317 protein-coding genes, 3 tRNA genes, 14 pseudogenes and 2 riboswitches (2 of these 336 only partly in view) are annotated in these 461,373 nt (G+C 59.8%); of the genes and pseudogenes, 201 read left to right on the forward strand and 133 right to left on the reverse strand.

Annotated features, from left to right (window positions below; genetic code table 11):
• Positions 1 to 525: the 3' portion of a pentapeptide repeat-containing protein gene (locus QMK51_RS11425; RefSeq protein WP_320394097.1), read on the forward strand. Its footprint begins 426 nt before the window's first position; 525 of the gene's 951 nt are visible here — the last part of the coding sequence; its start codon lies off the left edge, out of view; it ends in the stop codon at positions 523 to 525.
• Here the strand turns inward: QMK51_RS11425 and QMK51_RS11430 are convergent.
• From QMK51_RS11430 to QMK51_RS11440, 3 genes are read right to left on the reverse strand one after another with little or no spacing between them, the layout of a single operon-like run.
• The gene (locus QMK51_RS11430; protein ID WP_320394098.1) at positions 522 to 2,855 is read right to left on the reverse strand and encodes a condensation domain-containing protein; all 2,334 of its coding nucleotides are present in this window, start codon (positions 2,853 to 2,855) and stop codon (positions 522 to 524) included. The genes QMK51_RS11425 and QMK51_RS11430 overlap by 4 nt on opposite strands.
• Complete coding sequence (locus QMK51_RS11435) at positions 2,852 to 4,681, reverse strand: non-ribosomal peptide synthetase (RefSeq protein ID WP_258700194.1); 1,830 nt, start codon at positions 4,679 to 4,681, stop codon at positions 2,852 to 2,854. The genes QMK51_RS11430 and QMK51_RS11435 overlap by 4 nt, the downstream gene beginning before the upstream one ends.
• A gap of 8 nt (positions 4,682 to 4,689) precedes the next feature.
• Positions 4,690 to 6,876: a penicillin acylase family protein gene (locus tag QMK51_RS11440; protein ID WP_320394099.1), complete on the reverse strand. Its 2,187-nt coding sequence runs from the start codon at positions 6,874 to 6,876 to the stop codon at positions 4,690 to 4,692.
• Between the two features lie 374 nt (positions 6,877 to 7,250).
• On the opposite strand from QMK51_RS11440, the gene QMK51_RS11445 reads away from it, so the two are divergent.
• The 13 genes and pseudogenes from QMK51_RS11445 to QMK51_RS11505 all read left to right on the forward strand — a co-directional run.
• The gene (locus QMK51_RS11445; RefSeq protein ID WP_320394100.1) at positions 7,251 to 11,750 is read left to right on the forward strand and encodes an amino acid adenylation domain-containing protein; all 4,500 of its coding nucleotides are present in this window, start codon (positions 7,251 to 7,253) and stop codon (positions 11,748 to 11,750) included.
• Between the two features lie 77 nt (positions 11,751 to 11,827).
• The gene (locus tag QMK51_RS11450; RefSeq protein ID WP_258700197.1) at positions 11,828 to 13,243 is read left to right on the forward strand and encodes a condensation domain-containing protein; all 1,416 of its coding nucleotides are present in this window, start codon (positions 11,828 to 11,830) and stop codon (positions 13,241 to 13,243) included.
• Positions 13,244 to 13,275: 32 nt separating this feature from the next.
• Positions 13,276 to 15,138, forward strand: a complete 1,863-nt coding sequence (gene asnB, locus QMK51_RS11455) for an asparagine synthase (glutamine-hydrolyzing) (protein ID WP_320394101.1) — start codon at positions 13,276 to 13,278, stop codon at positions 15,136 to 15,138.
• Positions 15,139 to 16,140: 1,002 nt separating this feature from the next.
• Positions 16,141 to 16,986 carry a pentapeptide repeat-containing protein gene (locus QMK51_RS11460; protein ID WP_320394102.1) on the forward strand — a complete coding sequence of 282 codons (846 nt, stop codon included), beginning with the start codon at positions 16,141 to 16,143 and terminating at the stop codon, positions 16,984 to 16,986.
• Between the two features lie 240 nt (positions 16,987 to 17,226).
• Entirely contained in the window at positions 17,227 to 22,326 is a 5,100-nt protein-coding gene (locus QMK51_RS11465) for an AMP-binding protein (RefSeq protein WP_320394103.1), read from the forward strand.
• The gene (locus tag QMK51_RS11470; RefSeq protein ID WP_258700201.1) at positions 22,326 to 23,858 is read left to right on the forward strand and encodes an HAL/PAL/TAL family ammonia-lyase; all 1,533 of its coding nucleotides are present in this window, start codon (positions 22,326 to 22,328) and stop codon (positions 23,856 to 23,858) included. Before QMK51_RS11465 ends, QMK51_RS11470 begins: the two co-directional genes overlap by 1 nt.
• Positions 23,855 to 26,158 carry a condensation domain-containing protein gene (locus tag QMK51_RS11475; RefSeq protein WP_320394104.1) on the forward strand — a complete coding sequence of 768 codons (2,304 nt, stop codon included), beginning with the start codon at positions 23,855 to 23,857 and terminating at the stop codon, positions 26,156 to 26,158. The genes QMK51_RS11470 and QMK51_RS11475 overlap by 4 nt, the downstream gene beginning before the upstream one ends.
• 2 nt (positions 26,159 to 26,160) lie before the next feature.
• Positions 26,161 to 39,048, forward strand: coding sequence for a non-ribosomal peptide synthetase (locus QMK51_RS11480; protein ID WP_320394105.1), 12,888 nt, complete (start codon positions 26,161 to 26,163; stop codon positions 39,046 to 39,048).
• A 58-nt stretch (positions 39,049 to 39,106) separates the two neighbouring features.
• Positions 39,107 to 40,078: a 2,3-diaminopropionate biosynthesis protein SbnA gene (sbnA, locus tag QMK51_RS11485; RefSeq protein ID WP_320394106.1), complete on the forward strand. Its 972-nt coding sequence runs from the start codon at positions 39,107 to 39,109 to the stop codon at positions 40,076 to 40,078.
• Complete coding sequence (gene sbnB / locus QMK51_RS11490; RefSeq protein ID WP_320394107.1) at positions 40,075 to 41,094, forward strand: 2,3-diaminopropionate biosynthesis protein SbnB; 1,020 nt, start codon at positions 40,075 to 40,077, stop codon at positions 41,092 to 41,094. The genes sbnA and sbnB overlap by 4 nt, the downstream gene beginning before the upstream one ends.
• A gap of 5 nt (positions 41,095 to 41,099) precedes the next feature.
• Complete coding sequence (locus QMK51_RS11495) at positions 41,100 to 42,119, forward strand: threonine/serine dehydratase (RefSeq protein WP_320394108.1); 1,020 nt, start codon at positions 41,100 to 41,102, stop codon at positions 42,117 to 42,119.
• A 115-nt stretch (positions 42,120 to 42,234) separates the two neighbouring features.
• Positions 42,235 to 43,020: a GNAT family N-acetyltransferase gene (locus QMK51_RS11500; protein WP_258700207.1), complete on the forward strand. Its 786-nt coding sequence runs from the start codon at positions 42,235 to 42,237 to the stop codon at positions 43,018 to 43,020.
• Positions 43,021 to 43,957: 937 nt separating this feature from the next.
• Positions 43,958 to 44,074 (forward strand): annotated as a pseudogene (locus QMK51_RS11505) (phage tail protein); the annotation flags it as partial.
• 586 nt (positions 44,075 to 44,660) lie between these two features.
• Here QMK51_RS11505 and QMK51_RS11510 read toward each other — a convergent pair.
• Positions 44,661 to 44,822 carry a hypothetical protein gene (locus QMK51_RS11510; protein ID WP_258700208.1) on the reverse strand — a complete coding sequence of 54 codons (162 nt, stop codon included), beginning with the start codon at positions 44,820 to 44,822 and terminating at the stop codon, positions 44,661 to 44,663.
• 401 nt (positions 44,823 to 45,223) lie between these two features.
• On the opposite strand from QMK51_RS11510, the pseudogene QMK51_RS11515 reads away from it, so the two are divergent.
• Positions 45,224 to 45,502 (forward strand): annotated as a pseudogene (locus QMK51_RS11515) (hypothetical protein); the annotation flags it as partial.
• A gap of 265 nt (positions 45,503 to 45,767) precedes the next feature.
• On the opposite strand, the gene QMK51_RS11520 reads toward QMK51_RS11515, so the two are convergent.
• Positions 45,768 to 45,855 (reverse strand) — tRNA-Ser (locus tag QMK51_RS11520).
• A gap of 123 nt (positions 45,856 to 45,978) precedes the next feature.
• On the opposite strand from QMK51_RS11520, the gene QMK51_RS11525 reads away from it, so the two are divergent.
• Positions 45,979 to 46,650: a Bax inhibitor-1/YccA family protein gene (locus tag QMK51_RS11525; RefSeq protein WP_258700224.1), complete on the forward strand. Its 672-nt coding sequence runs from the start codon at positions 45,979 to 45,981 to the stop codon at positions 46,648 to 46,650.
• Between the two features lie 72 nt (positions 46,651 to 46,722).
• Here QMK51_RS11525 and QMK51_RS11530 read toward each other — a convergent pair whose 3' ends face one another.
• Genes QMK51_RS11530 through QMK51_RS11540 form a run of 3 tightly spaced genes read right to left on the reverse strand, consistent with a single transcriptional unit; the run spans position 46,723 to position 47,951 of the window.
• A complete protein-coding gene (locus QMK51_RS11530) occupies positions 46,723 to 47,115 on the reverse strand; it encodes a VOC family protein (protein ID WP_320394109.1) in 393 nt (130 codons plus the stop codon).
• Between the two features lie 12 nt (positions 47,116 to 47,127).
• Positions 47,128 to 47,457 carry a YceK/YidQ family lipoprotein gene (locus QMK51_RS11535; RefSeq protein ID WP_320394110.1) on the reverse strand — a complete coding sequence of 110 codons (330 nt, stop codon included), beginning with the start codon at positions 47,455 to 47,457 and terminating at the stop codon, positions 47,128 to 47,130.
• 56 nt (positions 47,458 to 47,513) lie between these two features.
• Positions 47,514 to 47,951 carry an Lrp/AsnC family transcriptional regulator gene (locus QMK51_RS11540; protein WP_258700226.1) on the reverse strand — a complete coding sequence of 146 codons (438 nt, stop codon included), beginning with the start codon at positions 47,949 to 47,951 and terminating at the stop codon, positions 47,514 to 47,516.
• Between the two features lie 135 nt (positions 47,952 to 48,086).
• Between QMK51_RS11540 and QMK51_RS11545 the strand changes: the two genes are divergently transcribed.
• Positions 48,087 to 48,980 carry a DMT family transporter gene (locus QMK51_RS11545; protein WP_258700227.1) on the forward strand — a complete coding sequence of 298 codons (894 nt, stop codon included), beginning with the start codon at positions 48,087 to 48,089 and terminating at the stop codon, positions 48,978 to 48,980.
• Between the two features lie 8 nt (positions 48,981 to 48,988).
• Here QMK51_RS11545 and QMK51_RS11550 read toward each other — a convergent pair whose 3' ends face one another.
• The gene (locus QMK51_RS11550) at positions 48,989 to 50,032 is read right to left on the reverse strand and encodes an FUSC family protein (protein WP_320394504.1); all 1,044 of its coding nucleotides are present in this window, start codon (positions 50,030 to 50,032) and stop codon (positions 48,989 to 48,991) included.
• 44 nt (positions 50,033 to 50,076) lie between these two features.
• Positions 50,077 to 51,702: an NADP-dependent glyceraldehyde-3-phosphate dehydrogenase gene (locus QMK51_RS11555; protein WP_258700228.1), complete on the reverse strand. Its 1,626-nt coding sequence runs from the start codon at positions 51,700 to 51,702 to the stop codon at positions 50,077 to 50,079.
• 276 nt (positions 51,703 to 51,978) lie between these two features.
• On the opposite strand from QMK51_RS11555, the gene QMK51_RS11560 reads away from it, so the two are divergent.
• From QMK51_RS11560 to QMK51_RS11590, 7 genes are all read left to right on the forward strand, one after another.
• On the forward strand, positions 51,979 to 52,866 hold the full coding sequence (locus QMK51_RS11560) for a Dyp-type peroxidase (protein WP_320394111.1): 888 nt from the start codon (positions 51,979 to 51,981) through the stop codon (positions 52,864 to 52,866).
• A gap of 16 nt (positions 52,867 to 52,882) precedes the next feature.
• Positions 52,883 to 53,851: a Gfo/Idh/MocA family oxidoreductase gene (locus QMK51_RS11565; protein ID WP_320394112.1), complete on the forward strand. Its 969-nt coding sequence runs from the start codon at positions 52,883 to 52,885 to the stop codon at positions 53,849 to 53,851.
• Between the two features lie 187 nt (positions 53,852 to 54,038).
• A complete protein-coding gene (gene lexA, locus QMK51_RS11570) occupies positions 54,039 to 54,656 on the forward strand; it encodes a transcriptional repressor LexA (RefSeq protein ID WP_258700231.1) in 618 nt (205 codons plus the stop codon).
• Positions 54,656 to 55,273, forward strand: a complete 618-nt coding sequence (imuA, locus tag QMK51_RS11575) for a translesion DNA synthesis-associated protein ImuA (protein WP_258700232.1) — start codon at positions 54,656 to 54,658, stop codon at positions 55,271 to 55,273. Before lexA ends, imuA begins: the two co-directional genes overlap by 1 nt.
• Positions 55,274 to 55,280: 7 nt before the next feature.
• A complete protein-coding gene (locus tag QMK51_RS11580) occupies positions 55,281 to 56,696 on the forward strand; it encodes a Y-family DNA polymerase (RefSeq protein ID WP_258700233.1) in 1,416 nt (471 codons plus the stop codon).
• Positions 56,672 to 59,770, forward strand: coding sequence for an error-prone DNA polymerase (locus QMK51_RS11585; RefSeq protein WP_413817522.1), 3,099 nt, complete (start codon positions 56,672 to 56,674; stop codon positions 59,768 to 59,770). The genes QMK51_RS11580 and QMK51_RS11585 overlap by 25 nt, the downstream gene beginning before the upstream one ends.
• A 262-nt stretch (positions 59,771 to 60,032) precedes the next feature.
• Positions 60,033 to 62,144, forward strand: a complete 2,112-nt coding sequence (locus QMK51_RS11590; protein ID WP_320394114.1) for a PAS domain-containing sensor histidine kinase — start codon at positions 60,033 to 60,035, stop codon at positions 62,142 to 62,144.
• A gap of 39 nt (positions 62,145 to 62,183) precedes the next feature.
• Here the strand turns inward: QMK51_RS11590 and QMK51_RS11595 are convergent.
• Positions 62,184 to 62,261 (reverse strand): annotated as a pseudogene (locus QMK51_RS11595) (DUF305 domain-containing protein); the annotation flags it as partial.
• 218 nt (positions 62,262 to 62,479) lie between these two features.
• Between QMK51_RS11595 and QMK51_RS11600 the strand changes: the two are divergent.
• Positions 62,480 to 62,722, forward strand: a complete 243-nt coding sequence (locus QMK51_RS11600; RefSeq protein ID WP_258700236.1) for a DUF465 domain-containing protein — start codon at positions 62,480 to 62,482, stop codon at positions 62,720 to 62,722.
• Positions 62,723 to 62,832: 110 nt separating this feature from the next.
• Positions 62,833 to 63,093 carry a hypothetical protein gene (locus QMK51_RS11605; protein WP_320394115.1) on the forward strand — a complete coding sequence of 87 codons (261 nt, stop codon included), beginning with the start codon at positions 62,833 to 62,835 and terminating at the stop codon, positions 63,091 to 63,093.
• A gap of 23 nt (positions 63,094 to 63,116) precedes the next feature.
• On the opposite strand, the gene QMK51_RS11610 is transcribed toward QMK51_RS11605, so the two are convergent.
• From QMK51_RS11610 to QMK51_RS11630, 6 genes and pseudogenes are all read right to left on the reverse strand, one after another.
• Positions 63,117 to 64,208: an SMP-30/gluconolactonase/LRE family protein gene (locus tag QMK51_RS11610; RefSeq protein WP_320394116.1), complete on the reverse strand. Its 1,092-nt coding sequence runs from the start codon at positions 64,206 to 64,208 to the stop codon at positions 63,117 to 63,119.
• A complete protein-coding gene (locus QMK51_RS28955) occupies positions 64,205 to 64,402 on the reverse strand; it encodes an SRPBCC family protein (protein WP_413817523.1) in 198 nt (65 codons plus the stop codon). The genes QMK51_RS11610 and QMK51_RS28955 overlap by 4 nt, the downstream gene beginning before the upstream one ends.
• Positions 64,402 to 64,606: pseudogene (locus QMK51_RS28960) on the reverse strand (SRPBCC family protein); the annotation flags it as partial. The gene QMK51_RS28955 and the pseudogene QMK51_RS28960, both read right to left, overlap by 1 nt.
• Before the next feature lie 114 nt (positions 64,607 to 64,720).
• Complete coding sequence (locus tag QMK51_RS11620; RefSeq protein WP_320394505.1) at positions 64,721 to 65,584, reverse strand: LysR family transcriptional regulator; 864 nt, start codon at positions 65,582 to 65,584, stop codon at positions 64,721 to 64,723.
• Between the two features lie 186 nt (positions 65,585 to 65,770).
• Positions 65,771 to 67,489 (reverse strand): hydrogenase maturation protein, encoded by a 1,719-nt coding sequence (locus QMK51_RS11625; protein WP_320394117.1) that lies wholly within the window; start codon positions 67,487 to 67,489, stop codon positions 65,771 to 65,773.
• A 280-nt stretch (positions 67,490 to 67,769) separates the two neighbouring features.
• Entirely contained in the window at positions 67,770 to 69,617 is a 1,848-nt protein-coding gene (locus QMK51_RS11630; RefSeq protein ID WP_320394506.1) for an amidohydrolase, read from the reverse strand.
• A 324-nt stretch (positions 69,618 to 69,941) separates the two neighbouring features.
• On the opposite strand from QMK51_RS11630, the gene QMK51_RS11635 reads away from it, so the two are divergent.
• A complete protein-coding gene (locus QMK51_RS11635) occupies positions 69,942 to 70,538 on the forward strand; it encodes a hypothetical protein (RefSeq protein WP_320394118.1) in 597 nt (198 codons plus the stop codon).
• 79 nt (positions 70,539 to 70,617) lie between these two features.
• Here the strand turns inward: QMK51_RS11635 and QMK51_RS11640 are convergent, their stop codons facing one another.
• Together QMK51_RS11640 and QMK51_RS11645 are read right to left on the reverse strand one after the other, a co-directional pair.
• Entirely contained in the window at positions 70,618 to 70,932 is a 315-nt protein-coding gene (locus QMK51_RS11640) for an SCP2 sterol-binding domain-containing protein (RefSeq protein ID WP_320394119.1), read from the reverse strand.
• A gap of 64 nt (positions 70,933 to 70,996) precedes the next feature.
• A complete protein-coding gene (locus tag QMK51_RS11645; protein WP_320394120.1) occupies positions 70,997 to 71,707 on the reverse strand; it encodes a histidine phosphatase family protein in 711 nt (236 codons plus the stop codon).
• 203 nt (positions 71,708 to 71,910) lie between these two features.
• Between QMK51_RS11645 and sohB the strand changes: the two genes are divergently transcribed.
• Both sohB and QMK51_RS11655 read left to right on the forward strand, forming a co-directional pair.
• Complete coding sequence (sohB, locus tag QMK51_RS11650) at positions 71,911 to 72,933, forward strand: protease SohB (RefSeq protein WP_258700243.1); 1,023 nt, start codon at positions 71,911 to 71,913, stop codon at positions 72,931 to 72,933.
• Between the two features lie 289 nt (positions 72,934 to 73,222).
• The gene (locus tag QMK51_RS11655; RefSeq protein WP_320394121.1) at positions 73,223 to 77,137 is read left to right on the forward strand and encodes a leucine-rich repeat domain-containing protein; all 3,915 of its coding nucleotides are present in this window, start codon (positions 73,223 to 73,225) and stop codon (positions 77,135 to 77,137) included.
• A 52-nt stretch (positions 77,138 to 77,189) separates the two neighbouring features.
• On the opposite strand, the gene QMK51_RS11660 is transcribed toward QMK51_RS11655, so the two are convergent.
• Positions 77,190 to 77,684 (reverse strand): DUF934 domain-containing protein, encoded by a 495-nt coding sequence (locus QMK51_RS11660; RefSeq protein ID WP_258700245.1) that lies wholly within the window; start codon positions 77,682 to 77,684, stop codon positions 77,190 to 77,192.
• Positions 77,668 to 79,326 carry a nitrite/sulfite reductase gene (locus tag QMK51_RS11665; RefSeq protein WP_320394122.1) on the reverse strand — a complete coding sequence of 553 codons (1,659 nt, stop codon included), beginning with the start codon at positions 79,324 to 79,326 and terminating at the stop codon, positions 77,668 to 77,670. The genes QMK51_RS11660 and QMK51_RS11665 overlap by 17 nt, the downstream gene beginning before the upstream one ends.
• A 522-nt stretch (positions 79,327 to 79,848) precedes the next feature.
• Here QMK51_RS11665 and QMK51_RS11670 point away from each other — a divergent pair.
• The gene (locus QMK51_RS11670; protein WP_320394123.1) at positions 79,849 to 80,934 is read left to right on the forward strand and encodes an ABC transporter substrate-binding protein; all 1,086 of its coding nucleotides are present in this window, start codon (positions 79,849 to 79,851) and stop codon (positions 80,932 to 80,934) included.
• Between the two features lie 17 nt (positions 80,935 to 80,951).
• On the opposite strand, the gene QMK51_RS11675 is transcribed toward QMK51_RS11670, so the two are convergent.
• Positions 80,952 to 81,167 (reverse strand): DUF2970 domain-containing protein, encoded by a 216-nt coding sequence (locus QMK51_RS11675; RefSeq protein WP_258700248.1) that lies wholly within the window; start codon positions 81,165 to 81,167, stop codon positions 80,952 to 80,954.
• A 178-nt stretch (positions 81,168 to 81,345) separates the two neighbouring features.
• Between QMK51_RS11675 and QMK51_RS11680 the strand changes: the two genes are divergently transcribed.
• Entirely contained in the window at positions 81,346 to 88,323 is a 6,978-nt protein-coding gene (locus tag QMK51_RS11680; RefSeq protein WP_320394507.1) for an NEL-type E3 ubiquitin ligase domain-containing protein, read from the forward strand.
• A 75-nt stretch (positions 88,324 to 88,398) separates the two neighbouring features.
• Here QMK51_RS11680 and metH read toward each other — a convergent pair whose 3' ends face one another.
• A complete protein-coding gene (metH, locus tag QMK51_RS11685; protein WP_320394124.1) occupies positions 88,399 to 92,109 on the reverse strand; it encodes a methionine synthase in 3,711 nt (1,236 codons plus the stop codon).
• Positions 92,110 to 92,264: 155 nt separating this feature from the next.
• On the opposite strand from metH, the gene QMK51_RS11690 reads away from it, so the two are divergent.
• Positions 92,265 to 94,550: a fatty acid cis/trans isomerase gene (locus QMK51_RS11690; protein ID WP_320394125.1), complete on the forward strand. Its 2,286-nt coding sequence runs from the start codon at positions 92,265 to 92,267 to the stop codon at positions 94,548 to 94,550.
• A 108-nt stretch (positions 94,551 to 94,658) separates the two neighbouring features.
• A complete protein-coding gene (nfuA, locus tag QMK51_RS11695; protein WP_007898222.1) occupies positions 94,659 to 95,243 on the forward strand; it encodes a Fe-S biogenesis protein NfuA in 585 nt (194 codons plus the stop codon).
• A 140-nt stretch (positions 95,244 to 95,383) separates the two neighbouring features.
• Here the strand turns inward: nfuA and cobM are convergent, their stop codons facing one another.
• The 4 genes from cobM to QMK51_RS11715 form a co-directional block, all read right to left on the reverse strand.
• Positions 95,384 to 96,130 (reverse strand): precorrin-4 C(11)-methyltransferase, encoded by a 747-nt coding sequence (gene cobM / locus QMK51_RS11700; RefSeq protein WP_320394126.1) that lies wholly within the window; start codon positions 96,128 to 96,130, stop codon positions 95,384 to 95,386.
• Positions 96,131 to 96,212: 82 nt separating this feature from the next.
• Positions 96,213 to 96,626 (reverse strand): cobalamin biosynthesis protein, encoded by a 414-nt coding sequence (locus QMK51_RS11705; protein WP_258700252.1) that lies wholly within the window; start codon positions 96,624 to 96,626, stop codon positions 96,213 to 96,215.
• Complete coding sequence (locus QMK51_RS11710; protein ID WP_320394127.1) at positions 96,623 to 97,330, reverse strand: CbtA family protein; 708 nt, start codon at positions 97,328 to 97,330, stop codon at positions 96,623 to 96,625. Before QMK51_RS11710 ends, QMK51_RS11705 begins: the two co-directional genes overlap by 4 nt.
• A gap of 11 nt (positions 97,331 to 97,341) precedes the next feature.
• The gene (locus tag QMK51_RS11715; RefSeq protein ID WP_258700254.1) at positions 97,342 to 97,533 is read right to left on the reverse strand and encodes a CbtB-domain containing protein; all 192 of its coding nucleotides are present in this window, start codon (positions 97,531 to 97,533) and stop codon (positions 97,342 to 97,344) included.
• Between the two features lie 121 nt (positions 97,534 to 97,654).
• Positions 97,655 to 97,884, reverse strand: a riboswitch (cobalamin riboswitch).
• A gap of 109 nt (positions 97,885 to 97,993) precedes the next feature.
• Positions 97,994 to 98,206: riboswitch (cobalamin riboswitch) on the forward strand.
• Between the two features lie 101 nt (positions 98,207 to 98,307).
• Between QMK51_RS11715 and cobW the strand changes: the two genes are divergently transcribed.
• From cobW to QMK51_RS11740, 5 genes are all read left to right on the forward strand, one after another.
• Entirely contained in the window at positions 98,308 to 99,369 is a 1,062-nt protein-coding gene (gene cobW / locus QMK51_RS11720; protein ID WP_320394128.1) for a cobalamin biosynthesis protein CobW, read from the forward strand.
• Positions 99,370 to 99,372: 3 nt separating this feature from the next.
• On the forward strand, positions 99,373 to 103,242 hold the full coding sequence (gene cobN, locus QMK51_RS11725) for a cobaltochelatase subunit CobN (RefSeq protein ID WP_320394129.1): 3,870 nt from the start codon (positions 99,373 to 99,375) through the stop codon (positions 103,240 to 103,242).
• 142 nt (positions 103,243 to 103,384) lie between these two features.
• Positions 103,385 to 104,392, forward strand: coding sequence for an ATP-binding protein (locus QMK51_RS11730; RefSeq protein WP_320394130.1), 1,008 nt, complete (start codon positions 103,385 to 103,387; stop codon positions 104,390 to 104,392).
• A 119-nt stretch (positions 104,393 to 104,511) separates the two neighbouring features.
• A complete protein-coding gene (locus QMK51_RS11735) occupies positions 104,512 to 105,057 on the forward strand; it encodes a vWA domain-containing protein (protein ID WP_258700258.1) in 546 nt (181 codons plus the stop codon).
• 184 nt (positions 105,058 to 105,241) lie between these two features.
• Positions 105,242 to 106,888, forward strand: a complete 1,647-nt coding sequence (locus tag QMK51_RS11740; RefSeq protein WP_320394131.1) for a phospholipase D-like domain-containing protein — start codon at positions 105,242 to 105,244, stop codon at positions 106,886 to 106,888.
• Positions 106,889 to 106,956: 68 nt separating this feature from the next.
• On the opposite strand, the gene QMK51_RS11745 is transcribed toward QMK51_RS11740, so the two are convergent.
• Positions 106,957 to 107,406: a thioredoxin family protein gene (locus tag QMK51_RS11745; protein WP_258700716.1), complete on the reverse strand. Its 450-nt coding sequence runs from the start codon at positions 107,404 to 107,406 to the stop codon at positions 106,957 to 106,959.
• 349 nt (positions 107,407 to 107,755) lie between these two features.
• Between QMK51_RS11745 and QMK51_RS11750 the strand changes: the two genes are divergently transcribed.
• The 8 genes from QMK51_RS11750 to QMK51_RS11785 all read left to right on the forward strand — a co-directional run bounded on the left by QMK51_RS11750 (position 107,756) and on the right by QMK51_RS11785 (position 114,460).
• Entirely contained in the window at positions 107,756 to 108,604 is an 849-nt protein-coding gene (locus QMK51_RS11750) for a transporter substrate-binding domain-containing protein (RefSeq protein ID WP_320394132.1), read from the forward strand.
• A gap of 52 nt (positions 108,605 to 108,656) precedes the next feature.
• A complete protein-coding gene (locus QMK51_RS11755; protein ID WP_018927655.1) occupies positions 108,657 to 109,319 on the forward strand; it encodes an amino acid ABC transporter permease in 663 nt (220 codons plus the stop codon).
• 9 nt (positions 109,320 to 109,328) lie between these two features.
• On the forward strand, positions 109,329 to 109,991 hold the full coding sequence (locus QMK51_RS11760) for an amino acid ABC transporter permease (RefSeq protein ID WP_320394133.1): 663 nt from the start codon (positions 109,329 to 109,331) through the stop codon (positions 109,989 to 109,991).
• The gene (locus QMK51_RS11765; RefSeq protein WP_320394134.1) at positions 109,988 to 110,779 is read left to right on the forward strand and encodes an amino acid ABC transporter ATP-binding protein; all 792 of its coding nucleotides are present in this window, start codon (positions 109,988 to 109,990) and stop codon (positions 110,777 to 110,779) included. The genes QMK51_RS11760 and QMK51_RS11765 overlap by 4 nt, the downstream gene beginning before the upstream one ends.
• A gap of 31 nt (positions 110,780 to 110,810) precedes the next feature.
• Positions 110,811 to 111,200 (forward strand): RidA family protein, encoded by a 390-nt coding sequence (locus QMK51_RS11770; RefSeq protein WP_018927658.1) that lies wholly within the window; start codon positions 110,811 to 110,813, stop codon positions 111,198 to 111,200.
• A 173-nt stretch (positions 111,201 to 111,373) separates the two neighbouring features.
• Complete coding sequence (locus QMK51_RS11775) at positions 111,374 to 112,138, forward strand: IclR family transcriptional regulator (protein ID WP_320394135.1); 765 nt, start codon at positions 111,374 to 111,376, stop codon at positions 112,136 to 112,138.
• 39 nt (positions 112,139 to 112,177) lie between these two features.
• Complete coding sequence (locus QMK51_RS11780) at positions 112,178 to 113,395, forward strand: amino acid deaminase (protein WP_320394136.1); 1,218 nt, start codon at positions 112,178 to 112,180, stop codon at positions 113,393 to 113,395.
• A gap of 132 nt (positions 113,396 to 113,527) precedes the next feature.
• Positions 113,528 to 114,460 carry a sugar kinase gene (locus QMK51_RS11785; protein ID WP_320394137.1) on the forward strand — a complete coding sequence of 311 codons (933 nt, stop codon included), beginning with the start codon at positions 113,528 to 113,530 and terminating at the stop codon, positions 114,458 to 114,460.
• Positions 114,461 to 114,603: 143 nt separating this feature from the next.
• On the opposite strand, the gene QMK51_RS11790 is transcribed toward QMK51_RS11785, so the two are convergent.
• Together QMK51_RS11790 and QMK51_RS11795 are read right to left on the reverse strand one after the other, a co-directional pair.
• Complete coding sequence (locus tag QMK51_RS11790) at positions 114,604 to 114,879, reverse strand: peptidylprolyl isomerase (protein ID WP_007933743.1); 276 nt, start codon at positions 114,877 to 114,879, stop codon at positions 114,604 to 114,606.
• Positions 114,880 to 114,944: 65 nt separating this feature from the next.
• Positions 114,945 to 117,482, reverse strand: a complete 2,538-nt coding sequence (locus QMK51_RS11795; RefSeq protein WP_320394138.1) for a PAS domain S-box protein — start codon at positions 117,480 to 117,482, stop codon at positions 114,945 to 114,947.
• Positions 117,483 to 117,601: 119 nt separating this feature from the next.
• Here QMK51_RS11795 and QMK51_RS11800 point away from each other — a divergent pair, with 119 nt between their 5' ends.
• Positions 117,602 to 118,711 (forward strand): PilT/PilU family type 4a pilus ATPase, encoded by a 1,110-nt coding sequence (locus tag QMK51_RS11800; RefSeq protein WP_320394139.1) that lies wholly within the window; start codon positions 117,602 to 117,604, stop codon positions 118,709 to 118,711.
• Between the two features lie 123 nt (positions 118,712 to 118,834).
• On the opposite strand, the gene QMK51_RS11805 is transcribed toward QMK51_RS11800, so the two are convergent.
• From QMK51_RS11805 to QMK51_RS11820, 4 genes are all read right to left on the reverse strand, one after another.
• The gene (locus QMK51_RS11805) at positions 118,835 to 120,790 is read right to left on the reverse strand and encodes an acetoacetate--CoA ligase (RefSeq protein ID WP_320394140.1); all 1,956 of its coding nucleotides are present in this window, start codon (positions 120,788 to 120,790) and stop codon (positions 118,835 to 118,837) included.
• Positions 120,791 to 120,925: 135 nt separating this feature from the next.
• Positions 120,926 to 121,711: a 3-hydroxybutyrate dehydrogenase gene (locus QMK51_RS11810; RefSeq protein WP_320394141.1), complete on the reverse strand. Its 786-nt coding sequence runs from the start codon at positions 121,709 to 121,711 to the stop codon at positions 120,926 to 120,928.
• A gap of 7 nt (positions 121,712 to 121,718) precedes the next feature.
• On the reverse strand, positions 121,719 to 123,110 hold the full coding sequence (locus tag QMK51_RS11815; protein WP_320394142.1) for a GntP family permease: 1,392 nt from the start codon (positions 123,108 to 123,110) through the stop codon (positions 121,719 to 121,721).
• A gap of 283 nt (positions 123,111 to 123,393) precedes the next feature.
• Positions 123,394 to 124,809 (reverse strand): sigma-54 interaction domain-containing protein, encoded by a 1,416-nt coding sequence (locus QMK51_RS11820; RefSeq protein ID WP_320394143.1) that lies wholly within the window; start codon positions 124,807 to 124,809, stop codon positions 123,394 to 123,396.
• A gap of 268 nt (positions 124,810 to 125,077) precedes the next feature.
• Between QMK51_RS11820 and QMK51_RS11825 the strand changes: the two genes are divergently transcribed.
• The 4 genes from QMK51_RS11825 to QMK51_RS11840 all read left to right on the forward strand — a co-directional run bounded on the left by QMK51_RS11825 (position 125,078) and on the right by QMK51_RS11840 (position 132,044).
• Positions 125,078 to 129,073: a hypothetical protein gene (locus QMK51_RS11825; protein WP_320394144.1), complete on the forward strand. Its 3,996-nt coding sequence runs from the start codon at positions 125,078 to 125,080 to the stop codon at positions 129,071 to 129,073.
• A gap of 78 nt (positions 129,074 to 129,151) precedes the next feature.
• Positions 129,152 to 130,093, forward strand: a complete 942-nt coding sequence (locus QMK51_RS11830) for an Ig-like domain-containing protein (protein WP_320394145.1) — start codon at positions 129,152 to 129,154, stop codon at positions 130,091 to 130,093.
• 35 nt (positions 130,094 to 130,128) lie between these two features.
• Positions 130,129 to 130,665, forward strand: coding sequence for a hypothetical protein (locus QMK51_RS11835; RefSeq protein ID WP_320394146.1), 537 nt, complete (start codon positions 130,129 to 130,131; stop codon positions 130,663 to 130,665).
• Positions 130,666 to 130,712: 47 nt separating this feature from the next.
• The gene (locus QMK51_RS11840; protein ID WP_320394147.1) at positions 130,713 to 132,044 is read left to right on the forward strand and encodes a hypothetical protein; all 1,332 of its coding nucleotides are present in this window, start codon (positions 130,713 to 130,715) and stop codon (positions 132,042 to 132,044) included.
• Here the strand turns inward: QMK51_RS11840 and QMK51_RS11845 are convergent.
• The 6 genes from QMK51_RS11845 to QMK51_RS11870 all read right to left on the reverse strand — a co-directional run bounded on the left by QMK51_RS11845 (position 132,038) and on the right by QMK51_RS11870 (position 138,985).
• A complete protein-coding gene (locus tag QMK51_RS11845; RefSeq protein WP_320394148.1) occupies positions 132,038 to 133,621 on the reverse strand; it encodes an ABC transporter ATP-binding protein in 1,584 nt (527 codons plus the stop codon). The two genes, QMK51_RS11840 and QMK51_RS11845, sit on opposite strands and share 7 nt — an antisense overlap.
• 14 nt (positions 133,622 to 133,635) lie before the next feature.
• The gene (locus QMK51_RS11850; RefSeq protein ID WP_258700276.1) at positions 133,636 to 134,658 is read right to left on the reverse strand and encodes an ABC transporter permease; all 1,023 of its coding nucleotides are present in this window, start codon (positions 134,656 to 134,658) and stop codon (positions 133,636 to 133,638) included.
• Positions 134,658 to 135,719, reverse strand: a complete 1,062-nt coding sequence (locus QMK51_RS11855) for a microcin C ABC transporter permease YejB (protein ID WP_320394149.1) — start codon at positions 135,717 to 135,719, stop codon at positions 134,658 to 134,660. Before QMK51_RS11855 ends, QMK51_RS11850 begins: the two co-directional genes overlap by 1 nt.
• The gene (locus QMK51_RS11860) at positions 135,719 to 137,587 is read right to left on the reverse strand and encodes an extracellular solute-binding protein (protein ID WP_320394150.1); all 1,869 of its coding nucleotides are present in this window, start codon (positions 137,585 to 137,587) and stop codon (positions 135,719 to 135,721) included. Before QMK51_RS11860 ends, QMK51_RS11855 begins: the two co-directional genes overlap by 1 nt.
• A gap of 135 nt (positions 137,588 to 137,722) precedes the next feature.
• Positions 137,723 to 138,004, reverse strand: a complete 282-nt coding sequence (locus QMK51_RS11865; RefSeq protein ID WP_258700279.1) for a peptidylprolyl isomerase — start codon at positions 138,002 to 138,004, stop codon at positions 137,723 to 137,725.
• Between the two features lie 99 nt (positions 138,005 to 138,103).
• Positions 138,104 to 138,985 (reverse strand): esterase/lipase family protein, encoded by an 882-nt coding sequence (locus tag QMK51_RS11870; RefSeq protein ID WP_258700280.1) that lies wholly within the window; start codon positions 138,983 to 138,985, stop codon positions 138,104 to 138,106.
• Between the two features lie 339 nt (positions 138,986 to 139,324).
• Between QMK51_RS11870 and QMK51_RS11875 the strand changes: the two genes are divergently transcribed.
• A complete protein-coding gene (locus tag QMK51_RS11875) occupies positions 139,325 to 140,377 on the forward strand; it encodes a hypothetical protein (protein WP_320394151.1) in 1,053 nt (350 codons plus the stop codon).
• Positions 140,378 to 140,436: 59 nt separating this feature from the next.
• On the opposite strand, the gene QMK51_RS11880 is transcribed toward QMK51_RS11875, so the two are convergent.
• Positions 140,437 to 141,525 (reverse strand): 3-deoxy-7-phosphoheptulonate synthase, encoded by a 1,089-nt coding sequence (locus QMK51_RS11880; RefSeq protein WP_320394152.1) that lies wholly within the window; start codon positions 141,523 to 141,525, stop codon positions 140,437 to 140,439.
• A gap of 628 nt (positions 141,526 to 142,153) precedes the next feature.
• On the opposite strand from QMK51_RS11880, the gene QMK51_RS11885 reads away from it, so the two are divergent.
• From QMK51_RS11885 to QMK51_RS11910, 6 genes are all read left to right on the forward strand, one after another.
• The gene (locus QMK51_RS11885) at positions 142,154 to 142,912 is read left to right on the forward strand and encodes a carbon-nitrogen hydrolase family protein (RefSeq protein WP_320394153.1); all 759 of its coding nucleotides are present in this window, start codon (positions 142,154 to 142,156) and stop codon (positions 142,910 to 142,912) included.
• Complete coding sequence (locus tag QMK51_RS11890) at positions 142,913 to 143,356, forward strand: GNAT family N-acetyltransferase (RefSeq protein ID WP_320394154.1); 444 nt, start codon at positions 142,913 to 142,915, stop codon at positions 143,354 to 143,356.
• A gap of 127 nt (positions 143,357 to 143,483) precedes the next feature.
• A complete protein-coding gene (gene uvrY / locus QMK51_RS11895) occupies positions 143,484 to 144,125 on the forward strand; it encodes a UvrY/SirA/GacA family response regulator transcription factor (protein WP_008015884.1) in 642 nt (213 codons plus the stop codon).
• A 2-nt stretch (positions 144,126 to 144,127) separates the two neighbouring features.
• Complete coding sequence (gene uvrC, locus QMK51_RS11900) at positions 144,128 to 145,951, forward strand: excinuclease ABC subunit UvrC (RefSeq protein WP_007933764.1); 1,824 nt, start codon at positions 144,128 to 144,130, stop codon at positions 145,949 to 145,951.
• 33 nt (positions 145,952 to 145,984) lie between these two features.
• Complete coding sequence (pgsA, locus tag QMK51_RS11905; protein ID WP_007933765.1) at positions 145,985 to 146,545, forward strand: CDP-diacylglycerol--glycerol-3-phosphate 3-phosphatidyltransferase; 561 nt, start codon at positions 145,985 to 145,987, stop codon at positions 146,543 to 146,545.
• Between the two features lie 63 nt (positions 146,546 to 146,608).
• A tRNA-Gly gene (locus tag QMK51_RS11910) sits at positions 146,609 to 146,684 on the forward strand.
• A gap of 91 nt (positions 146,685 to 146,775) precedes the next feature.
• Here QMK51_RS11910 and QMK51_RS11915 read toward each other — a convergent pair.
• On the reverse strand, positions 146,776 to 147,132 hold the full coding sequence (locus tag QMK51_RS11915) for a type II toxin-antitoxin system RelE/ParE family toxin (RefSeq protein WP_320394155.1): 357 nt from the start codon (positions 147,130 to 147,132) through the stop codon (positions 146,776 to 146,778).
• A 2-nt stretch (positions 147,133 to 147,134) separates the two neighbouring features.
• A complete protein-coding gene (locus tag QMK51_RS11920; protein ID WP_180925459.1) occupies positions 147,135 to 147,425 on the reverse strand; it encodes a type II toxin-antitoxin system ParD family antitoxin in 291 nt (96 codons plus the stop codon).
• A gap of 1,032 nt (positions 147,426 to 148,457) precedes the next feature.
• Here QMK51_RS11920 and QMK51_RS11925 point away from each other — a divergent pair.
• From QMK51_RS11925 to QMK51_RS11955, 7 genes and pseudogenes are all read left to right on the forward strand, one after another.
• A pseudogene (locus tag QMK51_RS11925) lies at positions 148,458 to 148,817 on the forward strand (transposase); the annotation flags it as partial.
• 273 nt (positions 148,818 to 149,090) lie between these two features.
• On the forward strand, positions 149,091 to 150,464 hold the full coding sequence (locus QMK51_RS11930; protein WP_320394156.1) for a sigma-54 interaction domain-containing protein: 1,374 nt from the start codon (positions 149,091 to 149,093) through the stop codon (positions 150,462 to 150,464).
• Between the two features lie 182 nt (positions 150,465 to 150,646).
• Entirely contained in the window at positions 150,647 to 151,795 is a 1,149-nt protein-coding gene (locus QMK51_RS11935; RefSeq protein ID WP_320394157.1) for an iron-containing alcohol dehydrogenase, read from the forward strand.
• 75 nt (positions 151,796 to 151,870) lie between these two features.
• Positions 151,871 to 153,313 carry a hypothetical protein gene (locus QMK51_RS11940; RefSeq protein ID WP_320394158.1) on the forward strand — a complete coding sequence of 481 codons (1,443 nt, stop codon included), beginning with the start codon at positions 151,871 to 151,873 and terminating at the stop codon, positions 153,311 to 153,313.
• A 230-nt stretch (positions 153,314 to 153,543) separates the two neighbouring features.
• Entirely contained in the window at positions 153,544 to 154,500 is a 957-nt protein-coding gene (locus QMK51_RS11945) for a cyclase family protein (RefSeq protein WP_320394159.1), read from the forward strand.
• A 50-nt stretch (positions 154,501 to 154,550) separates the two neighbouring features.
• Positions 154,551 to 154,871, forward strand: a pseudogene (locus QMK51_RS11950) (hypothetical protein); the annotation flags it as partial.
• Between the two features lie 32 nt (positions 154,872 to 154,903).
• A pseudogene (locus QMK51_RS11955) lies at positions 154,904 to 155,524 on the forward strand (S8 family serine peptidase); the annotation flags it as partial.
• 295 nt (positions 155,525 to 155,819) lie between these two features.
• On the opposite strand, the gene QMK51_RS11960 reads toward QMK51_RS11955, so the two are convergent.
• Positions 155,820 to 157,211, reverse strand: coding sequence for an aldehyde dehydrogenase family protein (locus tag QMK51_RS11960; protein WP_320394160.1), 1,392 nt, complete (start codon positions 157,209 to 157,211; stop codon positions 155,820 to 155,822).
• 100 nt (positions 157,212 to 157,311) lie between these two features.
• Between QMK51_RS11960 and ptrR the strand changes: the two genes are divergently transcribed.
• The 11 genes from ptrR (at position 157,312) to QMK51_RS12015 (ending at position 170,710) form a co-directional block, all read left to right on the forward strand.
• Positions 157,312 to 158,193: a putrescine utilization regulator PtrR gene (gene ptrR, locus QMK51_RS11965; RefSeq protein WP_320394161.1), complete on the forward strand. Its 882-nt coding sequence runs from the start codon at positions 157,312 to 157,314 to the stop codon at positions 158,191 to 158,193.
• Between the two features lie 701 nt (positions 158,194 to 158,894).
• The gene (locus QMK51_RS11970; RefSeq protein ID WP_320394162.1) at positions 158,895 to 159,722 is read left to right on the forward strand and encodes a helix-turn-helix transcriptional regulator; all 828 of its coding nucleotides are present in this window, start codon (positions 158,895 to 158,897) and stop codon (positions 159,720 to 159,722) included.
• Between the two features lie 222 nt (positions 159,723 to 159,944).
• On the forward strand, positions 159,945 to 161,489 hold the full coding sequence (locus QMK51_RS11975; protein WP_320394163.1) for an ABC transporter substrate-binding protein: 1,545 nt from the start codon (positions 159,945 to 159,947) through the stop codon (positions 161,487 to 161,489).
• A gap of 178 nt (positions 161,490 to 161,667) precedes the next feature.
• Positions 161,668 to 162,684: an ABC transporter permease gene (locus tag QMK51_RS11980; protein WP_024777129.1), complete on the forward strand. Its 1,017-nt coding sequence runs from the start codon at positions 161,668 to 161,670 to the stop codon at positions 162,682 to 162,684.
• Positions 162,681 to 163,565, forward strand: a complete 885-nt coding sequence (locus QMK51_RS11985) for an ABC transporter permease (RefSeq protein WP_024777130.1) — start codon at positions 162,681 to 162,683, stop codon at positions 163,563 to 163,565. The genes QMK51_RS11980 and QMK51_RS11985 overlap by 4 nt, the downstream gene beginning before the upstream one ends.
• Positions 163,565 to 164,596 (forward strand): ABC transporter ATP-binding protein, encoded by a 1,032-nt coding sequence (locus QMK51_RS11990; RefSeq protein WP_320394164.1) that lies wholly within the window; start codon positions 163,565 to 163,567, stop codon positions 164,594 to 164,596. Before QMK51_RS11985 ends, QMK51_RS11990 begins: the two co-directional genes overlap by 1 nt.
• Before the next feature lie 24 nt (positions 164,597 to 164,620).
• Positions 164,621 to 165,577 (forward strand): ABC transporter ATP-binding protein, encoded by a 957-nt coding sequence (locus QMK51_RS11995; protein WP_095129303.1) that lies wholly within the window; start codon positions 164,621 to 164,623, stop codon positions 165,575 to 165,577.
• A gap of 6 nt (positions 165,578 to 165,583) precedes the next feature.
• Positions 165,584 to 166,822, forward strand: a complete 1,239-nt coding sequence (locus QMK51_RS12000) for a serine hydrolase (protein ID WP_320394165.1) — start codon at positions 165,584 to 165,586, stop codon at positions 166,820 to 166,822.
• Between the two features lie 247 nt (positions 166,823 to 167,069).
• Positions 167,070 to 168,251 carry a hypothetical protein gene (locus QMK51_RS12005; protein WP_320394166.1) on the forward strand — a complete coding sequence of 394 codons (1,182 nt, stop codon included), beginning with the start codon at positions 167,070 to 167,072 and terminating at the stop codon, positions 168,249 to 168,251.
• A 262-nt stretch (positions 168,252 to 168,513) separates the two neighbouring features.
• Entirely contained in the window at positions 168,514 to 169,887 is a 1,374-nt protein-coding gene (locus QMK51_RS12010; RefSeq protein WP_320394167.1) for an aspartate aminotransferase family protein, read from the forward strand.
• Between the two features lie 523 nt (positions 169,888 to 170,410).
• Positions 170,411 to 170,710 (forward strand): Arm DNA-binding domain-containing protein, encoded by a 300-nt coding sequence (locus QMK51_RS12015; protein WP_320394168.1) that lies wholly within the window; start codon positions 170,411 to 170,413, stop codon positions 170,708 to 170,710.
• A gap of 206 nt (positions 170,711 to 170,916) precedes the next feature.
• Here QMK51_RS12015 and QMK51_RS12020 read toward each other — a convergent pair whose 3' ends face one another.
• From QMK51_RS12020 to QMK51_RS12030, 3 genes are all read right to left on the reverse strand, one after another.
• On the reverse strand, positions 170,917 to 171,273 hold the full coding sequence (locus tag QMK51_RS12020) for a type II toxin-antitoxin system RelE/ParE family toxin (RefSeq protein ID WP_320394169.1): 357 nt from the start codon (positions 171,271 to 171,273) through the stop codon (positions 170,917 to 170,919).
• 2 nt (positions 171,274 to 171,275) lie between these two features.
• Positions 171,276 to 171,566 carry a type II toxin-antitoxin system ParD family antitoxin gene (locus tag QMK51_RS12025; protein WP_320394170.1) on the reverse strand — a complete coding sequence of 97 codons (291 nt, stop codon included), beginning with the start codon at positions 171,564 to 171,566 and terminating at the stop codon, positions 171,276 to 171,278.
• 203 nt (positions 171,567 to 171,769) lie between these two features.
• The gene (locus QMK51_RS12030; RefSeq protein ID WP_242483632.1) at positions 171,770 to 171,985 is read right to left on the reverse strand and encodes a hypothetical protein; all 216 of its coding nucleotides are present in this window, start codon (positions 171,983 to 171,985) and stop codon (positions 171,770 to 171,772) included.
• Between the two features lie 67 nt (positions 171,986 to 172,052).
• Here QMK51_RS12030 and QMK51_RS12035 point away from each other — a divergent pair.
• The 7 genes from QMK51_RS12035 (at position 172,053) to QMK51_RS12065 (ending at position 242,726) form a co-directional block, all read left to right on the forward strand.
• Positions 172,053 to 173,233, forward strand: a protein-coding gene (locus QMK51_RS12035) for an IS3 family transposase (protein ID WP_258696059.1) whose coding sequence is annotated in 2 segments (ribosomal slippage) — positions 172,053 to 172,317 and positions 172,317 to 173,233 — 1,182 coding nt in all. Because the reading frame shifts where the segments join, the coding sequence is not laid out codon by codon here.
• A 1,060-nt stretch (positions 173,234 to 174,293) separates the two neighbouring features.
• On the forward strand, positions 174,294 to 194,264 hold the full coding sequence (locus QMK51_RS12040; RefSeq protein ID WP_320394171.1) for an amino acid adenylation domain-containing protein: 19,971 nt from the start codon (positions 174,294 to 174,296) through the stop codon (positions 194,262 to 194,264).
• 58 nt (positions 194,265 to 194,322) lie between these two features.
• On the forward strand, positions 194,323 to 209,187 hold the full coding sequence (locus tag QMK51_RS12045; RefSeq protein ID WP_320394172.1) for an SDR family NAD(P)-dependent oxidoreductase: 14,865 nt from the start codon (positions 194,323 to 194,325) through the stop codon (positions 209,185 to 209,187).
• Complete coding sequence (locus QMK51_RS12050; protein ID WP_320394173.1) at positions 209,184 to 221,243, forward strand: SDR family NAD(P)-dependent oxidoreductase; 12,060 nt, start codon at positions 209,184 to 209,186, stop codon at positions 221,241 to 221,243. The genes QMK51_RS12045 and QMK51_RS12050 overlap by 4 nt, the downstream gene beginning before the upstream one ends.
• Positions 221,240 to 222,649 (forward strand): cytochrome P450, encoded by a 1,410-nt coding sequence (locus tag QMK51_RS12055; protein WP_320394174.1) that lies wholly within the window; start codon positions 221,240 to 221,242, stop codon positions 222,647 to 222,649. Before QMK51_RS12050 ends, QMK51_RS12055 begins: the two co-directional genes overlap by 4 nt.
• Positions 222,650 to 222,714: 65 nt before the next feature.
• A complete protein-coding gene (locus tag QMK51_RS12060; protein ID WP_320394175.1) occupies positions 222,715 to 235,059 on the forward strand; it encodes an SDR family NAD(P)-dependent oxidoreductase in 12,345 nt (4,114 codons plus the stop codon).
• 80 nt (positions 235,060 to 235,139) lie between these two features.
• Positions 235,140 to 242,726, forward strand: coding sequence for an SDR family NAD(P)-dependent oxidoreductase (locus QMK51_RS12065; protein WP_320394176.1), 7,587 nt, complete (start codon positions 235,140 to 235,142; stop codon positions 242,724 to 242,726).
• 37 nt (positions 242,727 to 242,763) lie between these two features.
• On the opposite strand, the gene QMK51_RS12070 is transcribed toward QMK51_RS12065, so the two are convergent.
• Positions 242,764 to 243,630 carry a class I SAM-dependent methyltransferase gene (locus tag QMK51_RS12070; protein WP_320394177.1) on the reverse strand — a complete coding sequence of 289 codons (867 nt, stop codon included), beginning with the start codon at positions 243,628 to 243,630 and terminating at the stop codon, positions 242,764 to 242,766.
• A gap of 213 nt (positions 243,631 to 243,843) precedes the next feature.
• On the opposite strand from QMK51_RS12070, the gene fabD reads away from it, so the two are divergent.
• The 4 genes and pseudogenes from fabD to QMK51_RS12090 all read left to right on the forward strand — a co-directional run.
• Positions 243,844 to 245,841, forward strand: coding sequence for an ACP S-malonyltransferase (gene fabD / locus QMK51_RS12075; RefSeq protein ID WP_320394178.1), 1,998 nt, complete (start codon positions 243,844 to 243,846; stop codon positions 245,839 to 245,841).
• A gap of 38 nt (positions 245,842 to 245,879) precedes the next feature.
• A complete protein-coding gene (locus tag QMK51_RS12080) occupies positions 245,880 to 252,827 on the forward strand; it encodes a beta-ketoacyl synthase N-terminal-like domain-containing protein (protein ID WP_320394179.1) in 6,948 nt (2,315 codons plus the stop codon).
• Positions 252,828 to 253,573: 746 nt separating this feature from the next.
• Positions 253,574 to 254,224 carry a tyrosine-type recombinase/integrase gene (locus QMK51_RS12085; protein WP_320394180.1) on the forward strand — a complete coding sequence of 217 codons (651 nt, stop codon included), beginning with the start codon at positions 253,574 to 253,576 and terminating at the stop codon, positions 254,222 to 254,224.
• Positions 254,225 to 255,029: 805 nt separating this feature from the next.
• Positions 255,030 to 255,613 (forward strand): annotated as a pseudogene (locus QMK51_RS12090) (TolC family protein); the annotation flags it as partial.
• A 201-nt stretch (positions 255,614 to 255,814) separates the two neighbouring features.
• Here QMK51_RS12090 and QMK51_RS12095 read toward each other — a convergent pair.
• From QMK51_RS12095 to QMK51_RS12135, 9 genes are all read right to left on the reverse strand, one after another.
• Positions 255,815 to 256,813 carry a helix-turn-helix domain-containing protein gene (locus tag QMK51_RS12095; protein WP_320394181.1) on the reverse strand — a complete coding sequence of 333 codons (999 nt, stop codon included), beginning with the start codon at positions 256,811 to 256,813 and terminating at the stop codon, positions 255,815 to 255,817.
• An 88-nt stretch (positions 256,814 to 256,901) separates the two neighbouring features.
• On the reverse strand, positions 256,902 to 258,380 hold the full coding sequence (locus QMK51_RS12100; protein WP_320394182.1) for an aldehyde dehydrogenase family protein: 1,479 nt from the start codon (positions 258,378 to 258,380) through the stop codon (positions 256,902 to 256,904).
• A gap of 74 nt (positions 258,381 to 258,454) precedes the next feature.
• On the reverse strand, positions 258,455 to 259,303 hold the full coding sequence (locus tag QMK51_RS12105) for a VOC family protein (protein WP_258700290.1): 849 nt from the start codon (positions 259,301 to 259,303) through the stop codon (positions 258,455 to 258,457).
• 22 nt (positions 259,304 to 259,325) lie between these two features.
• Complete coding sequence (locus tag QMK51_RS12110; RefSeq protein ID WP_320394183.1) at positions 259,326 to 260,972, reverse strand: bifunctional 3-(3-hydroxy-phenyl)propionate/3-hydroxycinnamic acid hydroxylase; 1,647 nt, start codon at positions 260,970 to 260,972, stop codon at positions 259,326 to 259,328.
• A gap of 21 nt (positions 260,973 to 260,993) precedes the next feature.
• On the reverse strand, positions 260,994 to 261,815 hold the full coding sequence (locus QMK51_RS12115; RefSeq protein ID WP_320394184.1) for an IclR family transcriptional regulator: 822 nt from the start codon (positions 261,813 to 261,815) through the stop codon (positions 260,994 to 260,996).
• A gap of 2 nt (positions 261,816 to 261,817) precedes the next feature.
• Positions 261,818 to 262,669, reverse strand: coding sequence for a fumarylacetoacetate hydrolase family protein (locus tag QMK51_RS12120; protein WP_320394185.1), 852 nt, complete (start codon positions 262,667 to 262,669; stop codon positions 261,818 to 261,820).
• 346 nt (positions 262,670 to 263,015) lie between these two features.
• Complete coding sequence (locus QMK51_RS12125) at positions 263,016 to 264,464, reverse strand: carotenoid oxygenase family protein (protein WP_320394186.1); 1,449 nt, start codon at positions 264,462 to 264,464, stop codon at positions 263,016 to 263,018.
• 35 nt (positions 264,465 to 264,499) lie between these two features.
• Positions 264,500 to 265,693: an MFS transporter gene (locus tag QMK51_RS12130; RefSeq protein ID WP_320394187.1), complete on the reverse strand. Its 1,194-nt coding sequence runs from the start codon at positions 265,691 to 265,693 to the stop codon at positions 264,500 to 264,502.
• Positions 265,694 to 265,748: 55 nt separating this feature from the next.
• Positions 265,749 to 266,741 carry a transporter gene (locus QMK51_RS12135; protein WP_320394188.1) on the reverse strand — a complete coding sequence of 331 codons (993 nt, stop codon included), beginning with the start codon at positions 266,739 to 266,741 and terminating at the stop codon, positions 265,749 to 265,751.
• A gap of 585 nt (positions 266,742 to 267,326) precedes the next feature.
• Between QMK51_RS12135 and QMK51_RS12140 the strand changes: the two are divergent.
• A pseudogene (locus QMK51_RS12140) lies at positions 267,327 to 267,832 on the forward strand (tyrosine-type recombinase/integrase); the annotation flags it as partial.
• Positions 267,833 to 268,342: 510 nt separating this feature from the next.
• Here QMK51_RS12140 and QMK51_RS12145 read toward each other — a convergent pair.
• Positions 268,343 to 268,549, reverse strand: a pseudogene (locus QMK51_RS12145) (methyltransferase domain-containing protein); the annotation flags it as partial.
• Positions 268,550 to 268,775: 226 nt separating this feature from the next.
• Between QMK51_RS12145 and moaC the strand changes: the two are divergent.
• The 7 genes and pseudogenes from moaC to QMK51_RS12180 all read left to right on the forward strand — a co-directional run.
• On the forward strand, positions 268,776 to 269,261 hold the full coding sequence (gene moaC / locus QMK51_RS12150; RefSeq protein WP_320394189.1) for a cyclic pyranopterin monophosphate synthase MoaC: 486 nt from the start codon (positions 268,776 to 268,778) through the stop codon (positions 269,259 to 269,261).
• Positions 269,258 to 269,503 carry a MoaD/ThiS family protein gene (locus QMK51_RS12155; RefSeq protein ID WP_320394190.1) on the forward strand — a complete coding sequence of 82 codons (246 nt, stop codon included), beginning with the start codon at positions 269,258 to 269,260 and terminating at the stop codon, positions 269,501 to 269,503. The genes moaC and QMK51_RS12155 overlap by 4 nt, the downstream gene beginning before the upstream one ends.
• A gap of 4 nt (positions 269,504 to 269,507) precedes the next feature.
• The gene (moaE, locus tag QMK51_RS12160) at positions 269,508 to 269,975 is read left to right on the forward strand and encodes a molybdopterin synthase catalytic subunit MoaE (protein WP_320394191.1); all 468 of its coding nucleotides are present in this window, start codon (positions 269,508 to 269,510) and stop codon (positions 269,973 to 269,975) included.
• Between the two features lie 33 nt (positions 269,976 to 270,008).
• A complete protein-coding gene (locus QMK51_RS12165; RefSeq protein WP_320394192.1) occupies positions 270,009 to 270,452 on the forward strand; it encodes a hypothetical protein in 444 nt (147 codons plus the stop codon).
• 119 nt (positions 270,453 to 270,571) lie between these two features.
• Complete coding sequence (locus QMK51_RS12170) at positions 270,572 to 271,957, forward strand: coproporphyrinogen III oxidase (protein WP_320394193.1); 1,386 nt, start codon at positions 270,572 to 270,574, stop codon at positions 271,955 to 271,957.
• Positions 271,941 to 273,329: an oxygen-independent coproporphyrinogen III oxidase gene (gene hemN, locus QMK51_RS12175; protein WP_320394194.1), complete on the forward strand. Its 1,389-nt coding sequence runs from the start codon at positions 271,941 to 271,943 to the stop codon at positions 273,327 to 273,329. Before QMK51_RS12170 ends, hemN begins: the two co-directional genes overlap by 17 nt.
• A 16-nt stretch (positions 273,330 to 273,345) precedes the next feature.
• A pseudogene (locus QMK51_RS12180) lies at positions 273,346 to 273,451 on the forward strand (short-chain dehydrogenase); the annotation flags it as partial.
• An 18-nt stretch (positions 273,452 to 273,469) separates the two neighbouring features.
• Here QMK51_RS12180 and QMK51_RS12185 read toward each other — a convergent pair.
• The 11 genes from QMK51_RS12185 to QMK51_RS12235 all read right to left on the reverse strand — a co-directional run bounded on the left by QMK51_RS12185 (position 273,470) and on the right by QMK51_RS12235 (position 282,508).
• Positions 273,470 to 274,963: a cytochrome D1 domain-containing protein gene (locus QMK51_RS12185; RefSeq protein ID WP_320394195.1), complete on the reverse strand. Its 1,494-nt coding sequence runs from the start codon at positions 274,961 to 274,963 to the stop codon at positions 273,470 to 273,472.
• Positions 274,960 to 275,799 (reverse strand): uroporphyrinogen-III C-methyltransferase, encoded by an 840-nt coding sequence (cobA, locus tag QMK51_RS12190; RefSeq protein ID WP_320394196.1) that lies wholly within the window; start codon positions 275,797 to 275,799, stop codon positions 274,960 to 274,962. Before cobA ends, QMK51_RS12185 begins: the two co-directional genes overlap by 4 nt.
• A 70-nt stretch (positions 275,800 to 275,869) precedes the next feature.
• On the reverse strand, positions 275,870 to 277,048 hold the full coding sequence (nirJ, locus tag QMK51_RS12195) for a heme d1 biosynthesis radical SAM protein NirJ (protein WP_320394197.1): 1,179 nt from the start codon (positions 277,046 to 277,048) through the stop codon (positions 275,870 to 275,872).
• Between the two features lie 26 nt (positions 277,049 to 277,074).
• Positions 277,075 to 277,578 (reverse strand): nitrite reductase, encoded by a 504-nt coding sequence (locus tag QMK51_RS12200; RefSeq protein WP_320394198.1) that lies wholly within the window; start codon positions 277,576 to 277,578, stop codon positions 277,075 to 277,077.
• On the reverse strand, positions 277,553 to 277,996 hold the full coding sequence (locus tag QMK51_RS12205) for an Lrp/AsnC family transcriptional regulator (protein WP_320394199.1): 444 nt from the start codon (positions 277,994 to 277,996) through the stop codon (positions 277,553 to 277,555). Before QMK51_RS12205 ends, QMK51_RS12200 begins: the two co-directional genes overlap by 26 nt.
• Positions 277,989 to 278,504 (reverse strand): AsnC family protein, encoded by a 516-nt coding sequence (locus QMK51_RS12210; RefSeq protein WP_320394200.1) that lies wholly within the window; start codon positions 278,502 to 278,504, stop codon positions 277,989 to 277,991. The genes QMK51_RS12205 and QMK51_RS12210 overlap by 8 nt, the downstream gene beginning before the upstream one ends.
• Positions 278,501 to 278,959 carry an Lrp/AsnC family transcriptional regulator gene (locus tag QMK51_RS12215; protein ID WP_320394201.1) on the reverse strand — a complete coding sequence of 153 codons (459 nt, stop codon included), beginning with the start codon at positions 278,957 to 278,959 and terminating at the stop codon, positions 278,501 to 278,503. The genes QMK51_RS12210 and QMK51_RS12215 overlap by 4 nt, the downstream gene beginning before the upstream one ends.
• Before the next feature lies 1 nt (position 278,960).
• Entirely contained in the window at positions 278,961 to 280,139 is a 1,179-nt protein-coding gene (locus QMK51_RS12220; RefSeq protein ID WP_320394202.1) for a cytochrome D1 domain-containing protein, read from the reverse strand.
• Positions 280,136 to 280,462, reverse strand: coding sequence for a cytochrome c (locus QMK51_RS12225; RefSeq protein ID WP_320394203.1), 327 nt, complete (start codon positions 280,460 to 280,462; stop codon positions 280,136 to 280,138). Before QMK51_RS12225 ends, QMK51_RS12220 begins: the two co-directional genes overlap by 4 nt.
• Positions 280,463 to 280,477: 15 nt before the next feature.
• Positions 280,478 to 280,792 carry a c-type cytochrome gene (locus QMK51_RS12230; protein ID WP_019649087.1) on the reverse strand — a complete coding sequence of 105 codons (315 nt, stop codon included), beginning with the start codon at positions 280,790 to 280,792 and terminating at the stop codon, positions 280,478 to 280,480.
• 24 nt (positions 280,793 to 280,816) lie between these two features.
• Positions 280,817 to 282,508, reverse strand: coding sequence for a cytochrome D1 domain-containing protein (locus tag QMK51_RS12235; RefSeq protein WP_413817525.1), 1,692 nt, complete (start codon positions 282,506 to 282,508; stop codon positions 280,817 to 280,819).
• A gap of 208 nt (positions 282,509 to 282,716) precedes the next feature.
• Here QMK51_RS12235 and QMK51_RS12240 point away from each other — a divergent pair, with 208 nt between their 5' ends.
• The 6 genes from QMK51_RS12240 to QMK51_RS12265 all read left to right on the forward strand — a co-directional run bounded on the left by QMK51_RS12240 (position 282,717) and on the right by QMK51_RS12265 (position 288,409).
• Entirely contained in the window at positions 282,717 to 283,499 is a 783-nt protein-coding gene (locus QMK51_RS12240) for a CbbQ/NirQ/NorQ/GpvN family protein (RefSeq protein ID WP_413817535.1), read from the forward strand.
• The gene (locus QMK51_RS12245; protein WP_320394205.1) at positions 283,483 to 284,070 is read left to right on the forward strand and encodes a cytochrome c oxidase subunit 3; all 588 of its coding nucleotides are present in this window, start codon (positions 283,483 to 283,485) and stop codon (positions 284,068 to 284,070) included. Before QMK51_RS12240 ends, QMK51_RS12245 begins: the two co-directional genes overlap by 17 nt.
• 11 nt (positions 284,071 to 284,081) lie before the next feature.
• Positions 284,082 to 284,339, forward strand: a complete 258-nt coding sequence (locus QMK51_RS12250) for a cytochrome C oxidase subunit IV family protein (RefSeq protein WP_320394206.1) — start codon at positions 284,082 to 284,084, stop codon at positions 284,337 to 284,339.
• A gap of 278 nt (positions 284,340 to 284,617) precedes the next feature.
• Positions 284,618 to 285,058 (forward strand): cytochrome c, encoded by a 441-nt coding sequence (locus QMK51_RS12255; RefSeq protein WP_320394509.1) that lies wholly within the window; start codon positions 284,618 to 284,620, stop codon positions 285,056 to 285,058.
• 3 nt (positions 285,059 to 285,061) lie between these two features.
• Positions 285,062 to 286,489, forward strand: a complete 1,428-nt coding sequence (locus QMK51_RS12260) for a cbb3-type cytochrome c oxidase subunit I (RefSeq protein WP_320394207.1) — start codon at positions 285,062 to 285,064, stop codon at positions 286,487 to 286,489.
• Between the two features lie 78 nt (positions 286,490 to 286,567).
• Positions 286,568 to 288,409: a nitric oxide reductase activation protein NorD gene (locus QMK51_RS12265; RefSeq protein WP_320394208.1), complete on the forward strand. Its 1,842-nt coding sequence runs from the start codon at positions 286,568 to 286,570 to the stop codon at positions 288,407 to 288,409.
• Positions 288,410 to 288,432: 23 nt separating this feature from the next.
• Here QMK51_RS12265 and QMK51_RS12270 read toward each other — a convergent pair whose 3' ends face one another.
• Both QMK51_RS12270 and QMK51_RS12275 read right to left on the reverse strand, forming a co-directional pair.
• Positions 288,433 to 288,633, reverse strand: a complete 201-nt coding sequence (locus tag QMK51_RS12270; RefSeq protein WP_320394209.1) for a protein DnrP — start codon at positions 288,631 to 288,633, stop codon at positions 288,433 to 288,435.
• Positions 288,630 to 289,313, reverse strand: a complete 684-nt coding sequence (locus QMK51_RS12275; RefSeq protein WP_320394210.1) for a Crp/Fnr family transcriptional regulator — start codon at positions 289,311 to 289,313, stop codon at positions 288,630 to 288,632. Before QMK51_RS12275 ends, QMK51_RS12270 begins: the two co-directional genes overlap by 4 nt.
• Before the next feature lie 571 nt (positions 289,314 to 289,884).
• Between QMK51_RS12275 and QMK51_RS12280 the strand changes: the two genes are divergently transcribed.
• Both QMK51_RS12280 and QMK51_RS12285 read left to right on the forward strand, forming a co-directional pair.
• Positions 289,885 to 291,075 (forward strand): NnrS family protein, encoded by a 1,191-nt coding sequence (locus tag QMK51_RS12280; protein WP_320394211.1) that lies wholly within the window; start codon positions 289,885 to 289,887, stop codon positions 291,073 to 291,075.
• 28 nt (positions 291,076 to 291,103) lie between these two features.
• Entirely contained in the window at positions 291,104 to 291,541 is a 438-nt protein-coding gene (locus tag QMK51_RS12285; protein WP_320394212.1) for a hypothetical protein, read from the forward strand.
• 119 nt (positions 291,542 to 291,660) lie between these two features.
• Here QMK51_RS12285 and ytfE read toward each other — a convergent pair whose 3' ends face one another.
• A complete protein-coding gene (gene ytfE / locus QMK51_RS12290; RefSeq protein ID WP_320394213.1) occupies positions 291,661 to 292,335 on the reverse strand; it encodes an iron-sulfur cluster repair protein YtfE in 675 nt (224 codons plus the stop codon).
• 154 nt (positions 292,336 to 292,489) lie between these two features.
• On the opposite strand from ytfE, the gene norR reads away from it, so the two are divergent.
• The 7 genes from norR to ubiT all read left to right on the forward strand — a co-directional run bounded on the left by norR (position 292,490) and on the right by ubiT (position 299,250).
• A complete protein-coding gene (gene norR, locus QMK51_RS12295) occupies positions 292,490 to 294,019 on the forward strand; it encodes a nitric oxide reductase transcriptional regulator NorR (protein WP_320394214.1) in 1,530 nt (509 codons plus the stop codon).
• Between the two features lie 78 nt (positions 294,020 to 294,097).
• Complete coding sequence (pdxH, locus tag QMK51_RS12300) at positions 294,098 to 294,745, forward strand: pyridoxamine 5'-phosphate oxidase (protein ID WP_320394215.1); 648 nt, start codon at positions 294,098 to 294,100, stop codon at positions 294,743 to 294,745.
• 226 nt (positions 294,746 to 294,971) lie between these two features.
• Positions 294,972 to 295,526, forward strand: a complete 555-nt coding sequence (gene moaB, locus QMK51_RS12305) for a molybdenum cofactor biosynthesis protein B (protein ID WP_320394216.1) — start codon at positions 294,972 to 294,974, stop codon at positions 295,524 to 295,526.
• Positions 295,523 to 296,758, forward strand: a complete 1,236-nt coding sequence (gene glp, locus QMK51_RS12310; RefSeq protein ID WP_320394217.1) for a gephyrin-like molybdotransferase Glp — start codon at positions 295,523 to 295,525, stop codon at positions 296,756 to 296,758. Before moaB ends, glp begins: the two co-directional genes overlap by 4 nt.
• Before the next feature lie 131 nt (positions 296,759 to 296,889).
• Positions 296,890 to 297,885 (forward strand): ubiquinone anaerobic biosynthesis protein UbiU, encoded by a 996-nt coding sequence (gene ubiU, locus QMK51_RS12315; RefSeq protein ID WP_320394218.1) that lies wholly within the window; start codon positions 296,890 to 296,892, stop codon positions 297,883 to 297,885.
• A 10-nt stretch (positions 297,886 to 297,895) separates the two neighbouring features.
• Positions 297,896 to 298,786 (forward strand): U32 family peptidase, encoded by an 891-nt coding sequence (locus QMK51_RS12320; RefSeq protein ID WP_320394219.1) that lies wholly within the window; start codon positions 297,896 to 297,898, stop codon positions 298,784 to 298,786.
• Complete coding sequence (gene ubiT, locus QMK51_RS12325) at positions 298,780 to 299,250, forward strand: ubiquinone anaerobic biosynthesis accessory factor UbiT (RefSeq protein WP_320394220.1); 471 nt, start codon at positions 298,780 to 298,782, stop codon at positions 299,248 to 299,250. The genes QMK51_RS12320 and ubiT overlap by 7 nt, the downstream gene beginning before the upstream one ends.
• A gap of 948 nt (positions 299,251 to 300,198) precedes the next feature.
• Here ubiT and QMK51_RS12330 read toward each other — a convergent pair.
• The 4 genes from QMK51_RS12330 to QMK51_RS12345 form a co-directional block, all read right to left on the reverse strand.
• Complete coding sequence (locus QMK51_RS12330) at positions 300,199 to 300,597, reverse strand: putative zinc-binding protein (RefSeq protein WP_320394221.1); 399 nt, start codon at positions 300,595 to 300,597, stop codon at positions 300,199 to 300,201.
• Between the two features lie 74 nt (positions 300,598 to 300,671).
• Entirely contained in the window at positions 300,672 to 301,346 is a 675-nt protein-coding gene (locus QMK51_RS12335) for a Crp/Fnr family transcriptional regulator (RefSeq protein ID WP_320394222.1), read from the reverse strand.
• A gap of 86 nt (positions 301,347 to 301,432) precedes the next feature.
• Entirely contained in the window at positions 301,433 to 302,080 is a 648-nt protein-coding gene (gene narL, locus QMK51_RS12340) for a two-component system response regulator NarL (RefSeq protein ID WP_320394223.1), read from the reverse strand.
• The gene (locus QMK51_RS12345) at positions 302,077 to 303,879 is read right to left on the reverse strand and encodes a HAMP domain-containing protein (protein WP_320394224.1); all 1,803 of its coding nucleotides are present in this window, start codon (positions 303,877 to 303,879) and stop codon (positions 302,077 to 302,079) included. The genes narL and QMK51_RS12345 overlap by 4 nt, the downstream gene beginning before the upstream one ends.
• Before the next feature lie 304 nt (positions 303,880 to 304,183).
• Between QMK51_RS12345 and QMK51_RS12350 the strand changes: the two genes are divergently transcribed.
• The 11 genes from QMK51_RS12350 to QMK51_RS12400 all read left to right on the forward strand — a co-directional run bounded on the left by QMK51_RS12350 (position 304,184) and on the right by QMK51_RS12400 (position 318,835).
• Positions 304,184 to 305,488: a nitrate/nitrite transporter gene (locus QMK51_RS12350; protein WP_320394225.1), complete on the forward strand. Its 1,305-nt coding sequence runs from the start codon at positions 304,184 to 304,186 to the stop codon at positions 305,486 to 305,488.
• Positions 305,466 to 306,863 (forward strand): NarK family nitrate/nitrite MFS transporter, encoded by a 1,398-nt coding sequence (locus QMK51_RS12355; RefSeq protein WP_320394226.1) that lies wholly within the window; start codon positions 305,466 to 305,468, stop codon positions 306,861 to 306,863. The genes QMK51_RS12350 and QMK51_RS12355 overlap by 23 nt, the downstream gene beginning before the upstream one ends.
• A gap of 69 nt (positions 306,864 to 306,932) precedes the next feature.
• Complete coding sequence (locus QMK51_RS12360) at positions 306,933 to 310,706, forward strand: nitrate reductase subunit alpha (protein WP_320394227.1); 3,774 nt, start codon at positions 306,933 to 306,935, stop codon at positions 310,704 to 310,706.
• Position 310,707: 1 nt separating this feature from the next.
• The gene (gene narH / locus QMK51_RS12365; RefSeq protein WP_038982852.1) at positions 310,708 to 312,246 is read left to right on the forward strand and encodes a nitrate reductase subunit beta; all 1,539 of its coding nucleotides are present in this window, start codon (positions 310,708 to 310,710) and stop codon (positions 312,244 to 312,246) included.
• 2 nt (positions 312,247 to 312,248) lie between these two features.
• Entirely contained in the window at positions 312,249 to 313,004 is a 756-nt protein-coding gene (gene narJ / locus QMK51_RS12370; protein WP_038982853.1) for a nitrate reductase molybdenum cofactor assembly chaperone, read from the forward strand.
• Positions 312,997 to 313,677, forward strand: a complete 681-nt coding sequence (narI, locus tag QMK51_RS12375; RefSeq protein WP_320394229.1) for a respiratory nitrate reductase subunit gamma — start codon at positions 312,997 to 312,999, stop codon at positions 313,675 to 313,677. Before narJ ends, narI begins: the two co-directional genes overlap by 8 nt.
• 10 nt (positions 313,678 to 313,687) lie before the next feature.
• Complete coding sequence (locus QMK51_RS12380; protein WP_320394230.1) at positions 313,688 to 314,644, forward strand: peptidylprolyl isomerase; 957 nt, start codon at positions 313,688 to 313,690, stop codon at positions 314,642 to 314,644.
• Positions 314,645 to 314,668: 24 nt separating this feature from the next.
• A complete protein-coding gene (moaA, locus tag QMK51_RS12385) occupies positions 314,669 to 315,661 on the forward strand; it encodes a GTP 3',8-cyclase MoaA (protein ID WP_223488927.1) in 993 nt (330 codons plus the stop codon).
• A gap of 266 nt (positions 315,662 to 315,927) precedes the next feature.
• Entirely contained in the window at positions 315,928 to 317,943 is a 2,016-nt protein-coding gene (locus QMK51_RS12390) for a ribonucleoside triphosphate reductase (RefSeq protein WP_320394231.1), read from the forward strand.
• A 32-nt stretch (positions 317,944 to 317,975) separates the two neighbouring features.
• Positions 317,976 to 318,143, forward strand: a complete 168-nt coding sequence (nrdD, locus tag QMK51_RS12395) for an anaerobic ribonucleoside-triphosphate reductase (RefSeq protein ID WP_017338867.1) — start codon at positions 317,976 to 317,978, stop codon at positions 318,141 to 318,143.
• On the forward strand, positions 318,140 to 318,835 hold the full coding sequence (locus QMK51_RS12400) for an anaerobic ribonucleoside-triphosphate reductase activating protein (RefSeq protein WP_320394232.1): 696 nt from the start codon (positions 318,140 to 318,142) through the stop codon (positions 318,833 to 318,835). The genes nrdD and QMK51_RS12400 overlap by 4 nt, the downstream gene beginning before the upstream one ends.
• A gap of 16 nt (positions 318,836 to 318,851) precedes the next feature.
• On the opposite strand, the gene QMK51_RS12405 is transcribed toward QMK51_RS12400, so the two are convergent.
• The 5 genes from QMK51_RS12405 to QMK51_RS12425 all read right to left on the reverse strand — a co-directional run bounded on the left by QMK51_RS12405 (position 318,852) and on the right by QMK51_RS12425 (position 322,400).
• Positions 318,852 to 320,231: a 4Fe-4S binding protein gene (locus QMK51_RS12405; RefSeq protein ID WP_320394233.1), complete on the reverse strand. Its 1,380-nt coding sequence runs from the start codon at positions 320,229 to 320,231 to the stop codon at positions 318,852 to 318,854.
• The gene (locus QMK51_RS12410) at positions 320,219 to 321,073 is read right to left on the reverse strand and encodes an FTR1 family iron permease (protein ID WP_320394234.1); all 855 of its coding nucleotides are present in this window, start codon (positions 321,071 to 321,073) and stop codon (positions 320,219 to 320,221) included. Before QMK51_RS12410 ends, QMK51_RS12405 begins: the two co-directional genes overlap by 13 nt.
• Positions 321,074 to 321,095: 22 nt before the next feature.
• Positions 321,096 to 321,428: a cupredoxin domain-containing protein gene (locus QMK51_RS12415; RefSeq protein WP_320394235.1), complete on the reverse strand. Its 333-nt coding sequence runs from the start codon at positions 321,426 to 321,428 to the stop codon at positions 321,096 to 321,098.
• Positions 321,429 to 321,953, reverse strand: a complete 525-nt coding sequence (locus QMK51_RS12420; RefSeq protein WP_320394236.1) for an iron transporter — start codon at positions 321,951 to 321,953, stop codon at positions 321,429 to 321,431.
• Positions 321,954 to 322,040: 87 nt separating this feature from the next.
• Complete coding sequence (locus tag QMK51_RS12425; protein ID WP_320394237.1) at positions 322,041 to 322,400, reverse strand: hypothetical protein; 360 nt, start codon at positions 322,398 to 322,400, stop codon at positions 322,041 to 322,043.
• A 157-nt stretch (positions 322,401 to 322,557) separates the two neighbouring features.
• On the opposite strand from QMK51_RS12425, the gene QMK51_RS12430 reads away from it, so the two are divergent.
• Positions 322,558 to 322,770 carry a DUF3079 domain-containing protein gene (locus QMK51_RS12430; RefSeq protein ID WP_320394238.1) on the forward strand — a complete coding sequence of 71 codons (213 nt, stop codon included), beginning with the start codon at positions 322,558 to 322,560 and terminating at the stop codon, positions 322,768 to 322,770.
• Positions 322,771 to 323,278: 508 nt separating this feature from the next.
• On the opposite strand, the gene QMK51_RS12435 is transcribed toward QMK51_RS12430, so the two are convergent.
• The 4 genes from QMK51_RS12435 to QMK51_RS12450 form a co-directional block, all read right to left on the reverse strand.
• On the reverse strand, positions 323,279 to 323,650 hold the full coding sequence (locus QMK51_RS12435; protein ID WP_413817536.1) for a winged helix-turn-helix transcriptional regulator: 372 nt from the start codon (positions 323,648 to 323,650) through the stop codon (positions 323,279 to 323,281).
• Between the two features lie 123 nt (positions 323,651 to 323,773).
• Entirely contained in the window at positions 323,774 to 324,862 is a 1,089-nt protein-coding gene (locus QMK51_RS12440; RefSeq protein ID WP_320394239.1) for an alkene reductase, read from the reverse strand.
• Between the two features lie 89 nt (positions 324,863 to 324,951).
• Positions 324,952 to 325,791 carry a pirin family protein gene (locus QMK51_RS12445; RefSeq protein WP_320394240.1) on the reverse strand — a complete coding sequence of 280 codons (840 nt, stop codon included), beginning with the start codon at positions 325,789 to 325,791 and terminating at the stop codon, positions 324,952 to 324,954.
• Positions 325,788 to 325,958 carry a hypothetical protein gene (locus QMK51_RS12450; RefSeq protein WP_320394241.1) on the reverse strand — a complete coding sequence of 57 codons (171 nt, stop codon included), beginning with the start codon at positions 325,956 to 325,958 and terminating at the stop codon, positions 325,788 to 325,790. The genes QMK51_RS12445 and QMK51_RS12450 overlap by 4 nt, the downstream gene beginning before the upstream one ends.
• Positions 325,959 to 326,120: 162 nt before the next feature.
• On the opposite strand from QMK51_RS12450, the gene QMK51_RS12455 reads away from it, so the two are divergent.
• A complete protein-coding gene (locus QMK51_RS12455) occupies positions 326,121 to 327,047 on the forward strand; it encodes a LysR family transcriptional regulator (RefSeq protein ID WP_320394242.1) in 927 nt (308 codons plus the stop codon).
• Between the two features lie 97 nt (positions 327,048 to 327,144).
• Positions 327,145 to 327,285 (forward strand): annotated as a pseudogene (locus tag QMK51_RS12460) (IS5/IS1182 family transposase); the annotation flags it as partial.
• On the opposite strand, the gene QMK51_RS12465 reads toward QMK51_RS12460, so the two are convergent.
• From QMK51_RS12465 to QMK51_RS12480, 4 genes are all read right to left on the reverse strand, one after another.
• Complete coding sequence (locus QMK51_RS12465; protein ID WP_320394595.1) at positions 327,241 to 327,507, reverse strand: hypothetical protein; 267 nt, start codon at positions 327,505 to 327,507, stop codon at positions 327,241 to 327,243. The pseudogene QMK51_RS12460 and the gene QMK51_RS12465 overlap by 45 nt on opposite strands.
• A complete protein-coding gene (locus tag QMK51_RS12470; RefSeq protein WP_320394243.1) occupies positions 327,482 to 327,667 on the reverse strand; it encodes a hypothetical protein in 186 nt (61 codons plus the stop codon). Before QMK51_RS12470 ends, QMK51_RS12465 begins: the two co-directional genes overlap by 26 nt.
• Positions 327,664 to 329,064: an MATE family efflux transporter gene (locus QMK51_RS12475; protein ID WP_320394244.1), complete on the reverse strand. Its 1,401-nt coding sequence runs from the start codon at positions 329,062 to 329,064 to the stop codon at positions 327,664 to 327,666. The genes QMK51_RS12470 and QMK51_RS12475 overlap by 4 nt, the downstream gene beginning before the upstream one ends.
• Before the next feature lie 71 nt (positions 329,065 to 329,135).
• Positions 329,136 to 329,516 carry a winged helix-turn-helix transcriptional regulator gene (locus QMK51_RS12480; RefSeq protein WP_258700309.1) on the reverse strand — a complete coding sequence of 127 codons (381 nt, stop codon included), beginning with the start codon at positions 329,514 to 329,516 and terminating at the stop codon, positions 329,136 to 329,138.
• 95 nt (positions 329,517 to 329,611) lie between these two features.
• On the opposite strand from QMK51_RS12480, the gene QMK51_RS12485 reads away from it, so the two are divergent.
• A complete protein-coding gene (locus QMK51_RS12485; protein WP_320394245.1) occupies positions 329,612 to 330,022 on the forward strand; it encodes a DoxX family protein in 411 nt (136 codons plus the stop codon).
• 321 nt (positions 330,023 to 330,343) lie between these two features.
• Here QMK51_RS12485 and QMK51_RS12490 read toward each other — a convergent pair whose 3' ends face one another.
• The 3 genes from QMK51_RS12490 to QMK51_RS12500 all read right to left on the reverse strand — a co-directional run bounded on the left by QMK51_RS12490 (position 330,344) and on the right by QMK51_RS12500 (position 333,754).
• Positions 330,344 to 331,552 carry an MFS transporter gene (locus tag QMK51_RS12490; RefSeq protein WP_320394246.1) on the reverse strand — a complete coding sequence of 403 codons (1,209 nt, stop codon included), beginning with the start codon at positions 331,550 to 331,552 and terminating at the stop codon, positions 330,344 to 330,346.
• Between the two features lie 85 nt (positions 331,553 to 331,637).
• Positions 331,638 to 332,660: an alpha/beta hydrolase gene (locus QMK51_RS12495; RefSeq protein WP_320394247.1), complete on the reverse strand. Its 1,023-nt coding sequence runs from the start codon at positions 332,658 to 332,660 to the stop codon at positions 331,638 to 331,640.
• Between the two features lie 44 nt (positions 332,661 to 332,704).
• Positions 332,705 to 333,754 carry an NAD(P)-dependent alcohol dehydrogenase gene (locus QMK51_RS12500; protein WP_320394248.1) on the reverse strand — a complete coding sequence of 350 codons (1,050 nt, stop codon included), beginning with the start codon at positions 333,752 to 333,754 and terminating at the stop codon, positions 332,705 to 332,707.
• A gap of 165 nt (positions 333,755 to 333,919) precedes the next feature.
• Here QMK51_RS12500 and QMK51_RS12505 point away from each other — a divergent pair, with 165 nt between their 5' ends.
• From QMK51_RS12505 to QMK51_RS12515, 3 genes are all read left to right on the forward strand, one after another.
• Complete coding sequence (locus QMK51_RS12505; RefSeq protein WP_320394249.1) at positions 333,920 to 334,846, forward strand: AraC family transcriptional regulator; 927 nt, start codon at positions 333,920 to 333,922, stop codon at positions 334,844 to 334,846.
• Between the two features lie 524 nt (positions 334,847 to 335,370).
• Positions 335,371 to 335,520 carry a winged helix-turn-helix transcriptional regulator gene (locus tag QMK51_RS12510; RefSeq protein ID WP_320394511.1) on the forward strand — a complete coding sequence of 50 codons (150 nt, stop codon included), beginning with the start codon at positions 335,371 to 335,373 and terminating at the stop codon, positions 335,518 to 335,520.
• Between the two features lie 182 nt (positions 335,521 to 335,702).
• Positions 335,703 to 336,329, forward strand: a complete 627-nt coding sequence (locus QMK51_RS12515; RefSeq protein WP_258700316.1) for a TetR/AcrR family transcriptional regulator — start codon at positions 335,703 to 335,705, stop codon at positions 336,327 to 336,329.
• A gap of 127 nt (positions 336,330 to 336,456) precedes the next feature.
• On the opposite strand, the gene QMK51_RS12520 is transcribed toward QMK51_RS12515, so the two are convergent.
• Positions 336,457 to 337,902, reverse strand: a complete 1,446-nt coding sequence (locus QMK51_RS12520) for an efflux transporter outer membrane subunit (protein WP_320394250.1) — start codon at positions 337,900 to 337,902, stop codon at positions 336,457 to 336,459.
• 218 nt (positions 337,903 to 338,120) lie between these two features.
• Between QMK51_RS12520 and QMK51_RS12525 the strand changes: the two genes are divergently transcribed.
• From QMK51_RS12525 to QMK51_RS12550, 5 genes and pseudogenes are all read left to right on the forward strand, one after another.
• A complete protein-coding gene (locus QMK51_RS12525; protein WP_320394251.1) occupies positions 338,121 to 339,230 on the forward strand; it encodes an efflux RND transporter periplasmic adaptor subunit in 1,110 nt (369 codons plus the stop codon).
• On the forward strand, positions 339,227 to 342,376 hold the full coding sequence (locus QMK51_RS12530) for an efflux RND transporter permease subunit (RefSeq protein WP_320394252.1): 3,150 nt from the start codon (positions 339,227 to 339,229) through the stop codon (positions 342,374 to 342,376). The genes QMK51_RS12525 and QMK51_RS12530 overlap by 4 nt, the downstream gene beginning before the upstream one ends.
• Before the next feature lie 144 nt (positions 342,377 to 342,520).
• Positions 342,521 to 343,360 (forward strand): annotated as a pseudogene (locus tag QMK51_RS12540) (GlxA family transcriptional regulator); the annotation flags it as partial.
• A 227-nt stretch (positions 343,361 to 343,587) separates the two neighbouring features.
• Positions 343,588 to 344,460 (forward strand): DNA/RNA non-specific endonuclease, encoded by an 873-nt coding sequence (locus QMK51_RS12545; protein ID WP_258700320.1) that lies wholly within the window; start codon positions 343,588 to 343,590, stop codon positions 344,458 to 344,460.
• A 274-nt stretch (positions 344,461 to 344,734) separates the two neighbouring features.
• Positions 344,735 to 345,367: a LysE family translocator gene (locus QMK51_RS12550; RefSeq protein WP_320394253.1), complete on the forward strand. Its 633-nt coding sequence runs from the start codon at positions 344,735 to 344,737 to the stop codon at positions 345,365 to 345,367.
• Positions 345,368 to 345,450: 83 nt separating this feature from the next.
• Here the strand turns inward: QMK51_RS12550 and QMK51_RS12555 are convergent, their stop codons facing one another.
• The 4 genes from QMK51_RS12555 to QMK51_RS12570 form a co-directional block, all read right to left on the reverse strand.
• A complete protein-coding gene (locus QMK51_RS12555; protein WP_320394254.1) occupies positions 345,451 to 346,707 on the reverse strand; it encodes a PLP-dependent aminotransferase family protein in 1,257 nt (418 codons plus the stop codon).
• 82 nt (positions 346,708 to 346,789) lie between these two features.
• Entirely contained in the window at positions 346,790 to 347,914 is a 1,125-nt protein-coding gene (locus tag QMK51_RS12560; RefSeq protein WP_320394255.1) for a PLP-dependent aspartate aminotransferase family protein, read from the reverse strand.
• Complete coding sequence (amrS, locus tag QMK51_RS12565) at positions 347,911 to 349,395, reverse strand: AmmeMemoRadiSam system radical SAM enzyme (protein WP_320394256.1); 1,485 nt, start codon at positions 349,393 to 349,395, stop codon at positions 347,911 to 347,913. Before amrS ends, QMK51_RS12560 begins: the two co-directional genes overlap by 4 nt.
• A 107-nt stretch (positions 349,396 to 349,502) precedes the next feature.
• Positions 349,503 to 350,216: a hypothetical protein gene (locus QMK51_RS12570; protein ID WP_320394257.1), complete on the reverse strand. Its 714-nt coding sequence runs from the start codon at positions 350,214 to 350,216 to the stop codon at positions 349,503 to 349,505.
• A gap of 202 nt (positions 350,217 to 350,418) precedes the next feature.
• Between QMK51_RS12570 and QMK51_RS12575 the strand changes: the two genes are divergently transcribed.
• The 5 genes from QMK51_RS12575 to QMK51_RS12595 all read left to right on the forward strand — a co-directional run bounded on the left by QMK51_RS12575 (position 350,419) and on the right by QMK51_RS12595 (position 357,106).
• Entirely contained in the window at positions 350,419 to 350,850 is a 432-nt protein-coding gene (locus QMK51_RS12575; RefSeq protein WP_320394512.1) for an Lrp/AsnC family transcriptional regulator, read from the forward strand.
• A 407-nt stretch (positions 350,851 to 351,257) separates the two neighbouring features.
• Entirely contained in the window at positions 351,258 to 353,039 is a 1,782-nt protein-coding gene (locus QMK51_RS12580; protein ID WP_320394258.1) for a type I secretion system permease/ATPase, read from the forward strand.
• Positions 353,017 to 354,330, forward strand: a complete 1,314-nt coding sequence (locus tag QMK51_RS12585) for an HlyD family type I secretion periplasmic adaptor subunit (protein WP_320394259.1) — start codon at positions 353,017 to 353,019, stop codon at positions 354,328 to 354,330. The genes QMK51_RS12580 and QMK51_RS12585 overlap by 23 nt, the downstream gene beginning before the upstream one ends.
• A 2-nt stretch (positions 354,331 to 354,332) precedes the next feature.
• Complete coding sequence (locus QMK51_RS12590; protein WP_320394260.1) at positions 354,333 to 355,712, forward strand: TolC family outer membrane protein; 1,380 nt, start codon at positions 354,333 to 354,335, stop codon at positions 355,710 to 355,712.
• A gap of 665 nt (positions 355,713 to 356,377) precedes the next feature.
• On the forward strand, positions 356,378 to 357,106 hold the full coding sequence (locus QMK51_RS12595) for a response regulator transcription factor (protein ID WP_320394261.1): 729 nt from the start codon (positions 356,378 to 356,380) through the stop codon (positions 357,104 to 357,106).
• Between the two features lie 145 nt (positions 357,107 to 357,251).
• Here QMK51_RS12595 and QMK51_RS12600 read toward each other — a convergent pair whose 3' ends face one another.
• The 5 genes and pseudogenes from QMK51_RS12600 to QMK51_RS12620 all read right to left on the reverse strand — a co-directional run.
• Complete coding sequence (locus QMK51_RS12600; RefSeq protein WP_320394262.1) at positions 357,252 to 364,232, reverse strand: DUF5801 repeats-in-toxin domain-containing protein; 6,981 nt, start codon at positions 364,230 to 364,232, stop codon at positions 357,252 to 357,254.
• 299 nt (positions 364,233 to 364,531) lie between these two features.
• Positions 364,532 to 368,962, reverse strand: a complete 4,431-nt coding sequence (locus QMK51_RS12605; protein WP_320394263.1) for a hypothetical protein — start codon at positions 368,960 to 368,962, stop codon at positions 364,532 to 364,534.
• A 355-nt stretch (positions 368,963 to 369,317) separates the two neighbouring features.
• Positions 369,318 to 371,309: a metallophosphoesterase gene (locus tag QMK51_RS12610; RefSeq protein ID WP_320394264.1), complete on the reverse strand. Its 1,992-nt coding sequence runs from the start codon at positions 371,307 to 371,309 to the stop codon at positions 369,318 to 369,320.
• A 156-nt stretch (positions 371,310 to 371,465) separates the two neighbouring features.
• Positions 371,466 to 373,205 (reverse strand): dipeptidase, encoded by a 1,740-nt coding sequence (locus tag QMK51_RS12615; RefSeq protein WP_320394265.1) that lies wholly within the window; start codon positions 373,203 to 373,205, stop codon positions 371,466 to 371,468.
• Between the two features lie 334 nt (positions 373,206 to 373,539).
• Positions 373,540 to 373,992 (reverse strand): annotated as a pseudogene (locus tag QMK51_RS12620) (CapA family protein); the annotation flags it as partial.
• Positions 373,993 to 374,322: 330 nt separating this feature from the next.
• On the opposite strand from QMK51_RS12620, the gene QMK51_RS12625 reads away from it, so the two are divergent.
• Positions 374,323 to 374,397: transfer RNA gene (locus QMK51_RS12625), tRNA-Gln, on the forward strand.
• Positions 374,398 to 374,570: 173 nt separating this feature from the next.
• Here the strand turns inward: QMK51_RS12625 and QMK51_RS12630 are convergent.
• Positions 374,571 to 376,571, reverse strand: a complete 2,001-nt coding sequence (locus QMK51_RS12630) for a peptidase U32 family protein (RefSeq protein WP_258700330.1) — start codon at positions 376,569 to 376,571, stop codon at positions 374,571 to 374,573.
• 125 nt (positions 376,572 to 376,696) lie between these two features.
• Positions 376,697 to 378,196, reverse strand: coding sequence for a PLP-dependent aminotransferase family protein (locus QMK51_RS12635; protein ID WP_320394266.1), 1,500 nt, complete (start codon positions 378,194 to 378,196; stop codon positions 376,697 to 376,699).
• Between the two features lie 169 nt (positions 378,197 to 378,365).
• Between QMK51_RS12635 and QMK51_RS12640 the strand changes: the two genes are divergently transcribed.
• Entirely contained in the window at positions 378,366 to 379,001 is a 636-nt protein-coding gene (locus QMK51_RS12640; RefSeq protein WP_320394267.1) for an FMN-binding negative transcriptional regulator, read from the forward strand.
• Between the two features lie 310 nt (positions 379,002 to 379,311).
• On the opposite strand, the gene QMK51_RS12645 is transcribed toward QMK51_RS12640, so the two are convergent.
• The 13 genes from QMK51_RS12645 to QMK51_RS12705 all read right to left on the reverse strand — a co-directional run bounded on the left by QMK51_RS12645 (position 379,312) and on the right by QMK51_RS12705 (position 387,472).
• On the reverse strand, positions 379,312 to 379,668 hold the full coding sequence (locus QMK51_RS12645) for a phage protein Gp27 family protein (protein ID WP_320394268.1): 357 nt from the start codon (positions 379,666 to 379,668) through the stop codon (positions 379,312 to 379,314).
• Between the two features lie 11 nt (positions 379,669 to 379,679).
• Positions 379,680 to 380,039 carry a Mor transcription activator family protein gene (locus QMK51_RS12650; protein WP_258699725.1) on the reverse strand — a complete coding sequence of 120 codons (360 nt, stop codon included), beginning with the start codon at positions 380,037 to 380,039 and terminating at the stop codon, positions 379,680 to 379,682.
• Positions 380,036 to 380,503 (reverse strand): regulatory protein GemA, encoded by a 468-nt coding sequence (locus QMK51_RS12655; protein ID WP_320394269.1) that lies wholly within the window; start codon positions 380,501 to 380,503, stop codon positions 380,036 to 380,038. The genes QMK51_RS12650 and QMK51_RS12655 overlap by 4 nt, the downstream gene beginning before the upstream one ends.
• Positions 380,504 to 380,702: 199 nt before the next feature.
• Positions 380,703 to 380,933, reverse strand: coding sequence for a hypothetical protein (locus tag QMK51_RS12660; protein ID WP_320394270.1), 231 nt, complete (start codon positions 380,931 to 380,933; stop codon positions 380,703 to 380,705).
• 1 nt (position 380,934) lies between these two features.
• Entirely contained in the window at positions 380,935 to 381,375 is a 441-nt protein-coding gene (locus QMK51_RS12665; RefSeq protein ID WP_320394271.1) for a hypothetical protein, read from the reverse strand.
• Between the two features lies 1 nt (position 381,376).
• The gene (locus QMK51_RS12670) at positions 381,377 to 382,003 is read right to left on the reverse strand and encodes a DUF3164 family protein (protein ID WP_258699730.1); all 627 of its coding nucleotides are present in this window, start codon (positions 382,001 to 382,003) and stop codon (positions 381,377 to 381,379) included.
• A complete protein-coding gene (locus QMK51_RS12675) occupies positions 381,990 to 382,475 on the reverse strand; it encodes a hypothetical protein (RefSeq protein ID WP_320394272.1) in 486 nt (161 codons plus the stop codon). Before QMK51_RS12675 ends, QMK51_RS12670 begins: the two co-directional genes overlap by 14 nt.
• The gene (locus QMK51_RS12680; RefSeq protein WP_258699732.1) at positions 382,472 to 382,789 is read right to left on the reverse strand and encodes a hypothetical protein; all 318 of its coding nucleotides are present in this window, start codon (positions 382,787 to 382,789) and stop codon (positions 382,472 to 382,474) included. Before QMK51_RS12680 ends, QMK51_RS12675 begins: the two co-directional genes overlap by 4 nt.
• Before the next feature lies 1 nt (position 382,790).
• Complete coding sequence (locus QMK51_RS12685) at positions 382,791 to 383,972, reverse strand: ExeA family protein (RefSeq protein WP_258699733.1); 1,182 nt, start codon at positions 383,970 to 383,972, stop codon at positions 382,791 to 382,793.
• On the reverse strand, positions 383,972 to 385,747 hold the full coding sequence (locus QMK51_RS12690) for a DDE-type integrase/transposase/recombinase (protein ID WP_320394273.1): 1,776 nt from the start codon (positions 385,745 to 385,747) through the stop codon (positions 383,972 to 383,974). Before QMK51_RS12690 ends, QMK51_RS12685 begins: the two co-directional genes overlap by 1 nt.
• 3 nt (positions 385,748 to 385,750) lie before the next feature.
• Complete coding sequence (locus tag QMK51_RS12695) at positions 385,751 to 386,683, reverse strand: hypothetical protein (RefSeq protein ID WP_320394274.1); 933 nt, start codon at positions 386,681 to 386,683, stop codon at positions 385,751 to 385,753.
• 10 nt (positions 386,684 to 386,693) lie between these two features.
• Positions 386,694 to 386,996, reverse strand: coding sequence for a helix-turn-helix domain-containing protein (locus QMK51_RS12700; protein WP_258699736.1), 303 nt, complete (start codon positions 386,994 to 386,996; stop codon positions 386,694 to 386,696).
• Positions 386,993 to 387,472, reverse strand: a complete 480-nt coding sequence (locus QMK51_RS12705) for a hypothetical protein (protein WP_320394275.1) — start codon at positions 387,470 to 387,472, stop codon at positions 386,993 to 386,995. Before QMK51_RS12705 ends, QMK51_RS12700 begins: the two co-directional genes overlap by 4 nt.
• A gap of 112 nt (positions 387,473 to 387,584) precedes the next feature.
• On the opposite strand from QMK51_RS12705, the gene QMK51_RS12710 reads away from it, so the two are divergent.
• Positions 387,585 to 387,824 carry a hypothetical protein gene (locus tag QMK51_RS12710; RefSeq protein WP_320394276.1) on the forward strand — a complete coding sequence of 80 codons (240 nt, stop codon included), beginning with the start codon at positions 387,585 to 387,587 and terminating at the stop codon, positions 387,822 to 387,824.
• 3 nt (positions 387,825 to 387,827) lie between these two features.
• On the opposite strand, the gene QMK51_RS12715 is transcribed toward QMK51_RS12710, so the two are convergent.
• A complete protein-coding gene (locus QMK51_RS12715) occupies positions 387,828 to 388,040 on the reverse strand; it encodes a DNA-binding protein (protein WP_320394277.1) in 213 nt (70 codons plus the stop codon).
• A gap of 46 nt (positions 388,041 to 388,086) precedes the next feature.
• On the opposite strand from QMK51_RS12715, the gene QMK51_RS12720 reads away from it, so the two are divergent.
• From QMK51_RS12720 to QMK51_RS12845, 26 genes are all read left to right on the forward strand, one after another.
• Complete coding sequence (locus tag QMK51_RS12720; protein WP_320394278.1) at positions 388,087 to 388,542, forward strand: XRE family transcriptional regulator; 456 nt, start codon at positions 388,087 to 388,089, stop codon at positions 388,540 to 388,542.
• Positions 388,543 to 388,545: 3 nt separating this feature from the next.
• Positions 388,546 to 389,142: a hypothetical protein gene (locus QMK51_RS12725; protein WP_320394279.1), complete on the forward strand. Its 597-nt coding sequence runs from the start codon at positions 388,546 to 388,548 to the stop codon at positions 389,140 to 389,142.
• Between the two features lie 57 nt (positions 389,143 to 389,199).
• Entirely contained in the window at positions 389,200 to 389,757 is a 558-nt protein-coding gene (locus QMK51_RS12730; RefSeq protein WP_320394280.1) for a hypothetical protein, read from the forward strand.
• 78 nt (positions 389,758 to 389,835) lie between these two features.
• The gene (locus tag QMK51_RS12735) at positions 389,836 to 390,231 is read left to right on the forward strand and encodes a hypothetical protein (protein WP_320394281.1); all 396 of its coding nucleotides are present in this window, start codon (positions 389,836 to 389,838) and stop codon (positions 390,229 to 390,231) included.
• Between the two features lie 7 nt (positions 390,232 to 390,238).
• Entirely contained in the window at positions 390,239 to 390,652 is a 414-nt protein-coding gene (locus QMK51_RS12740) for a hypothetical protein (protein ID WP_320394282.1), read from the forward strand.
• Positions 390,653 to 390,763: 111 nt separating this feature from the next.
• A complete protein-coding gene (locus QMK51_RS12745) occupies positions 390,764 to 391,264 on the forward strand; it encodes a structural protein (RefSeq protein WP_320394283.1) in 501 nt (166 codons plus the stop codon).
• Entirely contained in the window at positions 391,261 to 391,479 is a 219-nt protein-coding gene (locus QMK51_RS12750) for a hypothetical protein (protein ID WP_320394284.1), read from the forward strand. The genes QMK51_RS12745 and QMK51_RS12750 overlap by 4 nt, the downstream gene beginning before the upstream one ends.
• A 195-nt stretch (positions 391,480 to 391,674) precedes the next feature.
• A complete protein-coding gene (locus tag QMK51_RS12755; RefSeq protein WP_320394285.1) occupies positions 391,675 to 392,289 on the forward strand; it encodes a lysis protein in 615 nt (204 codons plus the stop codon).
• A 72-nt stretch (positions 392,290 to 392,361) separates the two neighbouring features.
• Positions 392,362 to 392,511, forward strand: coding sequence for a TraR/DksA C4-type zinc finger protein (locus tag QMK51_RS12760; RefSeq protein ID WP_320394513.1), 150 nt, complete (start codon positions 392,362 to 392,364; stop codon positions 392,509 to 392,511).
• Positions 392,508 to 392,813 (forward strand): hypothetical protein, encoded by a 306-nt coding sequence (locus QMK51_RS12765; protein WP_007969405.1) that lies wholly within the window; start codon positions 392,508 to 392,510, stop codon positions 392,811 to 392,813. The genes QMK51_RS12760 and QMK51_RS12765 overlap by 4 nt, the downstream gene beginning before the upstream one ends.
• Positions 392,810 to 393,103: an ArsR family transcriptional regulator gene (locus tag QMK51_RS12770; RefSeq protein ID WP_320394286.1), complete on the forward strand. Its 294-nt coding sequence runs from the start codon at positions 392,810 to 392,812 to the stop codon at positions 393,101 to 393,103. The genes QMK51_RS12765 and QMK51_RS12770 overlap by 4 nt, the downstream gene beginning before the upstream one ends.
• Before the next feature lie 2 nt (positions 393,104 to 393,105).
• Positions 393,106 to 393,657 (forward strand): DUF3486 family protein, encoded by a 552-nt coding sequence (locus QMK51_RS12775; protein WP_258699754.1) that lies wholly within the window; start codon positions 393,106 to 393,108, stop codon positions 393,655 to 393,657.
• Positions 393,654 to 395,258: a hypothetical protein gene (locus QMK51_RS12780; protein ID WP_320394287.1), complete on the forward strand. Its 1,605-nt coding sequence runs from the start codon at positions 393,654 to 393,656 to the stop codon at positions 395,256 to 395,258. The genes QMK51_RS12775 and QMK51_RS12780 overlap by 4 nt, the downstream gene beginning before the upstream one ends.
• The gene (locus QMK51_RS12785) at positions 395,255 to 396,751 is read left to right on the forward strand and encodes a DUF935 domain-containing protein (RefSeq protein WP_258699756.1); all 1,497 of its coding nucleotides are present in this window, start codon (positions 395,255 to 395,257) and stop codon (positions 396,749 to 396,751) included. The genes QMK51_RS12780 and QMK51_RS12785 overlap by 4 nt, the downstream gene beginning before the upstream one ends.
• A gap of 1 nt (position 396,752) precedes the next feature.
• Entirely contained in the window at positions 396,753 to 397,583 is an 831-nt protein-coding gene (locus tag QMK51_RS12790; protein ID WP_320394288.1) for a phage minor head protein, read from the forward strand.
• Between the two features lie 10 nt (positions 397,584 to 397,593).
• Positions 397,594 to 398,070 carry a phage virion morphogenesis protein gene (locus QMK51_RS12795; protein WP_320394289.1) on the forward strand — a complete coding sequence of 159 codons (477 nt, stop codon included), beginning with the start codon at positions 397,594 to 397,596 and terminating at the stop codon, positions 398,068 to 398,070.
• A gap of 229 nt (positions 398,071 to 398,299) precedes the next feature.
• Positions 398,300 to 399,868, forward strand: coding sequence for a DUF2235 domain-containing protein (locus QMK51_RS12800; protein WP_320394290.1), 1,569 nt, complete (start codon positions 398,300 to 398,302; stop codon positions 399,866 to 399,868).
• A complete protein-coding gene (locus QMK51_RS12805) occupies positions 399,868 to 400,524 on the forward strand; it encodes a DUF2931 family protein (protein ID WP_320394291.1) in 657 nt (218 codons plus the stop codon). Before QMK51_RS12800 ends, QMK51_RS12805 begins: the two co-directional genes overlap by 1 nt.
• Before the next feature lie 120 nt (positions 400,525 to 400,644).
• On the forward strand, positions 400,645 to 401,664 hold the full coding sequence (locus QMK51_RS12810; RefSeq protein ID WP_320394292.1) for a phage protease: 1,020 nt from the start codon (positions 400,645 to 400,647) through the stop codon (positions 401,662 to 401,664).
• 8 nt (positions 401,665 to 401,672) lie between these two features.
• Positions 401,673 to 402,041, forward strand: a complete 369-nt coding sequence (locus QMK51_RS12815) for a head decoration protein (RefSeq protein WP_258699761.1) — start codon at positions 401,673 to 401,675, stop codon at positions 402,039 to 402,041.
• A gap of 13 nt (positions 402,042 to 402,054) precedes the next feature.
• Positions 402,055 to 403,035: a major capsid protein gene (locus tag QMK51_RS12820; protein WP_258699762.1), complete on the forward strand. Its 981-nt coding sequence runs from the start codon at positions 402,055 to 402,057 to the stop codon at positions 403,033 to 403,035.
• Between the two features lie 3 nt (positions 403,036 to 403,038).
• Entirely contained in the window at positions 403,039 to 403,470 is a 432-nt protein-coding gene (locus QMK51_RS12825) for a gp436 family protein (protein ID WP_258699763.1), read from the forward strand.
• The gene (locus QMK51_RS12830) at positions 403,470 to 403,958 is read left to right on the forward strand and encodes a Gp37 family protein (protein WP_258699764.1); all 489 of its coding nucleotides are present in this window, start codon (positions 403,470 to 403,472) and stop codon (positions 403,956 to 403,958) included. The genes QMK51_RS12825 and QMK51_RS12830 overlap by 1 nt, the downstream gene beginning before the upstream one ends.
• A complete protein-coding gene (locus tag QMK51_RS12835; RefSeq protein ID WP_320394293.1) occupies positions 403,955 to 404,188 on the forward strand; it encodes a hypothetical protein in 234 nt (77 codons plus the stop codon). The genes QMK51_RS12830 and QMK51_RS12835 overlap by 4 nt, the downstream gene beginning before the upstream one ends.
• 6 nt (positions 404,189 to 404,194) lie before the next feature.
• Positions 404,195 to 405,619 (forward strand): phage tail sheath subtilisin-like domain-containing protein, encoded by a 1,425-nt coding sequence (locus QMK51_RS12840; RefSeq protein WP_258699766.1) that lies wholly within the window; start codon positions 404,195 to 404,197, stop codon positions 405,617 to 405,619.
• Complete coding sequence (locus QMK51_RS12845) at positions 405,620 to 406,144, forward strand: phage major tail tube protein (RefSeq protein WP_258699767.1); 525 nt, start codon at positions 405,620 to 405,622, stop codon at positions 406,142 to 406,144.
• Between the two features lie 36 nt (positions 406,145 to 406,180).
• Here QMK51_RS12845 and QMK51_RS12850 read toward each other — a convergent pair whose 3' ends face one another.
• Positions 406,181 to 406,531, reverse strand: a complete 351-nt coding sequence (locus QMK51_RS12850) for a hypothetical protein (protein ID WP_258699768.1) — start codon at positions 406,529 to 406,531, stop codon at positions 406,181 to 406,183.
• A gap of 380 nt (positions 406,532 to 406,911) precedes the next feature.
• On the opposite strand from QMK51_RS12850, the gene QMK51_RS12855 reads away from it, so the two are divergent.
• A complete protein-coding gene (locus QMK51_RS12855) occupies positions 406,912 to 407,226 on the forward strand; it encodes a phage tail assembly protein (protein WP_258699769.1) in 315 nt (104 codons plus the stop codon).
• Positions 407,227 to 407,285: 59 nt separating this feature from the next.
• Here QMK51_RS12855 and QMK51_RS12860 read toward each other — a convergent pair whose 3' ends face one another.
• A complete protein-coding gene (locus QMK51_RS12860; protein ID WP_320394294.1) occupies positions 407,286 to 407,546 on the reverse strand; it encodes a hypothetical protein in 261 nt (86 codons plus the stop codon).
• 19 nt (positions 407,547 to 407,565) lie between these two features.
• Here QMK51_RS12860 and QMK51_RS12865 point away from each other — a divergent pair, with 19 nt between their 5' ends.
• From QMK51_RS12865 to QMK51_RS12885, 5 genes are read left to right on the forward strand one after another with little or no spacing between them, the layout of a single operon-like run.
• Positions 407,566 to 410,157 carry a phage tail tape measure protein gene (locus tag QMK51_RS12865; RefSeq protein ID WP_320394295.1) on the forward strand — a complete coding sequence of 864 codons (2,592 nt, stop codon included), beginning with the start codon at positions 407,566 to 407,568 and terminating at the stop codon, positions 410,155 to 410,157.
• Positions 410,157 to 411,038: a phage tail protein gene (locus tag QMK51_RS12870; protein WP_320394296.1), complete on the forward strand. Its 882-nt coding sequence runs from the start codon at positions 410,157 to 410,159 to the stop codon at positions 411,036 to 411,038. The genes QMK51_RS12865 and QMK51_RS12870 overlap by 1 nt, the downstream gene beginning before the upstream one ends.
• Entirely contained in the window at positions 411,038 to 411,244 is a 207-nt protein-coding gene (locus QMK51_RS12875) for a tail protein X (RefSeq protein ID WP_258699773.1), read from the forward strand. The genes QMK51_RS12870 and QMK51_RS12875 overlap by 1 nt, the downstream gene beginning before the upstream one ends.
• Positions 411,232 to 412,344, forward strand: coding sequence for a phage late control D family protein (locus tag QMK51_RS12880; RefSeq protein WP_320394297.1), 1,113 nt, complete (start codon positions 411,232 to 411,234; stop codon positions 412,342 to 412,344). Before QMK51_RS12875 ends, QMK51_RS12880 begins: the two co-directional genes overlap by 13 nt.
• A gap of 18 nt (positions 412,345 to 412,362) precedes the next feature.
• Positions 412,363 to 412,896: a phage baseplate assembly protein V gene (locus QMK51_RS12885; protein WP_258700687.1), complete on the forward strand. Its 534-nt coding sequence runs from the start codon at positions 412,363 to 412,365 to the stop codon at positions 412,894 to 412,896.
• 7 nt (positions 412,897 to 412,903) lie between these two features.
• Here QMK51_RS12885 and QMK51_RS12890 read toward each other — a convergent pair whose 3' ends face one another.
• Positions 412,904 to 413,668 (reverse strand): HNH endonuclease, encoded by a 765-nt coding sequence (locus QMK51_RS12890; protein WP_258699775.1) that lies wholly within the window; start codon positions 413,666 to 413,668, stop codon positions 412,904 to 412,906.
• Between the two features lie 88 nt (positions 413,669 to 413,756).
• Here QMK51_RS12890 and QMK51_RS12895 point away from each other — a divergent pair, with 88 nt between their 5' ends.
• The 7 genes from QMK51_RS12895 (at position 413,757) to QMK51_RS12925 (ending at position 418,637) form a co-directional block, all read left to right on the forward strand.
• Positions 413,757 to 414,134: a GPW/gp25 family protein gene (locus QMK51_RS12895; RefSeq protein ID WP_258699776.1), complete on the forward strand. Its 378-nt coding sequence runs from the start codon at positions 413,757 to 413,759 to the stop codon at positions 414,132 to 414,134.
• Positions 414,118 to 415,239 carry a baseplate J/gp47 family protein gene (locus tag QMK51_RS12900; RefSeq protein WP_258699777.1) on the forward strand — a complete coding sequence of 374 codons (1,122 nt, stop codon included), beginning with the start codon at positions 414,118 to 414,120 and terminating at the stop codon, positions 415,237 to 415,239. The genes QMK51_RS12895 and QMK51_RS12900 overlap by 17 nt, the downstream gene beginning before the upstream one ends.
• Complete coding sequence (locus tag QMK51_RS12905; RefSeq protein ID WP_258699778.1) at positions 415,232 to 415,813, forward strand: phage tail protein; 582 nt, start codon at positions 415,232 to 415,234, stop codon at positions 415,811 to 415,813. Before QMK51_RS12900 ends, QMK51_RS12905 begins: the two co-directional genes overlap by 8 nt.
• Complete coding sequence (locus tag QMK51_RS12910; RefSeq protein ID WP_320394298.1) at positions 415,813 to 416,973, forward strand: phage tail protein; 1,161 nt, start codon at positions 415,813 to 415,815, stop codon at positions 416,971 to 416,973. Before QMK51_RS12905 ends, QMK51_RS12910 begins: the two co-directional genes overlap by 1 nt.
• A 7-nt stretch (positions 416,974 to 416,980) precedes the next feature.
• Complete coding sequence (locus QMK51_RS12915) at positions 416,981 to 417,541, forward strand: tail fiber assembly protein (RefSeq protein WP_258699780.1); 561 nt, start codon at positions 416,981 to 416,983, stop codon at positions 417,539 to 417,541.
• A 140-nt stretch (positions 417,542 to 417,681) separates the two neighbouring features.
• Positions 417,682 to 417,873 carry a Com family DNA-binding transcriptional regulator gene (locus QMK51_RS12920; protein WP_413817526.1) on the forward strand — a complete coding sequence of 64 codons (192 nt, stop codon included), beginning with the start codon at positions 417,682 to 417,684 and terminating at the stop codon, positions 417,871 to 417,873.
• The gene (locus QMK51_RS12925; RefSeq protein WP_258699782.1) at positions 417,843 to 418,637 is read left to right on the forward strand and encodes a DNA adenine methylase; all 795 of its coding nucleotides are present in this window, start codon (positions 417,843 to 417,845) and stop codon (positions 418,635 to 418,637) included. The genes QMK51_RS12920 and QMK51_RS12925 overlap by 31 nt, the downstream gene beginning before the upstream one ends.
• A 76-nt stretch (positions 418,638 to 418,713) precedes the next feature.
• On the opposite strand, the gene QMK51_RS12930 is transcribed toward QMK51_RS12925, so the two are convergent.
• Positions 418,714 to 419,283 (reverse strand): hypothetical protein, encoded by a 570-nt coding sequence (locus tag QMK51_RS12930; RefSeq protein ID WP_320394300.1) that lies wholly within the window; start codon positions 419,281 to 419,283, stop codon positions 418,714 to 418,716.
• Entirely contained in the window at positions 419,280 to 420,473 is a 1,194-nt protein-coding gene (locus QMK51_RS12935; protein WP_320394301.1) for a methyl-accepting chemotaxis protein, read from the reverse strand. The genes QMK51_RS12930 and QMK51_RS12935 overlap by 4 nt, the downstream gene beginning before the upstream one ends.
• Between QMK51_RS12935 and QMK51_RS12940 the strand changes: the two genes are divergently transcribed.
• Together QMK51_RS12940 and QMK51_RS12945 are read left to right on the forward strand one after the other, a co-directional pair.
• Positions 420,462 to 420,839: a hypothetical protein gene (locus QMK51_RS12940; protein ID WP_320394302.1), complete on the forward strand. Its 378-nt coding sequence runs from the start codon at positions 420,462 to 420,464 to the stop codon at positions 420,837 to 420,839. The genes QMK51_RS12935 and QMK51_RS12940 overlap by 12 nt on opposite strands.
• A 476-nt stretch (positions 420,840 to 421,315) precedes the next feature.
• The gene (locus QMK51_RS12945; protein WP_320394303.1) at positions 421,316 to 422,329 is read left to right on the forward strand and encodes a GlxA family transcriptional regulator; all 1,014 of its coding nucleotides are present in this window, start codon (positions 421,316 to 421,318) and stop codon (positions 422,327 to 422,329) included.
• Between the two features lie 92 nt (positions 422,330 to 422,421).
• Here the strand turns inward: QMK51_RS12945 and QMK51_RS12950 are convergent, their stop codons facing one another.
• Positions 422,422 to 423,387 carry an AraC family transcriptional regulator gene (locus QMK51_RS12950; RefSeq protein WP_320394304.1) on the reverse strand — a complete coding sequence of 322 codons (966 nt, stop codon included), beginning with the start codon at positions 423,385 to 423,387 and terminating at the stop codon, positions 422,422 to 422,424.
• A gap of 159 nt (positions 423,388 to 423,546) precedes the next feature.
• Between QMK51_RS12950 and QMK51_RS12955 the strand changes: the two genes are divergently transcribed.
• The 13 genes from QMK51_RS12955 (at position 423,547) to QMK51_RS13015 (ending at position 442,094) form a co-directional block, all read left to right on the forward strand.
• A complete protein-coding gene (locus tag QMK51_RS12955) occupies positions 423,547 to 425,538 on the forward strand; it encodes a TonB-dependent receptor (protein WP_320394305.1) in 1,992 nt (663 codons plus the stop codon).
• A 26-nt stretch (positions 425,539 to 425,564) separates the two neighbouring features.
• Positions 425,565 to 426,605 (forward strand): class I SAM-dependent methyltransferase, encoded by a 1,041-nt coding sequence (locus QMK51_RS12960; protein ID WP_320394306.1) that lies wholly within the window; start codon positions 425,565 to 425,567, stop codon positions 426,603 to 426,605.
• Positions 426,602 to 427,906, forward strand: coding sequence for an MFS transporter (locus tag QMK51_RS12965; RefSeq protein ID WP_320394307.1), 1,305 nt, complete (start codon positions 426,602 to 426,604; stop codon positions 427,904 to 427,906). The genes QMK51_RS12960 and QMK51_RS12965 overlap by 4 nt, the downstream gene beginning before the upstream one ends.
• 25 nt (positions 427,907 to 427,931) lie before the next feature.
• A complete protein-coding gene (locus QMK51_RS12970; RefSeq protein WP_320394308.1) occupies positions 427,932 to 430,346 on the forward strand; it encodes a decarboxylase in 2,415 nt (804 codons plus the stop codon).
• A gap of 23 nt (positions 430,347 to 430,369) precedes the next feature.
• Complete coding sequence (locus QMK51_RS12975; protein ID WP_320394309.1) at positions 430,370 to 432,880, forward strand: aminotransferase class III-fold pyridoxal phosphate-dependent enzyme; 2,511 nt, start codon at positions 430,370 to 430,372, stop codon at positions 432,878 to 432,880.
• A gap of 181 nt (positions 432,881 to 433,061) precedes the next feature.
• Complete coding sequence (moeB, locus tag QMK51_RS12980; RefSeq protein WP_320394310.1) at positions 433,062 to 434,234, forward strand: molybdopterin-synthase adenylyltransferase MoeB; 1,173 nt, start codon at positions 433,062 to 433,064, stop codon at positions 434,232 to 434,234.
• A 17-nt stretch (positions 434,235 to 434,251) separates the two neighbouring features.
• Entirely contained in the window at positions 434,252 to 434,659 is a 408-nt protein-coding gene (locus tag QMK51_RS12985; RefSeq protein ID WP_320394311.1) for a M67 family metallopeptidase, read from the forward strand.
• A 77-nt stretch (positions 434,660 to 434,736) separates the two neighbouring features.
• Positions 434,737 to 435,009, forward strand: coding sequence for a MoaD family protein (locus tag QMK51_RS12990; protein WP_258700348.1), 273 nt, complete (start codon positions 434,737 to 434,739; stop codon positions 435,007 to 435,009).
• 87 nt (positions 435,010 to 435,096) lie between these two features.
• Complete coding sequence (locus QMK51_RS12995; RefSeq protein WP_320394312.1) at positions 435,097 to 436,950, forward strand: CoA transferase; 1,854 nt, start codon at positions 435,097 to 435,099, stop codon at positions 436,948 to 436,950.
• Entirely contained in the window at positions 436,947 to 438,596 is a 1,650-nt protein-coding gene (locus tag QMK51_RS13000) for a class I adenylate-forming enzyme family protein (RefSeq protein WP_320394313.1), read from the forward strand. Before QMK51_RS12995 ends, QMK51_RS13000 begins: the two co-directional genes overlap by 4 nt.
• Positions 438,590 to 439,810 (forward strand): acyl-CoA dehydrogenase, encoded by a 1,221-nt coding sequence (locus tag QMK51_RS13005; protein ID WP_320394314.1) that lies wholly within the window; start codon positions 438,590 to 438,592, stop codon positions 439,808 to 439,810. Before QMK51_RS13000 ends, QMK51_RS13005 begins: the two co-directional genes overlap by 7 nt.
• Positions 439,807 to 441,015, forward strand: a complete 1,209-nt coding sequence (locus tag QMK51_RS13010) for an MFS transporter (protein ID WP_320394315.1) — start codon at positions 439,807 to 439,809, stop codon at positions 441,013 to 441,015. Before QMK51_RS13005 ends, QMK51_RS13010 begins: the two co-directional genes overlap by 4 nt.
• Positions 441,012 to 442,094, forward strand: coding sequence for a glucuronyl hydrolase (locus tag QMK51_RS13015; protein ID WP_320394316.1), 1,083 nt, complete (start codon positions 441,012 to 441,014; stop codon positions 442,092 to 442,094). Before QMK51_RS13010 ends, QMK51_RS13015 begins: the two co-directional genes overlap by 4 nt.
• A 30-nt stretch (positions 442,095 to 442,124) precedes the next feature.
• Here QMK51_RS13015 and QMK51_RS13020 read toward each other — a convergent pair whose 3' ends face one another.
• The 6 genes from QMK51_RS13020 to QMK51_RS13045 form a co-directional block, all read right to left on the reverse strand.
• Complete coding sequence (locus QMK51_RS13020; RefSeq protein WP_258700354.1) at positions 442,125 to 443,117, reverse strand: LacI family DNA-binding transcriptional regulator; 993 nt, start codon at positions 443,115 to 443,117, stop codon at positions 442,125 to 442,127.
• A gap of 74 nt (positions 443,118 to 443,191) precedes the next feature.
• Positions 443,192 to 444,694: a glycoside hydrolase family 32 protein gene (locus QMK51_RS13025; RefSeq protein WP_320394317.1), complete on the reverse strand. Its 1,503-nt coding sequence runs from the start codon at positions 444,692 to 444,694 to the stop codon at positions 443,192 to 443,194.
• Positions 444,691 to 445,830: a sn-glycerol-3-phosphate ABC transporter ATP-binding protein UgpC gene (locus QMK51_RS13030; protein WP_320394318.1), complete on the reverse strand. Its 1,140-nt coding sequence runs from the start codon at positions 445,828 to 445,830 to the stop codon at positions 444,691 to 444,693. Before QMK51_RS13030 ends, QMK51_RS13025 begins: the two co-directional genes overlap by 4 nt.
• Before the next feature lie 27 nt (positions 445,831 to 445,857).
• Positions 445,858 to 446,700: a carbohydrate ABC transporter permease gene (locus QMK51_RS13035; RefSeq protein WP_320394320.1), complete on the reverse strand. Its 843-nt coding sequence runs from the start codon at positions 446,698 to 446,700 to the stop codon at positions 445,858 to 445,860.
• Positions 446,697 to 447,659, reverse strand: a complete 963-nt coding sequence (locus QMK51_RS13040) for a sugar ABC transporter permease (RefSeq protein ID WP_320394321.1) — start codon at positions 447,657 to 447,659, stop codon at positions 446,697 to 446,699. The genes QMK51_RS13035 and QMK51_RS13040 overlap by 4 nt, the downstream gene beginning before the upstream one ends.
• Before the next feature lie 21 nt (positions 447,660 to 447,680).
• Positions 447,681 to 448,955: an ABC transporter substrate-binding protein gene (locus QMK51_RS13045; RefSeq protein WP_320394322.1), complete on the reverse strand. Its 1,275-nt coding sequence runs from the start codon at positions 448,953 to 448,955 to the stop codon at positions 447,681 to 447,683.
• A gap of 168 nt (positions 448,956 to 449,123) precedes the next feature.
• Between QMK51_RS13045 and QMK51_RS13050 the strand changes: the two genes are divergently transcribed.
• Positions 449,124 to 450,689 (forward strand): carbohydrate porin, encoded by a 1,566-nt coding sequence (locus QMK51_RS13050; RefSeq protein WP_320394323.1) that lies wholly within the window; start codon positions 449,124 to 449,126, stop codon positions 450,687 to 450,689.
• A gap of 67 nt (positions 450,690 to 450,756) precedes the next feature.
• Here QMK51_RS13050 and bamA read toward each other — a convergent pair whose 3' ends face one another.
• Positions 450,757 to 453,123: an outer membrane protein assembly factor BamA gene (gene bamA / locus QMK51_RS13055; protein ID WP_320394324.1), complete on the reverse strand. Its 2,367-nt coding sequence runs from the start codon at positions 453,121 to 453,123 to the stop codon at positions 450,757 to 450,759.
• Between the two features lie 225 nt (positions 453,124 to 453,348).
• On the opposite strand from bamA, the gene QMK51_RS13060 reads away from it, so the two are divergent.
• The 4 genes from QMK51_RS13060 (at position 453,349) to QMK51_RS13075 (ending at position 458,066) form a co-directional block, all read left to right on the forward strand.
• On the forward strand, positions 453,349 to 454,032 hold the full coding sequence (locus QMK51_RS13060) for a response regulator transcription factor (RefSeq protein ID WP_258700362.1): 684 nt from the start codon (positions 453,349 to 453,351) through the stop codon (positions 454,030 to 454,032).
• Positions 454,029 to 455,291, forward strand: coding sequence for an ATP-binding protein (locus tag QMK51_RS13065; protein WP_320394325.1), 1,263 nt, complete (start codon positions 454,029 to 454,031; stop codon positions 455,289 to 455,291). The genes QMK51_RS13060 and QMK51_RS13065 overlap by 4 nt, the downstream gene beginning before the upstream one ends.
• Positions 455,292 to 455,398: 107 nt before the next feature.
• Complete coding sequence (locus QMK51_RS13070) at positions 455,399 to 455,848, forward strand: hypothetical protein (RefSeq protein ID WP_320394326.1); 450 nt, start codon at positions 455,399 to 455,401, stop codon at positions 455,846 to 455,848.
• A gap of 130 nt (positions 455,849 to 455,978) precedes the next feature.
• On the forward strand, positions 455,979 to 458,066 hold the full coding sequence (locus QMK51_RS13075) for a TonB-dependent siderophore receptor (protein ID WP_413817537.1): 2,088 nt from the start codon (positions 455,979 to 455,981) through the stop codon (positions 458,064 to 458,066).
• Positions 458,067 to 458,149: 83 nt separating this feature from the next.
• Here the strand turns inward: QMK51_RS13075 and QMK51_RS13080 are convergent, their stop codons facing one another.
• Together QMK51_RS13080 and baeS are read right to left on the reverse strand one after the other, a co-directional pair.
• Positions 458,150 to 458,833: a response regulator gene (locus QMK51_RS13080; protein ID WP_320394328.1), complete on the reverse strand. Its 684-nt coding sequence runs from the start codon at positions 458,831 to 458,833 to the stop codon at positions 458,150 to 458,152.
• Between the two features lie 3 nt (positions 458,834 to 458,836).
• Positions 458,837 to 460,255, reverse strand: coding sequence for a sensor histidine kinase efflux regulator BaeS (baeS, locus tag QMK51_RS13085; protein WP_320394329.1), 1,419 nt, complete (start codon positions 460,253 to 460,255; stop codon positions 458,837 to 458,839).
• Between the two features lie 113 nt (positions 460,256 to 460,368).
• Here baeS and QMK51_RS13090 point away from each other — a divergent pair, with 113 nt between their 5' ends.
• Positions 460,369 to 461,373: the 5' portion of an efflux RND transporter periplasmic adaptor subunit gene (locus QMK51_RS13090; RefSeq protein WP_320394330.1), read on the forward strand. The gene runs 192 nt beyond the window's last position; the window shows 1,005 of its 1,197 coding nt (coding positions 1-1,005); it begins with the start codon at positions 460,369 to 460,371; its stop codon lies beyond the right edge, outside the window.

The raw sequence follows: 461,373 nt of genomic DNA on the forward strand, positions 1-461,373 counted from the left end.
ATCAATGCAAAGATTGTGGGTGGCTCTTTCAGAGGCGCAATTTTCGCGGGTGCTGTCGCGCGTGGGTCAATATTCGAGTCGGTGGATCTGACAGGTGTCGATTTTTCAGATGGCATTTTTTCTGACTCGGTTTTCAATGCCTCTGATTTGTCCAACGCCAAGTGTGCCGGCGCGAATTTCGAAAAGGCCAAGCTCAGTGACGTTGTCTTGACCGGTGCCGATCTGAGCAATGCTTTTCTTGTAAAAGCCGACTTGTCCGGAGTGAACCTTTCGGGTGCCAACCTGAGCAACGCCAACCTGCAAGGGACTAACCTGGCAGGCGCAAATCTCAACGGTGCACAGCTCATTGGCACCAACCTGCAAGGTGCGGATTTACGCGGAGCCAGCCTTGAAAAGACCGCGGTGGCAGGGGCCAATTTCGCCAACGCCAAACTCGACGACTCATTCACGCGCGAGTCCGGGCTTGATACCTCCGCCCAGGTACAGTTGGGTAGTTCCAAGGCCTCTACGCTAAGACTCATTTAGACAGTCATCGCAGGTTCAGCGCCTCCCCGGGACGATTGTCCTGGGGAGCATATTGACTCTATGGCCTTGGTCAGCCAGGCATCTTTCTCATCATCAAGGTCGGCGCTCCAGCACAGCCGAATACCACTGGCCGTGCGACGGATCACAACCCAACTGCGTCCTCCTGCGATAGCCAGGTCAGACACTTCTTGTTCTTCGGCAAATAACGTGCAGTCCGGGGCCGTCGTGTGTTCAAGCACGATGACGACATCCGGATCCTCTCCCCGCTGGCGTTGCTCGTTGCCGGTCAAATGTCCAATGCGCTGATCATCGGTTTGACGCAATGAGGTCAGGATACTGACTGACAAGGGGGCGAACGCCTCGGCAATGTGCTGGGCGAGGCTGGCGCTTTCTGTCTCGCCGCCCAACAGCAGGTGCCTGATGGGGCGTGAGCCGGCTCGCACCTTTGGCCCAACCCACGAAGGCAGTCCAGGCTCGGCAAAGTCTCCCGCCCGTGCGACCGGCAGCCTGGGCTGAGTATCGGTGGCGATAAGGCGGTAGAACCATTCCAGATGAGCGAACAAGATCGACCACGATGCCTCATCCATGACAATGCGGTGCAGCGCAATCGCCAGGGTGCTTTTGCCTTCGCTATTGGGTGAGGCCACCGCGAATAGCGCTAGTGGTTCGTTCAGCCCGCTGCCGGTTTTTGACAGCAGTGCGTTGGACAGACGGGCCTCGAGAATCTCTCTCTGCTCATTGGACTTCGCGGACAGGTCCGCCCAGATGAGAGGCAGTGCGTTGGGTATCGGCGCGACTTTGCCTTCCACGCCGCTGTCCGTCTGGCTCAGTTGCAAGCGAAGCGAGGGGTGCAGTGTCAGTACCTGAAACAGCGCCCGTCGAAAAAGATTTTGATCCAGCGGTTCCCGGGTCGCGATGACCCGCGTGATCCAGTCCTCTTTGGAGCTGCTTCGTGACTGGAGGAATTGCCGTTGGGCCGTGGAGAGAGCGTTTTGGTTTTTCGGCGGAATAATCTCTACGGGCGTGACCTGTGGCGCCAGTGTTTCAGGAATGGGCTGGCCTCGTTCGTCGCGCCGGATGGTGGTAACCCTGATCAGCTTGGGCACTACGTCGTTTCGTGGCCAGCGGGTCTTTACCGCATGCTCCAGATCCGCCATGGTCGAGTCGCTCTTCAACACGGAAAAAATCTCGACCTCGGCAGGAACCGCCTCGACCGGTGTTGGTACGTAATCGATTGAGCGAAGAATCTTCGTCACGCGCTCGTTGTCGGAAACGCCGGCCAGTTCAGCCAGGGCACTGTCACGATCCAGGTGGCCCAGGCGCACCTCCCAGGCGGTGGGTATTTCATAGTTCGAATAGCCTTTTTCCAGTCCGTGAACCGCGACGCCCACGTCATTTATCAGGCAATTGGAGGAGCAGAACCCGGTATCTTCAGGCTCTTTCCATCCGGCCTGGCTGGTACTGAGGTAATCGTAGATGTCCTTCTTCTGGGCATTGCTATAGCGGTAGAAGTCGATGAGGCGGACCCGATCAAAAATCGAGTCGTCATAGAACTGTTTTCCGTCCAGGCCGGCGTAACGCTCAACCTGGTGGTAGATCCTGCGCCCCTCGGCCAGTTTTGCGTCGATGATTTGCGGGTCGAAGATGTTGCGATCATGGAAAAACCTGAGGCGCTCCTCCACGATCTGGCCACGAGACATGCCGGTGAATATGAGGTTGATGCCGCGCTGGTCGGCCAGGGTCAGGCTGTGGTCCAGAAGGGCCTTGAAACAGCCTTTGCAGACGGTGCTGTACCGTTGCAGGCTTTCCCGGAACACTTCCCGCATCTGGGCATGGGTTCCGGTGATGTGCTCGATATTCAGGTCACTGGTGATGCGGGCGATGTTGTCGAATGCTTGGCGTGAAATGAATCCGTTGTCGAACGTGTAAGTCATCACCTTGAGCTGCATGTCTACCAACTGGTGCAAGACGTACGTCGAATCCTTGCCGCCACTGAACAACAGCATGCAGTCGATATCCGATCGCTTGTGCGGGCGGTTGGCCGCTACTATTGCCTGCAATGCGTCCCGGTCGCCGAAGTAAAGATCCAGGCGCTCTTTGTAGCGGTCGTAACGACGACACTCGGTGCAGACACCTTCGTGGTCCAGCCGGATGCCACTGACTTGTGTCGAGATAGCGCAGCGCCTGCAGCGCCTGACCGTTTCATACGGCGGCGAATGGACAACAGCGACGTCACTGACGAGCCCGGAAGACCGGACGAAGTGTTCAAGGGCACCTAGCTCCTCGGAGGTGAACGCCAGCTGCGTGGGGTCCTTCATTGAACCTGTCATAGCTGCTCCAGCAATTGAAGAAGCTCATCGTCATCCGCGGTCGCGGTAAGAATGTCGGTTTCGATCTTTGCGGCCAGGCCCCGGATGGTCGGGTCGTCGAGGAAGTCCCGCAACGCGACACTGATGGCGAAGGCCGCTTCCACGCGTGATAGAACCTGCATGGCGAGCAATGAATGCCCCCCCACCGAAAAAAAGTTGGCGGTGATGCTGGGCGTATCGATCTGCATGAGTTCGCGCCAGATCGATGCCAGCGTGACTTCGACGGGGGTTTGCGGCGCGACGTACTGGGCGCTGTCAGTCACCTGCGGGGTAATGTCAGGCAAGGCACTGTAGTCGATCTTGCCGGTTACTGTGCGTGGCAGGATGGGGAGAAAGCTGATGTGTCGCGGAATCATCACCGTTGGCAATCGATCGTTCATGAAACGGCGTAATTCATCTTCCGGAACTTCCGGGCTGGCGACAATGTACGCGATGAGTCCGTTTGCGCCTTCGTCAAGCTTGCGCTCCACGATTGCGATGTCCCGCACGCAGGGGTGTTCGTGAAAGCTGTTTTCGATCTCGCCCAGCTCGACGCGGATACCGTTTATTTTGATCTGACGGTCGCGGCGTCCAATGAACTCCAGTTCCCCATCATCAAGCATCCGTCCCAGATCGCCCGTGCGGTAAACCAGGTCGTCAGGATCACCGCTCACGGGGTTGCTCACGAAGACTTCTGACGTCAGGTCGGGCCGCTGATAGTAACCGAGGCTCTTGAAGGGCGTGCGGATGTAAATCTCACCAATCATGCCGATGCCGCAGGGCTTTTGCCGGTTGTCGAGAATTAACACACGGCAACCGTCGATCGGCTTGCCCACCGGAACACTGGCACGCTCGGCGTCTTCCGCTCGAACACGGTGAAACAGCTTGATCATCGTGGTTTCGGAGGGGCCGTAGAAATTGATCAGTTCGACGCTGGTTCCGAATACGTCAAAAAAACGCTTCACATCAACGGGCAACAGCACATCCCCGGCGACGCAGACTCTGGCCAGCGTCTTGGGTCGTTGCGACCGGGCTTGCAAGGTCTTGAGCAGGATGCGCAGGATTGCGGGCGTGGTGTGCATCAAGGTGACCGCGGCCTCATCCAGCCAGCCAACCAGCCGTTCGCCGTCGGCGATCAGGTTCCGGTCCGGTGGCAGGCACACGGTGCCGCCGATGTTCAGGGGGGTGAAAATATCGCGCAAAAAGGCGTCGAACGCCGGAGTAGTGAACTGAGTGCAGCGCACGGACTCGTCGAGGTTAAATGCCCGGGCTTCCCACCTGGCAAAGTGCGCGATGCTTTTGAGTCGCCCCAGGATACCCTTTGGCTCACCGGTGGATCCGGAGGTGAAATAGATGTAGCTGGCGCCCTCTGGATCCTCCTCCCGAGAGTCTTGCAGGGGTGTATCCAGAGCCCGGAGGGCTCCGATCTCTATGCTTTCGATGGCGCTCGGAAGCCCGAGTTCCTTGGCGATTGCCGCACCGTTGGGGTCACATAGAATGGCGATCGGATCCGCGCTATCTATGGCTTTGAGCAGGCGCGCCGGCTGTGTCTGAGGGTCCAGCGGAACAAAGACCAGGGCTTCCTTCATCGTCGCGATGACTGCGGCGATCACTTGCATCGGCTCCGAGGAGAGAATTATCACGGGACCGATCGTTGAAGCCAGCCGGCTTCTCAACTCTGCGGCAATGGCATCGGACCATTGATCGAGCGCACCGTAAGTGATTTCTTTCCCCACACTCGACAATGCGATGCGCTCAGGGTGTTGTTTTGCAAGGGCGGCAAAGATTTTTGCAGCATTAGTCGTCATGAGCGATGTTACCTCTCAGTCATAGTCGGCACAGGGCGGTTTCCGGCGTCAGCGGCCCGCGGTTGTTGATTCGGAAGATAAGGAATCAGTTCTTTGAGAACGATGTCGCCCTGCGCCACTGGGGCCTGCAATATCGTGCGCAGTCGCTTGTCCGCATAGAGTTGCATCTGGTCCCGGACCCCCTGCGGAGAGGGCTCGGTGAAGTTTCCATACGCCAGCAGACCCATGGCATGAGGCTCCGTGCCGAACTTCACGACAGCGCTGAAACCATCGCCGCCGTTGGCAATGTAGTCTTGCGTCGGGCCTGACTGGGTGAAGTAGGTGGCGCGGATCAGCCCGAGCGGGTCAGGGCCTCCATTGGCTGGCAGCAGTTGACCGCCGGGTAACTTGAAGATGTCGCCCCAGGCAATGTCCGGGGTGGCGCCTGTCTTGCGTAATTCGCGAACGGCATCTCCAAGCAGCGCTGCGGCTTTTGCCGGCTCTGCCAGGCCGCGAGGTCCGGCCAGCGGCTTTCTCGGATCGAAGGGGACGGTGAAGATGCTGTCATCGTCGGGCATCAGTTTTACCCACTGGATAAACAACGGTGCGCCGCGACTGTCGGCATTCATCGCTCGGTCCCAGCGGGCAAGAATCTGCGCACCCACCTTGCTGTCGGGGTCACTCGACTGGTGTCCAGCGGCAATCAAGTCGTCGAGCGTACGCAGTGCGAGCTCGGAGCCGGTGTCGAGTTTCAGATTCATCAGGGCATTGAAGTCGACCTTTGGCGTGACCTTGAGACGTTCAATGATGCGTTGCGCACGCAGATTGACGAACGGGCTGCTGACCAGCCCCTCCGGATAGTCAGCGGGGGACAGGCTGTTGGGCTGTGTTGCTGTCCATGGAGGATCGTTGGCGTTCTGCACCCATCCGCTCTCAGGGTCAGTAACGGAGGGCACCTGCTCCAGGGGTAATACGCCGGTCCACAGGTTTGTGCTCTTGCTTCCATCGAGAAAAGTCGAGCCGCGGGAGATGTCGTGGCGCGAGGAAGGGTTGCGGCCGCCGAAGTAATAGGCAATTTTTCCGTCGCGGTCAGCGTAGATGATGGAAAAAATGGCTATCTGCTGGCGCTTCAATAAGCGATTGAACTCCTCGTAGTTCTGCGCACGCGCCATATCGCGATATTGAGTCATGGTGTGAGCGGCGTCCTTTCCGGTCACCCAGAGCGCCAATGCCCGGTTTTTGTCATGGGCTACCACGGGGCCGAAGCGGCTATCGCTGACGGTAATGTGCTTTTCGGTAAATTGACCGGAAGGCAGGCGTGCGCGAATCGTCTCGATACGGGACTCGAACGCCGTTTGTTTGCCGTCGAGCAAGTAGCCATCCCCCTCGAGTTTGAGCTCATAGAGGTAGTAGCTATGCATGGGGTTGACGGTATGGGTCCAGCCCAACGTCTGGTTGAAGCCGATAACGTGCATGGGCAGGCCGAGCAGGCTCACACCGTAGAAGCGCCCTTGGGGGGTGACGGACTCATATTCGAACCAGCGAACAAGGTCGGACCAGGGCAAGTGCGGGTTACTCAACAGCAGGGTTGCGCTGCCGGACTTGCCGGGGGCTATTGCAATGGCGTTGGAGCCGCGATTTTGCACATTGGCCATGGCCGGTGCGACTCCCGCATTCCAGGCACTGGCATCCTCAGTGACTCTGGCCGGGGAGACGGCAAAATCGTAAAGCATCACATGCGCCAGGCGCGCCAGCACATCGACGGCCTGGATCGGCAGTACCGCTCGCAGCTCATCATTGATCCCCTCGGGATGAGCCTTCGCGAAATCGTTGATACCATCGGCGAAAGATTGCAGGGACGCACGCTCCGAGGGCTGTTGCTGGTCCCACCATTCAAGCGCGGTTTTTGTGACACCCATCTGCCGCACCCACAGGTCCTGCTCCAGCGCGTTTTCGAGTTCCATATGCCCGGGTGTTTCGGCGAAGCGCCCGCGCGCGCGCGCCATGAGCGTCAACACGGCATTTGCATGGGTGCGCATTTGTGACCAGCCCACGGCATACGCCAGCTCGTTCTCGGAGCCAGCTTCTATGTGGGGGACACCCCAAATGTCCCAGATGACGGGCACTTGTTTTTGGACGGAGGAGGCATTGAGGGAAGGGGAAATGAAAATGAATACGCAAATTATCGCGAGCAGACGATTACCAATAGCACCCATCAATTGCACCTCCCTGTGTTTTTACTTGGTAGATCCGTCTACTAACCCGTCAATCCGCCAAGGCTTGCCAAGTGCGTCCGATATGCACTTCAAGCCAAGTTTGAGGCCTGTCCGCGTGGGTTGAACGAGGCTAGTACATGATTCTCGATCGCGCCAATGGCAGAGCAGCAGTCGCCAGGCAGGGCGTTTGCGTGACAGGAGCTGCCCGATGCGCTGAATAAAAAAAAATACGCTTTTAAAAAACTGAACTACTTTTCCTCTTTGGCAAAAGACAACCTTCCCTGTCCGTTATTGCCTGGGTTCGATACGACGACGTTTAACAGCGGGCTAGCTCTTTGGGCGATGCACCCGGTTCACAAGGAGCAGTGAAATCGATGGCAGATCAGCTTGAATCCCCCGCTGACTCATATCCTTCGCCAGTGAAGGTGCAGGCTCTGGATATCTATCCTTTGACCTTTTTGCAGGAAGGCCTGCTGTTTCACTCTCTCCAGGACGGAGCCGAGTGTGACTATCTGGTGCAACTTTCCTGTCGCCTCAAAGGCGTCGATCCAGAGCGATGGCGCGCGGCCTGGAGTCAGGTCGCTTCCGGTGTTGATACCCTGAAAACGGCCTTTGCGTGGCGTAATGTGTCTCCGCCCATGCAGATCGTGGCCCGGGACGTTGAACTGCAATGGACGCAGATCGATTGCAGTACCCAAAGCGCAGCGGAGCAGGAACGGCAGTGCAACAGCTATCTTGAAAAAGATCGTGTCCGCCGTTTCAACCTTTCTCGTCCACCTCTTCATCGGATGGCGGTTTTCATTCTCGGTGACGGAGCGTTGCGATTTGTCTGGACTTACCACCATCTGATCCTGGACGCATGGTCAGCCACGATCCTCCTGGGGTGGGTCATGGAGGCTTATCTGACAGGTAGTCCTCCGGTAACAGCGCCCTTCAAGACTTATGTAAGCTGGGTCCAGAAGCGCAATACCACTCAGGCGCGAGAATACTGGTCGAGTCTATTTGCCGAGCCTGCGCTGGTTTCAAGTCCACCTTTTTTACTACCTTCAGCCGAAGCCGCCGAGCGTCAGCCGCGGCGACTCAAGCGCCTGCTTTCGCAAGCCAGCACCACGCACATCAGTCAGTCCGTCGTTGAACGGCGCTTGACCTTGGCCACTTTGGTTCAGGCTGCCTGGGCACTGACCTTGCGTGATTTCAGTCTGTGTGAGGATGTGACTTTTGGTTGGGTGATTGCCGACCGCTCGGTCGATCTGAAAGGGATCGACAAAATGGTCGGGCTGATGGTCAACACCGTGCCCATTCGCTTGCGTTGCAACCCTGCGACCGCAGCCGGTCGGTTTCTCGATGAGGTCCAGGCGTCATCGACCCTTGCCTGGGACAACGGCCGATTGCCGCTGACGGAAATTCACGATATAGCCGGCCTGTCGGCAGGGGAGGCGCTGTTCGAGACCGTGGTGGTGTTCGAGAATCTTCCTCCTCTGCATGATGGCGCTGCAAACGGTGTCAGCGTGGAAGACCGGCGGGCGTTTTGGCGAACCAGCTACCCCATCAGCCTGATGGTTGCACCCGGCCCCTGCCTGAAACTGGAAATTGCCTACAACGGTGCGCAGGTCGAGGACGGTGCGGTTGCAGCCCTGCTGGAGCGGATGGAGGCTTATGCGATCGCCTTGGGCACGTTACCGGATCGGCCGATCGGCGAACTGGTGCCGCAGCCAGCCCCTGTCAGTTGGCAAGGTCAGCAGCAACCGCTGAGTGTGTGCGGTCTGGGCGCGGAACTGCTCGCTCGGTTGGCCGGGCGTGGGCGTTCGACAGCCTTGCGCTGGGGGGATGATGCCTGTATGTCGGCGGCTGATCTGGCCCAAAGAAGTGAGGCTCTTGCTGAGCGGTTGTGGGCGTTGGGCCTCAAGCCGGGCCAACTGGTGGCCACCCACCTGGATCGCGATGCCGGGCAGGTCGTTGCGTTGTTGGCGCTACTTAAACTGGGATGTCCGTTTTTGGCGATAGATCGTTGCTTGCCGCTGGAGCGCAAGCAGTATCTGATCACGGACAGTGGTGTCGGGCTGGTGCTTGGCCAGGTGGATGATGACCTGCAGGGTTGTAATGTTCAGATGGCTGGTCTGGATGCACTGGGCGAGCTGGTAGCGGCGCCGGCCCGCCTGGTGGACGGCGTGATGTTGGCGGGCAGTCCGGCCTACCTGATGTACACCTCCGGTTCCACTGGGCAGCCAAAGGGTGTGATTGTGCCGGTCCAGGCCTTGGAAAACGTGCTCATCAGTTTTACCCAGACCCCAGGACTGTCCGCGCACGACCGGTTTCTTGCACTGACTACCCTGTCATTTGATATTTCCCTCCTCGAGGTTTTTGCGCCGCTGTGGAGCGGCGCATTGCTGTTGCTCGCTCCGAGTGAGCTGGGCCGGGACCCGCAAAGGTTGGGGCAGATGATTGCGTTGACCGCCCCGAGCGTGATGCAGGCGACCCCTGCCATATGGCGTTTATTACTGCGCAGCGGATGGCAAGGCGCACCACAGATGCGCGCCTGGTGTGGTGGCGAAGCACTGGAGCGAAGCTTGGCCGATTTATTGCTCCCCCGCGTGGAGCAGCTGTGGAATCTGTATGGGCCGACGGAGGCCACGATCTGGGCGCTGGTTGAAAAAGTCAGTGCCGAGGAGCGAACGATACACCTGGGAGCCCCCATCAATAACATGCGTGCCTATGTGCTGGACGCACGTGGCCATCATGTTCCCCTGGGTGGCCGAGGCAGGCTTTTCCTCGCCGGACTGGGACTGGCATCGGGTTATCACGGCCGTCGCGAGGCCACGCAGGCGGTGTTCGTCGCTGACCCCTTCGGCCCCCCCCATGCCTCATCTGTCATGTACTGCACCGGGGATACGGTGCATGTCACCGAGCAAGGCCGGCTGCGTTACCTGGGGCGAACCGATGACCAGTTCAAGTTGCGCGGTATCCGGCTGGAACTGGCCGAGGTCGAGGCCGCATTGGGTCGGCATCCCGCGGTCATGGCCGCTGCGGCGAAACTTTGGTCCGACTCGGAAGGCAACTACGACCTGGCCGGTTATGTGGTGTGCTCGACGCCGGTCAGCCATGAGGACATACGGGCTGCCGCGGCCGCCGTTCTGCCTTCCGGCTCGGCGCCGGCCTATATCATCGAGCTGGACCGGTTGCCGCTTTCGGCTTCCGGAAAAGTCGACCGCAAGTTGCTGCCGGCACCGAGCCACGGTGCTCAGACCCAGGATGAGCGCCTACGTCGTTCACAAATCGGCGAAGTTGTCGCCGCGACCTGGAACAAGGTCCTGGGCGTCCGATCGGTGGGTCAGGACGATGACTTTTTTGCCTTGGGTGGCCATTCGCTGAAGGTGGTCGCGGTGACCTCGTTGGTCAATCGGCTGTTTGGGACTTCGATTGAGCTGGTCGAGTTATTCAGGGCTCCGACCTTGAAGGCCTATGTTGCAAAGGTCGAGCAACTCATCAGTCAGCACTCCGGTGTGCTGCGTGCGGTTCCGCGGATCGTGGACCGCAATCTGTGGCGTGGGCTGTCCTCTTCGCAGCGTCAGCTCTGGTTTATCAGCCATGCCGATAAAGAGCGGCGGGCCTTTCAGCTGACCTGCGCGCTGCACATCGAAGGGGGGGTGGATGCACAGATCCTGAGCCAGTCCATTGAGCAGTTACAGCTTGTGCACGGAGCGCTGCGCACCATTTTTCGCGAGTCTGTCGGAGAGCCGCAACAGCGGGTGCTTCCTTCTCCCCAGCGTACGCTGCGCATATGGGATGTCCCTGATAGAGAGCAGGCCTTGGCAGCGCTGACGTTAGAGCCCATTTCACTGGAACAGGGCCCGCCGTTGCGATTTGTCTTGATCAGAGAGTCTGCGGTCAGTGCTGTTTGTGTATTGACCATTCACCACCTGTTGGTTGACGAGTGGTCGCTTGGCGTTCTTGTCGAAGATTTGAGCGCCCTCTACAGCGCGATACAAGCCGACACGGTTGTGCCCATGCCGCCAGCTAAGGTCGACTTTCTCGATTATGTCGTCGATGAACTCGATCAGTCGGAGGGACCCCAGCGTCGCGTCGACCTGGAGTACTGGTCACGGCAGCTTCATCAGCTGTGCCCGACACGCCTGAGCCCTGATCGTCACGCTGAAGGGAGCCCCGGGTTCAGCGGCGGCCATTTGCGTATCGAACTCGACTCGGCACTGCGCGGTCATCTGGAGCGTGTCGCCGCCGCGCGAGCCGTGACCCCTTTTGTGGCGTTGCTGGCGGGATTTTATATCGTCCTGCAACGCTACGGCATGGGGGACGATATTTGTCTTGGCGTGATGGATGCCGGCCGCACTCAATCCGAGATGGAGCGAGTCGTCGGTCTCTTCGCGCGAGCGTTGCCCATTCGGCTACATATGGATGAATGCGAGTCGCTGGAAACCTTGATGCGCCGGCTCCAGTCGACCTTGCTGGATGCGTCGATCCACGCCAATGCACCTCTTGACGAAATAGTCCGTGAGCTGGAGTTGTCCGGGGAGCGTGGACGGAATCCTCTGTTCAATATTTTGATTGTCATGCAAAACATGATGGGCGGCGCTACCACCTTTGGCGGTTTTCCGGCTCGGCCGGTCGCGGTCGACAGCGGGGTGTCCGAGTTCGACCTGCTGATCGAGATATTTGCCTATGACAACGGTTATGGCATACGCCTGGTGTACGACCGCGAGCGGTTCGAGGCCGGCCGGATCAGCGAGTTTGCCTTGCGCCTGGAGCGCACCTTGCTGCAGATCGCCGACAATCCGCAGGCTCTGGTGGGCGATATCAGCTTGCTGGGTTCTTGTGAGGTCGAGTCCTTGCGCCAGGCCTTTGCTTCGGAGGCGCCATGACTGTGGATCGCGAAGAGCTGCTTCAGGACAAGTTGCGGGCGCTGAGCCCGGCGCAAAGACGTCTGTTTCTCGACGCCGTGAGCGAGCGCCTGAAAGCCCAGCGGGTGAAGATTGCGCGGCGCGAGAGAAGCGACCGCTTCAGCCTGTCATTTTCCCAGCGGCGCCTTTGGTATATCTACCAATTGAACCCTGCGAGCACGATGTACAACATGCCTGAGTGTGTGCGCCTGCGCGGTCCCTTGGATCTTGAAGTGTTTCAGGGCGCCTTCGAGGATGTCATCACCCGGCATGAAAGCTTGCGGGTGACCTTCCTCAACACGCTGGAAGGGCCGGTACAGATCGTGAACGAGCAGACGGATTGCGCGATCGAGGTCGTTGACCTGTCGAGTGTGAGTGACGAGCAGATGGAGGCCCGGGCTCGTGAGCTGCTGTTTGAAATATCCGACCGGCCTTTTGATCTGGGTCGCGGGCCGGTGGTGCGCCTGTCGCTGGTGAGAATGGCGCACGATCATCACTTCCTGTTGATCAATATGCACCACATCGTCAGTGATGGCTGGTCCATGGGCGTCTTCGCCCGGGATTTTTCCGCCTTCGTCGCGGCACGGGTGCTTGGCATGAAACCCGACCTGCCGCCACTTGAGGTCGGCTTCGGGGACTTTGTGGAGTGGCAGATAGGCCGCTTGAACGGCCCGGCAATGGACAAGCAAATGGCCTATTGGCGGCCACGGCTCAAGCAGGTTGAAGATCTGGTGCTGCCCTTCGATCGACTGCCGACGGCCTCGACCACCGAGCGGGGAGGGTTTGAATACATTCTTTTCGATCGCGTCCTGGCAGATGGCATCAATGCCTGCGCTCGGGAGTGCGGGGTGACCTTGTACATGATGTTGCTCGCGGCTTTTTGTGTCGCGCTGCATCGTCAATCGCTGCAAAGCAGCATCACGGTGGGGTCGCCCACTGCCAGCAGGGTGCGCGCAGAGACTGAAAACCTGATTGGCTTCTTTGCCAATACGCTGTTGATCACTTCCGCCGTGTGGCCGGACATGAGCTTTCGCGAAGTCGCACAGGGTGTTCGCGAGTCTGCGCTTGGAGCCTTCAATCACGATGAGATGCCCTTTGAAAAACTGGTGGAAACCCTGCATCCCGATCGCGACTCCTCTCGCAGTCCGCTGTTCCAGGTGATGTTCATCCTGCAAAACACGCAAAAACCGTCGCTCAACTTGCCAGGTCTGCTTATCGAGCCGTTCGCGGCCGGCAGCCTGTCGGTCAAGTTCGACATGCTGATCGAGTTTTATGAGTCGCCTGAAGGTATTACCGGCTGGCTCGGATATCGTCGCGATTTATTCGATGAACGAACCTGCAAGCGTTTTGCGGATAACTATCATCGCCTGCTCACTTCGATCATTACCGACCCCGATCAACTCGTCTCTGAACTCTCGATGGAGGTCGAGCCGATCGTCACGACATTCAACGATGATCTGGATGCAGAGTTTTAGGTCTCAGTCATTCGTTTGAGGGCACTTGCCGTATGTGTGGAATTGCTGGATTCATGGATTTATCCGGACAGGTCAGCGCCGACCCCGGTGTGCTGTCCAGGATGTTGCAGACATTGATTCATCGCGGGCCCGATGCGCAGGGGACCCTGGTGGAAGGAGGTCGGGCCATTGGTATGCGGCGCCTGTCGATCATCGACCCGGGAGGCAGCGAGCAACCACTCTATAACGAAGACCAGAGCCTGGCTCTGGTGGGTAACGGCGAAATTTACAACTATATCGAGCTGCGCGAACAGTTGACGGCTCGCGGTCATGTCTTCCGGACGAAAGGGGACATGGAGGTGGTCCTGCACCTGTTCGAGGAATTCGGCGCGGACATGACCGAGCACCTCAATGGCCAGTTTTCTCTGGCGCTGCTGGATCGTCGTAGTGGCCGGTTATGGTTGTTTCGGGACCCCATGGGCATCACCCCGCTGCATTACGCGGTCTTCGGCGACACATTGGTGTTTGCTTCCGAAATCAAGGCCATCCTGCAACACCCGGCTGCGCGTCGGGCGATCGATCCCATCGGTCTTGACCAGGTGTTGTGCTTTCCGGGGCTGGTGAGCCCCCGGACCCTGTTCAAGGATGTGCACAGCTTGCCGGCAGGGCACAGGCTGGTTGTCGACGGCACTCAGATCACGCAAGAAGCCTTTTGGGACATGGACTACCCGATGCAAGGTGCGGAGTCGCAGGTCATTGACGAAGGGGCCGTCGTCGAGCAGTTTCTCGGGCTGTTCGACGCGGCAGTCAAGCGTCGGCTGCGTGCGGACGTGCCAGTGGGCCTTTACCTCAGCGGCGGTCTTGATTCTTCTTTCCTGGCCGCCTCGGTAAAAGCCGTTGCCCCCGAGCATGAGCTGACCACCTTTTCCGTTGTCTTCCCCGAGAACAGGGCTATCAACGAGCGCGTCTATCAGACGTTGATGGTGCGCCAGCTGGGCAGTCGCCACATCGAAATCCCCTTCGAGCAGGAACGCATTGCCGATCTTCTGCATGATATGGTCTGGCACAGCGAATGCCCGGTGAAAGAGACCTATAACACCTGCACCATGGCCATGTCCGCGGCCGCTCGGGCTCATGGCATTCCTGTGGTGCTGGGCGGAGAGGGCGCGGACGAATTGCTGGCCGGCTACCCGGGCTATCGTTTCGACGCCTTCAGTCGGCAACGGGGTCTTGAAGAGCTGAGCCAGGAGGAGGCCTTTGCACGAGAGAGATTGTGGGGCAGCAGTGCCGTGCGCTACGAACGTCACTATGGCGGTTATCGTGACTTTCGCAGGCGTTTTCTATCGCGGGAACTGGAACAGAGCCTGCTCGCTGAAGATTGCCTGTCGAGGCCCGTTATCGACGTTTCCAAAGTGCTGGGACGTCATCCGGTCAACCAGCGTTCCTATCTCGATATCAAGCTCAGGCTGGCGGACCATCTGCTCGGCGATCACGGCGATCGCATGAACATGGTGTCCTCCATCGAGGGGCGCTTTCCATTCCTGGACCGTGATGTGGTCGATTTGTTGCGCCGGCTGCCACCGCACTTGAAGCTCAACGGGATGGACGAGAAATATCTGTTGAAACAAGCCGCTGTCGGGCGTGTGCCTCAAGCCATTATCAAGCGGGAGAAGTTTGGTTTCCGGGCACCCGGTTCCAGTTTTCTGCTCGCGCAAAACAAAGAGTGGATATACGACACGCTTTCGCCTGAGCGCATTGCCAGGGAAGGCTTTTTCGATCCCGCGGCGATCGCGGACGAACTGCAACGACAGAAGAACGCCCCCGTCGGCGCCAATCCCCATGCTGACGATGACATTTTGCTGTTTGCGCTGACATTCTCGATTTTGCTGGAGAAGTTCGACATCAAAGGGCTGTAGAGGAAGGGCACCGTCAGCCCTGACAGGTCGCCGCACGAAACTATCTGTACGAGGTGCGCTTGTTGGCTCCGCGCCGCCTTGAGTCATCACGTCAGGAGAGACATCCATGTATTTGAAGCCAGTTGTACAGACGCAGAAGGTTATGCGTCAGAGGCTGCAAGCTCGCCCGTCGCCTAGACCCCATCGACGATACATATCCGGCGCTCAATGATCGTCTGTTGAAGTCTGCTATCGAGGTTTCCTGGCCACGGCATTGACCGCCGCCGTCAGGGTGCTGTCTTGAGACCAGGTTGCAACAGACGGTAAGTCTGATGCTGACGAATTCAACTATTGACGCTGATATTTCCCGGATTATCCGGGAAATATCGGTCAAGGCGGACTGTGGGCGTCTAATAAATAGCGCTTATACATTTATCCGAAAAGGCGCGCTCTTTAATTGTTGTTATTTTGTAAATTCCTATTCTGACCAAGAATGCGCAAGTGCCCTTGAAAGTCTCTGTAATAGGGCGGGGCTTAATCGTCTGATGCCGCGCTCTTGTGTTCCGAGATGGTTTTTTTTCAGCGGGTTGCCGAGCGCAAACGTCAGGCTGGCGAGTACTTGAACGTGAGGAGAATTTCCCCGGGTCGAGTCTTGATTTGGACTTTTTTCGTGGAGAAATAGGCGGCTAGAAGCTGCTAAGCCTTGAAATAGACAGGTGGCTGTTTACAAATGATTTTTTTGTCTACAGCAAATAATTCGCATTCCAGGTGTTTGACAGAATTGGATCCATTGTCTACAACCTAGCAGGCGAGATATCCCGCACGTTGTTTCAAGCCTCATGTCCTGCATTGAATTTTGTACAGAATTACTTGGACGAGGTCTGCTCTGTATTTAACTTTCGTTTCAACGCCGTCTCAAACCATTGAGGAGAGACAACTATGCATTTGAAATCAGTCATACAAGCGCAAGAGAGTAATACGTCAGAAGTTTCAAACTCCCCCGTTGCTTATCGTGCTGCCTGTTTGCGACAAAACGCTGCCCGTCAGAAAGAGGGGCATGATCTTTCGGAGCAGGATTTCAGCGGTGCGGATTTATCCCGTCTGCGTCTGCGTTCGAGTGATCTGAGTGGCAGCAAACTCTCGCAGGCCAATCTGTCCGAGGGTCGTTTCGAGTTGAGCGTTTTCGCCAGTGCCGATCTCTCCGAGGCCGATCTATCGAAGGCGGTATTGCGTGGTAGCAGTTTCGAAGGTGCGACATTGTCGGGCTCCAAGCTCAATGGTGCGGTCTTTGAAGATGCCCGACTCAATGCGGCCCTGATGTCCGGCGTGAGTGCTCAACAGGCCTCTTTCCGCCGTTCTTCGGCAGCCGGAAGCGATCTGTCTTATGCGGATCTCTCCGGGGCGGATTTCTCTGACGCTTCGCTGGCTTCGGCCGATCTCAATCATGCCTCTCTGGTGGGCGGCAATTTTTGCCGTACCAACCTTGAGTGCGCGGACTTGCGCAGCACTGACCTGACCAAGGCTTTCTTGGGCCAGGCCGTGATGATTGGCGCCAACCTGTCCGGTGCTGACTTGAGCGGTGCAGATCTGCGTTTTGCCAACCTGCGTGGCGCCGACCTGCGTGGTGCCAATCTGGGCGACGCCATCCTGGCAGAGGCTTGCCTTGATGGCGCTGATCTGCGTGGTGCGCAATGGGCCGGTGCAATGTTCGCCGGTGCCGGTGTGAAGGGGGCTCAACTCGATGAGCTGCTGGTACAGCACCTGACTCTGGGTGTGGTCGAAGGCAGCCAGTCCGCAAGCGTCATGAGTCTGTTCAACAATTCCATCGTAGCGAAAGACGGTGGCGGTGGCGGTGGCGGCAACGCCTGATAGCTGCTTGGTGGTTTAAAGCCTAAACGCCGTCCGGCTTCTGATGAGGCCGGGCGGGGTCCGCACCACGTAGACATCTGTTTTTGCAATGAGTCGTCGCAGTGAGCAGTTATCCGATAGAGCGGGTCATGACTTCTGAAGGGTTTTTTGCTGATTTCTGTTTCTGACAGGGGTCATCTGAGATAACTCGCAGCAGACGCTTCGGGTGTTTGAAACGGAATTCGGAATATGGAGCGAACATTGCCCACCAGTCTTGCGCAAGTCCTGGCTCGTCACGCCTGTTCAGTGCCTGATCAGGTGGCGTTTCGCTTTTTGAATACACAAGGTGTCGAGGTCGACAGCCCGACCTACAGGGTGCTGGCCCGGCAGGTCTGCGAGATGGCTGGTGGGCTGCTGGCTCGGGGCTTACTGCCGGGCCAGCCGATTGTTCTGGCATGCGGCAATCCGGCCCAGTTCATTCGTGGCTTTCTGGCCATCGTGCACGCTGGCGGCATTGCCGTGCCTGTTCCGGTCAATGGTCGCCGTCGAGGCCGCTTGGAGCATGTACTGGCCGACTGTCAGCCTTTTGCGCTATTGCTCAGCGACACCAGCAGCGTCGCCCGGCATCACGACACACGGACCACGGCAATGCTGATCGCGGTTGATGAACTGGTTGGCGCGCCCGTGCCGCCTTTCACCGCGAGCGCGCAGGATGTCTGTTTTATCCAGTACACCTCCGGTTCGACGAGTGCTCCCAAAGGCGTTGTGGTGACGCACAGGCAGCTGGCGGCCAACTCAGAGATGATCGCTTCCGTATTCGGGCATGACAGCAGCACCCGATTCGCCAGCTGGTTGCCGTTGTTCCATGACATGGGGCTGGTGGGCGCGGCCTTGCACCCGTTGCTGATTGGGGCGCAGGCCGTCTTGATGCCCACCGAGGCATTTCAGGATCGGCCGGAAAGATGGCTGAAAATGATCTCGGATTATCGCGCCCATACCAGCGGTGCTCCGGACTTTGCCTATCGGATTTGCGCCACCATTGACGATCCGCAACGGCTTCAAGGGATCGATCTGTCTTCCTGGCGCGTGGCATACAACGGCGCTGAACCGGTGAGAGCCGCCACCCTGGAGCGTTTTGCCGCGACCATGGCGGGCTATGGCTTCGATCCTGACGCCTGGTTGCCCTGTTATGGCCTCGCGGAGACCACCTTGCTCAGCGCCGGTCACAGGCAGCAATCACGGGTGAAGGCCTCACGTTTTTGCCGTGTTGCGCTGGAAGGCGGGCAAGCCCGCGACCCGGTGGCCGGACTGCCGGTTACCGCCTTGATCAGCAGCGGAGCGGTGGCCCCGGGGGCGGATATCCGGATCGTCGATCCGAACGACCTGGCGCCGTTGGCCGAAGGGCGCATCGGCGAGATCTGGGTCGCGGGCGAACATGTCGCGAGCCGCTACTGGGGGGCCAGCAACGATGCTTTCGGGGCACACCTGGCGGGCGATCCGGACGTACCGTATCTGCGCACCGGCGACCTTGGCTTCTTGTCCAAGGATGAGCTCTACGTCACGGGCCGTCTCAAGGACATGATGATCATCGCGGGGCGCAACATCTATCCGGGAGATATCGAAGACGTCGCTCGCGACGCGCACCCGCTCTTGGCCGAGACGCGAGTGGTCGCGGTGGCCCTTACGAGCGAGCAGTTTCGCCTGTGCATGGGGCATGTCTCTCATCAGGCATTGGATACCGAGCAGCTGGTGCTGATTGTGGAGCTGCCACTGCTCGCGCCGGAGATTGCGCCAGAGAGTTTGGCTCAAGCCATTGCCCAAGCCTGTGAGCACCCGCTGGGGGCGATCGTTTGGGTGGCCAGGGCGGATATCAGTGTCACCACCAGCGGCAAGATTCAACGCGCCGAAGCCCTGCGCAAAATGCTTGCGAACGAATACCGGGTGCGTGCGGTCTGGCTCTCGCCCGCCGTGGGTGACAGCCTGGATGCCGCGCTGGCCCATCTGGCCCAGACCCTCGGTGCCAGGGGGACGCAAGGCATGGTCATGGGGGCCATGGCAGAGCTGTGTGCCATTGCCGCCAGTTTGCCGACTCGTCCCGAGGCGGACTTGCCGCTGCTGGCACTTGGATTGAACTCCCTGGCAGCCACGCAACTGTTTGCCAGAATGGCCCAGGCGACCGGTATCCGGATTTCGCTGGCCCCGTTGTACGACGGATGGAGCCTGGCCGAGTTCAGCGCCTGGTTACGCAAACAGCAGCCCCCCACACCGTCACCGACATGCGCGACGGATGTCGCACTACTCGCCGGGCAACGTTCGATCCTGCAGCGCCGAGTAGAGCGGGGCGATGGTGCTTATGCACTCGCCCTGGCGGTGAGTGGCCCGGTGCAGGCGATCGATCATCTGACAGCGCTCGCCGTCGAGTTGCCCAACCAATTGCGTGCGTTGGGTTTGCGGGTCGATGCAACACCCGCGGGGCCGCAGGTAGTCTTTGTCGATACGCTGGCGCCTGTTCCGGTTACGAGTATCGCCGGGCCGGCAGATGTTGACGGGCATGCCTCGTTGCTGCACCGATGCTGTGCCGAGTCCTTTGACCTCACGCAAGGTCCTTTGCAACTGGTGCGGATCCACGCTGAGGATGAGGCTGTCGACACCCTGTTGGTGAGGGTGCATCACATCGCGGTCGACTTCTGGAGCATGCTTTGGATCGCGCGTTATCTGCTGCAGCCGTCCAGTCGTAACCCGGCACCGCGCCAGCCCGCGGCGGCGCCAGTCGCCGAGGCCGATCTGGCGTACTGGCGTAGCGATCTGGCGACGCTCAATCCGACCCAGCTGCCACGGGACTGCGGCACAGCGCAGCCGACGCTCCCTCATTGCATCCCGTTCACCTTGACCCAAGCGGTTTTCAACCGTTTGGGCCAGGCCACCGGGCAGACCCCGTTTGTGTCATTGCTGACCTGCGTGTTCGCAGTATTGGGGCGCTGGACTGGGAACTGGGACGCGGTCATCGGTGTGCCTGTCAGCGATGACCCGGGAGCTCGGCAAGGCTACGGCATCAGGGTGGCGCCGATCAGGGCTGAACTCGCGCCAGCTCAGTCCTTTATCGACGCAGCCGGCCGCGTCGGTCACAAGGTCGGTCGGGCCTTCGTGCATGGCAGTGTTTCGCTCGAGCAGATCGGTTCCCAATGGCGTCAGGAACGCTCCGATGTGGGGTCGTTGTTTGAGGTCGCGGCGGTGCATGTGGCCGCTGTCGCGGATGTGCCGGAGCAGTGGGGGCGACTGATTTTGCGTGATGAGCGCAGTCAGGTGCAGGTGGGCGAGTTGACGCTGTCGTCCAATGGCATGGGACCCTATACCTTGGAACAGCCCATTGAAATTATCAGCTGCGAAACGGCCGCTGGAGTAGAGGGCGTGGTCCGGGTCGACGCCTCGTGCTTTAGCGCGGCGACCGCGAGACGGATTGCCCAATGCCTTGAGCGGATGAGCATCGCGGCGGCAGAGAGCCCAATGGCGTCGTTGCAGGCATTGGTTGATCACGACGCCGATTGGGGATGGCAAACCGCGCCACGGATCAGTAAAGCTCCTCACGCCTTGCCGGCGATGATCCGCGAATGGGTAGCGTCCCGCCCCAATTCGCTGGCGATTCAAACAGCCGATGAAACACTGAGTTATCGACAACTCGACGAGTACAGCGACCGGGTTGCCCGGCAGATTCTGCAGCGGGCCACGCCGACGGTGATAGCGGTACGCAGCGGCAGCCCGATCGAATGGCTGGTCGGTTTGGTGGCGGGGCTGAAAACCGGTGCGGCGATCATGCCGCTCGACAGTGGTCTGCCGGTCAAGCGCCAGCAGGCCCTGTTGGCGCTCAGCGCCAGCGACGTGCTGCTCGAGAGCCAGTCCAGCGGTGCGGTGCCGTTGTGCGTCGATGACTTGGCCAGCCTGACATCGTCTCGCCAGGCAACAGCGGATTCGCTTGAGCACGTGGCTTTGCCCGAGGTCTCGGTGGACAGCGGCGCTTACCTGATCTTCACCTCGGGGTCGACCGGGCAACCCAAGGGCGTTCGGCAGTTGCACACGACGTTCAGCCATTTTCTGGAGTGGCAGGTCAGCGCCCTGGACATGGTGCCCGGCGCCCGGGTGGCTCAGATCGCAGCGCCGGGGTTCGATGTGGCCTTATGCGAGATTTTTGGCGCGCTGTGCCACGGGGCAACGCTGGTGCTGCCGGATCGGGCTGCGGACCTGGCCCCCGGGCGGCTGTTGCAATGGCTCGATGAAGTGGCGGTGACCACCTTGCAGATCACACCCAGCCTGTTAGGCGAGGCGCTGCGTGGCTCCGCCAGTTGGCCTCGCGCCTTGAAAACCCTGGCAACGGTAGGCGAGCCGCTGTCCCTTGCGCTGGCCGCCGAGCTGCTCAAGCGCGGCGGACCTGACTTGAAATTGATCAATATCTATGGGCCCACGGAAACCGTTGCGGCCTGTTGGCACCGGGTCACGAGCGCGGATCTGCAGCGCTTGCGCATTCCGGTCGGCCGCCCGATTGCCGGGAGAACGGTCGAAGTCCGTGATTCGGCGGGTCAGCCTGTTCCTGTCGGAGTTCAAGGAGAAATCTATCTGCGCACGGCAGACATGAGCAATGGTTATGCAGGCGCTATTGGCGAGGGTGGTTTCGTCCTGCTGCCGTCGCACGCCGCTGATGGCCGTGGGCTCTATCGCACGGGCGATGTTGGACGCTGGACCGCGGACGCGGTGCTCGAGGTACTCGGGCGCCAGGACAATCAGATCAAGCTCAATGGGGTACGCATCGAGCTGGAGGAGGTGGAAAGTGCGCTGGTTCTGCATCCCGCCGTGTATGCCGCTGTCGCCGCCTTGCGCCAGGTCGACGGGAGCGCCCGGCTGGTTGCCCACGTTGAGGCTCACGAGGATGTGGATCCCCTGGCAGTGCGGCGCTTCGTTCTCAATCACCTGCCCTTGACTGCGGTGCCGTCGTTGATCGTCGTCGTTTCCCATCTGCCGCGTACGAGTAACGGCAAGCTCGATCGTCGTGCGCTGGCCTCTTGCGAACTCCCGTCGCCGCAAGCAGCGGTCGGGGACGCCTGCTCAGCGCCGGATCTTCTGCTCCTGCAGGGGACGATTGCCGCGTTGTGGCACGAGGTATTGCCGCACGAGGAAGTCCCAGGGGCGCATACGGATTTTTTTGGATTGGGCGGGCATTCGATCCACGCGATGCAAATGCTCAATTTGCTCAAGACCAGAACCGGGATCGCCATCGGTCTGGCGCAGTTTCTTGCAGAACCCACGGTTTCAGCACTTGCCAGTCTTGTGCATAGCCACTTAACGCCTACACGCCAAGCCGAGGTCAACTGATGTCACAAGCCCGCCCGATAGTCATCGATGCCAACTTTCTAAGCCCTGAGGACTTGGTGGCTGCCGCACGCAGTGGTTGTAGTTTGCGACTGGATTCAAGCGTGGTCGACAACATTGATCGTGCCCACCGCTTTGTGTTGGAGATAGCAGGGTCCGATGCTCTGCACTACGGGATCAATACCGGCTTTGGTTCGTTGTGCACGACTCATATCGACTCCGCCGACCTGTCCACGTTGCAGCACAACTTGCTCAAGTCTCACGCCTGTGGGGTAGGGCCGGCGGTTCCCGAGGAGGTCAGTCGCTTGGTCACCCTGATCAAGTTGCTGACGTTTCGCACGGGCAACAGCGGTGTGAGCCTGTCGACGGTCAATCGGATCGTCGATCTCTGGAACCACGGTGTCGTAGGTGCCATTGCACAGAAAGGGACGGTCGGTGCCAGTGGCGATCTGGCTCCCTTGGCCCACTTGTTCTTGCCTCTGATCGGTCTGGGAGAGGTCTGGCATCGAGGGGTGCTGCGCCCTTCGAGCGAGGTCCTGCGCGAGATCGGCCTGCCGCCCTTGACGTTGCAACCTAAGGACGGCCTCTGTCTGACAAATGGCGTGCAGTACCTCAATGCGTTGGGGGCGTTGGCCACGGTTCGGGCCAAACGCCTGGTGGCGCTGGCCGATCTGTGTGCGGCCATGAGCATGATGGGGTTCAGCGCGGCTCGCAGCTTCATCGATCCGCAGATTCATAAGACCTGTCTGCATCCGGAGCGCTCGCAGGTGGCGCGGCATATCCGCACGCTGACCCAGGGCAGCAACCATGCGGATCTGGCGCATTGCAACCCGGCGATGGAGGATCCGTACTCCTTCCGCTGTGCGCCCCAGGTGCATGGTGCGGCGCGGCAGGTGGTCGGTTATCTGGAGACGGTCATCGGCAACGAATGCAACAGTGTTTCAGATAATCCATTGGTGTTTCCAGAGACCCGGCAAATTCTCACCTGCGGCAATCTGCACGGACAGTCGACGGCGTTCGCACTGGACTTCGCGGCCATCGGGATCAGCGACCTGTCCGGCATTTCGGAGCGTCGGACTTACCAGTTGCTTTCCGGCCAAAATGGCTTGCCGGGCTTTCTGGTCGCCAAGCCGGGGCTCAACTCGGGCTTCATGGTTGTCCAGTACACCAGTGCCGCGTTGCTCAATGAAAACAAGGTGCTTTCCAATCCGGCGTCGGTCGATACGATTCCTACCTGTCACTTGCAGGAGGACCATGTGAGCATGGGCGGAACCTCGGCCTACAAGCTCGAAACCATCCTCGACAACTGTGAAACCATCCTCGCCATCGAACTGATGACGGCATGTCAGGCCATCGACATGAATCCCGGCTTGCAACTGTCCGAGCGCGGGCGGGCGATTTATGCAGCGGTGCGCGAGGAGATCCCGTTCGTCACCGAGGATCAACTGATGGCGGACCTCATCAGCAAGTCTCGACGTCTGTGCCAGCACTCGACGGTGATCGCCGGGCAACTGGCCGAGATGCAGCTGCAATGAGCGAGGCCCACGAAGCGCAGGTATTGCAGGAGCGGGGGCCGGCCAGTTCAGTGCAAGAGGGGCTCTGGGTCGTGCAGTCGATCGGACGTGCCGGTAAGGCCTACCAGGAAGCGCTGGCACTGAAGCTGAACGGCACGCTGGATATCCCGCGTCTGGAACGTGCGCTGGATCTGCTGGTGCAACGTCATCCGGGCTTGCGCACCTGCTTTGTCGCCGTTGCGCAGGGGCTTGAGCAACAGGTGTTGGCCATGAGCGGGCCGCGGCTGCAGGTTGAGTCGGTTGCCCCCGAGCAATTGCACGACTGGATGCAACGGCAACAGCAGTTGCCCTTCGACCTGTCTGCCGCGCCATTGTTTCGCGTTCGCCTGGCCCACCTGGGGCCGAACCGGCATGTGCTGCTGATCGTCGCCCATCACCTGATTGTCGATGGCTGGTCGCTGGGGGTGTTCGAACATGACCTGTCCGCGCTCTACGCGGCAGGAGCCTCGGCCCCCTTGCCTGAGTTGAACGCCTCGCCCATCAGTCATGCGCGTGCCGAAAGAGCACGGGTGGGTACGGCTGCGTGGGACGATGCGCAGCGCTTCTGGTCCCTGCAACTGGCGGGCAGCCCCCAGGTGACCAGTCAGAGCGGACCTCGATCGCTGACACAGGCATTGCAACTGGATGGCCAGACGACCAAGGCGCTGCTGTCGGTTGCGCGGGCTCTGAAGGTCTCACCGTTCGCGTTGGGGTTCAGCGCATTCGCGGCATCCATGGCCACCCTCACGGGGCGCGACGACCTAGTGCTGGCGACGGACTTCAGCGGTCGCACCGAGCCGGCCTATGAGCCGGTCATTGGCATGTTCGTCAATCAGATTCCATTGCGCTGGCGAATGAACCCGGGTCTGAACGGTGTGAGCGCCGTGCAGCAGGCCCACCGTTTGAGCCTTGATGTGCTGGCGCACGCGCACCTGCCTTACCCGTTGATTGTCGAAGCCAGCCAGCAGCCGGGTGGCCAGCTCTTTGAAGGTAAATTTGTCTTGCACAATATGCCGCGTCATCCCCTGCACCTGGAGGGGCTGGATGTCGAGGTGGCCGGGGTCCAGGGCACTGATCCGAAGTTCCCGGTATTGCTGGAGTTGTGGGAGCAGGGTGAGGGGTTGTGCGGGAGCGTCACCATCGACCCGAGTCGCAGCAGGCTGGCTCCAGCACTCCTGGCCCAGCGTTTTTGCTCAATGCTGGATGGCATTCTCCGCTCGCCCGAAGCCCCTCTGGAGACGGTCCAGCCAACGGCGTCGCCCCCCACATTCGTGCCGTCGCGTCGGCGTGTCGATATGACTGCCGACCCGGTCAGTGTCACGTCGTCCCCGGCAGCCCCGCGTCCCACGCTGGTCGAGTGCCGGTCCGCAGATGTGGACCTGGCCCAGTGGGTGCACAGGGAGCGCATGGCGCTTGAGGCTCATCTGATTCGCAGCGGTGCCGTTCTGTTTCGGGGGTTCAACCTTGGCGGCAGCGGGATGTTCGCGCAGGTGGTGCAGCAGCTGGGCGGCGAACCATTGCCCTACCTGCAGCGCTCGACGCCCAGGACCGAAGTGGCGGCTGGTGTTTATACCTCCACCGAGTACCCGTCGGACCAGCCAATTTTTTTTCACAACGAAAACGCCTATGCCACGAGCTGGCCAGCACGTGTGTTTTTTTTCTGTGAAACCCCACCGCTCAAGGGTGGACGAACTCCGCTGGCCAACTGTCGGGCGGTTCTGGCCCTCTTGCCCGAGTCGATCCGCGGTGCTTTTGAACGGCATGGGGTGATTTATCGCCGGCGGTTTCGACCCGGGCTTGGATTGAGTTGGCAGCAGGCGTTCGCGGTCGATGACCTGGACACCTTGCACAGTCGATACGCAGCGCAAGGCTATAGGTTCTCCAAGGGCGCGCAGGATGAGTTGGTCGCCGATCTGGCGGTGCCCGCGGTGGTGATCCATCCCGATACCGGTGAGGCCGTCTGGTTCAATCACGCCGCGCTCTTTCACCCCGCGGCCTTGTCCGAAGCCTTGGGCGAGGTGGCGGCTGAGCTTGATGTGTCCCAGCTGCAGGCGGTGGAAACCTTGCTGGGGAACGGGCAGCCGATACCGGCCCAATGGATTGCCGAGATACGCCGCGCATACCTCGCGGCGTCGTTCTCCTTCGACTGGCAGAAGGATGACCTGTTGATGCTGGACAACCGTTTGACTGCTCATGGGCGGGAGCCTTTTACCGCGCCGCGCCGAATACTCGTGGCGATGACGCAAGCGCAGCGACACGAACCATTGCCGAAGGAGTTTTAATCATGCACGAGCATACAGCTGCGGCTCCCCACCAGGTCTTCGAATGGGCGGGCGATAGCATCGCAGGGCCTCGTATAAGTGTGTGTCGACTCGAAGTCGATTCCAGCGTCGGACTCGAGCGCCTGCATGCAGCGCTCGGCAACGTCTGGCAGCGTCACGAGGCCCTGCGCAGCCGGTTGCTGGTCCCTGAGACCCGGCGTCAACCAGTGGTGGAGCTGGTTGAGTCCGCGCCTCCGTTGATTCGGGTTTTAGCGCAGGCGGCCGACCCGCTGTCCGCTAAGACGACTCTGGCGACCAGCCTGCTGCACATGCCGTCGGTGAGTGATGACTGGCTGGGCGATATCGTTATCGTGCCGGCTGCCGTCGGGCCGACGTTGGTGGCTTTGCGCCATAGGGCGGTGTTGGTCGATCCGGAAAGCTGGGTACTGCTGTGTCAAGAGCTGGCTGCTGAAATACAAGGGTTGCCATGTGCGACACGGCTGGACTTTTGCGAAGTGGCCGGCTGGCTCGAAAGCCAATGCCCGACGCCAGCGGAGCCAATCGCCGAGACCAGCGCCTGGGCCCAGGTGGCCGAGGCCCCGGCCGGTTCGGTAGCGGCTCAGGATAGTGATCGGGTCGATCGCGTAGTGTGCCTGGCAGCCTTTACCGCCGTCCTTGCGCGCTTTCGCGTCGATGGCGCGCCGGTCATGGCTGTCTCCAGGTCCATCAGGGCGATCATCGGAGACAACGCCGGTGTCGGTGCTTACCGCGTCGCCGCGCAGGTTGCTGTCTCGGCAGACCCGCAGATGTCCTTGTCGGCGCTGGTGGCTGCCTTGCAGAGCGATACTGCCCTGGATCGGACCCCACCACTGGCCGCGATGCCAAGGCTTGCGGATGCGAGCCTGGCCTGGATCGATACGCCGCAGGCGACGATGGGCCCATTGACACTTGTGGGAATTGAATGGATGCCCGGCGCCGTGCCACTGGCACTGACCTGCCACCGCCTGGGTAGCAGTTTGCAGGTTCGGCTCTATCACGATCCCCGAGTGATCGATACCGCGACCGCAGAAGCGCTGCGCCTCGCATTTGCCTGTGGGCTACAGGCCGCTCTGCAAGCGCCCGACACCCTGATCGATGACCTGCCGCTGACGTTGCCGCAGGCCGCCGTATTGACCTCCCGTGGCCCCCGGGCCGAGGGATGGCAGCGCCCCTTCCTGAGCCTGTTCGAAGACATCGTCGACCAGGATCCGTCAGCCATCGCTATCGAGCGCATTGGCACGCAGACGGTTCTGAGTTATCGCGAGCTGGACCACTACGCTCGACGTATCGCCAGTGACCTGAAGCAGCGCGGGGTAGGCCGCGGGGATGTGGTGGCGGTGGTTCTGCCGCGCAGTATCGATTTTGTCGCGGCAATCCTGGGCGTGCTCAAATGCGCAGCGGTGTTCATGCCGATCGCACCCTCTATGCCTGCGCCGCGCCTGAACGCATTGCTGGCCGGGGCCGGGGCGGTAGTGGCGCTGGGGGCCGCCCAGACCCTTGCCAATAAGCAAGACGACAGCTGCGACTGGATCGACATGGCGCGGATCGGCCATGACGACCGGCCTTTCCCCCTTGATCCGGTTGATCCGGAAGATATCGCCTACATCTTGCACACTTCCGGTTCCAGCGGCTTGCCCAAGCCGGTTGAGCTGACTCAAGGAGGGTTATCGAACTACTTGTTGTATGCAGCGCGGCACTATGCCTTGGCCGAGGGGCGCGGAGCGATCGTGCAGTCGCCGGTTACCTTCGACTTGACGCTGACGGCTCTGTTGGGGCCGCTGGTGGTGGGGCAACGCTTGTTGCTGGTCGAGGAAAGCGAAAACGGACACGGGACGGGCTCAGAGGTTGAGCAGGTCTGTGCGTTGCTGCGTCGCGGAGACGCCACCTTGCTCAAGGCCACGCCGTCCTATCTGCGCCTGCTCAACACTCTGTTTGCGGCCGAGTCGCTGTCTGGAGCGGTCAGGGTGCTGGTGGTGGGAGGGGAGGCGTTGCCTTTTCCGGTCATCGAACCTTGGCTCAACGGTCCTCGCCCTGCTCGCGTGTTCAATGAGTATGGTCCGACCGAAACGGTGGTCGGCTGTGCCTGGGCACAGATCACAGGCCTTTGGCCCGAAGGCGCGCCGGCGCCCATCGGCGGGGCCATTGATAATGTGCATTTGAGTGTGCGCGATCGTCAGTGCCGAGTGCTTCCGGTGGGGGCCATCGGCGAAATCTGTGTCACCGGCAGGGGCGTCGGGCGTGGCTATCGCGGCCGTGAGGAAGAGACCGCCCTGCGCTTTGTCGCCACCCCCGAGGAGCCGGGAAGGTTGTATCGAACCGGCGACCGGGGCCGGATGCGATTCGATGGCACGCTGGACTATCTCGGGCGTCTGGATGATCAGCTCAAGCTCAATGGCATTCGCATCGAACCCGGAGAGATCGAGCGTTGCCTGGAGTCGGCAGTGGGCGTCAAGTCGGCGGCGGTGGTCAAGTCCGGCGTCGATGGCGGTATCGAAACCCTCACCGCATTTGTCAGTGTCGATGGTGTTGCAGCAATCGAGCCGCAAGCCCTGCGTGAATATGTCCGTGGCGTGCTTCCCGCCGCGTTGGTCCCTGCCCGTATTGCGGTGCTGGCGGCGTTGCCGCTCACTACAAATGGCAAGATCGACCGTAACGTTCTGACCCTTCAGGCTAGCCAGATGGTGGCGCTGCCCAACGTTGCGCCACCAGAGCCCGCGGCCTCGGCGCTGGAGCACGCGCTGTTGGCTGTTGTCACGCAAGTACTGGGCTGTGCCCGGATCGGCGTGACCGATGACCTGTTCGATCGGGGTGCGGACTCCATCCGCTCGATCTCCATCGTTGGCCTGGCTGCACGCGAAGGTATCCATTTCAGCGTCGCCGATGTCTTTGAACGCCGCAGCATCAGGTCGCTGGCCCAGGTCACCAGTGCGGCCGGCAGCGCCGCTGCCGGCATCGAACCTTTTGCCCTCCTGCAGGCGCAGGATCGTCAAGCATTGCCAGTGGGCATCGCGGATGCCTATCCGATCAGTCAGCTCCAGGCCGCGATGATTTTTCATTACGAGCTGGAGCGCGATAACGCGGTCTACCTCGACGTCTTCAGCTACCGACTGAAGTTTTCCCCCAATCTTGATGTCCTGCGTCAGGCGGCGCGCTTGCTGGTCACTCGTCATGAGACCTTGCGCACCACCTTCGCCATTGCCGGCTACAGCGAGCCTCTCCAATTGGTACACGAGCAGGGAATGGATATCCTGGACATCGAGCACCTTGGCGGTCTGGATGACAACGTGCAGCAGGCACGCATCGTCAGCGCTTTCGACGAAGAGAAAGCCCGTTCCTTCGACATCGAAAAATTGCCCCTGGTGCGCTTGCGCGTGCAATGCCTGGCCCCGGACAGCGTGCAACTGACGATGAGTTTTCACCACGCGATCATCGATGGCTGGAGCGATGTCAGTTTGCTGATGGAGCTGTTCGGCCTGTACCGGGCGTTGCTGGACAACCAGGTGCTGCCGCCAGCGCCTACGACCCGCTATGCCGACTACATCGCTCTGGAACAACAAGCGGTCGCTTGCGCCTCGACGCGTGATTTCTGGCGACGCTATCTGCAGGACGCGCCATCGGGACTCTTGGGCCAGCCAGTGCGTGTTCCAGGTGAGGGGAGTGGGGTCGAGATCATTCCCGTCGCCATCTCGCAGGAGCATGCGGTGCTTCTGCGCGGGATCAGCGCCACCCACTCCCTGCCGCTGAAAAGCCTGTTGTTCGCCGTGCATTTGAAGGTGCTCAGTCAGATGAACTGCCAGGCGGACTGCCTGACGTCCATGGTCATGACCGGGCGTCCCGAGCATGTCGATGGAGAAAAACTGGTCGGGCTGTTCATCAACAGCGTGCCGATCCGGGCCAGGGTAGAGCCCGGCTCCTGGGTGGACCTTGGGCGAGTGGCGCTGGAGGCCGAAGGCGAGGTACTACCTTATCGCCGCCTGCCGCTGGCACAGATCCAGAACATCAACGCGGGCGCCAGGTTGTCCGATACGCTGTTTTACTTCACCCACTACCACATTGCTTCCGACCTTGAGAGTCTGGGAGTCAAGTTGCTGGAATTGAAAGCTCATGAGGCCTCTAGCTTCAAATTAGTGGCCAACTTCTCGGTCGATCCGTTCGATGACAGCATTAAGTTGACGCTGGCCATCAAAGGCGATGTGCTGTCCCGCGCGGACCGCGTGCGCCTGACCGCGCTCTACGGGGCGGCGCTCGCGGCCCTGGTCGACGACCCGCTGGAGACTCATGATGTGGTTCCACTGTCTGCGGGCGATGAGCTCCGGTCGATCGAACCGGCGTTTGACAACAAGACAGTCGTCGACAGTATTCGCAGGGTTATCGCCAGTGTCCCTGCCGCCAATGCCGTTATTTGTGGCAACCGTTCGTTGAGCTATGCCGAGTTGGGGATGCTTGGTGAGCGTGCGAGCACGAGGATTCGCGAACGGGTGTGCGCAGCGGGGCGCGTGGCGGTCCTGGCGGCGAGGTCGGAACGTTACATCGCTGCGCTGGTCGGGATTTTCGCTGCGGGGGCCATCTATGTGCCTCTGGACCCTGCGCACCCGATGGCGCGTCGCCAGGCGATTTTACGCGATGCCCAGCCCGGCCTGATCATCACCGATGATCCGGCCTCGGTGGAGGGCTGGCCCCATGTGACTCTGGATGAGTTGCTGGCGCCGACGGATGGCCGAGTGTCGACAGCTCTCGACCCGCGTCCCGAGGACGCCGCGTACCTGCTGTACACCTCGGGTTCGACGGGCAACCCCAAAGGCGTGCTGGTCTCCCACAAAGCCCTGGCGAGTCTGTTCGCGGCAATGACCCATCGTCTTGGGGATGAGCAGGGCGGGATATGGCTGTCTCTGACCTCGGCCGGTTTTGATATTTCGCTGTTGGAGCTGCTGTATCCCCTGGTGCGCGAGGGGACCATCGTGGTCCATGAAGGGCCGCAGGCGTTGCTGCCGTTACATCGCGCACCGGTCGAGCCAGTGGTGAACTTCAGTCTGTTTTTCTTTGCCAGTCAGACAGGGCCCGAGGCCTATGAGTTGATGCTGGAAGCGGCTCGTCGAGCCGACAAGCTCGGCTTCCATGCCATCTGGACGCCGGAACGCCATTTCCATCCGTTTGGTGGTCCATTCCCCAATCCGGCTGTCAGCAGCGCGGCCTTGGCTGTCGCCACTGAAAATCTGCAAATCAGGGCCGGCTCATTGGTGTTGCCTCTGCATGATCCCGTGCGGGTCGCTGAAGACTGGGCGATGGTCGATGTCCTGTCAGGCGGGCGGGCAGGTATCGCGATTGCCACGGGCTGGGACCAGAACGATTTTCTCCTGGCGCACGGAGGACCGCAGAATTTCCAGCATCGGCGAGAAATCACGTTGGCGGCCGTCAACACTTTACGCGCGTTGTGGCAAGGGCAGATGGTAACCCTGGATCGTGGGACGGGTGAGCAGATGATTTCGACCTTCCCGCAACCCGTTCAAGGCCAGATACCGCTATGGCTATCGGCTTCGAGTGCGGGCGAGACATTCGAGACCGCCGGGCAAATAGGAACGGGTGTGCTGACTCATCTGTTGGCCCAGGATGTAGCTGCGTTGCAGAACAATATCCAGCGTTATCGCCGTGCCGGTGGTACGCAGGGCACGGTCAGTCTGATGTTGCATACTTTTGTGGCGGCGACTCGGACCGAGGCCGAGGAGATTGCCAGTGGACCTCTCAAGCACTACCTGATGTCATCCGTGGACTTGGCTCGTTCAGTGTTTGGACAGACGGTGAATACCGGCATTGAAGACGATCTGGATTATCTGGTCGATCGGGGGCTTGAGCGCTACATGCAGAGCGCCAGCCTGATCGGCAGCGTGCAGGACTGCGTCGAGCGTGCGCGTGGCTTGATGAACATCGGCGTAAACGAGTTTGCTTGCCTGATCGATTTCGGTGTCGGCAGCGAACAGGTTCTGCACAGTCTCAACCATCTTGACCAGGTGCGTCGGCAGTTGCAGGTTTGCCCCCCGTCCTCACAGGATGATCACTCTGTCGCCGGGTTGTGCGCCCGGCATGGCGTTACTCACCTGCAATGCACGCCCACCGTCCTGCGGGAGCTGCTCAGCGATAGCCAGAGCCGCACCGCCATCGCCGCACTCGACACCGTGCTGATCGGTGGCGAGTCGTTGCCTCGGCATGTCGCGGATGATTTGTTGCAGATTGTTAGTGGCAGGGTCTTCAACGTCTATGGGCCTACTGAAACAACCATATGGTCGGCGGCATGGCGCGTAGTTCCTGGGCCAGTACGGATTGGCTCGGCGCTGGGCAACGGCGCCATTCATCTTGTGGATGCCGACAACCAGTTGGCGGCTGAAGGTCAGCCAGGGGAAATCTGTATCAGCGGCGCGGGGCTGGCCGAGGGTTACTGGCATCGGGAGGCCGAGACCCGATCAGCGTTCTGTACGCTGCAACTGGCGGCGGGCGCGCAGCCGATCAGGGTCTATCGCACCGGTGATATCGGACGTTGGGACGCCGCCGGGCAACTGGAGTTCCTGGGGCGTCAGGACCGTCAAGTGAAAGTGGGTGGGCAGCGCATCGAGCTGGCAGAAATCGAGGAGCAGATCCGTGCCGTTCAGGGCGTCGCCGATGCGGCCTGTGCCATTGACCACGACGGCGCGATTGCGGCCCTGGCGACACTGTATCCAGGTGTCGAGGTCGATACGGCGAAAATTCGCAGTCATCTGCAACAAACGCTGACCAGTGCCATGCAGCCGCTTGCCCTGGCCATCGCCGCGCTGCCGAAGAGCCCTAATGGCAAACTCGACAATGCAGCCCTGATTGCCATTGCCCGTGGGCAGCATCAGGTGCCTGTGCCTTCAGCCGTGCAGCCTGCAACGTCAGCGTTGAAGATCAAGGATGCACGCTGGAATGAGATCGCCCGAATCTGGGAGCAGACACTGCTGACGCTTCCTGAGGATGAGCAAAGTGATTTCTTCAAGTCCGGAGGCAACTCGCTGCGGGCGATGGTGATGTCCAGTCGCCTGAGTCATCAGCTGGGGACCAAAGTATCGGTCCGTACCATTTTCGAAAACCCCAGGTTTGGCGAGCTGCTTGTCGCCTTGAGCGCCGATGTGCCGCCAGCGCGACAGCCCGTCGGGCAACTGCCGGTGGCGGAGCTTTCGCCGGTCAGTTTTTCACAGGAACGCCTGTGGCTGGTGGACAGGATTTTGCCTGATCAGGCGGCCTACAACGATTCGATGCTGCTCAGTGTGGCCGGTGATATCGAAAGCGCGATGATTGTCAAAGCGCTGGAGCAGATCAGCGCTCGGCATGATGCGCTGCGCATGACGTTCGAAGAACACGATGGGCGGGTGCAGGCCAGGTTCAATCAGCAGGCGGCCCTGGACTTTTCCATGCTGGACCTCAAGGGCGTTCCACCGCACGAGCGTGTCGCCGCGGCCCAGGCGCATGCCCGTGAGCAGGCTCGCCTGCCTTTCGACCTGGAGCACGGTCCTTTACTGCGTGCGCGCTTGTTACGTCTTGAAGATAACCATCATTACCTGCTGGTCACGGTGCATCACATTGTCTGCGATGGCTGGTCCCTGTCGATAATGCTCAACGAATTTTCGACGTTGCTCAGCGGAGCCCATCAAGCGTTGCCACCCATGACGTTCAGCTTTCGTGAGCACATCGACACCGAGCGCCGCCGCTTGACCTCTGAGCGTCGGGCCGTGTTGATCGATTACTGGACCAGGCAACTGGATGGTTTGCCAGCGCCTTTGGAGTTGCCGCTCGATTTCGCAAGATCCAAGGCCGAAACCTTCCACGGTGCCATCGCCAGTCATGTAGTGCCCAGCGCCGTTCTGGCCAGGCTCGATGAGTTTGCCGCGGCCGAGGGTGTCAGCAGTTACATGGTGTTGATGGCGGCAGTCGCTGCGGTCCTGGGACGCTTCAGTGGCCGTCGGGATATCGTTCTGGGCACCGATGTCGCCAATCGTTTTTCCGAGTCCTGCGCCGATGCGGTGGGGTTGTTCGTCAATCAGATGGTCTTGCGCACCCGGCTGACGGGTGAACAGAGCTTTCGAGAGCTGGTCAATACCGAGCGCTCGACAATCCTTGATGCACTGGACCACAGCGACTTGCCGTTCAACGAGTTGATCGACGTGCTTTCACCGGCTCGCGATCTGAGCCGGAACCCGCTGTTCCAAGTGGCGTTCACCTATCAGGAACCGATGGACTACAGCCAGCTTTCCGGTGCCGGCCCCACCCTGAAAAGGATACCGCTGGACATCGGGATCTCCCGGGTGGACTTGGAAATCAATGCCACGCGTAATGCTGAGGGCTTGTTGATCGAAGCGATTTTCAATGACCGGTTACAACGGCGCGAGAGCATCGATCAACTGCTGAGAGCAGTCGATGTATTCCTGGAGCAGGCCCTGCTGGCCCCGGACACCGGTGTGCAGGAGATCGGGTTGTTGACCGCATCCGATCGTCAAGTGCTGGAGGTCGGCCTCGGTAGTTCTATTGTGGACTATGGACTGGATTCGCCGAGCCAGATGCTCCGCATCTGGGCCGAACGGACCCCGGATGCCATCGCCATTTCCGGAGAAGATGGCACTTACACCTACGGGCAGTTAAGTGAGCGGGTCGACGCACTGGCGCGCGGGCTTGCCGAACAAGGCATCCAGCGCGGTTCGCTGGTGGCGACCTGTCTCAAGCGAGACACATCACTGGCAGTGACGATGTTGGCCTTGTGGCAACTGGGCGCGGTTTATCTTCCCATCGATCCGGACCATCCGCCGAGCCGTTCGGTCCAGGTCTTGCGCAAGTCCGCGGCCCAGGCTGTGCTGACCTGTGAGGCGCTGGTCGAACAAGCCCGGACGCTGGACTGGGAGGGGCGTCAGCTGATGTTCGAGCACTGCCTGATTGCCGGCGATCCGTTGCCATTGGCACACGGGCTGCAGCGAGAGCCGGCCTATGTGCTGTTCACTTCCGGATCGACGGGTGCCCCCAAGGGTGCGATTGTCCTGCATGAGGGGATGATCAATCACCTGGGAGCGAAGATTGCCGACCTGGAACTCGGCGTGCAGGATCGCCTGGCACAAACCGCTCCCCAGACCTTCGATATTTCCATCTGGCAGTACATTGCGCCGCTGATGATTGGCGGGTCGGTGCACATCCTCGACGATGAAACAGTGCGCGATCCCGGCTTGCTGATGCAGGCGTGCGAGGCGCGTGCAATCACCGTGCTGGAGACCGTGCCGTCCTTTCTTGAGCTGCTCGTTGGCCTGGCGCAACGTCGTGATACGCCTTCATTCACGACCTTGAAAGTCATGATTTCAACCGGGGAGGCCCTGGCGGTGATGCTCTGCCGTCGCTGGTTCGCGCTGTTCCCGGGCATTGCCTTGCTGAACGCTTATGGCCCGACGGAATGCTCCGATGACGTGACTCATCATCTGATGACGCAGGCGCCCACGGAGGACCTGGCGTGTATTGCCATAGGTCGCCCGGTGGGCAATGTGCGCCTGTATGTTCTGGACGATACCGACCAGCTGTGCCCGCCGGGCGCGGTAGGCCAGTTATGCGTCGCCGGCATTGCGGTGGGGGGCGGCTATCTGAATGACATTCAAGTCACGGAGCGGGCGTTCGTCGCCGACCCGTTTGACCCGGATTGTGGCACTCGAATGTATCGCACCGGTGATCTGGCGCGCTGGACGCCGGATGGACTGCTGGAGTATCTGGGACGCATAGACAACCAGGTGAAAATACGCGGCTGCCGTATCGAACTTGGTGAAATCGAAACGTTGCTCGATCAGGATCTACTGGTCAAGCAAAGCGTCGTGACCGTCGTTGACGATGACCAGGGGCGCAAGCGCCTGGTCGCATACGTCTCCCCCGACTGGTCCTACGTCGAGTCCACCCTGGACCAGGAAATGCAGAGCGGCCGGCAGCAGGAGTGGCGCTCGGTATACAACTACTTTTACGAAAACGAAGCCGCGGGAGCGATTCAGGGACCGGTTGATCCGACCTTTGATACGACTGGCTGGAACGACAGTTTTACCGGGGGTTCGATCCCGGCTGTCGAGATGCGTGACTGGCTGGATCAAGCCTTGGGGCGGATGCAGGCATTCAAGCCACGGCGGGTACTGGAAATCGGTTGTGGTACGGGCATGGTGCTGTTCGGGTTGGCCGGTTCCTGTGAACGTTACGTTGGCCTGGACTTCTCGGAACCCGTGGTGCAGCGCTTGAGTGGCTTGCTGACGACCCTGCGGCCTGAATGGCAGCACGTGCGCCTGGAACATCTGGCCGCGGACGAACTCGCCCAACTGGATGAGGGTGAATTCGACCTGATCGTGCTTAACTCGGTGGTGCAATACCTGCCCAGTTCCGCCTATTTGATTAATGTGCTGCACCAGGCCGCTGGCAAGCTCTCGGCAGGCGGGCGAATCTACCTGGGGGATTTGCGCAGCCTTGAGTTGCAGGAAGTCTTCCACACGGCCATGGCGGCGAACGATGCGGCGGACTATCCGCTGGACCAATTGTCCGCCCGCGCCAGCAGCGCGATAGTGCAGGACAAGGAGCTGTTCCTGTCGAGCGGTTTCTTTGCCCGTTTGATGACCGATCCGGCGTTCGCCCTGCGTTCTCCAGGATTGCTCACGTGGTTGAAAACCGGTGGTTTCGACAATGAGCTGACCCGCTATCGATTCGACGCGGCCTTGACCTTCGATGTTCAGAATTCCCCCGCCTGTGAACAGTTGCCGTGGCAGGCATTGGAGGACGATGCCCAGGCTCTGGAGCAACATTTGCAACACCTGGGGCGCAACAACTTGCGGGTTTCCGGCGTTCCCAACCGACGGCTTGAACGGGACCGCCAGCTTGCTGCGCGGATCGCCGGTCAGGCGCCAGGCATGAAGGAGGCGCCGACTCTGGATTTCTTTCAGCAACTGGCGAGCCGTCACGGCCTGCTGCTGCAGTCGCGTTTTATCGAGGACCAGCCATTTGTCTACGACCTGCTGTTTCAGCCCATGCTGACGGGCTGGCCGGCATTCCCTGGCCGCGGGGCGGGTTCCAATGAGCCGCTGCGCAACCGTGCGATGCAACCGATCATGCTGCGGCTCAGGGACCATATCGGCGAGCATCTTCCCGATTTCATGGTGCCCCACAGCATCACCGTGCTCGATCGTTTGCCCTTGACCCTCAACGGCAAGATAGACCGCAAGGCTCTGCCAAAACCCTTGTTCGGTGGCATTGATGTTCCGTTGCAGGACATGCAGCCGCGAACCCGGACCGAGGAGATCCTGGGTCGGATCTGGCAGAAGGTGCTCGGTCTGTCCACTGTCGGTCTGCGCGACAACTTCTTCAGCCTTGGAGGGGACTCGATTCTGGCCATCCAGATCGTTTCGGCCGCCGCACGCGAAGGGATGCGTCTGTCGCCTAAACAGGTGTTTCAGAACCAAACGATTGCGGAGCTGGCGGCGGTCGCCAGTGTAATCCAGAGCGCCAGCGAGGAGCGGGCAGCGGATGGCAACTGCCCATTGGCGCCCATCCAGGCCGAGTTTCTGGGGCGTGACCTGCCGCTACCCCAGCACTGGAATCAATCTATTCTGCTGGGAGCAGAGCAACTGCTTGATGAACAGCAGGTCCACCGCGCACTGGATAAGGTCACTCGATGCCATGATGCCCTGAGGTTGCGTTTCCGCCGGCTCGGTGATGGTGGCTGGCAGCAGCGATACACTGCCAGCGGTGCCCTGTTTGAACTGCGGGTTTTGCTTCCGGGTGAAACCCTGGCTCAGGTCGGGAGCGAGCTCAATGCCGGTATTTCCCTGGAGCACGGTCCTTTGCTTCGCGTCGCGCTGCAAACGGGTGCGCAACCGCGATTGTTGCTGATCGCTCATCACCTGATCATTGATGGCGTGTCCTGGCGCGTCCTGCTTGATGATCTGGACCGAGCCTTGCGCATCCCGCAGGAGTGGCGAGCGGATGCGCGCAGTGCCAGCTATCGCACCTGGGTGGAGCGACTTATCGCAGTGGCGGAGTCGCGATCGTTGCGGGTGGACTTTCCCTACTGGATGGAACAGTCACGCCTGGGGGCGGCCCACCCGATTGCCGGGGCCTTGACCGGCGTCGAGTCCGGGACCGAAGTACTGGGCGGCCCGCTGTCCGAGGAACTTTCGAGCCGTATCTTGCAGGTGGGAACCGGTGCACGCATCGAAGAGGTGTTATTGACGGCGCTGGTGCTGGCGTTGCATCAGACCAGCGGCTGGTCCGACGTGGTGCTGGCCAGTGAAACCCATGGCCGTGACCTTTTCGACGACATCGATGTGTCACGCACCCTTGGCTGGTTCACAACGCACTTCGCGGTGCGCTTGCGCCTGCCTCGCGACGGCGCGGTTGCCGACGCGCTGGGGGCGATCAGCGGCCAGCTGCGACGGGCACGCTCGCTCGCCGCCAGTTATGGAATCTTGCGCACCTATGACCCTGATCCCGAGTTGCGCGCCAGCCTGGCCAATCAGCCTCCGGCGGAGCTCGCCTTTACCTATTACGGGCGCACGGCGGGTGCCAGCGAGGGATGCGGTCTGTGGCGGGTCGAAGGTGATACCGGGGCGGTACGTGCGGCGGTCAATGGCAGTGAAACGGCGCTGGAGGTTAGTGCTCTGATCATCGGGCAACGCTTGTCGGTGTTCTGGACGGTCGAGCTGTCACGGCTTGATCCGCAGTATGTCGCCAGGATCCAGGCCGTGTATCCCCAGGCATTGGCCCAGGTATTGGAGGTGGAGGACGAGCATGCGCTGGATCTGTCTTTCGCGGAGGAGGGTGTGCTGGCGGCGGCTCTGAGCGAGTTGATGGACAACACCACGCAGGACTGAACTAACGATGTACGGGCGGTTGTCGAGCCTACTTCATTGAAGAGACCAGGAGGTCGCTATGTTAGCCAACACTTCGCTCGATCTGATTATGCGTGATGTTTTTCTGGAACTGCCCGAGTTTGTGCCTGGCTGTCGCACCGTACTGAAACTCGAAGGGCACCATATAACGGGATCAATCAAAATCAAGCCGGCCATTGCCTTGATCGAGGCTGCTGAAGCACGCGGCCTGGCCACGCCAGGCCTGACCACCTTTATCGAGTCCTCTTCCGGCAACCTCGGCGTGGCGATGAGTTGTGTGTGCGCAAGTAAGGGCTACGGCTTCATTTGCGTCACTGACCCCATGGTGACGCAGGCCAATCTCAAGGCCATCCATGCATATGGCGGGCGTACTATTGTTGTCGACCGGCGTGATGCCAATGGTGGCTTTGTCGGCACGCGCATTGAGACCATTCGCCAGATCTGTGCCGAGGACCCCAATTGCGTCTGGCTCAATCAATACTCCAACCCCGCGAACGCACAGGCCCATCGGGAGCAGACCGCTCAGGAAATACTGCGATCCTTTTCCGCGCCTGAATGGTTGTTCATCGGGGTCGGGACTTCCGGTACGTTCATGGGGTGTGCCGAGGTGTTCAAGCTGGAGTCGCCTTCCACGCAGCTGGTTGCTGTCGATCCGGTCGGATCCGTGAGTTTCGACAGAGCGCCTGGGAAACGACTCATCCCGGGGATAGGCGCCAGCCAGAAACCACAATTGCTGGATGCGTCGCAAGCCGACTTCGTAGTATCGGTGACCGAGCGCGATACCATCGCCACCTGTCGCGATGTGGCCCGTCGTTACGGCATCCTGCTCGGCGGCTCATCAGGGTCGACCTTGGCAGCCATTGCGACGCTTTCGCCGCAAATGACCCGTGGTGACACCCTGGTGGTCATTGCCCCTGATCTGGGCGAGAAGTACCTCGATACCATTTATGATGACGCGTGGGTCGCTCGACATTTCTCCAGTGAAAACCGTGCAGTGGAAATGTCTTCATGAGCACCGGGACTTCGTTTGTGATAGTCGGCGGTGCGGCCATCGAGGGCATTCTGTCGGGGCAGCATCGTCAGGTCATGGACGTGATAGCCCTGGCTTATCGACTTCATGGTCAGGGCGACTCGATAAACCCCGACAGCTACTTCCTGCGTTTTCCACAAAAACCCGATGCACGGATCATTGCATTGCCGGTGTATCTGGGGGGGGAGGTGAACACTGCAGGATTGAAGTGGATCGCCAGCTTTCCAGGGAACATTCAGCAGAACCTGCAACGCGCCTCAGCGGTGCTGATTCTCAATGATTTTGCCACCGGATACCCCAGGGCCGTCCTGGAGTCCTCGTTGATCAGTGCGCACCGTACTGCCGCTTCCGCGGCGTTGGGGGCCGGAGCGTTATCGGGTGGTTGCCGCAATGTGCGCAAGATCGGCATCATCGGGGCGGGGGTGATAGCCCGGCAAACGTTGGATTACCTGTTCGCCGATGGCTGGTCGGCCGAGGAAATCGCGGTCCATGACCTGAGGTCGGAGGATGCCCAGCGCCTTGCCGGATGGATCAATCAAAAGGACAGGGGCGAGGCCCGAGTCGTGGGCGATTCACGTGCCAGCTGTGAGGACGCGCAACTGATCGTGCTGGCGACGACGGCCGCGTCCCCCCACCTGGTCGACCCCGATCTGTTCGCCCATGCACCGACGGTTCTGAACATCTCTCTGCGTGACATAGATCCGGGCCTGATACTCGACGCGCAAAATGTGCTCGACGATGTTGACCACTGTTTGAAAGCGTACACATCCCCCCACTTGGCGGAAATAAAGACCGGCAGCCGGGCGTTTGTCGCCGGTACTTTGCACGAGGTGCTTACGCACCGTCTGTTACCGGATCCTGCCCGCGCGCGCATATTTTCACCTTTTGGCCTGGGGGTGCTGGACATCGCGCTGGGTGATTTTGTCCTTAAGGCGGCACAAGCCAGCGGGCATGCGATTGAAATCGATAACTTTTTTGCCAGCACGGCACGATGGTGAGTCTGATGACAGCTGATAGCTTAGAAACAATTGATTCCCGCTGGACATCCTCGCTTGACCTTGCTGCGGTTCATAAAGCGGCGCGGCGTCTGGAGGGGATGATCGTTCGTACTCCAGTACTGGAGTCGGAAGCGCTTAACCGAGCCGCTGGCGCCAGGGTTCTGGTCAAGGCAGAGTCATTGCAGAGCGGCGGGTCATTTAAGTTTCGCGGTGCGCTCAATGCATTGTTGGCACATGCGCAGCGTCCTCAAGAAGTGGTTGCCTATTCTTCTGGCAATCACGCCATCGGAGTAGTGATGGCATGTAGGCTCCTGTCGATTCCCGTGACAGTGGTCATGCCACACGACGCCCCTTCTATCAAACTCGCAAAAGTTCGTGAGGCTGGCGGTAGAGTCGTGTTCTATCACCGAGACCGAGATGATAGAAATGCTATTGCCGAGCAAATCTGTGCGACGCGTGGGGCTTTGTTGATTCCCTCCTTCGATGATGTCGAGGTCATTGCGGGACAGGGCACCGTTGCCTTGGAATTGATCGAGGCAGCGCATAATAAAGGGTACACGCTAGACCATATTTTTGTGCCCTGCGGTGGAGGTGGGCTGGTTGCGGGCAGCTGCATTGCGGCCAGTCAGGCACAGCAGCCATGCTCAATCATTGCGGTTGAACCCCAGGGCTATGATCGTGTGGGGCGCGCCCGTCGCGTCGAGTCCCCAGAAAGGAATATCAGCACATGTGGGTCAATTTGTGACGCATTGTTGACGGCAATGCCTAGCAGACTGCTTTTGAGTTTGTCGGAGTTCAGCACATTGGGTACTTCGTGTGTTGATGACGATCAGGTGGCTTATGCGGTGCGTTTCGCTTATGAAGAAATGGGCTTGATGCTTGAGCCTTCTGGTGCAATCGCTCTAGCGTCGGTGCTTGATGGAACTTCCAAAGTAGAAGGAAGTTTTTTTGGTGTCATTTGCTCAGGCGCAAATGTTGACCAGGAAGTTCACGCGCGTTGTGTGGCTCGTGCGCGATTCGTCTGACGGGCGCCGTACAAGAAGCATTGCGCGGAGGGGAGCTGCCACTAAAATCTATACATGGGTCTTGGGATTAGTGCAGCTTGGCGCGATGTTTTTACATGTGTGAAGTGGAGGGGCGATGGAAAATCGAGAGCTAATTGCTATTGAAGCAGCCGAATTCGAATATCTGCAATTCAGGGTAAGGAGCTTGCTCGACATAGCGGGTAACCCCTTTGGCGCCAAAACTGAAAATGAAGGGAGGGTCAATAGCTTTTCTGTTGAGGCGAGTGCAAGTCCTATGTTGAACCGAATTTATGGGGATTTAGTTTCAAGTGCTGATGAAGTCAGTGCGTTAATAGTAAGATACAAGAAGCTCCTGGCGTTGCCAGTGGTCGGGCTGTTACGCAAAACACAAAAAACTATTTTGGTGGATGGGCAGTCATTAGATTTGTTAAAGGGGTGGACGCATGTCCAGCTAGGATGTGGTATTGATCAAGTAAAAGTATCAACTTCTTCTTTTTTGGTGGAAGAGGTTACCCACGAAACATTGGATTTATTTTTGAAGCTTCATGCCGAAGGGTTTTGCACGAACTTATCGGACCGAAATGTAAATAAATCAATATTTAGTGCTTTATTGATGGAGGGTCGTGCGCGCCTCTACTTGATTAAAGTTGAGGGTAGGGCTGCTGCTGGTTCTGTGCTATGGCTTGCTAGCAACGGTGTAGGATACCTAGGTACTGCGGTTACAGCTAAACCTTTCCGCGGCATAGGCTGCCATCAAGCCTTGATTTCACACCGTATAACAAAGGCAAGGGAGTATGGCTGCAACTATATCGCAGCAACGGCCTTGCCTACCTCAAAGAGTAGAAAAAATCTTGAGAAACAGGGGCTTATGATGAGTCATTGGCAGTCGCTTTATAGGTAGAATTTTAGTGCTATGCATCTTGCGCAGTATCTAAGGGTCACATGAATAATCTAAGCTAGCCATTTTTTCGTAGAGGTAAATTTGACAGCACGGATTTTGGCTATGATTGTGACCATTCTGAATAATTCGATCAAGCTAAAAAATAAACTAGTGCTCTTGTAGCTCATCTCCGCTTTAATAAATTAAAGCGGTGGAAGATCTTTATTTGTTTTTATCTGTGCCTTTATTTCTCTCATCGAACTGTCTTGTCTGGTTGGTAAATGCTCGCGCGGGCCCACAAGGCCTTCTGAGAGATCTTTAGATAGAAAAAATACACTTGCAATTGATAATGAGCAAAGTAATAAAATGGCGTATTTTAGGTGTGGTGGCAGCATTCCTAACTCCATTTATAATTGCAGCCCGTTACATTTTTTGGCTGGTGCGACAGTGATGGTAGACCATATCTGAAAAATGTCTAAAGACTCTACGAGTAAATTCACATGAGGCTAAAAGCCTCTCACCAAGCTGGGGCTAGTTGATAAATGCACTAGCAAGCTGTAGGCGGTTTTTGCTGAGGTCGACTAGGATGTGCTTCAGTTTGGTTTGCTGGATTTGGTCAGACTTACGGTCAAAAGACAAACATAAGTCTTATTCACTGGGTGCCGTGTTAATTTTACTCCGCAGTGGGCCGCGCCGAAATGTCGGTCTGAAAACATTGCCCCGAGAGGACTATCGTCTTCGCAGCGTGGCAATAGACCGCTATCTGTCGTCAGTAAAGAAACGCGCATTTAGCGCTATCAGCTCAAAAACAGCCACCAGCACGCAGAATGCAACAAAGCCGCGCGTGAAGACCCTGCGAGGCTTTTAAACCAGGCTCAGGTTTCAACGATGCCAAAAACCAACTCACGGCAATCGCAAAGGCGTGACGGCCTGATCGGCAACGAACGGGACGAGGATACTATACGAAGCGAATTACGAGGCCGCCGGCTTCTATCGGGTCGACCAACCGCGGCGCGGGGACATGATCGTGATGGAAGTCGGGCGCACGGTTTACCCGAACCACGCCGGGCTTTTTTCGTTCCCATTCTCCCAGTGCTACATTGCCCGCCTTTCCACAGGAATGACCTGCATGAAATTGATCGTGTGGACGAGCGCGGGAGGGAAAGCAGTGCCAGTGATTTCTTGCTATTTGGAAATCTCGTAGACTGCAACGCTTTTAGTATCAATCAAAGGAATGAGTTCGTGGCAAGCAATCACACTGTTACCTGCCCCCACTGTATGAACGAAGTGCCATGGGGCGCTCAAGTCTGCCGAGGTTGTCAGGCCGAGGTCCGTTACGGTACTCCCCAAGGCGTCGCGGTCTTTTTCCTGATTCTTTGTGTTGTTGCGGGGTGGTGGGGAGCCAAGCTGTTCCATACCTTCATCACGACTAACTCGACAGTGCTCTGGGTTGTCTTTGGCGCTATTTTCCTGCTGTGCGTGCTTGCATCTCGAAAAATCTGTAAGCGACTATATGACGGTAAAACGGTTTTTCGGCGCTTCTATCGAAAGTAGATCTGCCGCGGCAGCATGAGCCCAGCCCTGCGCTGGGCTTTTTCGTTTACGCTGATCCAAACAGGCAACAAAAAGCCCTGACTTAGCCGGGCTCGTTAAAAAAAACCTCAGCGCGAATCCACCTCTTTCGCGATCTCGGCGGATGATTTTTCCCTGCGCCTCTGAAGCCAGCTATAGAACGCATGTACCGGATGGAGGACGGCAGTAAGCACGCCAAGCAGCATGATGATGAAAATGATGATCAGCGGGATGCTTTCGTGCGAAAACATGGTGGGTTACTCCTGTAGTCACTATGTCGGAACCCGCAGACTAGACGCATAGAACAATGTTTTCGATGAACTTATGTTCATCCTCGGGTGCGTCAATTGTGCTACGGCTAGATTCGCCAAACTGGTCGATTTCAGATGTCAGCAAGCCATTATCGCGCAGTCTCTGTGGGCAATTCTTCAATACGCGCGTGGTTCGTAAAACTGCAAACCAGTGATGTCTTCCAGCCCATTCCACAGGAGTGACCTGCATGAAATTGATCGTAGGGGCTTTGGCCCTGGCGTTGCTGTCTGGCTGTACTGATAGCGGCCCAATAAAGGTCGGGCCCGATACCTGCACGATTTCGACGCGTGTTCCCTTCGGCGGCCGGCACCATGCGCCTGATCGTGGTGAGCTTCAGCTGATGGGATATGGACTTGAGTTCAAGAACAACAGCGGTACGGTCATTATCGATTCTGAGTATGCGAGGCTGATGGTGATCTCTTCCGGTCGGTTCGCCCCGACCGAAGATTCAGGACTTGGGTCAACGACGTACTTTGCGCGTCCGGTGACATCCCAAGAGCCGCCGCTGGTGTTTGTCAGACCGGACACGGTCGGCGGGGTTGCCGGCTTGTGTCGAATGCGCCTGATCGGATCGGCCGGCAACTGGACGGGGTTTTACGTCCGCGCCTATGACGCGAACTTGATGCTCGAATAACCAGCATGGCAACACTCGGTTTTACGCTGAGCGGCCTGGAAGAAGTCCACGGTGTTCTGTACGCGCAGTCTTGGTATTGCAGGGAGGTTTGATTGTGTTTCGGTCGGCAGGACGCCGGAGGTCGGGGCGAAACGGGCTGAGTTATGGAACGCGCCCATAATAGTTATGGAACACATCCCGAGCGGTGAGGTTTTCACCAAACCCCAGAAGCGACAAAGCCCTGACTAATCAGGGCTTTGTCGTATAAAAATGGCGGAGGCGATGGGATTCGAACTCATGGACCTGTTACAGTCGACGGTTTTCAAGACCGTTGCCTTAAACCACTCGGCCACACCTCCGTTTGCGTTGCGGGCGCCATAATACCTGAATGAAACACACTGTCAAACTCTCTGCATGGCTTGTTACAGAGCGTCTGTTATGATCTTTGCGACTGAACGTTTCAAACCAACAGGAGTGTCGCCATGCGCGAACAGGATTACGCAGTTAATAACAGCGTGCAGGCTGAGCAGCTAGAGGTTAGCCGCGTCCTGCGCAACACTTACGGCTTACTCGCACTCACCCTCGCATTCAGCGGCGTGATGGCGTTTGTCGCGCAGCAGATGCGTGTCGGCTACCCGAACGTCTTCGTGGTACTGATCGGCTTCTACGGCCTTTTCTTCCTCACCAACAAACTCCGTGACTCGGCGTGGGGCCTGGTTTCTGCGTTCGCGCTGACCGGTTTCATGGGTTTCCTGCTCGGCCCGATCCTCAATCGTTACCTGGGCATGCAGGGCGGTGCGGAAGTGGTCAGTTCGGCCTTCGCGATGACCGCGCTGGTGTTCGGCGGCCTGTCGGCTTATGTGCTGATCACCCGTAAGGACATGAGCTTCCTCGGTGGTTTCATCACGGCCGGTTTCTTCGTGCTGCTGGGTGCGACACTGGCGAGCTTCTTCTTCCAGATCAGCGGTCTGCAATTGGCGATCAGCGCAGGTTTCGTGCTGTTCTCCTCGGTGTGCATTCTGTTCCAGACCAGCGCCATCATTCACGGCGGCGAGCGCAACTACATCATGGCGACCATCAGCCTGTATGTATCGATCTACAACCTGTTCGTCAGCTTGTTGCAACTGTTCGGCATCATGAGCCGCGATGATTGATCGCCAGCCTTGAGTAAAAAACCCGCTTAGGCGGGTTTTTTATCGTCTGGGGTTTGGCTCAGGACGCGGGGTTCAACCCGGTTCGTGGCAACAAACGCAGAGTTTGTTGCCGTCCGGGTCGCGCATGTAGGCGCCGAAGTAGTCTGGATGATAGTGCGCACGCAAGCCGGGCGGACCCTCGCAGGATCCACCATGAACCATGGCCAGTGCATGACAGCGGTTGACGATCTCGCGACTCGGCGCAAGCAGGGCAATCATCTGCCCATTGCCCGGTGTGGCCGGCTGTTCGTCGAACGCAGTGCCAATGACGAACAGTGGACGAGGTGCATCCTTGCTCATCCATGCCGCCCAGGGTTTGTCGGGGTTGCAGAATTTCATCTGCAGATTCAGTGCATCCATGATCGGTTGGTAGAACGCCAATGCACGATCGAAGTCGGTGATGCCGATAAAAATGTGAGACAACATTTCGCCTGCTCCTTACTCGGCCACAATGATGCTGCCGTCGGCCTGCTGCCGATAAATAGTGTAAGGCAGCAGCATGGTGTCGAGTGCGCCGGAAATGACTACGTCGATCAGCACAAAGGGCGTGCCGTTGTTGTATTGGTACTCATTGATGCCCGGGCCTGGAGGCGCATGCAAGCTGCAAAAGTCGTAAGTCACGCCGCTATAGATCCGTGGAATCGCACCGCAGTAGGTTTTCTGTTCCTTGAGACTCTTCACCGCCGCTTCGTCACTGCGCACCACCGTCTGGAACGTACCGCAACCTGCAAGCATCACCGCTGCCAGTAGCATGGCCTGAGTTTTCATACCGCCAATCCTTCGTCGGAAAGGATCAATCTACGCTTTTGCGAACCAAACAGCACTCACGCCATCGGTGGCAGCCGGCGCTTGACCGGGGTCTTCTTGACGATCGCAGTGTTGGTTTCGGCGTGGCTGTTGAGGCGGTCGAGGAGGGTGTCCAGTTGTTCCATCGAGCGTACATGCAGGCGGGCGATGAAGCAGTCATCGCCGGTGACTTTGTCGCACTCGGTGAATTCAGGGATGGCCTGAATCTGTCGCTCCACTTCCTGCAATTGGCCCGGCAACGGGCGGATGCGGACGATCGCCTGGAGTTGATAGCCGAAGGATTTGGGGTCGACCTCAACGGTATAGCCCTTGAGTACACCGCGTTCTTCGAGGCGGCGCAGGCGCTCGGCGACGCTGGGCGAGGACAGGCCGCTGATCTGTGCCAGGGCCTTGAGTGAGCGGCGTGAGTCTTCCATCAATGCGCTGATCAGCACTTGGTCGATGTCATCGGTCATGGCGAAACCCCTGTTAGGCAATCGGTTGAATAAGCCTTGATAAAAAAGGCAGAAACCGAGTTTAGCCTGCTTTTTGCACTGGAGAAGCCCCCCCGTGGATTGGCATACTTTGGGCTCAAACACAGGAGGTTGATGATGGACAGAACACTACGTCGCGGGTCATTCGAGATGACCGCCGCCATGCTGATATCCGGGACCATTGGCTGGTTCGTGCTGGTGTCCGGGCAACCGGTGCTGGACGTGGTGTTCTGGCGCTGCGTGTTCGGTGCCGGCACTTTGTTGCTGATCTGCGCGGCGTTCGGCTTTCTGCGCCCTGGCATTTTGACGTCCACCACCTTCTTGCTGGCGGTACTGAGCGGTGTAGCGATTGTCGGTAACTGGGTGCTGTTGTTCGCGTCCTACTCTCGCGCCTCGATTGCCATCGGCACGGCGGTTTATAACGTCCAGCCGTTCATGCTGGTGGGGCTGGCCGCGCTGTTTCTGGGGGAGAAAATCACCCTGCAGAAACTGTTCTGGCTGGGCATTTCGTTTCTCGGGATGCTGGCGATTGTCAGCGCCCATGGTGAGCAAGGCGAGGGCGGCAACGATTACCTGATGGGGATTGCTCTGGCGCTGGGGGCGGCCTTGCTTTACGCGATTGCCGCGTTGATCATCAAACGCCTGACCGGCACGCCGCCCCATCTGATTGCCTTGATCCAGGTCTGCACCGGTGTGTTGTTGCTCGCGCCCTTTGCTCATTTTTCGGCGATGCCGCAAGCACCCAGTGCCTGGGCCAGCCTGGTGACCCTGGGCATCGTGCATACCGGTTTGATGTATGTGTTGCTCTACGGCGCGATTCAAAAGCTGCCGACCGCCCTGACCGGCGCACTGTCGTTCATTTACCCGATTGCGGCGATTTTCGTTGACTGGTTCGCCTTCGGTCATCGCCTGGAACCGCTGCAATGGATCGGTGTCGCCGCGATTCTGTTGGCCGCTGCCGGGATGCAACAGGGTTGGAGCCTGAAGCTTCGGCGGGTGGCTACACAATAAACGGCCTCTCAGATGTTCCAGCGCGGTGCGGTCTTCGCCAGACGCTGGCGCATCTCGCCGATGTTCGCGGTCAATTGTCGGGTCAGCAATCGGTAGCCATCCAGCGGACTGTAGACCGGCGCATCGAGCGTTGAGTCCGATGGCGGTTCGGCTGGCCGGCTGAGCCGTTGCGAAGCGCCCGATTTCAATGCCCGAGCCATACCGATCAGTTGCACCCGGATCTGTCGGTGCTCGGCTTTCAATGCCGACTGCAGATGGGCCATTGCCTCGGCGTCATCGGCATTCGGCCGGCTATTGCCGAGGATTTCCAGGATGCTGATGCACATCCGCAAATTGCGCTGAATCGCATCGAGTTCGGTCATGGAAACCCGCACTTCCTTGGACACCGAGGGCATCAGTGAGCGCAGTTGCACCATGACCGTATTCAAGCGATTCATGAGCTTCAGGTGTTCGTCAGCGTTGACGGACTCGCCGTTGATGATGCGGCCGTAGATGGCCGCGCAGTCGCGCAACGCATCGGCCAGGTTGTAGCGCCAGGAGTACACCGCGTACAGCGGCAGGGCGAAGGAGAAGGCCAGCGCCAAGGCGATGCCGATCAGAATATCCACCCCGCGCCACAAGCCATCGGTGACCGGGTTGTCACCGTGCCCCGCGACGATAAACACGGTGATCGCCGACAACAGCGCCGTGTAACCACCCTTGCCGATGGCGTGGTACGAGAAAAATCCGCACACCACCGACATCGCGAAATAGGTCAGCCACGGCATCCCGAGCCAGGCCTGTTGTGCCACCAGCAACAAGCCGACACCGGCCCCGATCAAGGTGCCGATGGCCCGCTCGGCGGCTTTTTTGCCGATATTACCGTGGTGTTGCAAGCCACCGATCACCACCAGCATGGTCACCGACGCCCATTCGCCGTGGGGCAGGTGGATGCCGGTGGTCAGCAGGATCGTCGCCAGCAAGCCCAACGAAACCCGCACCGCATGGATCAGTTTGGCGTGGCGGTAGCGCCGGTACGGGTCCAGCAACGGACGCAGTATTCGGCGCAACAGCGGTGGCAGTCGAAGGCCTCTGATGATGCTCAGGCTCGGTGTCCTCAGAAGATATAGTCGGTGGTCAGGAAGCTCGAGTTTCGTCCGCTGATGATCTCGCTGATGAGCTCTTTACTGCTTTCCTGGAACTTGGTCGCCACCAGGGTCCGGATCGAAAACACTCGCAGCGCATCGTGCACCGATAACGTGCCCTCGGCGGAGTTCTTGCGACCGTTGAACGGGTAGGTGTCCGGGCCGCGCTGGCACTGGGCGTTGAGGTTAATGCGGCCGACCTGGTTGGCGAAAGTGTCCACCAGCCTGCCGACCGCCACCGGGTTGGTGCCGAAGATGCTCAGTTGCTGGCCGAAGTCCGATTCCAGGACGTAATCGATCACGGTGTCCAGATGACGGTACGGCACGATCGGCACGACCGGGCCGAACTGTTCTTCCTGGTAGACGCGCATCTGCGGTGTCACCGGGTACAACACGGCCGGGTAGAAGAACGATGCGCGGGCTTCACCGCCATTGGGGTTGATCACGGCTGCGCCTTTGCTGACCGCGTCCGCTACCAGCGAATGCAGATAATCGACTTTGCTCGACTCCGGTAGCGGCGTCAGCGCCACGCCGCTGTCCCATGGCATGCCAGGTTTCAGGGAGGCGAGTTTGGCGTTGAATTTCTCGATGAACGCTTCGACCACGTCTTCGTGGACGAAGAGGATTTTCAGTGCGGTGCAGCGCTGACCGTTGAACGACAGGGAGCCGGTGACGGCTTCGCTGACCGCGTTGTCCAGATCCACCTCTGGCAGGACGATGCCGGGGTTCTTCGCATCCAGGCCCAGCGCCGCGCGCAAGCGGTGAGGTCTTGGATGGAGTTTTTTCAGGTCGCTGGCGGCCTTGTTGGTGCCGATAAACGCAAAGATATCGATCTTGCCACTTGCCATCAGCGCGCTGACAGTCTCGCGGCCGCTGCCGTAAATGACGTTGATTACCCCGGCCGGGAAGCTGTCGCGAAAGGCTTCCAGCAGCGGGCGAATCAACAGCACCCCAAGCTTGGCCGGCTTGAACACCACGGTGTTGCCCATGATCAGCGCCGGAATCAGTGTGGTGAAGGTTTCGTTCAGCGGGTAGTTGTAAGGCCCCATGCACAACGCCACACCCAGCGGAACGCGGCGGATCTGGCCGAGGGTGTCCTGCTCGAGTTCGAAGCGGCTGGAGCGGCGGTCGAGTTCCTTGAGGGCGTTGATGGTGTCGACGATGTAGTCGCAGGTGCGGTCGAACTCTTTTTCCGAGTCCTTGAGGTTCTTGCCGATCTCCCACATCAGCAACTTGACCACTGCCTCGCGCTGCTGACGCATGCGCCCGAGGAAGGTTTCGACATGCTGGATGCGCTCGGCCACGCGCATGGTTGGCCACAGGCCCTGGCCGCGGTCGTAGGCGCGGACGGCCGCGTCCAGAGCGGTCAGTGCAGTGTCGGCATCGAGCAGCGGCGTGCTGCCGAGGATCACTTGTTCATCGCCATTCGCGCCACTCAGGTACACCGGGCTGCGGACCTGGGCGAGGGACCCGGACCAGGTTCTCAGTTCGCCATCGACCAGGTATTCTCGTTGCTCGGTCTGGCCGTTGAGGCGGTATTTTTCCGGGATGCTGTCGGCGGTGGGAAACAGGTTGCCAAGGATCGGTGCTGTGGTCATGTCGCTACCCCGTGTGGATTGGGTGATGCACTGATGAATCGTTTTAGCAGACCTTGGCCTCGCTTGTCATGACTCATCGACTCATCACATGGTTACAGCAATGTGTGCTGCTTTCGCCGGGCTTTCAAGCGCTGGAGCCTGCGCGCGTTTTGTAATGAAACTCCCCGTAGCAGCTGCCGAGCCCGCGAGGCTGCGTTCGGCGGCGATCTTTTGCCCTGAAAACACACAAGTAACGATCCCCCAGTTAAACTTCACGCTCTTTCTAAAGGAGTTCATATGAGTTATTACCAGCCGGGCATTCTCGCCACCCCCGTTCCGCCTCAAGCTCGTCATATGTTCTTCGCACTTGAATCCGCCGAGGCACTGCCGGCTGCGCTGGATAACCTGATGCGCCTGGTGGACGGAAAATCGGCGGTGGTCGGTTTCGGTGAATCCCTGGTCAAGGCGCTGCACGCGCAGATCGACGGGTTGCGGGCCTTTCCTGCGCTGGTCGGTGTCGGCGTCGACAACCCGTCGACCCAACACGCGCTCTGGTGCTGGCTGCACGGTGTTGACCGTGGCGAATTGCTCAACCGCAGCCGCGCGATCGAAGCCGCATTGGCACCGGCCCTGCTCCTGGTGCAGATGAACGAAACCTTCCGCCACATGAATGGCCATGACCTGACCGGTTATGAAGATGGCACCGAAAACCCTCACGACGAAGCCGCTGTAGCGGCTGCGTTGCTGGGTGAGGGCGCTGAGGGGCTGGTCGGTGGCAGCTTCGCCGCGATCCAGCAGTGGCAGCATGACCTGAAGGGCTTTCACGCGATGGCGTCCCATGAGCAGGACAACATCATGGGGCGGCGCCTGAGCGACAACGAAGAACTCGACGACGCGCCGATCTCCGCCCACGTCAAACGTACCGCCCAGGAAAGCTTCGCACCTGAAGCCTTCGTGGTCCGTCGCTCGATGCCGTGGATCGAAGGCGATCGCGCCGGCCTGATGTTCCTGGCTTTCGGTTTTTCCCTCGATGCGTTCGAAGCCCAACTGCGGCGCATGAGCGGTCTGGAAGATGGCATCACCGACGGCTTGTATCGCATCAGCCGACCGATCACTGGCGGCTACTACTGGTGCCCACCGCTCAAGGACGGTCGCCTCGACCTGCGCGCACTGCGCATCGGCTAAACCTGCGGGAGTGACTATGAACGTGGTGCGCTGGGGCATGATCGGGTGTGGCAGTGTGGCCGAGCGCAAGAGTGGACCGGCCTTCTACAAGGTGCCCGGCTCGGCGCTGGTGGCTGTGATGGGGCGGCGTCTGGAGGCGGTGACCGATTACGCCGCGCGCCACGGCATTGCCCGGGTCTACACCGACGCTAGAGCGCTGATCAATGATCCCGAGGTGGACGCGGTGTACATCGCCACCCCACCCGACAGCCATTACGCCTACAGCCTGCAAGTGGCGGCCGCCGGCAAACATTGCTGCGTCGAAAAACCAATGTCGCTGAATGCCGGGCAAAGCCGTGAGATGCAAGAGGCCTTTGCCGATGCGGGACTGCACCTGTTCGTTGCCTATTACCGACGTTCGTTGCCGCGCTTCCAGCAAGTGCGGCAATGGCTTGCCCAGGGGCGGATCGGCGACGTTCGGCACCTGACCTGGACGCTGACCAAAGCGCCTTCACCGAGTGATCTTGGCGGCACAGACAACTGGCGCACCAACCCGGCGATTGCCGGTGGCGGTTACTTCGCCGACCTCGCCAGCCATGGTTTCGACCTGTTCCAGTACCTGTTGGGCGATATCGTCGAGGTCGCTGGTTTCACCGCGCACCAGTCTGGCCTCTACGCCGCCGAAGACGCCGTCAGCGCCAGTTGGCGCTTTGCATCCGGGGCGTTGGGCATGGGCTGCTGGAATTTCGTGGCGGACCGTCGCGAGGATCGGGTGGAGGTGATCGGCAGCCAAGGCCGGATCAGCTTTTCGGTGTTCGACGAACACCCGGTGCAGCTTGAAGCCGATGAACACCTCAGTCTGTACATCGAGCATCACGAACACGTCCAGTGGCACCACGTGTTGGGCATGAACGCCCACATCCGTGGCGAAGCGCAACACCCGGCGGTGGCCGAACAGGCGTTGAAAACCGATTGGGTGATGGACCAGATCCTCAAGCGCGGCTGAAAGAAAAGATCGCAGCCTTCGGTAGCTCCTGCTGGTGGGGGCGCATAACCGTGTAGGAGCTGGCGCAGCCTGCGATCTTTTGATCTTGGGGGCGTGCTTTCCCTTCTCTCAACATCAAAGATCACAGCCTTCGGCAGCTCCTGCGCTGACTGGCGGTCCTTGTCAGGTAAAACTCAAAAGAGTACAAATGTACTCCATGACGACTTTAACTCCCCGCCGTACCGCTATCCTGACCTTCATCCGCGATCGAATCGCCGAACATGGTCAGCCCCCGAGCCTCGCTGAAATCAGCGAGGCCTTTGGTTTCGCCTCCCGTAGCGTGGCGCGCAAGCACGTGCTGGCGCTGACCGAAGCCGGTTTCATCGAGGTCAACCCGCATCAGGCGCGCGGTATCCGCTTATTGAACCAGCCGCCGCGGCCCGAGCTGCTGGATGTTCCGGTGCTCGGCCGCGTGGCGGCTGGTGCGCCAATTGGTGCCGATGCCGAGGTCCACAGCCGTTTGCTGCTCGATCCGTCGATCTTCTCGCGGGTACCGGATTACATGCTGCGGGTCCAGGGCGACTCGATGATCGAGGACGGCATTCTCGACGGCGACCTGGTGGGCGTGCGGCGCAACCCCGAGGCGCTCAACGGCCAGATCGTCGTGGCGCGGCTCGACGGTGAAGTCACCATCAAGCGTTTCGAGCGGGTTGGCGATTCTGTTCGCCTGTTACCACGCAATCCGGCTTACCAGCCGATCATTGTTCGAGCCGATCAGGACCTGGCCATCGAAGGCGTGTTCTGCGGCCTGGTGAGGCAAGGGTGATGGGCGCCGTCGTTGCGCTGGATACGCTGTTCAATGGTGGCCAGGTCTGGAAGGGCCGACCTGCGCCACCGGCCGTCAGCCCGCAACCCACGGGGCATGCGGCGCTGGATGCGGCATTGCCGAGCGGTGGCTGGCCGGAAGCGGCGCTGAGCGAAATCCTCCTGGCCGGGCAGGGCGTGGGTGAGTTGCAACTGGTGTGGCCGGCGCTGGCGCGGCTGTCGGCGGCAGGTGAGCGCATCGTGCTGGTGGCGCCGCCTTACGTGCCGTATCCCCAGGCCTGGCAGAACGCCGGGGTCGATCTGCGCCAGCTGTCGATCATCCAGGCCAGTGAGCGCGATGCGCTATGGGCGGCGGAACAATGCCTGCGTTCGGGCAGTTGCGGGGCGGTGCTGTGCTGGCCGCACAAGGCCGACGATCGGGCGTTACGACGTTTGCAGGTGGCGGCGGAAACCGGGCAGACCCTGGCGTTCGCCTATCGCCCGCTCAGTGAGGCCATCAACCCGTCGCCAGCGGCCTTGCGCATTGCCATTGACGCCAAACCTGCTCAGTTGCGGGTGCTCAAGTGCCGGGGCGGGTTGGCCCGTTCGGCGCCGATTGCCTTTGCTGTGGGGCATTGAGGTTGCCATGCGCTGGGTTTGCATTCTCTTCCCACAATTGGCGCTGGACGCGGTACTGCGTCAGCGCCCCGACCCCGATGAGCCGTTGGCGCTGCTGACCGGCCCGGCCCAGCGTCGGGTGTTGCAAGCGGTCAACGGTTCGGCGCGGGCGCTGGGCTTGCGGCCCGGTCAGTCGATGACCGCCGCCCAGGCCTTGAGCAAAGGGTTCGTCACCGCCGAATACGATGCCGCCGAGATCGAACACTGGCAGCAGTTCCTGGCCGCCTGGGCCTATCGGTTCAGTTCCCAGGTCAGCGTGCATTACCCGCGAGCCGTGGTGTTTGAAATCGAATCCAGCCTGGGCTTGTTCGGGCCCTGGCCGCAGTTCGAGGCGCGGTTGCGCGCCGAGCTCGCTGAGCTGGGGTTTCGTCACCGGATTGTCGCTGCGCCCAACCCGGTGGCGGCGCGAGTGCTGGCCAACGTTTATGACGGTCTGGTGGTGCCGGACGATGAAGCCTTGCAGCACCACCTCGGGCAGTTGCCCGTCGACCGGGTCGCTCTGGAGCCAGGCGTTGCCACGGCATTGTCGCGCATGGGGCTGCGCACGTTGAGTCAGGTGCAGGCGCTGCCCCGGCATAGTCTGGCCCGGCGTTTCGAGGCGCAGGTGCTCAAGCATCTGGACAGCCTGTTCGGTGAACGGCGGCTGGCGCTGGCGTTTTATCTGCCGCCGGACCGGTTCGATGTACGCATCGAGCTCAACTTCGATGTGCAGTCTCATCAGGCGTTGCTGTTTCCATTGCGCAGGCTGACCGGCGATCTGTCGGCGTTCCTCTGTGGTCGAGACAGCGGTGTGCAGCGTTTTGACCTGCACCTTGAACACGCCGGGTTGCCGGACACGCTGATCAAGGTCGGCCTGCTCAGCGCCGAGCGCGATCCGGCGATGCTGTTCGAACTGGCCAGAGGAAGGCTGGAGCAGGTTCAGGTCGAGGCCCCGGTGCGCGGTTTTCGTCTGCGGGCCGAAGATTTACCGGCCTTCGTCCCTCAGTGCCAGGAGCTGTTCGACGATCGTCCGCAGCAATCCTTGCCCTGGGAGCAACTGCGCGAACGCTTGCGCGCACGGCTGGGGGATGACGCGGTGCAGGGCTTGCGGTTCCAGGCCGATCACCGGCCGGAGTGCGCGTGGCAGGCCACTGTCGACAGCCAGGGCTGTGGGGTACTGCCGGCCGTGCAACGTCCGGGCTGGTTGCTGATTGAACCGCAGGCGATACACGAAGGCTCGACGCGCATCCTCATGGGGCCGGAGCGCATTGAGTCGGGTTGGTGGGACGGCGACGACGTACGCCGCGATTACTACCTGATCGAAACCCGTACCGGTCAGCAGGGCTGGGCCTATCGGGCGGTGGGTGAAAACGGTCCGTTGTGGCTGCAAGGCTGGTTCGCATGAGTGTCGACTATGCCGAACTGCACTGCCTGTCGAACTTCAGTTTCCAGCGCGGTGCTTCCAGTGCGCTTGAGCTTTTTCAACGGGCGAAAAAGCAGGGCTATCGAGCGCTGGCGATCACCGATGAGTGCACGCTGGCGGGTATCGTCCGCGCCTGGCAGGCGGCCAAGGCCGTGGAGCTGGCGCTGATCATCGGCAGCGAAATGCGCATCGAAGATGGCCCGAAACTGGTGCTGCTGGTGGAAAACCTCGAGGGTTACCAAACCCTGTGCCGACTGATTACCCGCGCCAGGCGCCGCACGCAGAAAGGCCAGTATCAGGTGCTGCGGGAGGATTTCGGCGAGCCGTTGCCGGGGCTGTTGGTGTTGTGGGCGCCAGATACAGTCGATGACTTTGCGCAGGGCCACTGGCTGAAACAGACCTTCGCCGAGCGCCTGTGGCTGAGTGTTCAGTTACATCGCGGGCAGGACGACACCCGGCGACTGGCGGCGCTGCTGACCCTGGCGCGGGAACTGCGAATCCCGGCGGTGGCCAGCGGCGATGTGCACATGCACGCCCGTGGCCGACGCGCCCTGCAGGACACCATGACTGCGATTCGCCATCACCTGCCGGTGGCCGACGCCGGATTGCGTCTGCACCCCAATGGCGAACGACATTTACGCAGCCTCGACGCCTTGCGCGATCTCTATCCGCAGGCCCTGCTCGACGAAACGCTGAACATCGCCCGGCGCTGCACCTTCGACCTCGGTCAGTTGCGTTATCAATATCCCCGGGAGCTGGTGCCCGACGGTCATACGGCCACGTCCTGGCTGCGGGTTTTGGCAGAAAAGGGTATTCGGTGGCGCTGGGAAAAAAGCCCCAAGGCCGAGGTGTTGGCGCAGATCGACAAGGAACTGGAGCTGATTGCCGAGCTGGGGTACGAAAGCTACTTCCTGACGGTTCACGACATTGTGAATTTCGCCCGCAAGCAACACATTCTCTGTCAGGGGCGAGGTTCTGCCGCCAACTCGGCGGTGTGCTACGTGTTGGGGATCACGGAGATCGATCCGGAGCGGAGCACGCTGCTGTTCGAGCGTTTTCTCTCCAAAGAGCGCAACGAACCGCCGGACATCGACGTGGATTTCGAGCACGAGCGCCGCGAAGAGGTCCTGCAGTACGTGTTTCAGCGCTATGGCCGGGCCCGTGCGGCGCTGACGGCGGTGGTCAGCACTTACCATGGTGCCGGCGCAGTGCGCGATGTGGCCAAGGCACTGGGTTTACCGCCGGATCAGGTCAACGCCCTGGCCGATTGTTGCGGTCACTGGAGTGATCAGGCGCCGCCCGTCGAGCGCTTGCGTGAAGGTGGTTTCGATCCCGACAGCCCTGTGTTGCGCCGGGTGCTGAGCCTGACGGGGCAGTTGATCGGTTTCCCCCGGCACCTGTCCCAGCACCCTGGCGGTTTCGTGATTTCCGAACAGCCTCTGGACAGCCTGGTGCCAGTGGAAAACGCCGCCATGGCCGAGCGCACCATCATCCAGTGGGACAAGGACGATCTGGATGCGGTCGGGTTGCTCAAGGTCGATATTCTGGCGCTGGGCATGCTCAGCGCGATTCGCCGTTGTTTCGACCTGCTGCGTCGGCACCGTGGCCGTGACCTGAGCCTGGCGACGGTGCCGGCCGAAGACCCGCAAACCTACGAGATGATTGGCCATGCGGACACCATCGGGGTGTTCCAGATCGAATCCCGGGCACAGATGTCGATGCTGCCGAGGCTCAAGCCCAAGAACTTCTACGATCTGGTGATCGAGGTGGCGATCGTTCGTCCGGGGCCGATTCAGGGCGGGATGGTGCATCCCTATCTGCGACGGCGTAAGGGCGAGGAAGAGGTGAAATACCCGTCGAAAGAACTTGAAGCGGTGCTGAAACGTACGTTGGGCGTGCCGCTGTTCCAGGAACAGGTGATGCAGATTGCGATTGTTGCCGCCGACTACAGCCCCGGCGAGGCCGATCAATTACGCCGCTCCATGGCCGCGTGGAAACGCCATGGCGGACTGGAACCGCACAAGGAGCGTCTGGCCGATGGAATGAAAAAAAACGGCTACACGGCGGAGTTCGCCGCGCAGATCTTCGAGCAGATCAAAGGCTTCGGCGATTACGGTTTTCCCGAATCCCACGCCGCCAGTTTCGCCTTGCTGACCTACGCCAGTTGCTGGTTGAAATGCCACGAGCCGGCGGCCTTCGCCTGTGCGTTGATCAATAGCTGGCCCATGGGTTTCTACAGCCCCGACCAGATTCTCCAGGACGCTCGCCGACATCATTTGCAGATTCGCCCGGTGGACGTGCGAGCCAGTGATTGGGATTGCAGCCTGGAACCGATCATCGGCGCGCAGCCGGCCATTCGCATGGGGTTGCGGATGATCAAGGGCTTTCGCGAGGACGATGCCCGGCGTATTGAGGTCGCACGGTCGAAAGGGGCGTTTGCCGACATCGCCGACCTTGGCGAACGGGCACGACTCGATGCCCGCGCCCAGGAGCAACTGGCCGATGCCGGTGCACTGCGCGGGCTGGCCGGTGACCGGCATCGGGCGCGCTGGGAAGTGGCGGGGGTACAGAAACAACTCGGTTTGTTTGCCGGTTTGCCGAGTCAGGAAGAGCCGGCGGTGTCTCTGCCCAAACCCACCGTGGGCGAGGACCTGCAAGCCGATTACGCCAGCGTCGGCACCACCCTCGGTCCGCATCCGCTGGCGTTGCTGCGGGGTGAACTCAAGGCCCGGCGCTGTCGCAGTTCCAGGGAATTGCTGGCGGTCGAGCATGGGCGTCCTGTCAGCGTCGCCGGGCTGGTCACCGGTCGGCAGCGTCCGGGGACCGCCAGCGGCGTGACCTTCGTGACCCTTGAAGACGAGTTTGGCAACGTCAACGTGGTGGTCTGGCGCGACTTGGCTGAACGGCAACGGCAGGTACTGGTCGGCTCGCAATTGCTCAAGGTCGATGGGCGCTGGGAAAAGGAAGGCGAGGTGCGGCACCTGATTGCCGGGCGCTTGAGCGATCTGAGTTCATTGCTTGATGGCATCCATGTGCGCAGCCGGGATTTCCGCTGAACCTGCGCTATTGACCGAATATGCGCGCAGGCGCTGCCGAAGCAGTGTCGGTCACCCGATTGCCGGCGTACCAGTACGCGACTGCTATCGGCAGGGCATCTGGCGGGCTTGTTGTACGGGCCACTTAGAGGCCACGCGAGAATCAGCTATACCTCTATGAAACCATTGGCGTTGGCGGTGCTCGAAACAAACGGGCACGCACCGTCTCCTCACGCCGTTGCACTGCCTGAAGACATGTCATTCACAGGACATAGGCCAGTCGATGCAGTTTCTAGACAATAGTCACGGATGTACTGGCTGGAGCGGCGAAATGGCCGGACGCATTCGCGCGTTCGACTGGAGCCTGACCGAGCTGGGGCCCATCGAGACCTGGCCCGGGAGCCTGTGCAGCGCGGTGCAGTTATTGCTCGCCTCACCGCTGCCGATGGTGATGCTGTGGGGCCGACCCGGTTACATGATCTATAACGATGCCTACTCGAGGTTTGCCGGTGGGCGCCATCCTTACCTGCTGGGTTCCCCGGTGGAATTGGGTTGGCCAGAGGTCGCCGAATTCAATCGGCATGTGGTGGATATCTGCCTTGCGGGCGGGACCTTGTCCTATCACAACAAAGCCTTGGTGCTGTTGCGTGACGGTGTCCCCGAAGACGTCTGGATGGATCTTTATTACAGTCCCGTCGCCAATGATGACGGACACCCTGCCGGGGTCATGGCGATGGTGGTCGACACCACTGACCATGTGATTTCCGAACGCCGGCGTCAAGAAGCCGAAAACGCTTACCGCGCCGACAACGAAAAGGTTCGCCTGGCCCTCAATGCCGGGGCTTTGCTCGGCTCGTTCGTCTGGGACATCAAGGCCGATGTATTGTCTGGCGACGAACGCTTCGCCCGCACATTTTCCTACCCGCCTGATCAGGACCTGGCCAACCTGCCACCCCTCATCGCCGAAATGCAGATTCATCCCGACGACCGCAGTTGGGTTCAGGAGCGGCTCAATCAGTCGGTGGAAACCGGCATCCCCTATAACGCCGAATATCGGGTTCTGCGTCCCGATGGCAGTTACCTGTGGGTGCTCGCCAGCGGGTGTTGCGAATTCAACGAGCAAGGTGAAGCATTCCGCTTTCCGGGGGTGTTGATCGACATCCACGAGCGCAAGATCGCCGAAGAATCGTTGCTCAAATTCACCCGCAACCTGGAGCAGCGAGTCGCCGACGAAGTCGAAGCGCGACTGGCGGCCGAAGAGCAGTTGCGTCAGTCGCAAAAACTTGAAGCCATCGGCGGTCTCACCGGCGGCGTGGCCCATGACTTCAACAACCTGTTACAGGTGATCGCCGGTAACCTGCACTTGCTGGCGCGTCACGAGCCGGACAACGCCAACGTGCAACGGCGGGTCAGTGCCTCGATTGCCGCGGTCGAGCGCGGTGCCAAACTGTCTTCACAGTTGCTCGCTTTTGCCCGTCGTCAGCCCCTGTCGCCAGCCGTCTGCGATCCACGGCAGATTTTTGAAGGGCTGGGGGAATTGTTGCAGCGGGCGCTGGGGGAGACCATTCAGATCAATGTGACCCTTTCACCGAATCCCTGGCATATCTATGTCGACGGCAATCAACTGGAAAACGCCATTCTCAACCTTGCGATCAACGCGCGAGACGCCATGAGTGGCGAGGGGACCATTGCCCTGAGCGCCGAGAACATTGCCCTCGACCGCAAGTTTTGCGCAGGCAAGGGCATCGCCGCCGGCGACTATGTTTGCGTTGCGGTGGCTGACACGGGCGTTGGCATGTCGCCTCAAGTGCTCGCACAGGCCTTTGAACCTTTTTTTACCACCAAGGCCGATGGTCAGGGCACTGGCCTGGGGTTGAGTATGGTGTTCGGTTTCGTCAAACAGAGTGGCGGGCACATCGAGATTTCCAGCGGCGTCGGACAAGGCACTCGGGTGCAGCTGTATTTTCCTCGCAGCTTGCGTCCGTTGCTCGATGAAACAACGCGCCATGATCCGCAGCACCGGGGCGGGCACGAAACCATTCTGGTGGTCGAGGACAACGAAGCGGTGCGCGGCTCGGCGGTGGATTTGTTGCGTGAAGAGGGCTATCAGGTCCTGACCGCGGCTAACGGTGATCTGGCGATGCAGATGTTGCTCGATGGCGTGACGGTGGACCTGATCTTCACCGATGTGGTCATGCCCGGCTTGATCAAAAGTTCGGATCTGGCCGCCTGGGCCAAGGTGCAGGATCCTCCGGTGGCGGTGCTGTTTACCTCCGGCCACACCCGGGACATTATTTCGCGCAATCACCAACTCAGCTCCGACACTTATTTGCTGAGCAAACCTTATGGCCCTGAAGCGCTATTGAGCAAGATCCGCAGCGTGCTGAATGGTTGATTCCGGATTTGCATTGACTGTGCAATTCATGTGGGAGCAGGTGGCGGCAAAAGCTGTGCCCATGCCGGTGCTCAAGGCTACGGCAAGGGTGAGTTGACGCACGTTGAATCCGTCCATTGGTCATTCTCCGCACAGGTTTGGATGGGCGATTCGAATGATCGTCACTCAATGGAGATTGGCGCTCGGGCAAAGGTTTTATCGCTTTTGCGACAGGGCGACGAACGGACACCGCTGGTCTGATAGGCGGTCGACAGAACACGGTAAGCAAGGCCATTCTGATAGCTGGTGAGCGCAGCCGATCGCGCTTGCTACCGATTAACCAACGGAGGTGTTCCATGCCGGTGACTCATGATCTGTATCAGGATCTGAAACTTTCAAAGGAAGAGATCCAGCAAAAACGCACCAAGGATCCGTTACTGGATTCACTGATCAACAAGTATTCGCAGGCAGACGCGGAGGTGTTGAAGGCCGAGTCCGCACAATCAGATGCGCCCAGCGATGAGGCACTGAAGAAACTCAAAGAGAAGCGCTTGCAGGTGAAAGACAAGATCGTCCAACAACTTCACTCATCGTCCTGATGTGCCATGTCGAGCCACCGACGACCGGTGACTGAAAAATTGGAACGGGGATCAATACCGGCACCTCGAACGATCAGAGTCCGACGTTACGGCTCCACGCGAGGTGCCCCATGCCCCATTCAGCCTTTCCCAATAAAGAAAAGTACCCCAGCGAAGAACAGGGCGGCTACGACCCGATCCCGACCCATCCTGAACCCCTGAGTCCGGGACGCACTACCGTCAACCCGGAGGAAGAGCCGGGCATCGATGAACTGCCGGATAACGAAGATATAAGGCCTCTGGAGCAGGACGACGTCACTGACATCGACCCGCAGCGAGTGCGCGAAAAGACAGACAATGCGGTACGCGAGGGTGAGATGGATCCGCGTTGATTCAAGATCAAAAGATCGCATGCCTATTTCAATTTCAACGCCGTACTCAACGGCAACCGCGCCATGTGCCGCGCTTTCAGCGACCCCAGATACAACCAGTCCCCATACTCGCGTACCGTGGTAATGGGTGAATAATTGCCGCTGCTGGCGTCCTGCAGATTGGCTATCACTTTGCCGTCGAGGTTCAGGCCCAGGGCGAAGGCGCGTTTCTCCACCGGTATCGGCAGAACTGTCATTGCCCGCACGATCATCTTGCGCAGCAGAGGGTAGGGCGCCAAGGTGTCAAGCAGTGCATTACGCGGTGCATACAGCGCCACCCAGAAACGGTCGCGGCCATTGAATGCCAGGTTGTCCGGCAGCCCCGGCAAATTGTCGATGAACAGATCGTGGGTTCCGGCTTTCGGCCCGGTCAGCCAATAGCGGCTGATGCGATAGGCGCCGGTTTCGTTGACCAGCACAAACGCATCGTCAGGCCCCAGGGTCACACCGTTGGCGAATTCCAGTTTCTCCAGCAGGACCGTCGTCTTGCCGGTCTGGAAGTCATAACGCAGCAAACGGCCGTCGCCGCCGTGCTCGATGATCGCCTCGCCATCCTTGCCGTAACCCCAACGGCTCGAAGCATCGCTGAAATAGGCGTAATGCCCGGGCTTGTCGATGGCCACGTCGTTGGTAAAACCGAAGGGCACACCGTTGGCTGTGGTGGTCAATGGAATCAACCGGCCCTGAGCATCGAGCGACAGCAAACCCTTGATGCCGTCAGCGATCACCAGCAAACCATTGGGATGCCGCGCAAGGCCTAATGGCCTGCCACCGGTATCAGTCAGCACCTGGGTGGTTTTGCCATCCAGGCTGGTGCGAATCAATCGGCCGTCATGCAGGCCGGTGATGAGGACGTCTTTCTCCAGCAGCAACGCCTCCGGGCCGTCGATGTCAGCGGCACCGACACGTTCCACGCCTTTGAGTCGCTGATTGTCGGCGTAGATGCCATCGGCGAGGGAGGGCGCCGGTGGCGGAGTCCAGGCGACCGGCTGAACCTTGGTCGGCAATAACAGCAGCAAGGCGCTAATCACGATGATCAGCAGCAACAAGTGCCGAAACTTGAGAGGGCTTTTCATGCACTGACTCCTGCCGGGGCCAGATGTTTTTGGGCCATCTCGCGTAACGCCAGCATCGACTCCGCCGATTCGCGCTCGATGCGCCGCTTGAGCAACAGACGATTGGTTATGCGCATCCCCAAGCCGCTGTAGTGATATTCCAGGGTGCGGACAAACCGCGTGCCGTCGCCCTCAACCTCACACTCGTAAGTCACACGACGTACACGCCGAAGTTGAAAAACAACAGGGTCAGCGGCACCGCCAGCCATTCCAGCGGTTGCACCTGATGCACCGTGCTCCAGAACCCACCGATGGCCAGCACCCCGAACAGCAACACAAAGGCGCCGTGCAACCAAGAGTTGTAGAGCGGATGAATGTCGGCACGGTAGCGCGCGGAACGCTTCGGTGGTCTGCCTCACTGAGTTCACCTGTGGTTATTGTTATAACCAGCAGATTAGCCGATCCCGCCGCGCAGGCGCGCCGAACCTTGAGGACACAAGCGCCATGCTCCGGTGCAGGGCGCCTGTTTGGCGTCAGGTCAACGGGTTCCAGCGCTGGGACCAGTCGTCGTCCGTCTTGATCACTTCACGCAGCAGGTCGAATGCTCGTTGCAGGGTCGCCGAGTCACGGTCCCGGGAGTAAACCAGATAGGTCGGGTAGCTGAACTCCGGGGCTTTTGGCACTGGCTCCAGCACGCCGCTTTCCAGGTAACTCTGGACCACTCGAGTGCGGAAATAACCGCTGCCGCCGTTTTCCAGGATGTATTGCAAGGCCAGCGGTCCGAGGTTGAAGCTCAGGGCTGCCTTGGCTTTTTCCGGCAGGGCGGCATCGTGCTGGCGACGGAAGTCCGGGCCCCAGTCGATATACACGTAAGGGTCGGGCCGTCCGGTCAGGCGTACCAGGATGAGCTTTTCTTCCAGCACCTGCTCGACTTGCAGGCCTGGCCAGTACTCGGGCTGATAGACCAGCGCTGCATCCAGCACCCCCAGCTCCAGTTGCCGCAGCAGGGTTTCGCCGTCGCGGATTTCCATGCGCAAGGCGTGGCTGGGAATCTTCTCGCGCAGCTCGCCCGCCCAACTGAGCATCAACGGGTTGCACAGACTGACCTCGCCACCGATGTGCAGCACGTCGCGGTAGCCCTCGGGCAGTGGCAAGTCCCGGCGTGCCGCTTCCCAGGTTTGCACCAGTTGATTGGCGTAAACCACAAAGGCCTCACCGTTCGGTGTCAGGCGTGCACCGGCGCGGTTGCGCACGAATAGTGTGCAGCCCAACTGACTTTCGAGTTTCTGCACGCGGGCGGTGATCGCGGTCTGGGTGACGTGCAGCTTTTCGGCCGCCGCGGCCAGGCTGCCGTGGCGGACGATTTCCAGAAAGGTGCGGGCGAGGTCGATGTCCATGGGCAGGCCGATGTGGGAGGTGCGGGCATTGTAAGAGCAGCATTTGTCTTCCGATACCGCGTTATCGTTCTTCGCGAGCAAGCCCGTTCCCACATTCGACCTGTGGCGTGAAAAATATCTTTACCCACCACCCAACCCATGTAGGAGCGGGCTTGCTCGCGAAGAGGCCCTGTCAGGCACCGCAAATCAATCGGCCAATTCAACATCCCGAACAATCGCCCAATCGGCTACCAACCGCTGTGGCGTGCCACACGCCTTGCGCTTGAACACAAAGCTACGGCACTTCTCGGCGAACTGTTTGCGGTTTTGCACCATGTCCTGATGCATTTCTTCCAGCTCGGCATTGCGGCAGTGCTGCATCAATTGAGTATCGAGTTGGCTTTTGCGCTCACGCACCGCCCGGTACGCCGGATCACTCAACGCACCGTTGGCCCGTTGCAATAACCACAGACCAAACTCGTCCGGGCAGCGCGGGCCGATTTCCTGGACCATGCCCAGTTGCAAGGCCTGGGTGGCGCTGATCGGCAGACAGTCTTCGGTGAGTTTTTCCGCCATCACCTGGCCAACGGCGCGGGGCAGGCTGTAGGTCCAGTATTCGGAACCGTACAGGCCCATGGATTTGTAATGGGGGTTGAGCACGATGTCGGACCGGGCGAAGACGATATCGGCAGTCAGCGCCAGCATCACGCCGCCGGCCCCGGCATTGCCGGTCAGGCCGCTGACCACCAATTGCCGGGCGCTGAGCAGTTCCTGGCAGACGTCGTCGATCGCCTGAATGTTGGCCCAGGCTTCCAGCCCCGGAACCGCTGCGGCCTGGATCACGTTGAGGTGCACGCCGTTGGAGAAACTGCCGCGTCCACCCTTGATCAGTAGCACTTGGGTGTCCCGGGACTTGGCCCAGCGCAGGGCCTCCACCAGTCGCTGGCATTGTTCGGTGCTCATGGCTCCGTTGTAAAACTCGAAGGTCAGCTCGCCGACATGGCCTGATTCACGATAGCGGATCGGTTGATAGCTTTCGTTGTTGAAGGGCTCAGAGGCGATCGACCAATCAAGGGTCGGCACCTGCGCAAGCTGTTCGGCGAGTACATGCCGGGCCGGACGTTTGAAGGTTTCTTCGCCGGGCCGGGGTTTGCATCGCAGCGAACCGATCCACAGGCTGTGATCACCGGTCGCCACCAGCACCGCATCGTCGTGCACCGCGAGAATCTCCCCCGGCATGCCGCTGCGCGAATCCAGATGAGCGTCATACAGGTAGTACTGACCGCCGGTCAGGCTCGCCAATACGCCGGGCTGGCCGTCGGCGGCGTCGATGCAGCGTTTGATGAAACGTGAGCTGTCGTGCCAGCTGAAGATCCGATCGGCTTGCTTCATGTTCGGCTGCAAGCGGCCAATCACATGGCGCTGGCTGTAATCCAGGGGCACTGGAGCGAGTCCGTCGATGAATTTCTCCACGACTTCGCGGATACAGGCGATCGCCGCGTCACTGACGCGCCCGTTGTACAACTCGGATTTGCGCAGGTCTTGGGGCAGGTTGAATTCACAGGTGGCCCAGACCGGTCCGGCGTCCATTTCCTCCACCGCTTGCAACGCGGTCACGCCCCAGCGGCCGAGTTCACGGCTGATCGCCCAGTCCAGCGCACTGGCGCCACGGTCGCCGACGATGCCTGGATGAATGATCACCACGGGACGCTGGAGGTTGCTCCACAGTTGCTGCGGGACCCGATCCTTGAGAAATGGGCAGATCACCAGGTCGGCACCGGAGTGTTCGATCTGCTCGCACACCGCGTCTGCATCGGTGAACAGCACCACGCTGGGCGAGTGACCGGCCTGACGCAAGTCCAGCCAGGCCCGCTGGGTCAGACCGTTGAACGCCGATGCCAGCAGAATGATCTTCAATGACCGCATGATTGACTCTTCCTTGAGAATAATAGGCCGCAGGCTCCCAATGAGCCGTCCGTGGCCTTCGATGGAAGCGCGATAGTAGAGAGTGTGCGGTGGCGAACAAGTGATCGAGATCAAGCTTGTGTCAGTGAGTGCTTCGGGACAGAAGGGACGACGCATGTTTAATGTGGGAGCGGGCTTGCTCGCGAAGGCTGTCTGACATTCAACAAAGATGTTGAATGTCAAACCGCTTTCGCGAGCAAGCCCGCACACATTGGATGGATGGTGTTTGGAGATATTTCGTTCAGAACGCGAAACAGGAACAGCCAAACGCTCCCCAGAACCCTTGAAAGTCACTGACCGGCGCTGACGACAACCGCGCCCGCTCATGGCTGTGGGCATGCACCGCGCAAGCGCCCACGCACTGGTGCACTTGCGCGGTCAGTGGCGCCAGGGGTTTCCAGTGCCCCGGTACATTCACCACCGGCGACCATTCAGGCACCACCGGGATTGGCGGTGGCCCCAGTTTTTCGAACTCGACGCTACCATAGACAATCTTGCCGTCGACAATGGTCAGCACCGACTCGATCCACTTGATGGCTTCATCTTCGATGTGAAAGTAGTCCGCCGACAGCGCAATCAGGTCCGCCAGTTGCCCGACCTTGATCTGGCCTTTCTTGCCTTGTTCGGAAGAAAACCAGGCGCTGCCGTGGGTGAAGAGTTCCAGCGCCGTATCGCGGCTCAAGCCTTGCGGGTAGAGCGCCAGCCCGCCGACGGTACGGCCGCTGACCAGCCAGTACAGCGACGTCCAGGGGTTGTAGCTGGAGACGCGTGTGGCATCGGTGCCGGCGCCCACCGGTACGCCCTCGGCGAGCATGCGCGCGATGGGTGGTGTCGCTTCGGCCGCCTTCGCGCCGTAACGGTCGACGAAGTATTCGCCCTGGAACGCCATGCGGTCCTGAATGGCGATGCCGCCGCCCAAGGCCTTGACCCGTTCGATGTTCCGGGGAGTGATGGTTTCGGCGTGATCGAAGAACCACGGCAAGCCGTCGAACTGAATATCCCGATTGACCTTCTCGAACACGTCGAGCATGCGGCTGATGGATTCGTTGTAGGTCGCGTGCAGGCGGAAGGGCCAGCGCTGCTCCACCAGATGCCGCACCACCGGTTCCAGCTCCTGCTCCATGGTTTGCGGCAGGTTGGGGCGTGGCTCGAGGAAGTCTTCGAAATCCGCTGCCGAGAACACCAGCATTTCCCCGGCACCGTTGTGCCGCAGGAAGTCATCGCCCTGGCCGTAATGGGAGGTGTTGGTCCAGTTTTTGAAATCGCTCAGCTCTTCCTTGGGTTTCTGGGTGAACAGGTTGTAGGCAATGCGCACCGTGAGCTGTTGGTCTTTGGCCAGTTGCTGGATGACTTGATAATCGTCGGGGTAATTCTGATAACCGCCGCCGGCATCGATGGCGCTGGTGACGCCCAGTCGATTGAGCTCGCGCATGAACTGGCGGGTCGAGTTGACCTGATATTCCAGTGGCAGCTTCGGCCCCTTGGCCAGGGTCGAGTAGAGGATCATCGCGTTGGGCCGGGCGATCAGCATGCCGGTCGGATCGCCGTTGGCATCGCGCTGGATCTCGCCACCCGGCGGGTTCGGCGTGTCGCGGGTATAACCGACGACTTTCAGCGCCGCGCGATTGAGCAGGGCGCGGTCGTAGAGGTGCAGGACGAACACCGGGGTGTCTGGCGCGGCCTTGTTCAATTCTTCAATCGTCGGCAAGCGCTTCTCGGCAAACTGGAACTCGTTCCAGCCACCGACCACCCGCACCCATTGCGGGGTGGGTGTGCGATCGGCCTGATCCTTGAGCATGCGCAAGGCATCGGCCAGTGAAGGCACGCCTTCCCAGCGCAGTTCGAGGTTGTAGTTCAGGCCGCCACGAATCAGGTGCAGGTGCGAGTCGTTGAGGCCGGGAATCACCGTGCGCCCATGCAGGTCAATGATTTGCGTGCCGGGGCCTTGCAGGGCCATGGCCTGGGCATCGCTGCCGACCACCACGAAGCGCCCATCCTTGATCGCGACGGCACTGGCCTGGGGTTTCTTGCGGTCGACGGTGTGCAGGCGTCCGTTGTACAGAATCAGGTCGGCGGGGGTGTCGGGCATGGTTTTGCTCCCTGCGGTTAGCGGACTGATCCAGGCACCGATGGCGCCTGCCGAAAGACCTTGCAGTACACGGCGGCGACTGAAGTCGTTGTGCTCGTCAGGTGGACTCATGGCAGTGTTCTCCGCTCAGTTCTTCACAAAAGAAGCAGGGGTTGAACAGCCGATGTCTGACGCATGCGGCCAGCAAGGAATATAGACCGCAAATCCGCTGGCGGCCTGTTTTAAGTGCCTGACAGATCGGTTAGATTCCCCGCCCGGCTCAAACACGGACGTAGACGATGGCATACGCTGCCGCTCGATCCGAAGGACAAGGACAACTGCTCAGTGACATCTCTTAAAGTCAGTAACCCGAAAGGTATTTTGATCGCAGCGCTGATAGCCATCGGCCTGGTCGGGACTTATCTGTACGCCAGTCAGGGCAACAGCATCCCCGATACCGTGATGATGACAACTCGGGCTACGGGGGGTAGTGAGCCAACGTTCGATGCCACGAAGTGGTTTCGTAATGGCATGTATGTGCCCCAGGAACTCGACGGCAAGTTGAATCCGTACATCATGACTCGCAGCAAGCCATTTGTTTTCACCGCCAAGGACAATGAATTTCTGATCCAGGCGGCCATTGAGGCGCTGGAGGATGTTCGACCTGAAGTGGATACTCAGCCTGTCTGGAATACATGGCCGGTACTGACCCGGCGTGTGCGTTACAACTACAGCTTCTTCAGTGCCCCGGATAAGCCGGCGGATCTTTACAATCTTTATCTGCAGGTGAGCTATCGCAAGTTTGTCATCGGCGTTCAGCTCGACGGAGATGAAGGCAACCTCACCTATGACGGTGAAGTGACCGAGGTCAACAGCGTAGACCCAGAGCAGGAAGCACATATCAAAGTCTTCGAAGAAATGGATGACGCCGGCACTCGCTGAGCCCTGAAACGACGAATCCCGCCATATGGGCGGGATTCGCATGCAGCCAGAGAGGCTCCCGAGAGCGGGAGCCGTCGTCTTACGCCGGGAACAGCTCGGACAGTTTCATGGCCAGCATCATGTCGCCTTCAGCGCGCAGTTTGCCGCCCATGAACGCTTGCATGCCGTCGGTTTCGCCGCTGACGATGCCTTCCAGGGTTTCGCCGTCCATCACCAGAGTGACCTGGGCGTCCGGGTTCTCGCCTTCTTGCAGCTCGCAGGTGCCGTCTTTGACGATCAACGAGAAGTTCTTGGTGTCGTCGATGCGGAAACCGAATACCAGCTCCAGACCGGCAGCAGCGGCTGGGTTGAACTTGGCTTTCATTGCTTGTACGGCATCAGCTACGGAGGTCATGGTTCGATCCTTTCTTGGGTAATTAGAGCTGGGTGATTACAGCCAGGGTCACAATAGTCCGGACTCAGCGAAACGTGATGAGTTCCGGGGCCTTCAGCAGTTGCAGGTGCGTATGACTGTTGAAGGAAGCCAGGGCCACCTCGCGACCACGAAACTTGAGCAGGTTGAGCGAGGTGTTGACGATTTGCCAGTTCAGTTCAAAGGCCTGCCTGGCAGGCATTTGCGTAATGAGGTGGAGCAGGGCGGTGATGGTGCCGCCGGAGGTGAACACGGCAATTTTCTGGGTGTTGTCGGCGTGTTCGAGCAGCCGTTGCAGACCGGCCTGCACACGTTCGACGAAGCCCAGCCAGCTTTCCAGGCCCGGTGTGTCATAGGTGCCGGCGAGCCAGCGCTCGATGATCAGGGCGAAGATGCGCTGGAACTCGGCACGGTTTTGCGCGGCGTTGCGCAAGATCTCCAGCGCTTCGGGCTCGTCTTCCAGCATGGCCGGCAGCAGGGCACGGATCACCGCGTCGGCGTCGAATTCGTTGAACGCGGAATCGATTTCCAGCGTCGGCACCGGCAAACCGACGGCGGTGAGCTGTTCCAGCGCGCTGCAGGCGGTATGTTGCTGGCGGCGCAGGTCGCCCGACAGGCAGCGATCGAAGCGGACACCGAGTTCGGCCAGGTGCTGGCCGAGGACTTCTGCCTGACGAATACCGGTCGGCGACAGAACGTCATAGTCGTCTGCACCAAAGGAGGCCTGGCCATGTCGAATCAAGTAGATGCTGCCCACGTCCGCGTCATCCCGGTACGTTGAAGGTTTGGCGAGGTTATGAGGATGGCGGTGAGCTGTCAATGAAAAAACATACGCTTGTTTGAAATGCCCGTTACAGGCCTGTTGCCAGAGGTTTCACGGCTGGTCGTCGGGCCGGTGCATGGGTATGCTGGAGGTATCCCGCGCGTGTTTATGCCGCGCATCGTCTTGAAGGAGTCCCTGTGGAGCTTTTGTCCGAGTACGCCATTTTTCTGGCCAAGACCGTGACCCTGGTAATCGCCATTCTGGTGGTCCTGGCCAGTTTTGCGGCGTTGCGCAGCAAAGGCCGGCGCAAGTCGACCGGCCAGTTGCAAGTCAGCAAACTCAATGATTTCTACAAAGGGCTGCGCGAGCGCCTGGAGCAAACCTTGCTCGACAAGGATCAGCTCAAGGCCCTGCGCAAGTCCCAGGCGAAAACCGAGAAAAAGCAAAAGAAGAAACCCGAGGCCAAGCCGCGGGTGTTCGTGCTGGATTTCGACGGCGACATCAAGGCGTCGGCCACTGAAAACCTGCGCCACGAAATCACCGCGCTGCTGACCCTCGCCACGCCAAAGGACGAAGTGGTGTTGCGCCTGGAAAGTGGCGGCGGCATGGTACACAGCTATGGCCTGGCATCCTCGCAACTGGCGCGGATCCGTGAAGCCGGTGTGCCGTTGACCGTGTGCATCGACAAGGTCGCGGCCAGCGGCGGCTACATGATGGCGTGCATCGGCGAGAAGATTATCAGCGCACCGTTCGCGATCCTCGGCTCGATCGGCGTGGTGGCACAGTTGCCGAACGTCAATCGCCTGCTGAAAAAACACGACATCGACTTCGAAGTACTGACGGCCGGCGAGTACAAGCGCACCCTGACGGTGTTTGGCGAAAACACCGAGAAGGGCCGCGAGAAGTTCCAGGAAGAGCTGGACATCACTCATCAGTTGTTCAAGAACTTCGTTTCCCGCTATCGCCCGCAACTGGCCATCGACGAAGTGGCCACCGGTGAAATCTGGCTCGGTGTTTCGGCACTCGACAAGCAACTGGTGGACGAGCTCAAGACCAGCGACGAATACCTTGCCGAACGAGCCAAACAGTCTGAGCTCTATCATCTGCATTACACCGAACGTAAAAGCCTGCAGGAACGCATCGGCATCGCGGCCAGCGGTTCGATCGATCGCGTTTTACTGAGCTGGTGGAGCCGCTTGACCCAACAACGCTTCTGGTAAAAACCCGACGAAACCGGGCTTTACCTAATGCCAGTCAATCAAGGTGCGAAACCTGTGGGAGCGGGCTTGCTCGCGAAGGCGGTGTGTCAGACGACTTCAATGTTGACTGGGCCATTGCTTTCGAGAGCAAGCCCGCTCCCACATGGCCTGCCTGGTTTCGTCGTTTTGGGCGGTTCTTTTCTGTCTTTATCGGAGAATTTTCCTCGCGGTTTCGGGGACCTTTCCGGCTTCCTACCCATCCATGCCGGTTTACTGTAGACGTCCTCGACTGACTGCAATGGACTGCACCATGAGTGACTCAACGCTTAACCAGATGAACCTCCCGGAACCGGTCCCGGCTCCGGGAATGCGCGACGAACTGCGCGCTGTCGTAGACACTGCGCGGCCGCAAACACCGGGCCAGTTTGGCGCGGATCTGTTCAAGGACAAATGGGGACGGGACATCGATCCGCACACGGCTTTGTTGGTTACCCTCGACTACAACTACAAAGGACATCCTGCACAGAACGGCATCCATCAAGGCCAGGTGGCCAATTCCCGGACATTGCTGCAGGCGCTGCTCGGCGATTACCAAGCGGTGGGGGACGGACGCTTCGGCGAAACCGCCTTTGGCTTGTACACCCCACCCGACATCGGTCCGTCCGTGCGTATCGTCGAGCATGTCGACGAGTTCGCTAATCACGGCAGCGGCAACCACCAGACCTATGAAGGGGTCTATCGCCAGACCGTTCCGCAAACCTATGGGCCACTCACGCAAACTCCCCTGAAACCCGCCGACTTCAAGCAATGGGTCTGGACGCTGGAGCTCAAGGATTTGTACCAGGCCTATCTTGAGCGAGCATGGCCCTCGGATGAGGCGATCATGGCCGCCAAGTCCTACCCGCTGAGGACTTCGGTCAAAGCCGCATTTGTCATGAGTGCCTGGTTGCAACGCCATGAAAGCAGCCTTAGCCAGCAAGGCCTGGAGCTGGCCCTGCAGGCGGCGGGACTGCCATCGCATCAAGCCTGGGGCACGCTGACCCTCAAGCAGTTGCAGGCACCGACCCGGATGCCTTCCTCGATCATGGTCGGGCGCCTTGAGCTTTATCGCTATACGGCGACGGACATCTGGACCTGGCGCGAACGCTCCGGCTCGAGGATTTTGTTATACATCCCCGGCAATTCATCGCCGTTGCATGAGTTCATCGATGCTGCACATTTGCAGCGCTGGATCGTGGCGCAGGGCAAGGGCGATGACACGAAGCGGGCGCTGGCGAGTCACTTTGCCGAGGCGGATCGCGAGGATGGCACCTTCCACGCCGGCGTGTTGACGGCGCTGGAAGGCATGGTGGTCTACCCGAATAAACACCGGCTGACTAAAACGGCCGGCCTGTTTAACGACGATGGCTACTGGGACCCTGCTCAATACGTTGGTTTCGAGCAGCCTTCCTCACTCATCGATCCTTTCGCCCAATTGGTGCTGACCATGAAGCGCGCGGCTCAGACCAGCGTTGACAGCATTCGTGACGACGCGCAGGTCAACCGGGACAACTTGAGTGCAGTCGTCGAACCGATCGTGCAATGGGTCAATCGTTTCGGTCCGTTGGCGTTGTTTGTTCCGGGGGGCGAGGGGCTGCTGGCACTGGCCGGGCTGATCGATGCCGGTTATGGCCTGGACCAGGCGGTCAACGGCGAGACGTCGACACAACGCTCGGAGGGGGTGACTCGCACAGTGTTCGGTTTGCTTAATGCGCTGCCATTGGCAGCAGCAGGCGCGGCGCATGGGGTCGAAGGTGCCGAGGCCGCGAATCCGCTCGAGAGAGGGCGTGAGCCCATCGATGCAGGTCAGGAACCGGTTGGCAAATCTGTTCCCGATCTGCCTGTAAACGCACCTCCGGCGCCATTGCCCGCCGAAGCGATGAGTCGCCGGGAGTTGCTTCGGGGAATCGGTTCGTCGGTAGCTGGCTTCAGTGACGAAACGCTGGCACAGATCGGCAAAATCAGTGCCGTCGACAACGACATGCTGCGGGTGATGCACACGGGGCGTCCGCCCACGCCGTTGCTCGGCGACACCATCAGCCGCTTTCGGATCGACCAGGATCTTGAACACCTCGCCGATGGCGAACGCACAGCGCTGTTCAACAGCCGCTACCAGGCCTTGCAGCAGTCGGATAATGCCTGGGTCGGCTTGTTTCAACGGCAATATCCCGACCTGCCAAAAAGCGCCGTGGAGCAAATGCTCGACCGTTATGGCGTGGACCTCCAGTCATCGCCTGACATGGTGGAGGCAAAGAGACTGTTCAGTCGCCTCGACAGCAAAGCCCGCCAGTACCAGCAGCATGTGCGCTTGAATCGTGCCTATGAGGGGCTTTATCTGCGCTCGATGAGAAATCCCGAGTCGGACACGCTGGCGTTGCATTCACTGCCAAACCTGCCCGGTTGGCCGAAGGGCCTGCGTATCGACGTGCTCGATGCATCTCTCAATGGGCGGGTGCTGGATCGTTGCGGCCCACTCGAATCCACCGATGTGCGACGCCTGATCAAAACCGCCAGTCAGCGCTACGAGGTGGTCAACGTTGCAAAACGTACGGATTTCCATGAGGCGGTACTCGGCGTTCTGTCCGATTCGGAGCGCGCTGCTTTGCTGTTGCCCGCAGTGGACCCGGTTGGCGCCTTGAAGGGTTACATCGGCGAGCGGGCGTTGTCCCGTTCCGAGCTGATGACCGGGCTGGGCAGGATGGACACCGGTTTGCCCTTCGAAACGCAAGGGTTGCGCGGCGGCGGTTTCCCGACGACAGCCCAGGCCGAAGCGCTGACGCAGCAGATGATGCGGCTACAGCTTCAGGATATTTATCCGGATTTCAGCAATGCCGAGGCCGATGAGCTTTTGCAGCGGGTGGGCGCCGGTGCACAGGCGCACATTGATGGTCTGAAACAGCAATTGCAGCAACTGAACGCCGACCTGAGCGCCTGGATCGACCAGGTTGCCCAAGACATCGACGACATGGATATCCCTGTTCTGACCGCCGACGATGAGGCGGCGCAGGGAATGAACGCCCGGCAGATTGCGATCCATAACGCCGAACAGGTGCAAGCGGTGATGGCGACTGAGCACGACACCAGGAGCGAGCTTGCCGTCGAACTGGTTTCCATATGGCAAAAGCGCGCGCTTCAGGGCAATCGGATTTACGCCGGTGGTCAGTTAGTGGGATATAGAATGGACATGGCGTTCGAGGACTACCATCGCTTGCCTGCGCTCAACGTCAGGTTCAACGAAGTAGTCGAGTTGTCGATGCGACGTATTCAGGTGACCGAACGTGAGAGCCTGAATGACTTTCTCGAGAGCTTTCCAAACCTGCGGATGCTCAATCTGGAAGGGGTCGACCTGAGTGTGTTTCAGGTCCTCAACGCTGAAGATCAGCTAATCAGCGCGTTACCACCGTCGATGGCACGATTGCACGACCTGACCTCACTGAATTTACGTTTCTGTGACCTGACCTTCACTGACCGCGCCGCTTCGCAATTGAGTGGCATGATCCGGCTACAAGACCTGGATCTGAGTGACAACCCGCTTGATGTCCCGCCGTTGCTCCTGGGAATGACTGATTTGCGTCGGCTGAACCTGAGAAACAGCGGCATTACCACGTGCCCGATCGGGATCATGGATCAGCCGTACCTGACTTCGCTCGACCTGCGCGACAACCGCATAGCCCGAATACCCCAGGCCGTCATCAATCAAGCCATTGCCCGAGGGCGGGTACAAATGGGCGGCAACCCGCTGACCGATGAAGACACACTGTGGCGGTTGATAGACCACCGTGAGCGAACCGGTATCAACCTGTGGTTGAGCGAACCGCATGCCGACTACGGTGAGCCCGAAGCCTGGCTGCGGGACATCGAAGAACAGCAGCGGGACGCGCGACTGGCGATCTGGCAGCGTCTGGCCGCCAAACCCTCTGGCACACGTTTCTTGCGAGTCATGGATGGCGTAAGCCTTACGCCGGATTTCCTGGTCAACTACGAGGAAATTCAGGCACGCGCCTGGCGACTGTTGAGTGAGGCAGACGCTTCGGATGAGTTATGGACCCGCTTGAGTCGTGACGTCGAACTGGCCGAAGACGATGCAGACAATCCAATGGCGATTTTCACGTCACTGGAAAACCGGGCGAGGCTATATGGGGACTGGGTGGCGATGGGGCGGCCGTTTCCAATGGAGGTGGATTGACCCCGGTAGCGTCAAGCCTTGAGCCCGGCAATGCGGGCTCAAGGCATCACGATCAACGGCGACGGAACAGCGGCAGCGGTTCGTCGGTGGCGGCCTGATAGGTCACCGAGAAGTCCTGGAGACTTTCCAGGGCTTCGTACGGGTCTTTATCGGCGCGCAAGGCAAAGGCGTCGAAACCGCAGCGATGCATGTAGAACAGTTGGTCGCGCAGCACATCGCCAATCGCCCGCAGTTCGCCTTTGAAACCATAACGGTCACGCAGCAGGCGGGCGTTGGAGTAGTTGCGGCCGTCGGTGAAGGCCGGGAAGTTCAGGGCGATGATCTGGAAGTTCGCCACGTCGTCACCGATTTCTTCAGCTTCTTCGTCGGCATCCAGCCACACACCCAGGCCGCCATCGCGGGCCTTGAGCATACGGCTGTGTTCGCGCCACAGTTGCAGCGGGACGATCAGGTCGTCGCAGTTGCTGATCTCGTCGATGTTGAAATCTTTCGGCAGCAAGTGCCAGGTTTCGTCGACGACTTCGTTGTTCTTAATTATTCGCTGCATAGACGCGCTCCTTGAAGAGGTCGATGCCAATACGCTGATAGGTGTCGATGAAGCGCTCGTCTTCGGTACGTTGTTCGATGTACACGTCGATCAGCTTCTCGATCACCTCAGGCATGGCTTCCTGGGCGAAGGACGGGCCGAGGATCTTGCCCAGGCTCGCATCGCGACTGGCGCTGCCACCCAGGGACACCTGGTAGAACTCTTCGCCTTTCTTGTCCACGCCGAGAATGCCGATGTGGCCGACGTGGTGGTGACCACAGGCGTTCATGCAGCCGGAGATGTTCAGGTCCAGCTCGCCGATGTCGAACAGGTAGTCCAGATCGTCGAAACGGCGCTGGATGGATTCGGCGATCGGGATCGACTTGGCGTTGGCCAGGGAACAGAAGTCGCCGCCCGGGCAGCAGATGATGTCGGTCAGCAAGCCGATGTTCGGCGTGGCGAAACCTTGCTCGCGCAACTCGCCCCACATGGCGAACAACTGGCTCTGCTCGACATCGGCCAGAATGATGTTCTGCTCGTGGGAGGTGCGCAACTGACCGAAGCTGTAACGGTCGGCGAGGTCGGCAACGGCATCGAGCTGCTTGTCGGTGATGTCGCCCGGCGCAACGCCGGTCGGTTTCAGGGACAGGGTGACTGCCACATAACCCGGCTTCTTGTGGGCCAGGGTGTTGCGGATGCGCCAGCGGGCGAAACCCGGGTGCTGTTTGTCGAGCTCGGCCAGTTCGACTGTCTGGTTTTCCAGAGCCTTGTAGTCCGGATCGACAAAGTGTTTGGCCACGCGATGCACTTCGGCGTCGGTCAGCGTGGTCTGGCCACCGCGAAGGTGTTCCATTTCCGCGTCGACTTTTTGCGCGAACACTTCAGGTGTCAGGGCCTTGACCAGAATCTTGATCCGCGCCTTGTACTTGTTGTCGCGACGGCCGTAGCGGTTGTAGACCCGCAGAATGGCGTCGAGGTAGCTCAACAGGTCCTGCCACGGCAGGAACTCGTTGATGAACGCGCCCACCACCGGTGTACGGCCCAGACCGCCACCGACCAGCACACGGAAACCCAGCTCGCCCGCAGCGTTGTGCACCGGCTCAAGGCCGATGTCATGGACTTCGATGGCCGCACGGTCGGACGTCGAACCGTTGATGGCGATTTTGAATTTACGCGGCAGGTAGGCGAATTCCGGGTGGAAGGTGGTCCACTGACGGACGATTTCGCACCATGGACGCGGGTCGATCAACTCGTCGGCCGCGACACCGGCGAACTGGTCGGTGGTGACGTTGCGCAGGCAGTTGCCGCTGGTCTGGATCGCGTGCATCTGCACGGTCGCCAGCTCCGCCAGGATGTCCGGGATGTCTTCCAGGGCCGGCCAGTTGAACTGCACGTTCTGCCGGGTACTGATGTGGGCGTAGCCCTTGTCATAGTCGCGGGCAATTTTGGCCATCATTCGCGTCTGGCGCGACGTGAGTTGGCCATAAGGCACCGCCACCCGCAGCATCGGGGCAAAGCGCTGGATGTAAAGGCCATTTTGCAGGCGCAGGGGGCGGAATTCTTCTTCGCTCAGCTCGCCTGCCAGATAGCGTCGGGTCTGATCACGGAACTGCTTGACGCGGTCCTCGATGATCCGCTGATCGTACTCGTCGTATACGTACATATAAGTCCTGTTCTCAGGCTTGGGCTGGTCGGATGCAGCTGCGTGATCGCTTGCTGTAATCCGATTCTGCCTCGGCAATTCTGCGCGCACGGCCGCGCACTCCCAACGGAGCCGACGCAAGATACCAGTTTGCAGTTATGCGCAAAAGTGATGTTTGAGTATATGCAAAGAACCAAAACGACTAATGAGAATCGTCGTGGTAAAGCCCTCATTTGTGGTGCGGGCAATCATCGTCTTAACTGTGCTCGAGTCTTTATGCAGTCACCGATAAAACCGACAAGAGGCGATGCAATGAGCAACCCAACCAAAGCAAGGAAAAGCGATAGCACGGTCGATGCCTGGGCGATTTTGTTCCTGATCATCCTGGTCGTGGGTACAGCAGTGTTCTGGGTCAGCCATCAATAAACGACCTCGTCCGGGCCCGGCGCCGACAATCGTCGGATAAATGCCGGAATAAGCGCCGTTTCAAGGGACTTCGCTGGCTATAATGCGCGGCGAATTTTCGGGGGCTCGGACGATTAAATGTTGAAGTTTTTCTGTGGTGTAGTGCTGGCGCTTGGTACGGTCCTGGGACCGTGCGCCCAGGCGGCGTCCGTATTGTTCCTCAATCCTGGGACCACCCAAGAGGTGTTCTGGGTCAGTTACTCGCAGTTCATGCAGGCCGCGGCCAAGAACCTCGGCATGGATTTGCACATCCGGTATTCCGAGCGCAACGCTGAAACCACGCTCAAGCAGGCCCGTGAAGCCCTGCAAGGGCCGAACCGGCCGGACTATCTGGTGTTCGTCAACGAACTGTATGTCGCGCCCGAAATCCTGCGTCTGGCTCAAGGCAGTGGCGTGAAGCTGTTTTTGGTCAACAACGCCCTGACCGCAGACCAGATGCGCCTGCTCGGTGCCCAGCCGGACAAGTATCCCGATTGGTTGGGCAGCCTGGTGCCCAACAATGAGGAGGGCGGCTACCTGATGCTCAAGGAGTTGATTCGTCTGCATCGCCCGGTCGCACCCGGCGAGGTCATTGATCTCGTGGCCTTTTCCGGCCTGAAGATCACGCCCGCCGCGCAAGAGCGTGAGAAGGGCATGATGCGGGCATTGGCCGAACACCCTGAAGTGCGGTTGCGCCAGTTGGTCTATGGTGGCTGGACCCGTGAACGAGCTTACGAACAGGCCAGATTATTGTTCAAGCGTTATCCGCAAACGTCGCTGGTCTGGTCGGCCAACGATGAAATGGCCTTTGGCGCCATGCAGGCCTACGCCGAAACGGGCGGTCAACCCGGCAAAGATGTACTGTTCAGCGCTATCAACAATTCACCGACCGCGTTACAGGCGCTGTTGGATGGGCGTTTGAGTGTGCTGTTGGGCGGGCACTTCACTCTGGGGGGGTGGGCCCTGGTGCAACTGCATGACTACGATCAGGGTGTGGACATCAGTCAGTATGGCGGGCGCGACCGGCAGATTCCGTTGTTGCAACTGATCGATCGGGCACAAGCCAAGCGGTTGCTGGCGTTGAGTGCTACTCAGGATTATGGCGTGGATTTCCAGAAACTCTCGGCCAAGGGGCGGCCGACGTCGTATCGCTACCCGTTCAGCTTGCAAATCCTGATGCACTGATTGGCCTGGAAGCAGGCTCAGATCCCTGCCAGGTGCAGCACCAGTTTGACGATGCCGAACAGCGTCAGGGCGAACACCGCCGTGAACAGAATCCCCAGAATCACGAAGTGACTCGGTTTACCGTGGGTGAAGTCGCGCGCCCGGTTCTTGCCGCTCTGTACCCCGAAAGCCGCCGCCATGACACTGTGCAGCATCTGCCAGAAGGTGGGCGGCTTGTTGTTCGGATCGTCCATAAAAGCCTCTGACTGCGGTTTGATAGTGGTGTGATGAGGATAGTCAATGCCACGCTTGCAGGCAGTGAATTCGTCGTCCGGGCAATGTTTATCAAATAATTATGTACCGCAGAGCGAGTGCGCGGTCGTGATCTCCTGATGTTTCAACACTGACATCAGGAGAATCATCGTGTCTGGAATGGACTCATCCGCAGACAGCGGCTTGCACACCGAACTGATCAAAGACCGGCTGCCCGCCTGGATCAACCATGCGACCGCCGCCAACCTCAAGGCGCTCGGTCGTAGCAGGGTACCCGGCCAGTTACCCGCTCACGCCAACCCTGGCTGGTTTGCACGCGCGACGCCCGAGCTGCGCCAGCGCTTGCGCGATAGCCAGGCGCGCAGCCGCGCCGCCAATGACGCCCTGGCCAGGACCCTCAAGGACCTGAAAGGGATCACCGATTTTTGCGAACCATTGCTCAAAGATGCGCTGCGAAAGACGTTCGCGGCCGAGCCGGATCTGAAAAACACCCAGCTGTATCACTTGCGCTATCGCCAACCGCCCATCAAACAATCGTTGTTGCAGGCAGCGCTGGGCAACTTCGAAGCAGGCATGGCATTCGACGAGGTGGCCCTCGGCGAAACAAGTGCGATCGCGCCACTCGGGGCTTTGCGCACCGAGTACTACGGGGAGACCAAGAGGGACGGCTCGCGAGCGGCGCGTCACCGGTACACCGAGAAACTCGCCATAACGCCCGCCGCGTTCTCGACCCTGTGTCGCGACCTTGATCTGGGCAAGCAGTATCAGGATCACCTCGACGCGATATTCGATTCTGCAGCCAGCAAGGCCCGGGTGCGCGAGCAAATGATCGCGGCACAGAAGGCTGCAATGGAAATGCGTGTGCATATCGCACGCATCAAGGACGAAATCACCCAGGCGGGCTATGAAACCTTGCTGGCAATACTGAATGACCAGCCCAGGCCGACGTTCAATGGGCGGCCGATCGTCTACAGCCAACTGGAAATGCTCGGCTCGTCGTTGAGCGAGATTGTCATCATCGGCACAGCCGCTCGAGGGATCCGGCAACTGCTTGAAAGAGGCGAGCCCTGGACCTCCTTGTTACCGCTCAATCCGATACCGCTGCTGAAAAAAAAGCTGAGTGCAAATGAAGAGCGGATCATCGTCTACATCCCGGGTGCACCGTTGTACCCCATCAAGGAGTACGCCTCGTTCAAGGCGTTCGAGCAGGACTTGCGGCTCAACGTGCGCTCGGCGCAATACCAGCGTCTTCTCACGGGATGGGTGAAGCACGATGAGTCGGCTCGTTTTATCGGCAGGGTCAAGGAGGGGCTGTTTACCTACAAATGGAACGCCGACGCCGGTCGCCGAGGCCGTTATGAGCAGATCTATGATGACGAGGCCAATCTGCGGCTCAAGGAAACTTTCTTCGGTAGCGAGCTGTTCGGCGAACTCCACGCCCGGCATCTGCAGCGATTGAAAGCCAATGCACGCCTGCTGGCAGTGCCCACCGAGGATGTGGACAACGAAGCATTCTGGGCGCGACTCAAGCATTACGCCGAGTTGGGCCTGGACTTTCTCAACGTCGCGGCTTTTTTCGTACCCGGGCTTGGGGAAGTGATGATGGCCGTCGCCGCTGTGCAATTGTCCGTCGAGGTCTTTGAGGGCATTGAGGCCTGGGAGGACGGTGATAGTGATGAGGCTTGGTCGCATCTCGAATCTGTGGCCATGAATGTTGCCTTCATGGCTGCGCTGGGTGTAGCGGGAGCGGTGGCGAACAAGGCACCGACCATTCAGGTTTCTCGCTGGGTCGACGGGTTGGTGCCGGTCAAATTGCCCAATGGTGAAGCGCGGTTGTGGAAGCCGGACCTTACACCTTACCGAAGCACGCTGACCCTCGATCCCCAGGCCAGCTCCAATGCGTTGGGACAATATGAGATCGGCGGCAAGATCTGCATCAAGCTGGAAGGTCACGTCTATGAAAAGACCTTCGACAGTGAGGCGCAGCAATGGCGTATCAAGCATCCGTCCAACCCGGACGCTTATCAGCCGCTGATGCAACACAATGGTCGCGGTGCCTGGCGCCACAGCCTGGAACGTCCCCTGGAATGGGATCGCAGGACCCTGTTACGGCGCATGGGCCAGGAAACCGAAAGCTTCACCGATCAGGAGCTTGAACGCATCGCCGATGTCAGCGGTATCGACGACGATGTATTACGCAAGATGCACGTCGACAATCTGCCAACCCCGCCGTTGCTTCGTGATGCCTTGCGTCAGTTCAAGGTCGATCGGCAGGTGAACGATCTGATCCGGCAAGTGCGCAGTGATCAGCCCATTAACGATGATTACACCCATCTTCTGCCTTTTGTCAGCGAGTTGCCGGGCTGGCCGCCCGGTCGCGCTCTGGAGGTTTTCGATGGGACACCAGAGCTGGGGCCTTCGACCCGGTACGGTGTCCAGGACGGTCCAGCGGCGGATACGATCGAACTCAGCCGCGGCGAAGTGACGGGGGCGGGGTTTCCCGAGCGGATACTGGCGGGGCTCAATGAGCAGGAGATCACCGGCCTGCTCGGCGAACAGGGCGCTCGGGTTCCCTCGTTGCGGGGGGCTGTGCTCAGGGAACGGCTCGGGGAGCTGGCACTGAGCAAAAAAACGGCGCTGTTCGACAATCTCTATGGGAGCGAGACGTCGGACGAGCCTTTGGTGCAACTGTTCAAACGACACCATTCGGGGCTGTCGACAGAGGCCGCCACCGAATTGCTGGCCAATGCCAGCGATCTGGAGCGCGCCAGAATGCGCGACAGTCAACGGGTGCCCTTGCGGCTGGCCGAAGAAGCCCGCTGGTACGTACAGCAAAGCCGGCTGAACCGCGCCCTGGCCGGCCTGCACCTGGACAGCATGGCGGCAGCCGATAGCGACAGGCTGGCGCTGCACGCACTGGAGAAGTTGCCGGGCTGGCCGACTGATGTGAGGCTGGAGGTACGCGATGGCGGGCTGAGCGGTCAGTTGTTCGACAGCATCGGCAGTGAAGACGCTCCCTTTCGTAAATCTCTGGTCAAACAGTCTAGCGGTTACCAGGCCTTCAACGAGCGAGGGGAGACCCTCAACAGTGTTCCCCGTCATGGTCGCAATTTTTATGCCTCGATCATGCATGCCTTGCCGGACAGTGCACGCCAATCCCTGAAATTGCCCCATGTCGGACAGAGTGCCGATCTGGAAAACATGTTGCGGCAATACGCCTTCGATCATCGTAGCGACATGGCGCTCGCCCTTGGGCAGCGTCCGATCAAACCCTGGTTCAAACCACCGATGCGGTTAGCGGACGGCCGAATGGGCTATCTCCTGAGCGGGCGTGGAGCAGGGAGCAAGGTGGCCTCTTCGCTCATCGCGCGGGTGCAGGATATTTTTCCCGGAGCGCAGGAGCTGGAGGCCGAGCTCTTTGTTTATCGATGCCTGATGGAGGGCAAGACCGAGCAACAGACGCTTCATCTGCTGAACACCAAGGCTCGGGAACTTGAAGCTCTGCGCAGTTCCCTGGATGGATGGGTTGCACAAGACGCTCAACCTGCGGATGCGACGCCCTTGAGGCCGGTCGGGCGGCGACAGGTCGCAGACCGAATCGTCGATTGCTGGCAGCGGTCACTCCTTGGAACAGGAGATGCGTACCAACGGCTGGATCTGCAAAACCTGGCAGAACTGCCGCCGTTGCCGGACGGGTTTTCGCAAGTCAGCGAGTTGCTGATCGGCGGGCAGGACTTCACCGGCCACCAGGCTGCGACGCTACTGCAGCGCTTCTCCGAGGTGAAGAAGCTCACGGTACGACTGAGCGAACTCGATGGTTTACCCGACGCGCTAGCGGATTTGCAGTCGCTCACCGAGCTGACGGTACAAGGCTACCGCCTGCGATACCCGGTCGAATTTCAGGCGCGTTTGAACGCAATGCCGCAGCTTGAACGGTTGAATCTATTGGGTTCGGGTTATCTCAACAGCATCGATGTTTCCCGGCTGACCAGGCTGCGTGGGCTGAACCTGTCCGGGGCGCAATTGATCGAGTGGCCTGTCGGCGTACTGGGTCTTGAGCATCTGGAGCAACTGAACCTGCAAGGCAGTTATCTTCATTCACTGCCCACCGAATTGCTTCAGGGGCATGAGCGTCTGTGGCGAGGCTTGACGATGGATTGGTCGACGCTCACCCACGAATCCTTCATGGCGACCTACGCCTGGCTCAAGGATAACCCCGCGCATCTGGTTGACGTCGACAGGATGGTCGACAGCTACTGCCGTGGAGCTGTAAGCCGTGTACTGTCGCATCCGGTTACCAACGCCGCCGAGCAGTTCCGCCGGATTGGAGACTCCAATGATGCGATGCTCAATCGTGTCGGGCAGTTGCGTCGGCAAGGGCGTGAGCTGGACCAGGTACTCGTTACCTGGCAATCCCGCACACTCAGTGTCGATCAGCGTCAGGTTGACTCGCAGGCTCTATTTTCGACGGCGCAAAAGCTCAAATCCAACTGGCGTAACGGCTTGCGAGCGCAGTACGAGCCCCAGGCATCGGTGCCCGGGCCTTCCTGGAGGTTGAACTCCAGCGAGTCGGCCTCGACTCTTGACCTGTCGGGTGTCGCCCTGGGTGGCTTGCCCGTACTTCCGGAAAATGCCTTCGCTCATGTATCGACCTTGCGCATGGGGGGCGTCAGGGCGCCACTCGATGAGCTCGATGATTTTCTGAGGCGTTTTTCCGGTCTGCGCGAGCTGGATCTCAGCAATAACGCCCTGGCCGGGTTTCCGTCAGCTCTGGAAGGTTTGTCGGACCTCACCACGTTGAATGCTTCGCGTAACCAGATACTTGTGACGCCACCTGTTCAGCAATGCTTGAACGCGCTGGAAAAACTCCAACACTTGAACCTGCAATACAACCCGGTACGCACGCTGGATGTCTCGGGGCTGAGCAGTCTGGAAACCCTGGACCTGGGCCACACCGCCGTTCGTGACTGGCCGGTTGGGATATTGAACCTGCCAGGGCTCAAGCGCCTGGAACTGGGTTACAGCGCAATCAGTGCCGTGCCGAGCGAGGCATGGAGCGGGCACGACAGTCTGCTGTTCAACACCAACCTTCGCGGTTGCAAATTGACCACCGAAGCGTTTACCCAGGTGCAGGCTTTTGCCCGGCGCAGTGGTAACACGCTTGGTATTCCGCCGGATGTGCTGCTGGAGGGGAGCACGGGTGGTGAGCCGGAGTATTTTTCCGGTGAGGAAACCCAGGATTCGATCAATCGCGATCTTCTTGGGCCTTTGGCGACGGACCTGAACCGAAACGATCCGGCGTTTTCCCTGGTGGCCCGCCTGCAACGGCTGGACCCGGCCCTGACCGAACAAACCGCTGAACAGGTCATCGAGCTTTTGCGGACAAAGGGCTTGCCGTTTCTGGAGATCGACAGCCAAATCACGCAATGGCGTCTGCAGCTCGAAACCTTGAGGCAGCAGCTCAATGACTGGATCAACATCCGCACCTATCGCGAAGGAAATTATCGGGTGTCGTCGACCTATCGCCGTCGCGCCGCCGACCGGATTTTGGCTGTGTGGCGTCAGCGGTTGCGAGGCGCACTGGCGGTCTCGGAGGAAAACCGCGGCAGCCTGCTCGACTTGAGTGATATTCCCCTGGGGGGGCTGCCCGCTTTGTCCGGCGATTTCAGCCACGTCGGAACGCTGAACCTGACGGGGGTCAGTTCAGGGGGACAAGGGCTCGACCCTTTTTTCAGCGCTTTCGGTCAGGTGCACACCCTGATGCTCAATCGCAATGGCCTGGATAGCATGCCGAGCGCCATTACCGGACTTGCGCGACTGGAGCGCCTGGAAGCGGCCCATAACAACCTCACCAGCAGCGAGCCACTGCAACACCAGATCACCCGTATGACCGGCCTGCGCTGGCTGGACTTGAGCGAAAACTGCCTGCAGACGATCGATGTCAGTGGGCTCACGCGGCTCGATACCCTGGACTTGAATGACAACGACTTGAGTGCGTGGCCGGAAGGTGTGCTGGAACTGCCCGCACTGAGAACACTGAATTTGAGCTACAACCAGTTGAGGGAGCTACCGGCAGAGGCCACGACCGGTCATGACGAACTGATGAGAGGTACCAATCTCACCGATAACGTACTGTCGGCGGATGAACTCCGGTATTTGCAGGAGTATGCACGCCGGTCCGGCAATAGTCTGGGTTATAACCTGAACGAGATCGACCAGATGATCGAGGACTATGAGCGGGATGAGTGGGATGGCAACGATCATTCTTCCGGTGAAGAGGGCGAGGACGAACCCGAGGATGAGCAGAAAGAGCGCTGGATGGAAGGCGCCGGGGAATCGACCGCCGACAAGGAAGCCACGTGGGATAGCCTGAAGGATGAAGAGGGCGGGCAAGATTTCTTTCATCTGCTCTCGCAACTCAGGCACACCAGGGATTTCATGAGTGACCGTGCTGATCTCACCCGTCGAGTCTGGCAAGTACTCGATGCGGCTCGAAGCAACACCGACTTGCGCAAGGACCTGTTCCTCCGTTCAGAGCGCGGCTACACCTGCGGGGATGGCCGAATTCTTCGGTTCAGCGATCTGGAGGTCAAGGTGTTCGTATTCAACGCCTTGCAATCTGTTGTAGCCGATCAGGAGGGAAGGGAGCTTTTCAAACTCTCCAGAAATCTGTTCCGCCTTGGAAAAGTCGAGGAAATTGCCAAGGCCCATGCCGAACGCCCGCCAAAGAAGGATCCGGCCGAAGTGCGCCTGGCCTACCGTATCGGGCTGACCGAGCGGCTGGAACTGCCGGCGCAACCGGACTCGATGCTGTATCGGGGGGAATCAGGTGTGACGGCCCATGACATCGATGCTGCTTACACGGCCGTCATCAATGCCGAAAACACCCGTGAATTCATGGATGATATCGTGCAGCGCGAATACTGGACCGATTACCTGAAGCGCAAGTACCCGGATGAATATGCTGCACTGGACAAGCGCCAGGCAGAGGCTGCCGAGGCGCTCGAAACGCGATATCCGGACTTCAGTGAGGACTATCTGACGGAAATAGCGGCGTTGAGTAAAACCAATAACGTCGAGTCGCTGGGTTTGGCGATTCAACTGACCGAACGCGAACGCGCCGACATCGGCCTGTAAGCGGATTGATCAAAGAAAACGGCCCCTGGATCACTCCAGGGGCCGTTCTTCGTTCAGGCTTTCAAACTCGCCGTATCAGTTGTCGTAGCCCAGGTTAGGCGCCAGCCAACGCTCGGTCACGCTCAACTCCTGACCTTTGCGTGAGGTGTAACTCTGCACCTGATCCTTGTCGATCTTGCCCACGGCAAAATACTGCGCCTGCGGGTGCGCGAAATACCAGCCGCTGACCGCCGCCGCCGGGAACATGGCGTAGTGCTCGGTGAGGAACACACCGCTGCGGCCGGCCTTGAGTTCTTCCGCTTCCGGGTCCAGCAGCTTGAACAGCGTGGCTTTCTCGGTGTGATCCGGGCAGGCCGGGTAGCCTGGAGCAGGGCGGATGCCGGTGTATTGCTCTTTGATCAGCGCCTCGTTGTCGAGCGTCTCGTCCTTGGCATAGCCCCAGTAGTCTTTACGCACCTGTTGATGCAGCCACTCGGCACACGCCTCGGCCAGACGGTCGGCGAGGGCCTTGACCATGATCGAGTTGTAGTCGTCGCCCGCATCCTGATAGGCCTTGGCCACTTCTTCGGCGCCGATCCCGGCGGTGGTGATGAAGCCGCCCACGTAGTCGGTCACGCCGCTGTCTTTGGGTGCGACAAAGTCGGCCAGGGAGAAGTTCGGTTTGCCGTCGGTCTTGATGATCTGCTGACGCAGGTGATGCAGCTTGGCCAATGGCTTGCCGTCATCGCCGTAGACTTCGATGTCATCGTCGCGCACCTGATTGGCCGGCCAGAAGCCGAATACCGCACGGGCGCTGATGAGTTTTTCGTCGATCAGTTTGGCGAGCATTTCCTGGGCGTCGGCGTACAGCGCGGTGGCGGCTTCACCGACCACTTCGTCCTGGAGGATGCGCGGGAATTTCCCGGCCAGGTCCCAGGAGATGAAGAACGGCGTCCAGTCGATGTATTCGGCCAGCACCTTCAGATCAATGTTGTCCAGCACCTTGGCGCCAGTGAACGTCGGTTTGACCGGCTCGTAGCTGCCCCAGTCGAACTGCGGCTTCTTGGCGATGGCCACCGGGTAGCTCAGGCGTTCGGTACGGGCGCTGCGGTTGGCGGTGCGCTCGCGAACGTCGATGTATTCCAGGCGGGTCTTCTCGACGAAACCGGCCTTCAGCTCCTTGGACAGCAACTGCGTCGCCACGCCCACGGCGCGGGAGGCATCGGTGACGTAAATCACCGCGTCGTTGCTGTACTTGGGTTCGATCTTCACTGCCGTGTGTGCCTTGGACGTGGTCGCGCCACCGATCATCAACGGCAGATGGAAGTCCTGACGCTGCATCTCGCGGGCCACGTGAACCATTTCATCCAGCGAAGGCGTGATCAAACCGGACAGGCCGATGATGTCGCACTTTTGTTCTTTGGCGACCTGCAGGATCTTCTCCGCCGGCACCATCACGCCGAGGTCGACGATGTCGTAGCCGTTACAACCCAGCACCACGCCGACGATGTTCTTGCCGATGTCATGCACGTCGCCCTTGACCGTGGCCATGAGGATCTTGCCCTTGGCTTCCGGCTTGTCGCCTTTTTCCAGTTCGATGAACGGGATCAAGTGGGCCACGGCCTGCTTCATCACGCGGGCGGATTTCACCACTTGCGGCAGGAACATTTTGCCGGCGCCGAACAGGTCGCCAACGATGTTCATACCGGCCATCAACGGGCCTTCGATGACTTCGATCGGCCGCGAGAACGACAGGCGCGATTCTTCGGTGTCTTCCACGATGTGGGTGGTGATGCCCTTGACCAGCGCATGTTCCAGACGCTTGTTGACGTCCCAGTTGCGCCACTCTTCGGTCTCGGCTTCCTTGACGCTGCCGTCGCCCTTGTACTTGTCGGCGATGGCGAGGAGGGCGTCGGTGCCGTCCGGGGTGCGGTTGAGGATCACGTCTTCGACGGCGTCGCGCAGTTCCACCGGGATCTGGTCGTAGATCTCCAGTTGGCCGGCGTTGACGATGCCCATGGTCAGGCCGTTGCGGATCGCATACAGCAGGAACACCGAGTGAATCGCTTCGCGCACCGGGTTGTTGCCACGGAACGAGAACGACACGTTGGACACGCCGCCGGAGGTCAGGGCGTACGGCAGTTCGTCGCGGATGTAGGCGCAGGCGTTGATGAAGTCCACAGCATAGTTGTTGTGTTCTTCGATGCCGGTGGCCACGGCGAAGATGTTCGGGTCGAAGATGATGTCTTCCGGCGGGAAGCCGACGTCGTTGACCAGAATGTCGTAGGAACGCTTGCAGATTTCTTTCTTGCGCGCTTCGGTGTCGGCCTGGCCGGCTTCGTCAAAGGCCATCACCACCACGGCGGCGCCGTAGCGTTTGCACAGTTTGGCGTGATGAATGAACTGCTCGACGCCTTCTTTCATGCTGATCGAGTTGACGATGCCTTTGCCCTGGATGCACTTGAGGCCGGCTTCGATCACTTCCCACTTGGAGGAGTCGATCATGATTGGCACGCGGGAGATGTCCGGTTCGCCGGCAATCAGATTGAGGAAGGTCACCATGGCCTTCTTCGAATCGAGCATCCCTTCGTCCATGTTGATATCAATCACCTGGGCGCCGGCTTCGACCTGTTGCAGGGCGACTTCCAGGGCTTCGGTGTAGTTGTCTTCACGGATCAGCCGGGCGAATTTGGCGGAACCGGTGATGTTGGTCCGTTCGCCGACGTTGACGAACAGCGAGCTGCGATCGATGGTGAACGGTTCCAGGCCCGACAGGCGGCAGGCCTTGGGAATGTCGGGAATCTCGCGCGGCGCATAACCGGCAACTGCTTTGGCGATGGCTTCGATGTGGCCCGGTGTGGTGCCGCAGCAGCCGCCGACGATGTTCAGGAAGCCGCTTTGGGCGAATTCTTCGATGACCTTGGCGGTTTCCGATGGCAGTTCGTCGTACTCGCCGAATTCGTTCGGCAGGCCGGCGTTCGGGTGCGCCGACACGTGGGTGCTGGCCTTGTTCGACAGCTCTTCCAGGTACGGACGCAGTTCGCTGGCGCCAAGGGCGCAGTTCAGGCCGACCGAGATCGGTTTGGCGTGGGCTACGGAGTTCCAGAACGCTTCAGTGGTCTGGCCGGAGAGGGTGCGACCCGAGGCGTCGGTGATGGTGCCGGAAATCATGATCGGCAATTCGACGCCCAGCTCTTCGTAAACCCCTTGTACGGCGAAGATCGCCGCTTTGGCGTTGAGGGTATCGAAAATGGTTTCGATCAGGATCAGGTCGGCACCGCCTTCGATCAGGCCTTTGGTGGCCTCGGTGTAGTTTTCCACCAGTTCATCGAAGGTCACGTTGCGGTAGCCGGGGTTGTTCACGTCAGGCGACAGCGAGCAGGTGCGACTTGTAGGACCGAGCACGCCGGCGACGAAGCGTGGTCGGTCCGGGGTTTCCAGGGTCTTGGCGTCCGCCACCTTGCGCGCCAGGCGTGCGCCTTCTACGTTGAGTTCGTACGCCAGGCCCTGCATGCCGTAGTCGGCCTGGGACACCTGGGTGGCGTTGAAGGTGTTGGTTTCCAGAATGTCGGCGCCGGCATCCAGGTAGGCTTTTTCAATGGCACCGATCACGTCCGGACGCGTCAGCACCAGCAGGTCGTTGTTGCCTTTGACATCGCTCGGCCAGTCGGCGAAGCGTTTGCCACGGTAATCCTGCTCCTCGAGCTTGTAGCTCTGGATCATCGTCCCCATGCCGCCATCGAGAATCAGGATGCGCTCTTTGAGGGCGTGCTTGAGAGCTTGAAGGCGAACGCTGCGATCGGACATTTGGACTACTCGGTAAGGCCATGACGAAGGGCCGGGATAATAACAAACCTGTGCGCTTTTAGAGCATGTGCCGATTTTGCATGAATATCGTTCATGTTGGTGCGCAGGCCAGACCGGTAGAATCGCGGCGTTTTCTCACGATCAGGACCAGGGATATGTCGTATCGCGCCGTCATCAGCCTATTGATGCTGCTTTTAAGCGGGGGCGCCGCTGCGCAAGGTCCGGATATTTCCTACGTCCGCGACATTCAACCGATCTTCACCGAAAAGTGCGTGGCCTGCCATGCCTGCTACGACTCCGCCTGTCAGCTCAATCTGGGCAGTGGTGAAGGGGCGGCCCGAGGTGCAACGAAGGCACTCGTCTATGATGGCGAACGCAGCCAGGCCGCAGTGCCAACCCGGCTGTTTTATGACGCCTTTGGCAAACGTGCCTGGCAGCAAAAGGGCTTTTATTCGGTGCTCGACGCCCAGGGCAGCCAGGCGGCGCTGATGGCGCGCATGCTCGAACTGGGCCACAAAACCCCGTTGCAACCCAACGCCAAATTGCCCGAAGACATCGTCCTGGGCCTGAACCGGGAAAACATGTGCGCCATGCCGGCGGAGTTCGACGGCTATGCCAGTACTCACCCGAAAGAGGGCATGCCGCTGGCAGTCACCGGCCTGACCGATCAGCAGTACCAGACGTTGCAACGCTGGCTGGCTTCTGGCGCGCCGATCGATGAGCAGGGCCTGGTGCCCAGCGCCAAGGAAGCCTTGCAGGTGGTGCAGTGGGAACGCTTGCTCAATGCGCCGGGCGCCCGGGAGAGTCTGGTGGGGCGCTGGTTGTTTGAGCATTGGTTCCTGGCGCATGTCTATTTCAAGGACGGCGAGCCGGGGCATTTCTTCCAGTGGGTGCGTTCGCGCACGCCGACGGGTCAGCCCATTGACTTGATCAACACCCGCCGACCGAATGACGATCCGGGCACTCAGGTCTATTACCGTCTGTGGCCGGTGCAGGGCGTGATCGTGCACAAGACCCACATCACCTATCCGCTGAGCGCGGCGAAGATGGCGCGGATCAAAAGCCTGTTTTACAGCGGCAACTGGCAGGTCAACGCATTACCGGGTTACGGGCCGGAGCGACGGGCCAATCCGTTCACGACCTTTGAGGCAATCCCGGCTCAGGCGCGTTACCAGTTCATGCTCGATAACGCCGAATACTTCGTGCGCACCTTTATTCGTGGTCCGGTCTGCCGTGGCCAGATCGCCACCGACGTGATCCGTGACAACTTCTGGGCATTGTTCCAGGCCCCGGAACACGACCTTTACATCACCGACCCGAAATATCGTGGCCAAGCCACACCGTTGCTGGCGATGCCGGGGCAGAACGATGACGTCGGCAGTGTCCTGAGCTTGTGGCGCGACTACCGCAACAAACGCAACGAGTACGAAGCCCTCCGCCGGGACAGCTACGCCGACCTGCCGGCACCGAGCTGGTCGACCCTGTGGGCCGGCAATGACAACGCGCTGCTGAGCATCTTCCGGCATTTCGACAGCGCCTCGGTGAACAAGGGCCTGATCGGTGACGTCCCGCAAACCATTTGGTTGTTCGATTACCCGCTGCTCGAACGCACGTATTACCAGTTGGCGGTCAACTTCGATGTGTTCGGCAACGTGTCCCATCAGGCCCAGACCCGGTTGTATTTCGACCTGATCCGCAACGGTGCCGAGCAGAACTTCCTGCGCCTGATGCCGGCCGACTCACGGGACGGCTACCTCGACGATTGGTATCAGAACGGCGGCAAGTTCAAGATGTGGCTGGATTATGAGTACATCGATAATGACAAACCCACGGCGCTGACGCTGGACGAGGCGGACCCGAAACGCGACTTCGCCTTGCAGTTGCTGTCCCGTTACGGCGACCTCAACGCCAAACCCGACCCGATCAACCGCTGCGACGGCGCTTATTGCTCGCGGCCGAACATCGATCTGGCGTTGCAGAACGCCGAACAGGCCCTGAGCCGCCTGACTTCGCGTCCGGCGGCGGGGCTGAAAGTCATCGATCAATTGCCGGAAGCCACGATGTTGCGCATCGAGACTCAAAGCGGCAAACGCGAGGTCTACAGCCTGCTGCGCAACCGCGCCCACAGCAACGTGGCGTTCCTGCTTGGTGAATCGCTGCGCTATCAGCCGGGGCTCGACACGTTGACCATTTATCCGGGTGTACTCAGCAGTTACCCGAACTTCATGTTCAACATCCCGGCGGGGCAAGTGCCCGCATTTGTCGACGCGATGGAAAGCGCCAAAGACGCCGCCAGTTTCGAGAAAATCGTCGAACGCTGGGGCATTCGCCGCAGCCATCCGCAGTTCTGGCAGTATTTCCATGATCTGAGCCGCTACATCCACGACACTGAGCCAGTGGAAGAGGGTGTGCTGGACATGAACCGCTACGAGAATCTCTGAAGTGCCTGCTCCCACATTGGATCAGTTGTGCTTTCCCGACAAAAATACTAGGACTTTGTGCGGCGCGATGATTGGCGTAAACTGCGTCCAAGCCTGCGAGGAGTTTCCATGACCGCTATTACCATTACCGACGCCGCCCATGATTACCTGGCCGATCTGCTCTCCAAGCAGAACACCCCGGGTATCGGCATCCGCGTTTTTATCACCCAGCCTGGCACCCAGTACGCCGAAACCTGCATTGCCTACTGCAAGCCGGGCGAAGAAAAACCTGAAGACACGGCGCTGGGGCTCAAAAGCTTCACCGCTTACATCGACTCGTTCAGCGAAGCGTTTCTGGACGATGCGGTAGTCGACTACGCCACCGACCGCATGGGCGGCCAGCTGACCATCAAGGCGCCAAACGCCAAAGTACCGATGGTCAACGCCGACAGCCCGGTCAACGAGCGCATCAACTATTACCTGCAAACCGAGATCAACCCGGGGCTGGCCAGCCACGGCGGTCAGGTCAGCCTGATTGATGTGGTCGAAGACGGCATTGCCGTGCTGAAGTTCGGCGGCGGTTGCCAAGGCTGCGGCCAGGCAGACGTCACCCTGCGTGAAGGCATCGAGCGCACCTTGCTCGAACGCATTCCCGAGCTCAAGGGTGTTCGTGACGTGACTGACCACACGCAGAAAGAAAACGCCTATTACTAAGGTGTTCGCTGCAACCTAAAAAACGGTGCCCGTGAGCACCGTTTTTTTATGGGTGAAATTCATTGGCCCCATCGCGAGCAGGCTCGCTCCCACATTGGAATGAGGTCAACTGTGGGAGCGAGCCTGCTCGCGATGGGGCCCTATGGCCTGTACAAATGCGCATGCCCCGCCCGATACAACGACGACTCACTGAAGTGATCGCTGCCCAGCACCCGGCCCACCAGAATCAACGCAGTCCGGCGAAACCCCTTGGCTTGAACCTTCCCGGCAATATCCTCAAGCGTCCCCACCACCCAATCCTGATCCGGCCAGGTCGCCCGGTGGATCACGGCGATCGGGCAATCAGCGCCGTAGTGTGGCAGCAGTTCGGCAAGGATCTTCTCCAGATGATTGACCCCCAAGTGGATCGCCATGGTCGCCCCGTGCTGCGCCAGGCTACCGAGTTCTTCACCGGCAGGCATCGCGGTTTTGTCGGCGTAGCGGGTCAGAATCACGCTCTGTGATACGTCCGGCAAGGTCAGTTCGGCGCCTAAAAGGGCCGCGCAAGCCGCGGTGGCGGTGACGCCGGGAATGATTTCGAAAGGGATGTCGAGTTCCCGCAGGTAGCGGATCTGCTCGCCAATCGCGCCGTACAGGCTCGGGTCGCCGGAATGCACCCGGGCCACGTCCTGGCCGTTGGCATGGGCGGTCTTGATCAGCTCGATGATCTGTTCCAGGTGCAATTCGGCGCTGTTGACCACCTGTTCGGCCCGATGGCCCTCCAGCACGGCGGCGGGTACCAGGGAGCCTGCATAGATGATGACCGGGCAGCTACGAATCAGCCGCTGGCCTTTGACGGTGATCAGTTCCGGGTCGCCGGGGCCTGCGCCAATGAAGTAGACGGTCATCGTCGTTTCCTGTCAGAAAAAGGGCTTGGGCAGGCTTCAGATGAAGATTGCTCATGATCGAAGGCGGGGATTATCGGGGATTTTACGCGGCGCTGGCCAATGCCAGGGTGGCCTGGGCGTATTTTTGTCGTGGAATCAGTAACTTTGCAGGCGCCTGAGCCAATTGTTCGGCCAATGCCAGCGCGGCACTTTCCGCTACGCCGTAACAGCCGGTGCGTTCGAACGCGATGTCCGAGTGGTGGCTGAGTTGCGGTTCATAACCGGCCAATTGTTCGCTGCTGAAATACATCAACGGCAATGCCAGCTGTTCGGCCAGTGCGATCAGGCCAGGTTCTTCGCGCTTCAGGTCGATGCTGGCCAGGGCCTTGATCTCACGGAGTTCGATTTGATGGGCCTGTAACGCCTGATCAAGCAGCGCCCGCAGCGTGCTGACGGGGCAGCCGCGCTGGCAGCCCAGGCCGACCACCAGGGTCGGCGCTGTGCTGACGTCAGTCATGCGCGGTAATGGCCATCGCTTTTACGGCGGAACAACCAGGCGCTGATCAGGCCCAGGGCCAGCCAGAACGCCACGTTGGTCAGCTGCGAAGCGATCTTGAATTGCGCTTCCAGGGCTTCCGGCGCCAGCATCGAATGGACTTCCGGTTGCGGCGCACCGATCACATGAGGCACGGCCAGAATCGCCACGCCGAGGACTTTCATCAACCAGTGGCGGCTGAACACGATCAGCGCGATGCCGACCGCCGTGGACGCGGCAGTGCCGATCCACCAGATCTGCCGTTGCGCCAGATCCGCCGCGGCAGTGCCCGGCAGCTCAGGTGGCAGGCCGAGTGTTGGCGCCAGCACGAAGGTCGCGTAACCGGCCAGACCCCAGAGCAGGCCCTGAGAGGTCTTGGTTGGTGCGCGCAAGGTGTAGAGACCGGCGAGCATCAGGGCGAACCCGACTGCAACCACCAGGTTACCGCCCGTCGTGGACAGCACGCGCTGCCAGCCGTCTTCAGGCTCCCAGGCTTCGGCATCGTGGGTGTGAGCGGCGACAGCACCGGCGGCGTGCTCGTGGACTTCAACAGCGGCCGGCTCGGATTTTTCGTAGGTCTCGGCCTGCAAAATCAGCGGTGCGACCCAGAAGCTTTGCAGCAGGGTCAATAGTAGGGCGGCCAGCAACCCGGTGAACCCTGCGGTTTGCGCAATACGCTTGATCATCTCAGCAGGTCTCAATGGCACGGAAAGGCAGAGCTGTGACGGGTATCGTGCGCGGCGTTGTGCACCGCTTCGATGTGCGAGAAACCGGCGAAATACACAAGGCTAGCGCCAAGGATCGACGCACAAAAGGCGGCGGTCAGGCGTTGGCTCAGGGTTGTGGTGGTGCTTGCGGTTGTGTGGCCGGTGCTGCTGATGATCGACATGGCGCTTCCCTCTGGTCTGTCAGCGGGTGAATAGAGCGCATGAAAACCTCCGCACGCCGGGGGCACGCAGAGATTTCGAACAGCGCCCGCCCACCGCGGGTTTGTTATTCAGTGAACGTAAGAGTCACTTTATGTTGCGGGCCGGTCTCCGGGCTCGCGAGGGGCGCTGGCTTTCGCCTGAACCTGCAAGCATCACCTTCCCATGCCCTATGACAGGCACAGTGGATCTGACGCTTCACTCGCTTACCGTTGCGGGGGCAGCACCGGACTGACATGGCTTTAGAGTAAAGCACATGATTCACCGGTTTCCCGTTTCACCCTGTGAAGGGCACCCGTAACAAGGCGTGTAGGAGAGCATGGGCGGGGGTTGGGCGTCAATTGGCAGGGGGCTTGCTCGCGAAGGCGTCATCACAGCCGCCACAGATCTCTGCGCGGACATTGACCCGCCCCCACACGATGCGTAGCCTTGCGCTTTCGAGGTTCTTCGGCGTCTGCCGAAGCTAAGAAGGGAACGCGGTCGATGCCGCGGCTGCCCCCGCAACTGTGAACGGTTGTGTTTCTGCCAGGCCACTGCACGCACCTTCCACAGGGCGCGCGGGAAGGCGCAGGAATCGCCAGTCGAAAGACCGGCACACCGTCAGCCAGGAGACCTGCCTCGACACAGATTCTCACTTTCAACCGGGCGGGGTGATCCGGTGGCGAACTCTTCAGGCACGCGCGCCCGCGTTGCCGGTCGTCGTCCCGTATGCCCGCCACCTTGCCAAAGGGCATCCGATGAAAACACTGGCCAAACTCCCTGTCACCATCGTTACCGGCTTCCTCGGCTCGGGCAAAACCACCTTGCTGCGCCACATGCTCGACAACGCTCAGGGCCGCCGTATCGCGGTGATCGTCAACGAGTTCGGCGAGCTGGGCATCGACGGCGAAATCCTCAAACAATGCTCCATCGGCTGCACCGAAGAAGAAGCCAGCGGCCGCGTCTATGAACTGGCCAACGGCTGCCTGTGCTGCACCGTTCAGGAAGAATTCTTCCCGGTGATGCGCGAACTGGTCGCTCGTCGCGGCGACCTCGACCACATCCTGATCGAGACCTCCGGCCTGGCCCTGCCAAAGCCTCTGGTTCAAGCCTTCCAGTGGCCGGAAATCCGCAGCGCTTGCACGGTTGACGCGGTGATCACCGTGGTCGACAGCCCGGCCGTCGCCGCTGGCACCTTCGCTGCATTCCCGGATCAAGTGGATGCCATGCGCAAACTCGACCCGAACCTGGACCACGAATCGCCGTTGCACGAGCTGTTCGCCGACCAACTGGCCAGCGCCGACCTGGTGATCCTCAACAAGGCCGACCTGATCAGCCCTGCAGACCTGGCCCGCGTGCGCCTGGAAGTCGCCGAAGAGCTGCCGCCAGCGGTAAAAGTCATCGAAGCCAGCAGCGGTCGTCTGCCACTGGACGTGCTGATCGGCCTCGGTGCCGGTTCCGAAGAGCACATCGACAGCCGCCACAGCCATCACGATCATCACCATGAAGGCGAAGACGATCACGACCATGACGCGTTCGACTCCATCTCGATCGAGCTGCCACAAGCCGACGAAAGCTTGCTGATGGATGCGCTGACCCAACTGGTGGTCCAGCACGGCATCCTGCGGGTCAAAGGTTTCGCGGCGGTGCCGAACAAACCGATGCGCCTGCTGATTCAGGGCGTGGGCACGCGTTTCGACAAGCACTTCGATCGTCAGTGGGGCGCCGAGGAAGCGCGCGCGACCCGTCTGGTGTTGATCGGTCAGGCGCTGGATGCCGCTGCGCTCGAAGCGCAATTGCGCGCCGCGCTTAGCGTTTAACCCATGCACCTGCTCAGGACCCAGCCCGGCGGCTTCGTGTCGGATGACAACATTGCCGACCTTGGACAAACTCCCGCCGAGCTGGTGATCCTGTGCAGCGGCGATTCCAGCCTGGCGTTGCTCGCCGAAGCGGCGCAGCAGTTGCCCGACGATTACCCGAGCCTGCGCCTGGCCAACCCGATGCAGGTGCAGAATCACGCTTCGGTCGATCTCTACGTCGATGAAGTGTTGCGTCACGCCAAGGTCATTCTGATTTCGCTGCACGGTGGCATCGCCTATTGGCGTTATGGCGTGGAGCGCTTGGTGGCGTTGTCCCAGCGCGGTGTGCAGCTGATTCTGGTGCCGGGGGACGATCGCCCGGACCCGGAACTCAGCGACCTGAGCACCGTGATCCCCGAAGACCGCGACCGGCTCTGGCAGTTTTTGCGCCAGGGCGGCATGAGCAATGCCCTGGATTTTTTCCGCTGTCTGGCCAATCGCTGGCTGGGTCGCGATTACGCCTGGGCCGAGCCACAAACCCTGCCGCGCACCGCGATCTACCATCGGCAAAAAAGCCCTGCTGAACTGAAGGATTGGCAAGCCGACTGGCAGGCTGGTCAGCCGGTGGCGGCGGTGCTGTTCTACCGCTCGCACTTGCAGGCGGCGAATACCGGTTTCATCGATATTTTCTGCCAGCGTTTGCAGGCGGCGGGGTTGAACCCGTTGCCGATTGCGCTGGCCAGTTTGAAAGAACCTGGCTGCCTGACGGTGGTCGAGGACTGGCTGGATGAGGTCGAGGCAGGGGTGATTCTCAACACCACCGGTTTCGCCCAGTCCAGCCCTGAAGCGCCGCACTTGCGGCCGTTTCGCCGCAACATTCCGGTGATCCAGGCGATCTGCGCCCAGGACAACGAACCGGGTTGGCGCGCCAGCGAGCAGGGGCTCGGCCCCCGTGACCTGGCGATGCACATTGCGCTGCCGGAGCTGGACGGGCGGATCATCAGCCGGCCTATCAGTTTCAAGGACCTGGCTTGGCGCAGCGAGCGCAGTCAGTCGGATGTGGTCTGTTACCGGCCGCAACCCGAGCGCATGGATTTTGTCGCCGAACTGGCGCGGCGCTGGATCGATCTGGCGCGAGTGCCCAACGGCGAAAAACGCTTCGCCCTGATCCTCGCCAATTACCCGACTCGTGATGGGCGTATCGGCAATGGTGTGGGGCTCGACACCCCGGCCGCCGCGCTGAATATCCTGCGTGCCCTGCACGCCGAAGGTTATCCGCTACCGGCCGAGTTACCGGACAGCGGCACCGCGCTGATCCAGCAATTGCTCGGTGGCGTCAGCAATGACCTGGACACTATCGATCAACGTCCATGTCAGCAAAGCCTGGCGCTGGATGATTACTTTTTGATGTTCAACGCGCTGCCCGAAGCCAATCGTCAGGCCGTGCTGGAACGTTGGGGCTCGCCCGAAAGCGATCCGATGTTCCGTGGCGGGCGAATGATGATTGCCGGCCTGCGCTTCGGCCTGACCTTCGTCGGCATTCAACCGGCCCGGGGTTATCAGGTCGATCCAAGTGCCGTCTATCACGACCCGGACCTGGTGCCGCCCCACGGTTATCTTGCGTTCTACTTCTGGTTGCGCAACACCTACGGCGCCCACGGCGTGATCCATGTTGGCAAGCACGGCAACCTCGAATGGCTGCCGGGCAAGGGTGTCGGGTTGTCGGAAAACTGCTGGCCGGACGCATTGCTTGGGCCGCTGCCGAACATCTATCCGTTCATCGTCAACGACCCGGGCGAGGGCGCTCAGGCCAAACGGCGGACGCAGGCTGTGATCATCGATCACCTGATGCCGCCGCTGACCCGCGCCGAAACCTACGGCCCGTTGCGCAATCTCGAATTGCTGGCCGACGAATATTACGAAGCGCAATTGCTCGACCCACGCCGTGCCCGGGAGTTGCAGCGCGACATTCTGCAACTGGTGCGCGACACGCACATCGACCGCGAACTGCAACTGGACGAGAAACTCGACAGCGATGCGGATGCGGCGATCTGGCTGCCGCGCCTGGACACGTACCTGTGTGATTTGAAGGAGTCGCAGATTCGCGATGGCCTGCATGTGTTTGGCGAATCGCCGACCGGGCGATTGCGCATTGATACCTTGGTGGCCTTGCTGCGTATTCCTCGCGGCGATGGCCGTGGGGCGCAATCGAGCTTGCTGCGGGCGCTGGCCAAGGCGTTTGCGCTAGGTTTCGATCCGCTGGACTGCGTTTTGGCCGAGCCCTGGAACGGTCCTCGACCGGACGCATTGCTGTCGATCAGTGATGAGCTGTGGCGTACGGCGGGGGATACCCGCGAACGTCTGGAGCTGTTCGCCGTACAGTTGATCGAGCAGGCTTTGAATAACCAGACTCAAGCTAAGCCCGGCCCCTGTGGGAGCGAGCCTGCTCGCGATGCGGTTGATCATTCAACATTGATGTCGATTGACCCACCGCTATCGCGAGCAGGCTCGCTCCCACAGGAGGATGGTTGGTCCGATGTGAGCGCGATCATCGACAGCTTGCGCGAGGTGGTTGCTCCACGCCTTGACGCCTGTGGCCCAGCGGAAATGCGCGGTTTGCTCGACGCCCTCAGCGGTCGATTCGTCCCGGCCGGGCCTAGCGGGGCGCCGAGTCGCGGACGGCTGGACGTGTTGCCAACAGGGCGCAATTTCTATTCGGTGGACGTGCGCAACCTGCCGACCACCACCGCGTGGCGCATCGGCTTCCAATCCGCAAACCTGATTCTTGAGCGACACTTGCAGGACCACGGCGACCACCTGCGTCAGCTCGGCCTGTCGGTCTGGGGTACCGCAACCATGCGTACCGGAGGCGACGACATTGCCCAGGCCATGGCGCTGATGGGCGTGCGGCCAGTGTGGGCGACCGGTAGCCAGCGGGTCGACGATTTTGAAATATTGCCACTGAGCTTGCTCGACCGTCCGCGGGTGGACGTGACCTTGCGCGTCTCTGGATTCTTCCGGGATGCCTTTGCCAACTTGATCCGGCTGTTCGACGCCGCCGTGCAAGCGGTCGCCGCGCTGGATGAACCGGACGATCTCAACCCGTTGGCGGCCAAGGTGCGTGCCGAGCGTGAAGCACTGCTGGAGTCCGGTCTGGATGAGGAAGCGGCTCGGCGGCAGGCCGGCTGGCGCATCTTCGGGGCCAAACCGGGCGCTTACGGCGCGGGTGTACAGGGCGCCATCGATGGCCGTCTGTGGCAAAGCCGTGAAGACCTGGCCGAGGTTTACCTGAACTGGGGCGGCTACGCTTACGGCGGTTCCGATGAAGGTACCGCCGCCCGCGAACAGTTCGCCCAGCGTCTGAGTCAGGTGCAGGCAGTGTTGCAGAATCAGGACAACCGCGAGCATGACTTGCTCGATTCCAACGATTATTACCAGTTCCAGGGTGGCATGCTGGCGGCCGTCGAAAGCCTCAGCGGTGCAGCGGCGGCCAGTTATCACGGCGACCACAGTCAGCCGGACTTGCCGAAGATTCGCACGTTGAAGGAAGAGCTGAGCCGGGTGATCCGTTCCCGGGCGGCTAATCCGAAGTGGATCGACGGGGTCAAGCGTCATGGCTATAAAGGCGCGTTCGAACTGGCGGCGACGGTCGATAACCTGTTTGCGTTCGACGCCACCACGCAGTTGATCGACGATCACCAGTATGCGTTGCTGGCGGATGCCTATTTGCTCGATCCGGCAACCCGGGACTTTGTTCGCGAACACAATCCCCATGCCCTGCGCGACATGACCGAACGCATGCTCGAGGCGCAGCAGCGGGGAATGTGGAAAGAGCCGGGCGAATACCGCGAGGCGCTGGAGAATTTGTTGCTGGATATAGAAGAAGACAGTTAGCGGGATCGTTCCCACGCTCTGCGTGGGAATGCCTCTACGGACGCTCCGCGTTCGGCTGTTGGGACGCAGAGCGTCCCGGGCTGCATTCCCACGCAGAGCGTGGGAACGATCATCATCACCGACCATGACTGAGATTTTGAACATGACCGACACCCCCCATTTCCCGCTCTCCGCCGTGGTCGGCGCCGATGACTTGAAACTCGCGCTGTACCTGACCGCCATCGACCCGAAAATCGGTGGCGTGTTGATCGAGGGCCCGCGCGGCATGGCCAAATCCACCCTGGCCCGAGGCCTGGCGGACCTGTTGGCCAGCGGTCAATTCGTCACTTTGCCCCTGGGCGCCACCGAAGAACGGCTGGTGGGCACCCTCGACCTCGACGCGGCCTTGAGCGAAGGACGCGCACAGTTTTCCCCCGGCGTACTGGCCAAGGCCGACGGCGGAGTGTTGTATGTCGATGAAGTCAATCTGCTGCCCGATCACCTCGTGGACTTGCTGCTCGACGTGGCCGCCAGCGGCACCAACCTGATCGAGCGTGACGGGATTTCCCATCGGCATTCGGCGAAGTTTGTACTGATCGGTACCATGAACCCGGAAGAGGGCGAACTGCGTCCGCAACTGCTCGACCGTTTTGGTCTGAATGTCGCCCTCAGCGGCCATACTGCACCCGCCGAGCGGGGCCAGATCATCCGTCGTCGACTGGATTTCGACAGCGACCCGCAAGGGTTCTGCGCCGAATGGGAAAGCCAGCAGCAGGCGCTGCGCGAGCGTTGCCGGAAGGCGCGTGCCGTACTGGCGAGCATTCCCCTCGACGATGCCGCGCTGGCGCAGATCACCGAGCGCTGCTTTGCTGCCGGCGTTGATGGTCTGCGGGCCGATCTGGTCTGGCTGCGTGCAGCTCGGGCTCATGCGGCATGGCGCGGCGCGAACGCCATCGCCGAAGAAGATATCGACGCGGTCGCCGAATTCGCCTTGCGCCATCGCCGTCGAGCGCATACGACCTCTGCGCCCCAACATTCCCAAGCGCCGCAGCAGACCTCTTCGCAAACCTTGAGCCCGAACGAAGGCCAGGGCCAGTGGGGTGAAATGCCCGCCCAGGCGCTGCCGGTCGGCGCTCGACGTGACGTGCCGAGCTGGCCAAAAAAGCCCTAGGCATTCGCCCTCGATCGGACGCGGGGGCGAATGCCAGACCCCGCGCAGGACGGCTGGATCACGGTAAGCAGGGCAAGCGTCACGCGGCCCGTAGTGGGGCGATCAATTGGCCCGGCACCTTGCTCGATGGTCGACCGCGTCAACGCGACGATGTGCTGTTTCACCTGCGTACTCGCTCCCCCCACGAACTGTGGCTGGTGATCGTCGATGCCTCGGCCTCGACCCGGCGTCATCAGGCGTTGAGCGATGCCAAGGGCCTGTTGGCGCAACTGTTCGACGACGCTTATCGACAGCGTGCGCGACTGGCTTTGCTGACCGCCAGCGGTCATGTGCCGAAGTGGCAGGTGCAAGGGTTGAAAGCCTCTGCGGGTTTACGCCACTGGCTCGAAGGGCTTGGGGCTGGCGGCGGTACGCCGATGCTGGCGGCACTGGGAGAAGCGGGGCACTGGTTGGCGGCACGGCAAAAGCGTTTCCCGGCAGAGCAGCAACGGTTGTTGCTGGTGACGGATGGGCGGCTGAAGGAGTGGTCGGCGTTACCGGCGCTGGATTGCCCGGGGTTGCTGATCGACATCGAGCGGGGGCCGATTCATCTTGGCCGGGCAAAGGTGTTGGCAGCGCAGCTGCAGGTTGATTATCGACATATCGATGAGCTGATTTCAGGTTGAGTTTTATGCTGACAGTGCAGGCCCCATCGCGAGCAGGCTCGCTCCCACATTTGATCTGCGGTGTTCACAAATCCCATGTGGGAGCGAGCCTGCTCGCGATGGCATCACTCGGGTATCGGATAATTACGGTGACCCCGCATCGCTGCCCTATGCTCTGTAAGCAAACCCATCACAGGAGTGACCCATGCGCGTACTAGCCCGCAATGATCAGGACGATTTCCGCGTCAAAGCCTATGCCGGCACCAACGGCGTGCTGTTGGCCATCGACCTGGCCGAACCCCGCCGTAAAGGTTTGCTGGGGTTCGCCATCGAAAAACAGCAAGGCAGCAAACCCTGGCTGTTTCTGTTCAACAGCCTGACCTTTCCCGGCAAGAACCATACGTTCCCCCAATTTCACGCCACCCCCAGCGATACCGCGCCGTTGCAGAAATTTCGCTGGGCCGATTACGCGGTCAATCCGGGCGTGACGATCCATTATCGGGTTCATCTGGCCTACGGCACCGCCGATGCGCCGCAGCTGGGTGAATTTCTCGAAGTGACGCTCACCACGGACAATGGTCTGCCCAACGATCAGAGCGTGATTTTCAACCGGGCGGTGGCTGCCAGCCAGGCGTTCCAGCGCAAGTTCGCCGACCTCGATGCGCAGCTCAGCGCCAACAAGAAACTGCCCATCGAAGCCTGGCCCGACGCGCCGCGACAATGGCTGGAGAACGGCCTGCTCGCACGCTTGCTAGGGTTCATCGAACGGGCCGAGGATGGCCAGTGGGCGTTGGACATCGCGATATATGAATACCAGTTGCAGGTGATCGTCGATGCAGTGAACGCCGCCTTCGAGCGCGGCGTAAAGGTGCGGGTCCTGTACCACGCCCAACCCGGCGAAGACACCACGGTGCTGAACGAAGCCAGCCTGGAAAAAATCCCGGCGGCGAACAAGCGCGGGCGGGTCACTCACAACATCTTTCACAACAAGTTCATGGTCCTGAGCCGGCTCGACGCAGCCGGGCAGCATCAGCCCGAAGCGGTGCTGTGTGGCAGCACCAATTTCACCGCCAACGGCGTTTATCGTCAGGCTAACGTCGTGCATGTGCTGGACGACGCCCGGATCGGCGCCAGTTATCTGCAAACCTTCGAGCAGGTCTGGGCCACGCCGACAGACGTCGGCGCCACACGGGACTGGCTCACGGAACACAATCCGATGCAGCCGGACCAGCCGCTGTTCGCCGGCTTCTCCCCGCGCTCGGGCCAGGGCGATTTGCATGAGTTCGTCGAGATCATCAACGGCGCCAAAAAAGACCTGCTGTTTGTCACCGCATTCACCCTGCCGGACGAAATACTCAACGCTTTGCTCGGCCAGCCCCACGACGATATCTTGCGTTACGGCCTGCAAAACACGGTCAGCAGCATCACCGGTTTCCACGCCGACCGCACCGCCGAATTCGCCGCCACCGCGCTGCTCAACACCGGCCTGGAAGGCTGGCTCAAGGAAAACATGAAAGGCCAGAAGGGCAACCTGCTGGTGCACACCAAAGCCATCGTCGTTGACTTCACCAGCGACTCACCGACCATCATCAGCGGCAGCCACAACCTCAGCACCGCGGCCAGCAACGGCAATGACGAGAACTACCTGATCATCCGTGGCAACACCGACCTGGCCGATCGTTACGGCCTGGAACTGCTGCGCTTCTACGAGCATTACCGGTTCCGCTACTTTGCAAAGAAACTGCAACTCAAGCAGGTCCGGCCGTTGGCTCCGGATGACAGCTGGACCGATGACTACTACCAAGAGGGCGATCTGCGGATGTTGTCGCGGCTGCGTTTTTCCGGACGATAAACAGTCTGGCGGGCTAATGCGCACCCTGTGGGAGCGGGCTTGCTCGCGAAGGCGATCGCCCAGACGACTCAAGCATTACTCATGAAACGTGCATTCAACAGCCCCTGTGCCCGAGGCGCGGTGCATAAAGTGCTGAAGGTTTTCTGCAGCCACGGCAAGTCATGACGGGGTTTGCGGGCAATCTGTTTGGGTCTGAGCTTGCCGATGTGCTTTTTGAAATCTTCTTCCAGGGTTTCTCGGGTTCCAATCCCCTTGAGCTTTTTCAGCAGTTTCCCTTCCTTGTAAAACAGCACAGTGGGTGTTCCAGTGACATCCGGATGCCGAGGGGACTCGCTCGTACTCAGCATATAGATTTGCGCATGATCCCTATATTGCTCGGCAATCGTGCGGAAAACCGGCTCGGCCATTTCGCAGGCGTAACAGTTTTTATCGCCGAAATACAGGATCACCGGGCGCCAGGTTTTGAGCACCTTGCGGTAGACCGGGGCCATGGTCGGGTGGGTGGTCATCGAACTCATTGAAATCTCCTTTTCAAAGACAATCGAAGGCCTGTTGACGTTAAAGGAGGCGAGCAAGTGGGTCTACTGGCAGAAAATACAGGTGGGTTCGGTCTTCTTGCCTTATTTTGAATCGCTACGCCTTCAACTGTGGTGCAAGTACCCGTACGTTGTAGCCAACGGTAGCGTTCATTCAGCTGTGCATTTCGTAACGCCTTTTTCGCGCTCATGCGCATCCATTTGATTCAAAACACATTCCAATCCCCCCGGCATTCCGCCCACAACCTGTGGCACACTTTCTGCTGTCTATTCCGTTGTTACATACCTGGTTCCGGTATAGCGGAATAAACATGACCCTGGAGTGCTTGCCATGCATCGCCGACCTTCCTTGTTCAAAGCGTGTGTTTTCTTTCTCGTGGCTTCGGCCGCTGTCGTGGGTGTCGCCCAAGCGGCAGACAGCAAGCTCGACAGCGTGCTGGCCCGTGGGAAGTTGATCGTGGGCACGGGCAGTACCAATGCGCCGTGGCACTTCCAGGGAGCGGATGGCAAGTTGCAGGGGTTTGATATTGATATCGCGCGGATGGTAGCCAAAGGGTTGTTCAACGACCCGAGCAAGGTCGAGTTCGTGGTGCAGTCGTCCGATGCGCGGATCCCGAATCTGCTGACCGACAAGGTCGACATGAGTTGCCAGTTCATCACTGTGACCGCCAGCCGCGCACAGCAAGTGGCGTTCACCCTGCCGTACTACCGCGAAGGCGTGGGTCTGCTGTTGCCGGCCAACAGCAAATACAAGGAAATCGACGACCTGAAAGCTGCCGGTGACGGTGTGATCGTGGCGGTGCTGCAGAACGTGTACGCCGAAGAACTGGTGCATCAGGCGCTGCCCAAGGCCAAGGTCGATCAATACGACAGCGTGGACTTGATGTATCAGGCGGTGAACTCCGGCCGTGCCGACGCGGCGGCCACCGATCAGTCATCGGTGAAATACCTGATGGTGCAGAACCCTGGTCGCTATCGCAGCCCGGCTTATGCCTGGAGCCCACAAACCTATGCATGCGCCGTCAAACGCGGCGATCAGGACTGGCTGAACTTCGTCAACACCGTCCTGCATGAAGGCATGACGGGCGTTGAGTTCCCGACTTATGCGGCGTCGTTCAAACAGTGGTTCGGTGTCGATTTGCCGACCCCAGCCATCGGTTTCCCCGTCGAATACAAATGATCCCGTGAGAGCGGGGCGCCGATAACGCGTCCCGCTCAAGGTACTGCTGACCATGAACTATCAGTTGAATTTTGCCGCCGTCTGGCGCGATTTCGACACCTTGCTGGCGGGGCTCGGTCTGGGGCTTGAACTGGCGCTGGTGTCGATCGCCATCGGCTGCGTGATCGGCCTGCTGATGGCGTTTGCTTTGCTGTCGAAGCACCGCGCATTGCGGGGGCTGGCGTCGGTGTATGTGACGGTGATCCGTAATACGCCGATTCTGGTGTTGATCCTGTTGATCTACTTCGCGTTGCCGAGCCTGGGCATTCGTCTGGACAAGATCCCGTCGTTCATCATCACCCTGTCGCTGTATGCCGGGGCGTACCTGACCGAAGTGTTTCGCGGTGGTCTGTTGAGCATTCCCAAGGGGCTACGTGAAGCCGGCCTGGCCATCGGGCTCGGTGAGTGGCAGGTCAAGGCGTACATCACCGTGCCGGTGATGCTGCGCAATGTGCTGCCGGCCCTGTCGAACAACTTCATTTCGCTGTTCAAGGACACCTCGCTGGCGGCGGCGATTGCCGTGCCGGAGCTGACCTATTACGCGCGCAAGATCAATGTCGAGAGCTACCGGGTGATTGAAACCTGGCTGGTGACCACAGCGCTCTATGTTGCGGCCTGTTACCTCATTGCCATGATGCTGCGTTACCTCGAGCAGCGTCTGGCGATTCGCCGATAGGAGGCCCCCATGTACGAATCCCCCAGCTGGTTGCATGAGTTATGGGTGGCGCGGGACGTCCTGTGGCAGGGCTTTGTGACCAGTGTGCAGTGCTCGGCGCTGGCGATTTTGCTGGGCACGCTGGTCGGCATCGTTGCAGGTTTAGTGCTCACCTATGGCACGTTCTGGATGCGCGCGCCGTTCCGGTTTTACGTCGACATCATTCGCGGCACGCCAGTGTTTGTATTGGTGTTGGCCTGCTTCTACATGGCGCCGGCATTGGGCTGGCAAATCAGCGCATTCGGGGCCGGCACCCTGGGGCTGACACTGTTCTGCGGCTCCCACGTTGCGGAGATTGTGCGCGGTGCGTTGCAGGCGCTGCCCAGAGGTCAGATGGAAGCGAGCAAGGCCATCGGCCTGACGTTTTACCAGGCGCTGGGCTACGTGTTGTTGCCCCAGGCGCTGCGGCAGATTCTGCCGACCTGGGTCAACTCGTCCACCGAGATCGTCAAGGCGTCGACCTTGTTGTCGGTGATCGGCGTCGCCGAGCTGCTGCTCAGCACCCAGCAGATCATCGCCCGGACGTTCATGACCCTGGAGTTTTACCTGTTCGCCGGATTGCTGTTTTTCGTCATCAACTACGCCATCGAATTACTCGGCCGGCACATTGAAAAGCGGGTGGCCTTGCCATGACTCAAGCTCAAGTCTCGACACAGAATCAAGCGCTGCTGGACATCCGCGGCCTGCACAAACAATACGGCCAGCTCGAAGTGCTCAAGGGCGTCGACCTGACCATGCAGCGCGGCAACGTGGTCACGCTGATCGGCTCCAGCGGCTCGGGCAAGACCACGCTGCTGCGTTGCGTGAACATGCTCGAAGAGTTCCAGGGCGGGCAAATTTTGCTCGACGGCGAATCCATCGGTTATGACGAGGTCAACGGCAAGCGCGTGCGCCACCCGGAAAAAGTCATCGCCCGCCATCGGGCCATGACCGGCATGGCCTTCCAGCAATTCAATCTGTTCCCGCACCTCACTGCGTTGCAGAACGTCACCCTCGGGTTGCTCAAGGTCAAAAAGCTGCACAAGGATGAGGCGGTGGCGCTGGCGGAAAAATGGCTGGAGCGGGTTGGGCTGCTGGAACGTCGCGACCATTACCCCGGTCAGTTGTCTGGCGGTCAGCAACAGCGCGTGGCGATTGCCCGGGCGATTGCGATGAACCCGAGCCTGATGCTGTTCGATGAAGTCACCTCGGCCCTCGATCCGGAGCTGGTGGGCGAAGTGCTGAGCGTGATCAAGGGCCTGGCCGAAGACGGCATGACCATGTTGCTGGTGACCCACGAAATGCGCTTTGCCTTCGAGGTGTCGGACAAGATCGTGTTCATGAATCAGGGGCGGATCGAAGAGCAGGGGCCACCCAAGGCATTGTTCGAACGCCCGCAGTCGCCGCGACTGGCAGAATTTCTCAAGAGTACCCGCTTTTAAGCATTCACTTTTTTAATCAGGAGAAACACCCATGAGCATTACTCGTTACGGCACCGGCAGCACCGCCGGTGGCGGCCAGCCCCGTCCTTTCGCCCGTGCCGTCGAAGCTGATGGCTGGTTGCACGTGTCTGGCCAGGTGCCGGCGGTGGATGGCGAAATCATCGTGGGCGGGATTGTCGAGCAGACTCACCAGACCATGAAAAATCTGATTGCGATTCTGGAAGAAGCCGGTTATGGGCTCGAAGATGTGGTCCGTACCGGCGTGTGGCTGGAAGACCCGCGGGATTTCTGGAGTTTCAACAAGGTGTTCTCCGAGTACTTCAAAAGTGAACACGCCCCGGCCCGGGCCTGTGTACAGGCGAACATGATGGTCGATTGCAAGGTTGAGATTGATTGCATTGCCTACAAGAAGAAGGCCTGAACCGCGGCGCGCCCATCGCGGGCAAGCCACGCTCCCACAGGGATTGATGATGTGCCTGCAATCTGTGGCGGCACATAGAACCCTGTGGGAGCAGGCTTGCCCTCGAAGGCGGCCTAACGGTCGCCACCGCACTCTGGGTAAACTCCCGGCACTTTGAATGGGAACCTGAAGACATGACCGAAGACACCATCAAGCGCCGGGCTCGCGGTCTGGATCGGGCGTTCGACATCCTCGATTTCCTCAAGGAAATCGGCCAGCCCCTGCGCCCGAATGAAATCGCCAGCGGCATCGGCAGCCCGAAATCCACGGTCTATGAACTGGTCGCGTCCTTATTGGAGCGGCGCATCCTCGAGCCCGTGGGCAAGGACGGTCACGTTTACCTCGGTCGTCAGCTGTACTTCCTCGGGCAGGCGCACTTGCGTCATTTCGACCTGGCCCGCGAGGCGGATCATGCCTTGCAGGAAATCGTCAGCCAGACCCGCGAAACCGCGCAGATGTGCCTGCTCAACGGGCGCAAATACACCGTGGCATTGATGAAGGAGGGCGAGCGGCATTTCCGTATTTCCTCGGACATCGGTGAAAACGCGCCAATCCCCTGGACCGCGTCCGGGCGCCTGCTGCTGGCGCACCTGAGCGATCAGGAAATCGTCGACTTGATCGACCCCGACGACTTCATTCTGCCCGACGGTGAGCGTCTGCCGCTGGAGCGGTTTCTCAAAGAAATCCGCCAGGCCGGTATCGATGGGTTCTTTTCCTTCGACAGCGTCGCCGACACCTTTACCCATTGCTTCGCCGCCCCGGTCAAAGACCCGAACGGCGTGGCCATCGCGACCCTGTGCATCGTCGCCCCACGGGCCGATGCGAAGAACAATTACAACGACTATCGTCGGGTGTTGATCGACAGCGCCAACAGTCTCGCCCGGCGTATCAACGAATAACGGCGGCTGCCTGCGGCCGCGTGTGTGAGGAGATCGACCATGTCTACTGCCATCAATACCGCCGCCGTGGAGAAGGGCGACGCCCAAACCGGCGCCAATCTGGTGCGGGACGTCAGCCTGCCGGCGCTGGTGCTGCACCGCGACGCGCTGGAACACAACATTCGCTGGATGCAGGACTTCGTCAGCAACAGCGGCGCAGAATTGGCGCCCCACGGCAAAACCAGCATGACCCCGGCGCTGTTTCGTCGCCAACTGGACGCTGGTGCCTGGGGCATCACCTTGGCCAGTGCTACACAGACCCATGCGGCTTACGCCCATGGGGTGCGCCGGGTGCTGATGGCGAACCAGTTGGTCGGCACGCCGAACATGGCGCTGATCGCTGATCTGTTGGCAGACCCGACCTTCGATTTCTATTGCATGGTCGATCACCCGGATAACGTCGCGGACCTCGGCGCGTATTTCGCTTCGCGCGGCGTGCGCCTGAACGTGATGATCGAGTACGGCATTGTCGGCGGTCGTTGCGGTTGCCGCACCGAAGCTGAAGTGCTGGCGCTGGCCAAGGCTATCGCCGCTCAACCGGCATTGGCGCTGACTGGCATCGAGGGCTACGAAGGGGTGATTCATGGCGATCACGCGGTGAGTGGCATCCGCGAATTCGCCGCCTCCCTGGTGCGTCTGGCGGTGCAGTTGCAGGACAGCGGCGCGTTCGCCATTGCCAAGCCGATCATCACGGCGTCGGGTTCGGCCTGGTACGACCTGATCGCCGAGTCGTTCGAAGCGCAAAATGCCGGCGGGCGTTTCCTCAGCGTGTTGCGCCCCGGCAGTTACGTGGCCCACGACCATGGCATTTACAAAGAAGCGCAATGTTGTGTGCTCGACCGTCGCAGCGACCTGCACGAAGGGTTGCGCCCGGCGCTGGAAGTCTGGGCTCACGTGCAGTCGTTGCCGGAGCCGGGTTTTGCGGTGATCGCCCTGGGCAAACGCGACGTGGCCTACGACGCCGGGTTGCCGGTGCCGTTGCTGCGTTACAAGGCCGGTGTGGTGCCGGCGATCGGTGATGATGTGAGTGCCTGCAAGGTAACGGCGGTGATGGACCAGCATGCGTTCATGACCGTGGCGCCGGGGGTTGAATTGCGGGTGGGCGATATCATTTCGTTCGGTACTTCGCACCCGTGTTTGACGTTCGACAAGTGGCGTATTGGGTGTCTGGTGGATGAGCAACTGAATGTCATCGAAACCATGGAAACCTGTTTTTAAGGTTCCGGACCGAGGTGCGGCCATCGCGAGCAGGCTCGCTCCCACAATGGAATGCGTTTCCTCTGTGGGAGCGAGCCTGCTCGCGATGGGGCCATACCAGACAACTCAGAAACACCAGAGATTACAAAAACAATGAATAACATCAGCCCCCTCGGCCCCAACACCCCGCGCATCGCCCTGATTGGCGAATGCATGATCGAATTGCAGCAGCGCGCTGATGGCACGCTGCAACAAAGCTTCGGCGGCGATACCCTGAACACCGCGGTCTACCTGGCCCGTGAGCTGGGCGATGGTGGCACGGTGGATTACGTCACCGCCCTGGGCGATGACAGTTTCAGCGATGCGATGTGCCAGAGTTGGGCCAGCGAAAACATTGGCCTGGGCATGGTCCAGCGTTTGCCCGGTCGCTTGCCCGGCCTGTATTGCATCCAGACCGACGCGGCCGGCGAGCGGCGTTTTCTCTACTGGCGCAACGAAGCGGCTGTGCGCGATTGCTTCACCACCCCGGCGGCCGCGCCGATCCTGGCGGCGCTGCCGGATTACGACGTGTTGTATTTCAGCGGCATCACCCTGGCGGTGCTCGGTGTGCAGGGGCGGGAAAAACTTCTGGAAACCCTGATCGAAGCCCGGCAGCGGGATGCGCGGATCGTGTTCGACAACAATTATCGACCACGCCTGTGGGCCTCGATCGAGGACGCGCGGGCGGCTTATCGCAGCGTTCTGCCCTATATCGATTTGGCGTTGCTGACGGTTGATGACGAGCAAGCGCTGTTCCACTTTTCCGATTGCGCGGCAGTGTTTGCCGCTTATGAACAGATGGGCACGCCTGAAGTGGTGCTCAAGCGCGGTGCCGAGGCGTGTCTGATTCGCTGTGACGGTGAGTCGTTCGAAGTGCCGGCGCAGGTGGTCGAACGGGTGGTGGACACCACGGCGGCGGGGGATTCGTTCAGCGCGGCGTATCTGGCGTGTCGGCTCAAGGGCGGCAGCCCGGTCGAGGCTGCGGAGGCGGGGCATCGGTTGGCGAGTCGGGTGATTCAAGTGCCGGGGGCACTGATCCCGAGATAAGCGGTAGATGGCCGCTTGCTGCGCAATCGGTTCGCGAGCAGGCTCGCTCCCACATTGGATTTGTGAGTTGCCAAAGATCGCAACTACACCACCGAACCTTGTGGGAGCGAGCCTGCTCGCGATGAGGCCCTAAAGCCAACCACTCAATCCCGGTAAAACACCTGCACCAAGTGATAGCCGAACTTGCTCTTGATCGGCCCATGCACCACCCGCAGCGGTTTTTTGAAGATCACCGCATCGATCGCCCCGACCATCTGCCCGGGCCGTACTTCGCCAAGATCCCCGCCGCGTTTGCCGGACGGGCACGTGGAGTATTTCTTGGCCAGCACATCGAAGGCTTCGCCCTTGGCGATGCGTTGTTTGAGCTGCTCGGCTTCTTCCGAGGTTTTCACCAGAATATGGCGGGCTTGGGCTTTCATTGGCAGTACCTTGCAACGGTGGTGGCTATGTTGGTGCCAGCGTGGGCGCGCGATTATGCCTTAACTCAGCTGGCTTGGCCGATCATCGTGCGGATCTTGTTGGCCAACAGGTCAATGGAAAAGGGTTTGGCCACCATGTCCATGCCTTCCTCCAGAAAACCCTGGCGTTCGGTGGCCTTCTCCGCATAAGCGGTCATGAACAGCACCTTGAGGTCCGGGCGGTGCTGACGAGCGATTTCCGCCAGTTGCCGACCGTTCATGCCCGGCAGCCCGACATCGGTCACCAGCAGATCGACCCGCAGGTCGGATTCCAGCAAGGGCAGGGCGCTCTTCGCGTCTTCGGCTTCATGGGCGTGATAACCCAGTTCATTGAGCAGGTCGAGCACCAGCATGCGCACCGCCGGATCGTCTTCCACCAACACCACGGTTTCACCGGCAACCGCTGCCGGTGTTTCGCCGGTGACCGGCACCAACGTGGGTTCCGGCACCGCGACGTGCAACCGTGGCAAATACAGGCGAACGCAGGTGCCCTGGCCCGGCAGGCTGTGCAGGCTGACGTGCCCGCCCGATTGCTGGGCGAAACCATAGATCATCGACAGTCCAAGGCCGGTGCCCTGGCCGATAGGTTTGGTGGTGAAGAACGGGTCGAAGGCCTTGGCCAATACCGACGGGGTCATGCCGGCGCCATTGTCGCTGACGGCAATCATCAGGTAATCCCCGGCCCTGACCGGTTCCAGGGGAGTGATGTCGCTGCCGTCGAGGTGAACGTTGGCGGTTTCGATCAACAACTCGCCGCCATCGGGCATCGCATCCCGGGCATTGATGACGAGGTTGAGCAAGGCGTTTTCCAGTTGACTGACGTCAGTGCTGACCGGCCAGACCTCATCGGCCAGCTTCAGTCTGAGTTCGATGTGATCGCCCTTGGTCCGGCTGAGCAAGTCTTCCAGAGAATGCACCAGATGATTGGCATTCAGCGGCTTGCGATCCAGCGACTGACGCCGGGAGAACGCCAGCAGGCGATGGGTCAAGGCGGCGGCGCGGTGGGCCGAGGACACCGCGGCCTCGGTGAAGCGACCGATTTCGGCGGCACGCCCGTCGGCGATGTAGCGTTGCATCAAATCGAGACTGCCGATGATCCCGGTGAGCATGTTGTTGAAGTCATGGGCGATGCCGCCGGTGAGCTGTCCGACCGCTTCCATTTTCTGCGCATGCCGCAAGGCGTCTTCGGCGCGCTCGCGCTCGAACATCTCGTTCTGCAGCCGCTGGTTGGCTTCGGCCAGTTGCCGGGTGCGGGCGCTCACACGTTCTTCAAGGGTTTCGTTGAGGTTGCGCAGGGCTTCTTCAGTCTGTTTGCGCTCGGTCTCGTCGATCACGAAGATGTAGAAACCATTCACCGCGCCGTCCGCGCCATGGCGTGGCAGGTAGTTCATCAGGGCCTGGCGGGTGCTGCCATCGCGGTGCGCGGCGCTGATGCTGAAACTGCAGGCCTTGCCTTTCAACGCCTCGGCAATGTATTCGGCGCGCAGGGCATAGGCTTCGTCGCCCAGCACTTCACGGACGGTGCGGCCGTAAAGCTCCTGGGGCGTCAGGCCGTACCATTCCAGGTAGGCGGCATTATTGAGGCGAAAGCGCTCCTCGCTGTCCACATAACTGATCAGGATCGGCATGGCGTTGATGATCAGTTGCAGCTCGGTCTGGCTCTGGCGCAAGGCCTGTTCGATGTGTTTGCGTTCGGTCAGGTCCAGCGCCGCGCCGAGGAAACGGATCGGCCGGCCATGGTGGTCCTTGTAGCAACGGCCTCGGGCAAACACCCAGCGCAACTGGCCGTCGGCTTGCAGCAAGCGATATTCCTCGGCGTATTCGCTGCCATGGGTGATGCAGTGCTTGATGCTGCGGGCAATCATCGCGCGGTCTTGCGGGTGTACGCCGTGGAGGTAATCGCTGATGGGCAACTGGCTGGCCATGGTCGGGTCGATGCCATGCAATTGGGCGAAATGGGCGTCGGCGATGAAACGGTCTTCGCCGATGTCCCAGTCCCAAGTGCCGACGGCATCGGTGGCGGCCAGCGCCAGTTGTAGGCGCTGCTCGGTTTCCTGCTGGGCCTTGAGGCTGGCGGCGGAGCGTTGCTCAAGTTCCAGAGCGATGCGGCGGCGTTCGTTGGTTTCGATGGCCGTGACCAGAATCCCGGCAACCTCGGCGCTTTCATTGCGAATGGGGCTGTAGGTCAAATCCAGCCAGAAGTCGGAATCTCGCCCGTCGCGCTGCAAGGTAAAGCGCTGTTCGCTGTAGGTTCGCACCTGGCCCTGTAGGACGGCGCTGTAAATCGGGTCGGTAAAGTCTTTGAGTTCAGGCCAGATCAGGTGTGTCGGCTGTCCGAAAGCGTGAGGGTGTTTGCTGCCGGCGAGGAAGGCGAAGCCGTCGTTGTAGATCTGGGTGAGCTGCGGGCCCCACAGTAACAGCATCGGCATCGGTGAATGAATAACGATATCCACGGCGGTGCGCAGGCTCTGCGGCCAGTGATCGGCGGCGCCCAGCGGGTTGCTTGTCCAGTCCAGTCGGGCAATCAGGGCCTGGGCATCGCTGGCGTTTGGTGGTGCGTTCATCAACATGTCCTGCGCGTGAGTCAGTGTGGCGGCGTCTACTATCCTTGCAGGGCTGTAGACGCTGGATGACCCGTTTTGGGTCATTTTTTCAATTGAATGCTTCGCGGGTGTTTTTTGCCATGGAAATCGATGCACTGTTGCAAATTCTGGCCAGCCGCAATGGCTCCGATCTTTACCTGTCCACGGGCGCGCCACCCAGCGCGAAATTTGACGGTGTGCTCAAACCCCTGACTGATCAACCGTTCAAGCCGGGAGAAGTGGCGGCTATTGCCGCGTCCATCATGGACGCCGAACAGCGCCTGGAGTTCGATCGGGACCTGGAAATGAACCTGGCGCTTTCCCTGCCCGGGGTCGGGCGTTTCCGGCTCAGTATCTTCAAGCAGCGCAATGATGTGTCGATTGTGGCGCGCAACATCAAACTCGACATTCCACGTTTTGAAGACCTCAAGCTGCCGCCAGTGCTGCTCGAAACCGTGATGCTCAAACAGGGGCTGATACTGTTCGTCGGTTCGACCGGTTCGGGTAAGTCGACCTCGCTGGCGGCGCTGATCGATTACCGCAATCGCCACAGCAGCGGCCATATCATCACCATCGAAGACCCGGTCGAGTTCATCCATCGGCACAAGAAGTCTATCGTCAATCAGCGTGAGGTTGGCGTCGATACCCGCAGTTTTCATGCTGCGTTGAAAAATACCCTGCGCCAGGCACCGGACGTGGTGCTGATCGGCGAGATCCGAGACCGCGAAACCATGGAGCACGCGCTGGCGTTTGCCGATACCGGTCATCTGGTGATTTCCACCTTGCATGCGCATAACGCCAATCAGGCGTTGGATCGGGTGATCAATTTCTTTCCCGAAGAGCGCCGTGGGCAGTTGCTCAACGACCTGGGTAACAACCTCAAGGCGTTTGTTTCCCAGCGTTTGGTGCGCACCCGCGATGGGCAACGCCGGGCAGCGGTGGAAGTGATGGTGGGCACGCCGACTATCGGCGACCTGATCCGGCGCAACGAGTTTGGCGAGCTCAAGGGGATCATGGAGAAGTCTTCGGAGGCGGGGATGCAGACGTTTGACGGGGCACTGTTCGCGCTGTTTGCCGAGGGCGCGATCGATGAGGCAGAGGCGCTGAAACATGCGGACTCGGTGAACAACTTGCGCCTGCGCCTGAAAATGCACGCCGAGGCCACGCCCGGGCCCCATACACCGCCGGGTGAATGGGGTTTGGTGGACTAATGCCGGCAACGACGATCAAATGTGGGAGCGGGCTTGCTCGCGAAAGCGGTCTATCAGCCAACATCAATGTTGAATGTGAAATCGTCTTCGCGAGCAGGCTCGTTCCCACAGGGGATCTACGTTTCAATCGCTCAATTCGGGGCGGTCGCGAAACTGCTCCAGCGCTTCGGGATTGGCCAGTGCATCGGTGTTCTTCACCTTCTGGCCATGCACCACATTCCTCACCGCCAGCTCGACCACCTTGCCGCTGATGGTCCGCGGAATGTCCGTCACCGCGACAATCTTCGCCGGTACATGCCGTGGTGTGGTGTTGGCGCGGATAACCTGACGAATCTGTTGTTGCAGGGCTTCGTCCAGCTCGACACCGTCACGCAACTTCACAAACAGCACCACTCGCACGTCATCCTGCCATTGCTGACCGATGGCTACGCTGTCCAGCACCTGCGGGACTTTCTCCACCTGACGGTAGATTTCCGCCGTGCCGATGCGTACGCCGCCGGGGTTGAGCACCGCGTCGGAGCGGCCGTGGATTAGCATGCCGCCGTGAGGCAGTTGCTCGGCGTAATCGCCTTGGGCCCAGACGCCGGGGAACAGGCTGAAATAGGACTTTCGCAGCTTCTCCCCGTCAGGGTCATGCCATAAGCCGATGGGCATCGCTGGAAAGTGTCGGGTGCACACCAGTTCACCTTTTTCCCCGATCACAGGTTGCCCGGCGTCGTTCCACACTTCGACCGCCATGCCCAGGCTCTTGCACTGCATCTCGCCACGGCGTACCGGCAGCACCGGATTGCCGATCACAAAGCACGAAACGATGTCGGTGCCGCCGGACATCGAAGACAGGCACAGGTCGGGCTTGAACGCACGGTAGACGTAATCGAAGCTTTGCGGCGACAGCGCGGAACCGGTGGACAGCACGGTTTTCAGGCTGCTCAGGTCATGACTTTCGCATGGCTTCACGCCATTGCTTTCCAGCGCGGTGAGGAACTTGGGGCTGGTGCCGAAGACATTGATGCGTTCATCGTCGATCAGGTCGATCAAACGCTCCGGACCTGGATGAAATGGCGAGCCGTCGTACAGCACCACAGCGCTGCCGACAGCAAGGGCCGAAACCAGCCAGTTCCACATCATCCAGCCGCAGGTGGTGTAGTAGAACAAGCGGTCGCCGGCGCCGAGATCGGTGTGCAGGCCATGTTCCTTGACGTGTTGCAGCAGTACGCCACCGGTACTGTGAACAATGCACTTCGGCACGCCGGTGGTGCCGCTGGAATAGAGGATGTACAGCGGATGAGCGAAGGGCACGGGAACGAATTGCGGCTCGCCGCCAGGCTCGTAGAAATCGTCCCACAGCGTGACGTTGGCCTGGCTATGGAAGTCCTCGATGCGCGCCTCGGGTCGTGCGTAAGGCACGACGATCAACTGCTGCAAGGACGGCAGTTGTCCGAGGATTTCATTGACCTTGGTGGTCTGGTCGATCTCTTTGCCGGCGTAGCGGTACCCGGCGCAGGTGATCAGCACTTTCGGCTCGATCTGGCCGAAGCGATCGATCACCCCGTGGGTGCCGAAGTCGGGTGAAGAACAGGACCAGATCGCGCCCAGACTGGTGGTGCCAAGCATCGCCACCAGGGTTTGCCAGGTGTTCGGCATGCACGCAGCCACACGGTCGCCGAGGCCGACACCGGCGGCTTTCAGGCCGTTTTGAAAACCTGCGACATGGCTCGCCAGTTCAGCCCAGGTCAGTTGTTCCCGTTGGCCGTTTTCGCCGATGACCACTACCGCCACGGCATCGTCGCGACGGCGCAGCAGGTGTTCGGCGAAGTTTAGCGTGGCGCCAGGGAACCACTGGGCGCTGGGCATTTGTGCGCCCTCGATCAGCACAGCGTCCGGTTGATCGTGAAAGCGAATGTCGAAGAAGTCGACGATCGCCTGCCAGAAGGCTTCCCGCTGGTCGATGCTCCATTGGTGCAGGGCAGGGTAGTCGGCGATCCCAAGGGTATGTCGCTGATTGATGAAGCGCCGGAAGGCCTCCATGCGGGTCTTGCCGATGCGCTCGGTGCCGGGTTGCCAGAGAATGTCGGACATGGCTTGGCCTCTCTCGTTCCCACGCTCTGCGTGGGAATGCCTCAATGGACGCTCCGCGTCCGCTTTGGGACGCGGAGCGTCCCGGGCTGCATTCCCACGCAGAGCGTGGGAATGATCATGCAGGCTGGCGACTGGTTACTGCGCCAACCACCCACCATCTATATTCCACGCAGCGCCACGCACCTGGCTACCGGCTTCGCTGCATAAAAACAGCACCAACTCACCCAGCTGCGGTGGCGTCACGAACTCCAGGGACGGCTGTTTCTCGGCCAGCAAATCATGTTGCGCCTGCTGCGGGTCGATCCCGGTCGCGGCGCGGTCATCGATCTGCTTCTGCACCAGCGGCGTCAGCACCCAGCCCGGGCAAATGGCGTTGCAGGTAATGTGGGTGGTGGCGGTTTCCAGAGCGACCACTTTGGTCAGCCCGATCACGCCATGCTTGGCCGCGACGTACGCCGCCTTGCCCACCGAACCAACCTGGCCATGTACCGAAGCGATGTTGATGATCCGTCCCCAGCCCTTGGCGCGCATGCCCGGCAAGCTCAAACGGGTGCTGTGAAACACCGACGACAGGTTGATTGCAATGATCGAATCCCAGCGCTCCACCGGAAAGTCTTCCACCGGCGCCACGTGCTGGATGCCGGCGTTGTTGACCAGGATGTCCACGCCGCCGAATTCACGCTCGGCGTACTCGATCATGTCGGCGATCTGTGCCGGGTCGCTGACGTCGGCCGGGTGATGGCCGACCTTGCCGCCGCTTTTATTATTGAGCTGTTCAACCTCGGCAATCACCCTGGACGCATCGCCGAAACCGTTGAGGATCAGATTGGCGCCAGCCTTGGCCAGGCTCAGGGCGATCCCCAGGCCAATGCCGCTGGTGGAACCGGTGACCAGTGCGGTCTTGCCCGAAAGAGTCGTCATGAATACCTCACACAATGCCAGTGGCGTAGAAAGTACCGATCACCACAAAAACAGCGAGTGTCTTGATCAGCGTAATACAGAAAATGTCTTTGTAGGCCTCGCGGTGGGTCAAGCCGGTGACGGCCAGCAAGGTAATCACCGCGCCGTTGTGCGGCAGGGTGTCCATGCCGCCACTGGCCATCGCGGCAACCCGGTGCAGCACTTCCAGCGGAATATTGGCAGCGTGGGCGGCACTGATGAAACTCTCGGACATCGCCGCCAGGGCGATACTCATGCCGCCCGACGCCGAACCGGTGATACCGGCCAGCAGAGTCACGGTAATCGCTTCGTTGACCAGCGGGTTGGGAATGCTCTTGAGCCAGCCGGACAGCACCAGAAAGCCGGGCAACGAGGCGATCACCGCACCGAAACCGTATTCCGACGCGGTGTTCATCGCCGCCAGCAACGCGCCGCTGACCGCACTTTTGCTGCCTTCGGCCAACTTGCCGCGAATCGTCTGAAAGGCGAACACCAGCACCATGACGATGCCCACCAGCAAGGCCGCCTGGACCGCCCAGATCGCCGTCAGCTTGGCGATGTCGGTGGTCACCGGTGCTGCCATGCCCGGCAACGAAAGGCTGTGAGTCTTGCCGTACCACAGCGGAATCCAGCGGGTGAACAGCAGGTTCATCAGGCCCACCATCAACAACGGCGACAGCGCGAGCCATGGGTTGGGCAGCTTGATGTCTGGCGCGGTTTCCGGTTCGTTGCGCAGCTCTGAACCGTAACCTTCACCGCTGCGCTGGGCCTTGTTGCGCTGGCGCTGAAGAAACAGCATGCCGGTACAGAACACGAAAATCGTGCCGATCAATCCCAGCCACGGCGCGGCCCAGGCGGTGGTGTTGAAAAAGGTGCTGGGGATGATGTTCTGGATCTGCGGCGTGCCGGGCAGGGCGTCCATGGTGAACGAGAACGCGCCGAGGGCGATGGTCGCCGGGATCAGGCGCTTGGGAATATTGCTCTGGCGGAACATTTCGGCGGCAAACGGGTAGACCGCAAACACCACCACAAACAGCGACACGCCACCATACGTGAGCAGGGCGCAGACCAGCACGATCACCAGCATCGCCTGGCGAGTGCCGAGCAAGCGAATCGCCGCCGCAACGATGGAGCGGGAGAAACCCGACAGCTCGATCAGTTTGCCGAACACGGCACCGAGCAGGAATACCGGGAAATACAGTTTGACGAAGCCGACCATTTTTTCCATGAACACCCCGGTGAAGACTGGGGCAACGGCGGAAGGGTCGGTGAGCAGGACGGCGCCGAGGGCGGCGATCGGGGCAAAGAGGATAACGCTGTAGCCACGGTAAGCAGCCACCATCAGCAGCGTGAGGGCTGCCAAGGCAATGATCACACTCATGGTGTGTCTCCTTCGATTGTTATTTTTGTAGGGTGAAGCTTTTGTAGGAGAGGGCTTTAGCGAGTTTCGTGCCATCTATGTAAGTTATTGAAATATATAGAGATTATGTTTTCTATCAGCGTTATGGAAAATGTTTGTCTCCGTTTTGAGACGGGCGGAGGGCCTTAAAAGATCGCAGCCTTCGGCAGCTCCTACAGGGAAATGCGGAAACCCAACGTAGGAGCTGCCGAAGGCTGATCTTTTGATCCTGAAAATCCATCTACCAAAGGAGATCAATGTCTCTTTATTGAGACTCGGCAATCCCCAACGCCACCATCTTCTTGTACAACGTCGACCGCCCCAACCCCAGCCGCGCCGCCGCTTCGATCACCTTCCCGCCGCATTGCGCGAGGGTGGATTCAATCAACTGCCGATCAAACCGTTCGCGAGCTTCACTGAAGGTTTCATGGGCAATCGGCTCAAGGGGCAGAGGCGCTGCACGCTCTACCGGCGTAAAGCTACCAATCGCCGCACGGATATCCGTCGCGTTCAGCATCAAATCATCACTGAGCAACGCCGCGCGTTCCAGCACGTTGCGCAGTTCCCGAATGTTCCCCGGCCAGGCGTGTTGCCCCAACAAATCCAGGGCTTCACGGTTCAGTTCATGCTGACTGCGCAGTTCCTCGAGAATGGCTTCACTGAGGGCCGGCAGGTCGTCGAGGCGATCACGCAGGGGCGGGACCTGGATCGGCAGCACGTTGAGGCGGTAATACAAATCGGCGCGAAACTCGCCGCGTTTGATCGCTGCTTCCAGATCGGTGGAGGTGGCTGCGATCACCCGTACATCGCTCTGGATCACTTCGTTGGAGCCCACCGGCTCGAATTCCTTTTCCTGCAGCACACGCAGCAGCTTGCTTTGCAGTGGCAGCGGCATGTCGCCGATTTCGTCGAGAAACAGCGTGCCGCCCTGGGCGATTTGCAACTTGCCGGCGCGGCCCTTGCGATCGGCCCCGGTGAACGCGCCGGGTGCTGTGCCGAAGAACTCGGCTTCCAGCAGCGATTCGGGAATCGCCGCGCTGTTGATGCTGACGAAGGCTTTGTGGGCTCGAGGCGAAGCGCCGTGGATCGCCTGGGCCAGCAGCTCCTTGCCGGTGCCGGTTTCGCCGAGCAACAACACCGGTGACTCGGCACTGGCACTGCGCCGGGCGCGGCGTTTGACTTCCAGGCTGGCGGCGCTGGTGCCAATGAAATGGGCGAAGTTGTACTTGGTTTGTCGTGCACGCAGCAACGAACGGGTCGATGCCAGTTCTTCCTGCATGCTCAGGTAGCGCTTAAGCATTGGCGAAAGGCTGCGCAATTCGTCGAACAGGGCAAAACCGATGGCGCCGATCACCGCGCCGGCGTCGTCGTGAATCGGCAGGCGCATCACCACCAGCGGTTCCTTGGGGGTGTCCTGCATGTCCAGCAGGATCGGCCGTCCGGTGCGCACCACCTCACGCAACAGGCTGCCGGGGATCACGCTTTCACAGGCCCTGCCGATGGCACCTGAGGCCGACTCCAGACCGAACCGCCGGGCATAACGCTCGTTCATCCAGACGATGTTCGCGTCACGGTCGACAATCACCGTGCCTTCGCTCGATTGCTCGATGATTTCGAACAGCGAACGGATCGCCAGGGTGCGAACGCGCTGGTAGTCCTTGAGGCTTTCGGTGGTGTTCATGGGTGTCCTATCCAGAAAGTGTGGTGTCTGTGCGGGCCTCATCGCGAGCAGGCTCGCTCCCACAGGGGATTTGTGAACGACACAGATCGACTGTGGGAGCGAGCCTGCTCGCGAAGGCCGCAATAGGGTGTGACCGTTCGTCGTAAGCAATCGCTGACCTGTTATTTCTGACAGTTGTGCCCGCACTGATCCAGGTGTCGAATGAGTTCATCCAACGGCGATGTTTGTTCCTCGCTTGTGCGCCTCATTTAAAGACAGGAGACTGCAGATGACCACTGAAGAGTTGTTGCCGGAATTACTTTCAGAACAAAGCTCGGGAGTTCTGGCGCTGGCGCCGATTTACATTCCGGGCCAGATTCCGGAAATCCACGATGCCGACGGTACACCCAACCCAAACCGGTTTGGCGTCAACCGCAGCATGATCACCTCCAATGCCAATGGCTTGTTGGTGAACGTGGACCCTTACACCGATTCCAAATCGGGTGACAACATCCAGATATTCTCCAGCCTCGATCCAACGCCCTTGTTGTCGTTCTACCTGATGGCCGGTCAGGAAAATGAAATCTCCCACGTGTTCTTGCCAGGGCATTTGCTCGTAGCGGGTTTTCAGACCTTCTGGTACGTCATTACTCGCAATAGCCAAAACTACGGAACATCTCCACCGCTGGAGGTATTCATCAGAACGCTGCTACCCGGCGGTACGGATCCACAGCCGGATCGCCCCGGTCACTACCGGCTTCTGGCGCCTGTGTTACTCAATGTTCCGGCTGGCGGAGTGACCAAGGAACTGGCGGAGTCCGCAGAAGGGGTGAGGTTCGCTATTCGACCTTATCCGAACATGCGGCAATTCGACGTCATTACCTGCAGTTGGGGCGGGTACGAGTTTCACATCACGGTGGGGCTTGATCAGGTCGGTCAGGAAATCCAGGAAAAGGTACCGTTGGACGTCATTCAGAAGGCCGGCAACGGTGACCAGATTTTCATCTGGCGTCCGCTTGACGAGGTGCATAACCGTGCCAGCGACTGGTCGCTGCGCACTACCGTGTATGTCGAGGTGATTGGTGATCTATTGCGTCCGGTCATCCTGGAAGCGGTGAAGGTCGACCCGGACACCGGTGAGTTGTTTTATGATCTTGCAGCGTTGGGTAACAAGGACATCCAGGTCGACGTTGTCACCCGGCCGGTGACCTTCGAACTGCAGGACACCGTCAAGCTGTCGGTCTCGCAGATCAAGGACGGCGTTGAGTCTGTGGTGTTCACCGAGACCAAAACCGTTACGCAAATTGATAGTACGGTGAGATTTTTCCTGCCAAGTGCCACGGTTCAGCAACTGGCTCGGGAACACATTTACTTTCGCTATGAACTGACCAAGAGAAGCAGCGGCAAGACTCGACGCTCCAGTCGAACCACTGTATGGATCAAAGGGACGGCAGTGAATCTGCCAGCGCCAAAGATCCTGCCGATCAATGGTGTCGTGGTGGACCCCACTAAAGCGGCCACCGGGATTGTCTCCCCTCATGCGGCGATTGCACCTCAGGTCTGGTTGCACTTCTATGCCATTGGTACGGCCCCTGGCGGAGTTGTGCATCTGTATGACAGCGGGCGGCGCATCAGCAGTTCTCAGGCCACACGCGACATGACCTTTCCAATGCAGGCGAGTTTTATTGGCAAGATCGATGGCGGGCCGCTGGAGGTGTATTACAAGGTGGGTTCCAGTCAGGACGATCCACTGGCCGTCGAATCATTGCGTCACAGCGTGCGGGTGGGCGAACCCAAGCCCGATCTGGAGGCCGTTTTCGTGGTGGATGCTGTGGATGGGGTGCTGGATCCCGAACAGCTGCCTCCCTTCGCGGATGCTGAGGTTCAGGTCCTGCCGTTCAAGGATATGAAGGGCCATACCGTCTATCTGTGGTATCAGTCGGATAACCCGGTGGACTCGCAACGCTATGAAGACTCGGTTGATATCGACGACCGCGATATTGACATCCCGGTATCGTTTTACCTGGCTCAGGATTTCCTCAACGAACACAAAGGCTACAGGTTGGCGATTGGTTACTCGGCTGAACCCACAGACGGCTCGGGCACGGAACGTTTTGGTGCCAGTACCACCGTGAGCATCGGCAACGCCGAGCTGCCGCTTCTACCCAAACCGAATGTATTGGAGGCCGATGCGAACGGTGTGGTCAAACCGAGCGATACCATTGTCAATGGAGCCTCTATCCGGATCAATGATGCAGACTTGAAGTTTGGCGACTTTATAAAGCTTTGGTGGGATGGTGCTGCCGGCAACGATGCGAACACGGACTATTACTACGAACAGCCCATTTCATTCAATGATGACGGGAAACCTTTCGTGCATCAGGTGCCCTACAAGCATGTGCAGGCAAATCAAAATGTTGGTGTGCAGGTTTGGTATGAGGTCGAGCGCGAAGCAGGGGGCGTACAGGAATCAGAAGTGCTGCTCCTGAACATACAGGAGGCGGCTCTACCTCTGCCAGCAATCAGCGAGGCGAAAGGGCCCAATCAGGATCAGATCAATCCTGATGATGTTCTTGCTGATGGCGCAAGCGCGTTAATTGGCGTGACCGCACAGCTTAAAGAAGGGGATGTGGTCACGCTCACACCCAGTGGTGGTTCTCCGATTGTTTACACCGTACTCAAGAGTGACGAAGGTCAGGAACTGACCCGAAAGATTTCCCGGACATTCATCGAGCAGAATAACGGCGGCAGTTTTACGTTGGGATACACCATCAAACGTAAAGTCGGCGGCCCCATTGAAGCATCGGAGTTCAAAAACTTCGATGTGCGTCGGGTGATCGGATCGGGAACTTTGAAAGTCATGGGAGCCCGCCATAACTCCAACACCTATCGATCTTCAAGTTTGCCTTGCTTGATGTGGGCGTTCAACGCACAGACGCTTCAGCCGATGTTGGCAGAGTGGCACTATGTCGGCGATACCGTGTGGATAGCGGGCACTCGATTCATCGATACGGACTCCGAACGGGCGTTGCAGGTGCGCTCTTCGACTGATCAGGTGACGCTCAATCCCGTCAACGTCTGTGGCAATGGTGTGGACGCCAACATCAGCGGCGCTGCAGCGGTCGCCGTGCTGCGCGATTCCCGGAGGTCGGGTAGTGGGGCCGTTGGTGGTCGTGATCTTGTCGGATTCGGTAACGCCTCATATGGCGGCAACATTCCACCGGTGTATTTGATTCAGGAGAATCTGCGCGCAGTTTTTTGCTCCGGTGGTGCTTTCGTGGCATTGACCCGGGAAGGCGCCGCGTTGCCGTGGGGGGAAGCAGGCAGTGGCGGCAATATGGGTGCCATCAGTCCTGACGGGTTCAAAACGATCGCCAGCAACAGTTACGCCTTTGCCGGGCTGACCACTACCGGTGACGTACGATGCTGGGGCAGAGCCGCAAACGGTGGGACGCTGCCAGCGGGGGGGCTGAGCAATATCAAGCGTATTTTCAATGGTGGCCTGGCGTTCGCGGCAGAACGGATGGACGGCAGTATCACTGCCTGGGGCGCTGCTGCTGCGGGCGGTGTGGCTAACCCGGTCCCTGGCATCAATAACGTGGAAAAGCTCATCTGTTCCTACCAGGCGTTTGCCGGCATTACCCAGACAAAGCGTCTGTTTGCCTTCGGTGGCGCAGCTTATGGCGGCAGTATTCCGGCGGCAATCGCCAATCGTACGGACATCCAGCGACTGTGCTGCGCTAACGCCCGTGCTTTTGTTGCGCTAACCAGCGGAAAAAATGTCGTCGCCTGGGGAGATAACGCTTATGGCGGCAATCTCACCAGCTATCCGGGTATCGCAGCGTTGCGATTTGTGGATGTCGCTTCTACCTGGCAGGCATTTGCCGGTATCACAGAAAACAATCGCGTCGCTGCGTGGGGAGCCGCCCCGGCCGGGGTTGTCCCCGCCCAAATTGCCAGCCTGACCAATGCGATTCAGGTTGTAGGGTCGGCCCATGCCTTTGCAGTGCTGTGTGCCGATGGTCGTGTCTTTGCGTGGGGCAACGCAACATTGGGCGGCAATACCGCACCGGTAGCCGCGCAATTGGTGAACGTTGTGGCCATTTACACCAACTCGCACGGGTTCATTGCGCTGACTTCCGACAACCGTGTAGTCACCTGGGGACATGCAACGGCCATCGGGGGCGCCACCGGTCTCAATGGCTTTGTTTCCTACATCGACAGCACAGCCACGGGTATGGAAATGGCCAGTACCCAGGCCGATGGGATCACCGAGTCTCAATAGCCCCCCCCAATCAACTCCTTTGTCACTCGTCGCCTCGTGAGGGCGCCGAGTGCCTGACCGACTTTGAGGTATCCGAAAATGCTTGAAGAAATCAATGGTGTCATGACAACCCTGATTGCCCCGACTGTTGACGGTTCCAGTCCCGAGGGAGCGCTGGATCCGCAGTCGCTGCCAGAGAGAACGGCTGTCCGTCTGGCCTCGTACATCGGGATGAAATTCAATGATGAGGTGCATCTTTACTTCACCCCGGACGGCGCCTCTAGGGTGCTGATCGACAAGATCAAAATCAGGGCGAACCAGGGTGAGACACCTCCGTGGTTCAGTGTTCTCTCTGATGAATTCGCCAAGCACTTGGGGAGCGTGATTCGGGTGAGTTATGAAGTCTGGTTTGGCAACCAGCGACTGCACACATCCCGGGAGTTGCAGCTTGAGATCAAGGCCGGTTTCGAAGGTGAGCACACGCTGGATCTACAGACTTACAACTATGTGGTAGTGACCGGTAAACCGCCACTCACCTCGCCTGCGTTCTCCCGTTTCACCCGAGAGGCCACATGGGGTGTCGCACCATATGAATACACCAGCAGCGATACCACGGTTGCCAGCGTTGAACGACAAGGGGAGGTGACTGCCACGGGTAACGGCATCTGCACCATCCGCGCGACCGATAGTGTCGGCCAAGCCAAGAGCTACAACCTGACTGTTACCGGAATAGGTCAACTGCACTTCCTGACGGCTACCGCCAATTGGTCCGGCATGCGCAACGCCTGCATGGCAGCCGGGTTGGAACCGGCCACACTGGCCCAGCTGCGACAACTGATGAGTATCTACAGTGCCAATGCAGGCTCGCTGACCGATTACTTCGAACTGTTGCCTTACCCGTTCTGGACCGGTGAACTCAACGGTGCCAACACCGCCTGGATCGTCGATCTGGATAAGCGCGAAAACGATCCGCTGGATCCCCACTTCACCTCGGCCGACCTGAGTGAGTTGCATCAGGTATTGGGTATTTCCATTCGCTGAGAAAAGCTCATGGCGTAGCGCCAGGGGGAGATTACATGAACGTCTATCGTTTGCTGATTCACAGCACGCTATTGCTTTACCTGCAATTTGGTGGGATTGCCCAGGCTGTCACTGGCCCGCAACATGATTACTTTCGGGCGACGGGGACGTGGCTGCCCACTCTGCGTCTTGATCTGGGTGATACCGGGCAACGGATATTTGGTTTCAATCAACAGGATCAGTTGTATTTCGGATACCAGGTGGCGTCCCGCCTCAATGCACGGTTTCGCGATACCGCCATCACCTGTCGCGACGGCAGTGCGGCCTTCCATTGCAACGGTGTATTGATACGTGGCACTGCCGTTTCGACCCAGTTTCATGCATGGAACCCCAGCCCCAACTCGGTGGGGCGTAATGGTGTTTCGTTCTCTTGGGCAAGAGCCAATGTGGGAATGCTACAGATCGCCGGCAACCAGGGGTTGATCTTCAAGGAATCGGCTGCCGCCACCCGGACGGTGCCGATCGTTCGGGTCGCGCTCAACTCACCCGGCGCGAATGTATTTTTCTACGAGCCATCGGACCAGAGCACGTAGTGAGCAGCCGTCGCAATCGGAATGTACTTTCAGGAGGAGGGTTCGTTATGGAACGAGGGAAAGGATATATGAGGTGGTTTGTCGGGCTTTTTCTGAGTCTGTTCTTTACCCACGGTGTCTGGGCGGTCACAGGACCTGAAGTTGCGCAGTTGCTCAATGCCCGTTATCGGCTGTCCGTCAGTGAATGTGTCGGTGCCACTGCGATTCATTATTGCAGTGGCGTGTTGGCACGTCGCTCGCAGAATGCGCCGACAGTGGGATTCTGGAAACTCAGCGCGGAAGCGGTTTCCTCCGGCGTTGAACGGTTTGACTATTGGCGGGTTGATCGTGCCCCGGTACTTGCAAATCGACCTAACGGTTTCGTGTTTACCGATGTGTTCACAGCGATCGGCCTGGGCAAGCAACTTGATGTATTGCCGGCAGCGTCGAATTCCGAGGCCTCGGTCAAGAATTGGGATGATGGGGCCCCGGCCCGAGCTCCATTGCAGGCGCTGTTCTATGACTTGGGCACCGCAGGTGCGCTGCGTGGAGCACAGAGGGATCAACTGGCGTATTTTCGGGCAACCGGTGAGTGGCTGCCGATCCTGCGGATGCAGCGCGATGATGCACAACAGAGCCTCTTTGGTTTCAATCAGGCTGATCAATTGTATGTGGGCTATCAAGTAGCCGCCCGATTGAATGCACGGTATGCCGATACGTCACCGACCTGCCGGGATGGTCGGGCAGCGTTTTATTGCAATGGGGTACTGATCCGCACGACTGACCAATCGACGGCGTTTCATTCGTGGAATCCCAGTCCTGGATCGGTGCGCGGCAACGGTGCCTCTTTCAGTTATCTGCGAGCCGACGCCGGTGTCATCAGGCTTTACAAGGTCCAGGGATTCGTCATCCGTGAACAGGCTGCACCGGTAGGCAACCCCATGAGCTTGCGATGTGCTTATCCATTTGATGGCGGTACCGGTGGTTCAGCGGACGCTTGTAGAGTCCGCGGCGGAATGTGCGGTGAATTGGGGGTTACCAGTGTCCAGGCATGGACTGCGCGGTATGCTGCCCGTCCGAACTCCTCATGTGCATTCGACCTTGATCCACAGCAATTCCAGCTCAGCATCGACGTGCGTTTGAATCGCAGTGATTATTACGGCTGGAACGAGTTTATGGTCGCTGCCTGGCCTCAGGACAATCCATCACAACTGCCCATCGAAGCGTTCATCTACACCACTCAAGCGCTTGGCGGTGGAAATGGATTGGCTGGCGCGCAATATGACCAAAAGGACTATTTTCAGGTGTCCGGACGATACATACCGATCATGCGAGTGACATTGAACGCGGCACCCGGTCAGGTATTTGTTTTTGACCCTCAAGAGCAGGGCGTTCAGTAAGCCCACCCTGGATGCGCCGCCGCCAACAGTTCTTTGGTGTAGGGATGCTGCGGCGAGTCGAACACGTCGTGGCTGGCACCGCTTTCCACCACTTTGCCGTCCTTGATCACGATCATGTCGTGGGCCAGGGCGCGCACCACCGCCAGGTCGTGGCTGATGAACAGGTAGGTCAGGCCATGTTTCTCCTGAAGCTGGCGGAGCAGGGCGACCACTTGTTTTTGCACCGTGCGGTCGAGGGCCGAGGTCGGTTCGTCGAGCAGGATCAGCGCCGGTTTCAGCACCAGCGCGCGGGCAATGGCGATGCGCTGGCGTTGGCCGCCGGAGAATTCGTGCGGGTAGCGATGACGGCTTTGCGGGTCGAGGCCGACTTCTTCCAGCACCCGGATCACCTGGGCCTCGCATTCGTCAGGGGTGGACTGGCTGTGAACCTCAAGGCCTTCACTGATGATCTGCGCCACGGACATCCGCGGGCTGAGGCTGCCGTAAGGGTCCTGGAACACCACCTGCATCTTCTTGCGCCATGGCCGAAGTTGCTTTTGCGTCAGGCCATCGAGGGCCTCACCCTGAAAGCGAATGCTGCCCTCTGAGTCGAGCAGGCGCAGGATCGCCTGACCGAGGGTGGATTTGCCCGAACCGGATTCACCGACAATGCCCAGGGTCTTGCCGCGTTGAACGTTCAGGCTGATGCCGTCCACCGCGCGCAGGTAAGTTTTACGCTGAAACAGTCCGCCACCGATGGCGAACTGCACCCGCAGATTATCCACTTCCAGCACTTTCTCACGCTCGTCCCGGGGCAGGGCTTCACCTTCTGGCTCGGCATTCAACAGCACACAGCTGTAAGGATGTTTCGGCTCGGTGAACAGTGTCTCGCAGGGCGCCTGCTCGACGATTTCCCCGGCGTGCATCACGCACACCCGCTGGGCGATGCTGCGCACCAGATTGAGGTCGTGGCTGATCAGCAGCAGTGACATGCCGAGCCGCTGTTGCAGGGATTTGAGCAGCAGCAGGATCTTGCGCTGCACCGTCACATCCAGTGCGGTGGTCGGCTCGTCGGCGATCAGCAGCTCCGGCTCGCAGGCCAGGGCCATGGCGATCATTACCCGTTGCCGTTGGCCGCCGGACAGTTGATGGGGATAGGCCTTGAGCCGCTCTTCGGGCTTCTGGATGCCCACCAGTTGCAGCAACTCGAGAATCCGCGCTTGCGCCGCTTTGCCCCCCAGCCCTCTGTGCAACAGCAGGGTTTCGCCGATCTGCTTTTCGATACTGTGCAGCGGGTTGAGGGAGGTCATCGGCTCCTGGAAGATCATCGCGATCCGGTTGCCGCGCAGCTCGCGCAAGGCCTTGGTGTCGGCGCCAATCAATTCCTGGCCGCGATAGCGAATGCTGCCGGTGGTTTGCGTGCCATTTTCGGGCAGCAGTTGCAGGATCGAGTGAGCGGTCACTGATTTACCGGAGCCCGACTCACCGACCAACGCCAGGCATTCGCCGGGGCGGATGTCCAGGCACAGGTTGCGCACCACGGTCTGGCCACTGAAGGCTACGTTGAGGTCACGGATTTCGATCAGGTTGTCACTCATATCAACAGTCCGCTTCAGGAACGAGGGTCAAAGGCATCACGCAACGCCTCGCCAATGAACACCAATAAAGAAAGAATCAGCGCCAGGGTGAAAAACGCCGTCAGCCCCAGCCATGGTGCTTGCAGGTTCTGCTTGCCTTGACCGATCAATTCGCCCAGGGACGCGCTGCCGGCTGGCATGCCGAAGCCGAGGAAGTCCAATGCGGTGAGGGTGGAAATCGCCCCGGTCAGGATGAACGGCAGATAACTCAGGGTGGCGTTCATCGCATTGGGCAGAATGTGCCGCACGATCACCTTGCGGTCGGTCAGGCCCAGCGCGCGGGCGGCCTTGACGTATTCGAGGTTGCGCCCGCGCAGGAACTCGGCACGCACCACGTCCACCAGGGCCAGCCAGGAAAACAGCGCCATGATCCCCAGTAGCCACCAGAAATTCGGCTCGACGAAGCCCGACAGAATGATTAGCAGGTACAGCACCGGCAACCCGGACCAGACCTCCAGCAAGCGCTGACCGAGCAGGTCGACCCAGCCGCCGTAATAGCCTTGCAGGGCACCGGCGGCGATGCCGATCAACGCGCTGATAAAGGTCAGAGCCAGCGCGAACAGGATCGACACCCGCGCCCCGAAAATCACCCGGGCCAGCACGTCCCGGGCCTGATCGTCGGTACCCAGCCAGTTGACCTTCGACGGCGGGCTCGGCGCCGGTTGATTGAGGTCGTAGTTGGGCGTGTCGTCGCTGAACGGGATCGGCGCAAACAGCATCCAGCCGCCGTCCTTGTGGATCAGCTTCTGCACGTAATCGCTGCGGTAGTCGGCCTGAAAGGGCAGTTGCCCGCCAAACTCCTGCTCGGTGTGGCGTTTGAGCGCCGGGAAGTACAACGAGCCCTGGTAGCTGACCATCAGCGGTTTGTCGTTGGCGATCAGCTCGCCGCCCAGGGTCAGCAGGAACAGGCCGACAAACAACCACAGCGACCACCAGCCCCGGCGGTTTTTCTTGAAGCGTTCGAAGCGGCGACGGCCCAGTGGCGAGAGCTTGAACATCAGGCATTCCTCGCGGCGAAGTCGATACGCGGATCGACCAGGGTGTAGCAGAGGTCACCGATGATTTTTATCAGCAGGCCGAACAAGGTGAAGATGAACAGCGAGCCGAATACCACCGGATAGTCCCGTGATACAGCGGCTTCGTAACTCATGCGGCCCAGGCCATCGAGGGAAAAAATCACTTCGATCAGCAGTGAGCCGGCGAAAAACACGCTGATGAAGGCCTGCGGAATCCCCGACACCACCAGCAGCATCGCGTTGCGAAACACATGGCCGTAAAGCACTCGGCGTTCACTCAACCCCTTGGCGCGGGCCGTGACCACGTACTGGCGAGTGATTTCATTGAGGAAGGAGTTTTTGGTGAGGATGGTCAGGGTGGCGAAACCGCCGATCACCAGCGCCGTCACCGGCAACACCAGGTGCCAGAAGTAATCGGCGATTTTGCCCACCGTCGACAGCGACTCGAAGTTGTCCGAGACCAAGCCGCGCACCGGGAACCAGTTCAACGAGGTGCCGCCGGCGAAGACCACGATCAGGAACATCGCGAACAGGAACGCCGGCATGGCGTAACCGATGATGATCGCGGTGCTGCTCCAGATGTCGAAATGACTGCCGTGGTGCACGGCCTTGCGGATGCCCAGCGGAATTGACACCAAATAAGTGATCAACGTCGCCCAGAGCCCGAGGGAAATGGTCACCGGCATTTTTTCCAGGATCAGGTCGGTGACCGTGGCGCCGCGGAAAAAGCTCTTGCCGAAATCGAGATGGGCGTAGCTCTTGAGCATCAGCCACAGGCGTTCCGGCGCCGGCTTGTCGAAGCCGTATTGCTTTTCGATCTCCTTGATCAGCTGCGGATCAAGCCCGCGGCTGGCCCGTGAGCTGCCGTGCATTGTCTCGCTGGAACCGCCGCCGACCCCCGCGCCGCCGATGCCTTGCAGCTTCGCGATAGCCTGTTCCACCGGGCCACCGGGCGCCGCCTGGACAATGACGAAATTGACCAGAAGAATGATCACCAGCGTCGGAATGATCAGCAGCAAACGCCGCAGTATGTAAGCCCACATCAGTGCGGCCCTCCGGGTTTGCCGCGCTTGATGAGTTCGGCGGTCATCTGTTCGTTGGTCAGGGGTGTGGAACTGACTTCCCACCAACTCTCGATGGCTTCGTCATTGCTCGCTTGCACAGCGGGAATGCCGAAGCGGTTCCACCACAGGGTCGAACTGCCTGGCGGGTAATAGTTGGGAATCCAATAGAAGTTCCATTGCAGAACACGGTCCAGGGCATGTGCGTAGCGCAGCATGTCGGCCTGGGTGTTGGCCCGAACCAGGCCGTTGATCAACGTATCGACCGCCGGATTCTTCAGCGCCATGTAGTTGTTGGAACCCGGATCGTTGGCCGCCGCCGAGCCAAAGTAGTTGTACAGCTCGTTACCCGGCGAGTTGGTGACCGGGTAGCCGGTGACGATCATGTCGTAGTCCCGGGACATCAGGCGGTTGACGTACTGGGAGGCGTCGATGCGGCGAATGTTCAGGTCGATACCGATTTGTTTCAGGGTGCGTTTGTAAGGCAGCAACAATCGGTCCATGCCGTTCTGGCTGATCAGGAAGGTGAAGCTCAGCGGTTGACCTTCGGCATTGACCAGTTGATCGCCATCGGGTTTCCAGCCCGCCTGTTCGAGCAGGTCCAGGGCTTGCAACTGTTTATCGCGAATCACGCCGCTGCCATCGGTTTTCGGTGCTTCGAAGACCTGCGTGAAGACTTCGTCGGGGATCTGCCCGCGCAGCGGTTCGAGAATCGCCCGTTCACCCGCGTCGGGCAGTTGTCGGGCGGCGAGGTCGGTGTTGGAAAAGAAGCTCTGCTGGCGGATGTACAGGTCGCGCATCATCTGCCGGTTGCTCCACTCGAAATCCCAGAGCATGGCCAGGGCCTGGCGCACGCGGCGGTCCTGAAACATCGGGTTTTGCAGGTTGAACACAAAGCCCTGAGACGATTGCGGTGCCTCTTTGGCCAGGTGGGTTTTTTGCAGGCGACCGTCGCTCAGGGCCGGGCTCTCATAGCCGATGGAGTAGGCGGTGGCGGAGAATTCGCGGTTGTAGTCGTAGGCACCACCACGTAGTACCTGACGGGCGACGTCGGTGTCGCCGAAGTACTCGATGCTGAAATGATCGAAGTTGTAGAGGCCACGGCTGACCGGTAAATCCCTGGCCCACCAGTCGGCGTTACGCTCGAAGGTGATGCTGCGCCCGGAGTCGACCTTGCTCACCCTGTATGGCCCGCTGCCCAGTGGCGGTTCGTAACCGCCACCATTGGCGAAGTCGCGGGTCTTCCACCAGTGTTCGGGAAATACCGGCAAGGTGGCGATATCAAGGGGCAGGGTGCGGTTTTCATTGCTTTTGAAGTCGAAGCGAATGGTTCGCGGCGACTCCACTTCGACGCCTTTGACGTCGGCGAATTGTGTGCGATAACGCAGGCTGCCCTGGGTCATCAGCAAGTTGAAGGTGTAGCGCACGTCTTCGGCCGTGATGGGCTTGCCGTCGGCGAAACGGGCGTTCGGGTTCAGGTAGAAACGCAGAGACAAACCGTCGTCGGAACGCTCCATCTGTTGCGCCACCAGGCCGTACACGGTGTAGGGTTCGTCCAGCGAACGCAGGGCCAGGGGCGAGTAGATCAAGCCGTCGATCTGCGTGACACCAATGCCTTTGTCGATGTACGGCAGGACATGGTCGAAATGACCGATTTCCAGCGCTGAGCGACGCATCGTGCCACCCTTCGGCGCTTGCGGGTTGGTGTAGGCGAAATGACTGAAGCCGGCGGGATACTTCGCCGGTTCACCGTATACGGTCAACGCCTGTTGCGGTGCAGCATTCACACCGGCGGCGCCCAACAACAGGGCCGCGGCAGTGAACAACCAAGTGGGGAAAGCCAGTCGCATTGTCAGCCTTATAGCCGGATGATCGATAAGCACAATTTGTACGCTAGCGGCGCGTCCCTCGCCAGCCGTATCACGTAACGAAAACACAACGGCCCACCAAAAGGCGGGCCGTTGTGTAGAAAACTCAAGGGTCGATCAGTCCTGACGGCTGGTCACTTCCAGCAGGTGGTAACCGAACTGGGTCTTGACCGGGCCTTGCACCACGTTGATCGGTGCGCTGAAGACCACGGTGTCGAATTCCTTGACCATCTGGCCTGGGCCGAACGAACCCAGGTCACCGCCCTGGCGGCTGGACGGGCAGGTGGAGTTGGCTTTGGCGATTTCGGCGAAATCGGCGCCGGCTTCGATTTGGGCCTTGAGTTCGTTGCACTTGGCTTCGGTGGCAACCAGGATGTGACGGGCAGTGGCTTTGGCCATGGGAAAATACTCCATTCAATGTTCAGTAAAGTGCGGAGCCTACCGGATTCAGTGGGCTATTTCTCTCTCAAAGTTTCGTCCGGCTTTATATGGCATGGCTTAAAGGCCGGCATTCCTCAAGCGTTCGGCATGCTGCACATACAGGGCGATCGGGTCGATACCCTTGCGCACCTGACCGGTTGTCTGGCAGAGGCTCTCCAGATGGTCGAGTGGATAGTCCGAACGGATCACTTTACCCAGATGGGAGCTGAACCGGCCGACCATGCCGTCATTCTGCTCGGCTTCGGTGGTGAAATAGTGGGAAAAGGCCCGGAGGAACCCGTGCAGCGGATGGAGTGCATTGAGCCCCTCATCGAGGATGTTTCCCGGCAGGGTGCCGCTCCAGGAATAGTAGCGCACGCCGTTAACCAGTTCGCGACCCTTGCCCCCCCAGGTTTTCGGCAACCCTTGAGGGTATTTGTCGTTGAATGCGCCGACGCCTTCGGTAGTCATTGTATTGAGCGCGGCGATGGCGTTCTGCGGCAGGTGCCGGTTGCCACTGAGCAACGACAGGAAGTCGGCGAACAAAGTAGCCACCGCTCCGGCGACATGTTCTGGCAGGCGTCCGGGGGTCAGTGCCTTGCGCAGGAAGTCGGCCAGTTCCGAGCCATGATTCGGCCCGCTGACCGATGTCACTGAAGCGACCGCCTCTGGCGCCAGCGCCCCCGCATAACGTGCAGCCAGTGCGCCCTGGCTGTGACCGATCAGGTTGACTTTTTCTGCACCGGTTCCTTGCAGTACCCGCTCGATCTGCGCCAACAGTTGTTCGCCGCGGGTTTCATTGCTGTGGGTAGCCGACAGGTGCGGGATGAAAACCCTTGCACCAGCGTTTCTCAGGGCCAGTTTGACGTCATGGAACAGTTCCAGATTACCAATGCGATCGAAGCCGAAGAGCCCGTGGACCAGCAGGATCGGATAGTGAGTGTTTGCATTCCGTAGCATGTGCATTCCTTTTTCGCAGTAGGTCAGGTGTGTGCTTAAGGGCGCACTCTAAAGCACACCAGCCGCCCGGTGATGTATGAAAAAGCCGCTGTAACCTGATGAAAACGGAATAGAAATGGTGCGAAAGTTCGGATGAACATGAGGTCTTGGTCGGAATATCTGGACATCTTTTTAGCGATGACTGGACGCTTCTTCGTAATGACCTACTTATGAAACGTCTTTTTTCCGTACAAACCGACGCGATTGTCCGGCATCGCGGATTAACGCCGTGGGGTTCAATGGGCTTTGTTCGATGCCGACCTTCAAGGCGGCATTTATTCCAGGGACTGGAGCGTGTGAATGACTTTTTATGAAGCGGATAGCCTCAATGTTGTAGAGCAATGCATGGCGGCACCACAGCTGGAGCAGGCGGATAACTCGGTGCTCGATCCGTCGGAAAGTAAAGCCATCGTCACCGTTGCGCCTTACCCGTATATGGCCTGCGGAGACAAACTGGAAATGTTCTGGTCAGGTATTGATGCAGAGGGGGTTGCGTATTGGCACGACGTGTCGCGTTTCGTCAGCGAAACTCAGGTGGGCAGGGCGGTGGTCTTTCGCGTATCGGGTGAACACATTGCCGCACTGGATGGAGGATCGCTCAAGGTTTACTACAGGCTCTACAGTGCGCTCCTTTGTGAGCCAGTGGAGTCCGAGCGTTTACACCTGTATGTCGGTGATGCACGGCCAGATTTGCTGCCTGCGATTGTGGACGATGCAGTGGGCGGCACGCTCGACCCGGGCAGAGTCGCCGAGGGCGCGAGCATAACGATCAGACGGTATGCCCGGATGGCGGCTGGAGATCGGGTCTTGCTGTCTTGGGCAGGGGGTACGCCACAAGCGAGCTTCAATGACGCATTGACAGTCGAATCCTTTGCAATAGAAGGCGAACTGTCGTTCTGGATACCTCCCGACTGTATTGCACCCAATCTCGGGGCAGTTGTTACGGTCAGCTATTGCGTCGAGCAGAAGGGGCAAACATCACGTTTCTCTGAACCTGCGAAGCTGTTGATCGGCCCTCTGGAACGAGGACCGCTTTTGCCACCCTCCGTGCTGGAAGCCGATGAGGGTTGGCTGGAGCTGCAAGATGCGATCGATGGTGTCACCGTCGTGATCGACAATGTCCAGGCCGAAGAGGGCGAACTGGTCTACCTGAAGTGTGACGGCGAGCATTTCAGTCACCGCGATGAACGTGAGGTTTTCAGGGAAATGGCCGGCCAACCGTTGGTGTTTGTCGTTCCCTACAGGTTCTGGCGCGAGCATCGGGACTTGACGGTCCGAATAGCCTATTCAGTCGAACGTCTCGACGATGTGAGCCAGCAGTCCGAAGTCACGTTAGTGCGAGTGCAGTCGTAAACTGATTTAACGTCAACAGCCTTCCAGTTTTCTATTGAGAACTGGAAGGCTGTCATTGGTCATTTCGGCTGTTGAGTGCGGCGCTGCACACGGAGTTGTTCGGCGGCCTGCAGCAACAACTGTTCCGTCCCGCTCCAGCCAAGGCAGCCGTCCGTTACCGACACCCCGTAACGCAACGACAGGTTCAACGGCTGGCAGCCTTCGAACAGATGGCTCTCAATCATCATGCCGACCAGTGAGCGATCGCCTTGCAGGCGTTGTTCGAGTACGTCGTTGAACACGGCTGGCTGACGCAGCGGATCTTTACCGCTGTTGGCGTGGCTGCAGTCGACCATGATCCGCGCCGGGATCTTGAGTCTGGTCAAATCGCTGTGCACCTTGGCGACGCTGTCGCGGTCGTAGTTCGGGCCGTGATGGCCGCCACGCAATACCAGGTGGGTGTCGGGGTTGCCCGGCGTCTGAATAATTGCAGGATGCCCCTGGCTATCGACACCGAAATGGCGATGCGGATGGGCGGCCGAGCGCATGGCATCGCTGGCGATAGCCACACCGCCATCGGTGCCGTTCTTGAACCCTACCGGCATGCACAGGCCGCTGGCCATTTCCCGGTGGATTTGTGATTCGGTGGTACGGGCGCCAATCGCGACCCAGCTCAGCAGATCGTCAAAGTAGCCGGCGGCCATCGGTTGCAGCAGCTCGGTGGCAACGGGTAAACCCAATTGGAGCATTTCGCGCATCAATTCGCGGGACAGCGTCAAACCGCCCGCCATGTCATCGCTGCCATCCAGATGCGGGTCGTAGGCCAGGCCTTTCCAGCCGACCGTGGTGCGGGGTTTTTCGACGTAGGCGCGCATCACCAGCAGCATCTCATCGCTGACTTGTGCAGACAGGTGGGCCAGGTTAGCGGCGTATTCGAGGGCTGAGCGGGGATCGTGAATCGAGCAGGGACCAACGATCACCAGCAGACGGGAATCCTCACCGTTGAGGATCGCGCGGACTGCCTGACGGTGGGCGGCGACTTGTTGGGTCAGGGCGTTGCTGAGTGGCAGTTGCTGTTTGAGTTGCAATGAGCTGGGCAGACGCAAGGTCAGCGCTTCATTGGCAGGGCTCAAGGTGGACAGCGGCAGAGCAGAGATGGACGAGTTCATATTCGGGCTTCCTGGGCTGGCGGCGGGTTCGTCCCGCACGCTCGGCCCTACTGGGGTGTTCGACAATTGGCCGGATTGGCTGCGTGTGTGTGCTTGCCACCTGTGGGTGACCGATCGGAGGCGGCAGGCTGTCCCGAGCGGAGGCTGGTAAATCGCCAGGCGGTAAAACTGTCGTAACGGTAATAAGTGGCGTAATTCATGTTCAAAACTCCTGGATGTCTGGTGTGACGCTAAAAATGTTCAGGGCTGAAAAAACAAAACCCCCGGTCGGGAGGCCGACCGGGGGTTGAGAATTCTCTGGTGGCGACCCGTTTAAAGTGGGCGCCGTGTGGGTATCAGGCGCGCCAGTGGCTAAACCAATACCCAAAATAAGAGCTGACCGAAGCACAAACGTCATTCGCCCGGGCAGCCGCAACCGAGCGCGGGGCGCTGGCGGTACGAAGCTGTGAGAGGGCGTTGAACATGGTCTGTCTCCGATGAGTGAACCGAGCTTACTAGAGGCCGGTACGCGGATTCAATCAGAAAATGCTATCGATGATCATGGGCTTTTCTATCGCTTGAGTGCGTCGGGCGTTGTGACACACTTTGCGCTGCGCCCAACCACAACAACGTCACAAGGACGGAAACCATGACGACACTGACCATTGCCGCCGCTCAGTCGATCTCCATCGCCGGTGAGCTTGCCGCCAATATGGTCTGGCATCAGCGCTTCATGCAGGTTGCCGCGGAGCAGGGCGTGCAATTGCTGGTGTTTCCGGAACTGTCGCTGACCGGCTATGAGCGTGGTTTGGCGCAGGAGCTTGCCATCGCGCCAGACGCCAGGGTGCTGCAACCGCTGCGCGATTTCGCACGGGAAGTCGGTGTGACCAGTGTCGTCGGAATGCCGATTCGTCTGTCGGAAGATTCGCCGGTACTGATCGGTGCTCTGGTATTGGGTGCCGATGGTTCGCTCGGAATTTACAGCAAGCAGCATTTGCACCCGGGCGAGGAGGCGGCGTTTGCCCCGGGAACGGGCGGTTCGACATTGACGATCGGCACCGATACCGTCGCGCTGGCGGTATGCGCCGACTTTTCTCACGCCAGTCACGCGGCAGCAGCGGCACGGCAGGGCGCTGATCTTTATGCTGCGGGCGTGTTGATCACAGAAAACGGCTACGCTCCTGATACCGCACTATTGCAAGGCTATGCCCGCACTCACTCGATGATGATACTGATGGCCAACCATGGCGGCGCAACGGGTGGCTGGGAGTCGGCAGGGCGCAGTGCAATCTGGGCTGCGGACGGGGCGCTGATTGCGGCAGCGCCGGGTACGGGGAACCTGATGGTCGTTGCTCGCCGCAATGTTGATGGCTGGAAGGGGCAAGTCGTGGCTGTCGCGGAGGCTTGAATGGGGTTCGAATTGCGTCCGGCAACGTCTCGGGACCTGGACTTCGCTCGTAACCTGACTTGTCGAAATATGCTTCGCTACTACATTCAACATGAACTGTTGTGGCTGGACGAAGCTTTCGATGTTGCCTGGGAGGGACGCGAAAACTGGCTGATTGTGCGTGATGACACGCTGATCGGTTATGTCAGCCTGAGTCGTGACGCCAGAGCCTTGTACATCCGCGAACTGCATTTACTTGAAGCGTACCAGGGGCAGGGCGCCGGTTCCTGGGTGATCGATCATGTATTCGTCATGGCATGCAAGGAACGACGCCCGGCATTGCGTCTGACCGTCTTTGAAAATAATCCGGCAAAAATGCTTTACGAGAGAAAAGGCCTGAAGGTGGTCGGCAAAGACGAGTGTTTCCTGAGAATGCAGCGTGATATCAATGAACTGCATCGCTGAAACACATAGATGGCAAGCCTCGCAAGAAGAATTGACACTTTTTATATGCTGCTTTCCGCTAGGTCTGCCAGTCGCTTTTTGCTAAGGTGTCCGGCAACCCAATAAGACCAAATCGCGAGGTGTCTGCTTGATTAGGGTGCTAGTAGTCGATGACCATGATCTCGTTCGTACAGGCATTACACGAATGCTGGCTGACATCGATGGCCTGCAAGTAGTCGGCCAGGCTGAGTCAGGGGAGGAATCCCTGCTAAAAGCGCGTGAGTTGAAACCCGATGTGGTGCTGATGGACGTCAAGATGCCCGGGATCGGCGGTCTTGAAGCCACGCGCAAATTATTGCGCAGTCATCCGGACATCAAAGTCGTCGCGGTCACCGTGTGCGAAGAAGATCCGTTTCCTACCCGGCTGCTCCAGGCAGGTGCCGCGGGTTATCTGACCAAGGGCGCCGGATTGCCGGAAATGGTCCAGGCCATTCGCCTGGTGTTTGCCGGGCAACGCTACATCAGCCCGCAGATTGCCCAGCAACTGGCGATCAAGTCGTTCCAGCCAACCAACGATTCGCCTTTCGACGCCTTGTCGGAGCGGGAAATCCAGATTGCGTTGATGATTGTCGGCTGTCAGAAGGTGCAGATCATCTCCGACAAGTTGTGTCTGTCGCCAAAAACAGTGAATACCTACCGTTACCGTATTTTCGAAAAGCTTTCGATCAGCAGCGATGTCGAGTTGACGCTGTTGGCGGTTCGTCACGGCATGGTTGATGCCAGCCTCTGAAAATGACTGAAACCTTCGATCCAAGCGCTTTTCTGTCGACGGTCAGTGGACGGCCGGGTGTCTATCGCATGTTCGACAGCGATGCCCGCCTGCTTTATGTCGGCAAAGCCAAAAATCTCAAGAAGCGTTTGGCGAGCTACTTCCGCAAAACCGGTCTTGCCCCCAAGACCGCTGCGCTGGTAGGCCGTATCGCCCAGGTCGAAACCACCATCACGGCCAACGAAACCGAAGCCTTGTTGCTTGAGCAGACGCTGATCAAGGAGTGGCGCCCGCCGTACAACATCCTGCTGCGTGACGACAAATCCTACCCTTATGTCTTTCTTTCGGATGGCCAGTTCCCACGCTTGAGCATCCATCGGGGGGCTAAAAAGGCCAAGGGCAAGTATTTCGGTCCTTACCCCAGCGCAGGTGCGATCCGCGAAAGTCTGAGCCTGCTGCAGAAGGCTTTTTTTGTTCGGCAGTGTGAAGACAGCTATTACAAGAACCGCACGCGGCCTTGCCTGCAATACCAGATCAAACGCTGCAAGGCGCCATGTGTCGGCCTGGTGGAGCCTGAGGTGTACGCCGAAGATGTACGCCACTCGGTGATGTTTCTTGAAGGTCGCAGCAATGCACTGGCGGACGAGTTGTCCGCAGCCATGGAGGAGGCGGCGGTCAACCTCGAGTTCGAGCGCGCCGCCGAGTTGCGTGACCAGATCTCGTTGCTGCGCCGGGTCCAGGACCAGCAGAGCATGGAAGGCGGGACGGGCGATGTCGATGTGATCGCGGCATTCGTCAACCCGGGTGGCGCCTGCGTGCACTTGATCAGCGTGCGCGGCGGCCGGGTGTTGGGGAGCAAGAACTTCTTCCCGCAGGTGGGTATTGAAGAAGACGTTTCCGAAGTCATGGCAGCGTTTCTTGGCCAGTACTTCATCAGCAGTCCCGAACGCGACTTGCCGAGCGAACTGATCGTCAACGTGGTTCACGAAGACTTTCCGACGCTGATCGCAGCCATCGAAGAGCTGCGCGGTCGCGAACTGACCATCAGCCATCGCGTACGTGGCACGCGAGCGCGATGGCAGCAATTGGCGGTCACCAATGCAGAGCAAGCGCTGGGCGCACGTCTGGCTAACCGGCAACACGTCGCGGCACGTTTCGATGCCCTGGCCGAAGTGCTGAGCCTGGACGAGCCGCCGCAACGTCTGGAGTGCTACGACATCAGTCATTCCAGTGGCGAAGCCACGGTCGCATCCTGCGTGGTGTTCGGTCCGGAAGGCCCGATCAAGTCCGACTACCGCCGCTACAACATCGAGGGCGTTACGCCGGGCGACGACTATGCGGCGATGCACCAGGCCCTGACCCGACGCTTCAGCAAATTGAAGGACGGCGAGGGCAAGTTGCCGGATATCCTGCTGGTCGACGGTGGTAAAGGTCAGCTGTCCATGGCCCGTGACGTGCTCAACGAGTTGGCCGTGCCCGACCTGATTCTGCTCGGCGTTGCCAAAGGCGCTACGCGCAAGGCCGGTTTCGAAACCTTGTACCTCAACGACGCTGCCCACGAATTCACCTTGCGCGGTGATTCCCCCGCGCTGCATTTGATTCAGCAGATTCGCGACGAAGCTCACCGTTTTGCCATCACCGGGCACCGTGCACGGCGCGGGAAAACCCGCCGCACCTCGACGCTTGAGGGCGTTGCCGGCGTCGGGCCGACACGTCGACGCGATTTGTTGAAACATTTTGGTGGATTGCAGGAGCTGTCTCGTGCCAGCATCGAAGAGATCGCCAAAGCACCCGGGATCAGTAAAAAGCTCGCAGAGTTGATTTATGCAAATCTGCACAGCGAGTAGAATGCCCAACTCACCTCGTAGCCAGTTGTGCCGATGAATATCCCTAATCTGATTACCGTTCTACGCGTCCTGCTCATTCCGATCTTCATTTTGCTGTTTTACTTGCCTTACCACTGGAGCTATCTGGCGTCGGCTTCGGTCTTTGCCTTTGCCGCCGCGACCGACTGGCTGGACGGGTATCTGGCCCGACGTCTGGAACAAAGCACACCGTTCGGGGCCTTCCTCGACCCTGTTGCGGACAAGCTGATGGTCGCCGTTGCACTGGTTCTGCTGGTGCAAGAGCATGGCAACCTGTGGCTCACGCTGCCGGCCGCCGTCATCATCGGTCGCGAAATTGTCGTCTCGGCACTGCGCGAGTGGATGGCCGAACTCGGCGCCCGCGCCCATGTAGCGGTATCGAACCTGGGCAAATGGAAAACCGCCGCGCAAATGCTGGCGCTGGTTATCCTGTTGGCTAATCCGTCGGACTTCAGCTTCTGGGTCCTGATGGGGTACGCCTTGCTGATGGTGTCCGCTGGCTTGACCTTGTGGTCCATGGTCCAATACTTGCGGGCCGCCTGGCCGCATCTGAAGACGGATGTGGAAAAGAAATAAAACTTTTTTGAATCAAGGGGTTGACGGGGGATGTGGATTCTATAGAATGCGCATCACCAAGACGCGGGAATAGCTCAGTTGGTAGAGCACGACCTTGCCAAGGTCGGGGTCGCGAGTTCGAGTCTCGTTTCCCGCTCCAAGATTCAGAAAAAAGCCACTCAGATGAGTGGCTTTTTTGTGCCTGAAAAATACCTCAGCGTGACATGCATTGCGCTGGACGTTCGAGCGCGTCAGTCGGTAGGCAGGTGCAACTGCACCTCCATGGCATCATGAAGGAGTCGGACGACCTCGATCACGTCGTCGTTTGTCACGCGATAGAACACGACATGGCGCGGGCTTTTGACCGTTCCATGGGGGTGTTTAGCCTGCTGGCGTGAGTAAATGAGGTGATAGCTGCGAAGGCCCGGTGCAAGCTCATCGCGGTCGTGGCTGCCAATGCGATAGGGCGTGTCGGCGATAGCTTGTAATGCGGAGAGGATCAGCGCCTGGTAGCGCTGGCGTGCTTGATCGCCGAACTGCGTCTGGGAGAGCCTGAGGATGTCGACAATGTCGGCGCGCGCCGCGTTGGAAATCCGATACTGCGGCATGCTCAATGTTTCTCGCGCGCGGGGAGGGTGGCCTCCAGGCTCAAGCCCTCGAGGTAGTGCTCCAGATCCCCTTCGTTCAACTGAGTAAAGCGCCCGTGCTCAAGATCCATGATGCCGATCGAGGTCGCCTGACGCAGGGCCTCAATTTTGGCAGTGTCTTCGGCGATGCGCTGCTCCAATAGACGCAAACCTTCTCGCATCACTTCGCTGGCATTCTGATAACGGCCGGACTGCACCAGGTCCTGGATAACCTGATCCTGGTGAGGGGTGAGCACAACGTTTCGCGTCGCCATAATGAGCTCCAGCTTTCGGCAAACAGGTTCTTTCGATCAATGGCATATTATGCCAATTTACCCGCGAACACATAGTTTGGGATTTGTATCTGACGAACTGTGTCGCACGGGGTCATCCTTTGCGCCGAACAGCGCGTGCAGACCCGGACCGCATGTGCACAAAGTCCAAACAAGGCTGTCGCAGGCGGGACGTCGTGGACAGCTTGATTGGTGTGGGCCTTGGGCCCTCAGCTTGGCCAAGCCTTGTTTGATGTGTCCGGCGTTCTCACCGATCGTGTGAGGTGCGCCGCGGACATTGTCGCTAATATCCGTCGCACCTTGGCGTTCTGGGTCGGCGGTAGCTTCCAGTGGGGAGGGCGGCTGTCGACCCAAAGCAGGTATCATCAGCACTCCTCCAAACCTTGCCGATAACTTGGTGCGGCTGTTTGCTTGACGGAACGGCCCACATCCAGTTCCCGGCCCTCAAAGTAAAGTCATGGCTGCGCTATTCTTGACGATTACCAAATATGACCACGCGGCGACATACTCAGGTGAAATCGAGAAACGGCGCGGCTTAACCCCAAGTGTTCTTCGAGTACATTAATAGGTCATGTCTGTACGCATCAGACTGCACGGTCACTCAGTAACGCCACTGTACTGGCTGCCTTGGTCGGCGTGAACCATCACCTCCTGTTTCGGCTTACGCCTCCAAACCGCCATCAATAACGCATCAATGGGCACCCCGACATTACAAAAGCCAGGGCTGCTCCACCTAATTTCTTTAGCTGAATATCTCGTTGAATTCCGTATCAGCACGGCCCAGGGATTTCATCGAGATGTTGCCAGCGTCGTTCTCACCGACGTGCCAGAGCGCAAATTTCGGTAGGTTGAGCCAAGCTGGTGGCTTCGCAGCAACGGGATAGGCCGAACGGGTTTGGCAATTTCGGTGATTGACTTGGTGCTATTTAAAAGAAGCCAATATCCATAACAAAGTCGAAGTTGACGGCAATACTGCTGGACCGGCTGCTTCATTTCCTGTTGGAAAAGCCGGCGATCGAAATTCAGCTCAACGAATCGCCGGATAAACAGGTCTCACTGACCGATCTAGACAGCTGCTCCATGATGACGCGCGGCACGGGAATCGTCGGCTACAACGTGCAGACAGCGGTCGATACGCAGCACCATTTGATCGTTGCGCATAAGGTGACTAACGTCGGTTCCGACCGCGATCAACTCAGCTCGATGGTCAAGCAGGCCGGCGAGGCGATGGCGTCAGAAACGCTGTCGGTGGTGGCGGACCGAGGTTACTTCGAAAGCGAAGAAATCCTGGCTTGTCACGATGCCGGCATCAACGCCTATGTGCCCAAACCGATGACCTCTGGAGCGAGGGCAGACGGGCGTTTCAATAACGACCTTGCGTCGCGATTACAGTAGCCTGGAGTTCGACGAAAACCATCCGATTATCAGCTACCCCTTCTCGGCGCTTTAATACCGCTAAACAGATCACACGCTACGCCAGGGGCTACAGACTTTTGTAGTTGCTGCCAAAGAACGAGATTGCGATCGGGCCCTCAGGGTTTGCGAGCAGATCTGAAACTACATCGTTAGGCCAGGCTTACGTTACTCTCCATCCCTCGGCACAACGTTTACACTTAACTGCTCCGCACCCTCGAAGGAACCTCCCCGGTGAACGTCAACGACGCCAGTTTCGAAGAACTGCTCAACGCTTTGCATGACGGCGTCTACATCACTGATGGCGACGGCAAGACGCTGAAGGTCAATCAAGCCTATGAGCGCCAGACCGGGCTCAGTGGTGCTGATCTCATCGGCCGATCCATGCAGGAGCTTGTGAAGGAGGGCGTCCTCTCGCAATCGGCCACACTGCGTGTATTGCATGAAGGTCGGCCGGTGTCGGTGATGCAGAGCCTGAGTCAGGGCAAGAAATTGTTAGTCAGCGCCACGCCGATTCTCGACGCTGAAAACCGGATTTCATATGTTGTCAGTACCGTACGCGACATGACTGAACTGCTGCGCATGAAACACGAGCGCGATGAGTTGCAACAGCTTAAACAACTGCGCAACAGCACCGCCAAACTTCATGCGGGCCAACGAGACAACCTCCTGCGTTCTCCGCTTATGGCCGATCAAGAGGTTTCTGGCAGTATCTTCTCGCTGGCCCGGCAGGTTGCCAGTAGCTCGGTGAAGGTTCTGCTTCAGGGAGAAACCGGCGTAGGAAAGACCCTCGTAGCGCAATTCATCCACAACGCCAGTCCGCGAGCCAGTGAACCATTTCTGGCACTCAACTGCGGTGCGCTGCCCGAGAACCTCATCGAAGCCGAGCTGTTTGGCTATGCGCCTGGAGCGTTCACAGGCGCAGGTCCTAAAGGCAAGCGTGGCCTGCTGGAGCTGGCGCATCACGGAACATTGTTTCTCGATGAAATTGGTGATTTGCCACTGCCGGTGCAGGTCAAGTTACTCAAGGTCATCGAAGAAAACCGCTTCATTCCGGTCGGTGGCCTGGAGCTGAAGGAGGTCGATGTACGCATCATTAGCGCCACCCACCATGACCTCAAACAGCTGGTGGCCGAAGGTCGTTTTCGGGCAGATCTGTATTACCGGCTCAACGTGGTGCCGATCAACATTCCGGCACTGCGCGAGCGTCGGGAGGAGATTGCTCCGCTTCTGCATTACTACCTCGACAGATTCAATGTCCGTTATGAACGCCAGGTTCAATGGGGGCTCGAAGCCCTCGACCTGATGTGCGAATACGGCTGGCCCGGCAACATCCGCGAGTTGATCAACATAGTCGAGCGCCTGGTGGTGACCAATCAGAGTGGGACTATTGAGGCGCTTGACATGCCTGAGGAGATCCTCAACCTCAATCCGCTGAATACCAATGACACCGGCTTACCGCTGCGCAAGGTATTGGAAAACGCCGAGCGCAATGCGATTCGTGCCGCGCTGCGTGCGCATAAGACCACGCGCCTTGCAGCCAAGGCCTTAGGCGTGAGTCAGGCGACCGTGGTGCAGAAAATGAAACGCTGGGAACATTCTGATTAGGATTCTAATCAGCCCCGATTAAATCGATCAGAAAACTAATCGGGACTGACCAGTAAAAGACCTCCTATTTTCGTGTGAATCGCGTAAAGGCCCACGCCACGGGGCTTTGCGGGTATTGGCACGTCTTTCGCTAACTCGTATGGCACGTCTTCCAATAAAACTACATCAACTGGACGAGCCCGATGAACATCTCTGCTTTCAAAATCGCGAACAAATTGATCACTGGACAAGGCGCTATCAAGCACCTTTCGGCTGAACTGACTCGCCTAGATGTCCAAAACCCGCTGATCGTCACCGACGTCATTCTATTGAAGTCCGGCACTGTTGAGCTGGCTCTGGCGCAACTAGGTGCTCGCCGTTACGGCATTTTCGATCAGGTCAAACCTGAGCCGGAAATTGCCATTGTTGAGGACTGCACCCGCGCCTATCGCGAGGGCAGTCACGACGGCTTGATTGCTGTGGGTGGTGGTAGTGCTATCGATATCGCCAAGGGCGTCGCGGCGTATGCCGGTCATGGAGGTCCGCTGACCGAACTATTTGGTGTCGATCTGGTGAAACGTAAAGGCCCTGCGTTGATTGCTATCCCAACGACTGCTGGCACGGGTTCTGAGGTTACCAACGTAGCGATTTTTTCTGACAAGCAAGCGCAGTTGAAGAAAGGCATTGTCAGCGACTACCTGCTACCCGACGTGGCGCTGGTTTGTCCTACCATGACACTGACCTGCCCACGCAGTGTGACGGCGGCCAGTGGTGTCGACGCGCTGGTGCATGCGGTCGAGTCCTATCTTTCGCTCAACGCTTCTCTAATCACTGATGCCATCGCGTTGGGCGCTATCAAATTGATCGCCAAGGCGCTGCCGAAGGCTTATGCCAATCCATCCAACCTGCAAGCTCGGGAAGACATGGCCACCGGCAGCTTGATGGCCGGCATGGCATTTGGTAACGCAGGGGTAGGCGCAGTGCATGCGCTGGCATACCCATTGGGCGGGCGTTTCAATATTGCCCACGGTGTCAGCAACGCCTTGCTGCTGCCGTACGTGATGGAATGGAACAAGACGGCCTGTGTCGAGCGTTTCCGTGATATCGCCGAAGCCATGGGCGTGTGTGTCGCGCACCTGAGCAACAAGGATGCGGCGGATCTGGCTGTCAAAGCCATGGCAGATCTATGCGCCGCTGTGGATATTCCATCCGGTATGCGCAGTTTCAACGTACCTGAGAATGCCATCCCGGCAATGGCCGAGGAGGCCAGTAAGATCGACCGTTTGATGCGCAACAACCCGCGCAAGCTGACAGCCGCCGATATCGAGAAAATCTATCGCGCAGCCTATTGATTCCGATAAGCCACGACTCCCGCCCTGCGGGTGCGTGCACCCGCCATTACAAGACCAATAAAACAGGTGAACTCAATGTCCGACACTACTGTGCAGCGGAGCGAAAGCCCGTACATCCCGCTGGGTCCTTTCAAGGTTCGGTTGCCGTTTATTCACTACAAAATCGAACTTCCGGACTACCTCCAAGGCTTGCTGATGTGTGCCGTGGATTTGGCCGCCATTCCGCTGATGACCGAACTGCTCGGCATGCCATTTGAGGTCGCGCTGGCCGTCGTGATGCTCAACGGCTTGCTTTACCTCGTGCACCATTTGCTCGGTGACCCGACCGTACCTGGCTGGATCACCCCGGCGGTACCACTGTTGATGGCTTACTGTGCTCAATTTCCAATTGGCCCGGAGCGTGTCCACGCTTTGATTGCCTTCCAGTTGATGTTGGGGATTTTTTCAATTGCCCTAGGGGCGACCGGGATGGCGAAGAAGGTTGTGGAATATGTGCCCTCGGCGATCAAGTCCGGGATTATCGTCGGTGCCGGCTTGAGTGCGGTGATCGCGGTGTTCCAGGTTGGCGGTAAATTCAATGTGCTGCCCTGGACCATTTCCATTGCGGTCGGCATCGCCTTCTATCTGATCTTCTCCCAGCACTTCAACGAACTGAAGCAGCGCAACCGCTTCTGGTGGAACTTCGCCAAACTGGGAATCTTGCCGATCATTCTGTTGGCGGTGGTGATTGCGCCGCTGTTCGGTGAGGCGCCATGGCCAACCATTCAGTGGGGCATCAGCAAACCGGATTTCGCCGGGCTGTGGAGCAACTACACCGTGTTCGGTCTGGGCATGCCGCCACTGTCGATGTTCATCTCCGCGCTGCCGACCATGCTGGCGGTGTACATCATTGTCTTCGGCGATGTGCTTAGTGCGAAATCGCTCCTCGATGAGGCAGAAACTGTCCGCACTGATGAAGTCGTCGACTACAACGCCGATCGCTCTCACCTGATCTTCGGCGCGCGTAATGCGTTCATGAGTATCTTTGGCCCGGATGTCGCCATGTGCGGCCCAAAATGGGCGGCGATGCTGGTGGTGGTGATCGAGCGTTTTAAAGGTGGGCCGAAAGCGATGAAGTCGATTATCGGCGGTGTCGGGTCGTTCCGTTGGGGGACCAACACCGGTCTGCTGTTGTTGCCGGTAGTGACTCTGGTACAGCCGATTCTCGGTGTTGCTCTGTCGCTGACGTTGCTAATCCAGGGTTATGTGAGTGTGCGTCTGGGCGTCCTTGAAGCTCGTAGCCAGCGCGACTTGGGTATCGCGGGCGTGATCGGCGCGGTACTGGCGATCAAGGGTGCGAGCTGGGCATTCGGGATTGGCGTTGTGTTGTGTTTGCTGATCTACGGCAAAAACTTCTTCAAGGGCGAGGTGGATGGGACATTTGCCAAGGATCTGAAGGCGGCGGATGCCAAGCCAGCCAAAGGTGCTGAGTCGCCCACGGCTACTAAGCGGGTAGCAGAAGAGGCTATGGCTGACTGACAGGTCTGAGTCGCTCAGTCTGACACCATTGCGGTGAGCTTCCTCCCACAGGTTTTGTATTGATCACGCCCTCTGTGATCAACAGTAATCCATTTGTGGGAGGAGTCACGGGCTAACTCCAGCCACGCCTTAGCCACAAATGAAAGTTCGCCTTGCCTTCGCCATGCGAGCATTAGTCACCCAGTCATTCAAAGCAAACAATAACCACCGCGACTTAAAAGGAAAAAATCATGACTACTGCAGTTCCTACGATGGAAGATTTTTTGAAGGACGCTCCTTCTAACTGGGGCAAGTGGGGACCGGAAGACGAAGTTGGCTCTCTGAATTACCTGACCGCGCAAGAAGTCATGCGCGGGGTGGCGCACATTAAGACGGGAAGTGTATTTACTTTACAGCGTATGATCGGTGATCCCGCAGGCGATCCGGTTTGGCCAGGCCGTACCCCGGCGGAACGTACTATGGTTCTCGATGAGTCAAGCTGGGACAATGATCATGGCCCATGTTATCCCGGCGGGTTGCACTACGCTGATGACAAGATCGACGCGTTCCTGCAAGGCTCCACGCAATATGATGCGCTTGGCCACCTCTGGTACGGCGGAAAAATATGGAACGGCTACGACGCGCGAACAACTGTGGGTGGCCTTGACAAGGCCAGTGTCGCACCTATCGGCGAGCGAGGAGTGGTCGGGCGCGGAGTATTACTGGATATGGCACGGCATCGTGGCAAGCGCATGCTGGATAAAGGTGAGACATTCACTCACTTAGATCTTGTGGCGTGCGCAGAGGCTCAGGGCCATACGATCGAGCCCCACGATATCCTGATTATCAGGACTAACTTCCTTCAAGCTTTCTATGAGCAGGGCGAGGCGTTTTACGACGGATTCTGCGAGCCAGGCCTTACATATTCGGAGGAGCTTGTTCGATGGTTCCATGAGAAGGAAATTCCAAACCTTGTCACCGATACCATCGCCAATGAGGTCACGACAGACCCAGTATCAGGTGTGGCTCTGCCACTACACTGCGCTTTGATGCGTAATCTTGGTATCGCCTTTACGGAGATCTGCGATCTGGAAAAGCTAGCTGAAAGTTGCGCTAAAGACAGGCAGTATACTTTCCTTTATGTGGCAGCCCCGCTAAAAGTACATCGCGCTGCCGGATCACCAGTCAATCCGGTAGTGATCAAATAGTCATTTAAGCTGGGGCAGGTTTATTCCTGCCTCAGCATAAGTGAAAGCCGCCGATTCTCGGTGTTGCTCTGTCGCTGACGTTGCTGATCCAGGGTTATGCGAGTGTGCGTCTGGGCATCCTTGAAGCTCGTTGCCAGCGTGACTTGGGTATCGCGGGCGTGATCGGCGCGGTACTGGCGATCAAGGGGGCGAGCAGGGCATTCGGGATTGGCGTTGTGTTGTGTTGCTGATCTACGGCAAAAACTTCTTCAAGGGCGAGGTGGATGGGACATTTGCCAAGGATCTGAAGGCGACGCATACCAAGGCCAGCCAACGGTGCTGAGTCGCCCACGGCTACTAAGCGGGTAGCAGAAGAGGCTATGGCTGACTGACAGGCCTGAGTCGCTCAGTCTGACACTCTCGCAGGATCTTCAACCTGTCGTTGGGCAACACCAACGCTCCTTACGACGGTACTCACATTCGGGGGGGCGTACATCCTCGATGTGCTGGCCAGAAAGCACAACGTCTTGTTCATCGTCTTTACTGGGAATTTCAGAGGGTCTGAGGATCCCGCGGTACCCGTCAACAGTTGGCGAGAGGAGTATCCTAAGTACCTCTTGCACGAGCAGAGCGCAATCATCGATCCAGCCCCACCGCTGAATGTTCTTACGGTAGGAAGTATCGCCCGCCACAACGCCACCTCGATAGCCAAAAATACCCAGAAATATCCCAGCTGACGCCAGCATCAGCTAGCCAACCATCGGCGTTTACCCGGCATGGTCCAACAGTCAGAGGAGCAGAGCTCGTGGCTCCTGGTAGTAATTTGGCCTGTCCAATGCGACAAGACCGTGGGCAGTGGAAGCCCGATATGCGTAGCCTCGGTGTGCTCAGATTCAACAATCAGTCCCAAGGTCACAGAATCTTCAAAGAGATCAGCGGCACCAGCTTCTCTACCCCTTTCGTAACCCATTTAGCCGGTCGGCTTCTTAACGAATACCCTTCGGCCTCGGCAAACCTACTCAGAGCAATGTTGGTCAACCACGCGTAGCTGGTGAATAGGCCAACGTCACGGTCAGCTCACGCGTAGCGAGAGCTGACTGGAGGAACGAGGCAGGCAACGGTAATTCGAAGAATTGGGTAGAGTCCCTTTCTATCTCTTCTTCGGATGTCAGAATCACGCAGTGGTCTGAGGATCGGAACAAGTCACTTTCGCTTACCTGGCCGTATCCACCAACTTCACGAAATTTTTTGCGATTTTTAGTCGGGGTATTATTTTTGTAAGCTGCAATGAGCTCTTTAGAAAACGTGGTTTCCAACGCACTCGGTCTTCGTCCATGCACTTAATGCCGATCCCGCCACACCGTCTGCGCGTTGCAGAATTCGCGTACCCCGAAGTGCGAAAGCTCGCGACCAAAACCGCTCTTCTTCACACCGCCGAAGGTGACGCGCGGATCGGAGGCGCAGTAACCATTGATAAATACACCACCGGTTTCCAGTTCACCGGCCATCTGTTGGGCACGTTCCACGTCGCCTGTATAAATCGTTGCGGCGAGGCCGAACTCACTGTCATTTGCCAGTGCCATGGCGTGGGTGGCATCGCGTGCGGTGATGATCGAAGCGACCGGGCCAAACAGTTCCTGCTTGAACGAGGTCATCTGGTCGGTGACATCAGCGAAAACCGTTGGCTCGTAGAAGTTACCGCTACCCTCGGTCTTCTTGCCACCCAGTAACAACGTAGCACCTTCCTCCAGAGTGTTGCGCACCTGCTGATCCAGTTCATCACGCAGATCAAAGCGAGCCATCGGGCCGATGTACGTGGCGGCGGCCAGTGGATCACCGACCACCAGTTTTTGCGTGGCTTCAACGAATTTGCGCGTGAATTCCTCGACAACGCCCTGCTCGACAATCAGGCGCTTGGCCGCCGCGCAGACTTGCCCGGTGTTCTGATAACGGCCAATCACGGCGGCTTTCACCGCATCGTCGAGGTCGGCATCGTTGAGCACGATAAAAGGGTCGGAGCCGCCCAGTTCCAAGACGCATTTTTTCAACGCCGCACCGGCCTGCGCGCCGATGGCCATGCCGGCTCGCACGCTGCCGGTGAGGGTGACGGCTGCAATGCGTGAGTCTTTGATCGCCGTGGAAACACCTTCCGGCGTGACGTTGATGACTTCGAAAGCCCCTTCAGGAAATTCGGCTTGCTGAAAGGCGTCCAGCAACAGGTAAGCGCTGCCCATCACGTTCGGCGCGTGTTTGAGCACGTAGGTGTTGCCGGCGAGCAATACCGGAACGGCGCCGCGCAGGACCTGCCATATCGGGAAGTTCCACGGCATCACCGCGAGAATCGGGCCGAGTGGGCGGTATTCAATGCGTGCTTTTCCGCCCTCAACCAATGTCGGTTCAGCGTTGAGCATGGCCGGGCCGTGTTCCGCGTACCAGTCGCAGAGCTGCGCACACTTTTCGATTTCGCCACGTGCTTGAGTGATCGGCTTCCCCATTTCCAGGGTGATCATGTTCGCCATTGTTTCTGCGTTGTTGCGCAAGACGTTGGCCAGGGCGATCAGCCGTTGCGCGCGTTGCGCAACCGGTGTGCCGCGCCAGACACGGAACCCGGCCGTGGCACGTGACAGTGCGGTTTGCAGCGCCGCTTCGGATTCAAAAGGGTAGTTACCGATCTGCTCGCCGTTGACGGGATTGATCGAAATGGCATGAGTGAGGCTGGAAATGTTGGTCATGGCATCGTCCTGCGGGGTGGGAATGCGTTCAGACTACGGTGGCTTTTGGTTTCTTAAAACTGAATAATACTGACCGTATCGTTCACGTATGGAGAATGACTTGGATCTGGTTCAGCTGGAGATTTTCAAAGCGGTCGCCGAGCACGGCAGCATCAGCGTCGCCGCTCAGCACATCCATCGTGTGCCGTCGAACCTGACGACGCGGATCAAACAGCTGGAACTGGACTTGGGCGTTGACCTGTTTATCCGCGAGAAAAGCCGCCTGCGGCTGTCGCCGGCCGGTTGGAGTTTTCTCGACTATGCCCGACGCATTCTCGATCTGGTCCAGGAGGCGCGCGCGACGGTTGCCGGGGAAGAGCCGCAAGGATCGTTTCCCCTGGGGTCGCTGGAGAGCACGGCGGCGGTGCGTATTCCTGAATTGTTGGCCGCCTATAACCAGAAGCACGCCAAGGTCGAACTGGCCCTGTCCACTGGTCCTTCCGGGACCATGATCGACGGAGTGCTATCGGGTCGATTGGCCGCTGCGTTTGTCGACGGGCCGGTGCTGCACCCGGCACTGGAGGGCGTGCCGGCATTCGAGGAAGAGATGGTGCTGATCGCGCCGCTCAACCATTTGCCGATCCACCGTGCGCAGGATGTGAACGGCGAAAACATCTACGCCTTTCACTCTAATTGCTCTTACCGACATCACTTTGAAAGGTGGTTCGCCAAGGATGCTGCGGTGCCCGGCAAGATTTTCGAAATGGAGTCCTATCACGGCATGCTGGCCTGTGTCAGCTCCGGTGCTGGCCTGGCGCTGATGCCGCGCAGCATGCTCGAAAGCATGCCGGGCTGCACCACGGTGAGTGTGTGGCCGTTGTCGGAGTCCTTTCGCTATTTGCGAACCTGGCTGGTGTGGCGCCGGGGGACGGTGTCGCAAAGCCTGACCATGTTCGTGCGTTTGCTCGAAGAACGATGCACAGCGTCGGGCCGACTGACTTGAGCGAATCGAACCGCCATCGATTAGCAGACTCAGCCCGGTCAGGTAGGATTCTATCTGGGGACCTTCAAGCAGTTAATCATGCAGGCGACCGCTTTGCTGTCGGGTCTATCATCGATAAAAAAACCGTCTCGATTCGGCATTTTTACGGCTGCCAATGTCGATGCATTGACGGTCGTATTGGCTTCAATCAGTTTGTTCATGTACAGGATGTAGCCGGTGACAGCGTATACCTGTTCGTTAGTCAACGACTGTGGCGCCTGGAAGGGCATTGCTCTGCGGATGGCCGGGAGTGGCGCATAGCAAACTGATATAGCAGCATTGAGGTAGCGTGCTTGTTTCGCGTTCGTGCCGCCTCGACCACATCGATTCATCAGGTTACAGGGAGGATATCGTGACCAAGAGCTCACGCGATGTTCAAGTGAGCAGTCGGCTCTTGGGTAGCCATAGTCGCGATTTACAAATATGCAGCCGATGGTAGTTCTACCGAGGCGTCAGGAATCGCTGGATAAGCTTGTGTATTTATTGAATATTTCCTCACCTAGTCGCTATGGTCGGGCTCAATGCTCGCTTCGATCACGGGTTGGCAATGCCGAGCTTCTGCGCCACTTTCAGGCACTGTCTTGCACTGAGCTTTTGAAACCGTGACCCCAAGCGACGATTAGTTCAGCATATTGTCAATCGTGGCGTTAGGAATACTCTTTATGGTCAGTTCCAGTTCATCCCAGTCGATGCAAGACTTTAGTCAAAACTTGCGCCTTCTCTGCGGATATTATAAGTCGGTGGCGAAGGTGTGCCGCTCCCTTGATATCAACCGCCAGCAGTTCAACAAATACTTGGGGGCGCAAGCGACTCCTTCGTCCTTTACACTGCGCAAGATCTGCGCTTTTTTTGGGGTGGATGAGGAGGAAATATTCTCCGAGCATGAATCCTTCCGCGCTCTGCTCAACAGGCAACGCACGGCGCGAGAGCCGGACAGTGCGGTACCAGCCGATTTTTTCCCGAGCTCCGCGCAGGCGTTGTCGAAGTACCAGGGTTACTACTTTGTCTATTTGATGTCGCCTGCCGCGCCGGGGGAGGTGATCAAGTCGATTACCCGCTTGACCCGCTCCGGCGAAAAGATCCTGAGTAAAACATACGAGCGGATGAGGTTGGGCGATGACCAGCTGAACAGTTTCGGCATCAATAAATATCGTGGGTTCTGCTTTGCCTCATCGGATCTGATTTACATCGTCGAGCGCGAGTACCTCTCGTCCCGGGGCTATATCTGGTCAGCGCTTTATCCCTCCTACCGCAGTCGTTTCCGTTTTCTCAACGGCTTGGTACTCGGCGTTTCGGGTGACAATTTCCGCCGTCCTTTTGGTGCCCATATTGTATTTGAGCACCTAGGCGAGTCGATCGACCTGCGTAACGCTCTCACCAGTTGCAGCTGTTTTCCGATTGATGCCCCTGAGATTCCTGACGAGGTGAGGTCGCGGCTGCTGGTACATCCATCAGAAGGTGAGTTCAACCTCGTCCCTCCGCTGTTTTAGTCTTTTTTTAAAATAGACGCTAGGTGACGCTTTAGGGCGTCACCTGGCGTTTTTTTATTCGTGCTCGCGAAATTGAGCTGGCTGTGCGTCAGATCAATAATGCCATACACCACTTAAAAGTCAGTTTCGTTAACGGCCAATCACATCATTCGTTCCGGTTGAATGAGTGCCTGTTTCTACAAGTGATCCGCTGCGCCCACCATAAAAATAAGAGGAACACCGATGAAGTTAAAAAGAACATTAATGGCGGGGTTGATGGCGCTGTCCGTTACCGCGCCGTTGACCAGTGGTTTGGTGTATGCGGCAAACAATACCTTGGTTGTCGCTGATCGAGCCTCTTTCAAGGATTGGGATCCTGCCTCGGCTTTTTCGGAGGAAGTGCGGGTACTTGGCAATATCTACGAGACATTAGTTGTATATAACGCGCCAGGCAGTGCAGAGGAGTTTTCCCCCAAGCTCGCCACGTCCTGGGAAAGCAGCGACAACGGCAAGACCTGGACCTTCAAGCTGCGGCACGGCGTTAAATTTCATGACGGTTCGGCCTTTAATGCTGCATCGGTCAAAAAGTCCATTGATTACGTCAAGCAGCTGAAACAGGGCGCTGCATTTGTATGGAACGGTCTGGATACCGTCGAGGCCCTCGCTGACGATACGGTAGTGCTCAAGTTTAAGAGTCCCACTCCAGCCAATCTGATCGCGGCAGGCCAGTATGCCGCTTACATCATTGCCCCGGCGGCGGTGGAGAAAGGGCATGACTGGATGATGGCTCCCAACGCCATCGGTACCGGTCCCTATAAGCTTGGGCAGGTCGAACAGGGCCAGCAAGTGGTGCTTGAGCGATTCGATGGCTACTGGGGAGGTTGGAAAGAAGGGCAATTTGATCGGGTCATCGTGAAGGTCGTGTCCGAAGCCTCGACCCGTACCCAGATGATCAAAAATGGCGAGGCCGGCGTCGCCTGGGATATCCCTCTTGATCAGCTCAAGGTGTTGGGAGAGGACCCCTCCATCAAGGTGAGCACCGCGCCTTCGTGGAAGAACTTCCAATTTTTGATCAATACCCAGAAGTACCCTACGAACAACCTGGCATTTCGTCAGGCGCTGCAATACCTCTGGGACTATGAAAGTGTCACCAAAGATATTTTGCATGGCTACGGCAGTGTTCCCAAGGGGCCTTTGCCCACCAGTATCTGGGGGCATGCCAGCGTGCCTATGGCCTCTTACGATCTGGATAAAGCCCGGCAATTGTTGGAAGCCTCCGGTGTACCTAAGCAGGACTGGAAGGTCTCGATGCAGTACATCAGTGGCATCTATGCAAACGCTGCAGAACTATTCCAGGCGACGGCGTCTCAGGTTGGCGTTGAGGTGGAGTTACTCCCCGGCGAGTGGGGTGTGATCTGGGATAAGGCAAAGAAGCTGGATACCGCTCCCAACATGCAATCTATGGCTTGGTGGCCGACGTATCCGACACCCAGCGATTGGCTTTTCAGTGAGTTCCATACAGAGAAAACCACGCTATTCAATCTGTCTCACTACAGCAACCCAAGCTTTGATCAGTTGATCGAAGAGGCGGCGGCGCTAGAAGGCAGTGATCGGGCCAAATCCACTGAAAAGTACGTGCAGGCCCAGCAGCTACTGGCCAAGGACGCTCCTGCGATCTGGTACGCCGACGTGCAGCAGATACGCGTCTCCCGCAAAGACATTAAGGGTATGGAAAAGAGCCTGAATCCTGCTTATGAGGCGATTCTCTATTACAACTTGAATCGCTGAATGCTGAGTCGTCCTTGATGAAATTGTACCTGTAACGCCTGATTTGCCATGTAAATCGATAACCAGGCAGTTAGTTAATTTGCCTGGTTATTCCCTCACGGGTTAACCCGCTTTTGGGATTTTTATGTTGGGCGTAAGAAGTCAGGGTCAAGTTTTTTAGCCACAAGGGGTATTCCAAATGGCGAAGTATATAGCTCAGCGATTGATAGTGATGTTCTTCATTCTTTTGGGAGTGTTGACCATCACCTTCGTTCTGAGCCGAGCTCTTCCGGGTTCCCCGGTAGAAATGATGCTGGGGAATCACCCCACGGTGGAGCAGATTGCCGTCGCACGGGAAAATCTGGGGTTGGATAAGCCTCTGCCGATCCAATACTTCAATTACATCGGCGATCTTCTCCGAGGTGATTTTGGCACTAGTCTGCGCACCGGGCGGCCGGTGGTGGAGGAAGTGGTCAGGCGGGTTGGCGCGACTTTTGAACTGACATTCCTGGCGATGTTCTGGGTGGTGGTGCTGGGGGTGCCGATCGGTGTCATCTCAGCGGCGCGGCAGAACTCTGTGGTCGACAATGTGGCACGAGCGGGGTCTATCGCCGGGACGGCGTTTCCAGTTTTCATCCTGGCCATGGGCTTGCAGTTGGTGTTCTACGGCAAGCTCAACTGGCTGCCCCTGCAAGGACGTATCGATGCTTCCATTCTTCTCGATAGCCCTTTTGAGCGTGTGACAGGCTTTTACCTGATCGACACTCTGCTGGCCGGTAATTTCGTAGCACTGTGGAGCGCCATCAAACACCTGACGCTACCCGTGCTCACCCTGGTCATCGTGACCTTGGCCACTGTCACCCGGATCACCCGAAACATGATGGTGGAGGTGCTATCCGAGGAGTACATCCGTACGGCCGTTTCTTACGGTGTACCCAAGTGGCGTATCCATTACGCCTATGCCCTGAAGGCGACAATGATTCCGCTCCTGACAGTGGTGGGCCTGACCTTCGGTTACCTGCTCGGTGGTGCGGTAGTCGTTGAGTTCATTTTCGATTGGCCTGGCCTGGGCGGCTTTGTGGTGTTTTCGATTGCCCAGAATGATTTCCCCGCTGTGATGGGAGCCACCCTGGTGCTGGCCACGACGTATCTGTCGATCAACCTGATCGTTGATCTCTTGTATCACCTTGTTGATCCGAGGTTGCGAGTCCAATGAGTATCCAAGACGTATCCCTGTCCATGCCCCCGCGAGCCCCATCATGGCGTATCAAGGCCCTGGCGTTTGCCAGCGATAACAAGTTGTTTGTATTCGGCGCGCTGTTATTGCTGCTGATCATCCTGGCGGCAGTCTTCGCCCCCTGGCTTGCACCTTATGAGCCGAACAAGATTGTCTTTTCCCAGAAATTGCTGGCACCCAACTGGGCACACTGGATGGGCACCGACGAGTTTGGTCGCGACATTCTTTCACGGGTGCTTTATGGCGCACGCACCTCGCTGATCATCGGAGTGAGCGTGACTCTGATTGCGATGCTGATCGGGATTCCGATTGGGCTTGTTTCCGGTTACTTCGGTGGTCGAGTTGATACGCTGCTGATGCGTTTCTCAGATGTGTTTCTGGCCTTTCCGCCGCTGTTGTTGCCGATCGCTATCACCGCTGCGCTGGGATCGGGATTGGCCAACGCCATGTTAGCGCTCGCTGTCTCTTGGTTTCCCTGGTACGCGAGGATCATGCGCGGTGCGGTAGTGCGGGTTCGTTCAGAAACCTATATCCATGCCGCCCGTTCCATGGGTGTCAGTCACGGCCGTATCTTGCTTCGCCATGTACTGCCCAATGCCACCACGCCTGTGATCGTGCAGGGCTCCATGGACTTTGGTTACACCATTCTCGCCGCTGCCTCGCTGAGCTTTATCGGGCTGGGGGCCAAGCCGCCCATGATCGAATGGGGGCTGATGGCCGCAGCGTCGCGCTCGCAGTTACTCGAGAATCCCTGGACGGTGCTGTTTCCCGGAGTGGCGATTTTTGTCCTGGTGCTGGCCGTCAACCTAGTAGGTGACGGGCTGCGCGATGTGCTTGATCCAAAGAAGGGGACGCGCTGATGATCGACGAATCCTTGCAATATTCTGCTATCGAGAGTTTCGCCGCTTCGAATAACGACGCAGCTCAAGACCTGGTGCTGGAAGTGGAAGGGCTGACGGTGTCCTTCCCTGGTTTGTTCAAGACCGTAAAGGCCGTACGCGGCATCGACCTTAAGGTAAGGCGCGGCGAGATCCTCGGGTTGGTGGGGGAGTCGGGCTCGGGCAAGTCTATGACGGCCATGTCCTGCCTTGGATTGATGCCTGAGGCCGCTCGGCTGGGAGGCAGTGTCAGGGTCGCCGGACAGCAGGTCAACGGCGCGTCGGCGTCGCAGCTGGCGGTTTTGCGTGGCGGTGGCGCGGCGATGATCTTCCAGAATCCGATGAAGGCGCTCAACCCGTTCTTCACCATCGGGCGGCAGATGTTCGATGTCATCGGCTGCCATCGGCAACTGAGTAAGGCACAAATCCGCGCCGAGGCGCTGAGCTCGCTGGAAGCGGTGAGCATGCCCGACCCCCCTCTGGCGCTAGCCAAGTATCCGCACCAGATGTCTGGCGGTCAGTTGCAGCGAGTGGTGATTGCCATGGCGCTGGCCTGTCGGCCGAAACTGCTGATCGCCGATGAGCCGACCACGGCGCTGGACGTCACCGTGCAGGCGCAGATCATCGCTCTGCTGCGCAAGCTGGCACGGGAGCAGGACCTGGCGATTCTGTTTATCACCCACAACCTGGGGGTAGTGGCTTCGCTCTGTGACCGGGTGGCGGTGATGTATGCCGGCGAAGTGGTGGAGAGCGGTCCGGTGGGCGAGGTGTTCAAGCGACCTGCACACCCCTACACCCTGAAGTTGATGGGCACCGTGCCCAAGTTGGGGCAGGGACCCCAAGCCCTGGGCTTCATCCCGGGGCAGGTGCCGAACATGGCGGATCCCCCGGCTGGCTGTGCCTTCAACCCACGTTGTGAACGCGCCACCGGACGCTGCAATCACGCTGCGCCGAGGGTTGTCATCGGCAAGGAGCACTGGGCAGCTTGCCACAACATATTGGTCAAGGTGTGAGGCTTCTTTGAAAGGTAAACGGCTATGAATAACAACAAACAGCCCGCATTGTTGAGCGTCAATCAGTTGCACAAGACCTACGCCAGCCGCGATGGCCTGGTGACGGCCATTGACCACATCAGCCTGGAGGTGCAGGTCGGTGAGACGGTCGCGCTGGTGGGGGAATCCGGTTGTGGCAAAAGTACGGTGGCCGCGACCTTGCTCGGTCTGCTGCCAGCCGATAGTGGGCAAATTCTGGTCGAAGGTCGGCCGCTGCCCACTGATGCCAGGGCGCGGGGCAGGAGCTTGAGTATGGTGTTCCAGAACCCGTACGCCTCGCTGAACCCGAAAATGACGATCAAGGCGATTGTTGCCGAGCCGCTGAAGGTTGCCTTTGGTTTGCGCGGTAGCGCCTTGCACGCGCGCATTCTCGCGCTGCTGGGAAATGTAGGGATGGGCGAGGAGCACATGGAGCGCTATCCCCATGAATTCTCCGGTGGCCAGTTGCAGCGTATCGCTATCGCCCGGGCCCTGGCGCTGGAGTCAAAACTGCTGATCCTCGATGAGCCTACGGCGGCGCTCGACGTGTCGGTCCAGGCCCAGGTGCTGCAACTGCTCAAGACGCTGCAGACCGACAATGGCCTGAGCTACCTGTTTATCAGCCACGACCTTGCGACGGTCGAGTATCTGGCGCAGCAGGTGCTGGTGATGTACTTGGGGCGCATCGTCGAGGCCGGGCCGGTGGAGCAGGTGTTTGGCCGACCGCGTCATCCCTACACGCGTGCGCTGCTCAATTCAGTGCCCTCCATCGACCCGGAGCGCCGTGACCAGTTGCAAATCCTGAGTGGCGAGATCCCCAGCCCCTTGAATCGGCCTGCCGGGTGCCACTTCGCGCCCCGTTGCCCGCGGGCCACTGAACGTTGTCGCCGAGAGGTGCCAGCCGAGACCCAGGATCACGGCCACCGCTTTTCTTGCCACCACCCTCTGAACGATGAGAGCTGAACCCCTATGTACAATAAAAAAGACATGACCGCTCCCGGCATTGGTTATCAGGACCTAAGTTTGATGCAGGGCTATCCGCCGTCCCGGGAAAAGCAAGTCGGCCTGCATAATTGGGACAGTCCGCCCTATAACCGCTGGTCGTTCCAGCACATGAGCCAGTTGTTTCCGGTGGCCGCTATTCATCGTAGTCCCGGGCCGGTCACCGAACTCGAGCGCAACGAACGCTCACTGGACGACGTACGTTTCCAGCGGGTCGACGGCGGACAAACCGATCTGGCGACTTTCTTGACCGATAGCTACACCGATGGTTTTTTAGTGCTCCACCGAGGCAAGGTGGTTTCGGAGCAGTATTTCAACGGTATGCAGCCGCACACGTTGCATCTGTTGCAATCGGTATCCAAGACCGTCGTCGGTAGCCTGGTCGGCAGATTGATCGGCCAGGGCAGAATCGATCCCCAAGCGCGTGTCAGCGACTATGTGCCCGAGCTTTCGGCAAGCGGTTATGGCGACGCCCGGGTACAGGATCTTCTGGATATGCGCACGGGAGTGAGATTCAGGGAGGACTACACCGATCCGGATGCTGAATTCATCCAGTTGGATATCGCCTCCGGTTGGCGTGAACGGGGAGAGCTAAAGTCGCCTGACAGCATTTATGGTTTGTTGAAGTCGCTGAGTAAAGATCGTGAACATGGCCAGTTCTTTGAGTATCGCTCAGTGGATACCGACGTGTTGGCCTGGGTCTGTGAGCGGGCCTGCGGCGAGCGGCTCCCCGTTTTACTGAGCCGGGAGATCTGGTCAAGACTGGGGGCAGAACAAGACGCGAATATCACCCTCGATTGCGTTGGAACGGCATTGGCCGATGGCGGGATGAGCGCCACGCTGCGTGATCTGGGGCGCTTTGCCCAGATGTATCTGCAGAGGGGACGTTTCAACGGCCAACAGATTGTTCCAGAGGAATTTGTGCGCGCATGCGGCCGTGGTTCCACACCGGCTTTTGAAGTCCTCTATGGCTTCTATGTCAAACACTTTCCTAACGGCGCCTATAGCAATCAGTGCTGGGTGCTGGACAGTGAACAGGGTACCTATTCGGCGCGCGGAGTATTTGGGCAGAGTATCTATTGGGATCCGGCTTCTGAAGTGACAATCGTAAAACTTTCCAGTTGGCCGGACTTTATCAATGCAGAGTGGACGTTGAATACCTTCCGTGCTTGTGCCGCTGTGGTTGAAGAACTGCAACGCAGCTGACGCGGGAGTGTGAATGACCGCGGCTTGTCAGGCACTTCCCAGCCTTGGTGAAGAGGTGCCATGTGCAGGCTCGGCATAGCTACACCCAGACCCGGCTGACCGCCGGCGGCTGACCCTCCCGGCCCTAACTTGGACGCTGTTTGCAGCCTTCGTTCTGGTGGGCCCTACCCCTTTCATCCAGACCGCGCTTTTGCCGTGGCCGGGATGAGTGTTGCCAACAATAAAATAAACAAGAGACGGAGCGACCATGAACTTGAACACCACCCGGGCCTTGCGCTCATTGACCCCGCTGGCGCTGTTGGGGGCCCTTTCCACCCCCGCGATGGCGATCCAGGTCACCGACAACCTCGATCTCGGCGGTGCCGTCCGAGCGCGTTGGGACTATGACCCGGATCGCGACATCCAGAAGTTCAACTTTGACACCGCGATCCTGAGCGCCAAGTACAACTCCGACACCTGGATCGGCGAGGCCAAGTACCGTTTCTACGGTCGAGCCTACCCTTACCAGTACACAAAGAATGTCGGTGACGTCCAGTTCGCCGAATTGGCGTGGATCGGCTACAAGTTCAACCCCGACCAGCAGGTCCAGGTCGGCCTGAACCAGCTGCCGTTCGGTTTGCAGCCGTACTTCGGCAGCACGTTCTACCAAACCCTGGGCAGCGTCGTGGGACTGGAAGACGTGGAAGAAGTCGGCGCCAAGTACATCCAGCAAAGCGGCGACTGGAATATTCAGGCCGGTTACTACCTGCGCCCGGCCTGGCAGGGCAAAGGCACCAGCAACGGTGAAACCTACTCCACTGTGGTCTCCGAAGCGGACAGCTATGTCACCGACGGCAGCAACAACCAGGAACGCAACACAGTGGTCCTGCGGGTGGCCAAGGCGCTGGACCTGGGGCCGTGGAAGTCCGAAGTCGGGATCTCCGGCCTGACCTCGTCCCTGGAGAACCGCGACACCAACAACGATGGTCGACGCAATGCCATGGCGGTGCACTACATCGGCAAAAACGGCCCGTGGGGCGTGCAACTGCAAGCCGCGCGACAGCAGATGTCCCCGCGCAACCCCGGCACCGATGAATTGGTGACTTTCGGCGGTTACGACGGCACCTTCAACGTTGCCAGTCGCGGCAACTTGTACGTGGCGGATGTGAGCTACGACGTCAGCGGCAAGTACCTGTTCGATCAGATCAGCGGTGTGAAGCTGTACGCCAACTACAGCGCCTTCGATAAATCCGCCGACGATTTCAATACCTCGCAACGGATGATTTTCGGCACCTCGTTCTCCTTCAGCAAACTGTGGATCGCCACGGAATGGTTGTACGGCAAGAATGATCCGGTCATCGGTGGCAGCAGCCTCACCCAGAGTCTGGGGGCTGGTGGTAGTAACCAGTGGGAAAACCAGTTGTACATGAACATCGGGTATTACTTCTGATCCGGGTTTTTTGGCAACAGCCCTAAAGTCCTCTTCGCGAGGGGGCTCGCCCACAGGTTTAGCGCATAACCTGTAGGCGAGCCTGAATTGGTCAAGTAAGTCCGGACACCGATTACGGTGTTTATGTCGCTTTTTGCTCCTTGGCTATTGGCGACAGGTAGTTGTTGTAGCTGTGGAGCCTGGTGCGGTTGCCTGGGTATTTAATTTGGGTTTCTACACGGCCCTTGGTTTAACGAATCCTCTCTCACTTCGAGGCAAAATCATGACGGATTTGCTTGCACAAAAAGATGTTAAAAATCACCTCCATCCATATACGGATGCTCGACTTCATGAGGCGGATGGTCCCCTCATTATCGAGCGTGGAGAAGGAGTTCATGTTTATGACAATCAAAATAAGCGATACATCGAGGCGATGTCAGGGCTATGGAGTGTAGCGCTTGGTTTCAGCAACCAGCGGCTGATCGAGGCTGCCGAAAAGCAGCTACGTATACTGCCGTTCTATCATGTGTTTTCCAGTAAGGCACACCGTCCCAGCATCGAGCTCGCCGAAAAATTGGTGGAGATGGCTCCGGTGCCGATGAGCAAAGTGTTTTTCACCAACTCCGGCTCTGAGGCAAACGACACAGTAGTTAAGCTTTTATGGTACCGGAACAATGCTCTGGGGAAGCCCGCCAAGAAAAAGTTCATCAGTCGGCAGAACGCATATCACGGTATCACTACCGTAAGTGCGAGCCTCACTGGGCTGCCGGCAAATCAGCGCGGTTTTGACGTTCCCCTGCCGGGCTTCCTGCATGTCAGCTGCCCGCACTTTTACCGATATGGTCGAGCAGGTGAAACAGAAGAACAGTTCGCCGATCGCCTCGCCCGAGAACTGGATGATCTGATCATCAAGGAAGGCCCTGAGACGGTCGCAGCGTTTTATGGCGAACCGCTGATGGGAGCGGGGGGTGTGATCATTCCGCCGAAGACGTACTGGGAAAAGATCCAAAAGGTGTGCCGCAAGCATGACGTCTTGATTGTCGCGGACGAGGTCATCTGTGGTTTCGGTCGAACCGGCAATATGTTCGGTTGCGAGACCTTTGATATCGAACCAGACGTCATGGTGGTATCCAAACAGCTGTCGTCCTCCTATCAGCCCATTGCAGCCATATTGATTAACGACGCTGTTTACCAAGACATTGCCGACCAAAGCCATTCGATCGGCACGTTAGGGCATGGCTTCACTGGTAGCGGGCACCCGGTAGCTACTGCAGTTGCCCTGGAGAATCTTAAAATTATCGAAGAGGAGGGCCTGGTTCAGCATGCTGCTGAAATGGGGATTATCCTTCGCAAGGGGCTTCAGCAGTTTGCTGATCATCCTATGGTTGGAGAGGTTCGTGGTGTGGGGTTGATTGCTGCCGTTGAGTTGGTAGCCGACCGGCACACAAAAGAGCCTTTTGAGGCTGTTGGCAGACTCGGGCGGTATCTGTCCTCTCAGACCCAGGAGCGTGGCATGATCAACCGAGCCATGGGAGATGCATTGGCATTCTGTCCTCCGTTGATCTCAACGGAGAAGGATATCAATGAAATCCTTGGGGTTTTTGCGTCTTCTCTGGATGCGACACAGCACTGGTACCTCAAACACACTGCACAGTAGTTAACGCCACTCACTCCAGGCAGAGCCGGAATGCGGAGTCCTCCGGCCTGCCGCTTCGTACTCGCTTTAGGACTCGTCTCGAATTGGTCCTACGCAATTGATACCGTCGGCCGGACGACTGCTCTTCCGAGTGGCTGTAGGTAGAGTTCGCAAGCATGGCTTGGAGTCATCTTTTTTTTGCTCTTGATACACCCTGAAAACAAGTCCAGAATCAAGTTCATTCCTGCAGCAGGAATAAAAGAAAACCCTTAGATTTCAATGGGTAGGGCGCTAGGTGCGAGTCTCGTTTCCCGCTCCAATTATTGTTCTACAGGCTTCTATTGAAGTCTGCAGAAACTGAAAAAAGAGGCTTCGGCCTCTTTTTTAGTTCCAGTAAGCTCCACTCGAAAACACCACCATCCACGTTTTCTTAGTACATTTTTTAGTACATTAATCCGGTGCTTGGTAGATCACTTTTCCGTGGGACTCGCCTCTCTGGAAACCGTACAAATCTCCTCTATTCAAACGAGACGGAGATTGTACGATGGCTCTCACCAATGCAGCAGTCCGGCACGCCAAACCCCGCGCCAAGGACTACACCCTCCCTGACTACAACGGCCTCGCCCTTTTCGTGAATACGAAAGGCGCCAAGTGCTGGCACTTCCGCTTTTCCTGGGCGGATAAGCAACCCCGTATTTCTCTCGGTACCTATCCTGAAATTAGCTTACGAGATGCTCGTGCTCTGCGTGATGAAACGAGGGCACTGGTCGCTAGGGGCATCGATCCGCGTGTCCATAGGCAGATGGAGCGTGATGCCAGGCGCCTGGCCACGGAAAACGCCTAAGAAGCGGTTGTTCAGCATTGAAAAGTGGTGCGCAAAGTTGAACATCGCGTTTCTGGTCGTGGGGTCTCGGGTCCGGTCGGGCCAGAACCTCCCGCTTCAATTGGCCGTCGAGTCGGCTGGCAGCGAGGGCGCTCAGGTTGCGATGTAAAGGGGGCGCCTTACCTTCGCTGTTTATGGCCAGTTAAGCCTTTGGGCTAGGTCGGTGATCAGTCGTTGGGCAGGTGCAGTTGCACTTCCATTGCGTCATGCAGGAGTCGGACGACCTCGATCACGTCGTCGTTTGCCACGCGATAGAACACGACATGGCGCGGGCTTTTGACCGTTCCATGGGGGTGTTTAGCCTGCTGGCGTGAGTAAATGAGGTGATAGCTGCGAAGGCCCGGTGCAAGCTCATCGCGGTCGTGGCTGCCAGTGCGATAGGGCGTGTCGGCGATAGCTTGTAATGCGGAGAGGATCAGCGCCTGATAGCGCTGGCGTGCTTGATCGCCGAACTGCGTCTGGGAGAGCCTGAGGATGTCGACAATGTCGGCGCGCGCCGCGTTGGAAATCCGATATTGCGGCATGCTCAGTGTTTCTCACGCGCGGGGAGGGTGGCCTCCAGGCTCAAGCCCTCGAGGTAGTGCTCCAGATCCCCTTCGTTCAACTGCGTGAAGTGCCCGAGCTCAAGATCCATGATGCCGATCGAGGTCGCCTGACGCAGGGCCTCAATTTTGGCGGTGTCTTCGGCGACGCGCTGCTCCAATAGACGCAAACCTTCTCGCATCACTTCGCTGGCATTCTGATAACGGCCGGACTGCACCAGGTCATGGATAACCTGTTCCTGGTGAGGGGTGAGCACAACGTTTCGCGTCGCCATAATTAGCTCCAGCTCAGGGCAAACAGGTTTTTTCGATCATTGGCATATTATGCCATTACGCTTGAAAAAGCATAATTTGGGGTTTGAATCTGACGAGCTGGAGCCTAAGGTTGATCAGCACTGCAGGATAGTGCGTGCTGATTCGGGAAGCGGGAGCCGCGCGACAGAGAGTTTTTGAAGGAAGGAGGTCGGAACCACCTTGATTAGGGTGGCCGTTGGGTCCTCAGCTTGGGCAAGCCCTGTTTGATGTGTCCGGCGTTCTCACCGATCGTGTGAAGCGCTCCGCGGACATTGTCGCCAGTGTCCGTCGCACCCTGGCGCTCAACCCTCAAGGTCAACTCCATCACGGCCGCCTCTAAGGCGAGCTGATTTTGGTACAGACGCTCAAGGACATCAGGTAATGAATATTCAGTGGGCATTGTTGCAGTGGTCTAATTTCCCCGGACACCTCGATAGGTGGAGAATGCATCTATCGAGGATTTTTTCATGACTGGCAAACGCAGAACATTCGACGACAGCTTCAAACTGCAAGTGGTAAAGATGATCAAGGACCAGGGACTGGCCGTTCCGCAGGTCTGCCGCGACCTGAATATTGGTGAGACCGCCGTCCGGCGCTGGGTGCAGCAGTACGAGGCTGAACAGCTGGGAGATGTCGGAATCGGCAAACCGTTGACTGCTGAGCAACAACGTATCCGGCAGTTGGAGCAGGAAAATCGCCAGCTCAAGATGGATAACGATGTATTAAAAAAGGCTACCGCCTTCTTTGCCCGCGAGCTGAAGTAACGTATCGCTTGGTTCGGCAGCTGCAACAGAAGGCTTATTCGGTGGCGCATGTCTGTCGGCTGCTGGGCATCAGTCGATCCGGGTTCTACGAAGCCAACAAGCGTGCTGAAGTGCCAACATCAATTTGTCCCATGGCTCTGCAACTCAAGGCATCGTTTGCCGCAAGTGGCGGCTGTTATGGCAGTCGTCCGTTGCGTAAAGTGTTGCACGCCAAGGGCATGGAAATAGGCCTTTATAAAATTCGTCGCTTGATGCGTGCCAACGGTCTGCGTTCGGCTTGGAAGCGTAAGTTTGTGCATACGACAGATAGCAACCACGACCTGCCGATTGCTGAAAATGTGTTGAATCGCCAATTTGAACCCGACGCAGTAAACAAAGCTTGGGTGGCAGACATTACCTACATCCGGACCCGAAGCGGCTGGTTATACCTGGCCGTGGTGCTGGACTTGTTCTCACGCAAGATAGTCGGCTGGTCCATGGCCCCGAACATGCCGGCTGAGCTGGTGTGTAGTGCAATGCAGCTGGCGATTGCTCAACGTCAACCACCACCGGGTCTGGTCGCCCACTCGGATCGTGGCAGCCAATACGCGAGCGCAAGCTACAGAGCGCTGTTGGCAAGAAATGAAATGCAGCAAAGCATGAGCCGTAAAGGTAATTGCTGGGACAACTCAGTGATGGAGCGCTTCTTCCTGAGTTTGAAAATGGAGCGGGTATGGCGGCGCGATTACGCCAACCACGCCGAAGCGATACGTGACATCACTGAATACATCGTTGGGTTTTACAACAACGAGCGGCTGCACTCGAAACTGGGATATCTGCCACCGACCGTTTACGAACGGGCAATGGCGTCTAAACCTCCTATCGAGGTGTCCGGAATTAGTTGACCACTACATTGTTTCGACTCAGACTCCATGCGCTCCCCCTCAATCCAACCTGTCGCATACGTGGTCAGCTTCGATAATGGTTTCGCCCAAGGAATGAAAGTACGCACGCCAGAACTCGACCGCTTCTTGCGCTGTTTCCCGGTCTTTCACGCATTCGATCTCGAAAACATCCGTGCCTTGCAGTGGTGTGGTTTCTCGCCAGACGCGTAATGCCGGGTCGGGTGTTTCCTGTATGCGCTGTAGCAAACTGCTTTCGCGATCCTAGATTTCGTCGAGCACGTAGTCGACGAACAGGCAGTAATTTTTTGGCGTACAGACGCCAAAAATATGAAAACGATCCGTGTTGGGAGTGCTCATGAATGTCATCCTTTTCCATGATGGCAGTGTGCCGTACGCCGACTGGCGCGTAGATCGTTAGCCTAATACCGATCTGGAAAATTGCCATTGCGAATGTTTTTTTGAGGGGGGAGTCAGCTTTTAATCTACGAAACTGGTGGGGCGGAGCCTGTCTGGTCGGTCAGTATCCGTGATTTGTAAAGTATTCGAATCTGGATTTGACAGGTCATCTCTTCCTACTAGGCTGGTGTCGGTATTCTGTAGGAATAGTTCTAGACCTGCAGGCGCCAGCGAGAAAATACGATCTCAAGCGGTGAATCTACAATGGCGCAAGGTATGCGTCGTTGTCGCTGGCAAGCCTCAGGCGCTCACTGGTAAAGGGAATTACTGTGTTCAGGAACACGGATGTGTTGGTCTTGCTCCTCGCTGATTCTACATTGAACAGCCCAAATTCTTGCCCCCGCGGCAAGGCCGAGGGCTGCTTTCCGCTTTTTTCTCTCACGGGCAGGCGCCTGTGGGTTTGTCACAAGCGTCCCTTCGAGGACGGTTAGCTTGCGCAGCAACGCGCCCCTCAATCATTAGCTGCACAAAAAATCCGAACAATCCCCGGTAATCGACTGAAGGCTCGCACGGCAAGACGCTTACATGAGCGTGCCGCGCTGACGGGATGACACGGATCAAAGTTGCCGATGACGTCGGCCCAACCTGACAGGGAAGTCGCGCAGTGTCAGACAACAACTCTACGAATGACAGTCCACAAAGCACTCCGCCCGCAGCGCAGCCCGGTGATCGAATCCAGGAATGCGCGATCATTGCCGGCTGGAACGACACCCACCACGAATATCCGCTGGAGCAATGCCTGCAGCAGCTGATCGAGCAACAGGTGGAACGCAGCCCTGACGCCGTGGCGGTGCGCTTCGACGATCAAAGCTTGAGTTTTTGCCAGTTGAATCGCCGGGCCAATCGCTTGGCCCACTACCTGCGCGAACTTGGCATCGGCCCCGACAGCTTGGTCGGCGTGCAGATGGAGCGTTCGCTTGAGCTGATGATCGCGCTGCTCGCCATTCTCAAGGCCGGTGGTGCCTACCTGCCGCTGGACCCGGCTTACCCCGAGGAACGGCTGGCCCTGATCATTGAGGACGCCGCGGTCAGCGTGGTGTTGACGCAGCAACGTTTTGAGCAGCGCCTCAAGGCCCATAACGTTGCAGTGCTTTGCCTGGACGATCCCGCGAACGAAGTGCCGCACGAAAACGATGCCAATCCGGCGTCCATCAACCGCCCTGATGATCTCGCCTATGTGATCTACACCTCGGGCTCAACCGGGCGGCCCAAAGGCTGCATGTTGCCGCACAAGGCGATCTGCAACCGGCTGCTGTGGATGCAGCGCCATTACGCCGTGGGGCCGGCTGACCGGATCTTGCAGAAGACGCCTTTTACCTTCGATGTGTCGGTGTGGGAGCTGTTTCTGCCGTTGCTCAGCGGTGCTTGCCTGGTCATGGCCAGGCCGGAAGGCCACAAGGACGCCCACTATCTGGTGGAGATCATCAAGGCGCAGCGGATCACCATCTGCCACTTCGTGCCGTCCATGTTGCGCTTCTTCCTCAAGCACCCGGCGGTTGGCGAATGCCGGTCACTGAGCAAGGTGTTCGTCAGCGGCGAAGCACTGACCCACGACCTGCTGCTGCGGTGTCGCGCGCTTCTGAGCGCGCAATTGCACAACCTCTATGGCCCGACCGAGGCAGCGGTGGACGTCACCTGGTGGCTCGCCGAACCGCGTGAAGATCAACGGGTGCCGATCGGCCGGCCCATCGACAATATTCAAATCCATATCCTCGATGCCGGGTCCAAGCCGGTGCCGATCGGCCAGACTGGCGAGCTGTGCATTGGCGGCATCGGCCTGGCCCGGGGTTATCTCAATCGGCCCGAGCTGACGGCTGAAAAGTTCATCCGCGATCCGTTCTCCACTGAACCCGACGCCAGGCTTTACCGCACCGGTGACGAGGCGCGCTTCCTCGACAACGGCGAGATCGAGGTGCTGGGGCGTTTCGACTCGCAGGTCAAACTGCGGGGTTTTCGCATCGAGTTGGGCGAGATCGAAAACACCCTCAAAAGCCATCTGTCGATCAGTGATGCGGTGGTGCTGGTCAAGGATCCCGGCTCCGAAGATCCCAAACTGGTGGCCTATGTCGTCGCCGAGGGATTGGACAAAAAGGCGGTGCGTGATTTTGTAAAATCCTGCTTGCCGGAGTACATGACGCCGAATCAGGTTCACTTTGTCGAGCAGATCCCGGTAACGCCCCATGGCAAGGCGGACCGTCAGGCGCTGCTGGCCGGTGACGGCCTCTCGTCAGTCAGTTCACCGGCGCCGGCTGTGGATCCCCAGGCACTGACGGCCTGGCTGCAACACTATTTTATCGAGGCGCTCGGCATCAATGAGCTGGCGGTTGACGACGATCTTTTTGATCAGGGCGCGACCTCCTTTACCCTGGTGCAAGCGGTCCATAGCATTCACCAGCAGTACCAGGTCACGCTGCCGGTCGAGATGTTCCTTGAGCAACCGACCATCGCCGCCGTCACGGCCTTTATCCTTGACGCCAAGGGTGTGACACCCGAGCAGGCGCCGCTGGTGGAGGCCGCGCTGCCACCGCAACCAACAGCCCAGAAACTGATCCGGCTGGAGCGGGTGCGCTTTGATCCGCGTGCTTATCAGCGAACCGACGACGCTTCACCCGCCAGCCTTGAACGGCTGGGCTGCCTGCTCTCGTTATTGCGCGAAGTGACGCTGGAGGGTGAGGGTAAATACCTCTATTCATCAGCTGGCGGCCTCAACGCTGTCCAGTGTTACCTGTATGTCGCCGAAGGGCGGATCGAGGGACTGGCGGGTGGCGCCTGGTACTACCAGCCACGGCTCAATCGCCTGTTGCCGGTAAGTGTGCCGGCCAGTCTGGACCCGCAGGCTCTGCGTGCCGAGCAGCGCGCGCAACTGGCCGAAGCCGGTTTTGCGCTGTTTCTGGTCGCCGAAACCGCCGCCATCACGCCGCTCTATAACCATGCCGCCCCGGCGCTGCTGGTGCTGGAAGCCGGTTATATCGAGCAGATGTTGCTGTCGCACCAGGCGGACTTCGACATCGCGTTGACCCCGGTCTATGGCGTGGACGTGGTGACGATTGCCGAGCTGTTCAAGTTGCAGCCGAGCCACCGTTTGCTGCATTGCCTGATCGAAGGTGACGCGCCAGCCGTTCTGACTGGTCAGCCCGACCTCTTGTTCGCCGACTTCCTGGCAGAAAACAACAACGGTTTTGACCTGCCGGGCAAGGAGGCGCTGGAGCAACTGCACCGCCAACAACTGCGGATTCGCCATGATCTGCCGGAGCAGGGTGACTGCGTCATCGAACTGCCCACCGCACCAATCAGCACCGACGCGCTGCGCCTGCGGGCCGCCAAGCGCCAGTACGGCGGCGAGCCTCTGAGTGTGGCGCAATTGAGCCGGTTGTTGAGCCTGTTGAAGGACGGACAGGGCAGCGGTCACCTGTACAACGCCGACGCCGCACTGGACCTGAAGATCTACCTGCACCTCGCCGGGCCGACCGAGCACGGCCAGGAACACTGTCCGCCCCCCGGCATTTACCGCTACCACAGCGACAGCCATAGCCTGAGCCACATCGGCGAAGGCGATCCGCTGGCGTTCAACGGCAGCTACACCCCGTTCAACCGCAAGCATGCGCAACAGGCCCGGTTGCGAATGTTCATCATTGCCGGTCGCTCAGCGGCTTATGGCGATGAAAGTCGCTATTTCAACCTGCTCCAGGCCGGACGAATCGGCCAGTTGCTGCTGGAAAAACAAACCGAATTCGGCATCGGGCTGTGCCCCATCGGCTCGATGTACTTCGATAAAATTCGCAGCGCCTTTGACCTGCAAGAGGGTGACGAACTGCTGCACAGCTTCGTCGGCGGCACCGTCAGCCAATTGCTCCCGATAGGCTGGCCACGGCTTGAGCTCCACAGTGGCAGCCGAGTCGCCGCCGAGCCGGTGTGTGATGGCGCGCTGGCGATCATCGGCCTCAGCGGTCGTTATCCCGGTGCTGCCAATGCACAAGAGCTGTGGCAGAACCTCAGTGCCGGGCGCTCGGCGATCAACACCGTCAGCCGCGAATCGCTGCTGTATGGCGACGACATCAGCGCGGATTCACCGCAATGGGCAGTCGGCGCACTGGCCGACAAGCAGCTGTTTGATCCGCTGCTGTTCAAGATCACCCCCGCCGAAGCGAAGACCCTGGACCCACAAGAGCGCCTGTTCCTGCAAACGGTCTGGCATTGCCTGGAAAACAGCGGTTATACCGCTGCCGGTCTGCGGCGCAAGGCCGAGCGGGTCGGTGTGTTTGTCGGCGCGATGTGGGGCGATTACCAGCACCATCAGCCCGGCGAACAGGGCGAGCGAACCACCTCGTTTCTCTCGGCGATTGCCAACCGGGTGTCGTTCTTCAACGACTTCAATGGCCCCAGCGTCGCATTCGACACCTCGTGTTCATCCGCAATGACGGCCCTGCACTTTGCTTGCGCGAGTATTCGTCAGGGTGAATGTCAGGCGGCGATTGTCGGCGGCGTCAACCTGATCAGCCATCCCTCGCACCTTGAACTGTTGACGTCGCTGGAGCTGTTGTCCGGCGACGGCCAGTCTCACCCGTTCGGCCTCAACGCCAACGGCTGGGTCGCGGGCGAGGGCGTCGGTGCGCTGTTGATCCGGCCACTTGCAGAGGCCAGACGCGACGGTGACCAGATCCTCGGCGTTGTTCGTACCACGGCCATCAGCCACAGCGGCAAGACGTTTCGCTACGGCACACCGAGCGCCGACAGTCATGCCGCGTCGATGCGCCGGGTGCTGCAACAGGCGGGCTTGCCTGCCGAGGCGATTGGCTACGTGGAGGCCGCAGCCCCCGGTGCCAGTCTGGCGGACGGGGCCGAGTTTGCGGCGATCAACAAAGTCTTCGGCAGCCGCCTTGGCGATACACCGCTGAAAGTCGGGTCGATCAAGGCCAATATCGGCCACCTCGAATCGGCGTCGGCGCTGTCGCAGATCACCAAAGTATTGATGCAGTTCAAACACCGGCAGATAGCGCCGACCCTGGGCTGCATTCCGTTGAGCCCCCTTGTCGGACTTGAAAACAGTAACCTTGCCATCGCCGACACGTTGAGCGAGTGGCAGGGGCCGCAACGTGCATTGATCAATGCCTTCGGCGCCAGCGGTTCCGGTGGTCATTTGATCCTTGAAGCGCCACCACCACAGACCACAACATTGAAGACTGTCGGGCCGTGGCTGTTTCCCTTTACCGCCGCCAGCCGTGCGCAGCTTGATCAACTGATGGCGGCATTTGCCGACGCTCTTCAGGCAGGACGCCTGGGCGACGCCAGTCTCGGCGATATCAGCTACACCCTGTGCGTCGGCCGAGCGCCACTGGGACATCGTCTGGCACTGGTGGCCGACAGCGAAACCGAACTGCTGACGCTGCTCAACAATGGTCAGTCAGCGCCGCCAGGCACCCTCGCCAGAGCGGCACAACCGGCTGCTATCGAACAGGATCTGCGCGGCCTCGACCGCGATGCCCTGAACGCCATCGCCAGCCGCTGGGTCGCCGGCGAAACCGATCTGGCCGAGATCGCCCGGCATGACGCTCGTCGAGTGGCACTGCCGGCATACCCCTTTGCAACCGTTGATTGTCATATCGCGGCCTCCGCCAGGGACGAAGCAGCACCACCGCCTGCGCGGGATGACGCGCTGCACACTGCGCTGGAGGGCTATCTCAAACAACACTTTTCCAGCGTCTCGGCGATTCCCGAGAGCAGCCTCGACAGCCTTGAAAGCTTTGATCGCTACGGCTTGACCTCGCTGATGATCACCGCGCTCAACCAACGGCTGGCCGAGGCGTTTGGTGCGTTGTCCAGCACCCTGTTCTTCGAACACCAGAGCATCGGCGCACTGGCCGCTTATTTTGCTGCCGAACATCCGTCGCGCAGCCGGCAACTGCTGGGGATTCAGGCGCCCCTGAAACAGGCTACCCAGCCCGCCAGAACCGCACAACGCCCCGACACTAACCGACGCCAGGAGCGCGACGAACCGATTGCGATCATCGGCCTGGCCGGGCGTTTTCCCGGTGCACCGGACGTCGACAGCTTCTGGGACAACCTGAAAAACGCGGTCGACAGCATCAGCGAGATCCCCGCCGAGCGTTGGCAGCACCAGCATTACTACAGCCGCGACCGCCGCCTCAAAGGCAAGATCAACACCAAGTGGGGCGGCTTTATCGACGGTGTAGACCGCTTCGATCCGCTGTTTTTCAATATTTCGCCGCGCGACGCCGAGCGCATGGATCCGCAGGAACGGATCTTCCTCGAAACCGCCTGGCACACCCTCGAAGACGCAGGCTACGACCGCGCCGCATTGCAACGTCACTACCAGGGAAACATGGGGGTTTTTGTCGGCGTGATGCACGGCGAATACCTGCTGTACACGCGCTCTGCCGCCGCAGACTGCGCCGACGATGCGGTGGATTCATCGTTCGGTTCGATTGCCAACCGCGTGTCCTACGTCTTCGACTGCAACGGCCCGAGCATGGCCATCGACACCATCTGCTCGTCCTCGCTGACCGCGCTGCACCTGGCCGTCGAGAGCCTGAAACGCGGCGAGTGCCGGGTGGCGCTGGCCGGTGGTGTCAACCTATCGTTGCACCCCAACAAATACTTCATCCAGTCGCAGCTGACCATGTCCTCGACCGATGGCCGCTGCCGCAGTTTCGGCGAAGGCGGCGATGGTTTTGTACCCGGCGAAGGCGCCGGGGCGGTGTTGCTCAAACCGCTGTCCCAGGCCCAGGCCGATGGCGACAACATCTACGGCGTCATTCGTGCGACCTCGGTCAACCATAACGGCAAGACCCATGGCTACACCGTGCCGAGCCCGAATGCCCAAGGCGCAATGATCGCCGAGTCGCTGGAAAAGGCCGGCATGAACCCCCGCGAGCTGAGCTACATCGAAGCCCACGGCACCGGCACCGCGTTGGGCGATCCGATTGAAATCAGCGGTCTGCAACAGGGTTTTGCCCGACGCAGCGCGACCCTCGGCAGCGAGCCGGCATCGGCGCAGCAGTGCGCCCTAGGCTCGGCCAAATCGAACATCGGCCATCTGGAATCGGCAGCCGGCATCGCCGGGATCGCCAAGGTGCTGCTGCAACTCAAGCATCGCCAGCTGGCGCCGTCGCTGCATTCGAGTCGGCTCAATCCCGGCATTTCCTTTGCCGAATCGCCGTTCTACATCCCCCAGCAACTGCAAGCGTGGCGCCGACCGCTGCTCAATCTCGATGGCCGCGAACGCGAATATCCACTGGCCGCCTCGGTCTCGTCGTTTGGCTCTGGCGGTTCGAACGGCCATGTGATCATCGTCCAGTACGTGGCGCCGGAGCGGGACGAGGCGGTTGTCGGGCTGCCGGCGATCATCGTGCTGTCGGCCAGAACCCCGGCGCAGTTGCAACAGCAAGTCGAGCGTTTGCAGCAGTTCCTGCAACGACGCGACTTTGAGGGCGAGCCGCCGCGCCTGGCGGACCTGGCCTTTACCCTGCAACAGGGCAGAGAAGCGCTGGAATATCGCCTGGCCTTCAGCGTCGTCTCGATCAGTGAGCTGCAAGACCGCCTGGCGCAGAGCCTGGCGCAACTGCTCAAGGCCCCGGAACACTTTGGTTGTTTCGACGGCCTGCATCTGGGCCGGGTGCAAGACAACAAGGCGGCCATGGCGGTGCTGGCCCACGATGAGGACATGGCGGCAACGCTGGCGGCCTGGGCCGACAAAGGCAAATACCAGAAGTTGCTGGAGCTGTGGGTCAAAGGGCTGACGTTCGACTGGGCGCTGCTGGGCACCTCCATGGGCCTGGCCAGACGGATCAGCCTGCCGGGTTATCCCTTCGCCCGTGAACGGATCTGGGTGTCCGGCGATTTCCATTTTCCGCCTCAGGCCGAGCAGCTTGGCGAGGCCCGCTTGCACCCGTTGCTGCACCGCAACGTCTCCGATCTGTCGCAACAGAAATTCAGCTCGGTGTTCAGCGGCCATGAGTTTTTCCTGCGCGATCATCGCGTGCGCAACCAGAAAGTGCTGCCCGGCGTGGCCTATCTTGAGATGGCGCGAGAAGCCATCAGCCGCTCACTCGGCGAGCTGGCATCCTCCGGCACCGTGAGTCTGTGCAATCTGGTGTGGTCGCAACCGCTGATGCTCAGCGAGCAGGGCGATACACCGGCCACCGTCGACATCCACATCAACAGCGTCGAGCTACAGCGACTGACCTTCGACATTCGCGAACAGCAACAACAAACCCTGTGCTGCCAAGGCGAAGCGGTGTTGCTGCAAAACGCGCCCGAACCGGCTGCATCGCTGGCCTCCCTGCAAGCCGCCATCAACGGCCATCGCCTCGACGCCGAGGTGCTGTACCGCGTTTTCGACAGCATCGACATCCACTACGGCCCCAGCCACCGACCGGTTCGCGAACTGCGCATTGACGGCGGCCAGCTGTTGGCAAGGATCGAACTGCCGCAGTCCCTGAGTGCCGGCCACACGCAATTTATCCTGCACCCGAGTCTGATGGACGGCGCGTTGCAGTCGACCGTGGGCCTGCTGGTGGCCGATCAGCTCGATCAAGGTGCAGCACCGCAACTTGGGCAAACCTGGGTGCCGTTTGCACTGGCCCGGCTACAGCTGAGCGGCGCGGCACTGGGTGAACAGACATGGGCCTGGGTGCGGCCCGGTGCCGAGAGCACGGAAGCGGGACAGTCGGTTTTTGATATCGATATCTACAATCAGCAGGGCGAGCATTGCGTCGCCCTTCAGGGCTTTGTCCTGCGGGAAATGAAAGTTCCGTCGCCGCTGGAGGTGCTGCTCGACGACCGCCCGCAGACAGACTGTTACCTGGTGGAAAAATGGCGCCGGGTCAGTCCTCAATTGTTGCCGCCAAGCAGCCCCCGACTGTTGCTGATCGCCAATGATCCCCAAGGCCAGCAACAGTTGATCGCCCGCTACCCGCAGGCCGCTTCATTGTTGCTGGACGGAAGCGAATCCATCGAAACACTCACCGGCCTGCTGCGTGAAGCCGGCCCGGTAGAGCATCTGTTGTGGCTGGCGCCGACCGCGTCAGTCGATGACGCCAGCGCCGACGGCATGATCAATGCCCAGCAAGCCGGCGTACTGAGCTGCTTCCGCTTGATCAAGGCGCTGCTGGCGTTGGCACTGGACCAGCAGCCACTGGCATGGACGGTCATCACCCGCGCCACGCTGACAGTGTTCGGCGAAGCCAGCCCGCTGCATCAGGCCGCCACCGAACCGGTGGCGCCCGCTCACGCCAGCCTCCATGGGCTGATCGGTGTGATGGCCAAGGAATACAGCCATTGGCAGGTGCGGCTGGTGGACCTGCCGGCCGGCGACAGCTGGCCGAGTCTGGATCCGTTGTCGTTGCCTGCCGATCCGCGCGGCGACGCGCTGGCCTGTCGTAACGACGTCTGGTATCGCCAATCCCTGGTGCCTTGCCTGGCGCCGACCGAAGCGGCTGCCGACAGTCTCTACCGCGATGGTGGCGTGTACCTGGTCGTTGGCGGCGCCGGCGGTATTGGCCGCTTGTGGAGTGAACACCTGATCCGCAGCCGTGGCGCTCAGGTCATCTGGCTGGGGCGTCGCGAGCAGGACCGCCAAATCGATGCAGCGATCAGCGAACTGGCCCGGTTTGGCCCCGCGCCACGCTACATCAGCGCCGACGCCGGCAACCACGCCGCGCTGCAACAGGCGGTGAAGCAAGTGCTGGCCGAGCATGGCCGGATTCACGGGGTGATCCACGCGGCGATCCAGCTTGAGGATCAAAGCCTGGCGCGCATGGATGTGCAAAAATTTGTCGCGGGCCTCGCCGCCAAGATCGATGTCTGCGCACGTCTGGCCGAGGTGTTTGAACACCTGCCGCTGGATTTCATGCTGTTCTTCTCGTCGTTGCAGAGCTTCACCAAGTCGGCAGGCCAGAGCAATTACGCGGCCGGCTGCACCTTCAAGAACGCCTTCGGCCACACTCTGGCGCAACAACGCAGCTACCCGGTGAAAGTCATCAACTGGGGTTATTGGGGCGAGGTCGGCTCGGTGGCCAGCGACGACTATCGGCGCCGGATGTCCGAGGTTGGCCTCGGTTCAATCAACGGTGAGCAGGCGATGGCGGCGCTGGAAACACTGCTCGGCGCGGCTGATGACGGCGTGCCGCTCAGCCAGTTGACCTTCCTGCGTACTTCGCAGCGGTTGAGTGACACCTTCAACCACCTGGCGCTGGCCCAACATCCTGCCGGGCCTTTCGGTGAGTACGGCGAAATGCGTCCGCCTGCCTATCCATCGCTGATCAGCCGAATGCAGAAGAATCTGCGGGTGGACAATCAGCAGGTTCGCAGCGCAACCGCGCAGGTGCAGGCGTACAAGGCGGCTATCGACGAGCAGCAGGTCCGCTTGCTCTACGCCCAGTTGCAGCAATTGGGCTGGTTCAGTCGCGAGCGCGAATCCGTGGCTGAAATGACCCAACGCAGCGGCTTGTTGCCGATGTATCAACGCTGGCTAGACAAGAGCCTGCAAGAGCTGGCCCAACGCGGCTACGTGCAGCTGGAGGGCGACAGCTGCCGTGTCACCCACCCGCAACCGCTGGCGGTAGAAGCCCTGTGGCACGAATGGGATGCACAAAAGTCGGCCTGGCTCGAACACCCCAGCCTGAAAGCCGAAACACTGCTTGCGCAAGCGACCCTGCGTGTATTGCCGCAGATTCTTGATGGCCGGATCGCCGCCACCGACATCCTGTTTCCCGACGCCTCGATGTCCATGGTCGAGGGCATCTACAAGCACAATCCGGTGTCCGATTTCTTCAACGAAGTGCTGCTCGAAGCCATGCTCGAATTTGTCAGGGCTCGCCTGGAGCTGGCGCCACAGACGCCGATCCGGATCCTGGAAATCGGCGCCGGCACCGGTGGCACCAGCGCCCGCGCTTTTGAAAAACTGCGGCCGTATCAGGCGCAGATCGCCGAGTACTGCTACACCGACGTCTCCCAGGCGTTTCTGATGCACGCGCGGCAGGTCTATGGCCCGCAGACCCCCTACCTCAGCTATCAGCTGTTCGACGTCGATAAGCCGCTCGCAGCTCAGGGCATCAAGCCCGGCGCCTATGATCTGGTGATCGCCACCAACGTCCTGCACGCGACGCAGGACCTGCGCCGGACGATGAAAAATGCCAAGGCTGCGCTCAAGCACAACGGCCTGGTATTGATCAACGAGATTGCACGCAATGGCCTGTTTACCCACCTGACTTTCGGCCTGCTCAAGGGCTGGTGGCTGTTCGATGATCAGGACCTGCGCTTGCCCGGCGGCCCGGCGCTCGCGCCCAGACAGTGGAAGCAGGTGCTGGAAAGCGAAGGCTATCGGCAGGTGTATTTCCCGGCGCTGGCCGACCACGACCTTGGGCAGCAGATCGTCATCGCCCAGAGCAATGGAATGGTCTGGCAGGACCGCAGCGATAAAATCGAATCGGTCAGAATGGCGCCTGTCATCCGGGCAAAAGTCGCGGCTCAGGCACCGCGAGCGCCACAACGCAGCGTTATCGCAGCGCCGATGGCCGAAGTTAGCAGCACGCAGCTCAAAGCCGAGACCGTCCGCTACCTCAAGCAGGTCATCGGTGGTCTGTTCAAGATCGCCCCCGAACAGATTGACTCCCGTGAAGCGCTGGAAACCTATGGCATCGACTCGATTCTGGTGGTGCAACTGACCAACCTGCTACGGGACAAACTGGCGGGTATCAGCAGCACGCTGTTCTTCGAATACCAGACCGTCGAAGCACTGGCGAATCATTTTGTCGCCACGCAGAAAGACCGGCTCAGGACGCTGCTCGGACTGGATCAGACAGCGGTAATCGTGCAGCCATCCGCAGTCGAAAGCGTCGAACCATTGATCAATCCGGGCAAGTCGCGCTTTACCGCCAAGGCAGCCGATAACACGCCGGCAACGGCACGCGGTTCAGACGTGGCCATCGTCGGTCTGGCCGGGCGTTACGCCAACTCCGACAATGTTCGCGAGTTGTGGCAGCACCTGAAAAATGCCGAGAATTGCATCGATGAAGTGCCGGCGGATCGTTGGGACTGGCGTCAGTACTTTGATCAGGCGCCGGGCACGGCGGGCCGCATCTATACCCCGTGGGGCGGCTTCATCCGCGAAATCGACAAGTTCGATCCGCTGTTCTTCCATCTTTCGCCCCGCGAAGCGCTGAAGATGGACCCTCAGGAACGGCTGTTCCTGGAAGAGGCCTATCACTGCATCAGCGACGCCGGCTATACCCCCGCACGCTTGGCCGAACGGCATCGGGTCGGGGTGTTTGTCGGCGTGATGAATGGCACCTACGCCCGCCAGTCCAGCTACTGGTCGGTGGCCAATCGCGTGTCGTATCAGTTCAATTTCCAGGGTCCGAGCCTCGCGGTGGACACCGCCTGTTCGTCATCCATTACCGCGATTCATCTGGCGCTGGAAAGTCTGCACAGCGGGATCAGCGACTGTGTGCTGGTCGGCGGGGTCAATCTGGTGGTCGACCCCGTGCATTACATGGGCCTGAGCGAGATGAAGATGTTGTCCTCGGGCCGCCAGTGCAAGGCGTTCGGCGCCGATGCCGACGGCTTTGTCGGGGGGGAGGGCGTGGGTGTCTTGCTGCTCAAACCGCTGGCTCAGGCCGAGGCGGATGGCGACCGGATTTACGGTGTGATCAAAGGCAGCATGATCAATGCCGGTGGCAAAACCAACGGCTACACCGTGCCTAATCCCTTGGCCCAGAGTCGGTTGGTGATCGATTCGCTGGCAAGGGCCGGGGTCGACGCCCGGGCCGTGAGCTACGTCGAGGCCCACGGCACCGGCACCGCGCTGGGCGACCCGATCGAGATCGCCGGTCTGGCCCGGGCCTTCAATAGCGGCGTGCCAACGCCCGTCAGACAGTACTGCGCCATCGGCTCGGTCAAATCCAATATCGGCCATTGCGAAAGCGCCGCCGGCATCGCCGGTATCACCAAGGTGCTGCTGCAACTGCAGCACCGCCAACTGGTGCCATCGCTGCACGCCGAGGCACTCAACCCGGAGATCGACTTCGCCAACAGCCCGTTCGCGGTGCAGCAGTCGCTGGCCGAATGGTCGCGACCGCAAGTGCTGATCGACGGTGTCTTGCAGACGTTCAAGCGCATTGCCACGGTGTCCTCCTTCGGCGCGGGCGGCGCCAATGCCCACGTGGTGATCGAAGAGTACGAAGACCGCAGAGTGCCGCCAGCGATTGCCGTTAATGAGCAGCATCCGGCGATCCTCCTGTTGTCGGCCAAGACTCGCGAGCAGTTGCTGCAACAAGCCAGTCTGTTGCTGGACGCGCTTGCGCAGGACGCACTCGGCGACACCGATCTGCCGGCTCTGGCCTTTACCTTGCAGGTCGCTCGTGAGGCGATGGAGCATCGCCACGGCTGGCTGATCAACTCAATGATCCAGCTGAAAACCCGACTGCGGGAATTCATCGACGACGGCGGCGCTCAGGCGCGTGGTCGGCTCAAGCCTGACGCTCAGGCGTCGAGCGCCGATATCGGCGGCTGGATCGAGCGCGGCGAACAGCAACAGCTGCTCGACGCCTGGCTCGGCGGCGCCACCCTGGATTGGCGCCTGATGTACCCGCAGGGCACGCCCGCGCCGCTCAGCTTGCCGGGTTACCCCTTTGCCCGCGAGCGCTACTGGCGCGAACCGCAGCAAGCGGTCGTGTCGGCCATCGCGGGCGAGCAACGGCTGCACCCACTGCTGCATTGCAACGTGTCGGACCTGCGCGGCTTGCGTTACCTGACCCGGTTCACCGGTGACGAAAGTGTGTTGGCCGAGCATCAGGTCAACGGGCAGGGCGTGTTGCCGGGTGCGGCGATGATCGCCATGATCCACGCGGCATTGACCGACGCCCTGGGCGGCGCGGTGCCTGCGGACAGGGCGCTGGTGATCCGCAATCTGGCGTGGCTCCAGCCGTTCAGCGTTGACACCGCCAACAACGGCGAGCTGTTCCTTGAACTGTCGGTGCAAGCAGAGGGCGACTACCAGATCGGGATTTGCTCCTATGACCGCGCCGGCCAGTTGCAGCTGCATTGTCGGGCTTTGGCCCTCATCTCCGTGGTCCAGGCCGCCCGGCTCGACTTCAACAATGTCGGCGCCCAAAAAGTGGACGTCGAGGCCTGCTACCAGCGTTTTGCGGCAATGGGCATCGACTATGGCGTCGGTCATCGCCGGTTGCAGTCGCTGCTGCGTCAGGACGATCAGGCGCTGGCGCGGGTCGGACTGCAAGCCCCGGCGCTTAAGGCCGGTTTCGCCCTGCATCCGGCGCTGTTGGATGCCGCCATGCAAGGCGTGATGGCCTTGCTGTTTGATGAACTGGGCGAGCGCCCGGCGCTGTTGCTACCCGACGGGCTGGGTGAATGCGTGTTGTTTGCCGACTGTCCGGCGACCTTGCAGGTGCAGATCCGCAGCGCAGGGACCACGCCGGGCGGCTATCGCTTTGATCTGGCGTTGTTCGACGACAATGGCCAGTGCTGCGCGATGCTGAATCAGCTGTCGTTCAAGACCGTTTCCGGCACCCGTCCGGGCGCCAGCAGCGGACTGCTGTGTCACAAACAATGGCTCGACGCTCAACCGGCCGGCGCGACAGCCGCACCGGGGCTTACACAGGTGGTGCTGACGCACGGGTTTTCCAACCTGGTGGAGCCTCTAAAGGCGCGAGGCATCCTGAGTTTCACGCTGCCAGAGGGCGACTATCAGCACGCAGCGCTGGCACTTGCCGAACAGTTCAAACCTTTGCTGCGCACCGGCCAACCCTGCCTGATTCAACTGCTGATCCCGGCCGACGATCCGCACGGTTATCGCGGCCTCGGCGGCCTGTTGTGCAGCGTCAGTCGTGAACAGCCGGCGCTGATCAGCCAGCTGATTGAAGTGGCACCGGGGCTCGACACACAGCAGTTACTGACGCAATTGTCAGCCGAGGCCGCTAACCCAGGCGAGCGCCAACTGCGCTATCTGGCCGAGGCCGGTACATTGCGCCGTCAGCAACTGAGCTGGCGCCACCAGCCGCTGGATAACGCTCCTGCGCCTTGGCGGCCAGAGGGTGTCTACCTGATTACCGGTGGTTTGGGCGGTGTCGGCACGGTCATGGCGCGCACGATCATCGCTGCCGCGTCTCGGGCCCGTGTTGTGCTCTGTGGCCGCACGCCAGCCGATGCTCCGTCGGTGCTCGACAAGCTGGCGCAACTGGGCGCAGGCGTTGACTACCGCACCGTGGATCTGGCCGATGCCGATCAGGTCGAACGCCTGATCACTGACATCGTCAGCCGTCACGGCGCATTGCACGGGATCATCCATTGCGCCGGCATCACCCGCGACGCTTTGCTGGCAGACAAGCCCACGGCGGACTTTGCCGCCGTGTTCGCCGCCAAAGTTGACGGCGTGCACCATGTCGACCGCTTCAGTGCCGGCTCGGCGCTGGATTTCTTTGTGCTGTATTCCTCGATTGCCAGCGTCATGGGCAACGCCGGGCAGACCGATTACGCCGCCGCCAACGGCTATCTGGACGCCTTCGCCAGCCTGCGCAATCAACAGGTCGCAGCCGGGATGCGGCAGGGTCGCACGCTGTCGATCAACTGGCCGCTGTGGCTCGAAGGTGGCCTGCACATGAGTGATACGGCGCGGCGCCTTCTGGCGCAACGCACCGGCATCGAAGCGATGGCCAGTGCCACCGGCATTCAGGCGTTCTATCAGGCGTTGCACAGCGACGAAGACCAGCTGATGGTGCTGGCAGGCGACACCGAAAAACTGCTCGCACTGCTCAGCGATGAACCGCCCCCTGTTGTGGAGGCGGTACCTATAGACGGTGAAAACCTGCTGACCTGGCTGCGTCAGTTGCTGGCCAATACGGTGAAGATCGCCCAGTCGCGACTGGATAACGACGTGCCGTTCGAGCAGTACGGCATCGATTCGCTGATGATCATGGAGATGACCGCCGCGCTGGAAAAGCGCTTCGGTGCGTTGTCCAAAACCCTGTTTTTCCAATACCCGAGCCTGCAAAGCCTGGCCGATCACCTGGCCACGCGACAGCCGCGAAAAGCGGCACAGGCGCCATTGATAACCCAGCTGCGGAGCCTGCTGTCGAGTGTCTTGAATACGCCGCCGGAGCAGCTCGATGATCAGCAGTGTTTCGAGGATTACGGCATCGACTCGTTGCAGATCCTCGACCTCACACGGCGCCTCGAACAACGTTTTGGCACGCTATCACCGGCGCTGCTGTTCGAGCATTCCAGCCTCCGGGCCCTGGCGAACCACTTGGCATCAAGAGACGCCACAGCGGTCGCCGAACTCGTCGCCACACCCCGTGATCAACAGCGCCGGCTGTTCGACCAACCTGCGCAAATTCAGCAGCCGATCGCGCCACAGCGCGACGATGTCGCCATCATCGGCATCGCCGGGCGCTACCCGGACGCCGACAACCTTGACGCCTTCTGGCACAACCTCAGCCAGGGCAAAAACAGCATCGGCGAAATCCCGCCTGAACGCTGGGACTGGCGCGGCTACTACAGCACCAACCGCAGCGAGATCGGGGTGCACAACAGCAAGTGGGGCGGCTTTATTGACGGTATCGATCAGTTCGATCCGCTGTTCTTCAATATTTCGCCGCTGGAAGCCGAGCTGATCGACCCGCAGGAACGGCTGTTTCTGCAAACCGCCTGGGCGGCCATGGAAGACGCTGGCTACAGCCGTCAGCTTGGCGTTGAGCAGGCCGAAAAGACCCGGCAGGTCGGCGTCTATGCCGGCGTGATGTACAGCGAATACCAACTGCTGGGCGCAGAAGCCAGCCTGCGCGGCGAGCGCATGGGCTTTGCCGGCTCCAGCGCGAGCATCGCCAACCGGGTGTCGTTCTGCCTCAACCTGCAAGGCCCGAGCCTGTCGCTCGATTCGATGTGCTCCAGCTCACTGACCGCCATCCATCTGGCCTGCCAGGACCTGCACAGTGGCCGTACCGCCATGGCCATTGCCGGTGGCGTCAACCTGACGCTGCACCCCAACAAATACCTGATGCTCAGCAGTGGCCAGTTCATCTCCAACCAGGGCCAGTGCGCCAGCTTCGGCGAGGGCGGTGACGGTTATGTGCCGGGCGAGGGCGTGGGCGTAGTGGTCCTCAAGCGCCTGGCGGATGCCGAGCGTGACGGCGATCAGATCTACGGGTTGATCAAGGGCAGCTACCTCAACCACGGCGGCAAGAACACCGGGTACAGCGTGCCCGATCCACGGGCGCAGCAGGCCGCAATCAGCGGCGCGCTCAAGGACGCGCAGGTTGATCCGGCGGCCATCAGCTACATCGAGGCTCACGGCACCGGCACCCGTCTGGGCGACCCGATTGAAATCGCCGGCCTGGCCAATGCCTTGGGTGAGCGTACGCCTGGGCAGAGCTGCTGGATCGGTTCGGTGAAATCCAACATCGGTCACTGCGAAGCGGCCGCTGGCATCGCCGGCCTGACCAAGGTGCTGTTGCAGCTCAAGCACGGGCAGATCGTGCCCTCGCTGCATTCGCGTACGCTCAACCCCTTTATCGATTTTGCCGCGACCCCGTTCGAGGTCAACCAACACCTGCGTGACTGGCCGCAGCCGGTGCAGGGCGGTGAGCCGATGCCGCGCATCGCCGGGATTTCCTCGTTCGGCGCGGGCGGTTCCAACGCTCACTTGATCGTTGCGCAGTACCCACAGGCCAAGCCTTTACCCGGTCATGACGGCAAGCCCGAAATGATTCTGCTGTCTGCCCGCGAGCCCGAGCAATTGCGCCAGATCGCCAGCCGTCTGCTCGCCAGACTGGAGCAGTCGCCGGCGACTGACAGCCTGGCCGCCATTGCCCACACCTTGCAGGTGGGCCGCGAGGCGATGGAGCATCGTGCGGCGTTCATCGCGTCTTCGACGGCAAGCCTGCTGGATGCCTTGCGCGCTCTGGCCGGCGGCGACAGCCGTGGCTGGATTTGCGGGGACACGAACGCTAGCAGCGACCACGTCGAACAGTTCAAAAACCGCTTCCCGAGCCAGTGGCGCGAGCAGTTGGCCAGGCTGTTTGCCAACGGTGAGCAGCAACAATTGTTGGCGCTGTGGAGCGCGGGGCTGCGCATCGACTGGGCTGCGCTGTGGGCCGCCAGCGGTGAACAACGCCAGCGCATCAGCCTGCCAACTTATCCCTTCGCCACCAGCCGCTATTGGGCGCCTGTTGGCGCCAATCGCCTGCCTTCGGCAGCGGCGGTCTTGCATCCGTTGCTGCACCGCAACAGCTCGACCTTCGACCGCCAGCAATTCACCAGTGACTTCAGCGGTGACGAGCCGTGGCTGCGCGACCATGTGGTGAACGGGCGCAAAACCCTGCCCGGTGCGGCCTGCCTGGAAATGATCAGGGCCGCGGTGACGCATTCGCGGGAGGACGGCGAGGCGCAGCCCATGGTCATCGAGCGGCTCAACTGGCTGGCGCCGCTGACGGTGGAATCCGCACCGCGCCGCCTGCGGGTCAACCTGGAGCGCGTAGACGGTCAGCTTGCGGTGACGTTGCTCGGCGAAGACGGCGATCAAGTGCATTGGCAGGCTCGCGTGATTACGGATGTGCAGTCGGTTGCCGAGCGACTGGATCTGGCGCACTGGCGCGACCGCACTTGGCAACGACGCCTGGACGGCGAAGCAGTCTATTGCCTGTTCGACCAGATGGGCCTGGCGTACGGCGCCAGCCATCGCGCCATTCGCCAGCTGTTGATCGCGGAGCAGGGCGGCCAGCGCGAAGTGTTGGCGCAGTTGAACCTTGAGGGCATCCATCCCGGCGGTGGCTGGTGGCTGGAGCCCGGCATGACCGACAGCGCGTTGCAGGCCGCCATCGGCATGTTACTGCCGCTGAACGATAGCGCCGCCGCACCGTTGTCACTGGTGATGCCGTTTGCCCTGCAACGGCTGGAAATCATCGCGCCGTGTCAGCGGCGGATGTGGGCCTTGTTGCGCAGCGACCTTGCCGACAATCCCGCTGGCCGGATCACTATCGAGCTGTGTGACGATCAGGGACAGCTCTGCGCGCGATTCACAGGATTGAGCTCAAGACCGCTCACGGCGGGGCCAAAAAAACTGAAGAAAACACAACAGCTATTGGCGCCGATCTGGTCAGTGGTCGATGGTGTGATCAGCGAACGGGAGGAAGTCCAGGGCGCGATGCTGATCTTCGGCGCGACCCCGGCTCGTGAGCAGACGCTGGCTGAACTCTATCCTCAGGCCGCACGGTTGGACGACTCGCAGCCCGACTACGAAGCCGAACTGCACGCCCGGCCCGGATTGACCGACGTGATGTGGCTGGCGCCGTCCGACGACGGCAGCGCGGACCTGGTCGCGGCGCAACAGCACGGTGTCCTCGCGCTGTTCCGGTTGATCAAGGCGCTGCTGAATCAGGGCTACGGTCCTCGCCCGCTGCGCTTGACCCTGATCACCGATCAGGCGATCAGCATCCGCCCCGGCGAATCCTGCCGTGCGACTCACGCAGCGGTGCATGGCCTGGCCGGTTCACTGGCCAAGGAATATCCGCACTGGACCGTGCAGCTCGCGGACCTGCCCGACTCGCAATTGTCCCTGTTGCGCTCAGCACCCTTCGCCGGCATCGCTTGCGGCGAACTGCTGGCTCTGCGTCAGGGCCAATGGTGGTTCCGCCAACTGGCGCGGGTAAAGGCCGACACAATGCCAGCCCGTCTGCCGGTGTATCGCGACGGCGGCGTCTATCTGGTCATTGGTGGTGCCGGCGGGATTGGCGCGGTCTGGAGCCGCCACATGATCAGCCAGCATCTCGCGCGGGTGATCTGGATCGGTCGCCGTGCGCGGGATGCGCAGATCGAAGCCAAGCTTGACGATCTCACCGCCATCAGCCTGATGCATGACGCCCCGGCGCCGGTTTACCTGCAAGTCGACGCCGCCGACGAACAGCAACTGGCTGCGGCGAAACAGCAGATCACCGAGCGGTTTGGCCCGATCAATGGCGTGGTGCATTCGGCGATTGTGCTCAAGGACCAAAGCCTGGCCAACATGGACGAGCAGACCTTCACCCGCGTACTGAACGCCAAGGTCGCCACCAGCGTGGCCCTGGCCCGCACGTTCGGGAACAGCGCCGACGCGCTGGATTTCGTGCTGTTTTTCTCCTCGATGATGTCCTTCAGCACGGCTGCCGGCCAAGGCAACTACGCAGCGGGCTGCACCTTTGCCGACGCCTTCGCCGATCAACTCAGGAGCGAATGGTCGTGCCCGGTCAAGGTCATCAACTGGGGGTATTGGGGCAGCGTCGGCACGGTGAGTGACGCCCGTTACCAGGAGCGCATGAGCGCGCTTGGCCTGGGCTCCATCGAACCCGAGGAAGGCCTGCGTGCACTCGATCAATTGCTGGCGGGCGAGCTGCACCAGCTGGGGCTGTTGAAGCTTTTGCAGAGTGACGAAATCGACGGGCTCGACAGCCTGGCCGGTTTGCTCGGTCACGAACACATCGCGCTCTCCGCGCACACATCCGGCGCCATGGCGGCGATGCAGGACAGGTTAGGGGAAAGGCTGGCGGCGTTGGCAGCGATCACGTAACGCCCCAGAGAAACAATCCATTTCACCCACAGCAGACGCGTCACAGGGAAGTTGAAGCATGCAGACAGCCGCACATCAGACCACCGCCGCCGCCTCCGACGAAATCGATGCCCTGGCGCGCCACCTACTGGCGAGCCAGTTGCAGGCGCTTGGGCTGGCTGGCGCCGAGGACCTGCAACGCCTCGCGATGCAGCACGGCCATGTCACGCCGGATTATCTGCACCTGTGGCTGGCTGAAAGTCTCAACTACGTCGCCGGTATCGAAACCGACGCTGCCGATTCGCTGTGGCAGCAGTGGCACGAGCGCTTGCCGCTCTGGCGCCAGGACCCGGATCTGGCCGCCAGGGCGCAGTTGCTCGACGCCTGCCTCAAAGGGCTGCCGGCGCTGTTGCGCGGTGAGCAGACCGCGACTCGCGTGCTCTTTCCTGATGGCTCGATGACGCTGGTCGAAGGCGTTTACAAGAACAACCGGATTTCCGACTACTTCAATCAGGTGCTGATCGAGGCAGCGCTGGCCTATATCGAAAGCCGTCCAGCGGGCGCCGAACCGCTGCGCATTCTCGAAGTTGGTGCTGGCACAGGCGGCACCACGGCGGGCTTGCTGGCGGCGCTGGCACCCTGGCGGTCGCAGATCGGCGAATACTGCTACACCGATCTGTCGCGTGCGTTCCTGCAACACGGCGTCGATCAATTTGGCCGTGATAACCCGTTTCTGCAAACCCGACTGTTCGATGTGTCGCGCCCGTGCGCCGAGCAGGGCATTGACGCCGACCACTATCATCTGGTGGTGGCGACCAATGTGCTGCACGCCACCCCGGAAATTCGCCAGACATTGCGCAACGCCAAGGCCGTGCTGCGCAAAGGCGGATTGCTGATGCTCAATGATATCAGCGAAGCGTCGCTGTTCACCCACCTGAGTTTCGGTCTGCTCGAAGGCTGGTGGCTGCACCGCGATGGCGCCCTGCGCATTCCCGGTTGCCCCGGACTTTCGCCGGCAGGCTGGCAGGCGGTGCTGGAGCAAGAGGGCTTCAGCCCGGTGTTGTTCCCGGCCCGGCAGGCACATGACCGGGGCCAGCAAATTATCCTGGCCGAGAGCGACGGCATCGTCCGTCAGCCGGTCGCCCGCAACGAACGGCCAGCAGCATCGCCCGTCGATAGTCGCGTGCCTCAAGACAGGTTCACACCGAAGCAGGAAGAGACCGCCCCGGACGGCTGGCGTCGTCGGGTCGCCGACTACCTTCGCAATCTGGTCAGCACCACGTTGAAGATCCCGGCCGAGAAGATGAGCCTGTCGCGGCCACTGGAAGACTATGGCCTGGACTCGATTCTGGTGGTCCGGTTGACCCATGCGTTCAGCGAGCATTTTGCCGCCATCGACAGCGCGTTGTTTTTTGAAGTGCCGACGCTGACGGCGCTGACCGAGCATTTTATCCAGCATCGCGGCGAAGAACTTGAAGCGCTGTTGGGGCAAGCCGAGGCTCAATTGCGCGAGACAACGGCAGACACCACCCGCCAGGAACAAGCCACCGTACCGATCGAGAAGGACCAGGCCAGCCACATCGCCATCATCGGTCTCGACGGCCGTTATCCCGGTGCGCAGTCGATGAGCCACCTGTGGCGCAACCTCGCCGACGGCCATTGCGCCATCGACGAAATCCCCGCCGAGCGCTGGGACTGGCGGCGTTACTTTGCTGCGGAGAAGGGCAAATCCGGGCATCTCTATACGCGCTGGGGCGGCTTTATCGAAGGCATCGATCAATTCGATCCGGCGTTTTTCCGCATCTCGCGCACCGAAGCCGAACGGATGGACCCGCAAGAACGGCTGTTCCTGCAAGTGGCCTATCACAGCATCGAAGACGCGGGCTACAACCCGGCGACCCTGCATCAACAGGGCGAGGTCGGGGTGTTTGTCGGGGTCATGAACGGCAGCTACAACCCCATCAGCAACTACTGGTCGATTGCCAACCGGGTGTCTTATCAGCTGGACCTGCAAGGCCCCAGTTTCGTGGTCGACAGTGCCTGCTCGTCATCGCTGACCGCGATCCACCTGGCGGTCGAGAGCCTGGGCAGTGGCAGCTGCGACGTGGCGATTGCCGGTGGCATCAACCTGATCATCAATCCACAGCACTACCTCAGTCTGTGCGAAATGATGATGCTGTCGCCCGGCGAACACTGCCGCGCCTTTGGCGATGATGCCGACGGCTTTGTCGATGCCGAAGGCGCCGGCGCGGTAGTGCTCAAGCCGCTGCACAAGGCGCTCGCCGACGGCGACCGGATCTACGGAGTGATTCGTGGTGGTGCGATAAACGCCGGGGGCAAGACCAATGGCTACACCGTACCGAGCGCCGGGGCCCAGCAGCGTGTGCTGGAAAAAGCCTTGGCACGGTCAGCCGTCGATGCCAGCCGCATCAGCTACATCGAGGCCCACGGTACCGGCACCGCGCTGGGCGATCCGATCGAGATCAGCGGCCTGAGCCGGGTCTTTGCCCATAGCGACGACGCCCGCTGCGCCATCGGCTCGATCAAAAGCAATATCGGCCACTGTGAAAGTGCAGCCGGTATCGCCGGGTTGAGCAAGGTCCTGCTGCAACTGCAACACCGCCAACTGGTGCCATCGCTGCATGCCGCGCAACCCAACCCGAGCATTGATTTCGAACAGACCCCGTTTCGCCTGCAACAGCAACTGGCGCCCTGGACCGCCAATGGTGCGACACGCATAGCCGCCATTTCCTCGTTTGGCGCAGGCGGTGCCAATGCTTCGCTGATTGTCGAGGAACACCTCGGCGTGACCGACACACGCCCGGCGATGCCCGGCCCCTGGCTGATCCTGTTATCGGCACGTGATCCGCAACGCTTGATGGAATCGGCGTCGCGCTTGCAGGCTTTTCTAAACAAAGAGCTGGACACTGAACAGCCGGAAATGGCCGACCTGGCGTGGACCCTGCAGACCGGGCGCGAAGCGATGGCCGAGCGGTTGGCGCTGCGGGTAGATTCCATTGCCGATGTGCAGCGTTGTCTGGCGTCGTGGCTGGCAGGCGAAGCGCTAGACAACGTGTTCCACGGCCATAGCGATCCTTATGACCCGACGATGGATGAACCGACTTCGCGGCCAATCGATCACTGGCTGCAACACCAACAGTTGACCGAACTGGCGACAGCGTGGGTGCAGGGCGAAGCCATCGACTGGCAGCAGTTCTATCTCGACAAAGCGTATCGACGCCCTGAGCGGATCAGCCTGCCGGGTTATCCCTTCGCCAGAAACAGCTACTGGATGCCGGGGCTGGCACATCCACCAGCTGACGCGGCCCTCGTCGAAACGCTCATTGAGCAGGACCTGACCGATTGCTGCTACCTGCCGCGCTGGCAGGCTCAAACTGCAGACGAGCAAGCCACAGTGCCAGGCGTCGGAGCGGTTGTGCTGGTGACCCTGGGCGAATCCACCTCTGCGACCGGGCTACTATGGGCGGCATTGGCCGAGCATAATCAAGGCAGCCGGAATGTGCTGCGGATCGACGGCGGTATTGGCGCCACCACCGAATTGGCGACAGGCCATTGGCATTGCGGCGACGATGATCCGACAGGCTTCGCGCACATTCTGTCGGCCCTCGGCCCGGTGGCGCAGATCTTGGTGATCGGCGCGCAAACGGCCAACCACATGACGCCATTGGCGCTGGCCGACAGCCTGCAACACCACGAGTTAGCGCTGCTGCGGCTGTTCAAGGCGTTGCAAACGGCAGCGGACGATGCCAGCGCGACCGACTGTTTCCTGTTGTCCTTCGGCCGCTACGCCTTTGCTGGTGCGCCGCAACGGGGCAATCCGCTGGGGGCCGGCATGGCCGGGCTGGGTTACGCCATGGCCCAGAGCGAACACCGGGTGCACCTGCGCACTCTGGACCTCAATCTCGACGAGCTAGACACTCTGCACAGCCGGCAACGGCTGCTCGCACAGATCCTTGCCGAGCCTGCTTCGCCGCGCGGTGAGCTGATCAAACTCAGCCGTGGCGAGCGCTTTATCCAGCAGTTGATCCCGCTGGCGCTGCCGCCGACACACACCAGCACGTCGGCGCTGCAACAGAACGGGGTGTACCTGATCCTCGGCGGCAGCGGCGTGATCGGTCAGGTGATCAGCCGTCAGTTGATCGAGCACTATCAGGCCCGGGTGATCTGGCTCGGGCGCAAACCTGTCGACAGCGAGCAGGTACAGCACAGCCTGAAGGCCGAGCAGTTCCGGGGCAGGGTCGATTATCTTCAGGTCGATGCGACAGATCTGGTGCAATTGCAACAGGCCGTGGCACTGGTCAATCAGCGTTACGGGCGAATCAATGGCGCCGTGTTCTCTGCAATGGTCTTCGACTTCGAGAACAGCATCCAGCACACCACCGAGGCGCAGTTCCAGCAGATTCTCGACATCAAGAGCCGTGGCAGCCTGCATTTTTATCAGGCGCTGGCCGGGCAACCGCTGGATTTCCTCTGCTATTTCTCCTCCGGGCAGGGCTTTGCCTTTTCCGGCGCGGCCAAGCTGTCGGCCTATGCCTGCGGCATCACCTTCGCCGACGCCTTTGCCGAGGCCATCGGGCCGACGGCGGGTTTCCCGGTCGGCGTAATCAACTGGGGCTTCTGGCGCGCTTCGCTGCAAGCGCAGAAGGTCAGCCAGCATCTGGACGCGCTTGATGACGATGAGGGCTTTGCCTGTTTCAGCCGATTTGTCGCGCAGCTGTCCAGCGGTTCGCTGCGTCGCCTGCTGTGCCTCAAGGCCTCGCCGGCGGTGCGTCAGTTGATGGCCGTGCCCGAGGGCCAGCAGTTGCGGCTCGATCCAATGGTGCTGGTGCCAGAAACGGCGCCGGGCGTCGAACTGGAGCCCGCCGAGCGCGAGCGGTTGCAGCAGATCTTTGATCCGCAAACGCTCGATCAATCGATTGCCGTGCTGCTGTTGATCCAGTTGCAGACCCTGGGCATCTTCACCGCGCCCGGCGCCCACAGCGATGAAGTCTGGCGCCAGCAGGCCGGGATCAGCGAGCGCTATCGGCGCTGGTGGCAGGAATGTCTGGCGATTCTGGTTGAACACGGCTACTTGCAGCAGCACGGTGAGGTCTTTGCCGTGGCAACGCCTGTTGCCCGGACGCGACACGCCGCGATTCTGGGCGCCTGGAAAACCCAGCGCGATCACTATTTTCAGGACCGCGAACGCCGGGTTCAAGTGACGCTGATCGACGATTGCCTGCAGCAGTTGCCGCAGATTCTCACAGGCCGGATTCAGGCGACGGACCTGCTGTTTCCCGACGGTTCGATGGACAAGGTCGAGGGCATCTACCAGCACAATACCCTGTCGGACTTCTTCAACGAGCAATTGGCATCGCAGGTGATCGCACACGTGCGGCGGCAGGTTCTGGCCGAACCGGGGCGCCCGGTGCGCATCCTGGAAATCGGCGCCGGCACCGGCGGCACCACCGCCGCGCTGCTGGCTGCGCTGGAACCGCTGGCGGGGCAGATCGGCGAATACTGCTACAGCGATCTGTCCCGGGCATTTCTGCAGCACGGGGAAGCCCGCTTCGCCGCAGGCCGACCTTACTTCACCACGCAAATTCTCGACATCAGCCAGCCCGCGGAGAGCCTTCAGCCGTATGACATTGTCGTCGCCACCAACGTGCTGCACGCCACCGCCAACATGCGCCGCACCCTGGTCCATGTGCGGTCGCTGTTGCGCAGCGGCGGCCTGCTGGCGCTGAACGAACTCAACCGCAAGACCACCGCCGCGACCGTCACCTTCGGCCTGCTCGATGGCTGGTGGTTGTATGAGGACCCGGCGCTGCGAATCCCCGGCTCGCCGTTGATCGCCGAGCAGACCTGGCTTGAGCTGTTGTGGAGCAGCGGCTTTGAACAGGTCGATCTGCACATCCCGGCGCAAATCGCCCTGGGTCAACAGATCATCACCGCCCATGGCGATGCACTGACCCTGCAAGTCTTTGAGCCGCAACGGCCCGCCACGTCCGCACAAAACAAGGAGTTTACGTTGAACCAGCATCCTGCCAGCGGGCCTGGAGCGTCCGTGGACGTTGCAGACAGACTGCAACAAGTGATCATCGAGGCCCTGGGCAAAACCCTCAAGGCCGACGGCCAGAGCATCGCGCTGCGCACGCCGTTTTCCGATTACGGCGTGGACTCGATTCTCGGGGTGGGTTTCGTCAAACAACTGGGCAACCAGTTGGGGATCAAGCTCAACAGCGCGATCCTGTTCGAACAGGCCACGGTGAGCAAACTGCACAGTTACCTGCAAGAATCTTATGGCCCGCAGATCGAGCGGGCGCTGGCCGAGCCATTGGCGGCAACCGCCGCGCACGGGCCGCAGACAGCTGCGGCACTGATCAACCCGGTCATGGCGGCTGCGCTGGCGGGTGAAGAAGAATCCCCGAGCACACGTTCGCAGACCCGCAACACCGGGCGAATTGCCGTGATCGGCATGGCCGGGCAGTTCCCCGGCGCCGATAACGTTGATGAGCTGTGGGACAACCTGCTGGCCGGTCGCAACGGCGTGCAGGCGCTGGGACCGGACTATCTGCAATCCCGTGCCTACAGCGCAGACAAGCAACCCGGCAAAAGCTATTGCAATCGCGCCGGCATCCTCAAGGACCGCGACTGCTTCGATCCGCTGTTTTTCAACCTCACCCCCCACGAAGCGGAGTCGATGACCCCGCATCAGCGGCTGGTGCTGCAAGAAAGCTGGAAGGCTCTGGAAGATGCCGGGTGTAACCCGATGACCCTCGCCGGCGAGGCGGTCAGCATCTATGTCGGCGCCGAGCCGGGGGGCTATCACCACGACTCCTTTACCGGCAGCTCCGAGGCCATCGTCGCCTCTCGCCTGTCGTACTTCCTCGACCTCAAAGGCCCGGCGATGGTGGTCAACACCGGTTGCTCGTCTTCCGCGGTGGCGATCCACCAGGCCTGTGAAAGCCTGCGCCACGGTGAAAGCCGCCTGGCACTGGCGGGCGGTGTGTATGCGCTGCTGGATCAACGCGGGCTGATCAGCCTGTCGGCCATCGACATGCTCAGCCCCAGCGGCCAATGCCATGCGTTCGATGCGGCAGCCGACGGCACGGTGATTTCCGAAGGCGTGGGCATGGTCGTGCTCAAACGCCTGGAAGACGCCGAGGCCGCTGGCGACCCGATCTACGCCGTGATCGAGGCCTCGGGGGTGAATCAGGACGGCGCCAGCAACGGCATTACCGCGCCCAACGGTGATGCTCAGGAGCAATTGCTGCGCGACACCTGGCACAAATTCGGTGTCGATCCTGCGCAGATCAGCTACGTCGAAGCCCATGGCACCGGCACCCGGCTGGGTGACCCGGTCGAGGCCAACGCATTGATCCGTGCGTTCCGCGCGTTCACCGATGCCCAGGGCTATTGCGTGCTGGGCAGCGCCAAGGCCAACCTCGGTCACGCGGCGGCGGGGGCCGGGGTCATCGGTCTGATCAAAGTCCTGCTGTCGATCCGCCAACGCACCTTGCCGGTCATGCCGGGCTTTGCACAGGTCAACCCGCTGATCGAACTTGAACACTCGCCGTTCTACATCAACCGTCAGGCGCAAGCCTGGCAGGCCAGTGGCGGCGAACGTCTGATCGCGGCACTCAACTCCTTTGGCCATAGCGGCACCAATGCGCATCTGGTGATTGGTGAATACCCAACGGCCCACAGCACAGACCAAGACGCAACGCCACCGGCAGTGAGCCGGGTTATTCCTTTGTCCGGCAAAACCGCCGCCAGCCTGCGCGACAACGCCCGGGCGCTGGCGCACTGGCTGGACAAGACCGACGCGCCGCTGAGCCACATTGCCTTTACCTTGCAGACCGCCCGGGAGCCGATGCGGGAGAGGGCGGCGCTGGTGGTCAGTGATCTCGCGCAACTGCGCATTCAACTGGCCCTGCTGGCCAATGGCGACGCACTGCCTGTGGCGGCGGACGACAACGGCCGGCTGGCCAGTGAGTGGGTCGCCGGCAGCGACATCGACTGGGCGGCGCTGTGGCCGACCGGCTCGGCCAAGCGCATTCACCTGCCGCCTTACCAGTTTGCCAAAGAGCGCTACTGGGTCGATCAGACGCCGCAGCCCATCGTCGAGCAGGACACGCCCGAAGACGCAGTGGATGAACCCGCCAACGGCCTGTTTCTGGCACGTCCCGTGTGGCAGGAGCCGCTGGGGGCAAGCGCTGATGCACACGATGACATCGGCCAGCGCCTGCTGTTGTGGGTTGGTTTCAGCAGTGCGCACGTGGCACAGTTGCAAAGCCTGAGCAACGCTGCTGGCGCAGGCGTGCGCGGTGAAATTCTGCCCTGCACCAGGACCGCACCGGCAGCGCGTTATCAGGAACTGGCGATTGCGCTGTTGCTGCGGTTGCAGACGCTCAAGGGCCGGGTTCACGTTGAACTGATGATCGCCGAACAGGCACCGGAGCACTTGCTGTACGCCGGTCTCGACGGCTTGCTGAAAACCGCGTGCCTGGAACAACCGGCACTGAGTGCCCGCTGCCTGATGATCGAGGTCGAGCCCGACCAGCCATTGTCGGCGACTCAGCTCGCACAGCTGACCACCACACTCGGCGAAAACCGCCGGCGCGCCAGCTCGGTGTTGCAACGCAGCGGCCAACAAGGCGAGTGCCAGGAACTGCAATGGCAGGAACTGGCGGACGATGTCGCCGCCCGCCGTGAGCACGACCGCATCATCTGGAAAGATCACGGCGTCTACCTGATTACCGGTGGCGCCGGTGGCCTGGGGCTGATCTTTGCCGACGCGATTGCCGAGCAATGCAGCGACGCCACCTTGATCCTGATTGGCCGCTCGGCCCTCGATGCGCGTCAGCAGGCGCGGTTGCAGGCCATTCGTGATGCCGGCGCGGTGGTCATTTATCAGCAGGTCGACCTGACCGACGCCGAAGCGCTGGAGCAGTTGATCGACGACATCTGCACCAACCACGGCGGCCTCAGCGGTGTGCTGCATGGCGCCGGGATCAACCGCGATCGGTTGCTCGCGCATAAAACCGCGCAAGACATGATCGAGGTGTTTGCCGCCAAAGTGATCGGCACCGAACTGCTGGACCGTGCGTGCCGTCGGCTGTACCTGGATTTTTTTGTGCTGTTTTCATCCTGTTCGGCGGTGTTGGGTAGCATCGGTCAGTCGGATTACGCCGCCGCCAACGGCTTCGTCGATCACTTTGCCGGGCTACGCAACAAGCGCGTCGAACAGGGCTTGCGCTTCGGCCACACGCTGTCGATCAATTATCCGCTGTGGCGCGATGGCGGCATGCAGGTCAGCGCCGCCGACCGTGCGCACATCCGCCACAAGACCGGTATGGCGCCGATGCAGTCGGTGCATGGCATCCAGGCGTTGCAACTGGGGTTGAACGCCGGCCTGGAACGGCTGCTGGTGATCGAGGGCGATCTGGCGCAGATTCGTGCGCACTTTGGCGCCACCGAAGAAACCGACACTGAGCCAGCACTGATGTCGGCCCCGGTCGCGGTCGAGCGCACGCGGCTCACTGCCGCGATTCTCGAACGACTCAAGGCGGTGTTCTGTGCCGTTACCAAACTGCCGCCCGACCGGGTTGAAAGCGCTGCGCCGCTTGAGCAGTACGGTATCGACTCGATCATGATCACCCGGCTCAACAAGGCGCTGGAGGACGTGTTTTCGGCGATGACCCAGCTGCGTCCGGCAGAACGCCTGTTGTCGAAAACGCTGTTTTTCGAATACCACAGCCTGGACGCGCTGACCGGTTATCTGGTGGCCGAACATCACCGCGCCTGCCTGTTGTGGAGCGGTCTGGCCGACGTTCCCGTGCCAATTGCACCGATTGTCACTCAGACCACCCAGGCACCTGCGGCGATGTCAGCCGCCGAACCCATCGCGATCATCGGTATCAGTGGTCGTTATCCGCAGGCCGCCAATCTCGACGAATACTGGCGCAACCTCAAGGAAGGTCGCGACAGCATCACCGAGATTCCGCCGCAACGCTGGTCACTTGAGGGCTTTTACGTCGACTCGGTGTCCGAGGCGCTGAAGCAGGCTCGCAGTTACAGCAAGTGGGGTGGCTTCATCGACGGCTTTGCCGATTTCGATCCGCTGTTCTTCAATATCTCGCCGCGTGAGGCGGTCAACATGGACCCGCAGGAACGGCTGTTCCTGCAATCGTGCTGGCAGTCGCTGGAAGACGCGGGGATCACCAAGGCCGATCTGGCCGAGCAGTATCAGGGCAACGTCGGGGTCTTTGCCGGCATCACCAAGACCGGCTACAGCCTCTACGGGCCGGCGTTGCGGGAGCAGGGGCACATGGTCTTTCCGCGCACCTCGTTCGGCTCGACCGCCAACCGCGTCTCTTATGTGCTGGACCTCAACGGGCCGAGCGAACCGGTGGACACCATGTGTTCCTCGTCGCTGAGCGCGCTGCACCGAGCCTGCGAAAGCCTGCGTCGCGGCGAGTGCCGGATGGCCTTTGCCGGCGGGGTCAATCTGTACCTGCATCCCTCCAACTACGTTGAATTGAGCGCCGGGCAGATGCTCTCCAAGGACGGTCGCTGCCGCAGTTTCGGCGAAGGCGGCAACGGCTTTGTACCGGGCGAGGGCGTCGGTTCAGTGCTGCTCAAACCGTTATCCCGGGCGCTGGCGGACCGCGACAACATCCACGCGCTGATCCGCGCCGTGGCGGTCAATCACGGCGGCAAGACTAACGGCTACACCGTGCCCAATCCCCAGGCCCAGGCTAAGGTGATTCGCCTGGCCATCGATCAGGCCGGGCTCGATGCCAGCCATATCAGCTACATCGAGGCCCACGGCACCGGCACTGAGTTGGGCGACCCCATCGAAGTGAGCGGCCTGAGCCAGGCCTTTGCGCTTGATGGCGTCGAGATTGGCCACTGCGCACTGGGTTCGGTCAAAGCCAATATCGGGCACCTGGAAGGCGCCGCCGGTATCGCCGGCGTCAGCAAGGTCATTCTCCAGCTCAAACACAAACAGCTGGTGCCAAGCCTGCATGCCACCACCCTCAATCCCAACCTGACGCTGGACGCGACACCGTTCTACCTGCAACAGACGCTGGGCGATTGGTGCCCGGCAGGCGATGGGCCGCGTATCGCCGGGGTCTCATCCTTTGGTGCTGGCGGTGCCAATGCCCATGTGCTGTTGCAAGAACACGACGAGTACCGTGAACTGCCAACCGTCAATGGCGCCGAAGTGATTCTGCTGTCGGCCCGGGACGGCGAACGCCTGCGCGACTATGCGCAGGCGCTGCTGGCCTACGTGGTTGCCCGGCCATCGCTGTCGGGCGCCGACCTGGCGAACCTGGCGTACACCCTGCAAACCGGTCGGGAAATGATGGCGGCGCGGCTGGGGCTGGTGGTTGATTCGCCCGCCGCGCTGGCGACGCAATTGCGCAGGTTTATCGAGCGTGGCGCCGAGCCGGACGCAGGCCTTTACGCCGGCGACATCCAGCGTAAACAGCTCGCCGCCCAGGCCGATGCCGAGCGGGTGCCGGTGATCCGCCGTTGGGCCGAGAGCGGCAAGTTGCATAAGCTGCTGGAGTTGTGGGTCAACGGCGAAGTCATCGACTGGACGCTGCTGCACGCCTTGCGTGCCGGGCCGCTGCCGTACCGGATCAGCGTGCCGGTCTATCCGTTTGCCCGCGAGACGTTCTGGTTACCGGGTATTGAGCCTGTGGCGGCGCTTGCCCTTAAGGCCGAGATTACGGCGTCCACCTCCAGCGACCACCTGAGCTATCTGGCACGCTGGCAGGCCGACGGGCAGGGCGGCGAACCCATGACCGCCGAGCACCGTTGCGTGCTGATTGTCGGCGATGCGTCGATCCGGCCAGTGGCAGAGGCGATCACCGCGCACTACCTGCTCAGCGCCGGTTTTGCCACGGGTGCCGGCCGGGTGATCCGTCTGCAGCCCGGCACGCAAACGGTCTGTCTGGCGCCGGATCACTGGTCGCTGGACGTCGCCGATCCGCAAGCGCTGGAACACTGCCTGAGCGCTTGTCCTGCCATCGATTGCCTGTATTTCTTCGGCGGCAACGCCCAGGCCACTGACTGGCAAGCGCAGCTCGACAGCCCGAAAACCAATGAAATCCTGCTGCTGCGGTTGATCAAATGGCTCAAACAGCACAGCCCTTGCCAGGCGATCGACAGCTACATCATCAGCCAGGACAACTTCGACATCAGCGGCGAGCCAGTCAGCGCCGTGGGTGGCGGCCTGACGGGCATGGCCTACGCGATTGCCCAGGGTGAGCACCGCTTCCGGGTACGCAACCTGGATGTCGACAGCCGTGAGCTGGCCGACCACCGGCGCCGGCCAGGCTTGCTGCGCCAGGTGCAGGGCGAGGGCGGCCTGGCGCGGGGCGAGGTACTGTGCCTGCGCGACGGCGTGCGTTATCGCCAGCGTATTTTCAACCTGAGCTGGCAACCCCAGGTGCCGTTGGCCGACGGCCGTTTTGTCACCCCGGCGCTCAAGCGGGGCGGTGTCTATGTGATTCTTGGCGGCAGCGGCACGGTGGGCTCGATCATCAGCCGCTACCTGCTGGCCGATTATCAGGCCCGGGTCATCTGGCTGGGACGCAGCGGCGCCGCCGATCCCAAGGTGCAACAACGGCTCGCGAACTGCCTGCAACGCGTTGACCGCACGGTCGATCCGGCGCAGTTGCACTACCTGCAAGCCGATGCCAACGACGCTGCATCGCTGCAACGGGCCATGGCGCAGATCAAACAGCGTCATGGCGCGATCAACGGGGCGATTTTCTCCGCCGTGGTGTTCAACCATGAAGATCCGATCACGCGCATCCCCGAACCGCAGTTCGACGAAATCCTGCAAGTGAAAAGCCGTGGCGGTATCGAGTTCTACCGGGCGCTGGCTGATGAGCCGCTGGATTTCATGTGCTACTTCTCGTCCGGGCAAAGCTTTGCCTTCTCCGGCGCGGCGCGGTTGGGGGCCTATGCCGCCGGCATCACCTTCGGCGACACGCTGGTGCGCAGCCTGCGTCGGCACGCGGCGTTCCCGGTGGGTGCGATCAATTGGGGGTTCTGGCTGTCATCGCTGACCGAACAACAGGCGGCGGACCCGTTGGCGCAACCAATGAGCCGCCACGCCGGGGCCCTGGAGGACCGCGAGGGCTTTGGATGCTTTGCCCGCTTTGTCGAAGCCCTGAGTCACGGCCAGCTCGATCAGGTGCTGTGCATGGCCGCTTCGGCGCCGGTCCAGCAGTTGATGCAACTGCAACCGCAGCCCATCATCCTTGGCCAGACCGGCATTCAGTCGCCCGACGATGGCTTTGAGCGCTACCGCATCGCTGCCGCGCCGTTGCTTGCGGCCCATGATCCACTGCCGTTTGGCCAGGCCATGGCCGGGATGACGCTGGTGCAACTGCGTCGCATGGGCCTGTTCACCCAACCGGGGCAGTTTCAGGACAGCGAAGCCCTGCGCCGTCAGGCCGGCATCGGCGAGCACTATGACCGCTGGTGGGCGACCAGCCTCGAACTGCTGCAACAGCAGGGGCTGGTGCAGCGCCGGGGCACCCAGGTCGCGGTCACGGAGCAAGTGGATTCTCAGCCACTGGAGCAACGCTGGTGCCTGCTCAGGGAGGAGTTGATCGCCGTGCCGCAACGCAAGGCCCAGGTGCAGTTGGTTGACGCCTGCCTGCAACAGCTGCCGGCGATACTTGGCGGACGAACCCAGGCCACCGATGTCATGTTCCCCAACGGCTCGATGGACAAGGTCGAGGGCGTCTATCGCCACAACGCCTTGTCCGACTACTTCAATCAGGTGGTCGCAGGCGTGGTGCAACAGCACATCGAAGCGCTGTTGATCCGCGAGCCGCAGCGGCAAATCCGCATTCTGGAAATCGGTGCCGGCACCGGCGGCACCAGCTCCATCGTGCTGCCGGCGCTGCAAGCGTGGCGCGGGCAGATCGCCGAGTATTGCTACACCGACATCTCCAAGGCGTTTTTGATGTACGCCAGGAAAACCTATGGCGAGGCCAATCCGTTCCTCACCTATCAGGTATGGAATGTCGAGCAACCGCCGCAAGCCCAGGGTCTGGAGCTGGGCAGTTATGACATCGTGATCGCCGCCAACGTGCTGCACGCCACCGGCAGCATTCGCCGCACGCTGACGCATGCCGGTGCGTTGCTGCGCCGTGACGCGATGGTGGTGATGAATGAAATCAGCGACCGCTCGCTGTTCGCCCACCTGACCTTCGGTCTGCTCAAGGGCTGGTGGCTGTACGAAGACCCCGAGCTGCGCATCCCCGGCACACCGGCTCTGTATCCGCAAAGCTGGGCCAGCGTGCTGGGCGAAACCGGCTTCCACAGCGTCACCTTCCCGGCGCAATGCGCCCATGGCCTTGGCCAGCAGATTATCGTCGCGCACAGCGATGGTATGGAGCGCGTGGCGGTGCTGGATCAAATCGAAAAACCACTCGGCAGCCCCGCACCAACCCTGCAAACGGTGCCTGCGGCAACCGGCAGCGGCCGCGAGGTGCTGACCGCGTTGGTGCTGGACGGCCTGGCCAAGACGTTGCAACTGGAGCCCGGTCGCATTCAGGCGGATCAGCCATTTGCCGACTACGGCATCGACTCGATCCTTGGCGTGAGTTTTGTCAGCCACATCGGCGAGGCCCTGGGCACGGAGCTAAACACCGCGTTGCTGTTCGACTATTCGTCGCTGCAAAGCCTGGTGGACTACCTGCTCGGCCAATACCCGGCCCAATGCGCCCGGCTGGGCGGCGGGGCAGCACAGCCTGTTGTGCCTGAGCCACCGGCATCTGACCAGCGACTTGAGGCGGCATTTTTGTGCGGCGAACTGGCAATCGATGAATTGCTGAAAATCATCAACGACAACGCCACGGCAAACCACGGCACGGCGCAGGCCACGGCGGGGAAAGGACAATCATGAGCAGCCAAGCATTTCAATCCATCATCGCCCGGCTTCAACAGCGCCAGATCACCGCTGACGAAGCCCGGCAGCTGCTGCAACAACTCAAGGCCGGCGCGCAGGCCACAACAGAAACACCGTCAGCCACTCGCCCGAAGGTGCATGACGAGATTGCCGTGATCGGCATGTCGGGGCAGTTTCCCGCCGCCGACAACGTCGAGCGCTTCTGGCACAACCTCAGCACCGGTTCCGACGGTGTGGTTGAACTGGGCGAGCGTTATCTGGACGCTGAGCGCAGCTATTCGGCCGAGCGTCAGCCCGGCAAGACGTATTGCAAATGGGGCGGTGTCCTTGAGCAGCGCGATGATTTCGATCCGTTGTTTTTCAATATTTCGCCCCGCGATGCAGAGTCGATGAACCCGCATCAACGGCTGATCCTCCAGGAAAGCTGGAAGGCGCTGGAAGATGCCGGCTACAACCCGAAAAGTTTTCGCGACCAGTCGGTGGGCATCTTTGTCGGGGCCGAACCGACCGGCTATTTCCACGAAACCTTTATCGGCGCCTCCGACGCGATCATTGCTTCGCGCTTGTCCTACTTCCTCGATTTCAAAGGCCCGGCGCTGGTGGTGAACACCGGTTGCTCATCCTCGGCCACGGCCATTCACCTGGCCTGCGAAAGCCTGCGCAATGGCGAGGCGGACCTGGCGCTGGCCGGCGGTGTGTTCGCCACCCTCGGCGAGCCCGGCCTGATCAGCCTGGCGCAAATGGACATGCTCTCGCCAACCGGGCACTGCCATACCTTCGATCAGCGCAGCGACGGCATTGTGCTGTCCGAGGCGGTCGGCATGCTGGCCCTCAAACGCCTGTCCCAGGCGCTGGCCGACGGCGACCCGATCTACGGGGTGATCTGTGCCTCGGGCATGAACCAGGACGGCGCCAGCAACGGCATTACCGCCCCCAGCGGCCAGGCCCAGGAACGGCTGATCAGCGAGTTGTATTCGCGTTTTGGCATCGATCCGCGGCAGATCAGCTACGTCGAGGCCCACGGCACCGGCACACCGCTGGGCGATCCGGTCGAGGTCAACGCGCTGGCCCGGGCTTTCCGCCAGTTTACCGACAACACGGGTTATTGCGCGCTGGGCAGCGCCAAGGCGCACATCGGCCACACCTCGGCGGCGGCCGGCGTGGTCAGCCTGATCAAGATCCTGCTGTCGATGAAGCACCGCCAGTTGCCAGGGCTGTTGAATTTCGAACTGCTCAACCCACGGATCGAACTGGCGGGCTCGGCGTTTCATATCCATGCCGAACCTCGGGAATGGCTCGGCAGCGGCCCGAAAATGGCGGCGCTCAACTCCTTTGGCCACAGCGGCACCAATGTGCACATGGTCATCCGCGAGGCGCCCGAAGTCGCCGCCGCCCCAGTCACCGATGAGGCGCGGCCCTGCCTGCTGCCACTGTCGGCACGTACCGCCGACAGCCTCAAACGCTATGCCCGCCGCGTGCGTCAGGCACTGCTGGACCCGGCACTGCGCCTGCCGGACCTCGCTTACACCCTGCAAACAGGGCGGCTGGCGCAGGCGCATCGGTTGATCTTCCTGTGTTCCGACAAGGACCAGTTGCGCCAACAATTGAATGACTGGCTGGACGGGCGTTCGCCCCGACATTGCTGGTCCGGGCAGATCGACACGGCTGAACGTGCGGACATCGAGGTGCCTGCCATCGCCGACGCCGAGAGCCTGCAACCGCTGGCCGAGGCCTGGGCCATGGGCGGCAAACTCGACTGGGCGCAATTCAATCACCAGCACCGTGGCGATGCCCGCCGTGTGCACGCGCCGGTCTATCCGTTTGCCCGGCAGAACTTCTGGATAGCGCCCGCGCGACGTGGCGCGGCGGGAGGCGAAGCTCAGGTCGGCGCAGGCATTACAGAACGCAATCTGCATCCGTTCCTGGCGCGAAACACCTCCGATCTACAGCGTCAGCGCTTCAGCAGCGTGTTTGATGGCGAGGCGTTTTTCCTCAAGCAGCATGTGGTCGGCGGGCAACGGATTTTTCCCGGTGTCGCGCATCTGGAAATGGCCCGGGCGGCGGTGGTGATGGCCACGGCGGGGCGGCAGCCATCGTTCAGTCAGGTGGTGTGGCTGCGGCCATTGATCATTGGCGCCCAGCCTCGGCAGGTCGATATCGAGCTGACACTGGAAGACGATGAGCAGATCCGCTTCGAGATCTCCAGCCGCGAGCTTGATTTGTTGACCGGGCAAGCCAAGGGTGAACCGCTGCTTCACAGTCAGGGGCTGGCCGGATTTGCTGAAACATCGGCGCCGCAACAGGTGGATCTGGCGGCGCTCAAGGCACGGATGACCGGCGGCCAGTTAAGCGCCAAGCAGTGTTACGACGCCTATCAGGCGATGACGTTCGAGCACGGCCCGGCCTATCAGGGCCTGCAAGCGGTGGACCTCGGGCGGGGCGAGGTGTTGGCGCAACTGTTGCTGCCCGCCTGCCAGCGCGACAGCCTGGAGGACTATGTGCTGCACCCGTCGCTGATGGATTCGGCGCTACAGGCGGCCATCGCCCTGAGTCTCGGTGCCGAGGTGGTGCTGAGTGAAGACGAGCGGCAGCACCTGCCGCCGTTGACGCGCCCGACACTGCCGTTTGCCCTTGAAAGCTTGCAGATTCTGGATCGTTGCAGCGAATCGATGTGGGCCCGGGTGAGCTACGCCGAACGCCGCGACGATCAGCAGGCCGACAGCGGTTTGCAGCGCTTGAACATCGAGCTGTTCGATCAGCAGGGCAAGCTTTGTGTGTTGATGCAGGGTTTCACTTCGCGCGTGCTGGGAAACCCGACCGAACCGGCAACCAGCGACCAGCCGCTGATGGAAACCCTGCTGTTCCAGCCACAGTGGATTGATGAGGTGCCGCCATTGGCTCAAGCGCCGAACTTCAGCCAGCGCCTGATCCTGCTGAGTGGCTTTGATTCAACGATCACCGCCGAGGTGCAACAACTGGCCGCTGGCTGCTGCACGGTGCTGGACGTTCCCGAGCAGGATTGCGCCGTTGATTATCAGCAGACGGCACTCGCGCTGTTGCAGCAAATCCGGTTGCTGCTCGGTGCGGGCGGCGGACGGCGGTTACTGCAGCTCGCCGTGCATAACCCGAATAACGACCGGATGATCGGCGGCCTCGCGGCGATGCTGCGCAGTTTGCAGCTGGAAGTGCCGGACGTGACCGGCCAGGTGATTGAGCTGGACGAACAGCAATCACTGGTGCAACGGCTAGCGGACAACGCCGCTGCCGGCGATGTCGGGATTCGCTACCAGGCGGGTCGTCGCCAAGTGCAACACTGGCGTCCTTGCCCGGCGGTCGATCTGGCGATTGACGCTCCGTGGAAGGACCGTGGTGTGTACCTGATTACCGGTGGCCTCGGCGGCCTCGGCCGGCTGTTCGCCCAGGCCATCGCCGCCAGTGTCAGCGATGCCACCTTGATTCTCACTGGCCGTTCAGCGCTGGCCCCGCACCTGCTGGCCGGAATTGACCCGGGCCGCAACCAGATCGAATACCGCCAGCTGGATGTCAGCGACGCCGAGGCGGTGCAGCGCCTGATCGACGGGATTGTCGCCGGGCATCATGGCCTCAACGGCGTGCTGCACAGCGCCGGGGTGATCCGCGACAGCCTGCTGATCAACAAACAGGATGACGCACTGAAACAGGTGATGGCGGCCAAGGTGGCCGGCACCCGCAACCTGGACCTGGCCACCGCCGGATTGGCGCTGGATTTCTGGATCTGTTTTTCCTCCGGCACCGGCGTCGTCGGCAATGCCGGTCAGGCCGACTACGCGGCAGCCAACGCTTTTGTCGACCGCTACGCCGTGTATCGCAACCAATTGACCGCCCAAGGTCTGCGCCGTGGTCAGAGCCTGGCGATCAACTGGCCGCTGTGGAAAGAGGGCGGTATGCAGGTCGATGAAGCGACCGCGCAGCAGATGGCGCACAGCACCGGCATGGTCGCCATGCCGAGCAACGCCGGGACTCACGCCCTGCGCCAATGCGTGGCGCTGGCGCTGCCGCAGGTGCTGGTGATGCACGGTCGGCGCGAGCCGATTACCGCGTTGGTCAGCGGCGCCACTCAGGTCTCAATACCGCAGCCCGTTTCGCAGGTTGCCCCCAACAGCGACGCACCATTGACCGAAGCACTGCACCGGGCATTGATCGAGCTGGTGTCCACGCAGATGAAAATCCCCGCTGGCGAAATCCGGCTCGATGTGGAGTTCAGTCAGTACGGCTTCGACTCGATCAGCCTGACCACGCTGGCCAACACACTGAAACAGCAATGGCGACTCAATCTGGCGCCGACGATTTTTTTCGAACACGCCACGGTCGGCCGTTTCGCCGCGTACCTGGAACGCGAGCACCGCAGCGCGCTGGCCGCCAGACTCGCGCCGCAAACAATGCCGCCGGTAGTGCAACCCCGGCAAACACAGCCGCAGGCAGCAGCCTCGCGCCCGCTGCCAACCGCCAGCGTTGCCCTGACTAAACCGCCTGCAACCGAAGCCGATGATGACATCGCGGTGATCGGCGTCAGTGGACGTTTCCCGATGGCTGATGACGTCGAGCAGTTTTTCCATAATCTCAACGACGGACGCGACTGCATCAGCGAGATTCCCGCCAACCGCTGGGACTGGCGCCAGTACTACGGCGATCCGCACCGCGAGGTCGACAAGACCAACGTCAAGTGGGGCGGCTTTATTCACGGCGTCGATCACTTTGATCCGCTGTTCTTCGCCATCTCGCCACGCGAAGCACAATTGATGGACCCGCAGCAGCGCCTGCTGATGACGTACGTGTGGCTGGCCATCGAAGACGCCGGCTACGCCACCGCTGATCTGGCGGGCAGCGACACCGGAATTTTCGTCGGCACCGGGGTGACCGGCTACAGCAGCCTGATCGCCAAGGCCGGCGTACCGGTCGAAGGCTATAGCGCCACGGCGATGGTGCCCTCGGTCGGCCCCAACCGCATGAGTTTCCTGCTGGATTTCCACGGCCCCAGCGAACCGGTGGAAACCGCCTGCTCGTCGTCGCTGGTGGCGATCCACCGCGCGGTCCAGGCGATGCGCAGCGGTGATTGCCGGATGGCGGTGGTTGGCGGCGTCAACACATTGATCGCGCCCGAGGCGCAGATCAGCTTCAGCAAGGCTGGCATGCTGGCGCTGGACGGGCGCAGCAAGACCTTCTCGGCCCAGGCCAACGGCTATGCCCGTGGCGAAGGCGTCGGGATGATCGTGCTGAAAAAACGCGCCCAGGCCGAAGCCGATGGCGACCACATTTATGCGCTGATCCGCAGCACCGCGGAAAACCACGGTGGCAAAGCCAACTCGCTGACCGCACCCAACCCCCGGGCCCAGGCCGAGCTGCTGAAGTCGGCTTGGCGCAAGGCCGGGGTCGATCCGCGCAGTGTCGGCTACATCGAGGCCCATGGCACCGGTACGGAGCTGGGCGACCCGATTGAAATCAACGGCCTGAAAATGGCCTTCCGCGAACTGGCTGAAGAGCTGAGCAGCGAGGCGCCGGGGCAGGGTTATTGCGGCGTTGGTTCGGTGAAGTCGAACATCGGCCACCTGGAACTGGCGGCCGGGATTGCCGGAGTGATCAAGGTCCTGCTGCAACTCAAGCACAAGACCCTGTTCAAGAGCCTGCACTGCGAACAGCTCAACCCTTATATTGAGCTCGATGACAGCCCGTTTTATGTGGTCCAGCAAAGCCGTCCCTGGGCTGTCCTCAAAGACCGCCACGGCCATGAATTGCCGCGCCGGGCGGGCGTCAGCTCGTTCGGTTTTGGCGGCGCGAATGCGCATATTCTGCTGGAGGAATATTGCGCGCCACAGCAAGCTCGCAACGAAGCGACTTCAGGCGTACGAGCGTTTCTGCTGTCGGCCAAAAACCCGGAACGGCTGCGTGAGTCTGCCCGTCGCCTGGCAGATTTCATCGCCACCGCGCCAGCGCAAGACCCGCGCTACCTCGATGATCTGGCGTATACGCTGCAAGTGGGCCGCGATGTGATGCAGGAGCGGGTGGCGCTGTTGAGCGATTCCCTGGGCGATCTGCAACGCCAGCTCAGCGACTTCGCGGCGACCGGCAAGGCGCTCTATCGCGGCACCAGCGAAGGCGATAATCCGGCACTGGCGCTGTTTCGTCAGGACGAGGACATGGCCGCCGCGCTGGCGGCCTGGATCGACAAACGCAAGTACCACAAGTTACTGGGGTTGTGGGCGCAGGGCCTGATGATCGACTGGCGTCAGTTCTACCGTGACGCTCGGCCGATGCGCCGCCTCAGCCTGCCGGGTTATCCCTTTGCCGAGGAGCGCTACTGGGTCACGGACCTAGCCACCAGCCAGGTGGCCAGCCGCGTTCAAGGTGGCGTGTGGCTGCACCCGATGCTCGAACGCAATACCTCGGATTTTTATCAGCAACGTTTCAGCAGCCGTTGGCAGGGCGACGAGAGTTGGTTTGCCGAGCATCAGGTCGACAGCCGCAACACCATGCCCGGCGTCGGTTATCTGGAAATGGCCCGGGCGGCGATTGCCCGGTCGCTGGATGCGCAGGTACTGGATGCCGGCTTGCTGCAATTGAAGAACATCGTCTGGCTCACGCCTTACACGCCGACGCCGCAGCACAACGAACTGCGTATCGAATTGACGCTGGAACAGCAGAAGGTCGACTTCAGGATTTACTCGCAAGCTGACGGTGTAGCGCTGGAGCACTGCAAGGGCAGTGCGCAGGTGATCCCGGCAGGCCATGTGCAACCGCTGGATCTCGACACTCTCTGCGCCGCGCCCTGGCAGCGCAGCCTTGAAGCGGCCGAGCTGTATCCGCTGTTTGAAGCGATGGGCATCCACTACGGTCCCGGCCATCGCGGTGTTTCGCGTCTGTGGCTGGGTGAGGGCCGGGTATTGGCCCGGCTTGAACTGGCGCCGGGGTTGTTTGAGGGTGATTGGGTGCTGCATCCGGGCATGCTCGATTCCGCCGTGCAGGCTTCGATTGGCCTGCTGCAAAACCGCGACGGGACTGGCGAGACGCTGTTGCCCTTTGCCCTTGAGCAACTGAACGTCTTCGGGCGTTGCCAGCCGCAGATGTGGGCACTGATCAGCGTCGATGGGCGCAATGCGGGTAGCGCGGTGCAACGGATCGATATCGATCTGTGCGATGAGCACGGGCAGATTGCCGTGGCGTTACGCGGGTTCAGCTCGCGGCCCATTCGGACCGGGCGTGAACGTCCCACCGATCAGTTGCTGCCGGCGGGCCTGAGCCTGCTGGCGCCTCAATGGGTTATCGCCGATAGCCCGTCGATGTCAGCGAAAGCGTTGCCCACGTTGGCCATTGGCGCATCCAGTGAGCGCCATGACTGGCTGGCCGGGTTACATCCACAGATCGAGTTTCTTCCGTCGCCGTCATCCACTATCGATGGGATCGCCGCCCAGTTGTCGGCCTGCGCACCGTTCCAACGCCTGATCTGGCTGGCGCCAGCGGAGCACAGCACGCTGATGCTGTTCCGCATGATCAAGGCGCTGTTGCAGCTGGGTTTGGCCCAACAAGCGTTGCACCTGCAACTGATCTTCACTGCCAGCATTTCCCTGCGTCCCGACGAACCGTTGGTGCCGGAGCAGGGGGCTTGTCATGGCCTGGCCGGGTCGTTGGCCAAGGAACAGGAGCAATGGCGGGTTGAGCTGATCGATCTGCCAGCGGACGGCCAACCGCTGCCACAGACAATGCCCGAGCCAACATTGCCCGCTGAATGCCTGGCCTGGCGTCAGGGTGAATGGTTTCGCCAACGCTTGTTGCCGCTGGCCGAGGGTGTGCCAACAGACGCTGGCGCTGTGCATTACCGCGAGGGCGGCGTGTACGTGGTGATCGGCGGCGCCGGTGGTATTGGCGAAGTGTGGACTCGCCATCTGATCAGCCATTGGCGTGCGCAAGTGGTCTGGCTGGGCCGCCGCGTTGCTGACGATCAGATCAATCAAAAACTCGCGACGTTGGCGCAGTTTGCCCGCCAACACAATGCGGCGGCGCCGCTGTATCTCCAGGCCGACGCTACCGATGCCGGGCAACTGACATGGGCCAGGCAGCAAGTGCTCGAGACCTGCGGGCCGATCAATGGCTGGGTGCATTCGGCGCTGGTTCTGAATGATGCGCGGCTTGCGCAGATGGACGAGGCGCAGTTCAGCGCCGCGTTCGACGCCAAGCGCCTGACCAGTCTCGCCATGGCCCAGGTCTGTACGGCGGCGGACAACCCGGCGCTGGACTTCGTGCTGTTTTTCTCCTCCATGATTGCCTTCAGCCGAGCCGCCGGCCAGGGCAACTACGCCGCTGGCTGCGCCTTTGCCGACGCCTTTGCCGCGCAGCTCGGTCAGCACGGTCCATGCCCGGTCAAGGTCATCAACTGGGGCTATTGGGGCTCGGTGGGCGTGGTTGCCGATGCGGGTTACCGGGCGCGGATGGCGGCGCAGGGCCTGGGCTCGATTGAACCGCAAGAGGGCATGGCGGCGCTGGACCGGTTGCTGGCCAGTCCCTTGCCGCAGTTGGGGCTGATCAAGTTGCTGGAGCCGATGGCCATCGCCGGCATCGACAGCGGCTGGCGAATCGATTGCTACCCGGCGCAGGAATCACTGGCGTCCGATGACTGGGCGCAGGTCGTCCGGCACTGCGCTCCGGCGCCGCAACATCACCCGGCGGCCAACGAGATGAACCGGCTGTTGCTGGCGCAGACCTTCGCCTGCCTCGGTGAACTGGCTGCTGGCGGACCGCTGACCGAGCAACGGATCGCCGCCGAGCCGGCCGTGGCGGCCAATCTGCAAGCCCATCCGTTCTACCGTCGCTGGCTGCGTGAAAGCCTGCGCTTGTTGACTGAGAATGCTGATATCGACGCACACGGCCAGTTGTTGTCGGCCCTGCCTGAGCCGGCAACGCTCTGGTCGCAATGGCAACAGGCCAGCGAGCAGTGGCGCCGCGACGCCGATCTGCACGCTCAGTTGCAATTGGTGCAAACCTGCGCCCGTGCGCTGCCGGCGATCCTGCGCGGCGAGCAGCCGGCTACCGGGGTGATGTTCCCCGACGGTTCGATGGCGCTGGTGGAGGGCATCTACAAAAACAACCGGGTCTGCGACTACTTCAACGCCGTGCTCGGCGAGGTGGTGGCCGATGTCGCTCGCCGTCAGGCGCAGAGCGGCAGGCCGTTGCGGATTCTGGAAATCGGCGCTGGCACGGGCGGCACCACCGCCGGGCTGATCGACACGCTGCGCCCGTGGCAACAAGGGATCGTTGAATACTGCTACACCGACGTGTCCCAGGCGTTCCTGCGCCATGCCGAAACGCATTTCGCGCCCCAGGCGCCTTACCTGCGCACGGCGATTTTCGATGTCGGCCAACCCTGCGCCGAGCAGGGCATCAGCCTGCAACACTATGACTTGGTGATCGCCACCAACGTGCTGCACGCAACGCCGGACCTGCGGCGCACGCTGCAAAACGCCAAGACCGCGCTGCGCCAGGGCGGCCTGCTGTTGCTCAATGAAATCAGCGACCGTTCGATGTTCACCCACCTGACCTTCGGCCTGCTCGAAGGCTGGTGGTTGCATAACGACACGCCGCTGCGCATTCCCGGATGCCCCGGTCTGTATCCCGAGCGCTGGCGGCAACTGTTGCAGGCGCAGGGCTTTGACAGCATTGCCTTCCCGGCCTCGGCCAGTCATTCGTTGGGCCAGCAGATAGTCGTCGCCGCCAGCGATGGTGTGGTGTGCCTGCCGGCGCGGGCTGCTGCTGTCGCGGTGGTCGTCGAACCGCAGGCTCCACGTCCTGTTGTGAAAGCAGCGATCAATGAAGAAGTGCTGGCGGGGCAATGCCGGCAACTGATCACCGAGGTGCTGTCGAAGCTGTTGAACATGGCACCTGAGCGTTTGCAGCGCGACACTGCGTTCGATCGCTACGGCATCGATTCCATCTTGCAGATCAGCCTGATTCAGGCGCTGGAGAAAAGCACCGGCGAGCTGTCGCGCACCATTCTGTTCGAACACAACACCATCAATCAGCTGACGAATTACCTGCTGGCCGAACATCGGCCTGCGCTGACCAGCTATTTTGCACCCGTGCAGCAGGTTGAGCGGTCGGTGGCAGTGCAGTCGGTTGCGCCGCTCGCGGTCAGTCGTCACGCCCCGGTCAGGCCCGCGCCGCAACCGTCAGCCAGCGTTGAGGCGCAGGCAGCGAACCGCGACATCGCGATTATCGGGGTCAATGGCCGCTACCCGATGGCGGCTGATCTGGACGCCTTCTGGGACAACCTGCGCAACGGTCGCAACTGCGTCAGCGAGGCCGATGGTCAACGCTGGTCAATGGCCTCGAACGGCGATGAGCGCTACTACGGTGGCTTCCTCGAACAGGTCGAGGCCTTTGATCATGGCCTGTTCGGCATCGGAGACGCCGAGGTGCAGCACGTTTCGCCAGAGCTGCGGCAGATGCTCGAAGTGGCCTGGCTGACCTTCGAGAGTGCCGGTTACAACAGCGATGCGCTGGCCCGGTTCCAGCAGGGCGATACGGCGGCGGTCGGGGTGTTTATCGGTTCGATGTACAACCCGTCGCCGCTGCGCGAGAGCGATCCTGCGCATGCGGTGATCACGGCCAATGTCACCGACTGGCAGATCCCCAACCGGATTTCTCACTGCTTCGATCTCAAGGGCCCGAGCCTGGCGGTCAACACGGCGTGCGCCAGTTCGATGTCGGCGATCCACTTGGCCTGCCAGAGCATTTTGGCCGGCGACTGTGCGATGGCGATGGCTGGCGGCGTCAATCTGATCCTCGATCCGTCCCGATACCAGACCCTCAAACTGGCCAGTTTCCTCGGCAGTTCGGACCTGAGCCGCGGCTTCGGCCAGAGCGACGGCATGCTGCCGGGTGAAGGCGCCGGCGCCGTGCTGCTCAAACCATTGGCGGCGGCAGTGGCCGATGGCGACCGGATCTACGGGGTGATCAAGAGCTCCAGTGTTAATCATGGCGGCGGCAAACTGATGTACTCGGCGCCCAACACCCGCCAGCAAACCCGCTTGATCGCCGAGACCATCAAGCGCGCAGGCCTGCAACCCGCGCAGATCAACTACGTTGAAGCGGCGGCCAACGGCTCGGAACTCGGCGACCCGATTGAAGTGGCCGCGTTGAAAAAGGTCTTCGGTGAACTGCCGCCCGGCAGCTGTGCGCTGGGCACGGTGAAGTCCAATATCGGTCACCTTGAGGCGGCGTCGGGAATTTCCCAACTGACCAAAGTGTTGCTGCAACTGCAACATCAGCAGTTGGCGCCTTCGATCAATGCCGAACCGCTGAACCCGCATATTCGCCTGGAGGGCAGCGCCTTTTATTTGCAACAACACGCTTCGCCCTGGACGGCTGATGGCAACGGTCAGCCGCGCCGTTGCCTGATCAATTCTTTTGGGGCTGGCGGAACTTACGCCAGTCTGGTGGTCGAGGAGTATCAGGGGAGTCGGGCAACGTTCAGAAACACAGGCGGTGAGCAACTGTTGATTGTCGCCGCAGCCAGCCGGGGCAGCCTCTTGGCCTATCTGAAAAAACTCCAGACCTTAATCGATGCGAATTCGACTTTCGATCTGTCAGATCTGGCCTACAGTTTAGCCCTGCGTGAACACCGTCTGGCCCACCGCGCCGCGTTGGTGGTCGGCGACAAACAGCAACTGCGGGCACGCTTGCAATTGCTGTTGGCGGGCACACCAGATAGCGGCTGTTGGCTATCACCGGTTGATGGCATTGAAGAGGGCGAGCCTGGGACCGCGTCGGGGTCACTGATGCAAAGGGGCGAAGCCTGGAGTCGCGGTGCCGGGCTGGATATCCCGGCGCTGTACCCGAGCGGCGGCAATCGAATGGCGCTGCCCGGTTATGAGTTTGAGCATCCACTGGCGTCGCCGAAATCCGGCAGAACGCCACCCGCGTTGTTCTCCAGCGAACTGTATCGGCGCATCAGTTGCGGCGAGCTGGACGCCGCACAATTTGAACGACTGCTCACCACCTCAAGCAATGAACAGGGAACGTTATGAGCCAGATACAAGACACCGACACACCCACGCAAAGTGACGCAGTCGCCGGTCAACACGCGTACAAGGTCGCCCATCCGATTGCCGCCAACGTGAAAATGAAAGACGGTTTTCCGGTCATGCCTGGCAAAATTCCCTTGCTCGGTCATGTGCACAAGATCGGCAAGGATGCGCTCGGTGAATTGCGTCAGGCCGAGGCCACGTGCGGGCCGATCTTCTGGACCTACTTCGGCACCCAGTTGCCGGTACTCCAAATCCTCGACGAGGCCGGCCTGGCGATCCTGCAGAACAAATACACCGACAATTCGTTCCTGCGCGAACAGATGCCGGTGATTACCGGCGAGGCCATGAACGCGTTCGATGGCCCGCGCCACCGCAATGCGCGGCGCGCCAGTACCGATGCGTTTACCCCCAAGGGGCTGACCCGCGCCCAGGTCGGCCAGTTCATCGTGGAAACCATCGATCAACGGCTCAAGCACTGGAGCCGCGAGAACAAACTGGCGATTTTTCCGCAGACCAAGGACATCGCCCTCGAAGTGGTATTTCGCATTCTGGGCATTGAAACCCACGAGCTGGAAGTGTGGCGTCACCAGTACGAAGAGTTTTTCCTGGGCATGATTCCGTTGAAGGTCAACCTGCCCGGTTTCCCGGCCTGGCGCTGCCGCAAGGCGCGGGGCTGGCTGGAGCAGCGGGTGGCGCAGATTGTCGCCACCACACGGGCCAACAATGACCACGACAGTCTGGTCGGGGCGATGATCTTTGGCCGCGATGACCACGGTAACGGCATGTCCGAAGTTGAACTGGTGCACAACATCCTCGGTCTGGGCTTTGCCGGTTCGGAAACCACCGCCGCCGTGATGGCCTGGTCGGCGCTAATGCTGTCGCAGCATCCGCACGTCTGGCAGCAGTTGTGCGAGCAGGTCGCGGGCCTGGACAGCATGCCCGTTACCCACGAGGAACTGGTCAAACAGGTGCCGCTGGCCGAAGGGATATTCCGCGAAACCATGCGCCTCTATCCACCGGCACCGTTTGAAATGCGTAAGGTGCACACTGCGTTCGAATTGATGGGCCACACCATCCCGGCCGGGGTGATGGCCGGGGTCAGCCTGCTGCATGTTTCACGCAACCCCGAACGCTACCCCGATCCCGACAGCTGGCGGCCGGAACGCTGGCTGGGCCTGGACCGTGCGCTGAACCAGGTGGAAACCTGCCAGTTCGGCGGAGGTCCGCACGCGTGCCTCGGGCGACATGTCGCGGCGCTGGAAATCACCCTGTTTATCGCGATGCTGGCTCGTGAGCTGGGGCCCAAGGGCCTCACGCCACGGCTGGTGGGCAAGATGCCGCCGCCGGCCTATCTGCCATTTTTGCGGCCCTCGAACAAAGCCTTCCTCGACTTCAGCGGCGCCTGATCGGGCAGGGCGCACATCGTATTTCGGTATTGCAGCACTATCAGAACCAGGGATTGGAGAAAGCAGTGGACAGTAAAATCAGGGTTCTGCACGGCAAGATCCAACGGCAGGAAATCAGCATCGAACAAGCGGCGCTGGAATTCGAGAAGCTCAGGGTCGACGCTCGCCACGATGCCGCACCGCGTCTGATCGAGGCGCCCCCGGCCAGCGCCGGACTGATCGCTGCCGCTGTCTATCGCCATGACGAGCCGTGCCTGCGCGATCACCAGTTCAATCGCCAGCAGATCCTGTTGGGGCTGACCTATGCCAGCCTGGCGCTGGAGCACGGCCTGGGTCAACTCGCCGACGGCGAAGCGCTGCAACTGAAAAAACTGACGTTTGCCGCACCGATGGCCCTGGCCGAAGGCGAGCAGCTTGAAGTGGCGATCCGTGCCGCTCAGCCTGGCTTCGAGGCGGTATGCCGGCGCACGCCGCTGGCGCCCTGGCAAGTCGTGGCCAGTGGCGAATTGTCGGCGGTCGCTGTCGAACGCCAGCAAGTAGCACCTGCTGAACTCATGGCCGGGATGACGGCGGTGGAACTGGCATCGATCTACCAGATCAGCGAGCAGATCCACATTGGTGAGAGTTATCGCACGCTGCAAGCGCTCTACCAGCAAGCGGACCGCAGTCAGGCACTGTCACGGGTGTCGCTGAGCGATGCGCGCCAGTACGGTTTGCATCCATTGCTGATCAACAGCGCTTTCCTGACCATCGTCCCACTGCTGGCCGGGGAACAACTTGCCAGTCATTACATTCCCCTGGGCATCAAATCCCTGACGTTTCATCAGCGCCAGGCACCGGCAACCGGCTGGATCCATGCCCGTCTGGTGAAGAACTCCGGCGAACTGGTGTTGTTTGACGCCGAGCTGTATGGCGACGACGGCGCATTGATTGCCCAGTTCAATGGCTGCTCGTTGAAGCGGCTGCGCGGTGCCAGTCTGGTTGATCAGGCTGAGCCGCACGCCGTAGAGATTACCGGCAGCAGCGCTGCGCTCGAAGACTATTTGCTGGCCCAGTTGCACGCCATCGGCGCCAGTCAGGTCGGTAAAAAACAACGCCAGCGCAACCTGATGGACCTGGGGCTAGAGTCCATGCAACTGGTCAATCTGGCGCAGCGAATCGCCAGCGCAGCGCTGATCGAGCTCGAACCCACGGTGTTTTTTGAATACCCGAGCATCGCTGAACTGGCAACGTTTCTCTGGCAGGAGCACCGCATGGCGTTCAGCCCGTTGCTGGGCGAGCAGGGCAAGACGAGCGAGGTTGCCCCGGTGACTGAACCCGGCCTCACGACCGGCCCCATGACCGAGCTTAGGGCTGAACAGCCGCAGACTGATATCGCCATCATCGGCATGTACGGGCAGTTCGGCGAGGCCGCCGATCTGGATCAGTTCTGGCGCAACATCTGGCAAGACCTTGAACTGATCAAACAGGTGCCGGCGGACCACTGGGACATCGCGCCCTGGTTCGATGCCGATCCCGAGGCCAAAGACAAAACCTATTCACGCTGGGGCAGTTTCATCGACGACGTCGACAAATTCGACGCCGGCTTTTTCAACATGTCGCGCCGCGAAGCCCAGTGGATGGACCCGCAAGTGCGCCTGCTGCTGCAAAGCGCCTACAGCAGCGCCGAGAATGCCGGGGTGATCCAGCGCTTGCGCGGCAGCAATACCGGCGTGTTTATCGGTTCGTGCTTCAACGAGTACGTCGACAAGATCAGCGAACTCGGCCTGCCGATGGACCCGTACATCGCCACCGGCAGCGGCACCATCGCGGCCAACCGGATCTCATTCTGGTTCGACTTCAAAGGCCCGAGCCTGATGTTCAACACCGCCTGCTCGTCGTCGCTGGTCGCGTTGCACGCTGCCTGCGTGGCGTTGCGCAACGGCGAGTGCGGGATGGCCTTTGTCGGTGGCAGTAACTTGCTGCTGTCGTCCTGGCACTACCGCTATTTTTCGGCGATCCGCGCGCTGTCACCGACGGGGCGTTGCCACACCTTCGACGCCCGCGCCGACGGCTATGTGCCGGGTGAATGCGTGGCCACGCTGCTGCTCAAACCGCTGGCACAGGCACTGGCCGATGGCGACCCGATCCATGGTGTGATCAAGGGCTCGGCGGCGCTGCATGGCGGTTACACACCTTCGCTGACGGCGCCAAGTGTGGCAGGCGAGGAAAACGTGATCGTGCATGCCTGGCAGAACGCCGGGATCGATCCGCGCACCCTGAGCTACATAGAGGCCCACGGCACCGGCACCCGACTCGGCGATCCGATCGAGATCAATGCACTCAAACGCGCCTTTGCGCGCTATACCGACGACCGGGGCTTCTGCCATATCGGCTCGGTCAAGGCCAACATCGGTCACACCGAGGGTGCAGCGGGCATCGCCGGGGTGCTCAAAGTGTTGCAGCAGATGAAACACAGGAAACTGCCGGCGCTGGGGCATTTCAAGGAGCAGAACGCCCACATCAAGCTCGAAGACTCACCGTTGCTGATCGACACCGAGGGCCGTGACTGGCCGGAACAAGACACACCGCGACGAGCTGGAATCAGCTCCTTCGGTTTTTCCGGCACCAACGCCCATGCGGTGCTGGAGGAATATCGCGAGCAACGCGCGTTCGCCACGCATCAGGGCCAGCAGGTGCTGGTGCCGCTGTCCGCACGCAATGAACAACGTCTGCAAGAGCAGGTGCTGCGGTTGCTGGACCACCTGAAGCAACACACGCCGGACCTCGCCGCACTGGCGTACACCCTGCAAACCGGGCGGGAGGCGATGGCGGTGCGGGCGATTTTTACGGTCGACAGCCTTGAACAGTTGCAACACCAACTGCAAGCCTGGATCGCGGGCGAGCGCGGTGGCGTCGTTGCCGCGCCGGTCATGAGCGCCGAGCAGGCCCTGGCTGCCGCTGACCTGCGGCAACTGGCAGCGCTGTGGCTCGCGGGTGCTGACGATGAGGACACTATCGACTGGGCGCAGCTCTATAGCGCGAACCGGCATCCTGCACGCATCAGCCTGCCGTGTTATGCCTTTGCCAAGGAACGCCACTGGCTGGAAGCACCGACGATACCCGCCGTGGCAGAAGGCACGTTGCTCACGTACACCGAGCAATGGCTTTCGGTTGAGGAGCCGGTTGGGGGGACCGGGATCAAACGGGTGATCTGCCTGTTGACTGAGCCTCGTCTACGCCAACAACTGGCCCGCGAAATCCACGCTCTGAGCCCGCACACCGAGCTGGTCTTTATCGCTGCCGCTGACACCAATGGCCGCGACGAGGAGGGCCATTACCGCGTTGCGGCGCACGACCCGCAGCAGTTGCAGCAAGGACTGCAACAGGCGCTGTCCGCTCACGATGGTTTTCGGATTCTGTACTTGTGGGGCATGGATGATCGACGCTGGATCAGCGACAGCAGCCCAATAGTCGCCTTGCTCAAGGCCATGGCCGCCACCGCAACGCCCATCGACCGCTTGCTGCTCGCTGGGCGGGCGGGCGATGTGCTTGAACGCTGTCACCTTGAGTCCTGGATCGGCATCGAACGCTCGCTTGGCGCGGTGATGGATTGCCCTGTCGAAGTGGCCATCGACTGGCCGCACCGTGACGCCGACGACAGTCGCTGGCTGCGCCGTGTGTGGCTGCAACTCAGTGGCAAAGCGGCCGGTAGCAGGTTGTACCAGGACATGCTGAGCCTGCGGCCTGTCTTGACGCCGACCCTCGCCGAGCCCACCGTCGAGCCGCTGACGCTGGAGCAACTCAATACGCTGCTGATCACCGGTGGACTCGGCGAGCTGGGCTTGCTGCTGGCGAGCGAACTGTCGAACCAGGCCAGGCACCGCAGCAGCGGTCAACTGCATCTGCTGCTCAACGGTCGCTCGCCATTGTCGACGGCCACACAGGCGCGAATCGATGCGCTGAGCCATGAGCGTTGCAAGATTTTCCATGTGCAGGCCGATTGCGCCGACCGTATCGCGATGACGGCTGCATTGGCCGAGATACTGCCGCAAAGCGGGCCCATCGACGGCCTGATCCATGCCGCCGGCCTCAAGGCCAGCGGCAGTGTATTTGTCAGTTCGGCGGCTGATTTCAACGCGGTGCTCAACGCCAAGATCAAGGCCACGCAGGTGCTGGGCGAGGTGCTGTCGGCGCAACCGCTGGCATTGATCTGCCATTTCTCCTCAAGCTCGGCGTTGCTGGGGGATATGGGCGCATGCAGCTACGCAATGGCCAACCGTTTCCAGCAGGCCTATGCGCGTTATGTCCAGACCGGGCGCACGCGGCGGGTCGTGGCGATCAACTGGCCGCTGTGGCGTGACGGCGGCATGGCGGTGGGCGAGCGCGAGTCGACCGAGTTCTACCTCACGTCCAGCGGCCAGCGGATGCTGGAAAGCGCCGAAGGCCTGGCATTGCTGCGCCGGATTGTCAGCAGCGACGTCGAGCAGGTATTGGTGCTGGCCGGGCAACCGGCGCGGTTGCAGCAGATGGTCGCCGGGATCAATGAACCGACACCAAAAGCCACAGCTGAAACACCGTCAGTAAGTCCGGTACGCAACCCCGCGCACAGCCGTCCCGAACTCAAGGGTTTGAGCCTTGAGCAGTCGCTGCTGTGGGACCTGCGGGAGCTGGCGAGCCGACCGCTGAATGCCGAACGGCAGACGCTCGGCGAAGACACCAATCTGGCCGATTTCGGTTTCGACTCCATCAGCCTGGCGGAGTATGCCGGTCTGCTGAGCCGGCACTTGGGCCTGAAGTTGACCCCGGAAGTGTTTTTCAGCCATTCGACCCTGGCAAAACTCGCCGGGCATTTGCTGGCGCAGTATCGGCAAGCGGTTGAGGCCTGCTACTTGCGTACCGTGGCCAGCGCGCCTGAACCGGTACCCGTGGCAACTAGCACCATCACCTCAAGCCCGGACACCGACGCCATCGCGATCATCGGTATCAGTGGTCGCTTCCCCGGCGCCCGCACGCCCGATGAGCTGTGGCAACTGCTGGCCGAAGGCCGCGACCTGGTCGGCGAAATACCGGCTGAGCGTTACGACTGGCGCGAGCATTATGGCGACCCGCGTGAGAACCCGGCCAAGACCCGCTGCATCTGGATGGGCAGCGTGCCGGGGATCGACGAATTTGATCCGCTGTTTTTCGAGATTTCACCGCGTGAGGCAAAAAACCTCGATCCCCGACAGCGTCTGCTGTTGCAGGAGTCCTGGAACGCCCTGGAAGACGCCGGTATCGGCCCGCGTCAGTTGGCAGCGCAGCGGGTCGGCATGTTCGTCGGCGTCGAGGAGGGCGATTTCCAGCGACTGGCTGGTGAGGAGAGCCTGACCTCCAGCCATAACGGTATTCTGGCGTCGCGGCTGGCGTATTTTCTGAATCTCACCGGGCCGACCATGGCAATCAACACTGCTTGCTCGTCGGCGCTGGTGGCGCTGCATCAGGCGGCCTCCAGCCTGCGTAACCACGAATGCGAGTTGGTCATCGCCGCCGGCGTCAATCTGATCTTCTCGCCAGACGCCTTTATCGGCATGACCCAGGCCGGAATGCTGTCGCCGGATGGCAAATGCTTCACCTTCGATCACCGGGCCAACGGCATGGTGCCGGGCGAGGCAGTGTGCTGCGTGTTGCTCAAGCCGCTGTCCCGGGCCGAGGCCGATGGCGACCACATCTACGGGGTTCTGCGCGCCAGCGGCATCAACTACGACGGCAAGACCAACGGCATCACCGCGCCCAGCGGCGTTTCCCAGCAACGCCTGCTGGAAGACGTTTATCGCCGCGCCGGAATCGACACCCAGGCGGTGGACTACATCGTCACCCACGGCACTGGCACCCAACTGGGTGATCCGGTAGAAATCAACGCCCTCAACGATGCGTTCCGGGGCAATACGGCGGGCCATTGCGCGCTGACCTCGACCAAGACCAACCTGGGCCATACTTTTGCCGCCTCGGGGCTGGTCAGCGTCATCAGCCTGTTGCAGGCGTTGCGCCACGAAACCATTCCGGCCAGCCTGCATTGCGAGCAGGAAAACGACTATATCCAGTGGCAACAGAGCCCGTTCTACGTCAACAAGGCCAACAAGGCCTGGCCGCAGGCAGGACGCGATCGTGAGCGGATCGGCGCGGTCAGTGCATTCGGCATGAGCGGCACCAACGTCCACGTCGTCTTGCAAAGCTACAGCCCACAGCACGATGACGCGGCGCTACGGCGACCTTGCTACCTGCTGGTGCTCTCGGCCAAAACCGCCGAAGCCTTGCAGGAAAAAGCCGCGCAATTGAACGTGGCGCTGGAGCAGGGCGGTTACCTTGATCAGCAGTTGCCGTCGATCAGCCATACGTTGCTCGAAGGCCGGCACCACTTCCGTTATCGCCTGGCCTTGGTGGCGGCGGACCTGGAAGAAGCGCGCTACGGCCTGCAACGTTATCTAGCCGGCGAAAAACGGCCCAACCTGTTTGGCGGCGAAGTCGAGCGCGAATTTGCCCCGCGAAAAACCGTTGCGCGTTATATCGAGCAGTTGCTGGACGACAGCCTCAGTGCCGATGAAAACGAGCTGCGCGAGCTGTTGTCAGGGCTGGCGGACTGTTATCGCCAAGGCTATGACATCGACGGTCGGCGGCTGTTTGTGGCGACGCCGCCGCGTGTATCGCTGCCGGGTTATCCGTTTGCCCGCGAGCGTTATTGGCCCGAAGTTCGTCAGCGCTCACAGCCCGATGCTGGCTCGGGTGTGGCGCGACTGCACCCGTTGCTGCATCGCAATATCTCGACCTTGGCACGTCAGTGTTTTGTCAGCCGCTTCAGCGGTCGCGAGACGTTTCTGGCCGATCACCGGATCGGCGAGCAGTTGATTTTCCCCGGCGCCGCTTATCTGGAAATGGCTCGCGAAGCGATTGTCCGGGCCAGTGAACTGCCAGTGCAGCACATCACGTTGCGCAACATGGTCTGGTTGCGGCCACTGGCCTTTGCGGTGGCCGGCGATACTCGCGAGGTCGAGCTGTTCTGTGAGTTGACGCCCAGCGCCGGTGACAGCCTGTCCTTCAGGATTTACAGCTTTGATGGCACTGCGCAGCAACTGCACGCCCAAGGCGACGCGCTGCTGGCAACCGTTGCCGCCGCCACGCCGCCAGCGCTAGAGCTGGCGCAACTGGCGGCTGCCTGCAACCTCGGCGAGCGCAGCCATGAGGCGCTGTATCGCGACTTCGATGCCATTGGCGTGCATTACGGCAAAAGCTTTCGCGCGGCCGGGCAGATCCACATCGGTCGTGACCGGGTACTAGGCCAGTTGTCCGGCGCAGCGCTTGATCCGAAGATGGACGGCGTACTGCTGCCTCCGGGCATCCTTGACAGCGCGCTGCACATCGCCGCCTCGCTGGGCAGCGGGCAACAGGCTGCTGCCGAACCGGCGCTGCCGTTTGCCCTGGAAAGCCTGCGCCTGTATGGCTCGGTCGAACAATCGCTGCGCCTCGGGCCGCTGACGGTAATCGCGACTCGACGTGCAATGCCAGACGGCGCGGCAATCGAGAAAATCGATCTGCAGATCTGCAACCACGCTGGCGAATGCCTGCTGCAACTGGAGGGCTTCAGCTCGCGCCGGACCGGCGCTGAACAGACACCGGCCCAGGTCACGCCGCAGCCCGGCGAAGCCCTTGGTCGCCTGATCCGCACCCCGTTCTGGCAGCCCCTCGACAGTCCCGGCGAAGCGCTGCCGGCTGATGTTCGGCCACACCTGTTGCTGTTGGGACTGCCGGATGCGGTGGTGGCCGAGTTGCGTCGGCAGTTCGGCGGCCAGGTCAGCGTCTTGCCCGGTGCGCCGGGCGAAACCAGTGCAGCGATTTACCAGACGGCGGCGCTGGCGCTGCTCAAGTCCTTGCAGCAACGGGACGCCAAGGCGGGCGACTACCTGCAACTGTATGTCGGCCAAGGCCAGGATGACCTGCGCCTCAGTGCACTGGATGCGTTGCTGAGTACCGCGATGATTGAAAACTGCGAGTTGAAGGTCCGACTGGTGGCGGTGGACCCTGACATGGGCGACACGGCGATGAGTCTCGTGATCGCCGAGCAGAGCCGCTTCCATTGTCAGCAACGGGTGCGGATCTTCGCCAATGGCAGCCTCTACGGCAGTCAGTGGCGCGAGCTGGCCGCAGAATCGGCGCCACACCCTGAGCCGGGTCCATTTCGCGATGCCGGTGTCTATGCGATCACGGGCGGTGCCGGCGGTCTCGGTCTGATCTTCGCTGAACAGATCGCCAGCAGTTGCCGCAACCCCGTGCTGTACCTGGCGGGACGCTCGGTCCTGAGCGCGCCTGCGCAACAAAAGTTCGAGCAACTGGAAGCGCTCGGCGCCCGTGTGCTTTACCAGCCACTGGATGTCAGCGACACAGCGGCGGTCAGGCAGTGGATTGACGGCATTTATGCCGAGCAGGGCGAACTGCACGGGGTGATCCACAGCGCCGGGGTGATCCGCGACAGCCTGATCATCCACAAGTCCGCCAGTGACTTCGAACAGGTGCTGGCGGCGAAAGTCGCCGGTATCGAGGCGCTGGATCGGGCCATCGGCGAGCGGCCACTGGATTTTCTGCTGTGCTGTTCGTCCCAGGCGGCTCTGGGCAATCTGGGGCAGGCGGACTATGCCTGCGCCAATGCCTGGATGGACGCGTTCATGCACTACCGGCAGAACCTTGCTGCCGACGGCAAACGCAAGGGGCGCTCGCTGAGCATCAACTGGCCGCTGTGGCGCGGCGGCGGCATGCGCCTGGCGCCGGTGATCGAGCAGCAGATGCGCGAGCAGTTCGGCATCGTGCCCATGCCGCTGGAAGAAGGTATCGACAGCTTGCGGCAACTGTTGACGCACTCGGTCAGCGCGCAGGCCTGGGTGGTGTATGGCGAGTCATCGCGGCTGGCGAGCATTGGCCAGACAACGCCTGCTCGACCTGCGGCAAAACCAGCGTCGCAACAGGCAAGCGCAACGACGAGCCTCAGCGACAGTGAACTGCGAAAGCACATCGAAACCTTTGTCACCCGGATCATCGCCAAGGTCACCCAGATCGACGCAGCGAAAATCCATCCGGCGGAAAAATTCGAGGCCTATGGCTTTGATTCGATCATGGCGGTGGGCGTGACCAATGAGCTGGAAAAACACCTCGGCTCGCTGCCCAAGACCCTGCTGTTCGAGCACGTCAACATTGCCGGCATGGTCGATCATTTCGCGGTGAAATATCGCGACCGGTTTGCCGCGATGTTCGGTGGTGATGAGCCGCAGGCGGCGCCTGCGCCGGTCGTCCAGGCGCCTTCAAGTGAGCCGGTATTCAATCGTTTCGCACCTGTCACGCCTGCCTCCACTGAGCAGGTCGAAGACAGCGACCTGGCGCAATACGTCGCCGTGATCGGCCTGGGCGGTTATTACCCCGGCGCGGACAACATGGACCAGCTGTGGCAGAACCTCGCCAACGGCGTCGACAGCATGAGCGAGTTCCCTGCCGAGCGCTGGGACCACAGCAAGCTCTACTACAAGAACCGTGACGTGCTGGGCAAGACCACCTGCATCAACGGCTCCTTCATCAAGGACGTGGACAAGTTCGACTACAGCTATTTCAAGATGCCCAAGGTCTATGCCGATCACATGTCGCCGGAAGTCAGGCTGTTTCTTCAAGCGGCGGTGCATACCTTCGAAGACGCCGGCTATTCGCGTGAAACCCTGCAAAGCCGTTATGGCGGCAACGTCGGCGTGTTGCTGGGCGCCATGACCAACGACTATCACTACTACGGCTTCGAGCACAATTTGTCCGGTGGCGCCATCGCCTCCGGTTCGGGCATGGCCACCATCCCGATGACCGTGTCTTATTTCTACGGCCTGACCGGGCCGAGCCTGTTTATCGACACCATGTGCTCGTCGTCCTCGACCTGCATCCACACCGCGTTCCAGATGCTGCGTCACGACGAGACCATGATGGTGCTGGCCGGCGGCCTGAACCTGATGTACCACCCCTATACGGCGGTCAATACCTCACAGGGCAACTTCACCTCGATCACCTCCGAGTCGGTCAACAGCTATGGGGTGGGCGCCGACGGCACGGTGATCGGCGAAGGGGTCGGGGCGGTGCTGCTCAAGCGCCTGGACCGGGCGATTGCCGATCGCGATCAGATCTACGGCGTGATCAAGGGCTCGGCCATCACCAATGCCGGTGAACGCAACGGTTTCAACGTGCCCAACCCGGACCTGCAAACCCTGGCAATCCGTCAGGCGATGGAGCAGGCCAAGGTGCACCCGTCGTCGATTTCCTATGTCGAAGGGCATGGTTCGGGCACGCGGCTGGGGGATCCGATCGAAGTACTGGGGCTCAATAACGCGTTCAGCCGCGACACCGACGACAAGCAGTTCTGTTACCTCGGCTCGATCAAGTCGAACATCGGCCACCTGTTGGCCGCATCGGGCGTGGCCGGGCTGACCAAGACCCTGTTGCAACTCAAGCACGGGCAGATTGCGCCGTCGATCCATTCGGGCCTGCTCAATCAGGACATCGACTTCGCCGATACGCCGTTCATGGTGCCGCAGCAGTTGACGCAATGGCGGCGCCCGGAGCGCGTGATCAACGGCGAAAAACAACAGTTTCCACGCCGGGCCGGACTCACCTCGATTGCCGCCGGCGGCATGAACGCGCATATGATCGTCGAGGAATATCCGCAGTCAGCAGACAGCGCCGGGCAGATTGCCGACGAGCGTCTGGCGTTTGTGTTCTCGGTGCACAAGCTCTCGGTGCTGGTGGAAAACCTGACCTGCTTCAGGGACTGGCTGGCGAGCAGCGAGGCGTCGCTGGCGCAGATCGCCTATACGCTGCAGGTCGGCAAGAACAACCTGCGCAACCGCTTGGTCATCCGCTGCGACAGCCGACAGGCGCTGCTGGACACGCTGACCGCCTGTATCGACGGGCGGTATGGCAGCACGACGTTCTACCGCTTTCAGGAAACCGATGCGGCGCAGTTGCCAGACACGGACGGCCCATTGGCGCCGCTGCTGAGCCAGTGGCTGAGCGGCGACAATAATGTCGATTGGGCAGGCCTGTATGGCCAGCAGCCGCAGCGCATCAGCCTGCCGGTCTACGCCTTCGAAAAGAACCGCTGCTGGTACACCGAGCCGGGCTACGAGTCGGCAATCATCAATCCACTGTCATTCACCCGAAAACTGCACCCACTGGTGGCCGAGAACTGCTCGACAACCCAATCGGGCGCGCTGTTTCGCACCGACTTCGTCCCGGCGCAATTGCTTGATTACGTTTACCGGGCGCCAGAGGGGCAGCGTATCAGCGCCTTCAACTTTGCCGACGTCGCGCTGGCGATGCCGGCGCTGGTGTCGCGGTTTGACGGGTGCACGCTGTCGGTGTCCTGCGCGTTCGAGCACTTTATCGCCGACTGGGCGACGGTCAGCGGGCTGGCGTACCGCTTGCTGGAAATTGACGAAGGGCAGCTGGAGCTGGAGTTCGATGTGCGGCGTCAGGGCGAGCAGTCGGTCAACCTGGGCTTTGCCCTGATCAACCCGTTGACCGGCAACGAACCGGCACTGGCGCAGTCGTTGCTGGACGCGGCCAGTGAGCTGTTGAATGGCCGGTCGGGGCACAGGGGGGCCGCCGATGTCAGCCAGCGACTGGCGCAGGCCGGTTACGATTTTTCGCCGTACCTCGACAACCAGGGCGAGTTGGTCATCAGCCGCAGCGGCCTGTTGCTGGAAGGCCGGCCACCGGTCAATCGGCACAATCACCATGCCGACACTCTTCAACTGTCGCCGTATCTGGCGACCACCCTCGACAAGGCGTTTTACCTGTTGCTCGAAGAGCTGGGGCTGCCGCAAGGCCGGGTCATCGTGCGCAATATCGAGCAGCTGTGTTGCTACGAGCAGCCTGCTGGCCAGTTCTCGGTGATCCTGACGCAGATCGGACTCAACGCTGATGCACTGGCGTTCAGCGTGCTGGTGCTGGATGAGCAGGCGCGGATTTGCCTCAAGGCTGATCGGGTCAGCCTGCATCTTGGCGCGCAGGAACTGGTCAATATCCGCCACGATCACCAGTGGCTGGCAGGGACCGTTGCAGCAGTCGTTCGGCCATTTTCTGAGCCGACGACGCAGCCTGTCAGCACCCGTTTGCCAGCGCAGGACGGTGATGGCGAATCCGCCCTCGGCGAGCGGATTCTCGCGTTTATCCAGCAAGAGTTGCAGCACAAACTGGGGTTTGCGCCGCAGGAGATTGGCGAGTCGGCGCAGGTTCATGATCTGGGGCTGGACTCGATCATGGTGGTGCAACTGACGGACAGCGTGAACAAACGCTTCGGCACCAAACTGATGCCAGACCTGTTTTATGAAAAGCAGCAACTGGGCGAGCTGGCGGCAAAGCTGCAAGCCGTCTAGAAACCATTCAATTGATCTGAAGAGTTGACCCGGCAGGCGATGCCGCCGGGTAAACCAGGACGGTAAGGGCATTCAGAACAATGAACAACACTACGTCGAACGATGCACATGACATCCGCCTGCCTAATCAGCGGCCCACTCAACAACACCCGACCACGCCGGCGCCACGCACCCGGCGGCAGATCGGTGAACCAACACAAGGCAGCGCGCCATCGCCAGCGCCGACTGCCAGGGTGGCGATTGTCGGTTTTTCCGGGCGTTTCCCCGGTGCCGACAACGCCGAGCAATTCTGGCAACTGCTGATGGAGGAGCGCTCGCAGATCAGCGAGCTGCCGTATTGGCATCTGCCGGGCATTGCCGAGCGTGCTCACCTGCGCGAGACATTCACCTGCCCGGGCGGTTTCATCAATGACCCGACCGCGTTCGATGCCGACTTCTTCAAGATATCCGCCCGCGAAGCCGAGGCCATGGACCCACAGCACCGGCTGGTGCTGGAGCAGACCTGGGCGGCTTTCGAAGATGCCGCCATCTGCCCGCACAACCTGCGCGGCAGCAACACCTCGGTGTTTATCGGCGTCTCTTCCGCCGACTACAACGGCCTGCTGGCCCGTTCCGAAGCCGGCGCGCACGACGCCACGGGCAATGCGCACTCGATCATCGCCAACCGCATCTCCTATCTGTTCGATTTCCATGGCCCCAGCGCGCCCATCGATACCGCCTGCTCCAGCTCTCTGGTGGCGGTGCATAAGGCCGCGCAGTCGATCCTCAATGGCGACTGCACGGTGGCCGTTGCCGGCGGGGTGAATCTGTGTTTTGAACCGATGGTGTTCATGGGTGCGCTCAAGGCCGGCATGCTCAGCCCCACCGGGCGCTGCAAGGCCTTTGCCGCCGATGCCGACGGCTATGTGCGCGGTGAAGGCGTCGGGGTGTTGATCCTCAAGGACTATCAGCAGGCACTGGCCGATGGCGACAACATTGTCGCGACGATTATCGGCTCGGCAGAAAACCATGGCGGCCACGCCAACTCGCTGACAGCACCCAATCCCAAGGCCCAGGCCGACCTGATCAAACAGGCCTGCCGGGGCATCGACATCAACAGCCTCGGTTACATCGAAGTCCACGGCACCGGCACGCGCCTGGGCGACCCGATCGAGATCAGTGGACTCAAGCAGGCCTTTGCCGAACTGGGCGCCAGTGCTGGGCAGCGCTGTTATCTCGGTTCGGTGAAAACCAATATCGGCCACCTCGAATCCGCCGCCGGCATTGCCGGGGTAATCAAGACGCTGTTGGCGCTAAAGCAGGGTTATCTGCCCAAGAGCCTGCACAGCGAACAGCTCAATCCGTATATCGATCTGGCCGGCAGTCCGTTCGAGGTCCTGCAGGCTGGCCGGGAGTGGCCGCAATTATCCGACAGCCAGGGCAACAAGGCGCCGCGCCGGGCGGGTGTCAGCTCGTTCGGGTTTGGCGGGGCCAATGCTCATGTTGTGCTGGAGGCGGTTGAACTTGTTCCTGCGCTGACGGAACACGGGGTCGCCGCGACGATATTTCCGCTGTCTGCCAAAACCCTCGAAGCGCTGCAGTCGCGGGTTGAGCAGTTGATCGATTTTCTGCAACGCCAGCCTCAGGTGGTTCTTGCGGATCTGGCCGCCAGCCTGCAACTGGGTCGCGAGGCGATGGAATACCGACTGGTGATTGTGGCGAACAGCCGCGACAGTCTGTTGAGCCAACTGCATGCCAGCGGCCCCGGCGAAGGCGGTAAGCCTGCCAGCAAGATTGCGCCGGACGAGGTGCTTCGGGCCCTGCAACAACAAAATATCGACAGCGTGCTGACGCTGTGGCGCCGGGGCGCAACCGTGGACTGGCGTCAGCTGTATCAACAAAGCCAGCCGCGCCGAATCTCGCTGCCGACTTACCCCTTCAGCCGCGAGCGGTACTGGATCAGCGAATCTCCTGCGCTCAAGCGCACGGGCGAGGCGTGGCTGCATCCACTGGTACAGCGCAATACGTCGGATCTGGCAGGACAACGTTTCAGCAGCCGGTTTGACGGCAATGAATGGTTTTTTGCCGAACATCGGGTCAGTGGTTTGAAGATCCTGCCGGGTGTGGCTTATCTGGAAATCGCCAGGGTGGCGCTTGAACTGTCGCTGGCCCATGAGCGCGCAGTGGTTCGCCTGAAGAACATCGCCTGGCGCCAACCCATGCGCCATGACGGCGGCGAGCTGGCCATCGACATCGAGTTGGCGGAGCAGGACAACGGCGAGATTCGTTTTGAAATTCGTGGCACGCCGGTCGACGGCCCGAGCTATTGCGCCGGTGTGGCGACGGTCGGAGCCGCCGAGAGTCTGGCGCCGCTGGACCTGCAAGCCATCGCTGCCGCCACGACCGAGCAACGCCTGGCGCCACAGCAGTGCTACGAGATTTTCGGTGAGATGGGGCTGGAATACGGCGAACACTTTCGCCGGCTCAGCGCGTTGCAGGCGGGCAATGGCCAAGTGTTGGCCAAGCTGGTATTCGCGGACGAAGGCACTGAGCTCGGCCTGTCTCCCGGCCTGCTCGATTCTGCATTGCAGGCGGCATTAGGGCTGGCGCTACTGGAGCCGACTCCGTCGGACCAGCAGCGCCAACCGCTGGTGCCGTTTGCGCTGGACTCGGTGATTTTTGGCGACCTGAACCTGCTCAACCAGCCCTGCCATGCGTGGGTGCGCTACAGCGCCAGCCACCAGCCGGGGCGTATCAACAAGTTGGACGTGGATATTTGCGATGAGCAGGGCCGCATCGCACTGCGCCTGCAAGGTTTTTCGTCGAGAAGACTTGAACCGGCAGCCACGCCCGTGCTGACCATGACACCGATCTGGCGCGATAAAGAACTCATCAATACGGCTCAGCGAAAGTTCGCGCGGCAGGTGATGGTGTTGGCCGGTGATCAACCCGTTGCGCTGGACGAATTGGCGGATCGCTGCCGGGCACTGGCTGGCAACAGTCGGCAGATCCACATCGAGCGGCTGCCCGTGGTTTCGGATGACCCCGTTGTCGCGCTGCCATTGCTGGCGGGTTTCCTGATCAACCTTTTGAAAACCTGCCCTGCGGACACGCTGGTGCAGCTGGTTCTTGCCGACCTTGATGAAACCGCCCCGGTCTTCGCCTCGCTGTTGGCGCTGCTGAAGACCGCAAAAAACGAAGGACTGATCGCTGCCGCCCAATCAATCGAAGTGCGCGGTAGCCTCTCGCCGCAGTGGCTGATCGACAATGGCCAGCAGGACGATGAGCGGGTGCGTTACCAGGGCGATCGCCGTCAGGTGGCATCCTGGCAGGAGACGTTGCTGCCGGATGCTGACGCCACGCCATGGCGTGATGGCGGGGTCTACCTGCTGACCGGTGGCACAGGCGGCCTGGGCTTGTTGCTGGCCGAAAGCATCGGCCGGCAGGCACGGGGCGTGAGGCTGGTCCTGGCCAGCCGTTCGGCCAGTCAACGTTCAGCCGAAGTCAGCGGACGAATCGAGGCGATCAAGGCACTGGGTGCCGAGGTGCAAGTTGAAGCGCTGGACGTCGCCGACCCACGCGCAGTCGAGGCGCTGATCGCACGTTGCGAGCAAGCGTTCGGCACGATCAACGGGATTTTCCACTGCGCCGGCATCACCCGCGACAGCTTGCTCAAGAACAAAAGCGAGGCCGATCTGACGGCGGTGCTGGCACCCAAGGTGGCGGGCGTACTCAACCTGGATCGCGCCAGCGCGCATCTGCCGCTGGACTGTTTTGTGCTGTTCTCATCGGTCAGCACCGTGATCGGCAATCCGGGGCAGGGCGACTATGCGCTGGCCAACGCGTTCATGGACGAGTGGGCCGGCTGGCGTAATCGCGAGACCCAGGCTGGTCGCCGTCAGGGCCGCACCCTGGCGATCAACTGGCCGCTGTGGCGCAACGGCGGGATGCAGATCGATGCTCAACGCGAGCAACAGATGGTCGAGCAGACCGGGATTCAACCCTTGAGTGACAGTGGCGGCCTGGATTTTTTACGCCGGGCTTTGGCCGATGCTCAGGGGGCCGAACGCTGGATGGTGCTGGAAGGGGATATCGCCAGGATCAAGACGTTTATCGCCGGGCAGTGGCAGGAGCCGCCAGCTGCGCCAATCACCCACGCGCCGGTCGAGGCGGCACCCTTGGCGCAAACCGTGGAGGGCGACCTGAACGCGCTGGCGATCCGGCATTTCAAGCAACTATTGTCGAAAACCCTCAAGCGGCCATTGGATAAGATCGACAGTGACGGCTCGTTCGAGCGTTACGGGGTCGACTCGATCATGCTTACCGAGCTGACCACTCAACTGGAACGCACCTTTGGCTCGCTGCCAAACACCCTGTTGTACGAACACCAGACCGTGCGCGAACTGAGCGACTACTTCATCCGGCAGCACCCCGAAATGATGCGGCAGTTGCTGATGGCCGAGCCGGCCAGGCGCAGCATTCCCACCGAAAAAGCACCGCCAATAGCCACGGCACAAGTGTCCCGGCGCCAGCACAGCCGCCGTCAACCGCCAGTAACCGTGCCAGCGACCAGCAACAACCGCGATCTGGCGATCATCGGCCTCAGTGGTCGCTACCCCGGTGTCGAAGACCTGGAAACGTTCTGGCAAAAAATTGCTGGCGGTGAAGACCTGATCAGCGAAGTGCCAACCGCGCGCTGGGATCACCAGGCGTACTTTGACGAGGCGCGCGACCGCTTCGACAAGACGTACTGCAAGTGGGGCGGCTTTCTCGACGGGGTCGAAGACTTCGATCCGCTGTTTTTCAACCTCTCGCCCCGAGAGGCGCAAATCATCAACCCCAACGACCGGTTGTTCCTGGAAACCTGCTGGAACCTGCTGGAAAGCGCCGGGATCACCCGGCAACAGATCAAGCAACGCTATCAACAACAGGTGGGTGTGTTTGTCGGTGTGATGTACCAGCAATACCAGGCATTCGAGTCGGATCTGGTCCGAGAGTCGCTGGTGTCGGTGACGTCCTACAGCGCGATTGCCAACCGTGTGTCCTATTTCTTCGACTTTCAGGGGCCGAGCCTGGCGATCGACACCATGTGTTCCTCGTCGATCTCGGCGATCCATGCCGCTGGCGAAGCGCTGCGCAATGGCGATTGTCGGCTGGCGATTGCCGGCGGCGTCAACCTGACCCTGCATCCGAAAAAGTACATTGGCCTGAGCGTCGGCCAGGTGCTGGGCAGTCATGCCGGCAGCCGCAGCTTTGCCGACGGCGACGGTTATCTGCCGGCAGAGGGCGTCGGGGCGGTGTTGCTCAAGACCCTGGCCGACGCCGAGCGCGATGGCGACCACATCCTGGCGGTGATCAAGTCGACCGCTACCAACCACGGCGGCCACACCCATGGCTTCTCGGTGCCGAGCGCCAAGGTGCAGGCGGCGCTGATCGACCGCAACTTCAAGCGCGCGGGGATTGACCCGTGCACCGTCAGTTACGTCGAGTCGGCGGCCAATGGTTCGGCGATGGGCGACGCCATCGAGCTGAGCGCGCTGAGCCGCATTTTTAGCGAAGCGGGGGTTGCCAGTCAGTCCTGCGCCATTGGCTCGGTCAAATCCAACATCGGCCATGCCGAAGCGGCTTCGGGCATGGCCGCGCTCAGCAAGCTGGTGCTGCAACTGCAACACCGGCAGCTGGCGCCGTCGCTGGTGCTCGGTCCACTGAATCCCAAGCTGGATTTCGAACACTCGCCGTTCGTGCTGCAACGTACCCTGGCCGATTGGCCTCAGCCGGTGGTCGAGATCGATGGCGTGTGGCAATCCGTTCCGCGCCGGGCATCGCTCAGCGCGTTTGGTGCCGGGGGCTCCAATGCCCATCTGATTATCGAGGAATATCCGACAGCGTCCGCGCCCGACGTAGTGCCGCCAGAAGACGGTGTTGTGCATATCGTGCCGCTGTCAGCCAACAGCAGCGGTTCGTTGCAGCAGGCGGTGGCCAGGTTGGCGCGGCATCTGGATGCCCATCCGGATCTTCGGCTGAAGGATCTGGCCCACACTCTGCAAACTGGCCGGGAAGCGATGCCGCTGCGGCTGGCGTTACAAGTGAGCAGCACCGGCGAATTGCGCACGGTGTTGGCCGATATCCTGCGGCCACTGGAGCAGGGCGAACCGATGACCGTACTGGAAACACTCGATTTGCCACTGGCCTTCGGCAATGTCGACGAAGTGTCGGCGGCACTGGCCAGCTTGCTGTCCGGTGCGGGTGCCGTGGCGCTGAGCAACGGCCTGATCGAGGCTGATGACCGGAAACAACTGGCACTGCTCTGGACCCAGGGCGGCGAGATTGCCTGGGACAGGCTCGCGCGAAATAACGGTGCACGCCTTATCGCCTTGCCCACCTATGGCTTCGACAAGCAGCGTTACTGGCTGGAACAGTCAAACAAGGCGTTGCGTGAGGAGGTCACGGACGCGAGCCCGGCCAACCCGGCAGTGGGCAAACACCACATCGCCGCCGAACAGGGCCTGCGTCTGCTGGCCGACTTGCTGGGCATGCAACCCAACGACTTGTCGCCCGCCAAGCCACTCAACGCCTACGGCGCCGATTCCATCGTCATGTTGCAGTGGGCCATGCAGGTGCAAGCGCAGATTGATCCCGGACTTACCCTGGCTGATATCCAGCAGTGCCTGACCCTCGGTGACGTCCTGCAATTGCTGAGCGCAACGGCCAGTTTCAAAAAGCCGGTGCTGCCCCCGGAAATCATCGGCCTGTTGAGCGGTTCGACCACACGCTTCCCGGAGTTGCAACGACTCAATCAAGTGCAACATGGCCGGCCGGTGTTCTGGTTCCATGGCGCCTTGGGCGGCAGTGAAATCTATCAAGGTCTTGCCCAGCACATTCAGCGCCCGTTCTTCGGGCTTCAGGCCAGAGGCTGGATGACCGATCGCGCGCCGTTGCTGGGGATTTCGGCAATGGCCGCCTATTACGTCCAGGTCATCCAGTCGGTTCAGCAGCAGGGCCCGTACGATCTGGGCGGCTATTCGCTGGGCGGCATGCTGGCGTATGAAGTGACCCGGCAGTTGCAGGAACTGGGGGAAACCGTCACCAGCCTGGTGATGCTCGATTCACCGGACGTGACCGGCGAACGCACCGCACGCCTGTGCGACAAGACCCGCCTGTTGCAGACCGTCAACATGTCCTTGCAGATGACCATCGGCCAGACCCCGGAGCGCTTCGCCGAGGTGTTGATCCATCGCGATGAAGTCGATCTGTCGCTGGCGCCAGCGGACTACCGGCAGCAATTGACGGCACTGGCCCGGCAGCGGGGCCTGAAGACCAGCGACGAGCGTTTGCAGCAACTGATGGCGCAAGTGACGCAGATCCAGCAGGCGTATCAGGTTGAGCATTATCGAATCCAGCCATTGCCCAAAGCCTCGGACGTTGCCTGCTATTACTTTCGCAACGCCAGCGGTTTGTGGATGGGCGAACTGGAGCCGTTTTTCTCCACCGACAGCCAGGAGTTCGCCGCTTTCAACCACGCCGAATACTGGCAGGAGTGGCAGCGACAATTGCCGAATTTCGAGATGATCGAGGTGGCGTCGGCCAACCACATGACGTTGTTGACCCAGCCGGAAGTGTTCAGGGTGATCGCGCAGTTCTGTGCGTCCCTGTATGGCGAAAAGCGGGTGGAGAATGCCGTTGGATAATACCCAAAGCGGCGTCCCCTCCCACGGCCCGAAGGGGCTAGGCGGTTTGTTTCAGGCGCCAGAACTTGTACGCCAGATGGCCGTTTTTATAGGCCTTGACGCCGCTATCGTCGAAAAAATGGAACATGGTGTCGAACGCGTGCCAGACCTCGGGTGGCAGCGAATCACTGTGCTGTTTTTTCTCGTCCACCAGGCTCTTGAGCAGGTGCTTGAGGTGACCTCGCTCGCTTTCAAACGCCCTGATCACGCCTTCGGAAATGTCGGCATGTTCCTCAACCTTGAAGCCTGTGTGGCGAATCATTGCCTGGTGCTGCTCCAGCACGTTGGTGAAGAAGTCGACACCAATGCTGTCACGCTCGGACAGGGCACTGGTGTTGTCGCCTTTCATGGTGTCGGCATAAAAAAACAAGCCATCCTTTTTCAACACACGCTGCACCTCTTCACCAAACGTATTGAGGTCGGGGTAGCAGTGGGACGACTCGATATTGATCACAACATCGAATTCGTTATCGGCAAAGGGCAGTGCCATCGCGTCGCCGCCAACGAAGGTCAGCCCTTCAATACGGTGTACCCGGTTGCACAACTCGATATGCGCCGGACAGAAATCCAGCCCGGTTATAGACGCGGCGCCGGTATAGCGGGCGAGGTAGGAGCAGTTGCCGCCGCGTCCCGAGCCGATTTCGAGGACCTTCTTGCCGCGCAGATCGGTATCGCCCAGCAGGGTGCGAATCAGGTTTGCCGAGCATTTTTGCTCAAGATCTTCGTCGTTGATCCAGTCAAAGCGGCTGTCTTTGGCCAGGTAGCCGTAGTTGAGGAAGGTCAGACGTTTGTCGGGAAACATCCGGGTCATCATGTCGTACCACTGACTGATCGGCGATACGGTTTCTTGTCCTTGGGTCGTCATGTCTACCTCCGTGTCGAAAAAAAACTGCAGAGTTTGCATTTCACTGTATTCGCGACAACAGCGCCGATTGCATGGCGCTGATGCGGCCGCCTGAGGAGCATAGCGGTCATGGGCTAAGGCTCCGAAAATTTTTTCATCGATGTCGCAGACCGTTCCAGATCGGCTCCTATACTGCGAGCCGTAACGTCAGCTATCTATTTCAGGACGAAATTTATGCCTTATCTTTTTCAGGGACAGACGTCTTGCGTGGTGTTCATGTTTCCCGGTCAGGGCTGCCAGTTCTATCAGATGGGCCGCGAGCTCTATCAGAACAACTCAGTGTTCCACCGCTGGATGAACGAACTCGACACACTGATCCACGCCGAACTGGGGCAGTCGGTGATTGCCGGGATTTATCACGACAACAGCCCGCGTTCAAAGGCCTTCGATGATATTCGCCTGAGCCACCCGGCGATCTTCATGATCGAGTACGCCCTCGGCAAGACGCTGATCGAGCACCACATCACCCCTGATTATCTGTTGGGCACCAGCCTGGGTGAACTTGCCGCCGCTGCGCTGGCAGACGTCATTTCTCTGTCCGACGCCATTCGTCTTGTTGTACGTCAAGGGCAACTGTTTCACCAGCGCCAGTCACCGGCAGGCGAGGGTGCAATGCTGGCGATCCTGGCCGAAGAGTCGCTGTATCAGCAGACGCCGTTGCTGCGCGAGCACTGCGATATCGCGGCCCACAACGCGCCTTCGCTGATCGTCGTCGCCGGTCCGAGCAGCGCGGTTGCCGATGCCGAACGCCACCTCAGCGCTCGGGACATCGTGTTCCAGCGTCTGCCGGTCAATCAGGCCTTTCATTCGCGCCATATCGATTTTCTCAGGCCGGAGGTCGAGGCACTGCTGCGCCAGACCCGCCTGCACAAGGCGCAGATCCCGGTGATCTCGTGCCACAACACCGAAACCTTGCAGCAGCTCGACGCCGATCACTTCTGGCAGACCATCCGCCAGCCAATCCGTTTTTCCCAAACCCTGGCGCGAATCGAGCGTGAAGCCGCTGAGCGCGGCGAATCGATGATCTACCTCGACCTTGGCCCGAGCGGCACGCTGGCCAATCTGATCAAACAGAATATTCGTGACCGTGCGTTGCCGCCGATTTTCCCGGTGCTCAGCCCGTTCGGCCGCGACCTTGAAAAATTCGACGAGGTGCTGACCCTCGGTCGTGCCTTGCAGCCGCTGCCGGCGAAAGCAGCGCTGACAACACCGCCGACAGCAGCACCGGCTCAGGTGGCCGCGCCGCCCGCGACATTTCAGGTCCAGCAGCCGACCCGCCTGGTACAGCGCCCATCGACGCCAATGCCGTCCGGGCCGAAACGCGTCTATGGGTTTCCGGGGCAGGGTTCGCAGCGACTGGGCATGGGGGCGGCGTTGTTCGAACAGTTCCCCGAGCATCTGGCCGAGGCCGACAAAATCCTCGGCTATTCGCTGAAAACACTGTGCCTGGAAGACCCCGATCAACAGCTGTCCAACACCCGGTTTACCCAGCCGGCGCTGTACACCGTCAGTGCCTTGGCGTTCCTCGCCAAACAGCAGGCGGACCCGCGTAAAGCCGACTTTCTCGCCGGTCACAGCCTGGGCGAGTACTGCGCGCTGTTTGCCGCGGGTGCGTTCTCCTTCGAGACCGGGCTGAAACTGGTGAAAAAACGCGGCGAGCTGATGGCCCAGGCCACTGGAGGCAGCATGGCCGCTGTCATCGGTCGCAGTCCTGACGAAGTCAACGAGCTACTGGCCCGTCATGGCCTCGGTGCGCTGGACGTTGCCAACTACAACTCGCCCTCCCAGGTGGTGCTAGCCGGTCCGGTGGAGGCACTCAGCGAGGCGAAGGAGATTTTCCAGGCGATGGACATTACCTTCGTAGCGCTGCCAGTCAGCGCGCCATTCCATTCCCGCTACATGGAAGGCGCGATGGGGGCATTCGGCGAGTACCTGGCCACGTTCGAGTATTCACCGCTGCACACCCCGGTGATCGCCAACATCGACGCCGCGCCTTACCGCGATGATCAGTTGGTCGATAACCTGACCCGGCAGATCTGCGGCTCGGTGCGCTGGCTCGATACCGTGCAGTACCTGATGCGCCAAGGGGCATTCGAATTCGAGGAACTCGGGCCGGGCGAGGTGCTGACAAAACTCGTCAAAACCGTGCGAAACGCTGCCGCCTTTTCGTGACTGCACAATCGAATGGATGCCTTGTCATGGAAAAGACGATGAACGCCACATTGACCGATCAGTTGTTTTTCATTGCCTGTGTGCTGAGTCTGGAAAGTCGTCAGCTGATCTCCGGTCGCGGGATCAACCAGTCGTTCGGGTTTGAGCGGTTTGCCGCCGCGGCTTCGATCAATCCTGGTCCGTTACGGGTGGCCTTCGACGGACTCAAGGCGTTTGGCTGGCTGAATCCGTCGAATGGCGACGAGTATTTCTTCACGGGTCGGGCCTCGGCAATCGACACATTGCCCACGCAGATGGCCGAACTGTTTTCGTGGTTGGCGCCGCAGCGATTGCCGGACGCGCAGGATATACCGCACCTGTGGCGCTGGCTCGAGCTGTCGGCGCTGGACTGGAATCTGCACTGTCCGGCGTTTATCCGTGGCCTGAACGAGTTGTTGTCGCTGGTGCTGTTGCGCCGATTGCAACTGAACGGGGCAATCAATACTGACACTGGCCAGGTGGATACGCGGCGCATCGACGACGGCCAGACCGGCCATGAGCAAACTCGGCTGCTGAGCGATTTTCTGCGCACTCAGCAGTGGATTCGCCGCGAAGAACGGCACCTGGTGTTCAATCCCGAGCGGCGCGCGCTCCTCTCGGAACGTCTGAGCGAGCCTTTTCTGGCGTACTACGCCAGTTTGCCCACGACCCTAGATGGCCTGTTGTTCGGCAAGGGCGAGCAGTGGGCAGACGTATTGCAATGGCTGAAGGGTGCAGGTGAACAACACGTCTGGTCAGGTGACCGACCCACGCTTGAACAGCTGCTGGGCAAGGTCTTCGATGCGCAGCCGTTGTCCACGCAACCGGACTGGATCGTCGAGTTGGGCAGCCATCCCGGCGTTTCATTGAGCGAGCTGGGGCAATGGGTGCGACACCATACGGCCCGGGGCCAGGTACTGGACAGCAAGCCCCTGCAATTGCTGGTGCTTGACGCAGCAGTGAGCGATCCGGCGGCGCTGCGCCAGCGGATTCGGGACGCGGGTGTTGGTGCCGGTCAGCGAGTGTTGTGGCTGGGCATCGGCCAGCAGAATCTGCAACCGCCGGGGACGGCGCCGCAGCAATCAGCCTTACAAGCACCGCAGCGTTATTACTTGCGGCCCGACGGCCTGGCGGCGGAAGGCGCCAGCGTGCTTGGCAGTCTGCAGACCTCGGCAAAAGCGCTGGCAGCGCTGATCGGCGAGCAACCGATAGTGCTCAGCGAAAGTCACTGGCGCCCCGACGGTCCCAAGGTGGATCACTTTGCCTGTCATTACCCGGTTGAAGCAGCGCACTACCTGATGGCGCTGGCCGGTACCGGGCTGTTTGCCGATCCGGGGATGCTGCACAGGCTGCCGCTAGACGGCATCGACTGCGCGGCCACCAGCGGTTGTTACCGGGCGCGTGAATACCGCGTCCGGCATGTGACGCTGGCGGACATGCCCGCGCTGTTGACGCTGGAACAGGCCTGCTGGCCCGAAGGTGGCCGGGTGGATGAACACATTCTGCGCCGCCGTTTGGGCCAGGACCCTGCCGGTCAACTGGCGCTGGAGTTCAAGGGCGAAGTGGTCGGTGTCATCTATTCCCAGCGGATCACCCGGATCGAAGCGCTGTTCGGGGTCAATTTCGCCACGGTCGATCAGCTGTTTCACGGCAATGGCAGCACCGTACAAATCCAGAGCCTGAACATCCTGCCGGCGCATCAGTACAGCGGTTACGGCGATCAGTTGCTGGAGTTCATGCTGCAATATTGCACGCTGCTCAACGGCGTCGACACGGTGGTCGGCGTGACTCGTTGCAAGGACTATCCGAAGTACCGCGACATCGCCCAGGCGGACTACATTCATAGCCGTGACGAGCGGGGCGTGCTGCTGGACCCAGTGTTGCGTTTCCACGAATTGCACGGCGCGCGAATCGAGCGGCTGGTGCCCGGTTATCGTCCCGCCGATGCCGACAATGCAGGGTACGGCGTTCTGGTGCGTTATGACCTGGCCCGCCGTCAGCGCCAGGAAATTCAGCTGACCACGGCAATGGTTGAGCAGCCGGCGATCTCCATCGACGACGCGGTGTGCCAGGGCGTCAATCGCTGCCTGGGACAAGCGCAAGACAGCCGAGTGTCATCACGTCATAGCCTGATGGAGCTGGGACTGGACTCGGCTGATCTGCTCGCGCTCAGCGAACAGCTGGGAATGACGTTCGGTCTGGCGCTGGAACCGAGCTTTTTCTTTCGCTACAACAGCATCGAGAAAATCGTCGCGGCGTTGCAAGAGCGCCTCGGAAGGCAAATGCCGCCGCCGAAAGAGATTCAGGCGGCAAGACCGCCATCGACTCCAGTCAAAGAAGAGGATGATTTCGCCGTCATCGGCATCAGTGGCTGTTTTCCCGGTGGCGAACTGGAGGGATTTTGGGCTGCTGTTCGCCACGGTGCCAGTCTGATACGCGAAGTGCCAAAGGAGCGCGCAACGGCTGGACCTGCGGGCGGCTACATTGACGGGATCGAGTATTTCGATCATCAGTTTTTTGGCATTTCGGCAGCGGAAGCGGTGCTGATGGACCCGCAGCAGCGGCTGCTGTTGCAGCATGCCTGGTGGGCACTCGACGATGCCGCGATTCCTGCCGCAGCGTTTGCCTGCCGCCAAACCGGCGTGTTTGTCGCCGCCGCGCCGAGTGAGTACCGCGACATTGTCGAGGTCCCCCGCGACAGCCCGTTTTTGCTGACGTCTTCTTCGCCCTGCATGTACGCCAATCGGATTTCCTGGTTCCTCGACCTGCGCGGGCCCAGCGAGTATTGCAACACCGCCTGCTCGTCGGTGCTGGTTGCGCTGCATCGAGCCATGCAGGCGATCAGGGCCGGCGAGTGTCAACAGGCGCTGATCGGCGCGGTCAATCTGTTGCTGTCGCCTGCTGAAACGGCCGGCTACCGGCAGATGGGGTTTCTCAGCGAACAGATGCACACCCGTTCTTTCCAGCCTGGCGCTGATGGTTATGTGCGCTCCGAAGGGGTGGGCGTGCTGTTGCTCAAATCTTTGGCCGATGCCCTGCGCGACGGTGACCGGATTCATTTGAAGATCAAGGGCAGCGGTGTCGGGCATGGCGGTCGAGGGATTTCACTGACCGCCCCCGATCACGAGAGCATGCAGGCGGCGATGGTGGCCGCTTACCGCAGCGCCGGGGTTGCGCCGCACACTGTCAGTTACCTGGAAGCCCATGGCACGGGTTCGGCGATGGGCGATGCCATCGAAATCGACGCGATTCAGGCCGCGCGCACGCAATTGAATGGCGATGACAAACCCGGCGCTGCGTGGAGCCTCAGCACCTTGAAGCCGCTGATCGGGCATTGTGAGTTGGCGTCCGGCATGGCGGCGTTGTTCAAGGTGATTGATGCGGTAAAACAGCAGCAACTGCCGGGCATACCTGGGTATCAACAACTCAGCCCGGCGATCACGCTCGATCCGCAGCAACTGTCGCTCGCGTCCGGGAACCGGCCATGGCCGGCGGCGCAGGATGCCGACGGCAACGAGCTGCCACGTCGGGCGAGCATCAACAGTTATGGTTTTGGCGGCGTCAATGCTCACCTGGTGGTGGAGGAGTTTGTTGATCACCAGCGTGTAACTGCGGCTGATATCGGGCCGCAACTGATCCTGTTGTCGGCACACGATGCTGACAGGCTGAAGGAGCAGGCTGCACGACTGAGCCGTGCCATTTGCCAACGCCCGGACCTGTGTCTGGCCGACATCGCCTATACGCTGCAAGTGGGCCGAACGGCGATGGCTTGCCGCTGGGCGCGTGTGGCGGACAGCATTGCGTCCCTGCAACTGCAACTGGACGAGCTTGCCCGAGGCTTGCGCGATGACATCGTGCTGGCCGATGAGCAGTCGGATGCAGATGCCGACGCGGTCAATCAGGCACTGGCGGAGCGAGACTTGCCAGCGCTGGCCGATTACTGGCGCCAGGGCGTGGAACCGGACTGGCGCAAAATGCCGCGTCTCGGTGAACCACAGCGAATTGGATTGCCGGGCTACGCCTTTGCGCAATCGCGGCACTGGCTGGCACCGCGGCGAGCTGAACCCCTGAGCCATCCAAGTGAGGGCGAAACGCCGTGCCAAAAAAATGTGCGGCAGATCCTCGCCGAACTGCTGGGGTGTGAGCCGCAGGCATTGACGGGGTGCGAATCGCGCAGTCTGGCCAGCCTCGGCCTCAGCTCTCTGGGCGCCGTGGGCCTCAAGGCCAGGCTGGAACAGCAACTGCAACGGTCGGTATCGCTGGCACAGCTGAGCCCGTACTTGAGTCTCGGTGAAGTCGAAGCCAATCTGGCGGTGCAGGAACGGCAGGGCGACGATCAACTGGTACCGGCGTTGCAGGTGGCGCCCGACGCCCGCCATCTGCCTTTTGCCCTCAATGATATCCAGCAATCGTTTTTGTCAGGTCGTACGCTGTTGGCCGAGGCTGAGCGGGTCGGCTGCCATATCTATCTGGAATTCGACTGGCCGGAGCTGGACGTCTACCGGCTGAATCAGGCGTGGAATCGGCTGATGATTCGCCACGATGCGCTACGGCTCAGGTTGCTGGCGGACGGTCGCCAGCAGGTCGGCGAACCGATGCCTTATCGTTTCAAGACCCGCGACTTGCGCCGCAGCGAACCCGCCGAACGCGAGCATTCGCTGGTAGCCCTTCGCGCATCGATGTCGCACAAGGTTTATCTGAGCGGCCAGGAAACGCTGTTTGAAATAGTCGTTTCGCTGCTGGATCACCAAGTCAACCGGGTTCACCTGAGCATTGACGAGTTGATTGTCGATGCCACTTCTTTGGAGGTGCTGTTGCAGCAATGGCTGATGATTTATCAGCAGTCTGCCACCGAGTTACCGGTTCAGGGCGTGTCGTTGCGTGATTATCAGCTGTCGCTGGAGGCTTTCAAACAGTCACCTCGCTACCAGCGTGATATGCAGTACTGGGTCGACAAGTTGGCGCAGGCACCGACTGGCTTGTCCTTGCCCAAGGCATCGCGACCTGCTGGCCGCGAGCGTCGTCGATTGACCTCAACCCTTGAGCAGAGCTGCTGGCAGCGATTGAAAGCGCGGGGCGATGCTTTGCAGGTTTCAGGCACTGCACTGCTGTTGAGTCTGTTCGGGTTGATCCTGCAACAGGCCAATGCCGGCAAGGCCTTTTCGTTGATCTTGACCAGTTATGGCCGACTCCCGGTGCACCCGGACATTGATCGGCTGGTCGGGCCGCTGATCTCCACGCAGTTCTTTGTCTTTGCCGGCGCGGCGGAACAAACCCTGGCCGAACTGGCGCAACAGGTGCAGCGCCAGTTGCTGGCGGACCTTGATCACGCCAGCGTCAGTGGCATCTCTGCACTTCGCGAAGTCCGTCAGCGTGGCGACAAATCGAGGCTGTTCAACGGTGGCGAGGTGGTCTTCACCTCGATGCTCAACAACCCGGTAATCGACGGCGCGCCGAGCTTTTGCGACGCCCAACACTACTGCGTCACTCAGACGCCACAGATCAACCTCGATCACCAATTGCGCGAGCGTGGCGGGGCGTTGAGTTTCAGCTGGGACGTCGCCATCGACTGCTATCCCGTCGGCATGATCGATCAGCTGTTTGGCGACTATTGCCAGTTGCTGGTCACGTTGGCGAACGGTGATAACGACTGGTTGGCGCTCAAAACATCAACGCTGGTTCATGCGGCGCCTTTTGAGCTGGCGCCCGATGCGCCGCCAAAGACACCTTTTGCATTGACTGATCAGCAGCAGGCCTACGCTTTCAACCGTTCTTTACACCGGGGGCAGGGTAGTTCACATCTCTATATGGCCGTTGCTATCGAAGCGCTGGATATTGCTCGACTGGAAAAAGCCTGGCAGCAGTTAGTGGCGCACCATCCGATGCTGCGGACGCGGATTCTGCCCAGTGGCACCCAGCAGATCATGGAAGCACCGCTATTGATGAAACTCGAAACAGTCGAGAAGAATATCAGTGGATCGCGGATCGCCGAAGAGATGCTTGGCCGGGTGACGGCGCTGGGAGAGTGGCCTTACGCTGAACTGCGGGTCAGTACACTGGATGAACAACGCAGCCTGGTGCATCTGGCGGTGGACCTGCTGCTCGTCGACCTTCCCAGTCGAGATCTGTTGATCCATCAACTGCTGAATCTCTACCACGGTCTACCGCAGACGCCGTTGGTCATCAATTTTGGTAGTTATATGGAGGCTCTCGGACAGTACAACCGCACACCTGCGGCACAAAACGCAGCTCTTTACTGGCAGGAAAAATTCCGACTGCTGCCCCAAGGGCCGCAGGTGAATGACGAAAGGGATATCAATGGCCTGTACCTGGAATATGAGCACTACCTTGATTGTTGGCCAGCGCTGCGTGATCGTATCGCACGAACAGGAATCTCTGCCGACGCGGTACTGATTTCTGCCTATGCCTGGAGCATTACGAAACATTGCGCCCAGCCGGCCTTTACTCTGGTGGCCCCTGGTTGGAAGAGGCCTGCAGTACACCCGCAGATCGACGCGCTGGTCGGCGACTTCACTACGTTGAGCTGGATCGATTTCAACAATGAACCTATGACTTTTATAGAGCAGGCCCGGCGTTGCGAACGGATCTTCACCGAGGATCAACAGCACAGCATGACCAATGGCCTGCAAGCACTTCGTAAGGTGGCGACGGATAAACAACGACCACGCAAACTTGATTTCCCTGTGGTGTTTACCCGACTCAACCCACAAGGTCCACTGGACCTGCCCGAGGGAGTAACACTCGTTAAAAGTGCGAGTCGCACTCACGGTGTGGCGCTGGACAATCTGAGTATCGAGCAGGCAGAAGGTTTGTTGATCCACTGGGATCTCGCGGCTAACCGCCTGACTTCGACGCTGGTTGACGCAATGTTTGCCGACTACTGTCGCTTGCTAGAGGGTTTGGCTGCCGACGAAGGAACATGGGATCAGGAGAATAAAACATACTAAGTGCTTGTACGGGTCTTTCTTATAGAGGTATTTCTGGAAGGGGCTAGCTGAAATAGGGTTCCCGGCACTACCTGGTAAATCAGGCAAACCGGGCGTCCATTCAGGGCGACCGGTTTAAGTCTCGATCTTCACTTACTCGATGGCTTCCTGATAACGGGTGGTGCGGCCATCGAAACCGGTCTCATCCAGCAGGCGCCCGACCGAGTGGTAGTAGAAGTCCGTACGTCGCTCGTTTTCGTTTTCCAAGGCCCGATCAATTCAACGGCGGACTGGCGCCAGCTCGGGCCGAAGAAAAATTTAACGTCGTGTCTGGGATTAGTTGATCACTACATGCTTCTCCGAGTAGCTGTAGAGAGCACTCGGTAGCACGGCTTGGATTGGAGTTATTTTTTCTGTTCTTGATCTACCCTTCAAGCAAGTCCAGAATTGAGTCTTTTCCTGCTTGGGCAAGAAAATAAACCCCTTAGATTTCAATGGGTCGGACGCCAGATGTGAGTCTCGTTTCCCGCTCCAAATATTGATCTACAGATGTCTACTGAAATCTGTAAGTCATTGAAAATAGAGGCTTAGGCCTCTTTTTTTTCGTTCCAGTGATTTCTACTGAAAGCCACCCCCAGCCACGCTTTTTTTGTACATTAAAACGTACATCGAAATCCGGGCTCAGGATGTGCCAGTTTTCAGATAGATGATGCATTGCTGGAACCCGTACATCTCTCCTCAATCGATCGAGACGAGGAGATGTACATATGCCTTTGACTGATACGGCTGTTCGCCACGCAAAAAACCTCGGAAGAAATTACAGCCTCAAGGATATGGACGGCTTGCACCTATTCGTCAGTTCGACGGGTGCCAAGAGCTGGCATTTTCGTTTCACCTGGTTAGGCAAGCCGGCTCGCATCTCCTTGGGAATGTATCCGGAGTTGAGCCTTAAAGACGCTCGTTTTGCTCGCGACAATGCGCGTACCCAAGTCGCGAAGGGGATCGATCCTCGAGCCGCTCGAAGAGAGGATCGTCTCGCTGCCTTGGCTGCTGATGAGAATTCTTTTGCTGCAGTCTTTCTTGCCTGGCGAACCTTCAAGGCGGTTACATTGAAGCTCGGACGCCAAACCTCGCTTTCTCAGATTGATCGTATTTTTGCCAAAGACGTTTTGCCTTTGCTTGGGCCTCTACCTATTGCCGAGATTTCTCGTCAGCACTTGATCGAATTGCTGCGCAGAATTGAGAGTCGTCAGGCGTTCACTACCGCGGAAAAATGCCGGGCCTGGTTCAACCAATTGTTCCGCTATGCCATGGTTGAAAAGGGACTGATGACCAATCCCTCAGCAGATCTCGATATTGTCGCCATTCCCAAGCCGCCAGTGACAAACAACCCTGGGAGGTATTGCGAACGGAGATAGAGCCATGTGCACCGTTGATCTAAGGGGTTTCCACTCACCGTTCAAGCAGCAAATCCGGATACCTACCATCGTACTTTGCGATGGCTCATAACGCAGGATGCGATTGGTGTCGTTGAGGTCCGACTCACTAGAGTTGGCGCTGCACCGCGCCGTTGGTTGGCGTTTGGGGCGCCACAACAACAAGAACAAGGTATCGGCAGATGAGTGAGTCCAGATCCGGCACAGCGATCATCCCGTGCGCCAAGGGCAGGCTGTTTTTCCATGACCGTGCGAGGAGTTGGACATGCTCGTATTGAATCGCGTGCTCGGAAATCTGTCGGTTGGGGGTAAGCTATTGTTGGGTTTTGGCCTGGTGCTGCTGGTGACCCTGGGGGGCGCGCTCACGGCGTTTCGTTCCCTGGGTGTGCTGCAGCAGCGCGGTGAGCAATCGCGTCAGGAATCATCGATCCAGGCCCTGATCCTGCGTGCGCGTATCGACGAGAAAGCATTCGCCCTGGATCTCGCCCCGCAGCGCCTGGAGCAAGTCCGCGAGACGATCGGAAAACTGAATCAGCAACTCGATGATCACCCGACCAACAGCGCAACGCACGCCACCGTTCGCACGGCCGTCAGCGTTTACCTGGAGCAGTTCCTCGGCTATGCCGATTCGTTGCGTCGGGCTCGCGAAGCGCGACTGCGCATGCAGGCACTGGCGCAGACGGCTGGCGACAGTTTTACCCTGCTGTTTCTCGACCAACTGGATGCGCTTAACGCTCGGTTAGGGCAGGGGACGCCGCCGAGCAGCGATCAGATGGTGTTGCTTGAGCAGACGGCCGCGTTGCGGGATAAGCTCGCCAAGCTGCGCGACAGTGAGCTGGTGGCCGAAGTGGCCACGGCCTGGCTGACCCTGGCGGCTGACAACGAGCGCCTGCACCTGGCCCAGGAGACCTTGCGCAGCCAGCAGGCGACCTACGAATTGACCCAACGCAGCCACGCCTTGGGCGGCTCCTCCGGTCTTTCCGTGGCCCAGGCGCAAACCACCGTGGAGTCGACGCGGCGGCGTATGAAAGCCAGATCCTGCAGGATCGCAACGCATTGCGCCTGCTGGTGGGCAGCGACATTCCCGAAGAGTTGTTACCGGGCGCGTACCTGGAATCGGCCGCGGCGCTGGTGCCGGCAGAGCTGCCTTCCAGTCTGTTGCAACGACGCCCCGATGTGCTGGCCGCCGAGCACACGCTCAAGTCGGCCAATATCGACATCGGCGCCGCCCGTGCGGCGTTCTTTCCCAGCATCAGCCTGACGGCCATTGCCGGTTCCTCAAGCTCGGCCTTGTCCGGTCTCTTCAAGTCCGGCAGTGGTGCCTGGACGTTTGCCCCGAGCATCAGCCTGCCGATCTTCGATGCCGGCAGTATGTGGCAGTGAGTAAGCTCAGTTCCCACAGAGGATTTGTGGTGAACACTGAATCCATGAACCCCTGAGCCACCCTTGTGGGAGCGAGCTTGCTCGCGATAGCGTCAGCACATTCAACATTCCTGCCAGCTGATCCACTGCCATCGCGAGCAAGCTCAGCTCCCACAGGGGAATGGTGAACCATAGGAATTGGAAACTGGCTCAAGCCGCCGTCGATTTTTCCCGACAGTCACTCGCGGTGTCGCGGAATAGCCGAGGCGACATGCCGAACGTCGATTTGAAATGCCGGCTGAAGTGGGAGCTGCTGCCATAGCCCCAGGCGTAGGCGATCTCGGTGAGCGAGCGGTGGGCATGTTCCCGGTTGCGCAGGTCTTCGGCACAACGTAACAGGCGCCGCTGCCAGATGTATTCGCTGACACTGCACCCCAGTTCATCCTGGAAGGCGCGGTGCAGGCTGCGCACCGAGCACTGTTCGGCGTTGGCGATGCGTTCGATGGTCAGGTCGCGGTCGGCCAGGTGGCGCTCGATGTACGCCTTGAGGCGGTTTTGCTTGAAGAAGCGGAAGTCGTGTTCGAGTTGCTTTTCTTCCTGTTTGTTCTTCAGCGCGTTATCCAGCAGCCCGGTGATGCTGTCACCGATCAGCCCGGCCGAATGGTTGTTCAGCAAGGGGTATTGGTTGTAGGCATCGCTGATCAGGTGCATGAGCATCCGCCCCAGTCCATTGCGACCGTTAAGGTGCATGTCGGCGGTTTGCGCGAGCTGCCCGGATGCCCCCTGGAATAGCAGGATGAAGTGTTCGCAACCTTGCGTGCTGGTCACGTTGAAAGGTTTGCCGCAGTCCACCAGGAGCATTTCGTCAGGGGCCAGCACGCTGCTTTGCTGGCCCTGCTCGAAATGACTGACGCCAGCTACCTGCATGATCAACATGCGCGGCGTGTCGAGGGCGTCGATCGCTTTGCTCAGGTGGCGCGAATATCGATGGGCGCTGGCGGTCATTCGACAGAAACGCAAATGGCCCAGGTCCCCGTACTCCAGCCGACCCTGGAAGTTGCTGTCATGCAACGGGTCGATGAACGTCGATTCCAGCCGTTTTATATAGTCCGGCGTACGCCCCAGGTGATCGCTCATGAACTCTTTCCATTTCATCAGGCGGTCGGAGCGAACAACCTGATCGGTGGACACGCAGGCTAAATGGTTCATTTTTCGCCTCTATTTATTATTGTTTTCTGACGGATCGGGCAAAGGGGTCGATTTGCCCGATCCGGGTCTGATCAAGGGTGCCAAAGACTCAGAACGGGTAGTGATGGCCTCCGGGCTGCCAAGTCACCCAATGGGCACGGGTAAACTCATCCAGGGCATAGTGACCGTTGAAGCGACCGAGGCCGGAATTCTTTTCACCACCGAACGGGGCATTGGGTTGGTCATCGACGGTGATGTCGTTGATATGGGTCATGCCCGCCACAATGCCACGGGCGAAATTCAAGCCACGGGCCATGTCCCGAGTGAACACGGCGCTGGACAGGCCATACTCGCTGGCGTTCGCCAACGCCAATGCATGGGTTTCGTTTTCTGCGACCAGCAGCGGCAGCAGGGGGCCGAACGTTTCATCGCGGGCCAGTTCCTGATCGGCTGCTACTTCGCCGAACACGTGAGCCGGTAGCACCAGCCCGGATGCCGGACCGCCGCAAAGCGGCTTGAGGCCGGCACGCTGGGCACCATCGATTTTGCGCAGCAGGCCATCGAGCTGGCTCTGATTGACCACTGGCCCGATCACCGTATCCGCCAGGGCAGGGTCACCGGTCTTGAGGTTGCGCACGCGCTCTACTACCAGCGCCGCGAAATCGGCATACAGCGAGCGGTCGACGATCACCCGGTTGACGCTCATGCAGATTTGGCCCTGGTGCAGGAAACGCCCGACCACCGCAGCGTGCGCCGCAACTTCAATGTCGGCGTCATCCAGCACCACCAGCGGCGCGTTGCCGCCCAGTTCCAGCGCCACGCGCTTGATGTGTTTGCCTCCGGTGGCAATACGGCCGACATTGCGTCCCACATCCGTCGAACCGGTGAAGGAAATCAGGCTTGGCACCGGGTGCTCGACGAAGGCATCGCCGATTTCCGAGCCTGCGCCGACCACGACGTTGAGCGAACCCTCGGGGAAGCCGGCTTCTTCGAACAGGTGGGCAATCAGCAGGCCGCCGGTCACCGCTGTGTCGCTGGCGGGCTTGAGCACGATCGTGTTGCCCAGGGCGAGTGCCGGCACCACCGAGCGCATGCTCAGGTACAGCGGGAAATTCCATGGGCTGATCACGCCCACCACACCCAAGGGCTCACGGAAGACAAAACTCTGTTCGCCGGGCTTGTAGCTGGTCAGGATCCGACCTTCAACCTGCATCGGCATCGTCGTGCATTCGCGCACCAGGTTCAGCGTGAATTGCCATTCCATGCTCGCCTTGATCCGGGTGCTGCCGGACTCGTGGATCAGCCAGTCGATGATCTCTTCACGGCGGTTCTGGATGACTTGGGCGAGCTTTTCAAGTTGTGCGCCGCGCTGGGTGGGATGCAGCTGTGCCCACGCTGCCTGCGCCTGGTGCGCGGCCTGATAGGCGTCGTCGAGATCGGCAATCGAGGCCAGGGGCATCTCCAGCAATTGTTCGCCATTGAAGGGATTGCGGTCGTCCAGGCGGCGTGCGGAGCGCCCTGCACGCCAGGTGCCGTTGATGTATTGGTCGCCGTTGATGGCGTAGGGCACGAGCGGTTGAGTCGTCATGGTCTTTTACCTTTGGAGGCAGGTGGTCGCCTCGTTTAGAAATCAAGGGTGCAAACGCCGATGGGGAAAATTGCTCAGCTCCTGATCCAGGCGCGGCCCCAGGAATTGAGTGTGTATTCCTCCTGTGCCCAGACACCGGGCTGGCGGCTGGCATCGGTGACTTCGAGCTCAGCCGAGAACTCCAGGCGGTTGCGATCGGCATCGACCACCATGAAGAACAGATTGTTGCCCGGCCCATGTCGGCCGGGGCCGAAGAAAATGGTGATGCGCTCCTTGGCGAAGCGATCACCCCAGTCGCGGATGTCATTCCATTCGTTGGTTTCGTAACAGTGGTGGTCCCACTCGTTTTTCGAACCGCGGAAAAACGCCAAGGTGTGGTGTTCGTCGTCCGAGCGCAGGAAGCACGTCGTGAGTTGGCCGGTCTGCTCGTCCACGACATTGTCCGAAACGGTAAAGCCCACCGTGTTGACGTAGAAATCAATCATGGCTTCCAGCTCCGTGGTCTGGAACACCACGTGTTGCAAGCGGCCGGGCATGCCTTGGCCTGAGGCCTGGAGAGCAGGGTGAGCGACGCCAAATATCGTTTGCCGGCCCTGGGGATCACGGATCAGGAAAGCCCCCGTTTCGAGCAGCGGCGAGTCGACCTCTTCGATGACGCAGCCGTTGCCGAGCAGGCGAACCCGCAGTGCTTGCAGTCGAGGCTGACTGCCCAGGTCGAACGCCGCCGCGAGCAGGCCGCTGTGGTCGGCGGGAGACACGAGCATGGCGCGTTGCGGGCCGCTGAGCATCCAGCTGCCATCGGCTTGCGCCTGGCTGTCCATGTCCAGCATCCGTCGATAGAAATCGATTTGCCGTTGCGCGTCCTTGCTCGCCAGGTGCAGGTAGCACAGGCGTGCAGGTGTGGAAGTCTGGAGTGTTTGCATAACCACCTCTGTGCTTGAAGGTTTAATGAAAGACGGGCGCGATGCTCGGCTCGATTGCGCTGCTGTGGGCCACGCTGATGCCAAACAGCGACTGCAACGATTCGGCGGCCCGGGTTTCGGTAGCCTTGTCGAAAATCGCGGCGATATAGCGATCCGGGCGCAGCAGCAGGAACGGGTGCGAATCGCCCAGCAGGGTTTTGAGCTGGCCTTCACGGTCCTGGAGCACCGTGCAGCCCGGGATCGATGGCATGGCCTGGACAGACGCGGGCAGGATCAGGATGCGTCTGGCTTCAAGGTGGCTCCAGAGGCCATGCTTGAGTTCATCGATACGCTGGCGGGTCGGGTCGCCGTATTGAATCAAGGCGAAGCCGGCGCCGATGGCGTCGTCGAGCAGGCGTTCCTGGCCGTGGGCGTCGGTGAGCATCGGTTGCGGGAACATCTGTCCGCAGGACAATGTGCCTGCTTGCCCCTCGGTCAGCACCAGGCCCCGAGTGAAGCGGGGTTTGGGCTTGAAGCGCATTTGCAGGAAATAATCGCGCAACGGCGGCAACAGGCCGATCAAGGCGAATGCCCCACTGATCAGGCGAGCGCGCAGGACGGTGGCCGGTGCCATGACCACGCCGAGGTTCAAGGCCAACTTGATCAATGCCCACGCATGATCACGACGCTCGCTTTCGTAGGACAGCAGTGCGTTTTCCGCCATTTTTCCCTTCAGCACGCCGACCAGCTTCCAGCCCAGGTTATGGGCATCGCGAACGCCGCTGTTCATGCCTTGCCCGGCATAGGGCGGGGTCAGGTGCGCGGCGTCGCCGGCGAGAAACACCCGCTGCACCTGCCACCGCTCGGCGACCCGGGCGTGGAAGGTGTAGACCGTCTTGCGCACGATGGAAACCGGCGCGTCTCCCTTGAACGGGCGAAGCAATGCTTGCAGGCAGGTTTCGTCGAGCACCTGTTCGTCCGTTTCATCGGGCTTGAGCAGGAACTCGAATCGGCGCGTACGGTGAGGGCCGGGCACTTCCACCACCGGGCGCCTGGCGTCGCAATACACGCGGGTCTGCCAGAAGGGGTCGTCGTCCTGGTCGGTATCGACCACCAGCCAGCGCGAGGAGAAGCTCGAGCCGACCATCTCGATCCCGAGTTGCTTGCGCACCGGGCTACGGCCGCCGTCGCAGGCCACCAGGTAAGCCGCGTGGACTTCCATCAGTTGTCCTTCGGCGTCACGCACCAGTGCGCACACGCCGTGTTGGTCCTGGGTGAATTCCACCAAGTCGTGGCTGAACCGAGCCGTCAGGTTGGCAAAACGTTCGAGACCTGTCCTGAGGGTGTTTTCAAACAGCGGTTGGCGAAAGGCGTTGCGCTTGGGGAAGCCATACAGCTTGCCGGTCGGCTCGACCTTGCCGAAGCAGCGACCGCCGGGCCGGGTGAAGTAATGCACGCCGTAGCCGGGCACGACATCACGCAGCACGGCGGCATCGAGCCCGATGGCCTGCATGGTGCGCAAGGATTCGTCATCGATTGAAACCGCCCGCGGCTCGGTCACGGTGCCCGGCTTGCGGTCGATGATCAGGGTGTCCACATCGGCTTGGCCGAGCAGGTTGGCCAGGGTCAGTCCGGTGGGACCGGCGCCGATGATCAGGACCTGGGTGTTGATGCGTTTGAGGGTTGTCATTGTTATTCCCTTCCGGATGGCTCAGCCCAGTGGCTTGGCGCGGTTGGCGAGCGCAGCCATGCGTTGTGACAGATCCTGCGCCAGGGCAAGGATCTGCTGCCCTTGTGTCTCTTCCTGGGCACTGTCGCGTTCTCGCACCGGGCGCACGCAACTGATGCTGCCGACGACCTTGCCATCGCCGTCGAAAATCGGCGCGGCCAGACCATAGACGCCCGCGTCGACTTCACCTGCGCTGGCCACATAGCCTTGGCGACGCAGTTGCTGCAGCGAGCGACGAAACGCCTCCCAGGTCTGGCCAAGTTGACTGGCGCGCACTTCATCGGGGTGGTCGAGAAACAGTTGGCTGTGTTGGCGCGAGGTCATGTTGGCGAGGATCGCCTTGGACGTCGCACCCAGGAACAACGGCCTGGGCGAACCACGGGAGTAGCTGACCTCACTGAACAGGTCCCCGTGCTGGTGAATGCACACGACCTGGTTCTTGAACAGCCGGCAGATCAGCCACACCTGATGTTCGCTCCACTGCGGGAAGTTGGGCTCAAGCGCTTGTGCGGCGCGTACGAGGGGGTCGCTCAGGCGCAGCTGGCGGTCCCAGGTAATGATCCGCGCGCCGAGGGCATAACGCCCGGCTTCGACCTGGAACAACAGGTTGGCCTCGGCCAATTCGCGCACATAGCGGTAGATCGTCGAACGGGTAAAGCCCAAGGCGCCGCCCATGTCGTCCACCGCCCAGATCGGGCTCTGTTCGGTGAACAGGTCGAGTACCCGCAACATGCGCTCCAGGCTCGAGCCTTTGCTGTCGCCATCCTGCTCGGGCAGGGCGTCAGGGGTGTGTAGGTTTTCCATGCTTATTGCTCGTCCACGATGCTGTTGCGCAGGGTGCCGATTCGAGCGATCTCGATCTCGACTTCGTCGCCCGGTTTCATCCACACCGGCGGCTCGCGGAACGCTCCGACGCCGCCGGTGGTGCCGGTGACAATCACGTCACCGGGGGCCAGCTCGGTGAAGGTGGAGCAGTACTCGATCAACTGGCGCACATCGAAAATCATGTCGCTGGTGCGGGTGTGCTGCATCACTTCGCCATTGAGGCGGGTGGTCAATTCCAGGTCCTGCGGGTCGCCGATCTCGTCGCCGGTCACCAACCAGGGGCCGAAACCGCCGGTGTTCGGGAAGTTCTTGCCGGGGACGAACTGAATGGTGTGCTTCTGCCAGTCGCGGACACTGCCGTCGTTGTAACAGGCATAACCGGCGACGTAGTCCAGCGCGTCGGCATGCTTGACGTGGCGGGCCGCTTTACCGATCACCACCGCCAGCTCGCCCTCGAAATCAAGCTTGTGGGACGCGGTTGGGCGAACGATGGGTTGCAGGTGGGCAGTCTGGCTGTCGGCGAAGCGGGTGAAGATCATCGGATAGATCGGCATTTCCCGACCGGTTTCGCGCACATGAGTGGCGTAGTTGATGCCGATGCACAGCACTTTGCCCGGGTTCGGGATCACCGGCAGGAACGTCACGTCAGCCAAGGGGATACGCGGCAGGCTTGCCAGGCGCGCAGCGCTCAGTTCGTTCAGGCGGTTGTGGCCGATGGCCTGTTTGAGATCGCTGCCAAGGGTTGGCTTGAGCGATTCCAGGTCGATGATTTGATCACCTTCGACCACACCGTAGCTGCTACGGCCTTGGACAATAAAGCTTGCGAGTTTCATGGAGGCTCCTGGGAAGAGGGAGGGTGCAATGAGGGTTAATCTAGTCTTGCTATAAAATCCTGTAAAGCAGGATTTATACAAAAATCCTAAAATATGGAATTTATGTATTTTTTGGCGAGGCTGTCCCTTTGGCGGACTTGGGGAGCAAAGGGAGGGGAGGCAGGCAGCCACCGCAGATGGCAGGGGCCGCGAGAGGTGCGCAAAAGGCTCTAAACCTGTGGGAGCGAGCTTGCTCGCGATGAGGTCTGCCAGTTCAATACTCATGTAACTGAACCGCCGCCATCGCGAGCAAGCTCGCTCCCACAGGGATTGTGCTTAATTGACGGGCATCAGGGCCCGATGCCAATCAATTGCTTGGTGCCCAGCAGCCATGCAGCGACATGCGCATCCGGAAGGGAATCCTGATCCGGGCAATGGGACCGCTGGCCACGTCACGGGTGTCCAGCACGACCAGTTCACTGCGCCCTTCGGCAATGAGGTTGAGCAGGGCAACCACGTAGCCATCGGCTTCCTCTGCATCCGCCGAGCGCGGTATGAAGATGGGCTCCTGGAAGCATCCGCTGTCGCCGGGAAACCAGGCGTCGGTGCGGCCTGTCTGCAGGTCCAGGTGCGCCAGCAGGTTGAAAAACTGGAAGGGTATCGGCCCATTCGCCGGGTTGTAAGGACGCTCAGGATCAAAGGCGAGCAGGAAACCATGCTGGTACTTTCGACCGATGTAGCGATCATCACACCGTGGAAACTCGCAGGGATATTCCGTCAGAGGCTGCGGTTGAACGTCCTCCTGCGCGCCATTCAGGTCGAAGGTCCAGCGCATCAGGCTGGCGGCCAGGGTTTCAGGCGGTGGTACGTAGCCGTCGGCCTGGGGGAAGAAGTAGAAGATATTCCCTCCGGTGACCGGCATGTCCACATACACCTTGCCGTCCTCATCGAACGCATTGAGCGTATGCCCCTGGAAACCGTCCTTGGGCCCCTTGAACCAACGCACATCTTCCCCACGCCCGTTGCGCGGCACGATGGCGAACAGCTGGGGCAGGTCGGGTTGCCACTGGAAATGTGGCCCGCCGTTTTTCATGCGCTCGACGTCCACCGTCAACGGAATCAACGGGAACACCACGTACCGTTCGGTCACCGCGAAATCATGCACCATCGCCGCATAAGGCGCCTGGAACCAGATCTCGTGCAGCAGCTTTCCGTCAGGCGAGAGTTCGAAATAGGCCAGGTCAGGCGTGCCGTCGCCTTTGGCCTCATAACTGCAGGCCAGCAGGTTGCCTGTCACCGGATCGAGCTTGGGGTGGGCGGTGAACGTCGCAGCTTTGATCTGCCCATCAAAGCTCCATTCGCCGAGGGTTTCCAGGGTTTCGAGATCCATCGCCCAAGGCAGGGCATCTTCCTTGAGCGCCAACAGGACGCCGTTGTGAGGGATAACGGTGGTGTTGGCGGTGGTGTTGTTTTTCGCCGCGAGGGGGTCATTGGTGTAGACGTTTCGATAGACGCCGTTGAGCGAACGCCCTTCACGGCGCTGGGCCAGCAGGCGATCGGTCTTCACGTAGCGGCGTCGCATCGAGACCTTGCCATTGGCAAAGTTGAAGCGGCTGACCACGCCGTCGCCGTTGAAGAAAATATCGTGACCCAGCATGGGGGGGTACTGCGGGTCTGGCGCCACCTGATAAAAAGTCCCACAGATCGAAGCGGGCAGGATGCCTTCGATCTCAAGATCGAACACCTCTGCTTCCACGCGGCTGGGCGTGTAGAGAGCGCCGGAAAATTCAGGGGTTTGAGGGAATGGAATACTCATCAGGCAATCTCGTCAATGTGCGGGTTCGTTCATGTTCAGGCCGTTTGCGGGGACATCGCCGGCCCGGATGGCTTCACGCCGCGGCGAAAGCGTGCAACGACCAGGCACGAGATCACCAAGGCTAGCAGATAGGCTGAGGCGGCCAGCCATCCGACCGCGCGGAAGTGTCCCTCGCCCACGACCAGTGCGGCGCCAAACGGGCCGAGTCCCTGGCCGATGAAAATCGCAGCGTTACCCAGGCCTGCCAGTCGACCGGAAGGGTCCAGTTCCGCCGCCATGGAAAGCAGGTAGGGCAGGCTGAAAAACCAGACCATATGGATCAGGCAGGCCGTGGTGATAAAGGCAACGGGGCTGGTGCCATAGACCATGATCAAGGTCGCCAGCAATGCCGTGCCGAAGCTCAACAGTTGCGGAAACAGCAGGCCCAGGCGCCGTCCGATCAGCCCGGCGAGCCCGGCGCCAAGGGCACCGGCAAGGATGCTGCCGCCGAGGATGCCGCCAATCTGCTGGGGCTCCAGGCCGAGGCTCTTGCCGATGCGTTCCTGGTACACCCACAGGGCCGAGTGGCCGAAGAACAGCAGGGCAAACAGCAGGATCAACAGCAGGATCAACAGCATGGCGGTGAGACCGAATGGCTGGGTCGAGCCATTGGCCGCGCGATGGGTGTCCGGGTAGCGCTTGGGCACTCTCCAGCAACCCAGCGCCGCTAGCACGCTGGTGATCGCCAACAGGGAAAACGCCCCATTCACGCCAAATGTTTGAAGGACCAGCGGCATGGAGGTCACCAGCAGCATGCCCCACAGCAGGTTGCCGATGTTGATGACGGCGAAGGTCGCATCCTTGGACGTGCGCAGCGCTGCGGTGGCATAGACCACCGCCATGACCGCGCCGCCGCTGGCGCCGCAGATCATCCTGGAAATGACCAGCCCGGTCTGACTGTGCAGTTGTGTACTGGCCAGGTTACCCAATGCCAGGATCAACAAGGCCACCAGGGCGAAGCGGCGCCGGTCGACGCTCGCCATGAACAGGGCGCAGACCCCGCAGGCGATGGCCATCGCCATGAGTTCCGCGGCGAAGATCGCGCCGATTGCATTGAGTGGCAGGCCGAGCTGGTCGATCAAGGCACCGCCCAGGATCGGCTGGATCTGCAGCGTCCCCAGGGAAATGACCATCATCAGGCAGATGGCGCCCAGTGATTTTTTGCTGTCGATGGAGTCGAGTGCGTTCATGAAGCATCACCTCAGGTAAAGAGCCCGCTCATGCGTGAGCCGGCCTACACGTCAATCAGAACTTGTGAACGTAGCGAACCTGCACCTGGTAATCCGCTCGGGAGCGATTCTCGACGCCGGTTTCTTTATAGGTGTTGAGCCAGAAGGCTTTGTCTTCGGTGATTTTCCAGAACAGGCCCGGGCCAAAGCCCAGCACCTTTTCCCGGGAGTCGGTCAGGGTGTTGCCGTTGACCTTGTCATCCGAAATCTGCCGGAAGTAGTAGCCGTTGATGCCGACCGAGACCTTCGGGAACACTTCGTACGAGGCGGTGAAGTTGGCCCATGCCGACTGTCCTGACTGGGTGTCGCGCACCGCTTGCCCTTCAAAGAACTGCTGCGAACTGCTCGCCGGATCGTCGTTCTTGAAGTTGTACAGATAGTTCAGTCTCCAACTCACTTCCCAACGGGGTGCCGGCATCCAGGTCGCTGCCCAGTAGGGGTTCAGGGAGAAGTGGTTGGAGCCAGGGTTCATGTCTTTGTCTTTGTCGTACTTGCCCGTTGGCAGGATGGTGTCGAAGGCCATGCGCTGCACGAAAACCGGCCGGCCGCTGGCGTCGACGATCGGATCGAACTGGACCTGTGGCCCCACCGTGACATCGCCCAGGCCGGTAGCGTTGTCCTTGAGCTTGGCACCATTGTCACCAAAGTCGCCGTCCAGGGAGACGACGGGGACCAGCAGGCTCCATCCCAGGTGTGCCCCACCCGCGAAAGTGTCGGGTGAGTAGTAGCTCAGCTGATTGATCATCGTGATGACGTTGATCTTCGGGTCATCGAAGGCGCCGTTTTTCTTGCCGCCGTTGGTCCTGATGCTGCTGGCGGTGCTGAACTTCAGGTAGGTCTGGTGAGTCAGCCCGGGTGGCCCCGCAAACCCGTCGTAGAAGCTGGTGCCGCCCAGGTTGATACCGCTGGGTTGGCTTACGGAAGGTGGAGGAGGGCCGTCGGCTGCATGGGCGGCAAATGACGCGAAGCTGAGTGCCAGGCACGCTGGCAGGGATTTTGTCAGGCTCATTGAAGTGGCTCTATTCTTGGAATTGTGAGCGGGGGAATGTCCCCTGGCACTTCGACTTTAAGTCCCGGTGGTGGGTGATGCTTGAGCGCAACGGCCAGAGTTGACTGAGCGTGCCATGATAGGGGCGATGATGCTCAACGCGCACTATGCTGCGGCCATCGGCGAGTTGAAACTGGCTTGAGGTAGAACCCAGTAGCGTGTCTTGGATTAATCCCTTTCTTTCTCTTGATACAGCCAAAAAAACAAGTCCAGGATTAAGTCTTTTCCTGCCTCGGCAAGAAAATAAAACCCTTAAATTTCAATGAGTCGGACACCAGATACGAGTCTCGTTTCCCGCTCCAAATATTGATCTACAGATGTCTACTGAAATCTGTAAGTCATTGAAAATAGAGGCTTAGGCCTCTTTTTTTCGTTCCAGTGATTTCTACTGAAAGCCACCCCCAGCCACGCTTTTTTTGTACATTAAAACGTACATCGAAATCCGGACCCAGGACGTGCCAGTTTTCAGATAGATGATGCATTGCTGGAACCCGTACATCTCTCCTCAATCGATCGAGACGAGGAGATGTACGTATGCCTTTGACTGATATTGTCGCCATTCCCAAGCCGCCAGTGACAAACAACCTCTATCTACTCATGGAAGACCTTCCTGTCTTCCTGTAAAAGTTGCGGCATTACGGTGGTAGCAAAGCAACTGTTTTGGGTTTGCGCTTGCTGTTCCTGGCTGGCGTGCGAACAGGCGAATTGCGATTAGCTGAGCCTGACCAGTTTGACTTGGATCGGGGAATTTGGACTATACCGGCGGTGATTGTTAAGCAGTTGCAGGTGCGATTACGCAAGGAGGGTAGCAACAAGATTCCGCCTTATGTGGTTCCGCTTTCACGTCAGGTAATCGCGATCGTCCGGGAGTTGCTCAAGCTCAAGTTCAGGCGTCCAGCACAGCGCTAATTACTGCCGCATCGCAGTGACCTGTCAAAGCGAATCAGCGAGAACACCCTCAGCGTAGCGCTCAAGTGCATGGGCTATGAAACCCAGCTGACGGGCACGGTATTCGCGCAACGCTTTCTACCGCGCTCAACGAGCTTGGTTATGACGCGGCGGCTCAGTTCGGCAAATTCTTCGGGGCTAAGCGTAATGTCCAGAGCGCTCACCAAGAACTCTCCAAGGTAGGAATGGCACCTGAAGTGTAGTGCAAACATGCAGAAATTTATTTCGCGAACAGCACACTAGCACCGAATTTTTCAGGGGGGATTCGCTGAGGGAGGCTAATTGTCGCAGCTCGGTCTATGACGCAATGGGGTCTTTAATCAGTGATGTTTACTTGATCAAACATCACTGATCTTTATCCTTTAGGTCATCAATTCATCTTGCTGTGATCAGGCATATTCAGAGCCCACTGTGTGTTTCTGTAATTCTTGCAGACCGTCGTATTTCTTGTGAGCTGGTCACTGTCCCAGTTAAAACTCATGGGGGCAGATTCCATACATAATGGTCAAATTTATAAATTTTCCAAGGACTACACCCTCCCTGACTACGACGGCCTCGCTCTTTTCGTGAATACGAAAGGCGCCAAGTGCTGGCACTTCCGCTTTTCCTGGGCGGATAAGGTCGTAGTGGCTGCCGATGTCCACCTTCGCCTCTACCAACATTTCACAGTTCGCCAAATGCACCTGCGAAGAGCCCGCTGCCCGTGCGGCCTTGACCAGCGTCGCGTCGCCATCCACACCGAGCGCCTTGATAGCCCGTCAGCCAGCGTCCACAACAGCCAGCCATCGCCACAGCCCAGTTCAAGCGCGCTCGGGCTGACGGACTACACCGTCGGAAGGATTGCCTTGTTGGTGACGCTTTACCTGCGTCTTTTCGAAATGCCAGCAGCCAAGATCCTGTAAGCATGTGCCGTGCTCGACATCCAGATATACGCAAGGTTGCAGGAATGGCCTTGTTTGGATTACTTGATTGATGTCAACCGCATGAGTCGGCCTGCTCTGTATTCTGCGCTGACACCGACAGTTGGAAGGGCAAGGCTTATTGCTTATGACTGAATTGACGCTGACTCACCTCGACTCACTGGGACGCTCACGAATGGTCGATGTTACGGATAAATGCGTGACGTCCCGAGAAGCAGTGGCTGAAGCATGGGTTCATATGCTTGCAGAGACCCGACAACTGATTGCCGGTGGTGCCCACCCTAAAGGTGACGTATTTGCGGTAGCGCGGATCGCTGGCATTCAGGCGGCCAAACGCACGAGCGAGTTGATTCCGCTCTGTCACCCGCTGCTTTTGAGCAGTGTTAACGTTGAGTTGAGTTTTGAAGGTGACCAACGCGTACGCATTGTTTCTCGGTGCAAATTGTCCGGACAGACCGGTGTCGAGATGGAGGCACTGACCGCCGCCAGTGTGGCGGCCTTGACCCTGTATGACATGTGCAAGGCCGTGGACCGGGGTATGAGTATCGAATCGGTGCGATTGTTGGAGAAACGGGGTGGTAAAAGCGGTTGGTATCAGGCGCAGGAACAATGAAGCTGAATGTTTTGTATTTCTCGCGGTACCGCGAAACGCTGGGCCTTGACGTTGAAATGATTGAAGGTGATTTCACTTCTGTCGATCAGTTGCGTCAGCACCTGATGCATCGTTCCGGTGTTTGGCGGGTGCTGGCTGAACAGAACCTCATGTGTTCCCGCAACCAGGACATGTGTGGGCTCGATGAGCCGTTGATAGATGGTGATGAAGTGGGTTTTTTCCCAACCGTGACGGGAGGGTGAATCGATGATTCGAGTCCAGACAGGCAGCTTCGACCCCGGTACCGAAATCAACACGCTGCATGCTTTGAGCCTTGATGTCGGCGCGGTGGTGAGTTGTGTAGGGTATGTACGTGACTCCAGCGTCGGACGGGAAGTCGCCGGCCTGTTTCTTGAGCATTACCCCGGGATGACCGAAAAGGTGCTTGGCAAGATCGCCGACGAAGCTCGCCAGCGCTGGCCGTTACTTGGATTGGTGTTGATCCATCGAATCGGAGCGTTGCAACCGGGAGAGCCTATTGTGTTTGTCGGCATTTGCAGCAGTCATCGTCAGGCGGCTTTCGAGGCCTGCGGGTTCGTGATGGATTACCTGAAAACTCGCGCGCCATTCTGGAAGAAAGAACAGATGGCCGAGAGTTCCCATTGGGTCGAGGCTCGCAACAGTGATCGCGAGGCGGCGCAACGATGGAATAAACGTTTCCCTCGCTGTGAGTGAATCGTGTTCAGCTGTATTGAGAGCGAGAATCCCATGCTCTATCCGCTATTTCTGACGTTGCATCTGTTTGCCGCGCTGATTTTTATCGGCACGGTGTTTTTCGAAGTCCTGTTCCTTGAAAGTATCCGCAAACAGCTGCCCGTCAAGGTCATGTTGCTGGTCGAGCAGGGGGTCGGTCGACGTGCCCGCACCTTGATTCCATGGGTTCTGCTGGTATTGTTCGGCGCCGGGCTGGGTATGGTCTGGCTGCGTTATTTGCCGGCCCTTGCAATGCCGATGACCTCATCATTCGGCACATTGCTGATGTTGAAGATCGTGGTGGCCGTCAGCGTACTGCTGCATTTCCTGGTCGCCATGTTTTTGTTCAAAAGTGGCCGGATGAGTGCTCGATACCTGCATTTCATCCATGGCAGCCTGTTCTGCCATATGGTCGTCATCGTACTGTTGGCCAAGTGGATGTTTTACTTGGCGTGGTGACTGTACTTGCCGGGTGTCTGTCGCGCGACAAGCACCTTGCTCGCGCTTGATACAAATCAAGGAGCATTGATCGCCAAACCCCGACACTGGCAGTCCGCAGCCAGTCTCGGAGACCCGTCATGCTCAATTTATTCCACAATCCCGGCGAGCTGAACGCTCGGTGCGATCAAGGCGTGCTCGATCCCGGCTGCCATGTCGACACGGAAAAGTTCCATGACGGTATCGGCTCTCTGGATTTGCTTCGTGCATTGCGCGTCAGCCGACAGAAGTGCCGTCCGCTGTCGCTGAATGTGCAACTGCCTTCTAACCTGAAGCCTTCCTTGTGTTCCCCTCGCGATATTTCATGCGAACACAGTGGTGTCGAACACTATCTTCAGCGTCTGCAACATGAGATCGACCTCGTCGGCTGTCACCTGGGGACTGGGCAGCGGGTCGAGCAGTTTCATCTGGGGGGCGGAACACCTGCCATCGCCCACCTGAGGCGGCTGATGAATCACCTTCGTGGTCGATTCAACTTTCTTGGACATGCGTGTGCTGACTACAGCATAGAAGTGGACCTTCACCATACCGATTGGTCGACCATGGGCGTGCTGCGTGACCAGGGATTCAACCATGTCAGCATCGGCGTTCCGGACATCGGTGCCGACAGTGCGATGTCGGTGGCCTGCTACCAGAACCCGGCACCGATCCATTCGCTTATCGATGCCGCTCGCACCTTCGGTTATCGATCCATCAATGTCGATCTGGGTTATGGCCATACTTGGCAGACGCCAGAAAGTTTTGCGCTGAAACTGGCAACCATCATCGAGCTGGAGCCGGACCGGCTGCTGGTGTTTGATTATGCCCGGCCACCTCAACGCTATCGCCCAAAGGCCGCAGATAAAATCAGGGCGTTTTGCAGCGAGGAAGATAAAGGCGCCATGCGCCGGATCTGCTTTGAACAAATGATCGGTGCCGGTTATCACTACATTGGCCTGGGGCAGTTTGTCCGGCCCGATGACGATTTGGCGATTGCTCAGGAGCGCGGCCGATTAAGTCGCAATAGTGAGGGATTTACCCGTCACGGGTATTGCGACCATATCGGGTTCGGTTTGGGCGCTATCAGTCAGATCGACGATTTGTATGCGCAAAACACCGACAAACTGGAGCTGTATCAGCAGCAACTGGACATGGATCAATTGCCGACAAGTCGTGGCTGGCGCTGTGAGACGGGGAATCAGGCCAGGCACATGGTCGTGGAGCGCCTGGCGTGTGATCTGGAGCTGGATATCCAGGCAATCGAGACGCGCTATGGACTGATTTTTCGTCAGTACTTTTCCACCGTCTGGCCTGTGCTGGAGCAATTGACCCGCGACGGGGTGATTGAGTTGTCTGATCGTTTTATCAGTATTCTTCCGGCCGGTCGGCCGCACGTGGATGCCATCTGCAACCTGTTTGAAAAGGATTCGGGCAGTGCGGGGCATGAGCCCCATTGCGAGTGGATTGATCATGACAACTTCGTTTGATTTCAATCGCGCCCTGGTCGAAAAATATGACCGCCCGGGGCCGCGCTATACCTCTTACCCGACCGCGCCGCAGTTTCATCAGGCGTTCGCCGTCGATGACTACCAGCGTGCCGCCTCGGACAGCAACCAGGCGGCAACGCCAAAATCGCTGTCGGTGTACATCCACATCCCGTTCTGCAAGAGCCTTTGTTATTACTGCGCCTGCAATAAAATCATTACCCGGAAAACCCACCGCGCCGTCGAGTACCTGACGTACCTCAAGCGCGAAATCGTGATGCAAGCCGCCTTGTTCGACCGCACCCGCAAACTCACACAACTGCACCTGGGTGGTGGCACACCGACCTATTTGACCAGCGAGCAACTGGCTGACCTTATGGACTGCCTGCACCAGGCATTCGACATGGATGACAGCGATGACCATGAGTTTTCCATCGAGGTCGACCCTCGCACCATCAACACCGAACAGATCCAGTCGCTGCTCCGGTTGGGGTTCAATCGCCTGAGCTTCGGCGTGCAGGACTTCGATCCCGACGTGCAGGCCGCGGTCAATCGTCAGCAAAGTGAAGGGCAAATTTACGCACTGGTCGCTGCTGCGCGTCAGGCGCAATTCAAGTCGATCAGCGTCGATCTTATCTACGGCCTGCCAATGCAAACCGTGAACAGTTTCGACGTCACCCTCGGCAAGATCATCGCGTTGCGCCCGGACCGGATTGCCGCCTACAGCTACGCCCATTTGCCGGAGCTGGTGCGCGCGCAACGGCTGATTCGTCCGGCCGATATGCCGCCACCTGAGCGCAAGCTGGAGTTGCTTGAACTGACTATCCGCCGTCTGACCGAGGCCGGTTATGTCTATATCGGCATGGACCATTTCGCCTTGCCGGACGATGAGCTGGCCTTGGCCCGGGCCAATGGCACGTTGCAGCGCAATTTCCAGGGTTATTCCACCCACGCCGACTGCGATTTGATCGGTCTCGGGGTGTCTTCGATCGGCAAGGTCGGTGATAGCTACAGCCAGAGCGTCAAGGAGCTTTCGCAGTATTACGCGCGACTGGATCAAGGCTTGTTACCGGTCCACCGAGGTTACTGCTTGAGCGCCGACGATCTGCTGCGCCGTGAAGTGATCAGCGATCTGATGTGTCATGGCCGGATCGACTTCGGCAAGTTTGAAGCGCGTCATGCCATCTGCTTTACCGAGTACTTTGCCGATGCGCTGATGCAACTGGACGAGCATGTTCGCGATGGATTGCTGCAGATTCACGAAGATGCGTTGGTGTTGTTGCCCCACGGGTATTTGATGATGCGCAGCGCGGCGATGGCGTTTGACGCCTATCTGGACGGTGATCAAAAAGGCCGGTTTTCACGCGCCGTTTGAAGTCCCGAGCTCCGGGGATGCGTCAGCGGTGGCCAACGTGATTGTTTTTTCAGCTGTCCCAAGGTGCTCGGGGTGTCTGCGGTCAGGACTGGAAAGTCGACAACGGTTACACTCTGGGGTAAAGCGATCGGCACAAGGGGCTAGTGTGAAGTGCCCTCGGCAAACTCGATTTTGTTGCCGACGTTGTACTTGCCCGAGGGCTTGTTCATCGGCACGCGCTTGATCTCTTTGAGGGTGTTGCTGTCGTAGACAATCAGCGCACCGTCGGTGGCCCAGATACTCAGCAGCAGGTAGCGACCGTCGCGGGTGAACTCGACGTGAGCGGCGGTCTTGCCAGGCATCGGGCGCAGGGTGTGGGCGATTTCCAGGGTCTGTTTATCGATCAGGTGGATTGCATCGTTGTCGGGGCCGAAGAACACGTCGGTCCAGGCATACCGCGAGTTGACGTGACTGCGCATGAAGAAACCCGGCCCCAGGGTCGGAATTTCCTTGATCAACTTCCAGGTCTTGAAGTCGATGACCGAGATCAGTCCCTTGCTGATATTCGGCGTGGCGAACACCCACTCACCGTTACGTTTCCAGTAGGTCCCGGACCCCAGGTGCGGCATGCCCGGCAGCGGAATGTCGGTGACCACCTTGCCACTGTCGAGGTCGATCACCTGACCGCCTTTGGCCTTGCGCGATGTGGCCAGCAGTTGCTTGTAGTCCGGTGAAAAGGAAAAGTCGTCTAGCACATCCTCTGTCTTGATCCGTCGCGGTTCGAAATCCGGTGTGCCGACGCAGGGCAGTTCCCAGACTTCCTTCACGTCCTTGAGCGCCACGACGAAGCTGTCCCGTGGCGGTGCGGTGTAGACCGCGCTGACCCGTGATGCAGTGTCGTCCTGGCCGATCGTCGGAATGGTTTTGATCAGCGACAGATCTCGGGCATCAAGCACCACCAGGTTGCCAGGCAGGTAGTTACCCACCAGCACCCATCGGCCGTCCTTGCTCACCGCGAGGTTGCGGGTATTGAGCCCGGCGCGGACTTCGGCGATCAGCTTCAGGTTGTGCAGGTCGTACAGGCTGACCCAGCCATCGCGTGAGGCGACGTAGACGAAGCGCCCATCCGGCGAAAACTTCGGCCCGCCGTGCACCGCAAAGTGTGAAGCAAACCGCGCCAGCACTTCGAAACGATCGCCGTCGAGGATGTCGATGTGATGATCACCGGTTTCCACCACCACGAACAGGTTCAGTGGATCGGCGCCATGCTGAGGTGTGTCGGGCAGTTTGTTGATATCGGCGAGAATGGAATGACTGCCGCGAATGTCATCGTTACTCCAGGTGGGTGGGGTGGCGGGTGGTTGTTGGAGGTAGTCCACCAGCGCGTCGATCTGCGTGGCGTTGAACACGTTGGCATACCCGGTCATCTGACTCGCGGGACGACCGTTCTGGATCACGCTGCGGATTTCGTCGGGTTTGATCCGGCTCAGACTCTCCGGCAGCAAGGCCGGCCCCGCACCGCCGAAACGGTTGGCGCCATGGCAGCGCTGGCAATGTTGTTGGTAGAGGTCGGCAGCCGCGTCGGAGGATGGAATCGCTGCGCCGGCATGAGCTGCACCGATCCATAACAATGGGGCAAGCAGCATGCGCTTCATGTCGATACCTTACCGTGGCGCCGCAACACTGGAACGGGATAAAAACGCGCCGGGTATTCCTGCTGTTGGGTAGCGAACAGATCGACCACTTTGCCAATCACCGTCAGTGTCGGAATGCCCGGTGGGCAATCCAGTGCCAGGGTCGGCAACTGGTGCAGCATGCCTCGCGCGACGTGCTGGTCGGGACGCGTGCCATTGCTGATCAGCGCCGCCGGTGTGTCGGCGGCCATTCCGGCTTCGATCAAGCGCTGGGCGATAATCCCGAGGTTCGATAACCCCATGTAAAACACCAGGGTCTGGCTGCTGTCGGCGAGACTGCTCCAGGGCAATTGCAACTCGCCATCGCGCTGCAAGTGCCCGGTAATGAAGCGGCAGGAGTTGACCAGGTCCCGGTGGGTCAGCGGAATGCCCGCGTAAGCGCTGCACCCGGAGGCGGCGGTAATGCCCGGGACTACCTGGCAGTCAATGTTGCGTTGCAGCAGATACTCCAGCTCCTCGGCGCCACGGCCGAATATGAACGGGTCGCCGCCCTTGAGCCGGACCACACGCTGGCCCAGATCGGCGAGGTCGGCGAGCAGTTCGTTGATCTGTTCCTGGGGCAGACTATGGCACCCGCTGGCCTTGCCGACGTAATGCCGGGCGCAGGTGAGGGGGATCAATGCCAGCAGCTCGGGGCTGATCAGGCGGTCGTAAACCACGGCGTCGGCTTGCATCAACAGGCCCCAGGCGCGCAGGGTCAGCAAGCGTGGATCGCCGGGGCCGGCGCCGACCAGGGCGACTTCGCCCGGTCTGAACGGGGACTCAAGTGCAGCCGGTAAAATAATCGATGGGTGCATGGGACGTCCTTGGTACTTCATCAGGTGGGCCGGCCCCATCCTTTGTCAGATGGCTCGCCAGGCGGGTGCTTCAGTGCATGACGCAAGGGATGGTCATTAATGGCGGCATACCGATTTCTTCATCGCTGAGATGGCAGCCGGGGTCCTGGCCCCAGAGATCCCCTTCGGCCCAGGCGCGGGTGCGGGTATTGCCGTTGCAAATGTTCAACCAGCGGCATTGGCCACAACGGCCACCGACGGCGCGCGGATGCACACGTAGCTGCTGCAACAAGGCGTCCGGCTGGTCCAGCCAGAGCGTGCGAAACGGTGCGTGCCGGACGTTGCCCACCGAGTGCTGCCACCAGTAGGTGTCGGGGTGCACTTCACCGGTGTTGTCGATGTTGGCGATGCCGCTGCCCGAGGCGTTGCCGCCCCAGGCGCGGAGCATGTGTTCCAGGTGCGAGTAATGTTCGGGTAGATGCAGGCCCACCCATTGCAGCAAGAGAATCGCGTCGGCATCGTTGTTGCCGCTGACAAAATCGCTGTCGCGGCCCAGCTCAATGTCTTCCCTGGCCTGTTCGAAAATCAGCGTCATCGCCTCGCGGCTCATCTGCTGCCGGGCGTCGAGCTTGCGGCTGCGTTTGCCGCGACCGCTGTAGTTGAGGTGCGACAGATAAAACTTCTGCACGTCGTACTCGCGCATCAGCGCCAGTAATTGGGGCAATTGTTGATGGTTCTCTTGGGTCAGGGTGGTGCGCAGGCCGACGCGAATGCCCTGTTCGCGGCAGAGGCGGATCGCCCGCATGGAACTGGCGAAACTGCCCTTGAGTTGGCGGAACGCATCATGAGTGGCTTCCAGGCCATCGATGCTGATCCCGACATAATCGAAATTCGCCGCGCGGATCTGCGTGATGTTCTGCTCGTTGATCAGTGTGCCGTTGGTGGACAACGCCACAAAGAAACCCTTGGTGCGGGCGTAGGCGCTGAGCACAAACAGATCGTCGCGCAACAGCGGTTCACCGCCGGAAAGAATCAGGACCTTCACCCCGGCGTTGTGCAGATCGTCGATCACGGTCAGCGCGGCGGGCGTATCCAGTTCGTCGCGAAAGACACTGTCGGCGGAAGTGGCGTAGCAGTGTTTGCAGGTCAGGTTGCAGCGCCTGAGCAGGTTCCAGATCACCACCGGCGGCCGGTTGCTGCCCGGTGGGCTGGTTCTGGGGGTAGGTGCCTGGCCGGTCAGGGCGCGCAGGTATTGGCTGATCCTCAACATGCAAATCTCCTTGAACAAGCGCGTGTTCAGCGTGGCGCTGGTGGTAGCCGCAAACCGGTTTTTTTCAGGATGCGACTGCTCACCAGCATCTCGTCGGCGGCACAGGCATCGCCCAGCAAGTAGCGCAGGTGTTCGCGGTAGCTGTCGATTTCCTCGCGGCTGCGGCCATGGACCATGGCGAACAGGTTGTAGCGCCATGCGGTTCGTCGTGGGCGTCGATAACAGTGGCTGACAAAAGGTTGCGCACCGATCAGCGCACCAAGGCGCGGCATGTCGGTGTCGCGCACATCCCAGACCGTCATGCCGTTGTAGCGATAGCCCAGGCGATAATGGTTGGGGACGGCGGCGATACGCCGGATAGCACCTTCGGCCTGCAAGCGCTTGAGCAAATCCAGGGTGGACTCGATGCTCAGGTTCAGCTGTTCGGCGAGCCAGGCCCATGGGTCGTCCAGCAATGGCAGGCCCGCTTGGGTCAGCTCGATCAGACGGCGGGCTAAGGTGTCTTCAGACCGGGAAGTGCAGACCGACATGGTAAGTCTCCTCTTTGGGCAAGTTGAGCAGCGGCAGGCCGGTCAGGGTTTCGATGCGGTGCAGGGCCTCGCTCAGGTCATGTTCAGTGGCGCAGGCGAGCACGAACCACATGTTCCAGGCGTGTTCGCGTCGGTAGTTGTGCGCTACTTCAGGCAGGGCATGCAGTTGCTCGGCGACGTCTTCGAACCGCTCTTCCGGCACCGCCAGCGCCGCGAGGGTGAAGGCGCCGTCGAGGCGTTCAATGTCGAACATCGGGCCGAAGCGCGTAAGCATGCCGTCTTCCAGCAAATCATGGAGGCGACCGAGCAATTCATGGCTGCTGCTGTCCAGTTCGGCGGCCAGTGCCTGCCACGGGTGGCGCACCAGCGGCAGTCCCAGTTGCAGGCGGTTGATCAGCCGACGGTCGAGGTCATCCATGGGTGGGGGCTCCTGTTGGCGAGGGTGCAAAGCGTCCGCCGCACTGTTTGAAGGCATGGGTGCTGAACAGCAGTTGATGGGGCAGGTCGCTCAGCAGGTGTTCTTCCAGCAGCGTCTGAATCTGCGCCTCGACCTGCGCGCGTTGGCGCCCGTGAACCATGCAGAACAGGTTGTAGCGCCACTGTGGCAGGCGCCGGGGCCGTTGGTAGCAGAGGGTGATGCCGTGCGCCCGGCCCAGGCGCTGGCCGACTTCGTCGATCAGCGCGTCCGGAACATCCAGCACCAGCATGGCGTTGGCGGTATAACCCAGCGCGTGATGGTTGAGCACCAGACCGACCCGCCGAAACAGCCCTTGTTCGTGCCACTGGTGCATTTGCGCGAGCACTTGGTTTTCATCGGCGCTTATCCGTTCCGCGAGGGCCTGATAAGGGCGTGATACCCGCGGCAATCCGCCTTCCAGATGCCGACGTAGCGCCAGTGCCTGTTTGGGGCTCAATCCCGGCTTCATAGGCCTTCTTCCAGGGCAAAACCGAGGTTGATGCGGTAAGCGGTCAACATCGGCAGATCCAGCGGTATGAGGCCGGTATCTTTCTCGAGTTCGTTGAGTACGCGTTCGATATGTGGGCGATCAGGCCCGGTCAACACAAACCAGAGGTTGTAGAAATGCTCCCGGGCGTAGTTGTGATTGACCTCGGGATACTGGCTGACGCGCTCGGCGACCTGTTGCAGACGTTCGGCGGGCACGGCGAAGGCGGCGAGGGTGCTGGCCCCGGCGCGGCTGTGTTCGAACACCGGGCCGATCCGTGAGAGGGTGCCGGCCTGATCCATTGCTTGCAGGCAGGCCATCACGTGCGCCTCGTCGCAACCGAGGACTTTGGCGATCTCTTTAAACGGTTCCGGACACAGCGGCATGCCGTGCTGGAAGCGATCGATCAGTTGGCGGCTGAGCAGGTCGAGGTTCATTTCAATAGCCCATTTTTTGCGCGCGACTGCTGAAGAAGATGCCGCTCGGCGCGATGGCGGGAAGGGTGCTCAGCAACTTCAGACTGTACGGGTCCCAGACCTGAACCTGATTGCCATCACGTAATGACAGCCACAACTGGTCGCCGCGCGCGGTGAATTCCATGTGCAGCACCGCCGGCCCTGGCCGCAGATCGGCGAGCACGGCATGGGTTTCGGTGTCGATGACCTGCACCCGATCGTTGTCCGGGTAGGCGAAGTTGACCCACAGTTGCCGACCGTCCGGCCGCGACGTGACGAACACCGGTTGGCCGGCCACCGGGATGGCAGCAGTCTGCTGCCAACTGCGCGAATCCATCACCAGCACTTGATGGCGGCCGACGGCGGGCACGAAGGCCTGGTTGTCAGCAACGGCCCAGCCCTCCAGATGCGGCATCTTGTAGACGGGTAATTTCGCCTGGCCGCGCCCGTAATCACCAAGCACTCGCTGCACCCCGCGCTCGGGGTGCCAGAGGTCGAGTTGCGCCATGCCGTCTTCACCGAACAGTCCAGCCATGTAATAGCGACCATCGGGGGTAATCAGCGCGTCGTAGGGTTGCTGGCCGATGCCGGTGAAGCGGCTGATCTGCGGCGTGTTGCCTTGACTGAAATCGGCGGTCCAAATCTCGCCGGTATCGAACAGGCTGAACACAAAACGCTGACCGGGCGCGTCGACCAGGCCCACCACCCGCGAACGTTTGCTGCCATCGGCGAGCGGTGTCGCGGGAATATCGGCCACCTGTTGCAGAGTGACGGCATCGAACACCTTCACGCCGCCAGGCACGTAGTTAGAGACCGCGATCAACTTGCCGTCCTGACTGATGGCGCCGCCGATGCTGTTGCCGCCCTGTATCACCCGTTGATCGATGCGTTGGGTCAGCAGGTCGATTTTGCTCAACCCGCCGTCGCGGCCGAACACATAGGCATAACGCTGGTCGCGGGAAAACACTACCGAGGCATGGGACAAGTCGCCGAAGCCCTCGAGGCGGGACAGCGCGGTGTGGGTATCGCTTTCGATGATTTGCACGCTGCCGGTGGCGCGCTCCACCACCACGCCCAGATCGCCGGTACCACGCAAGGGTGGCTGAACGCAGGCGGACAACAACAGCCCGGTCGCCGCTAAAAGCAGGGTTGAACGGATCATGGTGCGGGATATCCCTGGAGAAGAAGATCGACCAGCCAATGGATGTCGTCCGGGCTGAGCAGTGGGTCCCAACCGGGCATCGCGGTGCCGGGGCGGCCTTGGGTGACGGTGGCAATCAGGCTGTCGCGGGACTTGCCTGCCAGCGTTGCTCGCGTCAGGTCGGGACCCAGCCCTCCGGTCATGTGCAGTCCATGACAGGCGCCGCAATCCTGGGCCAGCAGATGCTCGAGTTGGGCCTGACGCTTGGCGTCCGGTGCCGCAACCGAGGTCGCGCAAAAAAGGAGGAGGGCCGCCAGAACCGCTGCGTGTCGATGAACCATCATGGCGCCCTCCGTTGGCTATTTGAGACTCAGGACCCACGTTGCAAGTGTCTTCGCTTCGTCATCCGTCACCGGGTTGGCCGGCATGGGTATCGGGCCCCAGTTGCCCTGCGTACCGTTCTTGATGTGGTTGGCCAGGGTGTCCACGGCCTCGGGCACGCCAGCGTTCTTGGCTGCGACATCCTTGAGCGCCGGGCCAACAAGCTTGGTGTCGATGGAATGGCAGGCGGCGCAGGGTTTGCTCTTGAACAGTTCCTGCGCATCTTGGGCCACAACCGGCTGCACGCTCAGCGCAGCGGTCAGGGCGAACAGTGAAAGCAGAGTATTTTTCATTGTCGTTCCTTGCATTGATGGAGCTCAATAAATGTCGTGTTGGGTGTTGTAGACATTGAATTTCCCGGTGGGGGTAATCAGTCGTTTGTCCTTGATCACCGATTTGAGCTTCAGCGTTTTGTCGTCGATCACCACCAGTGCCGACTCCTCTGATTGGCCGCTCCACACGGAGAACCAGACCTCATCGCCGGCCTTGTTGTATTCCGGCTGCACGACCCGCATGGCGCCTTGCTTGATGCCGGCGTACTCGGCGATGGGCAGCACGGTGTAGCCGGCGTCGAGTTTGTCGATGTTGAACACCGCCACGGACTGGCTCAGCTTGGCGTCCGGGTTGAGGGTGGTGTCGACATACAGGTGACGGGAGTCAGGGTGGGTTTTGATGAACAATGATCCGCCGCCCTGGCCCTTGAGCGAGGCGACCTGTTTCCAGGCGTATTGCGGGTGTTTGGCCGGGTCGGTTCCGATCAAGGAGATGCCGTCATCACCCAGGTGGCTGGTGGCCCAGACCGGCCCGTAGGTCGGGTGGTTGAAGTTGGCGCCGCGACCGGGATGAGGGGTTTTGCCGACGTCCACCAGGGCTGCCAACTTGCGCTCTTTGGAGTCGATCACGGCGACTTTGTTGGAGTTGTTGGCGGCGGTCATGAAGTAGCGGTGGGTGCTGTCCCAACCGCCGTCATGCAGGAAGGGCGCGGCATCGATGTAGGTGATGGTGAGGTTCTTGATGTCCTGATAATTGACCAGCATGACCTTGCCGGTTTCCTTGACGTTGACGATGAACTCCGGCCATGCGTGGGAGGCGATGATCGCCGCGACCCGGGGTTCCGGGTGGTATTCCTGCTTGTCGACGGTCATGCCGCGGGTCGAGACGATCTGTTTTGGTTCCAGGGTTTCGCCATCCATGATGGTGAATTGCGGTGGCCAATAGGAGCCGGCGACCGTGTATTTGTCTTCGTAGCCCTTGAACTTGGAGGTCTCCACCGAGCGCGCCTCGATGCCCACTTTGACTTCGGCGACCTTGGTCGGCTCCACCGGCCACAGGTCGATCATGTCGATCCGGGCGTCTCGACCAATCACCAGCAGGTAGCGACCCGAAGCGGAGATCCGCGAGATGTGCACCGCATAACCGGTCTCGATCAGCTTGACGATTTTCTTGCTGTCACCGTCGATCAGGGCAATCTTGCCGTCATCGCGCAACGTCACCGAAAACAGGTTCGGCAGGTTGAGTTTGCTCAGTTGCTGCTTCGGACGATCCTCAGGCTTGACCAGCACTTTCCAGGTTTTCAGCGTCTCGGCCATGCCCCATTCAGGCGGCGTCGGCGGCGCGTGCTGAATGAACTTGGCCATTGACGTGATCTGATCCTTGGTCAGCGCATTCGACGTCCCCCAGTTCGGCATGCCCGCCGGCGAGCCGTAGGTAATCAACGCCTCCAGGTACGGTTGACCGCGGGACTGGGTGATGTCCGGTGTCAGTGGTTTGCCGGTGGCGCCTTTGCGCAGAACGCCGTGACAGCCGGCGCAGCGCTGGAAGTAAATTTCCTTGGATGAGTCGAACTCGGCCTGACTCATGTCCGGTGCCCCGGCGGTTTTGACCATCAGCGGGCTGGCCGCAGCAGCGACGGGCTCGTCGGCTCGGGCCGCGTGAGTCACCGCAAGGGCCAGCGCCGAACACCATGTGGCGACAGTCAGAGCAAACGTTTTTCTATTGCTGATCAGCATTCCATTTCTCCTCAGGCAAGACCTTTGCGATGTGCTGAAACGGCAGCCCAGAACGCAGGTTCTTAGTGCCATGCAAGGCTATGCCCGAGCAGGCCAATGCTCGCTTGACCGCGATCAAGTTTGCCGGCCATGTCACTTGCCAGGTTGTCGCAGGCGCCCGTAGCGTGTGGCTTGAATCCGCTTTTGGAACACACAGCCCATGGACCGAATCCAGTCTTGCGAACCCTTCTATCAACCGCTCAACAATGAGGAGGCGCTGTTCGAGCAAGCCTGGCGACACGGCATGCCGGTGCTGATCAAAGGCCCGACGGGCTGCGGCAAGACCCGCTTCGTCCAGCACATGGCTCATCGGCTGAAACTGCCGTTGTACACCGTGGCTTGCCATGACGATCTGAGCGCCGCCGACCTGATCGGCCGTCATTTGATCGGTGCCCAGGGCACGTGGTGGCAGGACGGGCCGTTGACTCGCGCAGTACGTGAAGGCGGTATTTGTTATCTGGACGAAGTGGTCGAGGCGCGGCAAGACACAGTAGTCGTACTGCACCCACTGGCCGATGATCGTCGCGAGTTGTTCCTGGAGCGCACCGGCGAAGTGCTGCAGGCGCCGTCGTCATTCATGCTGGTGGTGTCGTACAACCCCGGCTACCAGAACCTGCTTAAAGGCATGAAACCCAGCACCCGACAACGGTTCGTGGCGATGCGTTTCGGCTATCCGCCAGTGGCCGACGAGGAACGCATCGTTGCCCGGGAAGCGCAGGTGGACAGCGCGCTGGCGGCGCAAGTGGTCAGGCTGGGTCAGGCCCTGCGAAGGCTGGATCAACATGATCTGGAGGAGGTCGCCTCAACGCGACTGCTGATTTTTACCGCGCGAATGATCCGCTCCGGCATGAGCCCGCGTGAAGCGTGCATGGCCTGCCTGGCCGAGCCGCTGAGCGATGATCCGTTGACGGTTGCGGCGCTGATGGGCGTGGTTGATGTCCACTTCGGCTGAGTCCGGACGCGTTGCGCCGGGTCACTTGCCGGGCGATCTGGCGATGTGGTTTTTCATTCTGGCCGAGCTGTCGGTGTTCGCCATCCTGATTCTGGCGTTCGTCGTGACCCAGGCACTCAAGCCGCAGCTGTTCGGTGAAAGCCGCCTATTGCTCAACACCTCTACCGGCCTGGCGATGACCCTGAGCCTGCTCACCGCCGGGCTGTTCGCCGCGCTGGCTCAGGAGCAAGTCAGGCGTTCCCGGTCCCGCCACGGCGCCGTGCTTCTGCTGGCCGCGTTGCTTACCGCCAGTGTCTACGTGGTGTTGAAACTTACCGAATACCGGCACTTGCTGGCCTCGGGGCTGGGCATGGAGCACAACACGTTTTTCACCCTCTACTGGATCCTCACCGGTTTTCATTTTCTCCATGTATTGCTCGGCATGGTCATTCTCGGATGGCTGGCCGAGCGCTGCCGTCGAGGCCTGTACAACGCCGCCAACCGCAGTGGGTTTGAATCGGGCGTGCTGTATTGGCACATGGTCGATCTGATCTGGGTCGTGCTGTTTCCGCTGGTCTACGTGCTGAATTGACGGGGGTTCTGATGTCGGCTTCCAGGCTTTTGCTCGTCTGCTGGGCAGCGCTGGCCACGTTAAGCGTGTGCACCGTCGTGTTGTCACAAGTCGGCGCGACGTGGCTGTTGTCCATTGCCATTTTGCTGGTGGCGGTTGGCAAGGCCTGGCTGATCACCGATGGCTTCATGGAGATGCGTCACGCGCCGCGATTGTGGCGGCGGTTGATGGTGAGCTGGGCGCTGGTGTTGGCGGTGGTTGTGGGGCTGACGCTGGTGTCGATTGGCTAATCACCTGTGGCGAGGGGGCTTGTTGGAAAGCCGCATCGCCCCGTTCGGCTGCGCAGCAGTCGCAAAATCTATGAATGCGGTGCGCCTGATGAAATGTGATTGCAGGTTTTGGGGCTGCTGCGCAGCCCAACGGGGGCAAGCCCCCTCGCCAGAGGTGAATCGTTCGGCTTCATGGTGTCAATACCCAACCAAAACCATCTGCCTTTCTTGATCGCCATCAAGCAGCTTTCAACCCTTGGCTTTCTATCATGGGCACGCCAAGCAAAGAGGAAGCGACCATGTCAGAGACCTTCACCAAAGGCATGGCCAGGAATATCTACTTCGGGGGAAGCGTCTTTTTCTTCCTGATATTCCTGGCCTTGACCTATCACACGGAACAGACCTTTCCAGTGCGCAGCAACGAAGCGCAGTTAACCGAGTCAGTGATTCGCGGCAAGACGGTCTGGGAGCAAAACAACTGCGTTGGCTGCCACACGCTGCTGGGCGAGGGTGCTTATTTCGCCCCTGAGCTGGGCAACGTATTCCAGCGGCGCGGTGGGGAGGAGGGCTTCAAACCCTTTCTGCATGCCTGGATGAAAATGCAGCCGCTGGGCGTGCCGGGCCGACGTGCGATGCCTCAGTTCAAGTTGAGTGACCAGGAGGTGGATGACATTGCCGAGTTCCTCAAATGGAGCTCGAAAATCAACACCAATGGCTGGCCGCCAAACAAGGAGGGCTAAGAGATGAGCATGGCTAATCCGCATCTGAAATTCGCCTCGCAAGCCGTGGCCAAACCCTACTTCGTGTTTGCCCTGTTGCTGTTTCTCGGTCAGGTGCTGTTCGGTTTGATCATGGGCCTGCAATACGTGATCGGGGACTTTCTGTTCCCGATCATTCCCTTCAACGTGGCGCGGATGGTCCACACCAACCTGCTGATCGTCTGGTTGCTGTTCGGATTCATGGGCGCCGCCTACTACCTGATTCCGGAAGAGGCCGATCGTGAACTGCACAGTCCCAAGTTGGCGATCATCCTGTTCTGGGTATTCGCCGCGGCGGGTGTGCTGACCATCCTCGGTTACTTGCTGGTGCCGTATGCCGGCCTGGCCAGGCTGACCCACAACGAGTTGCTGCCGACCATGGGGCGGGAGTTCCTGGAGCAACCGACCATCACCAAGATGGGCATTGTGGTGGTGTGCCTGGGCTTTCTCTACAACATCGGCATGACCCTGCTCAAAGGTCGCAAGACCACGGTCAGCATGGTCATGATGACCGGGCTGATTGGTCTTGCGGTGTTCTTCCTGTTCTCCTTCTACAACCCCGGCAACCTGGCGCGCGACAAGTTCTACTGGTGGTGGGTGGTGCATCTTTGGGTGGAAGGCGTGTGGGAACTGATCATGGGTTCGATGCTCGCTTTCGTCCTGATCAAGATCACCGGGGTCGACCGGGAAGTCGTGGAGAAATGGCTCTACGTGATCATCGCCATGGCGCTGATTACCGGGATCATCGGCACGGGTCACCACTTCTTCTGGATCGGTGCGCCTGAAGTCTGGTTGTGGGTCGGTTCAATCTTCTCCGCACTCGAACCGCTGCCGTTCCTGGCCATGGTGATATTTGCCTTCAGCATGGTGAAGAACCGTCGTCGGCAACACCCGAACCGCGCGGCCACCTTGTGGGCCAAGGGCACCACGGTCACGGCGTTCTTCGGTGCGGGCGTCTGGGGCTTTCTGCATACCCTGGCGCCGGTCAACTTCTACACCCATGGTTCGCAACTGACGGCAGCGCACGGTCACCTGGCGTTCTATGGTGCCTACGCGATGATCGTGATGACCTTGATCAGCTACGCCATGCCGCGCTTGCGCGGACTGGGTGAAGCCGGTGACGAGCGTTCGCAGACCCTCGAAATCTGGGGCTTCTGGTTGATGACCCTGTCGATGGTGATGATCACGCTGTTCCTGACTGCTGCCGGTGTTGTACAGATTTACCTGCAACGCTGGCAGGCCGACGGGATCGCGCTGCCATTCATGTCCACGGTCGAACATTTGCAGGTGCTGTTCTGGGCCCGTCTGGGCGCCGGTCTGGGTTTCTTCGCCGGGCTGCTCTGTTACCTGTTCAGCTTTAAGCAACGTGGCCGCGCAGCCTTGCGCGCCCCGGCTGCGGTTGTACCTTCATGAGCGGGTGCAATGGCTAGAAAAGGTCGGCCCGGCTGATACAGCGGGCCGTTTTTTGGGTTTCCAGGAAGGGCAAGCATCATGGCGTTTACCGTCGAACTGGAAGAGTGGGTAGGCAGTGTCTGGCATCGTTTCATCACCCGGCGTGCCAGCCCGGACTTCCCTGAAGCACGGGTTGAACTGGCTAGCCAGCAACGCCCGCTGGCGCTGTTGTTTCGCGCCATGGGCGGTGCCAATGGCGTCGGTGTGGAAGCCGCCAGCGACCGCGATTTACTGCTGCGACGCAACGTATTGCAGCAAATCGCCGGCACCTGCAAACAAGTGCCATTGGCGTGGTGCGACGCGACGAACCTGCGTTTGCCGTCGAGCCTGGCGGTGTTTCCTGAAGTCGCGCTGAATGAGGAACTCTATCGCTGGCTCGCATTGCTGGCGGCACAGGCCGGGCAGATGCGTCACTGGGGGCGGGACAATCAACGCTGGACGCAACAGCTGCTGCGACGCTATCCCGCGTTGCGCGCTCGCTATCAACGTCTGGTCGATGCCCACCTGCAATTGCGCCCCGATCCGGCTTCGTTGAACACCAGCGAAGCGGCACTGGAACGGGCGTTATGCCAGGCATTGCGCGAGCCCGGCAGTGTCGAACATTTCCCTCGCAGCGAACGGGCCGCGTGGCCACTGCCGCTGTGGTTGTACCCGCCGCAAAACCTCGCCAGCCCGCAGGCTGCGGATCTGGGCGATGAATCCGAAGAGTCGTTGACCACGCCGCCCGGCGAGCAGAAAGGCGGGCGTAAACGCGCGACACGCATCGATGAAAGCACCCGCGATGGCGGGCTGTTGGTGGTGCGTCTCGAGAACCTGTTCAGCTGGACCGAACACGTGGACCTGGATCGCTGGTCGGACGACAGCGAAGACCCGGACGCTGCCAGAGTCGCCGATGACCTGGACGAATTGACCCTGTCGCGCACTCGCCTGCGCAAGGGCGGCGGTCTGAAGCTGCACCTGGATTTGCCACCGGCCGATGTCGACGATATTCCTCTGGGCGAAGGCATCAAGTTGCCGGAGTGGGATTACCGCAAACAACAGATGCAGGACAGCTTCGTCAATCTGCAAATGATGGTGCCCCGAGACTGTGAGGCGCAGCCGTTGCCTTCTCGACTGAAGGCTTCGGCGCATCGCTTGCGGCGCCAGTTCGAGCACCTGCGCAATGACCGCCAGTGGTTACGCCAGCAACCCCAGGGCTCAGAGCTGGACATGCAAGCCTGGCTGGATTTTCATGTTGAGCGCGAGCATGGCCAGTGTGCCGAGCGCGGTCTGTTCATGGAGCAGCGGCAGACTCGCCGCGACCTGGCGTGCCTGTTGCTGGCCGACGTGTCGATGTCCACCGACGCCCACTTGAACGATGAGCACCGCGTCATCGATGTCATCCGCGACAGTCTGCTGCTGTTCGGCGAAACCTTGTCGGTGCTGGGTGATGATTTCGCCTTGTACGGGTTTTCCTCGCTGCGTCGTCAGCAAGTGCGCATGCAGGAACTCAAGTCGTTCACCCAGCGTTATGACGACAACACCCGAGGTCGCATTCAAGGGCTCAAACCGGGGTATTACACACGCATGGGCGCCGCCGTTCGCCAGGCCACGCGCCTGCTGGGCAGCAGCAAACGGCGCAGTAAACTGTTGCTGCTACTGACAGATGGCAAACCGAATGATCTGGATTTGTACGAGGGCCGCTACGGTGTTGAAGACACCCGCGAGGCTGTGCTGGAGGCACGGCGTCAAGGACTGACGCCGTTCTGCATCACGATTGATCGCGAGGCCGGGGATTACCTGCCGTACATGTTCGGCGCCAATGGCTACACCTTGATCCGTCAGCCTGAGCAATTACCGCTGCGCTTGCCGCAGTTGTACCGCCAGCTGACCCAGCCTTGAACCCCGGGTTGATCAACGCAGCATCAGCTGATGCTGCGCGGCAGCCAGAAAAACATCGTCACGCAGAAGATCGTCAGGCCGATGCAGAACCACTTGAATCGGCGCAACCGACGTTGCGCCGCGCGCTCGGCCAGTGCCGGCAGGGGCATGCCGCATTGGCGGCACTCGACTTTTTGTGGTGGGTTGGCATGTTGGCAATACAGGCAGACGGGTAAGGTGTTCACTCAAACTGCTCCAGGCGCAGACGATCAAGAATGGCGATCTGGCGGCCGTCCTGAGTGATGATGTTTTCATCGATCAGGCGCCGGATGATCCGCGAAAAGGTTTCCGGCTGGATCGACAGATGCCCGGCAATCAGTTGCTTGGCCATCGGCAGCTCGAAATGGCTGTTTACGGTTTGCTGGCGCACCAGTTGCGTCAGCAGATAACGCACGACCCGGTGGGTGGCGTTTTTCAGGGACAAGGTTTCGATTTCATTGACCCTTTGGTGCAAGCGAACGCAGAGCTTGCCGAGCAACGCAAAGGTCAACCGGCTATTGCTCTGAAGCAGGCGCATATAGGTGCTGTTGGATAACCGGTAGAGCTGAGTGGGGCAGACCGCCTCGGCCGAGGCCACATAGTTGGGCGTGTCCATCAACATCATCGCCTCGGCGAAGGTTTGTCGATCACCGATGACTTCAAACACTTTCTCCTGCCCATCGGGTGTCAACCGGTAGATTTTCACCGCCCCGGCAATGATGAAATAGAACGAGTCTGCCGGCTCACCCTGACGGAACAACGGCTCGCCTTTGTCGATGCTCAGCAAGTGGCTGGTACTCATCAATTCATCCAGCTGTTCTTCGTTCAACGGCTCAAACAAATGATGACTGCGCAGAATCTGGTGATGGATGCGATGAAGCACCATAAGAATTCATCCTGAAAATTGAGAAGAGGGGGATCAGGTCAGACGAGGCCCAGGGAAATGCCGCTGGCCAGGGCCAGGATTGAGGTCAACACCACAAACCAGGCCAGTGGCTGAAAGACTTTTTTCATGACGACTCCGGGTAATCGAGAGGGATCCAAGATTTCTATAAGGTTGCCCATGCAGAGCAAGAGGCGGGCCAGGCTCGGAGGCCCTTGTTTATTGGGGGTGTCAGCGATCAGGGTAAAAAATACCGTGATCTTTAGGGTTTAAATGACCATCAAAGGGTCATTTGTACCCTGAGCCGATCACCCTTGTGTGAGCGAGCCTGCTCGCGATAGCGGTGGGCCAGCCAACATTGATGCTGAATGTACCGCCGCTATCGCGAGCAGGCTCGCTCCCACAAGGGCAAATCCTCTCGCTATAGGGGTTCGAATGAGCATCGGGGCACGTCCCTTGCACACTTGATCTGCGACAAAGGCAATGGATCGGTAATACCCGATGATTGCCCCAGGATTTACCTCGGCGCGCGCGAGTCGGCGCCAGGTCAGCAAACAGGTAGAGGAGTGGCTTTATGCAAGTGCTTGACCGCCGTAAAGCGATGGCAATCGCGCCGCTGTTACGGCTGGCCTTTCGGCCGTTTTTCCTCGCCGGCTGCCTGTTGGCGGTGCTGGCCATTCCACTGTGGCTGGCGGCTTTTGGTGGCTCGATTTCCGACTGGCAGCCGGCAGGCGGTTGGCTGGGCTGGCATCGGCATGAATTGCTGTTCGGCTTCGGCTTGGCAATTATCGCGGGCTTTCTGCTGACGGCGGTGCAGACCTGGACCGGCCGCCTTGGCCTCAGCGGCAAGCCGTTGGCGGCTCTGGCGCTGCTGTGGTTGTTGGCGCGAGTGGCCTGGCTGGCCAACGCACCGTGGCCGTTGCTCGCGCTGCTGGAAATGGCGTTCCCGTTGGCGGTGGCGTCGCTCATGGGGTTCACCCTGTGGAAGGTGCGGCAGAAACGTAATTACCCGATTGTGGCGGTCTTGCTGTTGTTGGCCGTGGCCGACGGGTTGTCCTTGTACGGCCTGGTCGAGGGGCATGAAGGCTGGCAGCGCCAAGGCGTGCTGACCGGCATCTGGTTGGTGGCGGCGATGATGGGATTGATTGGCGGGCGGGTGATTCCGTTCTTCACCCAGCGTGGCCTCAGTCGGGTGGAAGGCGTTGCTGCCTGGCCCTGGCTGGATCGACTGCTGCTGGTCGGTTCGCCGTTGGTGGCGTTGTTGTATGCCGCAGGACCTGCGCTCGCTCCCAATGTCTGGGTGGGCCTGCTGTTCGCGGTGCTGGCGGCGGGGCATCTGCTGCGCCTGGTGCGCTGGCATGACCGGGCACTCTGGCACGTACCGTTGCTGTGGTCGCTGCACCTGGCTTATGGCTGGTTGGCGGTGGCCTGTCTCGGGATGGCGCTGTGGCATTTCGGCGTGCCGATCAATCCGAGCCTGGCGGTGCATTGCCTGACTATCGGTGCCATGGGCGGCCTGGTTTTGGCGATGATTGCGCGGGTCAGCCTCGGGCATACCGGCCGTGCCCTGGAACCGCCGTCGGGGATGACCCTGGCGTTCATCTTGCTCAACCTGGCGTGCCTGAGCCGGGTCGTGTTGATCCTGTTCTTCCCCTTGCCGGCATTGTGGTTGGCCGGTCTGTGCTGGGCGCTGGCGTTTGCGCTGTACGCCTGGCGCTATGGGCCGATGCTACTGCGGGCCCGGGTGGACGGTCATCCGGGATGAGTACGCGAACTGACAGAGGCTGGCGCTGATGTATCCCTTTTTACTGGTCACGCATTTGCTGGCAGCGATTGCCTTCATCGGCACGTTGTTTTTCGAGGTGGTCATCTGGCATCGCGCCCGTCAGCAGTTGACGGACGTTTCGCAAGCGACGGCCGATCAGGCGATTGCGCTGCGTTCGCGTAAAGTCCTGCACGGCGTGGTGTTGTTGCTGTACGGCGCCGGCATCGGCCTGGCGTGGCAGTACCGGGGCGCATTGAGTCAGCCGCTGGCCAGCAGCTTCGGTACGTTACTGAGCCTGAAGATCCTGTTGGCCCTGAGCATCATCGGGCATTACTTGCTGCTGGCCTATTGGCTGACCCACGGGCGCCTGACCGCGACTCGCGCCAGCTGGATTCGCCGCAGCATCCTCGGGCATATGCTGTTGATCGTGATCCTGGCCAAGGCGATGTTCTATTGGCACGGCTGATCGTGCTGGAAAACCCATAAATCCGTGGTGACGCCATTCGCGAGCAGGCTCGCTCCCACATTGGAATACCACCCCATGTGGGAGCGAGCCTGCTCGCGAAAGCGGCCTCCGAAAATCGATCAGTGACGAGGGTTCAGGGCGTTGATGAACAGCACGTTGTTTTCCAGGTGGATGTGTTGCATCAAGTCGTCTTTGAACTCCAGCAGCCCGCGATAGAGCGCACGCCAGGTGTTGCAGGCATCGGCGGGCGGGATGATGTGATTGGTCAAGGCGAGCATTTTTTCCAGTGCTTCGCCATGTTGATCATGTTCGAAGCGCAGCACCTGGATCGGCGGAGCCGCTTGAGGACCGACACCTTGTTGCAGCATCGGGAACAGCACCTGTTCTTCCTTGAGCATGTGGCCCTCGAGTTCTTGCTGCATGTCGGTCAAGAGATCGGCCAGGCCGTTGGGGCAGCTGCTGCGCGCACCATGGACCTGCTCGACGCGGCGGGCCAGACGGATCAGTTCCGGCAGTTGTTCGCGGTGGCGAGCGTGGTAGCGCGCCAGAAGGTGGGCGATCAGCAGTTCCGAAGGTTCGTTGCGCCAGTCGTGTAGGGTTTCGCCGGCGTCTTGCAGAATGTGCAGGGCGTCGGCAATGAGGACCGGGTCGAGGTTTTTGCCAAGGGCCGCTTCACGCAGGCTTTTATGCCCGCCGCAACAGAAGTCCAGTTTGAAGGTGTGGAAGATCCGGGTGGCACCGGGAATGTCGCAGGCCAGTTGGCCGAGGCTTTGTTCCAATAGGGTCTGGCTCATCAGGGTTCCTTGTTTGGGTTTCAACGGTTCCCCAGGCTCATTGCATCCGGCATGCCATATTTAAATGATTGAAAAACATGGATTAATTTTTAGTTGTGGTGATAGACACCCTGACGCTTCAGGGTGAATCCAACCATAGAGGGTGATTACTACCATGCTGCGAGAAAGCCTGGCAGCCGACCTGATCGTCGAGTTGCCCAATGCCGTACGCTTGCAACGACTGGTGCAGACCCTGCGTGAATACTTCAACAGTGGCGCCGTGGGTTTGCTGCGTCTGGATGACGATAGCCTCAGGCCCGTGGCGACGGTGGGGCTGGTTCATGAAGCCTTGGGGCGCCGGTTCGTCATCGCCCAGCATCCCCGGCTGGCGGCGATCATGGCGTCGCGCGAGCCGACCTGGTTCGAGCCCGACAGTCGCCTGCCGGACCCTTACGACGGCTTGCTCGACAACCACGTCGGCGAACCGCTGCCGGTGCATGACTGCATGGGCGTGAGCCTGTATGTGGAGGGGCGGATCTGGGGCGCGATCACCCTCGATGCGCTGCACGCCGGGACCTTCGACAGCCGCGCGCGGGAGGAGCTCAAACGCTGCACCTTGCAGATCGAAGCCGCCGTGCGGGTCACCCGGCTCGAGCAGGAAAACCGCAGCTTGCGTTTGTCCCGCAGCGATCCCCAGGACTTGCGAATGCCGGTCGAGGAGGGCGAGATTCTCGGGCAGAGTGAGGTGTTGCATCAGTTGCTCAATGAGCTGGATGTACTGGCCGACTCCGATCTGCCGGTGTTGCTGTTGGGCGAGACCGGGGTCGGCAAAGAGCTGTTCGCCCGGCGCTTGCATCGTCTTTCACGGCGCCACCACAAACCGCTGATACACGTTAACTGCGCCGCCTTGCCGGAGTCGCTGGCGGAGAGTGAGTTGTTCGGGCATGTCAAAGGCGCCTTTTCCGGCGCCACCAGTGACCGTGCCGGACGCTTCGATGCCGCCAACGGAGGCACGCTGTTTCTCGATGAAGTCGGGGAGTTGCCCTTGAGCGTGCAAGCGAAGTTACTGCGCACGCTGCAGAACGGCGAGATCCAGCGCCTGGGCGCCGACAAGCCGCTGCACGTGGATGTGCGGATCATCGCCGCCACCAACCGGCACCTGCCGGATAGCATCCGCGACGGCTTGTTTCGCGCCGATCTGTATCACCGGCTCTCGGTGTACCCGGTGCCGATTCCGCCCCTGCGTGAGCGTGGTCAGGATGTGTTGATGCTGGCCGGGCATTTCCTTGAACTCAATCGGGCACGGCTCGGCTTGCGTGGTTTGCGCCTGTCACCGGCGGCCGAATGCGCCTTGCTGGCGTATACCTGGCCGGGCAATGTGCGCGAACTGGAACATGTCATCAGCCGAGCGGCGTTGAAGCAGCTCAGTCGCGGTACGAGTCGCGCGTTGATCATGACGCTGGAGCCTGAGATTCTCGATCTCGACAGCGCGATGACGGCCCCGGGATCGGTGATCGAGCCGTCCCCGGACGTTATGGCTGATCTGCCGTTCCAGCCCTTGGGCGAAGCCGTCGACGATTACCAGCGCAAGAAAATCCTCCAGGCCCTGAGCCTGTCCGGGGAAAACTGGGCCAGCGCCGCGCGGATTCTGGAAGTCGATCCCAGCAACCTGCACAAACTGGCGCGGCGGCTGCGTCTGAAGTAGGCGACAGTGTTGATGGCGGTCAAGGTGGTATCGCGCAGTGCCTCGCACACTGCGTAAAACCTTCCGGAGATTACCGTCATGCCGCTTTCCCTGGCTCAGATGCGCCGCAACTACACCCTTAATGGTCTGCAAGATGAGGCGGCGCTGGACGATCCGCTGGCGATGTTCCGGCAATGGCTGCAACAGGCCCGCGACACCGAGTGCGCACCTGTCGAGGTCAATAGCATGGTGCTGGCGACGGTCGATCCTGAAGGACGGCCGCACTGCCGGGTTCTGCTGCTCAAGGGGTTGAGCGATGAAGGTTTTACTTTTTTCGGTAATTACCATAGTGATAAAGGTCAGCAACTGGCCGCCAATCCTTATGCAGCGATGACGTTTTTCTGGCCAGGGCTGGAGCGTCAGGTGCGTATCGAAGGGCAGGTGTCGAGGCTCGATCCGGCGTTGTCGGATGCGTACTTCGATTCTCGTTCCATGGCCAGTCGCCTGGGAGCCTGGGCTTCACCGCAAAGCCGTCCGCTGGCCAGTCGTGCAGCGCTGGAGTCGATGCTGGCAGAAACCATCAAACGCTTCGTTGACCAGGCCGTCTCGCGCCCCGAGCATTGGGGCGGCTATTGCCTGCACCCGGAGCGTCTGGAGTTCTGGCAGGGGCGGGCTGATCGCTTGCATGATCGACTCGATTACCGGTTGCGTGATGGTCTGTGGAAACGGAGCCGGTTGGCACCTTGAAAGCGATGGGGGACAGTGTGGGAGCGAGCCTGCTCGCGAATGCAGTGTATCAGGCCCATTAGTTGCGACTGACACACCGCATTCGCGAGCAGGCTCGCTCCCACAGGTTTTGTGCCCGGTACATTTTCTCTATGTCCCCGTCGAGGTACCTCCTTGGAGGAATAGGCTCGTTCGCCATTCCGGTTCAGGCTTCGGGCCATACCCTCATCTACGGGAAGACTTGGATATGGCCCATCTGGCGCAACGCACGTTTGAACCCCTGAACATCGCCGTGCTGACCATCAGCGATACGCGCACTTTTGACACCGACACCTCGGGACAGACCCTGACGGATTTGCTGCAAACGGCCGGGCATGTGTTGATCGATCGCGATCTGGTCAAGGACGACATTTATCAGATCCGCGCAAGCGTTTCCCGGTGGATCGCCGACCCCAAGGTGCAAGTGGTTTTGATGACCGGCGGCACCGGTTTCACTGCTCGCGACAACACGCCGCAAGCGGTGCTGCCGCTGTTGGACAAACACGTGGAAGGCTTCGGCGAACTGTTCCGCCAGGTGTCTCTGGAGGAGATCGGCATGTCCAGCCTGCAGTCACGGGCACTGGCCGGTATGAGTAACGGCGTGCTGGTGTGCTGCGTTCCAGGCTCGCCGGGTGCCTGCCGGACCGCCTGGAACAAGATCCTGCTCGAACAACTGGACAGTCGCACCGGCCCGTGCAATTTCGCCCCGCATTTGAAACCGCAAGCACAGCGGGTCATCGACGCCTGCGAGACACGCACATGACCGGCCGGGTGTGCGATATCGGCAACCTGATGCCGGTGGACGAGGCCATCAGCCGTCTGCTGGACCAGGCACCGCCGCCGCCCCCGGCGCAAATGGTCCGTCTGGATCAAGCCATGGGGCGGGTGCTGGCGGCGGACATTCATTCCCCGGTAAACCTGCCGGCCTGGGACAACAGCGCCATGGACGGTTATGCCCTCAGGGCGGCTGACCTGCCCCAGGCGGGTGGCTGCTTGTCGATTGGCGGACGCATTGCAGCGGGGGATCAAGCGTGTTCGCCCTTGCGCGCGCAGCAGACGGTGCAGATCTTTACCGGCGCGCCATTGCCACCGGGGGCCGATACCGTTGTGCCCCAGGAGCGCTGCCGGATCGAGGGCGATCGCGTCTGGTTCCCGTCCGTGTCCGTGGGCGAACACGTGCGCAAGGAAGGTGAGGAAGTTCGCCGCGGGGACCTGTTGCTCAAGGCCGGCAAACGCCTGCGCGCGCAAGAACTCGGGTTGCTGGCTGGCGCCGGGATCGCGCGGGTCGAGGTCTATCGGCCGTTGCAGGTGTGCCTGCTCAGTAGCGGTAATGAACTGCGTGAGCCGGGCGATCCCTTGGCGCCGGGGCAGATTTACAACAGCAACCGGTATTGCCTCGCCGCGCTGTTGCGCGGTTGGGGCGTCGAGATTCATGACTATGGCGTCATGGCCGATGAGTTGGCGGCCAGCCGGCATGCCTTGAGCCTGGCGTCTTCGGAATGCGACTTGCTGTTGAGTTCCGGTGGTGTATCGGTGGGCGAGGAAGATCACCTCAAACAGGCAATCGAGGAACTGGGCAACGTCGATTTCTGGCGGCTGGCCATACAGCCGGGCAAGCCACTGGCCTTTGGTGAAGTGGCCGGTAAACCCTGGATCGGCATGCCGGGAAATCCTTCAGCGGCGCTGATCACCGCGTTGGTGGTGGTGCGTCCGTTCCTGCTCAGGGCCCAGGGCGTGACTGACGTGCTGCCGCTGCCGTTGTCCGTGCCCGCCGGGTTCGACTGGTTGCAGCGCAACAAGCGTCGGCAGTACCTGCGGGCCAGATTGACGTCCGGCGCCGACGGCCAGTTGAGCGTGCAGCTGCACCCTCAGCAAAGCTCGGCGATGTTGACCGCCGCATGCTGGGCCGACGGGCTGGCGGTGATCGAGTGCGAGCAGCACGTGCTCAAGCACGACAACGTGATGTTCCTGTCCTTCGCCGACCTGATGCATTGATGGCAATTGATTGCCGTCAAGGCCGCGCTTGCCGGTCTCGCTAGACTGGCAGCGCCTTTTTCGATCGCCCGGACCTTTGCGTCTCGGGCATCGGACGACGGTCCAGACGCGTTTTTTCATGAGGATTACCCATGCAACTGGTCTGCCCGGCAGGGAACCTGCCTGCGCTTAAAGCGGCGGTGCGCCAAGGCGCCGATGCCGTCTATGTCGGCTTTCGCGATGACACCAACGCCCGGCACTTCGCGGGGCTGAACATGGACGACAAGCAGTTCGACGCCGCGGTCGCCCATATCCGTCAACATCAACGCAAACTCTACGTCGCGGTCAACACCTACCCACAACCCAAGGGCTGGGAGCGCTGGCAGCGGGCGGTGGATCGTGCCGCCGATTTCGGCGTCGATGCACTGATCGCCGCCGACCCCGGGGTGCTCAACTACGCCAGTCAGCGTCACCCGCAACTGGCGTTGCACCTGTCGGTCCAGGGCTCGGCGACTCATGCCGCGGCGCTGGAGTTCTATGCGCAGCGCTATGGCATTCGACGCGCTGTGCTGCCGCGAGTGTTGTCGTTGGCGCAAGTACGCCAGGTTGCCGCCAGCAGCCCGGTGCCCATCGAAGTGTTTGGCTTTGGCAGCTTGTGCATCATGGCCGAGGGGCGTTGCCACCTGTCCTCCTACATTACCGGCGAGTCGCCGAACCTGTGCGGTGTCTGTTCGCCGGCCAAGGCGGTGCGCTGGAGCGAGGACGCCGAAGGTCTGAGCGCACGCCTCAGCGAAGTGCTGATCGATCGCTACACCCCTGACGAACCGGCCGGTTACCCGACCTTGTGCAAGGGCCGCTTCCTGGTCGACGGCAAACGCTTTCATGCGCTGGAGGAGCCCACCAGCCTCGACACCCTGGACTTGCTGCCGGAGCTGACGGCCATCGGCGTCGAAGCGGTGAAAATCGAGGGCCGCCAACGCAGTCCGGCCTACGTCGAACAAGTCACCCGCGTCTGGCGCGCGGCACTGGACGCCCATCGCGGAGCGCCGGGCAATTTTCGGGTCAAGGAGGAATGGCGTCAGGTGCTGGCCGGCTTGTCCGAAGGCAGCCAGACCACCCTGGGTGCCTATCATCGATCATGGCAATGAGGGAGGCGACATGAAGCTCAGCCTGGGACCGGTCCTGTTTTATTGGGACAAAGAACAACTCAGCAACTTTTACGCCGAGATGTCGACCTTGCCCCTGGACGTGATTTATCTGGGGGAAACCGTGTGCTCGAAACGTCGGGCATTTTCGCTGGATCAATGGCTGGGGCTGGGGCGCGAGTTGCAGGAATGCAGCCAGGCACAGTTGGTGCTTTCCAGCCTGACGCTGATCGAGGCTGCGTCTGAACTCTCCAGCCTGCGGCGGCTGTGCGACAACGGCCAATTGCTGGTGGAAGCCAACGACATGGGCGCGGTGCAGTTCCTGGCCGAGCGCAATCTGCCGTTCGTGGGCGGCCCGGCCCTCAATTTGTACAACGGTCATGCGCTGGCGCAACTGCTCGACAGCGGCATGACCCGTTGGGTGCCGCCCGTGGAGTGTTCGGCGGCGCTGATTAGCGATGTGATCGGGCAGGTGCGCGAACTGGGTCGTGCAGTGCCGGAAGTTGAAATCTTTGCGTATGGGCATTTGCCGTTGGCCTATTCCGCCCGTTGCTTTACGGCTCGGGCGGAAAACCGGCCCAAGGATGATTGCCAGTTTTGCTGCATCAACTACCCCGACGGCCTGGCGCTGACCAGTCAGGAAGGGCAGGCGCTGTTCACCCTCAACGGTATTCAGACAATGTCGGCCGAGGTGACTAATCTGCTGGCCGATTACGCCGGGCTGGTGGCCTGCGGTGCCGATCTGTTGCGCTTGAGCCCTCGCGTTCAGGGCATGGCCGAGGTGATTGCGGCCTATCAACGGGTTCGTCTGGGCGAGACACCGCCGTTGTTCGTCGAAGGGTGCAATGGTTACTGGCATGGCCAGGCCGGCATGCTGCGCGTCGAGGAGGTTGGCCTGTGTTGAACCGAAAAAAGTGGCTGTTGAAAGGTGCCGACCGGTTGTTGCCGTTGGTGCGCCGGGTGCCTTTTGCCGTGCAGCGTCTGGCGTTGCAGCAGGCGCTGAATCGCTGCCTTGCCGAGCCATTGCGCGATGGCGAGTTCGAGGTTTTGCGCGGGCGTTGGTTGTGCCTGCGGATTCCGGATCTGGGGTTGTCCTGGTATCTGACGCTCAGCTGTAAAGGGTTGCGGATTGCCGAGCATGCCGTGGCGCATGTGACGATCAGTGGTAATTGGCGGGAGTTTTTACTGTTGGCGAGTCGTCAGGAAGATCCGGATACGCTGTTTTTTCGCCGGCGTTTGGTGATTGAGGGTGATACGGAGTTGGGGTTGGCGTTGAAGAATCTGATCGACAGTCTGGATCCTGATGTGTTGCCTGTTTGGTTGTGGCGCAATCTGGAGCGGGCGGGGAAGGGGTTGGCGGCGGGGTAATTGACATTGCTCAATTGTGGGGGCTGTTTTTTGGCTGAGTACATATCCATTTCTGCAGTAACGGCCACTAATGGTTCCGCTCTTACAGCGGGTTACTTTGAAAAGCGCAAAGTAACCAAACGCTTTCGCCCCTGACGTACGGTGGCTCGCTTAGGCTCGCCATGCCCTCGCTCCGGTCCTGCTCCGTGGGCCCGCCGCCATCGGCCATCCATGGCCGGGGGCGGCTACCGCGGCATCCTTGCCGCGGTGCCCACTGCGCAGAACCTGCGCTCGGCCTTCCGACGGGGCAGATCAAGATCAAGATCAAGATCAAAAGCCAAAGCCAAAGCCAAAGCCAAAGCAAGATCAACAGCCAGAGCCAAAGTGGCGTTGAACCTTGTGGGAGCGAGCCTGCTCGCGAAGGACGACAACGATAACGCGTGCTGTCTGAAAGAACGCGTTCTCCAGACGTTTTTCGCGAGCAGGCTCGCTCCCACAGGGAAATGCGTACGCTTGAAGAGACAGGCCGGCCGGTAGGCCGCCTCGCGGTGCTTTTGCGGTGCACGCCCCCTCGAGAGGCTTCGTTCCGGTTCTGCGCAGTGGGCAACCCGGCATGGATGCCGGGTTAGCCGCCCCCGGCCATGGATGGCCGATGGCGGCGGGCCCACGGAGCAGGACCGGAGCGAGGGCATGCCGAGCCTGGGCGAGGCACCGAACGAAAGGGGCAAGAGCGCTTTGGTTACTTTCGCGCTTTTCGAAAGTGACTCGCTGTAAAAGCGAAACCAATAGAAGCCGTTACCGCAGAAATGGATATGTACTCCGACCAAAATTACAGGTCGGCGGTCAGTCCGCCATCGCGGGCAAGCCCGCTCCCACAGGGAAATGCGTACTCTTGAAGAGACAGGCCGACCGGTAGGCCACCTCGCGCGGCTTTTGCGGTATTCGCCTCAACAGGATTTTTGTTGTTCTTCAGGCCATCGTTTCCTGCAGGCTTACATGCTGGCGAGCATCACTGGCAATCAACTGCCTGATCCCTTCAAACAATTCATCACTCTGCGCCTGCGTGCAATCCTCACCATGGCGTTTGCGCAGCCCGTAATGGCTGAGAATCAGATGTACATCAGCATGCAGGCCATGTTGCTTGAGGCAGTTTTCAACACATTGCAGCGGGCAGCCATCCAGCGCGAAGATCCGGCGTCCCGAGCGCGCTTTGTTGACCAGCGCCGGCACATGCCCGCCGACACCGACGATGCAGGACATTTCAGCCAGGCCGCAGCGGTCCAGGCGCACCGCCAGGGTATTGGCCAGTTGGGCAACGTTGGAGCAACCTGAACAGGAGTAAACCAAAGGCAGGGTTGAACGGGGCATTTGCACTCTCCGTGGATGGACGCTGCCAGTCTGCAAGGTGCGTGGCATTGCGCCTTGATGACGGTCAATTCCGACTATTGGAAAGCCGCCAGCTCCTCCTCGGCGAGAATGCTGATATGGCGACGCTCCATGGCGATCAGGCCGCACTCCACCAGGCGATGCAAAATCCGCGAGAAGGTTTCCGGCTGAATCCCAAGCTTCGACGCCACCAGACGTTTGGACACCTGCAAGACAATCTGGCCGGTCACCGGGTGGCGTTCCTGGAACAGAAAATTGATCACCCGACGGCTCGCACTGGCCATGGTCAAGGTATCGATGTCGCGCAGACGCAGGTGCAGGTGAACGCTCATGCTCGCCAGAATCGCCAGACAGACTTTCGGCTGGTCTTCCAGGGCATTGCGGTAATGGTTGCCCTCGATACTCACCAGCACGCTGTCCTTCAGGGCCGTGGCGCTCACCGGGTAGAGACGGGCCTGGCTGAACAGCAAAGCTTCGGCAAAGGTCTGGCCGGGCTGGATGATCTCGACCAGATTCTCCTGGCCTTCGCCGGTGAGCCGGTACAACTTGACCTGGCCGCTGACCAGCAGGAAAAAACGCCTGGCCGGATCCCCTTGATGCATGAGCGTGCTGTGACAACTCAGGCGCTTGAGCATGGCCAGGCCGCAGACTTCCTCGAAGACTTTCTCCGGCAGTTGGCTGAACAGATGATGACGGCGCAACGTTAAAACGATGGAAGGGTGGGTCAGCATGGCGTACCTCCGCTGACCGTCATAGTAGAGAGCGCAGGCCAAATGACCTATGCCTCTGCAGGCCTACCTCCAAGGAGGGATGCCCGTCAGCCCGCACTGCGCAGATGCTCCATGGCCCACACCGCCGCCTCTACCCGTGAGCGCAAGCCGAGTTTGTGCAGCAGGTTTTTGACGTGAACCTTGACCGTCCCTTCGGTGATGCCCAGCTTGTGCCCGATGACTTTGTTGCTGAAGCCGCTGGCGATGGTTTTCAACACCTGACGTTCACGCTCGGTCAACTCCACCACGGCCTGGCGAGGTGGAGCGCGCAGCGCCTGCGCCATGACTTGGGTCAGCCCCGGGCTGATCACCAAGGCGCCGTTCAAGGCACCGCGGATGTACTGAATCAACAGTTCGGGCTCCATGTCCTTGAGCAGATAGCCGTCGACATCGAGCCGCAGTGCGTCGCGAATATCGTCTTCGGCGTCCGACACGGTGAACAGCAGGACTTTGCCGGTGTAGTGCATCGCCCGTAATCGGCGCAGGGTTTCGATGCCATTCATTTGCGGCATGTTGTTGTCGAGCAAGACCAGGTCCGGTCGAAGCGGCTCAATCAGACTGAGTGCTTCTTCACCCTGGCTGGCTTCACCGACGATCAGGAAATCATCTTCGAGTTCGAGCATCTGGCGAATGCCGTGACGCATCATCGGGTGGTCGTCTACCAGCAGGATTCTGTGTTGCGGGGACGGGGTCATAGGGTGCTGCCTTCTGTTTGCTGCCCGAGAAATTCCGGATGGAATTCCAGTTGGACGCGGGTGCCTTGGGGTTCCCTGGAAAATATCTGCAGCTGGCCGTGCAAGCTGCGAGCCCGCTCATCCATGATGTTCAGGCCGTGGTGTTCGCGTTGGTCGACGTTGCCGCTGAAGCCGCGCCCGTCATCTTCGACCGACAACCTGACGGTCTCGCCATCCTGGCGCAGTTGCAGCCAGGCGTTTTGCGCGTGGGCGTGGCGCAGGCAGTTGGAGAGTGCCTCGCGGGTGATCTGCAGAATGTGGATTTGTTCGCTGGCCGATAGCTGAAAGGCCAGCGCGTCGACGTGCAGATGCACCTGAAACTCCCCGCGACGGGAGAACTCCTCGGCGGTGTCCTTGAGTTCCTGCACCAGTCCGGCGTCGTGTATCTGCAAACGAAAAGTCGTCAGCAACTCGCGTAATTGGCGGTAGGCATTGTTCAGTCCCTCGCGCAATTCGGCGGTGACGGTTTCCAGGGTCTGGACCGGTTCGCCCCGGCGCATCAGGGTCTGCATGCGGCTGACTTGCAGCTTCATGTAGGACAGGGCCTGGGCCAGTGAATCGTGCAGTTCGCGGGCGATGATCGTGCGTTCTTCGAGTAGCAGCAGACGATGATCCTGTTCCCGTTGGCGCTTGAGCGAGAGCGAGGTGCCAATCAGGTTGGCCAGGGCCTGGATCAGCCGGGTTTCCCAGGCTTGCATGGGGTGCCCGTCGACAAAGTGCGCCTTGAGCTCACCCAGTTCACTACCCTGGTTGCTGATGCTGAAGATTTGCGGGTTGGTTTTAGGGTGCCGCTGGCACGTGGCACAGTCGCTACTGGCGCAGACTTCCCGGATGTTCGCGCCATGCAGGGCGAGCAACTGCTGGGCCGGCGCCTGCAGCTGTCCCTGCAGACACAGCGACAGACGCAAGCCGGGCAGGCGTTGCTGGAAGCGGCGGATCAACTCATCCAGGCCTTCGGCATTGGCCAGGCGTGTGGCCAGGCTTCGGCTGCTTTGATAGAGCAATTCCAGGGCCGCGTTGGCTTGCTGCAGGTTCAGGGTTTTTTGTTGGACCTGACTTTCCAGGGTGCGATGCGACTCTTCGATCGTCTCGGCCATGGTGTTGAAACTCGTGGCCAACTGGCCCAGTTCGTCCTGGGACTGATGGTTGACCCGCACCTTGAAGTCACCGCGACGAAAGCGCTGGGTTGCGTCCACCAACTCCTTAAGGGGCGTGACGACACCGTACTGCAACTCGTACAACCCGATCAGCAGGACAATCATGGTGGTGAACAGGGCCAGACCCTGGATCGCCTGTTGCCAGCCTTGCTTTTGTTCGCTTTGGCGCTGCAACAGATCGACGAACTGGTTCAGTTGCTCAACGAAGGAATGAGCCTTGACTTGAAAGGCAGCCGCATCGCCGCGCTCAAGTGCCGGGCGTAAATCCTCGTTCCATTGTTGCTGGATTTGCCCATAGCTGATTTGCAGGGCGGCGGTCGGGCCATCTTCCAGCACGGCCTTGAGTGACTGGCTGGTGAGACGGGTTTGCAGGCTGTCGGTGATGGCGACGATTTCTGAGGGCGTTGCACCCGTGGCGAGTTTCCAGCTCAGGTGATAGGTCTCCATGCGCACCGAGCCTGCGGTGTTGATGGCGGCGGCATCGCCCTGGCTGAACCAGGCGATCAGCCCGGCGCTCAATGAACTGGCGAGCGCCAGCACGGCGATCAGGATCACCGCCAGCCCGGCGCGAGCGGGCAGGGAGCTGCGCAACCAGCGCATCATCGGGTCCGCTCCGGGAAAAAAATCAGAAAACAAAGCATGAAAAGTTCCGGCGTGTGGTTTTGCCGCCGATCCCGGGCGCGCTACCTCTAAAGAGTTGTCGACAGTTCCTTGTCAGCAAAAACGTTGGTTAAAACCTTTAACAAGCTGATAAATAAAGGGTTTTAAGGTTGTCTCGCACTACCTCCTTAGAGGTAGGCCGCGCAAGCATAGGCCTATGCCCCCTTGGGCTTCGTTGACATGGGTCAAGTTTTTGCGGGGTTGGCCTCTCTAGTCTGCCGCCATGGCTAGCTGACTGGAGAGCATTGTGAACCCACCGCGTGTACGACAAGGCTTGGTGCTGGGCATGAGCACGCTGGCCTTCACTGTGTGCTTCATGGTCTGGATGATGTTTGCCGTGCTCGGGGTGCCGATCAAGGAACTGCTCCAGCTCAACGAAACCCAGTTCGGCCTGCTGGCCGCGACCCCGGTGCTGACCGGCTCGTTGGTGCGTTTGCCGCTGGGTCTGCTGACCGACCGTTTTGGCGGGCGCAGCGTGTTCTTCCTGCTGATGCTGGCCTGCGTCACACCGCTGTATTTGATCAGCCACGCCACCGCCTACTGGCAGTTCCTGGTGCTGGGTTTGTTTGTCGGCCTGGCCGGCGGCTCGTTCTCGGTCGGGATTGCCTACGTCGCCAAATGGTTCGACAAAGAGAACCAAGGCTTCGCCATGGGCATCTTCGGCGCCGGTAACGCCGGGGCGGCAGTGACCAAGTTTCTCGCCCCGGCACTGATTGCTGTCGGCAGTTGGCAACTGGTGCCGAAAGTCTTTAGCGCGATCCTCTTTATTACCGCGCTTTTATTCTGGTTCCTCAGTGCCGAAAACAAGGATCACCGCAGTGCCACTGGTGCCAGCTTGCGTGAGCAACTGCGCTCGCTGAAAGACCCTGCGGTGTGGCGCTACTGCCAGTACTACTCGATCGTCTTCGGCGGCTACGTCGCCCTGGCCCTGTGGATGACCAAGTACTACGTGCAGGAATACGGTTTCAGCCTGCAAAGCGCGGCGCTGCTGGCGGCCTGTTTTTCCCTGCCCGGTGGCGTGCTGCGCGCCGTCGGCGGCTGGATGTCGGATCGCTGGGGGGCGCAAAGCGTGACCTGGTGGGTGTTGTGGGTCAGCTGGATCTGCCTGTTCCTGCTCTCGTATCCCCAGACCCAACTGCAAGTGCAGACCATCGACGGTCCGGTGGATTTCCACATTGGCCTGAGCCCCGCGCTGTTCACCGTGCTGCTGTTCGTCATGGGCATCGCCTTCGCGTTCGGCAAGGCCTCGGTTTTCAAATACATCGCCAACGACTACCCGAAAAACATGGGGGCGGTGTCCGGCATCGTCGGCCTCGCCGGTGGCCTGGGCGGTTTCGTGTTGCCAATCCTGTTCGGCGCCCTGGTGGACCTCACTGGCGTGCGCTCTTCCTGCTTCATGTTGATGTACGGCGTGGTCTGGGTCTCCCTCACCTGGATGTACTTCAGCGAAATACGCAAAAGCCCGGTGCTGGGTAAAGCGCCGCTGCTGATGCCGTCCCCGATTTCCAGCGTTGCCCAAGGAGAAGCACATGTCCGTTCTGCAAAAGCCTGACAAAGGCCCGGTCATTCATGACTGGCGCCCCGAGGACCCCGCGTTCTGGGGAAGTAGCGGCAAACAGACCGCCACGCGCAACTTGTGGATTTCCATTCCTGCGCTGTTGTTGGCCTTTGCGGTGTGGATGGTCTGGAGCACGGTGATCGTGCGTTTGAACGCCATCGGCTTCACCTTCACCACTGACCAGTTGTTCTGGCTGGCGGCGTTGCCGGGGTTGTCCGGGGCGACTTTGCGCGTTTTTTATTCCTTCATGGTGCCGATCTTCGGCGGCCGGCGCTGGACCGCCCTGAGCACCGCGTCGCTGCTGTTGCCATCGATCTGGATGGGCTTCGCCGTGCAGGACCCGAGCACCTCCTACAGCGTGTTCGTGTTGATTGCCTTGCTCTGCGGTTTTGGTGGCGGCAACTTTGCCTCGAGCATGTCCAACATCAGCTTCTTCTATCCCAAGTCGCAGCAGGGCACAGCCCTTGGCCTCAACGCCGGGCTGGGTAACCTGGGCGTCTCGGTGATGCAGTTCTGTGTGCCGCTGGTGATTACCTTCGGTGTGTTCGGTTTCATGGGCGGCTCGCCGCAAGCACTGCCGGACGGCGGCCAGTTGTGGCTGCAGAACGCCGGGTTCATCTGGGTGCCGTTTATTGTTCTGGTGACGGTGCTGGCCTGGTTTGGCATGAATGATCTGTCCAGTGCCCGGGCCTCGTTCAGCGAACAGGCGGTGATCTTCAAACGCAAGCACAACTGGCTGATGTGCTGGTTGTACCTGGCGACTTTCGGTTCGTTCATCGGCTTTTCCGCCGCGTTTCCGCTGCTGATCAAAACTTCCTTTCCCGACGTGATTGCCTTGAAATTCGCCTTCCTCGGCCCGTTGGTGGGTGCGCTGGTACGGCCGTTGGGCGGCTGGCTGGCGGACAAGCTCGGTGGCGCGAAAGTGACCTTGTGGAACTTCGTGCTGATGATCGTGATGGTGTTCGGGGTTCTGCACTTTCTGCCGCAAAGCGGCCAGGGCGGCAACTTCTACGGCTTCCTCGGCCTGTTCATGCTGCTGTTCATCACCACGGGCGTGGGCAACGGCTCCACCTTCCGCATGATCCCGGTGATCTTCCGCACCCAGCACGAAAAAGCCTCGGCCGGTAAACCAGCCGCCGTGCGCGAACAAGCGCTGAAGGATGCCGGCAAAGAGTCCGCCGCCGTCCTGGGCTTCAGTTCGGCCATGGGCGCCTTCGGTGCGTTCTTCATTCCCAAATCATTCGGCTCTTCGATGGCCCTGACCGGCGGCCCGGAGATGGCCTTCTACATGTTCGTCGTCTTTTACCTGAGCTGCATCGTGGTGACCTGGTGGTGGTACGCGCGCAAAGGCGCCGCGACACCCTGCTGAGACGACCCGAATCCAACCATTGCGTGGGCGGGGCACAGACCCCGCGACAAAGCCTGAGAGGACTACACCGTGAGTCATTTACTGGATCAACTGCGGTTTTTCAACCGCAAGCAAAACGAGTTTTCCGACGGTCATGGAGAGACCCGCAAAGAGTCTCGCGACTGGGAGAACGTCTACCGTTCGCGCTGGCAGTACGACAAGATCGTGCGTTCGACCCACGGGGTGAACTGCACCGGGTCCTGCTCGTGGAAGATCTACGTCAAGAACGGCCTGATCACCTGGGAAACCCAGCAGACCGACTACCCGCGTACCCGCAACGATCTGCCGAACCATGAACCCCGTGGCTGCCCGCGTGGTGCCAGTTACAGCTGGTACATCTACAGCGCCAACCGTCTCAAGTACCCGAAAATCCGCAAGCCGTTGCTCAAGCTCTGGCGCGATGCGCGGCAGACCATGGCGCCGGTCGAAGCCTGGGCGAGCATTGTCGAGGACAAGGCCAAGGCCGACTCGTATAAAAGCAAGCGCGGCATGGGTGGCTTCATTCGTTCCAACTGGGAGGAAGTCAACGAGATCATTGCCGCGGCCAACGTCTACACCATCAAGCAATACGGCCCGGACCGGATTGTCGGCTTCTCGCCGATTCCGGCCATGTCGATGGTCAGCTATGCGGCTGGTTCGCGTTACCTGTCGCTGATCGGCGGCGCCTGCCTGAGTTTCTACGACTGGTACTGCGACTTGCCACCGGCCTCGCCGATGGTTTGGGGCGAGCAAACCGACGTGCCGGAATCGGCCGACTGGTACAACTCCAACTACATCATTGCCTGGGGTTCCAACGTTCCGCAGACCCGTACCCCGGACGCACACTTCTTTACCGAAGTGCGTTACAAGGGCACCAAGACTGTGGCGATCACCCCGGACTACTCGGAAGTCGCCAAGCTCACCGACCTGTGGCTGAACCCTAAGCAGGGCACCGACGCGGCGCTGGCGCAGGCGTTCAACCATGTGATCTTCAAAGAGTTCCACTTGGACAAACCGAGCGCTTATTTCACTGACTACGCCAAGCGTTTCACCGATTTGCCGGTGCTGGTGCTGCTCAAGCAAATGGTCGACAAGGCACCGGGCGCCGGTTATCAGCCAGACCGTTTCTTGCGCGCCAGCGACCTGACCGACAACCTCGGCCAGGAAAACAACCCGCAATGGAAAACCATCGCGCTGGATGTCAGTGGCGAACTGGTGTCCCCTCAAGGCTCCATCGGTTATCGCTGGGGCGAGAAGGGCAAATGGAACATCCTGCCTCGTGAAGGTGGCGAAGGCCGTGAGATCGATCTGAAGCTGAGCCTGATCGGCGATGACGTGGCCGAAGTGGCGTTCCCGTATTTCGCCGGCGAGTCCCACGAGCACTTCCAGCACGTGGCCGGCGATGCCGTGCAATACCGCCGCGTGCCGGTGCATAACGTGGTGCTGGCGGACGGCAGCGTGGCCAAAGTCGCCACCGTGTTCGACCTGTCGGCTGCCAACCTGGCCATCGATCGCGGCCTCGGCGGCGATAACGTGGCCAAGGATTACGACGACGCTTCCGTGCCGGGCACCCCGGCCTGGCAGGAGCAGATCACCGGCGTGAGCCGCGAGAAAGCCATCCAGATCGCCCGTGAGTTCGCCGACAACGCCGACAAGACCAAGGGGCGCTCGATGATCATCGTCGGCGCGGCGATGAACCACTGGTACCACATGGACATGAACTACCGCGGGCTGATCAACATGCTCATGCTCTGCGGGTGTGTCGGCCAGACCGGTGGCGGTTGGGCGCACTACGTCGGCCAGGAAAAACTGCGTCCGCAATGCGGCTGGCTGCCCCTGGCGTTCGGCCTGGACTGGAACCGTCCGCCTCGCCAAATGAACGGCACCAGCTTCTTCTACGCCCACAGCTCGCAATGGCGCCACGAGAAGATGAGCATGCACGACGTGCTCTCGCCATTGGCCGATAAATCACAATTTCCCGAGCATGCCCTGGACTACAACATCCGCGCCGAACGCGCCGGCTGGTTGCCCAGCGCACCGCAACTCAACACTAACCCTTTGCACATTTGCCGCGACGCGGCTGCGGCCGGCATGGACCCGAAAGACTACGTGGTCAAGTCGCTGCAGGACGGTTCGCTGCGCTTCTCCTGCGAACAGCCGGACAGCCCGGTGAACTTCCCGCGCAACATGTTCATCTGGCGTTCCAACCTGCTGGGCTCCTCGGGCAAGGGCCACGAGTACATGCTCAAGTACCTGCTGGGCACCAAGAATGGGGTGATGAACGAAGACATCGGCCAGGTCGGCGATTGCAAACCCGAAGAAGCCGAATGGGTGGACGAGGGCGCCATCGGCAAGCTTGACCTGGTCACCACGCTGGACTTCCGCATGTCCTCGACTTGCGTCTACTCCGACATCGTCTTGCCGACCGCGACCTGGTACGAAAAAGACGACATGAACACCTCGGACATGCACCCGTTCATTCACCCGTTGTCGGCCGCCATCGACCCAGCGTGGGAATCGCGTTCCGACTGGGAAATCTACAAAGGCATCGCCAAGGCTTTTTCCAGCATGGCTGAGGGGCATCTGGGCGTTGAGAAGGATCTGGTAACCATCCCGCTGATGCACGACAGCGTCGGCGAACTGGCTCAACCCTTTGGCGGCACCGACTGGAAAAGCGCTGGCGTGGCCCCGGAGCCGGGCAAGAACGCGCCGAACCTGCATGTGGTGGAGCGTGATTACCCGAACATATACAAGCAGTTTTCCTCGCTGGGGCCATTGCTGGAAAAACACGGTAACGGTGGCAAGGGCATCAACTGGAACACCGACACCGAAGTGAAATTCCTCGGTGCGCTCAATCACCGCGAAGGGGCTGCCGGGATCAGCCATGGTCGGCCGAAAATCGACACGGCGATCGATGCTGCTGAAGTGATTCTGTCTCTGGCGCCGGAAACCAATGGCCACGTCGCCGTCAAGGCCTGGGCCGCGTTGTCGGAATTCACCGGCATCGATCACAGTCACCTGGCGTTGTCCAAGGCACACGAGGCGATTCGTTTCCGCGACATTCAGGCACAGCCGCGCAAGATCATCTCCAGCCCGACCTGGTCGGGGCTCGAAGACGATCACGTCAGTTACAACGCCGGCTACACCAATGTTCACGAGGCGATCCCATGGCGGACTATCACCGGCCGTCAGCAGTTCTATCAGGATCACCCGTGGATGCAGGCGTTCGGCGAGCAGCTGATGAATTATCGCCCTCCGGTCAACACCCGCACCATCGAAGGTGTGAAAGGCAAGCGCAGCAACGGAGAGACCGAAATCGTCCTGAACTGGATCACCCCGCACCAGAAATGGGGCATCCACAGCACTTATAGCGACAACCTGCTGATGCTGACCCTCAGCCGTGGCGGACCGATTGTGTGGCTCTCGGAAAACGACGCGAAACGTGCCGGCATCGAGGACAACGACTGGATCGAGTGCTTCAACGTCAACGGCGCGCTGACCGCCCGAGCGGTGGTCAGCCAGCGGGTCAAGGACGGCATGGTGATTATGTACCACGCACAGGAACGGATCGTGAACGTGCCCGGTTCGGAAACCACCAAGACCCGTGGCGGCCACCACAACTCGGTCACCCGCGTCGTGCTCAAGCCGACCCACATGATCGGCGGCTATGCCCAGCAGGCCTACGGTTTCAACTATTACGGCACGGTCGGTTGCAACCGCGATGAATTCGTCGTGGTGCGCAAAATGGCCAAAGTCGACTGGCTCGATGGTTCAAGTGGCGATGACCTGCCACGTCCCCTGCCGACCGATATCGAGGAGAACTGAGATGAAGATTCGCTCACAAATCGGCATGGTTCTGAACCTGGACAAGTGCATCGGTTGCCACACCTGTTCGATCACCTGCAAAAACGTCTGGACCAGCCGCGAAGGCATGGAATACGCCTGGTTCAACAACGTTGAATCAAAACCCGGGATCGGCTACCCGAAAGAATGGGAAAACCAGGACAAGTGGAAGGGCGGCTGGATCCGCAACGCCAACGGCACGATCAACCCGCGAATCGGCGGTAAATTCCGCGTGTTGGCGAACATTTTCGCCAACCCGGATCTGCCGAGCCTCGACGATTACTACGAACCGTTCGACTTCGATTACCAGCACCTGCACACCGCGCCGCTGGGCGAGCATCAGCCCACTGCGCGCCCGCGTTCGCTGATCTCCGGCAAGCGCATGGAAAAAATCGAGTGGGGCCCGAACTGGGAAGAAATCCTCGGCACCGAATTCGCCAAGCGTCGCAAGGACAAGAACTTCGACAAGATTCAGGCGGACATTTACGGCGAGTACGAAAACACTTTCATGATGTATTTGCCGCGCCTGTGCGAGCACTGCCTCAACCCGACCTGCGCTGCGTCGTGCCCGAGCGGGGCGATCTACAAGCGTGAAGAAGACGGGATTGTCCTGATCGACCAGGAGAAATGCCGTGGCTGGCGGATGTGCATCAGCGGCTGTCCGTACAAGAAGATCTATTTCAACTGGAAAAGCGGCAAGTCCGAGAAGTGCATCTTCTGCTACCCGCGGATCGAAGCCGGGATGCCGACCGTTTGCGCCGAAACCTGCGTCGGGCGTATCCGTTACCTCGGTGTGCTGCTGTATGACGCCGACCGCATCAGCGAAGTGGCGAGCACCGCCAATGAGCAGGACCTGTATGAGAAACAACTGGAGATCTTCCTTGATCCGAACGACCCGGCGGTGATTCGCCAGGCCCTGGCCGATGGCGTACCGCAGTCGGTGATCGATTCAGCCCAGCGTTCGCCGGTCTACAAAATGGCCGTGGACTGGAAACTCGCACTGCCGCTGCACCCGGAATACCGCACCTTGCCGATGGTCTGGTACGTGCCGCCGCTGTCGCCGATCCAGAACGCCGCCACTGCCGGCACCGTCGGTATGAACGGGGTGATCCCGGATGTCGACAGCCTGCGTATTCCACTCAAATACCTGGCCAACCTGCTGACAGCGGGTGATGAAAAACCGGTCAAACGTGCGCTTAAACGCTTGCTGGCGATGCGTGCCTACAAACGTTCCGAGCAAGTCGATGGCGTTCAGGACCTGCAAGTACTCAAGGATGTCGGCTTGAGCGTGGCCCAGGTCGAAGAGATGTATCGCTACCTGGCGATTGCCAACTATGAAGACCGCTTTGTGGTACCGAGCGCGCACCGTGAAGACGCCATGAGCGACGCCTTTGCCGAGCGCTCCGGTTGCGGCTTCAGTTTCGGCAGCGGCTGCAGCGGCAGTTCCGACACCAACATGTTCGGTGCGAAGAAAGCCAACCGCCGCGACATCCTGAAAACCGTGCAGTTGTGGGAGGAATGAGCATGCAAATTCTCAAAGTGATTTCGCTGTTGCTCGATTATCCGACCGAGACGCTGATTGGCGGTCGCGACGAACTGGAGCAGGCGATTATCCAGTCACGGGAGATCAGCCCTAAACAGCGCGGTGCGTTGTTCGAATTGCTCGAGCTGATCTGCGCCAATGACCTGATGGATGGGCAGGAGCACTACGGTGCGCTGTTCGGTCGAGGTCGCTCGCTCTCGCTGCTGTTGTTCGAGCACGTGCATGGCGAATCCCGCGACCGTGGCCAGGCGATGGTCGACATGATGGCGCAATACGAAGAAGCCGGTTTTGCCATCGGCGTCAAAGAGCTGCCGGACTATATCCCGCTGTATCTGGAGTTCCTGTCCACCCGCGAAGACATTGAGGCCCGCGAGGGCCTGGCGGATGTTTCGCACTTGCTGGCCTTGCTCGCGGCGCGTCTGGAAGAGCGCGAAAGCGCCTATGCCAGCTGCTTCCGGGCGCTGCTGCAAATCGCCGGGGCCGAACCGCATCAGGCAGTGGCCGACTTGCGGGCGCAGGTGGCGGCGGAACCGCGCGACGACTCCCTCGAAGCCCTCGACAAGATCTGGGAAGAGGAGGCCGTGGACTTTCTCCAGGCCGAACAGCAGGACCGTTGCAGTGGGCTGCCAAGCGCACCGGGCAAGGCTCGGGAAGAAAGCGCGGTGCCGTTGCACTGGGTAGATTTTCAGCATGAAGGGCTGGCCGCTGCGCCGGCCAAGGAGGTAGGCAATGTCTAAGTGGAACCTGTTGTTGTTCGGGATCTATCCCTATGTCGCTTTGGCTATTTGCCTGATTGGCAGCTGGGCACGCTTCGATCTGTCGCAGTACACCTGGAAGGCCGGCTCCAGCCAGATGCTCAACCAGCGCGGCATGCGCATGGCGAGCAACTTCTTCCACATTGGCGTGTTGTTCATATTGGCCGGGCATTTCGTCGGTCTGCTGACGCCAGCGTCGGTTTATCACCATGTCATCAGCACTGAGAACAAGCAGTTGCTGGCGATGGTGTCCGGCGGGTTCTTTGGCCTGTTGTGCCTGGTCGGCCTGCTGATGCTGGTCAATCGGCGGCTCAACGATCCACGGGTTCGCGCCGCCTCCAGCGCTTCGGACATCCTGATTCTGCTGGTGCTGCTGGCGCAGTTGCTGCTCGGTCTGCTGACGATTGTTGCATCGACCGGCCACATGGACGGCTCGGTGATGGTAATGCTCGCCGACTGGGCGCAGAACACCGTGCTGTTGCGGCCGATGGAAGCGGCGGCGTCGATCGCGCCGGTCGGGCTGACCTACAAGCTGCACGTGTTTCTCGGTTTGACCCTGTTTGTGCTGTTCCCCTTCACCCGTCTCGTACACATGATCAGCGCACCGATCTGGTACCTGGGGCGTCGTTATCAAATCGTTCGTCAGAAGTACTGAGGAGACAATCATGTCAGGTGGATGTGGATGTGGTGGTAGTAACGGCGGCAGCGGTGGTTGCGGCTCTTCCAAAAAAACAGAGTCTTCGGTGCCGGACGTGGTCGACATCGCGCAGTTCGAAGCACTGCCGGTTGAGCCGGCGGCTGCCGATGACGCCCCGGCGCAGTTGATCGCCAGCAGCGAACAGGAGTGGCCGATCATCAGCGTCAACGAGGTGTCGATCACCCCGGAAGCGATGGCCCAGGAGCTGCAATATCACCCGGCCGAAAGCCGCGAGGAGGCGGTCTATCTGGCCGCCCGGGCGTTGGTGATCCGCGAGTTGTTGCAGCAGCGCATTGCCGAACTCGGCGTGTCGATGGAAATCGGTGCCGGTGAGAACGAAGAAGAAGCGGCCACGCGCTTGTTGCTCGAACGCGAGGTGCACGTGCCGCAGTGCGATGAGGAAACCAGTCTGCGCTACTACGAAAACAATCGCGGGCGCTTTCATAGCGCACCGTTGCTGGCGGTACGGCACATCCTGCTCGAATGCGCGCCGGACGATGCCGAAGCCCGCGAGCTGGCGCATGTTCAGGCGGAAATTTTGCTGGCACGACTGGATGAATTCCCTGGCAGTTTCGCCGAGCTGGCCGTGAAGTATTCGGCCTGTCCGTCGAAGGCTCAGGGCGGTTCCCTGGGACAGATCAGCAAGGGCCAGACCGTGCCCGAACTGGAACGTCAGCTGTTCACCCTGGCGCCGGGCCTGGCCAGCAAACCGCTGGAAAGTCGCTACGGCTGGCACGTGGTCAGTGTCGATCAGCGGATCGAAGGCATGCCGTTGCCCTATGAAGTGGTGTCGACGGCGATTCGCACGCAGTTGCAGCAAGGCGTCTGGCAAAAAGCCCTGGTGCAGTACCTGCAAACCCTGATCGGTGCGGCGGATATTCGCGGCATCCACTTGCAGGGCGCCGACTCACCGCTGGTGCAGTGACCCAAGGCAAACCGGGGAGATGTGATGAACGCTGTAATGCAGGATGGCTTTGGGCGGCAGATCGATTATCTGCGGATGTCGGTGACGGACCGTTGTGATTTTCGCTGTGTGTATTGCATGGCGAAAAACATGACCTTCCTGCCGCGTCAACAGGTGCTCACGCTGGAAGAGTTGCAGCGTCTGGCAACGCTGTTCGTCGGGTTGGGCGTACGCAAAATCCGTCTGACCGGAGGCGAGCCGCTGATTCGTCCGGGCATTGTCGAACTGTGCCGCAACATCGCCGCGCTGCCCGGTTTGCGCGAACTGGTCATGACCAGCAACGGCTCGCAACTGGGCCGTCTGGCGCGGCCATTGGCGGAGGCGGGGGTCAAGCGGATGAACATCAGCCTCGATAGCCTGGACGGGCAGAAATTTCGCGCGATCACCCGCATCGGCGATCTTGATCAAGTGCTCAACGGCATTGAGGCGGCGCGGGACGCAGGGTTTGAGCGGATCAAGCTCAACTGCGTGGTGATGAAAGGACGCAACTTCGATGAAGTCCCGGCGCTGGTGCAATACGCCATCGATCAGCGCATCGATATCAGTTTCATCGAAGAAATGCCCTTGGGCGATGTTGGCCGTTCCCGGGGCGAATCGTTTTGTTCCAGTGACGAGGTACGGGCGCTGATCGCCAGCCAACATCGGTTACTCGACAGCACTGAAAACAGCGGCGGACCGGCGCGCTACGTGCGCCTGGAACGCCATCCCGATACCCGGATCGGTTTCATTTCACCCAACAGCCACAACTTCTGTGGCAGCTGCAACCGGGTGCGGATGACCGTTGAAGGGAAGCTGTTGCTTTGTCTGGGGCAGGATGACGCGCTGGATTTACGCGGATTGCTGCGGCGTTATCCGCTGGATGACCAGCCGCTGATCAATGCGGTGCAGAAGGCCTTGCGCGGCAAGCCATTACGCCACGATTTCAGCCCCGAAGGGGAGGTGCAGATTGTGCGGTTTATGAACATGAGTGGTGGTTGAGCTGTTCTGTAAAACACAGCAAATCCAATGTGGGAGCGAGCCTGCTCGCGATAGCGGTAGAACAGTCGACATCTATGTTGAATGTGCTGCAGTCATCGCGAGCAGGCTCGCTCCCACATTAGGTTTTCTTCTGTCGTCATCGGGCGATTTTTTTCACTGCCAAATCTTGATGTCGATCAATTGCAGATCAGCGCTTTGTCCGTAGCCTTAACTGCATGTTGTGTTTGTTTGTAAGTAAACATCTATATGTAGTATCTGGAGGCCGAATGCAGAGCACGCTGATCTCAGTAGGATGTAACCGCTTGCACAAGCGCGATGGCAGTCTGGTCGCCTTCGACGCGGACAAGATCCGTCAGGCATTGATCGCCGCCGGCAAGGCAACCGGAGAGTACACCGACGTTGAAGTCGAAGGTTTGCTCGAAGCGGTACTGGCGCGGTTGGAAGGTCTGCCGAGGCTGCATGTCGAGCAGATCCAGGATCGTGTTGAACGGGTATTGATGGACGCCGGTTTCTTCTTCGCCATGCGCGCCTACATTGTCTACCGCGAACAACACGGGCGATTGCGTCGCGACCGTCGGACCATGGTCGAAGTGGCGACTTCAATGAACGAATACCTGGACCGTGAAGACTGGCGGGTCCAGGCCAACGCCAATCAGGGCTATTCCCTGGGCGGGCTGGTGTTGAACGTGTCGGGCAAGGTCACCGCCAACTACTGGCTGGACGAGGTGTACAGCGAGGCCATCGGCCAGGCCCACCGCGAGGCGGATTTGCATGTGCACGACCTGGACATGCTCGCCGGTTATTGCGCCGGCTGGTCGCTGCGTACCCTGTTGCACGAGGGGCTCAACGGTGTGCCGGGGCGTGTCGAAGCCGGGCCGCCGAAGCACTTGAGCAGCGCCCTGGGGCAGATGGTGAATTTCCTCGGCACCCTGCAAAACGAATGGGCCGGTGCCCAGGCGTTCAGCTCGTTCGACACCTACCTGGCGCCCTATGTGCGCAAGGATCAGCTGAGTTATCAGGAGGTGCGCCAGGCGATCCAGGAGTTCATCTACAACCTCAACGTGCCATCGCGCTGGGGCACGCAGACACCGTTCACCAACCTGACCTTCGATTGGGTGTGCCCGCAGGATTTGCGTGAGCAGATACCCGTCATCGGCGGTGAGGAAATGCCGTTTGCCTATGGCGACCTGCAAGTCGAAATGGACCTGCTCAACCGCGCCTACATCGAGGTGATGCAGGCAGGCGATGCGAAAGGGCGCGTGTTCACCTTTCCGATCCCGACCTACAACATCACCCATGATTTTCCATGGGACAGTGAAAACGCCGACCGTCTGTTCGAGATGACGGCGCGTTACGGTTTGCCGTACTTCCAGAACTTCCTCAATTCGGACCTGCAGCCCAATCAGGTGCGTTCGATGTGCTGCCGGTTGCAGCTGGATGTGCGCGAGTTGCTCAAGCGCGGCGGCGGTTTGTTCGGCTCGGCGGAGCAGACCGGATCGCTCGGCGTGGTGACCATCAACTGCGCCCGTTTGGGCTATGTGTTCAAGGGCAACACCAGTGGTTTGTTGCAGCGCCTGGACACGCTGATGGAGCTGGCGATGGAGAGCCTGGAGGTCAAGCGCAAGGTGATTCAGCACCACATGGATGCCGGTTTATACCCTTACACCAAGCGTTACCTGGGCACCTTGCGCAACCATTTCTCCACCATCGGCCTCAACGGCCTGCATGAAATGCTGCGCAATTTCACCGGCGACGAGGAGGGCATGCACACCGAGCAGGGCCGCAAGTTTGCCCTGAATATGCTGGACCATGTGCGCGCCACGTTGCTGCGTTTCCAGGAGGAAACCGGTCATCTCTACAACCTGGAAGCGACACCGGCGGAGGGCACCACGTACCGCTTCGCCAAGGAAGACCTCAAGCGCTATCCCGACATTCTCCAGGCCGGCAGTGTGCAGGCGCCGTATTACACCAACTCCTCGCAACTGCCCGTGGGCTATACCGAAGACCCTTTCGAAGCGCTGGAGCTTCAAGACGAACTGCAATGCAAATACACCGGCGGCACCGTCTTGCATCTGTACATGGCCGAACGGATTTCTTCGACAGAGGCCTGCAAGCAACTGGTGCGAAAATCCCTTGGCCGCTTCCGCCTGCCGTACCTGACCGTGACGCCGACCTTCTCCATCTGCCCGGTGCACGGCTACCTCGATGGCGAACATGAGTTCTGCCCAAAATGCGACGAGGCTCTGCTGCTGCAAGAACAGAAAGCCGGCATCGTCCATTGATTTCGATCCACTCAACCGCAAGGAGCTTCACCATGACTGCATCGCAAACACTGCCCCAGGCTCAACGTCAACGCTGCGAAGTCTGGACCCGGGTGATGGGCTATCACCGTCCTGTGTCGGCGTTCAATCCGGGTAAACAGTCGGAGCACCGTGAGCGGGTGCACTTCACTGAAAGCGCGGCACTGGCCGGGCGCCAATGAGTCGAATGCTTCGGGTCGGGGGCATGGTGCCCCTGACCACTATCGACTATCCGGGACAGCTCGCCTGCGTGCTGTTTTGCCAGGGGTGCGCCTGGCGTTGTCGTTATTGTCATAACCCGCAGTTGATCCCCCCTCGTGGCAGTGAGGAAGTGGATTGGCGGCGGGTGTTGGCGTTTCTGCAACGTCGTCAGGATCTGCTCGATGCCGTGGTGTTCAGCGGCGGTGAGCCAACCCTGCAGGACGGCTTGCTCGGCGCCATGGATGAAGTGCGGGACATGGGATTTCGCATCGGTCTGCACAGCGCCGGCATCAAACCAGCCGCCTTCGCCAAGGCATTGACCGGCGCGGATTGGGTCGGTTTCGACGTCAAGGCGTTGCCCGAAGATTGCCAGGCCATCACTCGGGTCGAGGGCAGCGGAACCGCCAACTGGCGCAGTCTCGAGCATCTGCTGGCCAGTGGAGTGGACTACGAATGTCGCACCACTGTGCATTGGCATCTGTTCGAGCCGGCACGTCTTCTGACGCTGGCAAAACGCTTGAATGCGCTTGGCGTCAAACGCTTCGCCGTGCAACTGGTTCGCACCGAGCGGATGTTCGATCCACTGTTGCCGAGCGTTTCCGCACAAGCGTTGTTGCCAGAGTTGTGGGAGGCCATGCGCGAGTTGTTCCCAACCTTTGTGCTACGGGGGTAATGGGGGCTGGGGGAACTCAAGCCCAGCCCCAGAACTGCAACCACCAGCCAAACCCGATCAGGCCGTTGGCGAGTAACAGGCAAACGCCCCCCGACACACGCCGAGCCAGGGAAATACTTTCGTGTTTCAGCCGCTTCCAACCCAGTAGCAGGCTCCACCCCATGGCGGCCAATAGCAGACAGGCCCTGGCGGGTTGTACCCACTCCAGCAGCAGACCTTCATAACGCAGTAATTTGACGGTGGTGGCCGACAGCCCGAGAAACAGTCCGGCGCCACCCAGAGGCGTGAGTGTCAGCGCCAGAGGCCAATACAGTGCGTGATCTTGCGCCAGTCGGGCCGTCAGGCGCAGGAGCAGCATCAACGCCGTGCCGAGCATGATCGAACTCACACTCAAGTAAGCGACAATGCTGAAGCCGTCGAGCCAGCTGAAGCTGTCGTTGAGTTGCGGGTAATGGGTCAGCAACCACCAGGGGGCGTTGTCCCGTAAGGCCCAGAGCTGGTTGTGTTCTACCAGCCACTGGGCCAGGTTTTGTTTGAGGGCGATAAACCATGGGCTGACCGTCCACTGAAACGCGCCTATGGCCAAGCCGATCACGCCGAACAGCAGCAAGCGTGTATCCCAAGGGGACAGCGTCTGCGCGGTTGCGTGAAGAATCTCCTGATTGCTGGAGCGGGCGATCAGTTGAACGGCACCGCGTTGCCCGCTGCAGCGTCCGCAGGCGTGGCAATCACTGGCGCCTTGCAGGCGGCGGATATCGAGCAGGGGAGCGCAGTTGGGTGGCGGCAGGCGGGGTGCGGAATTCTCTATCCAGTGTTGTTCATCGACCTGAAAGTGCACCGGGGCCAACCGCGCGAGCAGGGCGAAAACGCCGCTGACCGGGCACAGGTAACGGCACCAGACCCGTTTGCCCCGGGCGAACAACAACCCAACGATGACCGCTGCGACGGTCGAGCCCCCCAGAATCAACAGCGCGGCCTGGGCGTAGTCATAGACGCTGATCAACTGGCCGTAGAGGGTCGTCAGGCAGAACGCCAATGTAGGCCAGCCGCCCCAGCGCAACCAGCGCGGCACACCCAGGCCTTTACCGTAATGGCTGGCCCATTCACTGAGCGAACCTTCCGGGCACAGAACGCCACACCAGAGTCGACCGAAGCACACCATCGACAGCAACACGAACGGCCACCAGATCCCCCAGAATAAAAACTGCGCGAGCAAGGTCAGGTTGTCGAGTATCCGTGCCTGGCTGTCCGGCAGCGGCAACAGCGCCGGAGTCACCAACAGCACCGCGTAAAACAGAACGACAGCCCACTGCACGGCTCGAATGACGGGCGCATGGCGACGCATCCCGTCGCCCAGGCGCTGGAGCCATTGATTGTGCCGGCTCAGGTCAGGCATGGGACTTTCTCCGCAGTCCGTTGGCGTAGCCAGGCGCTGACGGCCAGCCAGTAACTGACCCACACCAGGAAGGTCATGCCGCTGGGCGTTGCGCGATAACCGACGAAGCCGGCCAAAAAGCTCCCCAATCCATGGCTGTCGCTCAGCAACGCGCTGCTGTCCCAAATCGACTCGCCTACGAGGCTGTAAACCACATCCGGCACATCCAGGGCAAGCAGTTGGCTGCCGATTCGCTCGGTGCCGCTGATCAGTAACGCCGCGCCGAGCACGAGCAAGATGACTTCGCTGATGGCAAAGAATCGTTGCCATGAAATGAAGCGGCGACTGCTGTGCAGCAGCGTAATAGTCAGCGCGGACAGCACCAGCCCCAACACGCCGCCGACGGCAAACAAACCGAGCTGCGGACCTCGCAGCCGAGCCCCGGCGCCATAGAGGAATACCACCGTTTCGCTGCCTTCGCGACTGATCGCGAGCATGGCCAGCAGTAATAAACCTGCGCCACCCTGGCGGGCCAGGTGGCTATCGGCGTGCCGTCGCAAATCGTGATTGAGGGTGCGCCCGTGACGGTGCATCCAGCCGACCATTTGCACCATTAACAGGCTGGCAAACAGTGCGAGTGCGGCCTGGAACCATTCACTGGCCGACCCGTTCATGGCCTCACCGGCAAACAGAATCAGCCCCGCCAGCAGGCCCGAGAGCATCAACCCCAGCATCACACCCGCCCAGAGGTATTTGACCAAACGATGACGTTGGCCTTGCTGGCTGGCCCAGGCCTGGAGAATACCGATCACCAGCAGCGCCTCGACGCTTTCGCGCCAGACGATGAACATTGATTGATTCATGGAAGCTCCGTGCGCTAACAGGTTATTTCGCGAGGATGCCGCCCTCGGGCAATTGCGGATTGAACTCGTCGAAAAAGGGGTAGTGGCCGGATCTGAGGGGGTGAATGACGACGAAGGTGGTCACGCCTGGTGACAGCACTTTTTCAACCCGCAGCGGTGTGCTCTCGAACTCGGCCGGCCCCTGACCGCTGTTTCTCAGGACGATCTTGAAGCGCTGTCCGGCCGGAACCTCGAGTAAGGCAGGGGAGAAGTGGCCATCACGCAGGATCAGTTCGTAGCTCGGCAAGTCGGCATGGACTGTCAACGGCGCAGCGGCTCCGGCCACCATCAGCCAGGCAAGAGGCAGGCGCTTCATTCAATAGCCACCTTTTTTACCGATGCCGGCGTAGATGAACTCGTAGTGCAGTTCGCAGCGTTCGAACCAGGGTGCTACACCGGTTTCCTTATCGGTATGAAGCCCGAGGGAGCCGTGACCGGAGGGTGGTAGCACGGTGAAGGTCAGCCGATATTTGCCCGGCCCCAGCAGCTTCACATTGTCGCCATAGTGCGGGCCGTCATTGGCGACCATGGCATGGAAGTCGCCCTTGATCTCGCCCGGATTACCCGCTCTGCTCAAGTTGAACGAGACGTTGAGGTAAGGCACGAAACTGCCTTCCTGAAAGCCCTGTCGATTGTCCGCGGTGGCCCGAATGTCGGCTTCCAGGTGAACATCGGAATCGACCGTCGCCCGCATCATGCCCGCCGGGGCCATCTCGATGGGTTGCAGATACACCGCCCCGACTTCCAGCCCCTGACACAGCTGTGGTTCCCCGATCGGGTATTCCTTTGCGTGAGCCAGCGGTACGAACAAGAGCAGGGCGAGTGAGAGGTGGGTACGCATAATGTCTTCCTGGGCACTAACGAGTAGGAACCCGAGTCTAGGAAGATTTTCTGCGAACAATAATGATTGTTATCAAGTTTCGAGCATTTAAACCGATGGCTCGTCACGCTGGCGAAAGCGCTGGGCGCGCTCGACGCTGTGGGTCATCTGTGCCGCCGCATGAACGGTCAAGGGATGCTGGGTAAAACCGGGTCTGGGGGAAATGTAGTCGGCCATTTCCCGGGCAATGGCGAGCTGACGTTCCGAGCCTTCTGCCAGCAGCGCGATGACCAGGTTTTCCAAGGCAATCACTCGGACACGCAAGTGAACCAGTTCGGCGTTGGTCAAGGCGGGCGGGGCGGTAAACGCGTCGCCATCGATGGATGTTGCTGCGTTTTGATCGTCCCATGTCGACAGGGTTGGATGGTCTGGTGTCCCAACGTTTGGCAAAGGATTTTTATTGAGCATGAGCGACGTCTCCAAGTCTGTTCAGCCGTTAGAAGCTTAGCTCCAGGATCGCGATAGGGAGGGCAGTCGCTCGATGTCGATTCTTGATATCGATCAAGGATGGTTTTGCACAAAGGCTGTAGGTTGAAAGAACGTCTCTCAATGATCGGAGATCGACATGGCCAAGAACTTCCCCGTCAACCCTAAGCACCCCGAGCGGATCTGTTGGGGATGCGACCGGTATTGTCCAGCCAAGTCCCTGGCGTGCGGTAATGGCTCCGACCGTACGATGCATCCGGCCGAACTGTTCGGGGAAGATTGGCATCTGCTTGGCGACTGGGGTATTGAGCGCCTCATCGTCACAGACAAGACGGCGGCTGACGGCATCTAGCGCAAGCCCAGACTGGTCGTACAGGCGCTTTTGCCAAGGATTCGCCTCTCTTTCCAAGTGGATGTTTTTTCAATGGTCAACTTGATACTCGTCTCAATTCATCTGGTTGTCCGCCCGACAGTCATAAAACGCTGCTTATCGAGCGGCGTTTTTGTTTGTGCGTAACTGATGTCTTCAGTTTGATAACAATGTTCAAATGACTTGAAGCAGAACCCAATAATGAATCTTAGAGGCCTAACGTTTGACATGAGAGGCTTGACCAGACTTGCCAGAACAGCCTTTCGATGGAAGGGTTAGACCTCAGGGGGTGGACTTGCATTCGTGCACTCAAAGCGGGGCGTATTAGTGTGGTGCCGGGGTGATGAATTGATGCAGCGCAGTCATTCTCAATGTCGCTGGTAAAGTTGTACCCGAATCTACGGCCGTGAACCAGAACGCACGATTCAATAGTGCAGTCGCCAATGCGGCAGCCCCTCTCAGGCGAGTCAGCACAAACCTGCTTGCAACGTCATCGTGCCGCCGCCTCGTCAAACTGTAACCGAGCCGCTTCGACCTCGGGCAATTTGGCGAGCGTCCATTTGTGCAATTCGCGAAACGGCTGCTGCAAGGTTCGGCCAAGCGGTGTGATCTCATATAGCACCGCCACGGGCGAAAACGAGATGACCTGTCGCGAGACCAGACCATTGAGTTCTAGCCGCCGGAGGCACTGTGTGAGTGCCTTCTGCGTCACCCCCTCGAATCGACGCCTAACGGCGTTAAAGCGCTGTGGTCCTTCATCGAGCACGGCCAGAACCATCATGGACCACTTGTCTGCGATTTGATCAAGTGAGTGAATTGGTCCTCGCGCCTGACATGCTGGCCGAGTTGGAGGCGCTGGGATAGCGGACGGAGCGTCCAGGGCTGATTAGTTGGAGCTTTTACCAAACAGCCCTGTAAGCGCCAGCGAATGGCTCGCGATCGCCGTGAGACATAACGCTGACTGATGTCTAATCCAGTATTTTGCTCATAGTGTCGATCGGGATTGCGCCATGGTCGGATAGTCCGTGTAACCGCGTTCCTCACCTTGGTAGAACGTCGTTGGGTCTGCTTCGTTCAAGGACTCGCCGTGTTTGAATCGCTCCACCAAATCCGGGTTGGCCAGGAACCCGGTGCCAAACGACACCAGATCAGCATCACCTAAGCTGAGCGCCGTTGCGGCTCGCTCTGCGTCATAGCCACCATTGGCGATGTAGGTGCCACCGAAACGACGCTTTAATTCCCTGAAATCGAATGACCCTACACCGAGTTCCACCACGTGAAGGTAGGCCAGCCCATAGCGACTGAGCATCTTCGCCGCGTAGTTGAAAGTTGCTTGGGGATCGCTGTCGCTCATGGAGAAATAATTGAAGATCGGCGACAGGCGAACACCCACGCGGCTGGCTCCGAAGACCTCGATGACGGACTCGACTACTTCCTTGAGAAATCGACCGCGATTCTCTACAGAACCGCCGTAGGTATCGGTTCGGTCATTGGTGCCATCGCGCAGGAACTGGTCGATCAAGTAACCGTTCGCACCGTGGATTTCAACGCCGTCGAATCCAGCACGTTTTGCGTTTTCAGCACCTTGGCGAAAATCAGCGATCACGTCAGGAATCTCATCGAGATCCAGAGCCCTTGGGATTTCGTAAGTCTTGAATCCCTCAGAAGTGTAAATCTCGCCATCAGCCTTGATCGCTGAAGGTGCTACTGGCAGGGCGCTGTTGATCTGCACCAATGGATGTGAGAGCCGTCCGACATGCCAGAGTTGCAGGAATATCCGTCCACCTTCTGCATGAACAGCGTCGGTCACTTGTTTCCAGCCCGCGATTTGTTCGGAGGTGAAGATGCCCGGCGTTCTCAAATAGCCTTTGCCTTGTGCCGAGACCTGAGAACCCTCGGTGATGATGAGGCCGGCACCGGCACGTTGCCGGTAATACTCAACCACGGTGGGTGTCGGAGCATCACCTTCACCGGCGCGGCTTCGCGTCAAAGGCGCCATGACCATGTGGTTTTTCAGAGGGAGGGAGCCGATTTGTGCAGGGGACAAAAGCAGGTCGAGATTGCTCGTGGTCATGATGTATCTCAGTAGGTTGAGGATTAATAATTCGGGATTGGTGGGATGTTTAGCGGAGAGTCGTATCGACTGAAGGCGCGCCTCCGGGGCTAGCTCAATCGTCCCTCCTGCCGCAGGCGTTCGCCGATGCGCTGTATCTCAGTTTCGCCCTGTGCCAGAGCTGCCCTGCTCGTGTGTACTGAGTAGTAGCCCGTCACCAGTTCGTGCGGATGCTTCACTGCTGAGCCCAGTACGAATGAGCATTCGCCTTGAGCCACGAAATCGATGTATTGCTCGGACTCCTCGAATACGGCGAGTTCGCCGGCATTAATCAGGTCCCCTGTGTCCAGCCGTCCTGCATCAACCGCGAGCCAGGCCACGGTGTGTCCGGACGGCGGGGTATACCGCCAGCGCTCGCCGTCTTTCAAATTCACGGCGAGATAGTTCATGTCACTCGGCGCTTCAATCAGGGTCTGGGCATTACCGTAGCGGCCCAGGAGTACGCGCGCCGGGCCTGATTGCGGAACTTGGGAGGGCGCAAGATAGACACTCAGCGCGGGGGCGTTTTCCAACGACGGCGGTAGTGCCACCCAGAGCTGGAATCCCTGCATTGAGGACTCGTTGGCTAGCGTAGCGTCGTGCCACACCCCGTTGCCGGCGCGCATCCACTCAACACCACCGGCGAGCAATACACCTGCCGCGCCAGTGGTGTCTTCGTAGGCGACGTCGCCTTTGGTCATGAAGGTAACCGTCGCGATCCCTGAGTGCGGGTGCATGCCGAAATTGGACTTACCGCGACTGGCGTTCAAACTGAAAATATCAAGGAAAATGAAAGGCTTCAAAAGCTCGCCAAGATCGCCCGGGCTCATAAGCCGCGTTATAGGGCCATGGGTGCTGCCCCTGGTGCGATGGACAATGGCGCGTTGCAGAACAGCGACGGTGGCGGTCATAAGTTTTCTCTCGGGGTTTTGAGCGCCTGGGCACACCAGACAATGTCGTCGAGCAGCGCTTTGGCTGCCTGGGCCAGATGCGGGTAATCGCTGAAGTTCTTTCCCTGTTGCCAGATGCCGATGAATTCAGCGGTGCCGATGTGCACCGCATTGCGTACCGGGGCCATCTGCAACTCAATGGCCTCCAGCTGCAGTTGTTCGATGGTGCGACGAGTACCGCCATAACCGGTCGACTGCAGCTATGCCCAAAGGATATGCGCTTATTAATTGCTTTATTAGATGGCATAATTGGATTGAACTAATCCATTTGACGAAGTGGTGGCGGTAAGATGATTGACCTGAATGACATCGCCTTGTTTGTACAAGTGGTGCGCAACGGCAGCTTTGCCGAAGCGGCGCGGCAGCTTGGAATGCCGCCCAACACCTTAAGCAGACGCGTTCAACAACTCGAGGCGCAGCTCGGCACGCGGCTGCTGCAGCGCTCCACGCGCAAGCTCACACTTACCCATTCAGGTCAGGCTTTTCATGACCGGTGCTCTGGCGCGGTAGAAGGCCTGATCGATGCCGGACAGCAGTTAATGACGGGAAGCCAGGAGCCCAGTGGCATCGTGCGCATTGCGGCGATGGCTGATTTCTTCGACTTTTTCCCTATGGAATGGGTGGCCGATTTTCTAGCCTTGCATCCACGGGTTCGGCTTGACTTCGTGCTAAGTGATGCACGCGCCGATTTGATCGCTGATCGGATCGACATCGCGTTTCGAGGGGGCACTTTGCAGGATTCGGGATACGTTGGTCGCCAACTCATTGGAGCAGGTAATGAAGGTTTGGTCGCCAGCCCCAAGTACCTCAATAACCGAGGTGTGCCCGCTACGCTAGAGGATCTGGTCAATCACGACTGTGTGAGTTTCGGTCATCCTAGCGGCGTCACCACGTGGCGTCTTAATGGGCCAAACGGTGTTGAGGAAGATGTGCAGATTACCAGCCGTTTCAATGGAAACACGGCTCAGGCATTGCGTAAGGCCACGGTGGCTGGCTTGGGCATTGCGTTGCTGCCGCCCACGATAGTTAATTTCGATCTTCAGGCTGGCCGCCTTGTGCCGGTGCTACCGAATTACCATCGCACGGGTTACGGCCTGCATGTGCTTTATCCCAGTCGGCAACATTTACCGTTGGCGGTATCAGCCTTTATAGGACTGGTGATGGAGAAGCTAAAAGTGGAAGCATTCCCAGCAAGGGTTTTATCTGAGCAGGTTTGAACGGTATTTGGGCTTATGACCTTCATACAAAGGGAAGGGGTGTAATTTCCTCCGCTATTAGTGACGTCCAACGCAATTCGGATACTTAGGTTCTGTACGAAAACCCTTGAAACGCATGTTTGGCTGGCTGAAGGAGAACCGGCGGATAGGCACCCGTTACGACAAGCTGGCGAAAAGTTTTAGCGCGATGGTCTCATTGGCTTGCACCATCAGGTGTTTGCGACATTACTTTTCGTACACTGCCTGGCACTGCGTGCATATAACCCGGGTCGCTACCGTAGACCGGCGCGTAATCCACCAGATAGGCAGAGTTGACCCACACGACTACGCCGGCGTGCTCGATCAGTAGCGTCTTGAGTTGCGTGCCCCCTGTGCCGATCGGCAATCGCGCCACATGCGCGCCTAATGCCTTGCGAGCACGAAGCCCGACGTTTTCAACCGCGAAGGTGTATTCGGGCATGCCCCATTCCGAGGCCTGCGCGGTACAGGTAGCCGTCGCCGGCCTCAAGCAGTTGTGCTTCATCGATGAGGACACCGCCTCGTCTGGACAGTTGTGCCAGACTTCCTGTAAAGCGGTTGATCGCTAAAGGTGCGAAACGAATGACTTCATTCAGGTTCATAGGGCGCTCTCGCTGGCCGGATGAGGATCGACGTGAAGACGGTTTTCGGCCCCTCGAATGGCTTTGGCGATTCGCCAGAAATAAATGGCGCCAATCAAAAATTCGAACACCGAACCGATGACCCAGCATGTCATCAGCGACGACGGGACATCGCGATTGCTCATCGCGACGTAATAGATCAACGGAATGCTTATAAACCACATCAGAACCAGGCGCACGACCAGCGAAAATCTGGCCATGCCGATACTCTCCAAGACGGCTGCACCCGTCATAGAGAAGACAAAGGCGGCGGAGAATGTCCACAGTACACGTTGTGTATCGATGGCCAGGGCGACGATCTCCGGGTTGTGCCCCAGGTCGCCGAAAGCCTTGAGCAAGACCTGTGGCAAAGTGATTTGAACGGTGGAAACCAGCAGCACGTAAAGCAGCTCGATGGTCACGGTCACCCGTAGGATCGTTGCCAACTCAGTGTATTGCTCCTTGCCCACTGCAGTGGCGCACAGAATGCTGCAACCAATACCCAAACCGATGATCGGGATGATGCCCAGGTAATTGATCGTCAGATTGACGTTGTTTGCCGCTAGCGCACTAGAGCCCAGTACCGCGACTATCCAGATGAATGCAGTGTTGCCGAGCTGATCCACCCCGGCGGATAAGCCACTGGGAACACCTCTACGCAGCCGGAAAAACAGCCGGGGCAGTAGGCGCTCGCTACGGGCAATGAAGATGTTCATCAACTCAAGCCATATTTCTCGAGGCAGCATTACTGCGTAGCACGTCAGCATGGACAGAGTGCCGATCAACGTACCGATAGCGGCTCCGGCCATTCCCATTTCGGGCAGCCCGAACTTTCCGAAGACCAGGCCGACGGTGAAGATTGAGTCGACTACTTGACCAACGATGCCGACCATGAGCGTTTCGCGGGTTCGACCCACACCGTTGAAGAACGAGGACAGCGCTGTGTCGATCGTCATTACGCCACCGAAAATCGCCGCCCAGAGCATGTACTGCGATTCGAGGCTGACAATCTGCGGTGGGCGGGAGCTGAGCTGTGGGATCATCGCGATCAGCGGGGCGGCGACAAACAGCAGGGCACCGCAGGCAATACCAAGGAGCAGCCCCAGTGCGGCTTCATTCCAAGCCTCGCTGAGCCCCGATCGACCATTCGCCTGTGCAATAAAGGAACGTGACACGCCCACGGTGCTACAGAAGAAAGCGATGATCGCCATGCTCGTGAATACTGCTGGACCGGAGGCGGCCAGCGTATCTTGTGAGTAGTGTGCCAGGCATAGCCTGTCGACAAGCATCATCAATAAATTGCCGACCATCGTCCCCATCAACGGAAACGAGACGATGGCGATTCTTTTCGCCACCCCTGCGTCAAACCAGTGCCGCATATTCACATTCCTTTGTCTCGCGGCTGCCGCGATGGTCGCTGCCGTTTCCAGGTGGCACCATCGCCCGATGCTTAAGTGCTTTCAGGTTTGCGACCGCGCGAGTTTGGCTTCACCGGCACGCTTTTCCCATACTCGCTCCACCATAACGCGAGTGCCTCCATCGTCGGCCCGAGCGCACGGGCCTTTGCCGTCATTTCATATTCGACGCGAGGGGGCACTTCTGCGAAGACTGTTCGCGATACCAGCCCATCGTTTTCGAGCTCACGAAGTTGTGCCGTCAGCATGTGCTGGGTGATGCCGCTAATCGCCTTGCGCAGTTCTCCGAAACGATAGATCCGCTGGTTCAACAACCACATGATTTCCAGCTTCCACTTGCCTGAAAGCAGCGCAAATGCACGGCGCATTTCCTCGTGCATGTTGATCTGATCATCACCATTAGTCTGGTTTTCCATACTAAGCACCACTTTTTCATCCTACTTGTAGCTTTTCATATTAGGCGACATCTTTGGCCTGAGTCGACGCATTAACGCTTGCTCAGGAGAACCTCATGATCGAAAACTATGTTTATTGGATCAGCACGGCACTGCTGTCGCTGCTCTATTTCGCTTCCGCCTCCATGTACGTCGCCAAGGGCGACTATGTTCGAAATGCACAAGCGGAGTTGGGCTATTCAGCCTCCTACCTGGTGCCTTTCATGATCGTGGTCAAGGTACTTGGGCCTGCCGCGATTCTGTGGCGCTTTAACGTGGCGCTCAGTGATCTTGCCTATGTCGGCATGTTTTATCACCTGCTGCTTTCCGCTTTAGCACACCTGGGTGTTCGCAAGCCCAAAGACTCTATCCCGGCAGTTGTAGGGCTCATCCTCTTGGTTGCCTCCTTCATGACACAAAACGCTGTTCGCGATTTTCCGTCGCCTTACCCACCGCTGACGGCGGTCATCCAGACGCCTCTTAAATAAAAGGAGACTTATATGACTCGACTCAATGGGAAAGTAGCCATCGTCACTGGAGCCGGTCGCGGCATCGGCCGCGCCACAGCGAAGTTGCGGCGGATGTGCCTGCTCCCACTAACGTACTTGGCCGTTATGGATCGCCCGAACAGGACATTGCGCCGGTGGTGCTGTTTCTCGCCAGTAAAGATGGGCAATTTTTGACGGGGTATAGCCTGACGCCGGACGGTGGTCAAATCATCGATAGTGCACGCTGATTTTACCGTCTAGTCAGCAACCGATTGCTCCACTGGGACCACAAGACTCGCCTTGGCGCATCTTGTGTTTTTTTCAAGCGATGCTCTCCGATGCAACAGGCTCCCGCGAGGTTGCGCGTGCAGCCAGGAAGGCAAGAACAGCCGCCACGCCCAGCAACGCGGCGCTCAGCTCGAAGGTCGTTCGATAACCGCTTGAGTCAAAGACCAGCCCGCCCACGGTTGCTCCCGATGCAATGGCCAGTTGAATGATCGCCACCATTAAGCCGCCTCCCGCTTCAGCAGCCTCTGGCAATGTTCTGGCCAGCCATGTCCACCATCCCACCGGTGCAGCAGTCGCAACCAATCCCCAGAGGCCCAGCAAGACAGTCGTGGTTGCGGCCGAACTGCCGAACGAAACCAGCGCCAGTGCAATCACTGCCATCAAGATCGGGATGATGATGAGGGTGCGATGCAGGCCATTTTTCAAGATTGGTTCAATCAGGAAGGCTCCCGCGAGGCCCGCCAGACCCAGGACGAGCAACATCAGCGACAGCATGGAAACACTGACGTGCGTGACCGTTTCAAGGAAGGGGCGCAAATAGGTAAACAGCATGAACTGACCCATGAAAAAGACGCTGACCGCCACCATGCCTAACGCGACCGGTAGGCTTTGCATCAACCTGAAGACATTTCCAGTGCCTGAACCGCTCTGCGACTTCATCGCTGGAAGGCTGAACAGAAGCCAGGCAGAGGCGACTATCGCGACCGGAATGACGCACAAGAATGCGCCGCGCCAGCCGATCAAGGCGCCGAGAAAACTGCCCAAAGGTGCTGCAATCACTGTCGCCAGAGCGTTGCCGCCGTTGACGATTGCCATTGCGCGAGTGATCTGGTCATCAGGCACCAGGCGCATGGCGGTTGCCGCCGACAGCGACCAGAAGCCGCCTATCGCCACACCGATCAACGCGCGGCCGATCATGAACATCCAGTAGTTCGGCGCGAACGCAACCACTGTTCCGGAAAGGATCATCAACAGTGTCAGGGAAAGGAGCAGCGGTTTGCGGTCGACCCGCGCAGCCACTGAAGCAATCAGGAGGCTGGCAAACAGCGCAAACAACCCAGAGACGGAAAGGCCCTGGCCCGCTTGCCCCTCGGTGATATGCAAATCGGCGGCAATCGGCGTTAGCAGGCTGACCGGCATGAATTCCGATGCCACCAGGACGAAGGCAGCGAGCGACATGGCGAATACGGCGCCCCACGATTGTTCAGTGCTCCGGTGGGCTGGGAGGGAGTGACGGGTCATTGATTGAATCCTGTAATGCGCGAAGCGTCGCGACCCCGGGAACGAGGCCGCGAGATAACCGGTGCCCGGCCGGGGCACCGGCAAGCTACTTCAGGTTGCTTTTGAAGAACGTGGTCAACTTGGCGAATGGAATGAGGTCGACCCGGTCGTAAAGATCCACATGCCCGGCATCTGGAATGATGAGCAGTTCTTTGGGCTCGGCAGCCCGTTTGTAGGCATCCTCACTGAACTCGCGTGAGTGTGCTTGGGCGCCAGCAATGAGCAGCAGCGGGCGAGGGGAGATAGTCTCGATGTCGTTGAACGGATAGAAGTTCATGAACTTCACGTTGCTGGTCTGCGTCGGCATGGTGGTTGTCTGCGCCGATGCGCCAGCCGGAGTGACTTCGCCTCGCGGTGTGCGATAAAAATTGTAGAACTCGTCGCCTACGGCGTTGCCGGTCAGTTTGAGCGGCGTGCCGCCGGTGTAGCGGATTTCACCGCCCTGGAATTCGGCATAGCGCTGCTCGCTCGCTTCGCGAATGATCTGCTGGCGTTGTTCTACCGTTACACCGTGCTTGAGGCCGTTACGATTGGCCGCGCCCATGTCGTACATGCTGACGGTGGCGATGGCCTTCAGACGCGGATCAATCTTGGCCGCGCTGATGGCGAAGCTGCCACTGCCACAGATGCCGAGGACGCCGATTCGTTCACGATTGACGATCGGGTGAGTGCCGAGAAAGTCCACAGCGGCACTGAAGTCTTCCGCGTAGATATCTGGCGAAACAGCTTGGCGAGGCGTGCCCTCGCTCTCGCCCCAGAAGGACAAGTCCAGCGACAGCGTGACAAACCCCTGCTCGGCCATTTTGCTGGCGTACAGGTTCGCACTCTGTTCCTTTACCGCACCCATGGGATGGCCCACGATGATGGCTGCATTTTTCGTTTTCGGGTCGAGGCCTTTCAGGGTGAACAGGTTGCCCACCACCTTCATGCCGTATTGATTCTTGAAGGTGACCTTTTCTACCGTCACTTTTTCGCTTTTGTAGAAGTTGTCCGCGCCGTTCGACAGATCGGCTCCCGTTGAAGAAAAAGAGGTAACAAGCAGCCCTAGGGCAAGCAAAATGCCTTTCACTGGATAGTCCTTTCGATTGGGTGGTTATTCGCTGGCGCCTTCGCTTAGCCAGCCAATGTGGCGTTGTCGATCACGAAGCGATACTTGACGTCGCCCTTGAGCATCCGCTCATAGGATTCATTGATCTGATCGACCCGAACCAACTCGATGTCGGCGACGATGTCGTGCTCGGCGCAGAAATCCAGCATCTCCTGCGTCTCGGGGATACCGCCGATCATCGAGCCGGCAATCGTTCGTCGTTTCATGATCAGGTTGAACACATTGGGCGATGGATGCGGCGAGGCGGGCGCCCCGACCAGGGTCAGCGCACCATCGCGCTTGAGCAGAACAAGGAAGGCATCGAGATCGTGGGGGGCTGCGACGGTGTTCAGAATGAAGTCAAAGCTCCGGGCATGCGCGGCCATCTCTTCAACGTTGCGCGACACGACAACCTCGTCGGCGCCCAGTTGCTTCGCCGCTTCGCGCTTGGATTCAGAAGTGGTGAACGCCACGACGTGGGCGCCCATCGCGTGGGCCAGCTTGATGCCCATGTGGCCCAGGCCACCGATGCCGACCACGCCGATTTTCTTGCCCGGCCCGGCGTTCCAGTGACGTAATGGGGAATAGGTGGTGATGCCCGCACACAGCAGGGGTGCGACGGCGGCCAGTCGTTCTTCGGGATGGCGGATACGCAGAACATAACGTTCATGCACCACGATGTTTTGCGAGTAGCCGCCGAGCGTCCAGCCGGGCTCGTCCGGGGTCGGGAAGTTGTAGGTGCCGACCATGCCGTCGCAATAGTTTTCCAGACCCGTGGCACAGTCTTCACAGTGTTTGCAGCTGTCGACGATGCAACCGACGCCGACCAGATCGCCGACTTTGAAATCCGAAACCTGCGCGCCTACCGCCGATACACGACCCACAATTTCGTGCCCCGGTACGCAAGGAAATTGCGTGCCGGCCCACTCGGCTCGTACCTGATGCAAGTCCGAATGGCAGATGCCGCAAAATGCGATATCGATCTGAACGTCATGGGCGGCGGGTGTACGGCGAATGATTTGCAACGGCTCAAGGGGCTTGTCGCCCGCATGAGCACCATAGGCTTGTACAAGCATGGGAGAGTCCTCGATGGCTTTGTCGGATGAACATTCTCCAGCTCTGCCCAGACTCCCTGTAGTGCATTGCGCTGGATTACTTGCCTGATTCTATGAGTCTCTGTTTTTTTGCAGGACGGTCGCGAGCGGGCGAGTTAGAGTTCAGCGAAGAGGTACAAGACGAACATGACGATCAAACACGACACCGCTGCTCAATACCTATCGCCACAAGAAACGCTTGCGCAGATCATTGGCGCGCAGATCCCGGAACCAGGTGACTACGGAACGCCCATTATGGGCCTCGGCTTTTTCAGGCGCGAACATCCATCGCCGCCCGTCGTCTGCATGGTCGAGCCAAGCATCATCCTCGTCGCCCAAGGTGAGAAACAGTTGTGGGTAGGTGGCGAGAGCTACCCTTATGACACGTCGCGATTTCTGATCACCTCATTGGACTTGCCTGCCAATTCAGAGGTGCTGGCGGCAAGCCCGGAGCAGCCATGTCTGGGGCTGACTTTGAAGCTGGATCTGCGCATGCTGGCTGAGCTGATAGTGCAGGGTGACTTGCCGCCAACCCGTGATCGATCAGTGGTGAAAGGTGTAGGGATTGGTTCAGTAACGCCTGCCATGTTGGCGTCGTTCGAGCGCTTGCTGGCGCTACTCGATGAACCTGAAGCCATCCCTGTGCTTGCGCCCCTGATTCAGCGCGAAATTCACTATCGTCTCTTGAAGAGTGATCAGGCTGCCAGGTTGCGGCAGATTACCTCGGTCGATGGCCAGGGTTATCGCATCGCAAAAGCCATCGACTGGCTGAAGTTGAATTACGCCTCGGCGCTTCGCGTCGAAGAACTTGCGGCGCGAGTGCAGATGAGCACACCCACCTTTCATCACCACTTCCGCCAGCTCACCTCGATGAGCCCGTTGCAGTACCAGAAGTGGTTGCGATTGAACGAGGCGAGGCGATTGATGCTCAACGAGCATCAGGAAGTATCAAGCGCAGCGTACAAGGTCGGCTATGAAAGCCCGTCGCAGTTCAGCCGAGAATACAGCCGTCTGTTTGGCGTACCCCCCAAGCGGGATATTGCGATGTTGCGAGGGCAGGGGGTAGCAACATAAATACGCCATGTCAGACAGCATTCATCTAAACGGTCGCGAAATTACCGGTCATCTGGACTGCCGTTGCTCCACCAGGCAGGCCCTCGTTCTTCAAGTTCTACCTTGGCTGAGTGGACGTGCGATCTCGCCGCAACCGGCGTCATCAGGACGGTTCTCAGCTGGCAGCGCTTGGGGTGTCTCATAGAGGTATCTTCAGTAACTCACCCCGACACCTTCAAAAAGTCGTTAGCACAAACTGATGAGTCAATGAACGTGCTCAGCAGCTAAGGCTATACAAGACCGACAAACGACAGAATAACCAGAACAATCACAACAGCCCCGACGATGTAGATAATATTGTTCATGAAAACCACCTTTCTATTCCAACAGGATTGCGACACCACGGTGCCTAATACAGATGACACCTTCGTTCGCGGTTCCGTTCCCCGAACCCGTCTTGGAGACGGCACCTCGCAGCAACCTCGGTTAATTTTCGCTCCCTTGACTGCGGCATTCAGCGCCGGCCGCATCTCATCAGCGGTGTAATCGCTGTGGAAGACATCTTTCAAGTACCGCCGCGAGTGGAGTACGCGCTGACGGCGCTTGGTCATGCACTCGGCCCGGCTATGACAGCCCCTATAGTCTGGGCTGAGCTTCGTCACCTGCACGACGCCAAGTGCATGGAAACTACTTAGCGACGATGAGCTTGCGGAACGTTAATCCGTCATGTTCGATCACTCAAGCGTCAGCCCGGTTCGCGCCTGATCGACTGAAGTTTGTGATTGCTCGGAAAAGTCGCTCAAAACGGTCGATTTGTGACTATATGTCTTATCGGTCACAAGTTGTCAGTCCTCGATAGGATGAGTAAGCTGTTCCCATGAATCAGCCATCGATATCTTCATCTTCGCCCAGCCCCCGTGGCCCAGCCGATCACGACATTCGAGACCAGATTGTCGCGGCAGCCAACGAACACTTCAGTCAATACGGCTATGGTAAAACCACGGTTTCCGACCTGGCCAAGGCCATCGGGTTTTCAAAGGCCTACATCTACAAATTTTTTGATTCCAAGCAGGCGATCGGTGAAGCCATCTGCGCAAATTGCCTGGCAGAAATCGTCGCGGCTGTGGAGCAAGCTATCAATGTAGAAGACCTGTCGCCGACGGAGCGCTTTCGACGTTTGGTCAAAACTGTGATCGCCACAGGTGTGGATCTGTTCTTTAACGACCGAAAACTCTATGACATCGCAGCGTTCGCGGCGTCGGAAAGCTGGCCCAGTTCGCAGGTTTATGACGCACAGATCAAACGCTTCGTTTTGCAAATCGTGCGGGAGGGGCGAGAGATTGGTGAATTTGAGCGCAAGACTCCGCTGGACGAGACAGTAGAAGCGATACATCTCGCGCTGCGACCATTCGTCAACCCTTTGCTGTTGCAGTACAACCTCGATTTCGTCGAGGAGGCGCCCACGCTCACCTCCAACCTCATCTTGCGTAGCCTCATGCCTTGACCTTCGGCTAAAGGTTTACGGTATACCCTGGGTAAGCGACAGATCACCAAACGGCTCTCACTTTGCCCTTCGTCCATCCGTCGAAGGGCATCTTATTTATCTGTGCTATGACCATTAGCTGAATTGGTCACATGACTTCAGGCGGTTGCCAGCCACCCCCTAGCGATTTGAATGCCGCAACCGCCGCTCGTGCCGATTCCGTTCGCGCTTGTGCCCGAGCATCGGAAGCCTGCAGCATCGTCTCGTCGGCGTGCAGGACATCGATCAGGCTGGCCGTGCCTTTCTCATAGGCAATGAGCGACGATTGGCGAGCCTGTGTCAGAGACGCCTCTCCCCCGGTGAGGGTGGTTGCTTGAGCTTCCCGATTCACCAGTGAGGAGAACGCGTTCTCGACATCCTCGGTGGCGCGCAGCACAGACTGACGGTAAGCGGCCAGGGTTTCGGCTTCCTGTCCCTTGGCTTGGTCGATTTGGGCGTTTATGCGACCGAAGTCGAAGAGCCTCCAGCGCAGTCCCAATACGCCCGCCGACTGGCTGGCGCCGCTGGTGAAAAGATTGCCTGCGGATACAGCTGTGGCACTGCCCAGCAATGCGCTAAGGGAGAATTTCGGGTAGTACTCGGCAATCGCCTCCCCGATGCGTGCGTTTGAGGCCGCAAGACGGCGCTCAGCCACAATGAGGTCTGGCCTGCGGCGCAGCAAATCGGCCGGCGTTCCCATCGCATTTAACTGCGGTGCTACAGGAATGCTCCCCGCACTTGCCAGTTGGGTGCGGTGAGTGCCTGGCGGCGTGCCGAGCATTACATCCAGCGCATTCATGGCAGCATCCAGGCCGGTCTGCAGGACCGGCACTGTCGCTTGGACCTGCGATAGCGCCCCCTCGGTCTGGCGAACCTGATAGTTGGCGGCGAGCCCCTTGCTGTAGAGCAATTGGACTTTCTCTAGTAGCTCCTGCTGTGTTTTGACTTGTCGGTTCGCAATGTCCAGCCGGGTCTGCAGTCCGCGGACAGTGATGTAGATATCAGCGGTCTGCGCGGCGATAGCCAATCGTGTGGCGGCGACGCCCGCCAGGGAAGCCTGGTACTCGGCCAGAGCAGCCTCGCGTCCGCGGCGCAATCCGCCAAAGACATCTACCTCCCAGCTGGCATCGAGGTTGGCCTCGTAGGCGCTTGCGTACCGATCATTGCCAGGCGTTGAGTTCAACACCTGGCCGAGCGGCGTCTCGATTGACTGGTAGGAGCGTGCGGCCTGTCCGCTGATGTTCCCTGAGGGGAGTAAAGCGGCATTTGCAGCACCTAGTCCGGCCCGCGCCTGTGTGACTCGCGCCGACACCTGCGCCAGGTCCAGATTCTGCTCAAGCGCCTTGGAGATGAAGTCGGTTAGCACTGGATCACCAAAGCCTTCCCACCAAGCTACAAGGCTGGTCGGCGTCGCTCCACGACGCTGTTCGACAGAAGGCTGACCCAAGTAACGATCCGAAAGCGGAGCGTCTGGACGATGGTAGTCCGGACCGACCGCGCAACCTGCCGATAAGCCGGCGCTGACCAAAAGGGCGATTGGACGGAGGGGAGGCATTGAGATTCCTTCAATAGAGGATATTTGTGACCATATTACTCAATAGTCACACTCTGTCAATTGAGGCGATTTGAGCGGATGTTGGTTTCTTCTCAGGGGCGGCGACGGTTTCGGTGTTGAGCTTGAGAAGCTGAATGTTTCATGGTTCGTGACCATTGACACATATGGTCACTGGACTGAGAATGTGGCGCTCGTCCTATTTTTAAGTAAGGGAATCTATGCGCCGGCTTCGACCTTCCCCCATTGCCGCTTGCTTGTTGCCTCTTGTCCTGACGGCATGTGGCGACTCATCCACCGTTGAAGATCCGCGCACGCATGCTCCTCTGGTCAGGTCCGCAGCGGTTCAGGGGGGCTCCGACGCCTCACGTTCTTTCACGGGTGTCGTGGCTGCCCGCGTCCAGGGCGATCTGGGTTTTCGGGTATCAGGCAAGGTGCTTGAGCGTCTGGTTGACACCGGTCAGACCGTTAAACGTGGTCAGCCACTCATGCGCCTCGACCCAATCGATCTGGGGTTGCAGGCGCGAGCACAGCAAGAGTCGGTCATAGCCGCTCGGGCCCGAGCCAAGCAGACTGCAGATGACGAGGCTCGGTATCGCGACCTGGTCGCCGCAGGTGCTATTTCTGCATCGGCCTATGACCAGATCAAAGCCGCAGCGGATACCGCAAAGGCGCAGCTTGGCGCCGCTGAAGCGCAGGCTGATGTAGCTCGCAATGCTTCTGGTTATGCGGTGCTGTTTGCGGATTCCGACGGCGTTGTGGTGGAGACGCTCGCCGAGCCCGGGCAAGTTGTCAGCCCGGGACAGCCCGTGGTTCGATTGGCGCGGGCGGGGCAGCGCGAAGCCATCGTGCACCTGCCCGAGACGTTGCGCCCCGCGGCAGGATCCACCGCGCAAGCGACGCTTTATGGCAATACCACGGATGCTGTTGCAGCGAAGCTGAGGCTGCTTTCTGACTCGGCCGACCGAATGACGCGCACCTTCGAGGCGCGGTATGTGCTTGAGGGGGCGCTGGCCAATGCACCGATAGGTTCGACCGTCACGCTTCGGATCGCTGAAGGCGCCATGCAAGGGCAGGGGCTGCAAGTACCGATCGCTGCCGTTTATGACCCAGGTCAAGGCCCTGGCGTGTGGGTCATCGCCGGTACACCGGCGAAGGTGGCGTGGCGACCTGTACAAATCCTGGGCTTGAGCGACGACACAGTACGAGTCGCGGGCGACCTCAAAATCGGCGAGCAGATCGTAGCGTTAGGCGCACATCTGTTGCACGAAGGTGAACAGGTGAGATTGCCTCAACAGGATGACGCCAAAGTTGCCGGGGGTCGTCCATGAGCGAGGGGCGCTTCAATCTTTCCGCGATCGCCGTTCGTGAGCGATCTATTACGGTGTTTCTGATCTTCCTGATTGCCGTTGCAGGCACCCTGGCGTTCTTTCAGCTGGGACGTGCGGAAGATCCTCCGTTTACGGTCAAGCAGTTGACGGTCATTACCGCGTGGCCGGGCGCCACGGCGCAGGAGATGCAGGATCAGGTAGCAGAGCCACTTGAAAAACGCCTGCAAGAACTGAAATGGTACGACCGCACGGAAACCTACACCCGTCCTGGCCTCGCTTTCACGATGGTGTCACTGCTCGATAGCACGCCGCCCTCGCAAGTGCAGGAGGAGTTCTATCAGGCGCGTAAAAAGCTCGACGACGAAGCCACCAGGCTACCGGCGGGTGTGATCGGGCCATTGGTCAACGACGAGTATTCGGACGTGACGTTTGCGCTTTTCGCCCTCAAAGCCAAAGGCGAGCCGCAGCGACTGTTGGTGCGTGATGCAGAGTCGTTGCGCCAACAACTGTTGCATGTGCCGGGCGTGAAGAAGGTCAACATCATCGGTGAGCAAGCCGAGCGCATTTTTGTGTCCTTCTCCCATGACCGACTGGCCACCTTGGGCGTTTCTCCCCAGGACATCTTCGCCGCGCTGAATAGCCAGAACGTGCTCACACCCGCCGGTTCCATCGAAACCAACGGGCCGCAGGTTTTCCTGCGGGTGGATGGCGCTTTCGATAAATTGGAGAAAATTCGTGACACGCCCCTGGCGATTCAGGGGCGCACCTTGAAGCTCTCGGACGTGGCGACGGTTGAACGAGGCTACGAAGACCCTGCCACCTTCCTGGTGCGCAATAACGGCGAAGAGGCCTTGTTGCTGGGGGTCATAATGCGCGAGGGCTGGAATGGCCTGGACCTGGGCAAGGCGCTGGACGCCGAGACGACGAAGATAAATGAAGGCATGCCGCTGGGCATGACGCTGACCAAGGTCACCGATCAAGCCGTGAACATTGACTCGGCCGTTGGCGAGTTCATGGTCAAATTTTTTGTCGCGCTGCTTGTGGTGATGCTTGTCTGCTTTCTCAGCATGGGCTGGCGGGTAGGCCTCGTGGTCGCAGCGGCGGTACCGTTGACGCTGGCGATAGTGTTTGTGGTGATGGCGGCCACCGGAAAGAACTTTGACCGTATTACCCTTGGCTCGTTGATTCTGGCGCTGGGACTGCTGGTGGACGACGCGATCATTGCCATCGAAATGATGGTGGTGAAAATGGAAGAGGGCTACGACCGTATCAAAGCTTGCGCGTACGCCTGGAGTCATACGGCCGCGCCGATGCTTGCCGGTACGCTAGTGACGGCTATCGGCTTTTTGCCGAACGGCTTCGCGCAATCGACAGCCGGCGAGTACACCAGCAACATGTTCTGGATCGTGGGCATTGCTTTGATCGCTTCCTGGGTCGTCGCGGTGGCCTTCACCCCTTACCTGGGGGTGAAGTTGTTGCCAAACATCAAGAAGGTAGAGGGTGGGCATGCGGCTATCTACAACACTCCCCGTTACAACCGCTTTCGCGGAGTTCTGACACGGGTCATCGCCCGCAAATGGCTGGTGGCTGGCACGGTTATCACGCTGCTTTTCGTGGCAGTTTTAGGCATGAGCCTGGTGAAGAAGCAGTTCTTCCCGACCTCTGACCGTCCCGAGGTAATGGTCGAGGTGCAAATGCCCTACGGAACCTCCATCGAGCAGACCAGTGCCACTGCCGCAAAGGTCGAGGCCTGGCTGCAAAAGCAGGAAGAGGCAAAAATCGTCACGGCCTATATTGGGCAAGGGGCGCCACGCTTCTTCCTGGCGATGGCGCCAGAACTGCCTGATCCATCGTTCGCGAAGATCGTAGTGCTGACGGACAGTCAGGAGGCACGTGAAACCCTCAAACTCCGCTTTCGCGAAGCGGTCGCTGAAGGACTCGCCCCAGAGGCTCGTGTCAGGGCGTCTCAAATTGTATTTGGTCCTTATTCGCCATTTCCGGTGGCCTACCGGGTGATGGGACCTGATCCGTCAAAGTTGCGTGAGATTGCGGGCCAGGTACAGGACGTGTTGCAGTCGAGCCCGATGATGAGAACCGTCAACACCGATTGGGGACCGCTGACGCCGACGCTGCATTTCGCTCTGGATCAGGATCGCCTGGAGGCGGTGGGGTTGACGTCAAGCTCAGTCGCGCAGCAACTGCAGTTCCTGCTGGCCGGAGTACCGATCACCGCAGTTCGTGAGGACATTCGCTCGGTGCAGGTGGTTGGTCGCGCAGCGGGGGATATCAGGCTCGATCCCGCCAAGATAGAAGGTTTTACGCTGGTAGGCACGGCGGGTCAGCGGATTCCGCTGTCTCAGGTGGGAGAGGTCGATGTTCGTATGGAGGATCCGACCCTCCGACGTCGTGACCGCACGCCGACCATCACCGTGCGTGGTGACATTGCCGAAGGCTTGCAGCCGCCCGACGTTTCAAGTGTGGTCATGAAGGAGTTGCAGCCGATCATTGAGAAACTGCCTGGCGGGTACCGGATTGAGCAGGCGGGTGCAATCGAGGAGTCAGGCAAGGCTGGTAAGGCGATTTTACCGTTGCTGCCAATCATGATAGCCATGACATTGCTCATCATCATTCTGCAGGTCCGTTCAATCTCGGCGTTGATCATGGTGTTCCTCACCTCGCCGTTAGGGTTGATTGGTGTGGTACCGACACTGCTTGTCTTCCAGCAGCCGTTTGGTATCAATGCTCTGGTCGGTTTAATCGCGTTGTCGGGCATCTTGATGCGCAATACGCTGATTCTGATTGGGCAAATCCATCACAACGCGCAAGAAGGGCTGGACCCGTTTCACGCAGTAGTCGAAGCCACGGTACAACGTGCCCGCCCGGTACTGCTGACAGCGCTTGCGGCAATCCTGGCATTCATTCCGCTGACACACTCCGTCTTCTGGGGGACGCTGGCCTACACGCTAATCGGAGGCACATTCGTCGGAACCATCATGACGCTGGTGTTCCTGCCAGCGATGTACGCCATCTGGTTCAAGATCCGTCCTGACAATACGGGTCAAACTGAAACAGCGAATAAGCAAGCCAGCCTAGTGGATAGGACGCCACCCCGTCCTCTCGACGTTCACCTGACCACAAAGCTTTAGCCATAGGCCATAGCTTGCTGCTTTTAGTGGGCGTCGACTGAAAAATGAAGAGGGTCCAATGATTAGTCTCGAAGGTTAAAAGCGAATCGTAGTCACGGGCGTCGGAGTTGTCGGGCCTCTGGGGTGCGGAGTAGAAGAAGTCTGGAAGAGGCTGCTGGCAGCACCGGCATCGCACTCGTGGCGCACAAGACGCTTGAACAGGAGCGTCTTGAAAACAAGGCCATCGACACGTTGATCGTGACGTCGGGCTGGAAAGCCATGGATCAGCTGGATCAGACGGCCATCGAGTGGATCCGCACGCGTGCCAGCAATGTCAGGCGTGTGTGCTCGATCTGTGTCGGGGCCTTCGCCTTGGCCGAATCAGGACTTTTGGATGGTCGAAAGGCAACGACCCACTGGCGGATGGCACGCAGCCTGGCCGAGCGCTATCCCAACGTGCATGTGGATCCCAACCCGATTTGGGTCAAGGACGGCAACCTGTACACCTCGGCAGGCATATCGGCGGGAATCGATCTTGCGCTCGCATTGGTCAGCGAAGACCTGGGTGACGACACCGCCTTGGAGATCGCGAAAAATCTGGTTCTGTTTCTGCGACGTCCAGGCGGCCAGGCACAGTTCAGCGTCGCACTCCAGTCGCAGCATGCGACAGGTTCGAACCTGGATGAGTTATGCGTCTGGATCAGTGAACATCTACATTCGGAGCTGACGGTCGAGATACTTGCAGACAGGCTCGCCACCAGTGTGAGGACCTTGATTCGCATGTTTCAGAGGGAATTCAAGACAACGCCTGCCAAGTACGTCGAGGACGTCCGGGTCGAAGCGGCCTGTCGGCAAATAGAGCTGGGAAGGCGGTCGATGGAGGAGGTAGCGCGCCGATGCGGCTACCACAGTGTCGACGTGCTCAGAAAAGCCTTCGTGCGACGCATGGGGGTGAGTCCAAAGGAGTACGCACAACGTTTCGCACCAGTTAACGAACCTGCTTAGGCCGCAGCACTAATGTGACTTGTAATGGTCAATAAATCCCGCACGACCGTCAGCGGTCGTAATGCTCGGAGCCGACCGGATCCGCATCGGCATTTTGATTAAGGACAGTGACAGCATGCTCCCCGCAATCTAATCAGCAAGCGCCTCCACCCGGCTCCGAGTTCCGGGCTCCGTGAATCGGGGCTCGCCGTACGTTTACCCCTCAATCCAATTCGAAGATTAAAAGCATGCACCTACGCAAAATTGCAGTTGGGCTATCGGCCCTTGTTTTGCTCTCGACCGGGGCAGAAGCCCGCAGTCTGCTGGATTTCATCAAGCCCCCCACCCAGCATCAGCAACAAGCGTCCCACTCGGGCTCGATCAGCCAGAACGCGGCTCTGGAACTCTATTCAAACAAACAGAAACAGGCATCGTTTGACGGCTGCGCAGAACTGTTCCCTGCAGCGAAACCGATCAACACGGCCACTGTGCCTGCAACAATGAAACCCTTGGCCCTGTGTTCCGACAACTTCGCGGTGCTGTACTCGCAAACCAGTAAGACGCCGCTGGTAGTGGTCGAACGCCTTAATGCGGCCCAGTTGCAGGATGCCAAAGGGGAGGAGCGCACCAATCAGTTCTACCCGGACCCACGCATCCCAAAGAGTGGACGGGCAGAGTTGAGCGACTACCGTAGCCAACATCCGGCCGTGGACCGTGGTCATCAATCCCCGGCGGCCGATGCACCAAACCCCAATGCAATGGCCCAATCCTTTGCGCTGTCGAACATGGTGCCGCAAGACCCAACCAACAACCGGAAGATCTGGAGTAAGGTTGAATCGGATGTCAGAAAGTTTGCCAAGCGAGCCGATGGCAATGTTTTTGTCTTTACCGGCCCGCTCTTTGACTCAGGCCACGCCACCATCGGCGACAACAAGGTCTGGGTGCCGACCCGTCTGTTCAAGCTGGTTTACGACGCATCGTCCAAGCGTGCCTGGGCCTACGTACTACCCAACGCTGAAACCCGTATCGAGAGACCGATGGACTATGACACTTTCGTGAAGAGTACCGGGCTCAAACTGCTGGGAAATCTGCCGGTCACAGGTTCCATAGGGCGCTCTTGATGGCTTGATGAATGGCACCCCAAAGGCTAGGTGCATCCGATGGGGCGTTTCATTCGCGGATAACGTTCAAGCAACCATGAGTGGCAGGCTAGACGAATAGGTTGCGTTGGCCGGTTTTGTCCGAAGGCCAGGACGCCGCCGTACCTTAATAATGAAGGGAAAATAAGAATACTTCATACAAATTTATCGGAAATGCTTGTATGAAAATTAATAATTAATTTATAAAAAAATGCACTTCCCCTAATCTTCCAGTATCCATTTCGGAGGTGCATCTATGTTGATTTTCGTTAAGTCTATGGTCATTGGGCTTTGTATTGCGGCCCCTGTAGGACCCATTGGGCTGTTGTGCATACAGAGGAGTCTTATGCTCGGATGGAGAGCAGGCTTCGCGACGGGATTGGGGGCGGCAACAGCCGATTCGATCTATGGGTTTGTCGGTGCGCTGGGAATCACAGCTATCATAGCGACACTCATTAGCTTTAAGCCATGGTTATGTATTTTGGGAGGGATATTCCTCGCGTACATTGGTTATCAAACAATAAGATCGAAGGGGAGCACGACAGCCTTGGCGGGTGAACGAGCCAACATGTTCAAAGCCTACTCGACCACATTGTTTTTGACGCTGTCGAACCCCATGACCATCTTATCGTTTATCGCGATATTTGCCGCCCTGAGTGACGGCATGGTCAGCGATCAAAGCAGTCAGCACTCAGTGCTGCCCATGGTGACAGGTATATTCTTGGGCTCGGCTGTCTGGTGGTTGGGGTTGAGCGGATTCTCCTCCATGTTCAAGACTCGGATTGCCCAATCAAAGATTAAGTTGATCAACTATTTTTCCGGGGCAACCATAACCATTCTGGGTGCCTACCAGGTAGCCACTGGCGTTATACTCGCCACAGGAGCCTAAGCCGCAAGTAATACAAGGCTTATCTCTCATTGACTGATGAATAAGCCTTGGCATCAATTCCCTACGGCCCCATGGGGGATGTTTTACTGCATTCTAAATTCAATGTATGCCCTGAGGCGGCCTATCGCTTGTTTGATTTCTGATTCTGTCGCATTACTAAACGACAACCTGACCTGAGTAACAGCCTCATTCGTCAGTGAAAACAAGGAAGTGGGGAATACGATAACCTTGAAATGTTTGGCGCACTCGCACATTTCAAAATACTCAAAGCTGAAAGGCAGCTGGACATTAATGAAAAAGCCTCCTGCCGGATGGTTCCAGGTGACATTTTTTCGAGAATCAGCCTTGAGCGGAAATTCGCGTTCAAGGCAGTCAATCATACAGTTTCGTTTCTTCGTGTAAGACAGCACCCTTGGCTGGTTCAGCGCTTTCAAAGAATAATTGTTCTTTATCAGCAAGCCTCCGACAACCGCTTGACACAGGGCAGGTGTATTGACCGTGATCAAGCTTTTGGCTTTACACAATCTGCTGCTAAAGGACATCACCCCAGCGCCCTCCGGAGCGACTAGATAGCCCATGCGTAATCCCGGAAAAATCGACTTTGAAAAAGAGCCAAGAAGAAAGACTCGACGGCTGTCGATCGACTTCATCGAAGGAATTTTATCTCCCTCGTACCTGAAGTAGCTGTAGGCATTGTCCTCCAGGATAAAAAAATTCTTTTCATTGGCCAAGGCGAGCAACGCCTTCCTGTCTTCATAGGAAAGGCTGTCACCAGTAGGGTTACTAAAATCTGAAATCGCGTACAGCGCTTTTATATTTTCTCCCCTGGCCTCAAGATCTTCAGCTACCTTGCGCAGGGCAGATGGATCGAGAAAGGTGTTCATGGGAACAGGTACAATTTTTATTTTTAATAATTTCGCAATACCCGTGATCCCGGAAAATACAGGGTCTGGCACTAATAAAATACCACCTCCTTCAAAGATGGATAACAATGTCAAGGTGGCGGCTTCTTGAAACCCCATGCACACGACAATGCTTTCAGGGTTCAAAATCTTTATCCCTTCATCCCTCTGCAAGTGTTCGGCAATTATCTCATTGATAATTCCGGCGGTTTTTCCATATTGGCAAAGTAATGTTGCAACTGATTGTTCGGTATCGGCGACGTATCGTGTATAGCTGGCCAGCCCCTTATCGATGAGGGATGGGTCGCATTGCTCGTCATCAGGTCGACCGGAAGCCAGAGAAATAGCCTCTGGATTTTCATTGGAAATCGAGTTTAGAAGATGGATAACATTCAGAGTAGGGTCTTCGAATATTGTTTTTTCGAATGCACTGGACACACTCGCTTCTCCCTAAAAAACAACGAGCCGTTGAAGGCTCGCTGTTTATGATTAACATCCGCTACACAGGTTTAAGAGCGCCTTATTGATCAACCATATTTTCCATGGCTTCGAAGGCTTGAAGCAGATCCTCTTTAAGATCCTCAAGGGCCTCTAAACCAAAACATAGTCGAACCAATCCCTTTTCAATCCCCATATCCGCTTTTTCCTGCTCGGTCATCGAGGCATGGCTTCCACTAAAGGGTTGCGCAACCATCGACGTAACACAGGCCATTCCCGTGCCCGTTCCAAACCATTTGAGGGCGCTGGTGAAGGTCTTGTAGAAGGGAACCAGATCTGGCCGAATATCAACAAACACAATGCCACCATAACCTGTCAATTGTTTGCCATCGACTTGCGGATAATAAACATGCTCAATAAAGGGCAGTTCCCGCAGGTAGTTGAGCATGCTGGAGGTTGTGCTGCTGTGTCTCTCCATGCGCAGATTAAACGTCTGCATGCTTCTGCGAAGCAGCCACGCGCTGTGAGGGGCTAATATTGAGCCTGAATAAAAGCGACCTTCGAGGAGACGCTTATAAATAGTTTCACTGTTGACAAGAACCAGTCCGCCCATGACATCGCTGTGCCCGGAGAAATACTTCGTTGCACTGTACAGAGAAATATCGGCGCCAAAGTTTAGAGGCTTTTGAAATATCGGAGTGGCCCACGTGTTATCAACGACTACCAGGGCCTGTGGGTTGTTTTGCTTAACCGCTCTGCTGACCGCATGAATATCGATATCTTTCAGGAAGGGATTGGTCGGCGTTTCGAAAATAACCATGTCCACATTCGGTGGCAACGCCTTCAATCCACTTTCCGTGGTGAGATCCAGAATCGTCAGCTCGGCACCGATACGTGCGGCATAGCGCTGAAACAGTTTATAAGAGCAGCCATAGATATATTTGTTGATCACCAATGACGCACCAGGTTTCAGCAACTCCAAAACCATGTAGATGGCACTCATACCGGTGCTGTAGGCCAAGGCGTATTCACTGCCTTCCAGGGATGCGACAACCTGTTCCAGCTCAGTCACATTGGGGTTGGCTTTTCTCGAGTAGAAGAACGCCGAGTCAGCGCTAAACGCGCTGCACTGATAAATTGGCGTCACTGATGGATGGGCCTCTCGGTCATCGACCCTGATGTGCAGTATTTCAGTGGACACATTCATGACTTGCTGACCAGTTTGATAACCTGTTCATACATGTTCTGCTTGCCCTCATAACCAATTGTCGGGGTGATGTCATTTTGCGAAATGCCAATCTCTTCAATCGACTCGGTTGGGAAGTGAGCCCTGTCGAATACTTCATGAAGATTTGAGTTCACCCCCTTGGGAAGCCAGACCTCAGGGCCTGATTCATCAATTCGTGCCTTGGCGATAATGAATCGATAGCTTTCATACGGCCGCAATGTCAGTGATTTCCAATCACTGTTGAGTCCGTCGGTATAGTTGCGCCGCAGGTAGACGGTCTGTTCAAAGTCTTCGGTATTCAGCACTTGGGCGTGCAGCGACACGATGTCCCCATGCCACTCGAACTTTCGCTTTTCGTAAGAGGTCAGCGCATCCTCTCGCAGTTCAACAGGGTTGGTCGCTTTGTGCTCGCCAAGTAGTTTGAAATGTGCATCGTGCCCACACTGAGCGCAGCAACCGTTGTTATCCAATCCGACTATTTCAGCGTTCAAACCGTAGCGGGTAACGAGTAGGGCGTTACAATTGTTGCAGCTGGTATTGGTGCCTTCGACATCGTTCACGTTACCCAGATAAACATGCTCAACCCCCATGCTTCGAGCGATGTCCCGAGCCTTCAGGAGTCTATCCACAGGGGTTCTGATGCTATTGCTCATTTTATAATCGGGGTGAAACCTTACAAAGTGGAGCGGTACATTCGGGCCCAGTTCATCCAGTACCCACTGGCTAATTTTTCTGGCGGTATCCTCATCATCACTGATGTCGGTAACCATCAAGGTACTGACTTCAACATATTTGCCAGCATCGTATACTTTCTTGATACCCGCCAGAACGGGCTCTACCCAGCCAGTTGTGACTTTTCGGTAGTATTCAGGGGAAATGGATTTTAGTGAAATTGAGAATATATCAATGACCGGCAATAGTTCGTCAATGGCTTCTTCGCTGATGAAAAATGCCGATTTATATAAATTGATTAAGCCCGCTTCCTTTGCCAGCTTTGCCGTGTCGAGGATAAATTCATGCCAGACAACAGGGTCGTTATAAGTCCAGGAAATGACGCGTATACCATGCTTCAGCGCAGTTTCCACAACTTGCTCAGGTGTGTAGTAGTAAACATCTTTGTCTGTTACATACTTGGCCTGAGAGGTCTTCCAGTTGTGACAGTAGCCGCAGTTGAGCATGCAGCCGATATTTCCTAAGGAAAGGATTCGTTCACCGGGAGCAAAGTGGAACACCGCCTCGGTTTCAATAGTTTCTTCGGTGCTGTGAACGCCTTTGCCATAATTCAATGTAACTAACCGACCGCCTCTGTTCCCACGCACCTTGCAAAAACCTACCTTGCCCTCCTGTATGACGCAGTTTCGGGGGGAAAGGTGGCACTTTACATTGCCGTCCGGGAGTATTTCTTCCAGCTTCGCGGGCATGCTTTGTAAGGTCCAGTTTTTATTTTTTGTATTGTCCATCTCTCACTCCTCATCACGGAAGTTACTGTCAATATTTCATCGGTCAAAATAGTCGAGGCGAAAAAAATCCTGCAGCACAGTGGCAGCGGTTCATTTCGTAGTTGTTGCTAGGCAGAAGAAGCGCTGTTCAATCCATAATTCTTAAGTGAAAAGCGCCTGGCATTCATATTCATGAATGGCTGTATAAGAGGACCTATAACCAACAAGAATGCAATGGTTCCCACCCCGAACGGCCCTCCTAAAAGCCACCCGGTCGAAAAGATACCAATTTCAATTATCATTTTGGCTTTGGTGAATGACCAATCCCATTTGGAAACCATGGTCAGCACTACAAGGTCCATGATTCTGATACCAATACCACTCATGATAATCAGTGCCGATGAATAAGCACACAAGATCAACCCTGTCGCCAATATCGTGTATTCATTCACTCTGACAATCAAATACTCTCCAAGCCCCAGCACGGACCAGAGGTCAATCAGCAGACCGGTGAGCGTGGTTGTAATAAATGGGCTTATCGGAGGATATTTTTTGTTCCAGAGCATCCACCACAGCAGAAAGGATATAGAAACAATACCCGAACAAACGCCCATTCCGAGCAGGAGTATTTTATCTATCGAGATGATCAGGACATCTAAAGGATCAGTTCCCAGTTGACTGACAATGAAAAACTTGGCACCCACTGAGAAAAGAGTGACTCCAGCCAGATACATAAAGAACTGATCCATCTTGAATCTGCGAAGAGCTAGGACTTGCGTTCCAATATGTTTGGCGAATGATGGGTAGGGTTTTTTTTCACACTTTATTTTTTCATCTTCCATGCGAACACGATTCCTGGAGAGAAATATTTTATTATGCAGTGCGTAACGCTAAAGATTAAGGGCTATTGATTGCTTGGGTTCTTCTTAGGCTTGTCGAGCTGTAAATAGACTAGCACCGCGCTTTATTTTGGTGCATTATTTTTTTAATGAAAAACTCATGTTTTTCATTAAAATTTATACTTTTTTGCTGGGGGGAACGTACATGGACCGTATAGACATAAAAATCTTGGGAAAAGTGCAGGACTGTGGTCGCATTTCCATCACCGAGCTGTCCAAGCACGCTGGTCTTTCTATTCCCGCCACCACTGATAGGTTGCGAAAGCTCGAAGACTCAGGGGTCATCAAGGGTTATAGCGCTCAGTTAGATCCAACCAAGCTAGGGTTCGGCATATCTGCTGTTGTCGGTATCACCACCCTCAAGCCGGCGAAATCCAAATTGATAGCAACGCTCAATGACATACCCGAAGTCGTCGAGTGCCTGCATATCACAGGTAACGACTCCTACCTTATCAGGATCTATGCCAAGTCAATGGCCGATCTTGAGAATGTCATTGCGAGGATCAACGCGTACGGTGAGACACGTACAAGCATTGTTTTGTCAGTCCCTATCGAGAGAAGAAAGCTTGCCCCTTGAGCCTCTACGTTGCGCTGCGGCTCTTCTGTTATTGGGTAGCAATTATTGCTCCATGACGTTCCACTGAGCTTCATGGAGAAAGAAAAAGGCCCTTGGGGTAATGCCGGTCAGTTAAGCGCAATTCAATGTGGGAGCGAGCAAGCCCGCTCCCACAGGTTTCGTACCTTAACTGACCGGCATTTGGCCCTTGGGGCCTTTTTTTGCGTTGTATTCCACTGACGTCAGCTCGTTCCATCTCGCCCGTCGTAGAGCATCCTGGCCTCGAAGTCGTCGGCATTTTCGTTCTTCACCGCAGGGTCGTTGCCAGGGTAATACTCGTTGCCTGAGGCGATCCGGCCAATGGCTGCGCACAGTCGTTCGGCATGATCTAAGCTCCTCAGGGTATGGCTTTTCGAGCAGGGGTTTCAATGCGAAACATACCTGAAAATAGTCTGAAAATTGCGTTGAAAGCCTGTAGAGACAGCTTTGTTTCTGTTGGCTTTTTCAGCTTTTTCATCAACGCGCTGATGCTCGTTCCTACCTTTTATATGCTCCAGGTGTATGGACGAGTGGTCACCAGCGGAAGTCTGACCACCCTGGCAATGCTGACGCTGATCATGACCGGGCTGGTGGTGACGCTCGGTTCCCTGGAATGGGTCCGTTCGCGCATCATGGTTCGGGTCAGTACCCGGCTGGATGTGTTGCTGAGTCGCCAGGTCTATAAAGCCAGTTTCAAACGGGCTCTGGAAAGTGGCGGCATGGATGCCTCGGCCCAGTCGCTCAACGACTTGACCGGCTTGAGACAGTTTCTCTCCGGTAATGGATTGTTCGCCTTTTTCGATGCGCCCTGGTTGCCTATCTATGTCGCTGTGATGTTCATGTTCCATCCCTGGTATGGCTGGGTAGCGTTGGGCAGTGCGTTGTTGTTGTTATCGCTCGCGTTTATCAATGAGAGGCTGACGGGGCCGACACTTGCCCAAGCTAACAAGGAACATATCAGCGCGACGCTCTACACCACGAAGAATCTGCGCAACGCCGAAGTCATCGAGTCCATGGGCATGCTTGAAACCCTTATGGACCGTTGGGGGCATCGTCAAAGAAACGTCCTGTTGCTGCAATCCGCGGCGAGCGATAGAGGTGGCATCATCAGCACGCTTTCCAGGAGTTTCCGGATCCTGGTGCAGTCGCTGATCCTTGGTCTGGGGGCGTACCTGGCCGTGGACCACCAGGTGGGGGCAGGGATGGTGTTCGCCGGGTCCGTGCTGCTCGGGCGCGCGTTGGCCCCCATCGATCTGATCATCGGCAGCTGGAAGGGCTTTATTGCGGCCCGCTCGCAGTACCGCCGTCTCAACGACATCCTCGACAAACAACAGGCTCAGCCCGAGCGCATGTCATTGCCTGCGCCTCAGGGGCACGTGCAGGTGGAGAATTTAATCGTCGCGGCACCTGGCTCGAAAACGCCGATCATCAAAAACATAAGTTTCAGCGTACCTGCCGGCTGCGTTGTCGGAATCATCGGCCCAAGCGCCGCGGGCAAGTCCACCCTGGCCAGGGCACTGATGGGGGTATGGGCGCCGCAGCAAGGGGTGGTCCGGCTCGATGGCGCGGACATCTGCGCGTGGGACAAACATGAGCTTGGGCCGTATATAGGTTACTTGCCCCAGGACATTGAATTATTCGAAGGCAGCATCAGCGAGAACATTGCCCGCTTCGCCGAGGTCGATTCCGAGAAAGTCGTTCTGGCGGCCAGGTCTGCTGGCGTTCACGAAATGATTCTGCTGTTGCCCGATGGTTATGACACCGTCATTGGCAGTGAGGGCGTCATGCTGTCGGGAGGGCAGCGCCAACGCATAGGCCTGGCCCGTGCCCTGTATGGCAACCCGCGGCTGATTATCCTCGACGAGCCCAATTCCAATCTCGACGAAGTCGGTGATCGCGCCCTGGCGGCGGCCATCCAGCAGCTCAAGCTCACAGGTGCAACCCTCTTTGTGATTACCCACCGAACCAACATCGTGTCCCAACTGGACCGGCTCATGGTGATGAACGGTGGCGCTATCAGTCTCTATGGGCCACGCGAGCAGGTGTTGGCCGAACTCAACGCGCAGCATGCGCAAAAGCACGCCACGCAAGCAGGCGCAAGCGTGGCTTCGGTTGCTACCCGCAAGGGCGATGCCAATGAACCGTACGATGCTCAGTCGTCAAATGGATAACTTCGCCGACCTGGCGGTATCTGATCGAAAAATACGTCGCCTGGGTTTTGGCATTGTATTGGTGACCTTTGGCGTGTTCGGCACCTGGGCGGCGATGGCGCCGCTCGATGGCGCGGCTTACGCGCCTGGCGTGGTCACCGTGCAGGCGTACCGAAAAACGGTACAACACCTCGAAGGTGGCATCGTCAAAGAGGTGCTGGTCCATGACGGTGACATCGTCAAGCGTGATGACCCGCTGATTATTCTCGATGATGCCCAGCTGCGATCCGAATACGAGATGACCCGAAGTCAGCTCATTGCCGCCAGAGCCATAGAGGCAAGACTCAGGGCTGAGCGGGACAATCTGCCGGTGATTGGCTTTGGCATCATGACCGATTCCGACAGTTTGCGAGGTGCCGAAGCCCGTCAGGGCGAGACCCAGGTATTCAACGCACGACGGGGGTCACGGCTGGGCCAGATAGCGGTGCTGCAAGAGCGCATTGGTCAGTTGAATCAACAGATCAAGGGGCTGGAGGCGATGATCGGTGTCAAGGGCCAGCTGGATAAATCCTACCGCGGCGAAATAGTTGAATTGACCGACCTGTTGTCGCAAGGGTTCGTTGACAAACAACGTCTGCTTGAGCAGGAACGCAAGCTTGAAATGGTCAGGTCCGAATTGGCCGACCACCGTTCCACCATTACCAGGACTCGCTTGCAGATCAACGAAACACAGCTGCAGATTCTACAAGTCGATAAAGACTTCAATGCCGATGTCGCCAAACAATTGGCCGAGGTTCAGACCAAAATCTACGACCTGCAAGAGAGAGCTTCCGCCTTGGAGGATCGGCTCAGCCATATCATCATCCGCGCACCCGAGGCGGGTATGGTGATTGGCATGACGGTGCATACGATTGGTGGAGTCGTGCGCCCGGCGACGCCGCTGCTGGACATTGTTCCCTCGGTTTCAGAACTGGTCATAGAAGCCCAGGTGGCGCCGGTCGATATCGATCGCATCGCCATCGGCAAGCGCGCCGATATTCGTTTCGGTGCGTTCAAAAGCTCGACCACTCCGGTGATCGAAGGCGAGGTCAGTAGCGTATCGGCTGACCGGTTGACCAACGAAAAGACCGGTGCGGGCTATTACCTGGCGCGGGTTCGGGTAACCGAAGCCGGTGCGCGTACCTTGGGTGAGCGCAAGTTATTGCCGGGGATGCCGGCGGACGTGTTGATCATCACCGGGGAACGCACGTTGTTGCATTACTTGATGCAGCCGGCCCGCGATGTCATGTCTCAATCGATGATCGAGGAATGATCATGCGAGCGTCGTCAGTTCTGCTGGGCGGGGCGTTCATGTTTGCAGCGGGTGCCGTTCTGGCGCAAACCACTGAAGCAAAGCCGACCGGGGTCAGTGCCTCGACGTTTTCCACTGACCTCATGCAGTTGTATCGCGAGGCCCGGCTGGAAGATCCGCGAGTATTGGCCTCGTATGCGCGAGCGAAGGCGGGCCAGGAACATCAGCGCGAAGCCCTGGGTTCGCTGTTGCCGCAGGTAGCGCTCAACGCCGGAACGAATCGGATTCATCAGGAGAGCGACCTGGTGCAGCGCAGTTACGATAGCGAAATCTACAGCCTGGTGCTGCGTCAGTACCTCTACAACAAGGCCGCGTGGGAGAACTACCAAAAATTCAAAAGCCTGGCCAGGCAATCCGAATCGGAAGCACTGGAAACCCAAGCCGAGGCCACTGTGGAGTTGGCGCAGCGTTACTTCGCCGCGTTGGCGGCCGAGGATGAACTGGAGTTGGTAAGGGCGGAGCGTCAAACCACGCAAAAGAGTCTGGACAGAGTCAATGCGTTGTACGAAAAGCAGCTGGCATTGATTACCGATCAGCTCGACCTCAAGGCCCGGGTAGATTTGCTGGCGGCGCAGGAACTGGATGCCCGGAACCAGGCCAGTATCACTCGCGAGGCACTGGCGGAGATCGTCGGCCGACCGGTCAAGGAGAAGCTCAACCGGATTCGCGATGACGTGCAACTTAAGGTTTCGGCGCAGAGTCTTGAAGCGTGGGTTCGCGAGGGTATAGAGCAAAACCCGGCGCTCAAGGCCAACGAAAGCGGCGTCGAAGCAGCAGGTGCTGCGTTGCGCAGCGGCAAGGGCGGGCACTACCCGACCGTGAGCCTGACTCTGAGCGCGCAGCAGACCAACGAGGGCTACAACAACTCCCTGGCGCCGCGTACCGACAGTTATGTCGCCGGTATTGGCGTGCAAGTGCCGCTATACAGCGGCGGCTCAACCTCGGCGCGGGTGCGTGGGCTCTACCAGGATCAGATTGTGGCAGAGCAGCAACTGGAATCGGTCCAGCGCCAGGTGGTCAAGGAGATCACCACCGCTTACCTGACCGCAAATTCGAGCGCAGAGAAGATCAGTGCGAGCCGGAATGCCCTGGCTTCGGCACAGCTGTCCAGGGTGGCGGCAGAGAAAGCGCTCAATTACGGAATGGCCAATGCCGTCGATGTGCTGACCAGCGTACGCAACGAATTCCGGGCTCGTCGAGACCTGCTCAAGACGCAATACGACTTCGTCACCAATGTTTTCACGCTCAATCGCTGGGCGGGAAAACCGCCTGCCGAGGGTGTCGAAAACGTTAACGCCTGGTTGAGCCCCGGCAGATCCGGCCAAAACCTCACATCCCCCTGATCCTGCCCCCGCTGCACCGGCATCGCTTACTCCGAGAGGCAGCCCTTCAGCTAACGCCCGCCCCAAAAATACCGCTCCTCACGGCTCGCCGGAATGCGGTGAAATCGTCCGCTGGACAATGGTCATCCACATGCCAACTACAAATTGCCGCCGATAAATTGACGTCGCGGATGCTGCTGTGCTTGTTTGTACGCCGCTCGTCGGTTAATTGACGATTTTGATCGGATCAGACGTTGGTCGCAGATCGCCCGCGGCGAGCCTAAGGCCTTGATTTCCTAGGGGTTAGGCGTCTTGGAAACATCGGTCGGGCTACTTGCATGAGGCCTGAGTCGACGACTGGCGAATGGGCGGGCTGGCAGCGCGCTAGTCTGGCCTAGACTCAGTTCAGCGGCTCCAGGGAGCCCATCATCATGCGCAAGCTATTTATGATTATTTCTATTTATGTTGTCTCGATGGCTTTGCCCGGCTTTGGAAACGTCTGCAACCCCTGCCGGTGCAACGGGTGGAAATGTCCCCAGGGCCGAATACCCGGGCGGGCACTGTCAAGGCCTGTCGGCGCTCGGATCTGTCCTTCAATCGCGGTGGCCAGGTGAGTGAGCTGCTCATACTCAAGGAGGATCAGCGGGCGGAGGCTATCGTTCATTTTCAAGGGAGTCAGGAAGGTAATGACGACCCAAATAAAACCAATACGCAAACCAATACGCGTGATGCTGATCGATTGTCGTCCCCTCGTTCTCATGGGCCTTCACGACTTGATCAATGCCAGGAAGCCTCAGATGGAAGTGAGCGGCCAGGCCACCACCTATACCAATGCGCTGGATCTTGCCGATCAGTTGCGTCCCAATGTCATTCTTTTCAGTTTCTTTCCGGATGCGCTGAACCCGTTGTCAGTCGTCGCGGGACTCGCCCGCGGTGCCGAAATGAAAGTGCTGGTGCTCAAGGGCCTCTACGAAGCGGTCCCCGTTGCCCAGGCGATAGAAGCGGGCGCACGCGGCATCGTGCTGGTGGAAGACCCGACGGAATCGATCATCCGGGCCATCGTCAAGGTCCACTATTGTGACATCGGACAGAATAGATCCTGGGCCGTTGGGCTTTCCGGCTATGCCGCGACCGGGCATATACCCTTGAAGTGCAATTTGGAGCGGGCGAAACAGGCGCGGCTGACGCTGCGCGAGAGGGAACTGATTTGCGCCATCGTGGGAGATCCGTCCGCCAAATACATCAGCATCGCCGGGCGCCTGGGCATCAGCGAGCACACCGTGCACAACCACCTCAGCAACATCTATCAAAAGCTTAATCTCGTCAACCGTATCGACTTGCTGATGTACGCGCAAAAGCACGGGCTCACCAACAACGAAGAACCGCCCGAGTCCACTTGGGTGGAACTGGATTGAATTTCACGTAAAACAAGACGGTCTGACACCTCTTTGGGGCGCCTGGGCCGTCACATGTCGCCGTTCGCGGATCTCATCCTGGAACTGCAAAAAAAATGCGAGGGTGGTTTACACCACCCTCGCATTCTTTCACGCGTGCGCTGCCTCAGGCGCTGCCATGAACAATGTCACTACTCAGCAGATCGACCCCAACCAAGGTGATGGTCGTGATTTGTCCGCCCATTTCGGCAACCGTCACGATGCTGTCTGCGCCGCTGTTGTCGATCGACTGGACAACGGCGTTCTGGTCGCCGTTGAGCACCAGCGTGTCTCGCAGCCCTGCGTTCGCATCGAAGCCGGTGACCTGGTACTTGTTTTGGGTGAATGACAAATCGACGTTGAAGGCATCCCGCTCACCGCTCGTGCCCACCAGCGTAAAGTCGAAGGTGGTGCCCAAGTCGTTGGCGAACAGGTTGGCGTCGAACGTACTCGTCGCCGAGTCCCCATCCTTGTCCGTCAGCGTCGCGTTGAACGCCAGCTTGACATCGCTGGCCAGGCTCTCGGTCTCATGAGTGAACTCGATCACGGGGATCTTGATCTCGCCTCGGGCCATCGTGAGCTGAACAGCGTCGATCAGCTTCGTGCCATCGCTCTGAATGAGGAAGGACACCTGTCCGCCGGCCTCCGGCGTCAGGGTGTTCACCTCGATCAGGTTCGAGAACGTGCCATCCTCGTAGTAAGCCCTGTAGTACAGGTCCTCGGTCGCCGTGTTGTAGCCCCCCACGGAGTTGTCGATGAAGACCTTCATGCTCGTCAGCAGGCTTTCCGGATTGATCACGAAGCTTTCATCGGCAGCGCTGATGGCTGCCAGGTTGTCTCCCTGGAACAGGTTATTGGCGATACCGATGCCGGCCGTGCTGACGTTCATGGCCGCCGGGTCGATGTACGACGGCAGCGGGTTGGTCTGTAGCTGGGCTTCGGTGGGGTCGGGGGCCCCGAGCCCGATGCCGGTCAGGATGTCCGCTGTCGACGCCGTTGCTTTCGCGGAAAAGAACACAACCTCCTCAGATGCCGAAGGAATAGTCGGGTCATTCGTTTCCGGAATCAACAATGTGCGCACTGGATCCGGGCCGCCGGCACTGAGCGAACCGTCGGCACTGCTGAGCACGATCTGCGAACTGAAGCCCTGCACCAAGTCCAGTGCATAGCTGCCATTGGCAAAGGCGGTCAGCGTGTAGTCAACGCTGGTATTCGCCGTGGCGGCGTTGTTGTCGAAATCACCCGTCAGAGTCCCTGCGAAGTGGAACGCGCCGTTGGCGTCCGGTGAGGGCGACTGCTCGGTGAGCGTGCCGGTCCCGGTCGTGGTCGTGTTGTCCGGCCTGACGAGGGTGAATTGGTTATTCACCAACGAAATATCCAGACCGGTCGCCCCCAGTCCGTCGGCTCCGATCGAATTATCCCAGTACCCTGTTTGAGGAAGGACACTACCGGTCCCGATCAGGTTGCCGAAGGCGAGTGTTGGGCCGTCGTCCTCGAACACCAGGTTTTGCCCGATGTTCAGGGTCGCGTGGGCGCTGTCGCCGTCCTTGTCGGTGATGGTTGCCGTCAGGGTCACCAGATTGTCCGAGCTCAGGCTTGTTGAATCATCGGGATTGTTGGGATCGGGATGTACCACGGCCCGTTGCTGGTCGAGGGTGACGTCACCGTTGGCGGCCACGCTGGCCGTGAACACCAGCAAGTTGCTGATGGCCGTGCGGCCTTGCACCACGCCACCGTTGAGCGACAGGTTGACTGCCTCACCGGTGGCCGTATCGGTCAGCCCGGAGCCACCGGCCACCACGCCCAGCGCATAGGTCAGCGTCCCCGCGCCATCGGCGCCAAACGCCGAGCTGAAGTTGGCGGTAAAGCTCTGGGTGTCGTCGGTGGTTAGCACCGTTTCGTCCACCGTCAGCGTTGGTTCCGTACCGGTGGTGCTGATGCTCGGTCCGTCGTCCTTGAACACCAGGTTCTGGCCGATGTTCAGGGTCGCGTGGGCGCTGTCGCCGTCCTTGTCGGTGATGGTTGCCGTCAGGGTCACCAGATCGTCCGAGCTCAGGCTCGTCGAATCATCCGGATTGGTTGCATCGGGATGTACCACGGCCCGTTGCTGGTCGAGAGTGACGTCACCATTGGCGGCGACACTGACGGTGAATACCAGCAGGTTGCTGATGGCCGTGCGGCCTTCGACCACGGCGCCGTTGAGCGACAGGTTCACTGCCTCACCGGTGGCCGTATCGGTCAGCCCGGAGCCACCGGCCACCACGCCCAGTGCATAGGTCAGCGTGCCCGCACCGTCAGCGCCAAACGCCGAGCTGAAGTTGGCGGTAAAGCTCTGGGTGGCGTCGGTGGTCAGCACCGTTTCGTCCACTGTCAGCGTGGGTTCCGTACCGGTGGTGCTGATGCTCGGTCCGTCGTCCTTGAACACCAGGTTCTGGCCGATGTTGAGCGTGGCCTGGGCACTGTCGCCGTCCTTGTCGGTGATGGTCGCCTTCAAGGTCACCAGATCGTCCGCCGACAGGCTCGTCGAATCATCCGGATTGGTTGCATCGGGATGTACCACGGCCCGTTGCTGGTCGAGAGTGACGTCACCATTGGCGGCGACACTGACGGTGAATACCAGCAGGTTGGTGGTGGCCGTGCGGCCTTCGACCACGGCGCCGTTGAGCGACAGGTTCACTGCCTCACCGGTGGCCGTATCGGTCAGCCCGGAGCCACCGGCCACCACGCCCAGTGCATAGGTCAGCGTGCCCGCGCCATCGGCGCCAAACGCCGAGCTGAAGTTGGCGGTAAAACTCTGGGTGGCGTCGGTGGTCAGCACCGTTTCGTCCACTGTCAGCGTGGGTTCCGTACCGGTGGTGCTGATGCTCGGTCCGTCGTCCTTGAACACCAGGTTCTGGCCGATGTTGAGCGTGGCCTGGGCACTGTCGCCGTCCTTGTCGGTGATGGTCGCCTTCAGCGTCACCAGATCGTCCGAGGTCAGGCTCGTCGAATCATCGGGATTGTTGGGGTCGGGATGTACCACGGCCCGTTGCTGGTCGAGGGTGACGTCACCGTTGGCGGCGACACTGACGGTGAACACCAGCAGGTTGGTGGTGGCCGTTCGACCTTCCACCACTGCGCCGTTGAGCGACAGGTTGACTGCCTCACCGGTGGCCGTGTCGGTCAGCCCGGAGCCACCGGCCACCACGCCCAGTGCATAGGTCAGCGTGCCCGCACCATCGGCGCCAAACGCCGAGCTGAAGTTGGCGGTAAAGCTCTGGGTGTCGTCGGTGGTCAGCACCGTTTCGTCCACCGTTAGCGTTGGCTCGCTGCCGGTGGTGCTGATGCTTGGCCCGTCATCCTTGAATACCAGGTTCTGGCCGATGTTCAGCGTCGCATGGGCACTGTCGCCGTCCTTGTCGGTGATGGTCGCCTTCAAGGTCACCAGATCGTCCGCCGACAGGCTCGTCGAATCATCCGGATTGGTTGCATCGGGATGTACCACGGCCCGTTGCTGGTCGAGAGTGACGTCACCATTGGCGGCGACACTGACGGTGAATACCAGCAGGTTGCTGATGGCCGTGCGGCCTTCGACCACGGCGCCGTTGAGCGACAGGTTCACTGCCTCACCGGTGGCCGTATCGGTCAGCCCGGAGCCACCGGCCACCACGCCCAGTGCATAGGTCAGCGTGCCCGCACCGTCAGCGCCAAACGCCGAGCTGAAGTTGGCGGTAAAGCTCTGGGTGGCGTCGGTGGTCAGCACCGTTTCGTCCACTGTCAGCGTTGGCTCGCTGCCGGTGGTGCTGATGCTTGGCCCGTCGTCCTTGAATACCAGGTTCTGGCCGATGTTGAGGGTCGCATGGGCGCTATCGCCGTCCTTGTCGGTGATGGTCGCCTTCAGCGTCACCAGATCGTCCGAGGTCAGGCTCGTCGAATCATCCGGATTGGCTGCATCGGGATGTACCACGGCCCGTTGCTGGTCGAGAGTGACGTCACCATTGGCGGCGACACTGACGGTGAACACCAGCAGGTTGGTCGTCGCCGTTCGGCCTTCGACTACGGCGCCGTTGAGCGACAGGTTGACCGCCTCACCGGTGGCCGTGTCGGTCAGCCCGGAGCCACCGGCCACCACGCCCAGTGCATAGGTCAGCGTGCCCGCGCCATCGGCGCCAAACGCCGAGCTGAAGTTGGCGGCGAAGTTCTGGGTGGCGTCAGTGGTCAGCACCGTTTCGTCCACCGTCAGCGTTGGTTCCGTGCCGGTGGTGCTGATGCTCGGCCCGTCGTCCTTGAATACCAGGTTCTGGCCGATGTTGAGGGTCGCCTGGGCACTGTCGCCGTCCTTGTCGGTGATGGTCGCCTTCAAGGTCACCAGATCGTCCGAGGTCAGGCTCGTCGAATCATCCGGATTGGTTGCATCGGGATGTACCACGGCCCGTTGCTGGTCGAGGGTGACGTCACCGTTGGCGGCGACGCTGACCGTGAACACCAGCAGGTTGGTCGTCGCCGTTCGGCCTTCGACCACGGCGCCGTTGAGCGACAGGTTGACTGCCTCACCGGTGGCCGTATCGGTCAGCCCGGAGCCACCGGCCACCACGCCCAGTGCATAGGTCAGCGTTCCCGCACCATCGGCGCCAAACGCCGAGCTGAAGTTGGCGGTAAAGCTCTGGGTGGCGTCGGTGGTCAGCACCGTTTCGTCCACCGTCAGCGTTGGCTCGCTGCCGGTGGTGCTGATGCTCGGTCCGTCGTCCTTGAACACCAGGTTCTGGCCGATGTTGAGCGTGGCCTGGGCACTGTCGCCGTCCTTGTCGGTGATGGTTGCCTTCAGCGTCACCAGATCGTCCGAGGTCAGGCTCGTCGAATCATCCGGATTGGTTGCATCGGGATGTACCACGGCCCGTTGCTGGTCGAGGGTGACGTCACCATTGGCGGCGACACTGACGGTGAACACCAGCAGGTTGGTCGTCGCCGTTCGGCCTTCGACCACGGCGCCGTTGAGCGACAGGTTGACCGCCTCACCGGTGGCCGTATCGGTCAGCCCGGAGCCACCGGCCACCACGCCCAGCGCATAGGTCAGCGTCCCCGCGCCATCGGCGCCAAACGCCGAGCTGAAGTTGGCGGTAAAGCTCTGGGTGTCGTCGGTGGTTAGCACCGTTTCGTCCACCGTCAGCGTTGGTTCCGTACCGGTGGTGCTGATGCTCGGTCCGTCGTCCTTGAACACCAGGTTCTGGCCGATGTTGAGCGTGGCCTGGGCACTGTCGCCGTCCTTGTCGGTGATGGTCGCCTTCAGCGTCACCAGATCGTCCGAGGTCAGGCTCGTCGAATCATCCGGATTGGTTGCATCGGGATGCACCACGGCCCGTTGCTGGTCGAGAGTGACGTCACCATTGGCGGCGACACTGACGGTGAACACCAGCAGGTTGGTCGTCGCCGTTCGGCCTTCGACCACGGCGCCGTTGAGCGACAGGTTCACTGCCTCACCGGTGGCCGTATCGGTCAGCCCGGAGCCACCGGCCACCACGCCCAGCGCATAGGTCAGCGTGCCCGCGCCATCGGCGCCAAACGCCGAGCTGAAGTTGGCGGTAAAGCTCTGGGTGTCGTTGGTCGCCAGTACGGTCTCGTCTACTGTCAGCGTCGGTTCCGTGCCGGTCGCACTGACTCTCGGCCCGTCGTCTTCGAAGATCATCTTGGAGCCGATTTCGGCGGTCGAAGTAGAGGCTTGGCGTAGCGAGAAGCCGCCGACATCAAAATCGGCGTGGTTATCGCCCCTGGCGTCGAGGGCCGCGCCGTTCTCGATGAGCACGCGGTTGTGATCCGACGTTGTGGTGTATTCAATCTGGTAGCCGGCTTTAACACCGGTGATGGTTGCAACCCCACCTGTAAAGCTGATGGTAATGGTCGGGTCATTCACTGAACCGTCGGAATTTTCGATCACCAGCCCGGTGCTATTGTTGATGACTTGAACATTGGTGATGGCAACCGGCGTGTCATTCGCATAACCGTTGATGAAATTCGCGCCAGGTTCAGCAGCGGTGCTGAATGCGCTGACTTTTACGACAGCACTCTTGCCGCTTTGCAATTGCACGATGTCGAAATTGGCCGATGTCGAATTGTAGACGCCGGTAAAGTCGATGTTGGACTCAACATCGGCTTCGGTCTGACTAAGGTTGGGAACGGTCACATCCTGCCTGGCACCGGTGACGAACGAAAAGCGGATGCCTTCCTGTTCCACAATCATCTGATTGTTGGTGCCGATGGTGGTCGGGCCACCCCCCTGGCTGGTATTGATCGTGTCGCCAGTGTTTATATGGGCGCCACTTGACTGGTCTGCGGGGTCCTTGCCGGTGGCGATGATGGTAGGGTCGGTTATCCGTGTGACACCATTGACCACTTCAGTTGTCGGGTTCGCTTTTGTGTACATCAGGAAGAGGTTCTGACCGGAGGGCGCACCGGCCAGACTGAATGCCAGGTCCTGAGTGGCTCCGATGAAAACCTTATTCAGCAGATTGACCGCATCGTCGGGGTTGCTGGCGTCCGGATGCTTGAGCGGTTGGTACTCCACGGTCCAGATCTTGCCGCCCGAGACCGGCGAACCGGTTTCTTCGATATAGGCCGCGAACACGATCGCGCCATCTGCGGCCCCGGCTCGGCCCACCACGATGTTGTTGTTCGTATCGGTATAGAGAAGGATGCTGGTGCCATCGAGGGTATCCAGACCGCTGTCGAGGCCATTGAGCGGTGCGCCAGCGCTGTCGACGAAGCTGATATCGGTAGTGATTGTTCCGGGCGCGCCGGTGAGGGTGAACGCATTGCTGCCGGTGTCGCCCACGGCACCGGTATAGCCACTCAAGGCCGCACCCGTTGCAGTGCCTGCACCCAGTGCGGTCAAACGGGTAGAGAAGGTTGATGGCAGGGATGCCACCAGAATGTCGTTGTCGTCAGCGTCTCCCGCAAGGCTTGGCGTGGCGGTGGCGTTCTGCAGCCCGGCCGTTTCGTCCAGCGTAACGTTCGCGCCGGGCGTCACGCTCAGAGCATTGGCCGTAACCGACGCTGTCGCCACTGAGTCGAGGGTCGCAGCGTATAGGGAGGTCGGATCGCTCGTCAGCGATGAGTTTTGCTCGCGAATAGTCATGACTTTCTCCTGAGCAATGACGGTCATTGAGGCCTGACCGTTGACCTTTGGGGGCAACTATTATGGATAAGCGCCGGGGATTGCACATTGGCCGAAACTCCCAGGCGGGATGGGAGTTTCGGCCTACCTGGGAGGAGGGAAGAGGATGAGGACGCGAAGGCGCGGCGCCGCATATTCCGTTTGTGAATGAGGACACGCCGCCGGTAGCTCGTCTGGCCTCGTTGGCTCAAGGAAAGAAGCGGCCCAATAAAAACGGCCTGGCCCCTTGTGGGGGCCAGGCCGTATGCCCGCAGTGGTACTCAGACAATATCAGTGCTTGCTATGTCGGTTACACCGACCAACTGGATGATGGTGGTGATACCGTTGCCGTCCGCATCGAATGCCAGGTAGCCATCGCCTCCAACGACGCCAAAGTAGTAGGTCTTCGTGCCGTCCAGCGCGATATCGGCGGCGGCTGTGAACGCCGCCAGGTTGGCGACCGGTGCCAGCACTTCGGTGTAGTTCGCCCCCGAACCCGCTACCGTGAAGTTGAACGTGTCAGTGCCGGTGGCAAAGCCGCCATCGATGACAGTCAAGCCCACAGAGAGCAGCCCGTCGACGTCGGTGTCGGCGATCACGAAGGTGTTCGCACCCGTTGAGGCCGTCACGCGGTTGTCGCCAACAATCGTCACGTCCAGGGTTTGCGTGGCCGTCGCGTCACTGTCGGCATCCGCCAGCACCACATCGAAGGTCAGATGGGCGTCCGGTGTCGACGTGGACACGAAGCCGATGTTGACGATCTTGATGGGTTCGTTATTCCCCTCAGTCGTGTCGCCGCCGAAAGCGGTCAGGCTATTACTGAGCGTTGCACCCTCAATCCCCGGAGTCGCGGGATTGTCGATGACCCCATTGAGCTGGTACCCGCTTCCGCTTACGCCTTGGGTCGATGTCACCACTTGCGCACCCTGGATCGAGTAGTGTTCTCCGGTGAAGTTGTAGTCATTGCTCTCGAAGACCACGATGCCGTTTTGTGCCTGAGCGACGAATCCGTAGGAGGGCACACTGGAGTTGATTACGTCGTCATTGCCGCTTGAGTTTCCAACAATGAAGGTCCGATTGATTGTGTGCGTAGCGTCATTGTCATCAACCAGCTTCAACACCACCAGCATGTCTTTGCCAGCGCCAATACCAGCCTGTGTGAACTCGATAAAGACCGCCTTGCTCGTGGCCCTCTCCGCGGTAGAGTTGGTGAACCCCAGGGGATTTGTTTTGTAAAAGTCCAGATCGATCACCTCGTCCGATTGGAGCGTGTCGCTGGCAGCGCCAATCGAATCCGATGAGACCGTGACATACCGTCGATCATTCGAGAACAAGCCTGTGGTGGTGTCGTAAGCGAAGGTTTGCGGCGTTCCGTTGTTCACGCCAAATCCTTCGAACTGCACAAAGAAGTTGCTGGCAAGCGTCATCACCGAGACCGGCGGATTCGATCCAACGATCGTGGCTGAGTCGAGCGCATAGCCCTTGAGGGGGTTGCCAGGCGTCGAGGTGTTCAGGATGCTGAAGCTCTCAATCTCCTGAGCCAGTTTCAAGGTATAGGTGTCAGCAACCTTGTCAAAGATCAGCGTGCCGGTGGCGTTGGTGGTCGCTCCTTGCGCCGGATTGTTGGACACGTAGGTGAAGCCCACGTTGAATGTCGCCTGGCTATCATTCTCCGAGACCCAAGTCACCGTTTTACTGGTGATGGGGTTCGTACCCACCGTGACGCCCGTGAGGGCCACGGACAGGAAGTCGGAGTTCGACGCACTGTAAGGCGTCGCATGCTGGTCCGCGCCAATCGAGTAAGCGAAGAGGCCCGTTCCACCGATATCCGTCACAAGCGACCCGTTGCTCTCGTTCGCGTAGACCAGACTCGACTTGGCCGTCACGATCGGGGTGTCGTCGTCGACGGTGATGACTAGTTTCTCGGCCGCGGCCGTCACCGTGTCGCTGTCCTTGTCGGTGGCTTGCAGCAGCGAGCCCAGGTTGATGGTGATGTCGTTCTCGTTGTTGCCTGCCGCGTGATCCAGCGCCTTGAGCAGCGTAAAGCTGTACGCACCCGCTGCGGTAAGGCTGAAGGTGAACACGTCGGTCGCGCCGGCCTTGGCGGTGAGCGTGTTGCCCAAGACGCTGTATACCAGCGCCACCCCGCCCGAGCTCAGCGCCGGCAAGCCGCTGGTGTCACTCGATAAGGCATAGCTCAGCGGCGTGTCGGCGCCGGACTGGAAGATGCCGGTCACGCTGCCGCTGGCCGTGGTCGCCTGGCCAGCCACGTCGCCCGTACCACCGGCGATGCCATTGGCCAGGCCGTCCTCGTCGACGGTTCCCGTTACGGCGGTCCCGGTCGCCGTCGGCGTGTCGTCGTCGACGGTGATGACCAGCTTCTCGGCCGCGGCTGTCACTGTGTCACCGTCCTTGTCGGTGGCTTGCAGCAGCGAGCCCAGGTTGATGGTGATGTCGTTCTCGTTGTTGCCTGCCGCGTGATCCAGCGGCTTGAGCAGCGTGAAGGTGTATGCACCCGCTGCGGAGAGGCTGAAGGTAAACACGTCGGTCGCGCCGGCCTTGGCGGTGAGCGTGTCACCCAAGACGCTGTACACCAGCGCCACTCCGCCCGAGTTCAGCGCTGGCAAGCCGCTGGTATCACTCGACAAGGCATAGCTCAGCGGCGTGTCGGCGCCAGACTGGAAGATGCCGGTCACGCTGCCGCTGGCCGTGGTCGCCTCGCCAGTCACGTCGCCCGTACCACCGGCAATGCCACTGGCCAGGCCGTCCTCGTCGACGGTTCCCGTCACGGCGGTCCCGGTCGCCGTCGGCGTGTCGTCGTCGACGGTGATGACCAGCTTCTCGGCCGCGGCCGTCACTGTGTCACCGTCCTTGTCGGTGGCTTGCAGCAGCGAGCCCAGGTTGATGGTGATGTCGTTCTCGTTGTTGCCTGCTGCGTGATCCAGCGCCTTGAGCAGCGTGAAGGTGTATGCACCCGCTGTGGTGAGGCTGAAGGTGAACACATCGGTCGCGCCGGCCTTGGCGGTGAGCGTGTTGCCCACGACGCTGTACACCAGCGCCACCCCGCCCGAACTCAGCGCCAGCAAGCCGCTGGTATCACTCGACAAGGCATAGCTCAGCGGTGTGTCGACACCGGACTGGAAGATACCGGTCACGCTGCCGCTGGCCGTGGTCGCCTCGCCAGCCACGTCGCCCGTACCACCGGCAATGCCATTGGTCAGGCCGTCCTCGTCGACGGTGCCCGTTACGGCGGTCCCGGCTGCCGCCGGCCCGTCGTCGTCGAAGATCATCTTGGAACCGATTTCGGCGCTCGTAACAGAGGCTTGGAGCAGGTGGAGGCCATCGATATCAAAATCGGCGTGGGTATTGCCCCTGGCGTCGAGGGGCGCCCCGTTCTCGATGAGCACTCGGTTGTGATCCAACGTTGTGGTGTATTCAATCTGGTAGCCGGCTTTGATGCCGGTGATGGTTGCAACCCCACTAACGAAGCTGATGGCAATGGCCGGATCATCCTCCGGTCCGGCTGAATTCTCGATCACCGTCCCGGTGCTGTTGAGGACGCGAACACTGACGATGTCAACCTTCGTATCATTCGCATATCCGTCGATGAATTGCGTGCCAGATTCAACAGCAGTGCTGAATGCGCTGATTTTTACGACAGCACTCTTGCCGCTTTGCAACTGCACGACGTCGAAACTGACCGTCTTCACATTGACGACGCCGGTAAAGTCGATGTTGGATTCAAGATCGGCTTCGTTCTGATCCAGGTTGGGAATGGTCACATTCTGCCTGGCACCGGTGACGAACGAAAAACGGATGCCTTCCTGTTCCGTAATCATCTGGTTGTTGGTGCCGAAGGTGGTCGGCCCACCCGCCTGGCTGGTATTGATCGTGTCGCCAGTCGTGATACTGATGTCGTCTTTCGGGTCGTTGGGGTCAAGCCCGGACTGATTCGCCGGTAGCTTGCCGGTGGCAATGATGGCGGGATCCGTGATCCGCACGACACCATTGACCGTTTCAGTTGCCGGGGTCGCTGTCGTGAACATCAGGAAGAGGTTCTGACCCGAGGGCGCACCGGCCAGAGTGAATTCCAGGTTCTGACTGGCTCCGATGAAAACCTTACCCGTCAGATCGACCGAGTCATCGGGGTTCGTCATACCTGGATGCTTGAGCGGTTGGTACTCCACGGTCCAGATCTTGCCGCCCGTGACCGGCGATCCGGTTTCTTCGATATAGGCAGCGAACACGATCGCGCCGGTTGCGCTCCCGGCTCGGCCCAGAACGATGTTGTTGTTCGTATCGGTATAGAGAAAGATGCTGATGCCATCGAGGGTAACCAGTCCGCTGTCCGCGCCATTGAGCGGTGCGCCAGTGCTGCCGACGAAGCTGACATCGGTAGCGCTTGTTGCGCCGCTGATGGTGAACGCATCGCTGCCCGTATTGCCCACGTCACCGGTATAGCCACTCAAGGCCGCATCCAGTGCGGTACCTGCCCCAAGGGCGGTCAAACGGGTAGAGAAGGCCGAGGGCAGGGGTGTCGCCGTGTCGTTGTCGTCAGCGTCTCCCGAAGGGCTTGGCGTGGCGGTGAGGTTCTGCAACCCGGCCGTTTCATCCAGCGAAACGTCCACGCCGGTGGCCACGACGCTCAGAGCGTTGGCGGTAATCGATGTTGTCACGTCGGTTAGCGATGAGTTTTGGTCACCAATAGCCATGACTTTCTCCAGAGTAGTTGCGGTCATCGAGGCCTGACCGTTGACCTTTGGTCGCAACTATGGATAAGCGCCGGGGATTGCGCATCGGCGGATACTCCCAGACGGGGTGGGAGTTTCAGACTACGTGGGAGGAGGAAAGGGGATGAGTACGCGAAAGCGCGGCACCGCATATTTCGATTGTGAATAAGGACAGGCCGCCCGGACTTTAACCGCCAGCGCGTCGAGCTGAGTTTGAGTCAGCTCAGGCGGCCGGGTTTGATTCGGGTGTGCGTCGGGTCGGCCAGCATCGCGCAATGACAATGGCATGCCGCCAGGGTCATTCAAATCCAACCCTTGTTCGTTGAGGCAGGCGAACTTATGAGCTGGTTCCTCCACGCCGAATCACGATGGGCGGCTCGATCAGCCGCAGTTCAAGTTCGCCCGAGGTTGGCACGAAGCGCGGGCCAGTGCTTTCAGGCGTTGCCCGCAACCTCCAGGTGCGCTGCACCTTCGCCAGTTTGGCAACTCCCGACGCCACAGACCAGCGCCGGCAGACCTTCTCCAATTTGAGCGGGTAAAGGGTGAGTTGGTCTCCGTTGAAGTGCATGCGCAGGAAGCATTTGTGGCCGGCGATGCGTTGCGAGGAAAAAACCACCTCACTATGCAGCCCCCATAAAGTGTTGGCCATGACCATCCAGGCACCGAATAGCAGGCCTCCCAAACTGCCGCCGAGCACCAGCGTCCCCACCAGGAACAACAAGACCTGGAACAGGTTTTCTACCTCGAACTGCAAGTAGTGGATGTTGATACGGCCCATGAGCCATAGCAGCCCGATCGCCAGTCCCAGGTGAAGCAAGCCGTGAACGGCCCCGATGCCATAGGCAAGCTTTCGGGTACGTTTGACCCCGGCGGCTGAGAGCACTGCGCAGCCCAGCACAATGGTCACGGCAAACATCACCGAAGAAGGACTGTGTGCCAGGACCAGGACCAACTGTCGCCATACCTCGCGCAGGTTGGGAATAGACACTTCGAGGCCAGACAATACCTCGACCAGGCTGCGATTATCGCGCGCCGGGTGGGGCACCTTGCTGGCGCTTTCTACCATCCAGTCGAACAGCAAGTACATGATGGCCAGCATGCCGCAGAACGAGAGGTTGTGGGTGGGTAGCCGCCATGCCCGATTACGCAGCTGTTCGGAGGTTTTTTTGTCCGGGTAGGATGCCGCCAGCTCGTAGTGCTGCGGCGTTCCGCCGACACTGATCGGTTCGGGCGGATCTGGAAGTTGATGAGTGCCATGCAGGAAGGCGCCACCGCCTCCGCAGGTGATGCGCTGCGGTGCTTGGCTGCCGGCTTTTGGCTGGTAGCGCGCGTAGTGGTGCGAGTCCCCGGCCAGGACCACCGCCAAGTGGTCACCCAAGAGCTGTTCGATCTCGCGCAGACTGCTGAAGCGCAAGGTCTGGGTCTCGATCGAGGGCAGGGTCTTGCGCCCCACGCGCGCGAGTCGTTCGGCCTCATCCACCCAGCTCGGCTCGGGTGTGCAGAGGATCACGCGGTCGCCTGGTTGCAGTTTGGCGCGCATCTCTTCGAAGTACTGCTTCTGCTGTCGGTCGATCATCGACTCCAATTGCAGGTCCAGGCCCCAGATCCACCAGCCATTGGGCAGTTGCAGCACGTAGTAACTGGTGTGTTGACGGGTTTCCCAGCCTCCGATGGGCTTCTGCTCGCAAAACAGTTGAGAGAAACCGCGCAGGCCGTCATACCAATCGTGGTTGCCGGGCGTCGCCACCATCCACGGTGCACCTGGCTGCGGCACGGGCTGGTCCTGCTCATTCGGGCGAACCTTGGGGACCGGCGCGGGAAAGGCAGCGCGGAAGGGATCGAGGAAGCGGGTGCGATAGCCGGATTGGGCCGGTGTGGGGTAGACCTGATCGCCGCCGAGCAGCAGCACGTCGCCGCGCGGCAGCGTGAGCTCCGGCAACTTGACATCCTGGCTGACGCACAGCGCCATGGAATAGGTGGAGTCCCAGCCATCGCCGGTATCGGCCAGATAGTCGACCCACACGTCTCCGTCGGCAGCCACCTGGATGGGCGGGTTAGCGTCCCGAGGGTTGAGCAGGGCCAGCACATCGCGTGGGTCCGCGAAGGCACCCATGGTGGTGGCCGCGGCCGATTGCAAGCCCGTGCGCATGAGCTGAAACGGGCCTAGCCAGTTGACCATCGACTCCTGGGTGTAAAGCTCGATGCGGCTGTTGGTCGTGGAAGATTGGGGGGGGTGGGTCATGGCGAGGAGCGCAGAGTGCCCCTCTTCAAAGTGTCCCTCACCCAAGTGCTCATCTCCAGCGCGGAACTCAATCGATTGCTCCTTCATCGCTTAGCCTCCATTGCGGTAAGAGTCCGGTACGCCGGAAGGGTTTTACGCCTTGTCGGCTGATTCAGAATAGGCCAGTTATGCGAGAGCCGCCGGTTCATGGCAAGACGCTCAAAACGATGGACCCGCCAGAATGGCGGGTCCGAAAGGGGGAGATCAGAGTTTCGGCAACTGCCCGATGCGCCCGAACATTTCGGTAACGATCTGCAAGTCCAGCAGGAACTGGTCGACGGTCTTGAACTCGTTGTCGTTGTGGCCGGTGTACTTGAGCTCGGGCCTGGCCAAACCGAACTGCACGCCGTTGGGCAGCTCATGGACCGAAGTGGCGCCGGCTGAGGTACCGAACTTGTGTTCCATGCCAAGGTTCTCGCTGGCCACCGCCAACAGCGCCTTGACCCATTCACCCTCAGGGTTGCGGTACATCGGCTCGGCGATCGAGTAGTCGAAGGCCACTGCAATGTGAGTCTTCTTGCTCCAGGCACCCAGCTTTTCGGCGATTTCAGCTTTGAGCGCTTCCGGGGACTTGCCCTTCGGCACGCGCAGGTTGACCGCGAGCTTGAAGGCTTTTTCATCCATCCCGACATAGGTCAGGGAGGTGGTCAGCGGGCCCATGAAGGCATCGGAAAAACCGACCCCCAACTTGCCTCCCAGGTAGTCCAACCCCCAATTGTCGACGGCGTAGCGGGCGGCGTCGGTCATGTGGTTGTGCTTGAGCGCGACCTTGCCGTCGAGGCTGTTGATGAAGCCCAGCATCCGTGCCACTGGGTTGATGCCTGACTCGGGCTCGGAGGAGTGGGCAGAAACGCCGGTGACCGTGAGCTTGACGTCCTTGCCGACGACCTTGGCGGTCACGCTGAAGTCGCCGCCATTGCGCTTGGCATAATCGGTGCCAGCCTTCTGCAGGCTGGCGGCCAATTCGGCGGGCTTGTCAGTCACAAGGGTAGCGACCGACGTCGACGGAATCTGATTGGTTGCCAGGCCGCCGGTCATTGAGGTGATTTCGGCGCCCTTGCCCTGACCGTTACGCCGGGCAAAGTTCGCCATGACGGTGCCGTAGCCTTTCTCGGCAATCACCACTGGGTAGCCGCCATCCAGCGCCAGGTTGTAGTTGGGTGTCGGGTTGTGTTCGAAGTAATAGGGGATGGCGTCGCCGGTGGTTTCTTCGGTGGTGTCTACCAGCAGCTTGAAATGGCGAGCCAGCGGCAGCTTCTCTTCCTTGATGATTTTCATGGCGTAGAGCGCGACCACGATGCCGTTCTTGTCATCCTCGGTGCCTCGGCCATACATACGGTCGCCGACCTGGGTAACCTTGAACGGATCGAGGCGGGTGCCGTCTTTCAGGACCCAGTTCTCTGGAGTCACGGGCACCACATCGGCATGGGCGTGAATGCCCACGACTTCATCGCCACTGCCTTCCAGGGAGATTTCATAGACGCGATTGTCGATGTTGCGAAAGTTCAGGTTAAAGGCCTGGGCAAGGCCCTTGAGCTTGTCGGCGATCTTGATGAATTCGGGATTGTCGTGCTGGGCCACGCCGTCCACGCGGAAGGTCGGGATGGCCACCAGCTCGCGCAGGGTCTCGGTGGCAGCGTTGCCGTACTTCACCCGCGCATAGAGGCCGAGCAGGCGATGGATCTCGTTTTGCTGTTCAGCGGAAAGGGGCTTGTTGCCCTGGAAAGCACTGATTGCCGGGCCGAGGTCGCCGGTTTTGGCAAGCTCGCTCTTGGCCAGGCGTCCCAGGAACTGCCTGAAATCCGTTACCGATGCATCGCTGAAGGTCTTGAGGATGGTCGCGCTCTGTTGCGGGGTGATGTTGGCATGTGCTGACGTGGTGAACGACGAAAGGCTGGCTAGCATCAGGGTTGTCGCGGCCAGGTGCTTGAGTGAGAAATCCATTGCTGGGGGCATTCCTTTGCAGGTGGTTGGTAAGAAATATCTGATTGATTAGTCAGAAACTTTTCCAAACTAACACCAAGAGGGAGTGGTACGGGAGTCCATGAAGTGCGATCTGTCGCACAGAAATGCAAAAGCGACGCAGAAATGAAAAAACCGGGAAGGTTCCCCGATGCTGTTCATTTAATAGAGTCTTGAGTCAGTGAGAAACCTGTGGCGAGGGAGCTTGCTCCCGCTTGAGTGCGTAGCACTCACAAAAATCGGTGATTGTTATCAGATTTTTGGGGCCGCTACGCAGCCCAACGCGAGCAAGCTCGCTCGCCACAAAGGTAGGCACCTACCAACGCAGCTCGAAGGCATTTTTCGCACCCGGCCGGAGGCTGCTGCCCAAGCGTGCGCACTCACGAGAAAGGGTGTCGTGCAGCCATTGACGGTCATCCCCTTCGGCGCGACAGAGGCGAAAGCGGCAGAGGCGGGTGGGTATCAGCTCCAGCGTCTGCAGGTGCCCGTCCGGGGCCAACGAGGCAAAGTACAGAAGCCCCAGGTCGCCGCGATAGGTTGAGTGGCCCTCGATGCCTTCGTAATCGTTCAGCAGATCACCGCAGCCATAGAGAATCAGGCGTTCGCGGTACACCTCGATGCCCTTGACGTGGTGCGAGGAATGCCCGTGCACCACGTCAACTCCGGCCTCGTCGATCAAGGCATGGGCGAACCGGACTTGCTCGCGCGGGATATCGAACCCCCAGTTGCCACCCCAGTGAATGGAGGCGACCACCCTTGACGCAGGCTTCGTAAAGCCGTGGATCGCCAGGGTGCGGCAGTACCGAGTCGATGCCGCGGGCGGTCATGACGTCGCCGGCGAGAAACAACTTCAGCGTATCGGTAACAGCTGCCATGGCACCCTCCGGATGTCCCGAATAGCCTGGATCAACAGTAAATATCTGTTTTAAAACAAATTAGTTTATTTTTGGTCTTCCCAGACGCAACGAAAGTTGATAAATTTCCGCGCGTTCTTGCAGAGGTCCTTACAGGGCTTGCAGTGCAGGGACGCAGCAGCTCGATATTGCTCGCAAGCTGCACAATCAGAAAGAGAGTGCCGGGCACTCGTCGCAACAGATACAGGGGCGTCGCCAAGCGGTAAGGCAGCAGGTTTTGATCCTGCCATGCGTTGGTTCGAATCCAGCCGCCCCTGCCATTTTCTTACATCCATCCCGATATGGCTTAGCCTGCAGGTATTGCGCAGCTCCGGGATGGTTGTCTTTACGAGAAACGCCAACGCCGATCCGGCTTGGCGTTTTTTGTGTCGCTCATTCAGCCGACATGAGAGCGCAGCGAGCGCGACGCCGTAGCGGCGCGCTCGCCCGTCACTCAGTGGGGCGCGCGAGGGATGGTCTTGAGCAGGTCTTCAGGGCTGATGTGGCCGACAACTTGCTGCACCGCGCTGCCCGGTTGTGGCAGGCCAAGGATGTGCCCCTTCATCTTGCCGATCACGTGCATCTCGCAGGGCTTGCAGTCGAACTTCAGCGTCAGTACCTCGTCACCGTGCACCAGTTGCATCGGCGCGACCTTGGTGCGTACGCCGGTGACGCCCTTGGCCTGCTTGGGGCAGAGGTTGAAGGAGAAGCGCAGGCAGTGCTTGGTGATCATCACCGGCACTTCGCCGGTCTCCTCGTGAGCCTCATAGGCCGCGTCGATCAGCTTGACACCGTGACGGTGATAGAAGTCGCGGGCTTTCTGGTTGTAGACGTTGGCCAGGAACGACAGGTGCGACTCCGGATACACCGGTGGCGGATCGGTCTCGGCCTTGCGACCACCCCGAGGGTGGGCTTGGATGCGGGCCGCGGTCAGCGCTTCGATGACTTCGCGGCGCAAGGTCTTGAGCTGCGAGTTGGGGACGAAATACGCCTGCGGTGCATCCAGCTCGATAGCCGTGGCGTGGTACTGCGTGGTGCCCAGTTGGCCGAGCAGGTCGTGCAGTTGCTCCAGGGCCTGTTCCGGCTTGTTGGCCAGACCGAATGGGCCGTCCAGGGCGACGCTGGCGCTGACACCTTCTTCGCTGGTGGCGGTCAGTTCCAGGCGATCCTCGCGCAGGCGAGCGACCCAGGCAAGACCCACCCGGCGCTCGGCGGAGGTCTTGATCAGGGCCTGTTGCCAGTTGTGGTCGAGGTTGCGGCTCAGCGGGTGGTTCGGCCGCAGCTGATGCAGCCCTTTCGGCATTTCGTTGGGCTCGACACGGTAGCGGTAGCGCTTTTCACCGTCATCGATGAACTCGCCCTTGGGCTCGGCGATGTTGGTGCGCCAGCCCACCACCTCGCGTTTGACCAGCACATTGAGGCCGTCGCCGTTGGACAGCGGTTCGTGGGTGACCACCAGCAAGTCGCGCTTGCCGACTTTCTCCACCACGCCCACGGGCAGGCCGGTGAAGGTGGGTGTGTCGAAGGCGCCGATGTCGATCTTGCGGTCGCTGACGAAGTAGTCGGTGCTGCCGCGGTGGAAGGTCTTTTCCGGATCGGGCACGAAGAAGTGCGCGGTGCGGCCGCTGGAAGCGCGGGCCAGGTCCGGGCGGTCTTCGAGGACGTCGTCCAGGCGCTGGCGATAGTAGGCGGTGATGTTCTTCACATAGCCCATGTCCTTGTAGCGCCCCTCGATCTTGAACGAGCGTACGCCGGCTTCCACCAGGGCGCGGATGTTGGCGCTCTGGTTGTTGTCCTTCATCGACAGCAGGTGTTTTTCGTAGGCGATCACACCGCCTTTTTCGTCCTTGAGGGTGTACGGCAGGCGGCAAGCCTGGGAGCAATCGCCACGGTTGGCGCTGCGACCGGTCTGCGCATGGGAGATGTTGCATTGGCCGGAGAACGCCACGCACAGCGCGCCGTGGATAAAGAACTCGATGGCCGCATCGGTCTCGTCGGCAATGGCGCGGATCTCCTGGAGGTTCAGCTCGCGGGCCAGCACCAGTTGCGAGAAGCCGGCCTGATCGAGGAACTTCGCCCGTGCCAGGGTGCGGATGTCGGTCTGGGTGCTGGCGTGCAGCTCGATCGGCGGAATGTCCAGCTCCATCACGCCCAGATCCTGGACGATCAGCGCATCGACGCCGGCGTCGTACAACTGGTGGATCAGCTTGCGCGCCGGCTCCAGTTCGTTGTCGTGCAGGATTGTGTTGATGGTGGTGAACACCCGGGCGTGATAGCGACGGGCGAATTCCACCAATTGGGCGATATCGCTCACCTCGTTACAGGCGTTGTGCCGGGCGCCGAAGCTCGGGCCGCCGATGTACACGGCGTCGGCGCCATGCAGGATGGCCTCGCGAGCGATGGCCACGTCACGGGCGGGGCTGAGCAGTTCAAGGTGATGTTTGGGTAGGGACATGTTTTTTTAGTCTGGCTTGTCACGGTCAAGGTGCGCATTGTAGCGGCGAAACGCTTGACCGGCACCCGTGTGGTGCCCGATGGCGCCTGTTTGCCGGGCGGGGCTGCGGGGCACAGGGCGCAAAATCATCCAGCAGGGGGCTGCGCAGCCAACGTGATGACATGCGCAAGGCGTCTGGTGGCGGACTCGATCTCCTCGGCACTGAAACCACCCAAGCCCAAAATCAGCCCCGAACGACCATGGCCACCGGCATACATTGGGGACACTGCACGTACCGATACGTGAACTTCGAAGGCTTTGGTGGCGACCCACTGATCGTCGATTCCCTCTGCCAGCCAAAGCACCAAATGCATGCCCTGATCGCTCGGTTCCAGCCATGCCAATTCGCGAGGAATCAGCCTCGCAACCGCCTCGATTATTTGCCTGTGGATGTCCGCGTACACGCCGCGGATTCGCCGGATGTGTCGATCCAGATGTCCTTCTGCGATGAATGCCGCGAGAACATGCTGATCGGCGTTGGCGGGATGCCGATCCATCAGAACCCTTGCACCACAGAAGGCTTGCACCAGGTAAGGCGGAACGATTGCGTAGCCGAGTCGTAACGATGGGAACAGTATTTTGCTGAACGTCCCCAAATAGATAACGCGGTCGGGGTCCAGCCCCTGCAGGGATGGAAAAGGGTGGCCCGCATAGCGCAACTCACCATCATAATCGTCCTCGACGATCCAGGCATCGCAGGCCCTGGCCCATGACAACAGGGCCTCGCGCCGGGCCATGCTCATCGGCATGCCGAGCGGATATTGGTGTGAAGAGGTCACGAAGGCTGCCCGTGCCTGGGGGCATTGCTCTATTCCACGTTCAACATTCAAGCCCTCGGAATCGACAGGGACGCGGATCATTTGATTCGTATGGCCCGCGCTTTCCAGAATCCCGGTGATACCCCGGTAGGCCGGATCCTCCACCCACGCAAAATCCCCAACATCGAGCAGCACCTGGCACGCCAGGTACAGGCCTTGTTGCGTGCCGGATGTGATGATGACCTGGCTCGCTTCACACCGGACAGATCGTGACTTGCGTACGTAATCCGCTACCGCTTCCCGTAACTCGAGAGCGCCCTGTGGATCACCGTACCCCGATGGAGCTCCGGGCCCGCGCGCCCTTATACGATTGCCAAGGCGACGCCAAATATCGTCAGGCGCCGCTTTTCCAGTCGGGACGGAGACTGAAAACGGAATCTGGGGAGCCGCTCCAAATTGCCGGGCCACCTGAGCGAACCTTTCGATTCGCGCAGAGGGAGTCCACGACCTTGTTCCAGCCAGGCTGTCTTCCGGTTTGCTGGTTGGCGCCGCGTCTACCAAAGAGCGGGCAACCCGCGTACCTGCTCTACCTCGGGATTCCAGGAAGCCCTCGGCGATCAACTGCTCAAAGGCCTCGATAACGGTGCCTCGGGCAATCATCAGCGATTTGGCGAGAATGCGCGTCGATGGCAGGGGTTCACCTGGTTTGACGTCACCCCTGCGGATCGCGGACCGAAGCGCTTGAGCCAGTTGTCGTCCTAACTGACCTGCGGTTCGATCCAGCGTGCCTAACGATGGAATTTCAACAACGTTCGCTTCTCGTGCCATCAATTCTGGCTCAGTAATTATGTTGGATATTGGCTCTATACCATGAGCCAGTTAACCAACACAATTCATAGGAAGGCCACATCACCACTGCCGAGACGTTCGCAAAAGGCGAGTGTTTCCTTGGCTGTTCTGCGATGTCCCCACCCCTTGGACGATTGATGGAGTTGATATGTACGTACCTGCCCATTTCGATGAGCCCCGGGCCGAAGCCCTTCATGAACTGATGGTTCAGAACCCGCTTGGCATTCTTTTTACCAACGGCGAAAGCGGGCTGGATGCTAACCACATCCCTTTCGAGTTGAAGGCTTCGGAAGGGCAGTTCGGCGTTCTCCATGCTCACGTAGCGCGAGCCAATCCGGTCTGGCAAGACGTGAAGGACGGGGACGAAGTGCTGGTGGTTTTTCGTGGCGCTGAAGCTTACATCTCGCCCACCTGGTATCCGAGCAAGCACGAAGCCCACAAGCAGGTTCCGACCTGGAACTATAAGGTGGTGCACGCGCACGGGAGGATCACCATCCGGGATGATGAACGCTACGTTCGAGGATTGGTGGCGCTCCTGACCCGAACCCACGAGTCGTCCCAGCCTGAACCATGGAAAATGACGGATGCGCCCAAGGACTATATCGCCTCGATGCTTAAAGCGATCGTTGGGGTAGAGATCGAGATCACTCGATTGGTCGGTAAATTCAAGTTGGGTCAGAACAAGGAAGCGAGAGACATCCGCGGTGCCGGTCAGGCGTTGAAAGACAGCGGGAAAATAGCGTTAGGGGAGGCAATGCTCGCTGGCCTCGATGCCAAATTATGAGGTGAGCTGGCGTTGAGCAACGGTGTGAGATACCTCTGTCTTTGTTTGAAGCAAGGCCGGTGCGAGGTGAACTGAAACGGCTCTCCTCTGCACCGTTGCGAAGTCGAATGGAGATAAGCCTCAGTCCAGATCCCGACGGATCGCGTCGAGGCGTTCGTCGAGTAAGGGGGTGAGGAGGGCGTAGCACTCCGCCGGGGCGATGGACACTGTTCAGGACCGAGATAAATATCTAGGGATGGTTGAGATAATCATGGGATATGGGGGGCCATAGTGGGCGTTGCTGGGATCGAAACTGCAAAACCGTTGCACTCTATGCAACGGGATTGCGGGCCGAGTCAGTGGTCTGAATCCATTCTATGAGATCCTCAGCCAGTCCCAACAACTCACGCTGGTCCCTCCCCTCGTAAAGCGTAGAAGCAATCTCCAGGCAGCGAAAACGAACAGACTCTTCGTTTTGTACGGCCTTCTTCCATTCGACCAAATCTTCAAGGTGTGGATACTTCATGGCCGCCATATACCGATGAAGTGACAACCTGGATACGGTATGACCTTGCTCTGCTAGCCAAGCTACGTGGTCATCTAGGCTCGAATACCGTTGCTCGAAATACTTCCTTGTCAGCTCGGTCAAAATGTCTTCGGGTAGCGCTTCCATAGTAGAGCGTGACACTGTGTTCTCCATTACGAGTCCGTTTGACCAAACATATCACCCTGACGGCGCGCTATCTCGTCCTTTCGAACTGCCTTGACGATCTTGTAAATCCACTGGAGCGACACGGCGTACTTGCGCGCCAGCTCGCTGTGGTTGGTGCCATTGAATTCGTCATAGATCTGGCGATCACGGCGGCTCAACTTGACCGATAGCCCCATCGGAAAATACAGGTTCTGGCCGCCCCAGTGCGCCGCCATGCGGTCAGATACTTCCTGCGCCACATGCCGAGCGGCGGCTTCCTCCATCGACACCAACTCAACGAGCGCAACCGCGATGTGCTCGGTGAGATCTGTCAGCAGTTCGGGGCCTTTGCTTCTGAACTCAGTCATACACCCTCCTTTGCGGTGGCAGGCGCCAGCTCGATACGTTGCTGCCATTGCTTCAGGTTTTCGATTACGCGACTTGCCTGCGAGCCCTTGAGCCATTGCAGTGCGGCGACACCAGTCATATTCAAAACGAACTTTGCCAGCGCTTCCTCGGACGGGTCGCGCACCGCGCCGAGGTCGTGAAGGGTCAACCACATCGACCGGATTTTCCGCGACTGCCCGTCGGCCGCCATCGGACGCTGTTGCGCCTTACTTGGACGGACCGTGAAGCCGCGCAACTTGAGCTGTTCCAAAACCCGGTGCAGGTTTGGAACGCTCAAGTCAGCGGTGGACGTCGCGCCGTCCAATCCCTTCATGCCGGCCAGCATCAGGCGGTAGGTGTCGTCATCCATGCGCAGCTCACGCCGTGCAACGTGAATTAGCTTGATCAATGGCAGGCGGTTTGGGTTGGTAGGCGCTTTTTTCACTGGGCACCTCCAGACCGTGAGCGTGAGCTTACTTGCCGCTCATTCCGGGCCGCGTGGATCTGCTGCCGGATCTTGCTGCATTTCACATGGCTACCGACAACTCGCGGACGGTTGCATTGATCGCAAATCGCCTGGAACTCCAATACGCCGGATGTGAGCTTGCCTGTGCTGGTAGAGAGCGGCGCCAGTACCTTCTTGTTCATGCCCATTGCATGCGCTCCATCAGATCGATAGCAGCCTGCTGCGAGTCTTCGAATCCACCCACGGATAGTTCACGAGTGAAGTCTTCAAATTCGTTTCTATCGTCGAGGGCATGACCCGAAGACCATGCAGCTACACGAAGTCCTCCAATTTCCCGAGGTATGGCGCCGGTCATGCCTTCAACAACAAGTGTGTCGAACTTGGTTTCAGCTCCTTGGCCGTTGTCCATCTCACTGCTCCTCCGGGGTGATTCGCCATTTGCTGTGCAAACGGCCGATCTGCACGCACTCCAGACGTTCAATGCTCGCGGACCGGTCAGGGAACAACTTTTCAGCGAGGCGTTTAACCGGATACTCGTAATCATGGGTACAGGTCACACGTTTTCCACGCACAGTACTGGTGGCGTAACCATCGCCGTCCATGCGTACAGAAACCTCGACAGGCTCCAGCGGCTGCACCGACTGAACCGCGTACTTCACGCTGCCGACGAGGCCGCGCATTTTATATTCCACCGGACCGCCGGCCCTGAGAGTGGCCAGGTTGGTGACCGTCAGCCCGCGCCAGATATCGGTCTGATATGGCCAACTTTTGAGAACGACGCCGGCTTCGTCGACTGTCCAGATCAAGAAGTCCTGCTGGTGATCCTGAAATTCGATAAGGGTCTTGCTCATGTCACACCCCCGCCAAATCAAGACTGATAGCTTCATACCGGTCTGTATCGCCAACGCGCTCGTACAGTCGGATATAGCTGCGGCTGCCCGCGACCTGGATCGCATCGCCGATAGCCTCCATCGCCCGCTTCCAGCGCGAGTCATCAATGTCGTGGCGGCGTAGGGACAGGATTCGGGACGTCCGCAGTTCACCGTTACGGTCGGCCCGGAATGCGTCATTGATCAGCACGCGGACGCCGGGGTGTGAGTTGGCCGTCCACTCATGGGCACACTCATCAAGCAGGGCTTTGGCGGACTGAAGGTGTTCGTTGAACTCAATCTGATCCTGGTTAGCGCGCATCAGCTTGTAGCGGCCGTCGTAACTGGTCAGGGTCAAATTGCCCTTCGTGCCCCGCGAGACAACGCCGTACTGCTCTTTGCTGATCTGTTCCAGGGCGTCGATATCGCCGAAAACGCGTTCTTTGAAATTGAGCAACATCGCGCTGATAGCCTTGGCCTGATCAATGGCCTCCATCACCAGTTTGTCGCGCAACAGATCCGTAGGCTTGATGGAGGCCTCGGGCACCATTCGGCCGAGCGCATCGACGCGGTAACCCGCCGGAACTTGCAGAATGTCATTGGTCGCCATTGGTTTTTCCCTCAAGTATTTGGCGGAGCTGTTGCGCAGCGCGCCGGCAAGTTTCGTCAGCGCCCAAGCCGCTGACCTGTAAAGACACGCGCTTGGCGCCGCCGGCCTTGTCGTAAATCGTGACTTCCCAATCGCTGATCCGGTTGTAGCCAATCTCCAGCCACAGAAAGGGCATCACCAACAGGGCTTGGTCGAAGGCATCTAATAGTTCAGCCTGTCGAACAACCCGTTCACCGGAACGAACATCGAGACAGATCAGCGCCCGCCGGAGATGGCGGCCCGCGTCGTGAAACCGGTTTTCAGCTATCGCGGCGCTGGCCGACGCCAAATGGTCAGAAGCCACGGATGGGCGGTGAACATGTTCAAGCACCACCGCCACATGCCTCATGGCATCGGCCCAAGACATGGTTGGCAGTTCGCACCAAACGGCGTCCTGCAGAGCTTCAATTGAGTTATCCAGTGGCTGGTTCATTTGTCCTGCTCCTTGACCAAGGTGAACCAGACGACGCCAACGCCCCGGATCGTCGCCGTGTTGCGGGCGAATCGCCCGTCAGCGCTGCAACGCATGCCGCGAAGCTCATGGCCAAACCGACGCGACAGCAGGTCGAGGCTGTGGTGGTCGACAAAGATTTTGTTGTCCGACAGCACCAACGCCTTGATGGCGATCCCCGCTTCACGCATGTCGCGGGTCAGGCCGTTGAAGGCTGCCAGTTTTTCCGGGAATTCCTCGGCGAGAATGCTCAAAGGCTGATCTGGCGGCGGTGCTACGAGATATAGACCGGCCATGTCACACCCCCTTGACTACATCGGCGGTGACAATGGGTACGCCGAGGTGGGCGGCCAGATTCAGCGCCGCGATCATCAGGTTGCCGATGGCTAGCGGGTAAAGCAGCGACACGGTTTCGTCACGGCCGCCGCTACGTTTCGGCTGGGACAGGCGCGCAGCGAGTGCCTGAATACCGCCCTCGTCAATCACCTCGGCGAGCGCCTTGCCGGCCCGGTCGAAGCGGAATTTCAGGAATTCTTCCAGCCGGGAAGTTTCAATCGGCGTCAGCGTGACCCGCTCACAGCGCTGCACAACCTCACGCACATCGGCGTTGCGCTCGCTCAGCTTCACGCCCAGCTCGGGCTGGCCAATCATGATGATGCTGACCAGTTTGGTGAAACCGACCTCCAGCTCCAGGATGCGCTTGAGGTGCTTGAGGGTAGGAATCGGCAGGCTGTGGGCCTCTTCAATGACGAGACAGTGTCGATAGCCGGCCGCGTGCGATTCCTTCAGCGCCTTGTGCAACTGGGCAAACCGCGCCTCCGGGCTGCTTTTGGGTTTGGCGAGGGGCGCCACGGCGGCCATCATCGACTCGGCGATGTGCGTGCTTTTCAGCGATTTGCCCTTCGTGTCGTTGTCCTCGGACGCCAGTACATAGGGCTCAATGATGATGACCGGGTCGTTGTTCTCGGCGAGCCGGTTCACCAGGTCGCGGCGAAGCGTGCTTTTTCCGGCCCCTGATTCGCCCTCAACCGCAAGGAAGCCACCGTGACGTGCGGTCTGGTACATGACCTCGCGGACATAGCGAATATCAGGGCTTACCCACATGTCCTGGGCGCACTGCAACTCATCAAAGGGGTCGCGGAACAAGCCAAACGCTTTACGGGTATTTGGCTGAATGGTCTGTTTTGGCAGTAACATAGGTTCGTCCTCCCCGGACGGCTCTTTTTTAAGGGCCGGATCTGCCGTGTTGGCGCACGGCAGATCCACTTCTTCAAATGCGTTGGCGATATCGGCGTCATTGGCGCCGGACTCGGTCAGGAACACGCGAATGCGCCCCTGTAGTTCGTCACTGTCCAGGCTGCGCGGCCAATGGCCGTGGTTCAGCAACTGGGCGACAGTGGCGCCGCTGAGACTCAGCGACTCGGCTAAGGCCGATTGCGGGCGGCCCACCTCCTGTAGAATTTTTTTCAGCTTCAACATCACTCACCTCCAACCGCAGCCAGCACCAGGCTGAACGGTTTGCGCATGACCTCAACAGGTCGTTTCAGCTCGGCCTCAACGACGTCGAGCTGCTCTTCGGGAACTCCTTCCGGGTAACGCTGCTGCAGCCAGCCAAACGTTTCAGCCGTCCAGAGGTTGCCAAGGCGCGGGCGTAGTAGCTTCGCGGCTTCAACATGACTGAGTGGGGCAAGCTCAACGGTTGGCGCGTTGACGTTAAGGCTGTTGCCGCGCCGTGGCAGGTACGCTGGCAGCACGGTGTCGTTGACGTGTTTGTGCGGATCGATCAGGCCGCCGAATGGCACGGCCTTGGCCTTGCGGGCAACTTCCGCGCCCGCTTGATTGCTGGTTCCGGTCGCGATCTGTTCCAGCACTTTGCGCGACACTTGGGCTGGCGTTTCGGCGTGGCGTTTGTACTGCTCGCCGATGGTGGCGGAGGTTTCGGCGAAGCCAAACTCATCGACCCCGATTCGCTCGATGATGTGATAGTTTTCGCGTCCGTCGTCTCCCACCAGCACTGCGATAGCTGCGTCCTTATCGCGCCAGCAATTGCGGGTAATCAGCAGTTTTTCGCCGACCATCACCTCCGGCACAGAACTGACATCGAACTGAGCGCCCCGGAACGAGACACGCAACAGGTTGCTGACTTTGCGGTATTCCGGCGTGCTGACGGCCAGCTCTCGGCAAACCTCAACGCTCGGCGCGAGGCGCAACTGCTCCTGCCGGATCAATTGCCAGACGCCGTACCGGCTGCGCCGGGTGCGGGTATGAATGGAAGTCGCGTTGTAGTAACGCATCCACTGGCTGGCCCACGTGTTGATCTGCTCCAGAGTCTTTGCCGCCTGAAACTTCAGGGCGCTTTCAAATTCCCGCTCGACGATGTTGTGGGCCTGTTCAACCTGCCCCTTTGCCCGAGCATTACCTACCTGGTTGATGATCAGGTCGATGGACATGGCGCGGCAGAGGTTGCGAAAAATGCCGCTGGTCATTGCCGCGCCGGGGTCGGTCATCAGCATCCACGGCACGCCGTGGAACGGGTCTGATTCGCCGCGCTTCTGCATTGCGTTGATCAAAACGTTGCACAAGTTCTCGGCCGATTCCGCGCCGAGGACATACTCGACGTACAACGTGCCGCTGGTGTGGTCTGTAATCACGTAACGCCACAGCCGCTGACGCTCGATCTTCTTCAGGTTGCCGGGCTTGCCGTCGTAGAACTCGGCCTTGTTCATCACCCGCGCCCCATCATCTGCCAGATAGAACTGAGTCGAGATCGACGCGTCCACCTGCCAAACGTGGTTGGGGTGTTTGCTGGCGAGTGATACCGCTGGGGCGTCGTGCAACAACTGCTCCGGGTGCAACTTGTAAGCGCGCAGTGCCCGGCTGATTGCGCCACTGGTCAACGGGCGGAATACGCCCGTTTTTTCATCCACGCGGCCGGCCACGATCAGGTTATTACTGCGCAGCCGTTCTACGGCGCGCTCGATGGTGGACAACTGTTTATTGTTGGCGCGGATCGACTCCAGTAACACGGCGGATATCCTCCGGGCTTCCTCAATTGGCAGCGCGCTAGATCCGGCGTCATTACGACGCTTGCGGGGCTTCGCCACGCGAACCTCCTTCAGCTTGCGCTGCAGGGTTTGAAGAGACACACCCAGCTCAGCCGCGCCCGCCTGGTAAACGGCGGTACGCTGGCCGTGCGGGGCGTTCTCGGCGCGTTGGGCGATTTGGGCCAACTGCTGGATCTGTACCGGGTTCATGGCTTAAGCCTCGTCCGCCGTCATCCACGCGGGGGCGCTGCCCTCGGCGTGTTCGGGCAAATTGAATTCGCTGCGGACAGTGGCGAGGGTGACCTCTAGTTGGCGGATCAGATCCGCCTGATAACCCCGGTGGTCTTGCCCGTTTTCAGCGCCGTGTACGGCCATCTGCGAGAAGCCGTCGCGCAGTTCACCAAGGATCTTGGCCTCAACCTCAAACTGGATGCCTACGACCTCGCCGCGCAGATCTTTGATTACATCGTCCGGCGTGGCGGTTTGGATGCGTTTGCGGTTTTTCTCCAGCTCCTGCTTGGCGGTGTCCAGTTCCTTGGTTTTATTCGCCATGACTTCGCCCTGGGCTTCGTAGTCGGCGTTGACGTCATCGAGCCGCTGAGTCAGCGCCTCTTTCTCCTTGGCGTTCTTTGAAATGATCTCTTCGGCAAGGTCGAGAAATGCCTCTTTGTCGCCGGCCTTGGCGACTTCAATGAGCGCGGCTTGTTCGTTTTCAGGAAGACGGCGGTATTGGCGAAGCTCGCGGTAGCCGATGCCCATGCGTGACATCGAATCAAGCGCTTCCTCGCCGAAGGCCCGAAGATTGGCGATGTCCAGATCTGCTTTGTCTGAAGACATTCCGAGAACCTGGCAAAACTCCTCCCACGTCCCAGAAAACACCGAACCGTTCGGGTTTTTACGGCCTGCCAGTGCTCGGTAGAGCTTGTTTTCCTTGACGTAAGCAAGTTTGGAAGTCCGAACGGTTCGGGAAAATTCCTCAAATGCGCCGGCCATTTGAGCCTGCCCCAGCAGTTGGTTGACCATGTCCCGCTCATCACTGTGCGACGCCTGAAGTGTTGCCATAGCGTTCTGATTTGCGGTCAACATTTCGCCGTCCAAAACAGGCAGTTCAGTGCTTTCAACGGGTTGAGTCTTTGTACGTGCCATGGGGTTCTCCTCAGATCTGCGAGCCAGCGGCAACCCGCTGATTGATTTCATGTAGACGCCCGGTCAGGCGCGCCATGTGTTCGGCGTGTGATTGGGCGATTTGCAGCATTGCGATGGAGTGGGCGAACCGGCCGTTATCCAGCTTCACCGCGAGGCCTTCCTCGATTAGGGTTTGCACTGCCCGGGTGACGTTGCTCGGGCTGTCTCCGGCCAATTGAGCCAGCTCGGCATTGCTCAGCCCCGTGACCGTATGGCCCTTCAATGCTTTTAGAACGCGCAAGACACGTCCCGCGCTTGATGCCGTGCGCGTCATGGCCGATCCTCCAGTTCAAGTTGAGGGGTTGGGGTCTGGCTGACATTGCCTCTGTGCCAAGCGAGGCTTTCCATTGCGGCCTGAATGGCGGCAAGGGTTTCTTCGGCTTCGCTGTTTTTGGCGTAGAAGGCCAGCAGCTTTCCGGCTGCCGTCGTCAATAGCTCTTGCAGGGCTTGGGTGTCCTGCGCGGTGCAGTGCCGCCCCGTTGGGATATCGATGGTCAGCCGGCCGGCACTCGCCGCGATCCAGCGGGTTACGTAATCGCAGCAACAAGCACGCTCATAGGGCCGAATCAAGTTGGCCGGCATGCGGCCAGTTTGTAACCATTTGTAGACTGACCAGTGATCCGCGACCCCCATTTCATCGGCGATCCGATCCACACCTTTGTTGTGAACTTCCTTCGCGAAGTCCTTGCACAGCTCAAGTGCGTGGCGTAGGGACGTCGGCTGCATGTTCTTCCAACGGCGGCGACTCATTGGAATGTTCCTACAAGGACGTCTTCCAAACAAAAATCCGTTTTGCACATAGGCAAAAGGATTACTGCGGGTGCAAAGTTTTCGGGTACATTCGCAAACGTGGGCATAAGCAATGACCGACCGTATTGAAAGACTAGAGGCGCAAGTGAACGCGTTGGCGCAGGGCTGGTTACGCCTTGCCGCGATTCTTGAGGTTGAGGGGCTGGCGACGTCTGAGCGCATCGATCAAGCGCTACGACCGATTCGTTGGCCTGGGCAACCGATAGAAGCCGAAGCAACGAAGACGCTTGCGTGGCTGTGCGATCAGTTGGCCGAAGCGCGGGACGCCCGTCTGACTTCCGCTGCAAGGTAGCCATTACGCTGCCAATGCCGCAGAAGGCTTGAGGCCAAGCTTCACGGCAATTTCGTGCGCCTTGCCGTAATTGGCTTTGGCTTGGCCATTGAGGACGCGATACACCTCATTGCGGGTGTAGCCGTTCTCGGTAGCCCATTGAGTGATGGTTTTGCCTACCCGGCGAAAGTTTTCTTTCACTTGGTCGGCGGTTAGGGCTTTGACATGGGTGGCCATGGTGGTGGCTCCTGTGATGCAAAGATAATTGGGTTATGTGGCAATCATGATGGTATCTAAAAAGATACCTGTCAATAGTAGGGGTATGCTTTTGAATATTGGAGAGCGCCTCAGGGAAGAGCGAGAACGGCTGGGCTATAGCCAGTCAGCAATTGGAGCCATCGGAGGGGTCAAGAAGCTTGCTCAGCTGAAGTACGAGCAGGGTGAACGGTTTCCCGGAGCGGACTACTTGGCTGCGCTTGCGAAAGTAGGAGTGGATGCGCTGTACATCGTCACTGGCGAGCGATCTGCCGGCTCGCTCACAGCGGACGAAACGGAGTTACTTGAAAAATTCAGATCCGCGCCATTAGCAGTTAAAGCAGCGGCTATCGCGGCCGTCACCGCAGGATCTGCCCCGGTAAAACAAACGTTTCACGGGTCGGTGGGCCAGTCTGTGGCCGGCAACATCACCAACAAGTCAGGCGTTACCTTTAATGTTGGGGATGTGAAATCTAAGGAGTAACCCATGAAGCAGGACTTTCATGGCGGCGTAGGCCAAGTGGCCGGGGGCGATATCAACAATTTCGGTGTAAACATCAGTCTCGTTAACAACGATAAGGCTGAGACTCGTGGTTTGGTATCTGCTCAGCGTAAAGAACTGCATGAGCTGCGCGCAAAGTGCGAGGAGCTGGGGGATGACCCCCGTGACGTTTGGCGTAGAGTTCACGCTCAACTCGGGGTGACCTCGATTAGTGAGATCACCTCAGAGCAGTTCGTTAACGCGCGAAGCGTGATGCAGGCGAGGTTGGAATTTCTTCAAGAAGAGGCTGATAAGCGTCGGCTGGTGGGCAAGGTGTTGCGGGTCGTAGCTGAGAAAGATGCGAAGGCCGAAATGAACAATTTCTGTGAGTTGAGCTTTGGCCGCACTCAGCTAAAAAACCTTCAGAAACCGCAGCTTCAACAGACTTTAGAGTTTGTTCAGGGCTTCCAGCCTATGAGACAGCCAGCGGCGCCCGTAGTCGAGACCAGAGTAGTCTCGATTCGCGAGTTCCTCGTTGTACACAAACAAAACGCTGCCGCTCTGTTTTGTCTAGGCGTGTTGATCGGTGGGATTTGGTTCTGAACGAGTTTTCTGTTCGGGTCGAAAGTTGAAAAATCATTTGTGCAGGGAGCGTGATTGATGAAAAGAGTTTTCAGTGTGTTCATTTTTTTTGTGGCCGTGGTTGCTCAGGCGGAGCCTTTCAAGGAAGCAAGCCCTGAGTCACTGAAGCAGGCTACGAAACAAATGAATGCTCTCAACAAAGCAATGACTGATGGCGTCGCCATACTAAAACGCGGAGATTCGGCCGCTATCACCGCGCACAGTAAGCGTTTTTCCGCGTTGGTCGCGTCAGGGGAAAGCCAATTCGGCAACACAATCTTTGAACCACTTGGCAGTTGCTCCGTCGCTGGCAGTTTTTCCCGTACTTGGTGGAATGCTCAGTTGTTTGCGGCTTACAACGGCGGCGTCGAGCAGAGACTTGGCTCAATCAAGGACACCCTCAGTGAGTTTCAGGCAAAGCGAGATGAGTGTCTCCAGTCCTCAGACCCTGTGATTGCAGCGAAGGCCGCCGCTGAAAGTGATGCGGATCTGAAGAAAAAGTTTGGCGGCGGCCGAGAGTGCCTCACGGTCTTCACGGTTGACTCCGAGACAAAGGAACTCGTTGAGAAACCTAAGCCAGCCCACTGCAAAAGCTGACTAAAGCGAGGCCTCTGGGCGGCGGACTAAAGCGTCTTTAGCTGAATTGCTATAGGCAAACAAACGAAGAGAGCGAACATGGGAAATCAGTCTTTCAATAGCGAAGTCGGGCAAGTAGCTGGTGGCGATATCATCAACAACTATGGCTTAGATGATCTGACTGGCAAAAGCCGTGAGCAAGTGGCTCAGGTGCTCGTTGAGCTGCGTGAACGGCTGACAGATGCGCAAAAGAAAATATTCTTAAACCCTCTAACAGGGTGGATGGCCTTAGGCGCTATGTCGTTCCTCATAGAGATGTTTTCTGGAATCGCGTTTACATCTCCGCTGCTGATCGCGGCAACCATGTTTTTCGGGGTTCTGGTGCCGTACTTCTTCTTCATGCCGAGGCAAAGAAAGTATGGCCGACTGGTATATGAATACCGGGAAAGCATCGACTACGTAGAAATCTACCAACACCGACGTGGCTGGAGCTGAGGTTTTCATGGGGCATCAAATATTTAACGGCAGTATCGGTCAGGTTGCGGGCAAGAACATCATCAACCACCCGAAATGGGATCAGCTCACCAGCGAGGAGCTGAAGCGGGTCATGACCGAGTACAAGAGAGAGCGGCTCGGCGCGTTCTTTAGACAATGGATTAACCCGGCCGCGCTGTTGCTCCTGCTGGCCTGTACCGCATTCGGCGTTTGGGGCTGGTATATGCTCAGGATCGATGGTTTGAGTGGCGAAATCAGTACCGCCAAATGGGTTGTGTTCGGTTGTTTTGTAGCAGTGATCAGCGGCTCCGCTTGGTGGTTGCACTCGATCAGGCAAGCCGCAACCACAACGATCTCCGAGTTAGATGCTGACCTAAAAGAAATCAGCAGCGTGCTACGTTTTAGAAAAGCCAAGCGCTAGCAAAAGACCTCTTTAAACTCGATTAAAAGCCCTCCTGTACCACGCCGCCCATGATGGCGGCGTGTGTATTTCTGGCGCCCGAAAACAGCGGCGCCGCTACAGGAGGCGCCCATGCGACCCGAAAATCCTCGCGGTATCCGCAACTTCAACCCCGGCAATATTCGCCACGCCAAAGGCGTGCGCTGGCAAGGCATGGCCGCCACTCAAGGCGATGGTGAGTTCGTCCAATTCACGGCCCCACGCTGGGGCATTCGTGCCATCGCCCGCGTGCTGATTACCTATCAGGACAAACGACTCGCCGCAGACGGCAGCCGGATCGACTCAGTGCGCGAGATCATTGAGCGCTGGGCGCCGCCCACCGAAAACAACACCGAAGCTTACGTCTTGACCGTGGCTCGCGCCGTAGGGTTTGACCCGGACTTCGAAGGCGTTGACGTCTACGACTTTGATGTCATGCGCTCCCTGGTCAAGTCCATCATTCGGCATGAAAACGGCCCCGGCCCATTACCAGGCGGCCAATGGTACGGCGACTCGATTATCGCGGATGGGCTGACGCTGGCGGGCATCGAGCGCGGCGCCACTCACGGCCGAACCGCAGGGCTAGCAGCATGAGGCTCATTTGCGGTTGGCGCCGCTGCTACAAGCTCTACAGCGTTCAGCTCGGGCTGCTGATCGCTTTCTTCGGTCTCGCTCAAATGGAACTGCTGCCCATGTGGGAAGCGCAGCTTTCGCCCAAGGCATACGCGGCACTGAACAGCGGCTTGGCGCTGGTTCTGTTCATTGCTCGTCTGATCAAGCAAGGCCCGGATCAGGAGGCGCTCAAATGAGGCTGAACCTGTTTGGCCGCGTTTTCAACGCACTGCTCGCCGGCCTGCTTTGCGGCCAGTCTTGGGCCGCCACCTTCCACACTCTCGGAACATGGAGCGGCCCGCAAGTCGTCCGCATTTGCCGCCGGGGCAAGACGGGCATCGCCGCCGCGAAACGCCGCGCCCGAAAGTCCCGCAACCGCCGGAGACAGCACCATGGGCGCGCTTGATCAGGTCGTCTGGCCGCGCTCGGCCCGGATTCTCGCCATTGCCTTCGCTTGCCTGTTGAGCGCACTCGCGGGCGGCGCCGCCACCGCTGGTTTTGCTTTCAACTACGCAAAGGCGCTGGGGGAAACAGACCTCGCGAACCTCAAAACCCAACAAGCGGAACAGACCACTAAAGCGGCGAATGAAAGCCGCCTTTTGTTGCTTCAGCATATCGCACGCGTCAACGAGGCCGAGGCGCTGATGTACGCGACTATCGACCAACTCGCCGAAGAAAAACGCCAATTGCAGGAGCGGATTCCCCATGTCACGACCCAATACATTCCGGCGCCTGGCGCTACGGCTAAGCCCGTTCCTCGTTGCGTGTTCACTGCTGGCTGGATGCGCGACTACAACGTCGCCCTCGGCGTGCCTGCCCCAAGATCCGGCGCCGCTGACTCCGCGTCTAAAAAAGCGGCCTGGCCCGCCCCCGGCACTGACGCCGAACTACTGGAAAGCGGCGTCACTCCGGCAGACATCCTTGCCCACGCTCAGGATTACGGCGAGTGGGCACGTACCAATCTCGCCCAACTCAATGAGCTGCTCGATTTACGAGAAAAGGACTGACGCCATATGGCTGTAGGCGACGTTTTGGAAGACGACAGCGAAGAGGCAGTAAGGCGCATACGACAAAGCGAGATGTTCATCCGCTCAGGCGTTTCGGCCTACCGCTGTGAAACCTGCGGCGATGCGATCCCCGAGGATCGGCGCCAGAACGAACCGGGCACGGAACACTGCGCCGATTGTATCGACGCGCTGAAACACTCAACACGGTGGGGCTTTCGATGAACATGAATGAAATGAACTTCGGTTTCCAGACCGTGCAATGGCTGATCCTGACGGTACTCGGCATTTACACCTGGCTAACCAAACGCCAAGCGGCGAGCGCCCAAGAACTGCTGGAGCTGCGCACCCGGATCGTCGCCTTGGAGGAGCACGTGCGGCACCTCCCTGACCAAACCGCCGTGACCGACTTGCTGGGTGATATGAAGGCGGTACGCGCCGAACTGTCGGGGGTCAAGGACGCGCTTGGCCCTTTAGCCCGTTCGCTGGATCGGATCAATGATTACCTGCTGCGAGAAAAGACATGACCCAATACTCCGACTTTCTGCGCCAAGACATGCGGCTCGTGATTCTGCGGTTACTGGTGGAAATGCCCGGCTACCGCGCCAACAGCTCGGTGCTGAATACGGCCCTCGATAACTTCGGCCATACCGCCAGCCGCGACCAGGTGAAAACCGAACTGCAATGGCTGGCTGAGCAAGGCGCCATCAGCATTTCTGACGTCGGCCCTGTGCTGGTAGCGACCCTCACCGAGCGCGGGCAAGACATCGCCGCCGGCCGCGCCCGCGTTCCCGGCATCAAACGGCCGGGGGCCTGACCATGGCGGGCAAGTCCTCTATCAACCGCCTGCCGCCGATGGTCAAGGCGTACATCCAGAAGTTGTTGCGCGATGACCGCATGACGCTTGACGACATGCTGGACGACATTCGGGCGCGCTTCCCCAACGAGAAAGCCCCGAGCCGCAGCGCCTTGGGCCGCTTCAAAGTGGGCTTCGATGAACTGATCGACAAGGCCCGCCAGCAGCGCGAAATGGCCGAGGCGTTTGTAGGCGCGCTCGGCGAGGACTCTTCGGACAAGACCGGCGCGTTGCTGGTGGAAGCCATATCGACGCTGACCTATCAGGCTGCCTTGGGCGCTCATGAAAAGGACGATGTCACCATTGCCGAAGTCAACGCACTTGCCCGCGCCGCCAAGGCCACCATGGAGGCCCGGACGATGAGCGTGAAGGAGCGCCAGACCATCGAGCGCGCCGCCCGCGAACGCCTGCTCCGCGAGCAAGCCGCCGAACTGGATAACGCTGTGAAAGCCAAAGGCATGACCGAAGATCAGGCCATGTTCTGGCGCCAGAAATTCCTGGGCGTGAAGCAATGAAACCCTCGTCCAGCACACTGCGCGTCGTCGAATGGGACGAACTTCCGCCGAGCGTTCGGCAGATCCCTGAGGGCTACAACCCCGTTGCCGAAGGGATTCTAATGGCACACCAGGTGGACTGGCTGCGCATCCAGGCACAGATCAAGCTCTGCGAAAAAGGCCGTCGTACGGGTATCACTTTCGCTGAAGCTCTGGATTCCGTGATCACCGCTGCTTCGCAAAAGTCTGCGGGTGGTATGGACTGCTTTTACATCGGTGACACGAAGGAAAAAGGCCTGGAGTTCATTGGCTACTGCGCCAAGTTCAGTCGGGTTATGGCCGAGGCTCAGGCATCGGGCGTCAGCGAGATCGAGGAGTTTCTGTTCGAAGACCAGGACGACACGGGCAACACCCGGCAGATCAACGCCTACCGCATCCGTTACGCCTCCGGCTTCAAGATCGTTGCGTTGTCTAGTAACCCGGCCGGCGTTCGCGGCCTGCAGGGAAAGGTCATCATCGACGAAGCAGCGTTTCACCGAGATGTATCCGCCGTGCTCGATGCCGCTACCGCGCTCCTGATCTGGGGCGGTCGGATCGTCATCATCAGTACCCACAACGGCAAGGGCAACGCGTTCAACCAGATGGTCAACGACATCCGGGACAAACGTTACGGCGACAGCGCCGAAGTCTACCGGGCCACCTTTGACGACGCCGTGGCCAACGGTTTGTTTGAGCGCGTGTGCTTCATGGCCGGCAAGGAAGCCACCGCCGAGGACAAGGAAGCCTGGTACAAGAAGATCCGCAATGCCTACGGCCCCCGCAAGGCACAAATGCGGGAAGAATTGGACGCTGTTCCCCGCGACGGCAACGGCGTGTGCATCCCCGGAGTGTGGATCGATGAGGCCATGCGCCCCGGCCGAATCGTTCTGCGCCTGGCGCTGCAAGATGACTTTACCCAGCAACCCGTTCAACGCCGCGATGCCTATGTTGAGGACTGGATAGAGCGGAATCTGGCGCCGTTTGTAATCCAACTCGCTCCAGATCTGCGCCACTACCTGGGCATGGACTACGCCCGCCATCGTGACTTTTCCATCGCCTGCCCGATGTCGGTTGACCAGTCTCGTCACCGGGACGTGCCCTTTGTCATAGAGATGCACCGTGTCCCCGCACGTCAGCAGAAGCTGGTGTTGTTCTATACCCTGCGCCGGTTGCCTCGTTTTAGCGGCGCGGCGCTCGATGCCTCGGGCAACGGCGAAACGCTCGCCGAAGAGACCGCCGACGAGTTCGGCCACAACCTCATCAAACAGGTCAAAATCAGCCGGGCCTGGTACGGCGCCTGGATGCCGAAGTTCGTCGGATTGTTTGAAGACAACACCATCACCATGCCCCAGGACGACAACCTGCACCAGGACGTGCGCGCCATCGAGACAGTGGATGGCATCCCGATGATCGTGAAAGCCCGTTCACAAGACCTCAAAGACCCGGATCTCTACCGCCACGGCGACTTCGCGGGAGCTGGCGCACTGGCCAACTTCGCCACGCTGGAAGTCACCTCCGGCCCGGTATCGGTCAAATCACGCCGCCCTCGTCAGGGCAAACGAATGACTCAGGGGTACGCATGAACAAGAGAGGCCTGTGGGTCAGCCCCACCGAATTCGTCAGCTTTGCCGACGCCAAGCGCAGCTCCACACTTGACCAACACATTGCCACCCGTGGGCGCTCCAGCGCGAGCGGCTCTAGTGGCGTCAACCTGCCCAACCCAGACCCAATCCTCAAGGCTCAGGGCAAAGACATTACGGTCTACCGCGACCTGCGCAGTTCGGCATTGGTCGGCGGCAACGTTCGGCGCCGCAAGGCCTCGGTGCTGTCGCTGGAGCGCGGCATCAAGCGCGGCGACGCGTCCACCAAAGTCGAGCGCTTTATCCGTGATTGGCTGGCCGACCTCGATCTTGATCGCATCATTCGCGAGCTGCTCGATGCGCCGCTGTTTGGGTATCAACCCGTAGAGCTGATGTGGAAGCCGGTGGGCATGAATCTGACGCCGGAAGATCTGCTCGGCAAGCCGGCCGAATGGTTCTTTTACGACAAGGACAACGAACTGCGTTTTCGCTCCAAGGACGCGGGCCAAGACGGCGAGCTGTGCGACCCGCAGCGCTTTATCGTTGCCCGGCAGGACGCGACCTACGCCAACCCTTATGGCTTCCCGGACCTCAGCATGTGCTTCTGGCCGGCGACCTTCATGAAGGGCGGCCTGAAGTTTTGGGTTCAGTTCACCGAGAAGTACGGTAGCCCGTGGGTCATCGGCAAACACCCACGCGGCGCTACGGATGGCGAAACTGATTTGCTGCTCGATAGCCTTGAGGCCATGGTGCAAGACGCTGTGGCGGCCATCCCGGACGATTCCAGCGTGCAAATCATCGAAGCCGCCGGCAAAGCCGGCAGCGCCGAGGTGTACCGCGAGCTGTTGGAGTATTGCCGCAGCGAAATCAACGTCGCCATGCTCGGGCAAAACCAGACCACCGAAAAGGACAGCAATCGCGCCAGCGCGACAGCCGGCGCCGAAGTCACTAAGGACATTCGCGACGGCGATGCCGGCATTGTTGCCGCCTCATTAAATGCGTGCATTCGCCTGGTCGTCGATCTCAACTTCGGCACCGACGTCGTGGCGCCTCTGTACGAGTTGTGGGAACAGGAGGAAATCGACAAGACCCTGGCCCAGCGCGACAAGGCCCTGACCGAGTCCGGCGTGAAGTTCACTGACGCGTACTGGAAGCGCACCTACAACCTGCAGGACGGCGATCTCGCATCGGCGGCGGCCCCCGTCGATTCGCCAGAGTTCGCCGAGCCGACCGTGCGGCCACTGCTGGATCAGATCGCCCTCGACCAAGCCATCGACAGCTTGCCCGCCGAAGCGCTGCAACAACAGGCCGAGCAGGCCATGGCCCCGTTCATCGAAGCACTTCAACGCGCCCGCGATGACTCAGAGGCCCTCGGCCTGTTGGCCGAGGCGTTTCCGCAGATGGACGGCGAGGCGCTTCAGCAACAGCTCGCCAACCTGTTGTTCATCGCCGACACCTGGGGCCGGCTGAGCGCCAGCGCCGACCGGGAGGATTGATATGGCCGCCTCGGAAAAGCGCCTCAGCCCGACCGACCTCAAAGCCATCTTTGGCCTTGAGCCCGCGAAGGCCATCGCCTACCTCAAGTTCAAGGGCTACGCGGTCACCTGGAACTGGCAGGACATGCTCGACCAGGCGCACGACCAGGCTTTCACCGTCGCCAAGGCCATGCGCCTCGATCTGCTGTCTGATATTCGGGCGGCGCTGGAAACCGCGCTGCAGGACGGCCAAACGCTCAAGCAGTTCATCACGAACATGCAGCCGACGCTGGAAGCCCAAGGCTGGTGGGGGCAACAGGTCATTGTCGACAGCGAAGGCGTCGGCGAACTGGTGCAACTGGGAAGCCCGCGCCGGCTCAAGACGATCTATCAGACCAACCTGCAAAGCGCCTACATGGCTGGCCGTAAGGCCGAGATGGAACAAACCACCGAGACGCACCCGTACTGGATGTACGTGGCCATCCTGGACGGCAAGACCCGGCCAAGTCACCGGGCGCTGCACGGCCAGGTGTTCCGCCACGATGACCCGATCTGGTCGGCGATCTTCCCGCCCAACGGATTCAACTGCCGCTGCCGCGTGGTTGCGTTGAGTGAGGCGGCCGTCAAGCGCCGAGGTCTGACCGTTGTATCGAGCGCGGGGCGGTCGTTCACCGAAACCGTCGAGACTGGAACGGACAAGCGTACCGGCGAAATCAGAACGGCCACGATCACCGGCCTTCGCACTACCGATGCCGAAGGCCGGGCTACCACCTTCCGCACCGATCCGGGCTTCAATCACGCGCCCGGCACAGGCCTAGCCGAGGCTCTGAAACGCAAAGAAGCGGCCGCTTAGGAGGCGCGATATGTTCACCGTGGAATTGGAACACCAGCGGGTTCAGGACGCCCTGCGTAAAATGGAGTGGGCCGTTGGGGATCTGGCGCCGTTGATGCGCGGCATTGCCGCCGAGTTGGCTAGCGAGACTGAAGAGAACTTTGAGGAAGAAGGTCGCCCGGATTGGGCCGAACTGGCAGATGTCACCACTGAGCGACGGGCGAAAAATGGCAATTGGCCCGGCCAAATTTTGCAGATCAGCGCGGCGGGTTTAGCGGCCTCGATCACCAGCCTCGCAACCGACAGCTCCGCCCTGGTCGGCAGCAACAAACCCTACGCGGCGATGATGCACTTTGGCGGGGACAAGTCGGACTTCCCTCACCTATGGGGTGATATTCCAGGCCGGCCGTATCTTCCTATGGATAGCGAGGGCGTTATCCAGCCTGAAGCCGAAGAAGCAATCCTGGAGCTGGCCCTCAATCACCTGGAAAAAGCCGCCCGCCTATGACGCCCTGTGAAGGGCTAGAACCGCACTGCGGCTGCGGTTCATCGATCATTGCCAGTGATTGACGCTGTAAATGCTTTATAAAGCCGTTCTGCGGCACTTCGAGCCATCTGCACGGGTGCAGATCGTCTTTATTGTGAATCCTGGTAAAGAAGACTCCCGAGCGTTGATTGACCGGACCTGGAGTGGCACCCTGTGCGACTGTTCAATCAAGGAGTGAGGGAACCAGGGAATGAGTAGTGGATACGTACCCAAGCCAGCAATACCGAACCAACCCAGAAACTATCGTAATGAAGGGGGCGAACCGGTCGATTCTCACGCACAGCATTGGGCTGAATACGAAAAGCACGGTAAAGAGCCGGCACCATCGAAGGAAAAAGTAAAAGTATCATTACGGATTGGTGTGTTCTTCGACGGCACGCTCAACAACGCCAGCAACTCGGCATCCGGCCTGCTGTGCGGAGCGCAGCATGCCATCAAGCCAGAAGATATCGATGCCAGTTGCAAGCCCTATATGGCAGACCCTGCCAGCAGCTACGGCAGTGATGTCACTAACGTAGTTAAGCTGTATGAGCTTTACCCGGCAGCCAAAGACGTGGGAGACGACGGGTCGAGCAAACTGGTGTTACGAAGCCTCTACGTAGAAGGCATCGGTACGGAAGGCGGTGGTGAAGACAGAATGTCGAACGCGGCCTCCGGACGAGGTAGTACTGGTGTGGCGGGTAAGGTCGAGCAGGCTTTTTCCGACCTCAAGACTGTGATCAAACGGGTCATCGACAAGAACCCCGACAGCGAAATCACTTCGCTGACCTTCGATACCTTTGGGTTCAGTCGAGGGGCCGCAGCGGCACGGCACTTTGCGAACGAGGTTGTACGCTGCATGCAGGGGCCGTTGGGAGAGATCTTGCGTAGCAACTCCGGGGGGTTCCGTTCCGGTTTTGGCAGCCGGTACAACAGCGAAATCATTATGGGCTTTATCGGTCTGTTCGACACCGTTGCCTCTGTAGCGGGGCTGACCAACCTAGGTGATATCAAAAGCCCAGTCGCGCCCGGCATCAAGCTCTACCTGGACCGCAAATACTTTTCCGATGTGATCCACTTGGTCGCCCGTGACGAACATCGTGCAAATTTCGCATTGAGCAGCGTCATCCCAGCGCATCCTGAAATTTCCTTGCCGGGCGTGCATTCCGATATCGGCGGTAGTTACCTCGAAGAGGCAGACGAGTGTGTACTGGTCAGCCCGATGCAGGCGCTTACAGTGACACAGGGCACCGATATTCAAACCACTTCCATTTACCTGGATGCCCTGCAGCAAAAAACCAAGCTAGTGGCCAGTGGTTGGCCCGAGACGATGTTAGAGATTGTGACCCCGAAGCCCACCTTACTGCCTGACACAGAACAGGATCGCTTCAGCGCTAAAAAACTGCGGGTATACACCGGCTTACAGCTCAAGCGAGCGGTCAGTGGCAAACTGTCAGTCGTGTATTTGCGTTTGATGCACAAGTTGGCCACGGAGAAAGGTGTTCAGTTCGATGTTATTGATGAGAACGACCCTGCTTACAGCGTGCCTTCAGAGCTTCAGGCTCTTTGCGACAAATTTCTCGCCGGTCAGTACGACCCGACGCCTGCCGAAGAAAAATTGCTGAAATTGCGCTACATCCACACCTCTGCCCATTGGAATAATCCGATTGGTAGTAGTCGCGAGCGTGGTATGACCGTCCGCTACACCAATGCACCAACTGACGACGGTATACGCGTGCGGCACCCTCACGTACCCGACTCAAACTGGAGGACATTCTGATGCGCACACTCATTGTTTTACTGGGCGCATTGTTGGTCGCGGGCTGTCAGGCCGCCGATCCTCTGTCCGGCAAGGACGACCCGAAGAATCCCTGGTGGAGCCTCAGTTTCGTTGAGCCGTTCTACATGAAGGTATGGGTGGAAGACAGCGCTGTTGAAGATATCAATGGCAAACTGTTTCTCCGTACCGGTGGCGGTACGGCGGGGGGCGGTGAGCCCGAGGATGGCACCGAATCTGCTCGCGGCTGGAGTAAAAACATCAGCAGCGGCATTCGGGGCGTGGTCGGCGCGGATCTGCCGAAACGTATCTATGTTCGTTGGCAGTCAGTTGTTGAACCACAAACCTACCGGGCATGGGTCGATATACCCGAAGAGGCGCGGCAGATCATGCACGCCTCAGTGAACGAGCGTTGTCCCACCCGGCCGCAGGAGCCTGCCAATTACCGGGCAGCGGTTTATGTCGGAGTGGCTCCCGGCGGTATCGTGCAGGTGTGGGTCGAGGACAAATGCCTGAAAACGATCAAGGTCGCCCGCGCCCAAGCCGAGATAGAACCCTTGGGGCCTCATCTTGGGAAGTCAGGTGGTCACTATTACCCGCTATCTGAAAAATCCAAACGCTATATCGAGAAGTATGGAATTCCTTACGGAAGCTGGTGAGTCTCCATGCCGCCTATCTCATATATCCAAAACTCACGACATACTCTTTAAACCCGATTAAAAGTCCTGGGCCACCCGTTGGCCCAGGCTGTGCGCATCACCTCCACGCAGCGCACAGCCATGAAACCACTGCACATCTTCAAGCCCGGCACGCACACCGCGATGAACGGCGTCAGTTTCGACTTTAGCGAGTCCGATCTGGCCGCCACAGTGAAAGCGTATGACCCGACTCTGCACGAAGCCCCGATGGTTATCGGGCACCCCCAGCATGACGCCCCGGCCGCTGGCTGGATCAAGTCACTGACGGCCACCGCCCAAGGCCTGATCGCCGAGCCGCAACAGGTCGATGTCTCGTTCGCCGAGCAGGTAGCCAAGGGCAGCTACAAGAAAATTTCCGCCTCCTTCTATCACCCCAGCGCCGCCAACAACCCGGTGCCGGGCGTGTATTACCTGCGCCACGTTGGCTTCCTCGGCGCCCAGCCGCCAGCCGTGAAAGGCCTTCGCCCCATTGAACTGGCCGACGGCGAGGAAGGCGTTGTCGAGTTCGGAGACTACGGCCACGAACTCAACTCCGACATGTGGCGCCGTTTGCGCGAGTGGTTCATCGGCAAATTCGACAAAGACACCGCCGACCAGGTGGCCCCGTCATGGGCTATCGACAGCCTCGCCGAACTCGCCCGACAGCCTGAGTCGGGCGATCAACCCGCTTTCTCCGAACCCACCCGATCCACCGAGGTAACCAGCATGTCCGACAAAGACTCAGCCGCCCTTGAAGCGGAGAACAAACGCCTGAAGGCCGATATCGCCAAGCGCGACAAGGCCGCCCGCACCGCCGCGCAGGAAACCATTCACGGGGCGAACGTCGAGTTCGCAGAAAAGCTGGTGGCGGCGGGCATGAAGCCGGTACACGCCCCGGCCGTGATTGCGGCGCTGGACTACGCCGATTCCAGCGAAACCCCGCTGGAGTTCGGCGAAGAAGACGCCCGCGAGCCGTTGAGCGACGGCCTGAAAGCGATCTTCAGTGACCTGGCCGGCGGCGTCAGCTTCGCGGAAGTCGCCACCAAAACCCGCGCCGGCAAGACCGTTCCCCAAACCACCAACCCACTGCTGGCGGACGCCGAAGCCCGCGCTAAACGATAGGAGGCCCCATGGCCACGTTTACTCAACCGAAAGATCCGGGCGACTTGCTGCTGGTCGAAGTCTGCCCCGGCTGGACGAAGGACAAAGTCACGCTGCTGGGCGGGGTGAATTACGCGTTCGGCCAGGTGCTGGCGAAAGTCTCCGGCAAGTACCAGGTGGTCGACCTCGCCGGCACCGGCGCGGCCAAAAAATCGGTAGCGGTTTTGATTGAAGCCGTGGACGCAACAGCCAGCGACCAGCCGGGTGTGGTGATCTCACGCGGCGCCGTCGTCGATCTCGCCGAATTGACCTGGCCGGTAGGCATCACCGAAGCCCAGAAGGCCACCGCCCTGGACGAACTCAACGCCCTGGGCATCGTTGCCCGTACGGCCCTCTGATCTGGAGTACTCCATGAATCTGCAAGACATGTTCAGCGTCGCCAACCTCACCGCCGCCGTGAACAAGCTCCCCGCAATTCCCGGCAAAGTCGGCGCGATGGGGCTGTTCGATGAAAAAGGCGTCACCAGCACCAGCGTCGTTATCGATGAACGCGAAGGCCGCCTGGTGCTGGTGCCCAACACCTCGCGCAATGACGACCCGGCCCCGATCAAGGGCAGCAAACGTAAACGCAAAACGTTTGAAACGCTGCACCTGCCGCTCAACCGTCCGATCCTGCCAAGCCAATTGCAGGGCGTTGCCGCGTTCGGCCAGGAGGACACCACCGCGCCTGTGGCGACGGTAATCAACGACAACCTGCAGGAGCTGAAAAACAGCATCGAAGCCACCCGTGAATTCCAGCGTGTGGGCGCTCTTCGCGGCAAGCTGCTGGATGCGGACGGTGAAATCATCACCGACCTATTCAAAGAGTTTGAAGTCACCCAGAAGAAAATCCCGGTGGCGCTGAGCAATGCCGGCACCAACGTGCGCAAGGCCTGCCTCGACGCAAAACGCTATTCCGAATCCAAACTGGGCGGCGTGATGGTCACGGGGTTCCGCGCACTGTGCGGGCCGGATTGGTTCGACGCCTTTATCGACCATGAAAAAGTCAAAGCCGCATTTGCCAACTATCAAGAGGCGCAGGATCGCCTCGGCGGCGATGTGCGCTCGGGCTTCACCTTCGGCGGCATCGAGTTCATCGAGTACGACGTCACCGTCAGCGGGCAGCGTTTCATTCCGGCCGACATCGCCCAGGTGTTCCCGGTGGCCCGTGGCGTGTTCCGCATGTTCAATGCCCCGGCGAACTACAACGAAACCGTCAACACAATTGGCCAGCCGTTCTACAGCAAGGCCGAAGAACGGAAAATGGGCAAAGGCTGGGATCTGGAAGCCCAGGCGAACCCGTTGGCCATGTGCCTGTTCCCTGAAGCCCTGGTCGAGCTGAAGGCGGGTTAACCCATGCGCTACTGCACCCGTGCTGATATCGGCAATGCCATCCCGGAGATGACGCTGATCCAGCTCTCCAACGATGACCCCGCCGCCGGGCTGCCCAACGAGACCGTTATTGAGGACGGCGTGCGGCAGGCAGAAGAGTTGGTGGATGGCTACCTTCGCGGGCGGTACAACCTGCCGCTCGACCCGGTGCCGACCGTGCTGCGGGATGCTGTGGTGTATCTGGCGCGGCATTGGCTGTATCAGCGCCGGCCCGAGGGCGCGTTGCCTGATGCGGTGAAGGACAGCCGTAAGGACACCATCAAGCTGCTGGAAAGCATTCGCGACGGAGTGGTCACTCTGGGCATGCCCACAGGCCACGCCGCGCCCGAGCCGGGAGAGATCCGTGTGCGGGCACGTTCTCAACAGTTTGGCGCTGATACATGGGAGCGCTATTGATGAGCGTCGTCCTGCCTAAAACCCAAACCGAGCAACTGCTGGAGGCAACGTGTGCTCGTTTGCAGGAACACTTCAGCAAGGAATTGATGGTCGAGCTATTTCCCGAAAATCCAGCCGGGTACCGGCTCAACCATCCACGCGGTTCGATCTTGCTGGCATACGGAAAATCAACCTTTGGTGGTTCAGAGGCCGGCGATTCGATGTTCCAGGCGCGCAACATCGTTATCCGATTGACCCTGGTATTCCGCCAACTCAATGGCAAGGATGGCGTGATCAGCTACCTCGATCAGATCCGTGCATGCCTGACTGGCTGGTTTGCACCACATTGCGATCAGGCCTGCCGTCCCGTCGCAGAGCAGTTTATCGGGCAAATGACCGGCCTCTGGCAATACGGCCAGGACTTCGCACTTCGTGCCACTCAGATACAGGCCCCGCTCCCAAGCGGTCCACCTTTACCGCCCAATCTCCAATTTGAGGAAACCCCATGAAGCTCACCGGCTACACCTACACCGGCCCGCGAAGCGCTGCCTCTCTGCGGGTTGGCGAACCCCACGAATTGCTTGAAGTGCAGCTGCTCCCCGGTAAACCCGTCGAGCTGCCGGCCGATCACGAGTACACCCTGGTGTTGTTGGAACTCAAGCACCTGGTTTTATTGCCGTCTACCGCAAAATCCGCCGGTAAGACGCCAGTCGCGCCTCAGACAATTGAACAGGAGTGACGCCCGATGGCAGCTAACTATTTGCACGGTATTGAAACCACTGAGGTCGAGCGCGGCCCTCGGGCCATTCGGGTGGTCAAATCGGCGGTGATTGCTTTGGTAGGTACCGCACCTATTGGCCCGGTGAATGAGCTGACGTTGTGCTTAAACGATAAGGACGCGGCTCAGTTCGGCTCACATCTCACTGGCTTCAGCATTCCCGAAGCGCTGGAAGGTATTTACGACTTCGGCACCGGTACAGTGCTGGTGGTCAATGTACTCGATCCAGCCATCCACCGCACCAATGTGGCTGATCAAGCGAAACAGTTCGGGGATAACGACCTGCTGCAGCTGGAGCACGGCGCATTGCAACAGCTGCAGTTGAAGTCTGCGGATAGTGCGACTTCTTACGTGCTCGACACTGACTACACGGTGACCATGCTCACCGGTCGTGTGAAGCGCATGGCGATGGGTAGCATTCCTGCAAACGGCCAAGTGAAAGCCAGCTACACCCATGCCGATCCGAGCAAAGTCACGCCAGCCGACATAATTGGTGGGGTTACCGTCGCCGGACGTCGCACTGGTCTGAAAGCCTTCCAGGACAGCTACAACCTGCTGGGTTTTTTCCCGAAAATCTTCATCGCACCAGGCTTCAGCACTTTGAATTCTGTGAGTGTCGACTTAACGGCCTCGGCTACTCAGGTCGGTGCGGTTACATACGTTGATGCGCCCATCGGCACCACGGTGCAACAGGTAATCGCAGGGCGCGGGCCAGCCGGCGCAATCAACTTCAACACCAGCAGCGACCGCGTGCGTCTGTGCTATCCGCACGTGAAGGTGTATGACGCAGCAACCAACGGCGAGCGGCTGCAACCGCTCTCGATTCGAGCAGCAGGTCTGCGGGCCAAAGTCGACAACGACAAGGGCTATTGGTGGAGCAGCTCCAACCAGGAACTGGTGGGCGTGATCGGTCTGGAGCGGCCATTGACCGCTCGCGTGGACGATGCGAGTAGCGAGGTCAACCTGCTCAATGAAAACGGCATCACCACCGTCTTCAACTCCTTCGGTACCGGGCTGCGCCTGTGGGGCAACCGTACCGCCGCCTGGCCGACAGTGACGCACATGCGCAACTTTGAAAACGTGCGGCGCACCAAGGACGTGGTGGACGAATCAATTCGTTACAGCTCGCTGCAATTCGTCGACATGCCCTTCACCAGCTCGCTGATCACCAGCATCACGGAAAGCGTCAACCTGTTCCTGCGCAAGCTGATCGGCGACGGGGCGTTAATCGGCGGCGAGTGCTGGTACGACCCTGCACGTAACCCGCAGACGGAGCTGGAACAGGGCCATGCACTGTTCAACTACAAGCTGACGGTGCCGCTGCCATTTGAGCGAGGCACCTTCGAAACTGAAATCACCGGGGAATACCTGGTTAACCTGGGAGCCGCATAAATGGCAGGCTTTAGTGCACACCGCATTGCCAACGCCGCCATCTATCTGGATGGCGCAAGCTTCTTCGGCCGGGCCGAAGAGATCGATCTGGGCTCAATCAAAACCGTAACCAGTGACTTCCAGGGATTGGGCATGGTTGGCCTGATCGAACTGCCTGATGGAGTCGATAAGCTGGAAGGCAAAATCACCTGGAACAGTCTGTACTACGACGCGGCCGTCAAACTGGTCACGCCATTCAAAAGCGTTCAGTTGCAATGCCGCTCCAACGTCCAGGTCTTCAACAACGGCGGCTTGGTGAACGAAATCGCGTTGGTGACCATGATGACCATTACCGGCAAGGAATATCAGCTGGGCAGTCACAAGCCGCGAGATCCGACCAAGTACGAAACGCCATTCTCAGCGACGTATGTGCGGCAGGTGATTGATGGACAGGAGGTGGTTCTGCTGGATTATCTGGCCAACATTTTCCGCGTCGGCGGTGAGGATCAGTTGGCTAAGTACAGGCAGAACATTGGGCAAGCGTAATAAAAAAGGCCGCTGATCTCAGCGGCCTTTTTTTTGTTAGCGGTAGTAAAGAGAGGTAAGGCAGCGTGGGGTCGCGTTCATAAGGGTGAACGCTTTCTGTGTCAGCGTCACGTTACCAAAGCTACCAAACCTCTTGTTCGTTCCTCTCAGATACTCCTCTGTGTACAACCAAGTGACGCAATGGTCAAAAAACTTCTCGTCAGTGCTCGGCTCCTGTTCGGTTATCTGTCCCGCTCCGCCTATCGTCTCGGGTTCCGGCTGAGGGATTTCCTGAGTAGGACCGAGGTCCGACCAGGCTAAGTCCAACGGCTCTGGAAACGACTCCAATAACCGGGCAAAAATTGCACTAACAACGTCATCGAATTTTTTTGAGTTCGTGATCTGCATACTGGCTCATCCTTGTGAATCGATTGTTTGAAGGCATTAACAATTGAGTATCTGTAATCAATGGCTACAGATACTCCTGACATATGACCTCAGGTGAACCATCGCTGTGCTTTCGGAAGCATTCAGCTTCCCGTTCAGGACTGTCGACCGAGTCTCACCATTAGGCAAGTAGACAGTTAACGTGTCCCCATGCACAGCATATTGAGCGGTGTATTCGACACCATCATGCTGTATCGAAATTTCTTCTTCCATCGATGTACTCCCGATTCCACCTCAAAATACTCTCTTTAAACCCGATTAAAAGCCAGCGCTACGGCCGAATGCGATGCTCAGGGCTCTCTCATAGCAGTCGATCAGACCGACAACCTGGAGCAACGAAGATGGCCGAAGCAATCAGCTTGACCCTCAAATTCCCTTTCAAGAGTGCCAGCGGCGAGATGATCTCGAAGCTGCCTATCAAGCGCCTCAAACGCAAAGACATCAGCGCCGCGCAGGCCGTAACCAAAGACGAAGGCGCGCTGGAAGACATGCTGGTGGCCAAGATGCTGGGCATCACCCTGGAGGACCTCGGTGAGTTCGATATCGCTGACTCTAAGTCAGCCACCGAGGTGTTGCGGGAAATGTCCAATGGAGGAGACCTTGCTGCAGTCTTGGGACGAGGCACTGTTGCTCGTACTGAGGATGCAGCCGTCTGAGATCATCCGACTGGACATGGTGGACTACTGGCGGTGGGTTGAGACATGTAAGCGCGAGATCAATCGTCGTATCGAACTCGCCGAGCAGATGAATGGCTAATCACTGCCACTAGCCCGACCACCACTCCCGCCAACAACGCGCCGCCCGCTGCAATAGGGGCGGCCGCTAGGGCCAGCAACGGCAGGCCCAGGCAGAACATCAAAACCGCCGCCCACACTGGCAGGTTCGTCAGGCAGAGCCAGGCAAGCCAGATCACACCGACGCCTATGGTCAGTGCATAGAGGATTTTAGCGGTGCGTAAAGCGGTCATCTCAAACATGCTCACAGCGTAGCAAATTATGGCTAATGAAGTTCTGGTTGGACTAAAGATCGGAGCCGCTGTTTCAGGCAGCCTGAGTGCTGCATTCGGTTCGGCCAAGTCGACCGTGCAGCAGCTTGGTCGTGCCACTGATGGATTGACGGCCAAACAGAAACTCATCGGCACCGAGCTTGCAACGTCCATAGCTCGCGGTGGTACCGGCATCGAGCGCATGCGTCGGCAGTACGACCAGGTCGGCCGTACGATTGATCAACTCAAGGTCAAGCAAGAGCGCCTCAACACCAGTATCGCCAGGGGCGAACCCCTCAAAAATAAACGTGGCGAGTTGCGTGGCCAGGCCATGGAAACTGCCGGTACAACAGCTGTATTGGGCGCACCAATTGTCCAGTCGATGCGCACTGCTATCGACTTCAAAGACCAGACAAACGACATTGCCATTACGGGTGGCTTTGATGCTGCTGAAGAAGAGCAGCTCAGCAAGGTAATGCGTGGCTCGGCGCTGAAATGGAATCAGACCCAAGCGGATGTGGCTAAAGGCACCGCGGTACTGATTGCGGGCGGGATCTCCAGTGCCAAGGAGTTGGCCGCCTATGCTCCCGTGATGTCCAAAACTGCTACAGCTACCCGGGCCAGCATGGACGATCTCGGTTCGGTGGCCATCGCACTGAATGACAACCTCGGTATCGGCGCTGCTGGGCTTGAACGCTCAATGAACATGCTGGCGTTCGCTGGCAAAAGTGGCCAGTTTGAATTGGCGGACATGGCAAAATGGTTGCCGCAGTTAACACCTCAGTTTGCAGCTTTGGGTGTCACCGGTGAGCGCGCCGTCGCTGAGATCGGGGCATCTTTGCAGATCGCCCGCCGTGGTGCCGGCAGCAACGACGAAGCTGCTAACAACTTCAAAAATTTCCTATCCAAACTCACCGCGAAGGACACCCTGAAGTCCTTTGAAGGCGCAGGGATCGACCTCACTACGTCGATGAAAAATCTCGTTGGAAAAGGTCTCACCCCGGTCCAGGCGATGCTGGAAGTCATCACCCAATATGTAGGAAGCAAGGGGCCGGAAGCTGCAGGCAAGTTCCAGAAAGCCATGGCCATCAAAGACGACGAGGAGCGCCGGATTGCCCTCAATCGTTTGAATGAAGCCTACAAGCTGGGCGAGTTGTTTGCGGATCAGCAAGTGCTGTCATTCGTTCGTCCGGCCATGGCGAACAGAAAGGATCTTGCCAGTATCCAAAAAGGCAGCATGGACGCAGCTGACAAAGGAGGGCTTGATACGGACTGGAAAAGGCGGATGGAGAGTCCTAAAGAGCAGTTAAAGTTACTGAATACCAACCTCGCCGATATTGGTTTAACAGTTGGTAGTTTTCTTATCCCAGCGCTCGTCGACGTAACGCAAGCCGTCATTCCAGTGATGCAATCATTCGCCACCTGGGCAGGTGAAAACCCCAGAATCATCAAGGGTGTCGTGGGCATGGTCGGTGGCCTATTACTTGGCAAGCTGGCCTTCATTGGCATCGCTTACGGCATCAACCTGGTGATGTCTCCCTTCGTGGCCCTGACCACCACCGTCACAACACTATCTTCAAAATGGACGTTGCTACGTGGGATGTGGCAGATGGGCAAGTTCGCGCCACTGATCTCTGGTCTGTCCCGCATCGGCGCTGGCTTACTCACTGTTGCCAGGTACAGCGGCGTGTTCTTGCGCGGTGTAACCACGGCCCTGGGCGCCCCGTTGATGATGGTGGCGCGAGGCGGCTTGTTCCTGGGCAAGATCCTCGGTAGCACGTTGCTATTCGGGTTGAAACTTGCCGGGCAGGCCGTCCTCTGGCTCGGCAGGGCCTTGATGATGAACCCTATTGGCTTGCTGATCACCGGCATTGCACTGGCGGCGTACCTGATCTACCGCTACTGGGAACCCATCAAGGGATTCTTCAGCAGCCTTTGGACAGAGATCAAGACCGGTTTTAGTGGCGGGCTTTCAGGCATCGTCGCATTGATGGCCAACTTCTCACCGGTCGGTCTGTTCTACCGTGCGTTCGCTGCCGTGATGAGTTACTTCGGTGTCGAGCTGCCGGGCAAATTCAGCGAGTTCGGCGGCATGATTGTCACCGGCTTGGTCAACGGCATCAGCAACATGGCCAGCGCTTTGAAGGACAGCGTGATAGGCATCGGCTCATCGGTAAAAGGCTGGTTCACCGAGACACTTGGCATCCAGTCGCCAAGCCGGGTGTTCATAGGGTACGGCGCCAACATCAGCGAAGGCGCCGCCATCGGTATCAGCGCGCAGTCCGGCCTGGTTCGCAAAGCAGCGCTCGGTATGGCTGCACAATCGGGTGTGGATCTGGCGCCACCGAACCCGGCTGATGTCTCCAGGGCGAGCACGATAGGGAGTGTCGGAGGCGCCGCTGGCGGAATGGCTCCAGGCATGGGCGCGGGTCCAAGCTTCACTTTTTCACCTCAGATTACCGTACCCGGTGGGGCCGACATACAGCAGCAAGTTCAACAAGGATTGCAGGCTGGCTACGTGGAGTGGATGCGAATGATGGAGCGCTACATGCACGACAAGCGTCGTCGTAGCTATGGCCCCTCCGATGAGGGGGCTATCTGATGTTTGCGATCCTGGGCGATATCGAATTCACCGTCGCGGGCGGCATCAGCGGCATGGAACAAAGTGGTTCGGCCGACTGGGTAGAACACGCGCGCATCCAGGGCAAACCGTTGTTGGAGTGGATCGGTGAAGGGTTGGATCAATGCAATCTGACCATTGAACTGCATCCAGTATTGGGTGACCCCGAAGAGCGTTTGCGGGCACTGCGCCTGGCCAAAAGCAAGCACGAACCGTTGGCCTTTGTGATGGGTAGCGGCGAGTACCTGGGCGCCTACGTCATCAAAGACATCAGCAATAACATTCGCCGCTCTACCGCAACTGGGCAGATCAAGGCGGCTACCGTACAGGTCAGCCTCGCTGAATACACGGGGGCCTTTACGCGCAAAGTTGTACGACCGGGCTTACTCGACTCAGCCGTTAGCGGCACGCCAGCCGCCACCTCGGGGTCGCCTGGGCTTGTTTCCCGGCTGACCCCATCGCCTAGCACGACTCAGATGGTCATCGGCCATGCCAAGACAGCCGGCAACATGCTGAAAGCCGGACAAAACCTCTACGAGACGATCAAAAGCGGCAATGCGTCAATGATCCTGGGGCAGGTTCCGCAGTTGCTAGGCATAACGGCGCGGGCCATCGAACCCTTGCAAGGATTGGCCACGGCCGCAGGGTTGCTCAACAACGGCTCAGATCTGGCACGCCTGGGCGAGGATGTGCTGGGTAACGTCATGGGAGCCCGTGCCAGTTTGAACCCGGTCGACCTGGGCAACATCGTCGACCGATTCTCTGCATCGCGGGACTCCCTTGATCAGGCGCTCACCAAGATGGACGGCGCCGGTACCCGCTTGGCCGGCCTGGCCGCGCAAGTCTTGACCAGGAGGGCTTGATGTTTATTCTCCATGTCACCACCGAAGGCGAGCGCTGGGATCAGTTGGCTTGGCGTTACTACGGTGACGCCCATCGGTATCTGCTCATCGTTGAAGCCAACAAGCATGTGCCGATTACCGCCGCGTTGCCTGCAGGATTGACCTTGGCCATCCCGATGCTGGAATCGGTGGCTACCACGGAGGATTTGCCGCCATGGATGCGATGACTCCAGCACGGGTACCGGAAGCGCGCTTCGTACTGACTTATCAACAGCGCAACATCACCCGCAATATCAGCGAGCATTTGCTCTCACTGACTTACTCGGACTTTCTGACCGGCGAGGCCGACAGCCTGGATGTCGAACTGGAGGATACCGAGGGCAAATGGCGCGATGCCTGGTATCCAGGGCATGGCGACTCATTGACCTTGGCTATCGGCTGGGAGGGAATGTCGCTACGGACCGTTGGCCGTTTTGAGATCGACGAGATCGAACTGAACTGCCCGCCGTCGACAATCAATATCCGTGCGCTCGCTACCGGCATCAACGCCGCCTTGCGCACGACTGAGCATCACGCCTATGAAAACACCACGCTCGACGCGGTAGCCAAACAGATCGCCACCCGACAGGGGCTGGAGTTGGTCGGCAGCATCGAGCCGATCAAGCTGGATCGATTGACGCAACAAGAGTCCGATCTGACCTTCCTGCGCAACCTTGCCGGTGAGTATGACTACGCGTTCAAGGTCACCGGCAATCGGTTGGTCTTCCATGCCATCAGCGAACTGGCCGACGGTGCTCCGGTCGCCACGCACGTGCTCCAGGACCTATCGAACGTCAGGCTCCGCGATCAGATCAGGGACGTACCAAAGGCCATCGAGGTCAAGCACAAAGACCCAGCGAAGAAAAAACTGGTCGCCTACAAGATTGAAAATGGCGAGACCGTTGCTGTGCCCAGCAGTGCCAGTAAGGCCACGACCAGCGGTGACACCAAGAAAAAACGCAAACGCAGTGCATCGGCGGAGGAGTCCAAAGCAAAAGCCAAGGCCGAGCTGGCCAAAGCCAATCGCGAGCGCACCCAGGGTAGTTGGACAGCCATGGGACGGCCTAACCTGGTTAGCGGAAATGTGGTGACTTTGTCAGCGGCCGGCAAGTTGGGCGGCAACTACTTGATCACATCATCCCAACATCGAATGACCCGGAGTGGCGGCTATATCGTGGATAAAACGCTCTGCCGCATCTCCGCGACCTCGATCTCCATGACCCTGAAAAACACCAAGCCAGACCTGGCTCTGTCGACTTACGGCATCCAGCATGAAGCGGTGGCCTGACAATGGAGATGAATGCATATGGGCGTTGAGCTGGAGTACGGGGACGTCAGCGCGGTGGATTACCAGACTTGTCGCATTCGGGTCAGGCTGGATGATCGGGACGGCGTCGAGAGCTACTGGCTCAACGTCCCGCAGCGCAACACACAGGGCACCCAGCGGCGACCGTTGATGCCCGAGCTAGGGGAGCAAGTCGCGGTGTTACTCGATTCTGATGGCGTTGGCGGTGTGTACCTGGGTGGGGTCTATTCATCAGCGGAGCCGCCGCCAGTAGTGGATGAGGATACGGACTATGTGCGGTTCAGCGATGGGACTGTTTCGACTTACGACCGTGCGGCCGGGGTGATGACGTTGGACTGCGTGGGGGCACTGCTTTTGAAGTGTGGCCGGAACATCACGGTTGAGGCGGGTGAGCCGGTGACGGTGAAGGCACCTTCAGCAATTTTGGATGTTCCACAGGTCACATTGAATGGAAATCTGCAGGTGAATGGAAATGTGAACGCAACAGGGACGGTGATGGATGCTCTTGGCAACTCAAACCATCATTCTCATTGAACGGGCATCAAGAGATCACGACACCAGTTCGACAACGAATGGCAAAACATCCTTCCATGGAGTTTCCCCCCACTATCGTTCTCTTCGGACCGATATCAAGTCCAATGCTCTTCGCCCGAAAGGTAACCTCCACGGCAGTAAGTGGTGTTTTGATTTGAAATAGCTCTTCAGGAGCCTCCGCATATTGCTTTCTGAGTGCTTCCTCGCTGGTCAACTCCAAGAACTTCACAGAGCAGGAGTCGCCATTAGGGTATTTCACGGAGAGCATTTTACCGGAGGGCGGACATTCAACATCCTCTTGGTTGCCGTGAACTGTCCAGAAACTCTCTTCCATTGAAAATCTTGGCTCACCGTCGACGGTTGTTTCGGCGACGTTAAGGAGAAGATATCCTTCATCGTCGCGACTAAGCCAAATCAGCGGATTACCTTGGTAACGTATTGCCTCATAGGTTTCCACAAAATAACTGCCACCAACGACCATCAACAACTCGTTTCTCATCCAGTTGAACCTTCCCTCAACGTGTCCTGTTCCCTCCTTTGGCTTCTTTAATTTTTTGAGCTGGTCAACGGTAAAGGCTCCCCCGTCTGCCTGAGCATGATGCTCAACACACAAAGCAATCATCCCTTCAGGGTTATGGTGATTCAGTTCACGCCAAGGGGGATCAAAGTGGTGCCACTCTAGAAAAGGGCTCCCGCAACCGAGTATAGGGCAGCCAAAGCCGACTTCTTTACGAAGTTGCCTACGCACGTCTATTTTGGGTTTCCTATCCATCTCTCATTTCCTCCAGTGTTAGGTTCGGCCTGTGCATCTTTAAACTCGATTAAAAGTCGAGCTTAGACTAAATCATCACCATGGGCGCATGACGACGCCCACTCCCTACACCAGCATCACCGCTGCCCACTGGCAGCCCGCCCTCGGTACATCCGGCGAGGTAGTCGAGGGTCTGCGCGACATCGACCAGGCCATCCGCATCGTCCTGACCACACCCAAAGGCAGCGACGCCCATCGGCCGGAGTTTGGTAGCGACATTCATTTGTACATCGACTGGCCCGTCAATCGTGTGACCCCGCACCTGGTGCGTGAAGCGGTCGACGCCATCCGTCGCTGGGAAACCCGAGTCTCGGTCGTCCAGGTGCTGGTGCTCATTGAGGACTCGCGCATCATTTTGCGCGTGCAGTGGCGTGTTGCGGATGGTGTCACCCAGTTGACCGAGGTGCCCTATGCGCGAGCTGCCTAAACCGGTATTCATCCAGATCGATCCGGCTGCCACTGAGGCGGATTTGATTGCTCGGTACGAGTCCAAGGCAAACAAAACCCTTTATCCAGCCCAAGTTGAGCGGCTGTATATCGACCAGATCGCCTACGCCGTGACCCGTCTGCAGATGGGTATTCAGAGCGCGGGTGAGCAGCTGTTGGTCCGGTTTGCGAAAGGGCCGATCCTCGACTATCTCGGTGAGTTGGTCGCCACTCCTAGGCTGTTGGCTGTTCCAGCGCGTTGCCCGCTTCGATTCAGCATGCCGATAGTGGTGCAGCAACCATTACTGATTCGGGCCGGAACTCGGGTCAGCACCCAAGACGCCAAGCTCACTTTTCTCACGGACCAAGACGCCATAATCCCGGCTGGCCAGACCCAGATGAACGTCCCAGCTACCTGTCTGATTGCTGGTGAGCTTGGCAACGGCTGGGCTGTTGGCCAGATCAGCAGCATTGGTAATCCGCCAGCAGCTGGCCTAACCGCGACAAATACCAGCATTACCGCTGATGGCGCCGAGGACGAAGAGGACGAGCGCTATCGCGAGCGGATCATCCTGGCACCTGAAGCCTTCAGCAATGCCGGTAGCCGTGGGGCCTATCGCTACCATGCTCTGGCAGTGCATCAGTCGATCATTGATGTCGCCGTACATGGACCGGACGAAGGGCAACCGGATGGCCACGTAGCACTGTTCCCGCTTACCAACACCGGATTGCCCTCGGAGGACCTGCTCCAGCAGGTCAAGAGCCGGGTCAGCGGTGAAAAGCTGCGTCCAATGTGCGACACCGTTCACGCCTATGCACCCACCGAAGTCATCTACCAGATCAAGGCACGCATCACCTTTTATGACACTGCAGATCGTGCTGAAGCCATGAAAGCGGTCGAGGCCGCAGCCGAGGCCTACGCCGTTGAACGGCGTGCGGGACTCGGTCGGGATCTGGTCCAGGAGCAACTGACCGCGCTGCTGCAGGTGAATGGCGTCTATCGGGCTGACCTGGAGTTCCCGAGCGCCCTACGTGAGCTGATCGGAAATGAGTGGGCCAACTGCACCTCAATCCAACTGGAAGATGCGGGTGTGGCTTATGGCTGATCAACAGCTACCGCCAGCCCTGGCGGGTGACGAACGTTTCGCATTGCTGTGCGAACTGCTCAACGAGACCCTGGACAGTCTCGATATCAACGCGATGTTGGTGTACCTGGTCGACCTGGTGAAGCCCCAGTTACTGCCGAACCTGGCTGACCAATTTTCGCTCCTCGATGAGGCGGCTTGGTTGTTGGCTGAGTCAGAGGACGCCAAACGCAACCTGATCAAGTACTCAGCCCAACTCCATCGCTACAAGGGCACGCCTTGGGCAATTCGTGAGGTCATTCGCCTACTTGGCTTCGGAGAAGTGGTACTCCAGGAGGGCCTGAACAACCAGGTACGTGACGGCTCGATCATTCGGGACGGAAATCACGTTCATGGAGACCCCAACGCTTGGCCGCTCTATCGAGTTTTTCTCAAGCGCGCCATCACCAATGATCAGGCAGCGCTTTTGCGCCGCCTTCTACTTTCCGTCGCACCGGCTCGATGCCGCTTGGTGTCACTCGACTATCAGTCAGTCGCCATCCGGCATAACGGGTTTGCACGTCGTGACGGCCAATTCAACCATGGGAGCAGCTAATGGCCGATCTACCCGAATTAAATGAATGGATAGAGGGCATCTACCAGCTTGAGACGTCCGACCCCGTATTGGGTGGTCCTGAGGGTATCGACAACCTGCAAGGTAAGCAGCTGGCGAGTCGAACGAAGTGGCTCAAGGGGGTGATAGACAAGATCATAGATGGCACGACCTCCATCGGTAAGGCTGCTCGGCTAGAGACCGCCCGCGCCGTGAAATTCAAGGGCGCGGCTACCGGCAGCGGCGATTTTGATGGGAGTGCTGATATAGATATCACCCTGGCCTTGGCAAACAGCGGCGTGGTCGCTGGAACCTTTGACAGGGTGACTGTGAATGCAAAAGGTCTAGTAACAGGAGGCAGCAATACTCCTGTTGTCGCAGTTTCAGCGTCCAGAACGTTGACTTCTGACGAGCTGGGATTAGTTCTGATCGACTCAAGCGCAGCACCGTTAACCATTCAACTACCACCAGCTAACTCTGCGTTGGGTGTATGCGATGTGATTGTTCGCCGCGCCGACAATAGTGGTAATCGCCTGGTGGTGAAGGCCGGAGGCACTGACAAAATCAAATTCCATACCCATCTACGGACAGAAGGTTATTCGTTCTTTGTACTGATGGGCGCAGGGGATTACTGGCATCTACGCAGCGACGGGGCAGGAAACTGGTTCCCCATTTCCCGTTGCGATAGCACACCGCTAGGTCGACCCGTTTTTGAAACCACAACGGCATTTTTCCCCGGAGGATGGGGTTCAATTAATAGTTGGGTGTACAACCGCGTCGAATGGCCGTGGCTCTGGGATCACGCGCAACAGTCGGGAATGCTGACCACCGAAGCGGCTCGGGTCGGAATGGAGGGTGGGTGGACATCTGGAGACGGCGTTTCGACGTTTCGCAGCCCTGAAGCTCGGGCCGAGTTCTTTCGGGTGCTTGATGAAAACCGGGGGGTCGATGTCAGTCGTGTGGCTGGTTCATGGGCTACCGACCTGATCAGAGCTCACAGCCATAACATCGACTCGCCAAGCAACCCGACCGGTTTGGGCACAGGGAAAATTGCTCGGGGTAATCGTTCCGACATTTCCGGGTTTCCTGGATCGGAACTATATGGCGGCGTTGAAACTCGCCCACGCAGCATTGCCTATCCAGGTCGTTTGAAACTTATCTGAGGTGTTCATGGCTACTTATTTAATTGACAGTGCGGGAGCGCTGAATGGCCCGGTCGAGCTTCCCGTAATTCCCGGATTGGGTGTGCAACTACCCAGCAATTCAGTCGAACTGCCGAACGTGTTGCCTGCTCCAGGAGAAGACAGCACATGGACCTTAATCGATGGACAGCCTCGAAAAACACCGGACCATCGTGGAACTGTCTATCGAATTGACACTGGGGTATCTCTGGAGTGGACTGAGCTGGGAGCGCTTCCAGATGGTTACGTCGCTACTCCATGGCCAGGGGCTCACTACGTCTGGCTTGAAGGTGCGTGGAAGCTCGACGTATCGGCGCAACTCGCGGCCAAAGCGTTGGAGGTTCGTGATGAGCGAGATGTTCTTCTTCGGGAAGCAACCCTTCGTATTGCGCCGCTGCAGTACGCCCATGATGAAGGAGACTCGACCGAAGAAGAGGAAGTGGCTTTGATCGGTTGGAAGCGTTACAGCGTCGCTTTAAGTCGGATTGAGCAGCAAGCCGGTTACCCACAGGCCGTTGATTGGCCTGTACAACCCAACCGCGCTGAATAAAAGAAAGAGGGCTGTCAGCCAAAGTGTTGGAGCACTTGGGCTGACAACCTACCAGCAGACCTAGCTGCAAGTCGGCCAAGGCCCTCTGCTCACGCGCGAGCGGCAGGGAGCCTACCAGAAGCGCAAAAGGTTTGCAGATGATGCAAGAGATACGTTGTGGCCAGTGCGGCCGGAAACTAGCGGCTGTCCGTGGTTTCCTTGAGTTACAGATCAAGTGTCCGCGTTGCCGGACACTCAACCACCTGAAGGCCGAGAGCCCCCTGACATCGCCATCGAGCGCCACCAGCCATCAGGAGGCACCATGTCTGCGCAACCCATCATCCCATGGTTAGGGGGCAAACGCCGTCTTGCCGACCGCATCTTCCCTCTGTTTCCAGCCCATAGCTGCTACGTCGAACCTTTCGCGGGTGGTGCCGCGCTGTTCTTCCTTCGGCCGGTACCGGCCGAAGTGGAAGTGCTTAACGACGTGAACGGCGATCTGATCAACCTTTACCGGGTGGTGCAGAACCATCTGGAAGAGTTTGTCAGACAGTTCAAGTGGGCCCTATCGAGCCGACAGGTGTTCAAGTGGCTGCAGATGACTCGACCTGAGACACTCACCGATATTCAACGCGCTGCCAGGTTTTACTACCTACAGCAGTCCGCTTTTGGCGGGCGTGTTGATGGCCAGACCTTCGGTACTGCAACCACCACACCCCCAGGCCTCAATCTGCTGCGCTTGGAGGAAACACTCTCTGCAGCTCACCTGCGGCTCAGCAGCACCTACATAGAGCATCTTGGCTGGCAGGAGGTGATTAAGAAGTATGATCGCGAACATACGCTGTTCTACTGCGATCCCCCTTACTGGAAGACCGAAGGCTATGGTGTCCCGTTTGAGTTTGAGCAGTATGAAGCGATGGCCAAGCTACTGGGCGAGATCAAAGGTAAAGCCATCATCAGCCTGAATGATCACCCAGACATCCGCAGAGTGTTTGCCGGCTATCACATGGAGACCACTGACATTAAATACACGGTCGGTGGTGGGAAAGGGAGTGAGGCAAAGGAGGTGCTGATCTTCAGCTGGGATATTCAGGCCGAACCGGCCGGCCTGTTTTGATATTCTGTTGCAATGGATGCAAAAGAATCAAAAGTGATTTATCTCACATTTGGGCGCGGATTTTTCGCGCCCGGCATCAGGACACTGTCGTTGTGCCGATCAGGCAGTGTTGCAGCCGTTCGAGAGCGTTGTGCAGCGAACGGGGGGCATGCCTGAGCAAGCGTTCGTGCAGGTACTGCAATTGAACCAGCATTTCCAATGGGCAACTCTGATGGGCGGCGGCGCGCACCGACAGGCCGCGCAGCCGCCCCAGGTCTTCCAGCTCCCAACAGCGCTCGGCGATGCTCGGGGGCTGCAGATTGAGCGCGCAGCGCTGCAGTTCGAGGTGCTGGATGGCGCCGAGCAGGTCTTGCAGTAACCGGCAATGGCCATCGAAATCTGCTGGATCGCGGCGTAATGCGCTCCAGGCCTGGCACTGTGCGCAATACGGCCACTCTCTCCAGCGTTGGTCGAGCGCCTGACCCAGTGACTGGCACCGCTGTTGTGCCTCGCGGCTGATCTGTCCGCCGAGACCGCGATGTTGCTGCAGACCTTGCAGCAGGTCGAGGCCCAGCAAGAGAGCCTGCCTCAGCCCCATGTCACTCTGTGGCAGAAGGATTCGTCGGGATTGCCTACCCTCGAGTGCGGTGGCGAGTTGTTGATTCATGGGCGGTTTCCGACAGTGAGCTGGTTGAGATAGCGGGTCAGGTCGTGCAGCGCATGGGTCTGCGTGCTCTGCTGCTGCACCGCCCCATTGACCTGTTGCAACTGTTCGCTGAGGGCATGATTGGCTTGCTGGTGCTCGCTGAGTGCCTGTTGCATGGCGCTGAGGTGTTGCAGATTGGTCTGGCTTTGTCGAGCCAGGTCGTCGAGGTTGGCGGCCAGGTGCTCGCTCTGCTGGCTGCCGGTTCTCAGCAGGTCTCGGTGTTTTTTGACCTCGCCATCTACCTGGCGCACGGCATCGGCGATCGCCGTCGCGGCCGTGGTGATTTCGTTGGTGGCCCGGTCGGTGGCCTGGGCCAGGCTGCGGACCTCCTCGGCGACCACGGCAAAACCGCGGCCGTGCTCGCCAGCGCGGGCAGCCTCGATGGAGGCATTGAGCGCCAGCAACTGGGTCTGCCTGGCCAGTGCCTGGATGCTATTGACGGTGCTTTCCACTGCGGTCGTGCGTTGCAGCAACGCTTCCACGGCCTGCGCGGTATTGCCCAGACTGTGCTGAATGGTGAGCATGCTGCCACCCACTGAACGCGCCTCCAGACAACCGGCTTCGCTCTGGGCATGGGCGTTGGCAAAGGCCGCCAGCGCACCTTGGGCCAAGGCATCGATGCTGTGCAGGGTCTGATCGATCTGCTCGCTGGCGGCAGCGATCATGGCGATTCGTTGGCTCTGCTCTTCACCCTGATCGCGGGCCTGCTGGGCCATCTGCTCCAGGGCACGGCTGGCGAACTGTACCTCGCTGCGCAGGCGTTCGTTGTTGCGCAGTTGCATGCTGGCGGCCACCAGTAATGTCGCCGGGTCGGCATCCCGGGAGTTGCGTAGCAGTTGTGCCAGTTCAGTGTCCCAGAATGTCTGTAGATGGCGTTGATGGCGCTCACGCAGGTGCCAGGCGCAGCCCAGGTAGAGGACGCCGGGTATCAGGGCCAGTGCGCTTGCGGGCTGTTCGGCCAGCGCGAGACCACAGGCACCCAGGGCCAATCCGAGCGGTAGCCAGAAGCCGAGCTTGCTGCGTTCGAGCAGGGCCATGCCAGGTTCGAGCAATGCCTTGGTGAATGTTGTGCCGGCCAGGTGCGACTTGCCGCCATCGCTGCGCAGATTAGCGATGGCATGACCCGGGGGGAGCATTCCTTGAGCAGACATGAGGATTTCCTTTTATGCCGGGATGAAAGCAAAAACGGCGCACGCTCACCTGCCGCAATGTGCAGGGGAGCGGACGCCGTTGTCCGTGATGTTTGCGAAGCCATCGTCGTTGATGGCGAAAACCTGACAAGACCTAAGCAAGTTGTTTGCCAGCCTATGTCAGTCAGTCAAGGTGCGGAACCTGTGGAAGCGGGCTTGCACTTAACTGACTGGCATCAGGGGCAGGCCTATCCGTTTTTCCCCGACCTGATTCTGATTTTTACTTCGCTGGCTGCGAAGGCAGAAAAGGCGATCAATGCACCAGGCGCGGGAGTTGTAGAGTTGCAGTGCTCCGTTCTGGTTCGAGCCAATCAAGGCCGGGGTTGAAGGGATCAACCACTCTTCGGGGAAGACGCTTTCGACGGAGCTCCTCAGCCCCATTTTTTCGATGACAAAGACCCGCTTCGTCACGGCTTTCAGCTGGCCTGATCAGTCGCATAATGGTGCTAGGGGGCGTTCTCGATTAGTTTCCCTGCCGTGTTGTCGCCTTAAAGCGGGCCAGGCAAGGCGCAGGCCGCTGGGAATGGTAGCTCCCTTTCCAAGGCCTGCAACGCAGCCTGGCCCGCTTTAAGGCACAACCCGAAGGGCCGGGCCTGCTGTTGTGCAGGGCTGTGTTGCTCGAAGCTTATTTGGAATGACCAAACTACGCTTCTCGCGCCTTGCCCTGCACAACAGCAGACCCGGCGCGGCGGGGAAACTAATTGAGAACGCCCCCTAGGGCTTTTTGAACTTCTGCGGTTAGCATGACGCTTTATCAACGCACCAAGCGACAGGTTGGTTAACGTAACCGAGTGGGTCAAACATTGATCGTACGACGCCAATTCAGCGGAGGCATGAAGGGGAAAAATCTCCGCTACCTGAATGAGAACTCTGGTGAGCCTGCGCGAATGACACGGGCAGGCTTTGTGTTGCTCGAGCATTTCTCGCTGCCCGCGTTCACCCAGGCGCTGGACACCATTGTCACTGCGAATCTGCTACGCCCCGGGCTGTTCTCTTCCCGAACGTTCGGCTTGAATGACGGGGAGGTCATCAGCGATCTGGGCCTGGTCATTCGGCCTGACGCACGTCTCGATTCTTCAGCCATTCAAAACCTGGATCTGCTGGTCATTTGCGGCGGCTACAGGACAGAACTGAAGGCGACTGATGAGTTCATCCACCTGTTGAGAGCGGCGGCAGACCTGGGTGTCAGCCTGGCCGGGTTATGGAATGGCGCGTGGTTCCTGGGCAGGGCTGGGATGCTGGATGGATATCGTTGCGCCATTCACCCCGAGCATCGCCCCGCGCTTGCGGAAATCTCCAAGACGACGCATGTCAGCAGTGAGCCCTATATCATTGATCGAGACCGGCTCACTGCCTCCAGTCCCTCTGGGGCATTCCATATGGCGTTGGACTGGATCAAGGAATTGCACGATAAAGCCCTCGTCGAGGGTATTGAGGACATCCTGGCTTTTGAGGAGTCTCGTTACCGGCGCATCAAACCGACTGAAAATATCTGTGTGAGCGCGCCATTACGCGAGGTGGTCAAACTGATGGATGCCAACCTCGAAGAGCCTTTGGAGTTGGAGCAGTTGGCCGTATACGCAGGCCGTTCCCGGCGACAACTCGAGCGTTTGTTCAAGGAGCAACTGGGCACGACACCGCAACGCTACTACATGGAATTGCGGATTACCGAGGCGCGTCGACTCCTTCAGCACACAGAGCTATCTCAGGTCGATGTGCTGGTTGCCTGTGGTTTTGTTTCGCCCAGTCATTTCAGCAAATGCTACAGCTCGTATTTCGGCTACAGGCCTTCCAAGGAAACGCGACTCGTCAAGTGAAAGCATCTTTTCGAGTCTGCGCACCCTCGTGACCTGCCGCGTCACCCTACTTGAAGCGTGCTTCAAAGTCCGGGACCTGCGCCGCTGATTGCTCAGCGGCGCTTGCCGAATACCGATTTGGGTGGCTTGCCGAAAAACCGGGTAAAGGCTGCGCTGAAATTGTTGGGGAACTTGTAGCCCACCTGATAGGCCGCCTGGGCCACCTGGCAACCGCTCTCGAGCAGGGTGTATGCCTTGCGCATGCGGATCTCGTGAAGCATGCGGTGCGGTGTGGAATTGAAGCGGTAATGCAGGCCTTCCTTGAGTTTGAACTCATTGAGCCCCACCGCGGCGCACAGGTAGGGGATGGTCAACGGCTGGTCCATCCGCTCGATCATGATGTCCCGGGCGCGATCGAGTTTCTCGATGTCCACCGCGCTGAACTGCAGGCTGTCGGAACTGGTGGCAGGGCTCAGCAGTTTCAGCTGTTCGGAGAGCAGGCTCAGGGTGTGAATGTGCATGTCCAGGGTGCCGCTCACCCCTTGGTTGAGGTAGCGGGTCAGGGCGGTGGCGTGGCTGGCGCTGGCCGCCGAGGTTTTCTGGAACGCCAGTTGGCGGACGTTACCGTTGCCCAGCAACTGGCGGGTGCGCTGCTCGCCAATGTACTTGTTGAGCATGTTTTCGCCGATCAGCAACCGCAGTTGGGACACCGTTGCCCCGGCTTCGTAACAGCGCTCGCCGAGGCTCATCTGGAACGAGGTGATGGTGGTGTAGCCGGCGCGAAACGACACCGCCGAACCGTCGACGCCCTTGTACCCGGAGTCACCCTGCATGCCGAAGGTGATCACCAGCATATGACGATTGTGCGGGCTGACGGTTTCCTCGATCAGGTTGCGCGTGGGCCGGTAGCGCGAGCGCACCACCATCAGGTCGTCATCCAGACACAAGCGTTCGGAATAGCACTCGCCCAACTCCTCTGGCAATTGCTGGCGCATCCAGCCGCCGCTGTTGTTGCTGACCAGCCGCGAGTGCGTTGACGCGACTCGATACGACTGAGAAATCCTCTGTAAGACCGCCACTTTTATTGTCCTCCTTGATTGGGCTACGGCTCGCATATGGATTAATCCAGAATCCATATGTATACATATGATAAGCATTCGCATTAATGAATATCATGTTTACAAGTCTACTGCCATCTCCGGGGAAGGCAGTGCGCTGATTCATTGATGGGGAAAGCAATGAGCATGCATGTGTTGAAAGCCAGCGGTTATACGCTGTTTGTTGGCTGCTGGGTGGGTGGCGTGACGACTGTCATTGCGCAGACAGAGCTGCCGTCGGTCATCGTCACGGCGAACAAGATCGAGCAGGAACAGGAGAAAGTCCCGGCCAGCCTATCGGTGCTCAACGGCGAAGACCTGCGTAAGGGTGCCATCGATGATCTGGAGCGCCTGGCCCGAGTCACCCCCGGGTTCACCTTTCAACCCTTTGGCCAGTCTGGCACCAACCTGCCGGTGGTGCGCGGCCTGACTTCCAGCTCCACGGCGTTTTCGTCTTCGATGCTGATGCTGGTGGATGGCGTGCCGACCCTGATGGGGCAGGGTTTCGACCACAACCTGCTGGGGGTGGAACGCATCGAGATCCTCCGTGGGCCACAGTCGACCCTCTACGGCCGCAACGCCGAAGCCGGGGTCCTGAGCATCCATACCCGCCAGCCCGATGCCGAGCCTTACGCACGGATTGAAGCCGGTGGTGGCAGCCGCGACCAGCGTACCCTGAGCGCCGATGCCAGCACCGCCCTGGTGCCGGACACCCTGTATGCCGGGGTGTCCGGGCAATGGCTGGAACAGGACGGTTTTATCGACAATACCTATCGCGGGGGCCAGGCCGATGACCGCGAACGGCATAGCGCGCGGACGGTCCTGCGCTGGACTCCGGGTTTGGCGACGGACGTCAACCTGCGCTATAGCCGTCAGGATTATCGCGACGGCGGTTCGCAGTGGGGCGCGGTGAATGCCTCACGGCGCGAGGTGCGCTCCGGTACTTCAAGCTGGAACCATTCCAGCGGCCGTAGCTTGTCTCTGGATGTGCTGCATGAGTTCGATTCGGGACTGAAGCTGCACTCGATCACCGCACGCAATGACTTCTACGACCGGGTCCGGCAGGACGCGGATTTCATGCCGGCGGACCTGTTCCACCTGGGTCGCGATTACCACATGAACACCCTGTCCCAGGAGTTTCGTCTGGAAGGCCAGTGGCGCGACAACCAGTGGCTGCTCGGTGCCTATGCCGACCGCGACGATCATGACCTGTCCTATGAGCTGAAGCTGCCCCTGAGCCTGACCCGCACCGACGTGCAATTGGGCGGCAACACCACCGCGCTGTTCGGCCAATGGGTGATGCCCCTGACCGAGCGCTGGACGCTGACGCTCGGTGCGCGGGCCGAGCAGGACAAAGTGCATATCGACCCGGCGGTCGGCAGCCGCCAGAGCGACCAATGGCAACGCTTCACCCCCAAGGCGGCGCTGCAATACGAATGGCAGCCCGACGCCTTTGTGTATGGCAGTTACGCCGAAGGTTTTCGCGCCGGCGGTTTCAATGCCTTCTCCAGTGCCGCCAATTACCCCGGCTATGACCCGGAAAAAGTCAAAACCTACGAGGTCGGGGCCAAGGGCTGGCTCGACGACAAACGCCTGCGCTACTCGGCGGCGCTGTACTGGATGGACGTACGTGACATGCAGGTGCAGCAGATCTTCCAGCCGGGAGTGGTGTACATCACCAACGCCGCCTCGGCGCGCTCGACGGGGCTCGACCTGGAAGCTGAATACCTGTTCGCCGACAACTGGCGGGTGATCAGCGCCGTGGGCCTCAATCGCACCCGTTTCGAACGCTTCAAGGAAGGCAGCAACGACTACCAGGGCAACCGCAACCCCTACGCGCCGGACCTCACCGGCCACCTCAGCCTGCGCTATGACGCTCCCGCTGGCTGGTACGCCCAGGGCGGTATCAGTGCCGTCGGCAAGACCTACCTGGATTCGGCCAACCAGTACAGCCGTGGCGGCTACGGCCTGATCGACCTGAATGCCGGTTACGACTTCAGCCACTACGGTATATCCGCTTACGTGAAAAACGCCGCAGACAAGCGCTACGACGCCGTCGGCTATCTGAATGGCACCGCCCGGGTCTACAGCCCGCCGCGGGAGATCGGCCTGCGGGTCAGCTACGAACTGTGAACGATGAAAATAGTGAGCTGCGAACTATGAACGGAATCAACCTGGCGTCCCCCCATCCCCTGCAACCTTACTGGGACCTGACCCTGGCGGCGGTACGCGCCGATGCCCTGCGCATTGCCCTGGACTGGAAGCTGTTCAACCTGCTGCAAGTGCCGGCCACGGCCTTGGCGGTTGCCCGGCAATTACAGCTCGACCCAGCCAATACCGGTTACTGGCTGGAGGCGCTGTGGAGCATGGAATTGCTGGCGCGCGACGATCGCCAGCCGCCCCATTACCGCAATACCGCGGTGGCCAGCGATTACCTGCGGGTCGAGGCGCCGGATTATTGCGGTGACGCCTGGGCCTTTCGCCTGCGCGGCTTGCGGCACTTCGGCAGCCAGCTTGGCGATCAGGTGCGCACCGGCCAGCCCGGCGGCCAGGCGCCGAATGTAGCGACCACCATCGACAACTGGACCACGGCGGCGCGCTTGCAAATCGCCCAGGAGCAACGGGCGGTCACCGTGGATATGGCGCTGCGCCTGATGGCCCAGGTGCCGGAGTTCTCCGCTGCACGACGCATGCTCGACCTGGGCGGTGGCCCGGGGCTGGTGGCCATTGCCCTGGCCCGGGACAATCCGATGCTCACCGGCGAGGTGTTCGATTTCTCCCAGACCGTGACCGTGGCTGCGGATAACATTCGTCGGGCCGGTCTGGAGGCGCGTCTGGATGTACGTGGTGGCGATCTGGCGAGCGATCCGATCGGTGAAGGCTACGACCTGATCTGGTGTTCCTCGGTGCTGCATTTCGTCCCTGACATGGCCGCCACCCTGGCCAAGATCCATGCGGCGCTGCGCCCTGGCGGGGTGCTGGTCAGCGCCCATGCGGAAATCCCCACAGACCCGGAGCAAGCGCGGCGGGTCATGCCTTATTACCTGTCGATGCAGATGCTCGGACGCCAGGTGACCTACGCCGGCGGCATGAGCGAAGCCTTGCAACAGGCCGGTTTCGTCAATATCGACAGCTACCCCGAAGTGGCTTTCGCCATGACCCCGGTGTCGGTGCTGGTGGCGCGTCGGAGTACCTCATGAACCGCCAGAGCGACGCCGGCGCCTGGCGTCTGCAACTGCTCTTTGGCTGGCTGAGTTTCGTGCTGGCGGTGCCGAGCATTTATCTGCTGCTCGGGTTGCCGCTGGTGATGCGCGAGCACGGCTGGTCCGGCACTGATATCGGCCTGTTCCAGCTGGCCGGTTTGCCGGCGGTGTTCAAGTTTCTGCTGGCCTTGCCCGTGCAGCGCTATCGCTGCGAACGCGGGCATTACCGAATCTGGGCGCTGGTGCTGTGCCTGTTGCTGGCGCTGTTGCTGGTAGTGGTCAGCCAGCAGGCGATCACGGCCCATCGTGGGTACCTGTTTGGCCTCGCGTTCGCCGCCGGGGTGCTGGCGACCTGGGCGGACATCCCGGTCAATGCCCTGGCGATCAAGTTGCTGCCCGAGTCCCAGCGGATTCGTGCCGGCGGCATCCGCTCGGCGGCGCTGTTTCTCGGCGCCATTGTCGGTGCCGGAGTGATGTTGCTGGTGCACAACCGCTGGGGTTGGCAGGCGCCATTTCTGTTGATGGCTGCCGGCCTGTTGCTGGCGTTGCTGCCCCTGGCCTGGTTGCGCGAAGGCAGCGTCGAGAATGCAGCGCCGATCAGGCCCTCTCTGGCCGACTGGTCGGGCTATTTCCGCCAACCCGGTGCGCGCCTGTGGACCTGGGTACTGCTGAGCAGCTTTCCCTTTGTCGGCGCCGCCTGGCTGTACCTCAAACCCTTGCTGCTGGACCAGGGCATGGCCGCGCAGCAAGTGGCCTTGATTGCCGGCATTGGTGGCGGCGTGGTGGGGGCCCTGGCCAGCTTACTGGGTGGTCGCCTGATTCGGCGCCTGGGGCCGGGGCGGGCGATTCCGCTGTTCATGGTCTGGGCCTTGTTCGCTCTGCTGGCACTGACAGCGGCGGTGGGGTTGCAGGCCGGGATGATCTGGCTGGTGGCGGCGGCTTTTGTGCTGGCCACGGCCATGGGCGCGGTGTCGACGCTGGTCTTCGCCCTGATGATGTTTTTCTCCCGCGAGCATCGGCAAGCCGCCGACTACGGGCTGCAAGCCAGCCTGTTCGTGCTGACGCGCCTGCTGGTGCCGATTGCCGCCGGGGTGCTACTCGACCACGGCGGTCATGTGGGGATGCTGGCCGGTCTGTCCTTGGCGATGTCCGTGGTCTGTGCGCTGGCCCTGGTGGCCCGGCGTTCGATCGCGGCGGCCACGGCCGGCCTTTACAAGGAGGCGCCAACAAGGCGGTTGGCGCCCCGTCCGGTTCGAGCAGAGGCCCATGGGCCTCAGCCACGAGCCATTCAATCGTAAGTCTGACTTGAGTAAGGATGAGTTAATGAAGGCAACCTTAGGTATCTGTCTGGTTACCCAGGCCGAGCCTCTGATCGAGGATGTGACCTTTGTCATCGAGCAGTTGCAGGCCGGCTTGCAGCCGCCTGCCACTGCCGCTGACTGGCCACTGACGATCGGAGGCTGCGAAGAAATGCACCGGGCCCTGGGGCCGCGGCCCCGCAGCGAGGCGGTGCTGGAAGCCCTGATGGTCCAGGCCAGGAGCTATCTGCAGGGTGGCCCGGCAAATGCCGCTGCGCTGCCCGATCTGTGGTTGATGACCTTCGAATCGGTCGAGGCGGCGCAATCGCGGTTGCGTCACCTCGACCCGCGACTGTCGAGCGAGCTGTTCATTCTTGACCTGAGCGAGCAAGCCCAGGCCGGCGTCGAAGACCCTTTCGACGAGCTGATCGCCGCCGCGCCCAACCCGCGCCTGTCGCCTCATTCGGCGCTGCTGTATTGCGCCTTGTCGGCCTTGCCGGAATGGATGAACCGCATCGGTGGCAATCGCCATCTGCGGGTAGCGGGGGAGGATCGCGCGGCGCGGCGTGCGGACTTGTTGCGGATCGTCCTGGATCACCTGGAACATGCCTACTTCAACCGTCTGCTGGCGCGCTCCATCAGCGGTCCACTGCTGTCGGTGAGCCTGGCCACGGAAGTGACGCGCTTTATGCGCAGTCGCTGGCAGGAGCGTTGGGACTTTCATTCCTACACCGGTTCCATGGTGGCCGGGATGATTCAGTCCATGCAACAAAACGTCGCCGGCACGGGCGTGCGTTGCCTCAGTGGTTGCAACGAACACAGCCTGGCGGTAAGCGCCATGGCCGGCTGGCAGCTGTTTGGCCGGGCCTACGTGATCACCGTGACCTCGGGCATGATCGATGAATTCCGTGGCACCCTGGCCAACCTCAAACGTCTTGGTGCGCCGGGGCTGATCATCTGCGCCGACAGCCCGGAAAGCGTCTGGTACGCCTTCCAGGGCACCCATGACGGTGACAACGATGGGCGCCGGGTGATCGAGGCCAAGGGCCTGCGCCAGGTGTTCATCCGCAAGGTCGAGGAGATCGGTGCCTGCCTGGAGCAGGCCTTCGCCATGCTTGCCGAACGGGCCGAACCGGTGTTCATCCTGGCCACTCAAGGGGTGCTGGAATCCCGGCCTCTGGTGCCGCTGGATGTGCGCCTGCCCGAGCCGCCAGCGACCCCGGCAACCCAGCTCAGCAGCACCCAGATCGAGGCGCTGGATCAGGCCCTGGACCTGATCAACCACCAGCCGCTGCACCTGCTCTGGCAGTGCGGCAAGCTCAGCGATCAGCAGCGGCAACGGGTGCACGCCCTGGCTGAACGCGGCGCCATCGGTCTGGCCGACAGCATCACCCAGCCCGGCAGTGTCGGCCCTTACCACGAGGGACGACGGGTACCGCACTATCTGGGGCCGTTGTCGTTGTATGGCTTCAGCCGACGGGTCTATCAGTTTGTGCACACCGACCACGAGTTGAACGGGCCGCAAAGCCATTGCGTGTTCTTCCTGAAGGGCAAGGTCGATCAGGCCGCCACGCCGTTCTCAGAAGGCAAGCTCAAGCGTCAGTTGCGGGTGGTGCAGGTCAACCATGAGCCACGGCACCTTTCGCCGTTTACCGACCTGGCGCTGGATGTGCCGCTGGATGTGTTCCTCGATCACATCGAGAGGGGGTTGCAGGTCGAGCCACAGATCCTCGCCTTGCGTCGCGCCAAGCTTGACGTGCTGTCGGCCACCAGCGAGAGCGTGGCGGTGGACCACATCGAAACCCTGCCGATGACCTCCAATTACTTCTTCCACCGCTTGGGCAACCTGGTGCGCGAACTGATCGAGCAGCAGGACTATCGCTATGTTGGCGTCTATGACGTCGGCCGCTGTGGCATCTCGGCGATGCGCAATGTGCCGCGCACCGATCCGGGTTTTTCCGGCTGGTACGGGCGCGCCCTGATGGGCGATGCGCTGATGGCCTTGCCCTATATCGCCATCACCGGCACCGGCAATGTCCTGGCTTTTATCGGCGACGGCGCCCGGGCGCTGGTGCCGGATATCGAGGCACGGCTGGCCCAGGGGCTGGCCGAGGACCCCGAGGCGGAGAAGCGCAATGTGACCCTGTTCTACCTCACCAACGGCCTGTTGTCGCTGATCCAGACCTACCTTGACAAACGCTACGCCCACAATGGCGCACAGCAGGTTTCGGTGACCAGTGCCGCACCGTTGGCGGCACCGCTGGAGCGCGTCGGGCCGATCAGCCTGCACCGCGAACGCCTGGTGAGCTTCGATGAAGCTCGCCTGCGCAGTGCCCTGACGCGCCCCGGACAATTGAATATTTTCGACGTGTTGTTGGCCCATAACTCGGAAGGCGACGGCTTGAGCCTCGTCTCCGAAACCGCCTGGAACCGTCAATGAACCTGCACTCAGGACAGCCCCCCATGAAATTCGGTTTTATCGCCCACCCAACCTCCATCGCCCTGCAACGTCAGGTGAAGATCATCGACCTGTTGGACCGCACCCTCGCCGAACAGGACCGTGGTTATCAGGCCCGACTCTGGCAGCCGCGCAACCTGGTGCCGTTCGCTGACTTCGGGCGCATCGTCAGTGCCAGCGGCGCGACCTGCGAAGGCATCCTGCATTACCTGCCGCTGACCGCCGAGCAAATGCTCAGCCAACCGCGAACCATTGCCGGGCGCGTACTCGAAGGCGTGCAAAGTCTGAAAGAGCAGGGCGCGCAATTGGTTGGCCTGGGCGGGTTTACCGCCATCGTCGGCAATCGCGGTTTGCAGACCCTGGACCGTAGCGGCGTGCCGGTGACCACCGGCAACTCGCTCACGGCCTACGCCGCCTACAAGAATGTGCTGGAAGCCATGGCCCGCCTGGAAGTGTCGCCGGCGGACAGCGAAGTGGCCGTGGTCGGTTACCCCGGCTCGATTGCCCTGGTCATCGCCAAACTGCTGGCCCGGGACGGTTGCCGCCTGCGTCTGGTACACCGTGGCAGCGCCGAACAGGGCCGCGAAAGCCTGGCCTATCTGCCGACGGAGATGCATGGCCAGGTGCGCATGACGGCAGACATCGACAGCTGTTACGACGAGGTGCGCTTCTACGTCGCCGCGACATCCAGTGGTGGGGTGATCGATCCCTATCGGCTGGCACCGGGTTCGGTGGTGGTGGACGCCGCGTTGCCGCGCGATGTGCTGCCGTTCCAGCATGATCGCAAAGACATCCTGATCATCGACGGTGGCCTGGTGTCGGCCAGTGAGGCCCTGCGCTTCGGCACCGAGACCCTGGGGCTGGCACCGAAGAAATTCCTCAATGGCTGCCTGGCGGAAACCCTGGTGCTGGCCCTGGAGGGGCGTGCCGAGGCGTTTTCCATCGGCCGCGAACTGCCCGAGGAGCGGGTGCTGGAGATCGGCCGGATCGCCGAGTTGCATGGTTTCTCTCCATCGCCCATGGCTTCCTATGGCGAGCGTCTGCGCGAAGAAGATTTCCAGGCCTTGCGCCGTTTCCATCGACGGCCCACGGCAACCCCGACCGCCGACCAGCCGGCCGCGTTGCGCGCCGAAGCCTTGCGTTGTTTTGGCGAGCACATCAATCCGGTGTTGCGCGAGTTCTATCAGTTCAACCATATCGAGCGAGTGTTCACCCACGGCAGCGGCTGCTGGCTGACCGATCTGGACGGTGGTCGCTACCTGGATTTCGTCGCCGGTTATGGCTGCCTGAATACCGGGCACAACCACCCGCGGGTCAACCAGGCGTTGCAGGCGTACTTGCAACAGCAGCACCCGACCTTTGTCCAGTACGTCTCGGTGCCACTGCAAACCAGCCTGCTGGCGCAGCGTCTCAGCGAGCTGGCGCCAGGCAACCTGGAGCGGGTGTTCTTCAGCAACTCCGGCACCGAGGCGATCGAGGCCGCGTTGAAACTGGCCATGGCCGCCATGCGCCGCCCACGGGTGCTGTATTGCGACAACGGCTATCACGGCAAGACCCTGGGCGCGCTGTCGGTGACCGGCCGCGACAAACACCGCGACCCGTTCAAGCCGCTGTTGTCGCGCTGCGATTCGATCCCCTTCGGCGACCTGGCCGCGTTGGAGGCGGCCTTGAGCCAGGGCGATATCGGCGCCTTTATCCTGGAACCGATCCAGGGCGAGGGCGGGGTAATATTGCCGCCGGCGGGCTACCTGAAACAGGTCCGGGAGCTGTGCAGCGCCCATGACTGCCTGTTGATTCTCGACGAGATCCAGACCGGCCTCGGGCGTACCGGCAAACTCTTCGCCTGCGAGTGGGAGGCGGTGGTGCCGGATATTCTGGTGCTGTCCAAGTCCCTCTCCGGCGGCGCCGTGCCCATCGGCGCGACCCTGTCCAGCGCGGCGCTGTGGGACCGCGCCTACGGCAGCATCGATACCTTTGCCTTGCATACCTCGACCTTCGGCGGCGGCAACTTCGCCTCGGCCTCGGCCTTGGCGACCCTGGACGTGATCGCCGATGAAGACCTGGCCGGCAACGCCGCGCGGGTCGGCGGGCAACTCAAGGAGGCGCTGCGCGAGGCGGTCAGCGGTTACCCGTTCATCCGCGAGGTGCGAGGCATCGGGCTGATGATCGCCATCGAGTTCGAGTACAGCTTCCACGGAGGGGTCGAGGCGTTCGTGCGTGAGTTCGCCAGCCGTATTCCGGGGAATGCGGCGGGCACTTATCGCATGCTGTCGGGCAAGGCCAAGCGGCACATCGAGGAGGCCATCAGCGAGGTGGAGAAAAACTTCGAGGAGATGTTCGTGCTGCGCTTCGTCAGCAAATTGTCGAGGGAACATGGGGTGCTGACGTTCGTCACCGCCAACAACAACCGGGTGATGCGCATCCAGCCGCCGCTGGTGCTCAGCGACGCTGAGGCGCGGCATTTTGTCGAGGCGTTCAGCGCCGTGTGCAAGGACATGTCGACCTTCCTCGCCTGAGTCAATTGACCGCCCATGAAAGCCCTCGATAGAGGGCTTTCATCTATTCGTCATAAGTTACCGACGATTGTTTAAATGCATACAAAAACGTGGCTTCTGAATATGAAAATCCGGGGCCGTTGAATTGATTAATTGAAGTTGCTGCCTGAGAATCGGTTGCATTCAGTAACAGAGATTCACCATGAAACTTCCTGCTCTTGTAGAACCCGTTGCAAACCTAAGTAATGAAGAAATAACCCGCTACAGTCGGCACTTGTTAATTCCCGATGTCGGCCTTGAAGGCCAGCGTCGCTTGAAGAGCAGCAAAGTGCTGGTCATCGGTGCGGGCGGCCTGGGTTCACCGGCCTTGTTGTATCTGGCGGCGGCCGGCATCGGCACTCTGGGTATCATCGATTTCGACCGGGTGGACGAGTCCAATCTGCAACGCCAGGTCATTCACCGGGTGGCCACCGTCGGCCAATTGAAAGTTGAAAGCGCCGCCGCGGCGATCAAGGACCTGAACCCCCATGTGCAGGTCAACCTCTACGACCAGCGCCTGGAACCGGAAACCGCAGTGCAGTTGTTCAGCCAGTACGACCTGATCCTCGACGGCACCGACAACTTCGCCACCCGCTACCTGGTCAACGATGCGTGCGTGCTGGCCAACAAGCCCTATGTCTGGGGTTCGATCTTCCGCTTCGAGGGCCAGGCCTCGGTGTTCTGGGAAAGCGCCCCCGGCGGCGTCGGTCTCAATTACCGCGACCTGTACCCGGAGCCGCCACCCCCTGAACTGGCGCCATCCTGCTCGGAAGGCGGGGTGCTGGGTATTCTCTGCGCCTCCATCGGCGCGATCATGGCCACCGAGGCGGTCAAGCTCATCACCGGCATCGGCGAAAGCCTGCTGGGGCGCCTGATGGTTTATGACGCCCTGGAAATGTCCTACCGGCAGATGCCGCTGCGCCGTTCACCCGGGCGCCAACCGATTATCGCCCTGAGCGATTATCAGGCGTTCTGCGGCCTGACCGCGCCCAAGGGCATGCAGCCTTCGGACATTCCGTCCATCAGTGCCCGGGAGCTGCAAGCCCTGCGCGAACGTGGCCAGGATGTGCTGCTGATCGATGTGCGCGAGCGTACCGAGTGGGACATCGTACGTATCCAGGGTGCCCAGCACATCCCCAAGGGACCGAATACCGCCGCGCTGATCGAGACCCGTTTCGGCAAACACGCCAACCTGGTCCTGCACTGCAAATCCGGGGCGCGCTCCAAGGCCGTGTTGCTGGAATTGCAGCAATTGGGCTTCAGCAATGTGCGCAACCTCGAGGGCGGCGTATCGGCCTGGGTGCGGGACGTCGAGCCGACGTTGCCAAGTTATTGAACGCAGGCGGGGCGAACATGTTGAGTATTCGTGCCGGCCTGCTGGAGGCCATGCTGGAGCAGGCGCGACGGGATCATCCGCTGGAAACCTGCGGCATCATCGCCGCGCCCGCTGGCGCCAGAACCGCCGAGCGGCTGATCGCCATGGACAACGCGGCACGCTCGCCGACCTTTTTCAGCTTTGCACCGAAACAGCAATTGGCGGTCTGGCGTGAACTGGATGAGCGGGACGAGGAGTGCCGGGTGATCTATCACTCCCATACCGCCAGCGCGGCCTATCCCAGCGCTGAAGATGTGCAGTACGCCGGTGACGCTTCGGTGCACTACGTGATTATTTCAACCCTGCCGGATATTGATGTGGCGGTGCGCAGCTTTCGAATCGTTAATCGTAAAGTTACCGAAGAAAGTATTCATGTCGTGCGCTGAAACTTGATGTCGGCACGGCGTTAAGCAAGATCAATTAATTAATAAAAACAGCCTTATTCAGGCTCAGGGAGTTCTGCATGTCGATTTCCGTCATGGTGCCAACTTTGTTGCGCTCTTTTACTCAAGACCAGAAGCGCATCGAAGTTCAGGGAAGTACGGTGCTTGAAGTGATCGAACAGATGGAACGGGAGTACCCCGGCGTTAAGGAACGGCTGATTGGCGACGGTCAGGTGCATCGTTTCGTGAACATCTACGTGAACGATGACGACATCCGTTTTGCCGACAATCTGGCCACCCCCCTCAAGGCCGGTGATGCCATCACCATCCTGCCCGCGGTTGCTGGTGGTTGATTGCTGACTGATCGCTCCGGGCCTGCGCGGCGTACCTCACCCGAGGCCGTCCGCGCAGGGTTATGCAACCACTCTGGCGAATGTTTTATGTCCCGTCTTTTACATGGATGTAGCCTCAGCGGCTCCTTTGCCTCTTCACCTGCCGGGTTCGCCCCGCTGACCGCGTCACTGCGCTACCAGGCGACGACGCTGGGCCTGAACCCACAGACCACAACCGACGATCCGGCACACGGAGGGTTGAGCTTCACCCTGCATCACCCCGATCTGCAACCGCTCACCGGGCTGATTCATGGCTGGCCCGACGGCAGTTGCGCAGGTATCACCGAACACACCGCGCAGGCGGCCTGCGGGCTGATGTCGGTGCATGGCCGGGCCAGCGGCAAGGCCCAGGGGTTGGGGGTGGATTATGTCTCGACCCTGAGCGCCAGCCTGGCCCTGCAAGGTGCGTTTGCCGCAGCGCTTGGGCAGTTGCGCGGTGGCGACTTCAGCACTGTGACCACCTCCATGGCGGCAGCCGGGGTGCTGGGCATTGCCCAGTACCTGGCGGGTGCGACTGCGGGTGCCGAAGCCGAACGCCTGTTGCCGGGTGCCACGTGCGCGAAGAATCGTCCGCCGTTTGTCTCGGCCGATGGCGTGCACTTCGAACTGGAAACCCTGGACGCTGAACCGTGGCGGCGCTTTTGGGCGGAGGTGGGCATCGACGGCGAGCAGGCCGGGCAGGGCTGGAAGGCCTTTCTGCTGCGCTATGCCAAGGCTGTTGCGCCGATGCCGGCGGTGTTTCGTCAGGCCTTGGCGCGCTTGTCCATGGCACGGATCAGCGCCCTGTGCGACTTGAGCGGTGTTGCGCTGTGCCCGATGCGCAGCCTCGCCGAGCGTCGGGCTGACCGCGATCTGCCGGGTCAGTTAGAGCAGGGCCCCTGGGCCTTCGACGCTGTCAGCGCGGGCGGCAAAGCAATGCCTGACCTGGATGGGCAAATACTGCCCTTGAGCGGCCTGACGGTGATCGAGTCGTGCCGGCGGATCCAGGGCCCGCTGGCCGGGCACCTGTTGGCGCTGCTGGGGGCCGAGGTGATCCGCATCGAGTTACCCGGTGGCGATCCGTTGCGCGGTATGCCGCCTTGCGTCGATGGGGTGTCGGTGCGCTTTGACGCCCTCAATCGGCACAAACAGGTCCGTGAGCTGGACATCAAATCCGCTGCCGGCCGTGAAGAGTTGTACGAGCGGGTCAGGGAGGCTGATGTGTTCCTGCACAACTGGGCGCCGGGCAAGGCCGCCGAACTGGCCCTGGATCGTGCCGATCTGATGCGGGTCAATCCGGGGCTGGTGTACGCCTATGCCGGCGGCTGGGGCCATGACCGGCCGGGCGAATCGTTGCCGGGCACTGACTTCGTGGTCCAGGCCTGGTCCGGCGTTGGCGAACAGATCGGCCTGGCCTCGGCGACGCCGGGCGGTTCGCTGTTCACCGTGCTGGATGTGCTGGGCGGGGTGGTCGCGGCCCAAGGGGTCAGCGCTGCGTTGCTGCATCGCGCGCTCAGCGGGCAGGCGGTACGGGTCGACAGCTCGCTGCTCGGCGCCGCCAACCTGTTGTGCGCGCAACAACTGCAAGGGACAGGCACCGCCGAAATCAGTCTGCTCAAGGGCGTGTACCCGACCCAGACCGGGCTGCTGGCCATCGACTGCCAGACCCCGGCCCAGCTTCAGCAACTGGAAATTATCCTCGCCTGCGATCTGCACAGCGACCCCGAGGAGCGTGACGGGCTGATTCACAGCGCCTTGGCGTCGCAGTCCGCCGCTACCTGGCAACAGGTGCTGGGCGACGCCGCGATACCGGCCGCCGTGGCCGTAGAAGACCTGTCGCAGCTGGCTGAAGACAGGCGATTGAAGACGTGTTTAAGCGTGAATACCTATACCTCGGTCAACGCTCACTGGAGTTTTCGATGAATAGCGCAGGCATTATTGATCTGGTCCCCGCTGACGTTCGCAGTGTTTGGGAACGCGACGGCACTTATCCCAACCGTTCGGTCTATCAACTGTTCCGCGAGCACGCGCAGCGCGCTCCGCAGAAACCGGCGGTGCTCTCGCCCGAAGGCACACTCAGCTATGGCGAGTTGCATGACGCGGCGCTGCGCATGGCCGCGAGCCTGCGCGCCGCTGGCATCGTCGCCGGCGATGTGGTGGCTTATCAACTGACCAACAGTTGGCGCAGCTGCGCCATTGACCTCGCCGCCGCGGCCCTGGGCGCGGTGGTCGCGCCGTTTCCACCGGGACGCGGCAGCCTGGACATCCAGGCCCTGGTGCGCCGTTGCGATGCGCGGGCGGTGATCGTTCCGGCGCAGTACGCCGGCATCGATCTGTGCCAGGTCATCGAGGCCCTGCGACCGAGCCTGTTGTCGCTGCGGGTGCTGATCGTTGAAGGTTGCGTCCGGGACGGCTGGTTGAGTCTGCACGACATGCTCCAGGCCGAGCCGTTGACGCAAGCGCAATTGCCCGAGGTTTGCCCCAACTCGCCGGTGCGCTTGCTGGTGTCTTCCGGCACCGAATCCGAACCCAAGCTGGTGGCCTATTCGCACAACGCCCTGGTGGGCGGGCGCGGGCGTTTCCTGCAGCGCGTCCACCCCGAAGGCGAGACCTTCCGCGGGCTGTATCTGGTACCGCTGGGCTCGTCCTTCGGTTCCACCGCGACCTTTGGCAGCTTGTCCTGGCTCGGCGGTTCTATTGCCGTGCTGCCGCAGTTCGACGTGGGGGCGGCGATCGAGGCCATCGAGCAGCTGCGTCCGACCCACATACTCGGGGTGCCGACGATGCTCCAGCGCATCGCCGCCGACGCCCGCCTGGAACAGGTCGACAAGTCCAGCCTGTTGGGGCTGATCTGCGGCGGTTCGCTGATTGATGAAGTGACCGTGCGCCGCTGTATCGAGGCTTTCGGTTGCGGCTTTATCAGCCTCTATGGTTCGGCGGACGGGGTGAACTGTCACAACACCCTGGACGATGCCCAGGACGTCGTGTTTTACAGCGTCGGCCGGCCCAACCCGGCGGTGTGCGCGATCAAGATTTGCGATGAGCAGGGCATTGAATTGCCCCAGGGCAGCGTCGGCGAAATCAAGGCCCGGGGCCCGCTGAGCCCGATGCAATACGTCAACGCTCCGGAACTCGACGCGCAGTACCGCGATGCCGAAGGTTGGGTCAACACCGGCGACCTGGGCTACATCGACGCCGACGGCTACCTGATCCTGGCCGGGCGCAAGAAGGACATCATCATCCGTGGCGGTGCCAATATCAGCCCGGTGCAGATCGAAACCCTGGCCACCGCCCACCCGGATGTGGTCAGCGTCGCTTGCGTGGCCGTGCCGGACCCGGACCTCGGCCAGCGCGTGTGCATCTGCGTGACCCTGCGCGACGGCGCGCCGCGCTTCTCCCTGAGCGAACTGACCGACTACCTGCGCGAGCAGGGCCTGGAGGTCAACAAACTGCCAGAGTACCTGCGCTTCTACCGGCAGCTTCCGCTAACCCCGGCAGGCAAGATCGACAAGAAATCCCTGGCCGCCGAAGTGGCGTTTCTCGAGTGCGGGGCGGGCATCGCATGTTGAGTGCACAGCCATTGGCCGCCGCCCGGGACAACGCCGAGTTGGCCCGGGCAGTGCGGCGTTTTGTCGACGAGCGCATTATTCCGCTGGAGACCGAACTGGCGGCGGAGCCCCGACAGGCCGCCGGGCTTCTTGCCAAGCTCAGCGCCGAGGCACGGGCCGCCGGGCTCTGGGGCAGTTTTTACCCTCAGGCCCTCGGCGGGCGTATCGCCAGCCTGCGCGACTACCTGGCGGTGGCCGAACAGGAGGGGCGTTCCGAGTACGCGCCGGCGATTTTCGGCGACGATGCCACTCTGGATCTGCACATGCTCACCCGGCATGCCAGCGAGGACATTCGCCAGCGCTTTCTCGCGCCGTTGGCCGCGGGGACGCTGGTTTCCAGTTATGGCATGTCCGAGCCTGACAGCATCGGTTCGATTCCGGCAACCCTGAACAGTCACGCCGAGTTCGTCGATGGTCATTGGGTATTGAGCGGGCGCAAATGGTTCATCTGCCGCGCCGAGCGCGCGGCCCTGGTCACGGTGATTGCCCGCACCGGCGCCGGCCCTCTGGAAAACGGGCTGTCGATGTTGCTGGTGCCCAGTGATGCGCCGGGCTTTCGGGTGGAGCGGCCGTTGTCGATCCTCGGCCGGTTCTCCGGTCAGGGCGAGTTGTCCTTCGATCAGGTGCAGGTCCCGCCGAGTCATGTGTTGGGGCAACCGGGGCAGGGTCTGGCGCTGATGCAGGAACGCCTGGGGCTAGGGCGGATATTGCGCTCGGTGCACTGGCTGGGCCTGGCCCAACGCTGTTTCGATCTGATGTGCGCACGCATCCACTCGGCCCGTGGCCAGCAGGCGCGGCTGGCGGATAAACAGCTGGTGCGCCAGCGGGTATTCAAGGTCTATCAGGCCATTGCCAGCGCCCGCGCGTTGCTGCAGGACGCTGCCGGTAAACACGATGCCGGGGTGGCCAACAGCATCGAGGTCAACATCGCCAAGGTCGCGGCGTCCCAGGCGTTGAGCGAGGCGGTGGATTCGGCGATTCAGATCATGGGCGCCGAGGGCCTGAGCGAGTGGTCGCCACTGTCGGGGATTTACCGCACCGCACGCACCACCCATATCCTCGACGGCACTGACGACGCGCTGATCAGCGCGGTGGGTCGGCAACTGCTGGACAGTTGCGACGATGCGGGGCTGGATTTCGACTGGCCGTCGCGGGGACCGGGAGCGGGCCGATGACTGAGCAAAACGCCCCGCATGGCTGGTGGTTGCGGGGGGTACTGACCGCGGCGATGGCCTTGCCGATGCTGATCTTCTACGCCGTCGGCACCCTCGGCCCGTCAATCGTCGCCGACCTTGGCGTGCCAACCCATTGGCTGGGCTGGCTGATCACCAGCGCCTTCGGCTTTGCCGCGCTGTTGTCGTTGTGGGCCGGGCCGTTGGTCAACTGGCTGGGCACTCGACGGGCCATGGCGGTGTTGTTCTGGAGCACGGTGGGCGCCTATGGATTGCTGGCCAGCCTGCCGGGCTTCGTCGGTGTGGTGCTGGCCCTAGCCGCGTGCGGGATTGCCCAGGCACTGGCCAATCCGGTGACGAATCTGCTGATCGCCGAGCGCGTCGAACCCCGGCACAAGGCGGCGGTGGTCGGCTTGAAACAATCCGGGGTGCAGGTCTCGGCGTTGTTTGCCGGTTTGCTGCTACCGACACTGGGGGTGAGTTTTGGCTGGCGTGGGGCGTTGGCGAGTTTGCTGATACCGGCCTTGTTGCTGGCGATTCTGGGGCCGCGAGTGGCCCCTCGGGAGCACCAGGGTAAACCGCTGAGCCTAGCCGTTGCCCGACCCAACGGGCGGCTGGCGCTGTTGATGAGTGTGCAACTGTGTGTGGGCATCGTGCTCTCGTCGTTCGTGACCTATCTCGGGGTGTTCGCCGCGTGGCAGGGGATGCCGGCGACCTTGATCGGCGGCCTGATCGCCGGCTTCGGCGTCATGGGCATTGTTGCGCGGGTTTTCCTTACGCCTTTGGGCGCGCGCATGACCGATGAGTCCTGGTTGTTGCTGGTGTTGTTGTTGCTGTCGAGCCTGGCCTTGTCGCTGACCTCCCTGGCCGCGCCGGGCAGTCACTGGGCCTTGTGGGCGGGTGCTCTGGGCATGGGGTTGACGGCGGTGGCGACCAATGCCATCGCCATGAGCATGGTCTTGCGCGACCCAGGCTTCGGTAGCCCGGCGCCGGCCGCGGGTTTGCTGTCGGTGGGTTTCTTTGGTGGTTTTGCGCTGGGCCCGCCGTTGTTCGGGCTGGTGCAGAACGGGCCATGGGGTTTTGCCAGCGCCTGGCTGGCGCTGGTCGGCGTGTTGCTGCTCGGCTGTCTGCTGTGCCTGTTGTTGACGCGGGTTCGGCAGCGCCAGAGAAGCAGCGCTGTGGAACCGTCCGTGAGGGTGGTCAAATGAACGCTTTCGAGGTTCCGGATCAGCCCCTTGAGACCGCTGAAGTTCGGCGCGCCATCCAGGCCATCTTCACGCGACTGGAGCAGATCGACGCCGCTTGTGGCCAAGGCTTTCCCCTGTATCGCACGGGGGACAGCGAGGCATGGAAGGTGTCTGCCAGCGGCTCCTGGCTGGGCGGGTTCTGGGCTGGTCTGTGGTGGTTGCGAGCCCATTGCACCGGGCGCCGGGCGGATCTGCAACAGGCGCTGTGCATCGCCGAGCGGCTACGGGACAAGCTCGACAGCGATACCCATCATCGCAGCCTGATTTTCTGGTACGGCGCCGGGTTGGGCGCACGCCTGTTGGCCAACCCCCAAGCCGAGGAATTGGCGGAGCAGGCGGTGCAACGCCTGGCCCGGGCCTTCGATCCGGTGCTGGGTTGCATCCCCCTCGGCCGCGAGATGGGCGGCGGTGAGCACGGTGACAGCCGTTTGAGCATCGACCCGCTGGCCGCGACCTTGCAGCTATTTACCCTGAATGCCGAGCCACGGTTGTTGGGGCTGGGTCGCCAACAGTTGCAGACCTCCTTCCGTGCCTGTGCCGGCGCGGACGGTACCTGGAGCAGCCATGCGCGTTTTGACCAGGGGCAATGGCAGGTCGGCGACGCCCCGGGCAATTGGTCCCGGGGGCAGGCCTGGGCCATGCTCGGCCTGGGTACGGGCGCCCGCTTGTACGGTGCGCCGTTCAGCAGCGATGCCGAAAGGGCAAGCCAGTACTGGCTGCACAGCCGGGGCTTGTCCGTCCCGGCCAATCGCCTGGATCAGCCCCAGGGACCGAGCGACCCTTGTGCCGCGGCGATGGCGGCATTGGCCCTGCAAGGGCAGGCGGTGGGGGCCGTCGAGTCGGCGTTGCCAAGGCAACAGGCCGGCCAGTTACTGGCAGCGATCATGCGCGGCGCCGACTTCGAGGATGGGCGATTTATCGGCCATTGCTATCGCACCACGGCAACGGTGGAGCAGAAGGTCGAATCGGTGTGCGGCAGTTTCTTTCTGTTGGCGGCGCTGCTGGCCTGGACCGGGGAGATCGACCCGCGCTGGATCTGAGAAAAGGGCGTGCGCGTGGTCATCAATCCTTCATAGCGAGGCCCTGACCACCAATGGGCAATCAACGGGCTGGGCTCCCGATACCTCCAGGGCCTCGATGAGATGCCGGGCAGCCTGGCGACCGATCTCGTAGTACGGCAGTTGCACCGTGGTCAATGGCGGGATGAACAGTTTGGCGATACCGATCATGTTGTCGTAGCCAAGCACCGCGACATCATCGGGAATTTTCAGGCCTCGGCCCAACAGCAGCTGATAGGCACAAAAAGCAATGCGGTCGTTGCCACAGATCAGCATGTCGAATTGGGGACGACCTTCGATGATGTGCCGGTCGAGGATGGCTGCGGTTTCACCATAGGCGTCATGATCGGAAAGGTCATATTGCAGGAGTGCGTCAGGCGTCAGCCCGAATGCCTGGCAGGCACGTTGCAGGCCTTGTTGCCGCAGCCCCCAGGCCAGACTCTGTTTTGGCAGATTGATACACAGAGGGCGCCGATAGCCTTGGCTCAACGCGTGATGGACGGCTCGATACTGCCCCATCTCGTCGTCTGGCACATAACTGACCAGGTGACTGTCATCGGCCAGGCAATTGGCGAGTACCAGGGGTTTGCTCTTCAAACGCTCGGGAATGCACACTTGGCGCAACCCCATGGCGCTGAAGATCAACCCGTCGGGACGGTGCGACAACATCAAGTCGATGTTCTGGTCGGTGGGCGGATTGCTCAACAGGTTGAGGATAAATACATTCCAGCCGGCTTGCTGCGCGGTCTGTTCGATGGACAGCAGCAACTCGACCGCGAACGGTGTGGTCGCGGTGTCTAGCGCGAACACCCCGATGGTTCGCGACTGGAGGTTGTCGCCTCGCATCCTGCGCGCCGACAGGCTCGGTACGAATTGCAGTTCGTCAATGGCGCGACGCACCCGCTGAAGGGTTTCGGCGCTCAGTTTTTCCGGATTGTTGAGCGCTCGAGAAACCGTCATCAGGGACACGCCGGCCAGCTGTGCAACATCTTTCACTGAAGTCATGCGAGGTGAGGCCGGTCAGGTTGACGAAGAATCATGACACAGGGTCCGGGCTTTTCGCGACTCGAATGCGCAACTCACAGCCATCCCGAGGCGAGCGACCATGCCCGGCGAATGGAGACGCGCCCGCCACTCCCGCAGGCAAGAAGCTTCACCCCCAGACTGTCGGGACGGGGATAGAGGCGACTGCTGAGGCTGAAGCATCCGTTTTCGTCGAACACCTCGATGGATGAGCGATCAAGAAACACACGCAGTTCCAGTCGCTCCAGTGTCGGGGCTATCGACACGCTGCGCTGACCTGCGACTTGCGCACCCGAGCGGCTGCGATCAAGTACCAGGCGCTGCAGCGACGCATCGTAGTAGAGCAGGGTTTCTTCATGGCCATCGTCGCTGCAGCGCAAGGCGATTCCCAGATGCCCGTCGACGTAGTCGAGCAAATCCAGACTCACATGGATTTCGAGCATATCGCCCTTCACTTGCGGCACCCGCCAGGCTCCCGCCTCATCCCACCAGGGTGTGCTCGGCATTGACGCCTTGCGCAGAGCGGTGAGTTCACGTGCCGGGTACACGCAAAGGCGGTCTGCGTGCAGTTCAAGTTCACGCGGCAATCCGAGCATGCCGCACCAGTGATGGGCCTGGCTCGGCATCGGGCTTTCCCACATGTCGAGCCACGCCCAGACAAGGCGCCGACCATCGGCGGCCAGCAGTGTTTGCGCGGCATAGAAATCGTGGCCGTTATCCAGCTCGATAAAAGGCCCGCCCGTGAAATGCCATTCACTGTCGAGTCGGCCCACTCTGTAACCTGTCTGGTACTTGTTGAGCCGTTCGTAACCCTTGGGTTGCATGCCCTGGGGGGAGTACAGCAGCACATCGCGTCCGTTCAGTCGGAACAGATCCGGGCACTCCCACATATAGCCATCGCCCTCACTGCCGCTGGACACATAGTCGAGAAACTCCCAGGTATGCAGATCCGTGGAGCGGTACAGCGGGAGCAGCGGCACATCGCCCAGACGTGCCCCTGCAATCAGATACCAGTGGTCATCTTCCTTCCATACCTTGGGGTCACGAAAGTGCATGATCGTGTCTTGCGGCGCGGTCTCGATGACGGCGCCATGCTTGACGAACCGGATGCCGTCGGTACTGGTCGCCAGGCACTGGACTTGACGGATCGAGCGCTCGTCGCCCACATCCCCCAGCCAGGTGTGCCCGGTGTAGATCAGTGCCAGGGTATCCCCACACACCACCGCGCTACCGGAAAAACAGCCGTCACGGTCGAAGTCATCGCCAGGCGCCAGCGCAATCGGCAGATGCTGCCAATGGACCAGATCGGCACTCTTGGCATGCCCCCAATACATCGGGCCCCACTTCGCTTCGAAGGGGTGGTGTTGATAGAAAACGTGATATTCGCCGCGAAAGTACACCACCCCGTTAGGGTCATTCATCCAGCCTGCCGGGGGGGCAAGGTGATAACCGGGTCGGTAATCGTGGACGACGCGAGACAGGCCATCACTCAGCGCACGCTGCGCCAGGTCAAGGGAAGAAGACATTGGATCGCTCATGGTATTCAAAGGCAAGGTCATAGGGCGTGTACTCGTACCGAGCGCAGAGAGACGCCATCGGGCACGGTTTCGGTGTGTGGGTGACGCCTCAAGGCCGTGCCGTCGGCGTCGAACAGGTGCAGGTTGTCGATGTCCAGCTGCAGCTCGACCCGATCGCCCGCCTGCCATCCGGCGTTGACCTCACAACGACAGATCAGTGGCTCGTCCTGACCTGTCTCGAGGTGCACATAGGTTTCGCTGCCCAGATATTCGACTCCGGTCACGACAATGCCGGCGCCCTGCGCCGGCTTGAGCGACACGTGCTCCGGGCGAATCCCCAGGCTCAGCGAGGTGCCCGCCGCCAGGTTCGAACTGTCGAAGGGCAGAGACGTCATACCCAATACGAGGCTATCGACCAGACTGGGTTCGCCTGGCGCCTGCAGGCGCGCCTGCAGGAAGTTCATTCTCGGCGAACCCAGAAAACCGGCGACAAAGCGGCTGGCCGGGCGCTCATAGAGTTCGCGCGGTGAGCCGACCTGCTCGACGCGACCGCCATTGAGCACGACAATTTTGTCGGCCAGGGTCATCGCTTCCACTTGATCGTGGGTGACGTAGATCATGGTCGAGCCCAGTCGATCATGCAGCCGCGCGATTTCGTTGCGCATCTGCACCCGCAAGGACGCGTCCAGGTTGGAGAGCGGCTCATCGAACAACAAAATGTCCGGCTCTCGCGCCATGGCTCTGCCCATGGCCACACGCTGACGTTGCCCACCGGACAATTCCTTTGGCTTGCGTTGCAGCAGTTTGTCCAATTGCAGGATTTGCGCGGTTTTCAGCACTCGCTCGCGCAGGCTGGTCTTTTCGGTCTTGGCCAGTTTGAGGCCAAAGCTGATGTTGTCGTAGACGCTCATGTGCGGGTAAAGCGCATAAGACTGAAACACCATGCCGACGCCACGCTCGCGCGGTTCCAGGTCGTTGACCCGGCGCCCGTCGATCAGCAGGTCGCCGCCGCAGATCGAATCCAGTCCGGCGATCAGTCGCAGCAGGGTTGATTTTCCGCAGCCCGAAGGGCCAACGAACACTACGAATTCACCCGCCGCAATCTCCAGGTTGACGTCACGCAGAATCCGCGCGCCGCCCAATTGTTTGTTCACTTTATCCAGTTTCAACTTGATCACGATGCTGTTCCTTGTAGTTGTCGGGCATCAACCCTTTAACGCGCCGGCAGTGAGACCGGAAACGATTCGGCGCTGGAAGATCAGCACCAGAATCACCAGCGGGACGGTGACCAGCACCGAGGCGGCCATCAACAGCCCCCAAGGCAGCTCATGGGGGCTCCCGCCGGAAATCAAGGCAATGGCTACCGGCACCGTGCGTTGGGTGTCGGTGAGGGTGAAGGTCAGGGCAAACAGAAACTCGTTCCACGCCGCGATGAAGGCCAATAAACCCGTAGTGACCAGTGCGGGCCAGAGCAGCGGCAACAGCACGCGGGTCAGCGTGACCCATGGGGACGCGCCATCCATGATTGCCGCTTCTTCCAGTTCATGGGGCAGTTGCCCCATGAACGTGGTCAGCACCCAGACGGTGAAGGGCAGGGTGAAAATCGTGTAGCTCAGGATCAGCGCCCAGGACGTGTTGTACAGGCCCAGGGCTCGGATCACTTCGAACAACCCCGACAGCACCGCGACCTGAGGAAACATCGATACGCCAAGGACCATCATCAATACCGCGCCGCGCCCACGGAATTTCACCCGGCCCAAGGCATAGGCAGCGGTTAGGCTGAGGAACAGCGCCAGTGTCACCACGCACAGCGCAACCACCAGCGAATTACCGATAGCCCGCAGGAATGACGATTGATGGAGTACCGCCGCGTAATTGGAGAAGTCGGGGTTATCGATCCAATAGCTCACCTCGAACAAGGCGCTGGATGGCTTCAACGAAGTCACGATGGCGTAGTAGAAAGGGAAGACCGCATACAGCAGCAACACCCCGATCAGGCACCAAAACCCGAGCCGCAACAGTGCTTTTTTCAGTAGGCGCGGGCTCATGACCGGACCTCCAGTTGACGGCGTCCGAGGTAGAGATAAAGCATGGCGATCACCGCAACCACCAGAAACAGCAGGGTCGAAGCCGCGCTGCCGTAACCAACGTCCTGGAACTCCACCAGGTGCTGGCGGGCATAGACCGACATACTCATGGTGCTCGACGAGTTCGAGGTCAGCACATAGATGACGTCGAATACCCGCAGCGAGTCGAGAATGCGGAAGATCGCCGCCACCAGCAGTGCGGGCATCAGCAGAGGAAGCGTGACACGCCAGAACACCTTCAGCGGGTGAATGCCATCGACCCTGGCGGCTTCGTAGCAATCGCTCGGCAACATCTGCAAGGCCGCCAGCATCAGCAGCGTGACAAACGGAACCGTCTTCCAGACGTCGACGATAATCACTGCCCACATTGACAGGTCCGCATCTGCGGTCCAGGCCAGGGGGGCGTCAATCAGGCCGAGGCTCAGCATCATGTGATTGATGATGCCGAACTGGTCGTTAAGCATCCACGACCAGATCTTCGCCGAGACAATGGTCGGAATCGCCCAGGGAATCAGAATCAACGCACGCACCAGGGAACGGCCGGTGAACTTGACGTTCAACAGCAACGCCACCAGCAGTCCCAGTACGACTTCCAGTCCCACCGACACCACGGTGAAATGCAACGTGTTACGCACAGCGTTCCACCATTGTGGATCGACCAGGACGCCCGACCAGCTGGAACCGTTGTGGAACAGATAATTGCTAAAGCCGACGAAGGCCCCGTCACTGGTATCCGCCAGGTTGGCGTCGGTCAGGCTGAACCAGAATGTCCGCAGCAGCGGCCAGGCGGCCACCAGGGCCAGGCACAGCAACATCGGTGTCAGAAACAGCCAGGCAGCGCGTACGCGGCGACGCTGTACAGGCGTTTCCCGGGCGAGCAGGGGCTCGTCGAAAGGGGTAGCGGTAGCAGAGACAGACATGGTGATTTCCTTCCTTGTGGCTTACCAGTTCCGGCGTTTGATGCGCGTGAGCTCGCTTTCCAGCTCGGCCAGTGCCTGATCGACGGGCAATTCGCCCGCCAGCACGCCATGCACTCGATCGAAGAACGCATTGGAGACCCGTGGATAGCGATCGGCAGTGATTGAGGCGGGGCGCATGACCCCATCGCTGAGAATGCTGTGGAGCTGAGCGTAATAAGGCATTGCCGCGAGCAGTTCGGGATCTTGATAGAGCGACTCGATAACCGGGTTATAGGCGCCTATCAAGGAACGACGTTTTTGCTCCTGGGCACTGGTCAAGTAGCTCACCAGTTCGGCGGCAAGTTTTGGATGGGCGCTGTAACGCGATACCGCCAGGCCCCAACCACCGAGGGTGGAGGCATGGGTGCCGGTTGTGCCGCCCCGGGGCAGGGGAGCAACCCCGACCTTGTCTTTTACGGCACTGTTTTGGCTTTGGATCAGGGCCCAGGCATAAGGCCAGTTACGCATGAACAGCGCATTTCCCGACTGGAATACGCCACGTCCTTCTTCCTCGGTGTAATTGAGTACGCCGCGCGGGGAGATGTCTCCCACCCAGCTTTTGGCCAGGGTCAAAGCCGCTCTTGAGGCCGGACTGTTGACCACGATGTCGCCTCGTGAATTGACCAACCCGCCTTCCGGTTGGCTGCTGATCCATTCCAGGGCATTGCACGTCAGGCCCTCGTAGGCGCGCCCCTGAAATACGTAACCCCACGCATTGGGGTTACCGGCATTGCGTTCGGCCTGTTGAATATTCCTGGCGGTAGCGGTCATTTCCTCCCAGGTTTGGGGAACCTGTTGGTTGTACTTCTCGAGCAAGTCCTTGCGGTAATACAGCAGACCCGAGTCGGTGAACCACGGCATCGTCACCAGCCGTCCGTTCACCGTGGCGTTATCCATCTGTGTCTGGAAGTAGCCTTGGGTCGCGTTGGCGGGAAGCACCTCGTGCAGATCCACCAAGTGTTTGGCCAACATCCCCGGCCACACCATATCGATTTGAATGATGTCGATGTCGCTGGACTGCGCACTGAGGATCTGTTGGTAGAACGACAACCTCTCGGTCGCCGAGTTAGGTGTGGAAACCACCTCAACGTTATTGCCGGTCTGTTTCGACCACGCCTCGACAGCCTCCTTGCAGAGTTGTAATTCCGCACCCACCGCACCGCAGGAGATCGTCAGATCGGCTGCGCTCGAGAGAGATGGAAGCCCGGCACAGAGGGTAAGCAGTGCTGCTGGAAGGAGAGATTTCAGCTGTTTCATAAAGCCCTCTTTATTTTTGTTTTAAGAGAAGTTAACGTTAACATCGTCAAATGTAGCAGCGAAATTGCCATGAGGCATCCCTTTTTTTCGTTGATTTGCACAATTCACAACTCACGGAAAAAAGCTCGCTCGCAGGACAAAACAATAAAAACAAAACAGGAAATCCCCATGCAGAAAGCATCAAGCTGGCTACTCGCAGGTGTACTCGGCACCTCGGCGGTGAACTCTCAGGCCGCGACTCTGGAAGAGCGCATGGCTGCATTTGAAGCCCGTGCCAGTGCCGCGGAAAAGCGTGCGGCCGCCGCCGAACAGCAAACCCAGGCGCTCGCCAGGGAATTGCAGCAGATCAAACTCACCACTCCCGCCTTGCAGCCCGCCGCGTCCACTGCGGCAGCCAATGTGGCGCCCACTTTGGATACCCGGCTGGCAAAACTTGAAGCCCGTCAGCAAAGCATGGAGAAAGAGGGCAGTACAGGACACCTCACCGACGGGTTCAGCTTCAAGGGTTACGCTCGCTCCGGATTGCTGATCAACGATGGGCTGGGTGGTGGGCGTGGTGGCCCTTACACAACCCCGGCCGGTTCAGTCGGTGGCGCTGTCGGGCGACTCGGTAACGAAGACGACACCTACATGCGCATCGACTTGTCGAAAGAAGCCTATGCGCAGAACGGCACCCATTCCAAATTTACGGTTTCCATCGCCGACGGCGTGGAAAGTTCCAATGACTGGACGGCCGACGAAAGCAATTTGAACGTGCGTCAGGTATTTACCGAACTCGATCATCTGGCCGCTTTCAAGGGCAACTCAGCGTTCGAAAACTCCACCCTGTGGGCAGGCAAGCGATTCGATAGAGATAACTTCGATATCCACTGGCTGGACTCGGACGTCGTCTTTCTGGCCGGCACCGGGGGTGGAATCTACGATGTGCAGATGAACAAGAATTGGCGCTCGAACTACTCCCTGATCGGTCGTAACTACGGCGACTTCAGTGAGGGCGGTGTCAATGCCGATGTGGAAAGCTACATCCTGACCTCCAACCAGTTCTTCGATAATGGTCAGTGGCAGTGGATGTTCAATGGCATTGGCTCGAAGAAAAACGACATTGGCACCCGCCGCAATGAAGCGGGTCTGAGGCCTGCGGATTCCGGCTTGCACAGCATGGTGGCCAATCACCAGAAAGACTTTTTCGGCCGGGAAGGCTTCTTCAAAACGGCGCTGCTCTATGGGCAAGGTCTGGGGGCAGAGGTCAAGAACATTGGCTCGGATGGCGAGCTGATCGACGACGCCCGCGCGGTGCGTCTGGCACTTTACGGCGAGACACCCCTTGCGCCTGGCTGGCGCATCGGCCCCAGCTTGCTGGCCGAACAAAGCAAGGACAGATACGTCAAGGGTGACGATTACCGCTGGATGACCCTGAACGTGCGGTTGGCCAATGAAATCAACAGCAATTTCGAGATGGCCTACGAAATGAGCTGGCAAACCATGAACCTCGACCCAAAAGGCTACCTGCAACGTAATGCGGTCGACGGTAACTTCTGGAAGTTCACCATCGCCCCGACATTCAAACCCGACGTTGGAGACCTGCTCACACGTCCCGAATTGCGAGTGTTCGCGAGCCTCATGAACTGGTCTTCGGACCTGGACCGATACAGCACCTCTGATAACTTCGGCAAGTCGGACTTCAACGCCGGTGGTGTATGGCAGTACGGCATACAGATGGAAACCTGGTTTTGATCTCCGCGTTATCGGCGACAGGCTGCGTGCCGTAACCCAGGCCGCCTGATGGCTGCTCCGCCGAGGCTCAAAAGGTCTGCCCCATGGAGAATTGGAACACTTGGGTGTCGGCGTCTTCGGGCTTTTTGACCGGAAACGCCAGGTTGAAACTCAAGGGCCCCATGGGGCTGTACCACGTGACGCCGACCCCGACGGAACTGGCTAACTGGCCGAGGTCGACACCGTCGCAACCCTGGGTGGTACTCAGGTAGCACTTGTTGGAGTAGACGCTGCCGACATCCCAGAACACCGAGGTGCGCAGGGATTTGTTGTCTTTGATGAAAGGCATCGGGAACAGGTACTCCACCCCGCCGGTGATAAGGATGTTGCCGCCCAATGCATCGGTGTCCCGATCGGAGTAATACGCCTGGCCGGCACTGGCATACGTGCCGGTGGCCGGGGTGTTGCGCGGGCCGAGGGTGCCGCTTTCAAAGCCACGCACCGAACCCTCGCCACCGGCGGTGTAGTTTTCATAGAAGGGCAGGCCATCGGTTGAGCCGTAGCTGTTGCCATAGCCGAGCTTGGTGTGGAAACGCAGCGAAGTGGCGTCGCTGACTGGCAGGAACGTCTGCCCGGTGTAATCGATCTTGTAGAAACTCAGGTCACTGCCAGGCACCGTCACCATCAGGTTGAGGTTCTGCGAATGCCCGCGAGTGGCCAGCACGCCCTTGTTCAGGGTCGATTCCGACCAGCCGAGGTTGGCCTTGAAGTTGTTGAACTCCTTGCCCTCGCGGTCGATGAAATCGTAGATCTCGTCGGCGCTGTAGGTGCCTGGCTCGATGCTGTCATGTTGTACGGTCAGGCCGAAACTCAGCCGTGAGGTTTCATTGATCGGGTAGCCGAGTGTGGTGCCGGCGCCATAACTGTTGATGGAATAGTACGAAACCCCGTCATCGTAGTAGTCGCTGTAGTCGGTGGCGTTGTAGAACAGGTTGTAGCCCAGGCTCACCCCGTCCGGCGTGAAGTAGGGGTTGGTAAAACCGAAGTTGTACTTGCTTTGGTATTCCGAGCGGGTCAGGCCCAGGCTGGCGTAGTTGCCGGTGCCCAGAAAGTTGTTCTGAGTGATCGAACCCCCGAGGATCAGGCCGGCGCTCTGGGAGAAACCGACGCTGGCGGTAATCGAACCGGAGGCCTGTTCTTCGACGCTGTAGTTCACGTCAACCTGGTCGTCGACACCCGCCACGGCCGGCGTCTCGACGTTGACTTCCTTGAAGAAGCCCAGACGTTCCAGGCGCGTCTTGGATTGATCGATCAGGTAGGTCGACGCCCAGCCGCCTTCCATCTGACGCATTTCACGGCGCAGCACTTTATCGTCGGTCTTGGTGTTGCCACGGAAGTTGATGCGGTTGATGTAGGCACGCTTGCCCGGGTCGACCACGAAGGTGATATCGACCGTGTGGTCGTCATTGTTCGGGGTCGGCACCGCGTTGACATTGGTAAACGTGTAACCCTCGTTACCCAGGCGACGGGTGATCAAGTCCGAACTGGTGGTCATCAGTTTGCGCGAGAACACCTGGCCTTTCTGAACCAGCAGCAGGGATCTGACCTGGTCTTCAGGCACTTTCAGGTCGCCGCCGAGCTTGACGTCACGAACGGTGTACTTTGCGCCTTCGTTGACGTTGACGGTGATGTAGACGTGTTTCTTGTCCGGGGTGATCGACACCTGGGTCGAGGTGATATCCATATTGATATAGCCGCGATCCAGGTAATAGGAGCGCAGGCGCTCCAGGTCGCCGGAGAGTTTCTCGCGAGCGTACTTGTCATCGTTCTTGAAGAACGACAGCCAGTTGCTGGTCTTGAGGGTGAATTGATCGATGACGTCTTCATCAGGAAAGACAGTATTACCCACCACATTGATGTGCTGAATCGCCGCGACAGAGCCTTCGTCGATCTTGATTTTCAGGCCCACACGGTTGCGCGGTTGCGGGATTACCTCGGCATCGACCGACGCCGAGTAGCGGCCCTGAGCGACATATTGGCGCAGCAGTTCGTTACGCACCCCTTCGAGGGTGGCGCGCTGGAAGATCTCGCCTTCGGCCAGGCCGGATTGTTTGAGGCCCTTCATCAGGTCTTCGGTGGAGATCGCCTTGTTGCCTTCGATCTCGATACTGGCGACCGACGGACGCTCGACCACCGTGATAATCAGGACATCGCCGTCGTGCCCCAGTTGGATATCCTGAAAGAAACCGGTCTTGAACAATGCACGGGTGGATTCCACCAAGCGGCGATCGTCCGCTTCATCGCCGACGTTCAACGGCAAGGCACCGAACACGCTGCCGGCGGAAACCCGCTGCAAGCCGTTAATGCGAATATCGGAAATTTTGAAGCCTTGGGCGTGCGCAAGAGTGGCATTGAGCAGCAGTGCAGCCGAGCAGAGCAGGCGCGAAAAATTCATCAAGATCTTATCCAGAACACATCGACAAGCAGCGTAGGCGGGCGCGGATATCTCACAGCAAGACGAGTTACCGCGAAGCGAGCAGGCTGGTGGAGGTGAAGCATAAAAGCTCGGTGCGTTTGGTGCGGTTAACCAAGTGTCAAGTTAGGTAAAGGTTGACCGGGGGCGATGACGCTGTGCGGTGCAAGGGCGATAATGCGCGGGCCCCCACTCAAGAGCCCGCCAATGATCTGCGTATTGCTAGTCGACGATGACCAGGAACTGACTGGAATGCTCAGCCAATACCTGGAGCGTGAAGGCTTCGAGGCGACGGCCGTGCACACGGGCGAGGAGGGCGAGATTCAAGCGCTGTCCGGGCGCTACAGCATTGTGGTGCTCGACGTGATGCTGCCGCGGCTGTCGGGTATCGAAGTGCTCAGGCGCATTCGTGCCGTCAGCCAGGTACCGGTGGTGTTGCTCACGGCCCGTGGCGACAACATCGACAGGATCACCGGCCTGGAATTGGGCGCCGATGACTATGTGCCCAAGCCCAGCTCGCCAGGGGAACTGGTGGCGCGTTTGCGGGCAATCATGCGCCGGGTGCAGCCGGCGGATCAGCCCACCACCGAAGTGATCAGGACCGGCCCGCTGGTCTTGTGGCCCGGCAAGCGCCAGGCCCTGTGGCAGGGGCGTGAGCTGGGAGTGACCAGTACCGAGTTCAGCTTGCTTGAAGAACTGGCCCGCTGTGCCGGGCAGGTGGTGAGCAAGCAGGATCTGTCGCTCAATGCCTTGGGCTGTCCCTTGACCCGCTACGACCGGCGCATCGACGTGCACATCAGCAGCATTCGCCAGAAGCTGGGCCCACGCCCCGACGCCAAGGCCTGGATTCAGAGCGTGCGTGGCCTCGGTTACCTGTTGATCGCCGAATGATGAAACCCAGCCGGTTGTTCTGGAAACTGTTCCTGGCGTTTTGGCTTGCCACCAGCCTGACGTTTCTGGTCGGGTTGGGCATTCTGGTGCTGGGCAATCACGGGCCTGGCGATCCTCACCTGGAGGCCATCCTGACCAGCGAGGAACAGTTGCTGCGACAGTTTGGCGTCGAGTCGGGAAGGCAATTTCTGGCAGTGTGGCGGCACCCCGGTGACGAAACCATTGGTGTCTATGACAGTGCCGGTCAACGGGTGGCTGGGTCGCCGGTTCCGCAGCCGGCCTTTGAACGATCAGTCATCAGCAAGGAGGGTCTGACCCTGTCGCTCAGATCCTCACAGTCCCTTGGCAAAGAAGGTGACCGAGGGCCGGGGCGTTCGATTCCGCTGATCATTGGCACGGTGATGAGTGCGCTGTTCAGCGGGTATATGGCGTATTACCTGGCGTGGCCGTTGGCCTATCTCAGGCGGGCGATGAGTGACGTGGCCCAAGGGCGCTTCGAAACCCGGGTCAAGCCGATGATGGGCGGGCGCCGCGATGAAATCGTCGATCTGGCCGAGGACTGCGACCGGATGGCCAACCAGTTGAAACTGCTGGTGGAGGCCCAGCAAGACTTGTTGCACGACATCTCTCACGAACTGCGCTCACCGCTGACGCGCATGCAAGCGGCCATCGGGCTGTTGCAGCAGGATCCGGCCCGACAGGAAATGGTCGAGCGCATCCAGCGCGAGTCGGTGCGCATGGATACGCTGATCGAGGCGTTATTGACCCTGGCACGCATGCAGGGCCGGCCCGAGAGTATCGAGCGCGAGCCACTTGATATCATCGAGTGGCTGGCGATGATCGTCGAGGACGCTCAGTTCGAGGCGGGAATGAAAGGTTGCCGGGTCAGCCTGCAGGCGTGCCCGGCCTTTGTCAGCCGGGTCAGCGGCGAGTTGCTGTATCGGTGTTTCGAAAACGTCATTCGCAACGCGGTACGCCTTACCAGGCCGATGACAGCGGTTGTTGTGTCGGCTGAGGTCAATCTCGAAGCAGACTGCCTGACAGTACGGATCACCGATCAGGGGCCGGGTGTTGAAAGCGAGCGGCTGCAGAGCATCTTCCACCCCTTCGAGCGCGGCCTGAACGAGGCCAGTGCCGGTTTCGGCCTGGGCCTGGCGATTGCCTCAAGGGCCGTGGAAATGCACGGCGGCACGATCGTGGCGCGCAACGAGCCGTCCGCTGGGCTGACCGTGGAAATCAGCTTGCCCCGTCAGGCGTGATCTTTACACGATATTACATTGGCTTGACGGCTCTGTACGCCTCGCCTCAGTAGACTTCCCGCTCAAACTTACTCAGCGTTTGCTGATGTTTTAGCGTGGAGGTGGTCATGTTTCTGGTTCATAAAAAGGGCTTCGTTTCCGGCAAGAAAATGGTCGACGGGCTGGTGCCCTACGACTTCTTTTGCGAAGACAATCCGGCCATCAACCTGTTTGTGTTTACGGGCTCCACCGCGAAAGGCAAAACGGTCGAGGAGCAGACACTCTGGGGCTTTACCCGTCTGGAGCGTTTTGAGGCGCTGACGGGCACCCTTGTGTCGAACAAAAAGAATGAAGGCTGGTTTCAAACGGTCAATGTGCTCACCGGGCCTGCCCAGAACGGCACCCTGAGCGTGAAGTTTCAGCGGGTGCTGAAAATCATCAAGCATGCCGATGTATCGGGCCGTATCGCCAGCAAGGCGCAATACGAGATCCACACGGATGAAGGCGACACCTACTTCACCCGCCAGCCGGCAGCGGCAGACAGCGCGCAAACCATCATCTATGCGGCGGATCAATAACCCGTTAGCTAATAGTTGGGAGGGTATTTACTGGAAATACGTCGCATCATACAATGAGAATCATTACTACTAACTCATCGAGTGCGACGTCTTGAGCCAACCCCACCCCTTTGCCCGCCGCAAAGTCTTCATGAAACACGCGTTGCCAACACTCTCCTGCGTCATGTTTGTCAGTCCTTTGTGGGCACAGGAAGCCATTGAACTGCCGAGCACTGATATTCAGGCAAGCCGCGTCAGCCAAGACACGAGCTACACCACCTCCCAAGCCAGCACGGCGAGCAAAAGCAATGTGCCGATCAAGGAAGAGGCGCAATCGATCAATGTGGTCACTCAACAGACCCTGGTCGACTATCAGGTGCGCTCGCTGGGCGACGCCATGAAGTTCGTCAGCGGCGTCAGCCAGGGCAATACCCTGGGCAATTCTCGGGACTCGCTGGTCAAGCGCGGTTTCGGCACCAACGATGACGGCTCGATCCTGCGCGATGGCGTGCGTTCCAATATGGGGCACAACTTCAGTGCTACCACGGATCGTATCGAAGTGCTCAAAGGGCCTGCTTCGATGCTGTACGGCGCGCTGGAGCCCGGCGGATTGATCAACGTGATCAGCAAGAAGCCTGAATACACCCAGAGCACAACCCTGAGCGGCTCGGCCTATAGCGAAGGCGGCGGCACCCTGGCGGTGGACACCACCGGGCCGCTGGGGGATACGGGCCTGGCCTATCGCCTGATTGCCGAACGCGGCCATGAAGATTACTGGCGCAACTACGGTGTGAATGAGAGCACCCTGGTCGCGCCATCGCTGACCTGGACGGGCGAGCGCGCCAGCCTGACCCTGAGCTACGAATACAACGATTATTCCAGCCCCTTCGACCGCGGCACCGTGTTCACCAACGGTCATCCGGCGGACATCGACTACGACAAGCGCCTCGACGAAAAATGGGCCAAAAGCGTTGGTATCCGTGAAGTGGCCACCGCGCGTTTCGAGTATCAGCTGAGTGACGACTGGAAAACCCGCGTCACCTACGGCTGGAACAACGACCGCTACAGCCTCTCGATTGCCCAGCCGAGTTCGTTGACCGGCAACAATCTGCGACGCGCTGCCAACGGCGCTCACTACGACGATGAAACCCGCTACGCCAGCTGGGATTTCATCGGCCAGCAGGAACTGTTCGGCCAGCGTCATGACCTGCTGGTTGGCGCGGACACCGAAGCGTCCGACCAATTCCGCGGCAAAACCTACCGCAATACCGCGCAATCGGGCTTCAACATCACATCGCCGGTTTATGGTCGTCTGGCCGAGCCGAGCCTCGTCAGTGCCACCCAGAGCGACTTGAGCAACCAGCTGACTTCCAGCTCCGTGTACTTCAAGGATAACTGGCACCTCGATGACCGTTGGATCCTGGTCCTCGGTGGTCGCCAGCAGCATTACGATCAGTACAGCGATCAGGGCCGCGGCCGCAGCTACACCGTCAACCGCGACGATAACGGCGATGCCTTCGTGCCGTTTATGGGCCTGGTCTACAAAGCCACCGATACCTTGTCGCTGTACGGCAACTACAGCCGTTCGTTCAAGCCCAATACCCAAGTCGACGATGCTGGCAACACCTTTGATCCGGAGGAGGGCCGCAGCTACGAGGTCGGCGCGAAATACGACCCGCTGCCGGGGCTGAACATCAACCTTGCGCTGTTCGACATCGAAAAGAAAAACGTCGTGACCACTCAGACGGTCAGCGGCGTCAGCCTCTCGGAAGCCGCAGGCAAGGTCGGTTCACAGGGCCTGGAACTGGACATCACCGGGCGTGTGGCCGAGCGCTGGGACCTGATCGGCACCTACGCTTACACCCACACGGAAATCCTCGACGATCCGGATGACGAAGGTCACCGCCTCGCCGATGCGCCGAAGCACACCGCAAGCCTGTACCTCACGCATCACCTGAACGTCCCTACAGAGTTCGGAGCCTGGCATACCGGCGCCGGTGCGCGCTACGTCGGCGAGCGGGCCGCGAACAACGCCAACGATTTCTGGCTAAGCAGCTACACCGTGGCCGATGCGTTCGTGCGTTGGGAGTCGCCGATGTTCGGGTACAAGACCTCGCTGCAGTTCAACGTCGACAACCTGTTCGACAAACAGTACTACCCGTCCTCCACCGGCAGCCAACTGGCGGTCAATGTCGGCGAGCCGCGCACGGCACGCCTCAGCGCCAGTGTGACATTCTGATCGCACTGCCTTGACGTGCTGTCCCGTTCTGCCGGTGTAACTGGTGGAACGGGGCGGTGGTCCTTCTCAATCTCGACGACGTTTCAGGTGTCGGCGAGCTGAAACCGATAACCCACCCCATACAACGATTCGATCGGATGCTCCCCCGGGCAGGCCTGTTCGAGCTTGCGCCGCAGATTACGGATGTGGCTGTCGACCGTGCGATCGGTGACCACCCGGTGATCGGAGTAGATCCGGTCGAGCAACTGATCCCTGGAAAACACCCGTCCCGGAGAGCGGGCGAGGGTGTTGAGCAGGCGCAGTTCCAGCGGTGTCAGGTCCAGCGCGATGCCGTCGAGGGAAGCCAGGTATTGCTCTTCGTCAATCTGTAGACGCGGTGGTGCAGTCGTTAAAAGCTGCGGGCTGCGCCGCAGGATGGCTTTGACCCGGGCCACCACTTCGCGGGGGCTGAAGGGTTTGCAGATGTAGTCGTCGGCGCCCAGGTCCAGCCCGAGCAGGCGGTCCACTTCCTCGACGCGGGCGGTGATCATGATGATAGGCACGGCACTGAAGCTGCGCAGTTCCTTGCACACTTGCAGACCATCGCGGCCAGGCAGCATCAGATCGAGCAGGATCAGTCGCGGCTCGCGGGCACGTACCGTCGGCACCACCTCCAGCCCGTTGTCCAGGCACTGGGTCGCATAGCCGGCGGCGATCAAATAGTCGCGCATCAACGCGGCCAGTTTGGGCTCGTCTTCGACGATCAGGATCGGGCTGTCGTTGACCATGATTCAGGCGTTCCGTGGCAGGCGCAGGGTCAGCCAAAGGCCACCCAAAGGCGAGTGATCGGCGCTGAGGCTGCCGCCGTGGGCCAGGGCGATGCTGTGACAGATGGCCAGCCCCAGACCGGCACCACCACTGGCGCGGTTGCGTGAGGTTTCGCCGCGGTAGAAACGCTCGAACAGTCGTGGCAACTGATCTGCTTCCACCCCGGGGCCGGAATCAAGGAAATCGATGCGTACGACGTCGCCATCGCTGGCCGCGCGAATGCGCAGCACACCGCCCTCATCGGTATAACGCACGGCGTTTTCCAGCAAATTGCCGAACAGTTGTTGCAAGCGCTTGGGGTCGGCCTCCAGCCTTGGGGGTGGTGCCGGCAGCTCTAGCTCCAGTCGCAGATGCCGGGCATTGCAGCGTTCCTGGAACATTGCCACGCAACTGCCCAGCAGCTCGTTGAGATCGCATTCGCTCTTGCGGTAGGTCAGCGCGCCCACATCGGCCAGGGACAGTTCGTACAGGTCATCCACCAGTTTGCTGAGCATGCCGACTTCGCCTTGCAGCGATTTCATCGAGGATTGATCGAGGGTGCGCACACCGTCCTCGATGGCCTCCAGTTCACCACGCAACACCGACAGTGGGGTCCGCAGCTCATGGGAAACATCGGCCATGAACTCCCGGCGCATTTTTTCGTTGCGCTCCAGCGTATACGCCAGCTGATTGAAGTCACGGGCCAGCTGACCGACCTCGTCATTGGAGGACACTGCCACCCGGTTGCTGTATTCGCCTGCGGCCAGTCGGTGCGTGGCCGCGGCCACTCGCTTGACCGGGTCAAGCAAGGTGCGGGCGATCCACCAGGCGATCAGCATCGCCAGCAGCAACGAGAACACGCCCACGGCCAGACTGGTGCGCAACAGGTACAGGCGAAAGCGTTCGCCGCCCGCTTCGGTCACGTTCTGGAACGGCGTCACCGCCAGCCAGCCGACGGTTTTTCCGGCGACCTCGATCGGGCGCATCAGGGCGTCGTCGGCAATCGCCGCGTAGCCTATGACGAGTTGCTTTTGCGGGTCCAGCAGGGCGATGCGAAATACCGCGCCGGTCAGGTCGGACGTGGGCAGGTTCGGCCGCTGCGGGTCGGTGAAATCTACGCCTGGCTCCGGACGCATGAGCTCGAACCAGCGATCCGGCTGGTTGCGCAGGAATTCCCAGCTGCCTTCGCGCTCGTAGGCGTTGGCCAGGCGCGGCAGCACCGGCGTCATGCGCACCAGGGCCTGTTCGTTGAGGTAGTCGAGAAAACCTTTGCCAAAGCTCCAGCCGTTGGCCACCCCCATGCTCAAAATGACAAACAGCACGCTGGCCAGTACGGCAATAAACAGCTTGGTGGAAATGCTCAGTTTCATGGGCTCGGGCAGGTCGGTGAATGGCCCGCCCATTTAGGCCCTGACGCGACGAAGATTCAAGCTCGCGGGGCAATCTTCAATTTTCCTGCACATTTGCCTCGCAGTATGGCGCCTGACTTGCTCCATCCCGTCTTGCAGAGGCATTTATGTCGACCAAAATTTTCGCCAAATCCCTGGTGACCGCCGCGGTTCTATTTTCCGTGATCGTGCTGTTCGTGTTGAGCGGTTGTTCCCCGGGCCAATCCGCGCCAGTGATCGAACCGCCCAAAGTGTCAGTGATCACGGTGCAGCCCAAAAGCCAGGCGCTGACCACGGAGCTGGCCGGGCGCACGCAGGCGTTCATGGTCGCCGAGATTCGCCCGCAGGTCGGCGGTATCGTCCAGCAGCGGCTGTTTGTCGAAGGTGCCGAGGTCAAGGCCGGGCAGGCGCTCTATCAGCTGGACGCGTCCTCTTACAAGGCCGCGTTGGCTGAAGCGCAGGCGACTCTGGCCAAGGCGCGCGCCACGTTGAAGTCGGCCCAGGCCACGGCCAAGCGCGATGCACAGTTGGCGAAGATCGATGCCATCAGCCAGCAGGACAACGAGGATGCCCAGGCCAGTCTGCTGACCGCCGAGGCTGAGCTGCAAGTGGCGCAGGCCGGCGTGGATACAGCACGCATCAACCTGGCCTATACCCACATCAGCTCGCCGGTCAGCGGGCGCATCGAAACCTCGACGGTCACCCCCGGTGCGCTGGTGGTGGCCAATCAGGACAGCGCACTGACCACGGTGCAGCAGTTGGACCCGATCTACGTTGACGTCACTCAATCGACCACCGAATTGCTGCGCCTCAAGCGCGACCTGGCCAGCGGCGTGCTGCAAAGCAACGGCGAGGGCGAAGCGCGGATCAGTCTCAAGCTCGACGACGGCAGCACCTACGCCCATGAAGGTCGCTTGAAATTCAGCGGGGTCAGCGTCAATGAGGGCACCGGCACCGTGACCCTGCGGGCGGAAATCGCCAACCCGGACCGGCTGTTGCTGCCGGGCATGTATGTGCGGGCGGTGCTGGAACAGGCGCGGGACGATCAGGCCATCCTGATTCCGCAGCAGGCAGTGACTCGCAGCGCCAGTGGCGTGACGTCGGTGTTGCTGGTGGTCAACGGCAAGGTCGAG

This window comes from Pseudomonas sp. P9_31 (assembly GCF_034008235.1).
GTDB lineage: Bacteria > Pseudomonadota > Gammaproteobacteria > Pseudomonadales > Pseudomonadaceae > Aquipseudomonas.

Coding starts and splice junctions, on each gene's coding strand:
- QMK51_RS11430 (WP_320394098.1), bottom strand. CDS start 2,855: ATGACAGGTTCAATGAAGGACCCCACGCAGCTGGCGTTCACCTCCGAG.
- QMK51_RS11435 (WP_258700194.1), bottom strand. CDS start 4,681: ATGACGACTAATGCTGCAAAAATCTTTGCCGCCCTTGCAAAACAACAC.
- QMK51_RS11440 (WP_320394099.1), bottom strand. CDS start 6,876: ATGGGTGCTATTGGTAATCGTCTGCTCGCGATAATTTGCGTATTCATT.
- QMK51_RS11445 (WP_320394100.1), top strand. CDS start 7,251: ATGGCAGATCAGCTTGAATCCCCCGCTGACTCATATCCTTCGCCAGTG.
- asnB (WP_320394101.1), top strand. CDS start 13,276: ATGTGTGGAATTGCTGGATTCATGGATTTATCCGGACAGGTCAGCGCC.
- QMK51_RS11470 (WP_258700201.1), top strand. CDS start 22,326: ATGTCACAAGCCCGCCCGATAGTCATCGATGCCAACTTTCTAAGCCCT.
- QMK51_RS11475 (WP_320394104.1), top strand. CDS start 23,855: ATGAGCGAGGCCCACGAAGCGCAGGTATTGCAGGAGCGGGGGCCGGCC.
- QMK51_RS11480 (WP_320394105.1), top strand. CDS start 26,161: ATGCACGAGCATACAGCTGCGGCTCCCCACCAGGTCTTCGAATGGGCG.
- sbnA (WP_320394106.1), top strand. CDS start 39,107: ATGTTAGCCAACACTTCGCTCGATCTGATTATGCGTGATGTTTTTCTG.
- sbnB (WP_320394107.1), top strand. CDS start 40,075: ATGAGCACCGGGACTTCGTTTGTGATAGTCGGCGGTGCGGCCATCGAG.
- QMK51_RS11495 (WP_320394108.1), top strand. CDS start 41,100: ATGACAGCTGATAGCTTAGAAACAATTGATTCCCGCTGGACATCCTCG.
- QMK51_RS11500 (WP_258700207.1), top strand. CDS start 42,235: ATGGAAAATCGAGAGCTAATTGCTATTGAAGCAGCCGAATTCGAATAT.
- QMK51_RS11510 (WP_258700208.1), bottom strand. CDS start 44,822: ATGTTTTCGCACGAAAGCATCCCGCTGATCATCATTTTCATCATCATG.
- QMK51_RS11525 (WP_258700224.1), top strand. CDS start 45,979: ATGCGCGAACAGGATTACGCAGTTAATAACAGCGTGCAGGCTGAGCAG.
- QMK51_RS11530 (WP_320394109.1), bottom strand. CDS start 47,115: ATGTTGTCTCACATTTTTATCGGCATCACCGACTTCGATCGTGCATTG.
- QMK51_RS11535 (WP_320394110.1), bottom strand. CDS start 47,457: ATGAAAACTCAGGCCATGCTACTGGCAGCGGTGATGCTTGCAGGTTGC.
- QMK51_RS11540 (WP_258700226.1), bottom strand. CDS start 47,951: ATGACCGATGACATCGACCAAGTGCTGATCAGCGCATTGATGGAAGAC.
- QMK51_RS11545 (WP_258700227.1), top strand. CDS start 48,087: ATGGACAGAACACTACGTCGCGGGTCATTCGAGATGACCGCCGCCATG.
- QMK51_RS11555 (WP_258700228.1), bottom strand. CDS start 51,702: ATGACCACAGCACCGATCCTTGGCAACCTGTTTCCCACCGCCGACAGC.
- QMK51_RS11560 (WP_320394111.1), top strand. CDS start 51,979: ATGAGTTATTACCAGCCGGGCATTCTCGCCACCCCCGTTCCGCCTCAA.
- QMK51_RS11565 (WP_320394112.1), top strand. CDS start 52,883: ATGAACGTGGTGCGCTGGGGCATGATCGGGTGTGGCAGTGTGGCCGAG.
- lexA (WP_258700231.1), top strand. CDS start 54,039: ATGTACTCCATGACGACTTTAACTCCCCGCCGTACCGCTATCCTGACC.
- imuA (WP_258700232.1), top strand. CDS start 54,656: ATGGGCGCCGTCGTTGCGCTGGATACGCTGTTCAATGGTGGCCAGGTC.
- QMK51_RS11580 (WP_258700233.1), top strand. CDS start 55,281: ATGCGCTGGGTTTGCATTCTCTTCCCACAATTGGCGCTGGACGCGGTA.
- QMK51_RS11590 (WP_320394114.1), top strand. CDS start 60,033: ATGCAGTTTCTAGACAATAGTCACGGATGTACTGGCTGGAGCGGCGAA.
- QMK51_RS11600 (WP_258700236.1), top strand. CDS start 62,480: ATGCCGGTGACTCATGATCTGTATCAGGATCTGAAACTTTCAAAGGAA.
- QMK51_RS11605 (WP_320394115.1), top strand. CDS start 62,833: ATGCCCCATTCAGCCTTTCCCAATAAAGAAAAGTACCCCAGCGAAGAA.
- QMK51_RS11610 (WP_320394116.1), bottom strand. CDS start 64,208: ATGAAAAGCCCTCTCAAGTTTCGGCACTTGTTGCTGCTGATCATCGTG.
- QMK51_RS11620 (WP_320394505.1), bottom strand. CDS start 65,584: ATGGACATCGACCTCGCCCGCACCTTTCTGGAAATCGTCCGCCACGGC.
- QMK51_RS11625 (WP_320394117.1), bottom strand. CDS start 67,489: ATGCGGTCATTGAAGATCATTCTGCTGGCATCGGCGTTCAACGGTCTG.
- QMK51_RS11630 (WP_320394506.1), bottom strand. CDS start 69,617: ATGCCCGACACCCCCGCCGACCTGATTCTGTACAACGGACGCCTGCAC.
- QMK51_RS11640 (WP_320394119.1), bottom strand. CDS start 70,932: ATGACCTCCGTAGCTGATGCCGTACAAGCAATGAAAGCCAAGTTCAAC.
- QMK51_RS11655 (WP_320394121.1), top strand. CDS start 73,223: ATGAGTGACTCAACGCTTAACCAGATGAACCTCCCGGAACCGGTCCCG.
- QMK51_RS11660 (WP_258700245.1), bottom strand. CDS start 77,684: ATGCAGCGAATAATTAAGAACAACGAAGTCGTCGACGAAACCTGGCAC.
- QMK51_RS11665 (WP_320394122.1), bottom strand. CDS start 79,326: ATGTACGTATACGACGAGTACGATCAGCGGATCATCGAGGACCGCGTC.
- QMK51_RS11670 (WP_320394123.1), top strand. CDS start 79,849: ATGTTGAAGTTTTTCTGTGGTGTAGTGCTGGCGCTTGGTACGGTCCTG.
- QMK51_RS11675 (WP_258700248.1), bottom strand. CDS start 81,167: ATGGACGATCCGAACAACAAGCCGCCCACCTTCTGGCAGATGCTGCAC.
- QMK51_RS11680 (WP_320394507.1), top strand. CDS start 81,346: ATGGACTCATCCGCAGACAGCGGCTTGCACACCGAACTGATCAAAGAC.
- metH (WP_320394124.1), bottom strand. CDS start 92,109: ATGTCCGATCGCAGCGTTCGCCTTCAAGCTCTCAAGCACGCCCTCAAA.
- QMK51_RS11690 (WP_320394125.1), top strand. CDS start 92,265: ATGTCGTATCGCGCCGTCATCAGCCTATTGATGCTGCTTTTAAGCGGG.
- nfuA (WP_007898222.1), top strand. CDS start 94,659: ATGACCGCTATTACCATTACCGACGCCGCCCATGATTACCTGGCCGAT.
- cobM (WP_320394126.1), bottom strand. CDS start 96,130: ATGACCGTCTACTTCATTGGCGCAGGCCCCGGCGACCCGGAACTGATC.
- QMK51_RS11705 (WP_258700252.1), bottom strand. CDS start 96,626: ATGACTGACGTCAGCACAGCGCCGACCCTGGTGGTCGGCCTGGGCTGC.
- QMK51_RS11710 (WP_320394127.1), bottom strand. CDS start 97,330: ATGATCAAGCGTATTGCGCAAACCGCAGGGTTCACCGGGTTGCTGGCC.
- QMK51_RS11715 (WP_258700254.1), bottom strand. CDS start 97,533: ATGTCGATCATCAGCAGCACCGGCCACACAACCGCAAGCACCACCACA.
- cobW (WP_320394128.1), top strand. CDS start 98,308: ATGAAAACACTGGCCAAACTCCCTGTCACCATCGTTACCGGCTTCCTC.
- cobN (WP_320394129.1), top strand. CDS start 99,373: ATGCACCTGCTCAGGACCCAGCCCGGCGGCTTCGTGTCGGATGACAAC.
- QMK51_RS11730 (WP_320394130.1), top strand. CDS start 103,385: ATGACCGACACCCCCCATTTCCCGCTCTCCGCCGTGGTCGGCGCCGAT.
- QMK51_RS11740 (WP_320394131.1), top strand. CDS start 105,242: ATGCGCGTACTAGCCCGCAATGATCAGGACGATTTCCGCGTCAAAGCC.
- QMK51_RS11745 (WP_258700716.1), bottom strand. CDS start 107,406: ATGAGTTCGATGACCACCCACCCGACCATGGCCCCGGTCTACCGCAAG.
- QMK51_RS11750 (WP_320394132.1), top strand. CDS start 107,756: ATGCATCGCCGACCTTCCTTGTTCAAAGCGTGTGTTTTCTTTCTCGTG.
- QMK51_RS11755 (WP_018927655.1), top strand. CDS start 108,657: ATGAACTATCAGTTGAATTTTGCCGCCGTCTGGCGCGATTTCGACACC.
- QMK51_RS11760 (WP_320394133.1), top strand. CDS start 109,329: ATGTACGAATCCCCCAGCTGGTTGCATGAGTTATGGGTGGCGCGGGAC.
- QMK51_RS11765 (WP_320394134.1), top strand. CDS start 109,988: ATGACTCAAGCTCAAGTCTCGACACAGAATCAAGCGCTGCTGGACATC.
- QMK51_RS11770 (WP_018927658.1), top strand. CDS start 110,811: ATGAGCATTACTCGTTACGGCACCGGCAGCACCGCCGGTGGCGGCCAG.
- QMK51_RS11775 (WP_320394135.1), top strand. CDS start 111,374: ATGACCGAAGACACCATCAAGCGCCGGGCTCGCGGTCTGGATCGGGCG.
- QMK51_RS11780 (WP_320394136.1), top strand. CDS start 112,178: ATGTCTACTGCCATCAATACCGCCGCCGTGGAGAAGGGCGACGCCCAA.
- QMK51_RS11785 (WP_320394137.1), top strand. CDS start 113,528: ATGAATAACATCAGCCCCCTCGGCCCCAACACCCCGCGCATCGCCCTG.
- QMK51_RS11790 (WP_007933743.1), bottom strand. CDS start 114,879: ATGAAAGCCCAAGCCCGCCATATTCTGGTGAAAACCTCGGAAGAAGCC.
- QMK51_RS11795 (WP_320394138.1), bottom strand. CDS start 117,482: ATGAACGCACCACCAAACGCCAGCGATGCCCAGGCCCTGATTGCCCGA.
- QMK51_RS11800 (WP_320394139.1), top strand. CDS start 117,602: ATGGAAATCGATGCACTGTTGCAAATTCTGGCCAGCCGCAATGGCTCC.
- QMK51_RS11805 (WP_320394140.1), bottom strand. CDS start 120,790: ATGTCCGACATTCTCTGGCAACCCGGCACCGAGCGCATCGGCAAGACC.
- QMK51_RS11810 (WP_320394141.1), bottom strand. CDS start 121,711: ATGACGACTCTTTCGGGCAAGACCGCACTGGTCACCGGTTCCACCAGC.
- QMK51_RS11815 (WP_320394142.1), bottom strand. CDS start 123,110: ATGAGTGTGATCATTGCCTTGGCAGCCCTCACGCTGCTGATGGTGGCT.
- QMK51_RS11820 (WP_320394143.1), bottom strand. CDS start 124,809: ATGAACACCACCGAAAGCCTCAAGGACTACCAGCGCGTTCGCACCCTG.
- QMK51_RS11825 (WP_320394144.1), top strand. CDS start 125,078: ATGACCACTGAAGAGTTGTTGCCGGAATTACTTTCAGAACAAAGCTCG.
- QMK51_RS11830 (WP_320394145.1), top strand. CDS start 129,152: ATGCTTGAAGAAATCAATGGTGTCATGACAACCCTGATTGCCCCGACT.
- QMK51_RS11835 (WP_320394146.1), top strand. CDS start 130,129: ATGAACGTCTATCGTTTGCTGATTCACAGCACGCTATTGCTTTACCTG.
- QMK51_RS11840 (WP_320394147.1), top strand. CDS start 130,713: ATGGAACGAGGGAAAGGATATATGAGGTGGTTTGTCGGGCTTTTTCTG.
- QMK51_RS11845 (WP_320394148.1), bottom strand. CDS start 133,621: ATGAGTGACAACCTGATCGAAATCCGTGACCTCAACGTAGCCTTCAGT.
- QMK51_RS11850 (WP_258700276.1), bottom strand. CDS start 134,658: ATGTTCAAGCTCTCGCCACTGGGCCGTCGCCGCTTCGAACGCTTCAAG.
- QMK51_RS11855 (WP_320394149.1), bottom strand. CDS start 135,719: ATGTGGGCTTACATACTGCGGCGTTTGCTGCTGATCATTCCGACGCTG.
- QMK51_RS11860 (WP_320394150.1), bottom strand. CDS start 137,587: ATGCGACTGGCTTTCCCCACTTGGTTGTTCACTGCCGCGGCCCTGTTG.
- QMK51_RS11865 (WP_258700279.1), bottom strand. CDS start 138,004: ATGGCCAAAGCCACTGCCCGTCACATCCTGGTTGCCACCGAAGCCAAG.
- QMK51_RS11870 (WP_258700280.1), bottom strand. CDS start 138,985: ATGCTACGGAATGCAAACACTCACTATCCGATCCTGCTGGTCCACGGG.
- QMK51_RS11875 (WP_320394151.1), top strand. CDS start 139,325: ATGACTTTTTATGAAGCGGATAGCCTCAATGTTGTAGAGCAATGCATG.
- QMK51_RS11880 (WP_320394152.1), bottom strand. CDS start 141,525: ATGAACTCGTCCATCTCTGCTCTGCCGCTGTCCACCTTGAGCCCTGCC.
- QMK51_RS11885 (WP_320394153.1), top strand. CDS start 142,154: ATGACGACACTGACCATTGCCGCCGCTCAGTCGATCTCCATCGCCGGT.
- QMK51_RS11890 (WP_320394154.1), top strand. CDS start 142,913: ATGGGGTTCGAATTGCGTCCGGCAACGTCTCGGGACCTGGACTTCGCT.
- uvrC (WP_007933764.1), top strand. CDS start 144,128: ATGACTGAAACCTTCGATCCAAGCGCTTTTCTGTCGACGGTCAGTGGA.
- pgsA (WP_007933765.1), top strand. CDS start 145,985: ATGAATATCCCTAATCTGATTACCGTTCTACGCGTCCTGCTCATTCCG.
- QMK51_RS11915 (WP_320394155.1), bottom strand. CDS start 147,132: ATGCCGCAGTATCGGATTTCCAACGCGGCGCGCGCCGACATTGTCGAC.
- QMK51_RS11920 (WP_180925459.1), bottom strand. CDS start 147,425: ATGGCGACGCGAAACGTTGTGCTCACCCCTCACCAGGATCAGGTTATC.
- QMK51_RS11935 (WP_320394157.1), top strand. CDS start 150,647: ATGAACATCTCTGCTTTCAAAATCGCGAACAAATTGATCACTGGACAA.
- QMK51_RS11940 (WP_320394158.1), top strand. CDS start 151,871: ATGTCCGACACTACTGTGCAGCGGAGCGAAAGCCCGTACATCCCGCTG.
- QMK51_RS11945 (WP_320394159.1), top strand. CDS start 153,544: ATGACTACTGCAGTTCCTACGATGGAAGATTTTTTGAAGGACGCTCCT.
- QMK51_RS11960 (WP_320394160.1), bottom strand. CDS start 157,211: ATGACCAACATTTCCAGCCTCACTCATGCCATTTCGATCAATCCCGTC.
- QMK51_RS11970 (WP_320394162.1), top strand. CDS start 158,895: ATGGTCAGTTCCAGTTCATCCCAGTCGATGCAAGACTTTAGTCAAAAC.
- QMK51_RS11975 (WP_320394163.1), top strand. CDS start 159,945: ATGAAGTTAAAAAGAACATTAATGGCGGGGTTGATGGCGCTGTCCGTT.
- QMK51_RS11980 (WP_024777129.1), top strand. CDS start 161,668: ATGGCGAAGTATATAGCTCAGCGATTGATAGTGATGTTCTTCATTCTT.
- QMK51_RS11985 (WP_024777130.1), top strand. CDS start 162,681: ATGAGTATCCAAGACGTATCCCTGTCCATGCCCCCGCGAGCCCCATCA.
- QMK51_RS11990 (WP_320394164.1), top strand. CDS start 163,565: ATGATCGACGAATCCTTGCAATATTCTGCTATCGAGAGTTTCGCCGCT.
- QMK51_RS11995 (WP_095129303.1), top strand. CDS start 164,621: ATGAATAACAACAAACAGCCCGCATTGTTGAGCGTCAATCAGTTGCAC.
- QMK51_RS12000 (WP_320394165.1), top strand. CDS start 165,584: ATGTACAATAAAAAAGACATGACCGCTCCCGGCATTGGTTATCAGGAC.
- QMK51_RS12005 (WP_320394166.1), top strand. CDS start 167,070: ATGAACTTGAACACCACCCGGGCCTTGCGCTCATTGACCCCGCTGGCG.
- QMK51_RS12010 (WP_320394167.1), top strand. CDS start 168,514: ATGACGGATTTGCTTGCACAAAAAGATGTTAAAAATCACCTCCATCCA.
- QMK51_RS12015 (WP_320394168.1), top strand. CDS start 170,411: ATGGCTCTCACCAATGCAGCAGTCCGGCACGCCAAACCCCGCGCCAAG.
- QMK51_RS12020 (WP_320394169.1), bottom strand. CDS start 171,273: ATGCCGCAATATCGGATTTCCAACGCGGCGCGCGCCGACATTGTCGAC.
- QMK51_RS12025 (WP_320394170.1), bottom strand. CDS start 171,566: ATGGCGACGCGAAACGTTGTGCTCACCCCTCACCAGGAACAGGTTATC.
- QMK51_RS12030 (WP_242483632.1), bottom strand. CDS start 171,985: ATGCCCACTGAATATTCATTACCTGATGTCCTTGAGCGTCTGTACCAA.
- QMK51_RS12045 (WP_320394172.1), top strand. CDS start 194,323: ATGCAGACAGCCGCACATCAGACCACCGCCGCCGCCTCCGACGAAATC.
- QMK51_RS12050 (WP_320394173.1), top strand. CDS start 209,184: ATGAGCAGCCAAGCATTTCAATCCATCATCGCCCGGCTTCAACAGCGC.
- QMK51_RS12055 (WP_320394174.1), top strand. CDS start 221,240: ATGAGCCAGATACAAGACACCGACACACCCACGCAAAGTGACGCAGTC.
- QMK51_RS12065 (WP_320394176.1), top strand. CDS start 235,140: ATGAACAACACTACGTCGAACGATGCACATGACATCCGCCTGCCTAAT.
- QMK51_RS12070 (WP_320394177.1), bottom strand. CDS start 243,630: ATGACGACCCAAGGACAAGAAACCGTATCGCCGATCAGTCAGTGGTAC.
- fabD (WP_320394178.1), top strand. CDS start 243,844: ATGCCTTATCTTTTTCAGGGACAGACGTCTTGCGTGGTGTTCATGTTT.
- QMK51_RS12080 (WP_320394179.1), top strand. CDS start 245,880: ATGAACGCCACATTGACCGATCAGTTGTTTTTCATTGCCTGTGTGCTG.
- QMK51_RS12085 (WP_320394180.1), top strand. CDS start 253,574: ATGCCTTTGACTGATACGGCTGTTCGCCACGCAAAAAACCTCGGAAGA.
- QMK51_RS12095 (WP_320394181.1), bottom strand. CDS start 256,813: ATGAACCATTTAGCCTGCGTGTCCACCGATCAGGTTGTTCGCTCCGAC.
- QMK51_RS12100 (WP_320394182.1), bottom strand. CDS start 258,380: ATGACGACTCAACCGCTCGTGCCCTACGCCATCAACGGCGACCAATAC.
- QMK51_RS12105 (WP_258700290.1), bottom strand. CDS start 259,303: ATGCAAACACTCCAGACTTCCACACCTGCACGCCTGTGCTACCTGCAC.
- QMK51_RS12110 (WP_320394183.1), bottom strand. CDS start 260,972: ATGACAACCCTCAAACGCATCAACACCCAGGTCCTGATCATCGGCGCC.
- QMK51_RS12115 (WP_320394184.1), bottom strand. CDS start 261,815: ATGGAAAACCTACACACCCCTGACGCCCTGCCCGAGCAGGATGGCGAC.
- QMK51_RS12120 (WP_320394185.1), bottom strand. CDS start 262,669: ATGAAACTCGCAAGCTTTATTGTCCAAGGCCGTAGCAGCTACGGTGTG.
- QMK51_RS12125 (WP_320394186.1), bottom strand. CDS start 264,464: ATGAGTATTCCATTCCCTCAAACCCCTGAATTTTCCGGCGCTCTCTAC.
- QMK51_RS12130 (WP_320394187.1), bottom strand. CDS start 265,693: ATGAACGCACTCGACTCCATCGACAGCAAAAAATCACTGGGCGCCATC.
- QMK51_RS12135 (WP_320394188.1), bottom strand. CDS start 266,741: ATGAGCCTGACAAAATCCCTGCCAGCGTGCCTGGCACTCAGCTTCGCG.
- moaC (WP_320394189.1), top strand. CDS start 268,776: ATGACTGAATTGACGCTGACTCACCTCGACTCACTGGGACGCTCACGA.
- QMK51_RS12155 (WP_320394190.1), top strand. CDS start 269,258: ATGAAGCTGAATGTTTTGTATTTCTCGCGGTACCGCGAAACGCTGGGC.
- moaE (WP_320394191.1), top strand. CDS start 269,508: ATGATTCGAGTCCAGACAGGCAGCTTCGACCCCGGTACCGAAATCAAC.
- QMK51_RS12165 (WP_320394192.1), top strand. CDS start 270,009: ATGCTCTATCCGCTATTTCTGACGTTGCATCTGTTTGCCGCGCTGATT.
- QMK51_RS12170 (WP_320394193.1), top strand. CDS start 270,572: ATGCTCAATTTATTCCACAATCCCGGCGAGCTGAACGCTCGGTGCGAT.
- hemN (WP_320394194.1), top strand. CDS start 271,941: ATGACAACTTCGTTTGATTTCAATCGCGCCCTGGTCGAAAAATATGAC.
- QMK51_RS12185 (WP_320394195.1), bottom strand. CDS start 274,963: ATGAAGCGCATGCTGCTTGCCCCATTGTTATGGATCGGTGCAGCTCAT.
- cobA (WP_320394196.1), bottom strand. CDS start 275,799: ATGCACCCATCGATTATTTTACCGGCTGCACTTGAGTCCCCGTTCAGA.
- nirJ (WP_320394197.1), bottom strand. CDS start 277,048: ATGTTGAGGATCAGCCAATACCTGCGCGCCCTGACCGGCCAGGCACCT.
- QMK51_RS12200 (WP_320394198.1), bottom strand. CDS start 277,578: ATGTCGGTCTGCACTTCCCGGTCTGAAGACACCTTAGCCCGCCGTCTG.
- QMK51_RS12205 (WP_320394199.1), bottom strand. CDS start 277,996: ATGGATGACCTCGACCGTCGGCTGATCAACCGCCTGCAACTGGGACTG.
- QMK51_RS12210 (WP_320394200.1), bottom strand. CDS start 278,504: ATGAAGCCGGGATTGAGCCCCAAACAGGCACTGGCGCTACGTCGGCAT.
- QMK51_RS12215 (WP_320394201.1), bottom strand. CDS start 278,959: ATGAACCTCGACCTGCTCAGCCGCCAACTGATCGATCGCTTCCAGCAC.
- QMK51_RS12220 (WP_320394202.1), bottom strand. CDS start 280,139: ATGATCCGTTCAACCCTGCTTTTAGCGGCGACCGGGCTGTTGTTGTCC.
- QMK51_RS12225 (WP_320394203.1), bottom strand. CDS start 280,462: ATGATGGTTCATCGACACGCAGCGGTTCTGGCGGCCCTCCTCCTTTTT.
- QMK51_RS12230 (WP_019649087.1), bottom strand. CDS start 280,792: ATGAAAAATACTCTGCTTTCACTGTTCGCCCTGACCGCTGCGCTGAGC.
- QMK51_RS12235 (WP_413817525.1), bottom strand. CDS start 282,508: ATGCTGATCAGCAATAGAAAAACGTTTGCTCTGACTGTCGCCACATGG.
- QMK51_RS12245 (WP_320394205.1), top strand. CDS start 283,483: ATGTCCACTTCGGCTGAGTCCGGACGCGTTGCGCCGGGTCACTTGCCG.
- QMK51_RS12250 (WP_320394206.1), top strand. CDS start 284,082: ATGTCGGCTTCCAGGCTTTTGCTCGTCTGCTGGGCAGCGCTGGCCACG.
- QMK51_RS12255 (WP_320394509.1), top strand. CDS start 284,618: ATGTCAGAGACCTTCACCAAAGGCATGGCCAGGAATATCTACTTCGGG.
- QMK51_RS12260 (WP_320394207.1), top strand. CDS start 285,062: ATGAGCATGGCTAATCCGCATCTGAAATTCGCCTCGCAAGCCGTGGCC.
- QMK51_RS12265 (WP_320394208.1), top strand. CDS start 286,568: ATGGCGTTTACCGTCGAACTGGAAGAGTGGGTAGGCAGTGTCTGGCAT.
- QMK51_RS12275 (WP_320394210.1), bottom strand. CDS start 289,313: ATGGTGCTTCATCGCATCCATCACCAGATTCTGCGCAGTCATCATTTG.
- QMK51_RS12280 (WP_320394211.1), top strand. CDS start 289,885: ATGCAAGTGCTTGACCGCCGTAAAGCGATGGCAATCGCGCCGCTGTTA.
- QMK51_RS12285 (WP_320394212.1), top strand. CDS start 291,104: ATGTATCCCTTTTTACTGGTCACGCATTTGCTGGCAGCGATTGCCTTC.
- ytfE (WP_320394213.1), bottom strand. CDS start 292,335: ATGAGCCAGACCCTATTGGAACAAAGCCTCGGCCAACTGGCCTGCGAC.
- norR (WP_320394214.1), top strand. CDS start 292,490: ATGCTGCGAGAAAGCCTGGCAGCCGACCTGATCGTCGAGTTGCCCAAT.
- pdxH (WP_320394215.1), top strand. CDS start 294,098: ATGCCGCTTTCCCTGGCTCAGATGCGCCGCAACTACACCCTTAATGGT.
- moaB (WP_320394216.1), top strand. CDS start 294,972: ATGGCCCATCTGGCGCAACGCACGTTTGAACCCCTGAACATCGCCGTG.
- glp (WP_320394217.1), top strand. CDS start 295,523: ATGACCGGCCGGGTGTGCGATATCGGCAACCTGATGCCGGTGGACGAG.
- ubiU (WP_320394218.1), top strand. CDS start 296,890: ATGCAACTGGTCTGCCCGGCAGGGAACCTGCCTGCGCTTAAAGCGGCG.
- QMK51_RS12320 (WP_320394219.1), top strand. CDS start 297,896: ATGAAGCTCAGCCTGGGACCGGTCCTGTTTTATTGGGACAAAGAACAA.
- QMK51_RS12330 (WP_320394221.1), bottom strand. CDS start 300,597: ATGCCCCGTTCAACCCTGCCTTTGGTTTACTCCTGTTCAGGTTGCTCC.
- QMK51_RS12335 (WP_320394222.1), bottom strand. CDS start 301,346: ATGCTGACCCACCCTTCCATCGTTTTAACGTTGCGCCGTCATCATCTG.
- narL (WP_320394223.1), bottom strand. CDS start 302,080: ATGACCCCGTCCCCGCAACACAGAATCCTGCTGGTAGACGACCACCCG.
- QMK51_RS12345 (WP_320394224.1), bottom strand. CDS start 303,879: ATGATGCGCTGGTTGCGCAGCTCCCTGCCCGCTCGCGCCGGGCTGGCG.
- QMK51_RS12355 (WP_320394226.1), top strand. CDS start 305,466: ATGTCCGTTCTGCAAAAGCCTGACAAAGGCCCGGTCATTCATGACTGG.
- narH (WP_038982852.1), top strand. CDS start 310,708: ATGAAGATTCGCTCACAAATCGGCATGGTTCTGAACCTGGACAAGTGC.
- narJ (WP_038982853.1), top strand. CDS start 312,249: ATGCAAATTCTCAAAGTGATTTCGCTGTTGCTCGATTATCCGACCGAG.
- narI (WP_320394229.1), top strand. CDS start 312,997: ATGTCTAAGTGGAACCTGTTGTTGTTCGGGATCTATCCCTATGTCGCT.
- QMK51_RS12380 (WP_320394230.1), top strand. CDS start 313,688: ATGTCAGGTGGATGTGGATGTGGTGGTAGTAACGGCGGCAGCGGTGGT.
- moaA (WP_223488927.1), top strand. CDS start 314,669: ATGAACGCTGTAATGCAGGATGGCTTTGGGCGGCAGATCGATTATCTG.
- QMK51_RS12390 (WP_320394231.1), top strand. CDS start 315,928: ATGCAGAGCACGCTGATCTCAGTAGGATGTAACCGCTTGCACAAGCGC.
- nrdD (WP_017338867.1), top strand. CDS start 317,976: ATGACTGCATCGCAAACACTGCCCCAGGCTCAACGTCAACGCTGCGAA.
- QMK51_RS12400 (WP_320394232.1), top strand. CDS start 318,140: ATGAGTCGAATGCTTCGGGTCGGGGGCATGGTGCCCCTGACCACTATC.
- QMK51_RS12405 (WP_320394233.1), bottom strand. CDS start 320,231: ATGCCTGACCTGAGCCGGCACAATCAATGGCTCCAGCGCCTGGGCGAC.
- QMK51_RS12410 (WP_320394234.1), bottom strand. CDS start 321,073: ATGAATCAATCAATGTTCATCGTCTGGCGCGAAAGCGTCGAGGCGCTG.
- QMK51_RS12415 (WP_320394235.1), bottom strand. CDS start 321,428: ATGAAGCGCCTGCCTCTTGCCTGGCTGATGGTGGCCGGAGCCGCTGCG.
- QMK51_RS12420 (WP_320394236.1), bottom strand. CDS start 321,953: ATGCGTACCCACCTCTCACTCGCCCTGCTCTTGTTCGTACCGCTGGCT.
- QMK51_RS12425 (WP_320394237.1), bottom strand. CDS start 322,400: ATGCTCAATAAAAATCCTTTGCCAAACGTTGGGACACCAGACCATCCA.
- QMK51_RS12430 (WP_320394238.1), top strand. CDS start 322,558: ATGGCCAAGAACTTCCCCGTCAACCCTAAGCACCCCGAGCGGATCTGT.
- QMK51_RS12440 (WP_320394239.1), bottom strand. CDS start 324,862: ATGACCACGAGCAATCTCGACCTGCTTTTGTCCCCTGCACAAATCGGC.
- QMK51_RS12445 (WP_320394240.1), bottom strand. CDS start 325,791: ATGACCGCCACCGTCGCTGTTCTGCAACGCGCCATTGTCCATCGCACC.
- QMK51_RS12450 (WP_320394241.1), bottom strand. CDS start 325,958: ATGGCCCCGGTACGCAATGCGGTGCACATCGGCACCGCTGAATTCATC.
- QMK51_RS12455 (WP_320394242.1), top strand. CDS start 326,121: ATGATTGACCTGAATGACATCGCCTTGTTTGTACAAGTGGTGCGCAAC.
- QMK51_RS12465 (WP_320394595.1), bottom strand. CDS start 327,507: ATGCCCGAATACACCTTCGCGGTTGAAAACGTCGGGCTTCGTGCTCGC.
- QMK51_RS12470 (WP_320394243.1), bottom strand. CDS start 327,667: ATGAACCTGAATGAAGTCATTCGTTTCGCACCTTTAGCGATCAACCGC.
- QMK51_RS12475 (WP_320394244.1), bottom strand. CDS start 329,064: ATGCGGCACTGGTTTGACGCAGGGGTGGCGAAAAGAATCGCCATCGTC.
- QMK51_RS12480 (WP_258700309.1), bottom strand. CDS start 329,516: ATGGAAAACCAGACTAATGGTGATGATCAGATCAACATGCACGAGGAA.
- QMK51_RS12485 (WP_320394245.1), top strand. CDS start 329,612: ATGATCGAAAACTATGTTTATTGGATCAGCACGGCACTGCTGTCGCTG.
- QMK51_RS12490 (WP_320394246.1), bottom strand. CDS start 331,552: ATGACCCGTCACTCCCTCCCAGCCCACCGGAGCACTGAACAATCGTGG.
- QMK51_RS12500 (WP_320394248.1), bottom strand. CDS start 333,754: ATGCTTGTACAAGCCTATGGTGCTCATGCGGGCGACAAGCCCCTTGAG.
- QMK51_RS12505 (WP_320394249.1), top strand. CDS start 333,920: ATGACGATCAAACACGACACCGCTGCTCAATACCTATCGCCACAAGAA.
- QMK51_RS12515 (WP_258700316.1), top strand. CDS start 335,703: ATGAATCAGCCATCGATATCTTCATCTTCGCCCAGCCCCCGTGGCCCA.
- QMK51_RS12520 (WP_320394250.1), bottom strand. CDS start 337,902: ATGCCTCCCCTCCGTCCAATCGCCCTTTTGGTCAGCGCCGGCTTATCG.
- QMK51_RS12525 (WP_320394251.1), top strand. CDS start 338,121: ATGCGCCGGCTTCGACCTTCCCCCATTGCCGCTTGCTTGTTGCCTCTT.
- QMK51_RS12530 (WP_320394252.1), top strand. CDS start 339,227: ATGAGCGAGGGGCGCTTCAATCTTTCCGCGATCGCCGTTCGTGAGCGA.
- QMK51_RS12545 (WP_258700320.1), top strand. CDS start 343,588: ATGCACCTACGCAAAATTGCAGTTGGGCTATCGGCCCTTGTTTTGCTC.
- QMK51_RS12550 (WP_320394253.1), top strand. CDS start 344,735: ATGTTGATTTTCGTTAAGTCTATGGTCATTGGGCTTTGTATTGCGGCC.
- QMK51_RS12560 (WP_320394255.1), bottom strand. CDS start 347,914: ATGAATGTGTCCACTGAAATACTGCACATCAGGGTCGATGACCGAGAG.
- amrS (WP_320394256.1), bottom strand. CDS start 349,395: ATGGACAATACAAAAAATAAAAACTGGACCTTACAAAGCATGCCCGCG.
- QMK51_RS12570 (WP_320394257.1), bottom strand. CDS start 350,216: ATGGAAGATGAAAAAATAAAGTGTGAAAAAAAACCCTACCCATCATTC.
- QMK51_RS12575 (WP_320394512.1), top strand. CDS start 350,419: ATGGACCGTATAGACATAAAAATCTTGGGAAAAGTGCAGGACTGTGGT.
- QMK51_RS12580 (WP_320394258.1), top strand. CDS start 351,258: ATGCGAAACATACCTGAAAATAGTCTGAAAATTGCGTTGAAAGCCTGT.
- QMK51_RS12585 (WP_320394259.1), top strand. CDS start 353,017: ATGCTCAGTCGTCAAATGGATAACTTCGCCGACCTGGCGGTATCTGAT.
- QMK51_RS12590 (WP_320394260.1), top strand. CDS start 354,333: ATGCGAGCGTCGTCAGTTCTGCTGGGCGGGGCGTTCATGTTTGCAGCG.
- QMK51_RS12595 (WP_320394261.1), top strand. CDS start 356,378: ATGACGACCCAAATAAAACCAATACGCAAACCAATACGCGTGATGCTG.
- QMK51_RS12600 (WP_320394262.1), bottom strand. CDS start 364,232: ATGACTATTCGCGAGCAAAACTCATCGCTGACGAGCGATCCGACCTCC.
- QMK51_RS12605 (WP_320394263.1), bottom strand. CDS start 368,962: ATGGCTATTGGTGACCAAAACTCATCGCTAACCGACGTGACAACATCG.
- QMK51_RS12610 (WP_320394264.1), bottom strand. CDS start 371,309: ATGAAGGAGCAATCGATTGAGTTCCGCGCTGGAGATGAGCACTTGGGT.
- QMK51_RS12615 (WP_320394265.1), bottom strand. CDS start 373,205: ATGGATTTCTCACTCAAGCACCTGGCCGCGACAACCCTGATGCTAGCC.
- QMK51_RS12630 (WP_258700330.1), bottom strand. CDS start 376,571: ATGTCCCTACCCAAACATCACCTTGAACTGCTCAGCCCCGCCCGTGAC.
- QMK51_RS12635 (WP_320394266.1), bottom strand. CDS start 378,196: ATGGCACGAGAAGCGAACGTTGTTGAAATTCCATCGTTAGGCACGCTG.
- QMK51_RS12640 (WP_320394267.1), top strand. CDS start 378,366: ATGTACGTACCTGCCCATTTCGATGAGCCCCGGGCCGAAGCCCTTCAT.
- QMK51_RS12650 (WP_258699725.1), bottom strand. CDS start 380,039: ATGACTGAGTTCAGAAGCAAAGGCCCCGAACTGCTGACAGATCTCACC.
- QMK51_RS12660 (WP_320394270.1), bottom strand. CDS start 380,933: ATGGACAACGGCCAAGGAGCTGAAACCAAGTTCGACACACTTGTTGTT.
- QMK51_RS12665 (WP_320394271.1), bottom strand. CDS start 381,375: ATGAGCAAGACCCTTATCGAATTTCAGGATCACCAGCAGGACTTCTTG.
- QMK51_RS12670 (WP_258699730.1), bottom strand. CDS start 382,003: ATGGCGACCAATGACATTCTGCAAGTTCCGGCGGGTTACCGCGTCGAT.
- QMK51_RS12675 (WP_320394272.1), bottom strand. CDS start 382,475: ATGAACCAGCCACTGGATAACTCAATTGAAGCTCTGCAGGACGCCGTT.
- QMK51_RS12680 (WP_258699732.1), bottom strand. CDS start 382,789: ATGGCCGGTCTATATCTCGTAGCACCGCCGCCAGATCAGCCTTTGAGC.
- QMK51_RS12685 (WP_258699733.1), bottom strand. CDS start 383,972: ATGTTGAAGCTGAAAAAAATTCTACAGGAGGTGGGCCGCCCGCAATCG.
- QMK51_RS12690 (WP_320394273.1), bottom strand. CDS start 385,747: ATGAACCCGGTACAGATCCAGCAGTTGGCCCAAATCGCCCAACGCGCC.
- QMK51_RS12695 (WP_320394274.1), bottom strand. CDS start 386,683: ATGGCACGTACAAAGACTCAACCCGTTGAAAGCACTGAACTGCCTGTT.
- QMK51_RS12700 (WP_258699736.1), bottom strand. CDS start 386,996: ATGACGCGCACGGCATCAAGCGCGGGACGTGTCTTGCGCGTTCTAAAA.
- QMK51_RS12705 (WP_320394275.1), bottom strand. CDS start 387,472: ATGAGTCGCCGCCGTTGGAAGAACATGCAGCCGACGTCCCTACGCCAC.
- QMK51_RS12710 (WP_320394276.1), top strand. CDS start 387,585: ATGACCGACCGTATTGAAAGACTAGAGGCGCAAGTGAACGCGTTGGCG.
- QMK51_RS12715 (WP_320394277.1), bottom strand. CDS start 388,040: ATGGCCACCCATGTCAAAGCCCTAACCGCCGACCAAGTGAAAGAAAAC.
- QMK51_RS12720 (WP_320394278.1), top strand. CDS start 388,087: ATGATGGTATCTAAAAAGATACCTGTCAATAGTAGGGGTATGCTTTTG.
- QMK51_RS12725 (WP_320394279.1), top strand. CDS start 388,546: ATGAAGCAGGACTTTCATGGCGGCGTAGGCCAAGTGGCCGGGGGCGAT.
- QMK51_RS12730 (WP_320394280.1), top strand. CDS start 389,200: ATGAAAAGAGTTTTCAGTGTGTTCATTTTTTTTGTGGCCGTGGTTGCT.
- QMK51_RS12735 (WP_320394281.1), top strand. CDS start 389,836: ATGGGAAATCAGTCTTTCAATAGCGAAGTCGGGCAAGTAGCTGGTGGC.
- QMK51_RS12740 (WP_320394282.1), top strand. CDS start 390,239: ATGGGGCATCAAATATTTAACGGCAGTATCGGTCAGGTTGCGGGCAAG.
- QMK51_RS12745 (WP_320394283.1), top strand. CDS start 390,764: ATGCGACCCGAAAATCCTCGCGGTATCCGCAACTTCAACCCCGGCAAT.
- QMK51_RS12750 (WP_320394284.1), top strand. CDS start 391,261: ATGAGGCTCATTTGCGGTTGGCGCCGCTGCTACAAGCTCTACAGCGTT.
- QMK51_RS12755 (WP_320394285.1), top strand. CDS start 391,675: ATGGGCGCGCTTGATCAGGTCGTCTGGCCGCGCTCGGCCCGGATTCTC.
- QMK51_RS12760 (WP_320394513.1), top strand. CDS start 392,362: ATGTTCATCCGCTCAGGCGTTTCGGCCTACCGCTGTGAAACCTGCGGC.
- QMK51_RS12765 (WP_007969405.1), top strand. CDS start 392,508: ATGAACATGAATGAAATGAACTTCGGTTTCCAGACCGTGCAATGGCTG.
- QMK51_RS12770 (WP_320394286.1), top strand. CDS start 392,810: ATGACCCAATACTCCGACTTTCTGCGCCAAGACATGCGGCTCGTGATT.
- QMK51_RS12775 (WP_258699754.1), top strand. CDS start 393,106: ATGGCGGGCAAGTCCTCTATCAACCGCCTGCCGCCGATGGTCAAGGCG.
- QMK51_RS12780 (WP_320394287.1), top strand. CDS start 393,654: ATGAAACCCTCGTCCAGCACACTGCGCGTCGTCGAATGGGACGAACTT.
- QMK51_RS12785 (WP_258699756.1), top strand. CDS start 395,255: ATGAACAAGAGAGGCCTGTGGGTCAGCCCCACCGAATTCGTCAGCTTT.
- QMK51_RS12790 (WP_320394288.1), top strand. CDS start 396,753: ATGGCCGCCTCGGAAAAGCGCCTCAGCCCGACCGACCTCAAAGCCATC.
- QMK51_RS12795 (WP_320394289.1), top strand. CDS start 397,594: ATGTTCACCGTGGAATTGGAACACCAGCGGGTTCAGGACGCCCTGCGT.
- QMK51_RS12800 (WP_320394290.1), top strand. CDS start 398,300: ATGAGTAGTGGATACGTACCCAAGCCAGCAATACCGAACCAACCCAGA.
- QMK51_RS12805 (WP_320394291.1), top strand. CDS start 399,868: ATGCGCACACTCATTGTTTTACTGGGCGCATTGTTGGTCGCGGGCTGT.
- QMK51_RS12810 (WP_320394292.1), top strand. CDS start 400,645: ATGAAACCACTGCACATCTTCAAGCCCGGCACGCACACCGCGATGAAC.
- QMK51_RS12815 (WP_258699761.1), top strand. CDS start 401,673: ATGGCCACGTTTACTCAACCGAAAGATCCGGGCGACTTGCTGCTGGTC.
- QMK51_RS12820 (WP_258699762.1), top strand. CDS start 402,055: ATGAATCTGCAAGACATGTTCAGCGTCGCCAACCTCACCGCCGCCGTG.
- QMK51_RS12825 (WP_258699763.1), top strand. CDS start 403,039: ATGCGCTACTGCACCCGTGCTGATATCGGCAATGCCATCCCGGAGATG.
- QMK51_RS12830 (WP_258699764.1), top strand. CDS start 403,470: ATGAGCGTCGTCCTGCCTAAAACCCAAACCGAGCAACTGCTGGAGGCA.
- QMK51_RS12835 (WP_320394293.1), top strand. CDS start 403,955: ATGAAGCTCACCGGCTACACCTACACCGGCCCGCGAAGCGCTGCCTCT.
- QMK51_RS12840 (WP_258699766.1), top strand. CDS start 404,195: ATGGCAGCTAACTATTTGCACGGTATTGAAACCACTGAGGTCGAGCGC.
- QMK51_RS12845 (WP_258699767.1), top strand. CDS start 405,620: ATGGCAGGCTTTAGTGCACACCGCATTGCCAACGCCGCCATCTATCTG.
- QMK51_RS12850 (WP_258699768.1), bottom strand. CDS start 406,531: ATGCAGATCACGAACTCAAAAAAATTCGATGACGTTGTTAGTGCAATT.
- QMK51_RS12855 (WP_258699769.1), top strand. CDS start 406,912: ATGGCCGAAGCAATCAGCTTGACCCTCAAATTCCCTTTCAAGAGTGCC.
- QMK51_RS12860 (WP_320394294.1), bottom strand. CDS start 407,546: ATGTTTGAGATGACCGCTTTACGCACCGCTAAAATCCTCTATGCACTG.
- QMK51_RS12865 (WP_320394295.1), top strand. CDS start 407,566: ATGGCTAATGAAGTTCTGGTTGGACTAAAGATCGGAGCCGCTGTTTCA.
- QMK51_RS12870 (WP_320394296.1), top strand. CDS start 410,157: ATGTTTGCGATCCTGGGCGATATCGAATTCACCGTCGCGGGCGGCATC.
- QMK51_RS12875 (WP_258699773.1), top strand. CDS start 411,038: ATGTTTATTCTCCATGTCACCACCGAAGGCGAGCGCTGGGATCAGTTG.
- QMK51_RS12880 (WP_320394297.1), top strand. CDS start 411,232: ATGGATGCGATGACTCCAGCACGGGTACCGGAAGCGCGCTTCGTACTG.
- QMK51_RS12885 (WP_258700687.1), top strand. CDS start 412,363: ATGGGCGTTGAGCTGGAGTACGGGGACGTCAGCGCGGTGGATTACCAG.
- QMK51_RS12890 (WP_258699775.1), bottom strand. CDS start 413,668: ATGGATAGGAAACCCAAAATAGACGTGCGTAGGCAACTTCGTAAAGAA.
- QMK51_RS12895 (WP_258699776.1), top strand. CDS start 413,757: ATGACGACGCCCACTCCCTACACCAGCATCACCGCTGCCCACTGGCAG.
- QMK51_RS12900 (WP_258699777.1), top strand. CDS start 414,118: ATGCGCGAGCTGCCTAAACCGGTATTCATCCAGATCGATCCGGCTGCC.
- QMK51_RS12905 (WP_258699778.1), top strand. CDS start 415,232: ATGGCTGATCAACAGCTACCGCCAGCCCTGGCGGGTGACGAACGTTTC.
- QMK51_RS12910 (WP_320394298.1), top strand. CDS start 415,813: ATGGCCGATCTACCCGAATTAAATGAATGGATAGAGGGCATCTACCAG.
- QMK51_RS12915 (WP_258699780.1), top strand. CDS start 416,981: ATGGCTACTTATTTAATTGACAGTGCGGGAGCGCTGAATGGCCCGGTC.
- QMK51_RS12920 (WP_413817526.1), top strand. CDS start 417,682: ATGCAAGAGATACGTTGTGGCCAGTGCGGCCGGAAACTAGCGGCTGTC.
- QMK51_RS12925 (WP_258699782.1), top strand. CDS start 417,843: ATGTCTGCGCAACCCATCATCCCATGGTTAGGGGGCAAACGCCGTCTT.
- QMK51_RS12930 (WP_320394300.1), bottom strand. CDS start 419,283: ATGAATCAACAACTCGCCACCGCACTCGAGGGTAGGCAATCCCGACGA.
- QMK51_RS12935 (WP_320394301.1), bottom strand. CDS start 420,473: ATGTCTGCTCAAGGAATGCTCCCCCCGGGTCATGCCATCGCTAATCTG.
- QMK51_RS12955 (WP_320394305.1), top strand. CDS start 423,547: ATGAGCATGCATGTGTTGAAAGCCAGCGGTTATACGCTGTTTGTTGGC.
- QMK51_RS12960 (WP_320394306.1), top strand. CDS start 425,565: ATGAACGGAATCAACCTGGCGTCCCCCCATCCCCTGCAACCTTACTGG.
- QMK51_RS12965 (WP_320394307.1), top strand. CDS start 426,602: ATGAACCGCCAGAGCGACGCCGGCGCCTGGCGTCTGCAACTGCTCTTT.
- QMK51_RS12970 (WP_320394308.1), top strand. CDS start 427,932: ATGAAGGCAACCTTAGGTATCTGTCTGGTTACCCAGGCCGAGCCTCTG.
- QMK51_RS12975 (WP_320394309.1), top strand. CDS start 430,370: ATGAAATTCGGTTTTATCGCCCACCCAACCTCCATCGCCCTGCAACGT.
- moeB (WP_320394310.1), top strand. CDS start 433,062: ATGAAACTTCCTGCTCTTGTAGAACCCGTTGCAAACCTAAGTAATGAA.
- QMK51_RS12985 (WP_320394311.1), top strand. CDS start 434,252: ATGTTGAGTATTCGTGCCGGCCTGCTGGAGGCCATGCTGGAGCAGGCG.
- QMK51_RS12990 (WP_258700348.1), top strand. CDS start 434,737: ATGTCGATTTCCGTCATGGTGCCAACTTTGTTGCGCTCTTTTACTCAA.
- QMK51_RS12995 (WP_320394312.1), top strand. CDS start 435,097: ATGTCCCGTCTTTTACATGGATGTAGCCTCAGCGGCTCCTTTGCCTCT.
- QMK51_RS13000 (WP_320394313.1), top strand. CDS start 436,947: ATGAATAGCGCAGGCATTATTGATCTGGTCCCCGCTGACGTTCGCAGT.
- QMK51_RS13005 (WP_320394314.1), top strand. CDS start 438,590: ATGTTGAGTGCACAGCCATTGGCCGCCGCCCGGGACAACGCCGAGTTG.
- QMK51_RS13010 (WP_320394315.1), top strand. CDS start 439,807: ATGACTGAGCAAAACGCCCCGCATGGCTGGTGGTTGCGGGGGGTACTG.
- QMK51_RS13015 (WP_320394316.1), top strand. CDS start 441,012: ATGAACGCTTTCGAGGTTCCGGATCAGCCCCTTGAGACCGCTGAAGTT.
- QMK51_RS13020 (WP_258700354.1), bottom strand. CDS start 443,117: ATGACTTCAGTGAAAGATGTTGCACAGCTGGCCGGCGTGTCCCTGATG.
- QMK51_RS13025 (WP_320394317.1), bottom strand. CDS start 444,694: ATGACCTTGCCTTTGAATACCATGAGCGATCCAATGTCTTCTTCCCTT.
- QMK51_RS13035 (WP_320394320.1), bottom strand. CDS start 446,700: ATGAGCCCGCGCCTACTGAAAAAAGCACTGTTGCGGCTCGGGTTTTGG.
- QMK51_RS13040 (WP_320394321.1), bottom strand. CDS start 447,659: ATGTCTGTCTCTGCTACCGCTACCCCTTTCGACGAGCCCCTGCTCGCC.
- QMK51_RS13045 (WP_320394322.1), bottom strand. CDS start 448,955: ATGAAACAGCTGAAATCTCTCCTTCCAGCAGCACTGCTTACCCTCTGT.
- QMK51_RS13050 (WP_320394323.1), top strand. CDS start 449,124: ATGCAGAAAGCATCAAGCTGGCTACTCGCAGGTGTACTCGGCACCTCG.
- bamA (WP_320394324.1), bottom strand. CDS start 453,123: ATGAATTTTTCGCGCCTGCTCTGCTCGGCTGCACTGCTGCTCAATGCC.
- QMK51_RS13060 (WP_258700362.1), top strand. CDS start 453,349: ATGATCTGCGTATTGCTAGTCGACGATGACCAGGAACTGACTGGAATG.
- QMK51_RS13065 (WP_320394325.1), top strand. CDS start 454,029: ATGATGAAACCCAGCCGGTTGTTCTGGAAACTGTTCCTGGCGTTTTGG.
- QMK51_RS13070 (WP_320394326.1), top strand. CDS start 455,399: ATGTTTCTGGTTCATAAAAAGGGCTTCGTTTCCGGCAAGAAAATGGTC.
- QMK51_RS13075 (WP_413817537.1), top strand. CDS start 455,979: ATGAAACACGCGTTGCCAACACTCTCCTGCGTCATGTTTGTCAGTCCT.
- QMK51_RS13080 (WP_320394328.1), bottom strand. CDS start 458,833: ATGGTCAACGACAGCCCGATCCTGATCGTCGAAGACGAGCCCAAACTG.
- baeS (WP_320394329.1), bottom strand. CDS start 460,255: ATGGGCGGGCCATTCACCGACCTGCCCGAGCCCATGAAACTGAGCATT.